At 44.3% G+C, this 461,373-nt stretch carries 391 protein-coding genes, 7 tRNA genes, 3 pseudogenes, 1 CRISPR repeat array and 3 riboswitches (2 of these 405 cut by a window edge); of the genes and pseudogenes, 209 read left to right on the forward strand and 192 right to left on the reverse strand.

Annotated features, from left to right (window positions below; genetic code table 11):
* Window positions 1-3,921: the 5' portion of a right-handed parallel beta-helix repeat-containing protein gene (locus dnm_RS05765; RefSeq protein WP_207681745.1), read on the reverse strand. It extends 609 nt beyond the left edge of the window; 3,921 of the gene's 4,530 nt are visible here — the first part of the coding sequence; its start codon is at window positions 3,919-3,921; its stop codon lies off the left edge, out of view.
* A gap of 317 nt (window positions 3,922-4,238) precedes the next feature.
* On the opposite strand from dnm_RS05765, the gene dnm_RS05770 reads away from it, so the two are divergent.
* The 5 genes from dnm_RS05770 (at window position 4,239) to dnm_RS05790 (ending at window position 11,359) form a co-directional block, all read left to right on the forward strand.
* Window positions 4,239-8,672 carry a translocation/assembly module TamB domain-containing protein gene (locus dnm_RS05770; RefSeq protein ID WP_207681746.1) on the forward strand — a complete coding sequence of 1,478 codons (4,434 nt, stop codon included), beginning with the start codon at window positions 4,239-4,241 and terminating at the stop codon, window positions 8,670-8,672.
* A gap of 303 nt (window positions 8,673-8,975) precedes the next feature.
* Window positions 8,976-9,233 (forward strand): YlcI/YnfO family protein, encoded by a 258-nt coding sequence (locus dnm_RS05775; protein ID WP_207681747.1) that lies wholly within the window; start codon window positions 8,976-8,978, stop codon window positions 9,231-9,233.
* Between the two features lie 13 nt (window positions 9,234-9,246).
* Complete coding sequence (locus tag dnm_RS05780; protein ID WP_207681748.1) at window positions 9,247-9,609, forward strand: type II toxin-antitoxin system PemK/MazF family toxin; 363 nt, start codon at window positions 9,247-9,249, stop codon at window positions 9,607-9,609.
* Window positions 9,599-9,772 (forward strand): ATP-binding protein, encoded by a 174-nt coding sequence (locus tag dnm_RS05785; RefSeq protein WP_207681749.1) that lies wholly within the window; start codon window positions 9,599-9,601, stop codon window positions 9,770-9,772. Before dnm_RS05780 ends, dnm_RS05785 begins: the two co-directional genes overlap by 11 nt.
* A gap of 105 nt (window positions 9,773-9,877) precedes the next feature.
* Window positions 9,878-11,359 carry an alpha-amylase family glycosyl hydrolase gene (locus dnm_RS05790; RefSeq protein WP_207681750.1) on the forward strand — a complete coding sequence of 494 codons (1,482 nt, stop codon included), beginning with the start codon at window positions 9,878-9,880 and terminating at the stop codon, window positions 11,357-11,359.
* 82 nt (window positions 11,360-11,441) lie between these two features.
* On the opposite strand, the gene dnm_RS05795 is transcribed toward dnm_RS05790, so the two are convergent.
* From dnm_RS05795 to dnm_RS05810, 4 genes are all read right to left on the reverse strand, one after another.
* Entirely contained in the window at window positions 11,442-12,302 is an 861-nt protein-coding gene (locus tag dnm_RS05795; protein ID WP_207681751.1) for a hypothetical protein, read from the reverse strand.
* Window positions 12,303-12,659: 357 nt separating this feature from the next.
* The gene (locus dnm_RS05800; protein WP_246555998.1) at window positions 12,660-13,901 is read right to left on the reverse strand and encodes an ISAzo13 family transposase; all 1,242 of its coding nucleotides are present in this window, start codon (window positions 13,899-13,901) and stop codon (window positions 12,660-12,662) included.
* Between the two features lie 103 nt (window positions 13,902-14,004).
* On the reverse strand, window positions 14,005-14,211 hold the full coding sequence (locus dnm_RS05805; RefSeq protein ID WP_207681752.1) for a PLDc N-terminal domain-containing protein: 207 nt from the start codon (window positions 14,209-14,211) through the stop codon (window positions 14,005-14,007).
* A complete protein-coding gene (locus tag dnm_RS05810; protein ID WP_246556223.1) occupies window positions 14,208-15,020 on the reverse strand; it encodes a lytic murein transglycosylase in 813 nt (270 codons plus the stop codon). The genes dnm_RS05805 and dnm_RS05810 overlap by 4 nt, the downstream gene beginning before the upstream one ends.
* Before the next feature lie 239 nt (window positions 15,021-15,259).
* On the opposite strand from dnm_RS05810, the gene radA reads away from it, so the two are divergent.
* The 3 genes from radA (at window position 15,260) to dnm_RS05825 (ending at window position 18,296) form a co-directional block, all read left to right on the forward strand.
* Window positions 15,260-16,630, forward strand: coding sequence for a DNA repair protein RadA (gene radA / locus dnm_RS05815; RefSeq protein WP_207681754.1), 1,371 nt, complete (start codon window positions 15,260-15,262; stop codon window positions 16,628-16,630).
* 203 nt (window positions 16,631-16,833) lie between these two features.
* Entirely contained in the window at window positions 16,834-17,430 is a 597-nt protein-coding gene (locus tag dnm_RS05820) for an RlmE family RNA methyltransferase (protein WP_207681755.1), read from the forward strand.
* Window positions 17,431-17,546: 116 nt separating this feature from the next.
* Window positions 17,547-18,296, forward strand: a complete 750-nt coding sequence (locus tag dnm_RS05825) for a YebC/PmpR family DNA-binding transcriptional regulator (RefSeq protein WP_207683604.1) — start codon at window positions 17,547-17,549, stop codon at window positions 18,294-18,296.
* A 405-nt stretch (window positions 18,297-18,701) separates the two neighbouring features.
* On the opposite strand, the gene dnm_RS05830 is transcribed toward dnm_RS05825, so the two are convergent.
* From dnm_RS05830 to dnm_RS05870, 9 genes are all read right to left on the reverse strand, one after another.
* Window positions 18,702-18,917, reverse strand: a complete 216-nt coding sequence (locus dnm_RS05830; RefSeq protein WP_207681756.1) for a hypothetical protein — start codon at window positions 18,915-18,917, stop codon at window positions 18,702-18,704.
* A 120-nt stretch (window positions 18,918-19,037) separates the two neighbouring features.
* Window positions 19,038-19,238 (reverse strand): hypothetical protein, encoded by a 201-nt coding sequence (locus dnm_RS05835; RefSeq protein WP_207681757.1) that lies wholly within the window; start codon window positions 19,236-19,238, stop codon window positions 19,038-19,040.
* A 291-nt stretch (window positions 19,239-19,529) separates the two neighbouring features.
* Window positions 19,530-20,702, reverse strand: coding sequence for a tetratricopeptide repeat protein (locus dnm_RS05840; protein WP_207681758.1), 1,173 nt, complete (start codon window positions 20,700-20,702; stop codon window positions 19,530-19,532).
* 12 nt (window positions 20,703-20,714) lie between these two features.
* Window positions 20,715-21,437, reverse strand: coding sequence for an energy transducer TonB (locus tag dnm_RS05845; RefSeq protein WP_207681759.1), 723 nt, complete (start codon window positions 21,435-21,437; stop codon window positions 20,715-20,717).
* A 2-nt stretch (window positions 21,438-21,439) separates the two neighbouring features.
* Window positions 21,440-21,850 carry an ExbD/TolR family protein gene (locus tag dnm_RS05850; protein WP_207681760.1) on the reverse strand — a complete coding sequence of 137 codons (411 nt, stop codon included), beginning with the start codon at window positions 21,848-21,850 and terminating at the stop codon, window positions 21,440-21,442.
* Between the two features lie 215 nt (window positions 21,851-22,065).
* Window positions 22,066-22,683: a MotA/TolQ/ExbB proton channel family protein gene (locus dnm_RS05855; protein ID WP_207681761.1), complete on the reverse strand. Its 618-nt coding sequence runs from the start codon at window positions 22,681-22,683 to the stop codon at window positions 22,066-22,068.
* 3 nt (window positions 22,684-22,686) lie between these two features.
* Window positions 22,687-24,117, reverse strand: coding sequence for a DUF3450 family protein (locus tag dnm_RS05860; RefSeq protein WP_207681762.1), 1,431 nt, complete (start codon window positions 24,115-24,117; stop codon window positions 22,687-22,689).
* Window positions 24,118-24,351: 234 nt separating this feature from the next.
* Complete coding sequence (locus dnm_RS05865; RefSeq protein WP_207681763.1) at window positions 24,352-25,116, reverse strand: DUF3450 domain-containing protein; 765 nt, start codon at window positions 25,114-25,116, stop codon at window positions 24,352-24,354.
* A gap of 701 nt (window positions 25,117-25,817) precedes the next feature.
* Window positions 25,818-26,786, reverse strand: coding sequence for an ABC transporter substrate-binding protein (locus dnm_RS05870; RefSeq protein ID WP_207681764.1), 969 nt, complete (start codon window positions 26,784-26,786; stop codon window positions 25,818-25,820).
* A 33-nt stretch (window positions 26,787-26,819) separates the two neighbouring features.
* On the opposite strand from dnm_RS05870, the gene dnm_RS05875 reads away from it, so the two are divergent.
* A complete protein-coding gene (locus dnm_RS05875; protein WP_207681765.1) occupies window positions 26,820-27,215 on the forward strand; it encodes a hypothetical protein in 396 nt (131 codons plus the stop codon).
* 486 nt (window positions 27,216-27,701) lie between these two features.
* On the opposite strand, the gene dnm_RS05880 is transcribed toward dnm_RS05875, so the two are convergent.
* From dnm_RS05880 to dnm_RS05890, 3 genes are all read right to left on the reverse strand, one after another.
* A complete protein-coding gene (locus dnm_RS05880; RefSeq protein WP_207681766.1) occupies window positions 27,702-29,684 on the reverse strand; it encodes an adenosylcobinamide amidohydrolase in 1,983 nt (660 codons plus the stop codon).
* A 103-nt stretch (window positions 29,685-29,787) separates the two neighbouring features.
* Window positions 29,788-31,836, reverse strand: a complete 2,049-nt coding sequence (locus dnm_RS05885) for a glycoside hydrolase family 78 protein (protein ID WP_207681767.1) — start codon at window positions 31,834-31,836, stop codon at window positions 29,788-29,790.
* Window positions 31,837-31,855: 19 nt separating this feature from the next.
* Window positions 31,856-33,862, reverse strand: a complete 2,007-nt coding sequence (locus dnm_RS05890; protein WP_207681768.1) for a TonB-dependent receptor plug domain-containing protein — start codon at window positions 33,860-33,862, stop codon at window positions 31,856-31,858.
* 236 nt (window positions 33,863-34,098) lie between these two features.
* Window positions 34,099-34,283: riboswitch (cobalamin riboswitch) on the reverse strand.
* A 491-nt stretch (window positions 34,284-34,774) separates the two neighbouring features.
* On the opposite strand from dnm_RS05890, the gene dnm_RS05895 reads away from it, so the two are divergent.
* Genes dnm_RS05895 through dnm_RS05905 form a run of 3 tightly spaced genes read left to right on the forward strand, consistent with a single transcriptional unit; the run spans window position 34,775 to window position 39,247 of the window.
* Window positions 34,775-36,469 (forward strand): VPA1262 family N-terminal domain-containing protein, encoded by a 1,695-nt coding sequence (locus dnm_RS05895; RefSeq protein ID WP_207681769.1) that lies wholly within the window; start codon window positions 34,775-34,777, stop codon window positions 36,467-36,469.
* On the forward strand, window positions 36,444-37,082 hold the full coding sequence (locus tag dnm_RS05900) for a hypothetical protein (RefSeq protein ID WP_207681770.1): 639 nt from the start codon (window positions 36,444-36,446) through the stop codon (window positions 37,080-37,082). Before dnm_RS05895 ends, dnm_RS05900 begins: the two co-directional genes overlap by 26 nt.
* A gap of 5 nt (window positions 37,083-37,087) precedes the next feature.
* Window positions 37,088-39,247, forward strand: a complete 2,160-nt coding sequence (locus dnm_RS05905) for a hypothetical protein (protein WP_207681771.1) — start codon at window positions 37,088-37,090, stop codon at window positions 39,245-39,247.
* A gap of 231 nt (window positions 39,248-39,478) precedes the next feature.
* Here dnm_RS05905 and dnm_RS05910 read toward each other — a convergent pair whose 3' ends face one another.
* From dnm_RS05910 to dnm_RS05955, 10 genes are all read right to left on the reverse strand, one after another.
* Window positions 39,479-41,575, reverse strand: a complete 2,097-nt coding sequence (locus dnm_RS05910; RefSeq protein ID WP_207681772.1) for a TonB-dependent receptor — start codon at window positions 41,573-41,575, stop codon at window positions 39,479-39,481.
* Window positions 41,576-41,894: 319 nt separating this feature from the next.
* Window positions 41,895-42,095 (reverse strand): hypothetical protein, encoded by a 201-nt coding sequence (locus dnm_RS05915; RefSeq protein WP_207681773.1) that lies wholly within the window; start codon window positions 42,093-42,095, stop codon window positions 41,895-41,897.
* A 183-nt stretch (window positions 42,096-42,278) separates the two neighbouring features.
* Window positions 42,279-42,463, reverse strand: a riboswitch (cobalamin riboswitch).
* Window positions 42,464-42,924: 461 nt separating this feature from the next.
* Window positions 42,925-44,355 (reverse strand): sigma-54-dependent transcriptional regulator, encoded by a 1,431-nt coding sequence (locus tag dnm_RS05920; protein WP_207681774.1) that lies wholly within the window; start codon window positions 44,353-44,355, stop codon window positions 42,925-42,927.
* 58 nt (window positions 44,356-44,413) lie between these two features.
* The gene (locus dnm_RS05925) at window positions 44,414-45,892 is read right to left on the reverse strand and encodes a cache domain-containing protein (RefSeq protein WP_207681775.1); all 1,479 of its coding nucleotides are present in this window, start codon (window positions 45,890-45,892) and stop codon (window positions 44,414-44,416) included.
* A gap of 219 nt (window positions 45,893-46,111) precedes the next feature.
* Window positions 46,112-47,281 carry a bifunctional glutamate N-acetyltransferase/amino-acid acetyltransferase ArgJ gene (gene argJ / locus dnm_RS05930; RefSeq protein ID WP_207681776.1) on the reverse strand — a complete coding sequence of 390 codons (1,170 nt, stop codon included), beginning with the start codon at window positions 47,279-47,281 and terminating at the stop codon, window positions 46,112-46,114.
* Between the two features lie 283 nt (window positions 47,282-47,564).
* Entirely contained in the window at window positions 47,565-48,392 is an 828-nt protein-coding gene (locus tag dnm_RS05935) for a Uma2 family endonuclease (RefSeq protein ID WP_207681777.1), read from the reverse strand.
* Between the two features lie 925 nt (window positions 48,393-49,317).
* Window positions 49,318-50,328 carry an ABC transporter substrate-binding protein gene (locus tag dnm_RS05940; RefSeq protein WP_246556225.1) on the reverse strand — a complete coding sequence of 337 codons (1,011 nt, stop codon included), beginning with the start codon at window positions 50,326-50,328 and terminating at the stop codon, window positions 49,318-49,320.
* A 372-nt stretch (window positions 50,329-50,700) separates the two neighbouring features.
* A complete protein-coding gene (locus tag dnm_RS05945; protein WP_246556227.1) occupies window positions 50,701-51,561 on the reverse strand; it encodes an ABC transporter permease in 861 nt (286 codons plus the stop codon).
* Window positions 51,561-52,787 (reverse strand): quaternary amine ABC transporter ATP-binding protein, encoded by a 1,227-nt coding sequence (locus dnm_RS05950; protein ID WP_207681778.1) that lies wholly within the window; start codon window positions 52,785-52,787, stop codon window positions 51,561-51,563. Before dnm_RS05950 ends, dnm_RS05945 begins: the two co-directional genes overlap by 1 nt.
* A gap of 732 nt (window positions 52,788-53,519) precedes the next feature.
* Entirely contained in the window at window positions 53,520-55,616 is a 2,097-nt protein-coding gene (locus tag dnm_RS05955; protein WP_207681779.1) for a SpoIIE family protein phosphatase, read from the reverse strand.
* A 255-nt stretch (window positions 55,617-55,871) separates the two neighbouring features.
* Here dnm_RS05955 and dnm_RS05960 point away from each other — a divergent pair, with 255 nt between their 5' ends.
* The 5 genes from dnm_RS05960 to dnm_RS05980 all read left to right on the forward strand — a co-directional run bounded on the left by dnm_RS05960 (window position 55,872) and on the right by dnm_RS05980 (window position 64,924).
* A complete protein-coding gene (locus tag dnm_RS05960; protein ID WP_207681780.1) occupies window positions 55,872-56,321 on the forward strand; it encodes a YcgN family cysteine cluster protein in 450 nt (149 codons plus the stop codon).
* A gap of 69 nt (window positions 56,322-56,390) precedes the next feature.
* Window positions 56,391-56,795 (forward strand): VOC family protein, encoded by a 405-nt coding sequence (locus dnm_RS05965; RefSeq protein ID WP_207683607.1) that lies wholly within the window; start codon window positions 56,391-56,393, stop codon window positions 56,793-56,795.
* A 451-nt stretch (window positions 56,796-57,246) separates the two neighbouring features.
* A complete protein-coding gene (locus dnm_RS05970) occupies window positions 57,247-63,432 on the forward strand; it encodes a PKD domain-containing protein (protein WP_207681781.1) in 6,186 nt (2,061 codons plus the stop codon).
* A 279-nt stretch (window positions 63,433-63,711) separates the two neighbouring features.
* Window positions 63,712-64,119 (forward strand): DUF5658 family protein, encoded by a 408-nt coding sequence (locus dnm_RS05975; protein WP_207681782.1) that lies wholly within the window; start codon window positions 63,712-63,714, stop codon window positions 64,117-64,119.
* A 388-nt stretch (window positions 64,120-64,507) separates the two neighbouring features.
* Window positions 64,508-64,924: a hypothetical protein gene (locus dnm_RS05980; protein WP_207681783.1), complete on the forward strand. Its 417-nt coding sequence runs from the start codon at window positions 64,508-64,510 to the stop codon at window positions 64,922-64,924.
* A 46-nt stretch (window positions 64,925-64,970) separates the two neighbouring features.
* On the opposite strand, the gene dnm_RS05985 is transcribed toward dnm_RS05980, so the two are convergent.
* Window positions 64,971-65,381: a hypothetical protein gene (locus dnm_RS05985; RefSeq protein ID WP_207681784.1), complete on the reverse strand. Its 411-nt coding sequence runs from the start codon at window positions 65,379-65,381 to the stop codon at window positions 64,971-64,973.
* Entirely contained in the window at window positions 65,369-65,611 is a 243-nt protein-coding gene (locus tag dnm_RS05990) for a hypothetical protein (protein WP_207681785.1), read from the reverse strand. The genes dnm_RS05985 and dnm_RS05990 overlap by 13 nt, the downstream gene beginning before the upstream one ends.
* A 35-nt stretch (window positions 65,612-65,646) precedes the next feature.
* Here dnm_RS05990 and dnm_RS05995 point away from each other — a divergent pair, with 35 nt between their 5' ends.
* Window positions 65,647-66,291, forward strand: a complete 645-nt coding sequence (locus dnm_RS05995; RefSeq protein ID WP_207681786.1) for a J domain-containing protein — start codon at window positions 65,647-65,649, stop codon at window positions 66,289-66,291.
* Window positions 66,292-66,309: 18 nt separating this feature from the next.
* Here the strand turns inward: dnm_RS05995 and dnm_RS06000 are convergent, their stop codons facing one another.
* From dnm_RS06000 to dnm_RS06020, 5 genes are all read right to left on the reverse strand, one after another.
* Window positions 66,310-68,418, reverse strand: coding sequence for a SpoIIE family protein phosphatase (locus dnm_RS06000; RefSeq protein WP_207681787.1), 2,109 nt, complete (start codon window positions 68,416-68,418; stop codon window positions 66,310-66,312).
* A 119-nt stretch (window positions 68,419-68,537) separates the two neighbouring features.
* Window positions 68,538-69,233 carry a SagB/ThcOx family dehydrogenase gene (locus tag dnm_RS06005; RefSeq protein WP_207681788.1) on the reverse strand — a complete coding sequence of 232 codons (696 nt, stop codon included), beginning with the start codon at window positions 69,231-69,233 and terminating at the stop codon, window positions 68,538-68,540.
* Between the two features lie 2,337 nt (window positions 69,234-71,570).
* Window positions 71,571-71,846 carry a hypothetical protein gene (locus tag dnm_RS06010; protein WP_207681789.1) on the reverse strand — a complete coding sequence of 92 codons (276 nt, stop codon included), beginning with the start codon at window positions 71,844-71,846 and terminating at the stop codon, window positions 71,571-71,573.
* A 182-nt stretch (window positions 71,847-72,028) separates the two neighbouring features.
* On the reverse strand, window positions 72,029-73,183 hold the full coding sequence (locus dnm_RS06015) for a hypothetical protein (protein WP_207681790.1): 1,155 nt from the start codon (window positions 73,181-73,183) through the stop codon (window positions 72,029-72,031).
* Between the two features lie 85 nt (window positions 73,184-73,268).
* Window positions 73,269-75,551 carry a tetratricopeptide repeat protein gene (locus dnm_RS06020; RefSeq protein ID WP_207681791.1) on the reverse strand — a complete coding sequence of 761 codons (2,283 nt, stop codon included), beginning with the start codon at window positions 75,549-75,551 and terminating at the stop codon, window positions 73,269-73,271.
* A gap of 967 nt (window positions 75,552-76,518) precedes the next feature.
* Between dnm_RS06020 and dnm_RS06025 the strand changes: the two genes are divergently transcribed.
* The 21 genes from dnm_RS06025 to dnm_RS06125 all read left to right on the forward strand — a co-directional run bounded on the left by dnm_RS06025 (window position 76,519) and on the right by dnm_RS06125 (window position 93,093).
* Window positions 76,519-76,710 (forward strand): hypothetical protein, encoded by a 192-nt coding sequence (locus dnm_RS06025; RefSeq protein WP_207681792.1) that lies wholly within the window; start codon window positions 76,519-76,521, stop codon window positions 76,708-76,710.
* Window positions 76,711-76,846: 136 nt separating this feature from the next.
* The gene (locus tag dnm_RS06030) at window positions 76,847-77,125 is read left to right on the forward strand and encodes a PxxKW family cysteine-rich protein (protein WP_207681793.1); all 279 of its coding nucleotides are present in this window, start codon (window positions 76,847-76,849) and stop codon (window positions 77,123-77,125) included.
* A 799-nt stretch (window positions 77,126-77,924) separates the two neighbouring features.
* Window positions 77,925-79,145, forward strand: coding sequence for an aspartate kinase (locus tag dnm_RS06035; RefSeq protein ID WP_207681794.1), 1,221 nt, complete (start codon window positions 77,925-77,927; stop codon window positions 79,143-79,145).
* A 119-nt stretch (window positions 79,146-79,264) separates the two neighbouring features.
* Window positions 79,265-80,584, forward strand: a complete 1,320-nt coding sequence (locus tag dnm_RS06040) for an aminotransferase class I/II-fold pyridoxal phosphate-dependent enzyme (protein WP_337833601.1) — start codon at window positions 79,265-79,267, stop codon at window positions 80,582-80,584.
* A 141-nt stretch (window positions 80,585-80,725) separates the two neighbouring features.
* On the forward strand, window positions 80,726-82,549 hold the full coding sequence (locus dnm_RS06045; protein WP_207681795.1) for a chloride channel protein: 1,824 nt from the start codon (window positions 80,726-80,728) through the stop codon (window positions 82,547-82,549).
* Between the two features lie 64 nt (window positions 82,550-82,613).
* Window positions 82,614-83,309 (forward strand): lactate utilization protein, encoded by a 696-nt coding sequence (locus dnm_RS06050; RefSeq protein WP_246556229.1) that lies wholly within the window; start codon window positions 82,614-82,616, stop codon window positions 83,307-83,309.
* A gap of 270 nt (window positions 83,310-83,579) precedes the next feature.
* On the forward strand, window positions 83,580-84,641 hold the full coding sequence (locus dnm_RS06055; RefSeq protein ID WP_207681796.1) for a peptidylprolyl isomerase: 1,062 nt from the start codon (window positions 83,580-83,582) through the stop codon (window positions 84,639-84,641).
* A gap of 150 nt (window positions 84,642-84,791) precedes the next feature.
* Entirely contained in the window at window positions 84,792-85,781 is a 990-nt protein-coding gene (moaA, locus tag dnm_RS06060) for a GTP 3',8-cyclase MoaA (protein ID WP_207681797.1), read from the forward strand.
* A gap of 194 nt (window positions 85,782-85,975) precedes the next feature.
* On the forward strand, window positions 85,976-87,295 hold the full coding sequence (locus dnm_RS06065; protein ID WP_207681798.1) for a tetratricopeptide repeat protein: 1,320 nt from the start codon (window positions 85,976-85,978) through the stop codon (window positions 87,293-87,295).
* A gap of 238 nt (window positions 87,296-87,533) precedes the next feature.
* On the forward strand, window positions 87,534-87,800 hold the full coding sequence (locus tag dnm_RS06070; RefSeq protein WP_207681799.1) for a type II toxin-antitoxin system Phd/YefM family antitoxin: 267 nt from the start codon (window positions 87,534-87,536) through the stop codon (window positions 87,798-87,800).
* Window positions 87,790-88,062, forward strand: a complete 273-nt coding sequence (locus tag dnm_RS06075; RefSeq protein WP_207681800.1) for a Txe/YoeB family addiction module toxin — start codon at window positions 87,790-87,792, stop codon at window positions 88,060-88,062. Before dnm_RS06070 ends, dnm_RS06075 begins: the two co-directional genes overlap by 11 nt.
* On the forward strand, window positions 88,062-88,430 hold the full coding sequence (locus dnm_RS06080; protein ID WP_207681801.1) for a hypothetical protein: 369 nt from the start codon (window positions 88,062-88,064) through the stop codon (window positions 88,428-88,430). The genes dnm_RS06075 and dnm_RS06080 overlap by 1 nt, the downstream gene beginning before the upstream one ends.
* Window positions 88,431-88,578: 148 nt before the next feature.
* Complete coding sequence (locus tag dnm_RS06085) at window positions 88,579-88,806, forward strand: hypothetical protein (RefSeq protein ID WP_207681802.1); 228 nt, start codon at window positions 88,579-88,581, stop codon at window positions 88,804-88,806.
* A complete protein-coding gene (locus tag dnm_RS06090; protein WP_207681803.1) occupies window positions 88,803-89,213 on the forward strand; it encodes a type II toxin-antitoxin system VapC family toxin in 411 nt (136 codons plus the stop codon). The genes dnm_RS06085 and dnm_RS06090 overlap by 4 nt, the downstream gene beginning before the upstream one ends.
* Window positions 89,214-89,604: 391 nt before the next feature.
* On the forward strand, window positions 89,605-89,802 hold the full coding sequence (locus tag dnm_RS06095) for a DUF8507 family protein (protein ID WP_207681804.1): 198 nt from the start codon (window positions 89,605-89,607) through the stop codon (window positions 89,800-89,802).
* Window positions 89,795-89,935: a PIN domain-containing protein gene (locus tag dnm_RS06100; protein ID WP_207681805.1), complete on the forward strand. Its 141-nt coding sequence runs from the start codon at window positions 89,795-89,797 to the stop codon at window positions 89,933-89,935. Before dnm_RS06095 ends, dnm_RS06100 begins: the two co-directional genes overlap by 8 nt.
* A gap of 9 nt (window positions 89,936-89,944) precedes the next feature.
* A complete protein-coding gene (locus tag dnm_RS06105) occupies window positions 89,945-90,175 on the forward strand; it encodes a PIN domain-containing protein (RefSeq protein ID WP_337833609.1) in 231 nt (76 codons plus the stop codon).
* A 206-nt stretch (window positions 90,176-90,381) separates the two neighbouring features.
* Window positions 90,382-90,603, forward strand: coding sequence for a hypothetical protein (locus tag dnm_RS06110; protein WP_207681807.1), 222 nt, complete (start codon window positions 90,382-90,384; stop codon window positions 90,601-90,603).
* On the forward strand, window positions 90,600-91,016 hold the full coding sequence (locus dnm_RS06115) for a type II toxin-antitoxin system VapC family toxin (RefSeq protein WP_207681808.1): 417 nt from the start codon (window positions 90,600-90,602) through the stop codon (window positions 91,014-91,016). Before dnm_RS06110 ends, dnm_RS06115 begins: the two co-directional genes overlap by 4 nt.
* A 399-nt stretch (window positions 91,017-91,415) precedes the next feature.
* Window positions 91,416-91,724 carry an RHS repeat domain-containing protein gene (locus tag dnm_RS06120; RefSeq protein ID WP_207681809.1) on the forward strand — a complete coding sequence of 103 codons (309 nt, stop codon included), beginning with the start codon at window positions 91,416-91,418 and terminating at the stop codon, window positions 91,722-91,724.
* A 121-nt stretch (window positions 91,725-91,845) separates the two neighbouring features.
* A complete protein-coding gene (locus tag dnm_RS06125) occupies window positions 91,846-93,093 on the forward strand; it encodes an OmpA family protein (protein ID WP_207681810.1) in 1,248 nt (415 codons plus the stop codon).
* On the opposite strand, the gene dnm_RS06130 is transcribed toward dnm_RS06125, so the two are convergent.
* Window positions 93,002-93,370: a hypothetical protein gene (locus dnm_RS06130; protein ID WP_207681811.1), complete on the reverse strand. Its 369-nt coding sequence runs from the start codon at window positions 93,368-93,370 to the stop codon at window positions 93,002-93,004. The genes dnm_RS06125 and dnm_RS06130 overlap by 92 nt on opposite strands.
* On the opposite strand from dnm_RS06130, the gene dnm_RS06135 reads away from it, so the two are divergent.
* Window positions 93,354-94,604, forward strand: coding sequence for a thiolase family protein (locus tag dnm_RS06135; protein WP_207681812.1), 1,251 nt, complete (start codon window positions 93,354-93,356; stop codon window positions 94,602-94,604). The genes dnm_RS06130 and dnm_RS06135 overlap by 17 nt on opposite strands.
* Before the next feature lie 86 nt (window positions 94,605-94,690).
* On the opposite strand, the gene dnm_RS06140 is transcribed toward dnm_RS06135, so the two are convergent.
* A complete protein-coding gene (locus dnm_RS06140) occupies window positions 94,691-96,064 on the reverse strand; it encodes a sensor histidine kinase (protein WP_207681813.1) in 1,374 nt (457 codons plus the stop codon).
* A gap of 99 nt (window positions 96,065-96,163) precedes the next feature.
* On the opposite strand from dnm_RS06140, the gene dnm_RS06145 reads away from it, so the two are divergent.
* Window positions 96,164-96,388, forward strand: coding sequence for a hypothetical protein (locus tag dnm_RS06145; RefSeq protein WP_207681814.1), 225 nt, complete (start codon window positions 96,164-96,166; stop codon window positions 96,386-96,388).
* Between the two features lie 131 nt (window positions 96,389-96,519).
* Here the strand turns inward: dnm_RS06145 and dnm_RS06150 are convergent, their stop codons facing one another.
* The 5 genes from dnm_RS06150 to dnm_RS06170 all read right to left on the reverse strand — a co-directional run bounded on the left by dnm_RS06150 (window position 96,520) and on the right by dnm_RS06170 (window position 108,685).
* On the reverse strand, window positions 96,520-98,694 hold the full coding sequence (locus dnm_RS06150) for a protease inhibitor I42 family protein (protein ID WP_207681815.1): 2,175 nt from the start codon (window positions 98,692-98,694) through the stop codon (window positions 96,520-96,522).
* A gap of 337 nt (window positions 98,695-99,031) precedes the next feature.
* Window positions 99,032-99,910 carry a phage antirepressor N-terminal domain-containing protein gene (locus dnm_RS06155; protein ID WP_207681816.1) on the reverse strand — a complete coding sequence of 293 codons (879 nt, stop codon included), beginning with the start codon at window positions 99,908-99,910 and terminating at the stop codon, window positions 99,032-99,034.
* Window positions 99,911-105,154: 5,244 nt separating this feature from the next.
* On the reverse strand, window positions 105,155-106,318 hold the full coding sequence (locus dnm_RS06160; protein ID WP_207681817.1) for a protein GlmU: 1,164 nt from the start codon (window positions 106,316-106,318) through the stop codon (window positions 105,155-105,157).
* A gap of 18 nt (window positions 106,319-106,336) precedes the next feature.
* Window positions 106,337-107,455 (reverse strand): glycosyltransferase family 4 protein, encoded by a 1,119-nt coding sequence (locus dnm_RS06165; RefSeq protein ID WP_207681818.1) that lies wholly within the window; start codon window positions 107,453-107,455, stop codon window positions 106,337-106,339.
* A gap of 165 nt (window positions 107,456-107,620) precedes the next feature.
* Entirely contained in the window at window positions 107,621-108,685 is a 1,065-nt protein-coding gene (locus dnm_RS06170) for a glycosyltransferase family 4 protein (protein WP_207681819.1), read from the reverse strand.
* A gap of 667 nt (window positions 108,686-109,352) precedes the next feature.
* On the opposite strand from dnm_RS06170, the gene dnm_RS06175 reads away from it, so the two are divergent.
* The 6 genes from dnm_RS06175 (at window position 109,353) to dnm_RS06200 (ending at window position 113,251) form a co-directional block, all read left to right on the forward strand.
* Window positions 109,353-109,445, forward strand: a tRNA-Ser gene (locus dnm_RS06175).
* A 33-nt stretch (window positions 109,446-109,478) separates the two neighbouring features.
* Window positions 109,479-109,572 (forward strand) — tRNA-Ser (locus dnm_RS06180).
* Between the two features lie 75 nt (window positions 109,573-109,647).
* On the forward strand, window positions 109,648-111,423 hold the full coding sequence (dnaX, locus tag dnm_RS06185) for a DNA polymerase III subunit gamma/tau (RefSeq protein WP_207681820.1): 1,776 nt from the start codon (window positions 109,648-109,650) through the stop codon (window positions 111,421-111,423).
* An 89-nt stretch (window positions 111,424-111,512) separates the two neighbouring features.
* The gene (locus tag dnm_RS06190) at window positions 111,513-111,827 is read left to right on the forward strand and encodes a YbaB/EbfC family nucleoid-associated protein (protein WP_207681821.1); all 315 of its coding nucleotides are present in this window, start codon (window positions 111,513-111,515) and stop codon (window positions 111,825-111,827) included.
* A 97-nt stretch (window positions 111,828-111,924) separates the two neighbouring features.
* Entirely contained in the window at window positions 111,925-112,524 is a 600-nt protein-coding gene (gene recR / locus dnm_RS06195) for a recombination mediator RecR (RefSeq protein ID WP_207681822.1), read from the forward strand.
* A gap of 334 nt (window positions 112,525-112,858) precedes the next feature.
* Window positions 112,859-113,251: a YkgJ family cysteine cluster protein gene (locus dnm_RS06200; RefSeq protein WP_207683610.1), complete on the forward strand. Its 393-nt coding sequence runs from the start codon at window positions 112,859-112,861 to the stop codon at window positions 113,249-113,251.
* Here dnm_RS06200 and dnm_RS06205 read toward each other — a convergent pair.
* Complete coding sequence (locus dnm_RS06205) at window positions 113,231-113,503, reverse strand: hypothetical protein (protein ID WP_207681823.1); 273 nt, start codon at window positions 113,501-113,503, stop codon at window positions 113,231-113,233. The two genes, dnm_RS06200 and dnm_RS06205, sit on opposite strands and share 21 nt — an antisense overlap.
* A gap of 121 nt (window positions 113,504-113,624) precedes the next feature.
* On the opposite strand from dnm_RS06205, the gene murI reads away from it, so the two are divergent.
* Window positions 113,625-114,410, forward strand: coding sequence for a glutamate racemase (gene murI / locus dnm_RS06210; protein ID WP_207681824.1), 786 nt, complete (start codon window positions 113,625-113,627; stop codon window positions 114,408-114,410).
* A gap of 150 nt (window positions 114,411-114,560) precedes the next feature.
* Here murI and dnm_RS06215 read toward each other — a convergent pair whose 3' ends face one another.
* From dnm_RS06215 to dnm_RS06265, 11 genes are all read right to left on the reverse strand, one after another.
* A complete protein-coding gene (locus tag dnm_RS06215) occupies window positions 114,561-115,493 on the reverse strand; it encodes a M48 family metalloprotease (RefSeq protein ID WP_207681825.1) in 933 nt (310 codons plus the stop codon).
* Window positions 115,490-116,017 (reverse strand): SH3 domain-containing protein, encoded by a 528-nt coding sequence (locus tag dnm_RS06220; RefSeq protein WP_207681826.1) that lies wholly within the window; start codon window positions 116,015-116,017, stop codon window positions 115,490-115,492. The genes dnm_RS06215 and dnm_RS06220 overlap by 4 nt, the downstream gene beginning before the upstream one ends.
* Window positions 116,018-116,443: 426 nt before the next feature.
* A complete protein-coding gene (locus dnm_RS06225) occupies window positions 116,444-117,883 on the reverse strand; it encodes an AAA family ATPase (RefSeq protein WP_207681827.1) in 1,440 nt (479 codons plus the stop codon).
* Between the two features lie 535 nt (window positions 117,884-118,418).
* On the reverse strand, window positions 118,419-119,336 hold the full coding sequence (locus dnm_RS06230) for a dihydroorotate dehydrogenase (RefSeq protein WP_207681828.1): 918 nt from the start codon (window positions 119,334-119,336) through the stop codon (window positions 118,419-118,421).
* Complete coding sequence (locus dnm_RS06235; protein WP_207681829.1) at window positions 119,337-120,086, reverse strand: hypothetical protein; 750 nt, start codon at window positions 120,084-120,086, stop codon at window positions 119,337-119,339.
* A gap of 140 nt (window positions 120,087-120,226) precedes the next feature.
* Complete coding sequence (locus dnm_RS06240; RefSeq protein WP_207681830.1) at window positions 120,227-120,517, reverse strand: nucleotidyltransferase family protein; 291 nt, start codon at window positions 120,515-120,517, stop codon at window positions 120,227-120,229.
* A 24-nt stretch (window positions 120,518-120,541) separates the two neighbouring features.
* Window positions 120,542-120,838: a hypothetical protein gene (locus dnm_RS06245; protein ID WP_207681831.1), complete on the reverse strand. Its 297-nt coding sequence runs from the start codon at window positions 120,836-120,838 to the stop codon at window positions 120,542-120,544.
* A 285-nt stretch (window positions 120,839-121,123) separates the two neighbouring features.
* On the reverse strand, window positions 121,124-122,872 hold the full coding sequence (locus tag dnm_RS06250; protein ID WP_207681832.1) for an Hsp70 family protein: 1,749 nt from the start codon (window positions 122,870-122,872) through the stop codon (window positions 121,124-121,126).
* An 89-nt stretch (window positions 122,873-122,961) separates the two neighbouring features.
* The gene (locus dnm_RS06255; protein WP_207681833.1) at window positions 122,962-123,780 is read right to left on the reverse strand and encodes a nucleotide exchange factor GrpE; all 819 of its coding nucleotides are present in this window, start codon (window positions 123,778-123,780) and stop codon (window positions 122,962-122,964) included.
* A 4-nt stretch (window positions 123,781-123,784) separates the two neighbouring features.
* Window positions 123,785-124,087, reverse strand: coding sequence for a DnaJ domain-containing protein (locus dnm_RS06260; RefSeq protein ID WP_207681834.1), 303 nt, complete (start codon window positions 124,085-124,087; stop codon window positions 123,785-123,787).
* A 74-nt stretch (window positions 124,088-124,161) separates the two neighbouring features.
* Window positions 124,162-126,942 (reverse strand): hypothetical protein, encoded by a 2,781-nt coding sequence (locus dnm_RS06265; RefSeq protein WP_207681835.1) that lies wholly within the window; start codon window positions 126,940-126,942, stop codon window positions 124,162-124,164.
* Between the two features lie 1,293 nt (window positions 126,943-128,235).
* On the opposite strand from dnm_RS06265, the gene dnm_RS06270 reads away from it, so the two are divergent.
* From dnm_RS06270 to dnm_RS06295, 6 genes are all read left to right on the forward strand, one after another.
* Window positions 128,236-128,520 (forward strand): hypothetical protein, encoded by a 285-nt coding sequence (locus tag dnm_RS06270; RefSeq protein ID WP_207681836.1) that lies wholly within the window; start codon window positions 128,236-128,238, stop codon window positions 128,518-128,520.
* Window positions 128,514-128,876 (forward strand): type II toxin-antitoxin system PemK/MazF family toxin, encoded by a 363-nt coding sequence (locus dnm_RS06275; RefSeq protein WP_207681837.1) that lies wholly within the window; start codon window positions 128,514-128,516, stop codon window positions 128,874-128,876. Before dnm_RS06270 ends, dnm_RS06275 begins: the two co-directional genes overlap by 7 nt.
* A gap of 414 nt (window positions 128,877-129,290) precedes the next feature.
* The gene (locus tag dnm_RS06280) at window positions 129,291-132,305 is read left to right on the forward strand and encodes a type ISP restriction/modification enzyme (RefSeq protein WP_207681838.1); all 3,015 of its coding nucleotides are present in this window, start codon (window positions 129,291-129,293) and stop codon (window positions 132,303-132,305) included.
* A gap of 687 nt (window positions 132,306-132,992) precedes the next feature.
* Window positions 132,993-133,229: a RelB antitoxin-like protein gene (locus dnm_RS06285; protein ID WP_207681839.1), complete on the forward strand. Its 237-nt coding sequence runs from the start codon at window positions 132,993-132,995 to the stop codon at window positions 133,227-133,229.
* 123 nt (window positions 133,230-133,352) lie between these two features.
* Window positions 133,353-133,610 (forward strand): hypothetical protein, encoded by a 258-nt coding sequence (locus dnm_RS06290; protein ID WP_207681840.1) that lies wholly within the window; start codon window positions 133,353-133,355, stop codon window positions 133,608-133,610.
* Window positions 133,607-134,005: a type II toxin-antitoxin system VapC family toxin gene (locus tag dnm_RS06295; RefSeq protein ID WP_207681841.1), complete on the forward strand. Its 399-nt coding sequence runs from the start codon at window positions 133,607-133,609 to the stop codon at window positions 134,003-134,005. The genes dnm_RS06290 and dnm_RS06295 overlap by 4 nt, the downstream gene beginning before the upstream one ends.
* A gap of 261 nt (window positions 134,006-134,266) precedes the next feature.
* Here the strand turns inward: dnm_RS06295 and dnm_RS06300 are convergent, their stop codons facing one another.
* From dnm_RS06300 to dnm_RS06335, 8 genes are all read right to left on the reverse strand, one after another.
* Complete coding sequence (locus tag dnm_RS06300) at window positions 134,267-135,319, reverse strand: Fic family protein (protein WP_207681842.1); 1,053 nt, start codon at window positions 135,317-135,319, stop codon at window positions 134,267-134,269.
* Window positions 135,320-135,442: 123 nt separating this feature from the next.
* Window positions 135,443-135,664 (reverse strand): type II toxin-antitoxin system HicB family antitoxin, encoded by a 222-nt coding sequence (locus dnm_RS06305; protein WP_207681843.1) that lies wholly within the window; start codon window positions 135,662-135,664, stop codon window positions 135,443-135,445.
* Window positions 135,657-135,869, reverse strand: coding sequence for a type II toxin-antitoxin system HicA family toxin (locus dnm_RS31550; RefSeq protein ID WP_207681844.1), 213 nt, complete (start codon window positions 135,867-135,869; stop codon window positions 135,657-135,659). The genes dnm_RS06305 and dnm_RS31550 overlap by 8 nt, the downstream gene beginning before the upstream one ends.
* A 40-nt stretch (window positions 135,870-135,909) precedes the next feature.
* Window positions 135,910-136,092 (reverse strand): hypothetical protein, encoded by a 183-nt coding sequence (locus dnm_RS06315; RefSeq protein ID WP_207681845.1) that lies wholly within the window; start codon window positions 136,090-136,092, stop codon window positions 135,910-135,912.
* A gap of 231 nt (window positions 136,093-136,323) precedes the next feature.
* A complete protein-coding gene (locus dnm_RS06320; protein ID WP_207681846.1) occupies window positions 136,324-136,596 on the reverse strand; it encodes a type II toxin-antitoxin system HicB family antitoxin in 273 nt (90 codons plus the stop codon).
* On the reverse strand, window positions 136,593-136,793 hold the full coding sequence (locus dnm_RS06325) for a type II toxin-antitoxin system HicA family toxin (protein ID WP_207681847.1): 201 nt from the start codon (window positions 136,791-136,793) through the stop codon (window positions 136,593-136,595). Before dnm_RS06325 ends, dnm_RS06320 begins: the two co-directional genes overlap by 4 nt.
* Window positions 136,794-137,332: 539 nt before the next feature.
* Window positions 137,333-137,409: transfer RNA gene (locus tag dnm_RS06330), tRNA-Arg, on the reverse strand.
* A 9-nt stretch (window positions 137,410-137,418) separates the two neighbouring features.
* Window positions 137,419-137,496 (reverse strand) — tRNA-His (locus dnm_RS06335).
* A 148-nt stretch (window positions 137,497-137,644) separates the two neighbouring features.
* On the opposite strand from dnm_RS06335, the gene dnm_RS06340 reads away from it, so the two are divergent.
* Together dnm_RS06340 and selB are read left to right on the forward strand one after the other, a co-directional pair.
* Window positions 137,645-137,824: a hypothetical protein gene (locus dnm_RS06340; RefSeq protein WP_207683808.1), complete on the forward strand. Its 180-nt coding sequence runs from the start codon at window positions 137,645-137,647 to the stop codon at window positions 137,822-137,824.
* A 20-nt stretch (window positions 137,825-137,844) separates the two neighbouring features.
* Window positions 137,845-139,755 carry a selenocysteine-specific translation elongation factor gene (gene selB, locus dnm_RS06345; RefSeq protein ID WP_207681848.1) on the forward strand — a complete coding sequence of 637 codons (1,911 nt, stop codon included), beginning with the start codon at window positions 137,845-137,847 and terminating at the stop codon, window positions 139,753-139,755.
* Window positions 139,756-140,042: 287 nt separating this feature from the next.
* Here the strand turns inward: selB and dnm_RS06350 are convergent, their stop codons facing one another.
* The 14 genes from dnm_RS06350 to dnm_RS06420 form a co-directional block, all read right to left on the reverse strand.
* Complete coding sequence (locus tag dnm_RS06350) at window positions 140,043-141,341, reverse strand: HlyD family secretion protein (RefSeq protein ID WP_207681849.1); 1,299 nt, start codon at window positions 141,339-141,341, stop codon at window positions 140,043-140,045.
* Window positions 141,342-141,346: 5 nt separating this feature from the next.
* Window positions 141,347-143,731: a peptidase domain-containing ABC transporter gene (locus dnm_RS06355; protein ID WP_246556231.1), complete on the reverse strand. Its 2,385-nt coding sequence runs from the start codon at window positions 143,729-143,731 to the stop codon at window positions 141,347-141,349.
* A 310-nt stretch (window positions 143,732-144,041) separates the two neighbouring features.
* Window positions 144,042-145,655 (reverse strand): TolC family protein, encoded by a 1,614-nt coding sequence (locus tag dnm_RS06365; protein WP_207681850.1) that lies wholly within the window; start codon window positions 145,653-145,655, stop codon window positions 144,042-144,044.
* Between the two features lie 1,172 nt (window positions 145,656-146,827).
* Window positions 146,828-147,979, reverse strand: coding sequence for a glycerate kinase (locus tag dnm_RS06370; RefSeq protein ID WP_207681851.1), 1,152 nt, complete (start codon window positions 147,977-147,979; stop codon window positions 146,828-146,830).
* Between the two features lie 25 nt (window positions 147,980-148,004).
* Window positions 148,005-149,120, reverse strand: coding sequence for a hybrid sensor histidine kinase/response regulator (locus tag dnm_RS06375; protein ID WP_207681852.1), 1,116 nt, complete (start codon window positions 149,118-149,120; stop codon window positions 148,005-148,007).
* Window positions 149,121-149,326: 206 nt separating this feature from the next.
* On the reverse strand, window positions 149,327-150,877 hold the full coding sequence (locus tag dnm_RS06380) for a response regulator (RefSeq protein WP_207681853.1): 1,551 nt from the start codon (window positions 150,875-150,877) through the stop codon (window positions 149,327-149,329).
* A gap of 9 nt (window positions 150,878-150,886) precedes the next feature.
* The gene (locus dnm_RS06385) at window positions 150,887-151,666 is read right to left on the reverse strand and encodes a sensor histidine kinase, YfiR-like protein-associated (RefSeq protein ID WP_207681854.1); all 780 of its coding nucleotides are present in this window, start codon (window positions 151,664-151,666) and stop codon (window positions 150,887-150,889) included.
* A gap of 1 nt (window position 151,667) precedes the next feature.
* The gene (locus tag dnm_RS06390) at window positions 151,668-152,420 is read right to left on the reverse strand and encodes a YfiR family protein (RefSeq protein ID WP_207681855.1); all 753 of its coding nucleotides are present in this window, start codon (window positions 152,418-152,420) and stop codon (window positions 151,668-151,670) included.
* A 12-nt stretch (window positions 152,421-152,432) separates the two neighbouring features.
* Complete coding sequence (locus dnm_RS06395) at window positions 152,433-154,544, reverse strand: TonB-dependent receptor plug domain-containing protein (RefSeq protein ID WP_207681856.1); 2,112 nt, start codon at window positions 154,542-154,544, stop codon at window positions 152,433-152,435.
* Between the two features lie 397 nt (window positions 154,545-154,941).
* Window positions 154,942-155,145 (reverse strand): cold-shock protein, encoded by a 204-nt coding sequence (locus dnm_RS06400; protein ID WP_207681857.1) that lies wholly within the window; start codon window positions 155,143-155,145, stop codon window positions 154,942-154,944.
* 413 nt (window positions 155,146-155,558) lie between these two features.
* Window positions 155,559-156,296: a response regulator transcription factor gene (locus dnm_RS06405; protein WP_207681858.1), complete on the reverse strand. Its 738-nt coding sequence runs from the start codon at window positions 156,294-156,296 to the stop codon at window positions 155,559-155,561.
* 242 nt (window positions 156,297-156,538) lie between these two features.
* Window positions 156,539-157,504 (reverse strand): sensor histidine kinase, encoded by a 966-nt coding sequence (locus tag dnm_RS06410; RefSeq protein WP_207681859.1) that lies wholly within the window; start codon window positions 157,502-157,504, stop codon window positions 156,539-156,541.
* Between the two features lie 237 nt (window positions 157,505-157,741).
* A tRNA-Glu gene (locus dnm_RS06415) sits at window positions 157,742-157,819 on the reverse strand.
* An 11-nt stretch (window positions 157,820-157,830) separates the two neighbouring features.
* Window positions 157,831-157,906: transfer RNA gene (locus tag dnm_RS06420), tRNA-Lys, on the reverse strand.
* 742 nt (window positions 157,907-158,648) lie between these two features.
* On the opposite strand from dnm_RS06420, the gene dnm_RS06425 reads away from it, so the two are divergent.
* Entirely contained in the window at window positions 158,649-159,137 is a 489-nt protein-coding gene (locus dnm_RS06425; protein ID WP_207681860.1) for a hypothetical protein, read from the forward strand.
* Window positions 159,138-159,417: 280 nt separating this feature from the next.
* On the opposite strand, the gene dnm_RS06430 is transcribed toward dnm_RS06425, so the two are convergent.
* The 6 genes from dnm_RS06430 to dnm_RS06455 all read right to left on the reverse strand — a co-directional run bounded on the left by dnm_RS06430 (window position 159,418) and on the right by dnm_RS06455 (window position 166,751).
* The gene (locus tag dnm_RS06430; protein ID WP_207681861.1) at window positions 159,418-160,455 is read right to left on the reverse strand and encodes an ABC transporter ATP-binding protein; all 1,038 of its coding nucleotides are present in this window, start codon (window positions 160,453-160,455) and stop codon (window positions 159,418-159,420) included.
* Window positions 160,452-161,252, reverse strand: a complete 801-nt coding sequence (locus dnm_RS06435; protein WP_246556232.1) for an ABC transporter permease — start codon at window positions 161,250-161,252, stop codon at window positions 160,452-160,454. The genes dnm_RS06430 and dnm_RS06435 overlap by 4 nt, the downstream gene beginning before the upstream one ends.
* On the reverse strand, window positions 161,249-162,235 hold the full coding sequence (wtpA, locus tag dnm_RS06440) for a tungstate ABC transporter substrate-binding protein WtpA (RefSeq protein WP_276571853.1): 987 nt from the start codon (window positions 162,233-162,235) through the stop codon (window positions 161,249-161,251). Before wtpA ends, dnm_RS06435 begins: the two co-directional genes overlap by 4 nt.
* Window positions 162,236-162,598: 363 nt before the next feature.
* Window positions 162,599-163,657: a hypothetical protein gene (locus tag dnm_RS06445; RefSeq protein WP_207681862.1), complete on the reverse strand. Its 1,059-nt coding sequence runs from the start codon at window positions 163,655-163,657 to the stop codon at window positions 162,599-162,601.
* Between the two features lie 54 nt (window positions 163,658-163,711).
* The gene (locus dnm_RS06450; RefSeq protein WP_207681863.1) at window positions 163,712-165,067 is read right to left on the reverse strand and encodes a diguanylate cyclase; all 1,356 of its coding nucleotides are present in this window, start codon (window positions 165,065-165,067) and stop codon (window positions 163,712-163,714) included.
* A 691-nt stretch (window positions 165,068-165,758) separates the two neighbouring features.
* Window positions 165,759-166,751 (reverse strand): S1 family peptidase, encoded by a 993-nt coding sequence (locus dnm_RS06455; RefSeq protein ID WP_207681864.1) that lies wholly within the window; start codon window positions 166,749-166,751, stop codon window positions 165,759-165,761.
* Window positions 166,752-167,813: 1,062 nt separating this feature from the next.
* Between dnm_RS06455 and dnm_RS06460 the strand changes: the two genes are divergently transcribed.
* The 12 genes from dnm_RS06460 (at window position 167,814) to dnm_RS06515 (ending at window position 186,824) form a co-directional block, all read left to right on the forward strand.
* Entirely contained in the window at window positions 167,814-168,200 is a 387-nt protein-coding gene (locus dnm_RS06460; RefSeq protein WP_207681865.1) for a DUF1987 domain-containing protein, read from the forward strand.
* Window positions 168,201-168,202: 2 nt separating this feature from the next.
* Window positions 168,203-169,444, forward strand: a complete 1,242-nt coding sequence (locus tag dnm_RS06465) for an ABC transporter substrate-binding protein (protein ID WP_207681866.1) — start codon at window positions 168,203-168,205, stop codon at window positions 169,442-169,444.
* 330 nt (window positions 169,445-169,774) lie between these two features.
* On the forward strand, window positions 169,775-171,436 hold the full coding sequence (locus dnm_RS06470) for a serine/threonine-protein kinase (RefSeq protein WP_207681867.1): 1,662 nt from the start codon (window positions 169,775-169,777) through the stop codon (window positions 171,434-171,436).
* A 246-nt stretch (window positions 171,437-171,682) separates the two neighbouring features.
* Window positions 171,683-173,011 (forward strand): hypothetical protein, encoded by a 1,329-nt coding sequence (locus tag dnm_RS06475; protein ID WP_207679484.1) that lies wholly within the window; start codon window positions 171,683-171,685, stop codon window positions 173,009-173,011.
* A 138-nt stretch (window positions 173,012-173,149) separates the two neighbouring features.
* Window positions 173,150-175,015: a tetratricopeptide repeat protein gene (locus dnm_RS06480; RefSeq protein WP_207681868.1), complete on the forward strand. Its 1,866-nt coding sequence runs from the start codon at window positions 173,150-173,152 to the stop codon at window positions 175,013-175,015.
* 40 nt (window positions 175,016-175,055) lie between these two features.
* A complete protein-coding gene (locus dnm_RS06485; protein ID WP_207681869.1) occupies window positions 175,056-179,465 on the forward strand; it encodes a response regulator in 4,410 nt (1,469 codons plus the stop codon).
* Between the two features lie 504 nt (window positions 179,466-179,969).
* Entirely contained in the window at window positions 179,970-182,438 is a 2,469-nt protein-coding gene (locus dnm_RS06490; protein WP_207681870.1) for a hypothetical protein, read from the forward strand.
* A complete protein-coding gene (locus dnm_RS06495; protein WP_207681871.1) occupies window positions 182,435-183,034 on the forward strand; it encodes an RNA polymerase sigma factor in 600 nt (199 codons plus the stop codon). The genes dnm_RS06490 and dnm_RS06495 overlap by 4 nt, the downstream gene beginning before the upstream one ends.
* A gap of 125 nt (window positions 183,035-183,159) precedes the next feature.
* Window positions 183,160-183,864 carry a zf-HC2 domain-containing protein gene (locus dnm_RS06500; RefSeq protein ID WP_207681872.1) on the forward strand — a complete coding sequence of 235 codons (705 nt, stop codon included), beginning with the start codon at window positions 183,160-183,162 and terminating at the stop codon, window positions 183,862-183,864.
* Window positions 183,842-185,725 (forward strand): CHAT domain-containing protein, encoded by a 1,884-nt coding sequence (locus dnm_RS06505; RefSeq protein ID WP_207681873.1) that lies wholly within the window; start codon window positions 183,842-183,844, stop codon window positions 185,723-185,725. The genes dnm_RS06500 and dnm_RS06505 overlap by 23 nt, the downstream gene beginning before the upstream one ends.
* A 645-nt stretch (window positions 185,726-186,370) precedes the next feature.
* On the forward strand, window positions 186,371-186,592 hold the full coding sequence (locus dnm_RS06510; RefSeq protein ID WP_207681874.1) for a hypothetical protein: 222 nt from the start codon (window positions 186,371-186,373) through the stop codon (window positions 186,590-186,592).
* 67 nt (window positions 186,593-186,659) lie between these two features.
* Window positions 186,660-186,824: a hypothetical protein gene (locus dnm_RS06515; RefSeq protein ID WP_207681875.1), complete on the forward strand. Its 165-nt coding sequence runs from the start codon at window positions 186,660-186,662 to the stop codon at window positions 186,822-186,824.
* 136 nt (window positions 186,825-186,960) lie between these two features.
* On the opposite strand, the gene nudC is transcribed toward dnm_RS06515, so the two are convergent.
* From nudC to dnm_RS06530, 3 genes are all read right to left on the reverse strand, one after another.
* Window positions 186,961-187,773, reverse strand: a complete 813-nt coding sequence (nudC, locus tag dnm_RS06520; RefSeq protein ID WP_207681876.1) for an NAD(+) diphosphatase — start codon at window positions 187,771-187,773, stop codon at window positions 186,961-186,963.
* A 576-nt stretch (window positions 187,774-188,349) separates the two neighbouring features.
* Window positions 188,350-188,721 carry an RpnC/YadD family protein gene (locus dnm_RS06525; protein WP_207681877.1) on the reverse strand — a complete coding sequence of 124 codons (372 nt, stop codon included), beginning with the start codon at window positions 188,719-188,721 and terminating at the stop codon, window positions 188,350-188,352.
* A gap of 289 nt (window positions 188,722-189,010) precedes the next feature.
* Window positions 189,011-189,099 (reverse strand) — tRNA-Leu (locus dnm_RS06530).
* Window positions 189,100-189,316: 217 nt separating this feature from the next.
* On the opposite strand from dnm_RS06530, the gene dnm_RS06535 reads away from it, so the two are divergent.
* From dnm_RS06535 to dnm_RS06585, 11 genes are all read left to right on the forward strand, one after another.
* Window positions 189,317-189,859, forward strand: coding sequence for a Maf family protein (locus dnm_RS06535; RefSeq protein ID WP_246556233.1), 543 nt, complete (start codon window positions 189,317-189,319; stop codon window positions 189,857-189,859).
* A gap of 262 nt (window positions 189,860-190,121) precedes the next feature.
* Window positions 190,122-190,676, forward strand: coding sequence for a dihydrofolate reductase family protein (locus dnm_RS06540; protein WP_207681878.1), 555 nt, complete (start codon window positions 190,122-190,124; stop codon window positions 190,674-190,676).
* 51 nt (window positions 190,677-190,727) lie between these two features.
* Entirely contained in the window at window positions 190,728-191,054 is a 327-nt protein-coding gene (locus dnm_RS06545; RefSeq protein WP_207681879.1) for a GNAT family N-acetyltransferase, read from the forward strand.
* A 97-nt stretch (window positions 191,055-191,151) separates the two neighbouring features.
* Window positions 191,152-192,393, forward strand: a complete 1,242-nt coding sequence (locus dnm_RS06550; protein WP_246555998.1) for an ISAzo13 family transposase — start codon at window positions 191,152-191,154, stop codon at window positions 192,391-192,393.
* A 412-nt stretch (window positions 192,394-192,805) separates the two neighbouring features.
* On the forward strand, window positions 192,806-194,089 hold the full coding sequence (locus dnm_RS06555; RefSeq protein ID WP_207681880.1) for a TMEM143 family protein: 1,284 nt from the start codon (window positions 192,806-192,808) through the stop codon (window positions 194,087-194,089).
* Between the two features lie 46 nt (window positions 194,090-194,135).
* Window positions 194,136-194,900, forward strand: coding sequence for a substrate-binding periplasmic protein (locus tag dnm_RS06560; RefSeq protein ID WP_207681881.1), 765 nt, complete (start codon window positions 194,136-194,138; stop codon window positions 194,898-194,900).
* Between the two features lie 207 nt (window positions 194,901-195,107).
* A complete protein-coding gene (locus dnm_RS06565) occupies window positions 195,108-196,040 on the forward strand; it encodes a zinc dependent phospholipase C family protein (protein ID WP_207681882.1) in 933 nt (310 codons plus the stop codon).
* Window positions 196,041-196,042: 2 nt separating this feature from the next.
* The gene (locus dnm_RS06570; protein WP_207681883.1) at window positions 196,043-196,456 is read left to right on the forward strand and encodes a hypothetical protein; all 414 of its coding nucleotides are present in this window, start codon (window positions 196,043-196,045) and stop codon (window positions 196,454-196,456) included.
* 101 nt (window positions 196,457-196,557) lie between these two features.
* A complete protein-coding gene (locus tag dnm_RS06575; protein WP_207681884.1) occupies window positions 196,558-197,241 on the forward strand; it encodes a YggS family pyridoxal phosphate-dependent enzyme in 684 nt (227 codons plus the stop codon).
* Between the two features lie 224 nt (window positions 197,242-197,465).
* A complete protein-coding gene (locus dnm_RS06580) occupies window positions 197,466-198,209 on the forward strand; it encodes a substrate-binding periplasmic protein (protein WP_207681885.1) in 744 nt (247 codons plus the stop codon).
* A gap of 1,036 nt (window positions 198,210-199,245) precedes the next feature.
* Window positions 199,246-201,792: a 4-alpha-glucanotransferase gene (locus dnm_RS06585; protein WP_207681886.1), complete on the forward strand. Its 2,547-nt coding sequence runs from the start codon at window positions 199,246-199,248 to the stop codon at window positions 201,790-201,792.
* 102 nt (window positions 201,793-201,894) lie between these two features.
* Here dnm_RS06585 and dnm_RS06590 read toward each other — a convergent pair whose 3' ends face one another.
* A complete protein-coding gene (locus dnm_RS06590) occupies window positions 201,895-203,100 on the reverse strand; it encodes a CNNM domain-containing protein (protein WP_207681887.1) in 1,206 nt (401 codons plus the stop codon).
* 1,303 nt (window positions 203,101-204,403) lie between these two features.
* Between dnm_RS06590 and dnm_RS06595 the strand changes: the two genes are divergently transcribed.
* The 7 genes from dnm_RS06595 (at window position 204,404) to dnm_RS06625 (ending at window position 213,727) form a co-directional block, all read left to right on the forward strand.
* A complete protein-coding gene (locus dnm_RS06595) occupies window positions 204,404-205,786 on the forward strand; it encodes a TIGR01777 family oxidoreductase (protein ID WP_207681888.1) in 1,383 nt (460 codons plus the stop codon).
* Between the two features lie 40 nt (window positions 205,787-205,826).
* Window positions 205,827-206,981, forward strand: coding sequence for a hypothetical protein (locus tag dnm_RS06600; protein WP_207681889.1), 1,155 nt, complete (start codon window positions 205,827-205,829; stop codon window positions 206,979-206,981).
* Between the two features lie 78 nt (window positions 206,982-207,059).
* Window positions 207,060-207,809, forward strand: a complete 750-nt coding sequence (locus tag dnm_RS06605; protein ID WP_207681890.1) for a metallophosphoesterase family protein — start codon at window positions 207,060-207,062, stop codon at window positions 207,807-207,809.
* Window positions 207,810-207,831: 22 nt separating this feature from the next.
* Window positions 207,832-209,187, forward strand: a complete 1,356-nt coding sequence (locus tag dnm_RS06610; RefSeq protein ID WP_207681891.1) for a protein kinase domain-containing protein — start codon at window positions 207,832-207,834, stop codon at window positions 209,185-209,187.
* 353 nt (window positions 209,188-209,540) lie between these two features.
* The gene (locus dnm_RS06615) at window positions 209,541-210,332 is read left to right on the forward strand and encodes an enoyl-CoA hydratase-related protein (RefSeq protein WP_207681892.1); all 792 of its coding nucleotides are present in this window, start codon (window positions 209,541-209,543) and stop codon (window positions 210,330-210,332) included.
* A gap of 323 nt (window positions 210,333-210,655) precedes the next feature.
* Window positions 210,656-210,916, forward strand: a complete 261-nt coding sequence (locus tag dnm_RS06620) for a hypothetical protein (protein WP_207681893.1) — start codon at window positions 210,656-210,658, stop codon at window positions 210,914-210,916.
* Between the two features lie 429 nt (window positions 210,917-211,345).
* Window positions 211,346-213,727, forward strand: coding sequence for a GspE/PulE family protein (locus dnm_RS06625; protein WP_207681894.1), 2,382 nt, complete (start codon window positions 211,346-211,348; stop codon window positions 213,725-213,727).
* Here the strand turns inward: dnm_RS06625 and dnm_RS06630 are convergent.
* The 29 genes and pseudogenes from dnm_RS06630 to dnm_RS06765 form a co-directional block, all read right to left on the reverse strand.
* Window positions 213,687-214,823, reverse strand: coding sequence for a M48 family metallopeptidase (locus dnm_RS06630; RefSeq protein WP_207681895.1), 1,137 nt, complete (start codon window positions 214,821-214,823; stop codon window positions 213,687-213,689). The two genes, dnm_RS06625 and dnm_RS06630, sit on opposite strands and share 41 nt — an antisense overlap.
* Window positions 214,820-215,569, reverse strand: coding sequence for a M48 family metalloprotease (locus dnm_RS06635; protein WP_207681896.1), 750 nt, complete (start codon window positions 215,567-215,569; stop codon window positions 214,820-214,822). Before dnm_RS06635 ends, dnm_RS06630 begins: the two co-directional genes overlap by 4 nt.
* Window positions 215,570-215,620: 51 nt before the next feature.
* Window positions 215,621-216,148 (reverse strand): epoxyqueuosine reductase QueH, encoded by a 528-nt coding sequence (locus dnm_RS06640; protein ID WP_207681897.1) that lies wholly within the window; start codon window positions 216,146-216,148, stop codon window positions 215,621-215,623.
* A gap of 351 nt (window positions 216,149-216,499) precedes the next feature.
* A complete protein-coding gene (locus dnm_RS06645; protein WP_207681898.1) occupies window positions 216,500-216,640 on the reverse strand; it encodes a hypothetical protein in 141 nt (46 codons plus the stop codon).
* 57 nt (window positions 216,641-216,697) lie between these two features.
* Window positions 216,698-218,656: a hypothetical protein gene (locus tag dnm_RS06650; protein ID WP_207681899.1), complete on the reverse strand. Its 1,959-nt coding sequence runs from the start codon at window positions 218,654-218,656 to the stop codon at window positions 216,698-216,700.
* An 80-nt stretch (window positions 218,657-218,736) separates the two neighbouring features.
* A complete protein-coding gene (locus tag dnm_RS06655; RefSeq protein ID WP_207681900.1) occupies window positions 218,737-219,126 on the reverse strand; it encodes a toxin-antitoxin system TumE family protein in 390 nt (129 codons plus the stop codon).
* Window positions 219,113-219,358, reverse strand: a complete 246-nt coding sequence (locus dnm_RS06660) for a hypothetical protein (RefSeq protein WP_207681901.1) — start codon at window positions 219,356-219,358, stop codon at window positions 219,113-219,115. The genes dnm_RS06655 and dnm_RS06660 overlap by 14 nt, the downstream gene beginning before the upstream one ends.
* A 77-nt stretch (window positions 219,359-219,435) precedes the next feature.
* Window positions 219,436-219,852: an HNH endonuclease gene (locus dnm_RS06665; protein ID WP_207681902.1), complete on the reverse strand. Its 417-nt coding sequence runs from the start codon at window positions 219,850-219,852 to the stop codon at window positions 219,436-219,438.
* Window positions 219,849-220,241, reverse strand: a complete 393-nt coding sequence (locus dnm_RS06670) for a hypothetical protein (protein WP_207681903.1) — start codon at window positions 220,239-220,241, stop codon at window positions 219,849-219,851. The genes dnm_RS06665 and dnm_RS06670 overlap by 4 nt, the downstream gene beginning before the upstream one ends.
* Window positions 220,222-220,500, reverse strand: coding sequence for a UPF0175 family protein (locus dnm_RS06675; RefSeq protein ID WP_207681904.1), 279 nt, complete (start codon window positions 220,498-220,500; stop codon window positions 220,222-220,224). Before dnm_RS06675 ends, dnm_RS06670 begins: the two co-directional genes overlap by 20 nt.
* 40 nt (window positions 220,501-220,540) lie before the next feature.
* Window positions 220,541-220,879: a helix-turn-helix domain-containing protein gene (locus tag dnm_RS06680; protein WP_207681905.1), complete on the reverse strand. Its 339-nt coding sequence runs from the start codon at window positions 220,877-220,879 to the stop codon at window positions 220,541-220,543.
* Complete coding sequence (locus dnm_RS06685) at window positions 220,876-221,097, reverse strand: hypothetical protein (RefSeq protein ID WP_207681906.1); 222 nt, start codon at window positions 221,095-221,097, stop codon at window positions 220,876-220,878. The genes dnm_RS06680 and dnm_RS06685 overlap by 4 nt, the downstream gene beginning before the upstream one ends.
* Window positions 221,098-221,156: 59 nt before the next feature.
* Window positions 221,157-221,429, reverse strand: coding sequence for a YgiT-type zinc finger protein (locus tag dnm_RS06690; RefSeq protein ID WP_207681907.1), 273 nt, complete (start codon window positions 221,427-221,429; stop codon window positions 221,157-221,159).
* 2 nt (window positions 221,430-221,431) lie between these two features.
* A pseudogene (locus dnm_RS06695) lies at window positions 221,432-221,668 on the reverse strand (DUF4258 domain-containing protein); the annotation flags it as partial.
* 153 nt (window positions 221,669-221,821) lie between these two features.
* Complete coding sequence (locus dnm_RS06700) at window positions 221,822-222,073, reverse strand: YgiT-type zinc finger protein (RefSeq protein WP_207681909.1); 252 nt, start codon at window positions 222,071-222,073, stop codon at window positions 221,822-221,824.
* Window positions 222,070-222,384 carry a DUF4258 domain-containing protein gene (locus dnm_RS06705; RefSeq protein WP_207681910.1) on the reverse strand — a complete coding sequence of 105 codons (315 nt, stop codon included), beginning with the start codon at window positions 222,382-222,384 and terminating at the stop codon, window positions 222,070-222,072. Before dnm_RS06705 ends, dnm_RS06700 begins: the two co-directional genes overlap by 4 nt.
* Window positions 222,381-222,614, reverse strand: coding sequence for a hypothetical protein (locus tag dnm_RS06710; protein ID WP_207681911.1), 234 nt, complete (start codon window positions 222,612-222,614; stop codon window positions 222,381-222,383). The genes dnm_RS06705 and dnm_RS06710 overlap by 4 nt, the downstream gene beginning before the upstream one ends.
* A 252-nt stretch (window positions 222,615-222,866) precedes the next feature.
* Window positions 222,867-223,166 carry a hypothetical protein gene (locus dnm_RS06715; RefSeq protein WP_207681912.1) on the reverse strand — a complete coding sequence of 100 codons (300 nt, stop codon included), beginning with the start codon at window positions 223,164-223,166 and terminating at the stop codon, window positions 222,867-222,869.
* Between the two features lie 88 nt (window positions 223,167-223,254).
* A complete protein-coding gene (locus dnm_RS06720) occupies window positions 223,255-223,680 on the reverse strand; it encodes an HNH endonuclease (RefSeq protein ID WP_207681913.1) in 426 nt (141 codons plus the stop codon).
* Window positions 223,681-224,046: a hypothetical protein gene (locus dnm_RS06725; RefSeq protein WP_207681914.1), complete on the reverse strand. Its 366-nt coding sequence runs from the start codon at window positions 224,044-224,046 to the stop codon at window positions 223,681-223,683.
* Between the two features lie 526 nt (window positions 224,047-224,572).
* The gene (locus tag dnm_RS06730; RefSeq protein ID WP_207681915.1) at window positions 224,573-225,001 is read right to left on the reverse strand and encodes a DUF29 domain-containing protein; all 429 of its coding nucleotides are present in this window, start codon (window positions 224,999-225,001) and stop codon (window positions 224,573-224,575) included.
* A 65-nt stretch (window positions 225,002-225,066) separates the two neighbouring features.
* The gene (locus tag dnm_RS06735; RefSeq protein WP_207681916.1) at window positions 225,067-225,399 is read right to left on the reverse strand and encodes a DUF433 domain-containing protein; all 333 of its coding nucleotides are present in this window, start codon (window positions 225,397-225,399) and stop codon (window positions 225,067-225,069) included.
* Window positions 225,400-226,182: 783 nt separating this feature from the next.
* Complete coding sequence (locus dnm_RS06740; protein ID WP_207681917.1) at window positions 226,183-229,563, reverse strand: tail fiber domain-containing protein; 3,381 nt, start codon at window positions 229,561-229,563, stop codon at window positions 226,183-226,185.
* Between the two features lie 58 nt (window positions 229,564-229,621).
* Complete coding sequence (locus dnm_RS06745; protein ID WP_207678190.1) at window positions 229,622-231,130, reverse strand: ISKra4 family transposase; 1,509 nt, start codon at window positions 231,128-231,130, stop codon at window positions 229,622-229,624.
* 330 nt (window positions 231,131-231,460) lie between these two features.
* Window positions 231,461-232,252 (reverse strand): VPLPA-CTERM sorting domain-containing protein, encoded by a 792-nt coding sequence (locus dnm_RS06750; protein WP_207681918.1) that lies wholly within the window; start codon window positions 232,250-232,252, stop codon window positions 231,461-231,463.
* A gap of 540 nt (window positions 232,253-232,792) precedes the next feature.
* Complete coding sequence (locus tag dnm_RS31155; RefSeq protein ID WP_276571854.1) at window positions 232,793-232,930, reverse strand: choice-of-anchor Q domain-containing protein; 138 nt, start codon at window positions 232,928-232,930, stop codon at window positions 232,793-232,795.
* Window positions 232,931-233,201: 271 nt separating this feature from the next.
* Window positions 233,202-235,010 (reverse strand): C1 family peptidase, encoded by a 1,809-nt coding sequence (locus tag dnm_RS06755; RefSeq protein ID WP_207681919.1) that lies wholly within the window; start codon window positions 235,008-235,010, stop codon window positions 233,202-233,204.
* Between the two features lie 226 nt (window positions 235,011-235,236).
* On the reverse strand, window positions 235,237-236,565 hold the full coding sequence (locus dnm_RS06760) for a hypothetical protein (protein WP_207679484.1): 1,329 nt from the start codon (window positions 236,563-236,565) through the stop codon (window positions 235,237-235,239).
* 185 nt (window positions 236,566-236,750) lie between these two features.
* Window positions 236,751-240,425, reverse strand: coding sequence for an InlB B-repeat-containing protein (locus tag dnm_RS06765; RefSeq protein WP_207681920.1), 3,675 nt, complete (start codon window positions 240,423-240,425; stop codon window positions 236,751-236,753).
* Between the two features lie 467 nt (window positions 240,426-240,892).
* Here dnm_RS06765 and dnm_RS06770 point away from each other — a divergent pair, with 467 nt between their 5' ends.
* The 27 genes and pseudogenes from dnm_RS06770 to dnm_RS30785 form a co-directional block, all read left to right on the forward strand.
* A complete protein-coding gene (locus dnm_RS06770; protein WP_207681921.1) occupies window positions 240,893-241,153 on the forward strand; it encodes a hypothetical protein in 261 nt (86 codons plus the stop codon).
* A complete protein-coding gene (locus dnm_RS06775; RefSeq protein WP_207681922.1) occupies window positions 241,150-241,584 on the forward strand; it encodes a type II toxin-antitoxin system VapC family toxin in 435 nt (144 codons plus the stop codon). The genes dnm_RS06770 and dnm_RS06775 overlap by 4 nt, the downstream gene beginning before the upstream one ends.
* A gap of 435 nt (window positions 241,585-242,019) precedes the next feature.
* The gene (locus dnm_RS06780) at window positions 242,020-242,484 is read left to right on the forward strand and encodes a type II toxin-antitoxin system VapC family toxin (RefSeq protein WP_207681923.1); all 465 of its coding nucleotides are present in this window, start codon (window positions 242,020-242,022) and stop codon (window positions 242,482-242,484) included.
* Between the two features lie 4 nt (window positions 242,485-242,488).
* The gene (locus tag dnm_RS06785; RefSeq protein ID WP_207681924.1) at window positions 242,489-242,656 is read left to right on the forward strand and encodes a hypothetical protein; all 168 of its coding nucleotides are present in this window, start codon (window positions 242,489-242,491) and stop codon (window positions 242,654-242,656) included.
* Window positions 242,657-243,162: 506 nt separating this feature from the next.
* Window positions 243,163-243,927, forward strand: coding sequence for a DUF6602 domain-containing protein (locus dnm_RS06790; RefSeq protein WP_207681925.1), 765 nt, complete (start codon window positions 243,163-243,165; stop codon window positions 243,925-243,927).
* A 22-nt stretch (window positions 243,928-243,949) separates the two neighbouring features.
* Window positions 243,950-244,186 carry a YcgL domain-containing protein gene (locus dnm_RS06795; protein ID WP_207681926.1) on the forward strand — a complete coding sequence of 79 codons (237 nt, stop codon included), beginning with the start codon at window positions 243,950-243,952 and terminating at the stop codon, window positions 244,184-244,186.
* 665 nt (window positions 244,187-244,851) lie between these two features.
* Window positions 244,852-245,289, forward strand: a complete 438-nt coding sequence (locus dnm_RS06800) for a DUF29 family protein (RefSeq protein ID WP_207681927.1) — start codon at window positions 244,852-244,854, stop codon at window positions 245,287-245,289.
* Window position 245,290: 1 nt separating this feature from the next.
* Window positions 245,291-246,139, forward strand: a complete 849-nt coding sequence (locus dnm_RS06805) for an Rpn family recombination-promoting nuclease/putative transposase (protein WP_207681928.1) — start codon at window positions 245,291-245,293, stop codon at window positions 246,137-246,139.
* Window positions 246,140-246,266: 127 nt separating this feature from the next.
* Window positions 246,267-246,410, forward strand: a complete 144-nt coding sequence (locus tag dnm_RS06810) for a hypothetical protein (protein ID WP_207681929.1) — start codon at window positions 246,267-246,269, stop codon at window positions 246,408-246,410.
* A gap of 14 nt (window positions 246,411-246,424) precedes the next feature.
* The gene (locus dnm_RS06815) at window positions 246,425-247,669 is read left to right on the forward strand and encodes an SLC13 family permease (protein ID WP_207681930.1); all 1,245 of its coding nucleotides are present in this window, start codon (window positions 246,425-246,427) and stop codon (window positions 247,667-247,669) included.
* A gap of 398 nt (window positions 247,670-248,067) precedes the next feature.
* Window positions 248,068-248,430 carry a hypothetical protein gene (locus dnm_RS06820; RefSeq protein WP_207681931.1) on the forward strand — a complete coding sequence of 121 codons (363 nt, stop codon included), beginning with the start codon at window positions 248,068-248,070 and terminating at the stop codon, window positions 248,428-248,430.
* A gap of 661 nt (window positions 248,431-249,091) precedes the next feature.
* Complete coding sequence (locus dnm_RS06825; protein ID WP_207681932.1) at window positions 249,092-249,652, forward strand: SHOCT domain-containing protein; 561 nt, start codon at window positions 249,092-249,094, stop codon at window positions 249,650-249,652.
* 472 nt (window positions 249,653-250,124) lie between these two features.
* The gene (locus tag dnm_RS31160; protein WP_276571855.1) at window positions 250,125-250,247 is read left to right on the forward strand and encodes a hypothetical protein; all 123 of its coding nucleotides are present in this window, start codon (window positions 250,125-250,127) and stop codon (window positions 250,245-250,247) included.
* 148 nt (window positions 250,248-250,395) lie between these two features.
* Entirely contained in the window at window positions 250,396-250,590 is a 195-nt protein-coding gene (locus dnm_RS06830; protein ID WP_207681933.1) for a type II toxin-antitoxin system HicA family toxin, read from the forward strand.
* Window positions 250,587-250,964 carry a type II toxin-antitoxin system HicB family antitoxin gene (locus dnm_RS06835; RefSeq protein ID WP_207681934.1) on the forward strand — a complete coding sequence of 126 codons (378 nt, stop codon included), beginning with the start codon at window positions 250,587-250,589 and terminating at the stop codon, window positions 250,962-250,964. Before dnm_RS06830 ends, dnm_RS06835 begins: the two co-directional genes overlap by 4 nt.
* 343 nt (window positions 250,965-251,307) lie before the next feature.
* Window positions 251,308-252,312, forward strand: a complete 1,005-nt coding sequence (locus tag dnm_RS06840) for a DUF1294 domain-containing protein (protein WP_207681935.1) — start codon at window positions 251,308-251,310, stop codon at window positions 252,310-252,312.
* A gap of 1,477 nt (window positions 252,313-253,789) precedes the next feature.
* Complete coding sequence (gene nqrE, locus dnm_RS06845) at window positions 253,790-254,398, forward strand: NADH:ubiquinone reductase (Na(+)-transporting) subunit E (protein ID WP_207681936.1); 609 nt, start codon at window positions 253,790-253,792, stop codon at window positions 254,396-254,398.
* A 47-nt stretch (window positions 254,399-254,445) separates the two neighbouring features.
* Entirely contained in the window at window positions 254,446-255,663 is a 1,218-nt protein-coding gene (gene nqrF / locus dnm_RS06850; RefSeq protein ID WP_207681937.1) for an NADH:ubiquinone reductase (Na(+)-transporting) subunit F, read from the forward strand.
* 320 nt (window positions 255,664-255,983) lie between these two features.
* The gene (locus dnm_RS06855; protein WP_207681938.1) at window positions 255,984-256,946 is read left to right on the forward strand and encodes a diguanylate cyclase; all 963 of its coding nucleotides are present in this window, start codon (window positions 255,984-255,986) and stop codon (window positions 256,944-256,946) included.
* Between the two features lie 206 nt (window positions 256,947-257,152).
* Complete coding sequence (locus dnm_RS06860) at window positions 257,153-257,905, forward strand: hypothetical protein (protein ID WP_207681939.1); 753 nt, start codon at window positions 257,153-257,155, stop codon at window positions 257,903-257,905.
* On the forward strand, window positions 257,902-258,600 hold the full coding sequence (locus tag dnm_RS06865) for a hypothetical protein (RefSeq protein WP_207681940.1): 699 nt from the start codon (window positions 257,902-257,904) through the stop codon (window positions 258,598-258,600). Before dnm_RS06860 ends, dnm_RS06865 begins: the two co-directional genes overlap by 4 nt.
* Before the next feature lie 3 nt (window positions 258,601-258,603).
* Entirely contained in the window at window positions 258,604-259,083 is a 480-nt protein-coding gene (locus dnm_RS06870) for a hypothetical protein (protein WP_207681941.1), read from the forward strand.
* A gap of 197 nt (window positions 259,084-259,280) precedes the next feature.
* The gene (locus tag dnm_RS06875) at window positions 259,281-259,679 is read left to right on the forward strand and encodes a hypothetical protein (RefSeq protein ID WP_207681942.1); all 399 of its coding nucleotides are present in this window, start codon (window positions 259,281-259,283) and stop codon (window positions 259,677-259,679) included.
* 84 nt (window positions 259,680-259,763) lie between these two features.
* Window positions 259,764-261,020 carry a UDP-N-acetylglucosamine 1-carboxyvinyltransferase gene (murA, locus tag dnm_RS06880; RefSeq protein WP_207681943.1) on the forward strand — a complete coding sequence of 419 codons (1,257 nt, stop codon included), beginning with the start codon at window positions 259,764-259,766 and terminating at the stop codon, window positions 261,018-261,020.
* Between the two features lie 280 nt (window positions 261,021-261,300).
* The gene (locus dnm_RS06885; protein ID WP_207681944.1) at window positions 261,301-263,727 is read left to right on the forward strand and encodes a DNA internalization-related competence protein ComEC/Rec2; all 2,427 of its coding nucleotides are present in this window, start codon (window positions 261,301-261,303) and stop codon (window positions 263,725-263,727) included.
* Window positions 263,728-263,836: 109 nt separating this feature from the next.
* A complete protein-coding gene (locus dnm_RS31555; RefSeq protein ID WP_353740340.1) occupies window positions 263,837-263,950 on the forward strand; it encodes an element excision factor XisH family protein in 114 nt (37 codons plus the stop codon).
* A gap of 58 nt (window positions 263,951-264,008) precedes the next feature.
* Window positions 264,009-264,188: pseudogene (locus tag dnm_RS30785) on the forward strand (IS630 family transposase); the annotation flags it as partial.
* A 137-nt stretch (window positions 264,189-264,325) separates the two neighbouring features.
* Here dnm_RS30785 and dnm_RS06895 read toward each other — a convergent pair.
* Window positions 264,326-268,150 carry a S8 family serine peptidase gene (locus dnm_RS06895; protein ID WP_207681946.1) on the reverse strand — a complete coding sequence of 1,275 codons (3,825 nt, stop codon included), beginning with the start codon at window positions 268,148-268,150 and terminating at the stop codon, window positions 264,326-264,328.
* Between the two features lie 1,096 nt (window positions 268,151-269,246).
* Here dnm_RS06895 and dnm_RS06900 point away from each other — a divergent pair.
* The 4 genes from dnm_RS06900 (at window position 269,247) to dnm_RS31560 (ending at window position 271,423) form a co-directional block, all read left to right on the forward strand.
* Window positions 269,247-269,876: a KilA-N domain-containing protein gene (locus dnm_RS06900; RefSeq protein WP_207681947.1), complete on the forward strand. Its 630-nt coding sequence runs from the start codon at window positions 269,247-269,249 to the stop codon at window positions 269,874-269,876.
* Window positions 269,877-270,058: 182 nt separating this feature from the next.
* Window positions 270,059-270,796, forward strand: coding sequence for a KilA-N domain-containing protein (locus tag dnm_RS06905; protein WP_207681948.1), 738 nt, complete (start codon window positions 270,059-270,061; stop codon window positions 270,794-270,796).
* Window positions 270,797-270,839: 43 nt separating this feature from the next.
* A complete protein-coding gene (locus dnm_RS31165; RefSeq protein ID WP_276571856.1) occupies window positions 270,840-271,118 on the forward strand; it encodes a DUF29 domain-containing protein in 279 nt (92 codons plus the stop codon).
* 89 nt (window positions 271,119-271,207) lie between these two features.
* The gene (locus tag dnm_RS31560) at window positions 271,208-271,423 is read left to right on the forward strand and encodes a DUF29 family protein (RefSeq protein WP_353740341.1); all 216 of its coding nucleotides are present in this window, start codon (window positions 271,208-271,210) and stop codon (window positions 271,421-271,423) included.
* A 182-nt stretch (window positions 271,424-271,605) separates the two neighbouring features.
* Here dnm_RS31560 and dnm_RS06920 read toward each other — a convergent pair whose 3' ends face one another.
* The 6 genes from dnm_RS06920 to dnm_RS06945 all read right to left on the reverse strand — a co-directional run bounded on the left by dnm_RS06920 (window position 271,606) and on the right by dnm_RS06945 (window position 280,725).
* A complete protein-coding gene (locus dnm_RS06920; RefSeq protein ID WP_207681949.1) occupies window positions 271,606-276,015 on the reverse strand; it encodes a CHAT domain-containing protein in 4,410 nt (1,469 codons plus the stop codon).
* 206 nt (window positions 276,016-276,221) lie between these two features.
* On the reverse strand, window positions 276,222-276,842 hold the full coding sequence (locus dnm_RS06925) for a LysE family translocator (protein ID WP_207681950.1): 621 nt from the start codon (window positions 276,840-276,842) through the stop codon (window positions 276,222-276,224).
* A gap of 125 nt (window positions 276,843-276,967) precedes the next feature.
* The gene (locus dnm_RS06930; RefSeq protein ID WP_207681951.1) at window positions 276,968-278,122 is read right to left on the reverse strand and encodes a transketolase C-terminal domain-containing protein; all 1,155 of its coding nucleotides are present in this window, start codon (window positions 278,120-278,122) and stop codon (window positions 276,968-276,970) included.
* Window positions 278,119-279,867: an FAD-dependent oxidoreductase gene (locus dnm_RS06935; RefSeq protein ID WP_207681952.1), complete on the reverse strand. Its 1,749-nt coding sequence runs from the start codon at window positions 279,865-279,867 to the stop codon at window positions 278,119-278,121. Before dnm_RS06935 ends, dnm_RS06930 begins: the two co-directional genes overlap by 4 nt.
* Before the next feature lie 62 nt (window positions 279,868-279,929).
* On the reverse strand, window positions 279,930-280,496 hold the full coding sequence (locus dnm_RS06940) for a 2-oxoacid:acceptor oxidoreductase family protein (RefSeq protein WP_207681953.1): 567 nt from the start codon (window positions 280,494-280,496) through the stop codon (window positions 279,930-279,932).
* Window positions 280,497-280,566: 70 nt separating this feature from the next.
* Window positions 280,567-280,725, reverse strand: coding sequence for a hypothetical protein (locus dnm_RS06945; protein WP_207681954.1), 159 nt, complete (start codon window positions 280,723-280,725; stop codon window positions 280,567-280,569).
* Window positions 280,726-280,995: 270 nt separating this feature from the next.
* Here dnm_RS06945 and dnm_RS06950 point away from each other — a divergent pair, with 270 nt between their 5' ends.
* From dnm_RS06950 to dnm_RS06980, 7 genes are all read left to right on the forward strand, one after another.
* Window positions 280,996-281,376 carry a hypothetical protein gene (locus dnm_RS06950; RefSeq protein ID WP_207681955.1) on the forward strand — a complete coding sequence of 127 codons (381 nt, stop codon included), beginning with the start codon at window positions 280,996-280,998 and terminating at the stop codon, window positions 281,374-281,376.
* Window positions 281,376-282,056 (forward strand): YkgJ family cysteine cluster protein, encoded by a 681-nt coding sequence (locus dnm_RS06955; RefSeq protein WP_207681956.1) that lies wholly within the window; start codon window positions 281,376-281,378, stop codon window positions 282,054-282,056. Before dnm_RS06950 ends, dnm_RS06955 begins: the two co-directional genes overlap by 1 nt.
* Before the next feature lie 275 nt (window positions 282,057-282,331).
* Complete coding sequence (locus tag dnm_RS06960; RefSeq protein ID WP_207681957.1) at window positions 282,332-284,569, forward strand: methyl-accepting chemotaxis protein; 2,238 nt, start codon at window positions 282,332-282,334, stop codon at window positions 284,567-284,569.
* Between the two features lie 310 nt (window positions 284,570-284,879).
* On the forward strand, window positions 284,880-285,218 hold the full coding sequence (locus tag dnm_RS06965) for a type II toxin-antitoxin system RelE/ParE family toxin (protein ID WP_207681958.1): 339 nt from the start codon (window positions 284,880-284,882) through the stop codon (window positions 285,216-285,218).
* Window positions 285,211-285,477 (forward strand): helix-turn-helix domain-containing transcriptional regulator, encoded by a 267-nt coding sequence (locus dnm_RS06970; protein ID WP_207681959.1) that lies wholly within the window; start codon window positions 285,211-285,213, stop codon window positions 285,475-285,477. Before dnm_RS06965 ends, dnm_RS06970 begins: the two co-directional genes overlap by 8 nt.
* 247 nt (window positions 285,478-285,724) lie before the next feature.
* On the forward strand, window positions 285,725-286,303 hold the full coding sequence (locus dnm_RS06975; protein WP_207681960.1) for a Uma2 family endonuclease: 579 nt from the start codon (window positions 285,725-285,727) through the stop codon (window positions 286,301-286,303).
* 92 nt (window positions 286,304-286,395) lie between these two features.
* Window positions 286,396-286,968, forward strand: a complete 573-nt coding sequence (locus dnm_RS06980) for a Uma2 family endonuclease (RefSeq protein WP_207681961.1) — start codon at window positions 286,396-286,398, stop codon at window positions 286,966-286,968.
* A gap of 195 nt (window positions 286,969-287,163) precedes the next feature.
* On the opposite strand, the gene dnm_RS06985 is transcribed toward dnm_RS06980, so the two are convergent.
* Window positions 287,164-288,453 carry an aminopeptidase P N-terminal domain-containing protein gene (locus dnm_RS06985; protein WP_207681962.1) on the reverse strand — a complete coding sequence of 430 codons (1,290 nt, stop codon included), beginning with the start codon at window positions 288,451-288,453 and terminating at the stop codon, window positions 287,164-287,166.
* Window positions 288,454-288,897: 444 nt separating this feature from the next.
* Here dnm_RS06985 and dnm_RS06990 point away from each other — a divergent pair, with 444 nt between their 5' ends.
* Window positions 288,898-289,392, forward strand: coding sequence for a Crp/Fnr family transcriptional regulator (locus dnm_RS06990; protein ID WP_207681963.1), 495 nt, complete (start codon window positions 288,898-288,900; stop codon window positions 289,390-289,392).
* A gap of 149 nt (window positions 289,393-289,541) precedes the next feature.
* Window positions 289,542-290,162 carry a cytidylate kinase-like family protein gene (locus tag dnm_RS06995; protein ID WP_207681964.1) on the forward strand — a complete coding sequence of 207 codons (621 nt, stop codon included), beginning with the start codon at window positions 289,542-289,544 and terminating at the stop codon, window positions 290,160-290,162.
* Between the two features lie 298 nt (window positions 290,163-290,460).
* Here the strand turns inward: dnm_RS06995 and dnm_RS07000 are convergent, their stop codons facing one another.
* Entirely contained in the window at window positions 290,461-290,649 is a 189-nt protein-coding gene (locus tag dnm_RS07000) for a hypothetical protein (protein ID WP_207681965.1), read from the reverse strand.
* A 498-nt stretch (window positions 290,650-291,147) separates the two neighbouring features.
* Here dnm_RS07000 and dnm_RS07005 point away from each other — a divergent pair, with 498 nt between their 5' ends.
* From dnm_RS07005 to dnm_RS07045, 9 genes are all read left to right on the forward strand, one after another.
* Complete coding sequence (locus tag dnm_RS07005) at window positions 291,148-291,717, forward strand: Na+/H+ antiporter subunit E (protein WP_246556235.1); 570 nt, start codon at window positions 291,148-291,150, stop codon at window positions 291,715-291,717.
* Complete coding sequence (locus dnm_RS07010) at window positions 291,717-292,004, forward strand: MrpF/PhaF family protein (protein ID WP_207681966.1); 288 nt, start codon at window positions 291,717-291,719, stop codon at window positions 292,002-292,004. Before dnm_RS07005 ends, dnm_RS07010 begins: the two co-directional genes overlap by 1 nt.
* Window positions 292,005-292,316, forward strand: a complete 312-nt coding sequence (gene mnhG, locus dnm_RS07015; RefSeq protein WP_207681967.1) for a monovalent cation/H(+) antiporter subunit G — start codon at window positions 292,005-292,007, stop codon at window positions 292,314-292,316. It abuts the gene before it with no gap.
* Between the two features lie 3 nt (window positions 292,317-292,319).
* Window positions 292,320-292,565: a Na(+)/H(+) antiporter subunit B gene (locus tag dnm_RS07020; RefSeq protein ID WP_207681968.1), complete on the forward strand. Its 246-nt coding sequence runs from the start codon at window positions 292,320-292,322 to the stop codon at window positions 292,563-292,565.
* A 716-nt stretch (window positions 292,566-293,281) separates the two neighbouring features.
* Window positions 293,282-294,835, forward strand: a complete 1,554-nt coding sequence (locus dnm_RS07025; RefSeq protein WP_207681969.1) for an SLC13 family permease — start codon at window positions 293,282-293,284, stop codon at window positions 294,833-294,835.
* 256 nt (window positions 294,836-295,091) lie between these two features.
* Window positions 295,092-296,279 (forward strand): ABC transporter substrate-binding protein, encoded by a 1,188-nt coding sequence (locus dnm_RS07030; RefSeq protein ID WP_207681970.1) that lies wholly within the window; start codon window positions 295,092-295,094, stop codon window positions 296,277-296,279.
* Between the two features lie 12 nt (window positions 296,280-296,291).
* Window positions 296,292-296,777: a universal stress protein gene (locus tag dnm_RS07035; protein ID WP_207681971.1), complete on the forward strand. Its 486-nt coding sequence runs from the start codon at window positions 296,292-296,294 to the stop codon at window positions 296,775-296,777.
* A 24-nt stretch (window positions 296,778-296,801) separates the two neighbouring features.
* Window positions 296,802-299,252, forward strand: a complete 2,451-nt coding sequence (locus tag dnm_RS07040; RefSeq protein WP_207681972.1) for a PAS domain S-box protein — start codon at window positions 296,802-296,804, stop codon at window positions 299,250-299,252.
* 80 nt (window positions 299,253-299,332) lie between these two features.
* Window positions 299,333-299,971 carry a response regulator gene (locus dnm_RS07045; protein ID WP_207681973.1) on the forward strand — a complete coding sequence of 213 codons (639 nt, stop codon included), beginning with the start codon at window positions 299,333-299,335 and terminating at the stop codon, window positions 299,969-299,971.
* A gap of 337 nt (window positions 299,972-300,308) precedes the next feature.
* Here dnm_RS07045 and ribB read toward each other — a convergent pair whose 3' ends face one another.
* The 3 genes from ribB to dnm_RS07060 form a co-directional block, all read right to left on the reverse strand.
* Window positions 300,309-300,965 carry a 3,4-dihydroxy-2-butanone-4-phosphate synthase gene (ribB, locus tag dnm_RS07050; RefSeq protein ID WP_276571857.1) on the reverse strand — a complete coding sequence of 219 codons (657 nt, stop codon included), beginning with the start codon at window positions 300,963-300,965 and terminating at the stop codon, window positions 300,309-300,311.
* 213 nt (window positions 300,966-301,178) lie between these two features.
* A riboswitch (FMN riboswitch) is annotated at window positions 301,179-301,334 on the reverse strand.
* A 743-nt stretch (window positions 301,335-302,077) separates the two neighbouring features.
* Window positions 302,078-302,400: a CRISPR direct-repeat array (repeat unit 37 nt; unit sequence ATGGCGATCCCCTACATTAACGGGGCACTGGCCTGAC).
* Between the two features lie 479 nt (window positions 302,401-302,879).
* Window positions 302,880-303,497 (reverse strand): hypothetical protein, encoded by a 618-nt coding sequence (locus dnm_RS07055; RefSeq protein ID WP_207681974.1) that lies wholly within the window; start codon window positions 303,495-303,497, stop codon window positions 302,880-302,882.
* Window positions 303,498-304,238: 741 nt separating this feature from the next.
* Window positions 304,239-304,448 (reverse strand): hypothetical protein, encoded by a 210-nt coding sequence (locus dnm_RS07060; protein WP_207681975.1) that lies wholly within the window; start codon window positions 304,446-304,448, stop codon window positions 304,239-304,241.
* An 848-nt stretch (window positions 304,449-305,296) separates the two neighbouring features.
* On the opposite strand from dnm_RS07060, the gene dnm_RS07065 reads away from it, so the two are divergent.
* The 10 genes from dnm_RS07065 to dnm_RS07105 all read left to right on the forward strand — a co-directional run bounded on the left by dnm_RS07065 (window position 305,297) and on the right by dnm_RS07105 (window position 315,608).
* Window positions 305,297-305,944: a hypothetical protein gene (locus dnm_RS07065; RefSeq protein ID WP_207681976.1), complete on the forward strand. Its 648-nt coding sequence runs from the start codon at window positions 305,297-305,299 to the stop codon at window positions 305,942-305,944.
* 35 nt (window positions 305,945-305,979) lie between these two features.
* A complete protein-coding gene (locus tag dnm_RS07070; RefSeq protein WP_276571858.1) occupies window positions 305,980-307,980 on the forward strand; it encodes a S8 family serine peptidase in 2,001 nt (666 codons plus the stop codon).
* 147 nt (window positions 307,981-308,127) lie between these two features.
* On the forward strand, window positions 308,128-308,904 hold the full coding sequence (locus dnm_RS07075; protein ID WP_207681978.1) for a sulfotransferase-like domain-containing protein: 777 nt from the start codon (window positions 308,128-308,130) through the stop codon (window positions 308,902-308,904).
* Between the two features lie 270 nt (window positions 308,905-309,174).
* Window positions 309,175-309,354, forward strand: a complete 180-nt coding sequence (locus dnm_RS30795) for a hypothetical protein (RefSeq protein ID WP_246556236.1) — start codon at window positions 309,175-309,177, stop codon at window positions 309,352-309,354.
* On the forward strand, window positions 309,351-309,791 hold the full coding sequence (locus dnm_RS07080) for a class I SAM-dependent methyltransferase (protein WP_337833610.1): 441 nt from the start codon (window positions 309,351-309,353) through the stop codon (window positions 309,789-309,791). The genes dnm_RS30795 and dnm_RS07080 overlap by 4 nt, the downstream gene beginning before the upstream one ends.
* Window positions 309,792-309,877: 86 nt before the next feature.
* Window positions 309,878-311,164: a pyridoxal-phosphate dependent enzyme gene (locus dnm_RS07085; protein WP_207681979.1), complete on the forward strand. Its 1,287-nt coding sequence runs from the start codon at window positions 309,878-309,880 to the stop codon at window positions 311,162-311,164.
* A gap of 207 nt (window positions 311,165-311,371) precedes the next feature.
* Window positions 311,372-312,127, forward strand: coding sequence for a 3-oxoacyl-ACP reductase family protein (locus dnm_RS07090; RefSeq protein WP_207681980.1), 756 nt, complete (start codon window positions 311,372-311,374; stop codon window positions 312,125-312,127).
* Between the two features lie 39 nt (window positions 312,128-312,166).
* Complete coding sequence (locus dnm_RS07095; protein WP_207681981.1) at window positions 312,167-312,925, forward strand: inositol monophosphatase family protein; 759 nt, start codon at window positions 312,167-312,169, stop codon at window positions 312,923-312,925.
* 58 nt (window positions 312,926-312,983) lie between these two features.
* Window positions 312,984-313,712, forward strand: a complete 729-nt coding sequence (gene tpiA, locus dnm_RS07100; protein ID WP_207681982.1) for a triose-phosphate isomerase — start codon at window positions 312,984-312,986, stop codon at window positions 313,710-313,712.
* A gap of 180 nt (window positions 313,713-313,892) precedes the next feature.
* On the forward strand, window positions 313,893-315,608 hold the full coding sequence (locus tag dnm_RS07105; RefSeq protein ID WP_276571894.1) for a choline/carnitine O-acyltransferase: 1,716 nt from the start codon (window positions 313,893-313,895) through the stop codon (window positions 315,606-315,608).
* A 31-nt stretch (window positions 315,609-315,639) separates the two neighbouring features.
* Here the strand turns inward: dnm_RS07105 and dnm_RS07110 are convergent, their stop codons facing one another.
* The 5 genes from dnm_RS07110 to dnm_RS07130 form a co-directional block, all read right to left on the reverse strand.
* Entirely contained in the window at window positions 315,640-318,981 is a 3,342-nt protein-coding gene (locus tag dnm_RS07110) for a cyclic peptide export ABC transporter (protein ID WP_207681984.1), read from the reverse strand.
* A gap of 345 nt (window positions 318,982-319,326) precedes the next feature.
* Window positions 319,327-319,572 (reverse strand): acyl carrier protein, encoded by a 246-nt coding sequence (locus tag dnm_RS07115; protein WP_207681985.1) that lies wholly within the window; start codon window positions 319,570-319,572, stop codon window positions 319,327-319,329.
* A gap of 221 nt (window positions 319,573-319,793) precedes the next feature.
* Window positions 319,794-321,248, reverse strand: a complete 1,455-nt coding sequence (locus dnm_RS07120) for a class I adenylate-forming enzyme family protein (RefSeq protein WP_207681986.1) — start codon at window positions 321,246-321,248, stop codon at window positions 319,794-319,796.
* Between the two features lie 5 nt (window positions 321,249-321,253).
* On the reverse strand, window positions 321,254-322,399 hold the full coding sequence (locus dnm_RS07125) for an FAD-dependent oxidoreductase (protein ID WP_207681987.1): 1,146 nt from the start codon (window positions 322,397-322,399) through the stop codon (window positions 321,254-321,256).
* Between the two features lie 733 nt (window positions 322,400-323,132).
* Entirely contained in the window at window positions 323,133-324,035 is a 903-nt protein-coding gene (locus dnm_RS07130; protein ID WP_276571859.1) for an ISL3 family transposase, read from the reverse strand.
* A gap of 993 nt (window positions 324,036-325,028) precedes the next feature.
* Here dnm_RS07130 and dnm_RS07135 point away from each other — a divergent pair.
* From dnm_RS07135 to dnm_RS07145, 3 genes are all read left to right on the forward strand, one after another.
* Window positions 325,029-325,916, forward strand: a complete 888-nt coding sequence (locus tag dnm_RS07135; RefSeq protein ID WP_207681989.1) for a hypothetical protein — start codon at window positions 325,029-325,031, stop codon at window positions 325,914-325,916.
* A gap of 192 nt (window positions 325,917-326,108) precedes the next feature.
* A complete protein-coding gene (locus dnm_RS07140; RefSeq protein ID WP_207681990.1) occupies window positions 326,109-327,140 on the forward strand; it encodes a cupin domain-containing protein in 1,032 nt (343 codons plus the stop codon).
* 106 nt (window positions 327,141-327,246) lie between these two features.
* Window positions 327,247-329,229, forward strand: coding sequence for a M48 family metalloprotease (locus dnm_RS07145; protein ID WP_207681991.1), 1,983 nt, complete (start codon window positions 327,247-327,249; stop codon window positions 329,227-329,229).
* Between the two features lie 95 nt (window positions 329,230-329,324).
* Here the strand turns inward: dnm_RS07145 and dnm_RS07150 are convergent, their stop codons facing one another.
* From dnm_RS07150 to dnm_RS07185, 8 genes are all read right to left on the reverse strand, one after another.
* A complete protein-coding gene (locus dnm_RS07150) occupies window positions 329,325-329,558 on the reverse strand; it encodes a hypothetical protein (protein ID WP_207681992.1) in 234 nt (77 codons plus the stop codon).
* Entirely contained in the window at window positions 329,555-329,815 is a 261-nt protein-coding gene (locus dnm_RS07155; RefSeq protein ID WP_207683619.1) for a UPF0175 family protein, read from the reverse strand. The genes dnm_RS07150 and dnm_RS07155 overlap by 4 nt, the downstream gene beginning before the upstream one ends.
* 156 nt (window positions 329,816-329,971) lie before the next feature.
* Complete coding sequence (locus tag dnm_RS31565; protein ID WP_207681993.1) at window positions 329,972-330,112, reverse strand: sulfotransferase domain-containing protein; 141 nt, start codon at window positions 330,110-330,112, stop codon at window positions 329,972-329,974.
* 79 nt (window positions 330,113-330,191) lie between these two features.
* Window positions 330,192-330,575 (reverse strand): HEPN domain-containing protein, encoded by a 384-nt coding sequence (locus dnm_RS07165; RefSeq protein WP_207681994.1) that lies wholly within the window; start codon window positions 330,573-330,575, stop codon window positions 330,192-330,194.
* Window positions 330,572-330,892 (reverse strand): nucleotidyltransferase domain-containing protein, encoded by a 321-nt coding sequence (locus dnm_RS07170; RefSeq protein ID WP_207681995.1) that lies wholly within the window; start codon window positions 330,890-330,892, stop codon window positions 330,572-330,574. Before dnm_RS07170 ends, dnm_RS07165 begins: the two co-directional genes overlap by 4 nt.
* A gap of 612 nt (window positions 330,893-331,504) precedes the next feature.
* Window positions 331,505-333,640 carry a heavy metal translocating P-type ATPase gene (locus tag dnm_RS07175; RefSeq protein WP_207681996.1) on the reverse strand — a complete coding sequence of 712 codons (2,136 nt, stop codon included), beginning with the start codon at window positions 333,638-333,640 and terminating at the stop codon, window positions 331,505-331,507.
* A 44-nt stretch (window positions 333,641-333,684) separates the two neighbouring features.
* Window positions 333,685-335,052 carry a B12-binding domain-containing radical SAM protein gene (locus dnm_RS07180; protein WP_207681997.1) on the reverse strand — a complete coding sequence of 456 codons (1,368 nt, stop codon included), beginning with the start codon at window positions 335,050-335,052 and terminating at the stop codon, window positions 333,685-333,687.
* 527 nt (window positions 335,053-335,579) lie between these two features.
* A complete protein-coding gene (locus dnm_RS07185) occupies window positions 335,580-336,002 on the reverse strand; it encodes a hypothetical protein (protein ID WP_207681998.1) in 423 nt (140 codons plus the stop codon).
* 93 nt (window positions 336,003-336,095) lie between these two features.
* Between dnm_RS07185 and dnm_RS07190 the strand changes: the two genes are divergently transcribed.
* Window positions 336,096-337,337: an ISAzo13 family transposase gene (locus dnm_RS07190; protein WP_246555998.1), complete on the forward strand. Its 1,242-nt coding sequence runs from the start codon at window positions 336,096-336,098 to the stop codon at window positions 337,335-337,337.
* Here dnm_RS07190 and dnm_RS07195 read toward each other — a convergent pair.
* Both dnm_RS07195 and dnm_RS07200 read right to left on the reverse strand, forming a co-directional pair.
* The gene (locus dnm_RS07195; protein WP_207681999.1) at window positions 337,299-337,748 is read right to left on the reverse strand and encodes a class I SAM-dependent DNA methyltransferase; all 450 of its coding nucleotides are present in this window, start codon (window positions 337,746-337,748) and stop codon (window positions 337,299-337,301) included. The two genes, dnm_RS07190 and dnm_RS07195, sit on opposite strands and share 39 nt — an antisense overlap.
* A gap of 162 nt (window positions 337,749-337,910) precedes the next feature.
* The gene (locus tag dnm_RS07200; RefSeq protein WP_207682000.1) at window positions 337,911-338,195 is read right to left on the reverse strand and encodes a hypothetical protein; all 285 of its coding nucleotides are present in this window, start codon (window positions 338,193-338,195) and stop codon (window positions 337,911-337,913) included.
* 28 nt (window positions 338,196-338,223) lie between these two features.
* Between dnm_RS07200 and dnm_RS07205 the strand changes: the two genes are divergently transcribed.
* On the forward strand, window positions 338,224-338,754 hold the full coding sequence (locus tag dnm_RS07205; protein ID WP_207682001.1) for a hypothetical protein: 531 nt from the start codon (window positions 338,224-338,226) through the stop codon (window positions 338,752-338,754).
* A gap of 91 nt (window positions 338,755-338,845) precedes the next feature.
* Here dnm_RS07205 and dnm_RS07210 read toward each other — a convergent pair whose 3' ends face one another.
* The 3 genes from dnm_RS07210 to dnm_RS07220 all read right to left on the reverse strand — a co-directional run bounded on the left by dnm_RS07210 (window position 338,846) and on the right by dnm_RS07220 (window position 340,251).
* Entirely contained in the window at window positions 338,846-339,205 is a 360-nt protein-coding gene (locus dnm_RS07210; protein ID WP_207682002.1) for a DUF5615 family PIN-like protein, read from the reverse strand.
* Window positions 339,205-339,543 carry a DUF433 domain-containing protein gene (locus dnm_RS07215; protein ID WP_207682003.1) on the reverse strand — a complete coding sequence of 113 codons (339 nt, stop codon included), beginning with the start codon at window positions 339,541-339,543 and terminating at the stop codon, window positions 339,205-339,207. The genes dnm_RS07210 and dnm_RS07215 overlap by 1 nt, the downstream gene beginning before the upstream one ends.
* A gap of 396 nt (window positions 339,544-339,939) precedes the next feature.
* On the reverse strand, window positions 339,940-340,251 hold the full coding sequence (locus tag dnm_RS07220; protein ID WP_207682004.1) for a hypothetical protein: 312 nt from the start codon (window positions 340,249-340,251) through the stop codon (window positions 339,940-339,942).
* A 313-nt stretch (window positions 340,252-340,564) separates the two neighbouring features.
* On the opposite strand from dnm_RS07220, the gene dnm_RS07225 reads away from it, so the two are divergent.
* Window positions 340,565-342,358: an ATP-binding protein gene (locus tag dnm_RS07225; RefSeq protein WP_207682005.1), complete on the forward strand. Its 1,794-nt coding sequence runs from the start codon at window positions 340,565-340,567 to the stop codon at window positions 342,356-342,358.
* 593 nt (window positions 342,359-342,951) lie between these two features.
* Here dnm_RS07225 and dnm_RS07230 read toward each other — a convergent pair.
* Entirely contained in the window at window positions 342,952-343,230 is a 279-nt protein-coding gene (locus dnm_RS07230; protein ID WP_207682006.1) for a type II toxin-antitoxin system RelE/ParE family toxin, read from the reverse strand.
* Window positions 343,231-344,570: 1,340 nt separating this feature from the next.
* Here dnm_RS07230 and dnm_RS07235 point away from each other — a divergent pair.
* From dnm_RS07235 to dnm_RS07275, 9 genes are all read left to right on the forward strand, one after another.
* Window positions 344,571-345,332: an arginyltransferase gene (locus dnm_RS07235; RefSeq protein ID WP_207682007.1), complete on the forward strand. Its 762-nt coding sequence runs from the start codon at window positions 344,571-344,573 to the stop codon at window positions 345,330-345,332.
* A 29-nt stretch (window positions 345,333-345,361) separates the two neighbouring features.
* Window positions 345,362-346,240, forward strand: a complete 879-nt coding sequence (locus dnm_RS07240) for a thiamine pyrophosphate-dependent enzyme (RefSeq protein ID WP_207682008.1) — start codon at window positions 345,362-345,364, stop codon at window positions 346,238-346,240.
* An 84-nt stretch (window positions 346,241-346,324) separates the two neighbouring features.
* A complete protein-coding gene (locus dnm_RS07245; RefSeq protein WP_207682009.1) occupies window positions 346,325-347,299 on the forward strand; it encodes a hypothetical protein in 975 nt (324 codons plus the stop codon).
* 644 nt (window positions 347,300-347,943) lie between these two features.
* Complete coding sequence (locus dnm_RS07250; RefSeq protein ID WP_207682010.1) at window positions 347,944-349,041, forward strand: AAA family ATPase; 1,098 nt, start codon at window positions 347,944-347,946, stop codon at window positions 349,039-349,041.
* On the forward strand, window positions 349,042-349,722 hold the full coding sequence (locus dnm_RS07255; protein WP_207682011.1) for a DUF4276 family protein: 681 nt from the start codon (window positions 349,042-349,044) through the stop codon (window positions 349,720-349,722).
* A 194-nt stretch (window positions 349,723-349,916) separates the two neighbouring features.
* Window positions 349,917-350,810 carry a HEAT repeat domain-containing protein gene (locus dnm_RS31170; protein ID WP_276571860.1) on the forward strand — a complete coding sequence of 298 codons (894 nt, stop codon included), beginning with the start codon at window positions 349,917-349,919 and terminating at the stop codon, window positions 350,808-350,810.
* Window positions 350,811-350,939: 129 nt separating this feature from the next.
* Entirely contained in the window at window positions 350,940-351,341 is a 402-nt protein-coding gene (locus dnm_RS07265; protein ID WP_207682012.1) for a hypothetical protein, read from the forward strand.
* 80 nt (window positions 351,342-351,421) lie between these two features.
* A complete protein-coding gene (locus dnm_RS07270; RefSeq protein WP_207682013.1) occupies window positions 351,422-352,738 on the forward strand; it encodes a tetratricopeptide repeat protein in 1,317 nt (438 codons plus the stop codon).
* 98 nt (window positions 352,739-352,836) lie between these two features.
* Complete coding sequence (locus dnm_RS07275; RefSeq protein ID WP_207682014.1) at window positions 352,837-357,219, forward strand: PAS domain S-box protein; 4,383 nt, start codon at window positions 352,837-352,839, stop codon at window positions 357,217-357,219.
* Here the strand turns inward: dnm_RS07275 and dnm_RS07280 are convergent.
* The 5 genes from dnm_RS07280 to dnm_RS07300 form a co-directional block, all read right to left on the reverse strand.
* Window positions 357,206-358,141 (reverse strand): radical SAM protein, encoded by a 936-nt coding sequence (locus dnm_RS07280; RefSeq protein ID WP_207682015.1) that lies wholly within the window; start codon window positions 358,139-358,141, stop codon window positions 357,206-357,208. The genes dnm_RS07275 and dnm_RS07280 overlap by 14 nt on opposite strands.
* 238 nt (window positions 358,142-358,379) lie before the next feature.
* The gene (locus dnm_RS07285) at window positions 358,380-359,060 is read right to left on the reverse strand and encodes a transcriptional repressor (protein ID WP_207682016.1); all 681 of its coding nucleotides are present in this window, start codon (window positions 359,058-359,060) and stop codon (window positions 358,380-358,382) included.
* A gap of 83 nt (window positions 359,061-359,143) precedes the next feature.
* Complete coding sequence (locus tag dnm_RS07290; protein ID WP_207682017.1) at window positions 359,144-359,386, reverse strand: FmdB family zinc ribbon protein; 243 nt, start codon at window positions 359,384-359,386, stop codon at window positions 359,144-359,146.
* An 843-nt stretch (window positions 359,387-360,229) separates the two neighbouring features.
* Window positions 360,230-362,671: a DUF4114 domain-containing protein gene (locus tag dnm_RS07295; protein ID WP_207682018.1), complete on the reverse strand. Its 2,442-nt coding sequence runs from the start codon at window positions 362,669-362,671 to the stop codon at window positions 360,230-360,232.
* 348 nt (window positions 362,672-363,019) lie between these two features.
* Window positions 363,020-364,885, reverse strand: coding sequence for an ATP-dependent helicase (locus dnm_RS07300; RefSeq protein ID WP_207682019.1), 1,866 nt, complete (start codon window positions 364,883-364,885; stop codon window positions 363,020-363,022).
* Between the two features lie 427 nt (window positions 364,886-365,312).
* Between dnm_RS07300 and dnm_RS07305 the strand changes: the two genes are divergently transcribed.
* The 6 genes from dnm_RS07305 (at window position 365,313) to dnm_RS07330 (ending at window position 373,293) form a co-directional block, all read left to right on the forward strand.
* Complete coding sequence (locus dnm_RS07305; protein ID WP_207682020.1) at window positions 365,313-365,537, forward strand: hypothetical protein; 225 nt, start codon at window positions 365,313-365,315, stop codon at window positions 365,535-365,537.
* Between the two features lie 563 nt (window positions 365,538-366,100).
* Window positions 366,101-367,216, forward strand: coding sequence for a signal recognition particle-docking protein FtsY (ftsY, locus tag dnm_RS07310; RefSeq protein WP_207682021.1), 1,116 nt, complete (start codon window positions 366,101-366,103; stop codon window positions 367,214-367,216).
* A gap of 68 nt (window positions 367,217-367,284) precedes the next feature.
* Window positions 367,285-368,073 (forward strand): hypothetical protein, encoded by a 789-nt coding sequence (locus dnm_RS07315; RefSeq protein ID WP_207682022.1) that lies wholly within the window; start codon window positions 367,285-367,287, stop codon window positions 368,071-368,073.
* 235 nt (window positions 368,074-368,308) lie between these two features.
* Complete coding sequence (locus tag dnm_RS07320) at window positions 368,309-368,581, forward strand: hypothetical protein (RefSeq protein WP_207682023.1); 273 nt, start codon at window positions 368,309-368,311, stop codon at window positions 368,579-368,581.
* 417 nt (window positions 368,582-368,998) lie between these two features.
* Window positions 368,999-369,838, forward strand: coding sequence for an SDR family oxidoreductase (locus tag dnm_RS07325; RefSeq protein WP_207682024.1), 840 nt, complete (start codon window positions 368,999-369,001; stop codon window positions 369,836-369,838).
* A 458-nt stretch (window positions 369,839-370,296) separates the two neighbouring features.
* Window positions 370,297-373,293, forward strand: a complete 2,997-nt coding sequence (locus dnm_RS07330) for a beta-alanine-activating enzyme beta-propeller domain-containing protein (protein ID WP_207682025.1) — start codon at window positions 370,297-370,299, stop codon at window positions 373,291-373,293.
* A gap of 1,422 nt (window positions 373,294-374,715) precedes the next feature.
* Here dnm_RS07330 and dnm_RS07335 read toward each other — a convergent pair.
* The 3 genes from dnm_RS07335 to dnm_RS07345 form a co-directional block, all read right to left on the reverse strand.
* Entirely contained in the window at window positions 374,716-375,000 is a 285-nt protein-coding gene (locus dnm_RS07335; RefSeq protein WP_207682026.1) for a type II toxin-antitoxin system RelE/ParE family toxin, read from the reverse strand.
* Entirely contained in the window at window positions 374,984-375,232 is a 249-nt protein-coding gene (locus dnm_RS07340) for an addiction module protein (RefSeq protein WP_207682027.1), read from the reverse strand. Before dnm_RS07340 ends, dnm_RS07335 begins: the two co-directional genes overlap by 17 nt.
* Before the next feature lie 211 nt (window positions 375,233-375,443).
* Window positions 375,444-375,875: a hypothetical protein gene (locus tag dnm_RS07345; RefSeq protein ID WP_207682028.1), complete on the reverse strand. Its 432-nt coding sequence runs from the start codon at window positions 375,873-375,875 to the stop codon at window positions 375,444-375,446.
* A gap of 418 nt (window positions 375,876-376,293) precedes the next feature.
* Between dnm_RS07345 and dnm_RS07350 the strand changes: the two genes are divergently transcribed.
* Together dnm_RS07350 and dnm_RS07355 are read left to right on the forward strand one after the other, a co-directional pair.
* Window positions 376,294-377,535 carry an ISAzo13 family transposase gene (locus tag dnm_RS07350; RefSeq protein ID WP_246555998.1) on the forward strand — a complete coding sequence of 414 codons (1,242 nt, stop codon included), beginning with the start codon at window positions 376,294-376,296 and terminating at the stop codon, window positions 377,533-377,535.
* Window positions 377,536-377,960: 425 nt separating this feature from the next.
* On the forward strand, window positions 377,961-378,395 hold the full coding sequence (locus tag dnm_RS07355) for an RNA polymerase sigma factor (RefSeq protein ID WP_207682029.1): 435 nt from the start codon (window positions 377,961-377,963) through the stop codon (window positions 378,393-378,395).
* On the opposite strand, the gene dnm_RS07360 is transcribed toward dnm_RS07355, so the two are convergent.
* The 8 genes from dnm_RS07360 to dnm_RS07390 all read right to left on the reverse strand — a co-directional run bounded on the left by dnm_RS07360 (window position 378,359) and on the right by dnm_RS07390 (window position 384,200).
* Window positions 378,359-378,628, reverse strand: coding sequence for a group II intron maturase-specific domain-containing protein (locus dnm_RS07360; RefSeq protein WP_207682030.1), 270 nt, complete (start codon window positions 378,626-378,628; stop codon window positions 378,359-378,361). The two genes, dnm_RS07355 and dnm_RS07360, sit on opposite strands and share 37 nt — an antisense overlap.
* Window positions 378,621-379,232 carry a DNA adenine methylase gene (locus dnm_RS07365; protein WP_207682031.1) on the reverse strand — a complete coding sequence of 204 codons (612 nt, stop codon included), beginning with the start codon at window positions 379,230-379,232 and terminating at the stop codon, window positions 378,621-378,623. Before dnm_RS07365 ends, dnm_RS07360 begins: the two co-directional genes overlap by 8 nt.
* Before the next feature lie 48 nt (window positions 379,233-379,280).
* Window positions 379,281-379,961: a hypothetical protein gene (locus dnm_RS07370; RefSeq protein WP_207682032.1), complete on the reverse strand. Its 681-nt coding sequence runs from the start codon at window positions 379,959-379,961 to the stop codon at window positions 379,281-379,283.
* A gap of 138 nt (window positions 379,962-380,099) precedes the next feature.
* A complete protein-coding gene (folD, locus tag dnm_RS07375) occupies window positions 380,100-381,005 on the reverse strand; it encodes a bifunctional methylenetetrahydrofolate dehydrogenase/methenyltetrahydrofolate cyclohydrolase FolD (RefSeq protein WP_207682033.1) in 906 nt (301 codons plus the stop codon).
* A gap of 120 nt (window positions 381,006-381,125) precedes the next feature.
* Window positions 381,126-381,371 (reverse strand): hypothetical protein, encoded by a 246-nt coding sequence (locus dnm_RS07380; protein ID WP_207682034.1) that lies wholly within the window; start codon window positions 381,369-381,371, stop codon window positions 381,126-381,128.
* A gap of 178 nt (window positions 381,372-381,549) precedes the next feature.
* A complete protein-coding gene (argC, locus tag dnm_RS07385) occupies window positions 381,550-382,587 on the reverse strand; it encodes an N-acetyl-gamma-glutamyl-phosphate reductase (protein WP_207682035.1) in 1,038 nt (345 codons plus the stop codon).
* A 4-nt stretch (window positions 382,588-382,591) separates the two neighbouring features.
* Window positions 382,592-382,720 (reverse strand): hypothetical protein, encoded by a 129-nt coding sequence (locus dnm_RS31175; protein ID WP_276571861.1) that lies wholly within the window; start codon window positions 382,718-382,720, stop codon window positions 382,592-382,594.
* Window positions 382,721-383,051: 331 nt separating this feature from the next.
* Window positions 383,052-384,200 (reverse strand): hypothetical protein, encoded by a 1,149-nt coding sequence (locus dnm_RS07390; protein WP_207682036.1) that lies wholly within the window; start codon window positions 384,198-384,200, stop codon window positions 383,052-383,054.
* Window positions 384,201-384,636: 436 nt separating this feature from the next.
* Between dnm_RS07390 and dnm_RS07395 the strand changes: the two genes are divergently transcribed.
* The 16 genes and pseudogenes from dnm_RS07395 (at window position 384,637) to aat (ending at window position 400,924) form a co-directional block, all read left to right on the forward strand.
* Entirely contained in the window at window positions 384,637-385,542 is a 906-nt protein-coding gene (locus dnm_RS07395; protein WP_207682037.1) for a tetratricopeptide repeat protein, read from the forward strand.
* A gap of 297 nt (window positions 385,543-385,839) precedes the next feature.
* Window positions 385,840-386,514, forward strand: a complete 675-nt coding sequence (locus dnm_RS07400) for a phosphoribosylanthranilate isomerase (protein ID WP_207682038.1) — start codon at window positions 385,840-385,842, stop codon at window positions 386,512-386,514.
* Between the two features lie 150 nt (window positions 386,515-386,664).
* Window positions 386,665-387,870, forward strand: coding sequence for a tryptophan synthase subunit beta (gene trpB, locus dnm_RS07405; protein ID WP_207682039.1), 1,206 nt, complete (start codon window positions 386,665-386,667; stop codon window positions 387,868-387,870).
* Between the two features lie 109 nt (window positions 387,871-387,979).
* Window positions 387,980-388,780: a tryptophan synthase subunit alpha gene (gene trpA, locus dnm_RS07410; RefSeq protein ID WP_207682040.1), complete on the forward strand. Its 801-nt coding sequence runs from the start codon at window positions 387,980-387,982 to the stop codon at window positions 388,778-388,780.
* 279 nt (window positions 388,781-389,059) lie between these two features.
* Entirely contained in the window at window positions 389,060-390,319 is a 1,260-nt protein-coding gene (locus dnm_RS07415) for a methyl-accepting chemotaxis protein (RefSeq protein WP_207682041.1), read from the forward strand.
* Window positions 390,320-390,954: 635 nt separating this feature from the next.
* Window positions 390,955-391,131 (forward strand): annotated as a pseudogene (locus dnm_RS31570) (MAE_28990/MAE_18760 family HEPN-like nuclease); the annotation flags it as partial.
* Window positions 391,132-391,457: 326 nt separating this feature from the next.
* Window positions 391,458-391,688 (forward strand): type II toxin-antitoxin system antitoxin VapB, encoded by a 231-nt coding sequence (gene vapB, locus dnm_RS07425; RefSeq protein ID WP_207682042.1) that lies wholly within the window; start codon window positions 391,458-391,460, stop codon window positions 391,686-391,688.
* A complete protein-coding gene (gene vapC / locus dnm_RS07430; RefSeq protein WP_207682043.1) occupies window positions 391,688-392,083 on the forward strand; it encodes a type II toxin-antitoxin system tRNA(fMet)-specific endonuclease VapC in 396 nt (131 codons plus the stop codon). The genes vapB and vapC overlap by 1 nt, the downstream gene beginning before the upstream one ends.
* 569 nt (window positions 392,084-392,652) lie before the next feature.
* Complete coding sequence (locus dnm_RS07435) at window positions 392,653-392,859, forward strand: FmdB family zinc ribbon protein (RefSeq protein WP_207682044.1); 207 nt, start codon at window positions 392,653-392,655, stop codon at window positions 392,857-392,859.
* Between the two features lie 507 nt (window positions 392,860-393,366).
* Window positions 393,367-393,825: a ribose 5-phosphate isomerase B gene (gene rpiB / locus dnm_RS07440; RefSeq protein WP_207682045.1), complete on the forward strand. Its 459-nt coding sequence runs from the start codon at window positions 393,367-393,369 to the stop codon at window positions 393,823-393,825.
* A gap of 96 nt (window positions 393,826-393,921) precedes the next feature.
* Window positions 393,922-395,163, forward strand: a complete 1,242-nt coding sequence (gene glyA, locus dnm_RS07445) for a serine hydroxymethyltransferase (protein ID WP_219739702.1) — start codon at window positions 393,922-393,924, stop codon at window positions 395,161-395,163.
* Window positions 395,164-395,954: 791 nt separating this feature from the next.
* Window positions 395,955-396,410, forward strand: coding sequence for a transcriptional regulator NrdR (nrdR, locus tag dnm_RS07450; RefSeq protein WP_207682046.1), 456 nt, complete (start codon window positions 395,955-395,957; stop codon window positions 396,408-396,410).
* Between the two features lie 30 nt (window positions 396,411-396,440).
* Entirely contained in the window at window positions 396,441-397,544 is a 1,104-nt protein-coding gene (gene ribD / locus dnm_RS07455) for a bifunctional diaminohydroxyphosphoribosylaminopyrimidine deaminase/5-amino-6-(5-phosphoribosylamino)uracil reductase RibD (protein ID WP_207682047.1), read from the forward strand.
* 50 nt (window positions 397,545-397,594) lie between these two features.
* Window positions 397,595-398,242 (forward strand): riboflavin synthase, encoded by a 648-nt coding sequence (locus tag dnm_RS07460; protein ID WP_207682048.1) that lies wholly within the window; start codon window positions 397,595-397,597, stop codon window positions 398,240-398,242.
* 85 nt (window positions 398,243-398,327) lie between these two features.
* Window positions 398,328-399,545, forward strand: coding sequence for a bifunctional 3,4-dihydroxy-2-butanone-4-phosphate synthase/GTP cyclohydrolase II (locus dnm_RS07465; RefSeq protein ID WP_207682049.1), 1,218 nt, complete (start codon window positions 398,328-398,330; stop codon window positions 399,543-399,545).
* Window positions 399,546-400,237: 692 nt separating this feature from the next.
* A complete protein-coding gene (gene aat / locus dnm_RS07470; RefSeq protein WP_207682050.1) occupies window positions 400,238-400,924 on the forward strand; it encodes a leucyl/phenylalanyl-tRNA--protein transferase in 687 nt (228 codons plus the stop codon).
* Window positions 400,925-401,349: 425 nt separating this feature from the next.
* Here aat and dnm_RS07475 read toward each other — a convergent pair whose 3' ends face one another.
* From dnm_RS07475 to dnm_RS07490, 4 genes are all read right to left on the reverse strand, one after another.
* The gene (locus tag dnm_RS07475) at window positions 401,350-402,177 is read right to left on the reverse strand and encodes a DUF2887 domain-containing protein (RefSeq protein WP_207682051.1); all 828 of its coding nucleotides are present in this window, start codon (window positions 402,175-402,177) and stop codon (window positions 401,350-401,352) included.
* A 440-nt stretch (window positions 402,178-402,617) separates the two neighbouring features.
* A complete protein-coding gene (locus tag dnm_RS07480; protein WP_207682052.1) occupies window positions 402,618-403,433 on the reverse strand; it encodes a DUF2887 domain-containing protein in 816 nt (271 codons plus the stop codon).
* A gap of 337 nt (window positions 403,434-403,770) precedes the next feature.
* Window positions 403,771-404,196, reverse strand: a complete 426-nt coding sequence (locus dnm_RS07485; protein ID WP_207682053.1) for a type II toxin-antitoxin system VapC family toxin — start codon at window positions 404,194-404,196, stop codon at window positions 403,771-403,773.
* A gap of 13 nt (window positions 404,197-404,209) precedes the next feature.
* Entirely contained in the window at window positions 404,210-404,470 is a 261-nt protein-coding gene (locus dnm_RS07490; protein WP_207682054.1) for a hypothetical protein, read from the reverse strand.
* Window positions 404,471-404,971: 501 nt separating this feature from the next.
* On the opposite strand from dnm_RS07490, the gene dnm_RS07495 reads away from it, so the two are divergent.
* Both dnm_RS07495 and dnm_RS07500 read left to right on the forward strand, forming a co-directional pair.
* Window positions 404,972-406,489: an FG-GAP-like repeat-containing protein gene (locus tag dnm_RS07495; protein WP_207682055.1), complete on the forward strand. Its 1,518-nt coding sequence runs from the start codon at window positions 404,972-404,974 to the stop codon at window positions 406,487-406,489.
* A 50-nt stretch (window positions 406,490-406,539) separates the two neighbouring features.
* Window positions 406,540-408,969 carry a cohesin domain-containing protein gene (locus tag dnm_RS07500; RefSeq protein WP_207682056.1) on the forward strand — a complete coding sequence of 810 codons (2,430 nt, stop codon included), beginning with the start codon at window positions 406,540-406,542 and terminating at the stop codon, window positions 408,967-408,969.
* A gap of 567 nt (window positions 408,970-409,536) precedes the next feature.
* Here the strand turns inward: dnm_RS07500 and dnm_RS07505 are convergent.
* From dnm_RS07505 to dnm_RS07520, 4 genes are all read right to left on the reverse strand, one after another.
* Window positions 409,537-409,863 carry a type II toxin-antitoxin system HicB family antitoxin gene (locus dnm_RS07505; RefSeq protein ID WP_207682057.1) on the reverse strand — a complete coding sequence of 109 codons (327 nt, stop codon included), beginning with the start codon at window positions 409,861-409,863 and terminating at the stop codon, window positions 409,537-409,539.
* Window positions 409,860-410,114, reverse strand: a complete 255-nt coding sequence (locus dnm_RS07510) for a type II toxin-antitoxin system HicA family toxin (RefSeq protein ID WP_207682058.1) — start codon at window positions 410,112-410,114, stop codon at window positions 409,860-409,862. The genes dnm_RS07505 and dnm_RS07510 overlap by 4 nt, the downstream gene beginning before the upstream one ends.
* A gap of 175 nt (window positions 410,115-410,289) precedes the next feature.
* Window positions 410,290-410,946, reverse strand: a complete 657-nt coding sequence (locus dnm_RS07515) for a Uma2 family endonuclease (protein ID WP_207682059.1) — start codon at window positions 410,944-410,946, stop codon at window positions 410,290-410,292.
* Between the two features lie 159 nt (window positions 410,947-411,105).
* Window positions 411,106-412,275: an RNA/DNA-binding domain-containing protein gene (locus dnm_RS07520; RefSeq protein WP_207682061.1), complete on the reverse strand. Its 1,170-nt coding sequence runs from the start codon at window positions 412,273-412,275 to the stop codon at window positions 411,106-411,108.
* Between the two features lie 529 nt (window positions 412,276-412,804).
* Here dnm_RS07520 and dnm_RS07525 point away from each other — a divergent pair.
* Window positions 412,805-413,575: a hypothetical protein gene (locus tag dnm_RS07525; protein ID WP_207682062.1), complete on the forward strand. Its 771-nt coding sequence runs from the start codon at window positions 412,805-412,807 to the stop codon at window positions 413,573-413,575.
* A 45-nt stretch (window positions 413,576-413,620) separates the two neighbouring features.
* On the forward strand, window positions 413,621-413,962 hold the full coding sequence (locus dnm_RS07530) for a hypothetical protein (protein WP_207682063.1): 342 nt from the start codon (window positions 413,621-413,623) through the stop codon (window positions 413,960-413,962).
* Between the two features lie 195 nt (window positions 413,963-414,157).
* Here dnm_RS07530 and dnm_RS07535 read toward each other — a convergent pair whose 3' ends face one another.
* The gene (locus dnm_RS07535; RefSeq protein WP_207682064.1) at window positions 414,158-417,082 is read right to left on the reverse strand and encodes a SpoIIE family protein phosphatase; all 2,925 of its coding nucleotides are present in this window, start codon (window positions 417,080-417,082) and stop codon (window positions 414,158-414,160) included.
* A gap of 509 nt (window positions 417,083-417,591) precedes the next feature.
* Between dnm_RS07535 and dnm_RS07540 the strand changes: the two genes are divergently transcribed.
* The 3 genes from dnm_RS07540 (at window position 417,592) to dnm_RS07550 (ending at window position 420,861) form a co-directional block, all read left to right on the forward strand.
* The gene (locus dnm_RS07540) at window positions 417,592-418,377 is read left to right on the forward strand and encodes a hypothetical protein (RefSeq protein ID WP_207682065.1); all 786 of its coding nucleotides are present in this window, start codon (window positions 417,592-417,594) and stop codon (window positions 418,375-418,377) included.
* A gap of 88 nt (window positions 418,378-418,465) precedes the next feature.
* A complete protein-coding gene (locus dnm_RS07545; RefSeq protein WP_207682066.1) occupies window positions 418,466-418,696 on the forward strand; it encodes a hypothetical protein in 231 nt (76 codons plus the stop codon).
* 698 nt (window positions 418,697-419,394) lie between these two features.
* Window positions 419,395-420,861, forward strand: a complete 1,467-nt coding sequence (locus dnm_RS07550) for a B12-binding domain-containing radical SAM protein (RefSeq protein WP_207682067.1) — start codon at window positions 419,395-419,397, stop codon at window positions 420,859-420,861.
* A gap of 109 nt (window positions 420,862-420,970) precedes the next feature.
* Here dnm_RS07550 and alaS read toward each other — a convergent pair whose 3' ends face one another.
* The 9 genes from alaS to dnm_RS07595 all read right to left on the reverse strand — a co-directional run bounded on the left by alaS (window position 420,971) and on the right by dnm_RS07595 (window position 432,122).
* Window positions 420,971-423,592: an alanine--tRNA ligase gene (alaS, locus tag dnm_RS07555; RefSeq protein WP_207682068.1), complete on the reverse strand. Its 2,622-nt coding sequence runs from the start codon at window positions 423,590-423,592 to the stop codon at window positions 420,971-420,973.
* 65 nt (window positions 423,593-423,657) lie between these two features.
* Complete coding sequence (gene recA / locus dnm_RS07560) at window positions 423,658-424,743, reverse strand: recombinase RecA (RefSeq protein WP_207682069.1); 1,086 nt, start codon at window positions 424,741-424,743, stop codon at window positions 423,658-423,660.
* Window positions 424,744-424,843: 100 nt separating this feature from the next.
* A complete protein-coding gene (thpR, locus tag dnm_RS07565; RefSeq protein ID WP_207682070.1) occupies window positions 424,844-425,422 on the reverse strand; it encodes an RNA 2',3'-cyclic phosphodiesterase in 579 nt (192 codons plus the stop codon).
* Window positions 425,423-425,698: 276 nt separating this feature from the next.
* Window positions 425,699-426,028 carry a hypothetical protein gene (locus tag dnm_RS07570; RefSeq protein WP_207682071.1) on the reverse strand — a complete coding sequence of 110 codons (330 nt, stop codon included), beginning with the start codon at window positions 426,026-426,028 and terminating at the stop codon, window positions 425,699-425,701.
* On the reverse strand, window positions 426,025-427,323 hold the full coding sequence (locus dnm_RS07575) for an AAA family ATPase (RefSeq protein ID WP_207682072.1): 1,299 nt from the start codon (window positions 427,321-427,323) through the stop codon (window positions 426,025-426,027). The genes dnm_RS07570 and dnm_RS07575 overlap by 4 nt, the downstream gene beginning before the upstream one ends.
* 289 nt (window positions 427,324-427,612) lie before the next feature.
* Complete coding sequence (locus dnm_RS07580; RefSeq protein ID WP_207682073.1) at window positions 427,613-428,779, reverse strand: homocysteine biosynthesis protein; 1,167 nt, start codon at window positions 428,777-428,779, stop codon at window positions 427,613-427,615.
* 168 nt (window positions 428,780-428,947) lie between these two features.
* Complete coding sequence (locus tag dnm_RS07585) at window positions 428,948-429,700, reverse strand: PmeII family type II restriction endonuclease (RefSeq protein ID WP_207682074.1); 753 nt, start codon at window positions 429,698-429,700, stop codon at window positions 428,948-428,950.
* Between the two features lie 13 nt (window positions 429,701-429,713).
* On the reverse strand, window positions 429,714-430,580 hold the full coding sequence (locus tag dnm_RS07590) for a DNA-methyltransferase (protein WP_207682075.1): 867 nt from the start codon (window positions 430,578-430,580) through the stop codon (window positions 429,714-429,716).
* Between the two features lie 150 nt (window positions 430,581-430,730).
* Window positions 430,731-432,122: a M23 family metallopeptidase gene (locus tag dnm_RS07595; protein WP_207682076.1), complete on the reverse strand. Its 1,392-nt coding sequence runs from the start codon at window positions 432,120-432,122 to the stop codon at window positions 430,731-430,733.
* Between the two features lie 274 nt (window positions 432,123-432,396).
* Between dnm_RS07595 and kdsA the strand changes: the two genes are divergently transcribed.
* From kdsA to gap, 14 genes are all read left to right on the forward strand, one after another.
* On the forward strand, window positions 432,397-433,215 hold the full coding sequence (gene kdsA / locus dnm_RS07600; RefSeq protein WP_207682077.1) for a 3-deoxy-8-phosphooctulonate synthase: 819 nt from the start codon (window positions 432,397-432,399) through the stop codon (window positions 433,213-433,215).
* Window positions 433,212-433,745 (forward strand): KdsC family phosphatase, encoded by a 534-nt coding sequence (locus dnm_RS07605; protein ID WP_246556242.1) that lies wholly within the window; start codon window positions 433,212-433,214, stop codon window positions 433,743-433,745. The genes kdsA and dnm_RS07605 overlap by 4 nt, the downstream gene beginning before the upstream one ends.
* A gap of 152 nt (window positions 433,746-433,897) precedes the next feature.
* Window positions 433,898-434,491, forward strand: a complete 594-nt coding sequence (gene lptC / locus dnm_RS07610) for an LPS export ABC transporter periplasmic protein LptC (protein WP_207682078.1) — start codon at window positions 433,898-433,900, stop codon at window positions 434,489-434,491.
* A 37-nt stretch (window positions 434,492-434,528) separates the two neighbouring features.
* The gene (locus dnm_RS07615) at window positions 434,529-435,035 is read left to right on the forward strand and encodes an LptA/OstA family protein (protein WP_207682079.1); all 507 of its coding nucleotides are present in this window, start codon (window positions 434,529-434,531) and stop codon (window positions 435,033-435,035) included.
* Between the two features lie 494 nt (window positions 435,036-435,529).
* The gene (locus dnm_RS07620; RefSeq protein WP_207682080.1) at window positions 435,530-435,922 is read left to right on the forward strand and encodes a HEPN domain-containing protein; all 393 of its coding nucleotides are present in this window, start codon (window positions 435,530-435,532) and stop codon (window positions 435,920-435,922) included.
* 7 nt (window positions 435,923-435,929) lie between these two features.
* Window positions 435,930-436,475, forward strand: a complete 546-nt coding sequence (locus dnm_RS07625; protein WP_207682081.1) for a hypothetical protein — start codon at window positions 435,930-435,932, stop codon at window positions 436,473-436,475.
* 12 nt (window positions 436,476-436,487) lie between these two features.
* On the forward strand, window positions 436,488-436,913 hold the full coding sequence (locus tag dnm_RS07630) for a hypothetical protein (RefSeq protein WP_207682082.1): 426 nt from the start codon (window positions 436,488-436,490) through the stop codon (window positions 436,911-436,913).
* A gap of 145 nt (window positions 436,914-437,058) precedes the next feature.
* Entirely contained in the window at window positions 437,059-437,799 is a 741-nt protein-coding gene (lptB, locus tag dnm_RS07635; protein ID WP_207682083.1) for an LPS export ABC transporter ATP-binding protein, read from the forward strand.
* A 54-nt stretch (window positions 437,800-437,853) separates the two neighbouring features.
* A complete protein-coding gene (gene rpoN, locus dnm_RS07640; RefSeq protein ID WP_207682084.1) occupies window positions 437,854-439,296 on the forward strand; it encodes an RNA polymerase factor sigma-54 in 1,443 nt (480 codons plus the stop codon).
* A gap of 3 nt (window positions 439,297-439,299) precedes the next feature.
* Window positions 439,300-439,836 (forward strand): ribosome hibernation-promoting factor, HPF/YfiA family, encoded by a 537-nt coding sequence (hpf, locus tag dnm_RS07645; RefSeq protein ID WP_207682085.1) that lies wholly within the window; start codon window positions 439,300-439,302, stop codon window positions 439,834-439,836.
* Between the two features lie 69 nt (window positions 439,837-439,905).
* Window positions 439,906-440,364: a PTS sugar transporter subunit IIA gene (locus tag dnm_RS07650; protein ID WP_207682086.1), complete on the forward strand. Its 459-nt coding sequence runs from the start codon at window positions 439,906-439,908 to the stop codon at window positions 440,362-440,364.
* 57 nt (window positions 440,365-440,421) lie between these two features.
* On the forward strand, window positions 440,422-441,285 hold the full coding sequence (gene rapZ, locus dnm_RS07655; protein WP_207682087.1) for an RNase adapter RapZ: 864 nt from the start codon (window positions 440,422-440,424) through the stop codon (window positions 441,283-441,285).
* Between the two features lie 367 nt (window positions 441,286-441,652).
* Window positions 441,653-442,069: a PTS sugar transporter subunit IIA gene (locus dnm_RS07660; protein ID WP_207682088.1), complete on the forward strand. Its 417-nt coding sequence runs from the start codon at window positions 441,653-441,655 to the stop codon at window positions 442,067-442,069.
* 90 nt (window positions 442,070-442,159) lie between these two features.
* Window positions 442,160-443,164 (forward strand): type I glyceraldehyde-3-phosphate dehydrogenase, encoded by a 1,005-nt coding sequence (gene gap, locus dnm_RS07665; RefSeq protein WP_207682089.1) that lies wholly within the window; start codon window positions 442,160-442,162, stop codon window positions 443,162-443,164.
* A 363-nt stretch (window positions 443,165-443,527) separates the two neighbouring features.
* Here gap and dnm_RS07670 read toward each other — a convergent pair whose 3' ends face one another.
* Complete coding sequence (locus tag dnm_RS07670; protein ID WP_246556244.1) at window positions 443,528-444,175, reverse strand: Rossmann-fold NAD(P)-binding domain-containing protein; 648 nt, start codon at window positions 444,173-444,175, stop codon at window positions 443,528-443,530.
* 165 nt (window positions 444,176-444,340) lie between these two features.
* Window positions 444,341-444,538: an ORF6N domain-containing protein gene (locus tag dnm_RS31575; protein ID WP_207682090.1), complete on the reverse strand. Its 198-nt coding sequence runs from the start codon at window positions 444,536-444,538 to the stop codon at window positions 444,341-444,343.
* A 566-nt stretch (window positions 444,539-445,104) separates the two neighbouring features.
* On the opposite strand from dnm_RS31575, the gene dnm_RS07680 reads away from it, so the two are divergent.
* The gene (locus dnm_RS07680; RefSeq protein WP_207682091.1) at window positions 445,105-447,255 is read left to right on the forward strand and encodes a cadherin domain-containing protein; all 2,151 of its coding nucleotides are present in this window, start codon (window positions 445,105-445,107) and stop codon (window positions 447,253-447,255) included.
* A 407-nt stretch (window positions 447,256-447,662) separates the two neighbouring features.
* Here dnm_RS07680 and dnm_RS07685 read toward each other — a convergent pair whose 3' ends face one another.
* From dnm_RS07685 to dnm_RS31185, 4 genes are all read right to left on the reverse strand, one after another.
* Entirely contained in the window at window positions 447,663-448,046 is a 384-nt protein-coding gene (locus dnm_RS07685; RefSeq protein WP_207682092.1) for a VOC family protein, read from the reverse strand.
* Window positions 448,047-448,092: 46 nt separating this feature from the next.
* A complete protein-coding gene (locus dnm_RS31180) occupies window positions 448,093-448,221 on the reverse strand; it encodes a hypothetical protein (protein WP_276571862.1) in 129 nt (42 codons plus the stop codon).
* Between the two features lie 88 nt (window positions 448,222-448,309).
* Window positions 448,310-450,418: a bifunctional aldolase/short-chain dehydrogenase gene (locus dnm_RS07690; RefSeq protein ID WP_207682093.1), complete on the reverse strand. Its 2,109-nt coding sequence runs from the start codon at window positions 450,416-450,418 to the stop codon at window positions 448,310-448,312.
* Between the two features lie 317 nt (window positions 450,419-450,735).
* Window positions 450,736-450,864 (reverse strand): hypothetical protein, encoded by a 129-nt coding sequence (locus tag dnm_RS31185; RefSeq protein WP_276571863.1) that lies wholly within the window; start codon window positions 450,862-450,864, stop codon window positions 450,736-450,738.
* Window positions 450,865-451,681: 817 nt separating this feature from the next.
* Here dnm_RS31185 and dnm_RS07695 point away from each other — a divergent pair.
* Window positions 451,682-452,257 carry an RNA polymerase sigma factor gene (locus dnm_RS07695; protein ID WP_207682094.1) on the forward strand — a complete coding sequence of 192 codons (576 nt, stop codon included), beginning with the start codon at window positions 451,682-451,684 and terminating at the stop codon, window positions 452,255-452,257.
* Window position 452,258: 1 nt separating this feature from the next.
* Window positions 452,259-454,103, forward strand: coding sequence for a zf-HC2 domain-containing protein (locus dnm_RS07700; protein ID WP_207682095.1), 1,845 nt, complete (start codon window positions 452,259-452,261; stop codon window positions 454,101-454,103).
* A 389-nt stretch (window positions 454,104-454,492) separates the two neighbouring features.
* On the opposite strand, the gene dnm_RS07705 is transcribed toward dnm_RS07700, so the two are convergent.
* From dnm_RS07705 to dnm_RS07735, 7 genes are all read right to left on the reverse strand, one after another.
* Window positions 454,493-455,065: a Uma2 family endonuclease gene (locus dnm_RS07705; RefSeq protein ID WP_207682096.1), complete on the reverse strand. Its 573-nt coding sequence runs from the start codon at window positions 455,063-455,065 to the stop codon at window positions 454,493-454,495.
* 261 nt (window positions 455,066-455,326) lie between these two features.
* The gene (locus dnm_RS07710) at window positions 455,327-456,928 is read right to left on the reverse strand and encodes a hypothetical protein (protein ID WP_207678503.1); all 1,602 of its coding nucleotides are present in this window, start codon (window positions 456,926-456,928) and stop codon (window positions 455,327-455,329) included.
* A gap of 79 nt (window positions 456,929-457,007) precedes the next feature.
* Window positions 457,008-457,418 (reverse strand): hypothetical protein, encoded by a 411-nt coding sequence (locus dnm_RS07715; protein ID WP_207682097.1) that lies wholly within the window; start codon window positions 457,416-457,418, stop codon window positions 457,008-457,010.
* A gap of 56 nt (window positions 457,419-457,474) precedes the next feature.
* A complete protein-coding gene (locus tag dnm_RS07720) occupies window positions 457,475-458,764 on the reverse strand; it encodes a restriction endonuclease subunit S (protein WP_207682098.1) in 1,290 nt (429 codons plus the stop codon).
* Window positions 458,754-460,460, reverse strand: coding sequence for a class I SAM-dependent DNA methyltransferase (locus tag dnm_RS07725; RefSeq protein ID WP_207682099.1), 1,707 nt, complete (start codon window positions 460,458-460,460; stop codon window positions 458,754-458,756). The genes dnm_RS07720 and dnm_RS07725 overlap by 11 nt, the downstream gene beginning before the upstream one ends.
* A 17-nt stretch (window positions 460,461-460,477) precedes the next feature.
* Window positions 460,478-460,993: a hypothetical protein gene (locus dnm_RS07730; RefSeq protein ID WP_207682100.1), complete on the reverse strand. Its 516-nt coding sequence runs from the start codon at window positions 460,991-460,993 to the stop codon at window positions 460,478-460,480.
* A 131-nt stretch (window positions 460,994-461,124) separates the two neighbouring features.
* Window positions 461,125-461,373: the end of a protein-L-isoaspartate(D-aspartate) O-methyltransferase gene (locus dnm_RS07735; protein WP_246556246.1), read on the reverse strand. 489 nt of this gene lie beyond the right edge of the window; only the last 249 of its 738 coding nucleotides appear in the window; the start codon falls outside the window, past its right edge; it ends in the stop codon at window positions 461,125-461,127.

Genomic DNA, 461,373 nt, shown 5'->3' on the forward strand with positions numbered 1-461,373 from the left:
TAATTTTGATAAACTTATGATCATCTCCTTATGCACACCTGAAAAAACGATCATAATGCTGAACAAAATGAACGCCGGCACAGATACGGAGCCAGAAGAAAATCCTCCGGCTGAACTTGTGATGAAGCATTGCCCCTTGTCCTGCTCCACATTTTTGCCAACTTCATTGATTGTTACACTCACCTCATCTGTATCGTAAAACCCGAGCGTATCTCTCACGATCAGTTGAAATGTCAGCACATTCTCATCCGGATCCACAGGCGGTGCGACAAAACCCGGGTTTACACTGGCCGAGTCATTCAGTGTAATCTGAGGCCCGCCGGTCTGAGTCCACTGATAAGACATCGTATCATCAGGGTCAAAAGTATCGGAACCGTCCAAAGTTACTGATGTATCCCAGTCAATGGGCTGACCAGAATCAGAGGGCTGATCCGCTCCTGCATTGGCTATGGGAGGATAAGACAGGTCTGAGCCTGTGTCTGAGATTTCTTCTGCCGCAATGGGATGATAGCTTATCCGGGGCAGATAAAAATCATTCTTGGAATCATATATCATCAGGTCAATTTCCTCGGGCTGGGTTGTGCCCCACCAATTATCCGCCATATTGACTATCCCCGGATTTTCAGTCTGCCAGTTATACAGATAAACAGACAAATTTCCCTCAGAATTCTCAATAGTATTCTCCGTGAGACTGAGTTCATAATTTGCATCAGGCTCGCCCTCCGTGATGGCGATGGCATTCCCGGCGTGGCTTTGAATCTGATTTTTGTAAATCTCTATTTTCGATGCCTCAGCATGGGGGAATAAATTCACGCTGATACAACTGCCGTAAATTTCAGGGGAAGCACTTATGATGGTATTGTTTCTTACTTCGATCTTTTTCCCGTTTATGGATCTCAGATATATGCCCTGGGCGTTATTCATCAAATAATTATTCGCTATGACCGAGGATTCAGTTTCTTCCCAGGTTCCGGTCTGAGAAGAAGATGCGTCTGGCAGGAGAATTATTGCATGATTGCTATTATGAATTCGATTGCTCATAATTTTTTGAAATCCGCCGTAGGTCACGATCCCATCGCCTGCGCTGTATCGTATGAGATTATTTTCAATTAACGGAGATGCGGAAAAACATCTGACCGCGGCGCTGCCAAATTCCAAAGCCCCCTCGGTCTGAGTGTTCCCGGCATATTCAATGATACAGTGACTGAGAACAGACCCGGCTGAGGATGCTTCATCCCAGTCTGTGCTTGTATCTCTGAATGCAATACACCCCCAGGGAGATTCAGGTTCCTCGGCAGTAAAAAGGATGGGGTTGTCTTCGGTGCCATGTGCGTTTAATGTTCCGTCAACCTTGATATAATATCCCACGGACGGGACAGGGGCCGTTTTAAACTTAACTTCCGCGCCCGGTTTGATTTCCAAAGTGACATTTTCCCTTATCCAGACATTTCCTGTTATCATATGCGGATTTTCCTCTGCTGTCCATACGGTATCCTCGCTTATCACCCACGGAGAATCCGGGTCCTCATCGGTTTCAGCATACGATATATCCGAGCCTGTGCCTGAAATGTCTTCCGTGGCCATGGGCTGATATTTCACTTGGGGCAAATAAAAATCATTTTTAGAATCATATATCATCTGGCTGATGTTGTTTATCTCGGTTGAGCCCCACCAGTTATTTGTCATATCAAGGGACTCCGGATTTTCAGTTTTCCAGTTATACAGATAGACAGCCAGATTCCCTTCGGCATTTTCGATGTTGTTCTCCGTGAGACTGAGTTCATAATTCGCATTCATATTCTGTTCTGTGATTGCAATGGCGTTGCCGGCCCTGCTTTGCATAAGATTTCTATAAATCCGTATCTCTGACGCATTATCATGACGATATAAATTTATACTGAGGCAACTGCCGTAGAATTCCGGTGAATCGCTTTCAATCGTGTTGTTTTTTATTTCAATCTTCCCTTGGCCCGAACTCAGATATATGCCCAGCCCGTTATTTGTTATATAGTTATTTTCCACCCGCCCCTGGGATGAGATATTTATGGCGAAATTGGCGTTGTCATGGATAAGGTTGCTTATTATTTTCTGAAATCCGCCATACGCCCGAATACCATCTCCCGCGCTGTGTCTTATAATGTTATTTTCAATTAACGGAGATGCGGAAAAACATCTGATTGCCGCGCTGCCGAAATCCAAAGCCCCCTCGGTCTGAGTGTTTCCGGCATATTCAATGATACAGTGACTGAGAACAGACCCGGCTGAGGATGCTTCATCCCAGTCTGCACTTGTATCTGTAAACGCAATACATCCCCAGGCATGACTGGCGTCTTCGGTGGTAAAAAGAATCGGGTTATCCTCATTCCCCCGTGCGAATAATATGCCGTCAACCCGGATATAATATCCCACAGAGGGAATCGGGTCTGTTTTGAATTGAACAACAACACCGGGTTCGATCTCCAATGTTACGTTTTCCTTTACCAAAACATTTCCTGTTATTATATGGGGATTTTCCTGTGCGGTCCATATGGTATCCTCACTGATTACCCACTGAGAATCCGGCCCCTCATCAGTTTCAGAATAGGATATGTCCGAGCCTGTATCCGGAATTGCTTCCGTTGCAAGGGGCTGATATTGCACTTGGGGAAAATAAAAATTATTATTAAAATCAAATATCAGATCATCAATTTCGCGGGTCTCGGTTGTTCCCCACCAATTATTGCTCATATCAAGAGGCTGGGGATTTTCATCCTTCCAGTCATACACATAGACAGATAAATTGCCCTCAGCATTTTCAATATTGTTCTCCGTGAAACTGAGTTCATAATTTGCATTGGGGGTGTGTTCTGCAATTGCAATGGCATTGCCGCCACTGGTCTGAATATGATTTTTATAAACTGATATCTTTGCTGTCATTTTACCGGCCGCGTCTGCTGCCGCTTCTGCCGCTGCATTGGCCGCCTGAATCGCCTTATTCGCTGCGGCTGCGGCTGCTGATGCATTGGCAGATGCTTCTGACGAGGCTGCCACCGCGGCCCAGTATGCCTCATCATCAGCCGCTTCAGCTATAGCCGCTTTTGCCTGATCAGCCGCTTCTATAGCCGCTTCTGCCGCTGTGACAGCCGCTTCTGCCTCTGTCGCAGCTTCAGCTGCTGTCTGATTGGCCGATGCATCAGAATTGTAATGTAAATTGATACTCATACAGTTCCCGTAAACTTCCGAAGAGGAACTGATAATGGTATTGTTTTTTATCTCAATTTGGTATGTACTTGAACCTAAATATATTCCCTGGTTGTTGTCTGTTATATAATTGTCTTCTATCAGAGCGCCTTGGCATGAGATATTTATCCCGGTTCTGTTATTATGAATCAGGTTGCTTATAATTTTTTGAAATCCGCCGGCGGAGCGGATACCGTCGCCGATATTGTGCCTTATGATATTGTTTTTTATTAAAGGAGATGCTGAGACACAGAGAACAGAAGCGCTGTCCTGAGAATTACCGCCATATTCAACAATACAATGGCTGAGAACACATCCTCCCGAGGCCGTTTCATCCCAGTCCGTGCTTGTATCTGTAAAAGCGATAAACCCCCAGGGATGATCAATATTTTCCGCTGTGAAAATGATGGGATTCTCTGCATTTCCCCTGGCGGTCAATGTTCCGTCAACTCTGATATAATATCCAAAAGATTCAATGGGAACCGTTTTAAATCTGATGATCACCCCGGGCTCGATTTCCAGTTTCACGTTCTCTTTTATCAGGATATTTCCGGTTACATTGTACGGACTCTTATCCGATGTCCAGATGACATCAGCGTCAATAATACCGCCCACATCCGTAGCCAGTATCGGAAGAGGGGTTAAAAAGATGCTAAACATGATGATTAAAATCATTGTTGCCTTTTCAATATTGCGTCTCAAGGTATGGCTCCTTTCCCATGTTATGCGTTTCCACGCGGAAACGTGGAGAACGAAATTCACAAATCGTTTTGAAAAATAGCTTATGAAAAGTTTAATTTGTTAAAATATACGGGAAGATAAAGAAACGCAAGGTAATTTTTCAGACAAGCGGCTCTTATGGTTTTAATTTATCAAATCAGGTATTTAAAAAAAGAATCTCGTTCCCAGGCAGAGCCTGGGAACGAGAGGGGGGTTATTGCTTTTTGAAATTTTTCTTTGTTATTTTTTCCAAAAAATGATATTCTTTTTAAAAAAATGGCTGTCACTCAGGAGAGCCATTGCCAAACTGCAAGTTTGGCACTTCGGATAATGATAACCGCCTGGCAGCTCACTCCCGGGCCAGAGATGATTTTATGAAAATAACAATGACAAAAAAAACCAAACTCATTTTGATTGGCGTGGGAATTTTGCTGGGGCTGATGATCCTTGTGCCTGTTGCGCTGCTTTTTTATCTGGAAACTGATCACGCTCAACGCCACATTCAGACCAAAGTCAACAAAGCCATACCTGGTACGATTTCCTGGGAAAAATTCCGTTTTTCTTTGGTGAAAGGCAAGTTTGAACTGAAAAATGTGCTGCTCAGAGGCCCGTCTGATGAGAAACTTGCAGGCTTTGACCGTCTTTTTATCAATCTTTCCTGGCTCACGCTCTTTCAAAAGAACCTGACCGTTGAAGACCTGACATTGGAAAAACCCTGGGCGCGGCTTCGAAAAGACAAAGATGGCAAACTCAATCTGACAGAGGCGTTTCCCCCTTCCAAGCCTGAAAAAGAAAAGAAAAAAGAAAAGCCTCGGGGGCTGCCTGTCAACATTGTGGTCAGTTCCCTGAAACTTGAAAACGGGTCTGTCCGTTACCAGGCTGATGCCCAGAATTTAAATGCTGCGGTGCAACAGTTTGATATCACCGGAAATGGAGATTTTCTGAAGCAGTCAGGACATCTCAGCGTTCAAATCACCAACGCAGAGATTGACAGTCCCAAGATTCAGACCCGGGCGGATCATCTCCGAATAGAAACTGCTATCAGCGAAGGCAGGCTTGATCCGTTTGTTGTCAAGCTCGGGGTCAGCGACAGGACCACACTTGCGCTTTCCGGAAATGTGAACAATGTGTTTAACGAACCTTTTCTGGACCTCAGCCTTGACCTTGCCGCGTCCCTGCCTGAAATCCGGAAAAGCCTTCGAATGAAACCGGAACTGACAGGGAATGCCGAACTTCATCTCACGGCCAAAGGCATGGTGAACAATCCCGAACTCACGCTCCGCCTTGATTACGGCGGCGGCAATCTTGCCGGAAATCAGATTGACCGGATTGACCTTGACGCCTATCTGGCAGATAGAAAATTAACCATCTATAATTTAAAAGCAGAAGCCGCGTCCGGCGACCTCAATCTTCAGGGCGAAGCAGATTTGCAACAGGCATTTGCCAAAGGTTTTCTTTCCCGGGAAAGAGATTTGGAAGCCATAGCTTATAAACTTTCCCTGAAACAAAATAAGATAAATCTCGCAGAACTGACGGCTGTAAAAGACAAGATAAGAGGGACCGTAAATGCTGATATTTCTGTTCACGGACAGGGCATTTCTCCTAAAACCCTTTCAGCAAGACTTGCCCTGAACCTTCTTGCAAAACAAATCAGTGCTGATAAGATTGCTGCCCCCATTGATGTGCGTTTAAACACCAAAGCCAATCTTGATAAGGGCCTTGCAACCGTTAAGGAACTTGACGCGCAGGCAGGTGACATCAGACTCCGGACAGACGGCACATTTCATCTGACTTCCAAAGACATCGCGGCAAATCTCACATTGGACGCGCCAAATCTCGCAGCGGGTCTGACACCGCTCGGTGTAAAAAATGTGTATGGCACACTCGCACTGAAAAGCCATGTTTCCGGCTCGGTTAGCCAACCTGCTTTTGACTGTGCATTACAAGGAAAGAAACTCCGATTTCAGGATATTACCATCGGAAATGTCAAACTGGATGCTGTGCTGGAACAGTCGGGAATATTGCAGGTTTCACAACTTGATCTTGAAAATCAGGGGTCAGTTCTCCGGGGCAGCGGCACAGTTCAGATTTTCAAAAAAAATTCCCTGACAGTTGACTCCGCTTTTCCTTCAGACTTTTCTCTTACGCTTCGTAATATTGAAACCAAAGATTTTTTAAAGAAAGCCATTGCTGATGGCACGATAGATGGAAAATTAAGCATTAAGGGAAATCTCAGTTCTCCGGCTGTTGACTGCGCCTTACAGGGAAAACAGCTCCGATTTCAGGATATTACCATTGGGAATGTCAATGTGGATGCTGGGTTGAATCAGGCCGGAATATTGCAGGTGTCTCAGCTCAGTCTTAAAAATCAGGGTTCTTCTTTGCAAGGCAAGGGCTGGGTTCGGATTTTCAAAAAAGGGTCTTTTAAGGTTGATTCCGCATTCCCTTCGGATTTCTCCCTTGTGCTTCGCAACATTGAATCCGGGGACTTCTTAAAGAAAGCCATTGCCGATGGTGTCATAGATGGGAAATTAGACCTTAAAGGAAATCTCAGCACATTGGACGCGACGCTTGCTTTGCAGGGTAAAAAACTGGGGTTCAACAATATGGGGCTGGATCATGTTTCTCTTACGGCTGACTTGGGAGGAAGCGTGAAACACCTTACAGGAATGGTGAATCTTGAAGGGAAAAAAATTGATCTTGGCGCACAGAAACTCAGGGGAATCAGGCTGCTGTCCGAACTTGACGGCCAAAAAATCAGTATTAATTCACTTGAGATAGCGGTAACGCCAAAAGAGACCATTGAGGGAACCGGATGGGTTTCTCTTGCTGAGAAAGCCTATCAGATGAATCTGAAATCCAAAGGCATTTCCTTGAAAAATATTGACAAAGTTCGGGAGCAGGACATTGCAAAGGGAAAAATTTTTTTAGATATTTCAGGAAACGGCACATTTGAAAATCCCCGGGTCGAGGGAGATATCGCGCTGAAGAATCTCCGCTTCAAAGAAAAGCCAATGGATGATTTTCAGGTTCATCTGGCGATCAGGGATCACCTGGCCCGGGTCTCGGGAAAACTGAATTTTGATATTGACGGCTCTTTTCATCTGCAAAAAAAGGATTTTTCAGCCACTGTTCTGTTTGATAAAACCGACCTCACGCCCTACTTCAAACTTGGGGAACAGGAGGATTTGAACGGAACCCTGACCGGAAAAATCCAAGCCAGCGGAAATGCAAATGCCGCAGATAATATCCGGGCTTCTGTGGATTTTTCAAAACTGGAACTTTTTTTGAAAAAGAAACAAGTGGTTTATTCCAAAGACGTTAAAGCTTCTTTGGAAGGTGAAAAATTTTCGATTCCCGGTTCCCGTCTCCGTCTTCTCAGACAGGGATATATGAATATTGACGGAAAAGGTAAGCTCAAAGGGCCTTTTGATCTTCGCCTGAACGGAAACATCCCGTTGCAGGTTGCCAATCTTTTTACCGGAGCAGTTCCTGACATCAAAGGGAATGCCACCATTGCCGCCAATCTGAAAGGAACCCCGTCCAAACCGAATATCCGGGGAAAAATCACATTAAAAAAGGTGGGCATGACCGTTCCCGGTCTTTTACAGGAGTTGCATGATCTGAATGGTGAAATCCGAATCACACCCCGGGCCATCACCATCAGTGATGTTAAGGGGCAGTTGGATACAGGTCAGTTTGATCTGGCAGGCACCATTGCTCTTAAAAAATTTCAGCCTGCAAAAGTGGATGTGAAGCTCAATGCAAATGCGCTTCCTCTGAAAGTTCCTGATATGTTGGACATGCTTTTAAACGCCAAATTGCAAGCCAGCGGAACACCGGAAAAATCTGCTATTACAGGAGAAGCGGTCATTCTTGAGGGAACATACTATAAAGATGTGAACCTGAGTCTCCTTGATGGTCTGAAAGGCGTGGGAAAGAAGAAACGGGAAACCGCGCCCCGGGATCCGGAATCCAAACAGCCTTTTCTTAAAAATATGAGTCTTGACATTTCTGTGAAACGCCGGAATCCTTTTATTGTCCAGAATAATCTCGCATATCTGGACGTGAACCCTGATCTCCGCATCTACGGAAAAATGAATCGCCCGCTCATCAGCGGCCGGGCAGAAATAGAATCAGGCATGATCACCTATCAGAAGAAAAATTTTGAGGTGAAAAAAGGCGTGATTGATTTTCTGAACCCATATAAAATTGAACCCACCATTGACGTGGAAAGTGATGTCAAAGTCAGAGACTGGACAATATCTTTGGCAGTCTCAGGCACGCCGGATCAGCTCAGTTTCAAACTGACCTCTGATCCGTCTGAGGAAGACGGAGATATATTGTCACTGCTTTTGCTTGGCAAGACAACACAGGAATTCAACAAAGGAGAGGGCGGAACCTCCCAGGTCCCTGCCCAGATGATTGCTGACGTGATTGAAGAAACTTTCGGGGATGATATCAAAAAAGCCGCGGGCTTAGATATTCTGGAAGTGGCGTTTCAGGAAAATGGCGGAACCGAGGGCAAAGAGACAGATGATGTCACCGTGACCATTGGCAAAGAACTTTCCCGGCGGATGACAGTGAAATACGCTGTGGAATCAAAAAAAGGAGAGATGGTCCAGCGCGCCATTGCAGAGTACAAATTCCTTGAGAATATGCTGATCACCGGATTCCAGGACAGCAAAGGCGCGTTTGGGGGAGAATTGCAGTTCAGGCTTGAGTTTCGTTAAAATAAGCGTATTAATAGTGATTATAAAGGATTTAGAAGGGGGACAGCCTTCTGAAAACATCGAGTATTATATCTTGTACATTATCAGTAGATGGAAAGTACTCCGAAATGCTCGTCCGGGATTGGCAAATCCCGGACATTTCCGGAAATGCTCGTCCGGGATTGGCAAATCCCGGTCACTTCGGAAATGCCCGTCCGGGATTGGCAAATCCCGGTCACTTCCCGCTGATTTGCCAATCCCCCGGAAGCGGTTCGGGGCATTTCCCATCTACTGATTATAAATGATTATCTCGGAGGTGAATTCATGTATCAAAATATATCTGCCCCAAAAGCCAGACTTAATGTCCTCATTCCGACTGGTTTGAAGTCCAGACTTTCTCAATTAAGCAAAACAGAAGGAAAAACGATTTCAATACTTGTTCAGGAATCTATAGAGGCGAAGTTGGCGGATATGGAAAAACAAAAATTTGAAGAAAAAATGAAAAATGCCTATCTTGACCTTGCGGACGAAAATCTCCGAATATGTAAGGAATTCGAATATTCCGACGCTGAAAACATATGATTAGGGACGGATTATGAATATTTTAAAAGTGAATCGGGGTGAAATCTATCTGGCGAAACTTGATCCTGTAATCGGCAGTGAAACCGGAAAAACACGGCCGGTCCTTATCATTCAAAACGATATCGGCAATCTCTGTTCACCAACAACCATTGTAGCGGTTATCACAGGATATTCAGCTAAAAAAGCTTCTTACCCCATTTGCGTTGCAGTAAAAAAGGATGAAGGATTAGCTAAGGATTCCATCGTCAATCTGTCTCAAATTCGGACAATTGACAAAAAGCGTTTGGTGGTACCGGTGTTAACCAAGCTGTCTTCGGATTTGATGCGTCAGGTTGATGAAGCTATCAGAAACAGCCTGGAGATTGATGTGTCATGAATTTTCGGAAACCGGTTTTGCTCCCTTTTCCTCCACAAAATCTGAAGACAGAGGAACCGATCTCAGGCTTTACATTGGCTGGATAATTCTTGAGGAATACGGCGGAAAAGTGTTTCTCTCAGACTCCGAATCAGGGGGAGCGAGCTTCATGATGGAATTTTGAAGGGAAATGAGTTTGGGGGAGAATTGCAGTTCAAGCCTGAGTTTCGTTAGAAGGAAGACATTGAATATTAACCGCGTGTTTCAGAACAATGTTAAGGAAAACCGCATGATAATGAATCCTAGTCTTTACCAAATAAACACAAGGGTCTGGCTGAGAAGATTTGATACCAAAGACAAAAATGCGAGCCTTGAGGATGTCCCTGATTCATATTGGGAAAGTCTGGCAGAAAAAGGAACAGATTATGTCTGGCTCATGGGGGTCTGGAAAATATGTGAAAGCACCATTGAAAAATATTGCTTTCAGGAAGGGGCCATTAAGGACAGCTTCAGTGAGGCGTTAAAGGATTTTCAAAATAAGGATGTTATTGGCTCACCTTATGCCATTGACCGATATGAAATAAATCCCAGACTGGGAACCGAGGATAGTCTTCAGCATGTCAGATCGGTGCTGAATCGTCTCGGCATGAAGCTGATTCTTGATTTTGTGCCCAATCATTTCAGTGCGGACAGCGCTCTGATTCAGACAGATCCTTATGTTTTTCTTGAGGTCAGTTCTGATTTTTTTATCCGTGATCCGCATACATTTTATAAACCCCTTGAAAATGCTGACAGATTTTTTGCCCATGGGCGGGACCCGTTTTTTCCGGCATGGGAAGATACCATCCAGGTCAATTATTTTAACCCGGACGCGCGGGAATTCATGATCAGGACCCTCACCCGTCTGACCCGGTTATGCGACGGCGTGAGATGTGATGTGGCAATGCTGGATCTGAACAATGTGTTTAAAGACACATGGGCAGGCGTGCTTTCTGAGACAGGGGAAAAACCTCCCGAAGATGAATTCTGGAAAGTGGCTATTGAATCCGTAAAAGCAGTAAGTCCTGAGTTTATTTTTATCGGGGAAATTTATTGGGATAAGGAATGGGAACTTCAGCAGCTGGGATTTGATTTTACTTATGACAAGAAATTGACAGACCGTCTCAGAATCGGATATGTGAAAGATATCAGGGAACATTTATTGGCAGAGAGGAATTTTCAGCAGAAATCCATACGCTTTATTGAAAATCACGACGAGGAAAGGGCAGTGACGGCTTTTGGCGAGCAAAGATCAAAAGCTGCGGCTGTTATTATCAGCACGTTGCAGGGAATGCGCTTTTATCACGACGGACAGTTTGAAGGAAAAAAAATTCGCCTGCCTGTCCAACTGGGCAGAGAGCCTGCTGAACCGGTAAATAAACGTATTTCTGATTTTTATGAAAACCTGTTGCACATCACCTGTCATGAGGTTTTTAAAAAAGGAGAATGGTCTCTTTTGGAAGTGATGCCGGGATGGGATGGCGACGCTGGTTATGAAAACATACTGGCCTGGGCATGGAAATACAAAACAGAGAAACGACTTGTTGTTATCAACTATGCGGACGCTGTTTCCACCTGCCGCATAAAACCGGATGTGAAAGGCTGTTCTGATTCGTTTGAATTGGCTGATTTGTTAAACAGCCAGACTTATCTTCGTTCTGTTCAGGAAGCGTCTCATCCCGGGATATACATCGCGCTTGAAAATTATGAAAGTCATATTTTTGCTTATTAACGATAATCAGCAGATCGAAAAACGCCGGACCAGCCTCGTCCCCCACATTTTACCTGTCGCAGTGATCTGTTCGGGAGTCAGTTCATTTTCTTTTCTTCTCTGTCTTTTTTTTAAGTTTACGCAGGTATTTTTCGATTTCCTCCGCAGAGAGACCGGCCAGACGTTCTTCGGGTCTGAGACCGGCCAGACGTTCTTCGGGTCTGAGACCGGCCAGACGTTCTTCGGGGGACAGAGTGGAAAGGAAAACATCCCCCCACATTTTCCCCATCTCGGTGACCTGTTCGGGAGTCAGTTCGGTTTTCATTTCGTATCCTCCTTTTATAAACCAGTGATTCCACAAGCCTTGGAGGAACCAAGCGAGCTTTGTGGAAAAACAACTCATATCATTCTGTTTTTTCAATGCGTTGAAAGCGGCCTGCTTCTCCTTTGCACGGCTTGCAAAGCATTTGACATAGGCATTCTGCGGCTGATTTGAAAGCTCGTTCAGGTTCAGCAGAGGGACCGACGTCAGCAGAGGATTTTCACTTCGATACACACCGGCCTTGTCTGTCGGCAAATAGCCGAACCTGTCCAGCGTGATTTTTCTGACTGTTTTCGCACTGAGCAGAAACGTCTGTGCCTGATGATCTGTCAGACCTCTGGAGCGTTTGTAAAAAAAATCATACCCTATGGCTTGAAGGAACGAAGTCAGACTGACCGATTCAGTGTATTTGAATTCAAGAAGGATGTGTCCGGCGTTGCTGTCCCTCAGACCGTCAGGCAGGCGTTTCAACTGCGCCTCTGACCATTTTGTCTGATATCTTCTTAACAGCAAAATATCTGCTTCCGGCGGATTTGCCATCACAGGAAATTCCGTATGAACCTCAATCCCCACCGGAACTAAAAGCACTTCAAGCAACTTGCCAAGCAGACGATGCCATCGGGTTTTTGGTGATTTTGCCATGTATGAATCTGTTCGCACCTCATAAGTTTTCGAAATCCTTGTCAGTATCTGTATATTTTTATATTATGTGCTTTCTGAGGATTTGTCAAGCATCGCTGAAATTTATCCCTTACGAGGCCGGAACATCGTAACGAGATCAAATTTTCAAATTCGAAATCTTTAACAAACTATTTTCAGCAGATGGAAAACTTTAGGAAAAAGCCCTGGAAGGGCGATCTGCTGACTTTGACACCATAAAAAGAATCCCCCGGCGTTAAGAATCAGAGCTGTTGAAAATGACAATTTCTCCTGCTTTTCGGCACACGGTTTCTATTATGACTTTTCATTATGGAATCGGTATTAAATAACTTTCCCATTTTAATTTATTGGAATTGCACGATAATTCCATTTGGGTAAAATTTTGTCGAATACAATTCGCATTTCTGATTTAAAAGTTTCAGCAACTTTTCGACCGGTTTCATAGACTTTATCAATAACATGGACAAAGACTTTTAAACCTTTTTTGGTATGTGTTTTGGCTATCAGATCAGTCACCACCTCCAAACTTGAAAAGATTACTCCCTGACACGCACGAGTAATATGAGGAAACAGGCGATGTTCGATCGGATTAAATTTGGAACAATAGGGCGGGTAATGAGCGATTCGGATTTCAATCCCGATTTCATCCGCCAGAATTTGTAAATCTTGTTTGAAAAGGTAATGTCGGGAACTGTTGCTGCCGCCACCATCGCACAATATCAAAACTGACGTGGCATTTGGATATATTCGGCAACCGTAACCATACCACCAATGACGGAAACTGTCACAGGCAAATTCACTGGTATCATGACTTGTTCCCACCTGAACATACCCGATATTGAGTCGCAGGTCATAAAAACAATGCGGAATTATGACACCTTCGGCAAAACTTGTAAAATCATGATCGAAAACTTGCAATTCCTCCAGCGTATATAGTCGGCCTTTCCTGTAAAAATTTCCAAGATATTCTTTTTTCTTGGTATCCATGCTGATAACGGGATTACCGGCCTTCCGGTATTCTGATCTGAGTTTCAAAATATTGTCAAACTGAGCGTCGCGATCTGGTACGTTTTTTTTCATAGGTTTGCGTTTCTGAGCTTTACGCAACCGATAGTCATGCTTTTTGAGCAATTGACGGACAATGTTACGACTCACTTTTACTCCGTATTTTTTTTCCAGAGCCTCCGCGATTTCCCACTCCCTCAGATTTGTCCATCGTACCTTTTCATCCATCGGATCTCCTGCTGTATGCTCACGCACCACATTCAAAAACTGCTCGTCTATTTCAGGGTGCTCAGTCAGATACTGTTTGCGTCCGCCACCTTTTTTACGTATTTCAGAAGATTCAGCAGGAGATTTTCCAATTTGTTTTGCTACGATGTGTCCGGGCAGGCCGCTTACTTCGATCGCTCCTTTGCGCACAGTCCGCCTGCTGCAACCCAAGACTTTGGCAATATAATTTTGTCCGCCATGTCCCAATTTCAAAGCTTCAATACCGGCATATCGCCGGCGGTCTTTTTCATTCAGACTCTCATAGTATCGCCGCATGATTTCTTCTACTTCTAAGGAATAGGGTTGCATAATAATCTCCTTTTGATAAAGTGATTTTGAAATACACTTTACAGGATTACGCAATTTTTTAACATATAAAAATCAAAATGGGCATATTATTTCATGCTCATTCCTATGTTTCAGATTTCTGCCCTTTTCGGTACCCGAAAACAATATAGATGATCACCCCGATGAACGGCAGCGAGGCTGCGACAAATCCCCAAAGGAGTTTTTTTTCAAACTTTCCAAAATCTTTCTTGGCAATATCTAAGATGGCCCAGCACGTCATTAAAAAAAACAGAACGCCAATGCCTATGATCGTGATCGTGACTGTGTTCATGACTGACCTTTCAACAGTTCGGCAATTTTTAAAATTGTATTTACATAATATTGACTATGATTATATTCATAGACGACCTCATACGCTTTTTTGCTGTCAATTCCGGGATACCAGCCATAGTAATTCAGATAGCTGGCAATGCTCATAATGGCATCTGCATGGTTAAAAAGGTTAATGCGTCCGTCATTGTTTCCGTCTCTGGCAAGCGTAAGAATATTGCTTGGCATAAACTGACAGATTCCCATGGCTCCCGCATATGAGCCGTAAATATCCAAAGGATTGATTTTTTCTCCGGCAGTGTATTTCAGGAAAGCCTTTAGCTCGTCATAAGCCCATCCTGACTTTTTTTCCGCCTTTTTTTCAAAATCTTCATTTGTGAGATGGGTCGAATTTGAAATTTTTTTCCATAATATCGCTTTAACTTTGGGAGATTCCAACGCTGCCATGGTTGAAAGAATGTTAAATACAGAGCTTTTTCCTGTATATGTTCCCAGCCTGGTTTCAACCAGCATGATGGCCGTAATAATTCTCCTGTTCACCCCGTAAGCCTTTTCAGCCGCGGTCAGATCCGTCTTATGGATTTTCATATATCTCCGAGCTTTTCTGATGGGAGACTTTTTTAGAAACTGGCCATAATTTAATTTGCTTTCGCTATGGACAAAATACGAGGAAACACCTTTGGTATTGAAACTTACCCGGGGTTCACTATAAAGTTTTTTTATTCTGGCTTTGTCAAAGCCGTCGCTTATCAGCTTTGCCTGCAGGGATTTAAAATAATAATCATTTTTATTATCTGCTGATGCAGCCACCTGAACTCGTGAACAAGAAATAAAAATCAGTAAACAGCTAAAAAAAATGATCGGCTCAATCCAAAGTTGTCTGATATGTAACATTTTTAATAGACTCCGTTTTATAGGTCTTTGGGGAAATATGCTGTCCCATGGGCTGAAATTATTTTTCAGCTTTGCTTGATACCAATTAAATGACATGTTAAGGATGTGTTTGTCAAACAATAACGAAATTTAAACCATCAGGTCATCTGATCTTAATGAAAAAAGATTTAAAAACAATTTTTAGCTGTCAGACATGCGGGTATCAGACCGCCAAATGGCTGGGAAAATGTCCTGACTGCGGCAGGTGGGACACTTTTGTGGAAGAGACCCGGGCACCAAAATCGTCTAAAGGAAACATGCGAGGCGCATCTTCCCTCAGAACAAAACCGGTTCCCATAGATTCCATTAAGCTTGATCATGAAGAACGTATCCTGACCGGTATCAAAGAATTTGACCGGGTTCTGGGAGGGGGGCTGGTTTCCGGGACCCTTGTCCTGATCGGGGGAGATCCGGGAATCGGCAAATCCACGCTCATGCTTCAGGCGCTTTACGGCCTTGCCATGGGCGGATATAAAGTGCTTTATGTTTCCGGGGAGGAATCCATCCGGCAGATACGGCTGAGAAGTAACCGTCTGGGCACGTTGTCCCCGGATATGCTGGTGGTTTCGGAAGTGGATATGGAACTCATCCTGTCCATGGCTGACGATGTGAAACCGGATGTTCTGGTCATTGATTCCATCCAGACCATGTTCAACGGTGATCTGTCTTCCGCTCCCGGCAGCGTGAGCCAGGTTCGGGAATCTGCCATGCGGCTGATGCTCATGGCAAAAAAAACAAATATTTCCACTTTTTTGGTGGGACATGTTACAAAAGAAGGTGCCATTGCCGGGCCAAGACTTTTGGAGCATATGGTGGATACAGTGCTTTATTTTGAGGGAGACCGGAGCCATGTGTTCAGAATCCTCAGGGCTGTAAAAAACCGGTTCGGATCAACCAATGAAATCGGGGTGTTTGAAATGAAGGAAAAAGGGCTGGAAGAGGTGGTGAATCCGTCCGCGGTTTTTCTTTCCGAACGTCCTTCCAGCGCCCCGGGTTCCGTTGTCACCGCAAGCATGGAAGGAACACGGCCCATTCTGGTTGAACTCCAGGCCCTTGCCAGCAGCACGAATTTCGGGACACCTCGCAGAACAATCCTGGGGCTTGATCATAACCGGGTGGCGCTGCTTGCTGCTGTCATGGAAAAAAAATTGGGAATGCACCTTATGGGCCATGATATCTTTATGAATGTCGCGGGAGGCGTCAAGGTGGATGAGCCTGCTGTTGACATGGGAATTGTTTCTGCGATTGCGTCCAGCTTTTTGGACCGGCCAATCCGGGATAACAATGTCATACTGGGTGAAGTCGGTCTGACAGGTGAAGTCAGAGCCATTGCCCATGTTGAGACCCGGGTGGCTGAAGTGAAAAAAATGGGATTTACAAAATGTTTCATACCGGCAAGCAACCTGAAGCGTATGACAGGAATAAAAGACGGCATCGAAGTTGTGGGGATTAAAACGGTGTCAGAAGCAATAGAGGAGTTGTTCTGAGGCGTACCAGTTCGTAGTTCCGCCTTTAGGCGGTGTCACACCGCCTAAAGGCGGAACTACGAACTGTATGTTTTTTTCCGAAAATCACCCAAGTCAGCCAGCCCCGGAGGGACCGCTGAAAACAGTCCGGCAATTCATTGCCAAGATGGGTGATATGCTCAATGAATTAACTTGAAAACCATTTAATCATATGAAATATAAAAATGTCAAAACGTAACCAGTGGGAAGATCATTATTCACGTAAGGCAAAAAAAGAAAAATTTCCTGCAAGGTCTGTTTATAAACTTCAGGAAATTCAGCGCAGAAACAATCTCATCAGAAAAGGAGACAAGGTTCTTGATCTGGGGTGTTTTCCCGGATCATGGCTTTTGTATGCGGCAGAAGTCACAGGAAAAAAGGGAGAAGTCGTGGGCATTGATCTGAAGCCTGTCTCGGTTCAGGTTCCGGCCCATGTCAGCGTTTACACCGGTGATGCACTTTCCGAGGAGATTCAGTCTGTTATCGGAAATAATTTCAATGTGGTGATGAGCGACATGGCTCCGGCGACAACAGGAATTAAGCATGTGGATACAGCCAGGTCTTTTAACCTTTGTGAAGCAGCGCTCTCCATTGCCCAAAACGTACTGAGACCGGGCGGTTCCTTTGTCTGCAAGATTTTTCAGGGAGACGGATTTAAGGAGTTTTCAGATTCGGTAAAAGCAGCTTTTAAAAAACACAAAATTTTTAAACCTCAGAGCAGCCGAAAGGCGAGCAAAGAAATCTACATTATAGGGATTGGAAAACTTAGAGATGAAACTTGAAACTCGGAACAGTGACTTAGGCGTATATGGAAAAACGCCGAATTTCAAGTTTCAAGTTTCGAGTTTCAAGTTTTAAGTTTCAAGTTTCAAGTTTTGATTTACAAAGGAGAAAAATTATGTCAGGTCATAGCAAATGGTCAACTATAAAACATAAAAAGGGCGCGGCAGATGCCAAACGGGGCAAGATTTTCACCAAACTCATCAAAGAAATTACGGTTGCGGCACGCATGGGCGGCAGCGGTGACATCAACACAAATCCGAGGCTGAGAACCGCGGTTCTGGCGGCAAAGGCTGAAAATATGCCCAAAGATAATATTGAACGGGCCATTAAAAAAGGAACTGGCGAGCTTGAGGGCGTGAATTACGAAGAAAGCACTTATGAAGGATATGGTCCCGGAGGCGCTGCAATTTTTCTTGAATCTCTTACTGACAATAAAAACCGGGCAGTTGCGGATATTCGCCATATTTTTAATAAAAGAGGGGGGAACCTCGGGGAAAACGGGTGTGTGGCCTGGATGTTCGATAAGAAGGGCTATATCAATATTGAAAAAAAAGCAGTTGAAGAAGATGCGCTCATGGAAACTGCCATTGACGCGGGAGCAGAAGATGTTCGGGAGGATGGGGAAAATTTTGAAGTCATCACCGCTCCCGAAGACTTTGAAGCTGTGAAGGAAGCAATTGACAATGCCTCCATTCCTTATCTTGAAGCAGAAGTAACCATGCTTCCACAGACCGTCACAAATCTTGAAGGCAAAGAAGCCGAGCAGATGATTCGGCTGATGGAAGCCCTTGATGACTGCGAAGATGTGCAGAAAGTCTATACCAATGCCGACATTCCCGAAGATATTGTCAACAGCATGAACTGACAGAATATTATCGTTTTTCAGATAAACAGTCACGAGATGAAAGAAGTCCGAAGTTCCGCCCCCAGGCGGTCTGCCTTGTCAGTCATGCATCTGATTTCAGGGAGACCGCCTGAGGGCAGCACTTCGAATTTTTTCAACCTGTGCGGTTCAATTTTTGCAGGGTGGGTGGAGCGAAGCGCAACCCACCGTTTACTCTGAATTTCGGTGGGTTCCGCTTCGCTCCACCCACCCTACAGCTACTGACATTTTATGAGAAAGCCGCGGACCAGGCTTGGCCGGGGATCAGTCTCATATCGTTCCTGCCAAGCAGTTACTTTGTTTCAGATATTCTTCTCGTCATGTCAAATACTCAGTGTCTTTTTAGTCCTCAGATTGGTAAGAGGTCTTAGAAATTTTAACAGAGGTTCAACTTTCTGATTTGGTCTTATTCATGGGGGTGGGAATGAATACGGTATTCGGGTAAAAGGTTTCCGTAAGGCGTAGCATAAAACACTCACTTTCATCTTCCTCACTCGTTTTCCATCTTTTTCCCGGTTGCCAGACAGTAACTAAAAATCCGCCCGGCACCTCAATGATTTCACAACCATCTTTGCCAAAATGTTTCTGAAGCTGTTCTTTCATATTTTTTTTACCTCTGTGTGATTATCCGGTTCGCTACCCATCATTCGGACCAGTCTGAGATGCCCAATTATCATAAAGCAGCTCTTGTCTCAGCCTGACGCAACTTTCTGACAGAGCAGTTTATTCGTCTTCATTGTTCTGAATTTCTCCGCCGCATTCGGGGCAACAAGATGAGACCGCCTGGGGATACAGCGTGCCATAAAAATTAACTAAGCAGCGGATTGGCGGAAAATAGGGACTGTCATACTCAAATTCATCAAAGGCATCACGATAAAAGTATGTTACCGTGTATTTCATCCGACATTTGGCACATATCATCATTTTTATGGCTCCGCAATTTTTTTGAAAAAAATGCCTTTGCCGGACAGACAGCATCCGGCAAAGGCTGACGCGCTAAATCCCTACAAAACAAGCTATTGTGTAAGCATATATTCTGTCTGAAATTTTGTCAAGTTCTTTTCATAAAGTGATTTCAAGAGGATAGGAGCAGGATTGCAGGCCCGGCCAGGCCCCGCAAGGGCGGCATATTTGTAGGCGGCAGGATTGCAGACCCCGAGCGGCCAAGCCCTGTAAGGGCGGCATATTTGTAGCGGCTATTTCCGGAGGATAATTCTATTCAGCATTACCGGCATTCAGCACTTTGAGGGCGACCAGGGCCTGGTGCCGGTATTTTTTTCCTTTTGATGCTTTGAGAAAAGCTTTTCGGGCCAAGTCAAAATTTTCCTTTTCCAGGGCGCAATATCCTATAAGAAGATGAGCAAGTTCCTCTCGGGGATTCTTCTGAACACAGGCGCTGAGAGCTTTTATGGCCTCATTCCAGCGTGCCTGTTCGTAGCAGAGTTTTCCTTTCTCCAGCAAACGGGCTGAGGAATATTCCTGTTTTATCGCCATATCCAGATAACGGATCGCCTGATCCGTGCGCCGGGCCTGAACATAAATTTTGGATATTTTGTCACATTGTTTCGGTGTCGGAGAAGGACCATAAGCCTTTTCAAGATGCTGAATTGCCTTCAGAGGAAAATTCAGATGAAGATAGAGATTCGCCAGTTCTTCCGATTCTTTTGACGTGGGCGGAGTGATTCCGTAAATAATCTCAAGCGCGCTCGCAGCGCCTCGGTAATCATTTCGGCGGAATCGGACTTGTGAAAGTAATTTCCAGTATTCTGTATCTTCGGGGTTTCGGTTCAGAAAATTCAGAAGCGTATTTTCCGCTTCTTTCCAATCCTTCAGTTCCAGGCACACATGAATCAGGAGCTGAATCCAGGATTTTTTCGAGGAACCGCTGGCGCGGTGCAGACGGCGAAGAACGGATTTTGCTTTTTGAAATGCCTTTGCCTGATAATAAGCGGTCCCCGCCTGATAAAGCATTTCCTTTTGAGGAGATTTGCTGAGTTTATAAGCTTTTTCAAATAATTCTCCTGCTTTATGGTATTTTTCAAGCTCATACGAAACCGCACCAAGGTTTGTACAAAGCAAATATGAGGACGGATAGCGCGTGAAGCCCTGTTCATACGCTTTAAACGCCTTATTCAGATTTTTGCCCAGGTACCACGCATTTCCCAAAGCGTAAAATACAAGGGGATTCGGTTTATCCGGATATTTTCGGAGATGTTCTGTGAGCAGACGGCTGGCTTTTTGAAATGCTTTTCCTTTTATTGCCTCCTGTGCCTCATACAAAGCTTTTTGTTCCTCTTTGGTCAGCGAAGCGGTCTCTGTTTCGGCAAACCCATGTGTCGGAAATAAAACCTGGCTCAACAGGAATATCATCAGCAGAATTTGATACATGACGCCTCTGTTTTAACTATTCAGATTAAATTGTATGGGCAAAATCACCCATGTCGGCACAGCTTTTCCCTGAAAATAGCCAGGCTTGAAACGCCATCTTCGAATAGCCTCCAAAACGCTCTGTTCAAAAACCCCCCTGGGCTTTGCCTCCACAACAGACGGTTTTGTCACATCGCCGCTAACAGACACAAGAAATTTCACCGTGACCATTCCTTTTATATCCCGCCGCCTTGCCCGGTAAGGATATACCGGTTCAACTTTTTGCAAAACACGAGGTTTCTCATCCACTTCATCCATGCCAAATTCAGAAGGAACGGACCGCGTCACCGGAACGGGCTGTGACGGTGCCTGCTGAACCACAGGCTCAGGTTTCTGTTCAACAGGCGGCGGCGCAATGGCCATGCCTGTTTTAAGTGTCGGGTTAATTTCAAAACTCACATCAGGCACTTCAAAATTCATCCGGGGAGGCTGAGTATGCACTTTTCTTTGTTTCAGAGAAACCTTGGGCAGCGTCTCAGGCTTTTTTTCTTCGGGCCTGGGGCGTTCCCTTTTCGGATGAAGCGGGGGCGGCGGAGGCGGTTCATATTTTGTCACAAAGATGGCATTAAAAAAAGGTTTTGAATGCTGATAATTCTCTTGATGGGAAAGCTGAGGGATCATCATCAGAATCAGTCCGTTCACCAGAACGGCCAACACAACGAAAAAAAAACGTCCTTTAATGATTTCATTTATCATAGTCATGGTTTCCTCGCTGCAACGCTGATGTTTTCAACCCCGGCAAGCCGGCATTCGTCCAGCGCCTGAATGACAATGCCAGTACTGCTCCTTTTATCCGCGACAATGATAACGGAGCCTCCGGGCGTTTCCACAAGGAACCGCTTCATTCGTGAGCGGATTGAGCGAATATCCGTAGCTCTCCCCTCAATCAAAACGATTCCGTCCTGTGTGATCTCCACCATCAGATGAACTTTCTCCTTTGGTGCGGCACTTTTAGCTGCGGGCCGTTGAATATCCACACTGCTCTCTTTCACAAAACTTGTTGTCACTATAAAGAAAATCAGCAGAATAAAAATCATATCTATCAGCGGTGCCATATTGATTTCCACACCTTTTGAACGCCGATGGCGGCTCATACGAATACTGTTCATTCTCAATACCTCATCACAAATTACAAATCATAATTCTCAATTCTCAATTCTCAATTTCCAATTCTCAGTAGATCGAAAAGTTTCCAGGACAAAAGGAGTGCAAAAATGAAGCGAACGCGGAATTTTTGCAAAAATTCCGCGTTCGCTTCATTTTTGCACTCCTCGAAGTTGCCTTAAAAACAGTATGTTGAAAATTCTTTTCGATCTAATGATTCTCAATTCTCAATTCTCAATTCATAATTCTCAATTCTCAATTTCCACCGTTCCATTCGCAGTTGAATATTATCCGTGCGTTTTCGGATCATATGCCCCATGAAGAGTCCTGGTACTGCCACGATCAGTCCCATCTGAGTTGTCACCAGGGCTTCTGATATGCCGGCGGCGAATGCCCTGGCATTTGCCGTGCCAAAGCGGGAGATGGCCTCAAAAGTGGAGATCATTCCTGTCACGGTTCCCAAAAGCCCTAAAAGCGGCGCGACCGATGCCAGTACAAAAATAGTCTGAATATGGCTTTCCAATTCATTCTGACGCCGTTGTACAAGGGAATCCATAATCTTTTTATCAAAATCAGGATCAAAATGTTCAGGACCTTCACATTCAGTTAATATTTTGTAAACACCATGAATTCCGGTTCTTTCGGAAACGGAGCGAGAAGATGAGACGCGTCTCATCTGTTTTCGCCAATGGGCTATTGCACACAGTTTTTTTATAATAAGATACCACATCCAGACTGAGACCCCAATCAGCGGATAGATAACATAGCCGCCCTGATTCAGATATTCAGCGGCCGCTCTGAACTGAGAATCAAAGTTTGACAAATTAAAAAAATCCATTTCTCACTCACCCCCCGCCCCTGACCTTTCGCCCCTCGCCCCTCGCCCCTCGCCATTTTTCAATACAAACGTTATCAGAGCGGTTCCCTTTTCTTCCATATCACCGATGATTTTCTCAGCTCGGCGGTCAAAAAAGTGATGAACGATCATGATGGGAATGGCCACGGCAAGTCCCAGTTGTGTTGTCACCAAGGCTTCTGATATGCCGCCGGACATCATCCGGGGGTCACTGGTTCCGAACACCGTGATTCCCTGAAATGTATGAATCATGCCGGTAACGGTTCCTAAAAGCCCCAGGAGCGGGGCAATGGCAGCCAGCACGCCGAGGGTCGTGAGAAAACGTTCCAGACGCGGAAGTTCTCTTAAAATGGCTTCCTCCAGCGCGTTTTCCAGCACTTCTTTGGCAGCACCGAGATATTCCATGCCGGTTTTCAGAACATTACAAGTAGGAATTCTGCTGTTTTTATGGCACAGTTCCATACAGGCTTCCCAGTTTTCTTCTGACGCAAGATCACGCAGGCGATCCATGATTTTATCTGTTTTTGTGGGAATGCGTCCCAAAGAATACAGGCGTTCCAAAGAGAGGAGAATGGCAAATAGGGCGATAACAAGAATCGGCCAGACCAGAAGCCCGCCCGCTTCTATCCATTCCCGTAATTCTGAGTTCCGGTTCACTTGTTCGGCAATAACACCGCCGGACAGATCCAGCGGGAGATGATCGGTTTCTCCGGAAACATATTCTTCAATGCCGCGGCGGACGGTCCGAGGGGGAGTTCCCGGAATAGCAACCAGTTTGCCCAGATTTTTGTCAGCTCGGAGATAACCGACATCATCGCCCTGCTGATAGCAGGCTGTGAATTTTCCCACTCTGAGGATGGTCCCGGAGACCTCTGCTCCCTGACTGTCTATAAATGTTCCAGGGTATTTGCGGATTTCTCTGCCTGCTTCTATTTCTTCAAAAAGCACACCCGCGAGATTTTCAATATCTGTCATGCCCGGAAATCGCCCGGGGTCCGTCAGCGGAGCAAGCTGCTCCTTCCAGGAAGGATTTTCAGCGGTCAGGAGGCTTCCCTCAATGATCTGAGTCACATCCTTTGCAATGGTTCTCAGAATTTCTTCCAAGGTCTTGATTTTTTCCTCTTCTTCCTCAATTTCGCTGTGGAGTTTTTCCTCAGTCTGAAGATATTCTTCCAACTGGTCTTTTAATGTCTGAAGACTTTTCTCCTTCTGATCCGTTTCCTTCCTGAGTTCGGACAGTTCTCTTTTTAATCGGCTTTGCTCACCCTGGATCATTTTCCGGGTGGTCTCAATGTCTTTCTGTGTTTCTTTTATCTCCTGACTGATCTGAGCCACGGCCTGACCCCAGGTGTTCGCATCCGCGTGATGCGATATTATAATAATTGAGCATATTGATATAAAAACGAGTTTCATCATTTTTCAGCTTCCAACTTAAAGGAGTGCCAAACTTGCAGTTTGGCATTTTTTTAACAATGATTAAATATTATGAAAAGAAGCCGGGTTTTTCCCCCGGAGATGAAAAAGACCCGCTTAAAAAAACAGCTTCTCAGTTATATTTTCATGGTAAAGGCGTTTACAACCCCGTCCGGCAAAACATGCCTATAGAAACACTTGCCAAACTGTAAGTTTGGCACTCCTTGTGAATTGTCTTTATGGCTCAGGGCTTCCGATGGGAAGGTCCAGAAGTTCCGGGGTTCGTTTCTTTTCGGCAATTTCCAGCGCGCGGGAAATCTCCCTGGCATATTTGTCCGGCAGGGGTTTCCATTGTCTTTTTTCACGATCAAACCAGCCCGCGTGTTTTCCGTCCAGAGACTGGTAAAACATCGCCACGCGCCCCAGCCGGAAAATATTTACCTGGGCAGACCTGTTTTCCAAAGGGATTGTCCCCTCTGTTTTTTCAACCGTTCCGCCATAGCCCGCTTCCACCTGAAGTGCTTCAAGAACCCTTCTTGTTTTTTCATCAAGTCCGAGATGATAGTTATCAAGAGAATCTTTTAAAAACTGAAGTCTTTTCTGTCGTTCTTCAGAAAGAAAGGGAAGGTCTTTTTTCACAGATTCTTCAAGACGCGTGAACAATTCATCCAAAAAAGGCTCCAAAGACATTTTTATCTTTTCAGTCTCCTTTTTTTTTCTTTCCAGTTCAGCAAGGGTTTCCTGCTGTTTTTGAATATATATCTGATATTTGTTCTGCTGATGACCTAACCATCGTTTCCGGTTTTTAAGTTCCCGGATTTCATTCAGATATGTTTCTCTTTGTTTTGTCCATGCCTCTGCTTTTGACTGAGATGCCTGTCCCTGTCTGATGGCATTTTCTATTTTTTTCTGCAAATCAGTTGGTGGTGTGTCTGAGAAGGCACACAGAGACCAGCCTGCTGATAAGAAAAAACACAAAAAGAAGATGAGTCTGATTTTCATTAAAATTTTCCTTTTGACAAAGCAGCATTGTAACCTGTAAATGCAGGTCAGTTATGATTTCAGCACGACACAGATTATATTTAAGTACCAGCCCATAAGTTTTTCCTGATTATAACGGATTCAGGGGAGGGCCGACCAAGCCCTGTAGGGGCGGCATATTTGTAGTAAATCATGCTACAAATATGCCGCCCCGCCGGGGCTTTGCCGGCCCGGCATGATGAACGCTACAAATATGCCGCCCCGCGGGGGCTTTGCCAGCCTCCCCTGAATTCGTTATATTTAGTCCTCTTTTAAATACTAATTCGACAGTCGTAAATTCTCATAACCTCCTGAAATTAATAGTATCGGCATTTTCCGAGGCGGCATATGCCGCCCTGTGATTTCAAAAGGTTGCGGAACAACTTCTGACTTTGAATTTTGAACTTTTCACTGTTGAGATACTAAGCAATCCACGTTAAATACAATCTGTGATAAGCAAGAATGGATCTGTTTTGAAATTCGGGGAATTTTGAAACAGACGTGCAGACAGATCAGCGCAACTTCCGAATTCCTGCTTATAAACAATCCTTTTAGTTATTACAGTAAGTTATTTTATAATTTCCTATGCAATAAAAAAACCACGAGGGTTTCTTAACAAAAAAATCGTCAGAAAGCCTTCGTGGCTTAAGTTAAAACTGTCTTTAACACACCTGAAAAAAATTTCAACCCCCAAAAGGCTTTTTTTGACAATTTACTGTTTTTTTCTTTATCCCCTTTCCAATGGCCTCGTATTCATCAATAAGTTCAGGATGAATCCGCCGGAACAGCAATTCAAGCCCGTCTGCCAGCCGGGGCGTGGGACGGTCAAACAAATTGGAATCCACAATAAAAATACGCTTATCCCGTATGGCAGGCATGGTTGTCCAACGGCTCCATTCGGCTTTTACCTCCTCAAATATTCCGCCTCTGGCCATAGAGGTGATGATAAAGACCTCCGGTGACAGTGCCAAAACCTGCTCGCGGTTCAACCGGGGATAAAGCGTGGGACCTTCTGAAAGATTTTTTCCTCCGGCAGATGTGATAAGCTCATGAATAAATGTACCGGTTCCCACTGCAACAATGGGGATAATTCCAATTTGAAAAAAAACACGAGGACGGTAAGGGGCTTTTGCAACAAGAGACTTTATCCGAGTGATTCGGGTTTCCATGTCATCAACCACAGCCTTTGCCGCGTCGTCAGCGTTCAGCAGGGTCCCGAGTTCCAAAATGGTTTTCATCACTTCATCCAGATTTCCGGGGTCCACCAAATAAACAGGAACATTTAATACCTCAAGGTTATGAATTATTATCTGAGGATTCCCGTCTCTGACACCAATACAAATATCTGGTTTCAAAGCCAGAATTTTTTCCAGTTGCAACTGGGTGTAAGAGCCTACCCGGGGCAGTTTCTTTGCTTCGGGCGGGAAATCGCTAAACCGGGTCACGCCTTTTAAACGATCCTGCCGTCCGATGGCGAAAATAATTTCCGTGACACTCGGTGCCAGTGACACAATTCGTTGCGGGTCATCCGACAGGGTGATCTCTCGTCCCGCCTGGTCTGTCACTTTTCTGCTGGCAGATTGCGCTTCCGCCGTGCAGAAAAAAAAAGCGGGAATAATAAAAAATATAACGAATAATCTGTAGGTTATCATTATTTCTTACCTAAGTGCTGAATCCCATAAATAATGTCCGGGCGGAATAAACAACAATCTTATGTGATCCGACCCGCCGCCTTAGCCACAAAGACACGAAGACACGAAGAAAACACAAAGAAACTTCGTGAGACTTTGTGCCTTTGTGGCAAATATAAGAATCCTGTTGCCTTTGCCACAAAGACACGAAGACACGAAGAAAACACAAAGAAACTTCGTGAGACTTTGTGCCTTTGTGGCAAATATAAGAATCCTGTTGCCTTTGCCACAAAGACACGAAGACACGAAGAAAACACAAAAAAACTTCGTGAGACTTTGTGCCTTTGTGGCAAATATAAGAATCCTGTTGCCTTTGCCACAAAGAAAACACAAAGAAACTTCGTGAGACTTTGTGCCTTTGTGGCAAATATAAGAATTCTGTTGCCTTAGCCACAAAGACACGAAGACACGAAGAAAACACAAAGAAACTTCGTGAGACTTTGTGACTTTGTGCCTTTGTGGCAAATATAAGAATTCTGTTGCCTTAGCCACAAAGACACGAAGACACGAAGAAAACACAAAGAAACTTCGTGAGACTTTGTGACTTTGTGCCTTTGTGGCAAATATAAGAATTCTGTTGCCTTAGCCACAAAGACACGAAGACACGAAGAAAACACAAAGAAACTTCGTGAGACTTTGTGACTTTGTGCCTTTGTGGCAAATATAAGAATTCTGTTGCCTTAGCCACAAAGACACGAAGACACGAAGAAAACACAAAGAAACTTCGTGAGACTTTGTGCCTTTGCGCCTTTGTGGCAAATATAAGAATCCTGTTTTTAGCCGATGTCCCGGTTTCGAGAGCAGTGGATTCCTGCTTTCGCAGGAATGACAGAAAAAAAATTCCGGTCATCGGGTGAAAGCCTGATAGCTGATCACTTAGTTCGGATTCGCATACATCCCGTTCAGGATCGAATCAAACGCCATTTTCAAAACATCAGGAAGGCTTTCAAGAGATACAGGATTCTGTGTTTTCTCTGGCTGAGGACCGGCAATCTCCTCTCTCACCAGATCACACCAGGCTTTAAAAAAGCTCAGGTCTTCAATCAGCCCTTGCTCATAATGATCACTGATGGCAAAAGCAGCTTCAAGGAAACTGGCATAACGCTGATCAAGAAGGATGGCTTCCAATGCGGCAGCCATCTCGCTTTTGTCAGCGTCGCATTTGCACTCGGTAATCAGACCGGACAGAGATATCTTCCGATCTTTCAGACGCTTAAAAATATCCCGTTTTTTAATCAGTCCGTTTTGCTTGTAAACCGCTTCCTGAACGGCCTCATATACGGCTTTGCCAATCAGCTCTCCCATCTTTGAATGCCCTCCGGCATTTTCAATGGGTGTTCCGGTCCCTTCCACAACAATGATATTATCTGTCCCGGTTCCCGTGGCCTGATTCACCAAAGATGTATAGGTGCTTCTGATATCCATGTCATTCAGGGCCGCTGTTTTTGCCTCGGTCGCGGAAATTATGGCGCGGGTCATGGCTCGCTTTGTCAGCTTCATATTGCTGAGGAGAATCATGTTGATGGTTCCGGGTTCGTAGAAATTCCCGGTGTCTTTTGACATTCTGACCGCGTTGGATTTCACTCCCGCGGTGACCAGCGCGTAAACTTCCATGTCTTTGAAATTCTGTTTTTTTACGGACAGATTGTCCATGTCTGCCCCGGTAAAGAGAAAACTGGTGTTTTTTTCAGTTTTTTGTAATACGTTATATAAGCGTTCTCTGGACGCTTCCAACCCGATTTTATGATAGATCCCCCATACCTGGGGCGGTGAATAACTGTTGCCTACAAATTTTATTCCCTGCCGGTATCCTTCCAGGGTGGAGACCACTGACATGGGCGCATTTAATTCGATAACCAGCGTCTTGTGAATAAAATCAAAAAGATAGTTATGGACTATCTGAATATTTTTAATATAATCCAAATTCGGACGAAGCGGAACAGATTTGGCAACATGATCTTCAATGACCTGATTTTCTTTGTTTTCAAATTCCTCTTCATAGATGAGCGAGGCCAGGCAGGAAACAAAATATCCCGCGCGGGTTGATGCTCTGCATGTCAGTTCACAGGGAAAGTAGAATATCTTACCATTTTTTACCGCGTCAACGTCCTTCCATCCGGGCTGACTGAAGAACACTTTGGCGGTTTCTCTGTCGCCGCCGCATCCATAGATGACCTGCGGATTAAAATTTATCCATTCTTCTTTGGTAATCGTAACAATTTGTCCGTTTTTGTTCAGTTTCGGAGGAATTCCGCCGGCAAGTCTGATATATTCATTCTGAAATGAATCATCCCCCGGGGTCATCACCTGGTCCCTGCCCATGAGCCGGATGACTCTTTTTCTTTCAGATTCAGGTATTTTTTTTATCTTGAGCGCAATGGTTTCAAGATACGTTTTTATCTCACGGACAATCTGGGCGGCTTCCTCTGGCCTCTCAAAAATTTTCCCTAATAAAAGGATATTCTGATAATTATCAGAAACAGATTTTGCACGGAGCGTGATCACCTGACATTTATCTTTAAAGTTTTGTTTTACTTTTTTATGAATGTCGGAAATAAAAATAATATCAGGCTGTATTTTTTCTATCTTTTCCAAGGAAGGGGAAAAGAATCCGCCCACGATTTTTTTCTTTGAAATTTCAGGTGGATAAGTGTCATGATACGTTACGGCTCTGACAGCATCCCCTGCTCCGATTTTGAAAATAATTTCTGTTATTCCCGGGACCAGGGAAACAACGCGTTCCGGTCTTTTTTCAACACGGAACGGGGCTCCCTCAGTATCTTTAAAAGTGATCGGATAAGAAAATACAGCAGTGGTACTCCATAAAGTGAAAATGAGAATTACGAATATTTTTTTCATACGAGTGAATTCACTCCCCCTTTCTTCATATCTCTGGCAGCTAAGTCCCGCCGGGACGGCTGAGGACAGCCCGGCAATTCATTGCCGGGCTATATATTTTCTCTTATTTTCCTGAGTAACGTCTTAAAATAAAACATGCCATCAGAGAGCCAAAGAAAAGCAGTGAGAATACGCCTGCCTTTTGCATAAAATCATGGCTCCCGTCAGTGGTCGCACTGATAAAACAAGTGCCGCCGCTGCTGTCGTCATCGTCATCAGAACCGGTTTCAAAAGCATAAGCTTCTGACCATTCTGATACGAGATTCTGACTGTCGTAGAATGCGACTCTCCAATAATATGTCGTGTTTTTCTCCAACACCGAACTCTCCACCTTCAATGATGTAAGATTGGAATCATCTGTCACGTCCAGAACGGTTGATGAAAAATCCGGGTCCGTGCTGATCTGCCATTGTGTGCTGCTATGGGTATCCCCTTCATCCGGATCAGAAAATGCCTCGGTTTGAAGTTCCGGTGTCAGGGACACTTCCTTTGAATCCTTATCAGGCGAGGAAAGTTCCGGCTTATTCGGTGCCAGATTTTCATCCGGTGCGCTGCCGGTTTCAAAAGCATAGCTGTCTGACCATTCTGATGCCGCATTCTGACCGTCATAAAATGCGGTTCTCCAGTAATATGTCGTGTTTTCCTCTAATACAGCCCCGCCTACCGGAAGTGACGTAAGATTGGACGCGTCTGTCACATCCAGAACGATTGATGAAAAATCCGGGGCCGTGCTGATCTGCCATTGTGTGTTGGTATGGGTGTCCCCGGCATCCGGATCAGAAAATTCCCCGGTTCGGAGCTCGGGTGTCAGAGAGACTTCCTCAGAACTCTCATCCGGCGAAGCAAGTACTGGCTTATTCGGCGGCAGATTTACATGTTCTGTTATAAATACGACTTTTTGCGGATTCAGCTCTGTGGATATTTTTTCATCAACAGAATCATCTGCTGTGTTAATGATAACGAGTTCGCCATCTGTGGCGTTGCAGACCCACAGCATTCCGTTTTTATCAATGTACGCGCCCGTTTCCATACCCGCGAGATTTTTATTGTTAAGATATTCGATAGAAAGGTCTTCCACATTTCCGGTGGAAGGATCAAAGGTATAAAGCGAATTATCTCCCCATCCCGCGTATCCCACAAAATATCCTTTGGTGGGTGAGACAACGGCCATGCCTGCGATGTTCCCATAAGGATGATTATCCTCATCACCGTCATCTATCAGCAGGGAAGTCTCATAAGTCGCAGGATTGATACTGACAATGCCGCCCGAATATACGGCATCCATTAAGTCTCCGGCACATTGCACATAAATGGTATTGTTTTCTTCCAGATATCGGATGGACTGGGGATTTTTCGCGGGAAGCGGTATGCCGTGCATTGTGTCATTCCCGAATCCTGTAGTGATTTCTGTGTCTGTCTCTGTATCAATGACCGCCATCCACGCGTCATTTAAAATCCAGTTGCCGTAGCCGCCGCTTCTGTCCTGACGCTGAAAGGTGATAAAAAGCTTTCCGTCCGCAATGGTGCCGCTGTGCATTTCAGGAACTCCGTCTCCGTCATCGTAAGCACTGAGATCAAGTTCCCCGATTTTAAATTCATCTTCTGTGGTCGCAGAAGGATTAATAATCCATGCGTTGGCTGTACCGTAGCGAAGCACATACGCTTTTTCTTCGCTGACAAAAATCATATCATGGGGGTTTGCGCTTTCCGTATCAGGACTTAGCACGGAAAATTGCCAAATGGCTGTATCCGGAGCATTGATGTCAAATTTTGTTATATGATCCATCTGATATCGTCCGATGCGGTAAAAATGATTTCCATAAGCCGCGATGCTGAGGTCTGATTTTGTGGGAACAAGGTTAATCTGAGCGGCCCGGGGCCCCCCGACCGGATCAACCGTTACCACCGCATGTGCGCCGCTGGTATAGTCTGACGCGGTGGTGACAACAACAGCGGTCTGTGTCACTGCTGACCACGCGGGCTGAACATTCATGAACACAAGACCGAGAATCGCCAACAGCGACAGAACCGCAATCGAAAATTCTTTCCGGAGTGCAAAAATAGAGCGAAGCGGTTTTTTGCATCCACAGAAAATCAATAGCCAATTTTTCATAAAATCTCCTTTCAAAGCTTTAATAATTATATTTTATTGAAACAAAATAAGACCTTCCAGGCAATGGATAGCCATTAAAATCTTCGTAATGATCATCTCCTAAATTTTTTGCCTCAAACGTCAGCAAAAACGATTTAAAAAGCCAGGATATTCCCGCGTTGATCTCTTCTTTATCTTCCGCTTTTAACAGATTTGGCGTATCATAGTAATAGCCGTCTTTTTCCACGATATATTCGGTATGCAGCTTTAACGCTTTATATTTTGCTTCGAGTCTCGTCAAATAAGATTCTTCAAACCGGCCTGGTAATTTTTTCCCGTCAGCGTCTTTTTTTTCACTCTCATTTTCCGTATCCTGCCATGTGGCATTTGCAATCAGCCGGAAGATGTCAAAGAAATCAAGCTTGATTCCCGCCTCAATGCCTTGTATGCAGGAACTTGAAACATTTTCAGATCTGCCATATCCTTGGGTAGTATAAATACGAGTAATCAGATCATCCACATCACTTCTGAAATAAACCAGGTTCAGAGAAAAGCGTTTCAGCCAGTCGTGAGATGTCTTCCGGGTTATTTCAGCGCCCGCATCAAAATTGATTCCTTTTTCAGCTTTTAAATCCTCATTTCCGTAGAAAAAGCCCCGATCCCCGAACAGTTCAAAAAAAGAGGGTTCCCGGACATATTTTGCCACATTGGTTTTGAAAGTGAGCCATTGCATGGGACGATACCTGAGACCAAACTGGGGCATGAAATAAGTCTCATCCCTTGAGGTCTCATCATCTTCTGAGTCATCTTTGAGAAACATGCAACGGATCCCGGGGGTGAGCATCAGCTTGTCCTGAAACAGAAACACGCTGTCCTGAAGTCCGATGGAAAATGTATCTCTGGATTTGTCATCTGTCTTCTCTTTGCCGAGCATATTTTCAGATTCATAGATTTCATGCTGTTCATCCAGCAAGAGACTGACGCTGTTGAATTCCGTGAGCCATTCAAGAAAGAAATTCGCCTCGTAACGGGTGGTGATGTATTTGTTGTGCTGATCCCCTGAAAGCCCGATATAGTTGCCTCTGTCATCATATATCTCCTCCTCACGGAAAAAACTGAACCGGGTGCTTGTGTTCAGATGATGCGAGCCTAAATCATTTGCAGTGAGTTTCAATGTGCTGATATTTCTCTCGGTGTCGAGGGATGTATCTACTTTCTCGCTGTTTCTCCAGTTCGGCAGGCCCTGATTCTTTGAAAACCACTGATAGTGAAAATCGGCCCGGACATGTTTTGTGAAATCATAGCCCAGTTTGCCAAGAATATTTTTCTGATCAAACTCTGCATTGTTTCTGTCTTCCCACCTGTCGTCCAACGGATTCAGTTCTGTGCCGTTGTCATTCAGGAATTCAAAATCATTATCTGCATCAAGATAATCTGCTGAGATCAGATAGTCCCATTTATCAGGTTTATGATTGACAAATGCGCTGAGGCTGCGGGCATTGAATGAGCCGTATCCCCCGCCTGCGCTGGCGTGCAAGCCTTTTTCCGCCCGCAGGGTTTTGATATTGATCACGCCGCCCACGGAGGATTTGCCAAAATTGACAGGAGTTATACCCCGATAAATTTCAAGAGACGCAATATCTGAAAGGGAAATATTTGACAGATTTACTCCTCCGCCGGAAGCCTCATTAAGCGGAACCCCGTCCATATAAATGACCACCTGCTCACTGGAAGAGCCGCGTAAAGATACGGTGGAAAAACTGCCCAGCCCGCCGGACTGATGGATTTGAACACCAGCTTCTTTTTCAATGATTTCAGACAGGTCTTCCATTTTTCCCTCAAATTCTTCTCTCTTAATGACAGAGGAAAACCCGGAGATTTGTTCTGTATCCACATCACCGGTCTGGAAATCAGCATCTGCTTTTTCAGCGGTCACGACCACTGCATCCAAAGTTACGGGTTTGCCGTCAGTCTGAGCAAAACCGTTGGCCGTATTTGCGAAAATAAAAGCAATGATCAGAAATAAAATTATATTTTGTTGTTTCATATTTTTTATTGTGAGTGTGTTATCTGCTGTGTCATCTGCCGTATCATCTACATGGATTAGTGATAAGCAAGGATTGAGAGTATCTGAAAAAATCCTTGCTTATCACTAATCCATGTAGATAGCAAAGCAGATGCCAAAACAGATGCCCAAAAAAAAATCCCGAATCGAAATAAATTCGATTCGGGATGCCCCTTTTTTATCCTCGAAATCTCAGTGTCTGTCAACGTTCCGCGAAGATCAGACGTTTTTTTCAGGCAGGTCTTCTGACTCTCAGATCATCCTATTTGCCGCACCTTCCCATCCGAATAATTGAATAGTGGCATTCTGCGGCGTTCGTCCCTGATAACAGCGGCGGGTCCGTTCCCGATTTTAACGGGATTCCCTATTAAGCTATGATAGCGCCTTGAATGTTTTAAACATACTTCTTGTTGAGGGGTGTGTCAACAAGAAATAAAAAAAATTATGACTATAATGCCTTTTGGAAAGGTCATTAATCCTGACTTAAAAAAACAGACCTGTTCATAATCGGTTTGCAAAAAAACATTTTTCATTGTAATGTGAGTGTAATTCAAGACCGTAAATAAAATTTTTTATAAAACTATAACACTCTGTAAATGTTAGGAGTTATTCAGTTGACTAAAAAAGCATAAACAAAATTTGCCAAATAAGCTCTCACAGCATCCTTACTATAGTAAAAGTTTTGACTTCGAATCAATTTGTATCCGGTATTTTAAACTGAAAACTTCAAGCCTTAAAAAAGCATGTATGGTAAGCCGATATAATTTATTCGAACTTTGCCGGCCTCTGTGCAAAAGGTGTTGGATACACCTGAAGTTACAGCGAGGCCGTCACACAATTTATCAATGTAATACACTGAATCAAATAAGCTATCATGGCGAAAGGAATTTGAAAATGCCTATTTCAAAAGTGAACATGGTCGTTGATCCCCAAAAAAACATGGAGAGGGATTATGATCAAGCTCTCATTCATTTGGCATGGAACTGGGACAAATCTGTAAGCGAGGGATTCCTTATTTTTGGCATGGTCGAATTGTTCCCCAAAGGTATTGCACTACCATCGGAGACTGCTCCCATCTACGAAAATTTGGGCAATTACTCAATAGGTTTGCAACGATTTCAGGTTTCCGCAGATGAGGCAATCAAATGGTATAAGGATTGTCGTCAAGGGCTAGCTTTGGAATTAAAGTGTAATAACCCGAGAAAATACAAACTAGCCTCACTGTCCGAGGAGCCTGCATGGCCCAACCTGACGACTGTCATTGAATCAGATTTGCAAACTGTTCCATTTTTGGCTGACTGGCATTGCTGCCCGAGATTGCATCATCTCATCCCGATTCAAGACGAATTTACCAATTCTTTGTGGAATCCTAAACAAAAAGATAAGGCGTTGAAATGGTTGTCTGACCATCTTTTTTTTAATTTCAAAGACTACCCCGAATTGCTCGGTTCAATACATCTGATCGCTCCGAATCCGATTTTTCGTGATGTTGACATAAAGGGAATACCAAGTCAGAATAAGGAGAACTTTGAATCAGCACTTCTTAATTTTTACCTTTGGCCAAGCCAAACGGTTAAGAATTTGAAACTCACTGTTCGGGATATCCGTCCCACAGGGGCAGTGAACATCAGAACATTTGACCTGTCCTCCCCTAAATTAAAGATTGATTTTGGTCATGAAATATACAAGATGGATATCTCCGTAACTTGTCCGCACCGAGGCGTACTTTTTTGGGACAAACCCATGACCTTCATCAGATCAATCAGATCAAACATAAGCATTCGGGGTGCCACGAGGAAAATAATTCTTGAAGACGAAAACAAAGGATCCTCTGCCGAATATGAAACAGATTTGATACATCCTGTCGGTTCAAGCACCATCGGATCAAATCAGCCGCTTCCTCCAGCGCTTAAAGTCATAATAGCGTCTCAGAAGATGAGACAACGCCGTTCGGAAGCAACGCGTTTGGACCAGCACTTATTCAGAGATCAGACAAATGAAGCTGAAGGTTTTGTCAAGGGAATTATCAGACCTGCCAAAAAACGAGTGCTTATTGTTGATCCTTATTTCACAACGCTTCACGAGCTGATCCGATTCGGACTGGCTCCTCATGATCCGTCTGTTTTGGTTCAGATTCTGACTTCGGCCAAGGGTTTCAAACTACTTGCCCATGAGCAGCATATCCAGGATTCATCTTCAGAAAACCAAAACCGTTATTTTAAAAGGCTTCTCAATTTATTAAGATTATCAAAGGACAAGTTTGGCCCCAAAGAATTCGCAAAGATTTTTGATCAATTCTGTCGGGAGTTTTCAGGGCAAACTCGGGCAGAGACAAATAAGATAGCAATCAAAGTGATGACCGGAAAAAAACCAGATGCACACGACAGGTTTCTCGCTGTGGACAATCAGGTCTGGTTAATCGGCAGCTCTTTAAACAAGCTTGGCCGCAGACTGACCGCTGCTATCAGATTTCCTGATCCGGGTCCGGTCCGCAACACACTTGAAACACTATGGAAGGAATCCGAGGAACTGCAAAAATGGATTGAGGGCGGAGAGCGGGCAGATGGCGAAACGAAGCAAATGGATTAAGGACATCAGCGATCTGAGCAGGGCAAAAACAGGGCAGGGCGCAACAATTGCCTGGCCGTCGCCAGATGGCTGTTTGCCAACTTTTCCCGAATTAAACGATCTGGAAAAGCATTCGTCTTATGAGGCAAATGAGCAACTTGTTCCATTCCTTGAAGCGATCAGAAAAGCAGAAAGTCGTCTGTGGATCATTGACAAAAATTTTCTTCAGAAGAAAAAGCCGAGCGGACAGAATGGGATTGATACGATTTGTGAAGCCGTCGCAGTTTCAAATGTCGAAGACATAAAAATAATTGCCATGCCGGGCGGTTCCAAGAGAGCAACAGCCGAAGATGAAGTGAAAAGATTAAAAAATGCCCGCAAAGACCATAAGGCAGTGGCGGAAAGTCTTCCAATAGCGATTTGTACAAATTTGGTGAATAAACGGATGTCCTCCCTTATCCATGACCGCTTCGCCATTGTGGACAATGTGCTGTGGCATTTCGGATCAGATGTTGGCGGACGTGATGCGGCTTTGAACGCGGTAAGCCTGGGGTGGAATGCGGGGGATACAAATGCCGGAGATTTCTTTACGAAATTATGGATTAGATTAGGTTGTGAACCTATCAGGAGATGAAAAAAATGATTGATGAATATCTCAAATCAGCAAATAAATTTCTGATTCACCAAAATAAACGAGCGAAACAGGCAGAGGACTATATTAACGGAATATCAGACAAAGATGCTCTGGAAGAAGCGATTGCCGAATGGTGGAGAAAGTATGCAGCCGGAGAATTCGGTTCGTTAGCCACATCTTTGCCGAATCATATCTCGGATGCTGTTTATCAGGAACCATTGTTTATTCAGACAATGAAGAATTCTTCAGATTTTTTTAAAGACTATATATTATCCATTCGTCCGGAACTACGTGAAGCCATAATTGATATGCTCCAGGAACCTGACAGATCGGATGGGACAGAGAAGGACGCGGCCGGGTGTCTTTTCGGCAGAGTTATCGCACTTGAACTTGCGAAAAATGAATCTGACCCGGCTCAAATGGAACTGGCGTTTTCATGCTTTGAAGTCGTCGGTCAGTTCTGGCCGTCTTTTGAAAAAAATTTTGAAGAAGCCGTGTTTAAACATGGTAAAGCAAGAGAAGAATGGATTGCCTTGTTGTCTGATGTATCAACAGAAATATCCGCTTACTTCAACCTGAATGATCCCACAGATCAAGCCGAAATAAAATTTGAAAAGGCTGAATGGCAGAAAATGGGTAATCCCTTTTATGTTTGGGATTCTCAACCTGGTTTTTATGATGATAAGTTCATTCCCTTTATAAAGCTTGAAATATTGCACAAGCTTGATTTTGAGGCATGGGTTGAAGCCTTGGAAAACCTTCCGCTTCCGCGTATCAAAAAACTCGCCCTTATGCATTCTGAACTGGAGCAGGATCATCAGTCCATTTTGAAGCTGATCAGGGAGTCTTCTCCGGTTTTTGATGAGCGCGGCAAATGGGCGGAGCAAAGAAAAACAGCAGCGCTTTATGGGGTGATGGCCGCGTTCAGGTTTGCGGAAAAAGTTTTTAAAGTTCTCAGTAAAAAGGATCCTGACAGCCTGAAAGACTTGGAAGAACGGGAAATCCCCGAATGGTTTGATCATGTCTTTGAATCGGTTCTCGAAAGACCAGACGGTAAGATCATATCTGCGGGCTTCATTGCCTTGCTCGTCCGTCAGCATGTCGGAGAACTGGTCCGAGAGCATGAGAGAGGCGAGGAAAGAGAATGGTCTCTCACAGAACGTGCGATTGACATTCTTGCTGAAAAGCTGGCTGAAAAATGTAATATGTTGGAACTGATGCAAAATATCTGGAAACTTGAAGAAGAGAGTTTCGGACATGGCAAAGAAGATGATTCCGAAATCAATCATCTCCTGAAACAAGGACTTCCTGTTCTTCAAGACAACAGTATGCAATATTATCTGAGTGCCGTGCTGATAGAAGAATCGCTGTCAATCCGAGACAATAAATATGGAGCGGATGACTCAGGAGAACAATCACCACAAACTCAGAAACTTTGGAATTGGTTCACAGACCTGATAAAGAAGCGAGACCCTTTTATTGACTATATCTGCAATCCTCATTTGCCAGGCGCCTTGAATTGGATATCCTATAATATCGGTCGGATTTTGGCTCAGACGCAGGAACCCGTGAAGGAATTCTCAAAAGCCTGGAAGTCGTTGCAACATCAGCGCAACAGAGTACTCCATCAAATGCCGTCAAATGACATGGCAGCGTGTTATCCGAGCCAATTGCTGATTCGTGTCGGCACAGGAGCAATTCTATGGACAGTTGACAATCCTGAAGAGAGCATGGATTCAGATTCGGCAAAATCGCTCTGGTTTGGCCTTTTCGATTCAGCCTATCATTTATGGTCAATGAAAAGGATTGATGTGAATTCATCTTCTCTTATGCTGCTGAATCAGTGCATTGCTGTTGTCCCTTTGCTATTTAACAAGAAGGATATTGAAAACCCGGTCAGGCGTATAATAGAATATTTTAAGACAGATTCAAAGATGATTTGTAGCATCACCTGGTTGCTGTGGAAAAATGGGTTGCCCATTGCATCCGTTGATTCCCTCCTTTACAAATCACAAGTGAACTTCAGGGATTCTCTGGAGGAAGAACTCGAATTGGTTAAGCTGTCCGGATCCGGGAAAGAAATGATGAAACTTTACGAAGAACTGACGGCCGTGGTAAATGGAAGCAGATCCCCTCTGACAAACTCGGCAGGAGTGCAAGCTTAATCTGAAGTGCTTCGTCTTGTGCCTGAGCCGAGACTATAATCAACTACACACAGAGCAGGAAAAATCGGGAAGCAGGGTTAAATATTTGAAAACAAACCTTGAATAGTAGCAAAATTGGAAAAATAGAAAAAATTGGGGGCGGACATTGGAGTGGTGAAATGAAATTTTAGCACATTTTTTCAGAGGACAGCGGGCGTTAAAAGGTGCTAAAATTTCATTTATGACTTAAAATCAGAAATGATAACTCACACCCGCCTCAAAATAAGCCCCGTCCTGAATATAATAAGCATTATCATATTCACCGTCAGCTCCGGTGAGTTTGCCGGTGGAGTTGCTCACGCGTTCGACCTCCTCATCAAAGATGTTTTTGCCGAGAAACCAGAATTTCCAGTTTTTCATACGGTAAGAGATATTAACGTCAACCGTGGTTTTTGCATCATATTCTATAGTATTCGTATAATCCACATATTTCTTTCCAGTATAGTTTATATCCGCACTGCATTTCAGTCCGTCCAGCGGATAAAGATCAAATCCGAATACGCCGCTGTATTCAGGAATGCCGTAGATATCATATCCCTCCAAATCCTTGAAAACTCTGTCATTTGACGGATGTTCATACACACGCATCTCCCCTGATTTCCACTCGATATTCTGATATGTGCCGGCAAAGCGATACCCAAAGAACGAAGAAACACGACCATCTATCTCCAGTTCAATCCCTTTTGCTTCTGCTTCGCCAACATTTTTCTGACCCAGGGATTTATTGTTGGAATGGTCATAAATGCTTGAAAACTTGTCCTTATAATCTGTGAAATATGTGGTCATGCGAATATTGAAAGCTTTGCTGATCAGATGCTTGTATCCCAGTTCATAGGTCATGGATTCCTCGGGTTTCAGGTCTTCGGGACGGTTCAGCTCACCGCCCTTTTCCGCTGCCCATGCATAATATCGCGGTGTGGGAAACCAGTAATTTCTGCCTGCGGACGCATAGATATTTGCTCTTTTGCTGAGATGATAAGACGGTGCGACAAGCCAACTGAACATGCTGTCATCCTGATCAACCTCGGTCGGAACCTTGTCCCTGAGTTTGATCTCGGCCTTATCCCATCGTCCGCCTATCCTCATGCCCCAATGATCTCCGAAAAGAAAATCATTATCCCAGAACATGCCGTAATGGGTCTCATCAATTTCAAAATTATACTTAGCCGTGTTTTTGTCAGGGTTATTCGGATAAATCCTTGTCTGATCAAACGCCAAGTCTTCAAAAGTGATACCGAAAGAGGGGGTGTAGCAGATACCTCCGAACTCCGCGTTATAGCCCCCGGAAAAGGTGAATGTATATGCGTCCTGCTCCTTGTCGTCATGATACACATTCTTGGGTTTCACATACAGATAATGCAGATCCTTAAAGTCTTCTTCATAGCCGGTCCATGACAGCGCGGAATTTATAAAGGTTTTTTCACTCCTGTGGGAAAGCTCAAGGGCAACATTTGTGTCATCCTGATCCTTTTCCGTGTGCCACCACATGGTGGGGTCTGTTTCACTGACAGGGAAATGGATATCTTCCCTGTAATGCTCCAAATGCCAGTCTTTTTTAACAAATCCGTAAACAGATTTGCTGTCTTTCTGAATGATATTGCCGCGAATCCCGATACGGGTCTGATCCGAGACATTGAACCCGAGTTTCAAAAGACCCGATACTCGGTCGGTTTCTTCATCTTCATATCCATCTGTACTGTAGTTTGAGGCGTTGAGAAAATAGTCCCACTGGTCTGATCGTCCTGAAAGTCCGACATATTCGTCATGAGTGTTCCATGAACCGTATGAAAGGGACCCGTCAAAGCTCAGGGGCTTATCTTTTCTACCCTTTTTTGTAATCACGTTGATAACGCCTCTTGCGGCACCTGGTCCGTAAGCGATTCCCGCGGAGCGCAGCACCTCGATGCGCTCAATCTGGAAAACTGGTATGAAGCTGAATTCGTCATATCTGTAATCACCGATCTTCTGAGGAACGCCGTCTATAAGTATCACAGGCCCTCCTGCCATGGAACTCCTTGTGCCTCGTATGGTGATGGCAGAATTTTTTGAGCTTGTGTCATCCACCCCGGGAATTTTCCTGAGTGCCTCAACAATATCCTTAGCCCCTGTCTCCTCCAATTCCTCAGCCGTTATGATGGAAATACTTGCCGGAGTGTCCAGCATTTTTGACTGAGTTGTGGCAGTCACCACAATTTGATCCAGTTTATGGACATCTGTTTTCTCATCCTGAGCAATCGCGTTGCTTACCAGAAAAAACACCAGCAGAATTGGGACAATACATCTTTTCATAAATAATCTCTATCTCCTTTTTCTAAAAAAATTTTGTCACCTCCAGACCCTCTGATCCGAAGATGCCCTTTTTTAATCACAAATCGCAAATCATAAATAAGTACCGAACCATAAATTTTCCGACATTTGCTTATAAAAAGAGAGGCCGCAAAGAAACCCGGCTTTTTCCGGCGGGGAAGGCGCCCTGTCCGGATAAAAAAAGCCGGGTTTCTTCCTGTGCCGCAACTTGTTGTCCTGTATATAAAAAAAATGTACAAAAACTTTTGCCAGATACTTAAATTGCAAATTACAAATAAATCACAAATCACAAATGACTCTCCTATAAACGGTCATGATTTGCGATCACAACGAAGCATGAAAGTGAAACCGGAATTTTATCAAGCACTGCTACTGAAAAAAGCAGTTTTTTTTCAAGCGATATCTCCCGGTTGTATATCTGAGCACTCAGTCCGAGTCCTGTCTTTATTCCAAATACGGAAAAAGCGGAGAAGATACCGGTTAACCAAAGGTGTTTCAACATATTACTCATTCTCCTTTTCTCATAAAAAAATTCAGCCTGCCACGCATAATAAAATATATAATTTTTTCAGATAGTTAATGGTGATAGTCTGAATACAAAAAAAATCCCGAGTCGAATAAAATTCGATCCGGGATGCCCCTTTTTTATCCTCGAAATCTCAGTGTCTGTCAACGTTCCGCGAAGATCAGACGTTTTTTTCAGGCAGGTCTTCTGACTTTCAGATCATCCTATTTGCCACACCTTCCCATCCGAATAATTGAATAGTGGTATTATGTGGCGTTCGTCCCTGATAACAGCGGCGGGTCCGTTCCCGATTTTCACGGGATTCCCTATTAAGCTATGACAGCACCTTGAATGTCTCAAAATACTGCTTATTAAAAGGCATGTCAATAAAAAATAAAAAAAATTATGATTATAATGCCTTTTGGAAAGACCATTCATCCGGCCCCCTCGGAATGAATATCCCTGAACGATACAGAGATACGAAAATATTCGGAAGATATTTATGAGAATAAGACACAAAAAAAACCCGCGGACAACAGGGAGACATATCCGAAATTTACGGATATGTTTGTAAATGACTGATTTCAAGTTTAAAACCTGACAGATGCTGATACTTGATAATCAAGTTTTCTGATCCGATCCGGTCGGACAGCTTGTCATTTCGTTCGGACGACCCGACTGAGCTTGTTGTCGAAGTCTGATTTCGCCGAAGCCTGTGAAAGCAGGAATCCGTTTTTTACCGATGCCGCGATTCCGGGAGCGGTGGATTCCTGCTTTCGCAGGAATGACAGAAAAAAATTTGATCATCGAGTGATAAATTAAGATATTATCCTGAGTTCTGCCCCCTTTTTTTTAGCCTTTTGCTCAGTGCCTGCTGTGATATCCCCAGCATTTTGGCAGCAACAGACTGATTCCCGTCTGCCCGTTTCATGGCTTCGGCCACGACCAGTTCCGTGGCCTCCTTTATGGTGGGCAGCCGCTTACCTGAAAATATGACCGGCGACGCGTCATCCGCGTTCTGTTCCCCGCAAGAAGGGTTTTCAGAAGTGTGTTCCGGGCCAATGTGGAATCTGAACACCTCCAGAGAAAGTATGCCGGATTTGTGTCTGCTTACAGCATCAAAGATCATGGATTTTAATTCTCTGATATTTCCGGGAAAAGCATAATTTTTAAGCAACGTGAACAATTCCTTTGGCGGGGTCGGCTTTTTCTTTTTCAGACTGTGCGCGGCCTCATCCAGAAAGTGATCCGCGAGCAGCGGAATATCATCCAGGCGCTCACGCAGCGGCGGGATATAAATGCGATGGGTACGGAGCCTGTAATTCAGGTCTTTGCGAAATTTACCAGCCTTCTGAAGTTCCGCAAGATTCTGATTGGTGGCGGCCACAATCCGGGCATTTGTCTGTTTAGGCTCATCCTGACCCAGGGGCAGATATTCGCCTTCCTGAAGAAGCCGGAGCAGCTTTACCTGTGACGCATGATTCAGGTCTCCGATTTCATCCATAAACAAAGTGCCACCGGCCGCCTGTTCAATCAGCCCGCTCCGTACCCGTTCCGCCCCGGTAAACGCCCCTCTGACATGCCCGAAAAGGGTATCTGAGAAAACATTGTCATCAAGTCCGGCCACATTCACGGCAATAAAATTCCCTTTAAGACCGCTGAGGGTATGCAGGGTATTGGCAATCAGCTCCTTTCCCACGCCGGTCTCCCCCCTGATCAGTACGGGCTGAGATGTGCGAGCGATGGACTCGATATATTGAAAAATGAGCAGCATTTTCTTATTGTTGGTGATAATATCCCTGAAAGCTTCGGGCTTTTCCAGTGTGTCCGCCAGAATATGCTGTTTGAGCGCGAGGTTCTCACGTTTCAGTTCCTGAAAAGAGATGGCGCGGTTGATAGCCGTGATCAGCCGGTCTTCTTCCACAGGCTTGACAATATAGTCAAATGCCCCGGATTTGATACACCGAACAGCCGTTTCCACATCCATTGCCCCGGTGACAATAATGATCGGAACATCCGGAATCTCCCGGGTGACTGTGTCCAGCAATCTTTCCCCGTCAATATAGGGCATATTCAGGTCCAGAAGCATAACGTCAATTGCCTGTCCGGAAAGAATATCCATGACGCGCCTGCTGTCCTGACAGGTGATAATATTGTTGAAACCGGCCATCTGCAAAGTGGTGTCAATGGCCAGGAGAATCGCCTCTTCATCATCCACAATCATAATGGGATGCGACGGATTCAGCATATCACTCATTGTACTCCCTCCGTGCTTCCTTTTTTTCGATATATAGCAAATTTCCAATTCTCAATTCTCAATTCTCAATTCTCAATTCCGGAAAGCATGCCCTGACAGTTGTTCCCTTTCCCGATGCAGAAATAAATTCCAGTGTTCCGCAGTGGTCCTGCATAATCCTTTCCGAAATAGCCAGTCCCAGACCCGTGCCGCCGCTGTCCCGTTTGGTGGTAAAAAAAGGGTCTGTGATTCTCTGAATCACATCCTGCGGAATGCCGGTTCCCTCATCCCGGATATGGATAAATACACACTCGGATTCAGCATCATATCCTGTGGATACGCTGATTGCCCCCTGGCTGTCCCGCAGGGACTGGCAGGCGTTCACCAGCAAATTGATGACAACCTGTTCTATCCGCTGGGCATTGCCTCTGAACGCGGGCAGATCTGCCGTATAATGGGTTGAAAAATTATCAGTGGATTTTTTGATCAGGTTGGACACAAGCCCGATGGCCTTTTGGGTGACATCATTGACATGAATCACGTCGGACATTTCAGCCGGCTTATCCCGAGCAAAGTCCTTGAGATCAGTGACAATCTCTTTGACCCGCCTGACACCGTCCTCAATGCTCGACAACAGAAAAGGGATCCGCTCCCGAATCCGGGTGTAATCCATATTTCCCACACGGAACTCCCCCTTTGTCCGGCAGTGTTCGTCCAGGATGGGCAAAACAGAATCCCATACTTTCTGAAGGGTCGGCGTGTTCAGCATGACAGATGTGATAGGATTGTTAATCTCATGTGCCACGCCTGAGACCAGGGTTCCCAGTGAGACCATTTTGGCGGCATGGAAGAGTTGCTCCTGACGCAGCCTGGCCTGTTCTTCGGCCCGCTTTTTCTCTGTTTTCACCATCACACTCCGCCAGATAATATACGAAGAAAGCGCCATGATGATGACGAGTATTCCCAGACACATCAGGGTCAGATGCCGGGTGATGGTAGCAATTTCATTGCGAACATCTTCCACATATATCCCGGTACCCACGATCCAGCCCCAGGGTTCAAAGCCTTTTACAAAGGAAATTTTCGGGACAATCCGGCTGGGATCGTCTTTCCATTGCCATTGATAATTCACATATCCGGCCCCATACGCGCTTACGGTTTTGACAAATTCGACGAACAGCCGCTTTCCGCTCGGATCTGCAAAATTGGAAATATTCTTTCCTTCCAGATCAGGCCGGTAAGGGTGCATGATGATGCGGGGGTGCATGTCATTAATCCAGAAATAATCTTTTAATTCCGGCCCGTAACGCAGGCTGCGAAGATGTTCAATGGCCGATGCCTGGGCTTCCCCGAGGGTGAGCTGACCGTTTTTTTCCTTTTCCGCATAAACATTCAGAGAACTCCACGCTACTTCTGTCAGTTCGCGAATAACCTCACGCTTTCCTTCGGTGAGTTTAGCTTCCACGAGCGGGAGTATCAGCAAAAAAATGGTCATGACAAACAGAAGTACTGTCAGCACCACAGGAAGAATAATTCTTACTGGTATTGTCTTAAACAATTTCCTTATAATTTTATTCTCCATATTTGTCAAAAAGGAGTGCGAAAATTTTATTTTCGCACTCCTTGTCTTGGTTCGCTGAATAACTATCACTCAATAAGGCAACTCGAAATAAATAACATACCCGATACAAAAATGTAGGGTGGGTGGAGCGAAGCGCAACCCACCTTGTGCGGTGGGTTGCGCTTCGCTCCACCCACCCTACGTTCTGAATAACTATCAGGAAGAATAATACGCTGCGTTTTCCTCTATATAACCTTCGGTCAGATCGCAGCCGTAAGCCGTGGCCTGTCCCGTGCCGACATTCAGGTTTGCTGTGATTTCAACATAATCACCGCTTAACAGCTTTCTCACTTCAGCCTCGTCAAAATCAACTCTGGCTTCATTTAAGTAAATGAGTTTGTTGTTCACTTTAATTTCTATTTTTTCAGGCTGAATTTCACAGGCCGTACATTTCCCGATTGCCATGAGAATTCTGCCAATATTGGGATCAGCCCCATATGCCATGGTTTTCACAAGCGGTGAATTGATAATTGCCTTGGCAATAAATTTTGCTTCGTCTTCTGTTTTGGCACCAAGTATATTCGCCAAAAGCAGTTTGGTGGCACCTTCTCCGTCTCTGGCAAGCATTTTTGTCATTTCAATGCAGGCAAACTGTAATGTTTCTGAAAAGCGTTTTTCATCCACTTTCCCGGCCAGGCCGTTTGCCATGATAAGGCAAGTGTCCGAGGTGCTGGTGTCTGTGTCCACAGATAACATATTGAATGATTTGTCAGCAGCTTTGCGAAGCATATCATCTAACACAGGCGTTTCCATCTCAGCATCTGTTAAAATATAAACCAGCATGGTCGCCATGTTCGGTTCTATCATGCCTGCACCTTTTCCGATAATGGTTATCACCGCGTCATCAACCGACACAGACAGGGCCTTGGGATAGGTGTCTGTTGTCATAATTCCTTCAGCGCCTGCAATGGGATCATCATTTAACAGTTTGGAAATACCCTTTACGCCTTTCTCAATTTGTTCTATGGGCAACGGCTTTGCAATAACACCGGTTGAACTCATTATCACTTCATTCTGCGGAACACTGAATTCTTTGGAAACTGCAATCGCCATTCTCCGAGCGTTTTCAATGCCTTGTCTGCCGGTTCCGACATTACTGACCTTGCTGTTTACGATAATGGCCCGTAACAACCCGTTTTTAATAATTTCCCTTCCCAGAATCACCGGACATCCTGGAAATTTATTTTTCGTAAAAATCCCGGCCGCGTTTGCTCTGACTTCCGAATAAAAAACAGACAGGTCGTTCCCCTTGTCTTTAAGCCCGCAATTTTTACTGGCACATTTAAAACCTTTTGGCATGATCGCCTTTTCATGAAGTTTCATCATATCTTCCCTGTGTTCATATGTTCTCGGTAATAACTTACCGGTATTATAAATCTTTCATGCAACAATAAAAAACAATTTGAAAAATTGTCTTACATCCGGACAACCTGTCAGAATTTATTTGGTCATACATTTTAAGTAAGTAACCAACCAAAATTTTTCGGTATCCGAAGACCTGCGAGGTTTTGAAAACCTCGCAGGTCTGATGGCGGCTTTATACCTGAAAATTTATGGACAGGTACTTGGCTTATTTATAATGCTCCTGTCGGATGAGTAAATCCGATGCTCAGAGTTCAGGATTTTCCGGATCAATCCCCAAAGATCGGAGTTTTGCTGCCAGACGTTCCGCACGCTGTTTTTCCGAAATTAGCTGGTTTTCAGCAGCTTCGGCACGTTGTCTTTCAGCTTCGGCACGCTGTCTTTCAGCTTTGGCTCTCTCTGCCCCGGTCTGAATAAGGTTTCCCTCTTTGTCACACCATCGCAGCCATAGCCCGTGCTTTTCCTCGAACTCCCCTTCCCACAGCGTCATTTCAAGCCCGATATGCGTGAGTCGGCGATCTGCTTTTGGGACATACTGTCCTGCCAGCAGTTCGTAAATCCGTAACGCGTCTTTCTGAATCAGCTGCTGCGGATCGAAAATAATGTAATACCACACCCCGATCTGAGCATATTTTTGAAATTTTATGTTGGTTTCCCCGCCTTTGGTATTTGATACAATTTCGACAGCGACCTCCGGCGGCTTTCCGAATTCCCACAGAAAATAGGAGCGGTTCTTCTTATCCCACAGGTCATCTGCCACCTGAACATCCAGACTCAGAAAAATATCCGGCACAATTGGCGGTGTTTTGGTGGCGTGAAAAATCCCCACATTGGCCGAGGTCAGAAAGTGTCTGCCCGGGTTCCACGAACTGTTCAGCGATTCCGTGAGAAGACGTTGCTGTTTTTCAGAAAACAAGTTGTCCACGGGTGTGTCATCCTCCGTAATGATATGACTGATATCCGGCGGTTCGGGAGCCTCCCAGTTGTTTACGGAATCCTCTGTGACAATATGACTGATATCCTGCGGATCAGGGGCTTCCCAGTCATTTTGGGATAATGGCTGTAATGCTTCCATATCTTTCTCCTATGAATCCGTACAACCTGATGATCAGGTTTTTCCGATCTCTGTCAGTAATTCGCCTCCCTCACCGGAAACTGTTTTTGCCACTTTGAATGATCTTTAATTATGATGGCAGTGAGGCAAAGTGTGGGAGCGAAATCAAAGAGATTGCTGACTTTCTGCATAGCTAATGCGTATCATCATTCTGTCATTTTCTGCAAGATAAAAATCGCTTCAAACCTGGCCTTTCTGTCTGTGTCCGCATCCGCCGCATATATGCCGCTCATACTGTTCCTGGGGTGATGAAAATGTCACAAACCGGGCTGACAATTGCGATCCCATTTTTATTCCGCAAATTTTTTATGACTTAAAAATCAGGCAGTTAAAAAATGAGGGGAACAAAAACGGGATCAGCTTTTTCAGAGCCTTGGAAACATTTTCATCACCCCATACTGTTCCTGTCCGCGGTGCGTAAAATTTTTAACTTCAGAATGATGCACTTCGGTAAAATGTGAAAACAAAATTTTTCGACCTGTGCGGTTACAATTTTTGTAGGGTGGGTGGAGCGAAGCGGAACCCACCGAAATTCAGTAAACGGTGGGTTCCGCTTCGCTCCACCCACCCTACATCTCTCTTTAATTTCAAATAGCTATATTTAAACGCACAGGTCGAAATTTTTTCAAAAAACCGGAAACAACTTCCCTTGGGATATGGCGAATCAGAGGAAGAGTCGGTCATTGCATACGAACAGAAACACCTGACCAACATTACATACGGAAATGTTTTTGCGGGGGAATCGGGCCAATCCTCCCGGAAAAGGCGGTTTCCGGGAGGACAGATATGTCCCGGCACAGGCCCGGACAGGCCCGGTTCGAACAGCATTCAGATCTGTTCGAACCAGGCTGTAATACCGCTGATATTGTTCATCACAGCTATTTGTTTACTTTAAAGCAGCTTTGACTTTTTTCGCCACATCTTCAGATACCCATTGGGTCCACAATGTCTCATAATTTTTCAAAAACCAGATTGCAGCATCTTCAGCCTTGGCATTGCTGTTCTTCATGTAAGAAAGGAATTTGTTACATATTTCCTGAGTGGTCTCATATTTTTTGAGAAATTCAACCAGATCAGGCGCTTTCTCAGGCACTGCCTTGTGAACCGCAATATTCACCTTTACAGCAGGATAGGCACATCCTTTGGTTTCATTCCAGACCTTTTCATCAAATGCCGGCTCTTCAAGCGGTGTCATATCAAATTCTCCCAGGGGCCAGGTCGGTGCCCAGTAATATCCGAACCAGGGCTTTCCTTTTTTATACGCGCCGGCCATGGAACCGCTCAGAGCAGCATCCGACCCGGGCAGAAAAAGATTATAGTGTTTGTCAAGCCCGTAAGCTTTGAATTTTGCCCTGTTGACTTTTTCACATCCCCAACCCGGAATACAACTGTAGAATCGCCCTTTGGACGGATCTTCAGGGTCTTTAAAGACTTTCCAGTATTTTGCCATATCATAAACGGACTTCAGATCCGGGGCAACAGGTTTGATGCCGCGTTCAGGATCCCCTTTGATAATGTAAGTGGGAACCAGAAAACCCTGCCAACTGTCTGAAAAATTGGACCCCAGATCAATAAAAGCACCTTCTGCTATGCCCTGGTCATAAATTTTCTGATTATTCTCCACCCAGACTTCCATAATCACATCCACATCTCCCTTGCGGAGACCTGCTATGAGCATAATTGAATCTCCGGGCATAAGCTCCACTTCGTATCCCATACCTTTTTCAGCGATAAATTTTACAATCCGATCATTAACATATGCACTGTCAAAGGCAAGGTCTCCGATAACGATCTTTGTTTTGGCAGCAGCCATGCTTACAGAAAACAGCAATATCAAACATACAATCATACTGACAAACGAAATTCGAATAACGGTTTGTTTCCCTTTGTTTTTCATAATACCATTTTTCCTTTGTATAAGGATAGTTGCGTTTTTTTTATTTTGTTTTCAAATGAAGAATTTGAAAACCCGTCCCATTAACGATTTCCCGTGTTTTTTCTTTTTACGGACATCAGCAGGGGCTTTTCTTCTGATGCCGAGTAGTCATCAGTTAATTTTTTATTTTTATACAACCTCCTTTGCTTAAAATTAAGCTGTCTGAGAATTCCACTTTTTGCGATTATTTATCTCCCTTCGACAAGCTCAGGGAACGCGACAGGCTCAGGGACCATGTCGTTCCCTGAGCCTGTCGAAGGGGAGGCGACCTGGTTTAAAATAAGTGATAAAAAATGGCAGCCCTCGCTGTCCTGTCTTGTTAATTTGCTTTGGCTATATCTTATATGATTTCTGTTGCTTTACTGCAAATCCGTGAGTAATCCGGTCAATGATAATGGCAAGCAGCACAATGCTCAGACCCGCTTCAAAACCTCTTCCGATTTCAATCCGGTTAATTGCCAGCAGCACTTCCAATCCCAAAGTACGCGCACCGATCATAGATGCGACCACGACCATTGCCAGCGCCATCATGGTGGTCTGATTCACGCCCACCATAATTGACGGAAAAGCAAGGGGCAGCTGGACATTAAAAAGAATCTGCCGGGGATTTGAACCAAAAGCTTCGGCAGCCTCTATCACACTTTCAGGAACCCCCCGTATTCCCACATTTGTAAGACGAATAACCGGCGGCACAGCATAAATAATAGTGGCAAAGACAGCGGGAACTTTTCCCAGTCCGAACAGCATCAGCGCAGGAATCAGATAAACAAAACTGGGCATTGTCTGCATGGCATCCAAAACAGGTCGGATCAGATTCTCTGCCAAATTGCTCCGTGCCATGACAATTCCCGTGGGAATTCCTATAATCAGCGAGATAATAACCGCTGCCGCGACAATCGCCAGCGTCATCATTGCCATATCCCAGTAACCAAAGCATCCGATAATGAAAAAAAGCCCGGGAATGATAAATCCGTACCACCATCGCCCCATGGCCCGCCATGCGAGAATGCCTACAAGAATCAGCACCAGGAACCAAGGCAACCACAGAAAAAAATTTTCCAATGAGAGGAGCACCTTGAGAAGTATGATACCTATTGCATCAAAAAAATCAGCAAATTCTGTCAAAACCCAATCCATCAGGCGATCAATCCAATCTGCCAGCGGAATATCCCATTGTTTCGGAAATTCAAACATTATTCTACCTCTGTATCCTGATACATGCTGTCAATGATTGTGTGATTGTAAATTATCCCCATGAATTTTTTATTCTCATCAATAACCGTGATGGGATAAGGACTCGAGGTCGCAAGGGGAAACAGTTCTTCGACAATCGTATCCGGCCCGCACACAGGCACATCAGTGATGAGAATATCGTGAAGCGCGCCCTGTTTTTTTCTTGCGAGTTCCCTCACATCATTGCGTGTTATTATCCCAACAAATTCACGATTTCTTTTTATAAAAAATGCAAACTCATCTTTAGCGGATCGGAACATATGACGGGTTGCCTGAGGTCCCTGCCATTCATGGATCAGCAAATCCGGTTCTTTCATAATCTGTCCTGAAGTCAGTACTTTTGCAGGGGAGGCATCTTGTACAAAATCTCTTACATAATCATTTTCCGGTGTGGCAATAATCTCTTCAGGAGTTCCCAACTGAATGATCTCCCCGTCTTTCATGATGGCGATCCGATCTCCGAATTTTAATGCCTCATCCAAATCATGGGTAACAAATATCATGGTTTTCTGTAAGCTGACCTGAAGATCCACCAGTTCGTCCTGCATCTGACGCCGAATCAGGGGATCCAGACCGCTGAACGGCTCATCAAGCAGCAGAATCTCCGGTTCCTGCGCCAATGCTCTTGCCATGCCGACCCGCTGCTGCATTCCGCCGCTGAGAGAGGACGGCAAGTAGTCTTCCCATTCTTTAAGTCCCACCGTTTCAATTGCCTCCCGTGCCCGTTCATAGCGATCTTCTTTGGACATGCCTCGGACTTTCAGCCCATAGGCAACATTATCTAATACCGTGTAATGCGGCAGCAGTCCGAAATGCTGAAATACCATGGCAGTGGTATAACGGCGAAAATTCATGAGCTGCTCTTTATCAAAAGCACAGATATCCTCATTATTGACAATAATCTTTCCCGCTGAAGGATTAATGAGACGAATCAGGCATCGGATCAGTGTGGATTTCCCGCTGCCGGAAAGTCCCATAATCACAAAGAATTCACCCCGTCTGACATTAAATGAAATATTCCGGAGTCCCAGCACACAGCGGGTTTTGTTTATCTCCTCTTTTGAGGCATTGCGTATGTCAGAACTAAGAAGATTACGGACATCCGTGTCCTTGCCGAAAATTTTCCATACATCTTCGACCCTGAGGATAGTTTCACTGTTTTCCGGCTCCGTTTTCTTATGTTCCATAAATTTTTCTTCTCCTTTGATACAATGGCGGATTATTCTTTGATAATCCCCCTTCACCATTACCATTCACTCCTGGTGATATTATTATACTGATACTATACCTCCTTTTTTGATGTCTTCCATATACCTTGTTTCCCTCCCTGATGAACCTGCTTCATTTAGCTGATACAAATTTATATGGGGAAATCGGATACGTTCCCAACCATATGTATTCGCGGCCTTTAAAGCGGCACGAGCTTTTTGGTTTCATTCTGTGAATTCTATCGGGACAATTTGGGGAAACCAAGACTATCCACAACCTTAACCTATTTGAATTATGTAATTTAAATTTCCAATAGCGAAATATGACACGCTTATAAAAAAACAGTAAATTATAAAAATTGTCTGAAATATTGATTTCACATACACGAATAAAAAAAAATTATCAACTGTTTTAATACCAGTTAAGTACAGCAATAAATATCCTGATCAGGCTAACTGATTGTAAAATATATAAAATATATCTGATTAAAAATGTTTTCAGGAACTATTAGGGAACTCGAAATAAACGCTCATGAAAAAGCCGGGTTTTTCACCCCCGGTTATGAAAATATTTTCAGATAAAAAACCCGGCTTTTCAAAATGTATTTTCACGGTAAACAATATACCCGATACAAAAAACGTAGGGTGGGTGAAGCGAAGCGCAACCCACCTTCTGCTGTGGGTTGCGCTTCGCTTCACCCACCCTACACGCTACCGAGGAAATCCGAATCCCGCGACCGTTACATCGTCCTGCCTTTCATATTCCCCGTGTTCTAGCCATTCATTAAAAACATGAATGAGTATTTCCCGCTGTGTTTCAAATGGCAGATGCACATTTTCCTTCAGAAGTTTTTTTAAACGACTGTTGCCGAAACGAAGCCCTTTTTTCCCGCCAAGCTGATCTGTGAAGCCGTCGCTATACATATAAAAGGACATCCCTTTTTCAATGGGAATCCTATGATTGGTGAATTTAAAATTCAGGTCAGAATTTTTATAGCCCAGGCTCTGCCTGTCGCCTCTGATGACTTTTAATTCCTCATTCTGAATGTAAATCAGCGGCAATTTTGCCCCTGCAAAAATCACCGAGGCGTTGTTTGTTACCAATTGTTCTTTCTCTGACAACTGAACAAAGCATATGGCAGCATCCAGGCCATCATTGGAAAGCGCATGTTCTGTGTCCTGCTGAAGTGTTTTTTTAATAATATAATTCAGACGGTTCAGAATTTCCGCGGGGTCATGGCATTTCTCAGTCCTCGTGATTCTTCTGATAGCGGAAAAAACAAGCATGGTCATGAATGCTCCGGGTACGCCATGTCCGGTGCAGTCAATCACTGAGATAAGAACGCCGTCTTCAAATCTGTCAATATGATAAATATCTCCGCTGACAATTTCGCAGGGCTTCCAGATAAAAAAGCTGTCAGGCAGACAGGATTTCACTGTTTCCAAAGGGGCAAGCAGAGACCGCTGTATGGTTCTGGCATATGTGATACTCTCCGTAATTTCCCTGTTGGCTTCCTCAACTTTTTCAAGGGTCTTGTTAAGGTCGCTATTTTTTTGGTCCAGTTGTTCATTGGCAGAGGCCAGTTCCGCTGTACGCTCTTCCACCAGTTCTTCAAGATGATCCCGATGTCTGGCCAGTTCTTTTTGCATCTGTTCCCGCTCAATAATCTCTTTTATCGCTAAAAACCATGTAAGGGGCGTGACAATGAGGATACTTATCATTGCAACAAAAAAAAGCATTCTGATGATCTGTTGCCGGGCCTTCCGAGTTTCCTCTTGTGACAGCAGCACACTGAATGCTCCGATAACACGATCTTTTATCAGAACAGCGACAAGTCCCTCAAAAAAATTTCCTTCGCTGACACGGCGTTCTTTGTATATGATTTTTTTTGTATCAATCATATGGGATGAATCCGGGCGTTCTGAAACAACAGATACTTGGCCGGCGAGCTGAGGAGACTCGGAAATTTGGGAAGTCTTATGATTCAAAAGATATTCTTTTTCCAGAGAAGTGTATGAGCTTAACGTTCCCACATTCAAATTTATTCCCAGGAAAAGATTGATTTCTTTGTCTGTCATATCTGACAGGCTGCGGATAAAAGGAGCATCCAGGCGGCGAGAGACTTGTACCAGTCCGTTTTGAACGAGTTCCAGTTTCAGCGTATCAGGATTCAAAATGCTGACCCGGAGAGGTGACACGGCTGTCACTCGGAGGCAATTGTCTCGTTCTTCAATACTCGTGTTCGGAGTTTCCGGCAGGGGGAGTCTGTGTTTCAAAAAGGTTTGCCGAAGCCTGTTTTTTTTCTGCCATTGTTCGGTCCGGGGAGGAACACCAGGAGGAACAACAGCCTCCCATAAATGTCCTTCGTCATGATCTGACAGATAACTCAGGCGGGCCTGATGGCTTTCCAGACTGACAGCGCACATGCGTTTGCCGGCAGCATTGTAAAGAACCAGCATGGGAATGCGGCTGGCCATTGCCACTTCATACAGCGATATTGTCAGTTCCCTTTTTTCTCCGTCCAGCATCTCTGCCAGGGATTTGTTACCCTTATTTTCCTGGATAAAATTTGCTTTGTTCGCGTATTCCTGATTATTACTGATCCTGATGGCGGTCTCTTTCATAACGGATTCCATTTCCCGGATATGGAGACGGATCACTTTGGCAGCATGGCAAATTTCCTGCTGTGCCCGTTTTTCGCTCTGCTCCCACAGTAAAAAAAAGATAATGGCTGTCACCAACATGATGGATATGACAACTGACAGCACACCATTCAGAAGTATCTTGGTTTTAATGTTGAGTGTCATTGTTTCTTTCGGGATGATGTGAGATGAAGAGATATTTTTCAATTCTACAACTATTACTCTTTTTTACAGACATTGTAAAGGGGGATTTTTTCTGCCCATATTATGTCCGTGTTTGCAAAAAATCCGTAGGCACGGGATATTTGCAACAGCTTCAGCCACAATGACAAAAAAATTTGCTTTCCCAAATTTTTTTCGCTATAGGTTTCTTTTACAAAAAAATTTGCGCTTCGAGTGATTGTTACAAAGGATGTCTTTATGTCTGAGTTTCAGGAACCTTTTTGGAAAACAAAATCCCTCTCACAGATGACTCATGAGGAGTGGGAATCATTATGCGACGGCTGCGGGCTGTGCTGTTTGCGAAAATTGGAGGACATGGATACAGGCGAGGTTTTTTATACCGATGTTGCCTGCTTTCTGTTGGATATAAAAAAATGCCGCTGCAAATCTTATCAGAACCGGACCCTGCTGGTACCGACTTGTATGATATTGGAGCCGGCTAAGGTAAAAGAGATTCGTTGGCTGCCAAAAACCTGCGCCTATCGTCTTCTGGCCGAGGGTAAGGAACTGCCGTGGTGGCATCCGCTACGCTCCGGCAGTGATCAGACCGTTCATGAGGCCGGTATTTCGATACGCGATAAAGTGATCTCCGAGAAATATGTTCATCCCGAGCAACTGACAGATCATATTGTCGAATGGGAGATTTGATCGGGCATTATCGGGGGCGTCCGACCTCTCTTTAACCCTTAGCTTTTCCTTTAACTTAAGGAGATAATGATGAAAGTAAACAAAGTTGATCATATATGTATTGCTGTCAGGAGCATAGATGATGCCCGAAAAATTTGGGAACCCATATTGGGGAAATCCGGACCAGATGACGAGTATATTGATGCGCCTGAAAAAATCAAGGTGGCAAGATACATGGTGGGCCAAGTGGGCTTTGAACTGATGGAATCCACCTCGCCGGACGGAAAGGTGGCCAAGTTTATCGAGAAACAGGGTGAGGGCGTGATGGTCGTCAGCTTCAATGTGGATAACACCCGTGAATCTGTGGCCGAATTAAAAGAAAAAGATTATCCTTTTATCGGCGGTGTCAGACCTTTCCGTGACTGCGAATTTGCCTTTATACATCCTAAGAAGGTGAACGGGGTTCTGCTTGAGCTGATAGACGATAAGTGGTAACAGTTTAAAAACAAAGAATTCAGCAGATTGAAATGTTTCCGGACTGTGCGCTGTGCGCAAAGAAACCCGGCTTTTTTTCAGGACGAGGCGATCTTCCCCGCCGGAAAAAGCCGGGTTTCTCCCCCGTTCGCCGTGTCCGCCTTGTGACACCCCGAAAACTTTTCGATCTGCTGAAATTTTAAAAAAACAAAATGCAAAAACAGATCAGAATCTTATATCGTTTTTATGCTTTGGCGCGGAAGCGCAGTTCCGAGATGTTTCGCGTCATAAAAGCGAAACATGGAAACGAGGATTTGCAGGTCTGATGCGGAATTTTTGATCTGATGAATATGAATCATTTAAAATAAACGCTCATGAAAAAGCCGGGTTTTTTCGCCCCCGATTATGAAAATATTTTCAAATAAAAAACCCGGCTTTTCAAAATGTATTTTCACGGTAAAGGAGAACCATAATGGAAATAAAAATGAATACCTATTTAACCGTGGTGAAAATTTTCTTTGTTTGCTGGGTAACGCTGATGTGTTTTTCCGTGTTCGCGCCAACAAGTCTGTGGGCTTTGCCGGATAAGTACGAACCCGACAATACATGGGAAATCGCCAAGATCATCCCGCTCAACAATCAGAATCCGTTCACTCAGCATATCCCGGGCTATGACTGGTTTCAGTCCCGTAATTTTTACAACGTCAATGATGAAGACTGGGTCAAATTTTATGCGCTCAAAGGCGAAACATATAAAATTGTCGCCAAATGTATCGGTGAAAACTGCGACACAGTGATTGAACTGTATGACATAGACGGACAAACACTGCTAAAACAGGCAGATGACTATTCCGGTCCCGGGGATTCCCCTGAATATGTGGAATGGGAATGTACTTTTGAAGGCTTTTATTATGCCCGGATCACCCTGTGCGATCCAAGTGCGGAAGGATGTGACGCGTTTTACGGAGAGGGAACAGAATATGAACTCCAGCTGACCACCCCCGCGTGCCTGTGCGCCGGGGTTATTTACGGACAAATAACGCCCTCTGACGCGGCGGCATTTTTAACGCTGTCGGACGATACCGAAGAGATACAGCGTAAAACCATGACAAATTCAGACGGATATTATTATATGCTCCACACCCCCAGACCTGTTTCCGGTTCGACATTTACCCTGACAGCTCAGGCAGAAGGATATGAACCCCATACCCGGGAGGTTGTTGCCAAAGGATATGAGGGGACCGAAGTGAATATAACCCTCGTCCCTCTGCCTCCTGATACCGAACCGCTCGTGTCCATCACATCTCCGTATTCAGATGCCACCATTAATGAGGGAGATTGGATTTATTTTCAAGGAAGTGTTGCTGAGGGAAATGCACCGCTCACTTATTTATGGGATTTTGGTGGCGGTGCTGTCAATTCTGACTTGAAAATCCCCGGAAATGTGGTTTTTGAAACCCCCGGCGTTTACACGGTCACTTTTACTGCTGCTGACAATGACGGGGATACGGGCAATACCTTTGTGACGGTGACAGTCATCCCTGATACCCAACCGGACACGGTCATCACCTCTCCGTCTTCGGACATGACCATTAAAGAAGGCACTTCACTTAATTTTCAGGGAACCGTGACACAAGGAAATGCGCCGCTGGCCTATTTATGGGATTTTGACGGCGGCGCTGTCAACTCGGATGTAGAAGACCCCGGGAATGTATTTTTCCAAACAGCAGGGGTTTATATTGTCACCTTTACCGCCACTGATCATGACGGAGACAGGTCCGAAGCATCAGTGACAATCACAGTTGAAGCCGCGCTCACCGCCTCAATAACATCCCCAGATTCAGATAAAACGCTCTATGAAGGCGAGTCACTTAATTTTAAAGGGCTTGCTGCGAATGGCGACGCACCGTTCACATATTCATGGCATTTTGACGGTGCGGCTTCGGATTCTGATTCGGAAACTCCCGGACCGGTCACATTCGGAACTGAGGGAAATTATACTGTTACTTTTACTGTTACCGATAAACACGGAGAAACAGCCAGCGATTCAGTTACAATAACAGTGAAACCTCCGACTGCCCCGGATCAGTATGAATCTGACGACACCCGGGAAAGCGCCGCTCTCATCGCCATCAGCAATGAACACCTGCCCAGTCAGCAGAACCCGGCATATAAATGGTACCAGCTTCATAATTTTCATATTGTCAGCGATGAAGACTGGGTAAAGTTCTATGCGCTGAACGGGGAAACATACAAGATTACCGCAGAATGTATCAGCGAGAACTGCTGCACAATTATTGAGATTTATGACACAGATGCACAGACCCTTATCATAAGGGCCGAGGCTGAGTCGGCTGAATTTGACTGTCCTTCGGACGGTGTTTATTACGCGAGAATTACCCTTTGCGATCCTGATGCTCAGGGCTCTCAGACATCTTATGAAGAAACAGAATACGAGCTGAAAGTGACCCTGCCCGAACGTGTGTTCACCGGACTTGTTTACGGAAAGGTCACGCCCTCTTATGTGACAACATTTCTGACACTGACAGATGATAACGGGCATATGCACTGTAAGACAATAACAGATGCCGATGGAAAATATTATCTGCCCTGTGAATCCGATTTTTTGTTCATTTTGACAGCGGAAGCGGAAAGATTTCTGACAGATACGGAAGCTGTTTTTGTCCCGCGGGACAGAACTGCCGAGGTGAATATAAAACTGACTTCCGAGTTTCCGCTGACGGCCAAATTCAGAGCCGAACCTGTTGCCGGAGACGCACCGCTGACTGTGCAATTCACGGACCGGTCCGCAGGGGAGGTGAGCGAATGGTTATGGGATTTCGGGGACGGTACCACCAGCATTCTCCAATCTGCCGAACACATTTATTCTGAGGCAGGAACATACACGGTTTCTCTGACTGTCAGCGGACTCGGAGAAGAAGATACCAAAATAAAAACAGGTCACATAAAGGTCAGCGAACCGCCGCCCACCGCTAAGTTCAGCACCGAGGAAAGCAAAGAAACACCGCTGGCCGTGCAATTCGCAAATGAATCCCTGGGCGATATTACGTTATGGGTATGGGAGTTTGGTGACGGAGCAGTAAGCACCAAGGAAAATCCCCCGGCTCATACTTATCCCGAGATAGGAACATACACGGTTTCACTGACAGTGAGCGGGCCCGGAGGCAGTGACACGGAGACAGCGACGGTCACGGTAAACAGGCCCGATACCGAACCTGTTGTGTCAATAACGTCTCCGGCTTGGGATATGGCTGTTAATCAGGGAGAGTCCGTTTATTTTCAAGGCGATGTCACAAATGGCGAATCCCCGTTGACCTATTCCTGGGATTTTGACGGCGGCGCTGTGAATTCCGAGGAAAAAGTTCCCGGATATGTGGCCTTTTTCACGACAGGGGTTTATACCGTCACTTTCACAGTAACGGACAGACACGGAGACACAGGCAGCGCATCCGTAATCATAACCGTATATGCGGATACCGAACCTGTCGCATCCGTCATCTCTCCTTCCGAAGACGTGACCATCAATAAGGGCGACTCTGTTTATTTTATGGGGGACGTTACAAATGGAAACGGGCCGTTTAGCTATTCCTGGGATTTTGACGGCGGCGCTGTAAACTCCAATTGGAAAAATCCGGGAAATACCAGCTTTCAAAATCCGGGAGTTTATACCGTTGTTTTTAAAGTAACAGATAATGACTCAGACATGAGCAGCGCATCCGTAACCATCACAGTCGTCGAAGAGCCGGTTGATACTGAACCTGCCGCGTCAGTGGTGTCACCGGATTCAGATATGACCATCAATGAGGGCGACGCGGTCAAATTCGAGGGGAGTGTCACCAATGGAAATGCGCCATTCAGCTATTTATGGGATTTTGGCGGCGGTGCTGAGAATGCTGATCTCGAAGTTCCCGGCGATGTGACCTTTGCCACCGCGGGCGTTTATGCTGTCACCTTCAGCGTAACGGATAATGACGGAGATACAAGCAGTGACTCGGTAAAAATAACAGTGGCCGCGGATACCGAACCCGCGGCATCAATCACCTCTCCGGGTTCGGACATGACTATCAGTGAGGGCGAAGCTGTTCATTTCGAGGGGACTGTCACCAATGGAAATGCACCATTGGTCTATTTGTGGGATTTTGGCGGCGGGGCGGAAAATGCTGATCTCGAAGTTCCCGGACATGTGACTTTTGCCACCGCGGGCGTTTATGCTGTCACTTTCAGCGCAACGGATAATGACGGAGATACAAGCAGTGACTCAGTAAAAATAACAGTAAAAAAAGCGGTGGTCAATACCGCGCCGCTTGCGTCAATAGCGTCTCCGGCTTGGGACAGGATCATCAATGAAGGGGATTCGCTTTATTTTGAGGGATATGTTACAAATGGGAACGCGCCGTTTACTTATTTCTGGGATTTTGGCGGCGGCGCTGTGAATTCCGACTTTCAAACTCCGGGATATGTGACATTCCTCTATTCCGGCGTTTACAGTATCACATTCACGGTAACAGACAATGACGGGGATACCAGCAGAACCTCTGTCACGGTAACGGTAAATGAAGCTGCCGCGGACACGGTTCCGACAGCATCAATACCGTCTCCGGCTTCAGATACGGTCATCAGTGAAGGAGACTCGGTTTATTTTGAGGGAGCGGTTGTGAACGGGAACGGGCCGTTTATCTATTCCTGGGATTTTGGCGGCGGCGCTGTGGATTCTGTCTCAGACATTCCCGGAAACGTGATCTTCTCCGCAGCGGGCGTTTACACCGTCACTTTCACTGTAACAGACAATAACGGCGATACGAACAGCGCGTCTGTTCAGGTCACGGTCAACAAAGTTTCAGACGAGACTCCCCTGACAGCTTCAATAACCTCTCCGGATTCGGACAGCGTCATCAGTGAAGGGGACTCGGTTTATTTTGAGGGAGCGGTTGTGAACGGGAATGAGCCGTTTATCTATTCCTGGGATTTTGGCGGCGGCGCTGTGAATTCTGTCACAAAAGTTCCCGGAGGCATGACCTTCTCCACTACGGGAGTTTATACTGTCACATTTACAGTAAAGGACAATGACGGAGATACGAGCAGCGCGTCTGTTCAGGTCACTGTCAACGAAGTCTCAGATGATACTGCTCTGACAGCCTCAATAACATCTCCGACTTCGGAGATGACCATTAATGAGGGCGGCTCAGTTTATTTTGAGGGAGAAGTGACGAACGGGAACGGGCCATTTATTTATTTCTGGGATTTTGGCGGCGGCGCGGAAAATGCTGATCTCAAAGTTCCGGGGAATGTGACATTCTCCTCTGCGGGGAATTATACTGTCACCTTTGCAGTAACGGACAATGACGGCGATACGAGCAACGCGTCTGTCCTGGTCACGGTCAACAAAGCTTCAGGCGATACCATTCCCTCGGCTTCAATAATATCTCCGGCTTCGGACATAACCATTAATGAGGGCGGCTCAGTTTATTTTGAGGGAGAAGTTACGAACGGGAACGGGCCATTTATTTATTCCTGGGATTTTGGCGGCGGCGCGGAAAATTCTGATTTCAAAGTTCCGGGGAATGTGACGTTCTCGGCCGCGGGAATTTATACGGTTGTTTTCAAAGCAACGGATAATGACGGCGATACTGACACTGATTCAGTCACGGTGACAGTAAGCCCGGGCATTTATAAGCCTGATCTTTCTCTGCCGAATGATGCTCAGGCAAATGTGACATTAACACCTGAACTCCGAGTAAAAGCCTTGTCCGCACCGGGTTATGTCCATGACAGGACCCTGTGGCAGATCAGCGAATCACCTGATTTCTCCGCTCTTGTTTTTGAAAAGACAAGTGATTCTCATGTCACGTCACTGACGGCTCCGGAATCGGTTTTGGATGAGGGCAGGACATACTATTGGAGAGTCCGATTTTACAATGACAAGGACACTGCTTCTGAATGGTCAGCAATCTATTCATTCACAACCCTTGCAACCGAAAATGATGTAAATGCAGACGGTGTGCCGGATGATCAGGAAGCTGATGACACCGTTGATTTGAACCAGGACGGAACACCTGACAGCGCCCAGAATGATATCAAGTCGGTTAAAGCCGAGGCAGGAGACTGGCATATGGGAATCAGCGGGTCTGTAAATGTTGTTTCCATTGAGTCCGTGAAGTCTGTGTCCCCGGATAGTATTTCTGACATGGTGAACCGGCCGGAAGATATGCCGCTGGGACTCATCAGTTTTAAAATAAAACTCGGGAATCCCGATGAGACAGCCAAGGTGACGGTTTATCTTTCCGAGGCAGTGTCATATGATACCGGGTGGTATAAATACGATTCTGTAAACGGCTGGCAGAATTATTCGGCGCATGCGGTGTTCAGCAAGGACAGAAAATCCGTCACACTGGAACTGAAAGACGGCGGGTTTGGTGATGCTGACGGCATAAAAAACGGCTTCATTACAGATCCGTCAGGACCTGGCAGTGCCAAAAAAAGCAGCAGTAACGGCGGAGACAGTGACAGCAGTTGTTTTATCAGTGCTTCGGCTGAAGGGGGGGCAGCCCTGTCTCCTGAGGCTCTGATTATTTCGGTATTCATGATGCTGTTTCTGGCAGGCTGTGCGGTGACAGAGTGGTTCAGAAAGAAAATGTAAGAGACTGGGTCCATGGCTGGCAGCTGTCCGGGGAGGCCCCGGGTGAAAATGACAAGAAATTCGGATAAGAAGCGGAAGAAAAAATTCTGTTCTTATCCGACTTCCCTGTAATTTTGTTCTTTCATCAAAAAAACGTCTTGACTTACCCTTTTATGAAACTTAAACTTAATAGTTTACTGAATTTCGGTGGGTCACCCTACATATCTATTATTATGATACAGATACACGCCGAATTCAGACATTAATACTCGGAAAACAATTCATTATGAAAACGTATCTATGGAATTAGTTAATAAAAGACTGACCAGGCATCTGTTAATGGGTATTGCAGCTTATATTCTCTTTGCAGGCTTGGATGTCTGCTTTACATTAAAAGGTATTCAGGGGGATGTTTTTTTGGAAGGTAATCCCCTTATGAAATATATGATGGAGAGTTTCGGTCCGCTCAAAGGGTTACTCATTGAAAAGACTTTGGTTTTTATTCTGGCTTTGACAGTGGCTGTGATTTCCTATTCGGGTATTGAAAAAGACTCGGACTGGATTTATTATTTAACATTGTCAAAAATGACAAAAAACTGGATGAAACGTAAAAAGCGATATACGATAGCCTTTATACCGCTTTATATTGTGGCGGCAGCTCAGGGAATTGCAGCTTTAAGCTGGGTGAAACTGTTATTTTCAGAGTAGCCTTATCTGATGAGCCTTTTAAAAGTTGTCAATATCTGACAATGGCTCGGACAGTTTTTCAAAATTAAGCACAAGCTGAATTTTCGGCGAACTGAAGGAAGCCCCGGTATTTTTACCGTGAAAATACATTTTGAAAACCCGGGTTTTTTATCTGAAAATATTTTCATAACCGGGGGTGAAAAACCCGGCTTTTTCATGAGCGTTTATTCTTGGAAATCGCCTAAGGTGATTTCCGGAAAAGAATATACCTTCAGTTCGTAGTTCCGCCTTTAGGCGGTGTCACACCGCCTAAAGGCGGAACTACGAACTCAGTATGTAACCTCAGCACTGCCTTATCACTGCTGTTTAACATATAAAAAATTATGATACAGAATGTAAGGAGTTGAATATGAAAAAAGAAACTGAGCAGGAACTGAACGCGTTTATTGAAGAATGGAAAGAAACCCCTGAAAAGAACAAAGAAGTATTTTTGCATTTCAGGGAATACCTGAGTAGAAAAGAAGGTGTCACTCTCGACTTCATGCAGCGCCCCGGTCTCACCTATTCTCTCAGAGCTGTTCATGCATCTCAGAAAAAAAAGGACCTTTTTGTTATGGTTGATGTCATTGAAGATGATCCCCGATGGCTTTCAATCTGTTTTTATGGTGAGATGATTGCAGACCCGGAAGAAAAAGGCGACTTTGTACCGGAGGGACTGCTCGGCGAAGATGCTGTGTGTTTCGATCTTGAAGAACGGGATGAGGTGTTAATCCGGTATGTCGAAGCCCGTATGGATGAAGCCTGTCAGAAAGCTGCAACGGAGTAGCTTTGTTTCCGTTTATGTTCCTGCATCAAGCAGAATACTGATGACTTTATGATCTCGTTCCCATGCTTTGGCGTGGGAACGCTATTCCGAGATGTTTATAACGTCGAGTGAGGAAAACATGCTTCTGACAAGCTTCTCTGTCCGGATTTGTACGGGACGCGAAGCGTTCCCTCTGCATTCCCACGCAAAGCATGGGAACGAGAATTCCGAGATGTTTATAACGTCGAATGAGGAAAGCATGCCTCTGACAAGCTTCTCTGTTCGGATTTGTACGGGACGCGAAGCGTCCCCTCTGCATTCCCACGCAAAGCGTCACTGCCATTAAGTTAAGCTTCCGGAGTGCGAAAATTATTTTTCGCATCCCTGCCATTAAGTTAAGCTTCCGGAGTGCGAAAATTATTTTTCGCATCCCTGCCATTAAGTTAAGCTTCCGGAGTGCGAAAATTATTTTTCGCATCCCTGCCGGAAACTCTTTTTGCCACCCCGGATGAGTCTTAACTTAATGGCAGTGACGCAAACCATGGGAACGAGGAAAACAAAGAAAATGTCTGTTGCGCCGGAGTGCCAAACTTGCAGTTTGGCAATCTCTCCGATATCCGCCAGACCGGGACTTTTCTGCCAAACTGCAAGTTTGGCACTCCGGATAATCTTACAACGAAACATAAAAATGAGATCAAAAATTCTCACTTCTCTTTTTTTTATTAACAGGTTGATCTGTAAAAATGAACATTCGGCGATGTTTTGAAATACTTGAAATTAATATGGGGGCTTCTTCCGAAGAAGTAAAAAAAGCACATAAAGATTTGGTCTTTATCTGGCATCCGGACCGTGTCACTTCCAAAAATCCCCGGCTGAAACAAAAAGCCGAAAAAAAATTAAAGGAAATCAACGCGGCTTATACAAATGTATTATCTTTTTTATCCGAAAATCCGGGATGTTATAAGACGACAAAACATAAATCTGATAATGAACCAGAGGAAGAAACCTCAGCCCCTTCCCAAGATACAGATGAAGCAGATAAAGTTAGTGTTTATTTCAGACAGGGGATTGCTTATGGTGAAGCCAATAAACATCGCCAGGCCATAAAATCTTTTACCAAGGCTATCCGTCTCAGACCGAACCATGCAAATGCCTACTACAATCGGGGTGTCGCTTATAACAACACAGGAAATTATAAGCGGGCCATAAAGGATTTTACCCAGGCTGTTCATCTGGATCCAAATTATTCTCTGGCTTATATTTACCGGGGATACATCTATGCGGATTTAGATGATTTTGAGCGTGCATGCAGCGATTTTCAGAAAGCGTATGAACTGGGAAATAGCGTGGGAACAGAATGGGCCAGAAAAAGAGGATTTTGCCTCTGAATCAGAATCATTCCTAAGTCATGGTTTTTTTCTTAACTGTTTAAAAGCGAATCCCACCATTGTCAGATCATCCCGCCTTTCATTATCCCCCCTGAATTCTTCAAACGTCTGAATAAATACTTCCCGTTGTTCCTCAAAAGGGAGACGCACGTTTTCTTTCAGCAATTTTTTAAATCGGCTGGTGCCGAACCTTCGCCTCTTTTTTCCCCCGACCTGATCTGTAAATCCGTCTGTTGCCATATAAAAAGACATCCCTTTTTCAAGCCGAATCGTATGATTGGTGAAATTGAATTTCAGATCGGATTTTTTATAGCCAATGCTTTGCCTGTCTCCCTTGATGACCTTTACCTCATCATTGTGAACATAGTACAGGGGCAGTCTTGCGCCCGCAAACGTAAGGGCAAAATAGTAAGGTTCGGGCGCGCCGGGCCATCTGAGGTCAGACACAAAACATATGGCGGCATCCAGGCCGTCGTCAGAAGGTGCGTCCTTTTTATCCTGCTGAAGTGATGTCTTGACGATGAAATTCAGTTCTTTCAGTATCTGGGCAGGATTCCGACACCCTTCATCCTTTATGATTCTTCTCAGGCCGGAAGACGCGATCATGGTCATAAACGCGCCGGGAATGCCGTGCCCCGTGCAGTCAATCACTGCAATCACAAAGCCGCTCTCAAAAGAATCCTTAAAAAAGATATCTCCGCCCACAACATCCCTGGGCATCCAGATCACAAAGCTGTCCGGGAGATAAATACTCGTTCCGTCCAAATTCGGCAGCAAAGAGCTTTGTATGACTTTGGCATACCGGATGCTGCTCATTATCTTCTGATTCGCTTCCTCGACCTGCTCAAGGGTCTGGTTGATCTCACTGTTCTTGAGATTGAGCTGTTTTTTTGTCTCTTCGGCTTCTTGAAGCGCCTCATTTAACTCATTATTTTTTAAATTAACCTGTTTTTTTGCTTCCTTGATCTGTACAAGCATTTCATTTAACTTGTCATTTTTGAGATGAAGCTGTTTTTTGGCTTCCTCAGCTTCCCGGAGGGTTTTGTTCAGTTCAATATTTTTGAGATTAAGCTGTTTCTTTGCTTCCTCAGCTTGGCGGAGACTTTCGTTTGACTCAGTATTTTTCAGCTTTAGCTGGTGTTTTGCTTCCTCGACTTCCTGGAGAGTTTCATTTAACTTGATATTCTGCTGACTGAGCTGTTCTTTTACGACCGTAAAATTTTTATTGGTCTGTTTTACCGCATCCATTATCTGCTGTCGTTTGGCAGATTCAGCTTTTTTGAAAGCTTCCAGATTTTGCTTTTCTTCGGTAATGTCCCGGGTGATTCCGATGATACCCATAATCTTGTCATCATGTCCGTAGTAAATGGTTCTGAGCGTATGCAGCAGGATTTTTCTGTTTTCCGAATTTGTGACCCATTCTTCGCTGAATTTTTGTTCAATTTTAGTGAGAACCTCTTCATCCTGTTTACGGAAGCGTTCGCCTATTTTTTCCGGAAAAATGTCCAAATCCGTTTTTCCGATAATTTTGTTCTTATGAACTCCCGCAAATTCCGCAAACGCGGTATTGCATCCCAGGTAAACGCCTTTCTTGTCTTTACAAAAGATCATATACGGAACCGAATCAATCAGGCCCTCTGCAAACGTCAGCGTCTTTTTCAGCACATTTTCTATTCGTTTGTATCTGGAAATCTCATGAAACGTCTGCTGAATGATCCGTTTGTTTCCGGCCATTGTCACAGAAGCGGTGATATAAACAGGTATAATTTTTTTTGATCGGGTTATCACTTCTCCTTCATAGGCAAATCCATAGTTCTGTTCATAACCGAAATTATATTTTCTCTCTGTCTGAATCTTAAATGTTCTGACATAATATTCAGCTTTTTCAGGCGGATGAAGCGTTAATTGAAGATATCCGACAATCTCCTCCCGTGTCTTTTCAAAAAGCAATTCTGCTGATTTGTTGCAGTTAATGATCAGTCCCCGCTCAGTTTCGACCCATATAATTGCATCTTTTGAATGTTCAAATGCAACTCTGTACTCTTCCACTTCCAACACGACCACCCGCTGGCGCAATTCTTTTAATTCAGCGATAAGCTGTGTTTTGTCTTTGTCTTCATCTTTCATTTCCGGTCTCCAAGCCAGATATCCGCCCATCTTCACTTTTAAAGCCAAAGCTGCTCAACATCTATATTCTGTTTTATTTTCGCCTCTGTATTCGTTGAAAGGCTGAATAAAGATCTGAATTATTCATTTGCTGGTCCGACCGGCATGATATAAAGAGGATGTTCGTTCGCATCAAGATTCATTATTTTTTTCAAATCATTGTCATCAAAAGCGCCGACAGGGACAGTACAAAGCCCTGATGAAACTGCCTGTAAAAAGACATTCTGGGCCGCATGTCCCACCTCTATGTGGACATATCTTATGCCCCGCTCGCCATATTTTCTCGTTGTCCGCTCATAAACCGCGCAAAATACCAGAACAACAGGGGCCTTTTTTATGGCACTCTGACCTAATGCGGCACGGCAGAGTGCCGCTCTTTTATCACCTTCTGCGGTCTTTATCAGTTCATGTGTGTGAGGTTTGTATTTGTAAATACCCGCGTCAGGCTTATCTGCTTTTCCTACTGCAACATAGATCTCAAGGGGGTAAAGCGCACCCGCCGAAGGTGCGGTTCTGAATCCCTCCGCGTGTGTCATTCCCTGGGCAGCCCAGAGCAACTGAGAAATTTCAGCGAGCGTGACAGCCCTCTCACCGTAAGTTCTGACGGACCGCCTTTCATGTAATGCTCTTTCCACGGACACGTCGCTGTCATATCGGGATTCAGGGAGTTTTATAACCTTTGACGTATTTTTGGCAACCATAGTGTCATACCTCCCTATTTGAAAGAATGTGACCATAATCAGCAGGATTATCCCGCCAATAATAATTTTTTTCAAGGATTTATTCATATAAACGGCCATGAGCGGTCCGCTCACAACGAAACATGAAAGAACTTTTAACTTCAGTCACTTTATTAACTTCAGTCACTTCGGACACTTTCATATAAACGGCCATGAGCTGCCGGTCACAACGAACGATGAAAATTTTATATTTTTTCCTAACACCTAACACTTAACACCTAACACTAAACACCTGACACCTGACACCTGACACTTTCATATAAACTCCCATGAACTGCCGGTCACAACGAACGATGAAAGTTTTGTAGTTCTTCCTGACACTTAACACTTAACACTTAACACTTAACACCTGACACCTGACACTTTCATATAAACGGCCATGAACTGCCGGTCACAACGAATGATGAAAGTTTTACAGTTTTTCCTAACACTTAACACTTAACACTTAACACCTGACACTTTCATATAAACGGCCATGAGCGGTCCGCTCACAGCGAAACATGAAAGTTTTACAGTTTTTCCTAACACTTAACACTTAACACCTGACACTTTCATATAAACGCTCATGAAAAAGCTGGTTTTTTCACTCCCCGGTTATGAAAATATTTTCAGTCAGAACAGATAAAAAACCCGGGGTTTCAGACAGTATTTTCATGGTAAAAGCCCGTCATAATGAATGATGAAAGTTTTATAAGTACCTAATCATAAGTTTTTAATATTCGCCCGAGAAAGAAACCCGGCTTTTTTTCCGGAATGACGCATCTCCGACAAAGGAAAAAGCCGGGTTTCTCCGCTGCCCGCAGAAAAAAAATATATAAAAAACTTTTGCTCAGGTACTTAATTTTTTCCTGACACCGACCACTGAACACCAGACACCCTGTCAGATATTTGCAAAAAAGAATTCCAGTGCAGATTATTCAAATATAATCAGATATTTATAATGATGACACAAATCTATAAACAATTTATTATATATACTATGAAAAAATATCTGTGCAACAAGTTTTATAAAATTCACCTGATCTTAAAAAAAATAATAATGATTCAAGAAAATTATGGTGATACTGTTTAAAAAATCAGCTAATATTGCTGAAGATCAGCAGAAGGATATCATCGCAGGCCGCATGATTGATGACTCGGACGGAGCATGATTTTTCCGCGGAGAGCCTGGGCATTTTGATAACTTGATGACAAGGGCAGGGGCTTTATGGCCCCTGGTGCTATGATTTTGGGGAAATGGAATCTGTTTGGCGTATTTGGTGGGGCATTGGTCTTTGGGTTTGCTGACGCATTGCAGATCAAATTGCAAATTTCAGGGGGTCGTGTGCCTTACCAAATTCTCGGTATGATGCTGGGGTGATGAAAATGTTTCCAAGGCTCTGAAAAAGCTGATCCCATTTTTGTTCCCCGCATTTTTTAACTGGCTGATTTTTAAGTCATAAAAAAAATACGGAATAAAAATGGGATCGCAATTGTCAGCCCGGTTTGTGACATTTTCATCACCCCAGTATGATACCTTTCGTTGATAATGATTGTGCCGCACCAGCGACGGACGGCGTTCCTTATGAACAAGACAGGTAATAAAATGCTCCGGTCCGAAGCATCAGAAAATTTGAAAAGCAAAGCTCCAATTCAGGATATACTGACAAACTTCTTAAAAGGAAATCATTCTTTATAAATAATTGGACTTTGGACGAAATATCAACCCAAAATGAAAATGTTATATATCACACTGATTTAATAATATAAAACATTAACTATTTAAAATAATTATAAAATATTATTTATCATTCTATCATATTGATATTTTTGTTAATTATTTATTTGGGAGTTTGAGCAACTGCTGATTTTCCCAAACTCCCGAATAAATATATTTCAATAAAATCAGACTATTATAGCTAAATACAGAAAAATAGCTATAACCGTTTGATATTATTTGCATTTAATGACAATTAAAAATAATGTAATTATTTTAGACAATTGTTTTAAAGCAAATTTGTTTGTCCAAAGTCCAAAAATAAACGTAAAGAATTTAATCGCTGATTTCCATCTGTGACTGCCGGCTTTTCGTCACTTGTTTGTGTCAGACAGACTACAGGAAGCGGACATTACATACTTTCTTTTTGGACTTTGGACAAAATATCAACCCAAAATGAAAATGTTATATATCACACTGATTTAATAATATAAGACATTAACTATTTAAAATAATTATAAAATATTATTTGTCATTCTATCATATTGATATTTTTGTTAATTATTTATTTGGGAGTTTGAGCAACTGCTGATTTTCCCAAACTCCCGAATAAATATATTTCAATAAAATCAGACCATTATAGCTAAATACAGAAAAATAGCTATAACCGTTTGATATTATTTGCATTTAATGACAATTAAAAATAATGTAATTATTTTAGACAATTGTTTTAAAGCAAATTTGTTTGTCCAAAGTCCAATTTTTTGAAAACTTGGAATAAAAATATCCTCATCTTCAAAATTTTTTACAAGTGTTTCCACATTAAAATCATATGTTTCAGTATGTATTTGCCTTTTTTCCGGCGGAATATCTAAAATCTGAACTTCTTCATCTTTATATAGGAAAAAGGATATCTGCAAATTTTTTAGATTTATTTCCCATTGCTGTAACACCTTTTTAGTATTCTCATTATTTCTTCGCCTGACAATTCGAGAGAGAATTTCCCGGGCTGCGCTGAAATTTCATTTCAACACGCCTTCAAAAAGTGTGAGCTGCTTTTTGGATAAAATAAAAGTCACCAAAAATCAGAAACAGATCTGAGGCAGGGATTGGTTTTCGAAATTGATATGAGAAATTATTTAAGCGTAAGGTTATCTAAGAATTCAAGGTCTTTTGTCTGGCTGTTTTTAGTGCCGATGGTAAGCACCTCAATCTTGTTATCTTTTGATCTGCTGAAATAAAGGCGTCCCTTATATCCGAATATCACCTCCAGAATGGTATGCCGGCTTTTTTTTCCGAACACTTTTCTTTTAATTGTCACGATATCAGGGTTTTCGTTCAGTTGGTGAATGATCTCCTCACCTTTTATTTTCAAGTCATCTGAAAGCCCGGCAAAGCCGCTGATAGCCCTTTCATTAATGGACAAATTTTTGTAAAGCGCTCTGAATCGCTTGGCATCCGAGTCCTTTATTTTTGGCTTGCTTTCTTTACGCCCGCCTTTTTCAAGGCGTTTTATTTCTTCTTTTAAGGTGTTGATTTCCTCCTGCTGCTCATTCTGGAGCGCAAGATTTTTTTTGAATTTTTCCTCAAGCGCGACAATTTCTTCTATCATCTCATCTTCATTCCGGCTGGCCTTGACCTTCTCATTTTCAAGCGTTTTTTTTATTCGTGCGGATTCAGAACTCAGTTTTTCGCGCTCCCGCTCCAGGGATTTTAATGTTTCAAAATGATTTTTCTCCTGTTCAAGGAGCCGGTCTATTTCCCTGGCCTTCTCCGATTCTGCCTGTCTGAGCTTTCGGACACCTGCCCTGTAATAAAAATAAAGCACAAGCAGAACGATCAGGATATAAGAAAAGAGGATTACATTCGAAAACAGCGTATTATGACCGATCTTCAGGTCAATGACAACCTCGGGACCTTCATTCATAAGCCTGTAATTATCCGCAGCGATTTCCATGAGATCCGGAGGCCGCAGAGGATCTGAAAATTCTTCTTCAAAAACTGGCGGATATAAAATTTTACCTCGTTTTGTAATGACAGTTACATTTAAGTTTACACCCCATGATATCAGGGGCTTGCTCTGAATATAGAGATCAATATTTTTCTCAATGGCATCTTTCAGCCTGAGACTTCCGTCAAACAGATGGCCTGTGTCGCCGATATAAATTTCTTCAATCTCGTCTGCATACCTGTGCCTGAGATGGTTCTCTGTGTATTGTATTGAAAATATATAAAGAACCGGCGGTAAAAGAATACATAAGATAAATATTTTAAACGAAAAAAATTTCATTGGTGTCTGTTGTCCGGTGTCTGGTGTTCAGTGTTTAATAATTGTCAGTATTAAATATTAAACACTAAACACCAAAACATCAAGTTTACAATTCGGACAATATCCGTTTTGCCTCGTCCGCGCCGTCAAAGTTTTTATCCAGATCAAGGGCTGCTTGCAGTTCTTCTTTTGCGCGGTCTGTCTTTCCTTTTTTATAATACGCCAAACCAAGATGATAATGTACGATGGGATTTTTAGGGAGTTTTTTCAGGCTGCCCTCAAATTGCATTATCGCATTGTCGTACATCTCTTTTTTATAATAAATCCATCCAAGCGTATCCATCACCCCGGGATCATTGGGAAGCTTGGCTTGTGCATCCCGGGCAAGGGTCTGAGCAACAGAAAGGTCTCCTTTGTGTTCAGCAAGCAGATAGGCGAGGTTGTTGGCAGCCGGTGCAAATCCGGGGTCAATTTCAAGCGCTTTTCTGTAATGTTTTTCTGCAAGATCAAACTTTTTCTGCATCTCGTAAATCGTACCGATAAGCATGTGGGGATTTGCCCGGTCCGGCACTCTCTTAAGAATAGCCTCATACTGAGCAATAGCCTCATCCTCTTTTTTATCTTTAAGGTAAATTTCCGCCAGTGCATAGTAAGCACGGATGGAATCCGGATTGTGTTTCAGAACTGCTTTGAAAGATTTTTCAGCTTTCTTTGTTTTGCCCTGGGCAAGATAAAGCCCGCCTTTTAAATTTTCGATGATTGCCAACGCCGCGGAAGATTCTTTCACCTTTTTCATCTGCCTGTCACACTTTTTAACGGCCGTATTAAACTCTTTTTTTGAGGCGTGCAACAAGATAATATTGGTAAAAACGTCCATCAGTTTGGGATTAAAAGACATGGCTTTTTCAAAATTTGACATGGCAGAATCGTAGTTTTTCTGCTGACGATATAAAAGTCCGAGACGGTAATAGCCCGCGGGATTATCAGGTTCCAGTTTGATCAGTGAGTTGAACATCGTCTCTGCCTTCTTGTATTCTTTCTTATACAGATAAGTATTGGCAAGGGTCATGGCTGCCTGATAATTTTCAGGTGACATTGCAAGAATGCTCTTACTTTCATTTTCAGCCAGATCGAGATTTCGTTCGCGGAGATAAATATCGGCCAGCATGAGTTTTGCCTTTACATATCTTGGCTGTAATTTGACAGCCTCTGTCAGAGACGTCTTTGCTTCTCTTAACTGGTTTGTGCCGAAATGAGCGACCCCTTTAAAATAATGTGCGCGTTCAGCCTTAGGATCATCTTTGACCAGTTCCTCAAGTAATTTGACAGCTTCCTCAAACTCGCGCTTGACAACAAGAAGTTCTCCTTTAAGCAGCCGGGTCGGGAAATAGCCCGGGCTTTTTTTCAAAACCTCTGCAATATATTTTTCAGCCTCATCCGGTTTCTTGTCTTTAAAGTAAAATCTGGCGAGTGAATGTATGACCCCGATATTATCAGGTTTGAGTTCCAGAGCCTTCTGATACATGGGCAGGCATTTATCTTTTTTACCGACAACTTCGTAAAATCTGGCTGCAACCATATAAAATTTTATGTTTTCAGGTTCAATTTCAATGGCCTTCAGATATGCGGCCTCTGCCTTATCTGTTTGTTTCCGCATAAAGTGAAAGTTGCCAAGAACAGTCTGAAGATTTCCGTTTTTCGGATTCATCTCAACGGCTTTTTTTAACTCCGCTTCAGCCTGGTCAATATTTTTTCTGTTGATATAAAAATTGAAAAGAGCAAGGCGGGATTTTACGTCTTTGGCGTCACGTTCAACGATTTCCTTCAAAATTTTTTCAGCTTCGTCAAATTTTTCCTGACGTTCCAGCACGCGGGCCAGGTTCGGATAAACGCGCGGCTGCTTACTGTCAATAGTCAAAACCTTTTTTAAATCAGCTTCAGCCTGAGAAAATTTCTGAGCCTGCTCCCATATTCCCGCGGACAAAAGCAGGGCATCAACATTGTTGGGCTCCTTATTCAGAACAAAATCAACTCGTTTTCTTGCTTCCTCAAATTGTCTGGCAAGAAAATAAAACGTTGCAAGCTTAAATTTGACATCTGCGTTGTCCGGGGCAAGGCTTTCAGCCCTTGAATATTCGCTGAAAGTTTCTTCGGCTTTTGCAAGCTTCAGATAGGTCTCACCAAGTTTTATCCGAGCTTTAGTGTATTTGGGGTCAATCTGCAGCGCCTTCCTAAGTTCAATTTCCGCATTTTTATACTCCCCTTTTTCAAAATAGGCATTACCTTTTTCAAGGTAGGTTTCTTTCTTTTTTTCATCGGATTTACAGCCAAAAACAGTAATAAGCAAAAACAGAAAAAGCAAAAAAAGAATTCTTTTCAAACTGATCATTCTCTACCTCCGGAAAAAATTTTTAAAATTACCTGACACAATCAGAAACAACTTAGAATATCACCCCTGCCAAATAAGTATCAGACCATAAGTTTTTTGATATCTGCCCGGAAAAGAAACCCGGATTTTCCCCGGATCATGCTCCCTTCCTCGCTGAAAATCCCCGGAGTTCTCCGCCGCCCGCAGGAAAAGATATATAAAAACTTCTGCTCAGGTACTTGCTTCATATCCAACAATATCAATAGGTATAAATCTCTGCATACCTTATATGAAGTATAAACTTACAATTTGAAATCAGCAAATGCAATAAAAAAAATGGTAAAGTATCCATACCCGGGTTTGATATTTCTACAAAAAATTTTATCAAAAATATTATATAACTCAAGTTGTCACCTGCTGAGGCGGCACCTGACACACGCCGGCTGATTGAAATACAACATCATCCGACGGCCCCCAGGCATTATTCCCCGGTATTCTTATAAACGCGCTCTTTCAAAACTGTTACCAAATGTGGTAGTACTCAACCAAATAAATGCTGACGGGCTACTGGATATGTAAGACAATTTTTCAAATTGTTTTTCGGACAGTTTGAAAAACTGTCCCGCATGATTCTCATTCGTCCGTTTTTTCCGAATTGCACCCCTCGGAACTTATTTGGTCGGGCAGCAGTCCTGCAAAGGCAGTGATGAATCCCGTTCAGTCACCGAATATCAGGACACGGAATCTCATTCATCAGTGCTTGTGCAGGGCCGCCCAAAATGTTTTTGATCTGCTGATAATTAACTTACAAATTTTATAATTTTTTTATGACAATTTCTCATCGAAAAAATCTCATCAGAGTTACTTGAATTTTTCTGATTCAGAACAAAACATGCCACATTCAAAGGTCATGAAAAATCCGATTTTTTCACCCCCGGTCATGAAAATGTCATAAAAGTAAAAAATCCGATTTTTTCAGAATCAGCAGATGGAAAGTTCACACACATACCTCGTTCCCACGCTTTGCGTGGGAATGCCTTTCGGAGGCTTCGCGTCCTGCGACGTGCGGACTTGCTCCCGTGTCAGACGGATTCGGGACGCGAAGCGTCCGCGCTGCATTCCCACGCGAAGCGTGGGAACGAGATTAATGAAGGATATTCAGGATTTTTTTATTGTTTGAATCTTATCTGATTTAAAGATTTAAATTTTGGGTTGACAAGCCATATTTACCTGATTATTTTTTTTCATTAAAAAAGGGGGAAAACAAATTTTCATCTTTTTTAAATTTATTAGCAACAAAAAGGGGGGTGATTCCAATGGTTTGTACAACAGTAAGAAAAGGTCAGGAATGTCCTTTTATGACTGCGAAAGGCTGTTCTTACAATGGTGGGATTTGCCATGAGGCCGTGGAGCAATGCAACGGCTGTAATCGCAGGATTGAATTTTCATCCGCATGGTTCTGTTCAGCCAGTCCTGAACCTGCACTGAAATGGAAAAACGGAAACTGTAACCTGGCATCTCATGTGAGTTCGGCTACTGCCTCAACTCAGAAAAAGATCAATCCGCTCAAGGCATCTAAACGAGGGGCGAAGTAGTCCCGCTCATGATCTTAAAAAACCCCGTCCGGTTCGAAGGCGGGGTTTTTTTTATTACCAATCCTGTTCTTTTCTGTCTTATTTTCCCCGTGGGTCATCTTCTTAAAAAAGAACCTGTAGCCGGCAGATTTTTACAGTCTCGCTCACGGTCCTTTTTTTAAAAAAGGGGAAATTAAGTACCTGTGCAAAAGTTTTTTATATAATCTTTTTTCTGCGAACGCGGAGAAACCCGGGCTTTTCCTTCAGGGGCGGCGGATCATTCCGGGGAAAAAAGCCGGGTTTCTTCCCGGGCAAATATAAAAAACTTTTGCTCAGGCACTTACAAATTTGTCGTTGCCACCGGGAGTTAATACAAAAAAACGGGATGCATAGGAAGAAATGCTCATAAAAAAGCCAGTTTTTCCCCCGCTCATGAAAATATTTTCATGGTAAAGGATCATATCTTCCCTTTTTATCATCCTCTTCTTACACAAAATTCTTGTAGTGAAAAACAGGGGAGGGAAATATCCCGCAACTCAGACTTTTTTTCTTCGTTGCAATTATTATGTATGACAAATCATATCATGCAAATATACATATAAATCTGTAACTGTTTTTTTATGTTGCAATTTCTTCTTTAAACTATTACAAGAAAAAATTTATGCAATATCAGGGATAAAAAAAACATAACTCAGAGTATTTGAAAATTCGATAATTCATTTTGTAAAAAAGGTTCTCTGTAAATGATATTTTTTCGACTATATAAGTGTTCGATAATAGCTTGGCAATCTATTGCCCACTTGAATTTTAAGGAGAAAACATGGCTATAATTGTACAAAAATTTGGCGGCACGTCAGTTGCCAATCCGGAACGAATTCGCAATGTCGCGAAACGTGTTGCTAAAAATTTCGACCAGGGAAATGATATGGTTGTCATCCTTTCAGCAATGGCAGGAGTTACCGACAGCCTGATTCATCTGGCAGGCCAGATGGCAGATTCTCCTGACAGGCGTGAACTTGATGTCCTGCTCGCCACAGGGGAGCAGACAACTGCCGCTCTCCTGGCCATGACATTGAAGTCCATGAATTATCCTGCCGTATCCCTGCTTGGGTATCAGGCGGAAGTTGTCACGGACCATAACTACAGCAACGCCCGTATTCTGGACATCGGAGCCAGTCGCATAAAAGAGATGCTTGAAAAGCGTAACATTGTTGTTGTCGCAGGATTTCAGGGAACTGATGCGGAAGGGAACATTACCACCCTCGGAAGAGGCGGTTCTGACACATCTGCCGTGGCAATCGCCGCTGCCCTGAAAGCAAATGTCTGTGAAATTTATACGGATGTTGACGGCGTCTATACCGCGGACCCCAATGTATGCAGCAAGGCAAGAAAGCTTGACAAAATTTCCTGTGAGGAAATGCTTGAAATGGCAAGTCTGGGGGCCAAAGTCCTGCATATCCGGTCGGTTGAATTTGCATTAAAACACAATGTTACCGTGTATGTAAGATCATCATTCAATGAAGAGGAGGGAACCATGGTAATCAACGGAGACCATGACATGGAACGTCCGGTTGTATCCGGAATCACTTACAGTAAAAATGAAGCACGAATAACCTTGAAAAAGGTTCCGGATCAGCCGGGAATTGCAGCAAAAATATTTTCTCCCATTGCCGATGCCAAGATTAATGTGGATATGATCATTCAGAATACCCGCGCGGAAGGGCAGACGGACCTGACCTTCACTGTTCCGAAAACAGAATTTAAAAAAGCACTGGATATAGAAAGAAAGGTCGCCGAACAAATCGGTGCGGAACAGGTACTGGGAGATGAAAATATTGCAAAAGTATCTGTCACTGGCATCGGAATGAAGAGTCACTCCGGCGTGGCCTTAAAAATGTTTGATTGTCTGGCTGCTGAAAATATCAATATTACAATGATCAGCACATCGGAAATCCGAATATCCTGCGTGGTCGAAGAAAAAAAAGCAGAACTTGCTGTTCGTGTGCTTCATACGGCTTTCGGACTCGATAGAGAAGAATAGTGATTTGGAATTTGTGATTTGGAATTTGTAACTAATCTCTAATCTCCAATAACCAATTACTAATTACTAATCCCCAATCCCCAATTACCAATTCCCAATTACCAAAAGAAAGGAATAAAATGAGAATAAATCCGATTGCACAAGAATTAAATGCAATTATCAAAAACGGTAATCCTCATCTGATGGAAATGTTTTCCAAAACTGGCAGAAGACTTTATTTCCCCAAAGGAATTCTCACGCAATCCGCTGAGGCCAGGCAAAAAGCGTATGATAAGTTCAACGCCACCATCGGAATTGCCACAGAGGGTCTCCATACCATGTGTCTCCCCTCGGTCATGTCTTACATCAATGAAATTCGGCCCAGTGATTCTCTCACGTATGCGCCTTCCTTTGGGATTTTTGCTTTAAGAGAGATGTGGAAAGAATCCATGTACGAAAAAAATCCCTCTTTAAAAGGCAAATCTGTCAGTCTGCCGGTGGTCACCAATGGGATAACGCACGGCGTCAGCGTGTTCGCAGATATGTTTGTTGACCCGGATGACGTCCTTATTTTCCCGGATAAAATGTGGGGAAACAACTATCTTATCTTGTCTGTGAGAGGAGATGCTGAAATTCGTAATTATCCTCTGTTTGCCGAAGGAGGAGGATTTAATCTTGACGGGTTTGAAGCTGTTGTCAGACAGGAAGCTGAAAATAATTACAAGGTTGTTGTTTTTCTAAACTTTCCTAATAATCCGACAGGTTATACTGTAACCGATGAAGAAGGCAAACGTATTGCCGAAATATTAACCAAGGTGGCCGAGGAAGGAACCAATATCATTGCGGTAACTGATGACGCTTATTTCGGGCTTCGTTATGAAGACGAACCCATGAAAGAATCGCTTTTTTCCCGATTGTGCGACTGCCATCCCCGACTGCTGGCAGTTAAACTGGACGGCGCGACCAAAGAGTTGTTTGTATGGGGTCTCCGGGTAGGATTTGTCACCTACGGCACAGTCATAGAAGGTGATCATGCGATTTTTTACGACGCTCTGGAAAGAAAGACCGCAGGTAATATCAGAGGCTCTGTTTCAAATGCCAGCCATCTGGGGCAATCCCTTGTTTTCAAGGCATTGAAATCTCCCAATATTCAAAAAGAGCGGGAAGAAAAAATAGACATCCTGAGAAAAAGAGCGCTCCGGGTCAAGGAGGTTCTGGCTAACCCCAAGTATAATGATGTATGGGAAATTTATCCCTTTAATTCAGGCTATTTCATGTGTCTTAAACTCAAAACCGCGGATGCTGAGGAACTGCGTTCGTATCTTCTGGACAAATACAAAGTGGGTCTGATTTCCATCGGCAAAACAGATCTGAGAGTGGCTTTTTCTTCTGTTGACGAGGAAAATATTGAAGCCTTGTTTGAGTCTATTTATAAAGGGGCTAAAGAATTGGAGGCTTAAATTTGTTTTGCAGGCTCAGGCGGTTTTATACGTTGAATTGGTTCGGACTTAGTCAAAAACGATAATGTGACCAACAAACAGAATAGGCAGCTATAAAAAAAAATTAAAAACAGTTGTATTCTAAACGGTGAAACAAGCTTTATGCTCTCTTTTTTTAAAAAAAAGTTTAAACGACTTACGTTTCGTAAGGAATTATATACTCACGCGGGCAAATGGGCTTTTTATTTTCTTATCATAGGCATCATAGCGGGTCTGGGTTCTGTAATTTTCCATTATCTTTGCCAACTCGGTGTTCATTATTTTATGGACATGATGGCCGGATATCGCCCGCCCGCCCCTGCGGGAGAACATCATCTGATTCCTCCCACAACCACATTGTTTAATCACTGGGTATTGCTGTTTCTGCCCGCACTGGGCGGCCTTGTGAGCGGATGGCTGGTTTACACTTTTGCGCCCGAGGCAGAGGGACACGGCACGGATGCTGCCATTGACGCGTATCACAGAAAAGGGGGATTCATACGGAGCGCTGTCCCTATCGTTAAAACCATTGCCTCTTCCATTACGCTCACAACAGGCGGTTCAGGGGGAAGAGAAGGTCCCATTGCTCAGATCGGTGCAGGGTTCGGATCTTTTCTCGCGACTACCCTGAAACTGTCTGACCGGGAACGCAGGATTATGATGGCTGCGGGCATCGGGGCAGGTGTCGGCAGTATTTTCAGAGCGCCGCTGGCAGGTGCTCTTTTTGCCGCGGAAGTATTGTACAAAGACCCTGAATTTGAATCCGAAGTAATCATTCCCGCGGGAATTTCCTCAGTGGTGGCATATTGTCTGTTTTGCCTTGTTTTCGGCTGGGGGTCCTTGTTCGAGGCCCCTGATTTTCAGTTCCGCAATCCTTTGGAATTAGGTCCTTACCTTGTTCTTGCCTTTGTTCTCGTCGCAACAGGGGTTTTTTACATCAAAGCCTTTTACGGCGTGACTCGGATTTTCAAATCCGTAAATGTGCCGAATCATATCAAGCCCGCTATCGGAGGACTCTGTACCGGCATCATGGGGTTCTTTTTGCCTCATACCCTGGCCTTTGGTTATGGTTATGTGCAGCAGGCCCTTGATCCGAAAATCCTCATAAGCGTTCTGACCATTCCGTTTCTGCTCTCTCTTGCCATTGGAAAAGTAATGACCACTTCTTTTTCCATCGGATCCGGAGGGAGCGGCGGTGTGTTCGGTCCGTCCGTGGTCATCGGAGGCGCAATGGGCGGCGTGGTCGGAAAAATATTCCACCAGATCATGCCGGGCGTTGTCACTGAACCGGGCGCTTTTGTTATTGTGGGGATGGCAGGATTTTTTACAGCGGTTTCAAATACACCTATTTCAACAATTATATTTGTCAGCGAAATGACCAACTCTTATCATCTGCTCTTGCCGAGTCTTCTCGTATGTTCCGTTGCTTATCTGGCATCACAGCGATGGACCATTTATGTTAAGCAGGTTAAAAGCAGAATTGATTCCCCTGCCCATGCAGGAGAATTTTTTGTGGATATCTTGCAGGCCATCAAGGTCAGAGATCTGATGGGTCTTGTGAAAAAAGTGGAGCTTATTCCTCAGGATATGTCATTTCATGAGTTTAAGGGTTATTTTTCCAAGACAAAGCAGCATTATTTCCCTGTGATGGATGAGCATAAAAGACTGATCGGCATATTCTCCAGCACAGATATCAGGAGTGTGCTTTTTGCCACCGGCATTGAGGACCTCATACGGATGAAGGATATCTGTACATCTGAGATTATTGTGACCACGCCCTCGGATGATCTGAATTCCGTGCTTCAAAAATTCACCATAAAGAACATAGACAGCCTTCCTGTGGCAAGAGATGATGATCGCGGCATTCTTATCGGGATGCTGAACCGGAGAGAGGTGATCACGTTTTACAATGATATGATACAGGAGATGAAGGCAAAGGCCGCCTGATGCTACAAATATGCCGTCCTGACGGGACTTTTCAAACATTTAATAACTTGCCGGATAACGAAAGATGAAAGTTACATCATTACGGCAAAAACTGGCTGAATCAGGAAAGGTGAAAATGAAGGATACGCATCATGCCTGGCTGTGGCAGAAGTTAGCTGAAAAATGTGTCAGGAATTTGACAAAACACGGGTTTGAGGCTAATTTTGTTTCATCGTCGGAACAAGCTTGCTCAATGATACTGGATATGGTATCAGATTATGAGAGTTTTGGTTTTGGCGGATCAGATACCACCAGAGCGTTGGGAATCATTGAGGCACTTCGAAGCAGAGGCAAGACGATTTATGACCACTGGCAGTCTGACCTCACCAGAGAGGATGATCTGGATATCCGACTTGACCAGGGACGCTGTGACTGCTTTTTTTGCAGCGCCAACGCCATTTCCGCCACAGGTGAAATTGTCAATGTGGACGGTATCGGGAACCGGACCAACGCCATGACCTTCGGACCGAAGAAGGTTGTTATTGTCGCGGGAATGAACAAAGTTACCCAGGATATTGATTCCGCCCTCAGAAGAGTCCGTGAGATTGCAGCGCCCATGAGAGCCAAAAGCCTCGGAATGGAAACCCCCTGCGCGGAAACCGGTATTTGCAGTGATTGCAATGTTCCCCAGCGAATCTGCCGTGTGACAGCCATCCTTCACCGTAAGCCGATGCTGACCGATATCTCTGTGATTCTGGTGGGCCAGGCTCTGGGATTTTAACATCGGGCAATATCACCGACAAGCTCAGTTATTCTGCATGAGGGCAGAGTGACGGCTTGCAAACCTCGTCCGACAGCGTATTGTCAGTAGATCAAAAAGTTTCCGGATTGTGTGCGGGACAGCAAAGAAACCCGGCTTTTTTTTCAGGACGGGACGCTTTCCCGCCGGAAAAAGCCGGGTTTCTCCCCCGTCCGCCCTGTGACAGCCTGAAAACTTTTCGATCTACTGATTGTACCATAACTCATAATTAATCTAAGGAGAAAAATCAAAATGTGTGTAAAATTGGGAAGGTGTTTTTGGGCAGTTGTGACATTCCTGACGCTGGTGTGCTTTTCTTTGCCAGTAATGGCAGAAGAAAAAGAAGCTCCGGCCGATAAGGCCGCAGCCGTGGAAAAGAAGCCCTCGGCCGATAAGGCCGCAGCAGCGGAAAAAAAGCAGCCTTCGGACGATAAAATAGCGATGGTGAACGGTGTGGCAATCAGCCAACAGGATTTTGACAGAGAAATAGATTCAGTCCGACAGCGGATTCTCATGCAAGGGAAAAAAATTGATGATTCCATGGTTTCCGAAATGAAAAAGAATATCCTCGAAAGCCTTATTCATCGGGAGCTGCTTTACCAGGAAGCTGAAAAAAGCGGGATCAAAATTGAAGCTGCTGCCATAGATGAGCAATTTGGAAATTGGAAGAAGCAAATCCCTGATGAAGCCCAGTTCAGAGACGTAATGAAAAAAATGAATCTCTCCGAAGAGATCATAAAATCCAATATCAGGCAACGGATGCTGGTTCAACAATTCATTGACAAACAATTTGGTGAAAAACTTACGGTATCGGATGAGGAAATAAAAACTTACTATGATGCCCACCCTGAGCTTTTTAAAGAGTCTGAAAAAGTAAGAGCCAGCCATATTCTGATCAAGACTGACCCCAAGGGCGATGAACCCAAGAAAGCTGAGGCACTTAAAAAGCTTGGAGAGATTCAGCAAAAGCTGAAAAAAGGGGAAGACTTTGCTGAACTTGCCAAAGCATCTTCAGAATGCCCCAGCAAAAAAAAAGGCGGAGACCTCGGCTATTTCGGGCATGGACAGATGGTCAAACCATTTGAAGACGCTGCTTTTGCCTTAAAAACAGGAGAAATGAGCGACATTGTTGAGACCCAGTTCGGATATCATCTGATTAAAGTTACCGATAAAAAAGCTGAAACAATAACCGCTTATAATGATGTCAAAGACAGACTCGGGCAATATCTCAGGCAGGAAAAAAAGCTGAATGAAGTAACTTCATATAGTGAAAAACTGAAAGAAAAAGCTAAAATAGAGCGATTTCTGCAATAGTGATTTGTAATTGGTGATTGGTGATTTGTAATTGGTCATTAGGTCTGACCAATGACAACATATCAATAGTCAGCCACAAATGACCAATTACCAAATCACAGGTCACCAGTCACTAATCACGAAAAACCAATCATTAAGGACCAATCATCAATGAGTTTAACAGACAGATACAACCGGAATCTTAATTACCTTCGCGTATCCGTTACAGACCGATGTAACCTGCGATGTATATATTGTTCTCCCCATAATCCTCTTCCTCTGCCCCATGAAGATATTTTAACTTATGAAGAAATCCTGAGAATTATTCGGACAGGGGTGCGCCTCGGCATTTCCAAAGTCAGGATAACCGGAGGAGAACCGCTTGTCAGAAAAGGAATTTACAGTTTTCTGAAAGAATTAGGCAGAATTGAAGGAATTTCAGATATATCTCTTACAACTAACGGTGTTTTTCTTAAAGACAATCTCGAAAAAATCAGATCCGCCGGTATAAAGAGATTAAACATCAGTATGGATACCTTAAACAGGCTAAGATTTAAAGAAATAACAGGCCGGGACAACTTTGACAAAGTCTGGGAAGGGATAATGTCAGCGCACGAAATGGGCTTTGATCCCATAAAAATTAATGTCGTGGTTCTCAACGGAATCAATGATGATGAATTAACAGAGCTTGCCAAATTATCTTTTTCATACCCTTTTCATATACGATTTATCGAGTATATGCCTATTGGAAATCAGAAATTGGAAGGCATCAATCAGGACCTTGAACTTCTTGCTCCGGATATTATGAAACGTATCAGCGTGCTGGGCATATTAAACCCCGTTGAAAATGGGATAAATGACGGTCCCGCAGATCGGTATCAATTTGAGGGGGCCAAAGGAGAAATCGGGCTTATACGTCCTTTAAGTCATCATTTCTGTTACAAATGCAACAGATTAAGACTGACAGCAAACGGTCATCTGAGAGCCTGTCTTTTGTCGGATAAAGAGGACGACATTAAAGGGCCGCTCAGGAAAGGATGTTCTGACAGCGAACTGGCTGATATCTTCCTGGAGGCTGTCAGACACAAACCATTTGAACATCATGTAAGAGCCCGGCATTCTTCCGGGGTTTCAGGTCAGATGTCCGCCATCGGGGGATAGTTTTAAATTGCTCTTGACAATTCCGGATCAAATTCACTATTTTTTTGTATTTTGGAAATAAACTTCCGGAGTGCCAAACTTACAGTTTGGCACTGTCCCCGGATATCTTTGGCGGAGACACGCCTTGCCAAACTGTAAGTTTGGCACTCCTTGTTTCACGTTTTACGTTTCAAGTTTCAGAGGAGATTTTTTTTATGGGCAAACAAAGATATTATCTCACTGAGAATGACCATAGCTATCTTATCAGGGTATTTCCAAATGCGAAAAAACTCTCCTGGTTTCAAGTTGAAGAAAACGGTTCTGAACTTTACTGCCATATTGATATTGATTTTGAAAATATTTCCAAAACAGATAAGGAAATCCTCGGCAAAGACTGTGACTCCTGTTTGGAAAAATTAAAACAGTATGTGCAATCGGCTCCCCCGGGTTCGGTTTCACCTTCTCCTAAAATTCTGCCATCTGAATCTGCCATTTTTGGTGTTGTAAAGAAAAAGAAGAAAAAAAGCATTCGACTGATCTTTGGCATTGCTTTTATTTGTGCGCTCGTCATTGCTGTTGGGAAATATCATATTGATGTTAAATCAAAAAATGAAAGTCCCGGAGCTTCGTCGGAAAAAAAGATCAATTTCATGCAGCTGCTCCGAAAAAGTCTTAAAACCACTTCAGACGACGAAGAAACAGCTTCCCGGATCAGCGATATGCTGAGTCAGTGCCAGCAACATCTGAAAGCCAATCGTCTGACCACAGGCAACGGGGGGACTGCCCTGGAGTGTTACCGGTCAGTACTTACACATGATCCGAATAATACCGAAGCAATGGCAGGTTTGCAGAAAATAGAGATGAAGTATATCTTATGGGCAAAAGACGCGTTCCGCAATAAGAATTTTAAAAAAGTCCGTGAATATTTGGCAGGTTTGGACAGAGTGAACCCTGACTCGTCCGGTCTGGCCGAACTCAGACAGGAAATAGCAAAACTGGAAAAACAGAATCAGCCGGAAACGCATACGGAGATACAGGAACCCGTTCAAACTCATATTGCGGAAACCGAAAGCGTCAGTACTACTGCGGAAACTGAAACCGATAAAACTCAGATTGCCGCGCTTCTGTCAGAATGCCAGAACCATCTTAAAGCAAAACGCCTGACCAGCGGGAAAAGCGGCACTGCTTTGGAATGTTACCAGGAAGTACTCAGAGATGATCCTGATAATACGGAAGCTTTGGCAGGATTGCAAAACATTGAAATGCAGTATGTGCTGTGGGCGAGAAAAGCCCTTCGCAGAAAGAATATGAAAAAATTCCGTGCGTATTTGGCGAGTTTGGAAATGGTGAACCCTGAATCATCAGCCCTTGCCGAACTCAGAAAAGAGATTGCCGCACCAAAAAAAGAACGTCCTGTAAAATCCTCGCCTCAGCCTGTAAAAGCGGATACCCGGCTACCTGCCTCGGGTTCCTCAAAAAATAAAAAGACTGAAGACCTTACGGAGATGTCTCTGGGAGTGGAATTCAACAGATAATTTTGTATTATTATAATCCAATTTGGTTTTTTCCCGGCATAAAATTTTGGTTAAGAGAGGGATTTAAGATCAGGTGGCGAATTAATCCTTTTCTTATCCATAATCCGTGTATATCTACATGGATTATGGTTAAGCAGGGATTTCGGGTCGGGTGGCGGAGCAATCCTTTTCTTATCTATAATCCGTGTAGAAGTTCGTCTGCCATCCGCTGATCATGTACATATAAGGAGGAGGTATTATGATTTCTGTCAATATTGAAAAAGCTGCACTCAGCTTACCTCAACTGATTAATAGCACTTTGAAAAACTGCGAAGAAACTCTTATTGTTTCCGATGTCGGTTCTGTCGTGATGATTGACCAGATCGAATGGGAAAACATTCAGGAGACGCTGAAACTTCTCCATGATGAGACATCACTGAAAGCCCTGCTTGAAGGGCACAAAGCCAGGGACCGGGGCATAAAACCGGATGCTATAAATCCTGATGAGGCATTTTATGACTTATAAAATCAATATCCTGAAGAATGCAAATACGGATTTGGACTGGCTGAGGAAAAACGACAGAAAAAATTATTGCAAATGCTTCGATCTTGTCCGGGAAATTATGGAGCATCCGAGAGAGGGAACCGGAAAGCCGGAACGCCTGAAATACTTTGACAAAGAAGTTTACAGCAGGAGAGTCAGCCGGGAAGACAGACTTGTTTATACGATTTACGAAGATATGAAAGAGATTGGCACCTCCTCATTTCGGAGGCATTACAGAAAATAATGACACAAAAATATGAGGAATTTTCAATCCCGGATGAACACATCATGTCTGAGATATTTGAGCAGGAACCCTCGGAAGCGTCACCGGAAGACGGGTTCTGGTGTTACGAAGTAACGGATGCCAACGGCATCACCCTGAGATTCTCATTCAGCCTGTTCGACAGATCGATTCAGACCACGCTCATGGTCAGCGGGCGGGAAATCCAGACGGTCTGTCAGGAAGGAGCCGTCTCCCTGACCCCCTTGTCAGAAAAGGGAAACAGAGGACTCAGAGGAAAATTTCAGTTCGGCACCGAGACTTCGACGCTTGAAATTCAACTGGTGCCTGAAATAAAAGTGAACTGGTCTGCTTTGCTGAATGAAAACTGACACTCCGGACAGGGCAAACCCGAACCGAAGGTTGCCGATGCTCATCCGCACGGATTGTGTGTAAGAAAGGAATTTCCGACCGGGTGGCGAAACAATCCTTTTCTTGGTCATAATCAGATAAGAACTGAAAAAAAGGGAGATAAAGACTATGATTTTACACGCACAGGTGAATGAAGACGGCACACTGAATGCCGAAATCCCCAAGTCATTATGGGGAAAGCGTGTGCTTATTTCCATAGACAGGGCCGTATCCTCCGAGTCCTCGGATTGGCAAAAAATATCAGAGATACTGGAGGAGGCTGACATGCTTAATTTTCCCCGCAGAAGCCATGACAAAATTCTTGCTGATCTGAGAGCCTTCAGGGAGACGGAATGAAACTCGCATATACGGATTCCTCTGTGTGGATAACCCGCATCGAAGGTTTGCCAGCATACAGAAAGGCCATTGGAAATGCCTTAAAAGAACTTGGAAATTCAGAGTATTCATTATGCATTTCCGAAGCGGTGCTGCTTGAAGTTCTGGTAAAGCCATACAGAGAGAACAACAACGAAATAATCAGAGTTTACCATAAACTCTTTGGACAGCTCAGACTGCTGGAGAATTTTCCTGACATTTTCAAAGATGCCCTGATGGTGGCGCAGACGGAAAACCTGAAAGGCATGGATGCCCTTCATGTCTCCTTTGCGCTCCGTCACAAATGCAAATGCTTTGTTTCGACGGATCCGCATTTCAAAAATATCACAACTGTAACTCCGGTGTGGATAGATTTGGGAAGCATCTGACAAATTGCCGCTGCTCATCTGCATGGGGTTATTTGTAAGAGAAGGGGTTCCGGCCGGGTGGCGAAATAATCCTTTTACCATGAAAATAGATTTTCATCATCAGGAGTGAAAAGCTGTTTTCATGGAAGTTTCTTATCCATAATCGTGTGGATCATCTACATGGATTGTGGTTAAGCAAGGATTTCAGGCCGGGTGGCAAAGTAATCCTTTTCTTATCCATAATCCGTGTGAATCTACATGGATTGTGGTTAAGCAAGGATTTCCGGTCGGGTGGCGAAGCAAGCCTTTTCTTATCCATAATCCGTGTAGATGAGGGCAATTCGTGCAGAGGCACAGGGCGATCTGAGCCATTTTTATCGTTATCAACAAGGAAAAGAAAGGGGATATCAAAATGCTGCAAACACCCCTGAGCAACCTTCAGATGGAGATTCTGGAATTATATTCGACAAATCTGGATGAAGACGAACTGAAGGAACTGAAAATAATATTGGCAAAATTTTGCGCAGACAAAGCCGTGCGGGAGGCGGATCGGCTCTGGGATGAAAGAAATCTGAGTGACCGGGATATGGAGAGATGGCTGAATGAGTAATCTCAGAATCGTTCTCGATACGAACATCCTGCTGGTATCTGTCTCTTCAAGATCAAAGTATCATTGGGTATTTCAGAAAATCCTGAACGGGGCGTTTGAGATGTATCTCACCAATGAGATTTTGGCGGAATAAGAGGAGATCATCGCATCAAAGTACAATGAGTTCGTAGCCGGGAATGTGCTTGGGGCATTGCTGAAGCTTCCGAATGTTCACAGACAGACAGTTTATTATCATTGGAATCTGATCAGCGCAGACCCGGATGACAACAAATTTGCAGACTGTGCGGTCAGTGCCAATGCCCATTATCTGGTATCAAATGACAGGCATTTCAGGGTGTTGGAAAAATCGCATTCCCTAAAACAGAAGTGTTGACGACAGATGCTTTTGAAGCGATTTTCCACATGGGTCATCTGTAAAAAGGAATTTCTGATCGGGTGTCGAAGTAATCCTTTTCTTAACCCTTATCCGTCCGGATGAGGACACCCACTCCATCCATAGGCACAAGGCGAAGCAGCACATAGCAACATGCGGATTTATTTTACAGGATGGTAGGATATAAAGAAAACAGGAGAAAAACAATGAATTTGATGATTGAAGCCATATATGACGGAAAAGCGTTTCTTCCTGTGGAACCGCTTTTTCTGAGACCTGACACCAGGGTCAAAATTTCTGTGATGACCACGGAGAGCGAACAACCGGCATCCTTTCTGAAAGTCGCCCGCTCTCTTGAACTGGACGGGCCCGAGGACTGGTCTGCAAAACTGGATGAATATCTCTATGGCGACAAGAGGACCGGATGATGCCGGAGATATTTCTTGATACGTCCTATGCGATTGCCCTGTCTTCTAAAAGAGATCGTTTCCACAGAAAGGCACTCGAACTTGCCGAAAAGCTGGAGGCGGAGAAGACGAAGCTGATCACCACGCGTCCTGTCATGCTGGAAATCGGAAATGCCCTGTCCGCCCTTCCTTACCGGTCATCGGCAGTTGCACTTCTGGATGCTTTGGAAGCCGACCCGAATGTGGGAATTGCGCCGCTGACGGAATCACTTTACATGCGGGGATTCGATCTCTTCCGCAAACGGCAGGACAAGACCTGGGGAATTGTTGACTGCATATCATTTGTGGTGATGCGGGAACGAAAAATCACCGATGCCCTGACAACGGACGAACACTTCCGACAGGCCGGATTCAGAGTGCTTCTCAGAGAATAAAAAGATTTGAAATTTATAAACAGAGCAAAATGATCATCTGAGGAGAAGGCCGTTGTTTTTGCGAGGACAAAATCTGTGCGGACAGATATCTCTGACACGGTTTCCGTATATGCGCCCATAGCGGCGTGATGCCTGAACGGCAGCAACGAGACTGAGAATCTGAATCGCAGATTTTCGCCGCCCGTCTGCATGGATTATGTGTAAGAAGGGATTTCCGGTCGGGTGGCGAAGCAATCCTTTTCTTATCCTCAATTCATGCAGATGAACGGAAAAACTCGTATAAATGAATGATATGTGCAGACACACACGAATATCTGCGGAAAAATATTTTGGAGTAGAAAAAGTCGGATAAATAATGCACTGAGATCAAACCGAAAAAATTCATGAAAGGAGTTGCTTATGAGAGGAAAAAATTTGATTTTCCCAATGCTTTTCTTTCTTATCACAGCTTTTGCGGTTCTGCCATTGCACGCGGCAATTTATACTTACGACGGCCTGAACCGCCTGAGATCAGTGACTTATGAAGAGGGGCATTCAGTCCGATATCAATATGATGCTGATGGCAATATTATCAGCATCCAATATTTGACGGGTGACGAGTTGCGTAATGTCATACTTGCCCTGAAAATGCTGGCAGGCATGGGTAAAGATGGTATAAACTATGACGATTCAGACGCAAACGGAGATAAAAAAAATCGGCTTGGATGACGTGATTTATTTGCTACAGTTCATCGCAGGCATTTAGTTTGTCAGCCTAAGAAATGCAGATGAATATTCAGGATGAAAAATACAGAACTGTAAATACACCTGATGAGGCTATGTATGAGAAGTGAAAAATAAGTATGTCTCAATTCCCATAGAAAGGAGCAAAAAAATCAATATGCCTCTTGTTAAACAATTCGCCAGATTAATATGTGTTATCTTATTCCTTGCCCTGCTGTCTTCCTGTGCAATGTTTCAGAATCTTTTCAACCCCCGTCCCATGACATTCAAAGCAGCGATTCAGTCGGTAGCCCATAAATTAATGACACAGGTGAAATCAGATCGGGGAGCATTATTCAGTCAGGATACAACCATCGTGATTGATCCTTTTGTTAATGCGGATAATGGCGAAGTAATCAGAGCCAGCAAGGAAATCGAGAAAATTATTATTCAGGAAGGCAGAGAAAATTTTAAGGGCCTTCACTTCGTCAGACTGACATCTGAAAATCTGCGCGAGGCAGACTATGCCATGAACGGAGCCATCCGCCATATCTCAAATAAACTTGGCGGATTATCAGGGGGATATTATCAGGTTTCCGCGTCCGTGGTAAATTTGGAGACAGGAAAAATCATCGGACGTTCAGATGTTCAGATGACAGAGGACCTGGACTACACCTCTACATTATTTTACAGAGACAGTCCTATGTATATCAAGGATCCTCCTTTGGAGGGTTCTGTTCAGACCGCTACCAGCCCGGTCGGATCGCTTGCTGATAAAGCATATTATGATTCCCTGGAAACACTTGCCATGCTTACAGAAGCGGAAACCGCTTATGGAAAATCAGATTATGAACCAGCACTGGCCCTTTTGAAAAAAGTGGCGGAACGTCCTGACGGACAGCTCATGAAAACTTATGCGGGGTTATACAACACTTATCGCAGACTGAATCAAATGAAACTGGCTGAAGCGGCTTTTACCAAACTTCTGTCCATCAGTGTGGAAAAAAATAAAGTACTCACCCTTAAGTTCCTGTTTGATGTGAACTCCGTGGAATTTTGGAAAGATCCGGAATTAAAAAAACAGTATGCTATGTGGCTTCGCCAGCTTGGAAAGTATTTTAACCGCAGTTCCTACTGCCTCCGAATTGTCGGTCATTGCAGCCGCACAGGGGCAGAAAGATATAACGACAAACTCTCCATGGAACGCGCATACAGAATTCAGGAACTCTTACAACCTGATTTTCCGGAAATAATGCAACGCTCCAGTGCCATTGGCAAAGGCTTCAGAGAAAATATTGTAGGAACCGGAACAGATGACGGACGTGACGCGATTGACCGCCGAGTCGAGTTTGTTCTGATGGATTGTGGAACTTGAAACTTGAAACTCGAAACTTGAAACTCGAAACTCGAAACTTGAAACTCGAAACTTGAAACTTGAAACTTGAAACTTGAAACTCGAAACTTGAAACTTGAAACTTGAAACTTGAAACTTGAAACTTGAAACTTGAAACTCGAAACTTGAAACTTGAAACTTGAAACTCGAAACTTGAAACTCGAAACTTGAAACTCGAAACTCGAAACTTGAAACTCGAAACTCGAAACTTGAAACTCGAAACTTGAACTAAGGAGATGAAGATGAAGGAGGTTGTCATTGCTTCGGCTTGCCGAACAGCTATCGGTACTTTCGGCGGAAGTTTACGCGACAGTAATGTCGCGACCATAGCAAGTATCACCATGAGGGAAGCTGTGAAAAGAGCAGGTATTGATCCTGCGATTATTGATGATATTCGCTACGGATGCTGTCTTGAGCCGACTGATTTTATGAATGTCGCCCGTGTGGGCGGGCTTTTGGCAGACATTCCTGATTTTGTCACTGCCGTAACTGTAAACCGGGTATGTATATCCGGTATGGAAGCTGTTGTTTCCGGCATGGCAATGATTCAGGCAGGTATGGCGGATGTCATTCTCGCGGGCGGAGCTGAACATATGTCCGGCGTGCCTTACACCGTGGCAAATGCCAGATGGGGCTGCCGGTTGCAGGATCAGGTGTTTGCAGATGCGATGATCCATGCGCTTTACTGCGGGTCTCAGTCCTTACCGCATCCTGAGGATGGGCCAGTCAATGCAGATGAAGCTCCGCTGAGTTTTTTCAAGGGAAAACCGTATCTGATGGGGCATACCGCGGAATTTGTGGCGCAACATCTGAATATTTCCAGGGAAGAAATGGACGAGGTCGCGCTGAGGAGTCATAACAATGTGGAAAGAGCAACCAATGACGGTTCATTTAAAGAGGAGATTGTGCCTGTGGAGATACCGAGGCGGAAAAAATCACCTCTGATTTTTGACAAAGATGAGCATTTCCGGCCCGGGATTACGCCGGAGCAGTTGCAAAAGCTTCCGCCTGCGTTTCTGCCAAAAATCGGAAAAGTGACAGCCGGAAACTCAAGCGGTATTAATGATGGTGCAGCGGGAATGGTCATCCTGTCCGCTGAAAAAGCAAAAGAACTCGGCATCACACCCCTCGCAAAGATCAGAGCCATTGGCAAAGGCGCATGTCATCCCTCTGTGATGGGGCTTTCCCCTGTGCCCGCGGTAAAAAATTTACTGGAAAAAAGCAGCTTTAAAATGGAAGACTTTGAACTGATCGAGATCAATGAGGCATTTGCTGCCCAGTATGTCGGATGCGAAAAGGAACTCGGATTAAATCGAGAAATTATCAATGTCAACGGGTCGGGAATCGGCCTGGGGCATCCTGTGGGGGCAACCGGTGCCAGAATAATGGTAACACTGATCCATGCGATGAAAAAAAGAGGAAAGACCCTGGGCCTTGCCACCCTTTGCGGAGGTGGCGGAATTGGCATGGCGTGCGTGTTAGAAATGGTTTAGGAACAGAGTTTTTATAAACGGGCATGACCGGCCACTCACAACGAAGCATGAAAGTGAGACCGGAATTTATCAGAGATCAGATATCACTATAACCGGGGGAGATTGATCTCCCGGCTTTCTGTTGTTTGAATTCTGACACGAAATGTACTCCCCTTCCCTTCGATACTGTCCGCTTCAATATCCATTTTAAACTCTCTCACAATTCCGTGAATGATGGAAAGCCCGAGACCTGTTCCTTCTCCCACCCCTTTAGTGGTATAAAAAGGCTCCATGCAACGTTCCGATACCTCGGTGTTCATACCAATACCATTATCCTCCACCTCAAACACAACAGCATCTTTTTCCGAATCATGAAAGAGGCGCACGGCCACGGCTTTCTGATAATCCTGCCCCGCATTCTCTCCTTTTTTTTCCACAGCATACCGGGCATTGGAAAGAAAATTGACCACAATCTGTTCAAATTTCTGGGGATTTACCTTAACTCCGGGCAGGTTTTCCGACAAGGAGACAGTGAGAAGGATTTCATGTATGCGGAATTGTTCTTTGAAGAAGGACAACGCCCGATTGATCGGGTCTGAAAGATTCACAACTTCCGAGATATCAGAACCGGCCCGGGCAAAGGAGCGCATATTATCAATAATAGCGGCTGCACGTTTCACTTGTTCAATGATTTTCCGGGCAGCTTTAACCTCCATGCCTTCCATGCCTTTCCGTTTAAAATAGGCGTTCAGTCCGTCGGCCGCAATACGGATGATCGCCAGGGGCTGATTGATCTCATGGGCAATTCCCGTAGCCATTTCTCCCATGGCGGTAAGTCTGCCAGTGTGTATAATCTGGGCCTGTTTTTCCTGAAGTTTTTTCTCTGCCTGCCTTACTCTGGTCAGCAGATTGAACACAACCCCCCAGGTCAGCATCAGAAGCGCAAGCCCGACCCCTGCCCCCACAAAAAACATGAATCTCACATCTGCTTTGAAATGACGGAAAAATTCCGGGCTGTTGTGTAGTCTGGCAATACCCAGCAGTTCCTTTGTGAATTTGGAATAAAGCGGAATCTCACTCACAAAATAATCAGTGCCGGTGACCATCCCCCTTTTCAGATCAAGCGCTCCTTCGCTGACATTGACCACGCTGTAATCCCACTCTGTTTCGACGCCCAATATGAAAGGACTGTCCGTGTCGGGGTCTGTGAGGAGGAGTATCCGGTTAATGGCATTGTCCATATCTTTTATGATCTGTTTGCTGTCTCTGCTTTCTTCCGTCAGTGCGTCAACAATGGCATGAACATGGGATTGCGCCAAAGCCCTTGCAGTGACTTCCGCCTTGGTCATCAGCTGGGGTTCCAGCACTTCCGTCCAATAGACAGCCATCAGTCCTTCCAAACCTGCTGCCAGAAGCAAAAACATCAGGGTGATCCAGGTTCGGAAGATGTCGGCATTTCTTTTTTGTCCTCCTTTTTTCATACGTTTTTATACTGTCCGAACCCTGATTAAAGGATGAAGAGATTAACAGGATTAACTTATTGTTCTTTTTATTATTATGACGGATTCTACTGACAGTCAATGGGTGAAGACCTGCGAGGTTTTGAAAATCTCGCAGGTTTGACGCCCGACTTACCGCCCATCAAACTTATTTGGTCAGGCATTACGAAAACGGATAAGAACGGGAAAGAGCGTATTCCTTTTTTATCTGCTTTCCCTGTAATTTTGCGCCCGGTTTTTCCTGTCTTTATATCTGATCGCTACAAACAAGCCAAAATAAAGATCAATGCTTGTTTTTTTATATGATTAAATCATTTTTTTCAATGGAAATTTCAAGTGGTTCAGAAAAAATATTATCGATGCGGCCTGATTCGAAAAAAAAAGCCCCGTCCCGAAAAGGGACAGGGACGAGGCTGAGGGGGAGATATGTTTACAGTTTATTCACATTCGCCATCATGGTCTTTGGATTGCCCGGCCATCATCATGAAACAGTCATTGGCGTAGGTTTTGCCGTCACAGCCGCACACTGGGGCATATAATTCAATACAGGCTTCGGGTACAGTTGTGCAAACGCCCATGTTGTCAGCCCAGTTACAGGTATCCTGGGGGTACAGACAAAACTGCCCATCAGGACAAACCAGTCCTTCAATGCCGCCGCACGGCTCACCGCAGCCTTCGTCAACCAGACCGTCACAGTTATCATCAGCACCGTTTCCACAAATTTCTTTCTCCCCGCAGGTCGGCTCGTCAGCGCACCAGCCGACATTCTCCTGAATAACTGTCTCTCCGCTGCCTTTGCTCAGATTCAGCTCGCCCTTCCACACAACAGACATGGGTTTTTCACTGTCAGAAATAAAGCGGGAAACCTTCACTCTGATTGTTTCCGAAGTAATGTCAGGCAATTTCACCTGAAAATCAAAGAAACACATACATCTGCATCTGCCGACATCTTCAGGATTATCTGTTTCATATATTTGATAAACACCGGTGTTCTCATTCAGTGATACGGTGGCAGAGCGTTCTCCACAACAGTTGAGCCAGACATTTTCATTCAGAAATGTGACTGTTTGTGATGCCTCATTATATTTCCAGGTAAGCTTTTCACCTCTGCAATTCGCGTCTCGGGTAGCAAAAACAGCTTCTTTCTCTTCAGCGTCAAAACCGCCGCACTCGCTGACTTGAGCTTTTTTGGCAAGGTTGTTTGCCCGGGAAAATTGCAGCTTCATTTCCGGGTCCCAGCGTTCTTTTTTCCAGGTTTTCAAACTTCTGTCCAAATCCGCTTTCTTTTCTTTCAAATCCTTTTTATCTGTCACGCCGTCGCCATTATAATCACCACACGCTTTTTCCGCTTTCCAGCATTCTTTTTTCCAGATTTTAAAGGTCTTATCATTCTCTTTTCTTTTTTCCCTTACATCTTCCCTGTCTATGACACCGTCACCATTGCAATCACCAGAAGAAGAAACCGGAGCCATTATCGGAATAATATCCACAGGGTCCTCGTCAGTGGGTCTGCCAATAAGCTCTGTATCTGTCGCAGTCTCAGAAACAGACACATTCAGGGTAAAGGTTTTAGTGGCTGAACTTTCCCCTTCCCAGCCGCGATAATACAGCATTTCGAGAGTTGCCGTGCCAGGAGCGACTGCCATGAAATCCCAGGCTTCTTTTCCGCCACAACCCATCACATCGTCCTCGCACTCGGATGTATAATCATTGCCTCTATTCTTTAAGATATCCTGTTCTGATACTTTCACATTCCATTTATATCCTGTGGTGGGATTGCTTTCCAAAGCGATACGGAGGGACTCGCCTTTTCCCATAGATACCGCATTTCCATCATCAGCATCTGTGAAAGTGTAGTTCGGAACTGGTACTATGCCTATCGTCTCGGGCCGGGCAACATCGCCAGATTCGGAAATGTCGTCATCCGGAATAATAATTTCATCCCTGCTGACGGGATCGCCAGAAACAGTCGTCTTCAGCGTAAAAGTGTTAATGGCTGAACTTTCTTCTTCCCAGGGACGATAATACAGCAATTCAAGTGTTGTCTCTCCGGCAGCAATGGCCATGAAATTCATTTCCTCTTTTCCGCCGCAGCCCGCGACCTCCTCGTCAGAGCAATCAGAAGCATAGCTGTTATAGGTGTTTTCCAGTATATCCTGATCCAATGCTTTGACAGCCCAGTTGTATCCTGTGGTGGGATTGCTTTCCAAAATCACGCGGACAGTCTCGCCTGTTTTCAGCGTAAGCGTGCTGCCGTTGTCATCTTCTGTCAGGGTGTAATCAGCGGTTTTTGTTTCAGTAAACGGAGCGATGTAAGGTTCGGGGAGGAGCTGACCATCAGGGGTATAAGGTGTGATGAGCGGCATAATATCCCCTTCGATTCCTTTGCCAGTTCCGTCATAACCGGGATTGATTTCCTCATCAATCGGTCTGCTTATGGAAGTTTCCCATCCTTCAGGAACATCGCAGGGCGTGGGAAACATTTCCCATTCAAGGGTTTCCGGGTTCTGTCCGAAGGTGATGACCTGAGCGCACATCACATTTTCATCAGCGTAAGCTGTTCCGCCGAATATAAAAGCTAAGGTAAAGATCAGTATGGTCAATTTTTTCATTGGTGTTGCCTCCTTTTTTTTCACAATTGATTGCAGTTAAATTCATTTATTAAATTTTTACATTTTTATTTTTTCTTCTGCCATCACCTCCCTGAATAGAACCTGGTTATCTTTTAAAATGTCATTCTTACCCTTTTTGCGCTTTATATCTCATTGATATATGGCTTTTGTCAAAACTTTTACTGGCAAAATTGGGGAAAAAACAGGAAAAAAACGGAAGATTATAAAAATTGGCATGTTTTTTGCTTAGATATTTGCTAAAATAATATTGCAGGGATGGGGAGCCGCATTGCGTTCCGTCCTTCCCCGCAATGATATAAAAGATGTCAAACTGGTTTCAATCCTTTTTCTGGGTAATGATTTCTATGACAGCTTCCGAAAACATGAGACACTGACGACGTGAACCATCAGGCTTCTTTTTTATGTGTTCCGGCATAACATAAGGTCTGCCTTTTTTTGTGGGTCTCCAACGCAGGTGATTCTGTTTATTTCGGTAAGATTCGATGATTCCGCGCTTTTCCAAAAGCATATTGGTCCGTTGAGGAGAAAGCCCTAAACGTCTGCCGAGTTCTGTGGGGGTCAGATAAATTTCTTTTTTATCAGGCAGAGGAGGTTCTTCTTCATATTTCACCGGACGGGTTTCTTTTCCATATGTTGCCGGGGGGTCATTAATTATCTCAGAAAACAACAGACTGAGGCAGTCTATGCCATAGATCGCTTTGATGATTTCGCAGATGAAATGTCTTGCCTGTCCGTCCTCATGCGCAAGTATTCTGTAAAGTTCCGCGGCTGACCGGGTCTCTGACAGAATAGTGGCAATGGTTATCTGCTGATATTCCTTATTCGTCCTCGGATTGAGTGCGTTTCCCCGGTACCAGTAATTATACAGCACAATAAAACATTCCTCCTGATAAAGCTCGACCATTAGCCGCATTTCCGGTCCGACCTTTTCAGGACTGATTGAAAACAGCCACCCGTTCAGCTTGGTAAGCGGCATACAGAGCATATCCTGAATTCCCCCGTTTGTCAGCAAAGGAACCAGGATAGCGTGATACCTTTGTGATGTCTTGATCTTGATCTGCTGACTCGGCCAGGATAAACCCATCCCCTCGACAATCGGTTTCATAGCGACATATTCACTATCCCTGTACAAAACAGTGATTAATTCATTACCATAGAAATCAACTGTTTCAGCCTGAACCTGATTTTCGTGCATATCGCACCTCCTTATTTTGCTGACAGATCCGGTCTGTCATATGTTGAAAAAATTTATAAGCCACGTCTGCTGACAAGTTCACTGTTAATTATTTTATGATGTTTTTTCAATTTGTTAAAGGTATAGCGATATCGCTATACCTTGCTGACAATCTGAGCCGGTCCCCGTGCCGCCTCTTATTTCTCCTTACGGCTCTGTCAAAATTTCAAGCTGAATCCGCTGACAAATTCACATATCACAATTTTATGATGGTTTATCAGGGGATTAAAGGTATAGCGATATCGCTATACCTTGCTGACAACCTGAGTCCGTGTCCGTGTGAGTACCCTTATAATTCCTTACGACTTTCTCTGGCGGATCTTCAAAAAAAATTTCAACCTGAATCCGCTGACAAATTCACATACCACAATTTTATGATGGTTTATCAGGGGATTAAAGGTATAGCGATATCGCTATACCCTGCTGACAACCTGAATCCGTGTCCGTGTGAGTCCCCTTATAATTCCTTACGGCTCTGTCTGACGAATTTTCAAAAAAAATTTCAACCTAAATCAGCTGACAAATTCACATATCACAATTTTATGATGGTTTATCAGGGGATTAAAGGTATAGCGATATCGCTATACCTTGCTGACAACCTGAGTCCGTGTCCGTGTGAGTCCCCTTATAATTCCTTACGGCTTTCTCTGGCGAATCTTCAAAAAAAATTTCAGCCAAATCTGATGATAAGTTCAATGATCAGAATTTTATCAAGCTTTTTCAATCCTTTAAAGGTATAGCGATATCGCTATACCTTGCTGACAACCTGAGTCCGTGTCCGTGTGAGTCCCCTTATAATTCCTTACGGCTTTCTCTGACGAATCTTCAAAAAAAATTTCAACCTAAATCAGCTGACAAATTCACATATCACAATTTTATGATTGTTTATCAGGGGATTAAAGGTATAGCGATATCGCTATACCTTGCTGACAACTGAGACTGTACCGATATCGCCTTTTAATTTTTTCTTATGGCTTTGTCTGACGAATCTTCAAAAAAAATTTCAACCTGAATCATCTGACAAATTCACATACCACAATTTTATGATGGTTTATCAGGGGATTAAAGGTATAGCGATATCGCTATACCTTGCTGACAATCTGAGTCCGTGTCCGTGTGAGTCCCCTTATAATTCCTTACGGCTTTCTCTGACGAATCTTCAAAAAAAATTTCAACCTGAATCAGCTGACAAATTCACATACCACAATTTTATGATTGTTTTTCAATGGATTAAAGGTATAGCGATATCGCTATACCTTGCTGACAACCTGAGTCCGTGTCCGTGTGAGTACCCTTATAATTCCTTACGGCTCTGTCTGGCGAATCTTCAAAAAAAATTTCAGCCAAATCTGATGATAAGTTCAATGATCAGAATTTTATCAAGCTTTTTCAATCCTTTAAAGGTATAGCGATATCGCTATACCTTGCTGACAACCTGAGTCCGTGTCCGTGTGAGTCCCCTTATAATTCCTTACGGCTTTCTCTGACGAATCTTCAAAAAAAATTTCAACCTGAATCCGCTGACAAATTCAGATATCAAAATTTTATGATGGTTTATCAGGGGATTAAAGGTATAGCGATATCGCTATACCTTGCTGACAACTGAGACAATGCGGTTTCCGCCTCTTATTTCTCCTTACGGCTCTGTCTGACGAATCTTCAAAAAAAATTTCAACCTGAATCAGCTGACAAATTCACATATCACAATTTTATGATGGTTTATCAGGGGATTAAAGGTATAGCGATATCGCTATACCTTGCTGACAACTGAGACTGTACCGATATCGCCTTTTAATTTTTTCTTATGGCTTTGTCTGACGAATCTTCAAAAAAAATTTCAACCTAAATCATCTGACAAATTCACATACCACAATTTTATGATGGTTTATCAGGGGATTAAAGGTATAGCGATATCGCTATACCTTGCTGACAATCTGAGTCCGTGTCCGTGTGAGTCCCCTTATAATTCCTTACGGCTTTCTCTGACGAATCTTCAAAAAAAATTTCAGCCTGAATCCGCTGACAAATTCACATACCACAATTTTATGATGGTTTATCAGGGGATTAAAGGTATAGCGATATCGCTATACCTTGCTGACAACTGAGACTGTACCGATAGCGTCTTTTAATTTTTTCTTATGGCTTTGTCTGACGAATCTTCAAAAAAAATTTCAAGCTGAATCCGCTGACAAATTCACATATCACAATTTTATGATGGTTTATCAGGGGATTAAAGGTATAGCGATATCGCTATACCTTGCTGACAACCTGAGTCCGTGTCCGTGTGAGTACCCTTATAATTCCTTACGACTTTCTCTGGCGGATCTTCAAAAAAAATTTCAACCTGAATCCGCTGACAAATTCACATACCACAATTTTATGATGGTTTATCAGGGGATTAAAGGTATAGCGATATCGCTATACCTTGCTGACAACCTGAGTCCGTGTCCGTGTGAGTCCCCTTATAATTCCTTACGGCTTTCTCTGGCGAATCTTCAAAAAAAATTTCAGCCAAATCTGATGATAAGTTCAATGATCAGAATTTTATCAAGCTTTTTCAATCCTTTAAAGGTATAGCGATATCGCTATACCTTGCTGACAACCTGAGTCCGTGTCCGTGTGAGTCCCCTTATAATTCCTTACGGCTTTCTCTGGCGAATCTTCAAAAAAAATTTCAGCCAAATCTGATGATAAGTTCAATGATCAGAATTTTATCAAGCTTTTTCAATCCTTTAAAGGTATAGCGATATCGCTATACCTTGCTGACAACCTGAGTCCGTGTCCGTGTGAGTCCCCTTATAATTCCTTACGGCTTTCTCTGACGAATCTTCAAAAAAAATTTCAACCTAAATCAGCTGACAAATTCACATATCACAATTTTATGATTGTTTATCAGGGGATTAAAGGTATAGCGATATCGCTATACCTTGCTGACAACTGAGACTGTACCGATATCGCCTTTTAATTTTTTCTTATGGCTTTGTCTGACGAATCTTCAAAAAAAATTTCAACCTGAATCAGCTGACAAATTCACATATCACAATTTTATGATTGTTTATCAGTGGATTAAAGGTATAGCGATATCGCTATACCTTGCTGACAACTGAGATAATGCGGTTTCCGCCTCTTATTTCTCCTTACGGCTTTCTCTGACGAATCTTCAAAAAAAATTTCAACCTAAACCAGCTGACAAATTCACATATCTGAATTTTATGATGGTTTATCAGGGGATTAAAGGTATAGCGATATCGCTATACCTTGCTGACAACTGAGACTGTACCGATAGCGCCTTTTAATTTTTTCTTATGGCTCTGTCTGGCGAATCTTCAAAAAAAATTTCAGCCAAATCTGATGATAAGTTCAATGATCAGAATTTTATCAAGCTTTTTCAATCCTTTAAAGGTATAGCGATATCGCTATACCTTGCTGACAACCTGAGTCCGTGTCCGTGTGAGTCCCCTTATAATTCCTTACGGCTTTCTCTGGCGAATCTTCAAAAAAAATTTCAGCCAAATCTGATGATAAGTTCAATGATCAGAATTTTATCAAGCTTTTTCAATCCTTTAAAGGTATAGCGATATCGCTATACCTTGCTGACAACCTGAGTCCGTGTCCGTGTGAGTACCCTTATAATTCCTTACGGCTTTCTTTGGCGGATATTCAAAAAAAATTTCAAGCTGAATCCGCTGACAAATTCAGATATCAAAATTTTATGATGGTTTATCAGGGGATTAAAGGTATAGCGATATCGCTATACCTTGCTGACAACCTGAGTCCGTGTCCGTGTGAGTCCCCTTATAATTCCTTACGGCTCTGTCTGGCGAATCTTCAAAAAAAATTTCAGCCAAATCTGATGATAAGTTCAATGATCAGAATTTTATCAAGCTTTTTCAATCCTTTAAAGGTATAGCGATATCGCTATACCTTGCTGATAACCTGAATCCGTGTCCGTGTGAGTCCCCTTATAATTCCTTACGGCTCTGTCTGGCGAATCTTCAAAAAAAATTTCAGCCAAATCTGATGATAAGTTCAATGATCAGAATTTTATCAAGCTTTTTCAATCATTTAAAGGTATAGCGATATCGCTATACCTTGCTGACAATCTGAGACTGTGCCGATAACGCTTTTTATTTTTTCCTTACGGCTCTGTCTGGCGAATCTTCAAAAAAATTTTCAACCTGAATCAGCTGACAAATTCACATATCACAATTTTATGATTGTTTATCAGGGGATTAAAGGTATAGCGATATCGCTATACCTTGCTGACAATCTGAGACTGTGCCGATAACGCTTTTTATTTTTTCATTACGGCTCTGTCTCACATATTTTTAAAAAAATTTTAGCCAAATCTGATGATAAGTTCAATGATCAGAATTTTATCAAGCTTTTTCAATCATTTAAAGGTATAGCGATATCGCTATACCTTGCTGACAACCTGAGTCCGTGTCCGTGTGAGTCCCCTTATAATTCCTTACGGCTTTCTCTGGCGGATCTTCAAAAAAAATTTCAGCCTGAATCCGCTGACAAATTCACATGTCACAATTTTATGATGGTTTATCAGGGGATTAAAGGTATAGCGATATCGCTATACCTTGCTGACAAGTGAGGCTGTCTCGGAACCTCGGTACCTCTGGCTGAAAAAAGCTTCTTTTGATGAAAATGCCGCACGCTCATTTTTTTCCAGACTGCTTCCGGACACAGTTATCCGGACAGTTATTGCCAAATTTTCTAATGATTCTAAAAAAAATGATATGGTTATTTTTTAAAAAAATCAGCGAAAGAGTTGTGCGAGGGCCGTTTCTGTTTTGCCAGAACGGACCGTTCCGAGTGCAAAAGGAGGGTAAACTCAGATTCTCGAAAATGAGTCGAATGTAATAATGGAGGTAAATACAGGGGAGCAGCTTCTGACTAACCCAAAGAAAACAGCGTATTCCTCTGTGGGTGTCCAAGATAAGGTAGCCTGAATAAGTAATGATGATAAATCTGACCCGTCATTTCGCAAATTGTCAGACTCAATTTTGTCCATCATTACTTGTTCAGCACTACCCAAAATAAATTGTCAGTTTTCATAAAAAACAATGAATGCTTCCTAGCGATGGGAAATAAGTACCTGTCCATAAACGGGCATGACCTGCTGGTTACAACGAATGATGAAAATCGGGGTAAAGGCGGATATCTTCATGCCCACCTTTCGAATCGTTCAGGTCAATTCGCAAAACAAGAAGTGATACGGTCAACAATCCCCTGAAGCCATTTGGCCCCGAGTTCCGCATCGTTTTTCTCAAGCGTTTTTATTACAGAAATGTAGTCCTTGCCCGAGCTGCTGATATTGGTATGTATCTTCTCCAAAAAAGAATCTCGCAGACCCGTATCTCCCGCTTCCTTTTCCTTTGCTCTGAGAAAGTCTTCCATTTCCGGCCATCTGTCACCAAACCCGCCTTTTTGTTGCTGACAAAACGCCTTCAGCCGTCTGATTCTTTCCTCAGTCGCCATATTCAGTTTTTCTTTCAGACCATCCAAAAGCGTCTCCGGAAACTCCTCGGAAACAAACTGTGAGCGGACATGCTGATACCACTGCCTCAGCGCCATCAGATTGGCAATATAGATAATATTATTTGTCATGATTCTCCTGATCCCCAGATACACACCAGCCTTAAACGGAATGTTTCCGCTCCTGCCGCCCTCAAAGATCATGCGATCCGGTCTTAATTCGTCTTTTCTGCATATCGAACCGGCCGCGATGACCGTGCCAAAGGCCAGACGGCACGGCCCCACAAGTCCGCCCTGTCCTCCTAAGAATATGGGTCTCTGGTTCAACATCACCCCGTTGGGCACATCGCCGATAAGTGACGGTGTGGCTTTGTCCTGATTGGGGGTGTAGTTAAAGTGAATATATGCGCTGCCGACCTCGCTGTGATCTTTCCGGCTTGTTCCGCCCGACATAAAGCAATCGCAAAAATTAATCAGACTGCCCAGGGTGACAAAAGGAAAAAGTATGGTCTGCTTCAGCCCCACTGTATGAGCGCCGCTCGCGTCTTCCTCCAAAATCGTTCCCTCTCTCACATGAGCGCCGGACCCCATGCCTGCTTTTCTGAGAAAGACCGCTTGTTTGAAAAATCCGCCTTTCAGCGAAACCTCCGGCCCGATCTGGCAATTATCAACCGTGACCGGGGCCTCGTATCCCAAGTTCGCCCCCTGAAGAATCAGCGTGGAACTTCCGTAAATCTTGCACCCCGAATAAATGGTAACACCGCGGCCGGAAATTCTCTCGATATCAACATCCTCACCGATTTCAATGCTATGAGGATTGGGAATCTTAACTCCTTTTTCTTGCAGCTTCTGAATTTTTGACATCATCTTGTTACTCATTTAAACACCTCAGTAATTTTAGTATGTTCCAAGAATTTTTTCAATGACAATGCGTTCATCAAACGCCTGCTCTGCTTTTTTCCGCCCGGCAATGCCCATAGTTCTCCGCATTTCCGCATCTTCAATCATTCGTGTCATGGCCTGTGCCAATGCGTCAGCATTTTTTACCGGCACAAGAAAGCCGTTTACACCGTCATCCACCACTTCACGACATCCCACAGCATCGGTTGTGATGACCGGTTTGCCCATTGCCGCGGCTTCCAACAATACTCTGGGGACGCCTTCTCCATAAAAGGAAGGCAGCACGACGACATCAGCTTTTGTTATCACAGGACGCACATCAGCGAGTTCTCCCAGCCATGCGACAACGCCTTCCGAGTGCCAGAGGTCAAGGTCCTTTTGGGAAATAACATTGGGATTGCGTTCATCCCGACCCCCTAACAACTGAAACTGAACCTTTGAAAACTGATCTTTTACCAGACGGGCCGCTTCCACGAACTCGAAAACGCCCTTGTCTCTCAGCATCCGTGAAACCATCAGAAAGGTGATCGGTTTTTCCGATACAGAGTCGGAGACAAACTCAGGCGAGAAAAATTGGCAGTCAACGCCTTCACCCGGCAAAAGGCCCGTTTTTTGAGCATTCGCCAGACCCTGGGACAGAAAAAAATTAAGGTCATCCTGATTAAGAAAAAAGGTGAAATGCGATCCCCTGAGAGCCAGACGATATAGCCATTTTACGAGATACCTGAGAAGTGTGACTTTTTTTTCTGAAAAGACAAATCCGAGTCCTGTAACTGTGTTGATGATTCTGGGAACACGGGCCAGACGAGCAGCAAGACTGCCGTAAATAACCGGTTTGATCGTAAAATGATGAACAATGTCGGGCTTCTCATAACGATACCATTTGAACAGCGTTAAAAATAAAAGGATATCTGCAAAGGGACTGATCGCTTTTTTTGATACTGGCAGAGATTTAAAGGGCACGCCCATGGCCTCAATTTTATCTCCGAAGCCGTCATCTGAATCACCGCCGCCAACCACTGTGTAATTTTTTGTTTTTAAATTTCGCATCAGCCCGGCACGAAAATTATACAATGTCCAGGCACAACGGGAAATCAGAAATATTTTTTTTCGCATAGTTGTTTGTCTGTGAAAGTGTCAGGTGTTAGGTGTTAAGTGTTAGGTGTTTGTAACACTTAAATGATCATAAGTCTGCGACTACGACAAACGATGAATATTTTACAATATTTCCTAACACCTAACACCATAACACCTAACACCTAACACCTAACACCATAACACCTAACACCCGATACTCCGTATTAATGACAGCAGACGAGGCGCTGTGACTTGAATACAATACGCTTTCTCGACTTTGACACACCCCGCCTTCCCCATTTGCTTTCTTAACTTGTGATTCTTCTTGAGAATCTTTAACGCCTCCACCCAACTGGTTGTATCACTGGCTAAAAAGCCGTTTATACCGTGTTCGACAATTTCCCGGTTGATTCCCACCGGAGATGCGATAACGGGGAGAGAACACGCCATATACTGAATCAGCTTGTAACCGCATTTTCCACGGGTCCAGGGCGTATCCGGCAGCGGCATGATCCCCACATCAAACTCCTGAATATCTCTGACCTCGGTTTCTTCGGTCCACGGGCGAATTTCCACGATATCTTCTTTATATTCCCTGATCTCACCGGAACCCACGAAAACAAGGCGTGCGCTGTTATTTCTGCATATTTCTGTGAGAGCAGGCCGAACAAGACGGAGATATTCAGCAGTGACGGGACAGCCAATCCATCCGATGGTAAAAACAGACTTGTCAGACTTCGGCTTTTTATGATATCGCTTCAAATCAATCACAGAGGGGAGACATTCCACCTTTTTTGCACCTGCCTGCCGCGCCCGCTTCTCCAAATAATTATTGCCAACGATTACCAGAGAAGCGTTTCGCATAATGGTATCTATTTTTTTTCCCAGCAATGTTCGCATGATGCCATTGGAATGCATATCATACTGATGAAAAACAGCGTCATCATAATCCACCACATATGGAATGCCCGCGAAAGAAAGCAGGGTTTCGCACCATGATGGCAGCAACGGCAATACCTCGTTTTCTATCCATAAGAGATCAAAACTGCGGCTCTTCAGCAGATAACCCAGGCGGCGAAAATATGCCCGGATAATGGCCTTGAAATCTTTGTTCCTCCCTGCGTAAAGGTCCCTGATATAATCATTCCCCAACAACGGAGCCGGCGTAACATCCAGACCTTCCGCACTCAGATACGGGAGATATTGATAGGATCGGATTCGGCTTCTCGAACCTAAAGACTCATAGCGGCTTAAAAGAAGAATTTTCATTTAATTTCAGTATGTGATGGTTTATATCAGATGTTGGCAGGGCAAAACTTCATCTTATCCGATATGTAAGTATCCGCAAACCGGGCATCTATATACATTAAGGGACATAGGCCTCCTATTGCTTAACTACCGTAATTTTCAATTATTCTGTTTTGTTTCAAATTCCAGTGTCATTTTTTATTGGGCTGAGGAATTTTCTTTCTAAATAAAATAGTCTGTTAATGCAATGATTTTTTAAATTAATGGGCATCTATATAAATTATAATTTCCGATTATAACGGATTTAGGGGAGGCCGGCAACGCCCCGCGGGGGCGGCATATTTATAGCAGTTATCATGCCGGGCATGCTACAAATATGCCGCCCCTACGGGGGCTTGGCGAGTCTCTACAAATATGCCGCCCTTACAGGGCTACCCGATCCCTGAGCTTGTCGAAGGGGCAAGCCCGATACATATGGGAACAGAACCCCTCACGATAACTGAAAATCATGAATTATGAATTTGAAATAAAGAAAACTGTTGACATATTGAATTAAGAAAGGTATTATTATTTTTTTTGATATCGAAAGCCATGAATTGCAGCCCATATTTTCTTGACAAAATCAATCAAAGGTCATATTTATAAAAAATCACCCTGTGATGCTTTTGCAGACCGGGGTTGAAAATATGGAGAGGTGGCCGAGCGGCTGAAGGCCCCGCTCTCGAAAAGCGGTATCCTGCCACAAGCGGGATCGTGGGTTCGAATCCCACCCTCTCCGCCACAAACTTGCAGGCTGACCCGCTTTATTTTTTACGGAGAGATGTCCGAGCTGGCTGAAGGAGCACGACTGGAAATCGTGTGTACTGCCAAAAGCGGTACCGAGGGTTCGAATCCCTCTCTCTCCGCCATTCACAGTAAACAGTTATCAGTGATCAGTGATCAACTGAGAGGATAGCTGCTAACTGATAGCTGATTAACTGACCATGTCCTATCTCGTTCTTGCACGGAAGTACCGTCCCCAGACTTTTGATCAGGTTGTAAAACAGGAGCATGTAACTCAGACCCTCACCAACGCTATTTCATCGGGCCGTGTTGCCCATGCGCTTCTGTTTTCCGGACCAAGGGGAACGGGGAAAACAACAATTGCCCGCGTTCTGGCAAAAGCCATGAATTGCCAGGAAGGCCCCACAGCGACGCCATGCAATAAATGCCAGTCCTGTAAGGAGATCACATCAGGAAACGCTGCGGATGTGTTTGAGATAGACGGCGCGTCAAACAATGGTGTGGATCAGATCAGGGAACTGCGTGAAAATGTCAAATACATGCCCGCGCACAGTCCCTATAAAATCTACATCATTGACGAAGTCCACATGCTCAGTATCGCGGCCTTTAACGCGCTTTTAAAGACGCTTGAGGAGCCACCTGCCCATGTGATGTTCCTTTTTGCCACAACAGAACCTCACAAGATTCCCATAACAATTCTCTCCCGGTGTCAGCGCCATGATCTGAGACGGATAGATATCGAATCTGTGTCAAAGCACATGCTGTCACTCTGTCAGCAGGAGGGAACTGACATTGCCGAGGAGAGCCTGACGCTTATTGCACGGGAAGCCGGCGGAAGTATGAGAGATGCCCTGAGTCTTCTTGATCAGGTCATGACCTGTGCCGAAGGAACAATCACCCATGAGCAAGTTCTGGACATACTGGGCATTATAGACCGAAAAATATTATTTGATATTTCCGCAGGCATTTTAAGCGGAAACATTCTTCAGGTTCTTGATATTATAGATGAAATTTACAACCACGGTCATAATGTAAAAGAACTTTATTCAGATATTATTGAACACTTCAGAAATCTGCTGGTTGTCAAACTCGGTAAAAAAATAAATAAACTGGTTGATCTGCCGGTCCATGAGACCAATCTCATGGCTGACCAGGTAAAAAGCGTTTCCGAAGCCCATCTGAGCCAACTGTTGGATATTCTGTTCAAAGAAGAATCTGTAATACAATTTTCAGCCCAGCCCAAACTCGCGCTTGAAATGGCATTTATCAGAATGTTTCAGGCAAAACCGGTCTTATCCATTGACATGCTCATTGAAAAGCTGGATAATCTGAAAAAAGGTATTTATGAAAATCCCGCGGCTTATAGTGATATTGAATCCGGACATGATATCCCCGATAACAGGAATGTATTACAGGGAACATCAGCCCGGAGTGTTCCTCCTCCCTCGGCGACTGAATCCGCACCGGTGACCCCTGATGTCAGGAAAGCACCGCCGCAGGAAGCATTCATTCGGAGCGATGCGCCAGGAAACATCAGCGAACCGGACATACCCGAGCCTGAGGAACTCCCTGTTACAGTTTCTTTTAATCCCGGGGATTCCCCTGAAGAAACTTGGAAAAAACTCCTTGGTATTATTTCAGAAAAAAATGGTTCTCTTGGCTCATATTTGAAAAAATGCACCTTGAAGAACCTGACAGATCAGGCTCTGGAAATAGAAGTCCGTAACAACGGTTTTAATATAGATAAGCGGATACGCCGCGATGAAAACCTGGCTATCATAAAAAAGGTCTGTAACAGCTTTTTTCAAAGACACATGGAATTTGTTATAAATGCCAAAGAGCAACAGAAAAATGACAGGCAGCAGAAAAGAAGCCAGGCAGATCGTTTGAGACAGGAGGCTTTGGACCATCCCCTGGTCGCTGACACATTGGAAATTTTCGGCGGCAGGGTGATAGATGTTAAGATTTTGCAATGAGTCAGAGACTGGTTTTTCCAATGGCTTTGGCTGAAACAGTTCTGCAAAAGTCAGTCTCTGTCTGACAATTTTATTAAGGAGGTTGTGGTATGAAAGGCGGCATGGGAAACATAATGAAGCAGGCCCAGAAGCTTCAGTCCAAGATGCTTAAACTCCAGGAAGAATTAGCTGAAAAGACCGTTGAAACATCTGCCGGAGGCGGTATGGTCAGAGTTGTGGCAAACGGCAAACAGCAGGTTGTATCCATTGAGATTGAAAAAGAAGTCGTTGATCCGGAGGATGTGGATATGCTTCAGGATCTGATCATCGCGGCAGTAAATGAAGCATTGGGAAAAGCTCAGGAAATGGTTTCAGGGGAAATGGGCAAACTTACCGGTGGTATGAGCATACCGGGATTAATGTAACTGAGCATTTTTGATTTTTGATTTTCGACTGAGGATTGAGGATTGAAGGTTTGTAAAAAAGCACCTCATATTTTCAATTCTCAATTCTCAATTAATTATGAGTCACTATCCATCATCTGTTCTGAATCTGATTAAAGCGTTTTCCAAACTTCCCGGCATCGGAGAGAAGACTGCGGAACGTCTTGCAATGCACATTCTTCGCGCCCCGCGCAGGGAAGCGGAAAATCTGTCCCGCAGCATATTGGAACTCAAGGAAAAAGTAAGGCTCTGTTCCTTATGTTTTGCACTGAGCGACACGGATATTTGCGATATCTGTGCAAACCCTGAAAGGGATTCCGCCACCCTGTGTGTGGTGGAACAGCCCGCGGAAATGGTTGCCATTGAAAGATCAGGTTCTTTTAATGGTTTATATCATATTCTTCAGGGTGTATTGTCTCCCATGGACGGTATCGGTCCTGACAATATCAGGATTAAGGAGCTTATCGCAAGAGTGGAACAGGGGCATATCCGGGAGATTGTACTGGCCACAGGCACGAATGTGGAAGGAGAGGCAACTGCTTCATATATTGGGGAATGTCTCCGAAATTATCCGGTCAAAGTCACGAGAATCGCCTCTGGCGTGCCCATCGGGGGAGATCTGAAATATGTGGATCAGGTGACTTTGAAAAGAGCCATGGAAACCAGATACGATGTCTGACGCTAGATAATCAAGTTTTTTTTTGTCATTCCTGCGAAAGCAGGAATCCACAGCCCCGGAACCATGCAAAAAACAGATTCCTGCTTTCGCAGGAATGACAGAATAATGGCAGGCTGTCCGGCCAGATCGGATCTGATCCGATCTGAAAACTTGGTTATCGAATGACAAACAATTTCATGAATCTTCAAAACGTCGGACTTTCGAAATTTTGTCTTTTTATGAAAGATATTCAACTGGTAACTGAAAATCAGATGATAACCAGTCACCAATTATCAATCACTCAAAACTCAGACTTCCTAAGTTTCAGAAACTTTGGAAGTCTTTTTATGTGGAAATGAAACCTTCAGATATTTTTAATTGTCAAAAATGCGGAGAATGTTGCAAAGGATACGGGGGAACGTTTGTAACTGAGGAAGATATTGAAGCCATTGCCGCTTATATCAAAACAACCCCTGAACATTTTGTGTCGGATTACTGCCAGATGTCCGGCGGCAAACCCGTTCTGGCCCAGGCCCAAAACGGTTACTGTGTCTTCTGGGACGAGGTATGCACGATTCACCCGGTGAAACCCCGAATGTGCAGGGCATGGCCTTTCATAAAAAGCGTGCTGACCGATATAAACAACTGGCGTATTATGGCAGCATCATGCCCCGGTATTCGAACAGACGTGCCTGACAAGATTGTTGAAGAATGCGTGAGAAAGGAATTAAACCTTCCACTCCTTTGAATCGGTGAGCTGATAGATATTCTTTCCTTCCTGATCCGAAAGGGTCATGAAGAGAATATTTTTTTGTTCGAGGTCTTCAAGACTTTTCATTAATGCTTCGTTGGTACTGTTCCATATTTCAAGCAGATTCTTCGTGGAAATACTTGTGCCGGAATCAGAAAGGCCGCAACACAGCAGATAAACTGAAATCGTCTCCACAGAAAGACCGATCTTAAAAATGTTCTGGTTTATGGATGATGTTCCCTGATTCATTGAATACTCCTTTAACTTGTTATCTTATTAAAAAAAAATAAAACTTGAATAACCTCGTAAAAGCTGACACCTGACACCTAACACCTAACACCTAACACTTAACACCTAACACATTTTTTCTATGATTGGAATATTTGATTCTGGAATAGGCGGTCTTACAGTTGTGCGGGCATTAACGGAGCAGCTTCCCGGTTATGACATGATTTATTTTGGCGACACTGCTCACACGCCTTATGGGAGTAAAAGCCCTGAAACCGTTATCACCTATGCGCTTCGCAATACTGATTTTCTGTTAAGCAAATCTGCAAAGCTTATTGTCATGGCGTGCAACACAGCATCAAGTGTTGCCACCGACCGCGTGACTGAAAAATTTGATGTTCCGGTGTTCGAAGTGATCACTCCCGCAGCAGAACTTTCACTCAGGACATCAAAAAAAAACAGGATCGGCGTTATCGGAACCCGCACCACAATCAGCAGCGGAGTCTATGAAAAAAAAATCAGAGCCCTGAATCCCGAGGCAAAGGTCTGGTCAGCCCCGTGTCCCCTTCTTGTTCCGTTGGTGGAAGAAGGCTGGCTTAAAAAACCTGAGACCAGAATGATTGTCAAAAAATATCTGTATCCGCTGAAAGTCAGACAGATTGACACGCTCATCCTGGGTTGCACCCATTATCCCATTTTAAAAAAGATCATTCAGAGAAAAATCGGAAAACGGGTCAGCATCATAGATTCTTCCGAAACCGTTGCAGAGAAGGTAAAAAATTTTCTGGAACAGCATCCTGAAACAGATCATCTGTTAAGCAAAACAGGGGAATCCCGATTTTTTGTGTCAGATGTGACAGAGCAGTTTGGAAAAACTGCAAAAGAGATGCTCAGAAGAAATATTCGGCTTGAGCATGTCAGCATTTAAGGCGATTATAACCCGGTTCGTAGTTCCGCCTTTAGGCGGTGTGACACCGCCGGTTCGTAGTTCCGCCTTTAGGCGGTGTGACACCGCCGGTTCGTAGTTCCGCCTTTAGGCGGTGTGACACCGCCTAAAGGCGGAACTACGAACTGAAAATTAAAGCCGCCTCTGATAAGAAAGAAATCTTCTTTTAACTCTGGCAAGGTCCCGCGCATCAGGATAATCTTTCATTTTATCCCGGCATTTTTCAATTCTGACATTCAGAGGCGGATGGGTTAAAAACCATGATCCGCTCTTCTGTGCGGTGTCTTTCTTTATCTGAAGCATGCTCAGCACGTTTATGAATCCTGCGGGATCATAGCCTGTCCGATACGCGGCTTCCATACCTGACAGGTCCGCCTCAAATTCCATATTCTTGTCCAGCCCCTGATCAAAAAGGATGGTCTGAAGGCTGCGTATCATTTCCTGAAAAGCCTTTTCTCTCTGTTTGTCTTTCATCATCACACGGGTGATTTTGTCCACTCCTTCAAAGAACTTTGCCCCTCTGACAGACTGAAGCGCGTGTTTGTGACCCACATGGGAGACTTCATGGGCAAGCACCCCGGCAAGCTGGGATTCGTCCCTCATGGATTTCATCATTGCCGAACTTATGAAAATAATGCCTCCGGGACATGAGAAAGCATTATAAAGCGGGCTTTGTACAAGAACAAAATGATACGGGATTCCCGGACGATTCGCGTTACGGGCCACAGCGTTTCCGACTAAGTTGACATATTTCTGAATTGCCTGATCTTCTACCGGAAGGCCATATCTGCGGAATCCTTCGAGAGCAAGCTTTTCTCCGATGGCAAACTCCGAGTCATAATCCAGTTCCGTGGAACTTGCCACAATATCGCCCGCCCCCCTCGCCATTTTTGCCGCTTTCTGTAATTTTTCCGGCTTGTCCTGAGGAGAAATCGTCTTAACAGTCTCAGCAAAACATCCGGGACTCGTCATCAGAATACCCAGAACGCTTCCTGCAAACTTGAGAAAATTTCGGCGTTCCTTTTTAAAGCAGTGTTTCCTGTCTGTTTGTTTTTGTATTTTCATTCCGCGTATTCTCCAATTCTGCCTGCTTTGAGAAAATGCTCTATCTGATTATTGCTTATTTGTGAGGAGAGAACAGCGTCCAGGGCCTTTTCAGATGGTGTCAGTTTTCCGCTTTTTCGTGCATATTCTTTTGCCTCCGCAGACAGGCCGCGAATACTTCTTGAACCATCAGCCGCATCTGCCCGGATACTGCTGCCCCCCAGATCGCCAAATGCCTCACCCAGGGCATTCTCTTTTTTTTGTTCCTGAATATCAGGCGGATGGTTTGAAACTTTGCCGCGATATATCCAGCCCTTTTTCCCTGATACCGTGGAAACGTGGTACCACCGGTTTTCAAATGACAGAACCAGCAGCTCCGATCCCACAGCCACACGGGTAACTGTTTCAGAGGCAGCGGAGTGATCTGCCTTGAGTTTGGCATTTGTTGAAGAAACCCATATCTTTTCCTCGGCAGTGGCTTCTGTGAAGGTAAAAAAAGAAAGGCTTAACACGCTTGCCAGTATAAAAAATATCATACGGTTCATTTTGCATATTCTCCCATCTCAGATGTTTTAAGAAAATATCTGTCACTCCCGGACAATTTTTCAACCTGTGCGGTTACAATTTTTTGTAGGGTGGGTGGAGCGAAGCGGAACCCACCGTTTTTTGAATTTCGGTGGGTTCCGCTTCGCTCCACCCACCCTACATTGCTTCTTATACAAAACCCTTGTAGCGAAAATAAAGGGAGGCGGCTATAATTTCCCATATAAGTACCCGATCAAAAGTTTTTCATACATTTTTTTTCTGCGAACCTCGGAGAAACCCGCCTTTCTCCTTCAGGGTCAGTGAATCATTCCGGAAAAAAAGCCGGGTTTCTTCCCCGGGCAAATATCGAAAACTTATGGTTAGGTACTTAATAAAAAATGCCATACAAGGTTCAAATATGTCAAGCAGTTTTTTTCATAGCCAGCTTACACAAAAACCCGGGTGTTTTTAAATGCCTCGTATTTCCTGAGCTGATTTTCAGAGACCGAGGGCGATGTCTTTTTTATCACGTCTTCAAGATGTTTCTGGCTTATTTTAACCCTCTCTTTTAAGGCATTTCTTGACGCCTCATTCACCATAAATTTTATATCGCTCGATACATAGTTCTCCGACAACTCTGCCAGTTGTTTAATATCAATATCCGAATCAACCGGACGCCCCTCCAGGTAAAGCTTGAACATCTCCGCTCTTGCATCAGAGTCAGGCGGTTCGATATAAAACACCTTGTCCATTCTCCCGGTCCTCAGTATTGCAGGATCAATCTTTTCAGGGCAGTTGGTGGCTGCAATGATAAAGATGCCGTGTTCGTGGCATTCGGTCATCTGGGCTAAAAATTCATTTACCTCTGATGCGTAGCTATGGTATAAATTCCCCTGTCTGCTGGGCAGTATCGCATCCACCTCGTCAATAAAAATAATACTCGGGGATTTTTCTCTGGCCGCTTTGAACAATTCTCCGATTTTTTCCTGTGTCCCGTGGACATAAATACTGGCGAGGTCCGAAGGTTTCACCTGAACAAAATGATAATCTATCTCCTCTGCAAATTTTTGGGAGATAAAAGTTTTGCCGCACCCCGGGGGACCATATAAAAGCATTCCGTTGGGCACTGTGACTTTATATTCTTCATAAAGTTTTCTGTCGTTCAGAGGGAGAATAATATCATGATAAAACATCTCTTTTATCTCTGCCATCCCGGCAACCTCATCAAAGCCTTTGCCCTCTTTTTTCTCCATTTCAGGCAGTTTTTCCTTTAATGTCATGGATGCGGAATGCTTGTCCGTATCTGTCGCTTTTTTTTCAGAGGTTAATGCGGATAAAAATTCCCCGGCTGTTTTATACCTGAGTTCGATATCTGTTGAAATCGCTTTTAAGATAATTTCATCTAAATAGTCGTCACACCTGTCATTATAAAATGACGGTCTCCGGGGCCGGGTTTTTCGTGCTGCAAATATCCGTGTTGCAATATCTTCAGGGCCGTCAGACAGATTGTCAAAATCATACTCCCAGGGAGATCGGCCCGTAATCATGCGATACAAAATGATTCCTGCTGAAAACACATCACTGGCAGGGAGATAAACCTCCCAGAAACATTCAGGAGCCAAATGAATTTGAGAATCAGACACCTCATTTTTTATCGGTTCCAATACTGCCTTTGGGGTGTCTCCGTCATAAGCAATTAAAATATGATCAGGCGTCACATTGCCGTATTCTCTGAGTTCCCGGTTCCAGGGAGCAGTCTGAAAACCTTCCTGCACCGCGTTCAGTTGCTTTAATAAATCTGCCTGAATGGACAACGCATCCTGAACAGGCAGGCGCTTTTTTCGTTCCAATAACTGAGACAGGGGTTCACCTGTTTTTTTACTCATGGTTTTTTTCTTAATATTTTAAAATGGTTTGTTAAAAATATATATCTGATGATAATGTCTTTTGGGGAGAGGAGTAACCTGTTGAAAGCAGGATCACACGAGGATAATTCTGTTTTTCAGGGGATGTCCGTCCCCCCGAATTCGGCATATTCGGTACCGGGAATCCGCCCCGAATTTCCGGAAGTTCCGAGATGATGCCTCTCAAAATAAGGTTCCGAGATGTGAGTTGCTGAATATGTTGTATAAACGCTCATAAAAAAGCCGGGTTTTTCGCCTCCGGTCATAAAAATATTTTCAGATAAAAAACCCGGGTTTTCGAAATGTATTTTCACGGTAAAAGATATAAAAATGTGTTAATTAAAGATAGCGATGAGAAGAGGAATTTGATTCGCCAACAGCCCGTATATTTTGAGATAAGTACCTGATCATAAATTTTCAATGTTTGTCCGGGGAAAAAAATCCGGATTTTTCCCCGGAATGATCCGCGGCCACTGAAGAAAACCCCCGGGTTTTTCCGCTGTTCACAGAAAACGAATTAAACCTCCAGTGTCCCAATAATATCCCTTACGCTGGAAATTTTCCTTTCCGCGAGAAATGCTTCTATGCCCTCTGTGATTTCAATGGTCGAGCAGGGGTTTACAAAATTGGCTGTGCCGACCTGAACGGCCACAGCACCGGCAATGAGAAATTCCAGTGCATCTTCCGCTTTCATAATTCCTCCGATGCCGATCACGGGAATTTTCACTGTCTGAGCAACCTGCCAGACCATCCGCAAGGCAACCGGTTTGATGGCAGGGCCGGAAAGCCCCCCTGTGATATTGGCGAGCTTTGGGTGCCGGGTTTCAATGTCAATCGCCATGCCGGTGATGGTGTTGATCAGAGACAGGGAATCTGCTCCCGCGTCCTCGGCGCTACGGGCGATTTCCGTGATGTCGGTCACATTGGGCGAAAGCTTGACCATGAGCGGTTTGGTTGTTCTGGTTCTCACCGCGCGGACCACCTCGGCAGCAGATTCGGGATCCACGCCAAAGGCAATTCCGCCGGTTTTCACATTGGGGCATGAAATGTTGATTTCAATGCCTGCGATGCCTTCAACCTCATCAATACGAGCGGCCAGGTCCGCATATTCCTCAACACTTTTCCCGTAAATGTTTACCAGCGTGGGCGTTGAAAGCTGCTCCAGAAACGGAAGCTTTTGTTTTATAAAGGCTTCAATACCGATATTTTCAAGGCCAATCGCATTCAACATGCCGCAGGAGGTTTCAACAATCCTCGGGGGCGGGTTTCCCTTAGCAGGCTTCAGAGATAAACCTTTTACAATAATTGCTCCGAGACGATTCAGATCAATGAGTTCTTCAAACTCACGGCCATATCCGAATGTGCCTGAGGCTGTTATTACAGGATTTTTCAGCTTTATTTTGCCAATGTCTGTCTGAAGATCAATATGTTTCATTCAGAATTTATCTCCATCTTTCATTCGGTAATTTTTTTTTTTACGCTCTTGGATATCTTTCATTTCTTTCTGTCCCATTTTTTCAATTGTTTTCTCAATATAATTTAATTGTATGCTAGCATTGCCTATTTTTACTGAAATTTCATTTTTATCCTCAGTTAACCAACAGATTGTATCATAAAAAATCTCTTTTTCTTTTTTCTTTTGTTTACCATATTTCTTTATAATTACAGACTCAATTTCATTTTTGAAGTCAGATTTTTTAACACCTGTTAGCCCTAACCAGCGTATTGAGATGGCAAAAAGTTTTTTACTCGTCGGAGTAAAAGATAAATATATTGTAGCTCTTTTTCCTAATAGGCAATCTCTGTAACGGAACTTTGTTGCTGTTTTAGCAAATTTTTTAACTGAACGACGAAAGTGCTTATTGCCTGAAAAAACACCTGGTTTTTCCAATGGAACGTCATTCCTTTCTGCCACTTCAATAACTTTTTCAACAGACATACCAAATGTCCATATATCAAATTTAAAATCGTTATTATGCCAATTTGTTTCAGACAGTTCAATCCGATCAACATTCTCTTTCGGATACCCCACGATTGCGCCATAAACATCGCATTTAATTTGATTATCTTCTTTCCAAACCCTTTCTGCTTCAATCTTCCTTCCATTTTTTAAAAAAATAGTATCAGCTTTTCCAGATGAAGAAATGAGAAGTAAGGATAGTATCGTTATAAATAATTTTTCCATAAGACTAACGATTCAGACAAAACTCTAAATTTGACGGAGTATATCGGGTGTATTTATAACTTGGGGGGAGTAATTTCAGTCCTGAAGGGACGACTGAAAATAGCCCGGCAATTTATTGCCGGGACGAATATCCTCCCGTTTCATAATGATACCAAATCATTGTATATATATGGTCTGATTTCTTCCCTCACGGTACTCTGACAAACCAGATCCACTTTATGCTGCAATTTTTCCTCAAGAAAATCCCCCATCTCGGACAGATCGAACAGCGTTGCGCCCTCTTCGAATTCTACCAATATGTCAATATCACTGTGTTCACCGGCTTCCTCTCTGGCGTGAGAACCGAAAACGCCCCTGAGTTCGGCTTTGTATTTCCGGCGAACCTCGTGTTTCAGGCTTTTCAATATTTCCATAAGCTGGTTTAAAAGCATTGCTGAATATCCTTTGCTCTTTTGTCATTTGTCATGATGGCTGGCAAATGACCAATGATTCATCGCCATGTCAAATTTGTTTACAAGCAGCGAAGCGCACGCCAAAACTCTGGCAGCCTCCGGGGTTCGCTGTAAGGCACAGGCTCGCTTTGCGTGGAGAAACATCTGATTAAAGTCTTTTTCAGCAAAAGCGGACATGGCTTTTTCCAAATATTCTCCGGCCTCCTGTTCAGTATCAAGCAAAAGTCCCAGATCGCTCTTACATCGGTGACAGATTCGCTTTCCAGTATATTTGGCATTACAGGTGGGACATCGTTCCATAGAAATCAGGCTCCTTTGTCTGAACCCTGATTAAAAATTCATGAAAAGAAGCCGGGTTTTTCACCCCCGGAGATGAAAAAAGACCCGCTTAAAAAACCCGGCTTCTCAGTTATATTTTCATGGTAAAGGATTGAGGGATTTTCATGATTGAAAAAATTGAAAGCAGATTTAATCCTGAAAATCTTTTAATCCTTTCATCAAGGTTCGGACAATTAATCAGGGTTGGACAATTAATCAAGGTTCGGACAATTCTGATAATCCTCTTCTTATATACAATCCATGTAGCTATCCGAGATAAAACAGAATTTCCTCCAGTTCTTTTCCGAATTCTGCCGCGTCATCAAGCCTGCCTTCTTTTACAGCATCCCGCATATCTTCCATAAGATTGATCATTTCATCACGGTCTTCCTCGGAAGCTGACTCAAGCTGAGACTCGGCCTTGCGCATGATCCCGGCCAGTTCAGGAGGCAATTCACCTTCATCTGTCTTTTCTTCTGCCCCGGCAGCATCTTCAGGTCCGGTTGTCTCGCCCCACATTTCATCAATTCGCTTTTTGGACTCAGCCATTTCCTCATCTGTAAACTGAGCAAAGGCATTTTCAATCACCGCATTGATATTTCTGCCGGATGCCTTCTCAATGGCCTCAATTTTCAAGATGCCGTTCAGATCCAAATCATAATTAAGAAGAATGACGCTTCCTTCCTGCGATTTTGGTGTCAGCTTGAACTTATATTTGCCGATCTCGATGTCATCCAGGGCATTGGGTTCTTCTCCCTGATACACCTTTATCTCCACAGCTTCCTGACCGTCATACAGGGTATAGAATGCCTCAGTTTTGGCTGTGGGCAGTTTGGTATTGCGGCGGATAAGGGGAACAAACCGGGTCATGCACGGCGCACCGTCCAACTCTCCGATGGCAGATGTGCCAAAAGTATAAGGTGTTATATCCAGCAGAACACTTGTGGAGTCAAACCCCATTTCTCTGCCCGCCTGAATGGCAGCACCCAGGGCCACACAAAGATCAGGATCAATCTCGCTGTGGGGCAGACGACCGAATTTTTCCTCCAGCATCTCTGATATTCTCGGAATTCTCGTGGAACCGCCCACCAGGATGATCTTATCAATGGCAGATGGCAGCAAGGCAGCGTCTTTTAACGCCTGGTTTACAGAAACCATTGTCCTTTCCAGGTCTTCCTCGATCATCTCTTCAAAATCCAGACGGGAAAGCTCATAAGAAAGATGGATATCCTTCCATGCTTTTTTTCCGATATGGTCTTCTTCTATTTTGGCGTAAGGCTCGGAAGAAAGCGTAATCTTTGCGTCCTCCGCGGCCCGTTTCAGCCTCGCCATGATCATGGGCTGATCCGTCACAGAGAGATTTAATTCATTTTGAATATGGTCAACAAGCAGCTCCACTATATCCTGGTCAAAGTCATCTCCGCCAAGATGATTATCCCCGGTACTTGAAAGAACCTCCACAACTCCGTTCTCGATCTTAACAATGGACACGTCAAAAGTTCCGCCCCCGAGATCGAAAATAAGAATCCGCTGAGTTTCCGAACGGGTGCTTTCATAAGCAAGGGCCGCGGCTGTGGGTTCGTTTATAATACGAGCCACCTCAAGTCCGGCAATTTGTCCGGCTTCTCTTGTGGCCTGTCTTTGCGCATCTGTAAAATAAGCAGGCACGGTAATGACAGCCTTTGAGACGGGCTTCTCCAATACCGTTTCCGCCCGATCTTTTAATGCTTTCAAGATGAATGCTGAAATTTCCTGAGGCAGGTAAGTGGCATCTCCCATGGAAAGCTTCTCATCCGTTCCCATCAGGCGTTTTACTGAAAGGACCGTGCGACCCGGCGCGATGGCAGCCTGATTTCTGGCCTCGGTTCCCACAATAATTTTTTCATCATTATCAATTCCCACGCAGGAAGGTACAATGCCATCATCCTTTATTTTCAGAACATCCGCATTTCCATCAATAATAAAAGCGACCTCGGAATTTGTGGTTCCGAGGTCTATACCTACTATCGGTTCCATACATCTCTCCACTTACATTGTTTATTTTAATTCGTCCGCTGAATATCTGAAAGGCGATTTCTCAGAATATTCAGACAGTCACTGCTTAACTATGTGTTTACAATAACTTCTGCGGTTCTGATAATTTCATCATCACGAACAAATCCGCTCAGTTGTTCTTCTATCACAAGGCCCTCCTCAGTCTCAGGATCGGACTGCTTGCCCACGGCCTTCATTGTCTTAGGATCAAAAGGCTCTCCTACGGTATCCACCGGATAGATGTTTGCCAACTCAAGTGCCCGGTCAAAGCGTCTTATTGCCATCTCATATCCTTCAATAATCCCCTCCATACCCGCGGTAATTTCGTCCATTCCTTTGGGAACAGACCTGAAAAGCCCCTTTGACTTAGCCAGTTCCTCAGTGGCATCAGCCAGTTCCTTACCCGCCTTAAGCCCCCGAACCAGTGTATCCCGAACATTCAGAAAAGGGATAATCGCCCTTTTCTCGCTGCTCTGTCGTATCCGTTCCTCAAGTTCTGAAATATCCTCGGACCGATCTTTAAAGACCTGCCAGATTTCCTGGTATGTGCCAATAAAAGAATTAAGTGTTTCCACGGCTTTGTTCTGCTCCCTGTTCTGGATTCTGATTTCCTGTCTTAATGCGGAAAACTCGGATAAAAGGGTGTAAAGATCGCATGAATCCATGTCGGCGTTCTCACCTGCCGGCCGTGTATTCGGAATATCTTCAAGCCAAAACTTGAAATCTTCCAAAGCCTTGAGCTTCCAATCCGGCAGATTCTGATACTGATATCCATTTAATCTTTTTTGCATTTTTCTTGAGAAAAAACGGATATTCCACCGCATAAAGTCAACTGAAACTTGTCTGTAAAACCTCCTGCACCATTCAATAACCGTGAACAACAGATACATTCCATCATCCTCCCTTCTTTTCTGCTTGGAACAGTTCTTTTAATCCCACACGCCGCCGTCTGATTTCCTTAGCCTTTCCCAGAGAAACAAGCGCGTCCGCATAATCCCGGGCTGCCAAACCGCCAAAGATTTTACCCATGATCCGATTACGTTCATCTTTAATCGCTTCGTATGCCTCGGTGACCTGTCGAAACCGTTCCGGTTCTTTTTCTGGTGTATATTTTTTCACCAGTTGAAGATAACTGTTTCGAATATCCTCATCCGAAGCATCTAATGAAAGCCCAAGCGTAAGATAGTGTGTCAGCATAACAGCCTCCCTTTGATAATTGATAATTGATAATTGCGCCGAAACATTATCAATTATCAATTATCAATTATCAATTATTTTCTTTTCCGCTTTCCCAGCAAAAGAACCCGTGCTTCACGGGAAAGCCGGGATGCTCCTCCTGTCTGCATAATAATTTTCGTCATCATGTCAAAATCACGCCGGACTTTCGGATCCGAGCGAAGGATTTCTCTTAACCCCATGATAACGAAATCAGGTGCCCCGCGAAGTTCCAGGCTGTCCACAAATGACTCGCACCCGTTCAGGAGATCATTTGTTATTTCATCCGGAATGGCTTCTTCATCTGACAAATCAAAATCCGACTCTATCAGATCGAGTTGGTCAAGAAGATTGTCAAGTTCTCTTTCAAGACTTCTCTCAGGCAAAACATCATCATCATCAAAGAAATCATCAAACGGATCGTGAAAAGGATTATCAAAAAAAGGCAATTCATCCAGGATATCGAACTCAAACATTTCCAGGGCTTTCTTCAAAACGCCCGAGGCATGTTTTGAAAGCCGCCGGGATGCTGTCCGAAGTTCATCCCGCATGGGTCCCGGGGGAGCCTCATCAATAATATCGAAAAAAAGATCAGGGTCCAGCTTTTCTCCTTTGATATGCTGTATCGTCACCAAATAGAAATCCAACAAAAGACGATCTTTCTTTTTAGCCTTCCTTATTCTTTGCTTTATGTCTTTTTGGATCAGTCCGAACCAGGTTTTCTCAAAAATAAGATCATAAAGAGAGAATATTTCCGAATCCTCCACATTTTTGAGGATATCTTTATGTTTTTTCAGGAAAATCGGGGCAATTTCCAGAGAGGGAAATAACGACGAATATTCCTTGTTCAACGGTGTAAGAAGCCTTATGATCTCAGATGACGGAAGTTCTTTTATTTTTTTTGATGCTTTGTCAAAGATTTTTTCAATCTCTTTTAATACGGATTTCTTCTCATCCAAGGTGCGGCGTTTAATATCCCCGATAAGAACAGCCAGAATCCTCAGTTGCTCAAACAGGGAAAGCCGCGCAAGTTCATTCTCGACAATCCGGTTTAAGGCTTTCCGATCTTTAAACAGGGAAAGCTGGGCACCTTTCTCCTTTGGAACTTGTTTTCCTTTTTTTTCAGACAGGGGACCCGGTTCAAGAGGCTGGTTGCTCGCGATCTGAAAAATGATCCGTTTCTCAATGATAAACGGGGCAACCTTTTTGCTCATAAGTTCTTCGGCTTTTCCAATATCCCTTTCAACAAGATGGAATTTTTTCCGCTGAATATTTTTTTCCGCGGATATCAGCAGGGCAATGGCATGACGGTCAATGACCCGGCTGTCATGAGGCGCTCGTATCATGGCCTCTTTCAGGATGTTCTCAGCTTTTCTGAAAGCATTTTTTTCATAAAAAACAGAGGCAAGCTCCAGACAGGGCCAGGGGTCGTCAGCAAAATGCGAGAGCATGTCGGTGAGGGACGCTTCCACTGCATTTTTCGCGGGCCTTGATGCCCGGGACAATGTCACAAGAAGTTCATATCCCTTTCGGTTCTTCGGATCAAGCCTGATCCCTTCTGTTGTCATGTCCATCAGCATTGTCTCAGCGTCTTTGGTCTTACTTTTTATGCCCAGAAGTTTTTTGTATTTCTGAACACCTCTTTTGTCTTTTGCAGTGTTAAATTTGCTTTTACGGATTGCCTCGACAATATATAACAGAATAAACGCATGTGCAATTTTTCTTCTGCGGGCATCAGGAAATTCGTTTTCCAAAAGGGAGAGATACTGCCCCGCGGTGGTAAAAGGGGTCTTAAAATCGAGAAATCTTGTTTTTGTCAGAAGCAGTTCAGCCTGGGACGGGGGCAGCAGGTCTGACACCATCTTGTGAAAATCATATTCTTCGATTTTATATTGCAGGACCATGTTCCAGATTGATTCCAGCATAAACGAAAGCACCGCGGTCGGTTCCTGAGGATAGACCGCTTCTGCCAGATCGCTAAGAGAAGATTCTGCCTGGCGAAACCGCCTGTGTTCAAGATCATATAAAAGGTCTTTGATATCCGTTTCTATGTTTACGGGGCCATCCCACAGGCACTGAAGCCGGGGTTCGGCTTTTGAGGTTTTGTTTCCGTTTCCCACTGTATTTTTCAAATTTTCCACAACAGTGCTGAGAGGGAAATCATCCGGAATCATGGAAAGCGCTCTGGACATATCCGCATCATCTTCATTATAAAAAGAAACCATGGCACGGCAAAACATACGGACCGGCGCAAACGGAGAGGTTCTTGATATGGAAGCGAGTACGTCAAGGGCCTCTTCCCATTTGGCCGCGTCCATCAGGGGAATGGCTTTCCGTACAGGCGCGATGTCACGTCTGAGAGGAAGAGATTCATCCAGTTTGTCTGACAGTTCCCATCTTTCGCTTTTAAAAAGCCGGTTGGCAAGAAACTGTTCCGCCCTGGCAGACCTTTTGTTTGCTGACAGATATCCGGCATAAATATCAATGGCTTCCTTGTTTGAGCATGTGGAAATGTACGCAAACATATCTGCTTCGGACAACTGGTCAACCCAGGGCATGTATTCCTGGGCCTGCTTTTTGACCATGTCAGCTTCAACGGTCAGATTTTTTTTGCGCAACTGGCTTTCCCGCAGAAGATATGCCCGGAAAAGGAATGTATTTATGTCATCGGACACCCCCTGTTTTTTAATGGCAAGCTTAAAAAAACTGATGGCATCCCGGGGCTTCTTTGCATCAAGACTCTGCTTTCCCCTCAGAATAAGCTGATCAGTCGTCAGATTCTGGAGTTGCTGCTGCCCCTTTTTTTTATCTTTTTTTTTCTTTTTCTTTTTTCCCATCTTTAATATATGAAGGTGTTAGGTGTTAGGTGTTAAGTGTTAGGAAAAATTCTGAAACTTTCAGGCTTCGTTGTGTTCCCCGCTCATGACTTTTATTGATGAATTCTTTGTTATTCCCATTCCGGCCGACAGGACACAGGGAAGGGAAAATACAGTACTTTTTATGAGATCATCATTATTTGTATGGTAAATATTTTTATAAAACGGATAATTAGCGAATATCAGCAGATTGAAAACTTCTGATTTGATCTGCTGAATACAAAAATTTATCCACAGATTTTTTGAATATGAACTCCTGGTCATTGTTTCAGCCACTTAAAATGGCAGGGGGAAGCATAAAGAACATCATCTGCCGCAATACAAAACTGGCAGTTTTTTCTTTATTCATCCCCCTGTATCACGGATGAAACAGATAATTATAACCTGTGTATCAGAACTAGGGATTCTTATCAAGCAGATTTAAAATCAAAGTGAAAAGTTTTGGGGGGCAGGGGTCAGGGGCCAAGGTCAAGGGTCAGGGTCAGTAAAGCTATAAGTCTTTTTTTAGGATGGAAAATCAGTTTGTTAAGGAAAATGGCAGAAAAATGGTGGCAGAAATAAAAAAATATATAATATAAACCATAACCATTAATTTCTCTTTGGCACGCCTGACGCTTTAAATTCATTATACTTCCGGAAATGGGTTAAATCAGAATATTTCTTAAAAGCATAACTGATTTGAATTAAAGCGTTTAGATTATTGGCACAAAACTTGCGTTTAAATTTATCATAGTCATGCTCCTGCGGTCACAACAAAACATGAAAGTTTCGGCATCCTTCATTTCAATGGGGTTGGCATTAATAATTTCAAGTGGTTATTTACAATTCGTGAAGAATGCCAAAGTTTCGTAGTTTTTTCTGAGACCTAACCCGAGTAATCCGGAAATACCAAATTCCAAACAAATACCAAACTTCAATGACCAAATCTCAGATTTTGACCCGTTTGTAATTTATTTGTAATTTGTCTTTAGAAAAATTTTTTACTTGAAACCCGATTCATTTCACTTTATTATTGTCAATATATGGAAAGTTCAGAAATCCGACACCGAATTCCCCGAATGTCAGACCTCCGAGGTTTCCGAAACCTCGGAGGTCTTCACCCTTCAAAATTTATTTGGTCAGACAACTATTGATTATGTCTTATAATGGGAATCTGATCTTTGGGAATGCTTTTTCCCCATTGCTGGTTTATGGCTGAAACCAAAATCGTCGCCGGGGAGGCAACTTGTGAAAATTCTGCCACAGGAGGGCAGCATGACAACACTTTTAAAGAAAGCATTTGACTTGGTATCTTCTCTGCCTCAGCCAGAGCAGGAACGGCTGGCTGCAAGATGGATCGCTGAAATCAGGGCAGAACGAACCCTGTATTGTCTGCCCAGGTCATCAGAAAAACTTTCGGAAATGCGCCATGAAAATGATCGCCTGCTTGAATCTCTCAACGCGGCATATGATGATTTGCCGAATGCCGAGGAATTGAGACTTCAGCAGGACATGCGACGTTATCACAGGCGATTTATTGGGAAAAATGCACAATGGTGATCAGGCAGGGAGATGTGTTCTGGATTGACATGGGCGAGCCGTTCGGGTCTGAGCCAGCCTATCGTCATCCCCATGTGGTCATTCAGAATGATATATTTAATCAGAGCCGTATAAACACCGTCGTGGTGTGTGTGCTTACTTCCAATATCAGACGTGCCCAGGCACCGGGGAACATGCTTTTGGAAAAGGGTGAGGCAAATCTTCCCAAGCAGAGTGTTGTCAATGTGTCTCAGATATTCACTATCGACAAAAGAGACCTGACGGAAAGGATCGGCACGCTTTCCAGCAGGCGTGTCCGTCAAATTCTTGACGGCATTCACCTGCTCACAGAGCCAAGGGATATTGGATATGAATAGAAAAGGTAACAGATAAAGGTCATGCAATCCTCTTCACTTTTTCAGAAGCATTGCAGAGGCTGCAAACCCGTCCGGCGCAGTGAGGAAACCCGGCTTTTTCCCTCTCGGAAAAAGCCGTTTTTTTTTTTGCGATCATCTTTTTTGTCCTGTACACAACTCAACAATATTGTACAATTTTTAGCTTGTAAGTACCCGGACAAAAGTTTTCCGGCATCAGACCTGCGAGGTTTCCGAAAATATGACATGCAGGCACATCAGAAATTTTTTCCTTGAAATAAGAGATATAGTCCGTTATGTTTTTGGGCGGATTATAAACCGGAAATAAGGAGGTTATCCATGCTGCCCGGGCAAAACCCCTCTTCTGATATCAACCCCGCAAACCATTTTGAAATGCTTCGGGAAAGGTCGTGAATTATGTCAATGCAGGCTATAAATCACTATTATAACAAACTTGATCAGTATAAGCGATTCGGCGGGACACAGAATGAAAGTTCCATACGCCGTGCGTTTGCCAATCTTCTGGAAGAATATTGTATGCCGAAAAATCTGGTTCTGGTTGACGAGCTTGCGCTGAAGAGTTCACAGAAAAGACCGGACGGAACTGTCAAAGATGCTTTGCAACTGGACTGGGGACATTGGGAGAGCAAGGACCCGAAAGACAATCTTGATGAGGAAATAGAGAAAAAATTTGAAATCGGATATCCAAAATTCAACATTATTTTTGAGAATTCAGAAGATATTGTCCTGATACAGCAGGGAAGCCGGATCATGCGGCACAGGATGGAAGATGCGAATGCCCTTCATGCGCTGCTCACGGAATTTGTCAGTTATGAACGGCCGGAGATAAAGGAATTTCATCTTGCTGTGGAAAAATTCGGGGAGGATATTCCTGATATCATTGAGGCGCTGCGCGCCATGATTTCCGAACAGGGGAAGACAAACAAAGCGTTTAAGCGGGCCAATGCCGATTTTCAGGAACTTTGCAGGGAAAGCATCAATCCTGACATCACAGCTTTTGACATACAGGAGATGCTGATTCAGCACATTCTCACGGCTGAGATATTTGACACGGTTTTCGGGGAGAGCCATTTTCACCGTGAGAACAGCATCGCAAAGGAGCTGGAGGCGGTTGTGAACACTTTCTTCATTGGCCCGCAGCGCCGGAACACGCTGTCGGGCATTGACAGCTATTACCGGGCCATCAGGGCCGAGGCCGCAAGGATTGACAATCATCATGAGAAACAGAAATTTCTGAAGGTGATTTATGAAAATTTCTACAAGGCTTACAATCCCAAAGGTGCGGACAGGCTCGGGATTGTCTATACGCCTGGTGAGATTGTCCGGTTCATGATCGAAAGCACGGATTTTCTTTTGGAGAAGCATTTTGGGAAATCCCTTGGTGACAAAAATGTGGAAATCCTTGATCCGGCAACCGGAACTGGAACATTCATCACCGAGCTTGTTGAATATCTTCCGCCTCAGTATCTTGAATACAAATACAAAAATGAGATGCACGCCAATGAATTGGCAATCCTGCCGTACTATATCGCCAATCTGAATATTGAATACACTTATCAGCAGAAAATGGGACAGTATGAACCTTTTGAAAATATTGTATTTGTTGACACGCTGGACAATCTGGGGTTTTCATACGAGGGAAAGCAATATTCTCTTGAAGGCTTCGGGCTGAGTGCGGAAAATCTTGAGCGCATTAAAAAGCAGAATGAGCGGAAAATTTCGGTGATCATCGGGAATCCGCCGTATAATGCCAAGCAGCAGCTTTACAATGATTTTAATCCCAACAAAAAATATAAAAAAGTGGATGAGCGGATTAAGGAGACTTATATCAGACACGGAACCGCACAGAATCAGATTGTTGTCTATGATATGTACACACGCTTTTTTCGCTGGGCAGGCGAGCGGATTGATGAAAACGGGGTCGTTGCTTTTATAACAAACCGCAGTTACATTGACAGCCGTACTTTTGACGGATTCCGTAAGACCATTGCAAAAGAATTTGATGATATTTATATCGTGGATACCCAAAGCGATGTTCGTAAAAATCCCAAAATTTCCGGTACAAAAAATAATGTTTTCGGGATTCAGACCGGCGTTGCTGTTATGTTTCTGGTAAAAACAACTGAGAACAAAAAAAAGAAAGTCGGAATTCACTATTTCACCCTGACAGATGAGATGTTGAAACGTGAAAAGCTGGAATGGTTCAGAGGGAATAAGATCAGCAGTATTCCTTTTCAGAGGATTAAGCCGGACAAGCACAACAACTGGTTGGACATCACAGATAATGATTTTGATGAACTTATTCCGTTAATGGACAAAGACGTAAAAGTCGGAAGAAGTGAAGAAGCGGTTTTTCAGTTATTTTCTTCTGGCATAAAATCCCAAAGGGATGATTGGGTTTATGATTTTTCAGAAACTGCTTTGATAAACAAAATTAGCCATTTTGTAAAAATTTACCAGCAAACTTTAAAAAATCCCGATTTTGAAGACAGAAATTCTATCAAATGGGACAGGGAACTGACAAAATATCTGACCAGAGGCATTAAGAAAAAATTTGAAAAAGAAAAAATCATCCGATCCGTTTATCGTCCTTTCAGCAAAAAGTTTTTTTATTTTGATAAACATTTTAACGGAATGACTTATCAATGGTTTAATCTTTTTGATTTTGGCAATGAAAACAAGTTTATCTCATTTAATATCGGTTCGAATGAAATAATTCATTTAGCAACAGATACGATTATTCAGTTAGGTAGTTTATTGGTTGGCGGCGGAAGTACCCAGTGCCTCCCCCTCTATCGCTACGAATCCGACAGATCCCGCGTTGATAACATCACCGACTGGGGCCTGCAACAGTTCACCAAGCATTACCAAAATAAGCGCATCACCAAAGAAGACATTTTTCATTACACTTATGCGGTGCTGCACAACCCCGCATACCGCCGGAAATATGAAATCAACCTGAAGCGGGAATTTCCCCGTGTGCCGTTTTACAAAGATTTCAGGAAGTGGGTGAAATGGGGCAAGGCATTAATGGATTTGCATATCAGTTATGAGGAAGCAAAGCCTTATCATCTGAAAATTCATGAAACCGCTCACAAAGAAACGCCCAAACCCAAACTCCGGGCAATCCCCGAAAAAGGGAAAATCATCCTGGATGAGAACACGACCATAACAGGAATTCCCGCCAAAGCGTGGGAGTACAAACTCGGGAACCGTTCCGCACTCCACTGGATACTTGACCAGCACAAAGAGAAAAAACCCAGGGATAAAACCATTGCGGAGAAATTCAACACTTACAGATTTGCGGATTACAAGGACACGGTCATTGACCTCTTAAAGCGGGTCTGTGTCGTGTCCGTGAAAACCGTTGACATTGTGAATAAAATGGAAAAAGAAGAGCCGCATGAATAAAAAATTGCTGATTATAACGGATTTAGGGGAGGCCGGGAAAGCCCCGTAGGGGCGGCATATTTGTAGCAAATCATGCCGGGCCGGGAAAGCCCCGTGGGGGCCTGCAAATCTGCTGCTACAAATATGCCGCCCCCACGGGGCTTGGTCGGCCTCCCCTAAATCCTTTATAATCAGTATTTTTTATCCAACTCTCTCCGAACCGCCCAGCTTTGCACTGACAAGCCAGTTCAGAGTGGTTTCGTTCCGCTTCTGGCAGCTTCGATAATAAGATCACTGCGGATTTCCGGGGAAACATAAATTAGAGCATTCATCATGCAGGGCCGGTAACACCCCTGCGGGACTTGGCAGACACCTGCAAACTTACTGCAAATATGCCGACACTTACAGGGCTTGGTCGCCCCTGAATTCGTTATAATCAGAAAAAAATATATTTTTTTGTCACAGATAATCCATACAGATGATATTTGACACTCGTTTATGTTGATGGTATCATTTATAAAAACATTTCTGATTATAGCGGACTTGGGGAGACTCTGCTTCTGATTGCTTATGTTACGTGCGACATTGCTTTAAAAAGGAAACAGACCGGATGCATTCCGAACACAGAGTCAGAACATAACTGAAAAGTCAGATTTTTCAAATTTTGAAAACCTGCTCATCAGGTTATATAAAAAAGGAAGATTTACAATGCCTCATATAGCTGACGAACAATATATTTTTGATAAAAAAGGCAGTCCTGTGGCAGTTATCATTCCGATAGAGGAATATAAAAAATTCCTCTCCGTTTTGGAGGAAATCGGATATCAGAGCGAGACAGAACTGCTTTCCCAGTCACCGGAATTTGCAAAGCTGGTCAGAAGCGGTCTGGAAGATATCAGATCGGGCAGAACCAGACATTGGAGGGAAGTCTGGGATGAAATATGATGTGCATCTGACCGAAACATTTCTCAGGACTCTGAAAATACTGAAAAAGAAATACAGACGGATTAAAAGAGATTGCGAGAGGTTGCTTTTTAAGTTTTTTTTTACAGATCAAAGGAGGCGAACATGAAAACCGTAACAATTTATGATATTGATGATCATGTGGAAAAAGTTATCCGTGAGAAAGCGGAAAAAGAAGGAATGACACTCAATGAGACAATAAAGAAACTTCTTAGAGAATCCCTCGCTCTCGGACAAACAAATGAGGATGATCACAGGGAAGATTTTCTTGACCTTTTCGGTGTCTGGTCAGCGGATGACATGCGTGAGTTTGATCATTCAGTCAGAGATTTTGACAAAATTGATTCGGAGGACTGGTCTTGAAACAAATCCTTCTTGATACAAATGCTTATAGCCGCTTTATGGGCGGAGATGAAAATGTCCTGGACGTACTGGCAAAGGCTCAAATTGTATATTTCTCAATATTCGTTTTGGGCGAACTTTTTGCGGGATTCAGAGGCGGCAGCAAAGAACAGGAAAACAGGAAGCTCCTCGATAAGTTTATTCGAAAGCCGACAGTCAGCGTACTGAACGGGAGTGATAAGACAGCGAATATCTTCGGCATGCTCAGAGACACATTGAAAAAAGCAGGAACGCCGTTACCGATCAACGATATTTGGATTGCGTCACATGCCATTGAGACGGATTCTGTTGTTATCACATATGATTCGCATTTCAAAAAGATACCTGGTTTGCGCATTTGGAAACATCTGTGCTAATGCTAAAAAAACTATGCCCTGTCTTCTTCCGACCAGATCACCCGGTACGCATAACGATCTTTTTTCAATATCACAGTCTGCCGCGTTTCTGCGGCTTCCTTCTTTTCTGTCAGCAATCTCCGAAATCTCCCTGACACTAACGGGAAGAGAGGCAGAATATTTCGGACGGAGTTGCAAAGCCCGTCCGGCAAAATTTTTCCTTGAAATAAGAGATATCCGTTATTGTCTTATGTAACAATGACCCCCAGACCTGGCTCAGACTCACTTTGCCCCGGTCCCCACTGTGTACCGAGTCCCCTTCCCCCTTCCATGCTTTTCCAGATACCTGTCTCTGACAAGCTCACGCAGCCTGACCTTGATCGTGTTCCGGTTCGCACCTGTCATGGCTTCAATATCTGAAATTGCCAGTCTTTCATGGGCTTTTACCAGCCTGATGATCTGTTCGGAAAGTTCGGGAAGAGAGACCGCCATTCTTTCACGGGCGGTTTTTTCAGCCAGCAGGTCCGCCTGGATTTTCAGCGATAAAAGAAAAAATTCCAGCCAGGGTTCATAATCCGCATTTTCGGATCTGAGCGTCCCCTGTGTTTTTCTTAACGCCAGATAATACTCCTCCTTGTTTTTTTCGATGACGCTCTCCAGGGAACTGTAGGGAACATACGCATAACCGCTTTTTAACAAAAGCAGCGTGGTCAGAAGCCGTGACAGCCTTCCGTTTCCGTCCTGAAAGGGATGGATTGCCAAAAAATGCACGGCAAATATCCCGATAATCAGCAAGGGATGAAGCTCTTTTTTTTCAAACTCGCTGTTTGTCCACTCAACCAGTGATTTCATCTCTCCGGGCGTGTCAAAGGGCGAAGTTGTCTCAAAAACAGTCCGCGGTCTGCCATCCGGCAAAATAACCTCGATACTGTTCGGAATTTTCTTATATTCCCCCCGGTGCCGGATATCCTTTGAACTGTGTCCGAGCAGTATTTTATGCAACTGTCTGATATAGTTCTCTGTAAACGGTATCGCCTCATAAGACTCGCAAATGATGTTCACCGCATCGGCATATCCGGCCACCTCCTGTTCGTCACGGGAACTGAGGGGTCTGATTTCAAGACCGGACAGAAGATTTTCTACTTCCCCATCAGTAAGTTTCGCACCTTCTATTCTGGTGGATGAACCCACAGACTCCACTGTTGCGACTCTCTTTAAAGCGTTAAGCCGTTCCCGCGGGAGACTGCCCGCAGCCTGCCAGCTTCCCTTGAACTCGTCTGTCCCGGCAATATGCCTCAGCATACTTTTTGTAATATTGATAAGGGGTTGTTTCATAATACGTTCTGTTTACACCCATAAATATACCCATATATACCCATAAAATTATGCAAAGTCAATTGATTATTACATTTGGTAAACTCGGTCGGTTTCAGTACAATAAGATAACGCATTATTTTTCTATATTTTTTTTGGAGGCTGTTCCGGTGTTTTGCCTATTTCCCGGCAGGTCTCAAGATAGTCATCCACGGCGTTCCGAAAGTCCTCCTCAAGTTCTCCCACGCTTGTTCCCTCGAAGCCGATCATGTCTCCGATTCCCAGGACCCGGCCGTGAAAGATTCTGTCATCGGGATCAAAGATGACACTGCCTGTGTAGTTTTTGTATTTCAGAATGTTATTCATCGGGTGTGACTCCTGAAGCTTCCAAAAAGTCCCTGACGAGTTCCGTAGCATATTTTTTCAGTTCCTTTCCCGGATGCGGGCTGTGCAGGTTAAGAACCCGTCTGTCCAGAACCACACGGACTCTCGACCCCCTGCCTTCACATATTTCGGCCCCGCATGCAGTCAGAAGGGATTTCACCTCATTCCATCCGATGTCCGCACGCACAGGTCTCTCAAAGACTTTTCAAAGTGTTTTCTGTTGTTTTTTATTCATGGATATCTGATTGTTTTAGCTGGTTGCTGACGCTTCTTTGCACTTCGTCCACCCTGCTGTTGCTATGGTGTAACAGCATGTTTTTGTTATCCAACTCTCTCCGACCCGCCCAGTTTTGCACTGACAAGCCGGTTCGGAATGGTTCCGCTTCCGGCAGCTTCGATAATAAGATCACGGCAGATTTCCGGGGAAACATAAATCATACCGTTTGAGTTTTGAAATCATACTATACAAAAGCTTTATTTTGTTCTGTTGCAGATAATTGTACTTTTTCAATACTTTATTTCAATAGTGAATTGGTATCACAGCTTTGTCAGAACCCTGCCCGCATTTTATTGAGCATCTATTCCATATTTTCATCCTGTTGAGGTCATGTCTCATACTGGCGATTCAAATGAGCCGTTTTTCACGCTGCAATGGGCGTTGCAGATTTGCTCACCTCTACAAAAGCAAACAGTAATTCGGCAAAATCCGGATTCTCAAGATGCTTCTGTAGCGGCTCTTTTTCCGGTACGGCCATGCCTGCTTCCCGATAGGCTTCAAGGTTGATTTTCACAGCTTCGGCCGCTACATGCCTGGCATCTTCGACAGTTTTTCCAAATGTGATGATCGCGAGGTCGGGAACCTGAACTGCGAAACCTGACTCGGTTGGTTCCAGTACGATAAGGTAACGCATCATTTTTTCTCCAATTTAATTTTTTTCATGGTGTCTGCCGAGCGTCCGACAGGAACATCTTTTTGCGGATGAATAATTGTCACTATGAAGCGGCTTTCATCATGTTTGAAATTGTGATGGTCGCGTCTGGCACTCACCGGGTTCCAGCCATATTGTTTTACAAGTTTTATCAACTCTCTGCTTGTATATTGTTTTGGCATATGATTCAATTTTCCAGCGTGATTCTTCTAAGTTGCACATAACAGCTTATATTGTCAAATGTGAAAAAATTAAAACAACTATCGTTTTTTTTTACAATCTGCTGTGTGTCTGAAATAATGGCGGATTATGTATGGCAGATACAGAAGCTTAAAAAAGAAATGACTGATTATGACGGTGGATTTATATGATAAATAACATCCTGAAATTATTAATTTATAAAAATAGAAATTCTGTCCATTTCGGGCAACTGCGAACTGAATATTGGAAATATTTGTTTCTTCGGAAACCGCTGTTTTTTCGGGAATGCCCGCCCGGAGATTTGTAAAAACGGAAAATCGCAGGCAGATATCTGAAATCGGAGCCAATTTTTCACGGGGGAGGAAGACAGAATATTTCGGACGGGGTTGCAAACCCCGTCCGGCAAAGACACCCCGTCCGGCAAAGAATTGAAAATCGGGTTGTTAAAACAAATGACAGGAAAATGATGAGAGAAATAAAAAAAGGGTTATGGTATGAACCATAACCCTTGATTTCTCTTTGGCACGCCCGGAGGGATTCGAACCCCCGGCCTACGGATTCGAAGTCCGGCGCTCTATCCAGCTGAGCTACGGGCGCAAAATAAAATGGGGTGAGTGAAGGGACTTGAACCCTCGACCACCGGAGCCACAATCCGGAGCTCTACCCAAACTGAGCTACACCCACCATGTAAGAACATACTCCTATCAGACTATTTTTCACATTTCAAGTCTTTTTTTATTTTTTTTAAAAAATATTTATTGTTGACCCTTTTTGCCTTATATTATATTGTGTATTAACTAAATTAACATACAGATTTAATAGGATTATTCTTGTGAACAAATTTTATATTTTTATAATGAGGGCCATCCTTGGCGCTGTTTTTGCGGTTATCCTGACACGTTTTTTTTATCCCCAAGTCAATCCCGTTTATGTGGCGGGCCTTGGCATTTTCATGGTGGGAATGGCGTATGCCCTTGAATCCTGGAGAAAAAATAAACAAACAGACAAATAACAAAATAGGGGGCCTTACCATTGAAACAGATTATTCTTGGAACAGCCGGACACATTGATCATGGAAAAACAAGTCTTATCAAAGCAGTGACCGGTACCAACACAGACAGATTAAAAGAAGAACAACAGCGCGGCATCACCATTGAACTCGGTTTTGCATCTTTGGACCTTCCGGGGGGACAGCATCTTGGCATTGTGGATGTTCCGGGTCATGAAAAATTTGTAAAAAACATGGTCGCAGGTGCCAGCGGAATTGATCTTGTCGCAATGGTGATTGCGGCTGACGAAGGTGTGATGCCCCAGACACGGGAACATATGGAAATATGCAACCTTTTAGGCGTGAAGCATGGTCTTGTGGTCCTGACCAAAACCGATCTTGTGGATGAAGAGTGGCTGGAACTGGTGCAAGAGGATATCAGCAGCTTTGTTGAGGGAACCTTCCTGGAAGACAAGCCTGTTGTGCCGGTGTCATCTGCCACTGGTGAAGGGATATCGGAATTTGTCAACATCCTGGACGACATGAGCGCCATGATTCCCACACGCTCTTCCACAGGATTGTTCCGCCTTCCTGTTGACCGGGTATTCACCATGAAGGGATTTGGCACGGTGATTACCGGAACCCTGATTTCAGGGCGGGTCAGGGTGGGCGACACCATTATGATATATCCTTCCTGCATTACCTCAAAAGTCCGGGGGCTTCAGGTGCATAATCAGAGTGTGAATGAAGCAGAAGCCGGGATGCGGACAGCCATTAATTTCCAGGGACTTGAAAAAACCGCTGTCACCCGGGGGGAAGTCCTGTCCAATCCGGATGCCTTAATTCCCAGTTACATGCTTGATATGTCGCTCCATTTCCTTCCCAGCAACAAAAAAGCCATAAAAAACCGGACCCGTGTGAGATTTCACGCGGGAACCAGCGAAGTGCTGGGCAACCTCATATTAATTGACCGAGAGGAACTGGAGCCAGGGGAGACACTTGTGGCCCAGCTCCGGCTGGATACCCCTGTCGCAGTTGTCAAAGATGATAAATTTGTCATTCGCAGCTATTCCCCGGTACGCACCATTGGCGGCGGACATATTATCAACCCGATTCCCCCGAAACATAAGCGGTTCAGACCCGAAGTTATTGAAGGACTGCAACAGCTTGTTGACAGCCCGCCAGAGGAGATCATTGCCTATCACATTGACCATTCCGGTTATAAGGGAGTTTCTTTTTCCGAACTGAAAATCATGACAAATCTGCCTGAAAAACAGTTGGACAAAACCTTGCAGGAGCTTTTGTCCAAAAGAACCGTGATTCGGACGGACAAGGAAAAACAAATTTGTATCCATCATAACAGCTTTGAAAAACTGAAAAAAGAGATTCATAATTATCTTGACGGGTATCATAAGACCAATCCCCTGAAAGTCGGCATGTCAAAAGAGGAACTCAAGTCCAAATTTCCCGCGGTGGTGGGTCCGAAGCTTCTGAACCTGATGCTGAATCAGATGATAAAAGACAAAGAGATTGTTCCTGAGGAAGACATCATTCGGCTTTCAACCCACGAGGTCTCCCTGGGGGTTGATCAGGCGGATGTCAAAGAGAAAATCCTGGAGGCTTATGTGAAAGGCGGGCTGACCCCTCCCTATTTCAAAGAACTGGGCAAAACTTTAAGTCTTGATGCGGTACGGGCCAAGGATGTGCTGATGATTCTTGTGGGGGAGGGAAAGATCATCAAGGCAAAAGAAGACCTGTATTTTCACACAGACGCAATCAATGAGTTGAAAACGAAAGTCACAGATTTTTTCCTGGCGCATGAGGAAATGACAACACCGGATTTTAAAACCATTGCCAGTGTGTCACGTAAATATCTGATCCCACTGTTGGAATATTTTGATTCAAAAAATATAACCATCCGTGTGGGTGATGTTCGGAAACTCAGAAGCAGGTAATTCAGAAAACCCGGCAATGAATTGCCGGGCTATTTTCACTGGTCCCTCCGGGACTAAAAATTGCTCCTCCCAGATTTTTAAGACATCCGTCTGAGCCATGATATATAAAATCAAAATATTATAATAGGTTACAGCAAATAATTTCTGCCACTCCCTTAATTTTATGAATCCTGGTTCGGACATAAGAACCAAACGAAAATCAAAGCCCAAAGTTTATATCCGGAACTGGAACACCGCCCAGATTTTCTATCTGGCGGGTTTAACACTTAACACCTAACACCTAACACCTATTGAACATTCCTTTTCAAAAGTGATTTCACAGGCCCCAGGATTCTTTCCAGCAGCCGGATATCCTCAGTAACGATCTCTGCTGTTCCCTGCATTTCCTGGTTAAAAGGCAATGTTTTCCCATAACTGCTCCGCAGTCCCTTGGGAAAGCCCACTTCCGCAATATAATGATCCTTCTCCGGTATAAGAGATATCTGTCTGACCTTTCCTCTGACCGTGCCGTATTCCTCGTGAGGATAGTTCGCAAGCTTGATGATCACCTTTTGTCCGGATTTCACCTTGCCCGCACCCTGAACCGGCAGAGTGACTTTTCCAATAATTTCCAAACCCGCGTCAGGCACCACCGTCATCACGGCCTCTCCGGCCCTTGCATTCTGGTTCACGCTCCAGTATGTCGTGAAAGTCACGGTTCCGTCTATGGGAGAAGTCAGCACATACTGATGCTCCCATGTCTTGATCTGACTGATCAGAGCATCATAAGCCCGATTCCCCTCTGCTTCCAGGCGCCCTTTTTGTTCCTGATATTGCAGATTCAGATCCAGCACTGATTTCTCAAGTTCCGATATCTGAATCTTTATATTCTCCAGACTCGATTCAGCGCCCTTGATGGAATGTCTCTGCTGAAGCAGCGAACTTTTCAGACTTTCGATGTCCCGCTGGGCAATGAAATCCTTGTTCTCCTCAAGAGAATACCGGTCATACTGATTTCGGCTCAGTCTGAACTGCTGTTTCAGCAGTTCCAGCTGGTTCTGCGCCTGTTGGTATAATCGCCCATGTTTTTCGATCTGTGCTTCTATGCTGTTTATCTTTTTGTGATGATAACCGAGTTCCAGAAAAAGCCGATAATCCGCATACTGTCTCAGAAAGCTGATATAGGCGGTTTGCAGTTCTCCCAATTTGTAATCTTCCCGAAACTTTATAAATTCAGGCGCATCCGGGCCTGAGACAAATCCTCCGAACTCGTCCAGCTGTTGCTTCAGTTCCATGACATGATGGTAATCCGCAGGACTGCTGATGACCGAAAGCATATCATTGCTGCGGACATGCTGACGATCCTCCACAAAAAGATGCTCGATCTTCCCGCCTGTCTTGGGCACCACGGCCGCGGGCGGATGCCGGGTGGTCACGACAACAACAGATGAAATCACATCCGGATATCTGAAAATCCAGCTTCCGACCAGCAGAAGCACAAGGATCATAAAGATGACCGTGATCCCCCATCGGGTGATCCAATGGGGGATGTAGCCGATGATATCCTGTACCAGTTCGCTTCTTAATTCAAAATTCTCATGAGGCATGGCACCTAGTTTCCCAATTCCAACTGATTCTTCACAAGATGATAATAGCTGCCTTTCATCTCAGTCAGTTCCTTATGCGTTCCGAGTTCGACGATCCTCCCCTTGTCCAGAACCACAATCTGATCCGCATTCTTCACCGTGCTGAGACGGTGGGCCACGACGATCACGGTTCTGCCTCTGAAGAACTGTTCCAGCTTCTCCATGATCACCTTTTCATTGTTCGCGTCCAGCGCGTTGGTGGCCTCGTCAAAAAACAGATATTCCGGGTCCTTATACACGGACCGGGCAATGAGGATGCGCTGTTTTTGCCCCTGGCTGAGTCCCTGTCCTTCACTGCCGATCTTTGTCTGATAGCCCATGGGCAGTTCATTTTCTACAAAGTCCCGAATATTTGCCACTTCTGCCGCATGAAGCAGTTTTTCCTGGTCAACGATTTCATCTGTTATGGCGATATTCTTTGCAATGGTGTCGGAAAAAATGAACCCCTCCTGCATCACCACCCCGCATTTTCCCCGCCACATCCGCATACTGAGATTATCCAAAGCATATTCCCCGAGCTTTACCTCCCCTCTGAGTACCGGATAAAAACCAAGCAGCAACTTGATCAGCGTGGTCTTTCCGCTTCCGCTCATTCCCACGATGGCCGTGACTTTTTTTTCAGGGATGTGCAGGCTCAGGTTTTCCAAAACATACTCGGATTCCGGTCCCTCGTACTGAAAGAAGAGGTTTGAAACCGTGATGCTTTTGTCTTTGGGAAGAAGGGTAATCTTCTTCTGATCCGGCGATTCCTCATCCTCTTTCAGATGGATCTCACCGAGGCGCTCCATGCTGATTTTGGCATCCTGGGCAATACGAAGAAAAGTGGCCATTTGTTCGATAGGACCGCTCAACTGTCCGATGATATACTGCACAGCCAGCATCATCCCCAGTGTCATGTCTCCGTCCATGACGGATTTCGCCACAAAAAAGGTAATGAGAATGTTCTTGCTCTCATTGATAAACATCGCACCAAGCCCCTGATACTGCTCCAGGGCCAATGATTTGACATTTATTTTGAACAATTTTGCCTGGATGTTCTCCCATTCCCACCGTTTCTGTTTTTCGCAGTTGTTCAGCCGTATCTCCTGCATGCCTGTGATCAGTTGGATCAGATTGCTCTGATTGCTCGACATCTGGGCAAAATGCCGCATATCCAGTTCCCGGCGTTTTTTCATGAACAGATAAATCCAGAGCATATAGAATGCGCTGCCTATGAAAAATATGAAAAAGACCTTGAGGTTATAAAGCATCAGCACAAATCCGAAGACCACCATGTTGATCATGGAGAACATGATGTTCAGGGTGGAGGTGGTCAGAAAGGACTCGATGCGTTCATGATCCCCGATCCGCTGCATGATGTCCCCGATCATTTTGGTATCAAAAAAACTGATGGGCAGTTTCATCATTTTGATCAGAAAATCAGAGATCAGGGAAATATTGACGCGGGTGCTGACATGCAGCAGGATCCACCCGCGAATAAACTCCACGGATGAGTAGCTGACAAACAGCGCAAACTGGGCAATCAGCACCAGAAGAATGAAATTGAGGTTCTGACGATGGATTCCGTAATCAACAACGGCCTGGGTGAGAAACGGAAGAATCAGTTGGAGCATGCTCCCCGTCAGCATTCCCAGGAAAAGCTGCACGAGGAATTTTTTATAAGGCGTGAGATAGGAAAACAGGAAGGACAGATGCGTCTTGTCTGTGGCCTCATCTTCGGATTCATAGAAAATCGGGGCAGGTTCGAGGATCAGGAGAATGCCTTCGCCGCTTTCCGCGACAACCGCTGCCTCCTCATCATCCTCTTCCTGAATGTCATCCTCGGAAATCAGCCCGTCTTCAACCATCTGAGGACACGGATCGCCCCTGAGCCGGGCGATCTCTTCCTCCAGTTCCCGGATCCGTTCAGCCTGGCCCATGTTCATTTCCAGCAGTCTTGAAATGACCGGATCGTTTCTTATGTCACCGCGTTCGTTTGTATTGAGCCAGCCTGCTGAAAATTCCTCCCGGGTGTATTTCACAAGCCCATGGCCCGGATCAGCGACATGCACCCAGCCTTTTTTTATTTTATAAACAACAACAAAATGCTGCTGTTTCCAGTGGGCAATGCAGGGCAGGGGGACTTCGCTTTCCAGCGATTCAAAATCCGCGATCACCCCTGTGGAGCGCATTCCCAGAGATTCGGCAGCGTCACTGATTCCCAGCAGAGAGACACCCAGCCGTGTGATAAAACATCTGTCCCGAAGGGTCTGCAGGGAATAGGTTTTGCCATAATGTTTCGCAATCATCCGCAGACAGGAGGGGCCGCAGTCCATTGCATCCAACTGTTTGTAAAAAGGGAAACGAGACATAAGCGTTTTTGCTGACAAATGTTAAGAATTATGAGCAGATCGAAAACGACTGAAAAATCAGGTCCAGTTCGTAGTTCCGCCTTCAGGCGGTCTCTGTGAAATAAGGTCCAGTTCGTAGTTCCGCCTTCAGGCGGTCTCTGTGAAATAAGGTACAGTTCGTAGTTCCGCCTTCAGGCGGTCTCTGTGAAATAAGGTACAGTTCGTAGTTCCGCCTTCAGGCGGTCTCTGTGAAATCAGAGAGTTGCACCAGCATGACAGACCGCCTCAAGGCGGAACTGCGAGCTTTTTCAATCTGCTGATTCTTTGGTCTTTAGAATTCTTCTGCCCCGATGGCGTGTCTTTCCAATGTCATGCCGGTCACTCTGTCCAGATGGATCAGCGCCAGCTGATAGTCAATGACAGCGCTGATGGTTCTCACTGCCGCGTCAGTGAGGTCTCTCTGATACAGCAGCACATTGTAGCTTGTGGAAAGCCCGAGTCCGAATTTCCTTTCCTCCGCGGAGAGTTTTTTCTCAGCGAGCTGTTTTGACAGGGTTGTCGTGTGATATCGCTTATCCGCTTCTGTAAGATTGTCCAGCGCGGTTCGGACATCTGAGAGGATATTCTGTTCTGCCTGAAACAGCCGGGTCCGTGACCTGCGGTTTTCATACAGGGCTATCTGATGAGCGGCCTTGTCTTTTTTCATCCCCCAGGGGAATTCCAGGCTGATGCCCAGGCTTCCGGAATAATCCTCACCGGACCCTGCGTTTTCGTATGCTTTGCCCCACGATTCCCCCAAGCCGTTTACGCTCAGGGTCGCGCTGAGATCGCCAGTGGGAAGCGTCTGATTTTTGGCATAGACCACATTGGTTTCCGCGTTTTTGATGTCCAGCTTTGCAATCAGATAATCGGTTCTGTTTTCAAGGGCAGAGAGGAAGAGACGGTTTTCATCGAAAACGGCTTTTTCATAAGTCGGTTTTTGAAGAAGTTTTACTGTGATGCCAGTTTCGCAACGCCCGAGGATGAAATAAAGCAGGCTTCTGCGCCGGTTTCTCACATCGTTTTCCGCGATAATGACCCATTCCTCTCTGGCTGCGACTTCGGCATCGGCCTGGAGCGTGTCAATGGACGCGATATGCCCGATTTTTGCTCTGCCTCTGCTGAGTTCTGAAAACTTTTTTGCCAGTTCAAGGGATTTTTTCTGAACGTCCAGTTCCTGTTGGGCCTTGTAAAGATTCCAATAAAGAATCTGGGCCTGTGAGATCGTGTCAATGGCCGTCTGTCTCAGCGTCAGTTCCGCTATTTTATGATTGTTGCGGCTCAGGGAGATGTTCCGGGTATTCACTTCCCTGCCCCTGTTTTTCAGGAGCGGCAGGGTCAGGGTCAGGTTTGCAGATGTTGCGTATTCGTCGGTTTCCCCAACCGTGTTCACATCGGTTTTGGATTTTGACGCGGAGACCCCCACCGAGGTCTGAATACCGGATGAGAATCGTTTTCCAATGGCCGCGCTCATCTCCTCGCCCCGTGAGTCAATCTCGGACAAGTCGGTATCTGCGTAAGTTCTCGTCAGTGTTCCCCCGAAACTCATATCCGGATCAAAATCTGCTTCGGCCGCTCTTACCTGCTCTTCTGAAATCCGGGGGGCGAATTTCTCAATTCTGAGGTCCAGGTTGTTGCCAAGGGCTTTCCGACTCACATCGGCAATGGTCAGTTCAATTTCAGTGCGAGCCTCCTGACTCACATTTGCAATGGTTGCTTCAGCCTGAGTGTGAGCCTCCTGACTCACATCCCGGGAGGACGGATTCGGAGACTGAGGCAGTGTGCGGGTTTCAAGGCAAATCTCTTTTGAGGCATGATTTGCCCCGAGTGCAATGACAGGGAACAAGATGGTCAGGCCAATCGCCGGGAACAATGGGAAACTGAAAATAAAGCGCATAAAGACCATAATAAATCAGTGTACTCTTTTTTTGACGGCCGCACGCCCGTCAGGTTCCGGATATTCCTCATATCCTTCTCAAACAAAGCCCGCAGATCAAATCCACATCACTGAGGCGATTTCCGGAAAAGAAAATACTGGCTTTTTCAGTTCGTAGTTCCGCCTTTAGGCGGTCTGTCATGCTGGTGCAAGTCTCTGATTTCACAGAGACCGCCTAAAGGCGGAACTACGAACGGGCTCGTTCTTGGAAATCGCCTGATCTGACACACTCTCTGCATTTTTCGGCCATTAATGATGAACGCGGGATTCCGGTCGTCTTGTTTTCCTTCATCATCGTACTTAACCCCTTGCGAGTGTAAACAGACAAATGAAAAATACTGAAACCTGAGACTTGGAAATTGAAACCCCGGTGTATGGAACTGTTATGCAAAATATACGCCATACTGCTTACAATATATTGATTACAGAGCCTTTTGGGGAGGCGGCGGATTCCGGGTCAGAAAAGATGGGAATCCTGCCGATTCCTGTCATTTTTAGCCCGGAATGACAGGAATTGTGAACGTCGAAGTCCCTTGCTGGCTAGTTCCCCGAAAGATAGTTGTTTAGAATTGATTATATGAAATGATGCCTCATGTCAAGTGCCAAGAGAGAATTTTTGGCTCTCCGGTAATTGCTTTTAGAACTTTTATTATATTAAAACAGTATAATACTATAGGTTACAATATTTGAAAATGCACAAAAATTTTTTCGCATTAATTCGATGGTCAGGTTTTTTTCCGGCTGGCTGAATTTACTGACTAATTTTCTGTGCGGGCCCCACCCGTTTTTTTGCCACGAAGGCACGAAGACACGAAGTTTCACGAAGTTTCTGTGGGTGATTTTTTCGGATAAAAGGCGGGACCCACCCGTTTTTTTTGCCACGAAGACACGAAGACACGAAGTCTCACGAAGTCTCTTTGCGGTTCCTCTGTGTCTCTGTGGCTGATTTTTTCGGATAAAAGGCGGGACCCACCCGTTTTTTTTGCCACGAAGGCACGAAGTTTCACGAAGTTTCTTTGTGGTTCCTTTGTGTCTTTGTGTCTTTGTGGCTGATTTTTTTCGGATAAAAGGTGGAACACACCCCAAAAAATGATACGCTTTCAGCACGAAACAGTCAGACCGGGCAATAAGGACAAGTAAATTCAGAGATAATGTTTTGCCGCCCTGATCACCCGCATAAGCTGTTCTGTCACCTGAAACAGAAGACCTTCTGCCTCCTGTATCGCCATGTTCAAATCCATGGGACGATTCACCATGCTGATCATGCTGTCAATTCCGCAATCATGCACCTGTTCCGCCCCCTTACCGATTGCCCCGACAATTGCAAATACCGGGACATTATATTTCTTCGCCAGTTTTGCAATGCCCGCGGGGAGCTTTCCATGAACAGTCTGATAATTGATCTCGCCCTCTCCGGTGATTACAAGATCAAATTTTTGTTTTTCAAAAAGCCTTTCCAATCCGATGGCCTCTGCGACAATATCAAACCCGGGTTTCAGTTCCGCGTCCAGAAACGCCATCAGCCCGGCCCCCAGCCCTCCTGCAGCGCCTGCTCCCGGGTTATCTGCGACATTTTTATGCAGCGTTTTTTCAATCACCGCATTAAAGCGGGTTAATGCGCGTTCCAGAATCGGCAGCATTTCCCGGGTTGCACCTTTCTGGGGACCATATGTGTAAGTCGCGCCCGTATCGCCAAGCAGAGGATTATCCACATCACAGGCCACCAAAAATTTTGTATGATCTGTTCTCGGATCCTTTGAAGTTAGGTCAACAGATGAAAATTCCAGCAAACCCTCTGCACCGCGGAGAATCGGATTTCCTCTTGCATCCAGCAGGCCAAAGCCCAGGGCCTGAACAGCACCTGCTCCGCCGTCATTTGTGGCACTGCCGCCAATCCCCATAATAATGGTGGCGCATCCCATGTCCAATGCCTCTCTGATCAGTTCACCTGTCCCGTAACTTGTTGTTCGTAAAGGATTTTTTTCTTTATCAGGAACCAGGGGCAACCCTGAAGCGCTTGCCATCTCAATAACTGCTGTTTTTTTATCTCCCAGGATGCCAAAATGGGCTTTCACCGGTTTTCCCAAAGGGCCGGTAACGGTTTTATGTCTTATCTCACCGCCGGTGTTCAGTACTAATGACGCAACAGTGCCTTCGCCCCCGTCAGCCAATGGCATTTTCGTAACAGCCGCGTCCGGGAACACAGAAATAATTGCTGTCTCGGCAATATCGCAAAACTGTCTGGCAGTAAGACTTCCTTTGAATGAGTCCGGAGCAATTAAAATATTCATCATTTTTTCCAGCATCAGATATCAAATATCAAGCATCAAGTTTCAACCCGGTTTTAGGCAAGGTAAACTTAAAATCACTCCCTTTCCCGAATTCGCTCTCAATCCATATTTTACCAGCGTTTCTCTCCATAAATTCCTTACAGAGTATAAGTCCCAGACCAGTTCCCTGTTCATTTGCTGTTCCGAGAGTGGAATGGTGAACATCTGTTCTGAAAATTCTTCCGATGCTTTCCTCGGTTATCCCAAGCCCCGTGTCGGAGACTGTTACTTGTTCATAATTTCCGTCAGTTTCAGACATGAGCCTGACCTCTCCGCCTTCCCGGGTGAATTTGACAGCATTTGACACCAAATTTCGGATCACCATTGTCACCATATTGGGATCCGCATAAACCATTGTGTCCTTCTCAATCTCCGAAATCAGATGAATTTTTTTATTCTGCGCAGCGGCTTTGAGCAAAGAGACATTTTCAAAAGCGTGTGTATATAAATCAATATTTCCGGGTTTCCACTCAATCTTCCCCATCTGCATTCTTGACCAGTTTAACAGGTTTTCCAACAGCTTATACCCATGGTCAGAAGACTGGTAAATCATTTCAATGAGTTCTTTCTTCTTCTCTTCCTCAAATTCCTCATATTTGTTAAGCAATAATTTTGACAACCCCACCAACGCATTAAACGGATTTTTCAGATCATGGGCAATAATGGAAAAAAATTTATCCTTTGTGGCGTTGGCTTCCCGCAGATTTTGCTGACTGCGTCTTAACGCCAAATGCGTCTTTACTCTGGCTAACAATTCTTTTTCATTAAACGGTTTGGTCACATAATCCACGGCCCCTGTGTCAAACCCTTTTATCGTGCTTTCACTATCACTCTTTGCCGTGAGGAAGATAATGGGCACGTTTTTGCTTCTGGCATCCTTTTTCAATCGCTCACACACCTCAAATCCGTCCATTTCCGGCATCATGATATCCAGGAGAATTAAATCAAAATCATTGGCCTGGGAAAGCGTCAGCGCGGTGGCCCCGTTATTGGCAAAAAAAATATTATAATTCTGTTTCTGCAAAATACTCCCTGCCAGTTGGATGTTTTTGGGAACATCATCCACAATCAGAATTTTGAAGTTTCTGTCGTCATTATTGTCCATAAGGATTATCCTTTCAAGAGTGCATTCACAGCTTAGGGAAGTGAAATAAATTTTCAGCACATTTTTTCAGAGGCCGTAAGGCAAAATTCATGCCAAGATTTCATTTCAGTACGCCTCTGTGGTTTGGTTTGAAATAATTTCCCAAATCGCAAATACGCCCCCTTCCGAGAATGTTGAAGTGTCTGACGAATACAGGATTCAGGCACTCATCCACTTAACATTCTGATCTTTTCAACGATCTCCGTATAGGATTTCAGGGTTACATCTATGTTCTCAATATCAAACATTTTTACCTGCAAAATCAGATCATCACTGAATTTTTGAAAGCTTTTCAGCGAATATTCCTCACCAAAGACTTTCATTTTGTCACCAAAATCCCGAATATCAGCAATACTGTTATTTTTGCGGACAGATTCCCATAACGGCGTAAATTCATTTTCCAATCTGTCAATTATTTCAGGTAGTTTCTCCAATGTATCAGGAGAAAATTCTTCTTTTCCGCCTTGTTTTCCCGATGTTTCGGATTCTTTTCCAATGGCTTCTTTTTTTGAATGCCTGAGATAACGTGACAACTCCCGGAACAGATCCGACCGGTTGACAGGTTTGATCAGAAACCCGTTAAATTTGGTGCGCATGATTTTTTCTTTATCCTCTTTCATGCCGGAAGCAGTCAGGGCAATGACAGGTATATGCTTTATGTCCTCATCCTCCTTGATCCATTTTGTGGCTTCATATCCGTCCATACCGGGCATTCTTATGTCCATCAGAATAACATCGGGTTTATATTGTTTGGTGAGCATGACGGCTTTTTCTCCGTCCTCAGCTTCAAGGGTGATAATATTTGTATCATATAAAAATTCTTTTACCAATTCACGATTGGTTTCAATATCGTCAACAATCAGAACTGCGGCCTCTTCAAATAAAAGATTTTCATAGTCAAAGGTTTCCTCTGTCTTAGATTTGGCAGGCGTTGCGGAAACAGATACATTATGCAGAACGATTTCAAAAACACTCCCTTTGCCCACTTCGCTTTTCACAGAAATGTTTCCGCCCATCATCTCCACCAGCCGCTTTGTAATTGCCAGCCCCAGCCCGGTTCCGCCATACCGTTTCGTACTCTGGCAGTCCTGCTGTTTGAATGCGTCAAATATTGTCTCCTTATATTCCGGGGCAATGCCGATGCCAGTATCCTCAACCGACATAAGTAAGTCAACACGGTTCTTATCATCCTTTTCTGCACAGATTTTTTTAGCAGAGAGTTTGATATATCCTTTTTCGGTAAATTTGACAGTGTTGCCGAACAAATTAAATAATATCTGCCTTAAACGCACTTCATCCAAAAACAGGCTCTGAGGAATGTCTTTGGCAATATCCACAATAAACTGAAGACCTTTTTCAGAAATTTTCAGAGAAAAAATGTGTTTGATTTCATTAATAATAGAATAGAGATTAACCGGCTCGTACTGAAGTTCCATTCTGCCGGCTTCAATCTTAGAAAGATCAAGAATATCATTAATCAGCGTGAGCAGACTTTTTCCGCTGGATCGGATGGATTCAAGATAACTTTTCTGTTTCTGATCCGTAACAAGAGAATAAAGCAAATCTGTGAAGCCTAACACGGCATTCATGGGAGTCCGAATTTCGTGAGACATATTGGCCAGAAACTCGCTTTTGGCACGGTTCGCAGTTTCAGCAGTCTCTTTGGCTCGGAGTAATTCGTTGTTTGTGTCTTCCAGTTCAGCAACACGGCTGCGCACTTCTTTCTTTCACCTGTGAAGGTATTCCTGATGCTGTTTCAGTTCATTTTCCCGATGTTGTCTCAGTTCACGTTCCTGTGACTGAATCTCGGCCAGCATTTCATTGAATCCGTTAACGAGGATGCCGATCTCATCCCGATAGCAGTTGCACTCGGCACGGACTGAATAATCTTTTTCTTTTGAAATAATTTTTGCGGTTTCGATCAGTTTTAAAATCGGTTCGGAAATCACACGCTGGAGCATGTTTGAGAGCATAAATGCCACGAACATAGCCACCAGCATGATGACCACAAAGATAACGCCGGCCTCTTTCATCTTAAAAAGCATCTCTCCGAGATCATATTGGATGAAAACCGTTCCGATGGTCTCATCCTCAAGACGGATTGGCTCAAACAGAAACAGATATTCTTTATGTTCAAAATTTTTAAAATAATGACCAGACTCCTGATATTCAGGCGGTGAGATATCCGGTGCCACATCATCCCGAAAATAGGTGGCAAAAACCTCTCCCTCTCTGTCATAAATACAGGCAGAGAAAACATAAGGCATGGTGCGTAACGCTGTCAGATTTTTTTCCGCTGTATATTGATCATTAAAGACCAGTGTCCCCTGGCTGTTCATCCCTATCACCTGTGTCATACTGGAAAGGCTATATACCAGAGAATGGCGATATAATACAACATCCTTAACGACAAAGGCCACAGAGGCCAGGAGCAGGGTCACGCCGCTGGTGAGCATGATGATGAGTATAAGTTTGCGTTGAAAAGAAAGATTTTTTAATATTCTCATGTTATTCACGCTCCTCTCTGAAAATTTCCGCTGACATCAGCAGCTGGGATCTCAGCTTGAGTCCGGCCCGGTTTGCCGCGTCAATATTGATTCGAAAACGAAGACGATTTTTTTCTGTAAAAAAATTAATGATTCCGCCCATCCGTTCAAATCCTTGAAATTCCCCTATGGTCAGTATATTCTGATTCTTTGCCGTATTTAAGACATCCAGAATAAATTCTTTATTCTCGGAACATATAAAAAGGACATGGCAGCCTTGGATATCTTTGTCATTATTACATTCTTTTATATCCAGTTTCCTGCCTCGGACATTTTTACCGCCTAAGATACGAAACGCCTCATTTTCACTGCATCCGGGAATTTTAAGTCCGAGAGAGGAAATTATATCATTAAAAAAACTGTCTGATGCGATACAAAGGGCAAAAGGGCTGGTGCTGTTTTGAAAGGTTTTCCGGGGCCATTTGGTAAACTTTATGAAATTATAGATAAAACCTGCCTTAACGTGGTATTCATTTCCTAATACAAATTTTCCATGGGAATGAGAGGAGTGTTTCATACGACAAAAGCGGTCCGGCTCTGATTTCGGAAGAGATCGTGACCGGATATGCTGATCGGATCGTTCTGTTTTCGGAGGGCGGCCTCGTTCCTGCGCGTGAGTCTGGAAAACAGTAAACACCATAAGACATAAGATTATTATGACCGGCATCCGGAAGAATATTCTGAACAATTCACCTTTTTGAAACTTATTGTGCATTGAGTATATCTCCTAAAAACGCCATGACAGTCTGAAATAGACGCTGCGTTCAACCTCGAAGGGGGAAAACTCCTGATGCTGTCCGTCAAGAAGGTTCTGTCCCACCACTGACAGTTCAAGATTTTCCATTGGTTTCCAGGCCAGCCGGACATCCAGCGTTGTATAGCTGTCCACATTTTTTTCAGAAAGGGTATCCACATAGCGGAGCCATGCGTCAAGCTCAAGCTGATCCGTAATATCCAGGGAGGAACGCAGGGAAAACTGGCTCCCGGGATTGCTTTTTTCCTCAATATCTCCCTCAAAATCGTCCGTGATGAGATCATCATTATGAAGGAGTCTGGTTTTCAGATAGCTGTATGAAGCTTTCATCCGCCACTGCCGAAGGGGATGCCAGTCCGCGGCCACCTCTGTTCCGTGCGCTTCGCCCTCCATAGAATTTTTATATCTGTAAGGAATGATGTAATGCGGGAAGGGAGCTGTTTCCAAGTACAGCTCATCAAAATCAAGCATAATCAGTTTATCGTAGTTATAGTAAAAGGCTGTCATATCCAGCCGCAGAGTGTTTGTCGGCTCCAGGCGATAGCCAACTTCATAAGCCATGAGGGTTTCGGAACTCAGTTCATCATTCCCCAGAAACATAAACACGGCCGGGCTTTTGGAATATGACGTGTCAGAAGCCGATTCTTTTATGAAGGAACCTGAGGGCGCTATGCCCACAATTTCCCTTAACCCCTGTTCGATCCTGGATGGCGTTCTGACTGCCCGGGAGATTGCTCCCCATAACGCATGCTGTTTACCAGGTATCCATAAAAGCCGAATACTGGGCTGTACCTCAAATCCCATGTAATCATTATATTCAAATTTCGAGCCAATGGTCAGGTTCAGACGCTCCGGGATGAGCTGAACTTTATCCTGAACAAAAGCGCTATATACATGCTGATCAAGCTTTAACGGTTCCATGTCAATTTGGAAATCCTGAATGTGCCCGTTTTTAATGGAAAACTCATCCGTAATAAAACGATATCCCAGGCCCCAGACAATTTCGTGCTGAGAAAAATTAAACTTATGTCTGAAATCAAGGTCAACGGTGTCAATGTAGGCACTGCTAATATCATAATCTTTCTTTGTGTGGTCATAATACAGTTGCAGTTCTGTATCCGATGTCTCTGAAAATGTATGTTGCCATCTGCCCAGGAGGTGGCCGCCGGCAGCCTCGGAAGTATCATTCTCCCGGGTGTAATAGGGCGGAGTCAGTGAGAATCGGTCAATTTTTGTATCATAACGGTTTGCATATGCTTCGCCCTGAAGGGTCAGGGAATTTGAAGCCATTGCTGTTTCCGGTTCCCGGTCAATCCGAAAGCCCCCTCTCACCGAACGCCAATTGTCATCCGAGTTCCCCCCTCTGTTGTCTTTGGAGAATCGTTCCCGGCCGAAATATTTCACATAAGTCCGGTAATAGGTATCATTGCCCAGGTTCCCTCCATAACGGATGCTTCCGCTTTCTTCTTCAGTACCGCCCAGGACAAGAAATTGGCCATCCTGAGTGTCTTTTGTGCTTTTGGTGATAATATTGATGACCCCGTTAACCGCGTTTGCGCCCCAGATGGCTGCTCCCGGCCCGCGGATGACTTCGATACGTTCAATATCTTCCAATACAGTGTCCTGAACATCCCAATGCACACCTGAGAAAACAGGTGAATAGACACTGCGCCCGTCAATCAGCACGAGAAGATTTTCAGAAAACTCTTCATTTAAGCAGCGTATGGTGACAGCCCACTCTGTGGGGCCGTTGCGTGCGACTTGTACTCCCGGTGCCAGGCGCAGGGCATCCGGAATATTGGTGGCACCGGAACGGCGGATATCCTCCTGAGTGATCACATAAACCGCGGCAGATACCTCAGAAAGTTTTTCCAGCTTTTTCGATACTGAGATGATTTCAACATTTTTCAGTTCTTCCAAACTAAACTCAGTAAAATCAACCACAGACTCATTGTTCGGTTCAAGGTCATCTGCCCGGCAAATCAGCGGCAGCGCACCTGGAATACATATATTCAGCAAGAAAAGTAAAAAAATACAACGTGACCATTTGTATGAAATACGAAAGATTAAAATATATATTATCATAACTATACCATTCTGTTAAAATTAATACTCACAATTCACTGCCATAATGTTATGATATCGTTTTTCAGATAAACGGGCATGACCTGCCGGTCAAAACGAAGCATGAAAAATGTCATTATTTATTGTGAGCGGCAGGTCATAGCTGTTTACATGAAAAAATGTCATAGCGTGTTTGAAAAGTCCCGCGGGCACAGGATGTTTGTAGTAGTCTCCTCCAAAGACGGCATATCTGGTGCGACGCAGACAGATAATATTTTCATGCTATAACATATACCGTTCTTATGGGACTCGTTAAGTGTCAGATTTTTAATTATTCGGTTTTTATATCGAATTCAAACAAAAAAGGCATCCCGCCTTATCTTGACAAGATGCCCCTCATAACCGTAATCGTCGTAAGTTAAATCTTACTGACGTTTCTTGCGGCGGGTCCCCGCTCACCTCTTTCCACCTCAAAAGTCACGCTGTCACCTTCTGCAAGGGTTCTGAAGCCAGGCATGTTAATGGAAGAATGATGAACAAAAACATCTTCCTCACCATTGGTTTGTTCAATAAAGCCAAAACCCTTTTTGTTACTAAACCATTTCACTTTCCCTTCTGCCATAATACAGCCTCCTTCTAACTAAAAAAACTAAAAAAATTTCTATCATGGTCCCAGGTTTCAGACCGATGCTCTGGTAGGACAAACGATCACTTCAGAGTAAAACCAGATAGTTTATATTATATTTTAAAAAAAAAGAAAAGAAAAATATTGATGAATGGGTTTAGTTTTTCAGATGCTTTTAATTACAGATAGTTATAATTTTTTTTCAAAACAGCCCCTGGTAATTTCTATGACACTTATGATCATGAGGCCAGAATAAAGCATAAAAATTTCGACCTGTGCGGTTACAATTTCTGTAGGGTGGGTTCCGCTTCGCTCCACCCACCCTACAGCTACCTTTAGTTATGCTTAACTGCACAGGTCGAAAATTTTATAATTTTTTTCCTAATATCTGACACCCAATACTAAAGTTTTCAAAATCCGTCCGAATCATGATCAAACACATAACCCACGGACCGGAGACTTTTGAAATAAACAGGTTTTTTGGGGTTATCCTCAAAGTATTTCCGAAGCCGCACAATAAAATTGTCAACAGTTCGGGTTGTTGTCTTTCCGGTATATCCCCAGCCGATTTCCAAAAGCTTGCTTCGCGAAAGCGGTTTGCCCCGGTTGGCAATAAAAAGCTTCAAAAGTTTGGCTTCCTGCTCGGTCAGACAGATTTTTCCGAGTTTGCAACAGGCAGTGGATGTATGAAAATCAATCTTGTTGCTCCCGAATGTATAGGTTTGCGGCAATAAAGAAACATTGTCAGAATCACTGGCATTACTATACCAGGACACATGCGTCAGAAGACGCTCGACCCTTAGCAAAAATTCTTCAAGATTAAAGGGCTTTGAAAGATAATCATCCACGCCATAAGAAAGCCCTTTCACCTTATCGCGGGAATCCCCTTTGGCAGAAAGGATCAGAATCGGAATCCGTTCATCCTCAAGACGGATACTCCGAAGTACGGATAAGCCGTCAATAACAGGAAGCATGATATCCAATACAATCAGATTCGGACGCCATTCTTTCCATTTTTGGAGAGCCGAAGCGCCGTCAAATGCAAGGAGTACTTCATATCCCTGAAACGACAAGTTTAATTTCAGACCTTCTGCAATATGTTCCTCATCTTCAACGACCAGAATACGTTTTTTTTCTGAATTTTTCATTTTTGTCATCTGTTATTTGTTAGCTTGTTATCTGTCAAATGAACAGACGGTTATTGAAAATAAAAATCAGCACTCGAAACCAAAAACTGGGAGTGCCAAACTTGCAGTTCGGCAAGGCTTGTTTCCGCGGGATCCGGCACTTTATTAACTTCAGTCACTTCAGACACTTTCATATAAACGGCCATGATCTGCCGGTCACAACGAAGTATGAAAGTTTTGCAGTTTTTCCTGACACTTAACACTTAACACCTAACACTTTCATATAAAGGGAGAATCAGAGTAAAAACAGTTCCTTTTCCAATCCCGTTACTTTTGGCAACGACTTTGCCCTTATGAATCCGGGCGATGCTCTGCACCAGATAAAGGCCAAGCCCGCTGCCTTTGGCTGACATATCATCTGCCCGGCCAACCTGATAAAATTTTCTGAAAATTTTTTTGATATGGGATTTTTCAATTCCGATACCGTTATCTTCAAAATGGATAAAGAGTTGGCGTTTTTGTCTTTCAAACCTGATAGTAATTCTGGGTAACTCGGATTTATTATACTTTATGGCGTTTGTCAGCAGATTGATCAGAAGCATTTCAAACAAGGAGGTATTGACAGGATATAAAAAAGACTCCCCCGAAGCATTAAGGATACTGATTTCACAATTCTGGAAAAGATGGCTGTTGCCCGCATAGAATTGTTTAGCAATCTTAACAAGATCCGCTACTATGAAATCACCATTATAGCTCTTGCTTTCAATTCTGGCAAGGTTCAGAATGCGATTGATATTATCTGAAAGTCGCCTCGCGTCCTGAATCATGTAGTGAATATATTTGGATTGTTCCTCCCGGGGAAGTTCGTATTTCAAAAATGTTTCCAAATACAGTTTCAGGGAGGTGACAGGGGTTTTCAGTTCATGGGTAAAATTATTGATAAAATTATGTTGGAGCCGATACAGTTGTAATGTTTTCTGATGATAAACAAAGATCGTAAATATCCCTGCCAGAATGATCCCCACCAGAATCGAAAGAACCATAATCACAACCCAGGTCTCAGATTCCAAAACCTGATCAGGCGCGATGTTGAATTTTCGCACCACCGCCTCCAGCCCCGTACTGACTTCCATATACCAATAAATATACAAAAACAGAGACAGACCCAGAGCCAATATAGAAAATATAAAGACAAAAACAGGATGGAAAAACCATTTTGAGCGATTCATTTTGAGAGAGATTCTGAGAGGGTTGAAATGAACAGACTTATCAAAATCTGAATATCCCTTTTTCCTGAGCCAAAAGAACCTTCCCGTCTCTCAGATATAATCAAATTAAGTGCTTTTTATAGTATGAATGTCAGCGAGATATTACCCTGTTCTTTGAACAGTTCATCCAATTTAATTGATTCAGATAGGAAAATAAGGAGTGATAAAGATGTATAAATCTTGGTTCTGTAATAATTGTGGCGTCCCCAAGGGGATTTGAACCCCTGTCGCCGGCGTGAAAGGCCGGTGTCCTGGACCGGGCTAGACGATGGGGACGTACAATTTATTGGCGGGCCGTGCTGGGCTCGAACCAGCGACTCTCTGCTTAAAAGGCAGATACTCTACCGACTGAGTTAACGGCCCGTTTAAAAAAAGACTATATAGTAAGATTATTTTTTTTTGTCAACAGAAATTTAAAAAAAAATACTTTTTTTTAAAAATACTCATTTTTGATGAAATAAAAACTAATTTTTTAAAAGGCTTAACTTTTTAATATCTGTTAGCAACCAGAGTTCCCGATTCTGCTTCCACAACATTCTGAAATTCGGAAAATACTATTTTTCAGTTGGAATCAGCGTTTTTTCTCGGAAAACCTTAAAATCCAGACTCCCTGTTTTCAGATAACAATATTCCCTATGAGCTTTTTATAACCTTATAATAGCAGCTTTCAAAAAAAGCAAACAAAATTTTAATTTTTTTTTACCGTGAAAATACATTTTGAAAACCCGGGTTTTTTATCTGAAAATATTTTTATGACCGGGATGACCGTGGGCGAAAAACCCGGCTTTTTCATGAGCGTTTATTTTTATCCGGAACGAGCCATCAGTTTTCACTCAATAATCAAGTTTTTTTGTCATTCCTGCTTTCGCAGGAATGACAGACTTTTTGTTTGAATCGGATCAAAAAAACTTGATTATCGAGTTTCAGCTTTCGGACCACTGACAACGGAACCCTCATTCGTGTTTACACATTCTTCACATAGTTTCTTCATATTTTCTTCACAACGGCCTGTTATCTGAAAGACAACTTTATGATCGGAAGGTCAGAACATTGTTTTCGAACAAATCTGAAAAAACAACATCAGTTTTAAAGGAGGGTATGAAAAATGATTAAAAAAATGATTATATCAGTTCTGGTTGTTATTGGTATGGCTATATCGGGAATGGCATTCGCGGACGAGGCGACCATCACAGATCAGCAGCAGAAAGTCCGGCCCCCCCGCCCCTTTCATAATGAGGATACTACCGGAAATCAGCAGGGATTTCAGCCTCTCCGCCGGCCCCATAAAGATAATGCTGGCAAACTTCTGGGAAGATATTTGCATGACAACATGCTGGCAGAAGCGATTTCTGAAATGACAGGAGAGGCCATTGAAACTGTCATGGAGAAACTAAAAGAACAGCATCCGAGGGCCTTACTGGAAGCATATGAAATTGATCCGGAAACCTTCAGAAGCGTTATGGATGGGAAAACCATAACCCTGGCGGAAAAGGCAGCAGGATGCGGGATAATTACAGAGGAGCAGGCGGCTGAGATTGTCGAAAAAATTCAGTCTCATGCGGCAGAGCATGAAAACAGTGACACAGATATGTAGCTGAATAGTCTCCCGATCATATTGTTTCGCGTGGGCAAGGGCTTGTTGCTGATGACAGGCCCTTGTTTTGTTTGTTCTCAGGTCTGAAGTTTGTGATTTGTGATTTGCGATTTGTGATTTGCGATTTGTGATTTGTGATTTGCGATTTGTGATTTGTGATTTGTCCCCGGGTTGCACGGTTCGTTGTGACCAGCAGTTCATGGCCCGATATAACATCCCTGATGTCAGAAAGCGATGAGAGACCTCCTTGCAAATTCCGTTTTACTTTATCCTGAGTACCTCAGAAATTATGAATGGCCCTTGCAGGAAATGAGATGGAAACCGCTTCCCCTTCCTGAATTGCCAACTCAGACAGGGCTTTTTGGGTTATCAGGGATTTGAAAACAGTCTCCCCGGCACGGATATGAACTTCATAAGTAAAACCCTGGGCAAACACGCCGGCAACCTTTCCTTTGAACATATTTCGGACGGTTGAAGAAAAGGCGTCTCTGGTGATAAGGATATCTTCGGGTCTGATGGCAATATGCCCCTGTCCGTTGTCCGGCTTTCTTCCCAGTTCAATTTCCAGATCGCCCAGGGACGTTTTTGTTCCTTCAAACCGGGCCTTGAAAAGGTTTTTCATGCCCACAAAATTCGCTACAAACGCGGACATGGGCTTTTGAAAAATGTCATCAACCGGGCCTGCCTGTTCAATATGACCATTGTTGATTACCGCGGCCCTGTCACCCAGAGACAGGGCATCAACAAAATCATGGGTCACCATCATAAAGGTGGTCCCTGTATTCCGATGGAGCGACTTCAGGGCATTACGAACCTCTTCCCTGAAGTTGGGGTCCAGTGCGGAAAGCGGCTCGTCAAGAAGAAGGACCTCGGGCCGGACTGCCAGTGCCCGCGCCAATGCCACTCTTTGCTTTTCTCCCCCGCTCAGATTGCCCGGAAGCCGATCCAGAAGGTGGGAAAGATTCAGCAAAGATACCAGTCTGTCAATTCTCTCAACCGCGATTTCTCCGCTGATCCGGTGATATCGCAGACCGTAAGCAATGTTTTTGCGGACTGTCAGATGAGGAAAAAGGGCCTGGTCCTGATAAACAATGCCGATGCCTCTTTTTTCAGGGGGCAGCCCGGTGACTTCTTTTTCCTGAATAAAAATTTGTCCCCGGGTGACAGGTATCAGCCCGGCAATGGCCTCAAGCAAAACCGTCTTTCCCGAACCCGTAGGCCCCATGAGAACAAAAAACTCGCCTTCTGAAATATCCAGACTGATATTGTCCAGAAAAAATTCCGATAATCGGACGTGGAGATTTTTTAGCGTGATCATGCTGTTTCAGTTTTTGACAGGGTGAGCATGCGGAGTACGAAAAACAGCAACAGGCATATCGTCACAAGCCAGACCGCAACCGGCTGAGAGTATTTCAGTCCGTAGCCCTCAAAGCGTTCATAGATCATCACTGGCGCGGTCATGGGGTGATAGGCCACAATGACCACGGCACCGAACTCGCTGATCGCCCTGGCACCGCACATGATAAAGCCGATAACCATGGTTCGCCATGCCAGGGGAAATGTCACCCGGAAAAAGGTTCCGAACATGGATGCCCCCAAGCTGCGGGACACATTTTCGAGCCTGGGGGAGACCGCCTCGAAACCGTCCCTGACCGTATTGATATAAAAGGGCAGCCCGACAAAAGTGAGAACTGTGATGATCCCTGTGACGCTGCCCATGAGCCGTATACCAAGTTCATACATGATTTGTCCGATCAAATGGTTTTTTCCTGCAACACTGAGGAACGCGATTCCCACCACTGGATGGGGGATCACGATGGGGAGATCAATGATGCTCTCCAAAAGCCGCTTTCCCCTGAAGTTTGTCCGGGCCAGCAGATAGGCCAGAGGGGTTCCGAAAAAAAAGGAGATCAGCGCGGCCGCTCCTGCTGTGTAAATACTCAGCCCGACAGAACGCATCACGTCCGGGTCATTTAAAGTCTCTCCGAGCATGGACAGAGACGGACCCGTCACCAATTCGATCAGCGGCAGCAGGATAAAGACCATCACCACAATGCCGCACGAAACAGTAAACCAGAAGAATGGTTCCCTTTTTTTCGCAGTTTTCGGAATCAATTCTTCACTTCAACCAAAGATTGCAGGGGGGTCGGAAGTGTGGCCTTCATGGCTGCCGTGGGCACGCGACAGGGCACAAAAGGGGGCTGCCCCATGTCTTTCAGCACTTTCAGTCCGCCTTCCGGATCCAGCATATAGGCCAAGAACGCAAGGGCCGCGTCCGGGTTGGGCGCATCTTTGAGCAGGGTCACGCCGTAGGTGCAGGATTTTCCTCTGATGTTCATAAATGTGCCTGGTTTTTTTCCGGTCACGCGAACCTCGGCCTCGGCATACAGGTTGTCATATTTATAATTCCCGAGATTGATCTGATCAGGAAGCATCACATATCTGAGGCCGTGCTGAACGGCCACGGAAAGATATTCCCAGGCATAGTCCATGTTACCGGTCTGGAGCAGGGAAACCAGTTCAACAGATTTGGGGCGAACATTTTCCATGGGCCGGTTCGCGAGCAGTTTGTCATAAAGTCCGGGGGTTTTATAATGTTTTTCAGCCAGTTGAATGACCATCAGTGACCGGTAGCCGCACGGATCGAGATTTGGATCCGAATGTCCCCATACGACTCCTTTTCTCTCAAGAATCTTGTACCAGTTATCCGCACTGATTTCCTTGGCATATTTACTCTTGTCCGTGTGACAGAGTACGAGCTGGTTGGTAGCGAAGCGGATGTTCCAGTTCGCATAATTGGGAATCAGGAGCTTGTCAATCACCTTGTAATCGGCTGAGGCCATGATATCACAGGGCTTTTTCAGATCACTCACCTTACGGGCTGCCTTTGAACTGCCGCTCGGTTCGCGCTGAAGGTCCACACCCGGATATTTCGCCTCAAATGCTTTTTCCATGGCCGCAAACGGCACGGTCAGGCTGCCTGCGTGAAACATGGTCAGTTTACCTTGGGGTTCTGCCTCTGCCGCGCCGGCAAACAGACACGCTGATGCGATAAACGCAATCATTATAAAACCTGTTGTTCTCATTCTGAATGTCACTTTTTCCTCCTTATTTTTATTGAAAAATATATTAAAACAGACCCATAAAGCCATTGCTCAGAATACTTCTGAGGAGCATATATCGGAATCTTTTCCCGGCAAGGATAAGATATCTTCTTAATGTAATTTTTAATCATTTTGAAGTCAATATTTTTTTTATATTATCTGAAAGACTTATAATGACTCTTTATAACTATAAATTACCCAAAAGCATGTGGGGCATATCTGTAAAATTGTTCCACAACAACGTATGAACTGACAAATGAAGGATGATAAAAAAACCTGATTATAACGGATTTGGAGGAAGGCCGGCCAAGCCCTGTAAGGGCGGCATATTTTTAGCATTTTTTCGAGCTACTGATACTATAAAATTAAGAGACTGTTTTTCACTTCTATCTGAACCTTGTTTTTCAATATTACTTGTTGCCAGTTTTTATATTCTGCTGGCGGATTATATTGATTTGTTGAAATATCATATTTCCCCTCGACACCCGTCATTACCGCCATTGAATTCGTAGCCGCAGCTTTTACTCCGTCGTCCGTCGCTCTGTAACCTGCGTAGAAATCATTACCAGGCCATGACACATGGTCCCAGGCCACGAAACTGAAAAGTTCACAATCAGCGAATTCATCATCTTCTTCCTCATAATTTTTTGGTTTGCATAGCTGATGTTTGTTTTCATTTCCTTTGGTTAAGGGCCTGACAAGAAAAACTGTCCCATTTATCTCATATCTTTCGTTTTCGCATTCCCGATAGGGATCGTAATACACCGCTTTAATATTTGGAAGGTCGGCACCATGATTTTCCAAAAAACTTATCAGTGTGTTTTTAAGCTCACGGCCCAGCCGGCCTCTGAACTTTCCTGCAAAGTGACCGCAGCCAAGACCCGGAACAGTTATAAATGCCATTTTGCCTTTGTTCTTTGCAATCTTGTTTGCATATATGAATGATGGTAATAATCTTCTTTCACAGAGCTGATAATATGTTTCCGGGTTTATTTTCCCATTTCTTGTAACCTCCTGCCAGTCAGCAGGGACATTGTTTTTACCGTTCCGTAATAATGCGCCCGGAATAAAAAGAAGTGTCGCCTTAAACGGAGCCTTATGCACTTCAGGATGATAATGTCCGGCATTGTCAAACACCGTCACCAATACAGCGATATTAATGTCACCTAATATCGAAAGCTCATCCTGATTCCAGTCCGTCCCGTCACCGCAGACAGCACTCTCTGCAAAAATCTGGGGATGTTTGGTGCTGATAAGCAATTCAATAAATTCCACAGGACTTATTTGAAACACATTCTTATCCTTCAGTTTTTCCTGCAAATATCTTCCCGCACAGGTTCCGGCTTCAATCGCTTTAATATAAGATATTACCTTTTCATATGTTTCCTTATTTATTAAGATGCTATAGTTTTTCATGTTTTTTTAATCCGTTAAGTTGCCTGTTATGACAACTGCTCATATGCTGAATTGTCAGACCACTTCCTCACATCCGCACACAGCATCTTTCCCTTTTTTTTTGATATTGAACATGGCCTTGTCCGCCAGTCTGAGCAGACGGGTCATATCATCGGCATCGTCCGGATAGGCTGAAACTCCGCAGCTTGCCCGAAGCTTCACATGATGGCCCCGGTTTGAGAGATAAACGGTCTCTCGCATCCGGGCGCGGATTTCTTCGGCTTTTTCTATGGCCTGTTTTTTGTCAAATCCGGGCAAAACAACCACAAATTCATCGCCGCCGTAAGCCACGCCGTAAGCAGGTTCCGTAAGGGTTTCCCGAATGGTTTCCGCCACCTCCTGAAGCGCCTGGCTGCCATTGAGATGACCATAAGTGTCCACCGTGTGTTTGAAATTATCTATATCCATAAAAATCAGGGAAAGCGGTGTGTTGTCTGACACGCTGGTTCGGATGAGTTCAGGCAGAACCTGGTAAAGATATCGGGTGTTATAAAGACCTGTCAGATTATCATGCACGGCCAGATAGCGAAACGTCATTTCACTGTGTCGGAGTTCTTCCTCTGCCAGCTTTCTGGCAGTATTGTCTGTCACAATCCCCTCCATAAAAGGTTCGCCTTTGTCATCTGTGGCCAGGCGAACATTGAGCAAAAGCCATGCCGGTGTTCCGTCTTTACGCCTGATTCTCAATTCATAATTCGTTAATATTTTTTTCTTTTTCAGGGATGCGATCATCTTCTCACGGTCTTCGGGATTATAATAAAATTCTTTGCTTATATCTTCATTTGTGAGAATTTCTTCAGGCAGGCTGCAGCCCATAATGCGGACATAGGAGGGATTGGCGCTGAGAATTTTTCCCGACAGCGTGCTTTGAAACATCCCCTGGACGGCGTTTTCATACATATTCCGATACTGTGTTTCAGCCTGCCTGCGTTCTGCGATTTCCCGAATCAGTTTCTCATTTGTTTTTTTCAGTTCCTGTTTTGACCGGTTTAATTCCAAATGGGTTTTGACCCTGGCGACTAATTCTGCTTCATTAAAAGGTTTGGTCACATAATCCATCGCGCCGATCTCAAAACCTTTTACAAGACTTTCGGTCTCTGTCATTGAGGTGAGAAACAGAATAGGAATATCCCGGGTTGCATCATTTTTCTTTAATCGCCGACAGACTTCAAATCCGTTGATCCCCGGCATAATTATATCCAGAAGAATCAGATCAAACCTGTCGGATTTCACCAAGTCAAGGGCTGTTTCGCCGTCCCAGGCAAACATCAGATGATATCCTTCTCTTTCTAAAATACACGCTGCAAATTGCATATTAATCGGCGCGTCATCAACAATTAATATTTTGAATTTTTGATTTTCATTGCTCATTTCAGTCATTTTTTTTATTTTTGTCCGGAAAATGATAATTGGTCATCAGATTCTCTGTTTTTGCATAGGAAATTATGAAACATGCCTCATTTACAAGGATTCTGTATAAGAAGAGAATAATACTCGATGATCCGGTTTTTTTCTGTCATTCCTGCGAAAGCAGGAATCCACTGCCTCCGGATTCGTAAAATCTATAGAAAACAGTTCCCTGCTTTCGCAGGTTTCATCCCGTTCTTTGTTCTTGCAGACTCGATATTCAAGTTTTTTTCTGTCATTCCTGCGAAAGCAGGAATCCACTGCCTCCGGATTCGTAAAATCTATAGAAAACAGTTCCCTGCTTTCGCAGGTTTCATCCCGTTCTTTGTTCTTGCAAACTCGATATTCAAGTTTTTTTCTGTCATTCCTGCGAAAGCAGGAATCCACTGCCTCCGGATTCGTAAAATCTATAGAAAACAGTTCCCTGCTTTCGCAGGTTTCACCCCGTTCTTTGTTCTTGCAGAATCGGGAGAGCCGTCGAACGAAATAACAGGCTGTTTGTTCAAATCCGGTCAAAAACCTTGATCATTGAGTGTCACTAAATTCAGCTAACCGAAAAAAAAACCTGATCATCGAGTGATAAAAGAATTACACATGATTGTGTCATCATCAGCGCGGTTTTTTAATTATAACCTACCATATATAAACGAAAACTTCAATCATTTTTTAATGTTAACCCTCTGTCTGTAATGAATTTTTTCAGTTCAGCGTTGCTTGCAATTTTCTGTAAGAACAGATAAAGTTTTTCAGAATGGGGGTGGGGTAAAAAATGACGAGGAATAATCGTAGGCTTGCAGGAATCATACAGCGGTATGTCAAAAAAACTGCCACTGAATATATCGTTATATTCAGCCATTCCGCAGGATTTATGAGGACATTCGTAATAAAATGAGCCTGATGTGTCTGAAAAACAATCTGAATATCTGAAATAGTAAGGATTTGTATGCTCAAGGCAGGCTTCAAGTTCTTTGTAAAGCACCGTCTTTTTTTTTTCAAAATTCGCCTGAAACAGGAGTCTGTTCTGAGACAAAAGTTTATCCAGGGAGTTGATGAAGCTCATTCCCGATACTTTTTTATCCTTCTCCTGCTTAGGAGAAAGTGAAGAAATTTTGCTTGTGTCAACTTTTGCGGATGCCATACCAATAACGATTCCGTAGGTGTCAAACACCGGGCTGCCTGAATTTCCGGGATGAAGGACAAGGTCTGTCTTATATGTTACATTTTCAAGCACACCTGACAATGGGAGATTTCCTTCGTATTTATAATAGATATCATTTATTTTTCCGTTACTTATCTTAACTTTTTCTGATGCGAAAGGATAGCCCATAACAACCACAGCATCCGAAGGATCTACAAGTTGTTTGTCGGAAACACGTTCTGCAATATGCTTTTGAATCTGTACATAAGGCGTATTTTTTTCAAATATGTTCAACAGCGCCTGATCGTGTTTCTTCTCAATGTAAATCACCTCAGCATGTGTCAGCCTGTTCTTCCATCTCACGTTGATCGCATTCGCGTTCTGAATCACATGATAACAAGTTGCAATTGTGCCATAAGCATTAATAAAAAACCCGGTTCCGGTTCCTTTGTCTGTTTTTATAAGAACCACAGTTTTTGAACAGTTTTCTGAAATCTTTTTTATGTCCATTGAATACCCCTGATGGAAAGGAAAAAAGAAGACCGCCAGGAACAGGATTAAACAGTTAATATTATGCTTTGTTTTCATATAGTTGTATCTCTTATTATATATGGATTGAAACAAATCGCGTCCCCTTATCCGGAGTGACAAACTTGCAGTTTGTCAATGCGGGTTTGCATGCGCCGGAGATTCCGAACAGATTGCAAAAAATATCCGAAGTATCGCAATATAACACAGCGTATATAAAGAGGCAAAGCAAAAAAAGTCTGGAAATCCTTTGCTAATAAAAATGAATTTCTTTTTAGGGATTTCCCCAAAAATAAAATACCCGGTGTAGGGTGGGTGGAGCGAAGCGCAACCCACCGCACAAGGTGGGTTGCGCTTCGCTCCACCCACCCTACATTTTTTGTATCGGTATATTATTTATTTCGAGTTCCCTTACTCGATAATCAAGTGCGGTGGGTTGCGCTTCGCTCCACCCACCCTACATTTTTTGTATCGGTATATTGTTTATTTCGAGTTCCCTTACTCGATAATCAAGTTTTTTCGTCATTCCGTTCGGCGTGAGCCTTCGATCAGAAGCTTCGGCGTGAGTTCACCGAAGCCCCAGTCAAACGAAATGACAGGCTTTTTATTCGATCCGGATCAAAAACCTGGTTATCGAGTTTTATAAAATGAAAATTTTTTTGTTGAAAAGTCTGAATTAGGTGAATACGATATATAATTTAGGATAATTGAAAAAATTTCCGAAGGACTGGGAAGTCCGGGCAGGTTTGGTTCGGATTTGTCATTCTGAACCGAACAGCGGCAAGTTCGTTTTTCCTGACTTTTCGATCTGCCTATAATCGAAAATACTCCCGCTGGATGGGGAAATTCAGCGGGTCAGGTTCGGAATTATCAGCGATACAGAGCAGGTAAAATGCAAATAAATGAATCTCCTGCTGACCGGAGAATATGCTTTGCCTGCTCTGCATCACTGGCAGGCAGTTACATTTGAGTTTTTTAATAAAATTGATGAGAACAACTCATATTTCATCTAAAAAGAGTTAGTTGAGTTAAACGGAGGTAAAAATGGACCAACTGAGGATTGAAGCCACAAAGCGCACTCCTGACATATTTTTTGACTGCCAAAACAATCTCCTTGAAATCAGAGGGAGGTCCTACCCCGCGGACATTTCCGAATATTACACCCCTGTTTTTTCCTGGCTGGAGGAATATCTTGAACAGCTAGATGACAAAAAATGCACCGTGAACATTGATCTCACTTATTTTAACAGCAGTTCTTCAAAAACATTGCTGGACTTTTTTACAATGCTGGAAGAGGCAGTAAGAAAAGGCAAAAGCATCTCTGTAAACTGGATTTATGACGCGGAAGACGAAGACAATCTGGAATACGGAGAAGATTTTCAGGAAGATTTGGAGTTGCTAACATTTAACCTGGTTCAAAAGGAGGGATAAAGATGAAAAATTTAACAAAAGTTTTCACTGCTCTGATTATCACTTGCATTTTTTTCAACATATGCTTCATCAGCAACGAGGTTCATGCTGAAGATTTTTATCATCTGGGAGTGGCCCTTCCCCTCACCGGTACCGGAGCATTTTACAGTAAAGACGGCATTGACGCGATCCAGCTCGCTGTTGAAGAGATCAATGCCAGAGGGGGCTTTATGGGAAAATATCCCATAAAGCTTTTTATCCGCAATACCGGCACAAAGCCGGATGCGGCTGTCCGGGAGACAAAAGCCATGATTTTTTACAACAATGTCCGGTGTGTTCTCGGAACATATTCCAGCGATTGTGCCATGGCCATCAAGCCTGTGGCAAAGGAGCATGGAATTCTTCACATTGCCGCGATCAGCAATTCGGAAAATATCACTCTGAAGGATTTCAGCCCTTATACATTCTCAGTGGTTCCCAACAGTTTTATGCAGGCCAATGCGGTGGCCCTGGGTGTGGCCCGTCTGGCCAAAGAAAAAGAGTGGAAAAAATATGTGACTATTGCCTCGGATTATGAGTGGGGAAAAACAACCCAGATGAATTTTGTTCGTCACTTGAAAAAAGTCGCGCCTGACTTGAAATTAATAAAAAAATTATGGCCCCGTCCGGGAGAGAATCAGTTTGCCTCCTATATCACGGAGATCATGTCTCTGAAACCCGATTTTGTCTATGGGTCCCTGGCCTCCCGGGATAACATGGTCTGGATGAATGCAGCCAAGACGCTTAACTTTTTCAAAAAAATTCCCTACCCCGGTTCACTGATCAGTGTGTCCGAACTTATCAGCCAGGCGGACACAATTCCCCGGGACATGATCGGACTTTGCCGCGCCCCGTTTTTTGCGCATACAGATGTCCCCATGATGAAGAATTTTGTGAAAAGCTTCCGGGCTGTGTATAATCGTTATCCCAGTGACTGGGCTGTAATGGAATATGACGCTGTTTATATATTGAAACAGGGGATTGAAAAAGCCGGTGATATTGACAGTGAAATGGTAAAGAATGCTTTGACAGGATTAACCGTGGATACAACACGGGGGAAACTTTTTTTCCGAAAGATTGATAACCAGCTCAGTTGTTCGTCCTACTTAGGGGTGGTGGCTGACGATCCTGATTATCCCTTCCCTGTTTACAAGGAACTGATTGAAATCAAGGGTCCTGATTCCTGGCGATCTGAAAAGGAAATTCTCTCGGCAAGGAAAGAGTAATGCCTGCTATGGCAGGGGGGCAACGCGCAAAAAATGAATCCCTGCCGACCGGCAAATGCGCTTTGCCCGCCCCGCATAAGTGAGATTGATCGGATATAAGGCCTCCGAGGTTTTCAAAACATCGGAGGTCTGTGACACTCGATGTTCAAGTTTTTTGACCCGGTTCGACTAAAAAGCCTGTCATTCCTGCGAAAGCAGGAATCCATTTTGGGCATATACGGCGATTCCGGGAGCAGTGGATTCCTGCTTTCGCAGGAATGACAGAAAAAAACTTGAGCATCGAGTGACAACAAAAATTTTGGTCAGGTACTTACATGGGAGATAAATCACATGAAAAAATACCAAGCCTCCCCTTTTGGGAAACGATATGAAATTTTGGAGGAGATTGGTCATGGCGGGATGGGAAGTGTTTATAAGGTCTATGATGCGGTGAGGGGCGAAAACCTTGCGCTGAAAGAGATGAGCCTGCGTCATACAGAATCACCTGCTGCCATACTCGGATTCAAAAATGAGTTTCGTATTATGTCAGAATTCCGGCATCCGAACATTGTGCGGGTGTTTGAATTCGGAATGAGTCAGGAAAATATTCCCATAATCACCATGGAATTTGTCTCCGGCAAGAATCTTTCCGAGTTATCTGACCTCTCTGTTGAGCAGGTCGTTGATATGCTCATTCAGATATGCCAGGTTCTCGCGTATATTCACTCGCGTTTATATGTGCATCGTGACCTTAAACCCGACAATATCAAACGTCTGGATGACGGTTCTGTGAAATTGCTGGATTACGGGCTGATGAGTCAGCTCGGCATATTGGCATCAGGCAACGTCTCAGGCACTTATTATTATATGGCACCGGAGGTCATTCTGGGCGGTATTATTGATGAAGGTACGGATCTTTACTCGCTGGGAATTATCGGATATGAACTTCTGACAGGACAGCGTCCTTTTACCGGAAGTAAAAAAGAAATATTGCAGGGGCATCTGAAACAGGTTCCTCCTGAACCGGAGAATATTCGCCCGGATATCCCTGTGTCAGTCAGTGCAATGATCATGAAACTCCTGGAGAAAGACAAGGATCGCCGGTATCGGGATTGTTCAGAAGTATTGGAAGATTTGCAGTATCTGGCCGGAAAAAAAGAAGTTATTGAAACATCAGAACTGAAACAAGGCTACCTGTACAGCAGCAAACTTGTGGGACGGCTGGAAGAAATAAGGACCTTTAAATTCAGTCTCAGACAATTCCAAAACGGACAAAGCGCGTCATTGTTCATTGGCGGGCCGGCCGGTATGGGAAAAACAAGGCTCCTCAATGAAATGAAAATTCTCACGGAACTGGAAGGTATCCGATCATTGTATATTAACAGCCAGGTCGCGGGAAACCATATCTATGGCTGGATGAATGCCCTTATGCAGCATCTCATTCCCCTTTCCGACGAGCAGGATGAAAATCTGAATTTCAAAACGCAAAACCCGGACCAAGTTTCAAGTTTCAAGTTTCAAGTTTCACTCCGGATAGCTTCCGTGACCCATACTGCCCCTCTGGTTTTGTTCCTCGATGATCTGCACTGGATGGACCTGATGAGCCTTCAGGTGCTGAACGAACTGATCCGCGGTAAAGAAAAATTCAGGATGCTCATTGTCGCCAGTTTCAGAAATGACGAGGTTGAGAAAACCTCCCCGCTGTGGCATACGCATGAGGAGTCCCTCAGCGATTACTTGGAACTTTCGCCCCTGGACCGCGATCAGGTCCGCACATTAATTGAAAACCTGCTCAGTCCGTCTGCTGTTTCTGAGGAGTTTTCCGCGTACTGCTTCAGAAACTGCGGGGGCAATGTTTTTGATCTGATTGAGTTTCTGAGATACATGATCACCCAGGGGCATCTGACAAAATCCGGGAATCAGTGGACAGAGCCGGTGAATCCTGATACCCTGTCCTTACCTGCAAAATTGGAGGAACGTCTGATTCTCAGGACAAATAAACTGGATATTTGACCTTTCCAGTATTGAAATTAACATGCTGTTTATATTGAGTTTACATAAATTAATCTCATGAAAATGCGTTTGAAACCAGCTTATATTTTAAGAATGCGAATCTGTAGTCAGACACTCGGATTTAAAATTTTTCTTGGCATACGACGGACTTCGTGATATACTGTACAAATATACGGTTCGGAAATATATGTCCGAGCCTCTGACCGCCCTGATTCCGGGTGCCGATATTATAAGGAGGTTCTTATTATGACAACGAAAACCGCTGAGGAACATTTTACCGAAGAAATGCTTCGTGCCGCCGAGGAGTTCGGAAAAATACTCCGCCCGTATTTCCGCCGGATGCCTGATGAGGATATGGAAACCCTTCTTCTCATCAGCATGGCGGTATTTCTCGGAGCGGACAATGTTTACCAGGTTATGCAGGTGCTCGGACTCCCGAAAACCGCCACCTATGACCGTGTTAAAAACGTCAGTGTTTACTGCTGGCGTAAGTTCCTGCAGAATCACCTTTACAGCATCGCTGTTCCTCTCCTGCGGGAGAGGCTCACCATGAGCGATGCCACAAAAAGCCGGGACGGACTGATTATGGCAGTCGATGACTCCGTGATTGCCCGTATTGCCACGGAACTCGGCTATGTATGGAAATGGTGGAGCGGCCAGCTTAAACGCGTGGCGAACGGGCAGAACGTGATCGCTCTGATTCTGGTAATCGGCGACATTATTCTCCCTCTCGACGTGCGGATAGTCTCCAAACAGGGCAGGGGGCTTAAAACCAAGCCTGAGATATATGAGGAGATGCTGAAAGCCGCCGAAGCAAAATTCGAAGCCGCGGGCATTGACATCAGCCGCCTCGGAACTACAGGTGATGCGGCATATTTTTCTCAGGATATCGCGGCATTCTGCCGCGGTGAATGTTCGGAAGAAGCCTCGTCCGAATCGGATGCGTCAGCTACAGACACCGGCCTTGCGAACGAAGATGCCGAATCGTCCGATCCCGCACTCTTACTGACTCTTACCGGAATTTTCCGCGGCAAGGACAACTACGTCTTTGAAATTGACGGAGAAATCCGGAAGGCCGGCCAGTGGCGGAAAAATTTCAAAGATCGTCTTACTCCCGGATGGGGAACAGACGGACAGCCGGTGTATCGAACCGAAGCAGTAAGCGAAACCTTCGGCGAGGTTATTCTCGTCTTCTATATTCCGAAGGGGAAACGGGCGGTCAGCTACCTTATTATAGCAGGACGACCTCTGCGTAGCAGCGAGGCACTGCATGCCTTCGCCTTCCATCATCGCATCGAAGAATTCCGGAAGCTCCTCAAAGACACTCTCGAACTGGGAGCAATGCATCTCCGAGATCGGAAGGGGGCTCATGCCTGCGTCGGCGTCAAAGTCATCGCATACCTCGTCGTCAATATGATGAAGCAGAATCTGAGGAAGCTCCGACGCTTCCGAAATGTGACCATTAACAAGTTAGTCAGACTCTGCCCGAAGTTCGTTGACGTCCGAAAAATTTTCAAAGAGCATTTTCAGAGTATTATTCCCAATAATCACACGTTGGATAAGGCTTTAGCGTGATTTCAGAAAGGTCAAGATATTGAAACAAGAGCCCTGGCCGACGCGGCCTCAGTTCTCGGATACGAACTTAATTTAGAAAGCTGGCAGGTTGTCTCAGAATACGAGGAGAAGCGATTTTTCCACGGGATTGATGCGTTAATGCGCCACCAGATTATCATAAAGACAAACGCGCATTATCAGTTCGGCCATGACAACATACGTGCCGCGCTTTACGGGCGTCTGACAGAGGAACAAAAAACAGATTATCATCTGAAGACAGCAACATTTCTCGAAACAAAAGTAGGAGAAACGCATCAGGAACTCATTCCCACCATTGCCAGACATTTTGTGGCCGCGCACGATAAAAACAAGGCCATTGAATATTCTGTTCAGGCTGCCAAAGCAGCAGAGGAAAATAAAGCAGAATGGGAGGCATTTGCTCATTATCGGAATGCGGCCCGCTTTCTGGAAGAAAACTCCGGTACGCTGACCCAAGGGCAGGATGCCCTGTTGCTGGAAATTTACGAAAAAGCGGCTCAGTTCAGCAGCGCGGCCTGGATTGACGCGGCCACGTGTCTCCGATGGCTGCAAAAAGCCATTGATTTCCATACGCAGAACCAGGATATGGAAAAGGTTTTCAGCCTGTCCCTCTCATACATCGTCACCAGCAGCATTACCGGTAATTACGACGCTGCCCGGTGTAAAATCCCTGAGATTATCCGAACCTGCGAGGTTCAGGAAGGCACAATTCCGTGGGCCATACTTTACGGGGCAGGGGTCTGCCTTGTGGATTGGTATCAGGGCTATCAGAATAATTGCTTTGATCACGCGGTCAAAGCCATCAGCATCTTTGAAAAGCATTCTGACACGTTGCCTGCCGATGTCTGGCCCGCGTATTCCTGGGCCTTGTTCTGGCGGGACAAAGCCAGAGCCTATCTTGGCAGACCCGTGGATATGGCGAATGTTGAAAAAATCCGTGAACTGATGACCCAGGGCAAATCAGACAAAACCATTTACTGGCACACCCTGACCGCCGTAACTGCCAGGGCAGCGTTCACGGGACGATGGGCAGATTTGCTGACCTGGACACAGCTGGCCTCGCAATTATCCCGGGAAATGGGGAAAGTCTTCTGGTTTGAATGTTGGATTTCACATTCTTATCTCTACGGCGCGCTTCATTACGGCGAGTTCTCACAACTGGAGAATCATATTGAAAAGGTCAGCGCCAGTCCTGATCCCTATCAGGTAAGGCTGTCCTATTTGTTTCAGGGGATGTTGTGTTTAAGCCGGAAGAATTACGAAGAAGCCGAGCAGAATCTTAAAGCGTTTCTCCGACGGGAAGAAGAGACCCGGGATAATTCCTATCTTGAAGGATTTATTTATCTGGCCTGTACCTGTCTTGCAACCGGTGCGACTGACAAGGCCAGGGAGTATATAGAAAAAGGCTCACAGCTCGCGAAAAAAGGGCTTTATGAAAACCCGCTGTATCAGCTTCAGTTCCTGCAATTAAACGCGGAACTGGCGATGAGACAAGGGGATTATCCCCTGGCTGAAACCTCTCTGGTTCAAAGCCTTCGTCTGGCAGAGATGCTGGATAACCCGCTTCAGAAAGGATTCATCCAAAAATTACGGGGCAGGCTGCATCTTGAGCAAAATAATCGTGAGGAAGCTGAAAAACGATTCATCCTCGCCAGAGATATTTTCCTTTCTCTTAATAACAAATATCAGGCAGCCCGGGTCATGACCATGCTGGAACCGCTTACTCGGAAAAAACACGATACAGGGCCTCGGAAGAATACTGACGCAGACACTGCCGCATTACCGCAAACAGTGGTTGAAGGGGACACTGCCACATTAACGCAAACGATAGCTGAAGAAATCACCGGATCCCTCACCCGGTCAGAAGAGGAGATCATATCCGAATTAGAGAAACAGGTGAAAAAGACGTGCCCCGATACAAAAAACAAAGTCAGTGACGTGGGATTGGAAGAGACCGAACCAGAAATATTGAAGACCGAAGATTGAAAAAAATTCTCAATATTCAATTCCAAAAAGGATATTGCCGATGAACCGTTTAATTCAAATAGAGAGCGATAAAATCGTCAGACAAATTTCCCTGAAAAAGAATGAATATAGCCTGGGGAGAGGGGCGGAAAACAATATTGTCTTCTGTGCCAATAAAGTATCTCGCCTCCATGCTATGCTCATCAAAGAAGGAGACAGCTATCATATTATTGACAAAGATTCCGCAAATCATGTATTTGTCAACGGCGAACAAGTAAAAAAAAGGAAACTGATGTCCGGAGATGAAATCAACTTGTCCACCGAAGTGACTTTGCTTTATCTGAATGAAAATGACGCAGATAAAAGAATTGCTGAATTCCTGAACCATATATGGAATGCTCTCAGTAAAAAGGATTTTTTACGGTTAAAAGCGGTCACCAATCGCATTATTTCTCTGGACAGCCTGGAGAACATCCTGAACATTGTACTCAGAGAAGTGGTTAAACTGGTGAAGGCAGAACGGGGATTTATCGCTCTGACCAGTGAGGAAGGAGAAGTCCTGACAGATACCAGTGTGGTTTACAACATTCCTCTGGCCCGGGAGGGCATCAGAAGTTCCATGTTTTCCCACTCAACTGTCCGGCGAGCCATTCAAAACAGGGAAAATGTATTTATCCTAAGCCCCGGAGATGACGAAAAGACGCTTTCTCACAGTATTATATCGCTTGAACTTCAGTCTGTGATGTGTTCTCCTTTGCTTTTCGGTGACAGGCTGGTGGGTATCTTATATGTGGATTCCGGGTATCAGCTCCCTGATTTTAACGAAACCGATCAGCTTTTTTTCACCATCCTCGCGGACCACGCGGCCATTGCTATTGAAAACGCGAAACGCTACAATCAGGCGCAAAAATCTGTCCGTCATCTGAGTGAAGAGTTTCATGCAAGTGAGGAACGATATCAGCACATATTGGAAGCCGCTCCTGACTCGATCATCATCGTCAGAACCCAAGATGGCCATCTGGTTCAGGTGAACGAGGCATTTTGTAAAATATTCGGTTATTCCGGAGAAGAGGCGCTGTGTAAGACCCTTCTTGAACTGAAATTTTTTGTAAATCAGGAAGATATGGAGCATATTGTTGGCAAGGTCAGAGAAAAACAAGAGATAAAATACTTCGAAGTCCGGGCCAGAAGAAAAGACAGCACTGTTCTGAATGTTCTCATTTCAGCACGGTACATAAGGCTGGCTGATGAAGACTGCATGGTTATGATCGCGACAGATATTACAGTGCGAAAGAAAGCAGAGGAGTCCTTGCGCCTTGACGAATCCCGTCTTGAGGCCCTGTTGGAACTCAGCCGGATGACAGATGCCTCTCTGGAGGCGATCAGGGATTTTGCAATTGAAAAAGCAGTGCAGCTCACGAAAAGCGAAATCGGCTATATCGCGTTCATAAACAAGGACGAAACGGTTTTCATCATATCGTCCTGCTCGAAAAAGGTCAGGGAACAATGCCCGGAAAGCAAAAAAACCATGGTTTATCCTGTGGAAAAGGCAGGGTTGTGGGCAGAAGGGATAAGACAGCGCCGACCTGTTATTATCAATGATTATGCCGCCCCGGACCCGCTTAAAAAAGGGTATCCGGAAAATCATATTCCGATAATCCGTTATATGAGTGTTCCTTTGTTCGAAGGGGAGCGAATCGCACTTCTCGCGTTGGTGGGAAACAAGGCGGACGAATACGACGAATCCGATGTCCGTCAGATCACACTGATGATGGAAGGTATGTGGCGGATGATTCATCACAAGGAGGCCGAGGAGTCGCTTCACAGGCTGAATGAGGATCTGGAGCGGCGGGTGGTCAGACGCACCGCACAGTTGGAGATTGCCAACCGCCACCTCGGAGAAGCGGTGAAACAGGCTCATGAACTGGCACGGGAAGCGGAGGCGGCCAATATTGCCAAAAGCGAATTTCTCGCGAACATGAGCCATGAGATACGCACCCCCATGAATGCCATCATTGCCACCTGCGATCTCGCCATAAGTGTTGATCCTCACCGCAAACAGCGGGAATATCTGAATATCATCCGCACGTCTGCCAGATCGCTTCTGGGACTTATCAATGATATTCTTGATTTCTCCAAAATTGAGGCGGGCAAACTTGATATAGAGAACGTGCCGTTTTCACTGAGAGAACTTGTGAGAGAAGTCTGTGATATTTTCTTTGAAAAAATATCCGAAAAAAACACTGAACTGATTGTGGATATTGCTTCCCACGTGCCCAGACTGATCATTTCGGATCCCTTCCGCATTCGGCAGGTGCTTACAAATCTGGTTGCCAACGCGTTCAAATTCACAGATAACGGCGAGATATGTATTCGGTGTTCAGTGGCCAGCCATCCGTTTTCAGGGAACACCGGACAGTTGTCAATAACGGACTATTCGGATAAGTGTTCGGACCTGGCTGACAATTCCGAGGTGACAACGGATAACGGCGCATTGTTTTTTTGTGTCCGGGATACCGGTATTGGTATTGAGCCGGAAGCTCAGGAAAAACTTTTTGATGCCTTTATACAGGCAGACGGCTCGGTCACCAGAAAATATGGCGGCACAGGTCTGGGACTGGCCATCTGTAAGAAAATTGTGAACATGATGGGCGGCGATATTTGGGTGGAAAGCAAACCAGGCGTGGGCAGTTCCTTTTATTTTACGGTAAAATTCGAACCTGTCCCTTCTGAGATCACATCCTCCGGCTCCTGGAACGGGTATCTCAAACAAGGAGAAGCTGAAACCCGGGGCCAGGACGACACAGAGAAATTGAAAAACCTTAATGTCCTTGTGGTCGAGGATAATGTAACGGTATTGTCTGTTATAGGACAGTTCCTTGAATCTTTTGGGTGTCGGACGGTGACAGCCCGTTCGGCCGAAGCAGCTTTGGTGATTTATGAAGAAAGGAACAAAGAATACAAAAAAGGGAATTTTTTTGATCTGATTCTCATGGATTTTAAATTATCCGGCATGGACGGCATCACAGCATCGCAAATAATAAAAAATGACAACCGTGTCAAGGCACCGCCAATTATTATCATCAGCGGCTATATCCGGGAAAAAGATATCCGCCGCGTCAAGGAGGTCGGCATTGAAAGCTATCTCATCAAACCGATTCATGAGTCATTGCTTTTTAACACGATCTTGGAGATATTCGGATATAAAAGCATTGCTTCCCCAAAAAATAATGCTGATATTGTCTGTTCCGAAGCGTTTTCGGATGTCCGCGTGCTGCTTGTCGAAGATCACCCGATTAACCGAAGGGTTGCCACTGAAATTATGGAAAAGGCAGGCATTTCAGTAGATACAGCAACAGACGGCCTTGAAGCCATAAAAGCAATACAAAGAAAAAATTACGACGCGGTTTTTATGGATGTCCAAATGCCCAATATGGACGGAATTGAAGCAACTAAAGCCATTCGGGAACTTGAAACTGGAAACTGGAAACTTGAAACTGGAAACTGGAAACTTGAAACTGGAAACTGGAAACTTGAAACTCGGAACTCGGAACTGGAAACTCGAAACTCGGCACTCGGCACTCGGCACTCGGAACCGGAAACTCGGAGCCAGTTTCCAGTTTCCAGTTTCCAGTTTCAAAAAACCCCCATCATTGCCATGACCGCCCACGCCATGTCCGGTGACCGGGAAAAATGCCTTGAAGCCGGAATGAATGATTACATCGCCAAGCCCATTGACCATAAGAAATTGTTTGCGGTGCTGAAAAGAAATATTTCACGAATACAGGATAATGATAAATCGGACCCTCCTGTTCCATCTTCCCCCCGCCGCATGTCAGGAGTGCCGGGTCTGGATATTGAGGAAGGTATCAGGCGGGTCGGAGGATCATGGAAAGTGTATGTTGATATTCTCAAAGATTTCTGTAAGATTGAAAAAAAGTTTGTTTTTGAGTTTCAATACCTTATCAAAAAAAAGGCGTTCAGAATGGCCCAAATAAAGGCTCATGCGCTGAAAGGGGCGGCCGGCAATCTTTCAGCAACAGACCTTGAAACGGCCGCAAAAGCTTTGGAACAAGTGTGTGAAAGTGAAAACGAAGATATTATACTGAACAGGCTGATTTTCGTGGAATATGCTTTTATACAGATAATGGAAAGTCTTCTCATCTTAACAGCTAATGAAAATTATACTGCTGAACTTTCTGAAAATAATAATAATATTTATGAGTCGTCAAATTTTACCGAGATATTTGAAAAGCTTGACAAGGGGCTTCAGAATTTTGACCCGGTGGAGTCAGAACATCAGCTCCTGGATCTTTTTTCCGCGCTTAATGAGGCATATTTCATCTCCGAGGACATTAAAGCAGAGATGGAAAATTTAGAGCAGATGATTAATGATTACAATTTTGACGGGGCCAGAGAAATATTAAAAAAGCTTACTGAACATATAGAAAATACAGTCAGAAAAATTTAACAATGGCAATCCATGGCCTGTTGCAACACATTGCATTGCAACATTTTGGACGGGGTTGGCAAATCCATACGCATCAGGCTAAAGATGCCGCACGGCAGAATCATCAGGCTAAAGATGCCGCACGGGGTTTGCAACCCCGTGCGAGATATTTTCCGGATCACCGCTGATCAATGTTTCGGACGGGGTTGCAAACCCCGTCCGGCAGAAAATAAAGATGCCGCACGGGGTTTGCAACCCCGTGCGAGATATTTTCCGGATCACCGCTGATCAATGTTTCGGACGGGGTTGCAAACCCCGTCCGGCAGAACAATGTTTCGGACGGGGTTGCAAACCCCGTCCGGCAGAAAACCCCGTCCGGCAAATTTCTCCCTTTCCCTTTTTAAAAATAATATATCATTTCAAGTTGTTATAATGTATAAAAACCAAAGTTATTTTTTTTAAAAAACATATGTGTATTAAAAATTACTTTTCTTATGTATTTGGTTATTAAAAAGGATGGAAAAGTTGAAATTTAATACAGGGATAATCAGAAATATATTATGTTTTTTTATCTTGACGGCTCTGATGCTGTTATGGGGCTGTGCAGTGCCCTCGGGTCCTGTCTGTAAAAAGAACGAAAAGAACTATTGCAAAACCGCTGAAAGGTTTACAGGACAATGGTATGATTATTACAAGCGCGCGCTGTCCTGTATGGAAGGAAAATGTTATCCTGAAACGATTTCCGAGCTGAAGCAAGCAATAAAAAGGCGGCCCGGAGAAAAGAGATGGGCCAATACCTACGGAATGCATTTCATGGATTATTTTCCCCATCGGGAAACCGGCATTGCTTATTATTTCATGGGAGACTATGAAGCTGCCAAACCCGAACTGGAATTTTCCATTGAACAGGAAGCGTCTGCAAGGGCCAATTTTTATTTGGACAAAGTACGCATGCGTATCATGCAGCAAAAAGAATTGGAACCGGGTACCCCCTCGATTTTCATAATATCTCCCCCTTGTTCCCACGCTGAAGCGTGTAAACCAGAAGATGAGGGAGAAACCCGTTTCGGAACATCTGAACCAGAGAGTCAGATCGAAGCCTCGGGGAATTCTCAGGACGGAGTACAGGAACCAGAGAGGAATTCCCAGACTGAGGCAGCAGAAGCAGAGGAAAACAGGGCATTGCAGAAACCGCGGGGAGGATGTGATGAAAGATGGATCCGGGATGATCCGGTCATTATCTCAGGAACAGCAGAAGATAAACAATATGTTTCGGAAATTATGCTGTCAGGCAAACCCGTTTTCATGGAAGCATCTGAACAGCGGGTGACGTTCAGGGAAGAACTCACCTTAAATCAGGGCACACATAAAATTAATATTACTGCCCGAAATCTTCTGGGCGGTGAAGAACAATGCGCTATTATTCTTCATGTTGACAGGTCCGGCCCGGTCATTCTTATAGAATCGTTCCGTGCCGGTAAGATACAAGGGCGTGTCCTTGATGAATCCGGGATAAGTTCTTTTTTTACAGAAACTCACGGAAGCCATGAAGATATTCCGAGAAAGACAGACGGATCTTTTACAGTATTCCTGAAATCCGGCACAACAGATGCAATCCTTGTGGCCAGGGACAGATTGGGAAATGAAACAAAGGCGGCAATAACAGCATACACAAATGCGGAAAACAAGTCTCCGATGCTGCTTGCCCAGAACGGCATAAGAGATTCCCGTCTGCATTCATTTTCAAAGGACAAAGACAGACCGGAGATCATGCTGAAAGGATGGCCGGATCAGGCGACTGTTTTCAAAAAAAATGTTGATATTGAAGGACAGGCAGAAAGCAGAAGCAATATCAGAGAACTGAGCATACAGGTGGAAAACTGGAAACCGGAAACTGGAAACTGGAAACTGGAAACTGGAAACTGGAAACTGGAAGCTGGAAACTGGAAACTGGAAACTGGAAACTGGAAACTGGAAACTGGAAACTGGAAACTGGAAACTGGAAACTGGAAATCCAATGACCAAGTTTCAAGTTTCAAGTTTCAAGTTTCTTTCAATCAGTCCGTGGGTCTGGGGTTGGGGAAAAATATGGTGACCATCAGGGCAACGGATGCGTCCGGCAGGACAGGCACAAAAAAAATATTCATTACACGAAAGATTCCCAGTGTACTACAATCAAAATACCGCTATGCAGTCAAAATGTATCCGTTCGATGACTTTGAACGGACCAGGGAAACAGACAGCTTTCAGCGATTTTTCTTCAGTTTTCCTGTGTTTTGGAATCGTTCCCAGGTCATGGGAAAAGAAAAGCGGGCCTGGTTTCAGCATTTTTTATTCATGAGTTTCAGAAGCCGGAGCCGTTTTCAGGTGATGGAACATGAGCAGTTGAAAATGATTTTCCAGGAGTATGAGCTGGATACGGTGCCTCAGACATCCCAAGTGCCGCATGCTCCCGGAACCCCGCCTGAACGCTCTGAATATCATCAGGAAAATTTGAAAATGCCCCATTCTCTGCTTTTGGCTGACACATCTGAGGACGGAAACGGAATTGAAGTTATCGCACGCCTTATTGACATCAGAACATCCGAGATATTGGCAGTCAAAGATGTCTATGACGAATCCAAAGACCGTGCCGCATTAAAATCCATGGCAGAAAAACTCTCTGAAAAATTTCACAGGGCGTTTCCTCTGACAGATGGCATTATCACGGACAAAAAAAAATTTTTCCTACCGTTCCCAAAGTCCGGCTTAAAAGCAATGTCCCCGGGTGACTCATTTCCGGATTCTGATTCGGAAACAGCACCCAAAGTAACAGAAGGATGGCCGGTGATCATATATCGTGAAAAAACGCCAGCACGCAATTCTGCCACAGGCAGACGCTTTGGTTCTGATACCGATATTATTACTGACGCGAGCATGGGAAAAGATGATACTGTGGTTATAAGCGATCAGGATGTTGAAATCAGAGCAGGAGACAGGGTCATAACCCGATGAAAAAAAAGAAACAGGAAAAAGAACAGAAAATTCTGAATGAATTCAGACGCTATGGTAAAGCAGACAAACTCGTTCAGGAATATTGGAACCTGGTTTATTTTACGGTTCGGGAAACATTAACTTTTCATAAAGTGCCTTATACCAATGAGGACCTGGATGATCTGCGTACCGAAGTCTTTCTTCAGATTTTTAAAAATGATTATCGCAGGCTGAGACAGTATGATCACAGAAAAGGGCTCAGTCTTTCAGGATGGATCAAGCTGATTGCAAACCAGACAACCCTGAATGAAATCAAGAAAAAAGGACTGCTTGACCTGAGAAAAAAGAATTTTCAAATGCCCATTGAGGAACTCAAAGAAGCACTGACACAGGATGAAGAAGAAAGGCTGGATGCCAGAGAGGAACTGAGATTGGTTATGGGGGCAATGGAAAAGCTGTCTCCGCGTGATAAGGAAGTTTTAAGACTGCATTTTTTGGAATGTCGTTCATTAAAAGAAATTGCCGCTTCAATGGATAAATCTTATGGAACCGCCTCTACCATTGTATCCAGGGCAAAAAAGAGACTAAAAAATTTGATAATGGAAATCAGAAATTAGAAAACAGATAACCGAATTCCGAGTTCCGAGTTCCGAGTTTCAAATTTCAAGTTTCAAATTTCTTTTTATGTATAAAAATTGGTGTTGTAGTGTATAATATATAAAGAGAGAGGAGGAAGAGGACTATGGCAACACCATGTATAGATTTTGATATGCTTGCGAGCTATTTTGAGGGCAGTCTTTCTGATGAGGACAAGGTCCGAATGATGGCGCATCTCGCAGAATGTCATACATGTCTTGAAAAATTTGCGAGTGCGAGCAGTATCATGAAAAATAGGAACTTGGCTGAATGGAAACCAGCATCAGAGGAGGTTGCCCGACATTTTCTGAAACATCTGAGCCTTCCGGAGATTGTTCGGGAACCTCCGCTGCATTCAGGATTATTTTATGAGCTTAGGAGATCGTCCCGGGATTTGATCACCAGTTTTTACAGACGGATTGCCGTATTTGTAGCGAATTTATTCCGACAACCCGTGTCCGCGTATGCCCCGGTTCGGTCACATGCGGTATCATCCCCGGATGATATTTGTTTAACAAGGAAAATTGATGATCTGGAAACAGAGGTTTATATCGAAGAGTTGGAAAATGACAAAGCCACGATAAAAGTGAAAGTCGTTAATGACGGTAAAAACGGAAAGAATATCAGCCTCACATTGATAAAGGACCGCTGGAAAGTTTTCGCGCGTAACCTGAGAAATGATTTTGTGCGCTTTGAGGACATCCCTCCCGGATCCTATCAGTTAATTTTAGAGCAGAACGGCTTTGAAAAGGGAAGCTGCTTTTTTGAAATCAGTGAGGATGGGCTGTATGAAAAAGACAATCTATCTTGAAGCGACTTTGGATAAGGATTTCCTGAAGATCGGCATTCATGTTCCGGATCGTCCCCTGTGGACTTATGAAGAAGTATCCGCATCCATGGAAAATGTTGAGAAACATTGCCGTAAAATGGTGGAAACCCTGAACAGAAAAAGCAGAAAAGGAGGAGAAGTTTCTGACGCGGGGGAGAATCTCAAAGCCGTGGGCCGGATGCTGTCTGACGATTTGCTGACACCGCGTATTAAAGAATATCTTGAAATAAGCACTGCTGATTATCTGATTTTAAGCCTTGATGATCATCTGGTTCATATTCCGTGGGAACTGCTCTATATCGGCGATGATTTTCTTTGTCAGCGATTCAACATGGGCAGATATGTCAAAACCCGGCAGAAAGTCACCGAGAACAGTCATCGGAAGCTCTCAGGCCCGTTGGAGATGTGGATATTGGCGAATCCCGGTGGCGATCTCCCCAGTGCCCTTTCAGAAGGCATGAAGATATTCCGCTATACGAACCAAATGAATCAGGAGGAGATGGTGGTAAATCCTTCTCTTGATTCCGACATCAGACCGGATCGCATCAAATTAAAAATCAAAGATTACGATTTTGTTCACTTCGCGGGACATGCGGATTATAATCCGCATGACCCCGGAGTGAGCGGATGGAAACTCACAGACGGTGTCTTCAAGGCGGATAAGATTCATAAAATGGCCGGCGGCGCGCCAATGCCGGCCCTTGTTTTTTCCAATGCCTGTCAGTCTGCCCGTACCGAAGAATGGGAATGGAAAGAAGAACTATCCCCGTTCTCAGATTCGGGTCAGGGAAAGGGAGATAAAAATGGTTCTTTCGGGCTTGCCAATGCCTTTTTGTTCGCGGGGGTGAGGCATTATGTGGGGACGTTCTGGGAGATAATGGATGAGCCGAGCAGTCATTTTGCGCTTGAATTTTATAAACACCTGCTCGCCGGTGACACCGTGGGGGAGGCCATAAAAAAAGCCAGACTGACACTGATAGAAGAATACGGGGCAGATTCCATTGCCTGGGCAAGTTATCTTTTGTACGGAGATCCGAGATTCAGCTATTTTGGTCAGAATGAGGAAGCAGAAGAGCCGGTAGAATTCGAGTCATCTGTTATTCCGGCCCCGCGGGATAACAGCAGAAAGCTGAGAACTTCCGGGACTTCAAAAAAAATACCAAAACCAGAAGATGCGAAAAGATACGGGCCGGCCGATGAGCATAAGCAAAAGAAGGTGAGGAACTGGCTGATTGCTTTTTTTGCCTGCATTTTTCTGGTATTCGGAGGATTTTTAAGCTATGTCAGCATAACTGAATCGCTCCGGCTTGAGAGAACGAGATTTATGGCGGAGGAAACAGGGAAAAAACAGGAGCGAATCTGTCATCTGATTGAGAAATTCAGAGAAATAACTCCGAGTCCTTCCCCTGATGAATTCTCTTCTGATGAATTGCCTCTGACCCTTGCAATCGTATATGATTCAGTAAAAAGTGCATATTCCCAAGGAAAAGAAGGTTTTATTTCCTCTGCCATCGCAAAAGAAATAAAAAATAAATACCCGCATATTAAATTGCTGGAACGAAAGCAGTTCCATATCGTACTGGAAGAATTAAATCTGGCCTTGTCTCCCCTGGTTCCCATGGGCAGGAAATTGCAGCCCAAACTGCTGAACGCAAAACTCATTCTGTTCATTGAAACTGACAGAACCTTTTTTGAATCTTTTGTCCTAATGCGGCTTATTAATACGGAAACAGGTGAATCTGTTGCTTTTTCGATAAAAAAATTGGAAAGCGGCGGGCTCGCGTCTCAGAATCTTTCTGAAGATATTTTGAAAACTTTGAAAGAGCGTTATCCGAAGAGTTGAAACTTAAAACCCGTAACCATCAGCAGATCGAAAAGTTTTCGGGAAAAAAAGGAGTGCAAAAATAGAGCGAAGCGGTTTTTTGCAGAAAATCGAAAAGTCTTCGGAAAAAAAGGAGTGCAAAAATAGAGCGAAGCGGTTTTTTGCAGAAAATCGAAAAGTCTTCGGGAAAAAAAGGAGTGCAAAAATAGAGCGAAGCGGTTTTTTGCAGAAAATCGAAAAGTCTTCGGGAAAAAAAGGAGTGCAAAAATAGAGCGAAGCGGTTTTTTGCAGAAAATCGAAAAGTTTTCGGGAAAAAAAGGAGTGCAAAAATAGAGCGAAGCGGTTTTTTGCAGAAAATCGAAAAGTCTTCGGGAAAAAAAGGAGTGCAAAAATAGAGCGAAGCGGTTTTTTGCAGAAAATCGAAAAGTCTTCGGAAAAAAAGGAGTGCAAAAATAGAGCGAAGCGGTTTTTTGCAGAAAATCGAAAAGTCTTCGGAAAAAAAGGAGTGCAAAAATAGAGCGAAGCGGTTTTTTGCAGAAAATCGAAAAGTCTTCGGAAAAAAAGGAGTGCAAAAATAGAGCGAAGCGGTTTTTTGCAGAAAATCGAAAAGTCTTCGGAAAAAAAGGAGTGCAAAAATAGAGCGAAGCGGTTTTTTGCATTCCCTGTGTGCAAAAAACCGCTTCGCTCTATTTTTGCACTCCGGAAAAAAATCTGAGTCAACAGCTTGCAAAAAACCGCTTCGCTCTATTTTTGCACTCCGGAAAAAATCTGAGTCAACAGCTTGCAAAAAACCGCTTCGCTCTATTTTTGCACTCCGGAAAAAAATCTGAGTCAACACCGTGCAAAAAACCGCTTCGCTCTATTTTTGCACTCCGGAAAAAAATCTGAGTCAACAGCTTGCAAAAAACCGCTTCGCTCTATTTTTGCACTCCGGAAAAAAATCTGAGTCAACAGCTTGCAAAAAACCGCTTCGCTCTATTTTTGCACTCCGGAAAAAAATCTGAGTCAACAGCTTGCAAAAAACCGCTTCGCTCTATTTTTGCACTCCGGAAAAAAATCTGAGTCAACAGCTTGCAAAAAACCGCTTCGCTCTATTTTTGCACTCCGGAAAAAAATCTGAGTCAACACCGTGCAAAAAACCGCTTCGCTCTATTTTTGCACTCCGGAAAAAATCTGAGTCAACAGCTTGCAAAAAACCGCTTCGCTCTATTTTTGCACTCCGGAAAAAATTGGTCGTGCAGCAGTCCGGCCAGATGCTACCTGCTTTCAAGAAACCAGTCAATCAGTTGTTTGGCAATACTGCCCCACCCTGGCAGACGCGGGAGATTATCAGCGTCAAACCAGCCTGCGTCTGCGATTTCAACTTCATCAACTCTGATTTCACCACTGGCATACTCTGATGTGAATCCGATCATCATGGAATTTGTATATGGCCAGGACTGGCTGCCAAAGTAGCGTATATTCTTCACTTCAATGCCGACTTCTTCCCTGATCTCCCTCCTGACGCATTCCTCAAGGGACTCCCCTAATTCCACATAACCGGCAATCACACTGTATAATTTGGTGGGAAAATGGTTTGCCCGGGCAAGGAGTATCTGGTCATTTTTTGTTATGGCGACGATAATGGCAGGTGAGATACGGGGATAGTTCACAAGACCGCATTCAGGACAAATTTTAGCCCGCTCATCATGCTTTTTTTCAGTGGAAGCACCGCAACGGCTGCAATACTGATGCGTCTGGTCCCATTTTACAATCTCAAACCCGAGTCCGGCAATTTTGTAAAAAGTCTCCTCCATTAATCCGAACAGTCTCCGCAAGCCCAGAAAAGACATTCCATCAGGCTCAGGCGCACCATCTGGCAGCTCCGCGGAATAGCAGGGATGTCCGTTCAATGTTCCGAGATATTGTTTGCGTATCGGCTCCAGATTGAATTCTGCCAGGTCTCTGATCCATGGAACAGCCACTGTTTCGTCAGCCTGCTCAACCAGAAGTTTATGTTTAGAAAAAGCAAACCACCAGGCTGGTTCAGTTTGTTCTGTCGGTTCCAAGTTTGAAGGTATAAAATCCATAAAAAATATCTTTCTGTTTACTGTGTCCTAATCCGGATAAACCGGAAATAACAAATTTAACATTCCAAATTTACAGGGAAAGAGGATAAGAAGGGGAAGAGTGTTTCCCTTTCTTATCCTCTTTCCTTGTCATTATCTGGCCAGGTGATCAGCCCCATTTGCATCACGCTGCCTCCCGAGTCTCGCAGGGAGGGGATATCCGGAGCCTGAAATCGTTTTTCTTTCTCCCCGGCCGGAAAAGAAACCCGGCTTTTTTCCCGGAACAACCCGCCGTGCGTGGGGGAAAAGCCGGGTTTCTCGGCATATGCATCAGGCTAAGACTGCCGGACGGGGTTTGCAACCCCGTCCGAAACGTTTGTTTTCGGGGGTCGGAAAATATTTCGGACGGGGTTGCAAACTCCGTCCGGCAGATCACAGGTTAATAAAAACAATGAGTTACGATCTTAGCCTGATGCATATGGGGTTTCTCGGCCGTCCGGGGAAACAGATGTATAAAAAACTTTTGCCCAAGTAACTTAATTTGATGCTTTCCTGAATCAGCGAAAAAAATGTTGCCCGTTTTTGGCCCGCAGTGCCTTAATGTAACGCCTTTTTATCACCCGGGTTTGTCTGGTTATTCAAATTTAAAACTTTCGCCAGTTCCCTGACTTCGCTGAGTTTCAGCCCCGTGACCTCTGCAATTTCCTGTTTTGTCAGTTTTCCGGTCTTCAGCAAATTCTTTGCAGTCGTTTTTAAGCCTTGCTCAAGGCCTCTTTCATATCCGACTTCTTCAATGGACTGTAACATTTTTGCCTCCTGATAAAGCGGGTCGGTCTGAACAATTTTCTGAAATCGTTTTTCCTCCGCCCCGGTCAATTTCAAGCTTTCCTGAATCAGTGAAAAGAGGGTTGCCCGTTTCCGGCCCTGAGGCATCTTTGCTATTCCTTTTATCGCCTTGGCTTTTATCACCGGGCGTTCTTTTTTGGGGTAGTCTGTCAGAGGCAGATACGCGGCAGCCAGTGGATTGTCCGCCGCCAGCTTCTCAAATTCCTCTGCCTCTAAATATCATCCTGTGATCTCTGTATGCAAACAAAATCCTTTTACCACATACTTTCATTTGGGTCAAACAGGAGCAGCGGGAAACAGAAAACTCGTTTGTCCGATGCCGGTCTGAAAAACAAAAAAAGCCCCGAACCTTTATGTGAATGCTTTCACTACAGGCCGGGGCTTGACTGAACGACTTCTTAATTTATCAGCATGGTGCCTGGGGCGAGAATCGAACTCGCACGACCACTAAGGATCAAGGGATTTTAAGTCCCTTGTGTCTACCTATTCCACCACCCAGGCATCTGAATAACAATGAGTTGCTTTTTACCTCTTATAAATATAATTGTCAAGATCATACACGATTTTTTTTCTATTTTAATGTCATTATTTTTTTATTTCCATCCTTGATGCTTGTCAAACCGCATTTCATCTGATAATAAATCCCCATGCAAAAATTACAAAAAACATCCGATGATCCGATTTTAATCCTTGCTTCCAAATCCCCCGGCGCCGTTATTTGCTGGAGCAGGCAGGGCTTTCATTTTCTGTTATGCCCGGCAGTTTTGATGAAAGTTCCGTTCCCCTGAGCTCGCCTGAAACATATGTAAAAATTTTGGCAGAGGCCAAAGCCGGGGAACTGTCAGAAAAATATCCTGACAGTTGGGTGATCGGGGCAGATACCATTGTTCTGATTGGCGACACCATCCTTGGCAAGCCCGGTTCAAGGGCCGAAGCCCGAACCATGTTAAAGCGTCTCAGCGGCCAGACTCACTGTGTCTTTACAGGGTATTCCATATGTTGCAAATCAAAAAATCGGTATTTTTCAGAAAGCGTTAAGACCGAAGTCCTTTTTAAAGACCTGACAGATGATGAAATCGAATGGTACATCCGTACCAAAGAGCCTTTTGACAAAGCCGGGGCCTATGCCATACAGGGACTTGGCACATTTCTTGTGAAAAGCATTAACGGCTCTTACACAAATGTTGTGGGACTTCCTGTTTGTGAAGTAATTGAAATTCTTATAAAGGAAGGGGTCGTGGTTTTGGAGGTTGAGGGTTAAAATCAGGGCTTAATAATTTGTTATGCCCTCCTTTTATCAGTAAGAGTCAGCAGATCAAAAATGACCCGGAACCGGTCCCGGCGGATTGACAAATCCGCCGGAAATGCCTGACGGGCGAACATTTTGGGAGTAAGATTTTTATTGAAGAAATTGAAAAAAGAAAAATAGTTATTGAGAAAAAAAATGACGAGTTTTAAAGTCATGTCGGCGTCTGTTCAAAAATAGGCATAACCAGAGGTTATGTATTCAAAAAGGAACATCAATGAGCTTAACAACATCCGTATTTATAGCAGCCAGTCTTGATGGTTTCATTGCAAGAGAAGATGATGCCCTTGACTGGTTAGATGCTGCCAACGCAACAGTTCCGGAAGGTGAGGATTGTGGTTTTTTCTCTTTTATGGCGTCTGTTGATGCTTTGGTTATGGGTCGAAATACTTATGAAAAAGTATTATCTTTGGGCCAATGGCCATATGAAAACAAGCCTGTAATTGTTCTGAGCAGTAAAAAAAGTATCAGCATACCAGCCAGCTTAAAAGAAACAGTCAGACATTCATCTGAATCTCCGCAAGAATTGTATAAGCGTTTATCCCAGGAAGGCTTAAAACGCATTTACATAGATGGCGGCATCACAATTCAGCGGTTTTTGGCCGCAAACCTTATTGACGATATGACAATTACCGTTATTCCCACTCTTTTGGGTAAGGGTAAACGTCTGTTTGGTGATTTGGAAAAAGATATACAGCTCAGACACACAGAGACAAAAACCTATGAATTCGGTTTTATTCAGATAACTTATAAGGTAATAAAAACAGCATAAGAAACTGGTTCGTCAGGACGGGTAGTTATGGTGCGTTCAAAAAGGAGCTGCATGAATACAATTCAGATCAGGAAAGCAAAAATCGCTGACCTTCCCAAAATGCAGGAAACCGCAAGACGAACCATAGACAAGTGCTATCGCTCGTTTTTAGGAGATGACAGCGTTGATTGGTTTATTAACAGCGGTGAGTCAGACAATGAACTCCGAAAGTATATTGAAAATTGTGACGTACTGCTGAAAGATAATTCAATAGTCGCCTTCACCATCTATTTCAAAGACCTTATACATCTTATGATGGTTGATGTTGACCTCCATCGTATGGGCATTGGTTCACAACTTCTTGCTTATTCTGAGAATCAGTTATTCATTAAGGAATGAGCATGAAATAATATGCCCATTTTGATTTTTATATGTTAAAAAATTGCGTAATCCTGTAAAGTGTATTTCAAAATCACTTTATCAAAAGGAGATTATTATGCAACCCTATTCCTTAGAAGTAGAAGAAATCATGCGGCGATACTATGAGAGTCTGAATGAAAAAGACCGCCGGCGATATGCCGGTATTGAAGCTTTGAAATTGGGACATGGCGGACAAAATTATATTGCCAAAGTCTTGGGTTGCAGCAGGCGGACTGTGCGCAAAGGAGCGATCGAAGTAAGCGGCCTGCCCGGACACATCGTAGCAAAACAAATTGGAAAATCTCCTGCTGAATCTTCTGAAATACGTAAAAAAGGTGGCGGACGCAAACAGTATCTGACTGAGCACCCTGAAATAGACGAGCAGTTTTTGAATGTGGTGCGTGAGCATACAGCAGGAGATCCGATGGATGAAAAGGTACGATGGACAAATCTGAGGGAGTGGGAAATCGCGGAGGCTCTGGAAAAAAAATACGGAGTAAAAGTGAGTCGTAACATTGTCCGTCAATTGCTCAAAAAGCATGACTATCGGTTGCGTAAAGCTCAGAAACGCAAACCTATGAAAAAAAACGTACCAGATCGCGACGCTCAGTTTGACAATATTTTGAAACTCAGATCAGAATACCGGAAGGCCGGTAATCCCGTTATCAGCATGGATACCAAGAAAAAAGAATATCTTGGAAATTTTTACAGGAAAGGCCGACTATATACGCTGGAGGAATTGCAAGTTTTCGATCATGATTTTACAAGTTTTGCCGAAGGTGTCATAATTCCGCATTGTTTTTATGACCTGCGACTCAATATCGGGTATGTTCAGGTGGGAACAAGTCATGATACCAGTGAATTTGCCTGTGACAGTTTCCGTCATTGGTGGTATGGTTACGGTTGCCGAATATATCCAAATGCCACGTCAGTTTTGATATTGTGCGATGGTGGCGGCAGCAACAGTTCCCGACATTACCTTTTCAAACAAGATTTACAAATTCTGGCGGATGAAATCGGGATTGAAATCCGAATCGCTCATTACCCGCCCTATTGTTCCAAATTTAATCCGATCGAACATCGCCTGTTTCCTCATATTACTCGTGCGTGTCAGGGAGTAATCTTTTCAAGTTTGGAGGTGGTGACTGATCTGATAGCCAAAACACATACCAAAAAAGGTTTAAAAGTCTTTGTCCATGTTATTGATAAAGTCTATGAAACCGGTCGAAAAGTTGCTGAAACTTTTAAATCAGAAATGCGAATTGTATTCGACAAAATTTTACCCAAATGGAATTATCGTGCAATTCCAATAAATTAAAATGGGAAAGTTATTTAATACCGATTCCTAAAGGCAATTCGGTCATCAGACTTGAAACCTTTGAAGGAAATCATCAGGCGATTCACTTTTACATTAAAAATGGCTGGTATGTAACTAAAAAAGAAGAAGATAACGAACACGGTTTTATCAGAGTGTTTTTTAATAAAAAACGTGTACTCTGCTGAAAAAAGGGGCCAACTCCTGCCACAGTTCAGGTTTCAGAGTATCTGTATATTTAAGTACCTGAGCAAAAGTTTTTATATATGTTTTTTTCTATGAGCGGCAAAGAAACCCGGCTTTTTTCTTTCAGGAGAAGAAATTCATTCCGGGAAAAAAGCCGGGTTTCCTCACCGGGTAACCATCGAAAAACTTATGATTAGGTACTTGTTTAAAAATCAGGAAAATCAGAAAAATGGCTGAATACGAAAACAGAGAACGGTTTATTCCTTTTCGGAAATCAGAAATTATCACTTTGGCCTGTGAAGAGGGAACATTTGATCACGCGGAACAGGAAAAGTTTCTCTCTGTCTGTAAAATTTTAGAGAGCATTTATCATTTTGAATTTCATAAGAAATCAGAGCTTCTCAAAGAAAATTATTATCCGTTTAATCCTGATAAGGACACCCGGACGATGCGTAACTATTCACCGGAAGATATCAGGAAATCAGAAAATAATCTCATAGAAAATTTCAAAGCAATCTTAAATGACGCCAATTATGAAGAGATTACCGAAGAAGACCTGGCATATGCCATTGAAAAAGAATCCCTTTTCCAAATCAGCCTGCTTGTGGATTTTGATGACTTTGACAGCCGGCTCATCTTCTGGCGGGGAATAAAGTCCAAAAAAGTCACCTTTAAGAAATGGTTTGTAAAAAAAATGGAAGTGGATATTCCCATCTTTGAACGGGTGGCAATGCTTATAAAATTCAAAGATGCAGCCTATTTTGAAGCAAAAAAGCGAAAAGACCTCCATTTTGAGCCGGAAAGCATGATTATAAAGCTTTTCAAAAACATCCCCAAGGCTGACATAGAAATGCTTTTTCCCAATACGCAGGTGCGGATGAAATTGAAAGATATGCTGCTGATGGGCGGAACAGCCATTGGCGGCGGCATCGCAGTCTTCCTTAAAACCAGTGCCGGTCTTATTGCCATGGCTTCGGTACTCTGGTTCATGATCAGTTCTTTCATCACCGGAGGGGATATTCCCCCGCTCCGTCCTGCTGAAATATCCGGAATGATCGCAGGCGTGAGCGCTTTGGCGGCTCTTGGCGGATTTGTCCTGAAGCAATGGAACAATTACAAAAACCGTAAAATCCGATTTATGAAAACCCTGGGAGATAATCTTTATTTTAAAAACCTGGGCAACAACGCGGGGGTGTTTCATCATATCATTGATGCGGCAGAAGAAGAGGAATGTAAGGAAGCTGTGCTAAGTTATTATTTCCTGCTCCGGGACGGAAACGGTCTGACTGAATCGGCTTTGGATAATGTTATTGAAGCGTGGTTTGAAAACACGCACGATGTCCGGGTTGACTTTGAGATAAAAGACGCGTTGCGTAAACTAAAAGAACTCGCTCTTTGCAAGGTCATCGGGCAAGATGAAAAAGGGGAAGATATCTTTCAGGCCGTCTCTCTGGATATGGCTTTGGAACGATTGGATTATATTTGGGACAACTATTTTCAGTTTAATGTCTGAGCCACTTCCAGATAACAGGCACAAACTTCAACCAAAGGAGGGAAGCATGAGCATTTTTTCCAAAACAGGATTCATATTATTTCTGACATTATCTTTATCTGCTTTCGCATTTGGACAAGATATTAAAATAATTCATGTTGTCACACCGTCATGGGAAGGCTTCACAAACAAAGACGGAACAGGACTTTTTTTTGATATTGTCCGTAAAGTGTATGAACCTGTCGGTATAAAAATGAAACACGAAATTGTTCCCTGGGAACATGCCGAGACAATGGTAGGCTCAGGCAAAGCCGATGCCATGCTAAGTGTGGCTGTGCAAAATATCGGCAAAGAAATGCTTGCGCCTAAATATCCTATGGTTATAGAATACACGGTCGCTGTTTTTAAAAAAAGTAAAATAGGGGAGTGGAGAGGCTTGGAAACACTCGGAGGCAGGCAGGCAATATGGATTCACGGATATGACTTTCATAAAAATCCGAATATCAGAGGAATAAAATTAAAATGGAGTGAAGTTGACACGCATGGTCAGGCATGGGACATGCTAAAGAAAGATAAAACTGAGGTTCTTATGGATGCGCTTGCTGGAATAGAGTATTATATCAGAAAAAACAATATTGATTTCACCCCCTTTGGAATAGAACCTCTCTGGGGAGAGAAGATGTATATGGCTTTTTCAAAATCCGAAAGATCAGAAAAACTCATTGAAATTTATGATAAAAGGATAATGAAATTAGTTAACTCCGGTGAATTAAAAAAAATTTTTGAAAAATGGGATTTGTATCCGTTTCCGCCTGATGCCTGGAAAGAATAACAAAACCACAGGGATTTCTGACAGTAAAAGGGATTTTCTATTCCCAAATGTGATTTTTTTCTTACCATAATGTGATGTATTTATTTAAATTTCTATGTAGAAAAAAGCGACAAGTCAGAGATAAGAAAATTTTTTTCCTTTTCTTATCCCAGTTCCTTGTAATTTTTGCAGACTTTTTTTAACCCTTAACAGAAAGGAGCAAGTGTTATGTCCGGTGCTTACACCCACATTACGCTGGAAAACGAAATGAAGGAACCCATGCGGCTTGAGGCCATCCCGGGATTCCCGGAAGATGCCATCATAGCCATACTGGATTACTTCAAATTTTGTGAATTAGGGGCTGTGGCCCCTGACTATCCCTACCTCGCTCTTGAAACTCCCGAAGCCGCTGAATGGGCCGATGCCATGCACTACACCCGAACGGGTGAAATGATTCATGCGGGGATTCGTCATCTTCGTGAAACAGAGAGTGAGGCGCAGCAAAAAGGACTTGCCTTTCTGCTGGGATATTCTGCCCATGTCGCAACGGATGTGACCATACATCCTGTTGTTGAGGGAATCGTCGGGCCTTACCATGAAAATAAGTCCGGCCACCGAATTTGTGAAATGAATCAGGATGTCTATATTTTTCAGCGTCTGAACCTGGGGGACATCGGACTTGCCGACCATCTGGATTCCGGCATCGGAATATGCAGTGACCCTGATGACCCTGATCAGCTTGATCCGGATGTTCTGAACCTTTGGGAGAATATGCTGCGGGATGTCTATCCTGATGAATTTGAAGCAAACCCGCCTGATATCAGCAAGTGGCACCTCCGTTTCAGGCAGATTGTCGGAGACATTGCCGGAAGCGGAGATATGCTCCTGCCCCTTGCCCGCCATGTGGCTTCGGGTCATGGTCTGGTTTATCCGCTCAAGGATGAAGTGGATATGCAGTATGTTGAGGATTTGGAGACCCCGGAGGGACCGATGCACTTTGACGACCTTTTTGACAAGGCCATCAGTAATGTTGAGGGGGTATGGTCGCTGGTGGCCCGAGGTGTTCTGGAAGGTGATGACGAATGCTTTGAGCAGATCGGCAATTGGAATCTTGACACTGGCAGAGATGAAGATGACCAACTGGTTTTTTGGGAGGAATAAAAATGAAAAAAATACTTGTTGTTGTTCTGGCACTGATGCTCGCGGTTTCCATAGGCTGCGGAAAAAAAGATAAACCTGACAAAAAGGTGATGAATAAGCTGGCTTCATCCCTGACAAAACTTGCCTCAGCCGTGGAATCAACCGTGCGTTATAAAAAGCCGCCCAAAGGTATCAGCGATCAGGAACTGCTGAAACTGGCAACCAAGCATGATCCGAGACTTCTTGAGCCATTCAAGGAATATACCGTCAAAGTGTCTCAGAAAAACAGACACGCCATTGTCCTTGTCTGCACAAAAGACGGCAAGCGGGGACTTTTAGAAGATGCCGGATGCAGCGGCCCCATGGATAAACATCTGTGGGAAACTTCGTCATCCTGTAAATTTACATTAACTGTTGATGATGTCTGTAAAAAATGAGAGAATTGAGAATTGAGAATTGAGAATTGAGAATTGAGAATTGAGAATTGATCTTTTTGACTTCTCTTTTCTCTTTTCTCACTTCAAAAAAGGGGGAGGATTTGAAGGAAAGACTGGAAAGTGTAAAAGATCGCATCAGACAGGTTGCCGATAAATGTGGAAGGAATCCCGAAACGGTCCGTCTTGTGGCGGTGAGCAAAACCATGTCTGCGGATAAGGTCAGGGAAGCCATTGACGGGGGGGCTGCCATCTTCGGAGAAAATTATATTCAGGAGGCCCGGGAAAAAATCGAAGCGCTGTCGTCATATCCTGTGTCGTGGCATTTTATCGGCCATCTTCAGACCAACAAGGCAAAATACGTTGTAAAATTGTTTGATCTCATTCATTCTGTTGACACGCTCAAACTTGCCCGTGAGCTGAACAAACAGGCAGGCAAGATAAATAAGATTCAGGAGATACTGATACAGGTCAATATCGGCGAGGAAGCTTCAAAATCAGGTGCTTCTGTGAAGGAACTGAAAAAGCTGACTGAAGACATCAGCCAGCTTGAAAATCTGGCTGTCAGAGGACTGATGATCATTCCTCCGTTTTATAATGAGCCTGAAAAAGTGCGCCCTTTTTTCTCAACGCTCAGGGAACTGCGTGATGAAATCAGAAAGGAAGCCATTCCCAATGTGGCAATGGATGAGCTTTCCATGGGCATGACCGGTGATTTTGAGACTGCCATTGAAGAAGGCGCAACCCTTGTGCGCATCGGAACGGCCATTTTCGGGGAAAGGAAATAATTATAAGTGCCTGAAATGCCTGAAGTGAGCTAAAGTGCCTGAAGTGCCTGAAGTTAAAATACTTTCATGCTTTTTTATGAGCGGCAGATCATAGCCGTTATATGAAAGTGTCATGGTAATTTTGCTGTTCTGGCTGTCCCTCTATAATTCAGAGAAAGAAAATAACTATGAAAGGGTCATGCATTTTAATCTGAAAATCTCAAACTGATATAGGGAAAAGCTATATGAAAAAAAAGTTTATTACAGCCTTAATTATCTCAGCTTTGTTTTCATCGTCTGATGTTTCAGCTGAAAATATCATTTTTGTCACTCTGGAAAAAGATATACCTCCTAATATGTATAAAGAAAATGATCAACTCAGAGGTATTTATGTGGAAATCATACGAGAAGCCTGTAAAAGAGTTAATGCCGAAGCTGAATTCCATCAATATCCTTGGAAGCGGTGTGTGAGGTACATGAAAAAAGGAAAAGCAGATGCCATTTTTCCTCCGATCCGCACCGAAGAGCGAACCAAATTTCTGTATTTTCCTGAAGAGCCGATGACGGTTAAGAAGATCGCAGTTTTTTCTCTGAAGAAAAGGGGGATGAAACTGGAAAAACTTGATGGCCTGAAAGGTAAAGTCGTAGGGGTGAACCAAGGCTATTCCTACGGAACAGAATTTGACTCTTATCAGGGTTTGAAAAAGGACTATTCCAAAAATATACATATGCAGGTGAAAAAACTTTTACACGAACGTATGGATGTAGCTGTGGCTGTCGAGGCTCCTTTCAGATTTTTCATCAAAAAGCTCGGACTTGCTGATAAGATCGAGACAACATATATCATATCCCAAGTATCGTCATATGTAGCCTTTTCCAAAGCCATAGGTGAGAGGGGCAGGTTATTGTCAGAGAAATTCAGTCAGGCTCTGAGTAAATTGAAAAAGGAAGGCGTAGTTCAGAAAATTGAAGATAGCTATTTAAAATAGAAATTAAACAAAATATGACTCAGACCTTGGACGACTGTCAGGTGTCATACTGTCCGCTGGCATAAACTGCGCTTTTTCAAAATATCAGTAGATCGAAAAGTTTCCGGACTGTGTGCGGTGCGGCAGAGAAACCCGGCTTTTTTTCCCCGGACAGAAGGCTCCCCCCGCCGGAAAAAGCCGGGTTTCTCCCCATATGCATCAGGCTAAGAATGCGGGACGGCTGCCGGACGGGGTTTGCAACCCCGTCCGAAACGTTTGCGGGCGGCGATCCGGAAAATATTCCGGACGGGGTTGCAAACCCCGTCCGGCAAAATCAGAGTTAATAAAAACAGTAGGTTGTAATCTTAGCCTGATGCATATGGGGTTTCTCCCCCGTTCGCCGTGTCTGTCCCGCGACAGCCCGAAAACTTTTCGATCTACTGAATATGGTTCTTCCGAAAAAATTGGAAGACCGGGACAAATTCATAAAACAAAAGGTTTGTCCTGTCAAAGTGAAATCATATCTGCCGGATATGCAGACGCTCAGAAATCAGGCGGACTATGAAAATGAAACTATTGTAGGGCACACCATAAATGGGACTAATTTTTTTGACAGCAACAGTTTAATTCTGCTATCATAATAATTATGCGCAAACAAGGAAAAGCTTTAACTCCGGAAGAAAAATGGATGGTCTTGAATGTTTTCCGAAACTGTGAAAAAGAGTGCGGTGGGTTTCGCTTCGCTCCACCCACCCTACATTTCCACATTTCCGGGTATTTTATTTTTGGAAAAATCCCTAAAAGGACTGCTGACGACGGCTGAAACCAGAGTGCGGTGGGTTCCGCTTCGCTCCACCCACCCTACATTTCCACATTTCCGGGTATTTTATTTTTGGAAAAATCCCTAAAAGGACTGCTGACGACGGCTGAAACCAGAGTGCGGTGGGTTCCGCTTCGCTCCACCCTACATTTCCACATTTCCGGGTATTTTATTTTTGGAAAAATCCCTAAAAAGACTGCTGACGGCGGCTGAAACCAGAAGGAAAAAGATCATTTTATGAAAAAGTTTTTTATTGAAAAAGCATCCAAAGCATTTTTAGGTATTCGTTCAATGGGATTATTTGCGCCGCTGTCATACTGGAGGAGTCAGCATGACAGCGGCATCGGCGATCTGGATGTGTTGTTAAAAGTCATTGCGTTTGCAAAAAAAACACATATCTCCGTACTTTCATTATTACCGCTGAATATCCCGCTTTATGATAACTGTCCCTATGCCAACGCGAGCGCTTATGTTTTCGACCCTGTATATATCGGATTGAATATGATGCTGGATGACTTAGGTTTTGGGAAAAAAGATGCTTGTTTTTGTCCGGAAATATGCTCGCTTCTATCCTCTCTCAATGAAGAAGCCGCTCTTCTGAGGCGTAATAAAAAGTCTGAAAATCGGAAGGCTGGTGAATGTAAATATAAAGTGTTCAGGTCGGTATTCGGAAAATTTAAAAAATATGAATTAAAACAAGAAGGTCCTAAGATCGCTGACTTCCTGGCAAATCCGGTCAGTGATCCGGATGTCACCCGAGGAAGCATTAAAACACGGGAGTTTAAAAAATACTGTATCTCAAATCAGTGGCTGGCAGATCATCTTTTATTTTTTATTCTGGCAAAGGAATTCAAAACAGATGATTTTCGTTTCTGGCCCCGGGAAATTGCATTGCGCGTCCCCAAAGTGATTCAGGATTTAAAGCAAAAACATAAGCAGGAGATATTGTTTGAGGCATTTTTACAATGGATGCTGACAGCGCAGTTCAAATTTATCAGAACCAAGGCCGGCAAAGGGGAATTCAAAGTTGATCTTATGCTTGATCAGCCTTATGCCTTTGGCAATGCAGATATCTGGTGCAATCCAGAGGCATTTCTGATGGATCCCCGTACTCTTAAAAGGGAATACACACAAGGTGCCCCGCCTCACCAGCTTGATATCCCGCAGCATTGGCAGTTTTATCTTCCGGATATTCAACATCCGGCCTCAAAATCTCTGCTGCTTGAGAGGCTGTTGTTTTTTTTACAGTTTTCCGATCTGTTAAGGATTGATCATTTATTGGGATATTATCGGCTGTATTATATGACCGAAGACAGCAATTGGGAAATGACGCTGGAAAAGATGGGAATATGGAACGAGACAGACAAGGTCTTTAAAGGTGATCTTCCTAGAAAAGAAAAAAGAACACAAATATATACGCTTATCAAAAAAGGGATTAAAGAGACATTTCCTCCCGAGGCGGTGTCTCGGTTGTTTGATGAATCCGGCGATCTGAAGCATGCCCATGTGATCTTTGCCGCACGTAAGCAGACAGATCAGAGAGCGTATGAACATTCCCAGTGCGGCTGGTACAGCCAGGATTCTTCGGAACATGGGCAAAAGTTGCTTTATACGCTTCTCAGCCCGAACCAATTCACGGATACGGATTATCTGGAAAAAATTATAAAAGAAAAAGAAATGTTTTTGTCACCTTCTGACAGTATCCGCGTCGGTTTTTTTAATATGGGATTGGGAGAGGAAATCATATCTCAGTTTATGCAATATGCACAGGAACAGGGGAAATCATTGATTTTTGAGAATCTGGGGGTTGTTCCCGAACAAATCACCCGCTCGCTGAATGAACTCGGGGCAACTGAATTTAAGCCGCTGTTTTTCGGGTACCAGCATTTTATAGGAGATCATACTGCTTTTTGGTTTGACCGTATTACCCCAAATTCCCATGTGTGTTTTTCAACTCATGATACAATCACAATTCGGGGATGGTGGGAAGGGAAAGAAAAGTGGGCCAAAAAAAAATATTATTTTAAAAATGATGAACAAAAGCAGAAGGTCATCAACTGGCTTGTTCAGCAGGATTATCTGACTGACGACCTTGCCCAACAAGCGGATTTGGATACATTAGGCAGCGATCTTCTTTGTTCAGTGCTGAACTCTGTGACAGATTCAAACGGAAGAGATGCTGTGATAATGATGTCAAATCTGTTCGGCTCGGGCGATGAGGGTATTATCAACATGCCGGGACATGCGGGTTTCTGGACAGCCCGCGCGCCTGTAACCATAGAAGAACTCCTTGATGAAACAGATGAGGATTCACAGAAAGAATACAGCAATATTGCATCCCGGGCAGTTGATTTAATAAAATTCCTTGTTCAGAAGAAAGAAAGAGATGCTTTTCATAAACAGGTTCAATGGTTCGATCCCGGGACACCTCGCATTATCGCAACGCATCCTGTGATGGGGGAGGGTTCAAAACAACTGCGTTTTGAAGGTGAAGACTTTCTTGTTGACGCGGCAGTTTACGGAGAATGTCAGAGCGCGGCCGTTGTTTTTGATAATGGCAGAAAGGAAGCCATGCAGGAGATAGATGTTAAAAACGGGCTTTTTTCAGGGCTAAAAATATTTCGGGCATATATTCCTGTTGATGATGAAATGAAAGGGGTGTTCCCGTTTCAAATCTCGCTGAACGGAAATTTGCAGCCTGAAAAGGGATATCTGATTGGCTGTGCCCGGGGAACAGATATGAATCCGCTTTCCGCACAATATGGTCAGATAAAAGCGGTCTGAAATTTTTTTCAGTATTCAATTATCAGCAGATTTGAAATTTGCGACAGGATTTTTTGCCAGACAGGATTTGCAACCCCTGTCTGGCAAATGATCTGACAGTATTTACTTTTCAATAGCTTGATTTACATCAGCATTCTCAGACGGTTCATTGCGCTCGGATATCTCTGTGTTCTCAGCAGGTGCATCTGCCTCACTGCGCTCGTCGGATATCTCTGCGTTCTCAACAGGCTTAATTGCCTCACCGCCGCTCGTCTGGTTTACCTCATCTGCAATCAGTCCGATATTCCGCGCCCGCTTTTCCCATAATGCACGAGCCAGCGCCTGCATATCAACAGTCTTGTCCGCTTCATCAACGATCTCCAGCCCCAGCAGGGTTTCGACCACGTCTTCCAACGTGACAATCCCTTCCATGCCGCCGTATTCATCCACGACCAGCACAATATGCTCCCGGCGGTCAAGCAGAAACTCGAACAGTTCGGAAACCGAGTCTGTGCTGGGAACCGCCTTTATATCCCGCTTAAACTCGTGAAGTTGCGAATTGTGCATATCCCGGGCCTGAGCCAGAAGGATATCATCTTTCAGGACAAAGCCGGTAATGTCGTCACGGTCCCGGTTGTAAATCGGAATACGAGAAAAAGGGGTCTGATAGTGCTGTTCAAAAAAATTGTCAATGCTGATGTTCTGCTGCAATGCAAAGACTACCGTGCGCGGGGTCATAATACTTTTAATTTTTGTTGAACTGAGACGAAAAAGATTCTTTAAAATACGAGATTCTTTTACCGCAAGTTGCCCCTCCCTGGCTCCGAGATCCGCCATGGCTGCGAATTCTTCCCGGCTGAACCCTTTTAATTCAGAGGATTTTGAAAGCCTCTTTGTCAGTGTCTGGGAAAGAAAAACAAGTGGGAATAATATCCACACCAAATATCTGAGAAACGTCGCCACTACCGGCGCAAGCTGACGCCAGTAGCTTGCACCAAGTGTTTTGGGAATAATTTCAGAAAAAATCAGGATAGACAAAGTCATGACGGCAGATATGACACCGATGTACTCATTGCCAAAAATCACAGCCGCTTCCGCCCCCACACCGGCTGCACCAAAAGTGTGTGCGATGGTGTTCAGCGTAAGGATTGCCGCCAAAGGGCGATTCACATCATCTTTAAGCTTGCGCAGCAGTTTGCCGGTTCGCTTTCCCTTTTGTTCCAGTGATGCAATATAAGGCGAGGTCACACTCAGCAGAACCGCTTCGGCAATTGAGCAAAAAAAAGAAAATATCAAGGCTATTGAAACATAAAGAATAAGAAGTAGCATATAATTTCCAAGTTAAGCAGCCGGACATAAGTTTTTTTACATCCGTATCTTATTGAAAATATGTAAAAACTTTTATCAAGGCACTTATAATTTAAAAATAGAAATCTGATCTTGTAACGACTCAGAAGCCATAACGAATAAGCACAAAACCTTTTGAAATCCGAGTGCATGGAAAAACCGGACCATACACTCCGGCCGATCCGGGTCCTTATTTCCAAACGTCTCAGACTCCTGGCACCTGAATACCTGAATGCCAATTTTTTATTTTTTATTAATCTGAAACCTGGCAACTGTTGACGCAGATTCTGCATCGCCCGATGAACAGAGTGCTGACATAAACCCTTCATAGCAGAGAGTTAAAAAAGTTTCAAGTTTATATGAAAGAGATAATTGATAAAATTCCGGCATCACTTTCATACTTCGTTGTGATCGGGGATCATTGATTTGTCTCTTGTTATTTGCAATTTGCCACGGCTTTTATCGTTCGTTGTGACTGGCAGTTCATGCCCGTTTATGGGTACGGGGTCGTGACTGTTATTGGTATTCAAAAATTTCATCTTTGACCCAGAAAACAAACTCTTTGTATAAATTCAGTATATTCATGGTATATAAAAATAGCAAAGAACCGATTTTCCTTTTTTGTGTCTGTTTCAAATTGACAAACCAGACCCCGGCTTTGGCGGATTCCCCAATCTGGCAGGAGCGGACAGAGGGAAATTTTCTGATTATAACGGATTTAGGGAAGACCGGTAAAAAGCCCTGTAAGGGCGGCATATTTATAGAATCAGGCAGTTCCGAACAGATCCGGAGTGCAAAAATTTTATTTTTGCGCCTGCGAAAAAGCATTTTTCGCACTCCGGCAAAGCATTTTTCGCACTCCGGATGCTACAAATATGCCACCCTTACGGGGCTTGGTCGGCCCTCCCCTGAATCCGTTATAATCAGGAAATTTTTATCATTTTCTAACATAAACGAAAAAACAGATTTATTAATATACCAATGAGTTCCATAAAGCAAACCATAAGCTGAGGATTTGAGCAAGGTCTTTTTCATATTTCGTCAGGTTATATAAAAATTGATAAAATATGAAACATTTTATTACAAGATTATCAACGGGTCAGAAAATGCCCTCCGCGGGGAAACCAACTCGGATTTATTCAACTTTTCGATCTGCTGACTGATATGAAAATTTTAGTTGAATGCACTAAAAAAATTTGCTATTTTTATTTTTTGTGGTAAAATTACAAATTTGAGCCTTTGAAAAAAGAAAATCCCCAAAAATAATCCGGGTATCAGAAACACTATGAAAAAAGAGATTTTTATAAAACGCTCACGTATAACTGCCCCGGTTGAAACCGTTTTCAAGTGGCATTCACGGCCAGGCGCGCTTGAAAGGCTGAGTCCTCCCTGGGATCCCGTCTGTGTCATGGAAAGAAAAGGCGGAATCCGGAAAGGTGCCAAGGTGGTTCTGAAAATGAAAGCAGGGCCTGTTCCTTTTAAATGGATTGCAGAACATACAGAGTATAAAGAAAACCGCCTGTTCAGAGACAGACAGGTAAAAGGTCCTCTGGCTCAGTGGATTCATACTCACAAATTTGAGCCTGACGGCCCCTGTGCCTGTTTTCTTGAAGACCGCATTGACTATGCCCTCAGGTTTCACCCTTTTGGAAATTTTTTTGCAGGCCATAATGTTCGAAATAAACTTGAAAGAATTTTTAATTATCGTCATACCACACTTGCCCGGGATATCGCTGCTCATTTGCCAATGACAGGTAAATCACCTCTGAATGTTTTGGTTTCAGGGGCAAGCGGCATTTTGGGGTCTGCGCTTGTTCCGTTTCTGACAACCGGGGGACATCGGGTGGTCGGTCTTGTCAGAAGAAAACCTGTCCCGGAAAAAGAAGAGATTTACTGGAACCCTGTTTCCGGTCATCTTGATCTGAATGAACTTGGCGGAATTGATACGGTGGTCCATCTCGCGGGTGAAAATATTGGTCAGGGGAGATGGACAGAGAAGAAAAAGAAAAGAATCCTTGAGAGCCGGACAAAAGGAACCGCCCTGATTGCCAGAAAAGTGGCAGAACTTGACCCGCGGCCCCGCGTGCTGGTGTGCGCCTCAGCCATCGGATACTATGGAAACCGGGGGGACAGGATGCTTACAGAAAAAGACGGCCCTGGCGATGATTTTATTTCCAGGGTGTGTCATGAATGGGAGCAGGCGGCTGCCCCTGCCATTGAAAAGGGGATCCGGGTGGTTTTTCTGCGAATCGGAATTTCGCTGACACCTGCCGGGGGAGCTTTTGCAAAACTTTTGCCACCTTTTCAGATAGGGATCGGGGGCAAAATCGGTACTGGCAGACAATTTATGAGTTGGATTGAGGCGGATGATGTTATCGGAGCTATTTACCATTCAATAATAAACGAAAACTTGGAAGGGCCGGTGAATGTGGTCTCACCCAATCCCGTAACAAATCTTGAGTTTACAGAAACCCTGGGAAAAGCTGTTTCACGCCGGACCCCGTTTTCAATACCTGAGACAGCCATAAAAATTGCCTTCGGAGAGATGGGCAAAGAAATTCTTCTCTCAAGCACGCGGGTTAAACCAGAAAAACTTCTGAAAACAGGATACAGATTTCGTAATCCGAATATTGAAGGAACGATTTCACATCTTCTTGGCAAGTTATAGATAGGAATTGAAAATTAAGAATTGAGAATTAGGAATATAAATGAGTATCAGATTCAGGTCAGTTTTAATGATATTGATGTCATCCGCGCTGTTTTTCGGTTTTTTACATCTTTTTGTTCCGGAGGGAGTAACACATAATTTTGAGCGTCTTCATATATTTCTTTTTAATTTATGCAGCGGGGGGACCATTGTTCTTTATTTCACCGAAAATCAGAAAAAAGCATCCAAAAAGGTGATTCTTTTTTGCTTATTGGCAGTCATTTACGCAATCCTGGCGTTTTTTGAACACTATATACCCGCTATGCTGATGTCTCTTGGCCTTGCATTTGTTGTGGAAACAGTAAGAGTAAAAAAATTTACATTCTTTCCGGTTGATTTTTTCAAATCATCTGTACCGGTTTCTGAAAAATTTCATCAGGCATCCCTTCTTTGTCTTTCCATTGGTCTGGTAATTTCATGTCTGGTAATTCTGAATAACAATTATCTGGGAATAATATCCTTTCCCAAGCTGAAGCTTGACACATTTTTTCTCGGATTTTCTTTTCCGCTCTCTCTGATTACAATGTCAGTGATGTTTTCATTTATGAGAGACAGGACAGAATTTAAAATTCAAAACTCAAAGTTTAAAAAGCTTCACACTGTATTTCGCGCCCCGCATTCCGCATTTTTAAAGAACGCGGGCTTCTGGAGCATAAACCTCGGGGTCATCATATTTTTTCTTTTTATACTCTTTGAAAAACTTGTTTTGCAACTTGTTGTTACGACAATTCTTTTTCTTACTGTTATCATGATTTTTTATCTGTTTTGCGGACTCGGGGTGAATATCCAACAGAAGAACTTTTTAGCATCAGGTATGGGGTTTCTCCTGTTCACATCAGTAACCGGAATACTTTACATTATATTGGAATTTTTCCCCGAATATTATGCCGGAGATACGTCAGAGTTACTTTTAAAATTGCATTCATTTGCTTCGTTATACGGATGGAATCTGAGCGGTCTTGCTGTCATATGCAGGCATCGGGATTTTCCAATACGTCTTCATTCAAACAGCGTTATTATATTTCATTGGATTACAGTGCTGGTGCTTGCGCCCATGGGAATCTATTTTCGTTTCTTTGCCATTTGCGCAATTTTTTGCTATACTGTTTTTCTTTATCTTATTTTTTCCAGTAAAGGGTTGAAACTTCAAACATAAAATATTGGAAACTGAAAACAGCATAGCCTGCAACTATCGAGTTTCAAGTTTTAAGTTTCAAGTTTCAAATTTCAAATTATGAAAATTGCTGTTATTTCCGATATCCACGGCAACCTGGACGCATTCAGAGAGGTATTAGCTGATATTGACAGGTCGAATGTTGATGCGATTATCAGCTTGGGAGATAACATCGGATACGGGCCTGAACCCGAGGGTGTGGTGAGGCTTATCCGTAAACGTAAGATCCCTTCTGTTATGGGAAACCATGAACTGGTTGTAGCAGATCGGAGACATCTGGAATGGTTTAACCCAATTGCCCGTAAATCTTTGCAAAAAACAATTTCCATGCTGTCAAATGACTCTATCAACTTCATTTGCGGTATGAAGCCATACATACTCTGTAAAAAATATCGCTTTGTACACGGGTTTCCGCCCGACTCGCCCACGACCTATTTATTTCATGTTTCGGAGGAGAAGCTTCAGGAAGTTTTTGAACAGATGAAAGAAGAAATCTGTTTTATCGGGCATACACATGAATTGGAAATCATTGGTTTTGACAGACGAGCCATTAGCCATCCGGACGAAAAGGCAATTACCCGGACACCGATGCACAAAGGGATAACATTCCTTTATGATGAAAAAAAATATATTATAAACGTGGGCAGCGTAGGACAGCCAAGAGACGGGGATAATAATTCAAAATATGTGATATGGGATACATTGAATTACCATATCGAAGTAAAATATATTCCTTACGACATTGCCACGGTTGTTAATAAAATTTTCAAAGCAGGTCTTCCCAAAGCTCACGCCAACCGGCTTTGGTGAAAAAACCGGGACATGACAACTTATGAAAAAAATCGGTAAATATAAAATACGCGGGCTGCTTGGCAGGGGCGGCATGGGGAAAATTTACAAGGTGGAAGTGCCGGTCATCGGCAAAATTGCCGCGTTGAAACGGCTTGAACCGAATCCGGTTCTTGTGAACATCATGGGACCCGAAAAAATACGGGACCTCTTTATTTCCGAAGCAGTCAACATGGCATATCTGAGACACCCGAATATTGTGCAAATCCTGGATTTTGACGAAGCAGACGGAAAACTTTTTTATATCATGGATTACTACTGCAATAATCTTGGCACCATGATCGGAGAAACTTACAAAACTGAGATGCCGTCCCGCATGATCAAAACAGACAAGGCCATCCATTATACCCGTCAGATGCTTCTGGGGCTTGCCTGTCTCCATCATGCAGGCATTGTTCACCGAGATATCAAACCCTTTAATATTTTGGTGACAGACTATGACACAGTAAAAATTTGTGATTTTGGCTTGTCCAAACTCAGAGGAGAAGCATTTCCGGGTCCCTCCAACCTGAAAGTCGGTTCCCCCTGGTATGCTGCGCCTGAACAAGAAATCAACCCGGACCAGGCAGATTTCAGCGCAGATATTTATCCGGTCGGTGTCACCCTTTACCGGATGCTTACCGGAACCCTTCCCACAGAACCGCTTGCTGTCCTGGGAGATATCAGCCCTGATCTGGACGAAGCCTGGGATGTTTTCATAAAAAAAGCCATTGCCAGGAAAAGCAAAGACAGATTTGTCAGTGCAAACGCCATGCTGAAAGAACTGGATGCGCTTCAGGCGGCCCGGGAGATCAGAAAAGAAAAAATTTGCAGTCTTCCGCCCGTCCCTGAATTTCAAACTTCTGAAACTAAACCTCCGAAAATGTCAGGCAAGCTCAGAAGTCAGCACGTCAAAGTGAGTCCGCAGGAAGCCCCGAAGCTGTTTTCCACAGACAAGCTGTGGCGTCCCTTATGCTATATGCAAAATGATTTCAGGGTGAACACTGATGACACGATCACAGACAGCGCAACCGGTCTCATATGGCAGCAGTCCGGGACAGATTATCCTGTGACATGGAATCATGCCCGTGTTTATATTGATAAATTGAACAAAGCCTGTTTTGCAGGACATGATAACTGGCGGCTTCCCACAGTTGACGAACTGATGTCCCTGCTCACGGAACCTCTGCGGGACAGGGATTTCTGCGTTGAACCGATATTTGACAACACGCAGAAATGGCTGTGGAGCGCGGACACCCGTTCTTATGTGGCAGCATGGTATGTCAGTGTTGACATGGGATTTGTCGCATGGCAGGATTTCAGCGCGTATTACTACGTCAGAGCAGTATGTGGAAATTAGTCTGAAGCAACGCGGGATCTTCAGACACTAAGGAAAATTCTTCAAATTAACAAATTCCATATATCCGGACTGCAACAATGGAACAAGGCAAAGAAACGAATTTTTTGCAGGGTTGGGCAGATTATTTATTGGGAAATCCCTAAGCATTTGACAAAAATGATTACATTTGTCATTGATAAAAAATCAGGAATGCCTCATAAAATCTGACCAAAAAATTAGGCTCAGTAAGTCATGCCGGAAAATTTACGGACAGGGGCTTAATTACGAGAGATTGATGTATCGAATGATACAGATATGAAATATTGCCCTCTGTATGAAGGCATATGATTCAAAAATAAACAAACGGAGGAAAAATGGCATACGAAAATATTATTTTTCAGGTTGAAGATGGAATTGCAACCATTACGTTCAACAGACCCAAGGCTTTAAACGCTTTAAACGACAGCCTGCTGACGGAATTTTCACAGGCCCTTGATGAAATTTCGGGAAACGAGGACATAAGGGTTCTGATTCTTACAGGATCAGGGGAAAAATCATTTGTCGCAGGCGCTGATATTTCGGAACTTGCGACATTTAATGCACTTCAGGCAAAGCGATTTTCTAAAAAAGGCCGGGACAGTATTAGTAAACTGCAAGAATTGTCCATACCCGCCATCGCCGCGGTGAACGGCTTTGCCCTGGGCGGCGGGAGCGAGATGGCACTGGCATGTGATTTTATCTATGCGTCTGAAAATGCGAACTTCGGACTGCCGGAAATCACCCTGGGAATTATTCCCGGGTTTGGCGGTACCCAGAGATTACCGCGGTTAGTCGGCATGGGGATTGCCAAGGAAATGATATTTACCGGAAAAATAATTTCCGCAGCCGAGGCCCGGGAAATCGGCATGGTAAATAAGGTATGCGCTTCGGAGTCACTCATGGAGGAAGTACTCAAAACAGCAAAAAATATAGCCTTAAAGGGGAAAGTTTCCCTCCGTGCTGCAAAACAGACCATCAACAACGGCATGAATGTTGATCTTTTAACGGGCCTTAACATAGAGAGCGATGCTTTTGGCCTTTGCATGGCGAGCCAGGATGCAAAGGAAGGAACAACAGCTTTTCTCGAAAAACGAAAAGCGAATTTCAAAGGGACGCTCGACAGTTAAGCAGATTTAATGTCTGAGTGTTTAACATGGAAAAGTTTAACGAATTTTTTATATAGAAAATGATAACGTCCGGAGCCTGAAAATCATTCACCACAACCCAGACCTCCGAGGTTTTAAAAACCTCGGAGGTTTTAGTCAGGTTTTTGAGACTGTATCGGAGTTCCCCGCTACGGGGATTTCATATAAGAAACGGAATTCATAAGAAAGGGATCATATCCCCCTTTCTGTCATCCTCTTCTTATACAAAATCCTTGTAGTAAAAAGAGGAATAAGGCGTTTTTTTAGGTATTTAATTAAACACTCAGACACTCAGAAAATGACAAATGACAAATAACAAAAAGGGCATGGCCCCGAAAATAATTTTTCAACTGGCGTGGGGAATTTCACTTGTTCTGTCAGGTTTGGGAATATTTTGTGTATTTCTTTGGTGGCCGGAGAGGATTTCCCAAATGGAAAAAGTCGGACAATTTTCTCCGATGATTGTACATTTTTGTTTTTATCTGATGGGCATAATACTGATAGGCGGGGGATCAAAAAAAATTTATGACAACTATCAGAAGCTGAAACACCAAAACCAGGACTGATATGCAACCTTCAGAATGATAAGCCTTTTAAATAATATTAAAAATCTCACTCCCACAGAGATAGTGATGAATCCTGTTCAATCCCCCGTATATCAGGCACTGATTTTATTCATCACGAGTGAAACTGAAATATGAATAACTTGCTTTTTAAGACTTCCGAAGAGATTGCTCAGTAATTAAATTCCCCCTGCTGACCTCCCTTATGCCCCTCAGCAAGGGGGACATCTCCACATCTCTTCCGGGATATTTATCGGGGGAGTTCCCGTATTTTCAGAAGGTTCGGAGGTCTCATCTGGCAAAGAGAGAAATGTTATTCAGGCATTACTTTTTTTGTTTAAAAAACACACTCCAGGGCCGGAAATTCAGGCATATCAAGGCTAAAGGCATATATGTTCATGTAAGCCAGGATAAATTAATCAGGAGGTATAAATGGCAGTTTTGTCGCCAAAGCCCAAAACAACAGTCACCCATCTCAAAGTGACTGATCCGCAACGTGTCAGAAAAGCCAGGCCGGACGATGTAGCGTTAAGATTAAAACTTCAGAAAATTGGTAATAAGATATACGCGGCTAAAAATCTGAATGAAATCTTAATTAGTCTGATAGATGAATTTATTGCTTTATTCAAATCAGAAAGGATTACGATCTATGTACTCGACGGAGAAACGCGGGAACTGATTTCAAGAATCATGTCCGGCAAAGAGATAAAAGAGATACGAATCAGCGTATCGCCGCGCAGTATCGCCGGGTATGCCGCCCACAAGCAGAGAATCGTAAATGTCAGAAATGTTCATGACAGAAAAGAACTCGCTGCCATTGATCCTGAATTGAGATTTGATGACACCTGGGATAAGAAAACAGGTTTTGTCACAAAGCAGGTTCTTGCTGTTCCGATTTTTTTCCAGAAGTATCTGATGGGCGCAATGCAGGTCATGAATCGGAAAGACGGCAAGGCATATACCGCGACGGATGAGAAGATTGCCGCAGAACTGGCCAGAATGATCGGAATCGGTCTGTATAACAAAAGACGGGCAGCAAGGCAGGCTGACAGCAAATTTAACTATCTGCTCCAAAAACATCTTCTGACCCCGACAGAACTCAAAAAAGCAATAGCTGACGCGGGTAGGAAACAGGAACCTGTTGAAACATTCTTATTAAAAACGCTTAAAATCCCCAAAAAGGAGTTAGGCAAATCCCTCGCAAAATATTATAATGTTCCTTTTGCAGAATATGATGAGAACACACCGATCCCGAAAAATCTTCTCAAAGGTCTGAAAGTACCCTTCTTGCGGAAAAACGTATGGATTCCCCTGCGAAGCGAGGGGGATAAAATCGTCGTTGCCGTGGATGATCCGCAAAATTTCCAGAAAATTAACGGGATAAAGACGGTTTTTCCCAAGAACCCGGTTGAATTCTGTGTTGCATTAAAAGAAGATGTTTCTGAATTTATTGATCTTTTTACGGGCAAAAAGAAAAAGCAGGATATTATAGAAATAGACCCGGACAAGCTCTCAGATGAATTGCTCAAAGGGTTGGATGAGGAAGATGAGGACGCTGTTGCCGAACATGATAGTGATCTTGTATCTGAAGACAGCAGCGCGGTCGTTAAGCTTGTCAATAAAATCATCATTGACGCGAGGGAAAAAAACGCGTCCGATATTCATGTGGAGCCGTATCCCGGAAAACAGGATGTCAGGGTGAGAATAAGGATAGACGGGGCCTGTCAGGAATACAATATGAAAATTCCGTACAGTTACAGAGCCGCGCTTGTATCTCGTATTAAAATCATGTGCAATCTTGACATTGCGGAACGCCGCAAGCCCCAGGATGGTAAAATCCAGTTCAAAAGATATGCTCCGGGCAGGGATAACGATATTGAACTCCGTGTGGCAACCATTCCGACCCAGGGAGGAATGGAAGATGTTGTCATGCGTCTTCTTGCAGCAGGCGAACCCATGCCGATTCAGAAAATGGGATTTTCAGAACGGAATTTGGAAAACTTTCTTGATATCATCACAAAACCTTACGGAATCATCTTTGTCTGCGGCCCCACAGGTTCCGGTAAGACAACAACGCTCCATTCCGCACTCAAGTATATCAACAAAGTTGAAACGAAAATCTGGACGGCTGAAGACCCTGTGGAAATCACCCAGGCTGGTCTGAGACAGGTTCAGGTGCAGCCCAAGATCGGATTTAACTTTGCCGCGGCAATGCGTGCATTTCTCCGGGCAGACCCTGACGTGATTATGGTGGGTGAAATGCGTGACAAGGAAACAACGTCCATTGGCATCGAAGCCTCACTGACCGGTCACTTGGTATTCTCAACCCTTCATACCAACAGTGCGCCCGAGAGTGTTGTCCGTCTTCTTGACATGGGAATGGATCCCTTTAACTTTGCGGATGCTGTGCTGGGAATTCTTGCCCAGCGTCTGGTTCGTACCCTCTGCAAGGATTGTAAAGAAAGGTTTCATCCTTCAAAAGACGAGTTTGACAAACTGATACGGGAATATGGAGAGGAAATGTTTGAAAAGGATCAGCTCGCGACATATTCAGATGACTTCACTCTGTTCAGGGCAAAAGATGGCGGATGTGAGAAATGTAATGGTACGGGATATCGGGGCAGAATGGGCATCCATGAGCTGATGATCGCCACAGATGACCAAAAGAAACTGATTCAGACCCAGGCCAGGGTAAAGGAGATGCAGGATCAGGCCATATATGACGGTATGAGAACACTCAAGCAGGACGGTGTTGCAAAAATTTTTAAAGGCTTCACCGACCTTGAGCAGGTGAAAAGGGTTTGTATTCAATAGGGGGCGAGGCATTTTTATTTTCTTTTGCTGCTTTGGTAAATTTCTCCAGTTGTGTTTCATAATGGGAACGATCTTTTTTAATCAGTCTGAGCGCGCGTGTTTCCGTGGAAACAGCTTTTTCAAACAGACCGTTCATATAATAGCTTTCAGCCAGCGTATCCAATATATGCGGAGCTTCCATGAGTTCTGCTGCTTTTTGGGCAAGCATCAGGGCTTTTTCCGGGTCGCGAAATTTTTTATCCTCGCAGGTGGCATAAAGCCACGCGAGATTATTCAGCACATGAGGGTCATCCGGTTTAAGTGATATTGCTTTTTCATATGCTGTGATGGTTTCCTCATAATTTTTATTGCGATAGTTAATATTTCCTAATATTCTATAAAGATTTGATTTGTTTGGATTTATTTGAATCTCCCTTTGGATGGCTGTCTCAAAAAAATGGTTGTTCAGTTTTTTGCCGGTTTCACCGAAATTCAGATGATATCCGAGTCCTCCTGTCAGAATCATTCCCACAAGATAAATCGCTATGCTCTTTTTTATTTTCTGATCATGGCGGGTGATCCATGTTTTATCATCTTCGCATTTTTTCAGATATTCGACCCGTTCTGTAATACTGAAATGATGCCAGTTGGGCTTGTCAGGGGACTGTCCGCTGGTCAGAGTGATTTTTTCAAATGTGGAAATCAGGGGGGCCGCGCTCTCGAAAAGGACATAGACATATGCATCTGCCTGGCGTTCGAAGTTACGCATAAAATAGCCGAAGACATAACGAAAATAGACGATAAACATCAGAATGACGACAAGGTTGAATGCCGCGGAAATGACCATTGCCTCGTTAAGACCTGAACGACTGATAAAAACAAAGACCGGTTTGCTGTAAATAATGAAATATATAATCAGGTCAAACGTGGCATATGACAGGAGCATGTAGCCCGTAAAGAAAAACAGATAAAATACAAGATGTTTTCTTTTTACATGTCCGATTTCATGGGCAATAACAGCTTCTATCTCCTCAGTATTAAGCAAACGGAGAAGCCCCTCGGTAACAAGAATGTAGCGAAATTTTTTTACCAGCCCCATGACAGCGGCCGTAATCATCCCCCCCCGAACATAGGCCAGTAAAGAATATTCGCATATTCCAGACCTGCTTTTCTGCACAGGTTTTCAATTCGCTTTCTGTGGTATCCGGGTTTAAGCGGTTTGCATCGCCAAAATCGTCTGACCAGATCCGGTCCGATGATGACGACAAGAAAAAGAAAAACAAGGAAACAGAGTACTTCCCCTTCTGTAGTGGAAAAAAAAATTCTCAGGGGGGCATAAGGCAGAACCTTAATGAGATCAGTAAATATGGAGAGCAGGAACCAGGGGAGAAGCACGGGAACGGCAAGAGAAATATTTGCCTGAATATATGAGCGTCTGGAGATATCCGCGGGGTAGAGTTTCTGATAAACATCGTATGCACAGCCCCATACGATTGCAAGATAAAACGTAAACAGCAAAAGAAAGATGAGTGCCTGAATTGTCGGAGCAACAGAGAAAAAAGGAATGGGTATAAAAAATGACGGGAGATTCAGCCCATAGATATCTATGGCGAACAGCATGATACTCATTATAAACTGTCGGCTTAATGTCACACTGAACTGATGATCAAGATAAACAAAATTCTCCCTTAAAATCCGCTTTTCAAGTTTGTGAAACTGCAACCGGCAAAAAGAGGCAAAGGCAACAATAAACGCAATAAAAAATATGCATGTTTCACCAAGAGAAAAATTGGTCTCTTCTGTAGGCTGATATGTCGTGTATATGAGAAGTACAATGATGAAATATATGAAATTGCTGAACATAATAAATATATGAGTATATAGGCATCTGACAATTCAGACACTCAGGCACTTTTATTTAAAAAATCTTTGTTTTTCGCTGTAAATACAGCCGCAGTATTGCTGGCGGTACATTCCGAGACGCTTTGACTCTTCGATCCCTTGTTTCCATCCGGCACGGAAATCCCGATAGAGAAATCGGACACCGATTTTTTTGCCCAGGGATTCTCCGATCTCTTTTATCATTTCATGTTTTTGGAATTTGCTGTATAAAAGGGTTGTTGTAAAATAATCAAATTTTCCCCGCTTTGCCATGAGCGCGGTTGATCTGAGACGGTCATGGTAGCAGTATGCACACCGGTTCGATTCTCTGAATACGACATTCCGGATGAATTCCTCCAGTTCGTACCCATCCTGATAAATCACACGGAAATTTTCTGTTTCCGCATACATCTCCAAGGTTTCTTGTCGCTTTAAACATTCTGTGTATGGATGAATGTTGTGCTTGTAAAAAAATCCCATGAGATCAAAACCTTCTTCACGAAGGAGTCTGATGGGATAAATGGAACAGGGCGCACAACAGACATGAAGTAATATTTTCAATTTTTTTATCCTAATTGTTATATTATCGGGAATCCGTTTGGTGAGAGAAAATACTGACTCTGTTTTAGATCTCTCAGAGCGAATATTCCTTCTCAGACACCACCTCCTCTGAAAATTCTTTCTGATTATATCTTGTTTTCCATAATAATTTATTATTTCATCTTGTCTCTGACGTGTCAATTGATTTTTGCGATTGTCTGATCCGGGTTCCTCTCCATCTGCACGGATTACCTGTAAGAAAGGATTATGGGCAACAGGCTAAACGCAAAAACAAAAAACCCTGCTTACACATAAATTCATGTGGCAAAAGGAAACGACAAAAAAAGCCCGGCAATGAACTGCCGAGCTTTTTCATAAGTTCCGAGGGACGAAGAATATGCTGACTGAGATGTATTCCTGATATTCGTAAGCTCCGATATCAATAAGAAATCCCCGGATTCTCGGTTTTCCCGCCAGACGGGTTGCGCCGATATCATCCATGGTCGTGGTCAAATCGCCTTCGTTTATGCAGAACAACAGTGAAGTTGTAACGACCCTGAAATCCCGGATTCACTCTGAAACAATTTCGTTACAAAAGCCGCAGACAGTTTGCAAGGCATAAATCACTTCTTCCATGCCGATTTTGCTGTCGCCATTTACATCTGCTGATTTATGGACGGATGTGACCGGTGTAATTCCGCTGATGGTGCGGAGACCAAGAATAGCGTCTTGGAGACTGATATGTCCGTCATGACTGATATCCCCGGGAATCACTTCGTCTGAAAAAATCGGATCAGTTCTGTTGAGGTATTCGTCAAGGTTTGAAAAACCGTCTCCGTCGGCATCGCCGGTTCCGTCCTGGTCAAGACTTCCAAAATACTTCATTTCCCAGTAATCCGCCATTCCGTCGCTGTCGCTGTCCGAGCCGGTAATGGTGATGACAGCGCTCCGGATAGCTTTCAGTTCGCCATCAGATGCGGTAAAGCTGATAGGATAAACACCTGCCTGTCCCATGGCCGGTGTCCAGTCAAAAGCGGCGGTTCCGTCGCCTTTGTCGGTGAATTTTGCACCCACGGGAAGCGGGGATGCGGAAAATTCCGGAATGGTTCCGTTGGGGTCGCTGGCTTCCACGATAAAACCGAGCTGCTGTTCCTCATCTCTTGTGCGATCCGGGATGAACTGAAGCACAGGCGGCTGAGGCCCGGCCGAGGGATCATCAAATATCACTGTATATGAATCAGTGGTGTCCGCATCAAACAGGCTGATGAAATACAGCCAGTTGTTGTTCTCATCACGGGTTTTGGATAGCCAGGCGTTCTCCGGTCTGATTGTCTTTCCATCAGAGCGTGTCACTTCTCTGATGATTTTTCTCCCGCGGTGCGGATCGGAGAGTTTCACATACATAAATCCGAAATTCACAGGGGTTGAAAGTGTGTAAGTGGTTCCCGAGCCTGTGAGCGTTGAAGCTGCGGACTGATCCGTGACTTCGATGTCAACATTGTCCGACTCATACACTTTGTAGCCCTGTCCGTATTTGGCGAGAAAATCTTTTACCGAATCCCGTCCGGGGAGATCGGTCAGAACATCTTTCACGAGAAAATGGGTGCGGGGCGTTCCGTCAATCAGCGAGGTGATCTCGCCCCCGAGTTCGTCCGAATGGGAAATGTCCGCGGTGAATTCCACGAATTTTCCTGAAAGGGAGCAGGTCATAATCCAGCTTGCCGTGCCGCAGGTGTTCGGGGCAATGTCTCCGAAATCTGCGAGAAGGCTCGGGGTGGCGGTTTCTCCGTTCACCTCGCTACCTTCGATCTCAAAGCCGATGAGCAGGCCCTGTTCGTTCTCAACGATTTCAGGCTGGGCAGATTCGATTTTCAGATTTTTCGCCGTGCCAGAGCCGTTGTTTGTCACCCGCACACCAAGCGGAAAGGGGACAATGGGTTCGATCTCATTGGTAAATGCGTCATCTCCGTAAACATCCTCGGGGAGAAAATAATCGAGCGTGATTTCGGGCATGGGCTTTACAAAGATGTAGTCAGGGCTGACTTCCGTGGTGTGTTCCTCGCGGTTGATGAAATAAGTGAGTGTCGCGCCGACATAGTAAAGCGTTCCCTGTTCCAGCCCGTCGGATGCCCCGGGTGCGGGGATGATGAGCCAGCGGATGTCGGCAGAGGAATCAGGATGCACGGTTCCGGTTCCGTCAACAGCCTCGATGTTTTCCATGGAATCGGTGCGGATGAAAAACAGGGCGTGAGTGTCATCGGGGTCGGAACTTGCGATGACGCTGTTTCCGTTTTCATCGGAGAAGGTGACATCCACGCCGACCCCGTCCAGTGTGATGTTTGTGAGTCCGTTGTTGATCCGCATGTGCGCCTCAAATGCCTGCCGTTCCAAGGTCATTTCCTGACGGATTTCGATTTTCACGCGGGCGCAGATGCCGTCCTCGGCATGAGAATATACTGGAAGTAAAATATTATATATTACCAGCAGGCATAACAGACCTGATCTTTTCAATCCGGACATCTTTTTCATTTCACACCTCATTCTTCCTTTCATTCATATCCGCTGATTTTTCCTCTTTTAACAGTTTCTTAAATTCTGCCGATAAAAAATTATATCATGTTTTCAATTACAAAGGCTGTTATTTCATCCATAACATCTTTCAAATCCGGCATGTCGCAAGCGTATATTTTGTCTGAAATATGCTTGTGATGCGGATAAGTGTCAATTTCACAATGATGCGGTGCATTGTCATATCGAAAGATCATCTCTTTTTCAGCATCCATGCAGTGATACCGGTAATCTGTAATGAGTGTTCCGGTCTCACTTATGTGAACATGCTGAAAAACAGCAAGAACTGTACCATCCGCAAACAGGATTTCTCCTTTTATATAAGCTGTTGAAGGGCTTGTATGATTTCTCCGAAGTTCATGGAAAATTACCAGAGGATTTTCGGAAATGTTTTTTTCAACAGATTCAAAATGAATATCAGGCGATTGCAAGTTTTTTCAATTCCTCCCTGGTTTGTTTCCATTCATTTATTCCCTCAATCAGGGCCTTCCACTCAAAAAAATCTGTCTCATCTTCCATTTTTCCCCGCTGCCAGAGATCGTAAAACTCATCTGATGACAGATCATACCTTTTTTCAAATACGGCGCACTTGTCCCCGAGTTGGCGAATGGCCAGTTCGCAGATTTTGTTTTCTCTTCCGACAATATTTGTGATTCTGTTCATATATTTTCCTTTTTTATATGATGATATCCAAGGGGTCTGGTTATCGCCCATCCGTAAAAACGAATGCCTCCTCCATCTTATTCCGGCGGATGCCATCCCGCACAAACCCAGTTCCGGCGGACGATAACAGCCAGGGTGTTATTTAATTTGAGCGCGCTGACTGTGGCTCTGCCACAGGCCGTCAGTCCTATGATTTTTGTTCCGTCCTCACTCCAGGCAAAATGCTTTTTCCAATTCTGTGTCCGGGGATTGAACAGGGACACACGTTCTCCGGTCTGAGGATCGGTCTCCTCTGTCTTTGTCCATTTGTGCTGATTGCATAATTCACAGGCCAGGCACAGATTGTTCTCGGTATCTGCTCCGCCTTTGGCAATGGGACGGACATGGTCAATCTGAAGTCTTCCCATGACATAATCCTGATGACAGAGACAATATTCACAACGATTTTTCGCACGCTTTCTCACCAGCATGCGAACATATTCGGTGACAGTCATGACGGCAGCGGCTCCCTCAGACCCCGGCGCACAGCCTCGGCAAGCCCCTCGGATTTACGAATCTGGCCGATCTGATAAAGATGGATGAGCGTCAGAAGTTCGAATTGTTCGCCCGGTGTCAGTCCCGATGTCTTTCCCCGTGACTGAAGTTCGCCCAGCCGCTCATTCTGAACCGGATCCATTTTGATATCCGCCAGTTCAAGAACTTCCACATCGGAAAGACCCGTCACGGGCGGAAAAGGGTCGGAACTCAGCATGTCCTCCCATGCGGGCCACATCATTTCCAGCGTGTCAGCCAGAACGACCGAGGCATCTCTGTGCGTGGCCCGGCCAAGGTATCCGGCATGTTCGACCAGACTGTCCGGAAGATTAAGTGTTAATTGTGCCATTGATTATCTCCTCCATATTTTTTATATCTATGTCCACTTCGTCAGGTTCACCGTGAATTGGAATCTCATTTTCCGCCAGAAAACGCTCAAAGCGTGGTTTGTCCATACTGAGCAGTCGGCTTCCTTGTGCGGATGTGATTATTCCCTGCTGATAAAGTCGGATGACAAGCTCCTCCATGATCATCTGTTTTGCCCGCTTTGGCGGGAGCTTTATCTGTGAGACGATTTCTTGTGGTATTTCAATGATAAGAGACTGCATTATGTCCTCCCTCGTCTTTTTTATGACGACAGCGAATTCCTCAGATCCCGGCGCACGGCCTCGGCCCTGCATAAGAAAGGCTGAGACGTGCCTTATTTTGTTCTTTGGGACGCACGATTATATCAATATCCTGATCCAAAGCACGCAGAAAAGAAAACATCTGCTCCATTGAAAAATCGTCAAGTCTGCCGTTTATGATATCTGATATTTCGGTCAGGGTAATCCCCAAAATATGTCCGGCCTCTTTCCGGGTCAGTTTGCGATCTTCAATAATGTCATAAATCATTGAAGCTGTCTTGGCTTTTGCAAGCCTTTCATCCGGATTCTTCAGACCCAGATATTTGAAAATGTTGTCTGAACCTTTTTCGAATCTGATCAAGATCTCTCCTTCCGATTTTCTGCGACGCACTCACTCGCCTTTTTTCCGGAAGGCTTTCCAAAAATGGACACTGCTCTGTTAAAGAAATCAGGCCATTCCTCCCTGACCGGCCTGACGATCTCCATGTCCAAAAAAATTCTGTCATGGGCGACGGCTTTTAACTCATCATTTATGGGAATGAAAAAACCGCCCTCCTTCCTTACTGCCTCGACTCTCATTTTGCTTTTCCCCCTTCTTTTTCGGATGTTAAAACCCGGTTCTGAGTTGCCATCTGTAATTATGCCATTGTACTCCCCATTCCGCAGATCGTATTCACCCTGAAAGTCTTTCCCAGCGGCTCAAACTCCGAGATATCCTGACGCTTCAGTTTGTCCCGGATTTGTTCAAACTGTCTCACAGTTTCCTGGGAATAAAGCCTCTCACCGCAACGGAGGCAGACTTCGGCACGGACACTGACGACCGCGGTGTGAATTCCGCCCCGAAGCAATTTCTCAACTTCTTTTTCAATAAGTTCTCCGTTACAGACGGGACACTTCTCAAACGGTTTCATATCTATCTCCTCTGACACCAGTCTGTCCAGCGATTCGGACCAGGCCGGTAAACAGTGATCAGAACCGCCCACTGATTTTCCGGATTATATCCCCATACACTGTGAACAGGAGAACCGTCGGACGTGTTTCCATAAACAAGACAACTGGGATATGGTCTGTCATTGGGATAGTCCTCAATGATCTCTCCCTGGAAAACACTGAAAAAAATTTCATCAGATGACAAATTGTCAGATTCAGCTTCTTCATCAGCGTAGCTGTTATCTTTATCCGATTATCCCTTATTGAATTTGTAATATCAATAAGTTGCATAATATATTGATTTCCTGCTGACAAATTCGGATGACAACCTCTTCCATGATCATCTGCTTTCTGATATCGTGAAACCTCTTATTTATGCAGATAACACAATCTGGAAAGATTTTCCAACAGGCTGAAAATCAGCAATTTCCTGACATTCAAGTTGTGACTCTATTTTCTCAAACTGTCTTATTGTGTCAGGTGTATATAATCTTTCCCCGCAGCGGTGACACACACCGGCTCTCACGGTGAGAAAGGCTGTATGAACACCTCCGTAAACCACTTCCGTAACTGTTTTTTCAGTGACTTCCCCGCCGCAATGGGGACATTTTTTTATGTATTTCATGTGTCTTTCCTTTCTTTCCAGTGAGTCCATCGCTCAGGATCAGGACGATACACAGTGATCAGCACGGCAATTTCGTTTTCAGAGTCATATGCCCATACGCTGTGAACCGGATCGTCCGAAGATGATCTGCCATATATCAGACAGCTCGGATATGGGAAATCATCAGGGTAATCTTCAATGATTTCACCATGACAGGTTGAAAAGAAAATATCGTCCAGCCTGAGTGAGTCATCTTTTGCCTCTTTTCTTGCATGAAGCGTTATGTTCACACAATTGGTTTCAATTGCTCTGATAATTTTATGAATTTTCATCTCGGCAACTTTATTATCCGGAAAATTTTGAAAACGGACAACATCCCAATGTTGTCCAATGCGATCAGGCAGCTTGTGTTTGAAATAATGTCAGGCGTTCCCCTGTCCTTCTCCACAGATATTTTGTCAGAATCAGATACCAGTTTTGTCCCCGCATGAATTTTTTCCATAATTTCCGAAACAATTCCGAGTGATTCTCCAAAAACATCCTCACAGGTAAACTGTGTCATATCCAACTAGCCTTCCGCCTGCCGGAGAAAATCCCGCAAATCCTTTTCATCAGTGCCTGAAAGTGTCATTTACTATTTCATGTTGCCCGTGGCATATCAATCATTTTTTTACATCGCTACAAGGATTTCATATAAGAACAGGGATTCATAAGAAAAGGATTGAAATCCGGCTTCTTATCATCCTCTTCTTATCTGAAATCCCTACAGAGAAAAGCAGACAGGGAATTACATACAACCAGAATGCAAAAATTCCTACTTGCCACCAACCCGTGCAACTGCCGGGATGTTCTTATTTTCCTCTGCCGCCCTCTGCCAGAAATTCTTCCGGCGAATTTGCACTGAGAAGGCGGAGGCTACGGCCTTCAACAGATGCAATGCACCAAGGACTTGTAACCGGATGTCGCTACGATATCGCCGGCACACCCCGCACTTTATAACACCCAGATCCGCCTCAACATCGTCAGGAGGCTTTATAATCTCCAAGTCCCATACAAAGGGCAGATTTCTGAGACTTTTTAATATTTCCATTGTCCAGTCAGCTTTGTTTTTCATGGAAAATCTCCTTAATAAATTCTGAAAGATATCTCAATCTGTCAGTGGTGCGGGCATCATAAATTTCGCTTTCATAATTTTTTTATGTTCAATGTCTTTTCAGATTAGGGAATATTCCGCTCCGAATGAGCAAACTCCGTTCCTGAATCCGATAAGGATTGTTGAGCTGCAATAATTTTATAGTGACCCTTCCTGTCGGTGTCAGCGGTATCAGACGACCTTCTTTCAATTCAAAATGATCTGACCAGCGTTCTCTGCGGGGATGATACAAGGCAACGATTTCCCCTGTGACCGGATCCAGTGAAGCCAGATCACTGCCTTTGTGTTTGTTGCAGATGGCGCATGAAAGTGCAAGATTGTCAGCCTCGGTCAGTCCGCCATGTTTCTGTGCAATGATGTGGTCAATCTCATGCGCCGCCAAAACAGTGGTTTCAGGAATCAGGCAATACTCACAGCAGCCTCCTGCCCGCTCATAAACCATGCGTCTTAGACTGGCAGAAATATAAGTTCCCATTTATTGCCCACACTTTCTGAGTTTCAGCAAGGCTTTGGCTTTTGCAATGCGTACCAGATGTTCCAGATACTGATAGTGTTCCCATTCCTGTTCCTCCGCCTCTGTGAGTCCCTCGGTGCGGTTTTTTTCAAGCAACTGGCTGATCCGACGCTGCAAATGTTCGGAGGGACGCAGTTCGATTATTTTCTCCGGTTCTGGCAGGTCAGCCAGCAATTCCAGGATATCGGCGCAGCCTTTGTATCCGGCCTGTGCGGAGGCATTGAATTCCCGTAATCCCAGTTCGATAATTTGGGGAATCTGAAATTCCAGACGGTTCAGCCTTGCCGCCAGTTCGTTAGGAATATTGATTTGAACGGATGATGACATGCTCATCTCTCCTTTGATTTTTATGATTGATCTGAAAATTGTAAGAGTGATTCTAGTGATATATTATCTCATGTTATTCAGGGAAGATCAATCATTTTTTATCATTGCCACCCGCTTATCTACACGGATTGTGGTTAAGAAAGGATTATTTTGCTCTGGTTGAATGTAATCCTTTCTTAACCATAATCCGTGTAGATGAACCATAATCCATGTAGATAAACCACAATCCGTGCAGATAAACCGCAATCCGTGCCCCCGTTGCCCGAACCCTGATTAAAGGATGTAAGGATTGGCAGGATTCGGGCTTTCATCCTCTCCTCGCCACATGGATTTCATATAAGAAAAGGATTGAAATCCGCCTTCTTATAATCCTCTTCTTATATATCTACATGGATTGTGGCTAAGAAAGGATTACGGGCGGCCGGGACAAAGTAATCCATTCTTAACCATAATCCGTGTAGATAAACCATAATCCGTGCAGATGTGGTGTATATTCCTCGTGGCGAGAGAAAATACTGACTCCGTCTTACAGGTCGGAGAGCGAATATTCCTCCTCAAAAACCTCCTCCTCTGAGAGTCCCTTTATGTATGATCTGATGCCGGTCTCCTTTTCCGCAAGCCGGAGCGCCGATCTGAAAGATTTCTCCCACAGTTCCGGTATGCGGCGTTTCAGGCTCGGCTCGTCTTCCAGAATCGCATCAATTTCCACACGGGCGTTTTCAATTGTCGCAAGCCAGCTTCGTGAGCGGCGCTGCGGTTCCGTCCTCCATTTGATGATGTGCATCATCAGGCGAATCATCTGGCTCCTCAGAACTCTTTTTTCAGAACGTCCCAATGCCTCTGTCAGCTCCTTGATACCGGTCTGTGCGTCTTCCATATTTCCTTCCAATAATGCCTGTCTCACCGCCACGGCGGTCTGATAATGCGATGTGACGGCCAGCTCTTTCCAGTCCATGGCTGACTCCTTCATTTCTTCGTGGTGACTTCTTCCAGCACTTCTTTGTCAGACAATTATTTCATTTATAAAATCGCCAAAGCTTGCTGTTGTTTTTGTTTGAGAGCTCGCAGACGGGCGACAACCGGAGGAGGGTTTTCTGCCTGCTGCGCCCTCTTATGCTGACCATAAGCCAGCCATTCCGCCAGATATGCCTCGATCATCTCCTTATTGTGAAGATAATAAAGGATCGTCGCATAAACCTGCTCCAGCGTGACTGACGGAAAGCGTCTCACGATGGCTTCCGGAGGCTGTTCCCGGTGAATGAACTCATAAAGCACGGACTCGATCCCCACCCGTGTGCCTCTGATACGAATATCATTCGGGGCGATATGATCGAAATATTCTTCGATATTCATTTTTTTGTTCCCTTGATTCTTACAACTAATTGACTGAATATTCTGATATTTATCAATCAGATAAATATTGCCTTGTTTCCAATAACAAGATATTATTTCATCTCTGACATGTCAATTACTTTTTGCGATTGCCTGATCTGAATCCTCCGCCTACACGGGTTGGTGATAAAATAAGGATTATGCGCCTCATCTACACGGATTATGTGTAAGCAAGGATTACGGGAAATTAGCCCAAATAATCCCTGCTTAACCATAATCCGTGTAGATAAACCATAATCCGTGTAGATAAACCGAAATCCGTGTAGATAAACCACAACCCATGCAGATGGACGCATAATCCGTGCAGACAAATTCGGGCATTCATCATGCAAATCCTTTCATTCTTTAATCAGGGCTCGGACAATGCGGGCATTTTTCACGCCTGCTCCGCCTCCGTGTTCCCAAGTCCCGTGGGGACGGCATATTTGTAGCAATGGCATCCCCCGTGTTTCCGGGTCCCGTGGGGACGGCATATCCAGCGTTGTAAATATGCCGTCCCCACGCCACGGGACTCGGAAAGGGGCGGGTTCTCTTACGCTACAAATATGCCGCCCTTACGGGACTTTTCAGATTCTTATATGAAATCCTTGTAGCGAGACAAACGCCCCGCCCTTCTCTCATCTACACGGATTATGTGTAAGCAAGGATTACGGGAAATCAGACCGGACAAATCCTTTCTTAGCCACAATCCGTGTAGATAAACCATAAACCCGTGTAGATGGACGCATAATGCATGCGGATGGATCACTTATTCTCCAATGCCTCTATCCTTGCTTTCAAAGCCTCATTCTCCGTTTTGAGTTCCTTGATGGCCTCAACAAGCACCGGTATCAGTTTCCCATACGACACAGATTTGTAGCCTTCATCATCGGTGTTGACGACTTCGGGAACAACGGGTTCAACTTCCTGGGCGATAAGCCCGATCTGTCTGTCCTCGGTAAAGCCCTTGTCAGGATATTCTTCGGTTCTCCAGTCATAGCTGACACCTTGCAACTGGGATACTTTTTCCAGAGAATTCTGAAGCGGAGTGATGTCTTTTTTCCAGCGGGCATCGGAACCCGACCAAGTGCCTGATGAACAATATGTAGTGCCATTTACATGCAATTTATAATTTGGCGATTCTGTACCGATACCCACATTGCCATCACCTCTGATAAGGAATCTTGAGCCACTTGTACTTTGATCATATGCAAGAAAGTAGTAACTATTTTTCGCATTAGTGAGATTGCCAAATGTGCCTATTTTAATTGTCATGGCTTTTATCGGAGAAGAACTACCTGGATCGTAAGTGTAAAAGCGTCCTTCTGGACTGCTCGTACCGATGCCGATCCTGTGTTTCACTATTAAATTACCTTCTCCTATGTTATCCACACCGTTGGGATCAGCATCATAATCGTTGTAAGCACCAACAACAACAGCCCCCTTATAAAACATCGTATTGCCATCGCGTGAAATTATTCGTGGAGGGTCAAGACCTTCTTCTCTGTCATAATCATCAAAGAATATATTTCGGAAAAACACTGCTGCCCCGGTGATGTCAACCTTACCATTGTAGTCATGAATTGATCCTTTTATCAAAGCTGAACCGCTCCATCTTGGCACATAATAATCATTAGTTCCCATATTGACGCTAGGATCTGTCTCAGTGTAGCCTTTTAAATATCCGGCATCGGCATGATTGCCCCATCCGTGAGCGGCATCCCAGTTGGGTATTCTGCTGTCCGTCCCTGACAAATATCCGGCATCAGCATGGTTGCCCCATCCGTAAGCGATATCCCATTTGGATATTCTGGAATCCGAGGCAGACAAGTATCCTCCCTCGGCATGATCGCCCCATCCGTGAGCAGTGTCCCAATTGGATATTCTGGTATCCGTCCCTGACAAATATCCGACATCGGCATGGCTGCCCCATCCGTAAGCGATATCCCATTTGGATATTCTGGGATCCAATGCAGACAAGTATCCTCCCTCGGCATGATCGCCCCAACTGTAAGCGGTGTCCCAATTGGATATTCTGGTATCCGTCCCTGACAAATATCCGACATCGGCATGGCTGCCCCATCCGTAAGCGGTATTCCAGTTGCTAATCTCATCTGCTGTAATATTTTTTGCAGGGCTGGCGGAGAATATCGGGTCTTCTTCTGTGGTAAGCATTCCCAATATTAAGCCATTCCAGTAAAGTTCGCCGTTCAAATTATACAGGCGGTCGGTTGTCAGACTCGGTTCGGTAGTCTGTCCCAGCAAAACAGGCCCGTTTATATCGAGCATTTCTGTCGGAGTGGCTGTGCCAATCCCCATATTGCCGTCTGTATAATAGACATCACTGCCATCTGAGACAAAAGGGGAAGCTCCGGTGTCGCCTTTTTCGCCTTTCAGATTTACCAAATCGCCCCATGTTCCGTCCGGATTCTCAAATTTCAGAGATGTGTCCGCCCATTCATGAGCAGACGGGGAACCTGTTTCACCTTTCGGCCCCTGCGGTCCGGTGGCTCCGGCAATGCCCGGATCACCCTTATCGCCTTTTGGCCCCTGAACTCCTTGCAGTCCTATATCACCTTTCGGCCCCTGCGGTCCGGCGACTCCCGGATCGCCTTTATCGCCTTTTTCTCCCTGAGGTCCCGTAGCTCCCGAATCACCTTTGTCACCCGGATCGCCTTTGGGCCCCTGGATACCGGTTTCTCCTGTATCCCCTTTCAGATTTACCAAATCGCCCCAAGTTCCGTCCGGATTCTGAAATTTCAGAGATGTTGTATCTGCCCATTCGTGAGCAGGCAGAGAGCCTGTGTCTCCTTTGGGACCCTGCGGCCCTGTGTCTCCCGTATCGCCTTTCGGTCCCGCAGGTCCCTGTAGTCCCTGTGGCCCGATGGCTCCGGCAATCCCCGGATCACCTTTCTCGCCTTGAGGTCCCTGAGGCCCAGTAGCTCCCGGCTCACCTTTGTCACCCGGATCGCCTTTCTGTCCTTGGATACCGGCGACTCCTGTATCCCCTTTCAGGCTTACGAGATCGCCCCAAGTTCCGTCCGGATTCTGAAATTTCAGAGATGTTTCTGCCCATTCGTGAGCAGGCGGGGAACCTGTTTCACCTTTCGGTCCCTGTGGGCCGGTGGCTCCGGCAATACCCGGCTCTCCCTTATCGCCTTTTTCCCCCTGGATTCCCTGCGGGCCGGTGGCTCCGGCAATGCCCGGATCACCTTTGTCGCCTTTTGGCCCCTGAACTCCTTGCAGTCCTGTATCACCTTTCGGCCCCTGCGGTCCGGCAACTCCCGGATCGCCCTTTTCGCCTTTTTCCCCCTGAGGTCCCGTAGCTCCCGAATCACCTTTGTCACCCTTGTCGCCTTTCGGCCCTTGAATACCGGCTTCTCCTTTATCCCCTTTCAGGTTTACCAAATCGCCCCAGGTTCCGTCCGGGTTCTGAAATTTCAGAGATGTTTCTGCCCATTCATGAGGAGCCCCTGGGTCTCCAGGATCGCCTTTATCGCCTTTTGGCCCCTGGGGTCCCTGCGGCCCGGTGGCTCCACGATTACCTTTCGGTCCCTGAGGCCCGGTGGCTCCCCGATCACCCTTGTCGCCTTTTGACCCTTGAATCCCCTGTGGCCCTGTGTCACCTTTTGGCCCCTGGATACCGGCAACCCCCTGATCGCCTTTATCGCCTTTTTCCCCCTGAAGTCCCGTATCTCCCAGTTCACCTTTGTCACCCGGCTCACCTTTCGGCCCTTGGATACCGGCATCTCCTGTATCCCCTTTCAGGTTTACGAGTTCGCCCCAGGTTCCGTCCGGATTCTGAAATTTAAGAGATGTATCCTCCCATTCATGGGCAGGAGGCAGAGTCTCATTGAAAATACTCCAAGTCTCTCCCTTTGGCGGTTTGTTTTTTCCCGACGAGATATGATCGGCTATGCAGATATAGCTTACTCCTTTGTATTGAACCACGTCATACTCGCTGTAATTCTCCTTCGTCTGCCATTCCCCTCTCTGGATAATCACATACGAATCAGGTGACAAGGAACTGTCACCGGTTGCTATTCGCAAGGCATTGACAGCTTCGGTGACATCAATCTTTCCGTCGTAGTTGACATCGCCGAGGAGACCGGCATTCAAACTTCCGCCAATCAGCAAACAAGTCAAAAGAAATACCAAAAATACAGAATACAGTTGGGTGTGGCTACTTTAGGACGACGGAATATCAGGTGACAATATGCATTAAAAATTCAGGTTCTGCATATTTTTCATAATGATTTCTGCTAAATTCCTGTCTCTCATAAAATTTCCAATAATCCTCAAATTCTCCGCTGACTTTCAGAGAACGCAGTTTCAAAACGGCCTCGGCACCTTTCAGACCCCATCTGGCACCTGTGATGCCCATTCTGTCCTTCACAAGATATCGGCATGCGCCTTCTATGACTCCCGTGGCTATGGGATAGCCTTTCCTCAGGTATTCGTCATATCTCATATGGGATGCCAGAGTTGTAATATAACGGGCGCATTTGTCAACAGCCTTCCTCTCACTCTGATTCAGACCTCTGTTTGTTGCCGACCGTCTCATTCCGCCAGCGGTCAGACCCGGCTTTCCCCGAAGCACTCCTGCCAGTCGTTCTCTGACCCATTCCTCACGTTTTTCATACTCAGTGAAAAACGTGCCGCCTGCCTCCCACAAGTATTCCAACATATGGATAAAATCACAGATTATCGTTATTCCGACCCCATGCTTTTCCGCCTCACGGGACAGATATATGATCTGTTTCCTGTCCCCGTCAACCAATGCGACCCATTCCTTCTCTCTGTAAGGGTCTTTGCTCACCGCCTCGTCAAACATCTCGCTGACCACTGTTCCGAAGGAATGTTCCGCACTTGCCCATACCCTTTTTTCAAAAGGCTTCGGACGTTTTTTCCCTGTCCCGGCTGTTTTCCCGGACAATTCTCCGATAATATCTCCCGGGGACCTCACGAACCGATCTGTCAGGTAAACCGAGGCCACAGCGGCCATTCTTTTGGAATTCTTTTTCTCTCCCGGAGACAATCTTCGTTTCATATCATGCCGATTCGCTTTCGCCCTTTTCTCTGTCTCCTTCCTCAGCGACTCCTTTCTCATAGCTATGCCTTTGCCGTCCATGGTCAGAATCAGCAAAGGACAGTCATGCATATTTCGCATATCATATTCTTTCTGTTCATAAAAGTTGTGAAAATCACCTGACACGGACAACACAATTTTCTCAGCCTGACGTTTCGGTATCGTGATACCTGTCATCCTTCTGATACTTTTCATGCCCTCCTCAAAAGAGCCTCTGACCGCCTCTTCCGTAATAAGCTTCTGCAAGCAGAAAGAATAGGAGATTTTCGGCAGGTTCAGAAAACCGTCCTTCGGAAACAGACTGTCCGCACCACGGACAGAATATCCCATCCGTCTTATTCTGACTGCCCCGAACAATGTTTTTATCTCACGTTCTCTGATTCTTTTGTGGCTTCTCACAACTCCGTCCGAACCGACGACGGATTTTCCGATGTCACAGATTCCCCGGTCATCCACATGACCTTGCAGCAAAAGTCGCAACAGTTCCCGACCTTCACCGTTTATTGTCGATTCAACCTCACTCAGCATCATTTTACCTGCCTCACTGCTGCCAAGCAGTTCAGTCAACTGAAGAAATTTTTCTTCCGCACTTACAAATGCTTCTCTGACATATGACCTGAACATAGCGATTCCATGAGATACATAAAAAGTTATCTCAACGGAACATAGCAATGATATGCCTGCAAGTCAAGACAATATATTAGTATTATTCATATACTTCGTCGTCCCAAAGTAGCCACACCCAATACAGTTTCATAAATTCCTCCTTTTAAAATTAATTGTTTCCTCCTTCATCTACACGGATTGGTGATAAGCAAGGATTACAGGCAACAGAGTGCAATAATCCTTGTTTATCGTTAATCCATATAGATACCAAAAAATTGCCAGGATTTGGGAATCAATCATACAAATCCTTTCATCCTTTAATCAGAGTTCAGACAATGCAGGCATTTTTCACGCCCGCCCCGCACGGCCTGCAATGACATTACTTTTCTTTAATTTTCGTCTGATTCCCATTATGCCAATAAGACCGGATCCGAGAAAAAATATGCTGGCAGGTACGGGAACAGGAGTCGAGGATGAGGTGAGTCTCACATTGTCAATATATTGCATCTCAGTTTCCTCAATTCCGAGGAGAAGCTGGTCAATGCCGGTCAATGCGTAAAGGTCTGTGTCCGGCGTAAAGGACGATGTGCTGAGAACGGTGTCATCAGAAAGCCGAATCTCAAATTTTATCTGATCATCATCCGTGTCATGCCACATATGAAGCCGCCACCATTCATCTGTGGGATCGTCAGTTGTGAGAGGAACTGTGACTGCGGTCTTGTTGCCCTGTAACTTTTGCTTGAACGCCATTACCGGATCCGAAGATGCGGAAGGGTTGCCATGAACATAAGTTCCCATCGAATATTCCCCGCCTTCACCGACCAGACCAAAGAAAGGATGGTAACTGTCACTTGTGGCAAGAAAGTCCATTGACAGATCAAATCCCACCCATGACATGGGAGAATCAAAATCCGCAGCAAGCATATAATGTGCGGTCTCAGTCCCATAGACCGAGAGGACATTGTTGCCCGGATTCAGGGGATCGGCTGTTATCTGAGATGCGCCGTAGCGGGAATCGCTCATGTCATAAATCGGTGCTTTTCCAGTTTCAAAATCCACAAAAACCGACGAGGCATTTGCGACACCTGCAACACTCACAACGAATAATGCTGAAAATAAGGACACCAGATAGTTCTTCATGTTAAAAAATCTCCTTTGTTCATTTGACTAAAAATTACAAGAAAAACGCAAACCTGAGAGTAGGGACGAGATGTCCCATGTTCCCAAGTCTCGTGGGGACGGCATGTTTGTAGCAATGACATCCCTCCGTGTTTCCAAGCCGGATATGCCGCCCCTACGGGACTTTTCAGACATGCTCTGACTGAATGCTGTTATCACCTCCTTCATGTCTTAATCTTCTTTTCCCCACGAATTGGTTATAAGCGGGAATTATCGGCTCTCCAATTCCGCTACAAGGATTTCATATAAGAAAAGGATTGAAATCCGCATTCTTATCATCCTCTTTTTATACAAAATCCTTGTAGCGAAACAAATGCCGATCCCCATCTACATGGATTAGTGATAAGCAAGGATTATATGCGGCAGGGGTGCAATAATCCTTGCTTATCGCTAATCCGTGTAGCGGGACACAATTCGTGTGGCAACAAAAAAAGCCCGGCGACAAATTGCGGGGCTTTTTTTTACAAGTCCCTGAAGGACTAAAGTTATGTTGAACGTGCCTTATTCCTGATATTCATAAGCTCCGATATCAATGACATCTTCCCGGATTCTCGGTTTCCCCGCCAGATCGGTTGCGCCGATATCATCCGTAGTCGTGGCCGGATCGCCTGCGTTCATGCAGGGCGAGTCCGCCTGCAAAAATCAGCCAGCGGATGACCAGCCAGAAGGGCTCTGGATTTCCCCACCATCTTCACGGATTAGTGATAAGCGAGGACTGCTGGCGACAGAATTTTATAAATCCTTGCTTATCACTAATCCATGTAGATGCTGCCCCGTATGAAGGAGTACAATCCGTTCGGAGGAAAAAGACAAAAAAAGCCCGGCAATGAATTGCAGGGCTTTCTTTCATAAGTCGATGTGAGAATAATAGCCATGCAGGATGGATAAAAAGTGGCAATGCCCGCCACATTTACATGGCCGGATCATCCTCCTCAGTCAACTCACTCACACTCTGCAAGACATAAACAGCCTCTTCTATACCAATTCTTCTATCACCGTTCACATCCGCATCAACATAGATATCATCTTCATTCATTCCAGCTAAGGTTTTCAAGACCAATATGGCATCGCGCAGATCAATACTTCCGCTATCATCAATATCTGCCCCGACGACAGCAGCCTGAGTCAGTTCAACAGCTTGGAGGCCGTTCTCCGCTTCAGGAGATGAAATGCTAATTGTTCCTGTTCTTGCATCACCAAGATTTGATTCATAATAAATTGTTATTGTGCCATTGTCATCTCCTGAATTTCCGCTTACAATGTTTAACCAGGGGTCATCCGTGGTCGCGGTCCAACTCATCGAACCATCATTTCCGTTAGAAACATCAAGTTCTATATTACCGCTTGTTCCGGAAATGTTAATATTTATCTTATCCTCTGTTACGGAAATCCCCTCTTGAAATGGCGGTGAGATCATTAACATGGGTCTTGCTATTGTCGGAGGAATGATTGCCTTCACTTCCACAAAAACAGATGGTTCGTCAGAATCATTTGAAGATATGGTTATTGTCGCCATATCATCCGGGAAAGGAACATCATTCCAATCTGCTACGGATACGCTTATTGTTTCCTGTCCGTCAGGCAAAATCGTCGGAAGTGTCTGAGGTGAAATTTCCAGCCAGGTTTTATCACATGAAATATTATTTATAACCAAGTCGTCGGTACCCGTATTTTTGATTATGATCTCCTCTGATTTACCTTCCAGATAGATTCCTGAAGCTGTTCCGGCATAACAACCGAATTTTACGTTATCGGTAACATCATTATAAGCAATACGAAAATAACCGCGTTCTCCCCAGCCTTCTCCCCAACTGTTTTTTGCCCTGAAACACTGTTGTTCATCATCATATCCCACGAGGAGAACCGCATGTCCGAATCCATAATCTCCTCCGGTATAATCATATATTCCACTGGTATAACTAAAAAAATCATCAGGAACATACATGGAGACACAAAGCGGCCCGTCTTGCAACGCTCCCCTCAGATCGTCCACACTATGTCTTTCTCCCCACAGACTGCACGGCGGAGAGAATTGAGTTATTTTTTCCACAAAATCCGGTTCAGAACATTTACCCTCGCAATCTTCATCCGACGCATTATAAGGATAGCAGGTTTCCGGCGGAATTCCCTCTATCCGAATATAATTAAATGCGTCCCAATACCATCCACCTTCACACCCCCGTCCGAAGCTCTGGTCTTGATACAGACAGGAAACAATGACCTGTTCTGAAAGATTTTGCTCCACAAAAAGATTTGCCTGATTTCCAAGATTTTCAACCAGAGCAACCGCTGCAAAAGCCCAGCAGGAACCGCAATTTTTCTGATTTTTCACAGGGCTGTCATAGATGCTCCAGTCTTTGGAAGCTGGTAAATTTTTTCTTGAGCGGTATTTTCGTGAGGGCATATGTGTCTTCCAATGTGCCTTGACCTCATCTGGTATAATCAAACCTGTTTCATAATGCGCTGGTTGGGATGAAGCTCTGACTTCTCTCTTTCGACTTGCTGAAGTATCAGCGGACGAGACACTTTCTCCCTCAGTATCCTGAACATTTGTTTCAGATTTAGGTCTGCTGAATATCAACGATTTCGGACTGATGTCAATATCTGGAGTTAATATTGTTGTCCCTGTATAATTTTGGCTGGTGTAATCCGAAACTATGTTATTGTAAGAACGGCTAGGAGGATCAAAAACATATTCGCCTTTATCGGGAGTGGCCATTCCCGTCCATCCGGCATTAACTGACTTGCTATAAAAACCCGAATGATCTGTAACAGCTCTCCCTCCATAATTATCAAAATTTACTGTAACTTGATCTATGCCATTGTTATTTGAGTCTTTTATGTAGCCTGAAATAACATAGTTAAGAGCTATTTTTGTCCCCGTATAGTCTTGGTCAGGATAATTTGAAACCACCTGTGGATAAGTTTGATTGACCTTTCTGAAATCACGCTAAAGCCTTATCCAACGTGTGATTATTGGGAATAATACTCTGAAAATGCTCTTTGAAAATTTTTCGGACGTCAACGAACTTCGGGCAGAGTCTGACTAACTTGTTAATGGTCACATTTCGGAAGCGTCGGAGCTTCCTCAGATTCTGCTTCATCATATTGACGACGAGGTATGCGATGACTTTGACGCCGACGCAGGCATGAGCCCCCTTCCGATCTCGGAGATGCATTGCTCCCAGTTCGAGAGTGTCTTTGAGGAGCTTCCGGAATTCTTCGATGCGATGATGGAAGGCGAAGGCATGCAGTGCCTCGCTGCTACGCAGAGGTCGTCCTGCTATAATAAGGTAGCTGACCGCCCGTTTCCCCTTCGGAATATAGAAGACGAGAATAACCTCGCCGAAGGTTTCGCTTACTGCTTCGGTTCGATACACCGGCTGTCCGTCTGTTCCCCATCCGGGAGTAAGACGATCTTTGAAATTTTTCCGCCACTGGCCGGCCTTCCGGATTTCTCCGTCAATTTCAAAGACGTAGTTGTCCTTGCCGCGGAAAATTCCGGTAAGAGTCAGTAAGAGTGCGGGATCGGACGATTCGGCATCTTCGTTCGCAAGGCCGGTGTCTGTAGCTGACGCATCCGATTCGGACGAGGCTTCTTCCGAACATTCACCGCGGCAGAATGCCGCGATATCCTGAGAAAAATATGCCGCATCACCTGTAGTTCCGAGGCGGCTGATGTCAATGCCCGCGGCTTCGAATTTTGCTTCGGCGGCTTTCAGCATCTCCTCATATATCTCAGGCTTGGTTTTAAGCCCCCTGCCCTGTTTGGAGACTATCCGCACGTCGAGAGGGAGAATAATGTCGCCGATTACCAGAATCAGAGCGATCACGTTCTGCCCGTTCGCCACGCGTTTAAGCTGGCCGCTCCACCATTTCCATACATAGCCGAGTTCCGTGGCAATACGGGCAATCACGGAGTCATCGACTGCCATAATCAGTCCGTCCCGGCTTTTTGTGGCATCGCTCATGGTGAGCCTCTCCCGCAGGAGAGGAACAGCGATGCTGTAAAGGTGATTCTGCAGGAACTTACGCCAGCAGTAAACACTGACGTTTTTAACACGGTCATAGGTGGCGGTTTTCGGGAGTCCGAGCACCTGCATAACCTGGTAAACATTGTCCGCTCCGAGAAATACCGCCATGCTGATGAGAAGAAGGGTTTCCATATCCTCATCAGGCATCCGGCGGAAATACGGGCGGAGTATTTTTCCGAACTCCTCGGCGGCACGAAGCATTTCTTCGGTAAAATGTTCCTCAGCGGTTTTCGTTGTCATAATAAGAACCTCCTTATAATATCGGCACCCGGAATCAGGGCGGTCAGAGGCTCGGACATATATTTCCGAACCGTATATTTGTACAGTATATCACGAAGTCCGTCGTATGCCAAGAAAAATTTTAAATCCGAGTGTCTGACTACAGATTCGCATTCTTAAAATATAAGCTGGTTTCAAACGCATTTTCATGAGATTAATTTATGTAAACTCAATATAAACAGCATGTTAATTTCAATACTGGAAAGGTCAATTTGATAAGAGGGACTGAATGAATAGCCTCCCTTATTTGGCGTAACTATGCCTGCCCATCCATGTTTAACAGAATGTCTGTAAAATCCTGAATCGTTCGTAGTGGCAGAACCGCCACCATTACTAAAAATTAAGCTGACTCCACCGATTTCGCCAAGATTGTTGGGATAACGAATATGTCCTGAAATGATATAAATTGGCACAAACACTGCTGTAATTCTTATATCCTGACTTATGGTGATTATGGTGGATTTCTGATTTCCGGTGAGATAACCTTCCCAATGATCAAATTTATAATTTGAATTGGGAATGGCGCTCAATGTTACGGTGCTGCCGCATTCATAGGATGTCTTATCGGGGGTTCTGGTAACAGTTCCATTAACGGCGGTGATGTTAAGTGAATACGTTTTAATGTCAAATTTCGCAGTCACCGATTTGTCAGCATCCATTGTGAGTGTGCAGACAAGACCGCCACCTGAACAATCACCTGACCATCCGCCAAATTCGTAGCATTCATCAGGAACGACAGTAAGTGTCACAGATTCTCCTGGCTCATAAGAAGCCTTATCAGGCGATGCTGAAATCGTTCCTCCGGATACTGGTAAAACGGATTTATCAAGCGTGTATGTGGAAATCTGCTCAAATATTGCCGTTATGCTACTGTTGCCATTTATGGCAATGGTGACGGAGGTTTCTGTTCCTGACGCATTTCCTTCCCAGCGTATGAAACGATAACCTGAATTCGGAGCGGCTGTCAGTGTTACGCTCTCTCCGCATTCATAAGAGGTTTTCTCAGGGGTTCTGGTAACAGTCCCGTTGAGGGCTGTGATGTCAAGGGTATATGCTACGATGGCAAAGTTCGCAGCAACTGACTTGTCCGAATTCATTGTGAGGGTGCAGACAGGATTGCTACCCAAACAATCGCCTGACCATCCGGTAAATTCGTAGCACTCGGCAGAAGTGGCTGTAAGCATTACAGATTCTCCTGCATCATAGGAAGCCTTGTCAGGTGAAGCCAAAATTATTCCGCCGAATTCTGGTAAAATGGATTTTGTAAACATATATATGATTGGCTCTTTGGTAACACGCACATCATCAAACCACGCTTTTATATACCCGGATTCGCCCTGATCTGCATACAATCTGGAAGTGAGGACTCTGCTATCTCTGCCATAAGCCTCATAAATCGGAGTGGTCAGGGAATAAATTATTGTTTCATCATTGCACTTAAAGATAAGCTCTGTATCAGAAAGTTCGATGGAAAGAATATCTTCCTTATCAAAAAGGATGGGCGTTGAAAAATCCTGCTCAAACAAGTCTGTTGTGCCAGACCCGTCAGCCGTATCAAATCTGAAAGCAGCAGCCGTTGCTTTCAAATTATTATTTTCATCAAGCATGATATAGTTGTTCACCCATACATCCCCCTCATATCTGTTGTAATCCAGACCGCTTCCGGGGCCCCGGGTGTCATTATAAAAATAGCCTCCGATCCTGCTAATGGCCGTGGCCCCGGCAGACACCTGACTTCCGCTTTCAATGAGAACCTTTGCCTCAAGATAAGATGTATAATCACCCGCCTGATGTACGGTCGTGCTGGCTTCCTCATCAGAACCCCGTATGCTCAGACAAAGTTTGCCGTCTGAAACCTCCGTGACCTTTTCAAGTGCCTGCCATTTTGCAGGATCAATCATGGCTGTCTCAAAATCATCATAAGGCTCTCCCCCTTTGCTGATACGCACATCGTCAATTGTCGCTTTCACATAGCCCAATTCGCCAGAATCCGCATATACTCTGGACAGAATTCTTTTATCTTTCGTGTAAGCATCATAAACCGGTGTGGTCAGAGTATGTTTCAAACTCTCATCATTGCATTTGAAAATAATCTCCGAACTCGTCACCTCGACAGAGAGAACATATTCCGTATCAACACTCACAGGGGAAGAGAAATATTCCTCAAAAAATTCTGTTTCCAAAGAGTTGTCCGCATTATCTGACCGGCTGGCAGAAGCCTTTGCTTTCAAAATACCATTTTCATCCACTACAATACGAATATCAAGCCAGACATCTCCTTCTTGCTCATTATAATCCTGACCACTGCCCGGCCCCCTGGTGTCATTATAAAAATAGCCTGACAAACCCACCACGCCCATAGCTCCGGCAGACACATAACTGCCGTTTTCAACAAGAACTTTTGCCTCATAATAACGCGTATCATCATTTACCAGATATACATTCATGGAAGATTTCTGACCGTCCCCCTGAATGTTTAAACGAAGTTTCCCATTTGCAATTTCCCTGACCTGTTCAGATTCATGCCATTTTGACGTATCAATCGGGGCAGTCTCAAAATCATCATAAATAATCTGGGTGGAAAATTTTCCAATATTGTTGTAGGTGGCTATATGAGACCGGTTATCCGAAGCAGTGATGTCAATATAATAGTCATATTCTCCCGAAGGCGTTGTCCAGGAGTTGCCGTAAATACCATCTCCCGCAGTGCCGTCATTGTGTGATCCGTCATCATAAAGATTGATACTGGCAATCACCGCCTCATCCGGTCTTTCAATGTCTGCTTTTACAGAACTGACATTTGAGACCGCATCCTGAACATCAGCGGTAATGACAACGGTACTACCCGGAAAAGCAAAGGCGGGAGTTATCAGAACATTTTCAACAGATGGCGGCCCATCCTCATAGGCATAGCTTTCCCCTCCGGAACCGCCATATGCACCCATGTCGTTTCTTGTTCCGTCCGTGTCATTGTACTCAGCAGACGGATTACCGGCATCAATACAGGGCGAGCCTGTCTGAAGATAATAATTACCCGTTTCCGGGTCAGCAAATAACGGATTTTGGCTGATGTTTCCTGTAGCGGCGTTCCCTCCTTCAATAAGAGAATAAGTGATGCTCTCAAGGTTTCCCCAGTTATTCCTGCTATTGTTCCATTCAATACAATTTAACACAGAAACTTGTGATTGAAAAAGTCCAAATCCGCCTCCGGTATTCCCAGTAATAGTGCAGTTTATGATTTTTCCGGTTGAATCGTTACAATGAAAAGCAGCTTGTCCGGTATTGTCGGCGATGAGCGTGTTCTGTATCAGTATATCACCATCTCCTGCTCTGATACCGCTTGCCCCTCCGGGAGAATGGTTGTTCCTCACAATACAATTCAGAATTTTGCCATCTCCCATAAGAATACCTCCGCCACCCCACTCATTTTCTCCTATGGCATTGTTATTCTCTATTATGCAGTCTTTTATTTCCAGAAAACTTCCTTCGGAAGAGTCAAGACCGCCGCCCCCCTCATTTTCTGCCTGACCATTTTGGATGGTAAATCCCTCAATCATAGTTGAGGAATTTTGAATACGAACCACTGTTGATCTGCCGCCGCCATCAATAACTGTCTTATGGGCTTTTATGTCGCGAGTCCATCCGGCACTTTCATATCCGCCTGACAAATTAACTGTTTTTCCATTTATCACAATATTTTCATCGTATATGCCCTGGGCAACTAAAATGACATCGCTATCCGAAATTGCCGCATCTATCGCTTCCTGAATACTTGTGTAATCCCCCCCGCCGGAATGATCCACATGAATTGTTTCAGCCATGCATATACTTGTTAAAACCGCAAATATAAAAACAACCGAGAAAAATATTACTCTTTTCATGTCCGTTTCCCCTTTTATATCTGATTTGAGTTCTTCTGAAAGTTAGGTTTTGCCAAACTAAATTTTCCCTGCTTATTCCACAAAACAAAAGAGCCGGTCAATGGGGTGAAGAGTGTATTTCAGGGGGGCGGATTGCCCTGTCATGCGGGGAAAAAACCGTATTTGACAGGTAAGTCAGTCAGTTAGGATTTTGGGATTGATTTATTTTTGGCACAATGGTAAACAGTAAAAATGAAAATAGTGAATATTTCTGACAGACAGCCGAAGTGTTCACCAGAGTCATTAATAAAACTGGCTATGAATATGGAAATATGTTTTTGTCACCCTGCCTGTCAGATATCTCATCAGGGAAAAATATCCGTGGCAATAAGAGAAAAGACAGAAAGATTCTGTGAGAGGAGAGAAAAATGAAAACCATTGTTGAAAGACAACTGACTTCCGAACTTGTCAGGCTGTTGAATGAGGTAAATTATGAACCCCTGATCATTAGGGTGCATGAGAAGAGATTCGTTGTTCTGAGGGAGGATGAGCATTCAGACTCTTTTGAAACTTTTTCAGGAGATCATCCCCGGACAAACCTGACAGAGTTCTTCAGAAATTCGCCGCTCTTCGGGACTGAACTGGATTTGGAAAGAGACAGGGAACCTTCGAGGGAGGTGGAATTTTGAAATATTTGCTGGACACCTGCGTCATTTCGGAAATGATAAGGCCCTTTCCGAAACAGCAGGTCACGGACTGGGTGGAAGGCAGAGATGAAAGAACATTGTATCTGAGCGTTCTGACCATCGGTGAAATTTACAAAGGAATCAGCAAGCTTCCCGAATCAAAAAAGAAAAACGATATTCGCTTATGGATGGAAAACGATCTGCGCCGGAGATTTGAAAAAAGAATTCTGAACATTACTGAGGAAATAGCAGGAATATGGGGAGAGATTCAGGGCAAAACTGAAAAAGAGGGAAGAAAAATGCCTGCGATTGACAGTCTGATTGCGGCAACAGCCATCTTTCACGGGATGACACTCGTGACAAGAAACACCTCGGATATTGAAAACAGCGGAGTGCCTGTGCTTAATCCGTGGGAATCGGATATCATTTTATGACGAAACTCCGTTTGTGAGGAATTCCTCCTAAGCAGTCTGGAAGCGATTCTCTGATTCGGCGAACCGGGCAGCCTGAAAGCGGAGCAAACCTGCTGAACCGGACTGATTTTCCTCATTTCTGTCTCCCTTTTTATGCGTGATTTCAGTTTGTTCCAAAAGCTCGGTTTTGCCAAACCAAATTTTCCCTGCTTATTTCACAAAACAAAAGAACCGGTCAGAGGTTTAGATTTTGAGGTTGATTTATTTTCAGCGTAATGGCAAACAATGCAGATGAATATTGGCGCATTTGCAATCTGAGCGAACAGTCTGACAAATGAAGAATTCCATTTATTCTTTATTTTTTTATTGATCATCCCCCTTATATTAACCCAAAACCATTTATAATTAAAAAAATAATTTGCAATTAAAAAAGTATGGTTGATTTTATGAAAAAAATTGTTTATAGTTGAAACAACTATTCCCAGTTTTTACTATGAAATCAGAACCGAACCGGAAATGATTGCCAGAAGGAACTGGACCAGAGAATGGTGGGACAGAGAGCGTCATGCCTATCAGCTTGTAACAAGTCTGGCTGTGATTGAGGAATTGGAGAACGGAGATTATCCGAACAAGGACAGGGTGGTCGGGCTGCTTTCGGATGTCCCTAATTTGAGGATTCCCACAGAACTTGCAGATATCGTGGATACATATATTGACCGGAAACTCATGCCCGCCGATCCCAAAGGCGACGCTCTCCATCTGGCGGCGGCATCTTTTCATTGCTGCCATTTTTTGCTGACATGGAACTGCAAACATCTGGCCAATGCCAACAAATTTGACCAGATAAGAAGAATAAACACTCTGCTGGGGCTGTTTGTTCCGACACTGACAACACCGGCGGAACTCTTATGGGGAGGATGAACAAATGCGAAATGATCCGATTGTCGAACGTATCAGAGAAGTCAGACACAAAATATCAGAAAAGCACGATCATGACACTATGAGGCTGATAAGACACTACCAGGAGATGGAGAAAAAGACAGCCCGCAGATTCTTTGAGAGAGAAATCTGTGAAAATAAAAAAGTTGCCTGATCACTGAGTGTGGGCATAAAAAAAATTTTTTCTCCAAGCCCGGCAAAAATGTCCGTACCGGGGGAGATACTGTTGTCAAAAAAACAAACAATGCCTTATCTGCCGTTTCCTCAGCACTCGTGTAATCTTCCCCCGTCGGACTGATCCGCAAATTCGCTATCCGTCAAAGCCGCCAATACAAAAACAACCGACAAAAACATCATTTTCCTCATGTCCGTTTCTCCTTTTGTGTCTGATTTTAGTTTTTTCCAAAAGCTCGGTTTTGCCGAGCCAAATTTTCCCTGCTTATTCCACAAAACAAAAGAACCGGTCAATGGGGCGGAGGGAGTATTTCAGGGGGGGCAGATTGCCCTGCCATGCTGGGGAAAAATCGTATTTTGAAGGTAAGTCGGTAAGTTATAATTTGGGGATTGATTTATTTTTGCCGCAATGGTAAACACTAAAAATGAATTGTGTTCACAGTAAAAATTAGGAAAAAAGCACGTCAGATCAGGAGATAATCCGTAATGTTTGTGTCCCATATTAATGCAATTGAACAGGTGTTGGCGGCTCAGAGCGCCGCTGCCCAGAATGCCGGTCATCCCAACCTTCGTGGCGGGCCTCGGGAATGGTTCATTCAGGAATTCCTTGAAAGCCACCTTCCTACAATTTTGGAAATCGGTCAGGGAGAGATAATTGATGAAAATTCCAGACCGAAACCTCCCAGGGGAAGTTACCGGCCCCAGGTTGACCTGGTGATTTACAGACGGGATATGCCGAAGATTATGTATTCGGCGAATAACGCCGCATTTCTTGCGGAGGGTGTCATGGCAACCATTGAAACCAAATCCGTATTGAAGTTTAAAGACCTTGAACAGGCATGTAGCGCAAGCAGAGTCCACAAGTCTTTGACACGCTCGTATTCCGAACGCTCACCGGGCCGGTCGGAATCTGTTATATCATATGTCGTGGCTTATGACAGTTCTGCAAAAATGCCGACAATAGCGGGATGGCTGCCTGAAATCACTCAGAAACTCGGTGCGGCCCCTGACGAGCTGGTTGAAATGATCATTGTTCTGGGCAAAGGGGTTGTCTGGCGGATAAATGCGTTTCCGGATTTCCGTATCCCGGATATTCCGCCGGAACATAACTGGGCATTCTCCGAACAGCACGATCATAATCTTTGCACAATGTTTACTCATATATTAACATGGATTCCTGTCACATCACCGGCGCCAAACACTTATGGATATGTTAAGCGTCTTTATTTTCAGGATTTTGAAACCGTCTGAACCAAAGAATGAGGATATGACAATGAAGGTGGACATATACAAGGCCAGAAAAATTCCCAGCCCCACAGAAAGGATGTATGTTTTTATTCCGTCAGACAAGTCACCTGACTTTCTGCCTGACGAAGTGATGCGGGCCGCCGGTGCTTTGGACTTTGAAAAAAAAATCAGCATCAGACCCGGAGAGAAAAAAATTGCCCTGAACACGGATGAGGCAGTCAGAGACATCAGAGAAAAAGGATTTCATATTGTATGCACATAGGAATTTTCGCGTGTGGAGATTCTCCGGATTTGGAATCAGTTTTGAGAGTCAGAGGGGGCGGGCCGCCTGACGACTCAGCACGCTTCAGGGCACTTTCGCTTTCAGCCGACGGATATTTATCCTCGACATGGCTTCCGATGTCAGATATCCTGGTCTGACTCGGACACGGGACACTCTTTAAAATCGCCCCAAAAAGCAACTGACAGAAACATCTTTTTCCTCATCTCCGTTTCTTCCTTTTATGTCCGAATTTCAGTTTATTCCAAAAATTCGGTTTTGCAGAACCAAATTTTCCCCGCTTATTTCACAAAACAAAAGAACCGGTCAATGGGGTGAATGGTGGGGTGATGAAAATGTTTCCAAGGCTCTGAAAAAGCTGATCCCGTTTTTGTTCCCCGCATTTTTTAACCGCCTGATTTTTAAGTCATAAAAAATTTGCGGAATAAAAATGGGATCGCAATTGTCAGCCCGGTTTGTGACATTTTCATCACCCCAGGTGAATGGAGTATTTCAGGGGGGGGCTAATTGCCCTGTCATGCAGAGTCAAAAACCGTATTTTCAAGGTAACTCAGGCACTTGTATTTTGGGGATTGATTTATTTTTGGCACAATGGTAAACACTAAAAATGAATGTCATATTCACCAAAAAGTAAGGAGAGATATTGTATGGAAGAGCTGCTCGAATTGAAAACATATATAACGCAGGGGAATTATGCCGAGGCACTGAACCTGATCGGGGAGATGGAGGAGATGAGCAGGGACGACAAAATCAGCAAAATTTTCAGCTATGCCGAGATACTTCTGATTCATCTGATAAAAAAACATGCTGAAAAACGCACGACCCGGTCATGGGATGCCTCGATCAAAAACTCGGTCTATCGGATTAATTATGTCAACAAACGCAGAAAGGCGGGGGGATATTATCTGAAGGAGAATGAATTGGAAGAAGTCATCGAAGATGCCTGGGAAATGGCCCTGCTGAGAGCGTCTTTTGAAGCTTTCGAGGGATGCTTTGATGAGACCGAGCTTGCCGGGCAGGTTGATGCGGGGCAGATCAGTGCGGAAGCCATGAGGCTGATAACAAAAGGCCGCATCAGGAAATAGCATGAGACAGATAACCAACATTCACGACAAATTTTTTCAGGAGACCTTCACCCGGCAGGAGATTGCGAAAAGCTTTCTGAGGCATTATCTCCCGAAATCATTGTTGAGCAATCTTGATATGAGAACGCTGAACATCATCAAGGACAGCTTCATTGACAGGGAACTGAGGGAGCATTTTTCGGACATTCTTTACACGGCCCGTTTCCGGAACACCGATCTTTACATTTACCTTCTCTTTGAGCACAAGAGCTACAGGGAGAATCCGGAGGCGTTGCAGATACTGCGTTACAAGGTGAGGATATGGGAGCAATACGTCAAAAAGCATCCCAAGGCCCGAAAAGTCCCGCCGACCTTTTCGATGCTCCTGTATCACGGAAAAAGCAGATGGACGGTCTCCCGGAAATTTCAGACCATAGTGGAGCAAAGCAACGATAGGCTTCTGAAAAAATACGTTCCGGAATTCCGCTACAAGCTCTGCGACATCTCGCATCTTCCGGATGATAAAATCAGAGGGGATGTGCTGGGCAGAATCGTGCTTCTCGTCGCCAAATACGTTTTCCGGCCCGACCTGCGGGAAAAGCTGCCCCAAATACTTTCGCTGTTTCATGCCGTCGCCGACCGGAGAACGGCTTTCGAAATACTCGAAGTGCTGCTCCGCTATGTGGTCCGGGCAACGGAAAAATTCGATGAGAACGATATCAGGGAAATTGTGGAACAATCTTCGATAGGAGAGGACATTATGCAGACTTTTATTGACAAATACATCAGCCAGGAAGAGATCAGACTCCTTCTCCGGCTGATGGAAGCCCGCTTCGGGAAACTTCCCCCGGTGGGCAAGGGAAAAAATTGAGCAGGCCGATCCGGAATCCGTTGAGACATGGAGCATCCGCCTGCTCACCGCCGACACGCCGGAGGAGGTTCTGAGCGTCGGCGATTAGAAATCAGTCCGGGAATCTGCGACAGAAACGCTTGAAGAATTGGAAAATGTCAGACAGACGGCATTTGAAATGATGATCAGACAGGGAAAAGAAATTCCTCTTCCCGGAGTCTGTCTGGAAATTGCCATAGATGTGTCCGAAGGCTTGCCAAACAAAGAAAAAATTGCAAAATTTGTTGTGTGACCTGTGATCTGAAAATGGAAAATAATATCAATTTTTATGACTGGCTGTGTTTACGACTTCCCCTCATTCTGTTATTTGCAAACGGTTATTTTATTTATCGGCTCTTTGTGATCACAAAGCTGACAGATGTGTTTGTGTTCCGAAGCCTGCAGCGAAGTCAGGGCAGCATTAACCGCTTATGCCTTTATATCATAGGGGCGGCGGCCCTTCTTTCTTTTTTTATTCCCAATGCCGTCACTGTGCTTATTTTACTGCCCATTCTGAAAACCATTGATCAGGATATTGCTTTGCAGGCAGGTGAACACCGCATCACCACCGCCCTGACCCTGTCAACTATTTACGGCGCAAATATCGGTGGCATGGGTTCGCTTATCGGAAGCCCGGCGAATTTATTGCTGATCGGAGCTTTGGATTTATACGAAGTGCCCGGACGGGAGCAAATCGGTTTTTTTAACTGGTTTGTATGGTCTGTGCCTCTGGTCGCACTCTTTGTCGCGGCAGCATGGGCCATGGTGGCAATGCTGGCCGTGCCTCGGAAAGCACAAAAGATGTCCGTGACATTGAATGGCATGGAAGATCATAAGAATCTCTCATTGGAACAGAGATCAGGGCTGCTGATATTCGTCCTGTTTCTTGGTTTCTGGATTATGGAATCTGTTTTAAAAGAATTTATTCCCGGGTTTGACGCTGTTGATCTGCCTGCGTGCATCTGTTTTTTTACTCTTTTTCTTTATCTTGTGTTTGTCAGACATTTTGGCGTGTCTGGCAAACCGCTTTTGCGGCCAAAAGATATTTTCACAGGCTTTCCCAGACGGGGAATTCTCTTTTTATGCCTGCTGGCCGTGGTCATTTCTGTTGTTCGTTTTTTTCAAATAGACAAGCAGATTTCAGATCTGTTTTCGAGCGTCATTCGGCCGGACACACCCGGTTTTCTCATTATCCTTTTTACCATTATGACTGTGATTCTCCTTACTGAATTTCTTAGCAACACGCTTGTTTCAACGGCGTTCTTTTCCATCACCTATTTTATTTCCACAGCTCACAATATCCCTCCGCTTATTCTCATGATTGCTGTTTCCATCGCCTCCACATGCGCTTTTATGACCCCCGTGGCAACGCCCTGCAATGCCCTGGCTTTCGGAGAGATGAAGGGAACTTCCTTTCGCATGATGCTGGTTTCAGGATTTCTCCTCAATATCATCGGAGCGTTTCTGATGAGCGTCTGGTTGCAATTTATCATCCCTTTTATATATCATTGACCTGTGTACAGGACAAAAAGTTGCGACGCGGGGAAGAAACCCGGCTTTTTTCCCCGGATGAGGCGCTTTCCACTGACGGAAAAAGCCGGGTTTCTTTGGCGCTTATCTTTTTTTGTCCTGTACACAGATCATTAACAGTAACAGGAATTGCTATCAGCATAAGTAAATCAAATTACTTGCTCCCGTCAAATTTATCAATTCTTCCCTGATTCTCCAATAGTTTTTTTATAAACACAACCATTTGAAATAAAAATAATATTTTTTTGAATAAAATTTTTAAGCACTACTTTAAACTTGACATCAGCAGTGAAATGAACTAAGGAGATACCTTAAATTCTGAACAATTTCAGCATTAATATTTTTCCCGTCCGAGGGATATTCCCTGAAGGATCATCATTATGAACCTTGTCGGAAACACTTCTGATACTGTCAGCGTGCCAAAAAATGAATGGCGAACTGTTGCCAGATCAGTTGGCAATGCCGGCGCAGGGATAATCAGAGCCGTCAGGCATGTTCTGTCCTTATCCGAAGCCGGTTTTGCCGCCCTTCTTTATCAGACCCCTTCTGTATTCTTCAATAATCTGTCACATGAAATTGCGGATGAAAAGAATGACAAGCTTTGCTCCGCAGGTCAAAACTCTCAGCCAAAAATGAAGCATTTGTCCGCCATTGACACGGATCACGGAATCGCTCCATTCGTCGGTTTGCGGGCTTTTATCCATAAATCTAATTGGTCAGGTAAGACATTATCAGGGAACTGAAGACACCCGGAAAGCGAAATAAAGGAACAGGAAAGCAACATCCGAATCAGGCACCGGAAGCACTGTGAAATTCAGAATGTCACGAACACAAGCAAAGAGGGAAGATTTTGACAGATTGCATAGAGAAGCAGTAACAGCTCTCCTTGTAAATCCGATTGAGTTTTATCGAACAACCAGAAAGGCAGAGGTGATAGAAAAAATGTTCCAATATCTCATGGAATATAAACGCTAACCCGGTGTTGCTGCGGACGGGCGGGGCGCATCGGCAATGAAACGCATCGGAGAACCCCGCCCGCCGATGAACTCTGCGTTAGCACAACAAAAAATGAAAAGGAGGTCACCCATAAAACAAAATATATAAAATGCGTTTTGAGAAAACAATATACCAAAAATTGATGGAAACAAGTTGGTAAAATAGGGGGCTGATAGATAACTACTCTGTTTTATAAGAATCATTAGTATATCTTAGTAATGGTTCGGAGGTTCGGACACTTTTTGAAAATCAAGGTTTGCCAAAAACTAACTTACTGAAATTAAAATATTTTAGTTTTTGAAGTTAAAACCATCGAATCTAATAAAAACAGTATGTTATAAAAACGGCCCAACGTATTGTTTTAAAAATATTTTTTAAATAATTCTATTAAATTGGAAAGGAGATATAATGTCTTCATTAACTGACCTCAAAGACAGAATTGATACAAAAACACTTAATATGGTTCTTCTTACATTTGCAACAGGAGGGATATACACAATTCTTTGGTTATATCGAAATTATTCGATAATAGATGAAATTACTGAAACAAAAACTATCAATGATACATTTGTAATTTGGATTGCTGTATGTGTCGGCTTAGGTTCTCTATTCGGGAGTAGTTATGACCAAGCACTTATGATAATAGGGGGAATACTTTCTATTGCTAGCACCGTTTTGTATATAGTCTGCGCCTTTAAAATGAAGACCTGCCTTCAGAATTATGTGTTGAATAAGTTCAAAATGGAATTTCCAATGAATGGTTTTTATACATTTATATTCAGCATATTTTATATAAATTACTGTATCAATGATCTTGGTAAATTAGAATCAAGGCAGAGAGTAAAATCCTCAGAATATGAAAATATTGCACAGCAACTTGAAAAATTGGCAGAATTAAAAGAAAAAGGAATTATTAATGAAGAAGAATTTAATAGCCAAAAGGCAAAATTACTTAATGGAAATGTATAATCGCCCTAACCCAAAAAGCTATTTTTTCTATTAAATTTGATGAGATAACTACTAACGTGATTTTAAGAACTTTTTTCATTACTCCGACAGTTCGTTTGGTGTATTCCGAAAAAGTAGGTCGAAACATAACTGTTTGATTTTATTAGTATCAAATTTTTTGAGTTAAAATTAGCCATCTAATAAATTCAATAGGTTAAATTTTATAAAATCTGAAATTGAAATATTTCCTACTTTTTGGGAATGCGCCCGTTCGTCTTAGTCCAGCTTTGAAGCAAGGCAGTGGTTAAAACCACCGCCTCTAAAATGCTTTTTTTTTCAGTAGTAATTCAGCCAGCCGATATTCAAGTTGCTATCTTTCAGTTGCCGGTTGTTGTTTAACCTGAAAACTCAGGCGTCGCCCAGGCGGGTTGGGCCACGCTAACCGCCTGTGATAAAAAGAATTATGTCTGAATTCTGATCTGAAAACAGCCCTATGATCGCTTTTTGGGGGTCAGAAAGAGCGATATGGGAGAAAAAGCGTATGGCAGAACTTTTCAGCTTCGTGAGGAAACAGAATCCCATAACGCCTGTTTTTATGATGAAAAGTGAGACATAGCCCCTGAAAACGCCTGTAATCGGATTGATTTTACTGATTTTTCAAATGATTAGCATGGCCAGACCCCATACCTGCCTATAGCCCCCATTTCTTGTGTCTCCCGAATTTCTTTTTGATTTTTTTGTATTACAATGATATTATATTTAGTATGCCACGAAAAATCAGACAACTTATCAAGGACCTTGAAAAAGCAGGATTTGTTATTCGACGCGGGAAGGGCAGCCATCGTAATTTTATTCATCCCAAAGGAATCGCCATCACGGTTTCCGGCAAACTTGGAGATGACGCAAAACATTATCAGGAAAAAGAAGTTGAGATAAAAATAAAGAGGTCTGAAAAATGAAAAAGAAAGACCATTATCTGAAAATTGTTGAATGGTCGGATGAAGATCAATGCTATGTCGGTTCAATTCCTGGCTGGATTGGCAAATGTTGTCATGGTGACAACGAAGAGGAAGTTTATCACGAATTATGTCAGATAGTTGAAGAATGGATCGAAATTTATGAGGAAGACAATATTCCTTTACCTCCGAGCATTATTGCAAAAAAATTTTCCGGCAAATTCCAACTGCGAATTGACAGTGATTTGCATAAGGCACTTGCTATCCGGGCAATGCAAGCCAATGAAAGTTTAAATAATTTTTGTGGAAAAATATTAAAAAAAACAATTTCACAACCTGATATATCAAGAACTGATAATTGTATTGAGAGGGACTAAATCATGTCGCGGAGAGTTCCACACCTTACTTAATTATTGACAATGGCCAATGCAAAAAAAGTAAGGTGTCCTCGGAACCCCCCGGAACTCTCCGCATAGCCGACCAAATGCCTGAGCCGTGAATTCGGGGGACACAATACTTATTTTTTTGACAAAGAAATAATTGCTGTGTACGCCTGCCCGGAAACGATATTAAATCGGAAGTTGTCACCCGAAAAGCCGGGCAGAAAGTTGAAATCGAATAAATAAGTATTGTGTCCCCTGAATTTTCTCTGATTCCCCGAAAAATTGGGATACCGGAGGGCAGCATGGCTATGACAGGACACGAAAGCGGGGAAAGGGAATGGAGAGAGATAAAGGAACGCTTATAAGTTGGAATAATGACAAAGGTTACGGGTTTATTCGTCCCTGTAACAATAAAGAAGATATTTTTCTCCATGTGAAATCGTTACCCCATCATCAGCGTCGCCCCAAAGTCAATGATGTGCTGACGTATGAGGTTGGCGTTGATGAAAAGCGGCAGCATTACGCACGTTCTGCAAAAATTGAAGGGATTGCCTGGTCTTATTTTACCATCATCTGGCCCGGTATCACCCTTCTCTTCGGAATCTATGTGTATTTTGTCCTTCAGCAAAAACTTCCTTTTCACCCGCTTGCGATCTACGCGGCAATGAGCCTCCTCACGATACGGGCATATAGCCGGGACAAGCGTGCCGCACGATTAGGGACATGGCGCACTCCTGAACGCAGACTGCATATCTTCGAGATGTTGGGCGGATGGCCGGGCGCGTTACTTGCTCAGCTATGTTATCGTCATAAATCGCGGAAGACAAAGTATCAGATAGTCTTTTGGATGATTGTTGCCAGCCATGGGGTTCTGTGGTATCATATCCTGACTCATCAGAGCATGTACCGACCTTACCAGCAGGCTGTCACAGAAAAAGCCCGCTCATTTGTCAGTCAGGCCAAAGAAGAAATACTGCGCCTTTCAGAGATGATAAATTCAGAAGATGCGCTGACAAGTGAGGATCATGCAGAAGCGACTGAACAGGTTAAAACAGGCCATCGGTCAATAACCTCCGACAAACAAGTGATTAAAACGGGCCGCCGGTCAATAATAATCCCCGACAGACAACTCCGTATTGTCAAAGGAGTTGTGAAAGAGATTCGTCCGCAGGAAGGAGTTACCGTATCATTACAATTAGGAACAGGAATTCTTGACAAATCCACGCTTGTCAGCGATTTTCCCACACGTTTTATGCAGGGAGAGCGTATTCGGGTGGCTATACACACGATTAGGATGAGAGGAAACAAGGAGCGTATAGAATTAATACTCGTCGAAAAATAATGAGACATAAAAATATAACCTGGCGATGCTCGTGCCAAGCTAAATCCAGATTGTTGAGATCGGGCGTAAGCTCTTGAAATTCGATGATGTTACCCAGTGGGTGATCGGAAAATGAGGCAGAGCGGGTGTTGGGTCGGGCCGTGCTAACCGAATAATATTAAATAAATTACTTGCTTGTTTTGGCTGCAAATTGTGCCAATAATCATCTTTTCGAGGTCAGAAAGAGCGATATGGGAGGAAAAGCGTATGCCAGGGTTTTTCTAATAAGCATCTTTCCGGGGTCAGAAAGAGCGATAGGGGGAGGCAAAGCGTATGCCAGGGCTTTTCAGCTTCCTAAAGCAACAGAATCCCATAACGCCCGTTTTTATGGTGAAAAGTGCGATATAGCCTAAGCCGTCTAAAAATGCCACTTTTTGCCATTATTTTCTGTTCGTATCTGTTCCCTTCGACAAGCTCAGGGAACGCATGTCAGCCGTGCCCTGAGCCGCAGTGTCCCCAATGCTGTTGACTTAAGAAATTCCGGGCGGATCCGGAGTGCAAAAATTTTATTTTTGCAATTGCGAAAAAGCATTTTTCGCACTCCGGAGAAATTCGCCTGCTATTAAGTCAACAGTATTGTGCAGTGTCCCGGGCCGCAGTATCCCGGGCCGCAGTATCCCGGGCCGCAGTGCCCCTGAGCCGCAGTGCCCTGAGCTTGTCAAAGGGCAGATCGGGGCAGGTCAGAAAGCGGATAAGGAAAATTAACTGATTTAGACAGCCTAAAGATAGCCCCTGAAAATGTTTGCAATTGAATTGAATTTAATAATTTTTCAATTAATTAGCATGGCCCGATCCCATAGCCCCATACCCCATAGCCTAATATTTTTTCAGCCATTTCTTTGAAAGCAATATCCCACCCAGCCCTCGGATTTGAAGCAGGGCGAATAATGATTTGATCTTTCCCTGCCTCAAGGTCAGCATCTTCAATAATTCCTGTTTGCTAACGATTTTTAAATACTATAAATATGCCGTCCCTACGGGACTTGACTGCCGGACGGGGTTTGCAACCCCGTCCGAAACGTTTGTTTTCGGGGGTCGGAAAATATTTCGGACGGGGTTGCAAACCCCGTCCGGCAGATAATAATCCTTGTTTGCTAACGACTTTTAAATACTATAAATATGCCGTCCCTACGGGACTTTTCAGGGTGTAATTATATGATCAGCCTTCGGAATTTAATCGGAGAAAAAGTTTTAATCAGTTCAATTACATTTTGCATCTTGATAAAATTCATTTTTTCTGATATAATATAAAAAAATTAGAAAAAGACAGCCGCCCAATTCTCAAATTATTACCCAATCGAAAATTCGTTGGAAATCCCGGTCCCGGCCGCTTTGAATTGGCTATTTTGAAGCATTTCCCTCAGATTTGCCAATCCCGCAGGAACGGGTCAGGGGGATTTTCGAACGGTGATTATGATTCTGAAAGGATAAATCAAATATGGAAAATTTGCTGAGTATTGCCCTGAATTCTGTCTTTGTCGGAAATATCCTGCTGGCCTATTTCCTGGGGATGTGTTCATTTCTTGCGGTTTCAAAAAAAATGGAAACAGCCACCGGTCTCGGATTTGCCGTAATTTTTGTGCTTGCCATTACCACGCCGACAAACTGGATTATCTATCATTATCTGCTGGCCCCGGGTGCCCTGTCATGGGCAGGTCTGCCTGCTGCGGATATCAGTTTTCTGAAATTTATCATCTTTATTGCCGTCATTGCCGCCATGGTGCAGATCGTGGAAATGGTGATTGACCGGTTTTCCCCTGCATTATACACTGCATTGGGAGTCTTTCTTCCGCTAATAGCGGTCAACTGCGCCATACTTGGAACATCATTATTCATGGTGGAACGAAATTATACATTTACAGAGTCACTTGTTTTCGGCATCAGTTCGGGAACTGGCTGGATGCTTGCCATTGTGTCAATGGCAGCCATAAGAAAAAAACTCAGATATGCTGATGTCCCGGAAGGTCTTGAAGGCTTCGGTATCACCATGATTGTCACGGGCCTGATGGCCATGTCATTTATGCTTTTTTCAGGAATAACGCTCTGATCAGCTGTCAGTTGTTATCTGACATCTGAAAAAAAAGGGGATTTGAAATGATTTACATTATCAGCACAACTGTTTTTTCATCCGTGATATTTATTCTTCTGGCAATGCTTTTGCTGGTTGAATCAAAGGTGGTAAAAAAAGGAGACTGCACGATTCTTATCAATGATAATGAGGAAAAAAGCATCAAAGTTCCAGGGGGGGGAACTTTGCTGTCCGCGCTTCTCAGCAATAAAATATTGCTTCCTTCGGCCTGCGGGGGCGGCGGTTCCTGCGGAACATGCAAATGTGTTGTAAAACAAGGCGGCGGCGGTATTCTGCCTACGGAACTGCCCCATTTAAGCAGAAAGGAAAAAAGGGAAAATGTCCGTCTTGCCTGCCAGCTAAAGGTCAGACAGGATATGAACATCCGTATTCCTGATGAGATATTCAGCATAAAAAAATACCATGCCACTGTTGCTTCAAACAAGAATGTTGCAACATTTATCAAAGAACTTGTGTTAAAACTCGATCCTGATGAAAAAGTCGAATTTAATGCCGGGGCTTACATGCAGATTGACATTCCGGAATATGAGGCTTCTTTTTCGGATTTCAGAGTTGAGGACAAGTTCAGACCGGCCTGGGACAGGTTTAATTTGTGGGGATTAAAGGCCAGATCAGAAGAAGCAGTATTCAGAGCATATTCTTTGGCAAATCCGCCCTCTGAAAAGGGAATTCTGAAATTTACCATACGAATTGCCACACCGCCTCCGAGTGCCTCGGAAGCGCCTCCCGGGGTGGGGTCTTCATACGTTTTTAATCTGAAAGAAGGCGACAAGGTTACATTGAGCGGGGCATATGGTGAATTTTTTGTAAAAGAGACAGACCAGGAAATGTGTTTTGTCGGCGGCGGCGCGGGCATGGCTCCCATGCGGAGCCAGATATTAAACCAGTTGCTGGATATAAAAACAAAGCGTAAAATGTCTTTCTGGTATGGTGCGAGATCAAAGGCGGAAATGTTCTATGATGAGGAATTCAGGGAACTTGATCAGAATAACGAAAATTTTTCCTACTATGTTTCCCTTTCTGATCCTCAGCCGGAAGATAACTGGGATGGCATGACAGGATTTGTCCATCAGTGCCTTTATGATTATTATCTCAGTGAGCATAAGGACCCTGCTGAGATCGAATATTATCTCTGCGGTCCCCCGCCGATGCTTGATTCAATTATTAAAATGCTGGATGATCTCGGGGTTGAACCGGAAATGATTGCCTATGACAAATTCTGATTTTTAATCCGATTTTTGTAAATCGTTCTGTCCGGGAATCGCCGTATATTGACCCCTTCAGTTCGTAAAAAAAACTGATGGGGTTCTGCTTTCCGTTAATTCTTTTTTTTTAGCCGGACGGTTTTTTTTAGCCGGACGGGGTATGCAACCCCGTTCGGGATGTTTTCCGGATCACCGCGGACAGAATGATTTAAATTGGTCAAAATCATTTAAATTGACGGGGCAGCCTCCCTGCTTTCAGAATGTTCAGGAGCATCTCATCCAGTCAGCGACAGCTGAACCGGAAGAATCATAAGGGTAAAATTGAGGATGAGTTATTAGTGATTTATTTTAGCCATAGCCCTATGAATGAAAATATTGATATTCTTATTGTCGAAGACAGTAAAACCCAGGCATTGCACTTGAAAATCATTCTTGAGCAACAGGGATATCGAATTACTATGGCTTCTAATGGCATGGAAGGTCTGAACCTGTTGAAAAAGAAATGCTTTCCTATCGTTATCACCGATTGGATCATGCCTGAAATGGATGGTTTTGAATTTTGTCAGGCTGTAAGAAAACAAGAATTTGCAGGATATGTTTATATCATTCTTTTAACAACCAAAGCCTCCAAAAAAGATATTATTTCAGGACTGGAGGCCGGTGCGGATGACTATCTCATCAAACCGGTGCATGAGGCGGAGTTGGCTGCCCGGCTGAATACGGCAAAGCGGATCATAAGGCTTGAATATTCCCTTCGGAAACATAGTGAGGAGATTGCGATTTTATCCATTACGGATCCGCTCACCAAAACATATAACCGGAGATATCTGAACGAAAACCTGCCATTGGCCATTAAAAGAGCCATCAGGTACAGCCATCCGTTATCCGTGATTATTTGTGATATAGATCACTTTAAAAAAGTCAATGATTGTTACGGACATCAGGCCGGGGACCGGGTTTTAGAAACATTTGCCAGATACATCAGGCAATCTGTCCGAAAAGGGTTGGACTGGGTCGTAAGATATGGCGGCGAAGAATTTCTTATTGTTCTCCCTGAAACCAAACTGAGCGGAGCCTGTAAAGTCGCTGAAAGATACCGCCATCTGATTTCCAGAATATCAGTTTCGCATGGAAAAGAAAAAATAAAAATTACAGCCAGTTTCGGAGTGGCATGTGTTTTTCCTTCAGAAAAAGGAACCCGGGTCACCATGGAATCCCTGATCGCCGCGGCCGACCAATGCCTGTACCGGGCCAAAGAGGAGGGGAGAAACAGGAGTTTCGCAGTATTGTTGGAACACTGAAGACTGACATAAAATTAAATCTTAACAGACGGTTGAAAGAACAGACAGGGGAGAATTCTTATTTGCTGATGTTTTATGGGGAAGCAAAACAGATTGAATAATCATATCTGAATTTTAAGTTGCTGTTTGGGATTTATCTCTGTATTATTTTTTTATGTCAAGGAATAGGATCAGATTTTGCCATTTCTTATTTATGGAGTTAAATTATGATGAAAAATAATAAAATCTGGTATGTTGAAATGTTAAGGGTCACTGCCTTCTCAGCAGATACTTCGGTTATTGAAACTGAATGGTGGGAAAAGCTTATGCCGAAGGAACCACCAGAGAAGAGACTTTCTCGTCCAAAAGAAAAAATTTACAGAGATGAAGGGGCATTTGAGAAGGGAAAATTAATATTAAATATTACTGTCCCCAGAACGGATTGGCTATATACTGCTGCTGACCTTAATAAGGACAAAGAACTGCCCATTATTGATCAGTTCAATAAAATTGGAAATAATTTCTATAAATTAATAAAGGACTGGTTAAGAATTTGTACGCCTGTAAATCGGCTGGCTTTTGGGGCAATTTTATTACAACCCGTTGAAAACAAGGAAGAGGGATACAACAGGATGTCACAGTATCTGACTCACATTCAGCTAGATCCGGTCAGTTCTTCAGATTTTTTATATCAGATAAATCGTCCTCGCCAGTCTGATTATGTTGATCACCTGTCTGTAAATCGCCTTTCCAAGTGGTCAGTAGTAACACTTCGAACTCTTCATTTTCAATTAGATTCTAATGATAGAACAGCGTCCTCTGTGTCTTCTTATAATGGCTCAAGTGCATGCAGATTGGAAATAGATATTAATACCTCACAGGAATTCTCAGGTGAATTCTCAGAGGAAGAACTCTTAAAACTTTTCGATGAATTAATAGCTTTAGCCAATGAAATTTCTGTTTATGGTGACATAAAATGAATTTTGACACAGAAACCAATATTAAGCCATTTCGGGAAAGTGAGATTGTTGCAATCGTATCTTGTAAAACCTTGATGAATCAATTTGACACAGAATTGAAAGAAGAACTTATATATGATTTCTCTTCGCATACAGATAATCCTCAAATTTATCAGTCTCTCAGAGATATTAAAGAGTTAAATAGTCCTGCAAAGCTAATGATGAATCTCGTTCAGTTCCCCGAATATCAGGACACCGGATCTCATTCATCACTACCTGTGCAGGATTGTCAAGAGTTATATTTTAGGGAATTTTACTTTTCGGAAATAGCAAATTTCTCCGCTATAACAAGTAACGAAAAGTTAATTGATGAGAACTTAATTTTAGAACAGGCAAAAAATTTGACCGAAGCCAATCGTATTTCCGAAGCACGTAAACTATTGTCAAAAATACAACCCGGGATTTCAAGAAAATTAGACAATTGGCGAAGAGTATTAGCTGAACCAAAAGTGAAAATAGAAAAGTCTGCAACAGGCGGGAGTGTCAAAGAAGATGCTTTATGGCTTAAAAATAATTCTTCTAAATATAAGGGAAAATGGGTAGCATTAAAGCAAGGTTCTTTACTCGGCAGTCATGAAAGTCGTGTAAAACTTCATTTCTCTCTGAAAGAATCCGGTAAACTGATTGGTACGACATTTTTTCGCGTTGAAAATTAAAAAATGAAACAATTGTTAATACAAAATAAGAAAAACAATCAGGTATGGAATAGTGGTTGTGCATCGTTTTTAGTGGGTCATAAGATAGGCTCATATCCTCTTTCAGTTGCTGTAAAATGTCGGATAGGAAGCTTGGAGGGGGCAGAAGATTACGCACTTTTGGATACCGGGGCTTCGTGGTCAGTGATCGGAGGAGACATTGCTGCGATTATAGAAGAAGAGATTGGTGAGCCAATTCAATCTTTCCCGATAAGTACCAGACTGGGTAAAATTTCAGACTCATTACATCGTATAGATATTAGTCTGTTAGCGGAGCAGAATTCTGGTCATGATCTCACTGTTGACAGCACTGTCTTTGTTTCACAAGAATGGGACGGGCCAATAGTTCTTGGTTATAATGGTTTTTTAGAAAGGATACGTTTTGCTCTTGATTCCGGCATATTTCCTGGTGAAGAGCTTTTTTATTTTGGTAAGAGCGGATGATTCAGGAAAAAAAAATAAAGATATTCTTATTACTCGATGTTCAAGTTTTTTCTGTCATTCCGTTCGGCGTGAGATCAGTCGAACGGAATGACAGAAAAAAATTTGATTATCGAGTATAAAAAATAATAAATTATAAAAAAATTCTCTAAATTATTACAGAATTTTAAAACAAGAACAACATTCAGAAGGTATAAAAAATGCCTGTAAAAAATTTGTGGGGAGAATTGCCCCAGGCAGGTGAAATCCGTACACCTTATATGATTCTTCGTGAACAAGCAGAGCTTCTCGGAGAGATGACAGGAGATATTCTGCAGGGGCGTGTCCGAAAAATACAAGATGAAAATTCAAAATCTTTTACTTATTTTTTTGATATTTTAGCCCCTGCCCTTGATAATTATGTCTTCAGGATTCTCATGATTCGTTATGAAATAACATTGTATCCTGTGACGCTTAAAGATTTTGTAAATGATATGAGCGACGAATGCAACACAGAAGGAGAGTTTACCGAACTGTTGGAAAAAGTTCTTTCTTCAGATGAAACAAAAAGAGTGGTTTCAGGACTTCTCTCCCAGATCAGGGCGGAATCCGAATTCTGATTTTTTATCATAAACAGTCTCAGACGCGGACTGTCCGAAGTTTGCGAAAATTCGGAGGTCTGTCATACAGAAAGCAAAACATAAATGGATAAAATTGTCATAGAGGGAGGTTCTGTTCTTAAAGGAGAAGTAAAGATCAGCGGCGCGAAAAATGCGGCCCTGCCCATACTTGTCTCTTCTCTCCTTGCAGACGGATGGAACACCTATCACAATGTCCCGAATCTTAAAGATATACAAAGTATCAGACATCTGCTTTCGGATATCGGGGCAAAAACTGAAACCCATGGAAACACAGTTCGGATTGACGCGGGGGGCCTTTGCAAATCCGAGGCCCCTTATGATCTGGTACGGAAAATGCGGGCGTCGGTCCTGGTTCTGGGTCCTCTTCTTGCCAGACTTAAAAAGGCCAGGGTATCTCTGCCCGGGGGGTGCGCTATTGGCGCACGGCCCATTAATTTGCATCTGAAAGGACTTTCCCAGCTCGGAGCCAGTATTGAGCTGAAGCATGGGTATGTTGAAGCCACTGCGGATCGTCTCAGGGGAAATGACATCTATTTTGATGTGCCGACAGTGACCGGCACTGAAAATCTGATGATGGCCGCTGTGCTGGCCGAAGGTGTCACGGTGTTTCGTAATGCGGCACGCGAACCTGAGGTGATCGCGCTTGCCGATGTCCTGAATAAAATGGGCGCGGACATACAGGGGGCCGGTAATTCAGTCATCACCATAAACGGCGTGCCGTCGCTGCATCCTGTAACGGTTTCCATCATACCTGACCGGATTGAAGCGGGAACATTTATGATTGCGTCCGCACTGACCCGGGGGGATGTGACGATTTCGGATTGTGAACCGAATCATATGAGAAGCCTTATAAACAAGCTGAAGCTCACCGGTACAGACATCGAAGTTGAGGAGAAAAGCATACGGGTACGAGGAACAGACAGAATTGAGAGTGTGGATGTGAAAACTCTGCCTTATCCGGGATTTCCCACTGATATGCAGGCACAGTTCATGGTTCTCATGTCTGTGGCAAAGGGTCTCAGCATTATTTCCGAAACCATATTTGAGAACCGTTTTATCCATGTCAGCGAATTAAAACGGATTGGCGCGGATATTATCATATCCGGTAATTCAGCCGTCATAAAAGGGGTTCCCATGCTGTCCGGTGCGCCTGTGATGGCCACGGATCTCAGAGCAAGTGCGTCTCTGATTCTGGCCGGGCTTGTGGCCCAGGGTAAAACCGAAGTCAGACGGGTGTATCATCTGGATCGCGGGTATGAGGCCATTGAAAAAAAGTTTGCCCGGCTTGGGGCCTCGATCCGTCGGGTCTCTGCGGAATGAAAAACAAATAACAGCACGGATGTTCAGGAACAAATCGCCTGATGCTTTTCTTTCGCTACAGGGATTCGTCCGGGGAAAAAATCCGGGTTTCTCCCATTTTCCGAACATATGGCGGAGGGTTAAGGAACCCGGCTTTTCGGGCCTGGGAACATTTCGTCCGGGAAAAAATCCGGGTTTCTCCCATTTCCCGCACACACGGCGGACGGGCTTTGCCGGTCCGATATGATGAATGCTTTCTGTATTTATAATGGAAAGAATGACAACTGATAAATAATCAACAATGGATAAATTTCGTCCCCGTCCTGTGATTTATCTTCTGCTTGCCCTGATAGTTGGCATCCTTTCCGGATCTGCCTTTCCAGACCACAGAATTCTGACCGGGTTCGTTATTTTGATATGTGTCAGTTTTATTGTTCGCTGGCTCATACAGAAAAAACCTGCTTTTCTTTGGCTCGTCCTCTTCTGTTTTGCTTGGGGATATTTTTCCGTACAACCCTTTGCATCTCCCCGGTTTCCCCCCAATCATGTCATAAATTTTACTGACAAATATAAGTGGTTAATTATAGGTGTTATTGATGAGAAACCCATAAAATCCGAAAACCGGCTGAAATTTAATTTAGAAGTTGAAACCCTTGGCAGCAACCGTACACCTGTTACGGGAAAAATTCGTGTCAGCACATCGGGGAATGTACCTGAGCTTTCCAGAGGGGACAAAATTTCTTTTGTCGCCATGGTCAAATCCATCAGAAATTTTGGCAATCCCGGAGGATTTGACTATGAGAGATACATGGCTTTCAAACGCGTCTGGGCAACAGCTTATGTTCATGAAAGCTACGGGATTGATATATTAGAAAAAGGTCCGGAAAAAGGAAGGTTGGAAGATTTCCGGGGCAAAATTTCCGCGCTGATAGATGAAACAAAGCCAGGAAAGCACATCGGCATTCTGAAAGCCATGATCATAGGAGATAAAGGCGAAATCTCACAATCTCTCAGGGAGGATTTCAGCCGGGCGGGGATTGCTCATCTTCTTGCCATTTCAGGGCTTCACATCGGCATTATTGCAGGGCTTGCATTTATTTTTTTCCAATGGCTGCTTTCCTATTTTCAGTTCTCCTTTTGGGACGGATGGCCCATAAAAGGCGCGGCGTTTTTTTCCCTGTTCCCAATACTTGCATATGGCTTTCTTGCTGATATGTCCGCTTCGGGCGCGACCCAGAGAGCTGTCATTATGACTGTGGTTTATCTGGTGGCAATCCTGATTGAAAATAAGCATGATCCCATAAACACGTTGGGGATCGCGGCCATGGTTATCCTTATCGCTGACACGCCTTCTCTGTTCTCAGTTTCTTTTCAGCTATCATTTTCAGCTGTTCTTTCAATTATATATGGACAGTCTAAAATACCGAAGGACTGCCGGGGAGGGAAACTGTTTTCCGCTTTCCTGGTTTCGCTTTTTACTATTATCGGCACGTTACCCTTTATCATGCTCTACTACCAGAATGTCACACTGGTGGGTCTTTTTGCGAATTTTGTTTTTGTTCCTGTTATCGGATTTGTTGTCATCCCCTTAGGGCTGCTTTCTGTTTTATTATATTTGTTCAGCGCCCAGGCAGCATCGGTCTGTATTCATATCAGCGCATTTGTGCTGAAAAACACCCTTGAAATAGTAACGCCCACTTATTTTGAGATATTTGCTTTTTATATATTGGCATGGGCAATTCTGAACAGAATAAGCATCCGGCCGGAGGCGTCTGATGAAAAAAACAGATTTGCACGGAAACGGGCAACATCGATTGCTGCCATCCTCATATTTGTTTTCATTGGCGATGCGTATTACTGGCTGAATCAGAGGTTTTGGCATGATGATCTGAGGGTGACGGTGATTGATGTGGGTCAGGGAAGTTCCGCCCTTGTGGAAACTCCGGGCGGCGAATGTTTTCTTTTTGACGGAGGCGGTTTTCCTGAAGGTTCGGTTTTTGATGTGGGAGAAAGAATCCTTGCTCCTCTTTTATTAAAAAAAAGAATCAAGACAATTGATACCATAGTGCTTTCCCATTCTGACAGCGACCATCTGAACGGGCTTTTATACATTGTAGACCATTTCAACGTCAGAAGCGTTTGGAAGAATAATAATGAATGCGATGAAACGAACTACTTCAGATTTCTGGAACTTATCCAGGAGAACGGAATTTATACTCCTGAATTCAAAGATATCATTGGTGAACACGAGATAAAACGCGGATGTGCGGTGGTACTTTATCCGCCAGAGGATTTTATTGAAAAGCAGGAAAAAGAGCCGTGGCGAAAAAAACCTAACAATACTTCAGTTGTTGTAAAAGTGACTTTTGAATCGGTGTCATTTCTGTTTCCCGGAGATATTGAGGCTGAAGCGGAGCAGGAGCTTGTTGAGATGGCAGGAGACAAATTAAAAAGCACTGTCCTTGTTGCACCGCATCACGGCAGCAAAACTTCAAGCACCGACGCGTTTCTTGATGCAGTGAATCCTGAGTATGTTATCGTGTCCGCAGGATGGAATAACAGGTTTCATCTTCCGCATCCTTCGGTGATAAAGAAGTATGAGGAACGAGGATACCAGATTTTCCGCACTGATGAGAGCGGGGCAATAAGTGTCTCAACAGATGGAGAGCGGGTTGTGATTGAGCCGTATTATCAAAAGGTTGAAAATCTGCCTGATTCGCCCCTCTGAACCACGGATGAAAGAGATGACACGGATTTCACAGATTAATCCGTGAAATCCGTGTCATCGCCGATCTGGGTGCGGAGCGGCTGATAAATGCTGAAAAAAGCCTTAAAAAATTGTTGTCGAAGTGAAAAGCTTTGTGGGACGTTCCGCTGTTCGGGATTTGCAACGGGCCGCGGGACAATATCTCATTTATCTGCGTATGCTCCGGAAAGCCGGCATCGCCTAATTTATCCTTACCGAAGCGTCTCCGAGAATCCAAAATGAAATTTTTGTCCTGTACTTAGGAAATAGAGATATCCGTGCTGTCCGGCCAGTGCCCGGACAGAAGCATCGCCGATGAGGAGACCCTGAGGAGAGAAATCTCCGCCTGGGAAAAGGAGCGGAACGAGAAATCCGAAAAAATCACATGGCGTTTCACTAACGCGGATGCCCGGGTCAAACTGAAGCGGCTCTACCCCTCATAATTTATTTGGTCGGACACTACAAGGATTTCGTATAAGAAAAGGATTTATAATCCCCTTCTTATAATCCTCTTCTTATATGAAATCCTTGTAGCGAAAAGTTGCAGGGGCAACCACAAGGTTGCCCCTGCGGGATTGATTTAATGGGTTACGTTATCCGATCCGCCATCATCCACATTCAGTCTGATTTCCTGGCAAACCCTGTCCCTTAACTGAAATCCACCGACTGCCGCCTCCTCATTGCACTCAAATTTGGTGAGCGACACGGCCGATGTGTTCCCGGATTTCCCGATTACGTCAAAGCTGAGGAACACGGTCTCACCGCTGCCGGTGAATGTCCTGTCGGCGGCAGAGATGACGAGCGTGGCCTCGCCGTCTTCTGTGCCGGTGAGCAGGGCGTATCCTTCGTATTCCAGTATGCCGCCTGCCAATGTCGCACCGGTGAGTTCAAGCACATCCGCATCATAAGTGAGTTTTATGTCAATGCCCTCAATGGCCATGTCCTGACTCAGCACAACCGGAATTGTCAGCACGGAACCCGGAACTGCCTCAGCTTCGCACCCGGAACGTGCCCGCCGCTTTGTTCTGACCGGTTCATCTGACCAGTTGCCTGTCACATCTCCGAGCCTGACAGCCATGAAATCCTGGCCTGTTTTGTCCGAATTCAGCGGAGAATAGGTTCTTTCGGAGGTGTAAGCAATTGGCGGCCAGTCATGGCAGATACCCGCCATCGTGGGCGTGTCCGGGGTCGGCACAAACACCCAATGGGTATCTTCTTCATTGAGATAATTAATTTTGCCTGCCACGTATCTCGCCACTCTCGAAGCATCCAGCCCGGTGATTTCGCCGTCTCCGTTCACGTCGGCCGCAACCATCTGGTAGCAGTCAAATTCCACGTCAGAGAATCCCGCGGCGTATCGGGCAATCCTGGATGCGTCCACGCCTCCCAGACCGCCGAAATGGTCGTTTTTATACGCTGTGACAGTATAATCCGCAGGTTCACGGGAAACGGAAAAGCTGTATTCCCCCTCTGTTCCGGTGGTTACGGAATCGGATTTTGCGCCGTCAAGCTCCATGAGAACATTGGAAATGAGTGCATCATCACTGTAATAACGAACTGTCCCTGAAATTTCATAATATGGAGGACATTCCACAACCTCAACCGAACCAACTTCTGCGCTTATGTCAGACTCGTTGAGCTTTGCCCGTGCCAGTGTGAGTTCTGCTGTATCGCCCAATTCTCCGACAACATAAAACTCAAGATTCATAACGATTCCGCTGCCGGGAAAGAGGTCTCCGTTGGCAAAAACCGTGGCTGTTATCTCGCCTCCGTCTCTGACCTGGGAGGTGATTTCATAGCCTTTGCCTTCCAGCACGCTGCCTGATAATGTTGCTCCGGTGGCGACCAACACGTTTTCGTCAAACTTTACTTTCACATCAACGCCCTCAATGCCGATGTTTTCCACATTGCTCAACACAAGAGGTACGGAAACCGTGACACCGGAACAGACTTCGATTACACCGGGATCCAAAGGAGGATTCGGATGGTCATTCGGATCATTCGGGTCGGTGAACATTTTGTATTCCTGAAAATCTGTCCAGCCGTCGTCATCCGTGTCCGTATTTGTCGGATCGGTTCCAAGAGAGTATTCCTGTGAATCTGTCAGGCCGTCATTGTCGTAGTCGCCTGTTCCGTCACTTGTGATGATGTCGCCAAAATATTTTTGTTCCCAGGCATCGGGCAGGCCGTCTCCGTCTGAATCACCTGTGTTCCATTTTATCTCTATATCATCTATCCAAACAGATGAGCCATTGCTTTGACCACTGTATCTGGTGTCTTCCGAATATCTCCATTCAAAAGTTTTAGCGCCGTCAGGAACCACAAAAGTAAGCGTATCGCTCCATACTCCAGTCCGCGATATGCCAGTTGCAGATCTGCCATCAATGGAAAACCTGAAATAATCATACTCACTTGCCGCAGAGTATTTAGCCCTGAAAGAAATAAGAACGGCATCTGTCGCATCAAGGGTCAGAGAGGAGGATTGATTAGCAAACATGTAAAGAGCTTTTGAAGATTCATAGCCACTATCGTCTATTGCCCACCCATCCTCAAATCCGAACTCTGGCGGAATTTCTGAACTTGATTCAAAATTATAGAATGCGCTGTCTGTCCATTCGATTTCTACGGGCACAGCATTTGTTTTTACTTCTCCGATTATCATATAAACGCCAGTACCTTGATAGTTATCAAAAAAACCTGCTCTGAGAGAAGTTTTTTTCGCAGTATTCCATGCTTCGTCACTCAGTGTTCCAGCATCCCATCTTATAACATTTCCACCGCTGATATCATAGTCATCTTCGGAAGTGACCATCACATAGGTTTTGTCAGAATTGACTTTAATTCTCGAATAATACCAGACATCACTTGATACTACAATTGAGCCTGACCAAGAGTGGTGAGTTGTAAACGGATAGGTCGTTACCACATCATGCAGACGAACCGCAAAACAGGCATAACGAGTGCTGTCCGGCTTCCATTTAATGAGAGTTTCAGAGTCCTTAAAGTTATATATCGTTTCACTATGGATAAATGTACCACATCCGCGGTAAGCTGAACCATAAATTTTAATCCCTTCCGCTGTTTCCTCCCAATTTCCACTGTTCAGCTTGTTCCAGTTATCGAAAGTCATAGGTATGGATGTGAAATCTCTGAGAGATTTATACGCATTCAGCCTCCCATCCATCACAACTTTCTCATCCAATACAGAAACAGGATCAACGGAATACCGGAGTCTCTGTTTCACCTGCGAATATCTCATCTCTGGCTCCAAAGCCCAGACCAGAGCCGCCACACCAGAAACATGCGCCGCAGCCATGGAAGTTCCGTCTTTGTATTCGAAACCACCGCCGGGCATTGTGCTGTAAATCTTCTCCCCCGGGGCAGCCAGATCAACCGAACCCGCCCCGTAGTTTGAGAAAACCGCCAGATCATCATTATGATCCGTTGCGGCAACGGAAATAATGTTGTCCAGATCATAACCGGACGGATAATGCGGGGCTGCGTCGTTGTCGCTCCCGGAATTTCCGGCTCCCGCAACCATCAGTTTTCCTCTCTGCTGTGCTTTGGTCATCACCTTCCGCAGTGCCTGCGAGTCCCTGCCTTCCCAACTGTTGTTTACGATCTTTGCCCCTTTTTCCATAGCATAATACAAGGCTCTGATGGCATCCGAAGTGAAACCGAACCCGTCCGCATCCATAAACTTCAGCGCCATGATCTTCGCAGACGGACACACGGACACAATGGTTCCGGCCACATGCGTGCCATGGCCCAGATCATCGGACGGGTCCCCGTCATCGCTTACAAAATTGTAGCCATGGACATCGTTTTTGTCTCCCGGTTTCGGGTTCTCCCACATCTTGTCCTTCAATACCGGGTGCATATAATCCACGCCGGAGTCAATAACCGCCACGATGACATCTTTCAGCATTTTTCCCTCTGCGAATGCCCATGCTTCGGGGGCGTCAATATCTGCATCGGCAGTTCCGCCGGTCTGTCCCGTGTTGTTCAGGCCCCACCGGTTCGGATCCGCATCTATGGAATAAATCCGGTAATTCGGCTCAATATAGCTGATATACGGGCGGGTCACGCCGGTGGCATACGACACCGACCCGGTCAGCAGCCACAACTGCGTCCGCCAGCTCGGGCTTCCCCATATCAGCCGGGCATCAGCGTTTTGAAGGTCGATCACATTCTCAACGCCCAGCTCCTTCTTCAGCGCCCTCAGATCATCCGGGTCAGCCGCCGAAATGTCCAGTTCTACAATCACCTCGCCCTTGGCGCACTCCTTGCCGTCAATAAAAATGGTCTCTCTGGCAGCGGCCTCCCCCGTGAACTGAAACATCACAGTCATCACCATTGCCAGAGCCAGCTTCGCCAGCCCTATGCTCTCAAAAAATTTTTTCATGACAAACTCTCCTTTAACCTTTTAATTACTGTTTAACATTGTGAAACTTCGCCTCAGATCTGGTTTGAATACATAAATCATTTTTTGGTGATCACCTCCTTTCTGTCTTTTATTTATCGGAAAAAAGAACAGGGAAAGGGGATAAGAAAGGGAAAAAAACTTCCCTTTCTTATCCTTTTTCCTTGTACTTTTTTTGATCGACATGGTTTAAAAAATTGTCGGAAATAAGTACAGGGAAAGGATATAAGAAAAGAAAAAAAACTTCCTTTTCTTATCTGACTTCCTTGTACATGTGCAGACGGACATGCTTCAAAAAATTGTCGGAAATAAGTACAGGGAAAGGAGATAAGAAAAGGAAAAAAACTTCCTTTTCTTATCTGACTTCCTTGTACATGTACAGACGGACATGCTTCAAAAAATTGTCGGAAAAAAATTAAAAAAATTGTTTTTTATTTGTATTCCTCAACAATTACAAGAAAATAGGATAAGAAAGGGAAAAAACTTCCCCTTCTTATCCCCTTTCCTTGTACTTTTTTCAGACGGACATGCTTCAAAAATTTGTCATCTGCACGGATTAATAAACAAGGATTAAAAAATGGGCTTGTGTAAATCCTTGCTTATCACTAATCCATGTAGATGGACGGACATGGTTTGAAAATAATTCTTCTGTCCGAACCCTGATTAAAGGATTCGGGGATTTTCATGATTCAGGTCTTCCTGTCAAAACAGATGGTTAATCCTGACAATCTTTTAATCCTTTAAGCTGGATTCGGACAATATGAAAAAATAACAGATATCTGGGATGAAATAAAAGAATCAAAGGAACTGGAGCTAATATCAGATGAAGAAGAGAAAGTCCTGCTGAACAGGCTGGCAAGCTACAGGGCAAATCCGTATTTTGCCGAAGATTGGATAAACTGAAAGAGGATGCTTATGACAGCACAAACAGGGCACAATATCCTGATCTTAAAACTTGCTTTTATCCGGATAACCTGTTATAAACGCTTTTAATTTTATAAGAAGCGGGCCGCGGGATGGGCCAACATCCGACGACCCTGATCATTAACCAAACCTAAAGCAGAAGGAGGTTTGATTTATGACTGAAAAGTCATTACCACAAACGAAAGACGAAAATCAAGCTTTGTCATTCAACGGAATGGAAATTCGGGAAGATAAGGAACTGGGCATGGTCTCGCTGACTGATATCTGGAAGGCAGCTAAGGGAAGCAAAAACCAAGCTCCTGCTCAATGGCTAAATCTGCCGAGGGCAAAATTCTTCATCAGGGACTTGTTGAATGAAGGAACGTATATTCATAAATATAACAGGCAGTATTTGACACTGGCTCGCGGAAGGGCCGGAACATGGGCGCATAAAAAAGTTGCTGAAGAATACAAGCGTTACTTGAAATTCGGGAGAAATACAAAGCAAAAAGAAGCTGAAATAAAGAAGGAGCTTATAAGCCAGTTAAGGAGAAAGTTTGGTGAGAACCAGGTAAAAGCCGAAGTGAAGACGGATGCCGGATATGTGGATATCGTAACTCCCAAACAAATCATCGAAGTAAAAAATGCCAAGGACTGGAAAGGCGCATTGGGGCAGGTTTTGGCTTACAGTGTGTTTTTTGAGAACAAGTCTTCAAGAATTCATCTTTTTGGAAATAAGAACAAAGAATTATGGACGGTTATCAGAGATGTCTGCGGCAGGTTTGATGTGATGGTTTCAGGATAACAGGCTATGAGCCAATCTGAGGATAGCCTGGCAGTTCGTTAAGGGTAAAATCGAGATTGCTTTTATCCGGATAACCTGTTATAAATGCTTTTAACTCTGTAAGAAGCGGGCCGAGGGATGGGAGTAACATCCGCTACGGCCCTGATCATTAACCAAACCTAAAGGACAAAGGAGGTTTGATCATGATTAAAAAGGCATTACCACAAACGGGAAACAAAAATCAAGCGTTGTCATTTGACGGGGTGGATATCCGAGAAGATCATGACAATGAAATGATCTCATTGACTGATCTTTGGAAGGCGGCCGGAGGGGATAAAAACAGAGCTCCTGCTCAATGGCTAAAGCTACCGGGAACGAAAGCATTCATCAAAGCTCTTGAAAAACAAATTGTTAAAATATCCCACAGTTTGTTGAAATCTCGTGGAAGATTAGGTACTTTTGCACACTGGCAAATTGCTCTGGCCTATGCAAAGTATCTGTCCCCTGAGCTTCACCTTCATGTGAACGAAGTTTACATGCGCTATCGGACAGGTGACATCACCCTTGCCGATGAAATTCTGGAAAAGGCCTCGACTGAAAACCAGGAATGGCTGGCTCAGAAAGCCCTCAGCACAGTTCACCGAAACAAACTGACCGGCACGCTGAAGAAACACGGCGTACATGGCCCGTTTAATTTTGCAAAATGCACGAACAACACTTACAGAGGACTTTATAACAGAACCGCCAGACAGCTTAAAGCCGATAAAAACCTGCCTGCAAAGGTCAATCTGAGAGAACACATGGACACGGATGAACTGATTACCGTTGGTTTTACTGAAATGGTGACAAGAAAGGACATTGAGAAACGGGATGTCCAGGGAAACACCCCCTGCGCCAATTCATGTCTGAAAATGGCGAAAAAGGTTTCCACTATGCTTTAAAAACCCGGTAAGCAGCCCGGGTCTGTTCTGGAAATTTTCAGAATTGACCCAGCAGAAAGAGACATGGGAAAAGCTTATGGATGTGACTATCGAATATGAAAAAGATTTCTATTTCTGGCTGATGAAAAATGCCAGTTTGCTTCGTGAGAAAAAATTCTCAGAAATTGACGCTGAACACATTGCGGAGGAACTCGAAGCCATGGGCAGAAGCGAGAAGAGAGAACTGGTAAGCCGCCTGACTGTTTTGCTTGCCCATCTTCTGAAATGGAGATTTCAAGCAGTGAAAAGGTCAAGAAGCTGGAAAAATTTGGTGGTGTTCTAAAACTGGACTTGCCCCGATATTTGCCAAATTGATTCAATGGGTTAAAAAGTTTAAGTCCAGTTTTAGAACACTACCGGAAAAATACCATACTGACCCAGCGTATTGATATCGAAGAATTTATTGAAGACAGTCCGAGCCTGCGCTATGAAATTGAAAAGAAGATAAACAAAGCTTATGAGAAAGCTAAATTAAGCGCTGAAGATGAGACGGGAATTGATAAGAAGCATTTCCCCAAAACCTGTCCTTTTCCCTTCGATCAGATATTGGACAGAAACTTTTTTCCAGAACAGGAGGAAAATATCTGAGTCAGATCCAGTTTCAAGTTTTTAGCTTTTAGCCTTCGGCTTTTAGTTTCGAATTTTCAGTTTCCTGGATGATGTACGGATTCGGGACGCGAAGCGTCCCTTCTGCATCCCCACGCGAAGCGTGGGAATGAGATCGCTGAGGTTTTTTCAATTCTCAATTCTCAATTCTCAATTCTCAATTATTACTTCCAATTGCCAATGAGGAGAAACGGGGACCAATAGCCCGGGTGTCGGTAGCGAGAACCGGAGATGAATTTTTTCTGGGCATTTTGCAATGCTTTGGCTTTTGAGATATTCCGCGTTCTGAGGTTCCGGTAAAACTCCGTGATCATTTCGCACGCTGCCTTATCCGCCACAGACCACAGCGTGGCAACTGCGCTTCTCGCCCCGGCTTTTACTGCAACACCTGCAAGACCCAATGCTGCCCGCTCATTACCGAGAGCGGTCTGGCACGCGTTCAGCGTGAGCAACTGCACGGGCTGTTCCCGGAATCTCCCGTAACCAATAAGCTTCTCAAGCCCATCCATTGTCAGCCTGCCGTTATACGTCTCCAGATAAGTATCCTTTGGCGTGCCGCCGAATACCCCGTGTGTCGCCATAATCACAACCGCATATTCATTGGTTCTGAATTCCCGTGTGAGATTATCAATGGTAAACTCCCTGTCCAGCAGCCCTGTGCAGTTTCCCATTATTTCCTGTATATTTTCCCATGATTCTCTGACTCCGGGTAAACGCGGGGCAGCTTCCTGGGAAAGTCCGTTAAAGAGAATCCGAGTATTTTTCAAATCTGCCTGCCCGGGACCAACAAGCGTGACACCGGGAATGGTTGCCAGCGCATATTTCTCAATCAGGAAACGCTCCCCGTCGTGCAGGGCTGAAAACGGTATCACACGGAGTGCGCCGTCCGGCACGATAATCAGCGTATCAATTTCCCGGGCCATCAGTTCGTCTTCAATGGGACGTATCAGCCAGTTATAAAGGTCTTTTGCATACGGTTTGAATCGCCGGGAACGCTTTTCCAGCCGTTTTCGAAACCGCCCTGCCCATTGCCTGAGTTTCTCGGAATCATCTGAAACATTATTTTGCGTTGCCCATCTTCTCATACCTTCGGAATCAACAGAAACATTAAACTGTTTTATAACGTCGGGCAGCGTCAGTAATAACGCCAGCCGATCCGGCAAGGGAATCGGATAAACCAGGGCGGTATGAGGGGGGGTGCGATCCATGACGGTCCTTTTTTTCTCCATTGCTGTCACGCATTCGTCCTGATAAAAATCCTGCAATTCGGCTCTTTTTAAAAGCTCCATGGTGTCCCTGGCCTTTTTCAGCTTCTCCCCAGATGCCGGGGAAGTCTCCGCCTGTTTCAGCAGCAAATCTGCAAGTCCGAGATAAACCGGTTTGACTTTTTCGTAAAATATCCCCCGGGTGTCACGAAATCCTGTAAAGAATTCCCCGCGAACAGGCGTGAGCGTCTCTGTGGCATTTTTATAAGCCTCAATTGCGTTATCAATATCTCCCACAGCCCTGAAGACTCTCCCCGACTGCCACTGCCAGAGATACAGCAATTCAGGAGAATCCGTGTGTTGAGCAAAAAATATGGCGCGGCGGGTCAGCGTGATCGCCTCAGAATAATTCTCCTCTGTTTCATACAATTGCCCCAAATATCCGTTGGCATAAGATGCCATGCGGCTGTCTTTCAGGAGTTCGGCGATCTGCTTTGCCTCGTTTAACGCGTCCGATGCAATCTCGATGACGCGGGGGACAGGGGGGTTCTCACGGATTTTTTGAATCAGCAGGCTTAATGAAATCAAATCCGCTGCTTTGTCATGAGAATCCGGCAGCCTCCTGATTTGCAGCAGCGCATGATTCAACTTTGTGATGATATCTTCCGGGTCCCGGTTCAGAACTCTCACACGAAGCATGTTGAGCAAAAGCTTTGATTTCAGGCTGTCATTGTCCGAAGATTCAATTTGTTCAAGGCTTTCCTCATAAACCATCATGGCCTCCTGATACTCTCCGCGAACCGCAAGAAAATTTCCCTTGTTGTTTAAAACGCTTGCCAGAATATGAGGATTTTTCGCCATGCGAGCCGTTTTCACGGCTTTCTCTATATAATTCTTTGCTTCTTCCGTATTTCCGAGACAAAGATAATGATCCCCGAGTATGCTGAAAAATAAGGCTTTGTGAGAAGGGACGCGGCTTTTCTTAATAACAGGCAGCGACTTCGCAAGAAGAGACAATGCATTCTGATAATGCCCGATTGCCTGATAAGCCTTTACCCGATATAACAGCGAATGCAGAGAGGCATCTGGCTCCTCATCTGAAAAAGAGAACGGTTCATTCTCGGAACGCACGATATTTTCAAACTCGCCTTTCCGCCAGAATTCATTGGAATCCATGCCTTCAAAAGCAAATGGCGGACTTGCCAGGAAATCATCAGGAGAACTGGGAATGCCGTCCCGGGCCGCGATGACAAATCTGCCAACCTCTTCTCCTGATCGCTGCATACAGGGGGGTTTCATCCACGTTGCCGCGTCCGTAAAATCAGACGGCAGAACGGTCAGACCGCTGCTGATATCCGCTTCCGGTGATTCGATTCTCACTGAGCCGTCAATGCCAAATTCCGAGGACGCGTCTAATATCGTGTCCGAGGACTGAATAAAATGATCCGCGGTGATACGGATGCTGCCGCCTTTTCCTTCATATGCTTTGGCGTGGATGTTGCTGTGATTCAGCGTCATAAACGCGGGATCAGCGATGTTGATATCGCCCGCGTCATCTGCCCCGCCTTTGACGCTGGTGGTGATGTTTCCATTGGAGAGACGGATGCTTTCAACGGTGTTTATTGCTATTTTACCGCCGCCTCCGTTTTCAGCTTTGGTTGAGATGATGCCGTCCTCGGAAATTGTCAGGTTTTGGCTTTCCATGGAAATCACTCCCGCATCCCCCGCGTTATCTTCCTTGCCCAGTGATGCCACAGCGATGACGCTGGGATTTCCTGCTTCATTCTTCCCTGAAAGATGAACAGATTCGGAGGCGTAAATTGTCACATCTCCGCCTTTTCCCTGGCCTTCGGTGTAACTGCCGATCCACGCGCCGCTGTTTAATGACAAGTTCTTTGTTTCAATAAACACATTTCCGGCTTTGCTGGTGAGATATTTACCAGAGGAACGGGGAACAATACTGCCTCCCGAAAGCGTGACGGATTCAGATGCGTGAATATTCACATCGCCGCCGCTTCCGCCGCCATTTGTCGCGCTGGCAATCTGTGCGCGGTCATTCATGGAGAGATTTTTGGTTGTGACGGAGACCGTTCCCGCGTCTCCGGCATCAGGCGATTCTGAATAAGACACCACAGAAACTCTGCTGGGAAAATCATCGTCATGGCCTGAAAAACTGACGGATTCGGAAGCCCGGAGGGTTATGTTTCCGCCAGTTCCGCTCCCGTATGTGAAAGCTTCCATCAATGCGCCGTTTTTTAATGCCAATGTCTCTGTCTCTATAACAATATCTCCGGCATTACCCATAAGCCCGTGAGAATAAACAGCGCCGTCATCAAGAAAAAATTGCCCGCACCGGATAAAAACATCTCCCCCTTCCAAGCCGCTGGAATCAATAAGGGCTTTCTCAATAGTGATATTTCCCAGCTCGTTACATGAAGATACATCCGCACCGGAATTTGTGGGAATGACTTCGCCTGCCGAAGCCACGGCAGCAATGCTGATTTGTCCGCCGGGAGCATGGAGAAATCCGGAAGGGATACGCTCGGTTACAGGATAAAGCGGCCCTGTTGAGCCGGGACTTACAAGAAGAAGCTCTCCCTGAGAATTAAAGAATATGATGTCACCGCTCTCATTAACCTCTGCGAACCCTCCGTCAGCGGCAATATGGGTCATATTGCCGTTATGATCCGCAACAAGCATTCCCCGCTCGTCAATCACGGGCGATTCGTAAGATGTCCCTCGCTTTATTTCAATGTTTCCGCCGATAAGGGATATGCTTTCACCTTCGGGAACATGGAGACCTGTGGGATATTCTGTAATTTTCTCCTCGCCGTCAAAAGTGATTGCCGCGATGTCACCATCTAAGAAACCAAAAGCCTTTGGCGGTGATACAGACATCACTTCATTGTTCTGAGGCATGGCAAAAAATTGTTCATTTTCTCCCATTCGCAGATAATCGGCCGTGCTGACATGAAACGAACCGCTCACATTCAAAACAGCGTCAGGTCCGAACATCACGCCGGAGGGATTCAGCAAGTATAAATCCGCGCCCGGAATGGCAGAACCTAAAATTCCGTCAATCCGTGAGACATCCCCTCCGGTGACGCGGCTGATGATGTTCCGAACTGAATCCGAACCGGTGAATGTCGCACTTTCATTTGTGCTGATGTTGAATTGCTCAAAACTGTGAAACAGATTTGCCCCGGCTTTTCTGCCGAATGCTTCCTTAATTTCATAATTCGGGCCTGGCAAATTCGATTTTCCTGCTGTTCCGAGGGTTCCGTCCAAAGTGATCTGGGCGATGCCCGGCACAGCAATGCCTGCCCATAAAAAGACAGCAATGACTGATCTGAGAATATTGTTTTTCATTTTTGAATTTTTATATATAACTCGGGGCCATTACCCCGGGCTGTAATAATAAGTACCTAACCATAAGTTTTCGATATTTGCCAGGGAAAGAAACCCGGCTTTTTTTCCGGAATGATCCGCCTCCGTTGAAGGAAAAAGTCGGGTTTCTCCGCGGTTTACGGAAAAAAAGATGTATAAAAAACTTTTGATCGGGTACTTATGTCCATTCAGGGCGTTTTGATGCTCAAAAGCGCATACAAACCAAATATTATTATGATGATACCTGAAATTCTGTTCACCCAGACCAGTTTTTCGGAGGTGAGTTTTTTACGAAACATACTGGTGAAACGGCTCAGGATAAACCACCAAAGCCCGGAGCCCATAAAGACACCGATAACCATCAGACCGGCTGACGCATAATGAGTATCCGTGTTCACCATTCCCAGACCCGCGAATATCGAAGCAAAAGAAAGAATCGTCATAGGATTTGTAAGGGTAAGGAAAAAAGTTGTCCCATATACGCCGACATGGTTATTATCGTACTCAGAAATGATTTGCTCCGCGGGCTTTGTAAGGAAAGCACGGATGCCCAGCCAACAGAGAAAAGCTCCGCCGACCAGGCCAAACCACACGCTCTGCTCAATCAGAAAATTTGAGATAAATGTCAGTCCGAACGCGGCAATAAAACTATAAACCGCGTCAGCACTTGCAGCCCCAAGCCCGGAAACCAGGCCACAGACATTTCCGCGTGCCAGGGTTCGCTGAATACACAGCAGACCAATCGGTCCCACAGGTGCGGCAATGGAAATACCAATAATAAATCCCTTAAAGAATAAACTGATTTCCATAACCTTATGATATTTATAAAGATGAGTCCTGACCGCCGGAGACCTCCGAGGTTTTGAAAACCTCGGAGGTCTGATGTCACCTGTCAGAATTATGGCAGTAAGGCAGCAGATGTATTAAAAATGCGTTAATTATTAAGATCAATCCAGACCCCGTCTTCCTTTGGGAAAGAAGCGGTTTTGGTCATATGATAAACCTGTTTAAGTATATCCGGCGTAACATCTCGCCCGCCAAGCCCTGCGATGTAGCCGAACACAGGCGGATGGTTGTCATGATTGCACAAGGCCGCCTTTATTTCCTGGGCAAAAATGCCGCTCACGCCAAAAGAGAAATTTCTGTCAACAACAGCGACCTTCTGAGTGTCGCCCAGAATCTTCCGTATCAGCATTGTGGGAAAAGGACGAAACATCTTGAGTTTGAGCAGTCCGACTTTTTCTCCCTGTGATCGGAGATCGGAAATCACCTCGCGGCAGGTGCTTGCGGCTGTCCCGGCCATGACCATGATGACGTCCGCGTCTTCACATTCAATGGCCTCCAGTGGCGCGTATTTCCGCCCGAACACGGGCTCAAATTCCTCCTGAATGTTTTCAAACCGGCCCTGTACCTGTTCCATTGCTGCCTGGATACTGTGGCGATTCTCCGTGTAAAACGCGGGCGGCGACATTTGCCCTATGGCACAGGGATTTTGCGTGCTTAATTGAATGCGGGGCGAAAGCGGAGGAAGAAAACGGTCAACCGCTTTCTGATCAGGCACGTCAATATCTTCATAAGTATGCGAAAGAAAAAACGCGTCCAGAACCACCATGACCGGCAGGTTCACCATTTCCGCGAGCCTGAATGCCTGAAGTGTGGTGTCCAGAACATCCTGACCATTTTCACAGTAAAGCTGTATCCACCCGGTATCCCGCTGGGCAAGGCTGTCTGTCTGATCCATCCAGATATTCCACCCGGGACCGAGCGCGCGGTTGACCTCTGCCATGACAATGGGCAGCCGGGCGGCCGAAGCCCAGTGCAGCATCTCGTGCATCAGGGCCAGGCCGTGGGAAGACGTGGCCGTAAAGGTCCGAACACCGCAGGTGGACGCGCCGACCACTGCCGCCATGGCCGAATGTTCGCTTTCCACACAGATAAACCGGGCATCCATGGTCCCGTCTTCGCAAAATTCCGACAGCGCCTCCACAATATGGGTCTGGGGCGTAATGGGATAAGCAGACATCACCTGAACTTTTGCGAGCCGCACTGCTTCGGATACAGCGTGACTCCCTTCCAAAACCTCTCTCATATTTTTTCCTCCTCCAGCGTCATGGCGTTGCGCGGACATTCCACCACGCAGATACCGCAGCCCTTGCAGTAATCCATATTGACACGTCGTTCGCCGCCATCAGATGACACTGCGACTTCACCGCAAAACAGGCGGCAGTTATCGCAGTCATTACAAATACCGCAGTTGAAACATCGCTGGGATTCTTTTTCGAGCGAATCCTCTGCAAAAGTGCCTTCAATTTCGGAAAAAGAAGCAGCACTTTCATCCGGGGAAAGCAATGGCGGAATCTCCCGATCCGCACGGGAAAAATAATCCGTGTTGATCTCCTCAAATGAAACCACATGGGAATTTCTGTTTTTACGCTCCCCTTCTGTATAAATTTCCATGGAGAGAGCATCGCCGTTTCCCACCCGGCATGCGGCAAGTCTTTCCTCAATCGCGTCCCGGCCCCTTTGAAAAAATGTGTCCAGAACCATGGCCGCCTGTTTGCCCGAAGCAATCGCGTCTGTAACGCTCTTTATGGGATTGGTCAGATCTCCTCCGAAAACCATTGGCAAATCATCTTCCAGAAATGCACAATGGCTCAGATTCAGGATATTGTCCTGTTTTTTCGGGGGCACATACCAGTTTCTTCCGGGTTCCGCGCCAATGGCCGTGAACACCTGTTCAACCTTTATGCTCATTGTGTTTTCGCCATCCGGAACCACCTGTGCCCTGCCGCCTGTGTCCGATTCAACGGGTTTCATTTTCTGCAACATAAGAACAATGTCCCCCATATTTGCCTTCATACGCATGGGAGCAGCCAGCTCCTTTAATCTGACCCCTTCCTTCAGCGCCATTTCCACCTCATGCTCAAACGCGGGCATGTCCTGTCTGCGGCGGCGATAGACCAAAATGGGTTTTGATCCCATGCGGATCAGTGTGCGGGCCACGTCAATGGCCGTGTTTCCGCCGCCGATCACGGCTGAGGTTCCGTGGAAGCACGCGGCCTGTCCTTTTCGGGTGTCATGGAGAAATTTAAGCCCGTCATGGGCCATGGCCTCTCCGGGAATTTTCATCTCAAGGGAACGCCCGTAACCGCATCCCATGAAAACCGCGTCATATCTGCCTTTTGCTTGTTCCAAAAAGTCCTGATTCACGGGCTGTTTACAATAGATTGTAACCCCCAGGCTGACAATTCTGTTAATTTCATTTTTTAAGACATCCTCCGGCAGACGATAAGCGGGGATTCCCCAGCGCAGGACGCCTCCGGGTTCGTTCTCAGATTCAAACACATCGCAGACATATCCCAGACGGGTCAGAAAATAGGCTGCTGCAAGCCCCGCGGGGCCTGCCCCTGCCACGGCCACTCGTTTGCGATTGGCAAAGCTTCCGACCCGGGGCGTCCTGGGAACAAGATATTCCGCTGCAATGGCCGTGTCACCGACAAACCGCTCAATATGAGGAATGGCAACAGGTTGGTCAAATGCTGCCCGGTTACAAAAATTTTCGCACGGGTGAAAACAGACCCGGCCGCATACAGCAGGAAAAGGATTTTCCTTTAAGATGGTTTCATAAGCCTCTCTGAACATTTTCCGGGATGCCAGCATTTCGATACGGGCAATGTCTTCCCCGGCCGGACAACCCACGCTGCACGGTGCGGTTTTTTCGTCATATACCGGCCGCATAAAACGCCACGATCCTGTTTTATTGACTTCTGTGGAAATCTTGGAACGTGATATGGATAATGGTACTTCTTCAAAAAATTTTTGTTTTGCTATCATTATGTTTCCTTTCCAATTGAAAATTGAAAATTGAAAAGTTATGATTTGGGGGGCAATGGGACTCAGCCCTGATTTTCAATCATCTGTACTTCTTCATAAGCCTGTTTTGCCGCGAGAATATTTTGCCGCGGTTTGACAGGAATTTCTTTTTCAATGGCCTCTGCAATGGCCTCCATAGGCGGCATCTCCATAATCCGTGCAAAAGCCCCGATCATGGCTGTGTTGATGATGGGCTGGGTCCGTGTGCCCAACTTATGCCCGATGGCAATTTTCCCGGCGTCCACAACAGCCAGACGGTATTCTGAAAACCGTTCCGGATGTTCAGGAATGCCCGGAGCATTGAGCAGAATCCAGCCTCCGGGTTTCAGCCCTTTGGTCACATCCACATTTTGAAGCAGTTTGATATCCTGCACCACAACATGATCCGGGGTATAAACATTGCTTCGGATCAGGATTTTTTTATCAGCGTCCAGTCTGAGATAGGCTTCCACAGGAGCGCCCCTTCTTTCCACTCCGAAGACCGGAAAGGTCTGCACATGATAACCTGCCTTGAAAAAAGCCTTTGCCAAAACAACAGATGCCACCACCGTCCCCTGTCCGCCACGGCCGTGAAAACGTATTTCTTGCATAATTTCCAATCCGTTTTATGTTTGAACTTAAAAAAAGTTCGTTTAATTGTGTTGAGTTATAAATCAGACATTATCGGAAATAAGGCGATTTCCAGGAATAAACAGACCAGTTCGCAGTTCCGTAGTTCGTAGTTCCGCCTTTAGGCGGTGTCGCACCGCCTAAAGGCGGAACTACGAACTGAAAAAGCCGGTCTGTTCTTTTCCAAAAATCGCCTAAGCAGCCAAGCATCCGAACTTGCAGTTTGACAATGTTTTATCCGGAGTGCCAAACTTGCGGTTTGGCACTCCTTGTTTCCGGTTTCAGTTGCTGACACCTGTTTCCGACAAAGTCTGTTAAGGAATTTAGGTGCAAAAAAAATGTGTATATCATTAAAATATCTGTAAGACAAGATTTTTACTGTTGCCGGAGTCACCCTGATCACAGATAATAAAAATTAAGTTGCTATTTACGACAATTTTGTTATCTTATTGGTTAAAAAATAAATTTAAGGAGCAAATTATGGATTTTAATGAAACCGAGTTTCACATCGCTGATATTATCGCGTCTCTGCTTAATGTTATCGCATATCTTATCAGCCCCATCCTGCTTATCTGGGCAGTGAACACTCTTTTTAACTATGGAATATCTATGTCATTTAAGACATGGCTTGCCGGGCTTGTCCTTATCATGCTCGTCAGATTTCATTTAAGACCGGCACAAAATAGTTCCTATTATGGTGAGGAGGATGATTACTATTATGATGATGATGACAATGACGATGATGATTATTATGATAATGACTATGAAGACCGAGATGAACGAAAAGCAAAACTGAAAGCAAAGCTCATCGCGTATCAGGATCACAAAAATAAAAAAAACTCTCCTTCGGATGAATCCTGATGAAAAAAATACAACCGGATATTCCGAGGTCAGAGTGCATTCGCTGCGGTACCTGCTGTAAAAAAGGAGGCCCCTGTTTTCATCATGAAGACTACATAATGATTGAAAAAGGGATTATTTTATTAAAGCATTTATATACCATCAGAAAAGGTGAGATGGCCTATGAGAATGTCAGAGGAGGTCTTGTGCCGGTCCCATCGGATATCATTAAGATAAAGGGCCGGAAAGATTCATGGGCATGTATGTTTTTTGATGAAAAAGAAAATAACTGTACCATTTATGAAAACAGACCCCTTGAATGCAGGGTTCTGAAATGCTGGGACACGCGGGAAATCGAACAAATTTATACAGAAAACCGGCTGACTCGGAAAGATATTCTGTCTGATATTGAAGGGCTGTGGGGTCTGATTCAGGATCATCAGTCCCGATGTGATTATGAAAAAATCGGATATCTTGTGAAAGGGTTGGACGGGGATAAAAAAAATGATGCATTTGAAAATCTTCTTGAAATTATCCAATATGATGCTCACATTCGGTCTCTGATTGTTGAAAAAAGCGGGACTGATCCTCAAATAATGGATTTTCTGTTGGGCCGCCCCCTTACGGAAACAATAAAAATGTTCGGGGTAAAGGTGGAAAAACAAGGGGAACATTTCAGCATAAGATTAAATAGAATTTAATACTCGATAATCAGGTTTTCAGATCTGATCCGACCGGACAGCCTGTCATTCCTGCGAAAGCAGGAATCCACAGAGCCGGAACTGTGACATCGGCCAAAAATGGATTCCTGCTTTCGCAGGAATGACAAAAAAAGTTGATTATCGAGTAATAACAAACTATATCAGCGCAAACCCGCAGAAATGTCAGATAAGAAGGGGAATTTTTTCCTTTCTTATCTGATTTCCCTGTAATTGCAGCAAATTTTCATAATTGCCTATATAACAAGGGACATACCATGTTTTTAAAATCTTACAATGCTTCTGTATCATTTAAATTTATCTCTTCTGTTGTTTTTATTTTTACAGCTTTTGGTATCCTGCTTTTAATCGCCACAACCAGTTATCTGTCGAAATCAAAAATAAGCGATTCAAAGGACCTTTTCAACAGTATTATTGAAAGCTATGCCAATAGCCTGGAACAAATATTTGAGGATTCCATGCGAGATGGCCAGTACCTCGCCAAAGAAATTGTGACATGGTATGATCAGACGGATGCGGGCGACTGGAATGCGTATTTTTCAAACAAATACTATGTTGACAAAGATGGTGCTGTACGAACAACGTATGAAAGAAATGACACTTACGGTGTTTTTGTCAGCAACATCGGAAAATTTGACGACCGGGTCAGACGGATGATCATGGCCACAGAGCATAAAATCAGTATTCATCAGAAGGCAGCCTCTCTGAGATTTTTAGACACTTATGTTGTGATGCCTGAACAGATGATCATTATAGATGACAAAAACTGGCCTGCAAACATTCATCCTGATTTCAATTTTCTTGAGCAGGAATGGTTTCATATGGTTATTCCTCAGAACAATCCCGGGCGGCAAAGTGTCTGGTCTTCTGTCTATTATGATCCTTTATTGAAATACTGGATGATCAGTAATGCAAGCCCCATTTATAAAGGAAATGAATTTCTGGGATCCGTTGGGCATGATGTGGTGCTGAACACTCTTTTAACAACGATTTCCGAATTTCAGAAAAGTGTTTCTGGCAGTCAGCATATCATCATCACATCACAAGGCACTGTTATTTATCATCCTGAATACCAAAAGTTTATGGAAAATTCCCCGGAAACATTTGATTATAAGGGGCGTGAGGATATGTTCCTGATCAATGAGATAAAAAACAATGTCAGGAGAGATGAGAAGGTGATCTCTTCCGAAATTACCATTGATAATACGAACTATATGATCACTTTTGCATATATGGAGGCCGTGGACTGGTATTATGTGCAACTTGTTCCTTATCATTCAATTTTAGCACAAGTATATACCTTATCTGTTATAATTATCCTGGGGTTTTTCGTAACACTTATCTTTATCTCCTATCTTATCTTCCGATTAACCCGCGGCATCATCCTAAACCCTTTGCTGAAAGGCGTGAATATTGCTGATCAGATAGCCCGGGGAAATCTCACAAACGATATTGAGGTGTCTGCCAGGGATGAAATCGGACGGTTACTTGAATCTTTGCAGAAAATGACTCGTCAGATAGGAAAAATAATCACTGATGTAAAAACAGTTGCCCGGGGGGTCAGGAATTCTTCACTCCATGTTTCCGAAATGAGCAATCACCTGAGCAGCGGGGCTGAAGAACTTTCTCAGGCCACGTCTCAGCAGGCAGCTTCTGCTGAAGAGATATCCGCATCAATGGAGCAGATGGCGTCCAGCATCAGGCAGAATGCTGAAAATGCGTCAGAAACAAGAAAGATTTCACAGAAAGCTGCGGAAGATGCTTACAAAGGCAAAGAATCCGTAGATAATACCCTGACTGCCATGAAGGAAATTTCAGAAAAGGTGTCACTTATTGAAGACATCTCCCGGGAGACAAATATGCTGGCACTGAATGCCGCGATTGAAGCGGCAAGGGCCGGAGAATACGGAAAAGGTTTTGCCATTGTGGCAATGGAAGTACGCAAACTGTCAGATCGGAGCAGGAAAGCAGCAAAAGAAATCGGCACGCTGGCCTCTTCCAGTGTTGAAATTGCAGAAAATGCAAGCAGCATACTGAATCAGATTGTAATAAACAGCAGGAAAACCACAGAGCTTATTCAGGAAATAAGCATGGCAAGCGCAGAACAGGACGGGGGCGCGGGTCAGATCAATAAGGCAATTCAGCAGTTGGACATGGTGATTCAGGGTAATGCACAGGCATCAGAGGAGCTTGCTTCGACATCCGTTGAATTGGCATCAGGCGCTCGGCAACTGACAGATGTTTATGTGAAAAAACTTCAGGACAGTATCGAGTATTTCAGAACTGAACAGAAAGAGGATAAGACTGAGGAAAAACAGGAGGATGAACTTCTGAAAACCGAAGATATTAAAAAAATCAAAGCGATTATCGAACAATCTGAAAAGAAAACAGAAAATAAATTTCAGGAACTAAAAACTGATGGTAAGGTAAACAACACAATTAAGTTAGATATGAAAACAGATGAGATAGATGATTCAAATTTTGAGAAATATTAGAATCATATTATCATCGCCGGACTTTTTGCCTTTCAGACGAATAGTGCTGCTGAAGTCCGCAAACACCGTTTAATAAAAAAATTGAAGGATTACAAGTGTTTAAGCATTTGTTTCAAATTGTTCTTCAATCACGGAAATCCTCTGATCCTTTAATCAGAGTTCGGACAGATGAATTGCAGGAATATAGGAAATTCATCATCAGGTATTGAGAAGGCTGACAGGCTATGACTGGACAAACAACAAAAACAGTGCTAAAATTTTATTTTAGGGCTTCGGATAATTATATCGGGTAATTATAAGAGATAACAGTGTGGAAATAAAACCCAAGGAACTCAGGGAATATCTCACTGAGCAAAATAATTCCCCGTTCGGAGACTGGCTTGACGCATTGAAAGACAGAAAAGCCAGAGCGGTTATCCGTATCCGACTTGATCGTCTCAGACTCGGCAATTTGGGGGACTGCGAATCTGTGGGTAACGGTGTCTATGAACTGCGTGTTCATTTCGGCCCCGGTTATCGCATTTATCTGGGACAGGATAGCGATATTCTAATCATATTGCTCTGCGGCGGAACAAAAAAATCCCAAGCCAGAGATATTCGGAAAGCCAAGACATACTGGCGGGATTACAAAAGGAGGAAAAATGAATAAGATTTCAAAATCATATCAGGAGAAACTCCTGAAGTCGCTGACCGATCCGGATGAGGCCGCTGCATATCTCAATGCCGCTCTTGACGAGGGCTCAGACGAAGTCTTTCTGATGGCCCTGGAGAATGTGGCCGAAGCTCAGAGGAGAGTCAGCCATTCAGAAACAAAAGAAGGTCGGAAAATCAGATTGTCTGATCTCTCCGAAATATTTGCCGGTCTCAGAATCAGATTTGTCGCACAGGCATCGGCTCCGAAGTGCTAAAATTTTTGTCAGACGGGATTTGAGCAAAACTGCTATGCTGGCTCACCGATTGACCTTCAATCATGGAAACATCTTAATATTTTAATCAGGGTTCGGACAGATGAATTGCAGGAATATAGGAGGTATTTCGGAAAGCCCAATTTATGCCAGCAAACAGTATCAGCAGATTGAAAAATTTAGAATTTGGAATTCCGGATTGATTTGGAAATTGTTATTTGCCAGTTTATCCGGATCAGGAGGTTTTGTCATGGCACAGGCCGAGAAAAAAGAGCTTATTACCCCCGAAGAATATTTTGCAATGGAAGAAGCTGTCGAACACAAAAGCGAATACTATCATGGTGAAATCTTCGCCATGACCGGTGCATCTCACAATCACAACATCATTGCTGTAAATATCATGGCCAGCTTGCACGGTTCCCTCAGCCACTCTGACTGCATGACTTACACTGGCGATATGAAAGTTCAAGTTGATGAAGCCAGACATTATGTATATCCTGACGTGAGCGTTGTGTGCGGAAATATCGAATTTGTCGGGGACCGGGATGACATTATTGCAAACCCCGTTGTTATTTTTGAAATTCTGTCCCGGTCCACGCAAAGTTACGACAGGGGAGATAAATTTAAGGCATATCGCAAAATCAGGTCATTGCGGGATTATATCTTGGTGGATCAGTATGCGTGCCATGTCGAATATTTCTTCAAAAATAAGGCGGGCAGGTGGGAACTCGATGAATTTGAAACATTGGAAGAGTCATTTAAAATTCAGTCCCTTGATGTTGATTTGTCTTTGGCAACCATCTATTATCGGGTCATAAATGAGATTTGAAATTTGAAGCTCGGAACAGTGGCATACGTCTGTAAGAAAATCCCCCGGACCTCGGGATTTCCAGTTCAAGTTTCAGGTGAGGAGGTTTTATCATGGCACAGGCAGAGGAAAAAGAGCTTATTTCCCCCGAAGAATATTTTGCAGTGGAAGAAGCAGCCCAATACAAAAGCGAATATTATCATGGTGAAATCTTCGCCATGACCGGGGCCTCCTTTAATCATAATCTAATTGCGATGAATCTTGCAACAAGACTGCACAGCGCACTCCGGGATTCATCATGTTTTGTCTTTGCCAGTGATATGAAAATTCAGGCTGATGAAGCCAGACATTATGTGTATCCTGACGTGAGCGTTGTGTGCGGAGATATCGAGTTTCTCGGAAATCGGGATGACATTATCACGAATCCTGTGGTAATTATCGAGGTGCTGTCCGAATCCACGCAAAGTTACGACAGGGGAGATAAATTTAAGGCATATCGCAAAATCAGGTCATTGCGGGATTATATCTTGGTGGATCAGTATGCGTGCCATGTCGAATATTTCTTCAAAAACAAGGCGGGCAGGTGGGAACTCGATGAATTTGAAACATTGGAGGACTCGTTTAACATCCGCTCTGTTGATGTTGATCTGCCTCTGGAAACCATTTATTATCGGGTTGAAACTTGAAACTTAAAATTCGGGGATCTGCGGATTTTTTTATGCACATATGTAAGGGAACTCGAAATAAATAATATACCCGGTTCAGGAAAATGTAGGGTGGGTGCAGCGAAGCGGAACCCACCCTACATTTCTACATTTCGGGCAGATTATTTTTTGGGAGATTCCTAAATGTTCCGAGTTTCAAGTTGGAGAATATATTCATCATCCCCTCATCAGCATCTCAATTTCCTCTGCCTCTGCCGGAACATTTCCCGTCAGATCAACCGGCTCACCGTCAGTTATTAAAATGTCATTTTCAATTCTGACGCCAATGGCCTCATCCCTGATGTAAATGCCCGGCTCGCAGGTGAAGACCATTCCCGCCTCAAATTTTCGGTATCTGTTTCCGACATCATGCACATCCAATCCCAGATGATGGGAGGTTCCGTGCATGAAATATTTTTTATAAAGCGGTTTTTCCTTATCCTGCGCTTTCACCGCCTTAGCATCCAGCACTCCCAGACCAATCAGCTCTTTTTCCATTATTTTGCCGACTTCTTTGTTATATTCCTCAAGTGTGTTTCCTGGTCTGAGCAATTTTATTGCAGCTTTTTGCACTCGTAAGACCGCGTTATAAACTTCTTTCTGACGTTTGCTGAAACGGCCGTTCACCGGAATGGTGCGGGTGAGGTCAGAAGCATAATTTGCATATTCCGCGCCAAAATCCATTAGCAAAATATCACCATTTCTGCACCGCTGATTATTTTTTATATAATGCAGCACACAGGAATTCGCTCCCGAGGCGACAATGGATTCATAAGCCGGCCCCCTTGAACGGCTTTTCAGAAATTCATGATAAATCTCTGCTTCTATTTCATATTCCCATACCCCGGGCCTGATAAAACGAAGCAGTCGTCGGAATGTTTTTTCCGTAATGTCACAAGCCTGTTTTATCAATTGTATTTCAATGGGAGATTTAATGGCACGCAGATCATGCATAATCGGTGCCAGCCTTTCATATTTATGTAAAGGAAACGCAGCCATACACCATTTCAGAAAGCGGGTGTCCCTTGTCTCCACAACCATATCTGCCCGGGAATGTTCATTGGTATTCAGGTAAATATGATCCATCTCAAAGACCAATGACCTGAAAATATTATTAAATTCCGAAGTCCAATGCACCGTCAGAATTCCTGAGATATCGCTGGCTTCTTCTTTGGTGAGTTTATGCCCCTCCCATATGGCAAGATGCTCATTTGTCTCTCTGACAAACAGAATTTCCTTATGTTTTTCTTCCCTGGCATCCGGACAGATGAGCAAAATACTCTCTTCCTGGTCTGTCCCGCTCAGATAAAACATATCGGTATTTTGAATAAATGACTGTGTTCCGTCCGCATTGGTGGGCATAATATCATTGGAATTGAACACAGCAATGGAATTTGGTTTGAGATGCTTCACAAACCGTTCCCTGTTTTGAACAAACAAATTTTGATTGATAGGTAAATATTTCATTTAGGTGTTAGGTGTTAGGTGTTAAGTTTTAAGTGTTAGGTGTTAGGTGTTAGGTGTTAGGTGTTAGGTGTTAGGTGTTAGGTGTTAGGAAAAATTATTAAAATTCCATTTTTTTGCTGTGACATCAGGGCCGCTGTTGTCGCATAAAGAAGCAACTGTCTTGATCGGCTTTTTTTCAAACAGAGAACATAGAGCAAAGGCAGTTGTGTGTCAAGAGGTGTTAGGTGCTAAGAAGAAATAACTCTGTAAGTTCCGAACACTTAACACTTAAAACTTAAAACTTAAAACTTAAAACTTACCACCTAACACCTAACACCTAACACCCTAACACCTAACACCCTAACACCCTGACACCTGACACCTTAAAAAAATGTTTGCATTCTGTCATTAAATAGGTTAATGGTTTTTCGCTGTGGATCAAAAAAACTAGGAGGTGATTTATCTATGATCAGTCTTGATTTACTTGAAAAGCTTGATATTTTTGAAGGTCTGAATGACGACCAGCTCACTGCTGTTCAGGAAAACTGCGAGGAAAAGGAATATAAGCGCGGGGACAGGCTCTTTGCTGAAGGAGAAGACGCGACCCATCTTTGGATTGTAACTGAGGGACGGGTTGATTTGCGTTTTGAAATGCCGGGATCCCGCCCCACTTCGGATGATTACACTGTTTCTGCCGTATCAGCTCGGGACTCCGTAGCAAAGATACTGGGATGGTCGTGTTTTGTACCGCCGCATAAAATGAGGCTTTCAGGTTACTGCGCCAGGGATTGCAAAGTCATAAAAATAGGAAAAACAAATCTTACCAAGCTTTTTGCAAAAGATCCCTGGCTGGGATTTTTAATTATGTCATACCTGGTCAGAGTGGTTGGCTATCGCTTTCATCAGTTTCAGGATGAAGCTGCGAAAAATATGGGTGAAAATATTATGAGCTGTTGGTAATCAGGGCAGCCTCCATCCTTTTAAGGATTGAAAACAACTTACAGACCTGAAAAAAAATATTTCCGGAAAATAGAAGCCGGGTTTTTCACAATAGCCCGGTTTCTAAGAATATTTTTTAAAAAAATCATAACATTCCCATAGGATGTTCTATGTCAGTTATCACGATTTCCAGACAATTTGGTGCCGGCGGCAGAACTTTAGGGACACTTGTTGCCGAAAAATTAGGATATTCCTTAGTTGATGAAGATATCATTGAAAAGGTAGCGCAAAAAGCAAGGGTTTCACCCAACTGGGTAAAATCTGTTGAAAAGGAAGCCGGGGGACGCCTGCTGAAATATATTTCCGGTCTGGGACCGTTTCGAAAGAACTATTTGGAACGGATCGGGGAACATAAACGGGGATATATTGACGGACATATCTATGTTGACCTGCTTCATGAAATCATAAAAGAGCTTGCCCATGAAGGAGACTGTGTGATTATCGGCAGGGGCGGCCAATATATTTTAAAGGATTATGAAGATGTCTGGCATGTACTCCTTATTGCTGATTTAGATCATCGGGTAAAATTTATGGAGGAGCATTATGAGCTTTCCTCCAGACAAGCTGCTCTTATTGTGGATAAACACGGTAAGCGAAGAAAAAATCTGTATCGTTATTTTCACAAAGAAGACTATGATCAGCCATATCTTTACCACATAGTACTTAACATGGGCAGACTGACAATTGAAAAAGCTGCAAATCAGGTATGCAAATTAACAGAAGATGATTAGCATGTTGAACATCCAGCACTTCGATTTTTTTTTTTCCGGAGTGCAAAAATAAAGCGAAGCGGTTTTTTGCATATTTGAATATTCCGCAGCCCTAATTTTTTTTTTTTCGGAGTGCAAAAATAAAGCGAAGCGGTTTTTTGCATATTTGAATATTCCGCAGCCCTAATTTTTTTTCCGGAGTGCAAAAATAAAGCGAAGCGGTTTTTTGCATATTTGAATATTCCGCAGCCCTAATTTTTTTTCCGGAGTGCAAAAATAAAGCGAAGCGGTTTTTTGCATATTTGAATATTCCGCAGCCCTAATTTTTTTTTTTCGGAGTGCAAAAATAAAGCGAAGCGGTTTTTTGCATATTTGAATATTCCGCAGCCCTAATTTTTTTTTCCGGAGTGCAAAAATAAAGCGAAGCGGTTTTTTTGCATATTTGAATATTCCGCAGCCCTAATTTTTTTTCCGGAGTGCAAAAATAAAGCGAAGCGGTTTTTTGCATATTTGAATATTCCGCAGCCCTAATTTTTTTTCCGGAGTGCAAAAATAAAGCGAAGCGGTTTTTTGCATATTTGAATATTCCGCAGCCCTAATTTTTTTTCCGGAGTGCAAAAATAAAGCGAAGCGGTTTTTTGCATATTTGAATATTCCGCAGCCCTAATTTTTTTTCCGGAGTGCAAAAATAAAGCGAAGCGGTTTTTTGCATATTTGAATATTCCGCAGCCCTAATTTTTTTTCCGGAGTGCAAAAATAAAGCGAAGCGGTTTTTTGCATATTTGAATATTCCGCAGCCCTAATTTTTTTTCCGGAGTGCAAAAATAAAGCGAAGCGGTTTTTTGCATATTTGAATATTCCGCAGCCCGAAAACTTTTTGCTCTACTGATATTATTTGAAATCATAAGATGATGAGTTGATAGTTAAGATTCAGACCTCAGCATCTGTCTGCGACTGAAAATCAGAGCTGAGGCAAGTCATTTCAACCAGATGGGAGGGAAATTAATTGGCTGTCACAGAACAAGAAAATTATCATCAGGGACAACCTCATTCCTCTGATATGAAACTCGCATCTCCCCGGCAGAAACGATTTTCCGCATCTTTTTTTATTACTTTTTTTATTATGTTCGGCTTATGGCTGGTCCTTTCAGGCAGGCCTGATCTGTTTCATATTTCCCTGGGTATTATTTCCTGCTTCATTGTCTCATTTTTTTCGGCTGACCTGCTTTTACCTTCTCCCCAATTGAAAAAGATGCCGGGCCTGTGGTTCCGATTTATAAGATATATTCCCTGGCTGCTGTATCAGGTGTTTATCGCGAATATCCATGTGATGTATCTGGTGTTTCATCCGAGGATGATGGATGTGATTGATCCCAGAATCATGAAATTCAAAAGCAGGCTTACAAGTGACATGTCACTTGTTACGCTTGCCAATTCCATAACGCTTACTCCCGGAACTATCACCGTATATATCTCAATTTACGGAGATGTCACATTCCATGTGATTGATATTGAATCCGGGAAAACACTGCCCTGGATAATGGAGGCAAGGATTGCTGAAGTCTTTGATGAATAATGGATAATGTATTTCTATATTCCGGTTTATTTTTGGCTGTCATAATGGCCCTCTCGTTATACAGAGCGGTCCTGGGTCCCACTGTTCTGGATCGTCTGATCGGTGTGAACGCCATCGGAAGCAAAACAACTGTTCTGCTGATTCTCATCGGGCTGATCTACGAAAAAGTGGATATGTTTGTTGATATTGCCCTTGCATATGCCATGCTGAATTTTATCGCTGTGCTCGCGGCCTCAAGATATTTTCAGAAAAGAAAGGGGTTATATGATGAACAGGAGACAAAGTAGATGAATATCATTGTCACCATATTTTTAATATGCGGTCTGATTTTTTTTTTCGGCGGAGCTGTCGGCATTATTCGTTTTCCGGATTTTTATTCCCGCCTTCACCCCGCCGGAAAGCTTGATACCATGGGGCTTCTGATGACGATGTTGGCCATGGCGTTATACTCGCTTCATGATTTTTGCGTTGCGTCCGTACTCACCAGCCTGAAAATTATCCTGATCGTTGTATTTGTTTTTATCACAAGCCCCACAGCCACCCATGCCATTGTTGACGCGGGCGTGAGAGCCGGGCTTGAACCATGGACAAAGGAATAAGGCATGATTTGGCAACTGGATATTGTTATTCTTACATTTGTCGTCATCTGCGGAATCGGTGCGATAAGTGTCAGAGACCTTTTAGGAGCCAGTATTCTCTTCGGCGCGTACAGTTTCATGATGTGCCTGCTCTGGGCCATAATGGGAGCCGTTGATGTGGCTTTTACTGAGGCATCGGTGGGCGCAGGGGTCAGCACTGTGCTATTTGTGGCTGCTGTTTTTCGCACCACAAGGAAAACCAAGGATTGAGAATTAAAAAACAACGCCCTGACATTCACAACAGACAATCAGCAGATCGAAAAGTTTCCGGGCTGCGCGCAAAACAACAGAGAAATTCGGCTGTTTTCCCGGACGAAATACTCCCCCGCAGGAAAAAGCAGGGTTTCTTCCCCGTCCGCCCTTGCCCCGCGGGGCTCTGAAAACTTTTTCGATCTACAGACAATATCAGGAACAAAACTCCGGAGTGCCAAACTTTCAGTTTGGCAGCAGACAATATTCGGAAACAAAACTCCGGAGTGCCAAACTTACAGTTTGGCAGCAGACAATATTCGGAAACAAAACTCCGGAGTGCCAAACTTACAGTTTGGCAAGACCTCAGTTCCCCTTCGCCAAACTACCTCCTCTGCCTCCCCTGCCAAACTGCAAGTTTGGCACTCCTTTTTTGAAAATGTCAGTAGATCGAAAAGTTTTCGGACTGTCGCGGGACAGACACGGCGAACGGGGGAGAAACCCGGCTTTTTCCGGCGGGGGGAGCCTTCTGTCCGGGGAAAAAAAGCCGGGTTTCTCTGCCATGCCGCACACAGTCCGGAAACTTTTAGATCTACTGAATGTAAGAAAAAATCTGACAACAAAATCAGAAATCGTCTAATTGACACTTTTTCTCCTTTCACATATTTTACAAGGAAAAGCTGAAGGGGATATCATATAACCCCGAATGAACCCAACCCTATAAAAGGAGGAGTGTTATGCACGAAGAAAAATCAGGACAGGGCAAGAGTTTTTCTCAAAAAGCAGGTCTCTGCCTGGGACTATTACTGTTTTTTGTGATGTTGCTGTTTGATCTGGATCCGGGAAAACCTATCGTTACCCGAATGGCTGCTGTGGCGACCCTCATGGCTGTCTGGTGGATCACAGACGCGATTCCTCTCTTTGCCACTGCGTTGCTGCCAATGCTTCTCTATCCTTTGCTGGGAATTTTAAATGGAAAATCCACTGCTCCCATCTATATCAACAGCACGATTTTTCTGTTCATGGGCGGTTTCATGATCGCGCTGACAATGGAAAAATGGAACCTGCATAAACGAATCGCACTTTTTATCATACGCCTCATCGGCGGAGGTCCCTCGCGAATTGTGCTGGGCTTCATGGTGGCCGCGGCATTCCTGTCCATGTGGATATCCAACACAGCCACCGCCATCATGATGGTTCCCATTGGCATGGCAATCATATCTCAGATGGAGGCCAAATTTAGTGCTGAGGAGACACATAAATTCACAGTGGGTCTGATGCTTGGCATTGCTTACGCGTGTTCCCTGGGAGGTGTTGCCACACTCGTGGGAACGCCCCCGAATCTTTCCTTTGCACGAATATTTGAAATAACATTTCCGGAAGCCCAGCCTATTGCGTTTGGGACCTGGTTTATTATGGGTCTGCCATTGTGCGCGGTTATGCTGGGAATCGTCTGGGTTATGCTCACAAAAATATTTTTCCGTGTCCCGGCCCACATCACTGTTGACAAATCCATCGTGGATAAAGAATATGATGATCTGGGTTCCATGAGTTTTGAGGAAAAATCTGTACTCATTATCTTTTTTCTCACTGCTTTTTTATGGGTGTTCAGAAAGAAATTGAATCTCGGATTTTTCTCCATACCCGGATGGTCCGAACTGATGCCTTATCCCAGACTGATTGATGACGGAACTGTGGCCTTGTTTATGGCGATGATTCTGTTTCTGATTCCGACCCGGAGCAGAGATGCTGAATCGCCCACAGTCATGGGGCCTGATGTGATCAGAAATCTTCCCTGGAACATCGTGCTTCTTTTTGGGGGCGGGTTTGCACTGGCAAAGGGATTTCAGGTTACCGGACTTTCAACACTGATCGGTAATAAATTTTCAGGGCTTGCCGGCATGTCTCCCATTCTCATGATCCTCATTCTTTGCTTTAGTCTTACTTTTTTAACCGAACTGACATCAAACACCGCGACCACAGAAATGATTCTCCCGATTTTGGCCTCCGTAGCTTTTGCCATGAAGACAAATCCGCTGATGCTGATGATCCCGGCGACACTTTCAGCGTCCTGCGCTTTTATGATGCCGGTTGCCACGCCGCCCAATGCAATTGTCTTTGGCAGCGGGCGCATTAAAATAGCGGAAATGGCAAAAGTGGGAATATTTATCAATATCATCGGTGTGTTTGTAATTACCGCGTTGTTCTATATCATCGGAACCGCGATATTCTCCATTGACCCCAATATTTTCCCTGAATGGGCAAAGCATATGGGAACAGGCGCACATTAACTCATTAATAAGCAAACGATGCTGATAAGTACATAATAATAAGTTTTCCGATATTTGCTTATAATAAAGATGCAATACACAGGACAAAAAGTTGCGATGCGGGGAAGAAACCCGGCTTTTATCGGGAAAGAAACCCGGCTTTTTTTACCGGAATGATGCGTCTCGTAAAGGAAAAACCCGGGTTTCTCCGCATCTCGCAGAAAAAACTTTTGCTCAGGTACTTACTTAACTGTTCATTGGTAATGAGGAGAAAAAAATGAGAAACAGATTAAAAAAAATTATAGTCCTGGCCCTTGTGATTTTTGCCGGGGGATTCTGCCATGCCGAAGCTTCACAGGAACCGCTTGTTATCGGGGTTCCGCTGCCATTGTCCGGCAATCTGAAAGAATTTGGCATTATAATGAAGAATTCTTTTGAAATGGCTGCGGAATCTGTCAACAAAACCGGAGGGATCAATGGCCGCCCTCTGGAGATCGTGTTTGCCGATGACGGAGGCGAGGCTTCGACAGAGCATGTTTTCAGCAAACTGGTTCCTTCTTCCAAATCCGTTATGCTGGTGGGAGGCTACCAAAGCGACCGGACTTACCGCATGGCAAAAATGGCGGAAAAAAAAGATGTGCCGTTTCTTATCTGCACCGCTTCTGCTGACAAGATATCCCAGAAGGGTTGGAAGAATATTTACAGACTGAATCCTCCCATCAGTGAATATACAAAAGGGCTGGAGGATTTCTGGATTAAAAATTTCAAACCAAAATCCATGGCCATTATTTATGAGAACAGTATGTTCGGAACGGACGGCGCGCTCAGAATGATTGAGTTTTGCCAAGATCAGGTCATTGAGATACGCGCGCATTTTGATTATGATAAGACAAAGATAAGCCCGACCTATTTCCGTTCATTGGTCGCGCCTTTGACAGAAGAGCCTCCTGATGTGATTTATATGGTCTCTTACCTTGAAGATGCCGTGGGCCTTGTCAAAGCGATTCGCGGATTGAATATCAGTTCACTGCTGTGCGGCGGAGCCGGCGGTTTTACACTGGAGGAATTTGTCAGAAGAGCAGGGGATTCCGCGAACAACATGCTCACAGCAGCCTTATGGTCCTGGCATGCGGCCTATCCCGGAGCAAAGGAATATTACACTCAGTACACCGGGCGTCACACCAGATCACCGGACTATCACGGCGCAGAAGCGTATTCGGCCCTGTTTGTGGCTTCGGACGCTCTGAAACGGGCAAAAACCTTCAGCCCGAAACACATCAGGGAAGCGTTGAATCATACATTTATGAAGACCCCGTTCGGGCCGGTCAAATTTTACTCATATGATGATTTTGAGAGACAAAACAGTGTCAATACACTGGTTTTGCAAATTATTAACGGCAAATTTGAAACAATATGGCCTCCGGATATGGCCTCGGCCCGGTTTGTTTCGCCTCATACCCCGTAACGGAGAAGAGAAATGAAAGCAATCACTAAAATCATGGTCGCGTGCGACCTTTCCAAGTATTCAAAAGAGACCCTGGAATATGCCGCTCATTTGGCCGAAAAACTCCAGGCTGAACTGATTATCGTAAATGTGATCAATCAGAGAGATATAGATATAATCCTCAAAGTCGCAGAGGGACAATTTGACAGAAGTATTGAGACATATGTGGAAAAAAGTGCGGAGGAATATGTGAAACGGGTAAAGGAGGAACGAACCCGGGAGATCGAAAAACTGATCAAAGCAACATCCCCAGAGAACCTTTCTGTTAAAAAAATTTTCAAAACCGGTGTGCCATTTCAGGAACTCATCCGGGCAGTGGAGGAGGAGGAACCGAATATCATGGTTATGGGTCGGAAGGGGCGGAGTGATCTTGCAGGTGTTCTTTTCGGGCCTGTCGCTGAAAAAATGTTTCGCTGCTGTCCGGTTCCGCTGCTGAGTGTGCGCCCTGAAAACAAGTGAAATCTTTTTTGGAGAAAATAGCCCATGAGACTCCGCTTAATTTTGCTGGTGCTTTCTTTGCTGGCTTTTTTGTCTGCTTCCACTGGCGGATATTTTTATTATTCCTCATTAAAACAGGCAGCTTTTAAAGGGGCAGAGAGACAGGCTGTCACCCGTGTGGAAATGATAAAAAAAAATCTGTCTTCATTTCTTTCGGAAAATATAAAACCAGTAAAAACATTGGCCGGGATGAAATCGCTTCGTGAGGTTCTGACCGATCCCGCGGATGATTCTCTGGCAGCAGCAAATGTCACGCTTGATCATTTTAAGGCCACGCTCGATGCAGATGTTTGTTACCTGCTGAATCGCGAGGGAACAACTGTGGCCTCCAGTAATCGAAAGAACCCGGACAGCTTTATGGAACAGAATTTCGCTTTTCGCCCCTATTTTCAGCAGGCTGTCCGGGGAGCCTCCGCCACGTATCTGGCAATGGGCACGGCCTCGGGAAAACGAGGCGCATATTACAGTCATCCGGTTTATGAAGAAGCGCAAGTCCGTCCCCTGGGCGTTATCGTCATTAAGGCGTCTGTTGAATTTATTGAGAAAAGATTAAGCCTGGATGATGAGGAGATTGTTTTAGTCACAGATCCGCATGGGCTTATTTTCATTTCCAGCCGCACAGAGTGGCTTTATCATCTGTTACAGAAACTTTCCACCGAGGAAATCTCGCAACTCACCGATTCACTGCAATTTGGCAAGGGCCCGTGGCAATGGAGCGGTCTGGAAATAAAGAACGAAAAATATGTCACGGACAGGTCAGGAAATGGATATCTGATGCACCGGTCACCGCTGGATAATTATCCGGGATGGAACCTCGTTCATCTGCAAAACCTTAACACCATTTCCAAAAGGGTCTCTGATCCGATGATGGAAATTACAGGAAAAATCGTTCTTATCCTGTGCGTGTTTGTGGGAATAGCTGTTTTTATTCTGTTCCGAAAGGCAAGCAATGAGATCATCCGTCGAAAACGAGTTGAGAAGGCGTTGCGGGAAAGCGAGGAACGATATCGGGCTGTCTATCATAATACGCCTGCCATGCTCCATTCAATAAACAAGAAGGGACGTCTGGTGAGTGTGAGTGACAACTGGCTTGATGTTCTCGGTTATGAACGTGAGGAAGTGGTCGGACAAAGGCTTACTGATTTTTTAGCGGAAGGTTCGCGTCAGTACGCCGAACATGTGGTTGTTCATGAATTTTTTAAGACAGGTTACTGTAAAGATGTCTCATATCAGTTTGTTAAAAAAAATGGTGAGAGGATAGATGTTGTCCTCTCCGCATTTGGTGAACGGGATGAAAACGGAAATATCATACGGTCTCTGGCCGTATCCATTGACGTGACCGAAAGAAAACAGGCCGAAGAAGCTCTGAAAAAGGCCAAAGAGGAACTCAGCCGCTATTCCAGAAACCTTGAGCGTCAGGTAAAAAAAAGGACTCAGGAAATTACGAGCATTCTCAAATATACGCCGGATGTGGTCTGTATCAAAGACAGGAAAGGACGTTACCTTCTGGTCAATTCCCGTTATGAGGCATTGTTTGACGTAAAAAATGAAGATATTCGGGGAAAAACTGATCATGAAATTCATCCGAAGGAAATTGCCGATCTGTTCCGGAGCAGTGATCAGCAAGTGATCTCAGAGGGGCAGTCTTGTCAGGCTGAGGAGCGCATTCCTCAAAATGACGGTGTTCATACTTATCTCTCTGTGAAATTTCCGATTTATGATGACTCAGATACGGCCAGCGGTGTGGGGTCAATTTCAACAGATATTACCGAGGCCAAAAAAGCCCAGGATCAGCTCAGGCGTCTTTCCGGCAGCATTATCGCCAATCAGGAAAAAGAACGCTCCGCCATTGCCCGTGAACTGCATGACGAACTGGGGCAGATTCTCACTGCCCTTCGCATGGATTCGGTGTGGATAATGAAACGCATGAATGAGACCGATCCCAAAGCCGCGGAACGTGCGCTCACAATGTGCAGTCTGATAGATAAAACCATTGAAGATGTGAGAAGCATCGCCATCCGTCTGCGTCCGGGGGTGCTTGATGACCTGGGACTTGTTGACGCGTTGGAATGGTTTACTGCCGATTTTGAAAGACGTACTGAAATTACATGTATTTTTGAATGCTTTAACGTACCCGTGATCAATGACGCGGTCGCCACCGCAGCTTATCGGATCGCTCAGGAAAGCCTGACCAATGTGGCACGACACGCGTCCGCCAGCCGTGCGGATGTGCTTCTGAAAGCAGAAGAAGGGATATTGACACTCACGGTGAGCGATGACGGCAATGGTTTTGACACTTCGAAATTAGCAGAAGCCGAGGGGCTGGGAGTGGCCGGAATGCGTGAACGCTCCGGTCTTGTCGGAGGAATCCTCGAGGTTCATTCCATGCCAGGTGAGGGAACACGGGTCTATCTCAGGGTGAGAATTGAGAATTGAGAATTGAGAATTGAGAATTGAAAATTGAAAATTGAGAATTGAGAATTGAAAATTGAAAATTGAAATCGGAGGGGAATGCAATGATTAAGGTTTTGCTGGCAGATGATCACAGTATTGTCCGGGCCGGGCTTCGTCGTATTGTGGAGGAAAGCGACGATATCGAGGTTATTGCGGAAGCGGCCGATGGCAAAGAGGCGATTCAGCAGGCCCGTAAGTCATTGCCGGATGTGGCTGTTGTTGATATTTCCATGCCGGGCATGGACGGGCTGGAGGTCATTAATCAGCTTCACTCTTATTACCCGGAACTGCCGATTCTTATTCTGACCATGCATGAAGAGGAACAGTATGTGGTTCGGGCTTTTGAGGCGGGAGCCATGGGGTATATCACTAAAAAATCAGCACCGGAGCAACTGGTGAAAGCCATAGGAAAAGTATATGCGGGGTGTCGCTACCTCACGGATGAGGCAGCCGAATTGCTGGCGCTGCGCGTCGCCAGAGGGGTCAGCGGGCGTTCAGCATTGGATTCTCTTTCAACGAGAGAGCTTCAGGTGCTGAGGCGTCTGGCCATGGGGCATACCAATCGGGAGATCGCGGAAGCTTACCATATCAGCGTCAAAACTGTGGATACCTACCGATTCAGACTGCTAAAGAAACTCAATCTGCGGAACAATGCTGAATTGTCACGTTTTGCCATTCGGAATCATCTGATCGAGACGTGATTTTACTTAGGGAAATCGAAATAAATAAAATACCCGATACAAAAACGTAGGGTGGGTGGAGCGAAGCGGAACCCACCGCACATTTCCGGGTATTTTATTTTTGGGGAAATCGCCTTGCCCCATATGCATCAGGCTAAGACTGCCGGACGGGGTTTGCAACCCCGTCCGAAACGTTTGTTTTCGGGGGTCGGAAAATATTTCGGACGGGGTTGCAAACCCCGTCCGGCAGATCACGGGTTAATAAAAACAATGAGTTACGATCTTAGCCTGATGCATATGCGCCTTGCCCCCCCTTTAAACACGAACAGATAAAAAACCTGCCTTCTGAAAAACAAATTTACGCTGTCTTATCCAAAAGCTGTGACCTGTACGCCGCAATGTCTTCAATCGTAAGCACAGTGAAATCATGCTGCTCCGCAAAGGCAACGATTTCCGGCAAACGGGCCATGGAACCGTCTTTGTTGGTCAGTTCGCATAACACCCCCGCAGGACCGAATCCCGCAAGCTGCATAAGATCAACAGTACCTTCGGTATGTCCCCGCCTCGCAAATACGCCCCCGGGTCTTGCCCGGAGCGGAAAAACATGCCCCGGTCTGTTGAGGTCGTCCGGTTTGCAGTTTTCCGCAACCGCGGTTCTGATTGTGGTGACACGGTCTGCGGCAGACACCCCTGTTGTGACACCATAACGGGCTTCTATTGAGATAGTGAAAGCTGTCTGGTTACAGCTTGTATTATTTTTCACCATCTGGGGCAGGCCAAGCTCACGTATCTTTTCATCAGTCAGGCACAGGCACACAATGCCGCTGCACTCTCTGATGAGCATTGCCATCTGAGGAACTGAGATGGTTTCGGCAGGAAAAATAAGGTCTCCTTCATTTTCACGATCTTCATCATCAGCAAGCAGAACCCCCTTGCCCTGGCTGAGATCATCAATGGCTCTTTTGACGCGTTCATTTGAATTACCAAAACGAGAAAGCAGAAATGGATTCATCATAACACTCCCTTATATTAATTGATTGTTAATATGATAATATCAGGGTGGATAGATGAGATGGAGACCGCACTTGGCGCATTTCAGCGCAAATACGCTCTGATTGCGTCAGACCGAAAATGCCCAGGACTATGCTGCAAAATTCGGAATGTCGCAATGGCGCAACTGTACGCTGACCAGCGCCCAAAAGTGGGAACTGAAACATTTGGATTGCTTAACGATTCTCTCCCATCCGGACTGTAACCGTCGGCCCCGGATTCGCACCGGATCTGCTGACCCTGTTTTTTTTAAAGAAACAGGCGCTCGCGGGCTTTTCTGCATGATAGCAAAATCACCGCCGGTGGGGAATTTCACCCCGCCCTGAGAATTTATTTATTGGCTAAATAGTTAAATTGAAGGGGGATGTCAAGAAAAAAATTGAGTGGGATTCATCATTTCGGGCAGGCAACGCCCCGCAGGGGCGGCATATTTGCAGCATTGTCAGGGGGCCTGCGAACCTGCCTTATAAAAAATCCTTGTAGCGAAAAGTTATTTGCCGTCCCTCCGCAACTAAATCCGTTTTCCGAATAAAAAAACCCGGCAATAAATTGCCGGGCTATTTTCTGCCGTCCCTCCGGGACTGAAACTTATCACCCCGAACTGAAGCAGCAGCTTCGCAGCCCCCCGCCAGGCATATTCGCAGCATAATTTGCTACAAATATGCCGCCCCTCCGGGGCTTTGTCGGCATCCCCTGAATCTGTTATAATCAGGAAAAGAATTTGTAATCAATACATTTCAATCCTTTCTTATAGCAAATCCCTGTAGCAAAAAATTATCTGCCGTCCCTCCGGGACTGAGATTGCCATCCGACCCCGAACCCCGGCAATGAATTGCCGGGCTATTCTCTGCCGTCCCTCCGGGACTGAGATTGCCATCCGACCCCGAACCCCGGCAATGAATTGCCGGGCTATTCTCTGCCGTCCCTCCGGGACTAAAATTACTGAACCCGTTTCTGAATAAAAAAAACCCGGCAATGAATTGCCGGGCTTTTTTTTAATTGTCCGTCCGGGACTGAATTTACCATCCGAACCGAAGTCTGACAATTATCAATTATCAATTGTCAATTATCAATTGGATGGCGATCCCCTACATTAACGGGGCACTGGCCTGACTTTGTGGATGGCGTTGTACCCCAGGCCTATGGTCAGGATGGCGATCCCCTACATTAACGGGGCACTGGCCTGACAATCTAATCAAGGTGTTATGGGGAGATACACCGTATGGCGATCCCCTACATTAACGGGGCACTGGCCTGACAAACTAACATGGATATCGTCACATAGTTTAAATGGCGATCCCCTACATTAACGGGGCACTGGCCTGACATCTTCAGCGGGAATCCGATGTTGTCGCTTCTGGAGATGGCGATCCCCTACATTAACGGGGCACTGGCCTGACCCCCTCCCTTTGTCCGGGTGTCGCCGGTCTTTCTCGTGCAAGCCTCTGATAATAATAAGAAAAAATAGTAAGGTATTTTCATTTTCATAATTTTTGAATTTTGGCAAATTTGAGGCGAAAAGTTTGTAACAAACTGATATAAAACAAAATAAACTAACTTTTTGCACCCCAAAACTGCTAAAATCATAAGATAAAACATAAAAATCAGCAGTTTCCGAACCTGCGAAGCATCGAAAAAAGCCCCTGATTTTCACGTTTTTGAAAATTTTTTTTCACAAAAAAAGCAATTTTAAGGAAAAACCTCATAACTATTATTATAAGAAAAAATATCACCACCATTGTTATTATTATGATTGGAAAAGTCCATAACACAGGTTTTTTTCAGATATGACCTCTGATTCCGGTCGAATAAGCAAAAAATGTGATATAGCCCCTGAAAACACTTGTTTTTCAATTAATTTCTCATAATTTTCAATTAGTCAGTGTGGCCCGCTCCCCTTACCCGAGACCCTCTTACCCCCAAGCCTTGCCAGCCCGATCAGACCGCAGCCAAGAAGGAACATTTTGGCAGATTCGGAATGATTCCCCGGGTCATGTCCATTTCCCAAACTCACGCAAAAGGAATTACACGAATCATTTTTTCCGGGGATTGAAAAAGACAAGTCATCCTTTTCCAGACCATTTCCCATAAATGACACCGTAGCCAGCGCAAAAGTTTCTGATGACGGGCAAATCCCCATATCCCAGTGACAGGAAAACTTTGACAGATTTGCCCTTTTTTTGTTATCCGAGGGCCACCCATCTGTATCATACAGAATATCACATAACCCGCTCTCCGGCAGATAATCGCCAAAATCGCTGGTGTCATAATGAACACCGAACTCAAACGCAGACAGGTTTCTGAAAGAATACCGCTGAACATCATTTTCCAGACCTGAGATAATAATATCCAGATCAACAGACTCACCGCTATTCTCAATTGCCAAAGCAGACGGAGTGAAATTCAATCCGATTGCCCACGCCTGAGTGTCTGAAAAAGACATTGCTGCGCGGGCAATACAGAAACAGATTACAAGTTTTCTTCTGAGGGTCTTCATAATCATCTTCCTTATTGACTTTTCGATTTTTTCCTTTTGAATATATAAAAGTCAGAAAGAGATGACTGAGGACATTTTTTTATTGTTTTTTTCAAAAATATATTTTTTCTGATGATAACGGATTTAAGGGAGGCTGGGAAAGCCCCGTAGGGGCGGCATATTTGTAGCAGCTTTCAAATTGTCTTGTAAATCTAGTGCATACTTGTTAGGAACAAAATTACAGGGTTTTTTAGCAAGGACTGAACCGCTAATGAACAGCCCGCCAAATAACACCCTGCTGAGTTGCACCTGGAAATCTTTCTCATTAACTGTCTGAATATAAATCGGATATCGCCATGTCACAAAAAAAGCAAAACAATCTGATTCGGCGGCTTTGCGGGGGACTAAACAAACGCTTTGCCGGACGTTCCTGTAACAATTATGAACGATCCACTACTCAATGTCGGTTGCTCAGAAAACATCGCATGAATGAATTCTGGGAAAAATGCCGGGGCGAACCCTTTACAATGATGTACGACACTGTAACAAAAATTACAAATACATTCAGGCTGAAAAAAATGTCTGCCGACCACAGCCGGTCTCATTTTTTGCAGACCTTTGCGAAATTTTTTTCGCGCGGCCTTCAGTTTGCGAGATTTTTTCCGTGTTCCCGGTTTGCGGGAGCGGGATTCACGGGACTTCCCCGGCTTTCGGCGTTTTCGCTTTCGGCCCGATCCTCCCGGCTCGCCAACGGGGTTTCCGTCAGGCTTCGGAACAGCCTGACGTCCCGAAACCCCGGCACTCCGCCCCGGCCTGCTCTGTGATTTTCCCTGTGTGCCGTCTGAGGAGGATCCGCCCGTCCGCACCCCCTGTTCCGCCAACGTCAGTCTCGCTTCCGCCGACATATCCGGCATAACCGCAAAACCCACAACCAGTCCCAACATCCATATCATCACCCTGCTCATTTCTCATCCTCTGACAAATCCCGGAATTTCTCCGATTTCCTCGCTGAGAAGTTAAAAATAAAAAACATATCCCGGATTGCCGGAATATGCAACCCCGATTTTCATATTTTCATTTTTACCGACCAACTTTCTGAAATCGGTTAAGGTTTTTTAATTCGGACTGAAAGTTTGCCGCCGACAGATTTTTCAGTCCGACCTGGAAATTATTAACGGGAGCTTTTCTTAATAAAATCAGAACAACTTATAATAATTTAAAATTTTCATGCAATTACCCTGATTTTTAAAATCTCTTGACTTGACAACACATATCTTCTTTGGTAATTACTCCCGGTGAGTAAATTTTTTTCTGATTATAACGCCTTTTGGGGAGGGCCTGACCTCTTAAACTGATTAAAAAAAAAGCCGGTCAGGGACGGACTGACATTTCGCCCGACATTTCGGACGGGATTACGACGCGTTCCGCGGCTGACCGGAGCAGTCCGAACCGGAAATATGCCGGTATTCGGCAGCTTTATGTATCAGCGGTGGTTTCGCCTGACTGTATATCAGAATATAACCTGCTGAAATTATTGTTCACAAAAAGACGTTATAATCAGATTTTTTTGATTGACAAAGAGGGGTATAAACTGTATTCATGCATCTCTGAGCGGCATTTTTTGTATTTCAGTGAAGGCAAAGGTCCGAGTCTTCTCAGTTTTTTTAAATTCATGTGTTTTTCTGAGGGAGAACTGTAAGTTCGGCACTCCGGAGCAGCAAACATTTTGTTAAAAGCTCTATTTTAGGAGCACGGCTTTCTTATAAAAATAAGTAATAAATTTGAAGAGGTTGTGCAAACAGAAATTTTAGGAGGTAATAATGAACAGTAAAACAGTATATACCTATCGAAGTGGCCAACGAATTAATTTAATCAAAAGTCCTGACAAATTTGTTGCACGTATATTGCCACAAGATTTAGGATCAATAGGCATCCAAAACTCAGAACAGCTTTCTTCATCATCCTCTCGTGTCATATGCAGACCAGAGGAGCTGGAAAACCTTATGCAACAATGTCGTGCAAAAGCACCTTGTCACCACGACTATGAATCAGAGGAGTCTGGTGATAAATATTTAATCACTGATCGAATATTTGTGAGGTTCAAAGATCCGAATATATCATTTGACAGGGTTTCAGAATTCACAGGACGATATGGTCTTATTTTTTTGGAAAAGTATTCTGATAGAGATTATCTTTTTCAACTTACCAATGCCACAGGTATGAATCCTGTAAAGCTTATTGTTACTTTGACAGAAAATGAATCCCTTGTGGAACTATCTGAAAATTCTCTAAACCATCAGATCCAACAATATGCGTTTACACCCCCTGCTGACCCCATATGCATCAGGCTAAGAATGCGGGACGGCTGCCGGACGGGGTTTGCAACCCCGTCCGAAACGTTTGCGGGCGGCGATCCGGAAAATATTCCGGACGGGGTTGCAAACCCCGTCCGGCAAAATCAGAGTTAATAAAAACAGTAGGTTGTAATCTTAGCCTGATGCATATGCCTGCTGACCCCTCATACAATAGGCAATGGCACCTCCACACACATTTCTATCATCAAGAGTTTGATCCAAGATCATCTTCACGTTGTGAAGATGCCTGGCAACTACTACAGAGTTATGGAAGTCGTGATGTTGTAATAGGGATAACAGATGACGGTTGCCTAATGAATCACTCTGATTTTAATTCATCAGGTAAGTTTGCCGGATGGGGGTACTTTAGCAAAAACATACTGTATACAAATCAAATGTATGCTGCTAATCCAAATAATATGTATGAAAGAGGTCATAATCATGGTACAGCCTGCGCTGGTGTGTCTGCGGCCGAAGCTGATGCTATGCTTACAGTCGGTGCTGCCCCTGGGTGTCGATTGCTACCCATTAAATGGGAAAATGTCTCGATGGGGGGATTGGCTATCAGTGATGACAAATTACTTACAGCCTTAAACTATATTGCAGACAAGGTAGATATCCTATCAAACTCCTGGGGATCCCGCACCGCTCAGAGATCCTACTCACTAATGGTCAATGAAAAAATAGGCTTTCTATCTCAATCCGGAGGACGGCGTGGAAAAGGCATCGTCTTCCTTTGGGCAGCAGGTAACGAAAATATGCCTGTTAATGAAGTCACCTCTATTAATGTCCCAATTTCCGCAGACTCTGATAAATATGGAAGATGGATAGTAAATAAAGCTCGTGTATTCAGGAGGGCATTTGCTGATAATCATGGTGTAATGTTGGTTGCTGCCGTAGCTAGCAATGCACAGCGGAGCCATTACTCCAATTACGGAGACGGTATTGATATTTGCGCTCCCAGTAACAATTTGCACACTTATAATCGTATGAGGGTGCCTGGTCTGGGTATAACTACAACTACTGGAACGAATATGTTTTCGGAACAGGACTGTTTTGGTGGCACCTCAAGCGCCACGCCATTAACGGCAGGAATTGCTGCTCTTGTTATCTCAGCTAACCCAGATCTTCGTGCGTCGGAGGTTATTTCCATTCTTAAACGCACTGCAAATAAAGACTTAAATTTCCAGGGGTATCAAAGAACGCCTCCCATTCCCCAAGATCCGGATACAAGTTGGGATGTTTCTCCGGTAAGCAAACCACCCTTTCAAGGAGGCGAATTCAGAGATATTGGGTCTGCGGATGGAACCTGGAGCCGCTGGTTCGGACATGGTAGAGTTGACGCTCGTAATGCTGTACATGAGGCACTTAACAGGAGCCGTGAACCTAAATTTGACAAGAAATATGCTAATCTACAGTCAATAGTAATTCCTGATTATAATAATTATGGGATTATTAGCACTATATGTATACCGGACAGGATAAAAATGAACGAACTCCGAGTCAGTGTTGATATTGAACACCCTTGTATTAGCGATCTGGCTGTACAGCTTGTTCCTCCATATCCTAATCGCCCAATTATCCTCCATAACCGAACTGGAGCCTTCCAGACCAATCTAAAAAAGACTTACACAATTAAGGAAGTTCTTCTTTTAGGGTCATTAAAAGGATTGGATATTTTCGGTAATTGGGGACTATCTATCCATGACTTTGTTTTTGGTAATGCTGGTACACTCCTGAGTTGGAGTTTGGAAATTGATGTTATAGATTCCCTGATCGTGGAAATGAATCAGCCGCTTTACATACCTGATAATAATTTATCAGGCATATTGAGTTCTATCCAAATTGACACTGATTGGATTATCCATGATATTAATATAACAGTAGATATCACACACCCACGGATATCTGATTTGCAGTTAAGATTGATTACGCCGTCTGGATCCGTTTATGGAATTCAAGACCGTCAATATGGATTCGGCGACCGGCTCATTAAAACTTGGAGTACAAAAGATTTCCAAAATCTCCAGTCACTTCGTAACACTGCTTCTCAGGGCAGATGGTTACTTAATGTCACTGATGTGGCAGGTTGTCAGACTGGCCGACTTAATCGATGGAGTATAGATATTACTGGTATTCCCAGAGGGTAGAAAACAACACTGGGAGGTTTCAAAATCTGTCTGGAAGCGCGCTCAAGAACAATAGGGGCAGGTACTCAATATTTGACTTTGTAATTAAGGAAAAAGGATCGCTAAAAAAATGAATGCAACAGGAATGCTGACTTCACGGATTTACTAATGACAAAAAATCAACATATAGCATTGTGGACTTGCCCAAGAACTCGCTCTACATTACTTGCACTTTCATTCAGTCAGTTAGAAGAATGTATTGTTTATGATGAGCCTCTTTATGCACATTATTTATTAAAAAACAATGTCAATCACCCTAACCGTGAATTAGTAATTGCTAAAAGAGAAACAGATTATCAGAAAGTGCTTCAAAAAATGACAGGTGATTTACCCGAAGGTAAAACTTTTTCATTTCAGAAGCAAATGGCAAAACATGTTCTACTCGATTATGATAACAATTGGCTGAAATCTATGACTAATTTATTTTTAATCAGAAATCCCAAGGAAATCATTTCGTCCTATATTAAAGCATGCCAAATTTTATCTGGTGAGGAAATCGGTATGAAAGCACTTTATGATTTTTTTAAAAAAGTTGAACATATAACACGGTCAACTCCTTTAGTTGTTGATTCTACAGATCTGATAAAAAATCCTGAAGGTTATTTGCGTTTAATATGTGATAAACTGGGTGTTGCTTTTTCTAAAAAAATGATGACTTGGAACGCAGGGTTAGAGACAAACAAAGACAGTATTTCTCCATTTCCCTGGTTATGGACCGGCGATTTACCTCCTACTGCCTGGTACACAACGATTGCCAGTTCAACCGGATTTATGCCCTATGAAGAGAGAGAGGTTGATTTGTCCTATGAATTGATGCAAATCTTTGAACAATGTATTCCTTTTTATGATAAATTGTATAAATATCGAACAGTTATTGATAGCTGACAAAACAGTCTGAGTAGAAGGTGTTTGAAAAGTAATACAAGTAAATTATTGTGATGTACAACTGAAAAATTTTGTGTTAAAAAGGGGACCGATTTTAATTCCGAAGCAGTGAAAGGAGATTTTCAGATGAACCGGAAACCTTATTCCGCCGATCTGACAGATGAACAGCGGAATAGGATGGATTCGGGCCGGTTATGGAAATTGCAATCCGTTCCGAAGGTAGCAGAGGCTTCACCCTACTTAATTATTTGATAAAATAGGATTTGCGTTATGGATATAAGAGAAAATAAACAAGTCATTATGGACGGCAAGATGATTCATACATGGGATGAGGTTAAATCTGCATACAGCAAACGTATGGAAACTTATGGGCCGAGTTCCAAAGGGCTTTTCTATCGGCACATTCCGCAAGACTTGCCCACTCCTCCAAAATTCTACATCAGATCATAAGACCCGATGATTCCGTACTTGACGTAGGTTGCGGCATCGGAGCGATTGTTCCGTTTATGCCGCCCTGTGTTTACAAGGGAATTGATCTTGTATCCCAATCTGTGGAGGAAGCCCGTCAGTCTTATCCGGATCTGAGTTTTGAGTGTGCGAATCTCACAGATATAACTGATAAATATGACTGGGTATTTCTGATTGCGATAACCGCGAGCATACCAATGCCGGAAGTTTTAATAAAGAAAGCATGGGAGCTTTCGACAAAAGGTATGATTGTTGACTTCCTGGATCCTTGCAAAGATCATAGGGATTATCTGAATACCTTCAAAATGGGGGCATGCACTGACTTATTTCTTGAGATGGGAGCGCAGCGGATAGAATTATACCCTACTCGGAATCTGTGGAATGTGTTTGTTGTCCATAAGGCCCCTTTTTGGCTTTAAGAATAAAAGTCAGCTAATTTGTAATTTTTTAATTTGTAATTTTTTTAATTATTTAAAAACTTTTAATTTCTTGGAGGTTAGCTGTTATGTTTGAAAAAATATCTGCAACAGGGAACACTATCAGAGCTTTTCAAAAAGGAACGAATCCTGGTTATAAGGAAGAATATGGATTGGATGAAATGGTTGCAGCAGGCAAAGAAAGCGGGAGCAGATTAGAGCATATTTTTGACGGGATATACAATGGAAAGATATATGAAGAATATAACAGCATTTGGCAGGACTTTGATCTGCTGCCTCTGCAGGACAGAAACAACATCGTTTCTTTGGGAGAAGGAGCCAGTGAATTAATAGAATTTGAAGAATTAAGCTCTGTTATTAACGGTGCAAAGCTTTATCTTCTTATGGATAGCGAAAAAAATCCGACAGGTACGTTCAAGGACAGGGAAGCCTCTCTTATAATTAGCAGGTGCCAAGAATTGGGGTTGAACAATTTGGTATTTTATTCCACCGGAAATACAGGTCGGGCTTATACCAATTATGCGGCTCAACTGGGCCTGACAACTTATTTTTTTATGCCTGGTACCTGTCATTATAAAAACACCAGGCACATCAGAAAAAATAGGAATAACTATATTATTTATGTTGACGATCATTATCCGAAAATCAGCCCTTATGCAAAACAGTTTGCCAAAGTCAACGGATTGACGTCTTTAGCTCCTCTGCACGACCGCACTGAAGCATACGCAACTGTAGCCTATGAACAGTTCCGTAAATTACCAAAATGCGACTTTTTTTTGCAGACTATCGCCAGCGGCATGGGGCCTATTGGTTTTCTGCGCGGGCATAAAAATTTAGTTAAATTCGGTTTGGAACGTCAGGAAGATATCCCCCGTATCATCTGCATCCAAGCTAGTGAAATGAGCGTTATGTCCCGTGCTTACAATAGCGGAAGAACTATCCTTACCCAAAACGATTTGCCAAAAACCTTTACTGATGACCTGTTTGAACCAACTTTAAATTCTACTAATCCTGTAAATAATTATCCTGATCTTTACAATTGCCTTCAAGAGTCTGACGGTCTGATTACTCATGTTGATCCCGATTATGTAAAAGAAAAATCACAACCCCTTTTAGATGCTTTTAAGAATAGAAAACTGGGACTTAGGACCGATTTAGAGTTATCTAATCTTATCGGATTTGCCGGTTTGGTCAGCCTCGCAGAAAAAGGTCATTTTCAGCCAAACCAGACGATTATGATGCTTTCTTGCGGAAAAGGCAAAGATAAATCAACCGAACTATATGAACCTGATGCTTGGGTTAATCCTGAAAGAGATGATCCGTTAGTTTTGAAACAAAAACTTGACTCTCTATAGCTTTGACAAAGATATTGTCCCGAAGTACAAAGGGGTTTCCCAAAAATTAACATACCCGAAAATGTAGGGTGGGTGGAGCGCAGCGAAACCCACCTGCATCTGAATGCGGTATATTATTTATTTGGAGTTCCCTAAGTTCGTACACTCCGGATTGACTTAAAGCTCTGTAATAAACTGACTAGTAAAAATCTGTTCAAAGGAGTCATAATGACTGAAAATAAAACAGCTTTGATAACAGGCGGCGGGAGAGGCATCGGACGTGGTATTTGCTTGAAACTGGCATCTCTGGGTTACAGTGTTGCTGTTAATTATTGCCAGGACCATAAAAGTGCTGAAAATACGGTAACAGAAATTAAAAGTATGTCCGGAACAGCCATCTCAGTCCGTGCTGATGTAAGTAATTCAGTTGAAGTATCCAAAATGGTGGAACATATTAATACTGTTTTCGGCAGGATTGATGTTCTGGTAAACAATGCCGGAATCAATATTGATAAGCCTTTTTTAGAAATGACTGAAGATGATTGGGATCGTGTGGTTGATACCAATCTTAAAGGAGCTTTTTTGGTTTCTCGGGAAGTATCTGTTTTAATTAAAGCAAAAAAGTTGCACGGAAATATCATCAATATCGGATCAACTACTGCGATTACAGGCAGAAAAAATGGCGTGAACTACTGTTCCTCTAAAGCCGGCTTGTTAGTTATGACCCGCTGTCTGGCTAAAGAACTGGCTCCTGATATTCGTGTTAATTCTGTTATCCCGGGCTTTACTCGAACAGAAGAAACCCGTGAACGGTTCAAATTAGACACCAGAGAAGAATATGAGATATCAAAAAGGGATATCCCTTTGAAACGACTTGGAGATCCGAAAGATATCGCATCGTTGGTAGCCTTTATTATTTCCGAAGAAGGTGCTTATATTAACGGACAAAAATTTATTGTTGATGGCGGGGAGAATATGATTTAATTTTCAGCAGCTTACTGCGGGGGTCGTTAGAAGTTTCAGATGCATTATTATCTTAAAAGTTTACAAAAACGGATGGAGGAACTGGTAATAAATAACATACCGGAGAGGACTCCTTTATTTTGGACAAAATCTGATGGTTCGTCAGTTAGTTCTGTTGATTTGGTCATACAAAAGGAACTAATAGCAATTATTGAAAGAAAATATCCTGACCATCGTATTCTATACGAAGAAGGTGAACAACTGCATCTATGCAAGCCATCAGATTTTACATGGATAATTGATCCTATAGATGGAACCACAAATTTTTTGAAAGGAAAAAAAGAGTATAGTATTTCTGTCGGGTTGATGCAGAATAACCAATTTGTTGAGGCATTAGTGATTTTTCCCGCTTACAAAGAAAGTTATTATGCTGCTAAGGGAGAAGGAGTCTGTTGTAATGGAAATAAAATGGTTATCCCCAGACCAAATCCCTCGGAAAAAGAAATAGTTTTTTGTTCTAAAACTTATCAAAATGCTCAAAAGAAGATGATTGGCTACCAGCCCGCCTTCTATTATTGTGCTACCTATAGCGTTCTGCGTGTATTAAAGGGCAAAGCATTAGCTTTTCATGCTGCCAATACGATGATTTATGATGTAGGTCCGATTTCACATATCGCAACTGAAGCTGGCATCAAATGTCTATCCGGGGTGGCGCAATACATCTGCTACCAACCGAATTTGAAGCCTATTCCTATATTTCTTGCTGTATCTCCGACTGTTTCAGAAAAACTGCGATATGCGATTCTGAATTGTAATTGACGGAGAGCCATACATCGGCGTAATACGAGTAATACTGAGTAAGGAGTAGTCGTCTAAAGTGAAAAATGGAAAAAAACTGATAGTTGCTAACTGGAAAATGCATAAAACTCAAACAGAATCCTTGGAGTTTTTAAATTTTTTTTTAAATGAGATTAAAAAAGACCATGATCGTGAAGTTATTTTGTTCCCTCCGTTTACTTCGTTGGGGGTTATTTCCAAACATCTGTATGGCACCAAAGTACGGCTGGGCGCCCAAAATATTCATTGGGATGATTATGGCTCTTATACCGGCTCAATTTCGGGTTTGATGTTAGGAGAGTTGGATGTAAAATACGTAATTGTTAATCATTATGAACGCCTCCGCTGCGAACAAAATCCATATGATAAAATGACAAACCTCCGCCTAAAAGCGGCTCAACGTCATGCTATAACCCCCATTCTCTGTGTGGGAGAAACCCAAGAACAACGCAATGCGGATGAAACGGAAAAAATTATTGACACCCAGTTAAGCAATGCGTTGTCAGATGTGGATTTAAACAACTTGATAATTGGTTATGAATCAATCTGGGCAATTGGAACAGGAGAGAGTTGCAAACCTTCCGAAGCGAATCGAATAATTGCTTGGATCCGTAAGCAATTAGGTAAAAAGGACATACCCATAATCTATGGCGGTTCTGTAACACATAGCAATATAAAGGGAATTATGGCACAACCGGAAATCAATGGTGTGATGGTGGGTAGTCTTAGTTTAGATCCGACTTCACTGGCACGAATTGTGAATTTTTGAGAACTCCTAAGAGGGGGGTTGAAAATTACTAATTATAACGCCTTTTGGATAAGATATCCCGACGAGATTTCGAGAGGGAACAGTTCCGAAAAGCGGCTGTGAAATCCTTCTGTTCGTTCGTGATAATATCACAATTGATTTAAAGGCAAAACATTATAAGAAATGTCTATTCAACATAATATGTTCAGATTTCAAGAAACTCTTCCGAAGCTTCCTTTGCCGTCACTTAAAAAAACATGCGAAGGTTATCTTAATATGGTAAGACCATTACTAACTGAATCTGAGTTCATTATTACTCGTAAGGCGGTAATGGATTTTCATCAGGGGGTCGGAAAACAACTCCAGAACCAATTGAAAATGATAGACCTTTCGACTAACACCAGTTATTTACATGCGTTTATGGAAGATAATTATCTGGAAAACAGATCGCCTCTTCCGGTTAATAGAAATCCTGTGACACTGGCAGAACCAATTTCTGAATACTCGAATCTGACTTTTCCACATTTTGTTGCTAATATAGTTCATAACACACTTATATTTTACATGAACATCAAAAATCGCGAACTTTCTCCGGATATCGAAATTGGAAAAGACAAAGGTCATCTGTATGGAATGTGTATGTTTCAATACGATAAAATGTTTGGAAGTACAAGGATTCCATGCATAAAACGTGATATTTTCCAAGTTCACAATAATTCAGTACATGCTATAGTCATTTATCGAAATGTTTTTTACACATTACCTTTAATAAAGGAGGGTAAAATATCGGTAGTCAGAGAAATTGAACAAAAAATAAAATGGATTATTAAAGATGTACCTTTTGGCCCTCCTGTGGGTGTACTAACGGGTATGAACCGAACGGATTGGGCAATCATCCGTTTTTATATGGCTTCTGTTTCCAAAAAGAATAAACGGTCATTAGAATTAATAGATAAGGCTTTGTTTGTTATTTGTTTGGATGAAACATTTCCTTACAGCTTAGAGGAAGAGTTGAAAAATGGCTTTTATGGATTTCAGAATCGTTGGTTTGACAAACCGATACAGCTAATTTTTACTCCAAATAATTGTTGGAGTTTTAACATGGAGCACACAGGATTTGACGGTTATCTGAAAGTGAAATTCTTTCGTGAAGTTAACAGAAAAATTCAAGGCTATAAACAAGTTGTGACTACATGCGACCCTCCGAAGAAGTTGCAATGGGAGTTAAACCAAAAAGTTCTTAAAGAAATTGATCGGGCATCAATAGCACTAGAGTCTTTAAATGCCAGACACGAACTTATGGTATTAGAATTCAAAGAATTTGGGAGTGATTGGGTTGAATCTCATGGTCTGGACTCTGATGCTTTTTTTCAGTTAGCCATTCAACTGGCTTATATCCGCTTGCATGGTCATATTGGTTCTATTTCCGAGGTTGTTGGCACTAGGAATTTTCAATACGGACGTTTTGAAACATTTTTAACTGTTACTGATGAGTCCGTAAAATTTATAAAAACCATCTCAGAGGCAGACTCAAATGAAATACGCTACTCATATCTAAAGCGTGCTGTGAATGCCCACTATCAGAATATTCTTAATTGTAAGCAAGGAAATTATATCCGTTTCCACCTTTTTGCCCTCCGTACTTTGGCACTTTATCAAGGTTTAGCTATTGATATGTTCCAAGATAATGCCTATAAAAACATTTTTTGTCAGCCGATTGTATGTACTACCAGTTTGGGCCCAAGATATATTTCGTGTTCTCCTTTTGTAACAGCGCATGGTTATTCTATTAATTATACGATATCTAAAGAAAAAATTGTATTAAATGTTTTAACTTCAGAACAGAGAGCGGAAGAATTCATTAAGGAGATAAACCTTTCTTTATTGGAACTTAAAAATATTGCAGAAGTCAAGTAATTTCTTTTCGGAAACTCGGATACAGCCAAATTTATCGAAGCGTTACCTCGGCAGCTTGTCCATAATCCATCCTCACAACGCGGTCCGCTATATGAAAATACTGGTCATGGTGTGTGACCGCGATCACGGCCTTTCCCTGATCCCTGAATTCCGGCAGCAAAGTTTCATAGAAATATGCTCTGAACTGCGGGTCCTGCTCGGCTGCCCATTCGTCAAACAGATAAACGGGGCGGTCTTCCATGATGGCTGCGACCAGAGCCAGCCGTTTCCTCTGACCGGCTGAGAGATCGGTGGTGGTGAATTTTCCGTGTTCAAATCTCACTTTCTCCGCTATTCCCATGCGACGGATCAGTCCGTTCACCTTTTTTTCATCAGGAGCCGGAATGCCGTACAGCCGGTCGAACAGGTGAAAATCGCTGAATATGACAGAGAAAAGATACCGATGCCTGCGGATGTCCGTGACCTGTCCGTTCAGCAGCAGCTGCCCGGCGGAGGGGGAATAGAGTCCTGTGACCAGCTTCACCAGCGTGGATTTTCCGCTGCCGTTGCCGCCGGTAAGAAAAATAATCTCTCCTGCCCGGAAGCTTAGATTCAGCGGTCCCACGAAAAACTGATGATCGCCCTGCCTGTCCTGATATCGAAAGACAATATCCTGACAGCAGAGTTCCCGGAAGGTTTCCCGTTCGGCCGCGGGAGCTTGGGAAACTATGTCCTGTTCGGCCGTCTCCAGGATACGCTCCGTCCTCTGCAACCGCCAAAATGATGTGAGGGCTATGAGAACCGTAGGAAGGGCCAACACGAATACATTGATAGGAAGAAAGCAGAGAATCCCGATGCATTGAAACAAGTCACCGGGCGAAATGCTGACAAACGGGAACAGGAGAGGAAGCATTCCCATGAGCACGGTCCACGCCACATAAACAAGCACGGTATTAGTCATCATGTATCGGGCCGATTTCAGCCTCAGTGACCGCAGGTCGGAACAAAGACTTGTCAGGGACTGACGAAAGAACGCGTCGTTCTTTCGGGCATTCAGGCGGAGTTCCTTGAACCCGAGGATCAGATGAGATACCGCATTATAAAAAGCGATCTCCCTCTCCCGGAGCTGTTCCGTGATATCCCGGATGCGGTACTGATTCCATACATAGACTATCGCTATCCCCCCGATGACGAACATTTCAGTCATAAACGCGGGAAAGGACAGGAACGCGAAATACGCGGTCAGGATCGCGGTTTTGACCGAAGTTCTTATGACCACGGCCAGTCTGAAAGACGCGTCGCTCATGGAATTGATATCCGTGGTCAGAGATGTGAATACCGGGCCTGCGCCCGCAGCCTCGAAAGAGATCAGCCCGATCTTACGAATCCGGTCAATAATTCCGATTCTGAAGCCTTCGCTGAATGCTTCGATTGTCTCCGCTACCGTCAGGTTAAAGTAGCGGGTTATGTAAAAGTCGGCCAGCATCACGAGAGCGAAAAGGAAAATCAGCCTGATATCGGAATATCCAGAAGGCAGACTGATCGCTCTGAACAGGATGTCTATTATGAGAGCAGATACGGCCCCGTCAGCCAGAGCCAGACATCCCAGTTTTACAGCGACGGACCTGATCTGTAAGCTATGGAACGGGCGTGTATCCAGATCATGTGATTCTGACGTATTATCAGCATCGGCCGGGTCGTGCCTTACGCGTTCTTCTTCATACCTTGATCCGCAGACACAGGACACGGGATCAGAGCCCTTCCTTTTCGGTTCTTTTCCAGAATGCTGGTCCTCTGATATTTTCCCGTCCTTTATGATGAGCAGGCGGTCAGCCAGGTGGTAATATCCGTCGTCATGGGTCACGGCAATCACGGTTTTTCCCTGTTTCTTCAGAGAGGGTAACAGTTCCTCATAGAACCATCGCCGGAAATCCGGGTCCTGGTCCGCGGCCCATTCGTCAAACACATAAACAGCTCTGTCCTCCTGTAAGGCAACCATCAAAGCCAGACGTCGCCGTTGCCCCGCGGACAAGTCCGTTGTGGTGAACCGGCCGTCCGCATACCTGGTCTTGCGCGTGAGCCCCATCATAGCGAGAAGTTCCCGGATCTGCCGTTCATCAGGTTCCTCAATCCCGTAAAGCGCGTCAAACAGGTGAAAATCACTGAAGACCGCTGAAAAGAGATATCTGTGATCGGACAGAGATGCTTCGTTTCCGTTAATCACCGCCCTCCCGGATGCGGGAGGATAAAGTCCTGTGAGTATTTTTACAAAGGTGGACTTGCCGCTGCCGTTACCACCTGCAAGGAAAACGATTTCCCCCGCTCTGACAGTCAGTGAAAAGGGACCGGCTGAAAAGCCTGCTGCTCCGTCAGCTTCGTAATAGATAAAAACAATATTTTCCAGAGTGAGGGTTTCAAAGGATCGGGAGCTGTCCTCCCGAGGATCACAGACGTAACTGTCAGACTGCCGAATATGGCGATCAGCAGGAGCAAATTGCCTCAGACGATCCAGGGATGCCTGTCCTCTGGTGATTCCAGGAACAGCAACAACGATTGTCCAGGACGGTTTGACCGTGTATAATGTACAGATCAGCAGTTGCACAATTACTTCGGATCCGCCAGATGAGGAGAGAAAAAACGCAACAGTGCCGACAAGAAAAGAAAAAGCAGTGTTCATACATACCATAAAATCAGTCTGGACATAGACGGTCCTGTACCGCAGTTGCTTTATTTTTCGGATAAACGGTACAAGATAATTGACAAATATATCCTCATTTTTCAAATAGTTGATCCGAATTTCTCTGAATCCGTTCAGAAAATGACCGAACACATCGAATAGGCGTTTTTCGGCTCCGGCAATTTTCAGAAACAGATCCCTGCCTATTTCCCGGGAGGCTTCGTTAATTAGCAGAATCAGCCCGCAGAGCATAAGGAAAAGTATCCCCGCGGACATGGAGAGACTGAATATATACAGCCAGAGGATGAATAAAGTGACCAGGCTTTGAAAACTCCTGACACTCTGAAGTGCGGCTTCGGCTATGGCTCGGGCCTCTCCCAGGCTCAGATGAATCTCGGCATGGTTCCGGCGCTCGAACTCAGGAAGCTCATCCCGGCGAAGGGTGTCGACAATTCCAAGGATCAGTTCTTCAAGAGCCTGTTCCGTCAGAACAGCGGTCCGGGATTCAGCGATCTGATATGTGAGAATCTGGATAGCGATGCTTCCGATCAGCAGAAATACCCAGATCATATAGCCCTGTCCCGCGACGATGTCCGCGGCCGCGTATATGATCAGCCCCGGAAATAACCCCGCCATCACACCTTGGATGACCGACATAATCAGGATAAACGCGGCTTGCTGCAGGGACTTTTCTGCCATAAATCTGAAAAATTCCATAAATGTATTTCTCACAAACTGCGGAAGTTCAATGGGATTTTTTAGGAAAATCAGCCCATATTTTGTTTAAAAATCGGGAGGTATCCTCGGTGATATTCTATAGATTTTCAGAAATTAAATTTCACAAAATACCCTTTGTAACTATTTGAAACGGAAGGAACTCAAATTCTGATTTACTGAAATTATTTTTCTGAACATCTATAACTAATGATGATTTGAAATCCCGTCAAGTGCTGCAAAGTATCGGGAAAGCCAGGAAGTCCGATCTCGCTGAAGATGAAAAAATGTATCATAAATGTCAGCCAAAAAAAATGTATCATAAATGTCAGCCAACTTGATGGCACCTCATCCCAACTTATTCCTCAGAAATGCCACCAATGCATTGACCGATTTGAAATGTTTGGGCACGATGTCGTTAATACCAAATTCAACCTGATAGTGTTGTTCAAAGTAGATGATCAAATTCATCATTTTGAATGAGTCAAGCGTACCTGAGTCAATCAGGTCATAGTCACCATCAAAACCTTCTGGTAAGCGACCACCAAGCGTTTCGTTGATAATATAGTTCCACAAAGTTTCCTGTATTTCCATGATTACTCTCATTTTAAAGGTGATGTAATTTTCCAGATTCCATAGACTAATATTTTGCTTGTCGGACAATTCAAAGACAATCAAGCGGCAGAGCTACGCGATGGGCAGTTATTATCTGAGATAATTGTGATTTTTGAAACAGTTATGCGTTCATGCATAATGCAGCAACTTGTAAATTCGTCCCCCCTGTTCGCTTGTACCAGCTTCGTTCAAGAATGGCATCATTTTTCCGGGTTGCGGTTCTTTTTTCCGCTTGCAGTGTAGGTCAAATGGTCAACCCATTGGAACCGCCCGGGTATTTTGTGACGGGTCAGATATTTCTTACAGTAAGCGATTAACTCGTTATCATCTGGCGTAGCTCTCCCTTCGGCCAGCACCAGATATGCCATAGCTGACATTCCCCATTGCCTTTCCTGAACAGCGAACACACAGGCTGCATGGATAGCAGGATGGTTCTCCAACACGGATTCCACCTCTTCCGGAAAAAATTTCAGACCGCCGATACTGATCATTTCTTTGATACGGCCGACAATATAAAGAAATCCATCCGCATCCAGTCTGCCGATGTCTCCCGTTCTGAACCAACCGTCATTTTGCCGGAGGATGGCATCACGGGATTGCCAAGGGAAATAATACGCATCCAACACCCCTTTTCCCCTGATGGTGATTTCTCCCTGCTCTTGGCCCTGTAGACAGTCAAGCCGCAGCTCATAGCCAGGCACCATCCTGCCGACAGAACCCTGTTTTTCTTTCAAATGGCTCACATTAATTGCAGGCAGGCCAAGTTCGATGATGCCGTAGGTTTCATTGAGGATACGCCCAAATCGTTTATAGAAAGCATCGGCGATTTCTGAACGCAGGGCTGTAGTAGTTACGATTGCAAGGCGCAATTCAGGTGGTAAAAGTGCGCCGGTGTCATCCTGAGTCATCAGGCTATAATGGATCGGAGAACCATATATAAACGTAGCCCTGTGGTCCGAAGCCGCTGTGAGCAACGTTACGCCGAAACTGTTTTTTGGCAGAATGATGCCGGCACCGAACATCAGATAGGCTACTATGGAGACCGCAAAATGGTAGTCCATGGACAGCAACCACAGGATACGATCATTTTCACTGATCTGTAAGACTTGATTGGCCGCATGGATACGTTCATAAATGGACCTATGAGATAAAACCACGCCCTTTGCATCACCAGTTGTGCCAGACGTAAAGCGGATAAACGCAGGGTTGATGTCAGCCAAGTGGGAAGGTGCTTCGCAGACTGTATCAACCTTGGCAAAGACAGCTTGACGCGTGAGGGATAAGATGGCCGGTCGGACAGACGCTCTGATCTGATCCAGAATATTTGCACCGGATATGACACCATCCATATGGATATGTTGGAATATTTGTCGTTTTTCCGGGACCGTCAACTCAAGCGGCAACGGTGTGACACATGCACCGCAGTTCCAAATGGCATATACAAAGGCAATATAATCACGTCCGCCCCGATAATGCAACCCAATATTGCTACCCCTGCCAACCCCCGCATCTCTGAGTCGTTTTGCCAGCAATCGAATCTCTTCACGAAATTCGGAATAACTTGTCCGGTCCTCTGCACCCGGACCCAATATGAGCGGATGATCAGCTTGTTGTTCCGCTTTTTGAAAAAAGCATTCTGCCAGATTCAGTTTCATCTAATTTAATACCCCAAAATGTTTTTGCCAATAGCTTCACCCATTGCCCAGCAAGCGCCGACAACGCGGGCTGAGGCTTGGGCACGTGGCGTTGCGGAAAGGCATTTTCCGGCTGCCCACAGGTTTGTGAACCCTGATACCTGCATACTACTCAACGGAATGTCATAATAATGGCCTTCCGGCAGGTATTCCAAGGTTATTCCCTTTTGGGGATGCCAGTGTTCGATTGGCCAACAGGCTCGACAGGCAACATCAGCAAACCGTCTGCCCATCTTAATATCTGTTTCCGTCAGACAATACTCCCCTTTGATTCGCCCGGCATCACGGGTACCTATCTGGCCGTGCCTATTTATAAATGCTCTGCCAAAACCTGGTAATGCATGAAGGAAGTTCAGCAGCCGTTTGGCGACACACCTCATATGGGCTGTGTCATAATCTTCTGGCATTACGTTGAATTTCACATAAACCTCATCGGGATAAACTCCTGTGTCCAGCCACAGGGTCGAACACTCTGGTGGTAATTTATGATCATTCACTGCCTTGCGGATTTCTCTTAACAGGGCAACACCTTTGGGAAACCGGAGTGCATCGGAGGCAATGCCCCGAAGTTGCACGATGAAGCCTCCCAAAGCCATGCCGTTGGCAACTAATTCTGTATCAATATGCCGGACAATACTGGCATTGCCTGTCGTATCAACCAGCGCACAGGGTCGTAACGTGCGGGATTTGCCGTTACAGGTGACACTGACTTGTTCAATCTGTTCCGCATGAACAGAAACATTGATGATATTTACCCGGTAACTGACATCAATATTAGGCGTCGCTTTGATCCAGTCTGTAATTACATTTGTGTAAACTACCGGATTAACATCTAAAACCCAAGTTTTGCCGATACGTCGTTTGCGTGTGTGCGGACAGGCACGACTTAGCCGTTTTGTGAGTTCTACCGGTAAACCGGTATTGAGAAAATTACCCTGGTCATCAAACAAACCGCCCAAGGTATGAATCAGTGACCGGGTCACCGTGCCGCCAACTTCTGTAGTTTTCTCCAGCAACATGACATTCATGCCTTGTGCAGCCGCTGACAGGGCACAACTTACCCCCGCTGCACCGCCTCCCACAATGACAACAGGGTTACTATGTAAGAGCATTCGATTCTCCCTAATAGACATTCCGCACCCGGGAAAGCCTATCTTATTGAAAAAGCATTAATATTCTTTCGTATTCTGACGATTTTGTCAGCGATGACGGAAAGGAGAGAGATTTTCTCCGCCCATTCGGTGAAACATCTCACTCTCTGTGAAAAATACGTTCTACTCACGGCCCCGTAGCACTCCCACAGCCCTGTGACGACCTCTTGATAAATTTCTCCGAATTTCTTTTTTGTCCAGTTCCGGATGCTGATGAACATATAAAGGAAGCACAGAATCAGCGTGACAGACGGAAAAAGGTTTTCCTATCCGTTTACGGTGGCTTTCCATCCGTCGGTATTTACGGTTTCGGGAGAATAATTGGGATCGATGCTGAAAAGAGAGGCACATTCCAATCATTTTTTGTTCATAAGAATTTCCTCCTTAATGCCGGATTAACGATTAATGTTTATAGCGAATCTAAGATGTTGTCAATGAAAAAAAGTGCCCTCCCCAGGGCAATCGCATCAGATTTTTAAAGATTACATAATGTCTGCCTGTTATTATTAAAACTGAATAGTTAAGTACCCGGACAAAAGTTTTCCGGTAAGCCGATTCAGGGGGCTTCGCTGATAATTCTGGCTGAAAATATAGGCTCTCTGGTAATTCGTGTTAAAGCTTTTTATAATATAAAATAGTCAGTTACCGTATTTAGCAGCTCTTTGACAATTCATTTTCATTGTTCTCATTATTATTAGGCAAACAAAGAATATCCTTTCAGATCGAGAAATATTCTTCGGAAGAGATTTTCAATATTCGTAATACCGTAACACCGCCGTTTTATCACTTTTATTTTATTATTCAGTCCTTCCGCGAAGCCGCCTGTCTGTCGGTCAGTAAAATAATTTATTATCTCATTATTACGTTTTTTTAATGTTTTAAGAAAGTTATCAAAACAGTCAAGCCCGCTCGCTCCGACCCGTATTTTCCATATCCTGATTTTTCGCTTCGCTTCGCTCTTTGAAATATCCTCTTCGAAAATATCCGTGAGTTCCTTACAGAAATCGTAAGCGAGTTCCAAGACGGGAGAATGTCCGAACAGACGTTTCAGAACTTCCTTTTCCTCATCGCTCAGTTTCTCCTTTTTTTTCCGCAATGCCCACATTGCTCCTTTTAATTTCCCGTATTCTTTTTCCGACAATTCCTTTTTCAGACGCCTCATCTCCTTTTTGCGAAGTCCCTCAAAGTCTTTTCGGTACAACTTCGCGACATGAAAACGGTCTGCTATGATTCTCATTCTTTTTCCGAAAACCTCCTTCGCCGCATTGATAAAACCCTCGTACATGTCCGAGCATACTCCCCTGATCGTCTTCCTCAGCCTTTTCGGAATCGTTTTCAGAAATTTCCTCACGGTTTCCTTTTTACGGTCTCGGAGAACTGCCAATATTACTGTTTCTCCTTCTGTGAGCGATGTCACAATCGTCACAAAGTCCTTATGACCCTTTTTCAGAGAAATCTCATCAGTTCCTATGATATCGATTCTCCTTATTTCGTCCCACTTTACTTCGGCATTAATCCGACGGCTGATAATTCCCGTCACCGCCTCGTATCCGAGATTTTCCTTAACACTCACATCTTCTGCTGTGCTGTTAACCATCTGAAATAATATATGTTTCTCATATTTTTGCCGGACGGGGTTTGCAACCCCGTCCGGAATATTTTCCGGATCGCCGCCCGCAAACGTTTCGGACGGGGTTGCAAACCCCGTCCGGCAGATCACAGGTTAATAAAAACAATGAGTTACGATCTTAGCCTGATGCATATGGGGCTTTCCCGGCCTCCCCTAAATCCGTTATAATCAGGAAGCGTTATCGTTTTTCCTAACACCTAACACCTAACACCTAACACCTAACACCTAACACTTAACACCCAACACCCAACCCCAACACCCAATACCTAACACCTAACACCCAACACCCAACACTTTCATATAAATTGTCTTGTAAATCCGGTGCATACTTGTTAAGAACAAAACGACAGGGTTTCTTAACAAGGACTGAACCGCTAATGAATAGTCCGCTAAATAAAATACTGTTAATATTACAGAATAAGCAGATCGAAAAATTTTCAGGCTGTCGCGGGGCGGACACGACGGGCAGGGGGAGAAACCCGGCTTTTTCCGGCCGGGGAGAAACTTTTTCCGGGAAAAAACCCCGGGTTTCTTTGTTATTCCCCGGGCAGGGGGAGAAACCCGGCTTTTTTCGGCCGGGGAGAAATTTTTTTCGGGAAAAAACCCCGGGTTTCTTTGTTATTCCCCGGGCAGGGGGAGAAACCCGGCTTTTTCCGGCCGGGGAGAAACTTTTTCCGGGAAAAAAACCCGGGTTTCTTTGTTATTCCCCGGGCAGGGGGAGAAACCCGGCTTTTTCCGGCCGGGGAGAAACTTTTTCCGGGAAAAAAACCCGGGTTTCTTTGTTAACGCTCATGAAAAACCCGGGTTTTTCGCTCCCAGTTATGAAAATATTTTCAGATAAAAAACCCGGGTTTTCAGAATGTATTTTCACGGTAAAAAATAACAAAGATTTCCGATAAAAAAAACTCGCACTTGGAAACCTTTCTCATTAACTGCCTGAATATCAAATCGGATATCGCCATGTCACAAAAAAAGCAAAACAATCTGATTCGGCGGCTTTGCGGGGGAATAAACAAACGCTTTGCCGGATGTTCCTGTAACAATTATGAACGATCCACTACTCAATGTCGGTTGCTCAGAAAACATCGCATGAATGAATTCTGGGAAAAATGCCGGGGCGAACCCTTTACAATGATGTACGACACTGTAACAAAAATTACAAATACATTCAGGCTGAAATATCCCTCCCTTCATATCAGCGAAGTCATAGATATTGACATTAAAGACATTGTCACTCGTCTGAAAACATATCATCTGAAAGAAGAATTTACCATAATTGCCTGGCGTAACTACATGCACAAGACAGTTTACAGGGAGATCAAGGGCTATCTGATTAAAAAAGGGTGGCTGCCGAGGGTGAACCAATGCGGAACCTGCAAATATTTTCCCGAATCAGAACCATATATATGTCCAAAAAACGGAAAACAAAGAAAAAAAACAGATGGCACCTGTGAAAAATATAGTCAGAAGCTCGGTATATTCATATCAATAAACGGATATGGCCATGATGATCAGAAAAACAATGCCCACCTATCAGATAAGTTTCAATATAATGATGAAACCCCTGAAACAATCCTGGAAAAGAAAAATGATCCGCTGTTAATGATAAAACATGCGCTGTGCATGAGAATTGACACGGCATCGCCAGAGACCAAGCAGCGGGCAAAATATCAACGGCAATATGAAGTTTTTATAAGTCTTTTGCATTTGCTTTCTGAGGGCGTTCCAATGAAAAAAGCTCAGAAGACCCTTGCAAAACAAAACAGCGTGGCCGCGAAGACAATTCAACGAGATATTTCTGAAATCAGAAAATTTCAAAAAAAAATGTCTTCTGAAGCTCGAATCTGACATTATATATAAGTACCTGAGCAAAAATTTTTTATACATTTTTTTCTGTGATCGGCCGAGAAACCCGGCTTTTTTCGTCAGAGGAGGCGAATCATTCCGGAAAAAAAACCCGGGTTTCTTTCCCGGACAGATATTGAAAACTTATGGTTAGGTACTTATTAAAGAGGTTACCACAACACAAGGAGCGCCGACATGAAAGAAAACAGGACAGATTTAAAAGACTGGTTGGAAACAGATGACGATTTTCTAGAGTTTTTAGAGCAGGAAGCGCAGTCAGATAACTATAAGTCATTGAAAAAAGAAGCTGAGGCGGGTCCTCATCCCACAGAAGACATGCTTTATGATTATGTTTTAGATGTCCTTGACCATAATGCGGCCAAGGCCGTAAGAAATCATATTTTATTTTGCGGGGAGTGCGCCCGGGAATTGCTTCGGATAAGGCTGATTGAAGAAGCCTCAGAGAATGCGTTCCTGAGCTGGCTCGATACCCCGTGTCTCTCAGACCGATTGAAAAATTGGGTTTTCAGATTCAGAAAACTCCTTGTATCCGGGCTTTGTGTGGCAACAGTCAGCGGAATTATTGTTTTTCATATTTTTCCATCTTTGCCAAGACTTATCAGCAAATCGTATGAAACAGCATTCATTGAAAACATACGATTCAGCCCGGATGATCTTAGAAAACGCCCTGTTCTTCCATGGCAGGAGCCAGGCAGATATTATGGCTTTGCTTCTTCAGACCGGTATGCGCCTGCAAACCGGGCTTTCGGAGCCGGCCTGTGGCAGGGCAGTCAGGCCATGACAAAAGGAGAAAAAGCACTGACCCTGCCTGAGTTCTTCTCCCCGGGCTGGCAAGGCAGCGGAGATCATATGGAAGAAGATGAGTGGCCAGATACGCCCTGGGCTGTTTATTATTCCCTGGGCCGGTGGTGCTTTCTTGTGCAGGCAGTTTCCCTGTCAGATGAGGAGATTCCCCATGAGTTTTGGGAAAAGCAACGGAAAATTTTGGGTGAGATGCGGAAAGCCTTTTACAACCTCCCTGATACATTCAAGGATAAAAGAGCTGACAAAATTATAGAAAAAGTCCTGGCACGTATCGAATCTGACTTGAAAACTCCCGAAGGCACTTTTCCCGGTAAAAAAAAACGTCAGGCAATTGCCTTTCAGACAGAGCATCTTATCAAATATCTGAGTCCCCGCCATATTCCCCAGCGTGAAAAGGAATAGGCAGGGTTATGAAAAAATTATTTCGGTACAAGAAGACCTGCGAGGTTTTGAAAACCTCGCAGGTCTGATGCCAACTTTTGTCACATTTGAAAGAAAGGAATGAGCAATGAAAAAACTGACATTGACGACTCTGTTTTTTCTCGGGTTTTTTATGATGATAATATCAGGATGCGGTCATCGGGAAATTCTCTCAGACGACCGAAGCGATCAGTGTAAGGAAGCTCCGGCCCGGATCGCTCCTGAGAGCAGCGGAGCAGATAAAAAAAAACATCCCCCGTCAGGTCTCGCTTTTGCCTCTCCGGAAACAGCGACACCCGCCTCACCCCTTTCAGAGCAGAAAGAACACATCACCTGGCTGCTTGAGATGTATGGCGAATTAAAATCCCATCCAAATCTTTCAAAAGCAAAAACCGTGTTTGAACGGGTCCTGTCAGCAGCCGACAAGCGGGCCAGCCGTCTCCCAAATCTGATGATTATCAAGGAAGCAGATGATCCCTGGGCCATGTGTCTGGAACACGGAACCATCATCCTCACGCAGAAAGCACTGGAGATTTGTTATCAGGGAGTAAACCAGGCAACCGGAGATGCCCGTCTGGCCTTTATCCTCGGTCATGAAATGGCGCATCTGGCAAAAGATGACTTCTGGGAATGGATGGCATTTGAAACCGTGAGGAAATTTGGTTCTGATGAAAGGGCAGTTCAGGAAATTCTCAGGTGCCTTGCCGGCCCCGGGGAGGGCAAAGATACGGCATACACCCGGGAGATCAGAAAAAATAAGGAGTTGCAGGCGGATGAGTACGGACTTTTGTATGCGTCCATGGCCGGGTATGATCCCAAAGCCATTGTGGATACCAAAGGAAAGAATTTTTTTCAGGAATGGGTGAATCAGATTACCGGAAAAGTCGCGTACACGGATAAGGACCATCCTGAGCCTGAGGAGCGGGCAGCGTTTCTGCTTTCCTATATGAAATCTGTAAACAATGATCTGATCTTATTTGACATCGGTGTGCGCCTGTATCAGCTGGGAATGTATCATGACGCGCTGCGATTTCTGGAGGCGTTTCAAAAAAAATTCCCCTGCCGGGAGGTTTTTAATAATATCGGGCTGATTCATTATCAGATGGCGATAAAGGCGTTGAGCAAATTTGACCGGGAAAAAGCATATCAATATAAGCTTTCAACCCTTTTGGATACGGAGACAAGAGCAAAAAAATTCAGAAAAACCCGTGATTCGGAAAAGAAGTTCAGGCAGGAGATTCGGAAGGCCATACGAAATTTTGAATATGCCTGCCAAAAAGACAGCCTTTATGTGCCTGCCCGTGTGAATCTCTCATCCGCCCTTATTATCAAGGGAGAATATTCCAAAGCCATAGGATTTCTGGAGGAGGCCTTAAAGCTTAAAAAAGATGATCCCTCGGGTCTGAATAATCTCGCGGTCGCCAGATACCTGGACGCGCTGAACGCCTCCTCCGGTGTGAAGATGTCTGAGAATCGGCGGGAGGTGTTGAAAAATTTAATGGCAGAGGAATCCGTTGACAGTTTGAGAAAACTGGTCCGCGAGCATGAGAATTTTCCTGATGCTTACTACAATTTGGCGCGTATTCTGACAGAACTCGGAGAAAACACGGAACCTGAAAACCTATGGAAAACATTTCTGAATTTGGAGCCTGCGGGTATCTATGCCCACAGAATAAGGGAGAGGATAGGACTTGCTGTGTCAGAGGCTCCCAAAGTTCAGGCTCGGGGATTCGGGAAAAATATGCGTGTGAGTCTTGGCGCATTTGATGAGACATCAGAGAAGCAACTCGCGAACATTCCCAAACACTCTTTTAAGCTGGAAAAGGTTTCCGGTGATTTTTATTCGGGAAAGGACTTCCGGGTTCTGGTCCTGGAGGGCGAAGTGGAACTGGTGGAAAGCGCTGTAAAAGAACAAAACAGCCAGGCAGATATAGTTTCAATGTACGGGCAGCCGGACCGGATGTTTACTGCCATTTCCGGTAAAAAGATTCTTGTTTATGAGAACTTTGCTGTGGATATAAAAGACGACATCGCAACAACAGTGGTGTATTTTAATAAAAATCAGATTTAGAAACCGAGGTGTTCAAAATCTCGGACGTGTTCGGCAGCGCGAGCCGTCCGCCCGCCACAGGGATTTCATATACTCGATGTTCAAGTTTTTTTCTGTCATTCCTGCGAAAGCAGGAATCCACTGCTCCCGGAAGCGTGGCACCGCTCTGAAATGGATTCCTGCTTTCGCAGGAATGACAGGCTTTTTGTCCGAACCGGGTCAGAAAACTTGAACATCGAGATATAAGAAAAGGATTGAATGATTATTTTTCCAAACAGATACGGCAGCACGCGTATTGCGTCAATAAGCGTGAGATAATTAAGTACCGATGTATCCGCTATAACTTTCATCCAAGAGCCTCTTCAAACAACTTGTCAAGTGTTTTCCCATCCTGCTCGAAATCCTCCTCTGTGTATCCGTAACAATGATGCTTCTTGAGAAAAGCATCCGTCTCCCACCGGGAAGTATGCCCGAGCAGTTCTCCGACCTGAAAGGCTGTGAGTTCGCGAGTACGATATTTCCAGATGGCCAATGCCTCTCTGAATTGCTGGGAGACATCTGCTGACCTTTTTTCTAATTGAGTTGCTATCGTATCAGGAATGGTAATTGAATATTACATATATCCTCCTGTTTTTCAAAGTAATTTCTTGTTCTCAGAATTCATCTGCGGCAGCTTGCCGTATCTCATTGGGAAGCAGGAGATCGTCATTGTCTTCTGTTAAGGGATTGATCCCGGCACGAAAAGGCAAATCGCCATGTATCCTTATCTGGCCAGATATTTTTTCCGTATTTCATTTTCCAGTTTTTTCAGCAGATCATTGAAATGCACAAAGAGAATGTTCGGGAGGTGCCGAAAGTTCCACCAGAATTGAATGGAATGAAGGCATGACCAGAAGGGGAACATACCTCATCCGTCGGGTACTGTCCAGATGATGGTTCTGATAGGTATGGATAATGCGTGGCAATTCGTGTTTGTTAAACTGTCAGATGGTTCTGATGATAATTTCAACGAACGCTTCTGATTGTCTCATCCATTGTTTGACAATGTCTTCGTCAACGCTGAAGAAATCCTCGTAATCGCTTTGCTGTCTGTGTTTGAAAAGAAGATTATATAATCTGCCGTATTCTTTGGGGATAATCCCGGTTACAACAAACTCTCTGTTGAAATAAGCTTGTACGCCGGTATGTTTTGATAAGGAAAACCCGTTTTTTAACAACAATGCGCTTACAGCGTAAAAACACGCATAATACAGGCGGTTTATACAGGTTTTCCAGTGGTCCGTATTTGCCATGACCTGGGCTTCTTCCAAAGCCTCTTTTGCTCTGTCCGGACGATATCTTATCAGATCATCCTGAGAATGTGTCATATCGGAATGCCTTCATTGATGACATTCTGATAAAAGGGTGTCAGCTGCATTAGCGGCCGGTTCCATTCATCTCTCGTGTGAATGACCGCGCTGATGATTTCACCGGTTTCCAGCTCTATTTCGAATATCTTGTTGTGAATCTCTATTTTTTCGTTCTGGGTCAGGTTTTCCTCTGTCACGACAAGAATATCCCAGTCGGAAAAAGCATCTTCCTGCCCTCTGGATCGGGAGCCGTAAAGAATGATTTCAGATGAGGGATAATCCGAGGTGATGACGGATTTTATTTTTGGTAATAATTTTTTACCGTGAAAATACATTCTGAAAAGCCGGGTTTTTTATCTGAAAACATTTTCATGACCGGGGGCGAAAAACCCGGCTTTTTCATGAGCGTTTATTATTCATTCTGACCTCGTATATTTTATATTCATAAAATAAATTAAGATATTAATATAGATTTCACAGATTGTAAAGAGATAATTTCCGAAAAATGCCTGAATCGAATCCTACAGAGTGCCAAAGTTGCAGTGATCTGCTTAGAAATCACTGCCAAAGAAACACTTTGTAAATTCGTCCCCTTTATTCTCCCGCCGGATTGCCAAATCCGGCGGCTTGGATTTGTCAATCCAAGCCGAGCGAACGGGTGACACATGAAATTCGATCAGAAATTTTTGTACCACAGATGCGAAACGGTTCTCCCCCTTTTTTAAAGGGGGCGGAAGGGATTTACGGCGTAACCCGCTGAAAAAGGGGGGAGGAATTTACCGCATTTACCGGTATATTTATTTCTGGAAATCACCTAAACTCCGGAGGCTGGTCAATATGACAACGGATTCCGGGATTAACCGGATATTCCCGGATCTGCCGGATATATCCGTTTCATCCTCTTATCCGATGTCATATTCCAGGTTCCGGATATCCGTTTCATCCTTTTATCCGATGTCATTTTTCCGCTCCATCCCGGAATCCGTTATAATCAGATCCTCCTCCGGCAGAGAGCGGATCGAGTTTGCGATCCCGAGCGTCAGTCCGCTGTAATAAAAGATCATGGCAGCGTAAATGCCGAAATGAAGCAGAAACACGCCGCCCGTGCAGATGATGTTGGGAACCAGCGATATTATCAGATTGGTTTTCTGATTCTTGTCAAACTTCCGGGACATGTCCGAAATTCGGATGAGACCGCCCAGGTTTTCATCCATGAGAACAATCTGGGCCGCATCAATCGCGGCAGTTGACGCGCCGCGCAGGGACACGGACACATCCGCTTTTTTCAGCGCCACGGAATCATTGATGCCGTCGCCCACAAAACACACGGTTTTGCCTTCCCGCTGCAACTGTTCCACAATTTCCGATTTCTGTCCCGGCAGTGTCTCGGCAAACCATTCGTCAATCTCCAACTCCTGGGCCAGGGCCCGGGTCGGGGCTTCCCGGTCTCCCGAAATGATGTATGTTTTTATGTTCTGCTGCCGGAGCCTGCGGATCACCTGCTTTGCCTCGGGCCGCGTTGTCGGATGAAGCTCGATTGCGCCTGCCAGTTCTTTGTCAGCCGAGAGCATGACCAGAGAGCATCCCCGGGCGCCGCATTCTCTCTCAAGGGCTTTGATCTCATCCGGGACCGGAATATCCTCTGCTTCCATGAAATGCCGGCTCCCGACCCTGATGATCTGATCCCCCAGGCTCACTCGGATGCCGTAGCCGATTTCATAAAAACGATCTCCGGGATCCGGCAGGCTCAGGTTCCTGCTTCGGGCGGCTGACAGAATGGCTTTGGCAACCGGATGGGTCTGCCGGTGTTCGGCGGCCGCGGCATAGGTGAGAACCCTATCCTCGGAGAGTCCGTTAAGCGAATGAATCTTTTTCACGAAAGGCTGATCCAGCGTCAGGGTCCCTGTTTTGTCAAACACATAAGCATCTGCCTCAGTCAGTTTTTCCAGCGCATGACCGTCTTTGACAAGAATACCGCCCCGGGACGCGGTATTGAGAAAATTCAGGGTGCTCAGAGGGCCGATGACTCTCATGTTGGCTCCGATGCAATCGAACAGAATTGCCACAGCACCGCGGGTTCCCACAAGCAGATACGCCAGCCCGCTCAGACCGAGGGTCGGAGGGACGAACTGATCAACAATCTTCTCTGCTTTTGATTCGGAAACGGTCTTGTGCGCGATGGTGCGGTTGAGAATTTCCCCGATCTTTGCCGCGGCCGTTTCCTGTCCTGACTTCTCCACCCGTATGTGAATGCTTCCGGACAGCAACAGGGTCGTGGCAAACACCTGATCGCCGGTTCTTTTCTCCGCGGGCACGGATTCGCCGGTCAGTGCCTGCTGACCCACAAAACCCGTCCCTTTTTCAACGGTACCGTCTGCCGGAATGATTTCACCGGCATTCACCACCGCTATGTCCCCGGGCCCCAGTTGTTCAAAGGGTATCTCCGTCTCGGTGCCGTCTTTCAGTACCCACACAGAACCGGAATGCCGGCTGAATACATCAATGAGTTTTTTCTGAGAGCAGTCTTTTGTCTGGAGGAGAAGTTTTCGGGATATCATGGCTAGAAAAATGGTCATCGGGTTTACAAAAAAATATCCTGCAAGCACCATCCATGTCACACCGACACTGTCCAGCGCGGCTATTCCCACCCGTCGCTTTCTGACAAGGGACTGATAAGCATCATTATAGCGATCTATTAAATAACATGCAATGCCCGGAAGGGTGGCAAGCAAAAGCGGGGGATAAAATATCTGGGCGACGAGAGCCAAACCCATGTTCGCACATGCTACCCCAAGGTGCCGGTTCAGCTTTTTTTCCTGTTCTGAAAGATTCTGGGCAGAAGAGAGTGATTTCAGTTGCCGGTCACGCGTATTGCCGAAGATCGGGTCAACTTTGTTTTTTATGAAGAGCTGATAGGTTGTTTCCAATTCGGAAAGACTCGGAAGCTTTTCTGCATCTTTTTTTGCATCCGGGGTGTCAGCCGCATCAGACTCGGTTTTCTCTTTCAGCTTTTCCCGGAGCTTTTCGATTATCACCGAGCCTTCATAAAGAACGAATGAAAAAAGACAAATTTCTATGAACATAATGGGCTCTTCTTTGAATTTTCGCGTGTTTACAGAAGCGCAATTTATAACATCGCATATCTGTCAATCGCTTCCTTGTCATATCTTGTCTTCGCAGCACCTGCGCGCTTTACGATATCGCAAGCCTTGTGAAAGGTGGCAAGAATATCTTTTTCAGAGAAATCCTTTAACCGACAAATGGGTTTGTCGGGTATAAACCACTCTGACCAGTCTTCCAATAATATCTCAATACCGTATTTTCCCGGTTGTTCAAAAAAGCGGGTTCCGGGAACCGGGGAAAACATATCCACTGATGCCTCCTGAATCAGATCCTCATTCAGGAGATATTGTAACAGTTCCAGAGAATATTCCGCTTCTGCCAAGTTATCCCCGGGATGTCCGATAATCCAGTAGGTTCTCACATCCAGACCATGTTCCCTGAGTTTGGTGCAGGCAGGGATGATCTGATCAGGGCTGATCTTTTTATTCATCATTTTCAAGACATTGGGAGACCCACTTTCAATACCCATAGCCACGCATTGAATATGGATGTTTTTCATCTCTTTCAGTCCTTGTTCGCTGATGGTATCCACCCTTGATAATACGGCAAATTCCGGGCGCAGCCTCAGCTTTCTCTTTTGAACTTCTCTGCAGAATTCCGAGAGCTGTTCCGATCCGGGATACACCATGCTGTCCGAGAGTCCGACCATGGGGTTTTTGTAAACCCGGTCCAATATCTCCATCTCCTCAATAATACGGGTGACCGGAAACTTCCGGTACTTTTTCCAAAAAGCCCCTTCCGCGCAGAACGCGCAATGAAATGCACAGCCCCGGCTCATCATGCCGCTATTCGTTGATTTCTGAACAAACTCGAAAGGAAGCAGTTCATAATTCGGGGAAGGAAGTTCGTTCAGATTTCCGAGAGGGCGGTCCGGTGTGCGGATGATCCTGCCATTTTCCCTGAATGTGATGCCTTTGACATCATGCAGGTCCCTCCCATTTTCAAGTGCGGAGATCAGATCCAGCATGGTCCATTCCCCTTCTCCGCGAACAACGATATCCACAAAACGCGATCTCATGCAGTCTGTGTCCTGAAAAGTGACATGCACCCCTCCGATCACGGTGATCACCGACTCATTCACCTCTTTGCAGATTTTCAGAATCTCTATGCAGGTCGGATAATCGGGGGTGATCTGATTGCTGACCCCGACCAGAACCGGCTCATTCTTACGGATGAAATCTTCCAGGATTGATCTGATATCTTGCAAATCCCAGTCTTTTTTATAGTTCAGATAATATGCCAGAGGAACGATCTCTGTGGGATATCCGTTGGCTTCAAGAAAGCTTGAAATTGACAGTATTCCGGCAGGACATATATAACCCGCCATTGGTGTTGATATCAGAACACATCTTTTCTGCTCATATCTGCTCATAAGAACTCACTATTCGGTGGATTTTTTTTAAATAAATTTAATTTTATATTAAATAATTTAAAATGGTTACTAATTTATAATATAATATCAGATGTTTATACACAACTATCTGATATAAAATTATATTCATTTTCATGCGCTTTTTACTGTCATACCTCCTGACTGACAAATTCTAGGGTGAGTATTTCCGGATCACAGAGAAAGTCCCGTAGGGACGGTTGAAAATAGCCCGGCAATTCATTGCCGGGTGAGTATTTCCGGATCACAGAAAGAGTCCCGTAGGGACGGTTGAAAATAGCCCGGCAATTCATTGCCGGGTGAATATTTCCGGATCACAGAAAGAGTCCCGTAGGGACGACTGATGATACTTCAGTCGTCCCTACGGGACTCAAAAAAAATGATGCGAATCCATTTTCTATTTTCAGGCGTCCCTACGGGACTGAAAACGGGGGATATCCACCCCGGCTCCGGCAATGAATTGCCGGGCTATTCTCAGTCGTCCCTTCGGGACTCCCCCAAGTTGTAGATCAGCATTTTCTGGCAACAATGACCGCCTCTGTCTCATCGGGTGTCCGTTTTCTGACAGGGTCGGATGTGCTTGTTGAAAATGCAAATGCTGCCACATCAAAACCGATATCTTCCAACTGAGTGATGATTTTATCAATTGAAAAAGCGCCCATATCTATGTTTTCCTTGATTTCCGTGGCACCGCTCTGAGCTTCTATGTGCAGATTCACAGACGCAATGAAAAGATCCCTGGTCTCATCGTAATTGTACTGAACCTCATAATTAAGATCAAATTCATCTCCGTACTCGGAAAACAAAGGGGAATCCGCATCAATGCTTATCTGGTCCTGGTCTTCGTCCTCCGCACGCAGGGAACCGGCTTTCTTGTCCAAAATATCAAAGACCAGAACACCGCTTTTTCGGAGCATCTTAGGAATGAGCATGAAATAATATGCCCATTTTGATTTTTATATGTTAAAAAATTGCGTAATCCTGTAAAGTGTATTTCAAAATCACTTTATCAAAAGGAGATTATTATGCAACCCTATTCCTTAGAAGTAGAAGAAATCATGCGGCGATACTATGAGAGTCTGAATGAAAAAGACCGCCGGCGATATGCCGGTATTGAAGCTTTGAAATTGGGACATGGCGGACAAAATTATATTGCCAAAGTCTTGGGTTGCAGCAGGCGGACTGTGCGCAAAGGAGCGATCGAAGTAAGCGGCCTGCCCGGACACATCGTAGCAAAACAAATTGGAAAATCTCCTGCTGAATCTTCTGAAATACGTAAAAAAGGTGGCGGACGCAAACAGTATCTGACTGAGCACCCTGAAATAGACGAGCAGTTTTTGAATGTGGTGCGTGAGCATACAGCAGGAGATCCGATGGATGAAAAGGTACGATGGACAAATCTGAGGGAGTGGGAAATCGCGGAGGCTCTGGAAAAAAAATACGGAGTAAAAGTGAGTCGTAACATTGTCCGTCAATTGCTCAAAAAGCATGACTATCGGTTGCGTAAAGCTCAGAAACGCAAACCTATGAAAAAAAACGTACCAGATCGCGACGCTCAGTTTGACAATATTTTGAAACTCAGATCAGAATACCGGAAGGCCGGTAATCCCGTTATCAGCATGGATACCAAGAAAAAAGAATATCTTGGAAATTTTTACAGGAAAGGCCGACTATATACGCTGGAGGAATTGCAAGTTTTCGATCATGATTTTACAAGTTTTGCCGAAGGTGTCATAATTCCGCATTGTTTTTATGACCTGCGACTCAATATCGGGTATGTTCAGGTGGGAACAAGTCATGATACCAGTGAATTTGCCTGTGACAGTTTCCGTCATTGGTGGTATGGTTACGGTTGCCGAATATATCCAAATGCCACGTCAGTTTTGATATTGTGCGATGGTGGCGGCAGCAACAGTTCCCGACATTACCTTTTCAAACAAGATTTACAAATTCTGGCGGATGAAATCGGGATTGAAATCCGAATCGCTCATTACCCGCCCTATTGTTCCAAATTTAATCCGATCGAACATCGCCTGTTTCCTCATATTACTCGTGCGTGTCAGGGAGTAATCTTTTCAAGTTTGGAGGTGGTGACTGATCTGATAGCCAAAACACATACCAAAAAAGGTTTAAAAGTCTTTGTCCATGTTATTGATAAAGTCTATGAAACCGGTCGAAAAGTTGCTGAAACTTTTAAATCAGAAATGCGAATTGTATTCGACAAAATTTTACCCAAATGGAATTATCGTGCAATTCCAATAAATTAAAATGGGAAAGTTATTTAATACCGATTCCTTAAAGAAATTAATGAAAGTCGCAGTCAGATCGTCAAAGTTTGTGTTCTCCATGATCGAAAAAGAGCTGCATGTGATCACATCAAATTTTTTTTCAGGCACAAATGATCTCATGTCTCCCCGGATAAGGGTAACGGAAGGGGCATTTTTTTTTGCTTTGTCAAGCATTGCCTCACTCAGATCAACTCCTGTCACATCATAGCCCAACTCTTTATAGATGTTCAGATGGGTGCCGGTGCCGCAGCACATATCAAGCAGTCTGTTCCCGGGAGGATTGTGTTTCCTGATCAGACGGTCAAACAGAGAGACCTGTCTTTCATAATGGTTCCGATACAATATGTCATAAATATCTGTTTGTGAACGGGAGTCGTACATGGTGTACATGGGAGCCTCATTGCATTCAAATATTTGGAAAGAAAGACGGATATCCGCATAAGGATATCCGCCTAACCGGTCATCGGTCAGTTATTTCTTGACTTTGACCTGACCTTTTGTAACAGTTCTGGAATTAATCATCTTTTAAATCACCTCCTTTTTTTGTGAATGTTATACTGCCCCCAGAGCGACCCCCCATACATAGTTGCTTTGCTTCATTAAGGACGCCTTGACTGGCAGGTCGTCTTCCCATGGAAGAAATGTTACCTGTGGCAGGGTATTGCTGTCCGGCTGGTCCAAAGTACTCGCAAGTACCTTGCCATCGGTGCTTGCGTTTCTAATCAATACCGACAGTTCAATTTTAGTCCCCCCGCCTGATTTGGTGTATGTGTATTCCTTGGTCTGTCCCACTGGCACCGTGTCATTCTTCGTTCCGGACAGATTCGTCATTTCCATTGTGAACTTCACATCCGAACCACACTGGTTGTTCAAGGAGAACTTCACAGTTTCGTCAAGCAACCCTGATCCCCCTGGTCAGCCTGCTTTTGCTTATAAAACCGAGGGGTTGCAAGTTACAAAATCGTCATATCTCCCCAAATGCGATAATAAAGATACCAAATCCCGTGCCAGAACCCCGGAAGAGACCCATTTTCTTTATGACGGGCTGAAAAAACAAAAACGCCGGGCGCTCTCCATATTTCGCAATGGCGGAGAACGACCGGCGTATGATAACAAAAAAGGCTTTGCCGAATTTTACAGAGCGGAGGGCACACCTCTCGACAGACAGACAGACAGACAGACAGACAGACAGACAGACAGACAGACAGACAGACAATTATCTGCTTTTTCAGGAAAGTCAAGTTTTTTCTTTAAAATATCGGCAGCGAAACTCATCAACATATCCTTTATTTTCGGAACCTCCAAATTGAGTGTCCTCTCATATTCGGTCTGTCAAGTGTTTTTTTACATATCAGACGAAACTTGCTGCTTTGCATCACATCTGGTGCATCCATAGGTCATTTTCGGGTCCAGGGCTTCATCCTTGGGTGTTTGCCAATCCCTGAAAACGCCTGTTTTCAGGCTTGTTTCACCTGATTTTCAGCATGCTAAAATGGTATCCATTGAATCTGATCAATCCATTCTTCAGCTTCACTCGCTTCCCAAAGCAGACAAAGCGCATCAATAAGTTCTTTGACAGATGTTTTGGGACGGACTTCCAGAATTCCCCAATGACGGCCGCCTGATGCCAAATGTGCATATGTATGGTCCGGCATCGTCGCACGGTTGTCTGTGACAAGTGTGCGTTTGTTTCTTTCAGGAAACAGAAGAATATCAGGATCGGAAGTCCCTAATGACGGCGCATTCTCATCACCGACACGCAGCACATCAATCTCCTTGTCATAACGCAATATTGCAACTTTGACACGCGGTGAAAGGTTTTCATCCAACAAATAACTTATTTTCATCAGGCGTTTTTCTCTTTTAATCTACGGAGCCGCCGAACCACAGGCAAAGGTTCTTTTTCATCATCCTTTTCCATCTGCTGTTCTGTCCATGATGTCAGTTGATTCATATAATCATCAACTTCTTTCTTATTGTGCAAATAATATGTCAGAGTGGCATACACGGTTTCGAGACTCACTCCCGGAAATTCCTGAGTGATTTGTTCGGGAGAATAACCTTCATGATAGCTTCGTACAATATGTTCGATTCCGATGCGAAAACCTTTCAGCCGTACAATTCCGTTTCCTATTACTTCATAATGTTCTTTGAAATTTAAGGGAGTCAGTTTCAAACTCATCATTGTCTCCTTTATCATCCACCGGCGATGGTTCAACAATCGTCAGGTTGCAGACAACCTTGCAGACAGACAATTGTCTGATTTTTCAGGAAAGTCAAGTTTTCTCTTTAAAATATCGGCAGCGAAACTCATCAACATATCCTTTGTTTTCGGAACCTCCAAATTGAGTGTCCTCTCATATATGGCAAACAAATAAGTCAGTCAAGTCTTTTTTTGCATCTCAGACGAAATTTTTATGAAAAAGAAAAATCGCCGGATTGAGCAGCATCCGTCAGAACATGACAAACCATTTCAGAATGAAAAATTTTTTCTGCTTTCTCGCACATCCTGAACGAACTGACTGTCATCTGATTAATGGCTGATGAACTTTGCGGCTTGTCAAGAAAAAAATAATTCCCATCATTTTTCCTGCATGGGCACTGGTTCAGTTCCATGGGAGTCCCGCCCCGGAGTGCAAAGCTTCGCTTTGTGCGGGTCCGGGACAGCGGCCGCGAGGGGACACACAAAGCGAAGCTTTGCACTCCGGATCGGCCGGTCCGGGAGGTTGAACTGAACCAGTGCCCCGCGTCGGTGGGACTGTTTTCCCATGCCTTGCAAAAATATCTGGATTCCATAGGATTTATATGGTATCATATAAATTTTAATATTGGAATTTAAATATCCGACCATAAATTTTCTGGCGGAAAAGATGCAAAAAACCGCTGCGCTCAATTTTTGCACTCCGGATGACTTCTGAAAAGATGCAAAAAACCGCTGCGCTCAATTTTTGCACTCCGGATGACTTCTGAAAAGATGCAAAAAACCGCTGCGCTCAATTTTTGCACTCCGGATGACTTCTGAAAAGATGCAAAAAACCGCTGCGCTCAATTTTTGCACTCCGGATGACTTCTGAAAAGATGCAAAAAACCGCTGCGCTCAATTTTTGCACTCCGGATGACTTCTGATCGGGTACTTATCCGAGCATTTGCCGCCAGTTTCGCCACCCTTTCAGCGCCAGCACCTTCACGACTGGGGAGGAGGAGGAATGAATACGAAAAACAGCAGATGGATCATCAGACCCATCGTGCCGGAAGAGGTCTATACGGACCGGGAGGAGTTTCTGGAATACTTCCACAATGCCGCGCTTGCCGCGGCAAAACGGCGGACCATGTCCACGGTCCTGCTCGGCCAGCGCCGCATGGGAAAGACCGAAATATTCAAGCGGGTGGTCAACCGGCTCTTTTTCGGGCAGGACCCGCAGGACCCGAAAGCGGTTGTGCCGGTCTATTACAGCTTTCCGGATGCCCCCATGGAAAAAAAGGAGTTCGCGGCGCACTATTTGGAGAACTTTGTTCGCCATTATGTGGGATTCCGAACGGGCAGGCCGGATCTGGTGCGTGACAGCCCCCAGGGGGAGGAGCTGATCTCGCTGGTGGAAGAGGTCAGGTCGGCGTTTCCCTTCACCAGAACGCTTGACCTGATGATCAGGAAGTACAGGGCCGTGGCATCGGGGGTCACGCTGCCGCAAAAGACCGCGCTGGAGACCCCCCGCAGGATATCGGACATAGACGATTCCACCATCGTGATGTTTCTGGACGAGTTCCAGAACACCCGGCTCCCCCAGTATGGTTTCGACATCGCGGGATTCATGCAGGAGGCGGTCGAGTCTCCCACATGTCCGCATTTTGTCACCGGTTCGGCCATGAGCATTCTGACAAAGGAGATCATCGGCAGGGGTTCCCTGTTCGGACGGTTCGACGCCGAGACCATTGAGGCGATGTCCGGTTACTGGGGAAAGGAGCTTGCCTCAAATGCCGCACGATATCATAAAGCCGAAATTTCCGGAGTGATGGCCCCGGTGGTGGCGGAACGATGCGGCGGGAACCCGTTTTACATCAACGCGGTTGTCAGACAGGCCGCGAAACTGCGGGAACCCGTCTCCGATGAGAAAACCCTGAACAAAATTCTTGCCGTGGATGTCACCTCCGGCTTCATATGGGGTGAGCTGAACGATCAGGTCACCCGCTGGATCGAACGCATCAACGACCATAAGATCACCAAGTGGATTCTCTATCTTTCCGCTTTGGAGGAGAACGAGGAGAAAGATAAGAAGAACCGTCTGAACCTGGAACGGATCCGGGAAGAGGTGAAGAGGCGGGAAGGCACGGACGTGCCCCTTGAAACCATCAGGGATGTGCTGATCAGATTGTCCCGGGGAGACCTGCTGGAATATCTGGAGATGGGGGACTGGTTCCGAAGGGTGAAGGACCCGATCCTTCTGGAGTTTCTCAGGGTCTGGGGACGGATAGAGGTCGAAGGGCATGAGCAGCGGCGGGTGCAGGAGGAACTGGTGGAGGAATACGGAACCTACAGGCGGAGAATCAGCGAATACAAGGGATACCTGGCCGAGGTTCATATGAGCCAGATCCTCCTGGACAGTCAGAACAGAACTTTGCCGGGGAGATTTTTCAACAGCCCGGAGGACGTGGAGATGCCCTGGCGGTTCTTCTACGTCCGCCATCGGATGCGTATCGGCTCGGGAAAGGGAAGGGAGATTGATCTGCTCGGGGCGGCCGGGTCTGAGAAGTGGGTGTGTCAGAGCAAATGGGTCACGGGCGGCAAGATCGGTGTCCGCGTTCTGAGGGAACTCACGGCCCAGGCCGATATCGTCAGGAAGGATATGAATCCCCGGGTGATCCGCTTATGGATTTTCGCACATGACGGGCTGAGCGGACCGGCCAGGAAATTTGCCCAGGAGAACGGCATTCTCTGGTCATCCCGCAAGGAATTCGACGAGCTTCTGGTTCATCTGGGGCTGAGGCCCCTGCCGGATTTGTAACACCATATCCGGAAGGAAAACCTGTATGCAGGGCTTTTCAGGAAACAGAATCCCATAACGCCCTTTTTGATGCCGAAAAGCGCGATACCGACCCTGAAAACGCCTTTTTTCAAGCTTGTCTCACCTGATTTTCAGCATGCCCCGATAACCCGCCCAATAACTTCCAGCCTTCGATGCATTAGCCTGGTTGTGCCGCACACTCAGACCAAGGCTTAATCATCTTTAGTTCCGGGCCAATATTCCGCTCTGCAACTTCAATATCGCGGGCAACCTGGGCGCGTAATCAGTAGCCGTTTGACATTCCGAAAAACCGACACAGTCTTAAATCCGTATCAGCGGTTATCCCACGCTTACCTGCGACAATTTCACTTATGCGCTGGGCCGGAACTCCGATTTCCGGTAATGTTCTAAAAGTGGAGCTAAATTTTTTAACCCTCTGAATCAATTTGGCAAATATCGGAACAAGTCCAGTTTTAGAACACCACCCGATTTCCTTTGCCAAACGATACTGACTGAGTCCCATAGGTTTTAAGAATTCCTCCGAAAGTATCTCGCCGGGTGTAACAGGATCAAGCTTGTTTATGACTGACTCCTCAGTGATAATCAACGATTTCAATATTTTCTGCATACGAGTCGTTCCAATGAAAGCAGATACGCCACTGATCATTGATACGAATACTGTATTGACCAGCACGATCACCTTTAAGTGCCTCAGGATGATTCATAGGCGGTACTCGCAGATCATTAAGTCGGACGGCAATTTCAAGCTGTCTGAGTTTGCGCCGCGCAACTTTGGCGATTTCTGAGAATTGCCTTAGGTTTTGGCCATTTGAAAGCGATTTGGTGTATTTGCACTTAAATGATTTTATCATAAGTACCTGATCAAAAGTTTTTTATACATATTTTTTTCTGTGAACGGCGGAGAAACCCGGCTTTTTCCTTTACGGGCGGCGGCTCATTCCGGGAAAAAAGCCGGGTTTCTTTCCCGTGCGAATATCGAAGACTTATGGTTAGGTACTTATTTGCGGATAATAACTTATCCCGTGATTCACGTCAAGCGTGATTATAAAATTTCCCAAGGCACAACGACGTGATATTCCAGTTAGTGATTCTATCCGGAGACAGGTTCCTGACGTGGGGAAGTCAGCGATATTGCATTGGGGGGTACATTGGGGTCGTAATTGGAAAACCAATAAAATTGTTCAAAATGCAGGCGTTTTCAGGGGCTATATCGCATTTTTTGCCGTCAAAAAGGGTGTCATAGGATTCTCTCAAAGCTGAAAAGCCTCCCGGTTTAATGCCCGGCGGACCGGCCCGGTTCCGATCCCATGGCTCCCGCACCGCCCCCCACATGGATTTCATATAAGAAAAGGATTGAATAACCCTTCTTATACAGAATCCTTGTGGCGAAAAAGCCCGGCCCCCGCATCCTCCCGCACCGCCCGCCACATGGATTTCATATAAGAAACAGGATTTATAAGAAAAGGATTGAATTCCCTTCTTATACAGAATCCCTGTAGCGAAAAAGCCCGGCCCCCGCATCCTTCCGCCCCGCTACAGGGATTTCATATAAGAAACGGATTCAATCCCCTGGTTTTAACGGATTTTGTTGATATTTTTATCTTCCCGGAACTACAGGGAAAAAGTATAAAAAAGGGAAAATGCCCTGCCAGAGACACGGCCTGACCCGGAACGGCATATGCGGAGAGCGCGTTTCCGAAGTGACGACCCGGACTGCTGAAATTATATGACCTTCTGAAACAACTGAGACGGATAAAAATTTTGCTGAAATGCTATTTTAAATTATTTCAGATGTTTGAAATTTTTACATCACTTTGGGAAGCGCGCTCGCCCGCTTCCTTTTCTTATACTTTTTCCTTGTTCAGTCAGATAAAACATAAACAAAATCCGTCAGAATCAGTCAAATTTTAATTTTCCAATTCTGTTTTACCAACAATTCAAACAGGTAAATACACCTCTTCCCCTAAATAATCAGGGGAAATAACACATTTGGACTTTACAATATTCCGCGACATTGATAAATTTAAAAAATTAAAATCAGGCGTCCGAAAATCCAGAGGAACAATCCCCCGGCTGATACCGGGGGATTCCGCTGTTCACACAAAAAACAATGCGTTTTCAGGCTGAAAACAGCCTGGCCCCGCCTCAGTCAAATATTGCAGGGGTTCTGTTATCATTAAGGAGAAAGAACATGCTTTCCGGCAGCAAAGACAAGGGAAAATGTTTACCCAATAAAAAAAAAACAAAACTCAGTGGTTCTTCAATTAAATTGGATCAGGTAAACAGCTTTATTTCCCGTGGGAAATGTCCGTATTTCTCATCTCGTCAGAGTATTACCCATGCTTTTTCAACTGAGACCATGCACCCCGGAGTTTACGAAACAATCATCAGTTCAGGATTTCGTCGCAATGGTTTTTATTTTTATAAAAATCTTTGCCCAAATTGCGATTCCTGTATCCCTGTCAGAGTTGACGTTCAAAACTTCAGACCATCCAAATCTCAGAGAAGAATTCTCAGAAAAAACAGCGATGTAAAAATAATTCGCCATGCAGTCTGTTTTGATCAGGAGGGATTTCTGTTATATCGCAAATATTGCGACCAAAGACACGGAACTGTTGAAACAGAGGAAGATTACATACGATTTTTAATTGAGTCGTCGGTTCCCACAGAGATGATGCGGTATTATGCGGGAAAACAACTGATAGGGATCGGTTGGACAGATATTTTATCCAATTCATTAAGCAGCGTTTATTTTGCATTTGATCCTGATTGTTCATTCCGAAGCCCGGGCGTTTTTTCTTTGTTAAAAGAAGCCGAGCTTTGCAAGGCATTGCAAAAAAGATGGCTCCACCTCGGTTTTTGGATAAAGGATAATCCCAAGATGTCTTATAAAAATCAGTATAAACCCTGCCAATTTCTCATTGACGGTGTTTGGCAGGAATTACCAGATTAAAATTATAATATGAAGGAGATGACCAAACCATGACACAATTCAACATACCGGACACGGATTATATGTATCCGGGGCATGTCGGATGTCCCGGATGCGGTGCGACCATTGCCATGAAATTTGCTCTGAAAGGCCTGGGGGATAAAACCATAATGGTAATTCCTGCCTGCTGCTGGGCCATTATTGCAGGGCCTCACCCTCAGACCGCTTTGAAAGTGCCCATTCTGCATACCGCGTTTGAAACTGCGGGGGCCGCGTCCAGCGGGGTCAGGGCCGCGCTGGACATGAAAAACGATACGGAAACCACAGTGGTGGCCTGGGCAGGTGACGGCGGCACGTTTGATATCGGATTACAGTCTCTCAGCGGGGCTGCGGAGCGAAACGAAGATTTTATCTATGTGTGCTATGACAATGAAGCTTACATGAACACGGGTGTCCAGCGCAGTTCATCCACCCCTTATGGTGCCCGGACCACCACAACCCCGGGGCAGGACTGGAAACAGACACGGAAGAAAAATATTGTGGAAGCCCTGGCTGCCCATCGTATTCCTTATGCGGCCACGGCCAGCATAGCCTTCCCCGAGGATATGATACAGAAATTTCAAAAAGCAAAGGAAATGAAAGGCGGGACCAGGTTCATTCATGTTTTTGCAACCTGTCCTTCGGGCTGGCGTGTTTCATCTGAAATGTCCGTTAAGATCGCCAGACTCGCGGTTCAGTCCAATTTTTTTCCCTTGTATGAAGTGGAACACGGCGTAAAATACAGCCTCAACTACAAGGGGGACCGTCCGGTGGAAGATTATTTGAAAGCACAGGGCAGGTTCAGACATCTGACAGATGCGGATATTAAAGAAATTCAGAAAATGACGGATGAGGATTTGGGGCTTCTGATGCGAAAAGCGGAAATATGAAAGTTTCGTATTTCCCAAAGATGCGTGAGTGACATGCCCGTCAAATTAGCCAGCCAGAATCAGAAATATAGGAGTAAATGACAGTTGACTGATAATATGAAATGGAAGAATGCATTGCTGTCGTCAGGTATGCCCTTGGAATTGGAAGCGGCAAAAATACTGACAACAAATGGTTTTACTGTTCATTCAAATTATAAATATGACCAGGGGGATTCCAGGTTTGTCAAAGATATCTCTGTTGACTTGCACGCCAAAGCATACCCTCCTTTTTCTGATTCAGACGGCATTACCGCACAGGTAGAACTGCTGGTCGAATGCAGACAAAGGCACTCGGACGCGACCTGGCTCTTCCTTCCTGATCTGAATAAACCGGATTTTTCTCCGGTCACATTGGGAAACACCCTTCGGGTGATTGACAAGTTTTCCTCATATGTCATTGAATCCGACGCGGCCGTTGCCTTTGATGCGGACATGCCGATTTGTCAGAAAGGGCTTGAAATAGATATGGTAAAGGGCGATGCGGATGAGTCCGCGTTCAGGCACGGCCTTTCACAACTGCAATATGCCCTTCCCCGGCTCCTGACAGAAAATGTGCTGTCTTATATTGAGGTTCAGCCTGATAAAAACATCCCTTTTCTGTTCTGCCCTGTTTTCCTTACAAATTCACAATTATTTGTGCTGAATAAGGACACAACCTCGGAACAGATACAGGCATGTTCCGAAATCAGGGAGATTGCCACTGAGTCCCCCTGTCTGGTGATGTATCTGGATTACACCCGGGATTTTGAATTTCAGTGTATAAGTGAAGTCTCCCGACTGAAAGGGCTTCAAAGAAGTGACAAGGCCATGGTGATTGAGCGAAAGAAAGCCAGTTATTACGAAACCCGGTTTAACCTTCCGTTTACCATTATTGAATCGCTTATTACAGCAGACCGCTATTATCTGAATGCGTTTTTCACCCAGTTTATCATATGCACGAGTCATTATTTTCCAACGCTTGTGAATACAATTAAAAAAACAGCAGAATCTGCACTGGAAACACGGAAGTTAATTAAATAAGTACCTGTGCAAAAGTTTTTAGTATTTTCCAAGCTGAGAATAAGCAAACAACAGGCAATGAGATTTATAAAAAAATATAAAAAACTTTTGGTGAGGTACTTAGCAGGGAAAGGAGTGCCAAACTTACAGTTTGGCAGAAAGGCCCGGTTTGAAGACATCGGAAAGAATGTAGGGTGGGTGCAGCGAAGCGAAACCCACCGTTTGCGATGTCTGTAAGTTGATCTCGTTCCCACGCTTCGCGTCCTGATTCCGCTTGTCGTCCGGGACGCATTGGGATACCACTTTGGATAGTCTGTCCTGTATAAACTTACAGAATTATAATGGCCGCCGTCCGCTACAAGGATGCTGTATAAGAAAAGGATCAGCGAGACTGCGGGAGGAGTGCGGAAATGGAGCCGCTAGGCGGAATTTTCGCATGCTGGTGAAATGCGAAAATTCCGCCTAGCGGCTCCATTTCCGCACTCCTTTTTGCGAGGCATCTAATTACGAATCTAACCATAAGTTTTTCAATATTTATTTATAAAAAACAGTGAACGACGTCCCCAGTCATAAGCTGCGATACATCATCCGCCAATTTGGCCGTGTGAAGGATTTCAGATGTATTGCCTGACGGGGCAGAACCAGAGAGCCGGGAGGTATGAGACATGAACAAACTGATCAGGCTTGATGTCCGGGGATTCAAATCAATTCGTGCATTGAATGATCTGGCCCTGGGGCCGATAAATATCCTTATCGGTGCGAACGGTGCGGGGAAATCGAATTTTGTCTCTTTTTTCAAAATGCTGAACCAGATGACGGACTCACTCGGGAACCTGCAATTGTTTGTCGGAAAATATGGCGGCGGACACAGCCTGCTTTACGAGGGGACTGAGGTGACATCTCGAATGAAGGGGAAGCTGAGATTTAAGACGGACGCGGGCATTTATGATTATGAGATGGAATTGGCTCACGCAGGCCCGGATACCCTGATTTTTGCGGATGAGAAATATCGGTTCTCCGGGCGGGACTCTGTAAATGAGGTGTCATGGATATCTCCGGGCCCGGGTCATCGGGAATCAGGTCTGCTTCTGGATGAATCAGAGGCTGCCGTGAATCTCCGACATCTCTTAAACCGTTGCAGGGCATACCAGTTTCATCATACCGGGGACACTGCCCGTATCCGGCAGCGGTGGCGTGTCGAAGACGGATGGGAGCTGAAGACGGACGGCGCGAATCTGGCCCCTTTCCTCAGAAGGCTTGGCTGTTCCGAACCAAAATATTACCGCAGAATTGTCGGGACAATCCGGGAGATTGCGCCTTTTTTTGATGAGTTTGTCCTGGAACCGGACAACGGCCATGTGATGCTTCAGTGGAAGGAGCAAAATTCTGATCTCCTTTTCGGCCCGCATCAGGCATCTGACGGGATGTTGCGGATCATGGCTCTGATATCTCTCCTGTTGCAGCCGGAACCGGGGCTGCCTTCGGTAATGATATTGGATGAGCCTGAACTCGGGCTGCATCCTTATGCGATGACAATTGTTGCAGGGCTGATAAAAAGCGTCTCCGTTCATACGCAGATCATATTGGCGACCCAGTCCGTGACGTTCATTGATCTTTTCGGCCCGGAAGATATCATTGTGGCGGATCGGCCCGGGAGGGAATCGGTGTTCACGCGGCTTGATCCTGCTGAACTGGAGGACTGGCTTGATGAGTATTCGCTGGCCGAACTTTGGGAAAAAAACGTCATCGGGGGGAGGCCTTAAATGATCCGATTGCATATCATTGTCGAAGGTCAGACCGAGGAGGCTTTTGTCAAAAGGGTGCTGAGAGATTATCTCGGTATGTTCAATATTGTCACTGATGTCCGATGTGTGGAGACAAGCCGTAGTTCAGGCCGGATTTATCGGGGCGGCGTGATTGATTATGGCCGGGTGAGAAGGGATATTATGCGCTGGATGAGGGAAGACCGGAACAGAGATGCCTGTTTTACCACCATGTTCGATCTGTTTCGTCTTCCAGAAGATTTTCCCCGGTTTGCAGAGGCGATGAAATATAAAAGTCCTTACGAGCGGGTTTCTGAGATAGAGAGAGCTTTCAGGGAAAATATCGGCGATTATCGTTTTATCCCTTATATCCAACTGCATGAGTTCGAGGCTCTGATTCTTTCTGATCCGTCAAAGTTTGAGACGGAGTTCGTTGACCGGGATAAGGCCGTCAGGAATCTTGTGAAGATGTGTTCGGAATTTGCCTCTCCGGAACTGATTGATGACGGACCTGATACGGCTCCTTCAAAGCGGATAATAAAAGAGCTTCCCGAATACAAAGGCAGGAAGCCTTCTGCGGGACCCCGGATAGCCCGTGAAATCGGAATAGAGGCGTTATGGAAAAAATGTCCGCATTTTCGGGAATGGCTCCATAAACTTGAAGCATTGGCGAATGGTTGATAAGTTCACGGATTGCATTTGATAAGGATTGATAATTTTTGTTCTCGCTACAGGGATTGTCTATAAGAAGAGGGATTTTTTCTACGAAACAGTGTTGGAAACTCGGCCCGGCAATGACGGAAAACAATCCCTTTCTTATAGATAATCCTTGTAGAAAAAAAAATACTGAAACCAACAAACCATGAGAGATTATTATGACCCCAGCTTACACATATCCCACAGCAAAACTGCTGAAATACGGAGATTGTCGCAGTTTTATGAAATGGCCGGATTATCTGTCGGAATTCGGTTTCACAAGTGAGCATATTCCGGAACTGATCAGGATGGCAACAGATAAAACGCTCAACTGGGCAGGTTGCGACAGTTCGGAGGTCTGGGCTCCCGTTCACGCCTGGCGAGCCCTGGGACAGCTTCACGCAGAGGAGGCAACTGAGCCGCTGATGTCCCTGCTCCATGAGCCTGATGACGCGGACTGGGCCAGAGAGGAACTCCCGATTGTTTTTCAGATGATAGGACAGAAAGCCGTTCCCGCACTTGTCCGCTATTTGGCAGAAGATTCCCACGGAACTTTTCCCCGCATAGCAGCAGGCCGCAGCCTGAAACGAATAGGAAATGCCTTTCCCGAGGTCAGAGAGCAGTGTCTGGAGGCCCTCGGAAAGCACTTGGAGCGTTTCCGGGATAACAATCCGACATTAAATGCCTTTTTAATCAGCTGTCTCACTGACCTCAGGGCGATGAAGCTGCTGCCTCTTATTAAACAGGCGTTTGACAGCGACAGCGTGGATCTGATGGTTGCAGGAGATTTGGAAGATATTGAGATCGAGTTCGGTGTGAGGAAACAGCGTTCCGAACCCCGGCCGTTAACCCCGCTGCAAAAAAGTCTGGGCCCCATACTGGAACAAATCAAAATTCGGCAGGAAGCGAAAGATCGAATTCAGATGAGAAAGAAAGACCGAACTCAGCAAAGAGTGAAAGATCGAATTCAGCAAGAAACGAAAGGCCAAAAAATTGGCAGAAACAAACCCTGTCCCTGTGGAAGCGGAAAGAAATACAAAAAATGCTGTCTCAACAAACAGGGGGTCTCTTAAGTATCCGATTAAAATACTACAAATATGCCGCCCCTCCGGGGCTTTGCCAGCCTCCCCTGAATCCCTTATAATCAGCTTTTTTTCAATACAGATGGGGTTGCCAGGGTGGAAAGAAAGAGAGCTTGAACCGTGAAAAAAATACAAAGAAGACCGGCTCCGGCTTGGTTCAAAGATCATGGAGAATGGGGAGAGCTATCTTCTGGAGACAGGAACAAACTCTTATCTGAGCTGGTCAGAATGACCCGGCACCATTGCTCCTTCTGCGATGAGAATCTGCTGGGAAAAGAGTTTTCACTCATACAGTTCAGACCGAGAATAAAATTTTATCTCGTTTCCACGCGAAGCGTGGGAATGTCTTCCGGACGCTTCGCGTCCTATGACAGGCGGATTCCGGACGCGAAGCGTCCCCGCTGCGTTCCCACGCGAAGCGTGGGAACGAGATCAAAAAGATACGGACATGCCGCTCCGCCAAGTCATTGTCAATACACACTCGCCAGTACTGGTGAACCAACTGCTTCAATGGAAAGATGATAACAACGTGAGCGTTTGTCTAATCAGACCTGAGACGTTTTGAAAACCTCGCAGGTCTTATGCGAAAAAGGAGGGAACGCGTGTTAAAATTAAAGGCTGTCACAGTCATATCCTCTGCTTTGTTCCGCTGTTCCCGGATGGTGTTTATTTCTTTGGTGATTTTTCCATTTTTCACGTCCTGTCCTGCGTCTGCCTATGGTTCAAAGTATCGCACAATTGCCCATCATGTATTGGAATTAGAATCGGATCTGGGGATCAGACCAAATGATGCGCTTCTTGATGAAATTATTGATGAGGCACGGCAGCGGATTAAAATTAAACAGTCTTACTCAGCAGATGAAGCCATTAAAACGTTAAAGGCCGTTGACCATCTGCTTTTAGAAAAAAATTTTCTTTATGACGGAAGAATACGCCTCCTTTCAGAAGCCCTGAAGCCCCGCAGGCTGGACAAGCAGACAATTCAATATATCAGAAAATCTGATCCCAACAATTCAGGCGCGGATATCAGAGATAACGCCACACTGAAAAGAATCATTCTCGCCAGTGACAAACATAAACAGCACGCATTAAAACATATCCATGAAAATTTTTACTTTGGAGAGTGCAAGACATTTTCTTTCCTTTACCTGGGAATTGCCGACGCGCTGGGGTTGCCTGTAAATATGGTTCTTGCGCCTTCCCATGTGTTCATCAGATGGAGACTGCATCCCGGAAGACATGTCAATTGGGAGACCACCTCCGGCGCGGCCGTCAGTGACGATTTTATGAGACGTTCATTTGATATTTCCGAAAATTCAATCCGCTCGGGTGTGTATCTGAAAAATCTCAGTGAGAGCGAATCCATGGCAACCGCGTGTTATATGCTGGGAAATTTTCTCACAGATGCGGACAGAAAAATAACGTATCTGACCAAGGCGGTTCAGTTAAATCCGAAACACAGCAGAGCGTATTATAACCGGGGAACAGTATGGTATAAAAAAAGAAAGCTGCACAGGGCCTTGGCAGACTATGATCAGGCCATTGCCCTGGACACGAAACACAGTGAGACTTATAATAACCGGGGGAATATCTGGTATGAAATGCGTAAGTTCGACAATGCTCTGGCAGACTACAATCAGGCCATTGCGTTAAACCCGAAACACAGCCGCGCTTATAATAATCAGGGAAATGTGTGGTATCAGATGGGGAAATGGGGCAGCGCCATAACAAGCTATAACCGGGCCATTCAGTCAGATCCGACATATAGCGGGGCCTACAATAATCGGGGAAATGTCTGGTATCAGATGGGGAAGTTCGCCAAAGCGTTAAGCGATTATAATACAGCCATTAGGCTGGACCCGGACAATAATGAAGCTCGCAATAATCGCACGAATCTGTTGAAAAAAATTGAGAATTGAGAATTGAGAATTGGAATTTGAGAATCGGGATTTGGGATTTGGGAACCTTTAATTTTATAACTTCCCATATCAGGGAATTTGAAGAAAAGAGATATAAAATGAAAATCACCGCCGTTCGTATTCTTAAATATTTCTCAGCTATTATTCCATATGGTTTTGCCATATGCTTATGCTTTTCCATAAATACAGCCGCCATGGCAGAAGAGCCGCTAAATTCAAAAAAAACAGTACTTATTCCTCCGAGCGCCAGGTCCGTTGTTCTTCAACTGAGATGGTTTCACCAGTTTCAGTTCGCGGGCTATTATGCTGCTCTGGAAAAAGGGTTCTATCGGGAAGCAGGACTCGAAGTGACATTGCAGGAAGGCGGTTACGAGATAGACACCATAGATGAGGTGCTGAATTGCTGTGCGGAGTATGGCGTGACAAACAGCGAAATCGTACTGCATCGGCTTCGTGGAAAACCTTTGGTGGTCCTCGCTGCAATATTCCAGCATTCGCCGCTGGTTCTGTTGACACGGAAAGATTCCGAAATTGCCACGCCTCAGGATTTGATCGGCAGACAGGTGAAAATGACAAAACAAGACCGGGACGCGGAACTTCATGCAGTTTTTCTCAATGAAGGGGTTTCCCTGGATCAGATACACGTCCTTGATGGCAGTGTCAGCGCTGATGATTATTTCAATGAAACCATTGGCGCATTAAGTGCCTACATAACAAATGAGCCTTATTATCTGGAACAAAAAGGGGTTCCCTTTTCAATTATTCGCCCTCTGAGTTATGGGATTGATTTTTACGGAGACTGTTTGTTCACATCAGAACAGGAACTCAGGGAATACCCGGAGCGTGTGAAGGCATTCCGGGAAGCCAGCCTCAGGGGCTGGGAATATGCCATGAAACATCCTGAAGAAATCATTGACATCATTCTGAGTAAATACAACTCACGCAAGACACGGGACCATCTGCGTTTTGAAGCTGAAAAAATGCGTGAACTGATACTGCCGGAGCTTATTGAAACGGGATTCATGAACCCGGGACGCTGGCGTCATATTGCAGATACCTTTGCCCGGCTGGGAATGCTTGAAAAATCGGGGCAGTCCCTGGACGGGTTTATTTACGATCCGAATCCTGCTCCGGACTCAGCGCAGATCCGCCAAGCTCTCGGAGTGACCCTTTCTGTGAGTTTCCTGACCGCCCTGGGGCTTGTTATCCTCATCGTTTTCAACCGACGGCTTCATCGGGAAATTAATGAGCGCAGGCAGGCAGAAGAAAAATTGCGTTTTCAGGCTGTTCTCATGGAGCAGATAAAAGACATTATCGTGGCAACCGACCTGGAAGGACGGATCACCTATGTCAATGAAGCGGCTGTCCGATCAATCAGTCTCCCCCGTGAATCGCTGATGGGACAGACAATTCAGGTTTTGGGAGAATATCCCGGACGAAGTGCCTTTGTTCAGGAAGTAATTGATAAAACCCTGGCAGACGGAGCCTGGAAGGGAACAGTGGTGAGCTACGTCAGAGGCGGTATGAAACTCATATTGGAATTAAGATCATGGGTCATCCATGATGCGAACGGACAGCCCACAGGAATGGTGGGCGTTTCAACGGATATCACTGAACAGGCCCAGGCTCAGAAAGCGCTGAAAGAGAGCGAGGACCGCTATCATGACATATTCAATTCCAGTGCGGATGCGATTCTTATTTTTGATCTCAATGGCAATATTGCTGACGCCAACCCCGCTGCATGCCGGATGTATGGCTATTCTCAGGAAGAGCTGACTCGGCTGACCAGCAGAGAGACTGTTCATCCTGATTATCATTACATTTTTGAACAATTCAGAAACAGTGATCCTGAGCAGTTGGCGGATTTATTTCCTGTCAGCTCAGTAGATGTGCGTAAAGACGGAACTTTGTTCAATGTGGAAATCCACGGAACGATATTTGATTACAAAGGCACACCGCATTTATTATCTGTTGTCAGAGATACCACTGAACGAGTACACGCGGAAGAGGAAATCAAAAAATCGCATTCATTGTTACGTGCAACCATTGAATCAACTGCCGAGGCCATTGTGGTGATTGACAGAGATAAAAACCTGTTCACCTTCAATCGGAAGTTTATTGAAATGTGGGGGCTTTCTGAAGAATGGGCTGAAATTCCTGAGCCTCGGGAACGTTTCAGGCTGGTGACGGAGCAGGTAAAAGACCCCCGGATATTTGCCGGCCGTATCAGGGAATTGTTAGATGACTTGGACACAGATGCCTATGATACGTTTGAGATGAAAGACGGCAGAATTATTGAGTGCCATGCACGACCTTTCAGAATCGGAGACAAAACCGCAGGTCGTTTATACGCGTATCTGGATGTCACGGAACGAAAGATCGCAGAAAAATCGATGCGGGAAAGTGAAGCAAAGCTGCGAGCTATTTTTGACAATGTTGTCGTAGGGATTGCTATTATTGATCTTCAGGGACAATATTTTTATATAAATGACAAATGGGCAGACATGCTCGGATATGCAAAGGAAAAAATCTATCAGTTCAAATATACAGATGTTACTTACATCGAAGATGTTGAAAAAAGCAAAAATCTTTTGCAAAAACTGATCAAAGGAAAAATCAGACAATATGAAGTCGAGAAAAGGTATGTTCGTAAAGACGGAAGTGTTTTCTGGGTAAATTTTTCAGTTTCACCTATTTATGATATTCATGGAAATATTGAGTCTGTCATCGGAATCGTCATTGACATTGACGGACGCAAACAGGCTGAAACTGAACTCCTGAGAGCCAAAGAGACAGCCGAGGCCGCGACCCTTTCCAAGAGTGAATTTCTGGCCAATATGAGTCATGAAATCCGCACGCCCATGAATGCCATTATCGGGATGACAGGACTTTTGCTCAGGACGAAACTGACTTCGGAACAGCGGGAGTATGCTGAAACTGCACGATCCTCCTCGGATATCCTGCTTTCTCTCATCAGTGACATCCTTGATTTTTCCAAAATCGAAGCCGGAAAAACAGAACTGGAGATTCTTGATTTCAATATCACAGATATCATCAGTGATATCATTAATATATTGGCCATAAAAGCGAATGAGAAAGGAATAGGGCTGACGAGCCACATTGACGGTGATATTTATCCCTTTCTCCGGGGAGACCCGGTACGACTTCGGCAGATTCTGCTCAATCTTACAAATAATGCGATTAAATTCACCCAAAAAGGGGAAGTGAGGATTCATGTTTCTGTGGAAAAATCCGGCGATGTCCACAGCATGCTCCGTTTTGCTGTGACCGACACCGGTCTTGGTATCCCCAAAGACCGCGTGAATCGTCTGTTTAAATCCTTTTCCCAGGTGGATGCCTCAACAACCCGCAGATATGGCGGAACAGGTTTGGGGCTGGCTATTTCAAAGCAATTGGCGGAGATGATGGGCGGAGAAATCGGTGTTGAAAGTCAGGAAGGAAAGGGAAGCACGTTCTGGTTTACGGCAATTTTCGGATATTCGGAAGTTGAAACTCGAAACTTGAAACTTGAAACTCGAAACTTGAAACTCGAAACTCGGGACTTGAAACTCGAAACTCGAAACTTGAAACTCGAAACTCGAAACTCGGAGGTTGAAACTCGGAACTCGGAAGCGGATAACCAAGTTTCAAGTTTCAAGTTTCAAGTTTCAACAAATATCCGTATTCTTCTTGTGGAGGATAATCGGCTGAATCAGAAGGTCGCTCTGGCAATGATGAAAAAACTCGGGTTATCTGCGGACCTTGCCAGCAACGGCACTGAGGCCATTAAGGCTATCCGGACAACATCTTATGATCTTGTTCTGATGGATATTCAGATGCCTGAAATGGACGGTATTGAAGCCACGAAAAAGATTCGAAATTCAGAACTCGAAGCTCGAAATATACCCATCATTGCCATGACTGCCAATGTCATGAAAGGAGACCGGGAACGCTGTCTTGAAGCGGGTATGAATGATTATATATCCAAACCAATCGATCCTGATGAGCTTCTTTCCGCTGTGGAAAAACAGTTATCAGGTATGCATTCGCATTTTTCAGCTATTATTTCTAAGCCATCAGCGGGCAGCGAACAATTATCAGAAAAAGATCAGGTGGCAACTGAGAATTCGCAGTTTGCGGATTCTGAATGTTTTAACAAGGAAGAGCTGTTAAACCGAATGGGAGGGGATGAGACGCTTTGTAAAAAATTTTCAAAAATGTTTGTGCAAAGAATGCCGGTGGAAATTGAAGAATTAAAGGCTGTTCTGGATAAAAATGATCCTGAGCTGGTCACATTACAGGCGCACAATATCAAGGGAATGTGTTCGAATATCTCGGCATACGCGCTTAGGGATATCGCATATGAAATGGAACTTGCCGGAAAGAAAGGCGACTTGGACGGTGTTCGTGCGCTTATTGATGATTTAAAACAGGAATTAGACAGGTTCATTCACGTTATTACAAATATCAGCATAGCATAAACACACGCCGCTGACTGTCGAGCCGTGTAATTCCCTCTTCTTTTGCCGCGTCCAACGCCATTTCATATTCTGTTCTTGAAGGAAAACCTGCAAGTTCTTTAATTTCAGCAGCTTTGCCGCACGGCCTGTACTGGGGCATGATATTTACATAGGTGTTCGGTGAAATTTCATTTGCAATAAATCGCATCACGTCGCGTGTGCCTGCGAGATTGTGAGGCAGAACAAGATGCCGTACCAGAAGTCCCCGCGTGGCAATACCGGATTCATCTGTGACCAGGTCCCCGACCTGACGGTGCATTTCCGTCAGCGCATCACGCGCAACCTCCGGGTAATCTCCGGCCTTGCAGGTTTTTTCGGCAATTTGAGAATCCCAGAATTTAAAATCAGGCATATAAATATCAAAAACCCCTTCAAGCAGTTTCAGAGTTTCAACACGGTCATAGGCACCGGTGTTATAAACCATCGGAACAGAAAGTCCTTTTTTTACAGCAAGTTCGACAGCCGAAAGAATCTGGGGGACAACATGGGACGGAGTAACAAAATTGATATTATGACAGCCTTCTCCTTGCAGGGAAAGCATCATCTCGGCAATACGCTCATGAGAGACTTCCTCGCCGTACCCCTCATGGCTGATGTCATAATTCTGACAAAAATTACACAGCAAATTACAGTGGGTAAAAAATATCGTTCCGGAGCCGTGGGAGCCGACCAGCGGGGCCTCTTCCCCGAAGTGGGGCGTATAGCTTGACACCCAGGCGTTTTCACCTGTCCTGCACACGCCGACTTCGCCGGAAACACGGTCAACCCCGCATAATCTGGGGCAGAGTGCGCAGGAACTTAAAATTTCAAAAGCGTGTTTTATCTTTTTTTTAAGCAACCCTTTTTCAAAGGTTTCCACATAGGCAGGTTTAAAAGATGACATGATTATGAATTCTCCTGGTTGAATGAAGAATTGAAAATTGAGAATTGAAAATTGAGAATTGAAAGCATAGGTGGGTTGAGAAACCCGAAATTTTCATGTGATCCGTCAAAATGAGCGACGATCATCGCTCTCGGATTTTTGTTCCTTAACCTGACTTACGCGGCTATATTTGTTTCTGACTCATAACGTATTAAGGAACAACTCTGATTTTCAATTTCCAATTCTCCATTCTCCATTCTCAATTATTACTTGGCTGGACCAATATTTTTTGTGCCAGTCCCCGACCTAGGGCAAGACGGTTATAATCTAGGGCGATCACCAATTGCCCTTTGTTAAAATTAGTGACAACTTCTATTTCATCCCCGATTCTCAGCCCCATAGACAATAAACGCATCTGGGAAGCAGAGCCTCCGATAAACTCTTTTATAACCAATCGTTCCCCCTGTTTGGCTGTCACAAGGGATATCAGTTGTTCCCGCTTCTTAAGACATTCGGAACAGATCCCATATATCTCCATCTTGTGCTGAAGCATATGAAATCCATGAACCGCGGCAACCTGCACCTGAAGATTTTCGAGCTGATCCTCCTTGAATTCTATGATTTTTCTACATTTTGTACAAATCATATGGTCATGGTGCTGGCCCAGATGCCTATGTTCATACCACACCACTCCGTTATCAAACTGGTTTGTCTGAGCAAAACCGAACTGACACATCATCCGGAGCGTGTCTCTGACAAAGTCGGGATCTGATTTATATCCGTATTCTTCAAGCAGCTGAATCAGATCCTTATCCGTCATATGGCGTTCGGCCTGAAGAAAAACCTCAAGCACCTTGAATCTGTCTTCAAAATCATCAATATGCTCCTGCTTGAAAAGCTTTTTAAACTGTTTCTTTTCCTGGTTGTGAAGCTGCATCATTGTAGATCCCTGTTATTAAAAAAGAATAATCACACTGACATCATGGTATAAAATACAATAAAGGGGAATATTCAAAACAAATTTTAACGGCCAGGTCCGGGGATATCATAAGTGGTGCATGAGCCGCTTGAACATGTTCTTGTCTGGGATGTCATCCCGGACGGACTTCCCCCGGATCCCATGGCATAGTTAGTGGTACTGAGAACCCGTTCAAAATCTTCGGACTTACATTTGGGACATCTGAGTTCAACCTCCTCATCAGTATTCATAATAAGCAGTTCAAAAAATTCCTCGCATTTCGAGCATTTAAATTCATATATCGGCATAATATTTTCCTTTAAATTAATTTTATTAAAAGGTGTTAGGTGTTGGGTGTTAGGTGGTGTTAGGTGTTAGGTGTTAGGTGTTAGGTGTTAGGTGAAAAAATTTCGTTGAGTATAAATGTCAATGGCTGTCATATAAACGGCCATGAGCGGTCCGCTCACAACGAAACATGAAAGAACTTTTAACTTCAGTCACTTTATTAACTTTAGTCACTTTCATATAAACGGGCAACCTGGCGGGTCACAACGAACGATGAAAGCCGTGGCAAATCACAAATGACTTTCATACAAACTCCCAAGCCCGCGGTCACAAAGAATAATTAAAGTTTTACAATTTTTCGTAACACCTAACACCTAACACCTAACACCACCTAACACCTAAACACTTTCATATAAACAGACATGACCTTCGGTCACAACGAACCATGAAAGTTTTATAGTTTTTCCTAACACTTAACACCTAACACCTAACACCTAACACCTAACACCTAACACTTAACACTTTCATATAAATATAAACAGCTTTTATAAAACTTCACCTCTGGTATGGAAAAAAGATAAGTTTTTTTGAAAAAACATGACGTATCACTCGATGATCAAGTATCAGACATGTAGGGTGGGTGGAGCGAAGCGCAACCCACCGTCTGTCTGCTGTCGGTGGGTTGCGCTTCGCTCCACCCACCCTACATTCCTACATTCCGGGGATTTTATTTTTTGGGAAATCCCTTATCTCTTGATAATCAGGTATCAGAATAATCATGAAAGCTTCCTGAGACCTGAGACCCTAACAAAAAAAGCTGCCGTAAGGCAGCTTTTTTAAAAACATCTGAAAGTATTCACGAGTTATCACTGAGCGGACATGCTGTTTACCACAGGCATGATATCAATAATTCCGATATAACCGTCATCATCCACGTCATAAAAAGGATCATATTCCTGACTCTCTTCAGTGACATTCCATCTTGAAGAAACCTTCATAATATCATTGTCATCAATCTTTCCATCACCATTAAAATCATAAAAAAGATTGCTGCTCATTATCTCTTCAAACGTGAATATCAGATCATCAGTAAATGAAGACACAATAACATCACATTTATGCGCCTGATGCGCCTGAATTTCGATTTCTTTTGTTTCTGATGAAATTTCAGTGTCTCCCTGATAACCCTTTACCGTGACACGGCAAAAACCGCTTTCCTTACCGCGCAGCACAAGACGATAATTACCTGTTTCCAGTACAGGCAAAGAAAATATATGCCCCCCGTTTTCATCCGTTTCAAAAGCAGCGCCCGGGATATATCCGCCTTCTTTACCACACTCTCTTTCTTTGGGATCATACACAATCATATCTGCCGGGCCTTCAACGATAAAGGACATCCAAAAAGTTTCAGGCTGCACAGACGGTGATTCAATATGTTCAACGATCTGCTGTCCCAAATCCTCTGATATTCTCCAATCATGCCACCTGGGAGCCGGCGGAATATCAAAAAGCACAGGCGATTTCGGATCATCTCTCCTGTCCCGCTTTTTCCTGGCAGCAGGTTCGTCATTCCCTGACAGCGAATCCAGAGGCGGAACATCTGCTGTCGCGCCGGTGATCTGCACAATAATATCATTGTAATCTGTGTCACTTTTGACAAAGTCCTGATCTTCATAGGCAAAAGCAGTCCCCAGACCATTGACATCCGCTATCTGACCCACATGCATTCCATAATCCAAATTCGATAATACAATTGAAAACAGCGGACGCTTGTTCACATCTGTTGTTAAGGGGTTTTCAGCAAGCGATTCCAATGTGGAATTCGGTGTCAGTATCATTGCAAAGGTATCCCCGGGCCGCATTTGGAAGCTCTTTACCCCCTTATAAGGACCTTTGTTCCAATTTACTGACTCCCCGAGCGAACCGCTGAACCGTGCGCCTTCTTTCATATCTGACAATACAACATAGCCCTCGGTGCTGTTTGACAATGCCCGTCTTACGGCTTCTTTTATAAATTCCTCCGGGTTTGCGATGAAATCTTTCATCCCTGAAAAACTGAATATGGCAAATTCCCCTTCATAACTCCCGCCGTCATACAGCCAGTCCGCCTTGACAATACCATTCTCTCCCACTTTGAATTCACCCGGAATAATTGTCGGGTCAGTGCCGTTTATGTATTCATCCAGGTTTGAAACCTCATCTCCGTCCGGGTCTCCTGACGCGTCATTTGCCCCCGGATTCAGGCCGTAGGCAATTTCCCAGCCGTCCGGGATCCCGTCACTGTCTGTATCGGCTTTTTTCGGATTTGTCCCTTTTTGGTATTCTGACAAATTGGACAGTCCGTCCCCGTCTGAGTCCGTACCACCGTCATTCACAGAGGGATTCAGGCCGTAGGCAATTTCCCAGCCGTCCGGGATCCCGTCACCGTCCGTGTCAGCCTTGTTCGGATTTGTCCCTTTTTGGTATTCTGACAAATTGGACAGCCCGTCCCTGTCTGAGTCCGCGGCACCGTCATTCACAGAGGGATTCAGGCCCTTTGAAATCTCCCAGCCGTCCGGAATCCCGTCACCGTCTGTATCAGCTTTTTTGGGATTTGTTCCTTTTTTATATTCATTCAAATTTGACACGCCGTCACCGTCCGGATCCCCGGCAGCATCATTTGCAGAAGGGTTCAGCCCGTTAGCGACTTCCCAGGCATAAGGCATCCCGTCATTGTCATCATCCGAACCCGGGGCAGGCGGAGGCGGCGGTTCATCCGAACCCACGCCTGTGGTATCGCCGCTCATATCATCGGCAAGCCAGACATTCCCTTTTTCACCCTTCAAGACAACATAATCAATATAGGCTCCGGCCGGCGCGTTGACGGTCAGATATTTCATTGAACTATATATATTTGTCGGCCCGGACACGGTCACTGTCCTGCCGTTGGTCAGATGCGCCTCAAGAATAAAATCGCCATAGGTGCTGTAGCCAGTTTTGAACCAGGTCCCGTTGTTGCTTGTAAAGTCAACAATAACGCCCCTGGCATCTGCATTGGTACCGGCCCACAGCCAGAAATTTCCATTATGGTGAAAAAAAGCATCTCCGTAAGAAAGCTTCAGATCATCCGAATAGGTGTTATATTTCCCGGTTCTGCTGTCACCGTACATGGCATTAAATCCGCTGAAATTTTTAAAAGAGACCCCCTCAATATTGTTGACAGGATTGCCGTTTTTCCCATCTTCAAAATTAATAAAAAAGGCCGCGGAACTACCGGCCAGCCCGAAAAACAACAATGTTATCCACATCACAATTAAAAACTTTTTCATTCCTTTGCCCCCCTTTGTTTTAATGTTGGCTAACGGGTTGGCTATTTTTTGAACCCATTGCTTTTAAAGAAAAAAATAACTTTTTAAAACCGTTGTTCCGGCTCACTTTAACCTAACTCAAGATACACCTGAAAATCCTTTTTCTTACACCCGCGCCCTGTTTTTATAATTTCTTTTATAAGAACAAAAGTCAAAAATGAGCTTTTTGTATTTCATTTATGTATTGCTTTTGTCAAAATATTTGTTGGTAAATTTGGAAAAAAACGGCTAAAAAACGGAAAAACACTATCTGAGGCACGATATTTGCTTAAAATAAGTATCCGGAATGATAACAAAGCGTTTTTCCGATTATATCGTTAGCGAATCTTCAATTTCATACCAAAATCGGCTTTTCCGATTGGATTCCCCTCTTCTGTAAGCCGCGCAACTGATAAACAGATATTTTTCCGCTCGGGTGATGGCAACATACATCAGGCGTCTTTCTTCCTCAAGTTCGATGTCAGAATTCTTTGATCTCCAGTGCGGGAAAAGGTCTTCCTCGCAGCCCACGACAAACACAACGTAATATTCCAATCCCTTGCTGGCATGTATTGTTGAAAGTTTCACACCGGGCTTTTCGCTTTGATCGTCGTCGTCGTCATCCTTATCTTCCTGAATCAGGTCCGCTTCTTCCAGGAATTCAAGGATGGTTTGTTTTTTTGAGGCCGAATGAAGCAGTTCATCCATGTTTTCTTTTCTTGAAATAAAATCTGTTGAATTGGATTTTGAATATTTTTCAAGATAATCCATATAGTTAAACCTGGACAAAATTTCACGGATCGCGTCATCCGGTTTCTTTTCCCTGATTTCATCAAGGGCTTCAATTAACTGACTGAGCGCGTTATGAATTTTTTTGCTCATCACCCTTTCGGAAAGCACTTTCCGCACAGCATCCTGAAGACTCATGCCATCAGTCCGTATGTCAGCTATTTTTCTGATGGTTTTCTCACCAATTCCCCGTTTGGGAAGATTGATGATGCGCTCAAATGAGACATTATCCTTTTGAAAAACAGAGGCTTTGAGATAAGAATTCATATCAAGTATTTCTTTTCGTTCAAAAAATCCTTTGGACCCCATCATCTGATACGGAATCTCCAGGAATCTGAAAGCCTTTTCAAAAGACAGGGAACAAAATTTGGTCCGGTACAGCACCGCGATTCTCTCAGAAGGAATCCCCATATCACAAAGGGATATGATCTTTCTTCCCACCCATCTTGCTTCTGTTTCCTCATCAGAAAATTTGTGAAGCTTCACAATGCCCCCGTGTTTTTCAGAAAAGCATTTTTTTTCCATTTTATGGGTGTTATGTCCGATCAGCTCGTTTGCTGTCTGGACAATTTCATTTGCAGAACGATAGTTCTGCTCCAGCCGGAATATTTTGGCGTTCTTGTATTTTTTCGGAAATGAAAGAAACTGATCTATGTCGCTTCCTCTGAAGCGGTAAATACTCTGCCAGTCATCTCCCACGCAGAAAAGATTTCCGTTTTTTACCCAAAGATCGGTCAGCAGGGCCTGAAGCGGGTTTGTATCCTGAAATTCATCACACAGAACATACTGAAAAAGATTCTGATAAGACTCCCGGACATCCTTATGATCCCTGAGCAGATCACGGGTCTTGAGCAGAATATTGTCAAAATCCACGGCATTTGCGGAATACAATCTTTTTTCATAAACATTAAACACTTCAGCCAGCAGAATATTATGGGAAACACGGGGTTTCCGGTCAAAATACGCTGTGGGATTACCGGAATTTTTTGCTTTTGAGATATGCGCTGTCACGGCCCCGACATATTTCTTGTCGTAATTCATTTCCGCGATAATCTCTTTCATTGTCTTTTCCTGCTGGTATGTCGCGTAAATTTGGAGAGGTATCTTATATCCCAGGAGAGGGCAATGCTGTCTGAGTATTCTGAAAGCTGCCGAGTGAAAGGTCCGCACCCACGGAAATTGGTTTAAGGGCAGTCCTGTTAATTCAACCAGCCTGGATTTCATTTCATCCGCGGCCTTGTTTGTGAAAGTGATGGCTAATATTCGTTTGGAATCATAGCCGTTTCGGATGAGACTGACGACTTTGTTTGTCAATACGGTTGTTTTTCCTGATCCTGCTCCGCTTACAACCAGCGTGGGAGCGCCGTTAAATTCGATTGCCTGTTTTTGTACAGAAGATAATTTCATTATGATGTGTCCGTCTGCTTTTCTATTGTCAGCAGATGGAATTTCCCCTTCGACAGGCTCAGGGTGCGGGCCGAAACGCCGCTCGTTAAGCTTGTCGAAACGCCGCTCGTTGAGCTTGTCGAAACGCCGCTCGTTGAGCTTGTCGAAACGAACTCATGCCGAAGTCAGGAGGGATTTTCCATCTGCTGATTGTATGGAAAATTTTGAAATCTGCCTTGCTTCCCGCCCCCTCTCTCGCTACAGGGATTTTATATAAGAAGAGGATTCATAAGAAAAGGATTACAATCCCCTTCTTATACAAAATCCCTGTAGCGAGGGAGAAGGAGATTTCAGGCTTTGTTTTTTTCTCAATCAGTTATGAGTGGATTGGTTTATTTTTAGGAATAATTATCATATCGGACAGTAAAAATCAATATGAAACCCGAAAATGAATTTCAGGACGGTTTTTAAAAAAGTTTCTGATTATAACGGATTCAGGGGAGGCCGCCACGGCATATTTGCATGCTGCAAACATGCCGCCCCCGCGGGGCTTCAATGCCACAAAGACACGAAGACACAAAGAAGCACAGAGAGCCTTCGTGAGACTTCGCGCCTTCGTGCCTTTGTGGCATTTATTGCAGGTCCCACATCGCGCGGGTTTTCCCCTGAATGACATCCGGGGAGGACGGCGTCCTGTGACATGATAGTTTCAGCATACCGCGCCCTCCCCTGAATCCGTTATAATCAGAAAAGTTTTAATTTTTTTCGGTAATGAAAAAAAGCCGGGGCTTCACTCCATATGCATCAGGCTAAGATCGTAACTCATTGTTTTTATTAACCTGTGATCTGCCGGACGGGGTTTGCAACCCCGTCCGAAATATTTTCCGACCCCCGAAAACAAACGTTTCGGACGGGGTTGCAAACCCCGTCCGGCAGTCTTAGCCTGATGCATATGGGCTTCACTCCCGTGCGGCAACATCCGGCAAAAAGTCCTTTCAGGACGTTTTGTGAAAAATTCCGATCTGCTGATATTAAATTATATTTTCAATAAATTATAAATAGAATGGGAAAATATTGCAAACCAGTTGAAAAATCGCTATAATCATTTAGTGAATTAAGAAAACGCTCCTGATCCGGTTCGTTTTGCTGACGAGTCATCATCGTTCCGGATGATCTGCGAAAGAAAACGAATTTTTGAAATTGGTTCAGTAACTATTAAAAAAATAGGAGAAAATAATGGGTTGGTTCAAAAAAAATAAAAAGAAAAAGAAGAAGAAGGAAGACATATCGCCTCAGCAAGACGCTGTTCAGGCATCCGAACAGGAAGTCATTCAGGCATCAGAACTTGAAGTACCTGATAATCATGAGCAAACTGTCGCAATAGATGTTTCGCTCTATGAATCCCAAAAAAAAGAAACAGAAGCGTCATCTGATTCCCAGCCGGAATCCGGGCCAGGTTTTATTCATCGTTTAAGAAATGGGTTATCTAAAACTCGTGAGATTCTTACAACTGACATTGATGACCTTTTTACGAGCAATAAAAAAACAGAAGAGCTGTTAGAGGAAATTGAAGAGCGTCTGATAACCTCGGATATCGGTATTCAGACAACCATGGAACTTATGGAAAACCTGTCAAAAAAATCTTCCAAAATATCAAATGCAAATCAATTAAAGACAGCACTGAGACAAGAAATAATTTCCCTTTTTAACACACCATCTCCCACTCAGGAAAAAATTTCCGCAAAACCTCATATTGTCATGGTTGTCGGGGTCAACGGCGTCGGAAAAACCACCACCATCGGAAAGCTTGCGGCAAAAGCAGCGGCTGAAGATAAAAAAGTGCTGATTGCGGCCGCGGATACCTTTCGGGCGGCTGCTGTTGAACAACTGACCATATGGGCGGACAGAGCCGGAGCCGACATTGTAAAGCACAGAGAAAACGCGGACCCGGCCGCTGTTGCTTATGACAGTGTCGAAGCTGCCACAGCCAGAGGCAAAGATATTGTGTTTGTAGATACCGCGGGGAGACTTCATACAAAGGTCAACCTGATGGAAGAACTGAAAAAAATCAGACGGGCCATGACAAAAACAATTCCGGATGCCCCCCATGAAGTTCTGCTGGTGCTTGATGCCACAACGGGCCAGAATGCCCTGTCCCAGGCCCAAATGTTCAATGACGCGCTGGGTGTCACAGGCATCGCCCTGACAAAGCTGGACGGCACCGCGAGAGGGGGGATCGTGGTCAGTATTTGCAACACCCTGAATATTCCGTTGAAGTATATCGGTATCGGGGAACAAATCGAAGATTTGCAGGAATTTGATCCTGCACAATTCGTGGACGCACTTTTTTAGTCACAGGGAGGCACGTCGCGGACATGCTTCCTGCGGAAACATAAACAACAGACACGGAGGGTGGCGTTATGTCTTTTAAAGAAAATCTTTTAAAAAAAATTGAGATTGATAAACTAGCAAAAAAAGTGACGGGTTCTCTCGGAACGCCTGACAGCGGCCGCAGGATTGACAAGGAAACGGTGCGTCACCTTCTTGAGATGGGGCCGCGTAAGTTCAGAAAAGAACGGGATAATGATCTTTACGTTCTTGAAACAGACCCGCGCGAAAATAATATTCTGGTTCTTGATAATGAACTGGCGATTTATACCACCACCGCGGAAGATATCGCATTGCGAAAAAGCCCCACTGTCAAGGAGATGATCAGTATTCGAAATGTTATCAGAATATTGAGTGACAGTGACGTGATTATCAGCAAAAAAGAAGACTCTGTCAAAACCATCCAAAAAGAATGTACTGATATGCTTGATCTCTCTTTTGACGAATCTGATATTGACGCGATTGAAAAAGACGGTCAGGCTTCCCTGGAAGGCGGATACACAGACGGCGTCATCGAAAGCCTCTCCCTTTTTGCGGAACTGCTGAAATATGCCCCGCCGCCCAAAGCTTTTCGCATGAGCAATTACAAAATTATCGGTGTGCTGACCCAAAAGGACGGCGGAGAAAAGCGGTTCGGCCCCCTTGTGATTTACAGCATTATCCATAATGTTATCAAGCTGATTGATGATCAGATCAGCACCTTGGACAAGGAAAAAACAGAATTTGTCCACAAGGTTGCCATGGGAAAGGAAAAAGCTTCAAAGGAAGGAACAGAGGTCTTTCGCTATCTCAGAGACGCGGTTGTCAGACAGATGCGGTAAGTCGCAAATTTTCATAAGGCGATTTCCGAACAAATGGATATGTTCATTCTTAGAGCATGTTTGAAAAGTAAAGAATATGAGTAATCATAAGTAGCTGTTTTTTACCACGAAGACACAAAGGTACGAAGGTTCACGAAGTCTCTTTGGGTCCCGGTGCCTTTGTGGCTGTTTTTTGCCACGAAGGCACAAAGGTTCACAAAGTCTCTTTGGGTCCCGGTGCCTTTGTGGCTGTTTTTTGCCACGAAGACGCAAAGTCACGAAGGTTCACAAAGTTTTTTTGGGTCCCGGTGCCTTTGTGGCTGTTTTTTGGCAGCGAAGACGCAAAGTCACGAAGGTTCACAAAGTCTTTTTGGGTCCCGGTGCCTTTGTGGCTGTTTTTTGGCAGCGAAGACACCGGGAGCCTGTCCGAAAAGCAATTCCGAACGCGGCCCGGGAAGCCGGAAAGGGGGCTGACACCGTTCCTGACACCTGTTTTAAAAGACGTGTCCTGAAAAAAATCCGACCGTGACACGGAGATAAGTACCTGTGCAAAAATTTTTTATATGTCTTTTTTTCTTCGAAATGCGGAGAAACCCGGCTTTTTCCTTCACGGGCAGCGGGTCATTCCGGGAAAAAAGCCGGGTTTTTTCCCGGGCAAATATAAAAAATTTTTGTTCAGGTAGTTATGATCATTGTCTCTTATGACTGCTCATATTCCCTACTTTTCAAACAGGCTCTTAGAAATCGCCTGAATCCGAAGAGCAAAATTTTTCGATCTGCTGAAATGAGCCAAAGCATGAGACGCGTATTTCAGACATTCGGAAGCTTAAATATTTCGAATATCTTTGTAATATCAAAATTTTATCTCTGTATTTGCCGGAACGGGTTCCCCCCGTCCGACAGAAAAAGTATATGTACGATACGCAATAAAAAAGGAGGATAACCCATGAAAATCAGAGAACCGAAGATTCAGCATGAAGATATACTGATCCTTCAGGATGAAAATTTTAACCCGAACAATGTCTGCATTGTCACAGGTTCGGGAAGCGGTATCGGCAGGGCAACCGCCATTGTCGCGGCAGCCAACAGATTAACCACCGTGGGGCTGGATATTGATGAGGAACAAGGGGAAAAAACCCGGGAAATGGCCCGGGAAATGGGCGGAGACATGGTCTTCGTCAGAACGGATCTTTGCAAGGATGAAGATATCGAGCAGGCTGTTTCAGAAGCCGCAAAACTGGGAAGCATCAAATATCTGGCCAATATTGCGGGAATTCAGCATATTGATTCCGTGGAAAATTTTCCCATGGAAAAATATGACCTCATGCAGCGACTTATGCTTCGTACCCCTTTCTATCTTTCCAAACTGACCCTTCCCCATATGAAAAAAAGCCATGACGGAATTGGTGTGATCGGCAACATGGCCTCGGTTCACGCGCACATCTGCACAGTTAACAAACCTGTTTATAATATCACAAAATTCGGTCTCAGAGCACTCAGTCAGTCCATCTCAGCCGAAGGACAGGGAAAAATTCGCTCTTTCACTGTCAGCACGGGCTTTGTCAAAACCCCCCTGGCATTGAACCAAGTTCCGGCCCAGGCGGAACAGCGGGGGATAACGCCTGAAGAAGTGGTAAGGGATGCCATGATGGGCAAATCCCGCATTAAGGAGATGATGTCTCCTGTCGAGGTTGCGAATACCTTTATTTACGGCTTCTCCTGCTTTGCCAAATATCTTATTGGCGGTGATCTCCTGCTGGACGGGGGAATGGTGCTGACATATTGATAAAAGGGAGCGTTGTCACTCCGGAGTGCCAAACTTACAGTTTGGCATTCCGGAGAATCTTTTTAAGGATTTCCCCAAAAATAAAATACCCGATGTAGGGTGGGTGAAGCGAAGCGTAACCCACCGCACTTGTCGGGAGGCTACAAATATGCCGCTACAAATATGCCGCCCTTACAGGGCTTCTTGATTCGAAAATATCAAAGGCAGATTTTTCTTACCCGAAAATACTCTTTCCGCCCTATTGACTTTTTTCACTGTTCTATGAAATAACAACATGAAATAAAATTTAAATCAAAATATGTAAGAAAAAGCGTTCCGTTATGTATTTAAGTATGAGAACGCTGAAAAATTGATTTTCCGGAGATAGCTGCCTGACAATTTTCCTGATTTTATGCTTAATCAGTTCAATTTGCAACCATAATTTTTTAACTATTTCAATTTAAGGAGGTAAGAAAGATATGTCTGAACACAGATTAAAAATTCTGAAACTGTTTTTGAGTGTTGTGTTTATGGCCGCAGTGCTGACCGCCCCCGTGGTATGGGCGGATCCCGGGGATATTCTCTGGCGTTATCAGACAGGCGGTTCTGTAAGCTCCTCTCCCGCCATAGGCGGAGATGGCACGCTTTACACAGGAAACTATGATAATTATGTTTATGCCATAAATCCCAATGGTTCACTCAAATGGAGCTATCAGACCAATGACAGGATATATTCTTCTCCGGCAGTGGGTGCTGACGGTACGGTTTATATAGGAAGTTATGACAACTTTCTGTATGCCTTCAATTCCGACGGAACCCTTAAATGGAACTATGAGGCAAACGGAAAAATATACGCTTCCCCGGCCATAGCGGCTGATGGCACGGTTTATGTGGCGGACCTGGATGGCTATCTCTATGCCATGAACCCTGACGGAACCCCGAAATGGGTCTATCCCACAAACGGATGGATTGCCTCCTCACCTGCCATAGGCGCTGACGGAACCGTTTATGTCGGAAATCTGGATGATCGTCTCTATGCCATAGATGCTGAAGGGTTCCTTAAATGGAAATACCAAACCGCGGGATGGATTGTGTCTTCTCCTGCTGTGGCAATTGACGGGACCATCTATGTGGGAAGCCATGATAATTACCTGTACGCGTTGTGGCCCAGCGGAACCCCCAAATGGCGATATGAAACCGGGGCTGAAATATGGTCTTCTCCCACCATAGGGACCGACGGCGTGGTTTATGTGGGAAGTTACGATAATGCCTTATATGCCATAACCTCTTTCGGAGACCTTAAATGGCAATATGAAACTGGCGGCGAGATATGGTCTTCTCCGGCCATAGGGGCTGACGGAACCATTTATGTGGGCAGCAATGACAATTTTCTGTATGCCCTGGATGCTGAAGGAACCGTCCGGTGGACCTACGAAACAAATGGCGAGCTGTGGACCATGCCCGCCATCGGGAGTGACGGCACGGTCTATGTGGGAAGCGCTGACAGAAGTCTTTACGCAATCGAAGGGGATTCCCCCTGGAATTTCAATGATTATGCCTCGGCCATGGGGGCGTATGCGGACTCGTCCTGGCCCAAATTCGGGCAGAACAGTTTCAGCCTTCACAGGAAACCCGAATGGCAAATGCCGTCTCTGGAACTGCCATCTGACGCGGTTGTTTATCCGGATTATACGGTGATCGTTCCTCTGACCCTTGTGAATACCGGCATCATACCTGTTGAGGGGCTTGAAGTGGAAGTTGAGTTTGATGCTGCTGTGTTGGAGGCAGTACGAGTCATATTAAAGGACAGCGTGCTGGAAGAGCAGGAATATGACGTTTCATATCAGAAAGAACAAGGAAAGATTATTTTTACAATTTCCGCGGGTGAGGAGGTCTTCACGGGTGAGGGCATTATCGCTTACCTTGAATTTCATGCGCTCGGAGATGTGGGAAATACCACGGCGCTGAGATTTACCAAGAGCGATATGGGACTGACTTCTGTGGATACGACAAACGGCGCTGTCTCAATTGTCCAACTGGTACCGCCGTCCCTGGCCCTGACTGCTGACGTGAAAGTTTATCCGACTTACCCTGTCACCCTCCCTTTGACCCTGACCAACATCGGCAATGCGAGCATTGAAGGCATTGACGCTGAGATTGAATTTGATCCGGAAGTCCTCAGCTTCACAGGGATCACACTGGCAGACGGAGTATTGGAAAGTGCAAATTATGGCCTGTATTCCGAGCCGGAAGAAGGAAAGCTTGTTGTTTCAATTTATGCCATCGGAGACTTGTTCTCAGACGAGGGGGAGGCAGCGTATCTTACATTTGATGCCATAGGTGAAGCTCCGAGCAGTTCCGCATTGACATTTACAAAAGCTCTGATCAATGAAACCGATGTGAACGCGGATAACGGTTCAGTTGAAATCCTGAATGCTTTTTTTAATATTTCAGGAAAAATTGGTTATTATACAGATTCGGAAAACCAGTTTGTTCGCAATGTGCAGATGATACTTGAAGATGCCGGCGCGGCTGACGAGGAACCCGGGGATGAGGAACCCGGGGACGAGGAACCCGGGGATGAGGAACCTGAGGATACTGGTTTTACTGCCACACAAATAACAGGCGCGGACGGGGCTTACCTTTTTTCCGATGTTCCCCTGGGAGATTATATCTCCACACCTTCCAAAACGGATGATCTTGAGGGATTAAGTTCAAAAGATGCCTCGAGAATAGCAAGGTATGTTTCCGACTTCATAGAGTTTAATGATTATCAGATGATTGCGGCCGATGTGACAATGAACGGAGAAATCAGCGCGACAGACGCCTCAAGAGTGGCAAGATATGCCGCGGGAATTATAGACACTTTAAATCCCGAGGGAACTCACTGGGTATTTGTACCTGATCCGGCTGGCGATGATCTGTCATTAATTTCTTATGTGTCCACCAGAGAATATTCTCCGCTCGATTCAGCCAGAGAAAATGAGAATTTTATTGCCATAAGGCTGGGAGATGTGACAGGAAACTGGGAGCCGGCAGGAAAGAAGCGGACATATTCAAAAAGAATTTCGTCAGTGCGCAAAATGAACGCGGCTCAGGGATCTGTGCTGACGATTCCGATTGTCCTGAAACAGAATACCGCCATTGAAGGGACAGATATAACAGTGATATTTGACGCGGACGCGCTTGTTCCTAAGGAGATGACATTATCGGGCGGAATACTGGAAAACAAAGGTTACGGATTACAGACAAGCGTAAATGCCGATGGTGAGATCAGGCTTGTCATTCCGGCCTACGGAGATGTGTTTACGGGCAGCGGAGAAGTGGTGTTCATAAGCTTTGAAGTTGTCGGGGAAGTTGAAAGCACCTCTGTGCTGTCACTGGCGGAATTCAGATGTAATGAGGTCTCTGCTTATGGCGGTTTTGATATAAACGGCAGGATCTGTCCGAAAATCCGAATTACTGTTGAACCATAATTAAAAAGGAGTGCCAAACTTACAGTTTGGCATTCCTTGGCCACATGAACTTCACGTTTTACAGGACCGTGTTTGCAACCTGAACCTTTGCATGACCGGACTGCAACCCCGTCCGGACCGTTTCAGACAAGGTCGCAAAAAAATTGCAGTTCTCATCATGATCATATTCACCTGACCTGTCTTGTTTGCAAACTCTGTTAATTTCCCTGTCAGAAACGGACTGTCCGGTTCCGGGTAGATGTGCCTGTTACCAGACGCACCCCCCACAGATCCGGACGTGAAGATTTCCCTCATCCGGTTCCTCGGCGACGGAGGTTTGACCCCTCCGAAGACCGGACAGGCACGACCCCGTCCGGCGCATAACTTTTGCTGCCCGCAGGCTTCCGCCTGCCTCACACACTCCTCCGAAGTCAGGTGACACGGTTTCCGGCCTCAGTGTGCCTCCCGTAGTTCCCCTCATCGGATCGTCATGCCCGGCCTCACCTTCCCTTCGGTGGGTCGCTTGGGCGTCACTTCCCCACCTTCCCGGTCGGCAAAAAATTATTTCCGTCCCTCGGTACTATGTTCAGCTAAGACTGCCGACCGTTCATCTCAGGTTCGTTCGATTTTCTCTTTCCTCACCTGATACCCTGTTCGCCTCTTTTCTTTCGCTCGCCGGTCGGGTCAGGGCAACCCCTTCCGACGCCGGGACTCCGCCTCATCGGCTGACCGGCGCCCCTGACCGGATTTGTTTTACAAGGAAACGACCGGCTCTCTCAAGTTCCCAGGCTACCCCCGTGAACACATGCCCCGGTCTCAGACCCCGGTGGTGTCCCGAACACTCGCCGTGTTTGTCGCATTCGGGACTGCTGCCTTCCGTTCGTTGAACAACGTCGGCTTTTCCCCCCGGTTTCCCGGAGGTTTATCCTTATGTCCACGACTATACCCATTTCGGGGCTCAATTGGGGTGATGAAAATGTTTCCAAGGCTCTGAAAAAGCTGATCCCGTTTTTGTTCCCCTCATTTTTTAACTTCCTGATTTTTAAGTCATAAAAAATTTGCGGAATAAAAATGGGATCGCAATTGTCAGCCCGGTTTGTGACATTTTCATCACCCCAGGGCTCAATACAAAGCCTGCATTCCTGCCTTCCTCAGCTTCAGACTCCTGTTACCAGGTTTGCCTGTGAGGTTGGCTGCCTACCTGTCGGCCATACTTTGGCAGGGTGGGATTTTCATTTAGTCCCCGATGCTGAGGCATGCTTCGCAGGGGGGACAGGTTAATAAGACCTTTTCAATCCGACATCAGGGCAAGCCCTGCAGGGGATGTGTATTTCTGTCTGTATTTCCCCGATCACCCACTGGGTAACTTTACCGAATTTCAAGGGTCAGACCCTATTCCAACGGTCTGGATTTAACTTGACACGAGCAACACCGGGTTATGCCCTACCATTCGACAGGTTTTCTTTTGTTGTGAAATATACGAAGGATGACGAGAGTGTCATCTTCCGTTGTGTAAAACACCGAATACGGAAATCTGTTCACCTGTATTCTTCTTATGTTTCCGGCGATCTTCATGTACATGTCGGGATTGAGCCTTATTCTCTCGACAGTGCTGTCTATTTCGTCTGTGAATCTCAGACCGAGCCCCTTTGCCCTTGACTCATACCATTCGACGGATTCCCGAAACTCGCCGGATGCCTCACCGGCAAACTTAACTTTTCTCAGCATATCTGTCATGAACCTCCTGTCTCAGTTCCGCCCACTCTGTCGCCGACTCGGGATTTGCCCTGTAATTTGCCAGTCTGCTCAGAAGAAGTCTCTTGTCATCCTCCGAAACGATCTCCAGCTCCTGCGACTCTTTTATCTCATCCCAGATATCTGTTATGATATTAAGCCGCTCAATTACATTCAGCCTTCTTATCCCGTATACTATTTCGTTTTTACTCATCACATCTTGCATGGTACCGACCTCATACCGGATAAATGCCAACATTCCGGGTGCGATATTTGTTTGTTTTTAGAACAAACAACGATTGAATCCAGCGGCGGCAAGGGATTTCGCTGAGACTCTCAACTGAGTTCAAGCCCCCGCCGTCCGCTTCATTGATATACCGTTTTTTTTTATTATTTCAAACTTCTTCATAGGTGTGGAATTCGACCTTTTCCAAACCTTACTCATTCCATAATTCAAAAAGCAATTTTGACTGCTTCGGCGAAAGTTTTCTGCAAGTCCCCAAACCACTCCCAAAATTCGGCAAACCAGCCTGTTCTGCAATTTTGAGAAAGGCTTGCCAGCTTAATGCCTCATTGTGAGATGCCTCATCATAGTTATAAGTCTTGCATTTGGCATCCTCGTCCTCAATAACTTCTTTTATCGTATAGTGCCTATAAACCCATTGAGGTTCTTCGTCGTCAATATCCGGACGAGTAATCAATATAACCAAATCTCTCTCCTTGGCATTTCTGTAAAACAAGTTATCTGTCTTACGCCAGAAAAACCAGTCATTACCCTCTTCACAGGGAATATCGTGTTCGTTGCCGGGATACTTCAGATTGTCAATAATACTTACAAGCCAACTCGTCATCATTTCAAATCTAAACATAATGGTAATGTTCTAAAAGTGGAGCTAAACTTTTTAAGCCTCTGAATCAATTTGGCAAATATCGGAACAAGTCCAGTTTTAGAACACCACCCACCCGCTGGACAACGTTATCGAATTTCATGAACTTTCGTTCAATTCCAACGATCCGGATTTAACTTGACACAATCAGCGTCGGGTTGGGCGACTTTTTTATTATAGCGTGTTTTTACACAATTTCAAGAATAAGTAAAAAATATATTGGTTTTTTCCTTTTATAATCTATAGTACTCGGTTTTTGGTTTTTATAGGCACAGTTTTTGCTAAACAATTTTTTAGGAATGAGCATGAAATAATATGCCCATTTTGATTTTTATATGTTAAAAAATTGCGTAATCCTGTAAAGTGTATTTCAAAATCACTTTATCAAAAGGAGATTATTATGCAACCCTATTCCTTAGAAGTAGAAGAAATCATGCGGCGATACTATGAGAGTCTGAATGAAAAAGACCGCCGGCGATATGCCGGTATTGAAGCTTTGAAATTGGGACATGGCGGACAAAATTATATTGCCAAAGTCTTGGGTTGCAGCAGGCGGACTGTGCGCAAAGGAGCGATCGAAGTAAGCGGCCTGCCCGGACACATCGTAGCAAAACAAATTGGAAAATCTCCTGCTGAATCTTCTGAAATACGTAAAAAAGGTGGCGGACGCAAACAGTATCTGACTGAGCACCCTGAAATAGACGAGCAGTTTTTGAATGTGGTGCGTGAGCATACAGCAGGAGATCCGATGGATGAAAAGGTACGATGGACAAATCTGAGGGAGTGGGAAATCGCGGAGGCTCTGGAAAAAAAATACGGAGTAAAAGTGAGTCGTAACATTGTCCGTCAATTGCTCAAAAAGCATGACTATCGGTTGCGTAAAGCTCAGAAACGCAAACCTATGAAAAAAAACGTACCAGATCGCGACGCTCAGTTTGACAATATTTTGAAACTCAGATCAGAATACCGGAAGGCCGGTAATCCCGTTATCAGCATGGATACCAAGAAAAAAGAATATCTTGGAAATTTTTACAGGAAAGGCCGACTATATACGCTGGAGGAATTGCAAGTTTTCGATCATGATTTTACAAGTTTTGCCGAAGGTGTCATAATTCCGCATTGTTTTTATGACCTGCGACTCAATATCGGGTATGTTCAGGTGGGAACAAGTCATGATACCAGTGAATTTGCCTGTGACAGTTTCCGTCATTGGTGGTATGGTTACGGTTGCCGAATATATCCAAATGCCACGTCAGTTTTGATATTGTGCGATGGTGGCGGCAGCAACAGTTCCCGACATTACCTTTTCAAACAAGATTTACAAATTCTGGCGGATGAAATCGGGATTGAAATCCGAATCGCTCATTACCCGCCCTATTGTTCCAAATTTAATCCGATCGAACATCGCCTGTTTCCTCATATTACTCGTGCGTGTCAGGGAGTAATCTTTTCAAGTTTGGAGGTGGTGACTGATCTGATAGCCAAAACACATACCAAAAAAGGTTTAAAAGTCTTTGTCCATGTTATTGATAAAGTCTATGAAACCGGTCGAAAAGTTGCTGAAACTTTTAAATCAGAAATGCGAATTGTATTCGACAAAATTTTACCCAAATGGAATTATCGTGCAATTCCAATAAATTAAAATGGGAAAGTTATTTAATACCGATTCCTTAGCAAATAATGTTCGGATTTCGGATTGAAAAACTGTCAGATCATCAGCAAAATTACCCTTCAGACTGAAAAGGCAAATTTTATGCCAATAAAAACCAAATCCGAGTACTATAGGCAAAAAAGGTAACATAATGAATCTTATCGGATTTTAATTATAGCAACCTGATTTTATAGGTAAAATATCAGTATTATAAAATATAGTCTTGTAAGTAGACAGTGACTTTTTATTTTTTGATTTTGGAAAATTATTTAAAAAAATTATACATCAAAATCTATATAGCTAAAATTGCGCCTCCCCAAAATCCGGTATAATCAGGATTTTTTTTATTTTTTTTGTCACACTTTTTAAATATATGAGTCTAAATAGAAAAACACACTTATTGAAGGATTTATTAAATGGATTCAAATTTGGAACAATACGTCAGGCAGGCAAAAGATGGGAATCTGCATGCACTCGAAGAGGTTGTCTGTGGTATTCAGGAGAAAATTTACGGTTTGGCATTGCGGATGCTCGGTCACCAAGAAGATGCAGAAGATGAGACGCAGGAGATTCTGATCAAGGTGATAACTCATTTAAGTGACTTTCGTGAAGAAAGTGCTTTCAGTTCATGGGTTTACAAAATCGCCTGCAATCATCTTCTGACTGTACGGAAAAAAAGGTACGAACGTATGGGTTTAACATTCGATCTTCTGGAAGAATCGGTTTCTGCCGGGCTTGAAAATATGGAACCTCTGACTGTCTCAGGACCGGAGCGGGATGTCCTGCTGGAAGAAACCAGGTCAGAACTACTCGCTCAGGCGCTCTGCCATGCGTCGAACAATGAAAACTGAATTTGTTTCCTTTTCTCTGTGATGCGTGGTCTTTCAATGCCGAAGAATTTCAGCAGTTCGTTGAATCCCTTCCAATTGTAACTCTTCCGCTGACTTCTCCGGCTGAGCCATTTGAACAATATTTTCATGGCGTGCCAGAAGAAGTCTGACAGACTTTCAAAATTCCCAATGACTCCGTAGTAATTGTAATATCCACGAAGTTTGGCATTGAGTTTTCTGAGCAGGTCAGTCATTTTGAGGTGTCCCTTTTAAATCTGCTAGAGGTCTGAATGGAAGATAGTCAGCACATTCACCTTCGCAAAAGATTACTTCCCCCTTTCTCTGATGTGTCCAGTGCGCTAACCGGTTATAATCTAATTTGGCACTGCTGTGGCGGTATCCCATGCCAGAAGGACCTTTATATGGAGGATCAATAAACCAAGTTGCTTCAATATCAGGAGCATCTGAATAATCACCACAAATTATTTTCCAATGTTTAACCTTATAAAGATTGGAAGCAAATACCCTTTTACTGATCTCCCAATTTCTTGCTAAAACAGGTGTGACCTTGATTGTCTTAAAGTGAAACGCCATCTTAGTCGCCGCATGAACTATATGTAGAAATTCAGAAGTCTTATCACCAATTTTCAGATCAGGCAATTTATTTATATCATCAGTGGTGGCCTCTTCAATAAGCCATTTCCAAATTTTATAAACTTTTTCATCTTTTTCAATTAAAATAATCTTCTTTTCCCAATTATTTTTATACAGCGAATAAGCAGCAGAACCTGCAAAAGGTTCTATAATTACATCAAAATGAGGAGCAGGGTAATGTTTGGCAAGCTGTTTTTTTTCCATAGTAATAAAACATTGATTTTCCTAAAATATTCTGTATGGTTAAAGTTGTCATGCAGGAATAGATAGGATTTTCTGATAACGGGAAATATAGGAGGATTGATTGAGGAGCAATATCCATCCTTTGCCCATTTTCTTTTTGCCTGACGATTTCATTCCTGTAACTTTGGTATTCCGCCCGGTAGTTCCGCTTATTGCGCCCCAATCATCAATTTTTAAATTATCCGCAAAAAATATACCTGAAATGGAAGGAAAATATTTGTCACCTATTTTACTTCCGGAGAAATCTGTCACTAACCCCATCAATGCTTTTACTTCTCTGTGATGTGCCTGCCATGTTATTCCGCTAAGATGACTGACTCTTTGCTGTCCGGTTTTTAATTCACTTCCTTTTGAAACATTTCCAACAGTGCATTTTATTTCCAAGCCTTCGGAATAATTTCTAAGCTCTTCTTCCGAAGCATTTTCACCAGACTTTGGAATAATATCAGGATGTCCCTTTTCTATGGGGTTTACTATTGCGTCAACCTGTTTTGAAAGATTCATTGCAAAAATGGCACCAACCATACCGCTTAATGCTTTAAGGTCAATACTTTGAAAAAGTGTAAAAGGTAAACTTTCTAACTGATTAGAAGTAGCAACTGCCGCATATTCAATATCGGAACTTTTTACTTGAAAGCCGCACTGAATAGTAGCGTTTTTCTGTGTACAGGACAAAAACTTGCGGCGCAAAAAGAAACCCGGCTTTTTCCCCGGACAGGGACAATTTCCCCTGCCGAAAAAAGCCGGGTTTCTTGTTTCCCATCTTTTTTGCCCTGTAAACAAAAAGGGGAAATATAAAATTTCCCCTTGTATTAAAACCTATTATTATTAAATTCCCATTTTGAATTTAAGGGATTTCAGGGTGTTTTTCATCAGCATGGTGATGGTCATAGGGCCAACGCCGCCGGGAACAGGCGTGATGTAACCTGCAATCTCCTTAGCCGCGTCAAAATCCACATCGCCCTTGAGAATTGCAATCTTTTTGCCTGTTTTTTCACTGATCTTTTCTCCCACACGGTTGACACCGACATCAATGACACATGCACCCGGTTTGATCCATTCCGGTTTTACCAGATCCGGCACACCTGCGGCAACGATCAGAATGTCCGCACGCTTGCAATGTGCGGCCAGGTCTTTTGTGCGGGTATGAACGATGGTCACGGTTGAGTTGGCACCGGGGCCTTTCTGGACCATCATATTTGCAATGGGTTTTCCAACAATATTGGAACGTCCCACAACAACAACCTCGGCTCCGCTGGTCTCAACACCGGCACGCACGATCATTTCCTGGATGCCCGCGGGAGTACAAGGCGGAAATTTTACTTCATCTCCGCCGATCATGAGACGGCCAACATTTACCGGATGGAACCCGTCCACATCCTTGTCAGGATCAATGGCATTCAGCACTTTCTTCTCATCAATATGCTTGGGAAGCGGCAACTGAACAAGAATACCATTGATGGAATCATCATTGTTATACTTATCAATCAGGGCCAGAAGATCTTCTTCGGAAATGTCTGGTGACTGGCTGTCCTGAATTTCATTAAACCCGACCCGATGGGCGGTTTTAATCTTCAGCGTCACATAAGAGATGGAAGCAGGATTTTCACCAACCAGAATCGTCACAAGACCAGGAACAACGCCGTGTTTTTCCTTAATTTCAGCGACTTCCTGTGTGATTTCCTCAAGAATTTCCTCTCGGATAACTGTTCCCTTGATAAGCTCTGCTGACATGTTCAATCTCCTTTCAAAAAAAAGTTGTTATAGATTTTAAGTTTCAAAAATAGGCTTTTTAAAATTAAATAAAGCCATGATGCCAATTCGTTAAAATGCTAAATTCACATGATGTGCAACTTATAATGCCACGAAGGCACAAAGGCACGAAGTCTCACGAAGGTTTTTTTGAGTTTCTTTGTGTCCCTTTGTGTCTTCGTGTCTTTGTGGCATTGTCAGTGCCACGGAGACACAGATAATGCCACGAAGGCACAAAGGCACGAAGTCCCACGAAGGTTTCTTTGTGTCCCTTCGTGTCTTTGTGGCATTGTCAGTGCCGCTAAGACACAGATAATGCCACGAAGGCACAAAGGCACGAAGTCCCACGAAGGTTTCTTTGTGTCCCTTCGTGTCTTTGTGGCATTGTCAGTGCCGCTAAGACACAGATAATGCCACGAAGGCACAAAGGCACGAAGTCTCACGAAGGTTTTCTTTGAGTTTCTTTGTGTCCCTTCGTGTCTTCGTGTCTTTGTGGCATTGTCAGTGCCACGAAGACACAAAGATACTAAATCGGAAAAGGAACACCGGTAAGCCCTGCGGTTTCATTCAGTCCGAGCATGATATTCATATTCTGAACTGCCTGGCCCGCGGCCCCCTTTACCAAGTTGTCAATTGCCGAAATCAGGACCACACGGTTATTCCGTTCATCCACTTTGAACCCGATATCGCAATAATTTGTTCCCCGGACATGCAGGGTATCCGGCACGCTGTTGTCAGCGCATAAACGCACAAAAGGACGACCCGAATAAAAATCGGCAAGGCAATTCCGAATATCTTCGGCACTGGCTTTCCGGGCAAGGCTTGCATATGTGGTTGTCAGCATGCCCCGGATCATGGGGACAAGATGGGGAACAAAAGTGATGTTTACCTGCGTCCCTGCTTCACGGCTCAACACTTCTTCCATTTCAGGACTGTGGCGGTGTTCGGCAACTTTATAAGCCTTGAATGATTCATGAACCTCACAAAAATGGGCGGTCAGCGACAGAGACCGGCCGGCCCCGCTGACCCCTGATTTTGAATCTGCAATAATGGTACGGGTATCTAAAAACCCTTTTTTTAACAGAGGGATAAGAGGTAACAGCATACTGGTGGGATAACATCCGGGATTGCCGATCACAGCAGCATCTTTTATTTGATCAAAATAGACCTCGCAAAGTCCGTAAACTGCTTTTTCATTTAAATCCTTTGCCGCATGGGGCTGATAAAAGGATTCATATTTTGACACATCACTGAACCTGAAATCAGCAGACAAATCCACAACCTTCTTTCCCCTTCGGACAAGCTCAGGCACAATTTCCATGGGAACTTTGTGAGGAAGAGCAGTGAACACGATATCAGTCATGTCACAAACTTGGTCCGGGGAATATGCCTTGCAGGCAAGATCAACAACACCCGCCATTGACGGATAAACTTTGGCAAACGGAACCTCTGCATACTGGCGGGACGTCAGGATTGTCAGTTCCACATCAGGATGACCGGAAAGAATCCGAACAAGTTCGGCACCTGCATATCCGGTCGCGCCAACCACACCCACTCTGGTCATATCATTACTCCTCTGTCGTTTGAAACTTGAAACTCGAAACTTGAAACTTGAAACTCGAAACTCGAAACTTGAAACTTGAAACTCGAAACTCAAAACTCGAAACTCGAAACTCGAAAATTCGGCGGATTTTCATGTATCTGTTTTATAATATGCTCTGAATTTCAACTTTCTTTTTTGTTCCTTGCTTAATGCACGAGTTGTTTCAAGATTAATGTCTCGTCTTCCTTATATTTTTCTTTGTTTCAGGCGGTTCTTTTTTCATCTGAACATATCACCCGAATTTACCTCTTATAACCGAAAGCTGCCACTTGATGACCAAATTTTTTGTCCTGAACCGACTGAACAGCCTGTCATTCCTGCGAAAGCAGGAATCCGATTTTTGCCAGCCTTACGAATCCGGAAGCAATGGATTCCTGCTTTCGCAGGAATGACAGAGAAAAACTTGATCACCGAGTGACAACTGCTCACTCACCTTCTGTTTCAAAAATTAAAACTTTGCCGGGAAAGATCCTTCGATGATCTATGCCCATTTTTTCAGCCTCTTCTTTCCAAGTCAAACTGGTTCCAAGTACTTTTTGACAGATTTTGGAAAAAGTATCGCCACCTTTTACTTTGTAGGCGATACGGCCATCTCCCAAGTCAGCACTTTCTCCGTTTTTCAGAGACGTTGTTATTTTTGAAACATCCTCTGCTGTTTTTACAATTTTCTTATCTTTTTCAGCTTCAGCGGGTTTTTCCGCTATATCTTCTTTTATTTCTTCGGGCTGATCCGAATCAGCAGCCTTTTCCGGCTCTGTTGTTTTTATATCCGGGGTGGCAGTCTCAGCCTCTGTTACAACAACTTCCGCAGCCTCTTCTTTTTTTTCAACAAGTTCCGTAACCGCTTCTTTCATGTCCCGGGTGACGGTTTCAGTTTTCTTTTCGACTGCCTCCGCAGCCACCTCTTTCATGTCCGAGGTGACTGCTTCAGTTTCCTTTTCGACCACCTCCGCAACCGCGTCTTTCACGTCCCGGGTGACGGTTTCAGTTTCCTTTTCAACGACTTCAGCAGCCTCTTCTTTTTTTTCAACGAGTTCTGTAAACGCTTTTTTTACATCCGAAGTGACAGTTTCAGCTTCCTGTTCGGTGACTTGCGCGATTTTTTTTTTTACGGCTTCCAATTGGCCCGAACCGGCAGCATCTTCCGATGCCTCTTCTTTACCATATGAAATAACAGTTCCAACCTCTTTTTCAATGAGTTCCGCAGAGTTTGCCTTAGCTGAATCAGCCATCTCTTCCGGGACAGCCTCTTTCATGTCCGGAGTGACAGATTCAGGTTCCGCTCTGACCATTTCATCAGATGTGTTTTCTGTGACCGTATCTGATTCAGATTTGACAGCCGCTTTCTTTTTTTCCAGGTCTGTTTTTTCCACAGGCTCTTTTACAGCTTCTTCCGTTTGCCGGGGGACCGCTGTCTTTTCTGTGCCTGTCTGTTTGATGTCCGACGTTTTTTGGGTATAGTAGGAAGCAGCAATATTCCCTATTTTCGGGGCAATAAAATTTCCTACAAATGTCATTACAACGGCAGCTCCGATAAAACATAGGATGCCGAATAATAATCCGTTATTATTCATAATATTCTCCTAAAGTTAAAATATCCGAGGCAAACCTCAGTTTTACCTGAAAGTTCATGTTTTGTTGTGGCCGACAAGACTGTTAAGGGTTAATAGATTTTTAGTGCATATAAGTCAAGTTTTTAATATCCGGTGTCAGCTTTGTCTGGCTCATCAGGCAGAAAAGGGCTGTCTCTGAACCGCTCTTAAATAAATCAGCCGCAGCAGACTAAATCATCATGCCCGGATTTTTTCTTTGACTTTTCTGTAAAAATGTTTGATATTCCCAATAGTTTTAATAAAAAATATCCTTTCTGATATGTCAGGTGTCAGATATTAAGTGTTCTGACGGAATTTTCAGGGGTTGGAAACAGAACAGATATCAGTTGAATTATAAAAGCGACAATTTCCTTTTACCATCTGGCTGACAACTGTCAAATTTTCTGGAAAAAAATCAATGAAGAATGTAAGTCAACTGGAAATATATAAAACCCTCAGACAGGCCAGTGAAAACGGTGTCGGATGGGCTCATGGCAATGGCTTTAAATGGTTAAGAGATGTCTTTATTCCCTATATTGAAATTGCCCGGAATTCCTGTTCATATGAAAATTTTTTTATTGCTGACTGCTTTTATGTTCTGGGGGATATATATGATTTTAATGAGGCACCGCTGGCCGCGGCCGGAGCATATTCCAAAGCCATTGAATATGACAATGAATTTGCCGCCGCATATCGTGAAATGGCGGGAATGTGCCAGACCATGGGGAATTATAAAAAAGCAGCAGAGTTAATTTCCATAGCTGTGACGCTTGATCCAAAAGACCAATATGCCTTGTCAGATCAGAAGATTATTAATAAAGATTTAGTACAAAAAACAGAACCGCTTTTTAAACCGTCAGATATCATATGGCAGGCTGATGAGCTGTTAGCAATGTCTGAGTTCAAAAAAGCTTTGTCATTATTGGAACACACTCAGAATGCAGAATCTTGTAAGGCAAGAGCGCGTTGTTACGGTGCATTATCTGACTGTCAGAATTATATTAATGAATGGAAATCAATCTCAGACACATATTCAGAATTTGAGTTCAGATCTTCCGACTGGTTTTACATGCCGAAACAAGTATTTGATTCTTCAGAAATATGGTATATTTTGTTTGATAGTTATAAAAAAATCAGGCCAAGTGTCTTTATTTCTTTTAATAGCCTATATGAATCAGAAAAATACAGAAATTTGGAAGAATCAGAAAAATATAAATTAATCATCGAATTTAATATTTACAGAACGGAAAATAATTTCAAAGCGCTGAACCAGTTGTACCAAATCTATCCGGCTTGGTCAGAATTAAAAGAATTCATCGTATGATATTTTTTAATAAACAGTGAGATATCAATACGATGAGACAACATAAAAGCGCGGAGTTTTTGGTCCTGAGCTTTGTTTCGGCCAGTCGCCACATTCTGCTCCCGAGGAACTGACAAATCTGACGGAGATGGCTCGGATTTGCCAATCCGAACCGAACCGAGTGGCTATCAATAGGTGACTTTTTTTTATGCTGTTTGAGTATTCAAAAAGAATTAAAAACATCCTCTCATTGGTTTTCTCCTTTTGAAAAGTTGCCATCCTGATGACGAATCACAAATCACAAATCACGAATCACAAATGACAAATCACAAATCACAAAACAGACCCCAGATTAAAATATGCGGATTGACAAATACTGAGGAGGCATTGAAATGTGCAGCCCTCGGAGCAAATGCCATCGGATGCGTTTTTTATTCCAAAAGTCCGAGAAATGTGACCGAAGACCAGGCAAGGGAAATCTCCGCGGCCCTGCCCCCGGAAGTAAAGACCGTGGGGGTATTTGTCAACGAAACGTTTTCAAATATCATGCGAAAGGCAGAAAAATGCAGCCTGAAAGCTGTTCAGCTACATGGTCGGGAATCCCCCGAACTGGTCAGCCGTCTTCGCAATGAAAATCTTTTGGTGATCAAGGCCCTGTTTACAGAAAACAGCCCGTGTTTGGAAGACGCTTCAAAATATGACGCATCCGCATTTTTGCTGGAATGTGGAAAAGGGGCGCTTCCAGGGGGAAATGCAATGAAATGGAACTGGGAAAAAGCCTACGGGTTTGGGGAAAAATATCCTTTCATCCTTGCAGGAGGGCTTGAGCCGGATAATGTCTTGGATGCTGTCAGCGCCAGCCTGCCGGATGCGGTGGATGTCAGTTCCGGGGTGGAGTCGGCTCCGGGGCGCAAAGATATCCTTAAAGCAAAATCATTTATAAATGCGATTTCCCAATATCACCCCCGTAAAAAAACGAGGAAGATATTTTAATGAAACTTGAAACTTGAAACTTGAAACTCGAAACTCGAAACTCGAAACTTGAAACTTGAAACTTGATGCTTGAAACTTGAAACTCGAAACTTGAAAATTCGAGTTTCGAGTTTCAAGTTTCAAGTTTCGATTTACAGAGGAGATTATTTAATGAATACTTTTGAACCAGAAAAGTACCCCGATTCAAGAGGCCATTTCGGCCCTTATGGGGGACGTTATGTTGCTGAAACCCTTATGCCAGCATTGTTGGAACTGGAAAAAGCCTACCATGACATTGCCAATGATCCTGGTTTCCAATACGAATTTCATGATTTGCTGCATCATTATGTGGGCCGTTCCACGCCGCTTTTTCATGCAAAAAGACTGAGTAACCACCTCGGAGGGGCTGCGGTTTATCTCAAGCGGGAAGACTTGGCGCATACGGGCGCACATAAAATTAACAACACGCTGGGACAGGCGCTTCTGGCCCGTTGGATGGGGAAAAAGAAGGTTATCGCAGAAACCGGGGCAGGTCAGCACGGCGTTGCCACCGCGACAGTGGCCGCTCTTTTCGGAATGGAATGCCGCGTGTTTATGGGAACAGAAGATATTGAAAGACAGGCTCCCAATGTCCGTCGCATGAGGCTTCTGGGTGCGGAAGTGGTTCCTGTTGCTTCCGGAACCGGAACTTTGAAGGATGCAATGAATGAGGCCATGCGTTACTGGGTCGGGGCAGTTCATGATACCTTTTATGTCATTGGCAGCGTTGCCGGACCTCATCCCTATCCCATCATGGTTCGTGATTTCCAAACCGTAATCGGTAAGGAAACACGGGAACAGATTTTGGAAGAAATCGGAAATCTTCCCAATATGCTCATTGCCTGTGTGGGAGGCGGAAGTAATGCCATGGGACTTTTTTTTCCTTTTATAAATGATCCTGTGGAAATCGTAGGCGTGGAAGCAGCCGGAAAGGGCATTGAAACAGGAAAACATGCCGCCACCCTGGGAGCGGGTTCCGTGGGCGTGCTGCATGGTTCAAAATCTTATGTGCTTCAGGATGAACACGGACAGATTCAGGAAGCTCATTCCATTTCAGCCGGACTGGATTACCCCGGAGTCGGTCCGGAACATTCCTTATTAAAAGATTTGAAAAGGGTTCGTTACGAGTCCATAGAGGATAAGCAGGCATTAGACGCGTTTCAGACCTTGTGTTCCCTGGAGGGAATCATTCCGGCTCTGGAAAGTTCACATGCCATTGCCCAGGCCATGATCGAAGCTCGGGAAAAACCCAAAGATGAAATTATCGTGGTAAACCTCTCCGGAAGAGGGGATAAAGACCTTGACATTATTACTCAAAATTTGAAATTTGAAATTTGAAACTTGAAACTTGAAATTTGAAACTTGAAATTTGAAATTTGAAATTTGAAATTTGAAATTTGAAATTTGAAATTTGAAATTTGAAATAAAATTATGGGGTACAATCATAATGAATCGTATTGCTGAAACATTTGAAAGTCTGAAACAAAAAAGGGAAAAAGCTCTGGTGGGTTTTGTAACCGCGGGAGACCCGAATATTTCCGATTCTCTGAGCCTTATCACTGCCATGTGTGAGGCGGGTGTGGATATTCTGGAACTTGGTGTTCCGTTCTCCGATCCCACGGCTGACGGGCCTGTGATTCAACGCTCCTCCGGCAGAGCCATTGCAAAAGGGGTCAATCTGCCGGCTGTTTTGGAAATGACTGCCAAAATCCGGGCAAAAACGGAAAAGCCGATTATCCTTTTCAGTTATTATAATCCCATCCATGCCTATGGAAATGAGGCGTTTTACCGGGATGCCGAGGCGGCCGGGGCCGACGGGGTGCTGGTGGTGGACCTTCCCCCGGAAGAATCAGATGAAATGACAGACTGCTGGTCAGGAGATGCCCTGTCTCTTATCCGTCTGATTGCCCCGACTACGCCGTTGGAACGCATGAAAAAAATTGCGGAATCTGCTTCCGGTTTCCTGTATCTGGTTTCCAAAACCGGAGTGACAGGAAGTGACGGACTGGATACAAGCGATATTGCCCGGCATACGCAAACACTTCGTTCTGTCTCTCAGCTCCCCATCTGCGTAGGGTTCGGGATTTCCACTGCCGAGGATGTCGCTGCCGTGGCATCTGCTGCGGAAGGAGTGGTCATCGGAAGTGCTTTTGAGCGTCTTATTGAAGAAAATCTGGACAACCCCGCTCTGGTTTCCATTATTGCCGAGCAGGTACGCAAATACAAAGAAGCAACAAAAATATCATAAGACCGGAAAAAAATCCGCTTTTTGTCCGTAAATAAAAAAGAGGAACAACTCATCGTAATAAAATATTTTGAATATCAATAGATTAATCTTGGTGTCATATCTGAAAAGAAATGCGAATGTGATATTTTTCCTTGCTAGCTTCATTTTTTTTCACTATGTTTCCTGATAATCAGGTTTAATTATTCATGCCTGTCGTCCCTGCTTTTCCAGAAATGGTATGAGGCAGGGGAGTGTTATTTAGCTTTCATTGCTGAAAAATTAATATGGGGGGGAATAACAATGAAATTAAGGACAAAGATGATTTTGGGATGTTGTCTGCCTGTGCTGCTACTGACCATCCTCGGTGTTGTTACGACTGTTCGTGTCAAATCAGCGATTGAAACTTATAACTGGTCTGAATACGCTGAAACGATGGTCGAAAACAGAAAAGATGACTCGGATCGGGCCGGGGAATTGCATAAAACCGAAATCGGAAAAAGGATCATGGGTGAACTGCATATGATGACCGGAGCCTCGGGGATACTCTTTATTATTGCTCTGATTATCAGCGTTTTTTTCAGCGGCAGGTTTATCAGATCTCTCAGACATGTTATTGAGGGGATCACAGAATCATCCGAGCTGATCGCTTCCGCATCCGGTGAATTATCATCCGGCAGCCAGCAATTAGCAGAACGTACTTCTGATCAGGCATCGTCCATAGAAGAGACATCCTCATCTTTGGAAGAAATGTCCTCAATGACAAAACAGAACGCGGACAATGCCAATCAGGCGGATCATCTCATGAATGATTCAAAACAAATTGTCAAAACAGCAAATGAGTCCATGGTCGAACTGACAGCATCAATGGAAGACATTTCCAAAGCCAGCGAGGAAACTTCTAAAATCATAAAGACAATTGATGAAATCGCATTTCAGACCAATTTGCTGGCACTGAACGCGGCCGTTGAAGCCGCTCGTGCCGGGGAAGCCGGGGCCGGATTTGCCGTGGTTGCCGAGGAAGTCAGAAATTTGGCAATGCGGGCGGCCGAAGCAGCCAGGAACACTTCCGAACTGATTGAGGGGACAGTAAAGCGAATCAAGGAAGGATCGGAACTCGTGGTCAAAACCAATGAACATTTTACATCCGTTGCCACAAGTACGATACAGGTGGGTGAACTGGTCAGTGAGATTGCCGGCACTTCCAACGAACAGGCCCAGGGAATTGAACAGGTAAACAGATCCGTGTCCCAAATGGATCAGACCATCCAGCAGAATGCCGCAAATGCCGAGGAATCAGCTTCAGCCTCCGAGGAGATGAATACCCGGGTCGAAGATATGAGAGAATATGTGGATGAACTGATTTTTTATTTGCTTGGCGAGGATATTGAAAGAAGGATCCTTCATAATGATTCCAGGGAATTGGAAAGACCTGTCATTAACCACTTTCCCACAGAAAGACCGGAACCGCCTGTCCCTGAACAAATGATGCTTTACAATAAAAAAGAAGTCAGGCCCGATCAGATTATCCCAATGGATGATGATGATTTTGAAGATTTTTAACAGAAAAGATCAGGACATCACATTTGTCTGTTGGGGAAAAGTCATTTTAGTGCCTGACCGCACTGATTCTGGTGGGTGAAAGACCTCCGGGGTTTTGAAAACTTCGGAGGTCTTCGGCGGTCTGACCTTCATAATCATTGCGGTGAGGTATTCGCTTTGCAGAAGTTTTTTTTAAGAGCGACCCGAAGCAATTAGCTTGCCGAAGGTAAGCACTCTGAGATCAAAGATCATCCGTGCCGTCCTTTCTGTAATCTGTTTGATTTACTGTGAGATATTTCTGAAAAAATGTTGACAGCCTGATCTGTATATATTATTTGACGGAGTCATTGTTTATTACTGTAACTATCTGTAAGAGTTAAAGATAAAATAGTATGTCCGGCTGAGAGAAGGATGTATGGCAAAAAAACACTGCTTGTCACTAATCCTTGCAGATAAATAACAGATAAAATATTTAGCTGCGGATAAGTCTATAAGTGCTGACTTTTTAGATTAACAGTCTGAAATTTAAACAGATTTTATTTACACCTGTATTTTGGCAGGATTCCCCTGATATTAAAGCAAATAACCTGCTAATTTTATTGAAAGGTCAACACTTTTAGACTTATCCGCCGAATCCAAACTTAAAGGAATGTCTCGCAACCTTTTTAAGATATAGAAACGGAGTCGCTCATGGGGGCGACATTTCTTCCGAGGAAAAAGTCACTCAGGAAGTTTATGTGAAGTATAAAAATCTTGTGACAGATTTAATGTATGAAATTCATCTTAAAATGATAACAGGTCTTAAAGATAAAACTTTTTTAAAGTATATATAAGCAGATGTTTCACCAGTTCTGCGGGACTGTTTTTCAAATCCCGTCCGGTAAAGGATATCCATCGTTGCCCTGTTACTTTACACTTTACTTTCTTTCAGAAATACGGTATGAACAGACTTACTGTTTTGGCATTCCTCTTTTAGACGGCCGGGTCTTATGCTTCATATTATGCTTGACATATTATAATATCTCCTGCAATATACAGAAGATATAATCAATTCTTTTTCCTGCCGTGATACTGAAAAGCTGTCCGATGATCTCGGAGTTTGCCGTTTTCAGTCTTTTGAAAAACAGGTAAGATATTCTTTCTGAAGGAGGTTTTTAAAATGTTAAGTTCAAAAGTTTTTATAAGCGGAAACAGTCAGGCTGTAAGATTGCCAAAGGAGTATCAGGTAAGTGAAAAGGAATTATTTATTCAGAAAATAGGAAACACTATCATTCTGTTTCCCAAAAGTAACCCGTGGGAAGCATTTGAACACAGTCTGAATGAATTTACCGAAGATTTTATGCAGGAGGGAAGAAATCAGCCGGCTATGCAGGAAAGAGACGGATTATAATGTATCTGTTAGATACAAACATCTGTATTTATATCATAAATAAAAAACCTGCTTCTGTTGTTGAAAAAATAAAAACTCTCAACCCTAATGACATTAAGCTGTCTTCCATCTCTGTCGGAGAATTGGAGTACGGGGTGTCAAAAAGTACAAACAGAGAAAAAAACAGAAATGCACTTGTGGAATTTGTCTCCTGCTTTGACATTCTCAGCTTCAATGATTCCGATGCAGAAGTATTTGGCATGATAAGAGCATATTTAGAGAAGAAAGGAACAGTCATAGGACCCTATGACATGCAAATTGCTGCCCAGGCTATTTCATGTAAACTGACCCTGATTACTAATAATACTAAAGAATTTATTCGAATACCTGAACTTATGCTTGATAATTGGATTTAAAAAGATTGTCCGACGGCGAATTCAGGAACGCAGTTATTATTAAACCTGAAATCCTTGACAGCACAAGGACACCGCATTTATCAGTTGGGAAAAGTCATTTTAGCTCGACAGAAGGTTTTGAAAATAGCTCGGCAATTTATTGCCGGGCTATTTTTGCTGAATCTTGACTTATCATGTTCCATTATTATTTTTTTATTATTAAGGAAATTATAAAAGTTGCTTCTGCTTTTGCTACAAGGATTTCATATAAGAAAAGGATATTATCCCCTTTTTGTCATCCTCTTCTTATATGAAATCCTTGTAGCGGGAAGAGGAGGAATCAGGCTGTTTTTTTATACAGGAACTTATAAAATTCCCTCTCTGTCCCCGGCCGATGGGCAAATCTCCGGCTGGGAAGGGGTCGGATTGGCCCGTCCGAACCGATCAGGAGGGGGCAGTGTTCTTTACCGTGAAAATAAATGTTGAACACCCGGTTTTTTTTATCTGAAAATATTTTTATGACCGGGGCGAAAAACCCGGCTTTTTCATGAGCGTTTATTATAATCGAAGTGAAAGGAATACGGATCATCATGCCCATATTTGAATATTTATGTAAAAAATGCAATCATCAGTTTGAAGAACTGATCTTATCAGCCAACGACCCGGCTCCCAAATGCCCCAAATGCCAAAATGAAAATGTTGAAAAACTTATGTCCGCGGCATGTTTCAGACCTCATGGCATTCCCACAGGGGCCGGGGGATTTAAGGCTCCGTCGTGCGCCCCGTCAGGGGGATGAGGCATCTGACCTGCCTCCTCAGTCTGAGGAGAAAATCTGGGAATCGTCTGATCTCAGTCCCATATTCAGAGACAGTTTGCAGACGTGACCTTGTGTCTGATACATATCCGGCAGATCGAAAACGCTCCTGCCGGATCTGATCATCCGAACCAGGCGTAACAAAAATTTTCGATCTGCTGATATTATCTGTATTTTTTTAGGAATTCCCGTAACGACCAAATTTGAATTTGAATCAGTCCCGTCAAATCACTTCACACCGAAACGCGTCATCCTCTGAAATTTCTACGGTAAGGTATTTTTCAGATTTAAAAAAAGGCCAGTTTTTTGTAAATGGTAAATTTTTTCTTGCGTTTATATAAATATACATATAAAGATCATAGGTTATACTTTTTTAACTTCAGAAAAATTGATTGGCATTGTTTGAAATAAATATTTAACCAGTTGGTTACAATAAAATCCGTTTTTGAAAATCCATAACAGATTGAATTTTAAATCAGGAACAAAATAATGAGCGAAAACAAAGCACCTGTTATTATCGGGAGTGATCATGCCGCATACTGGCTGAAGGAAAAAATAAAATCATATCTTACTGAAAAATACGGTATATCTGTTGAGGATGCCGGTACTTATGGCGAAGACTCTGTTGATTATCCGGATTTCGGAATCAAGGTTTCGGATGCTGTCTCAACTGGCAGATTTGAGCGGGGAATTCTTCTCTGCGGCACCGGAATAGGCATGTCCATGGTTGCCAATAAATTTTCCCATGTCAGGGCGGCGCTGTGCAATGATCTTTTTTCCGCTATGATGAGCAAACAGCACAACAACGCAAATATACTGGTCATGGGTGCCCGGGTGATCGGAGATATACTTGCCATGAAAATCGTGGATACCTGGCTTGAGACACCGTTTGAGGGAGGACGACACCAGGCACGGTTGGAAAAATTTGACAGTATGGGCCGCCACTGATTATAAATTAAAAACAAAGCAGGGCTTCCGAAGTTTCAGAGACATCGGAAGTCTGAATTTTATAATTTCCTATACAACTACAAAAAGGAAGAATCGTTGGACTTGAAATTTATTGAAAATACAGACCCCGATATCGCGGAAGTTATTGCTAACGAACTTAACAGACAGAAAAGCACCTTGGAGCTTATCGCTTCGGAAAACATTGCCAGTCGGGCAGTTATGGCAGTTCAGGGAAGTGTGCTGACCAACAAATACGCGGAGGGGTATCCGGATAAGCGGTATTACGGCGGATGCGAATATGTTGATGTTGCTGAAAAACTGGCCATTGCCAGGGCAAAAGAACTTTTCAACGCGGAGTATGTCAATGTTCAGCCTCATTCGGGATCCCAGGCCAATATGGCTGTTTACTTTGCGCTTTTGGAACCAGGGGATACTGTTCTCGGCATGAATCTGTCCCATGGCGGTCATCTGACACACGGAAGCCCCGCGAGCTTCTCAGGAAAACTTTTCAATTTCGTTCACTACGGGGTCAGAGAAGATACCGGTGTTATTGATTATGAAGAAGTGGCCCGTCTTGCTGAAAAACATAAGCCGAGAATGATTGTCACAGGTGCCAGCGCTTATCCGCGTATTATTGATTTTGAGGCCTTCGGGCAAATTGCCAAATCAGCGGGAGCTTATTTAATGGTTGATATGGCCCATATTGCCGGTCTGGTGGCAGCCGGTGTTCATCCTTCCCCGGTGCTGTTTGCGGATGTTGTCACCTCTACCACCCATAAAACCCTGAGAGGTCCGCGCGGGGGGCTGATTCTTTCAAAAGCAGAGCATGCAAAAAAACTGAGCAGCCAGATATTTCCCGGAATACAAGGGGGACCGCTCATGCATGTTATTGCAGCAAAGGCCCTTTCATTTAAAGAGGCGCTTGGTGAGTCTTTCAGAAACTACCAGACAGATATTCTTAAAAATGCAAAAACATTTGCAAAACATCTGACAGAAGAAGACATAACACTGGTATCAGGCGGCACAGATAATCACATGATGCTTGCAGACCTGAGAAGGCTTGGCGTTACAGGGAAAGACGCAGAAGAAGCTTTGGGACGCGCAGGTATCACTGTCAACAAAAATTCCATTCCTTATGACACACAAAAGCCCTTTATAACAAGCGGTATCCGCATCGGCACGCCCGCGGTCACCACAAGAGGTATGAAACCGCCGGAAATGGCAGTTATCGCAAAACTGATTGTTGATGTGCTGAAAAATATGAATGACAACCGTGTGACAGAGCGTGTAAGAGGGAAAGTTCACGAAATCTGCGAAGCTTTTCCTATTTATCAATGATCCGTCATAAGGTCCGTTCTGAACAAATACGGACAGCCAAAACAGCACAGGCTGTTGAAGCCCCTGTTCGGCTGAGTTTCCGGCGATATTGCCAGATTCGGGAAAATTTTTCCGAGTCACCCGGAGAGAAACCGGAGGGCTTGGGGCTGATGCGTCCGGACGACGGAAGATTGTTCAGCCTGAGTTATAAAAACAGGTTCGGATTTTTTCGGAGTGACACCTGTCAGTACACTTAATAAATGTAAGGCAGTTACAGATAAATAAACCAAGTGTCTAACCATATGTTAGGCGATATCTGAACGGGAAACAAACCCGGTTTTTTCCCGGAATGATCCGCGGTCCGTGACGGAAAATTTCGAGTTTCTCCGCAGTTCGCAGAAGAAAACATGTAAGTATCTCAGCAAAACTTTTGTACCTAAATTATAATGTGAAATGTTGAACTAACAAATATCAGCTTCAATAAAAATGGCACAAAATATTTGATGAAGTACTTATAAAAAACTTTTGATCGGGCATTTAAAAGGTCGATTTCCGGAAAAAAAATATTTTTCACTTCACAGTTCCGGGTTCAGGCGATGTGACATCGCCCGAACCCGGAACTGTGAATTTTTTCAAGCTGCTGACTATTTGTAAACCATAATGAGCTTTGATTTGAGACGTGTTAAGTATGATACGCTTTATAGCTGTAAACCACCTGCTGCATGCCATGATGCAATCAATGACCACCAATGATCTTTGACCCCGAAAAGGTGTTGAGACGCTGAGTACCTGGAGAGCAGGGGGGAGAATTTATGAAATGTCCGTTTTGTGGAGAAATTGATAACAAGGTCGTTGACTCCAGACTGAACAAAGAGAGGAATGCCATTCGCAGACGCAGGGAATGTCTTGTATGCAGCAGGCGATTTACAACATATGAACGCCTTGAAGAAATCCCTATCATGATTATTAAAAAAGACGGACGCAGGGAGCTTTTCAGCCGTGACAAGGTCCGTTCAGGTATTCAGAGAGCCTGTGAAAAACGGAATATCAGCATGAACGTCATTGAAGAATTCCTTGACGAATTGGAACGTGATCTCAGAGAAACTGGTGAGAAAGAAATCCCTTCCTCCGCCATCGGTGAAAAAGCAATGGAAAAACTCCATGAAATAGACGGTATTGCATATGTAAGGTTTGCATCAGTTTACAGAGAATTCAAAGATGTAAATGATTTTGTTTCAGAATTGAAAAGTCTTTCAAACAAAGAATAAAAATCACCAATCACAAATGGCAGATCACAAATGAAAACTCACAAAGATTTTATGAAAATGGCGCTCAACCTTGCTGCAAAAGGAGAGGGATTCACATCTCCCAATCCCATGGTCGGGGCCGTAGTTGTAAAGGACAATATTGTTATAGGAAAGGGATATCATGAGGCCGTGGGAAAGGCCCATGCGGAAGTCAACGCCATTGATGATGCGGGCAGTGCTGCAAAGGGAGCGGTTCTTTATGTGACCCTTGAACCTTGCAATCATACCGGACGCACCCCGCCCTGTACGGAAAAAATTCTCGGAGCCGGGATAAGGCAGGTCGTGGTTGCCATGAATGATCCCAACCCCGATGTGACAGGGGGGGGAAATGATTATTTAAAAAGCCATGGCGTGGATGTGATATCGGGGATATGTGAAGATGAAGCCAAAAAACTGAACGAAGTTTTTATAAAATATATCAGGACAAAGCGGCCATTTGTGCTTTTAAAATGTGCAATGACTTTGGACGGGCGTATCGCCGCCAGAACCGGAGATTCCAAATGGGTTTCAGGAGAAGCGTCCAGAAAGTTCGTACACAGGCTTCGCCATGCAACAGATGCCATCATGGTCGGTATTGGCACGGTAAAAAACGATGATCCGAGTCTGACAACCCGTTTGGATGATATGAAGGGGAGTGATCCCACAAGAATCATTTTGGATACCCATCTTTCCATTCCTCAGAACGCAAAGATGTTGCGGTCTGATTCTGATGCGGATACACTTATTATAACTGGTGATTCTGTTTCAGCAGACAAAAGAGCCGGAATCGAAAAAAACAAAAATGTCCGGGTGGTTGAATCCCCTCTTAAAAACGGGGTGATTGATCTTGACTTGTTAATGGACAGACTGGGAGCAATGGGGGTCACAAGTCTCCTTATAGAAGGAGGCGGCAACGTAATTGCATCCGCGATGAAAGCGGGAATTATTGACAAAATCAACTTTTTCTATGCCCCCAAAATTCTGGGCGGAGACGACGGCATCCCCGTATGTAAAGGTCCGGGCCCCGATCTGATGAGCGATTCCGCACCCGTGAAAAATATTAATGTTCGGCGATTCGGTGATGATATTATGATAGAAGGGTATATAGATAATTGATAATTGATAATTGATAATTGATAATTATCAATTCCCAGACGGGGGTATTCATGTTTACAGGAATTATTGAGGGGCTGGGAACCATAACAAGCATACAGTCCTCCGGTCAGAGCAGGCGTCTGTCTTTAGAGGCTGATTTTATTCTTGACAATACAAAAATCGGTGACAGCATTGCTGTGAGCGGGGCTTGTCTGACAGCGGTGACGCTTGAGGGGAAACAGTTCAAAGCAGATGTGTCACCTGAAACTCTCGGGATGACAACTTTTGGCAAAGCAAAGGTCGGGGACCGTGTCAATCTTGAGCGCGCACTCCGTCTTTCTGACCGTCTGGATGGTCATCTTGTTTCAGGACATATTGACGGCACAGGTATTCTCAAACATCGCAAAATCACAGACAACGCCATTATTATCACCATCGGAGTGTCTGAATCTCTTTCCCGCTATATGATAAAAAAAGGCTCGGTCGCGGTGGATGGTATCAGTCTGACGATTAACGACTGTGACCCCTACAGCTTCAGCGTAAGTATCATCCCGCATACCGCCAAGCTGACCACCATTGGCTTTAAAAAAATCGGCGATCCTGTCAATATCGAAACTGACATGATCGGAAAATATGTTGAACAATTTGTCACAGGAAAAAAAGAAACCGGGCAATCATCTGTTGACATGGCGTTTTTAGCAAAAAACGGGTTCTTGTAAAAAAGATGAGCGGCAAGGAAACCCGGGTTTTTGTTTTGTACACAGTTCAACTATTTAATTCTAAAGGAGATAAAATAAAAAAACAATGCCACTGATTACAATTGAAGAAGCGATTAAAGAAATCAGGGACGGCCGCATGGTCATCCTGGTGGATGATGAAGATCGTGAAAATGAAGGCGATCTCACGATGGCCGCTGAAAAGGTTACGCCTGAGGCCATTAATTTTATGGCAAAATATGGACGGGGGCTTATCTGTCTTTCCATGACAGGGGAGAAGATTGATTCTCTCGAACTTCCGCTGATGGTTGAAAAGAACACGTCACAGTTTCATACGGGATTTACGGTATCCGTGGAAGCAAGGAAAGGCGTGACAACAGGAATATCAGCAGCAGACCGTTCCACCACAATTCTTACAGCCGTGGCTGACGATGCCAAACCAGGCGATCTTGTCAGACCAGGACATATTTTTCCTTTAAGGGCAAGAAACGGAGGGGTCATGGTACGGGCAGGCCAGACAGAAGGGTCTGTGGATCTTGCACGTCTTGCCGGTCTGAACCCCTCGGGTGTGATTTGTGAAATCATGGACGATGACGGGACAATGGCCAGAATGCCGTCACTTGAGAAATTCAGTGAGGAACATGGTATTGGCATCTGTACCATTGCGGATATGATTGAATACCGGATGCGTACCGAGTCGTTTGTGTATCAGTCTGCCCCGGAAATTAGTATTCCCACGGCACACGCCGGGGATTTTAAAATTCGTGTCTATGAGAGCGATTTGGATAATCTGCTCCATATCGTTCTGATCAAAGGTGAAATTGACCCGGAGAAACCAGTGCTTGTCCGCGTCCATTCCGAATGTATGACAGGAGACATCTTCACTTCAATGCGATGTGACTGCGGCGATCAGCTACATAAGGCAATGGATATGATGGATAAGGAAGGATCCGGTGTGCTTGTTTATCTCCGACAGGAAGGACGGGGTATCGGTCTTGTGAACAAGCTGAAAGCTTATGCATTGCAGGATCAGGGTCTTGACACGGTTGAGGCGAATGTAGAGCTCGGATTCAAAGACGATTTGAGAGATTACGGCATCGGCGCTCAGATTTTGGCTGCCGTGGGCGTTAAAAAAATGCGGCTTATGACAAACAATCCAAAAAAAATGGTAGGGCTTGAGGGATACGGTCTCAGCGTTGTGGAACAAGTTCCCATTGAAATCCCGCCGAATGAGTTCAATCAGTGCTACCTTGAATGCAAAAAATTGAAAATGGGACATCTGCTGAATATTGACGCAAATCCCTGAGAATTGAGTTTTCCTTCGAACGGCGGAGAAACCCCGGCTTTTTCCTGCAAAGGAGAGTGTATCATCCCGGAAAAAACCCGGGTTTCTTTTCCGGGAAGATATCAAAAAACTTATGGTCTGCTACTTATCTTTTGATGGCTGGTTGCCAGTTGCCGCCAGAAACCGGGCAACTGACAACCAGCAGTTTTTTTGATTGTTCTTGCTGATCCTGACTCCTGATTTGTTACAACATTATGTCTGTTTTTCAATATAAGGCGAATACATAGTTCCGCCTTTAGGCGATGTGCGAGACCGTCTGAACGCTGAACCGCGAACTGAAAAAAGCCGAAAATCGCCTAAACGGTCATGTCCCCGGAGTCAGAACAAAACATGAACATTTCAAAATTTTTCCTAACACCTAACACCTAACACCTGGGGTGATGAAAATGTCACAAACCGGGCTGACAATTGCGATCCCATTTTTATTCCGCAAATTTTTTATGACTTAAAAATCAGGCGGTTAAAAAATGCGGGGAACAAAAACGGGATCAGCTTTTTCAGAGCCTTGGAAACATTTTCATCACCCCACCTAACACCTAACACTTAACACTTAACATTTAACACCTAACACCTAACACCTAACACTTAACACTTAACATTTAACACCTAACACTTAACACCTAACACCTAACACTTAACACCTGACACCTTTTATGACTGTTTTTCTTTTATCTGATAAAATAGGATTTCCTCCGCCCCATCTGGCTGAAAAAGACGGTTTGCTGGCCATTGGCGGTGATCTGAGCGAGAAGCGTCTGATCCTTGCCTATCGAATGGGAATTTTTCCGTGGTACTCAGACGATGAACCGCTCATATGGTGGTCGCCTGATCCCCGTCTTGTGCTGTATCCCCGGGAAATCCGGGTTTCAAAAAGGCTGAAAAGAACGATCCGAAAAGGTGATTTTCATGTGACAATGGATCTGGCTTTTCCCGAGGTCATCACCGCGTGTGCGGAACTGAGAAAACAGAAAGGCGAGGGAACCTGGATTGTTGACGGGATGATTGAGGCTTACTGCAAACTCCATGAATCCGGCTTTGCTCATTCTGTTGAAGCGTGGTATGGCGGAGAGCTGGCTGGCGGATTGTACGGTGTCTCCCTGGGAAAATGTTTTTTCGGAGAATCAATGTTTGCCCGTGTCAGCAATGCCTCAAAAGTGGCGTTTGTCAGGCTTGTCAAATATCTTGAGGCATTGTCATTTGATATGATAGACTGCCAGGTGACAACGGATCATCTGCTGCGGTTCGGGGCAAGAGAGATACCGAGAAAGCGTTTTCTGCGAGAGCTTGAGAAATCTTTGCGGACACCGACGATAAAAGGGAAATGGCATTTTTATGTTTGAAAAATATGGAGGAATCCCAGCTTTTACACATACGGTCAAATCCCCTAACCCTTTACCATGAAAGTATAACTGAGAAGCCGGGTTTTTTAAGCGGATTTTTTTCATCTCCGGAGGTGAAAAACCCGGCTTCTTTTCATGAATATAACTGAGAAGCCGGGTTTTTTAAGCGGATTTTTTTCATCTCCGGAGGTGAAAAAACCGGCTTCTTTTCATGAATATAACTGAGAAGCCGGGTTTTTTAAGCGGATTTTTTTCATCTCCGGAGGTGAAAAAACCGGCTTCTTTTCATGAATATTTAATCTGATTATAACGGATTTAGGGGATGACCAGCCAAGCCTCGTGGGGGCGGCATATTCGCTGTCTGGTCAAAGGGAGTCAGTTGTATCATTTTCTGTACCTCCTTTCCTGAAAAGGCGAGCTGATATTTATTTTGTCTGAGAATCCCGAAGCCTCTCGACTTCCTTCACGCTCAGTCCGCTTGCCCGGGATATCTCTTTTACAGTAAGCTTTCCCATTGAAAGCAGAATCCGGGCCGTTTCTTTACTTCTTTTTTTCTCACCTTTTTTCTCACCTTTTTTCTCACCTTTTTTTTCAGCTAGTTGGATAAGCTCCTGGCCGGCAACCGTCTGGTCAAGGGGAGTCAGTTGTATCATTTTCTGTACCTCCTTTAAAGTAAGTTTTGGAAAACGTTGAAGAACAGTATAAATCAGCAGCTCTGAGAGTTCTTTTGTCTCGTGTCCGGGCAGCTTCAGAGAGCGGATTTCCTGTTCCCAGCGGGGAACAAGCTCCTGAAGTTTCTTCTGATCCTCCTTTTTGCCGGAAAGAGTCAGGGGTTTCAGCACAGTCAGTGCGCCTGCTTTGTCCCCTATTGCCTCAAAACAGTCAGCCAGATTTTTCCGAATCATCTGACACGGAGGCGTGCATGACAGCATGGGGATTCCGGGATCATATTCCTCATCCAGAAAGAGGACAATCGCAATGAACGGTGTCCTGCTCCCGCTGCCTTCGTACCATGTGGCGATCTCCCGGAAAAGCCGCCAGTAGATGGCCGGATCATCATAGCCCTGAATCTCAAGAAAAATATACGGGCCGTCACCGTCCCTGCGTCTCAGAAAACCGTCAAAACGCTTTTCCGTAGTTTTCACAGTGATACTTTCAAAGACATACTGTCCCACAATTTTCAACTGAACCAGTTGGAGCAGGCTCCGGGGGTCAAATCGGAACAGCTTGTAAAATAACGCATCTGTTTTCATTTATTCTTATCCTCTTATTTCAGGGTCCGTACTCATCCACCATGCCCAAATCTTCAAAAGCATTTTTATCAAAGACCAAGCGCATATCTGGCCTCTTCCCAGATTCTGCCCCCGCTATTCTGTGGCATTTCTTTCCGGATCATCTGTCCGGCTTACTGAACTTATGTTTTCATGTTGCCCGAACCCTGATTAAAAGATTACAAAATTGGCAGGATTAAATATCTGTTTCTCGTTCCCATACGTTGCGTAGATATGCCTTCCGGACAACAAGCACGAGATGTCAGGACGCGAAGCGTCTGCCCTGCATTCCCACGCAAAGCGTGGGAACGAGATTGTTAATGAGATTGTTGACTGGATTGTTAAAGTTTTTTTCCAAACGGGAACGGGCATTTTCCTTTTCTTATCTGTTTTCCCTGTAGTTCTGAGCCTGAGCCTGATATTTATTTTGTCTGAGAATCCCGAAGCGTCTCAACTTCCTTCACGCTCAGTCCGCTTGCCCGGGATATCTCTTTTACGGTAAGCTTTCCCATTGAAAGCAGAATCCGGGCTGTCTCTTTACTTCTTTTTTTTTCACCTTTTTTTTCACCTTTTTTTTCAGCTATTTGGATAAGCTCCTGAGCCGCAACCGTCTGGTCAAGGGGAGTCAGTTGTATCATTTTCTGTACCTCCTTTAAAGTAAGTTTTGGAAAACGTTGAAGAACAGTATAAATCAGCAACTCTGAAAGTTCTTTTGTCTCATGCTCCGGCAGTTTCAGCGAGCGGATTTCCTCTTCCCAGCGGGGAACAAGCTCCTGAAGTTTCTTCTGATCCTCCTTTTTGCCGGAAAGAGTCAGAGGCTTCAGCACAGTCAGTGCGCCTGCTTTGTCCCCTATTGCCTCAAAACAGTCAGCCAGATTTTTCCGAATCAGCTGGCAGGGAGGCGTGCATGACAGCATGGGGATTCCGGGATCGTATTCCTCATCAAGAAAAAGGACAATCGCAATGAACGGTGTCCTGCTCCCGCTGGCTTCGTACCATGTGGCTATTTCCCGGAAAAGCCGCCAGTAGATGGCCGGATCATCATAGCCCTGAATCTCAAGAAAAATATACGGGCCGTCACCGTCCTTTGGCCTCAGAAAACCGTCAAAACGTTTTTCCGTAGTTTTCACAGTGATACTTTCAAAGACATACTGGCCCGCAATTTGCAACTGCACCAGTCGGAGCAGGCTCCGAGGATCAAATCGGAACAGCTTGTAAAATAACGCATCTGTTTTCATTTATTCTTATCCTCTTATTTCAAGGTCTTGTTTCGCTTTCACTCGGAGAATAGATTTTCAGTAGATCGAAAAGAATTTATAACCTACTGTTTCCAAATCAATTACGAGGAGTGCAAAAATGAAGCGAACGCGGAATTTTTGCAAAAATTCCGCGTTCGCTTCATTTTTGCACTCCTTTTATCCCGAAAAGTTTTCGATCTACTGATTTTAGCTAACTTCAGCCTGACTTGGGCGTGAGTTCAGTCGAACGCTTTCGCGGCCAGCCCTGGCATTCATGCCAGGGCTTTTCATAAAATTAAGCAGCGAAACCCGGCCCCCTGCTTCATAAGAATTCAGTTCATACCCAGTTTTCTTTTTGGAAAGCATCGGGCAAGACATCAAAGTCCCTGTCATTTGTAACCAAAACAAGACCGCATACTTTGGCAGTACAGGCAACGAGGAGGTCTAAGTCTGAAATCGCTTTGCCTTGTTTCCGAAGCATTGCCTTGGTATTACCAAACAATCTCCAAATATCCTCATCAATCGGAATAGGAACAACTGCCTTCTTAAAAAGTGCTATCCGGGCAAAATTATATTCTTTCCGGCCTGAATTTGCCGCACCGAAATATAATTCTCCCAGTGTTACTTCAGACATAAAAATATCAGCTTCAATTCCTCGGACAGCTTCAGTAGCCTTTTTTTCTTCTTTCGAACGTTGTGAGTCTTTTTTATCCAGACCGTTTATCAGGTATATACAGTGATTGGTATCAAGTAAATAATCCATCTCAGTTTAACCATTACTTAAAATTTGATTTTAAAGGAGACACAGTCCGAGATGATTTTAACAGATCAATCCAGTCTTCTGAAATCTCAGTGCCCGAAGTTCCTTCCAGCAAATCGAAAATACGATTTCTTTCAGTTCTGGAAGATATTTCAGACGGTTTCCCATCAGGTACTATCGTCACAGTAAAAGACTGCGCCAAATTTTCTTTTATCTTTTCCGCCCATTGGAGAGGAATGTCCGTACCCCGGATATGCTTTATAATTGTTGTTGGCATTTTCAGAATTCTCCTGATAAATTTTATAAAATAAAATCAGAAATTTTTCTATGGTTTCTCAGTAAAAGCACCGGAATCAGTTTCCAGCTTTGGTTTAAAATTAACATAATTATCTGCTTATATCAATAAATTTTAATTAAGGCGATTTCCAAGAATGAATATATATGTTTGTAGTTCCGCCTTTAGGCGGTGTCACACCGCCTAAAGGCGGAACTACAAACTAAATTGTGATTTGCGCTAAAGCAGACGCATTTGTAGGCAGCAGAGAATTTAATGGTAACTTACTGAATTATAGTCATAAAAAATATATTAATATTTTTTTCTCAAAAATTTTTTAAAAAAATGCCCGTGTGTATAAGAAAATATTTTCTAAAGCATATTATTAAAACATGGGGGAGGTGATAACAAAAATTTTATGTCTGAGAGAGAGAATTGATGGCAGGGTTTTATTTTATTAAATGAAAATGTGACAGATTATGATCCGAAAAAGGAGAGAAACGTATGAAACTTTTTATGAATCAGTCCGGTTGGAAACGTATGACAGCGATGACAGGTGTATTGCTTGTCATGCTTATGGCAGGCAGTACTCATGCTCTTGGGGAGGCTCTTTTTATTGATAGCGGCCAGGCTCTTGGCAATAAGTATAGCCAGGATGTCGCATTGGGCGATCTCAACGGAAACGGCCACCTTGATGCCTTTGTTGCCAACAATGCGCCTAATAAGGTATGGCTGAATCTCGGTGACGGCACTTTTAAAGACAGCACCCGGGAATTCGGCAACGCAAATAGCCGTGCGGTTGCCCTGGGAGATTTGGACGGAGACGGGTCCCTTGACGCTTTTATCGCTAATAATGGAAAAAATAAGGTATGGCTCAACAATGGCCGGGGCAGTTTTGAAGACAGTTTGCAAACCCTTGGCAATTTCGATAGCAGGAATGTGGCTTTGGGAGATTTGGACGGAGACGGCGCTCTTGATGCTTTTGTGGCGAATTATGGTCAGGGAAATAAAGTGTGGCTGAATTTCGGAGGATACGGCGACTTTATTGACAGCGATCAGTCTCTTGGTAATTCAAATAGTCGTGACGTTGCTTTAGGGGATGTGGACGGAGATGGTGATTTGGATGCCTTTATTGCTAACTGGGGGCAGGCAAATAAAATATGGCTGAATGACGGCGATGGCAATTTTACAGACAGCGGCTATTCTCTTAGTAGTGCTTATAGCCAAGCAGTTGCATTGGGGGATGTGGACGATGACGGCGTTTTGGATGCTTTTGTCGGTAATGGTTATTATGGCAAGCCAAATAAAGTCTGGCTCAACAACGGACATGGCGGCTTTACGGACAGCATGTTGTCTCTTGGCAATTCGCAAACTACTGATATCGCGTTAGGGGATGTGGACGGAGATGGTGACTTTGATGCTTTTGTTGCCAATTATTACTATGGCGGGTCAAACAGAGTCTGGTTGAACAATGGTTACGGAACCTTTATGGATAGCGGACTCGCACTTGGTAGTACCAGCGGACGCAGCTATGGTGTTGCATTAGGAGATTTGGACGGAGATTCCGATCTGGATGCTTTTGTCGTTAATTACAGTGGTCAGGCGAACAAGGTATATCTGAACACATCAGGGCGTCCTGGCACACAGCCTCCTATCCCACCTGATCCTTCATGCAACGGTGATTCAGATGAAGACGGAATGGATGACTGCTGGGAAATCGAACATTTTGGCGGTCTTTCACACGATGGAAGCGAAGACACCGACAATGACGGCTATACCGACAAAGAGGAATACGGTATCCCATCTGACCCGAATGACCCGAATGATCCGGATAGCCAGCCTGATTGCATGAAAGGCGATGTCACCGGAGATGATGAGATCACCCCTCAGGATGCAGTAGAAGCGTTTCACCTTTCTCTTGAGGCTTCGTGGACAGATGATGAACTGTGCCGTGCGGACTTCAATGAGGATGGCGAAGTGACAGCGCAGGACGCGATAGAGATTTTCTGGGAATCATATTAAGAGCAAAGGAAGCTCAAACCTTATAATTAAGGAATACGGAGGACATGAAAATGAAAAAAACGTACACAATTGTTTTTGCGCTTATATTTCTGCTTTTCACAGGACCGGCATGGGCCTATGACATTTCTCCCGAGGACGTGTCAGGAAGCCCCGGAAGTTCTGTTGTTGTGCCGATTAAAATCAGTAATGTCGGCGGAGGGTTGGATGTGGATGCCTTTGGTTTCACACTTACCTTTGACAAAGATGTGCTGACCTTTGACGACGTTGACAAACTCGGAACACTGGCTCAGAGTTTCAGCCTTGTGGCAGGACAGGAAACAGAACCCGGCAAGGTGAAGGTGAACGGCGCATTGTTCGGAACCCCCGTGCATATTGACGCTGACGGTCTTTTCCTGAAAATGAAATTCAATGTAAAATCAGGCGCAAGCAAAAACTCAGCTTTGTCTCTCTCTGATTTCAAAGATGACATTGCAACTGCGACCACAGGCAGTGCCACAGGTACTCCCACATTGCCCGGAGCTTTTGAAATTTCTCCGGCTGATGTGCAGGGAAAAACAGGAGACACGGTCGTTGTTCCGGTGAATATCAGCAACATTGGCACTGGCCTGGATATAGATGCCTTTGGTTTCACATTCCAGTTTGACAAAGATGTGTTGGAATTTGTGGAAGCTGACAAAGCCGGAACCCTGGTACAAAATTTCAGTCTTGTTGAAGGACAGATCACAGAACCTGGCAAAGTGAAAGTGAACGGCGCAATGTTCGGAACACCCGTGCATATCGGTGCAAATGGTCTGTTTCTGAAAATGAAATTCACTGTAAAAAAAGATGCGATTTCAACTTTGACTCTTTTGGATTTTAAAGATGATATTCAAACTGCGGCAAGCAATGAGGCTATGTTTAAACCGACGGATACCTCCTGTATTCCCACCGATAGTGATACTGACTGTGACGGTATGCTGGATGCTTGGGAAATCGAACATTTTGGAACGCTTGACAGAACCGGAACAGACGATTATGACGGCGACGGATACACCGAGAAATGGGAGCATGATCACGCGACCGATCCCAAAGACCCCAATGATCCCCCGCCGCCCCCAGGCGGAATATTGGAACTACCTGATATGGAGGCAGAGGAGGGTAAGACAATTTCCGTCCCTCTGAAATTAAACAACAAGAATAACGAAGCCATTGAAGCTGTTGATGTAAAGGTCGAATTCAGCAATGCGGTTTTAGTTGCCACAGATGCAACACTGGCACGCGGCATACTGGACGGCAAAAATTATGGTATCACTTATCAGGTAGATGATGGAGGAAAGATTACTGTATCAATTTTCGCTAACGGAAATACGTTCACGGGCAGCGGAATTGTTGCATATCTCAATTTTTACATGGTTGGTGATGAAGCGACCATGACAAAACTGACATTCGCAAAAGCTCAGTTCAACGAAAAAAAAGTAGATGCAAAACTCGGTTCGGTTACAATCGGGAAACCTTTCTGCGGTTATAAAATTTCAGGAAACATTGCTTACTACAACACTGCTTCTCCTGTGTCCAACGTATTCATGGAACTTGACGGACAAGACTCTCTTTCCCTGTCCACAGAGGAAAACGGAACTTACGATTTTTCCTGTCTTGCAGAAGGACATTATACTGTCACAGCCTATAAAAACGACCAGTTCGGCGGTCTCAGCGGCATGGACGCCTCAAGAATCCTGAAACATGCGGCAGGAATGATGCCGCTTGATTGCTACCAGAAAATCGCAGCCGATGTGGACGGAGACGGCCAAATCACCGGACTGGACGCATCAAGAGTCGCAAGATACACAGCAGGCAAGATCAGCTATCTCAACGATGATGATAATCATTGGGTATTTGTGCCTGCCAGTTCGATCAGCAGTTGTGACGGGTGGCCCCCCATCGCTTACACCTCCGAAAGAACCTATTCTCCGCTGAATTCGGACAAAACAGACCAGGATTTCATCGCCATAAGACTCGGCGATGTGACAGGCAACTGGTCAGAAGAACCGGTCAGAACAAAGCGGCGGGCACGTTCCGTGTGCCAAGCTGAGGCAGTTCCGGGTTCCGTGCTGACGATTCCCGTTGTGCTGAATCAGGACACTGCCATCGAAGGCATTGACATAAAACTCACTTATGATGCGGATGTGCTTGATCTCACCGGTGCGGCACTGGCAGGCGGCATACTGGAATACGAAGGATACGCCCTGCTCACCGGCACGGAACACGGCGAGGTCACGCTCGTCATCTCCGCGGCTGACGGGACATTCACCGGCAGCGGAGAGACCGTGTTCCTCAGCTTTGACGTAACCGGGCAGTCCGGGAGCACATCGGCCGTGTCGCTTGAGAAATTCGAGTGCAACGAAAAAGCGGCATTCGGAGGCTTTCAGGTAAAGGAGAAGATTTGCCAGAAAATCAGTCTCAACATCGCTGATGGCGAATCAGACATTGTCGTAACCCATTAAAACAAACCTTTGCAGGGGCAATCTTGTGGTTGTCTCTGCAATCTTTTCGCTACAAGCGATTTCATATAAGTACCTGAGCAAAAGTTTTTCATACATTTTTTTTCTGAATGGCAAAGAAACCCGGCTTTTTCCTCCGCGGACGGCGGGTCATTCCGGAAAAAAAGCCGGGTTTCCTCCCCGGACAAATATCGAAAACTTATGGTTAGCTACTTAACGAAGAGGAGGATAAGAAAGGGATTCAATCCGCTTCTTATGAATCCCTTTCTTATATGAAATCCCTGTAGCGAAAGTTCTGATTATAACGGATTCGGGGGAGGCCCGCGAATATGACATCGGATTTAAGGATTTACCGGATATTCCGGGCCGGGACATCCGTCTCATCCTCCTGTCCGCTGTCATATTGCCCGATACCGCGGAAAAAACCCCGGGCCTCCCCAAAATCCGTTACAATCAGCGAAAGTTTTTGCAAAAATTCCGCGTTCGCCTCATTTTTGAACTCCTTTTGTCTCGAAAAGTCTTCGATCTGCTGATGCTTCAATGGGGAAATGCGTGTGCCCCGAATATTCTTTAATGGCTGCTTACCGCATTTTCAAAGACATCTTTAACCCAATTATCTAAATTTTTATCTGACTTTTCAATTGCAAGAACAATTTTTTTATGAAGATCAGGCGGCAGATTAATTGTAAAGCTTCCGCTAAACGGTTTGTCAGGCTCTTCTCCTCTTTCCGAGCAAAATTCAATATAATCCTCAACTGAATCAATAAAAGCCTCTTTTAATTCTTCGACCGATTTGCCTTGAAAAGTTATGACATCACGGATATTTATAACATCACCGTGAAAAATATCCGCTTCATCATCATACTCGACTTTTGCAATATATTCTTTATATTTCATAGTGTAATTCCTGCTTCTGTAAGGAAGCGACGCATGGAAACAACTGCTCCTTTATCGGTTTCTTTTCTCGGATGAGGGCGGTGAAATACGGCTCTGACATTGTTAAGAGCAATACGGATTCTTGATCCTCTGCCTTCGCTGATTTCAGCCCCCAGTGCAATGAGCATTTTTTCAATATCGTTCCACTCGATATTTGACTGAACCGGATTATCAAAAATTTTTTCCAATGTCCTTCTTTGTTTTTTATTCATTTAAATCCGTTATTGTCTGTTGCATTTGCAAATACTCATTTTCCGGTATTGTCACAGTTTTCATTTTTTTATCCCCGGTATTTTAATTTTGCCACAAAAGCCAGGATATCAATCCCCCCGGGGTGAAAGCGAAAGCACCTGTTCGGACTGAGTTCACACCGAAGCCTGGACGTACCTATGACGAAATAAAGAGCGAAGCCGTAACAATTTTCAACCCCGTCAGAATCCTGGATTCAATCACCTCTTCTCCTGCAAACTCGCCTGACAAAGCATATTCTTCTCCGTCAAGCGCAAAGACCTGCACAGAGCGGGTTTTCGGGTCAGCGATCCAATACTCCGGAACTTTTGCCTGTTCATACGCTATGAACTTGATCACCTGATCAGTGCGACGGCTTGAGGGAGACAAAACCTCAGCCACAAGATCGGGCGCACCTTCAAAGTATTTTGCACCGGAACCCGGCCATCTTTCCGACGTGATAAAAAGCACATCCGGCTGAACCGGACGACTTTTTTCTGAAAGATGGACTTCAAAAGGCGCTGTCAGCACATAACCAAGTTTGTTCCCAGCTACAAATTGTTCTATTTGAGAAACAATTTTAACCACAATAAACTGATGATCAATATCCGGTGCATTTGTCACATAAAGTACCCCCTCAATAATTTCGTAGCGACAGCCGTTATCCGGCAGGTTCAGGTAATCTTCATAAGACCATTCGCCCTGAGCGGGCCACGGGCTATCCGGTGTGAGCCGTGCTGTTGTCGCGTGGGCCATGATATTTTTCTCCGTTTCAGTTTTCAGATTATCCGGAGTGCCAAACTTGCAGTTTGGCAATATTTCCGATGCCCGGAAATCGGGGGCACTTGCCAAACTGTAAGTTTGGCACTCCGGAGCGATACGCATTCAGAATTAAATAATAGCATGACCGTTAAAATGTATCAATTACAAAAATTGGAAAATTTGTCTGAACCATAATTATTAATTTGCTGTTTTTTATCTGATGTGATTTCTTCCAAATACAACTTTAAACCGATGCTCGGATATATCATTGACAAACCTGACATCCACGCCAGTCTCTCTGCAAACTCTTATGATCCGGGGAATTCCGCTGCCTCTCCCTGAATAGCGAAATTTTCTGTCCTTCTCCAGCATGGAGAGAAGGGTCGGATTTCTTTCAACATGAACGCCGAATCTTATATTTTCTTCGGTCAGTGTGTTGGGAAGGGTTCCGGGACTGATAAGTTCAAGTCTCTCTGTGAAAAGATGAATGAATATCGGCGCGCTGATAAAATAATCCCTGTGTATGATGGCGTTGGACACGGCTTCCGCAAAAGCAGATTCAGGAATCTCCAATTCTCCGGGTGCGTTGAATTCATTATCTTTCTGAACTCTGTGAAGATTTCTCTTGATAAAAGATACTCCCTCGGTGAACTGCTCCGCAAGCTTTCCTCGGATTTCCTGTTTATCCCTGAAATATTCGACCGAGACATCTGAGCCATCAAAATACGTGGCCTTGATTGAAAAATAAGGAATCCGTTGTTCAGGATATTTTCCAAAAACAAGAAGTCCGGCAAGCGTGAGGTTCCTTTCTCCTGCAAGCTTCAAATTCTTCAGGAGTTTTTCAACATTAACACCTGATATGGCCACCTCTTCCTCATAATAATTTTTATAATATCTTTCAAAATAATCATAATCAAAATCAGCCATAGAAGCATCTGTCTCAAGTTCGTCAGCAAAAATATTACGGAAAGACTGCATCAGTCTGAACAGTTCTTCTCTTGTTGCCCTGCGTTTGTCTGCCCCGTTTTTAACCCAGAACTCTGCCTTGTTCACGGCATATGGTTTGTACAACCCCCTTGGGGTGTAAATAATTAATATTCTTTTCCCCTCACACAAAAGAATTTCTGTACGGACAAAAAGCGGCGGATCAATTTTTGATGATGTCGCGTTGGATATCCACTGATTCAATTTTCTGATTTCCTCTGTGTCCAAGCCTGCTAAGTCACCCTTGTCCGAAACCCCTGCAATTAATATCCCGCCCTCACTGTTGGCAAATGCGCTTATTTCAACAGCAAGAAGATCAATGCTTTTTATCTTTTCTTTGAACTGATGAGAGGAATCTTCACCTTTGCTAATTATTTCAATAAGTTCATTGCAATTCATAAAAAATACTCCTTATTCAGTCTGATAATTGAATAAAGGCCAAAAAGCCATTTTTTATGATATACATTTTTTTTATTTTTTGCGACAATTTTTTGATAACTGTCCGTCTGCAAATAATGAGAGGGGATAAAAAAAATTTTGTGTTTCAATATTCTCTGAATTTGTGATAGGGAGTTTGAACCACGGATTGAAACAGATGAAAAGGATGACACTGATTCGTTTTCATCTGTGTAATCTGCAAAGGCAAAACTATAGGGAAGTCAGATAAGAGGGAGATGGGTTTGTCTTTTTTTCCTTTTCTTATCTGACTTCCTTGTACTATCTTCAAGGGCAAAACTATAGAGAAGTCAGATAAGAAGGAGATGGGTTTGTCTTTTTTTCCTTTTCTTATCTGACTTCCTTGTACTATCTTCAAGGGCAAAACTATAGAGAAGTCAGATAAGAAGGAGATGGGTTTGTCTTTTTTTCCTTTTCTTATCTGACTTCCTTGTACTTCTTACAAACATAACCAAAAAACGAGGGGAATAGTATGTTTAAACACAATTTTAAAATTTTAGCAGTATTTCTGACCAGTTTGTTTATGGCGGTGAGTGTTTCTGTTTTGTCTGCATACGCATGTGAGATCAATGCGGTTCAGGGGGGAAAACTGAGAATTCCTGTTGCTCTGGAGCAAAGCACTCAGATTGAATCTGTTGATATCAAAGTTAAATTTAATCAAAATGTGCTTCTGGCCACAGGCACGGAGCTGACAGGTGGCATCTTGGAAGGCAAAGGCTATCAGAACACGGACAATATGAATACCGAGGGAGAAATCACGATTGTCATTTCCGCATGGGAGAATGTTGTTACAGGCAGCGGAGAGGTGGTATTTATCAATTTTGATGTGGTCGGAAAATGCTTTGACGCGTCCATGATTTCATTTGAAACATTCAAATCATCCTCAGCCGGAGGATTTTATGTGAATGACACCTTTTGTCAGCGCATTAAAGTTTCTGTGATCTGTGATGTAAATGATGACGGCGAGGCAGGGCATGAAGAAGCGATTCATGCGTTGTTGTGCCTTTCCGGAGCCATCCAATGTGATCCGGATGGCGCATATCTGGATGACGTGATTTGCGCCTTGGCCATGGCTTCGGGAAAGAGGAATCTCTACTTTGAGATAAACGATGACGGCAAAATCGGTATAGAAGAAGTGATTTACGCATTGCGCTGTGTTTCCGGAGCAATCACAAGCGATATAAGCATAGGATTGGAACATGCGATTTACGCGTTGCAGGTTGTTTCAGGAAAATCCGAATGAGTCATCTCTTTGGAATAATAAGATATTCAGAAGCGGAGATATGTTATGTCTGATTATTGGAAAAAACAGGTCTTCAGCCACTATGATCTTTTAAACCGTCTCGTCCGGAAACGCTTTCCCGACACAAACACCGCGGATGAGGCGTTCATTTATCTAATAGACATTATCGGAAATAAGCGGCCGGACATCCGGAGTGCCAAACTTGCAGTTTGGCGCTATTCATCATCCGGAGTGCCGAACTTGCAGTTTGGCGATGATGATGTTGTTCCGGGATTCCTCCGGCGGAGACACACCTTGCCAAACTGCAAGTTCGGCACTCCGGATGTCCGCTTTCGGGCGCTGATGCTTATTTCCAATAAAGTCTATTTTGAAAGAGGGATTCCCTGATACGGCAGATGTTGAATGAAAGCAGGACAGGAGAATCATGGGGTTCAAATAAATACCTGATCAAAAATTTTCGACCTGTAAAGATAGCTGTAGGGTGGGTGGAGCGAAGCGGAACCCACCGAAATTCGGTAAATGGTGGGTTCCGCTTCGCTCCACCCACCCTACAAAGATTGTAACCGCTTATCACCTGGGGCATTATTTATTATCAAAACCAAAACCGACCACCGTGACGTCGTCCTGCCTCTCATTCTCCCCCTTGTAAACATTGAAGGCCCGGAGCAATGCGTTCCGCTGTTCGTCAAAAGGTTTTCTGCTGTTTTCGTTCAGCAGTTCTCTGAATCGCCGGGACCCGAACCGACGCTCCTCATTTTCGCCAAGCTGATCTGTAAACCCGTCGGTAAACATATAAAAACACATGCCCTTTTCAATCATGATGGTATGGTTGCTAAAATTGAAATTCAGATCAGATCGTTTGTAACCGATACTCTGACGGTCTCCTTTTATGGTTGTCACCTTATGATTATGAATACAGATCAGCGGCAGCCTCGCGCCCGCGAAAGTCATCAGGCAATCACCCGTTGTCAGCAGGCAGTTGTCAGTTGTCAGTTTTTCAGATGTCAGTTTTTTGTTTTCTGATGACTGAATACTGACAATGGCCGCGTCCAGGCCATCGTCGGAAAGGGCATATTCCGTGTCCTGATGAAGCGATGTCTTGACGAAGAAATTCAGTCGTTTCAGGATTTCCCCGGGATCGCTGCATCCTTCATCTCTTATAATCCTCCTCAGACCGGACGATGCGATCATGGTCATAAACGCGCCAGGAACGCCATGTCCGGTGCAGTCAATCACAGCGACAACAAAACCGCCCTCAAAAGAGTCTGTAAACAAAATATCTCCGCTCACGATATCCCTGGGCATCCAGATAAAAAAGCTGTCAGGGAGATAAATTTTCAGTTTTTCCGGGCTGGGCAGCAGGGACGCCTGTATCATTTTTGCATACCGGATACTCTCCATGATCTTTCTGTTCACTGCTTCCGCAGCTTCACGCGCTCTTTCTGCTTTTTCTTTTTCCTTTCGTTCTGTAATATCCAACATTGAGCCTTCATAGTAAAGCACGCTGCCGTCACTGTCCCGGGCTGTCCGGGCAGTGACAGACACCCAGATCATGCTGCGGTCCCTGCGACGGTATTGCGTTTCAAATCCGATGATCTGATCTGTCTTACAGAGAATTCCGCTGAAAGGCTCGTCATTGCCCCCCGGACGGATATGGCATTCTGTCACAAGGCCGAATTCAGACAAAATCACTTCATCCGGAGAATTGTAACCCATGATCCTGGCCTGGGCCGGATTCGCACTGATAAAAAGCCCGTCAGGCGTGGTCTGGAAGATGCCCTCGACAGCGTTCTCAAAAATGCTGCGGTATTTTTCCTCTGCTTTTTTCAATGAGGCCTGTTTTACTTGTAACTGGATAATCTTCTCACGAACCGAATTCCGCATATATTCAAAACTTCTTGCAAGACTTCCCAGTTCATCATTTTGGCGGATATCAATTTCCTGATTCAGATTTCCCTGTGCGAGACGGTCCGAACTCTCTTTCAGGCGATGCAAGGGGATGACAATGGACCGGCGGATCAGAAAAAAGACCGGAACAATAAGCGCCAGTGTCACAAAAAAGGTCAGGAACCCGAGCAGTGTGGACCGGGATATCTGCCTTGCCGAGGCCTCTGCCGCGTGTTTCTGTTTTCTCTGGACAGAAACGAGCATCTTTACCAGCGCATCTCTTGTCTGGCTGCCGTAATGGTCCAGTGCGTGTTTCATCCTGATAAAATCCGTTTCAATATTTTTAATCTCAAGCGCGCTTTCCTCAATCAGTTGTTTAAGGTCAGAACGGATCCCCCTGGCCAGTTTCGGAAACATAACAATCGTATTCTGAGCAGCGATATCCTCATCATCCGTGGCGGCCATGTTAATCAGACTGTCCAGATTTTCCGTTATAAATGCCACATTTCTGTCAATGATCTCCATGCGCTCCTCGGTTATCCTGCCCTCGTTTCTGTAAGTCAGTGCCCGCATTGAGGTGATCATCAGTTCGGAATGCGCCCGCATCATCTGATTTATTGTCGTAAATTTGTCATTCTGAAGAAGTTCCAGATCCGTGGCCTCGCTTTGCCCTGTCCTTACAAAATGGAAAATTTTTGCCAAATCATCTGCTATCCGATGGCTGTACATGTCAAGCACGTCGTTTATCTGAATAAGCTCCGGTTCGTCAGGATGATTCTCTGTCAGTTCTGCAAGATCAGAGTGAATGCGTTTTGCGAGTTTGGGAAACATATAACAAAAATGCTCTGCCACTTCCTTTTCAGCTTTGGTATAAGGCGTGTCAACAATATCAACAAGATTGTCCAGATTGTTCATTACAAATTTCACACTTTCCCGGATAACCTCGGCCCGTCTGCTGTTTACTTTTCCGTTCCTTTTGTCAATAATGGCGTTCTTTGCGGACAAAATCATATCTGAGTGCAACCGCATCAGCTTGTTTATCAGATCAATTTGCTGAATTCGCAAGGTCGCGTCGTATGTGGCTTCTTCCCGTTCTCTTTGCACAGCAGCAAACAGTTTTGCCAAATCATTCTCGATCTGCTCCCCCTCTGAATAAAGTCTGGCATCTGTTCTGATAAAATTTGTTTTGATCTCCTGCAATTTGGCAGTACTCTCCCTGATCAGCTTTACCAGATCGGTTTTTATGCCCTCCGACAGCTTGGGAAACACATCCCGGATAGTGCTGACCAGCTGCTTTTCTTCCCCGGTATCTGCTATTTCTTCCAGCTTCTTGAAATTATTCTCAAAAAATTTTACATTTGCGTTTATTGATCTCATTCTTTCCGTGTCTATATCGCCCTCGCTTTTGGCAATAATGGCGTCTGTCGCGGATGACATCAGGTTCAGGTGGGCCGCGTTTAATTTTTTGATCAGTTCCAACTGTTCATTCCGCACAGATGCCTGTGCCGAGGCGTATTGAATCGCTCTGTTGGTGAGATAGGCATTACTTGCAGGAATGGCCAGCGCCATAAAGATCATGACGCCGATCAGAGACATTTTTCTTCCGATTGTCCATTTCATGATCATAGTCTTCCAAATCCTATTTTTTTAGTTTCAGGAGATCGAACATATTATGAAAACTTGTGATCTGCCAAGTCTGGCTAAAGAAAACTTGTTACTGAACGACGATGACTCTGTTATCAGATTAAAAAGAATTTTACAACCATTGTAGATTTTATTATGGGCATGGGATACATGAGGCAGAGCATATCCTGACTAACCTTCTGATTTATAAAGTAATATACTAAAAATAAACGACGGGATGACGCTATGTCATTCAATAGAAAGCGATTATTGTCTTTCTTGTATTCTTTATTGCGATATCTGTCAACTTCTGGTATATAAAGCTAAAAATCATCACATTTAATGCTCATGTTTTTACCTGAGTCTGTAAAGAACAAATTTTCAAACAGTTAAAAATTCCTGATTATAACAAAGTTATAATCAGAAAATCTGCATTCTTTGATATTGACTCGTATGATACCGGCATGATATTTTAATAGTTAAAAAAAGAAAGGAAACCGTTTTTTATGATCGGATGGCATCGCCTGTTCGGACTGAGTCTGACCGATTATTTCACGGGCACGGACTACACGGTGGAACTGGAGAAGGATCTTTCTCTGAAGCAGCAGCTTCTGGATGTTGTGATTATTGAAAAAAAGGCAGGGAAGCCGCCGGATGAGCTTCCTGACGGTCTTAAAAATCTGGCGTCACATAACCTTCTGACCTACAAATCACATCAGGAGTCTCTGAACAGTTGGGCCCTTGACGAACTCACAGGACATTATGTCAACTACCGGAAGCAGATCAGTCCGTCCCTGAATGAACTGTTGCCGGTCAGGGACTTCCGGCTGTATGCTGTCACCACGATGTATCCGAGAAATCTGGCAGATCAGGTGCCTTTCAGATTTCTCAGCCAAGGGGTGTATGAAGTCAGATGGGGTTCCCGCAAGGTGAGGATCATCGTACTCAGCCGGATTCCGAAAGTGGAGAGAAACTCGCTGTGGTTGCTGTTCAGCGGGACAGCCGGAAAAATACGGTATGCCGCGGCACATTACCGCGAGCGTCTGCATGAGATGAGTACGCTGATAAATCAGCTATTTGTAAAATATAACATAGAAGGAGTGGCCGTCATGCCTTACACAATGGAAGATTACAGAAGGGACTATTTGCTGGAACATATGCACAAACTGCCCCCGGAGGAGCGTCTGAAAGGGCTGTCCAATAAAGATTTGCTCAAATTTTTGAAAGAGCGTCTGACGCTGGAGGAAATTGAGGCTTATCTGAAGGAGCTGAGGCAGCGGAGACAAGTCTGATAGTCAGACACAAGGAAGGGAAGATTTTTATGATCGGATGTTGATAAATAAGGTCTTTATAAAGTATAACTTGGAAGGATTGGCCGTTATGCCTTACACAATGGAAGATTACAGAAGGGACTATTTGCTGGAACATATGCACAAACTGCCCCCGGAGGAGCGTCTGAAAGGGCTGTCCTCCGAGGATTTGCTGAAAAGGCTTTCCAAGAATGACTTGCTGAAAGGGCTTTCCAAGAATGACTTGCTGAAATCTGTGAAAGAGCGTCTGACGCCTGAGGAAATTGAAGCTTGTCTGAAAGAGCTGAGGCAGCAGAAATAAATCTGGCAGTCAGACATAAAAAGAAAACTGTTCTTATATGTTCAGATGGCGGAGCAGAAGGCTTTCAAATTTTTTAGGGAAAGGGAACTTGAAATAAACAATATACCCGATACAAAAAATCTGATTATAACGGATTCAGGGGAGGCCGGCCAATGCTGCAAATATGGGTGTGTCCCGCCTTTCACACATCCGAAAAAATCAGCCACAAAGGCACAAAGACACAAAGGAGGCACAAAGAGACTTCGTGAGACTTCGCGCCTTCGTGCCTTCGTGGCAAAAAAACGGATGTGTCCCGCCTTTTATCCAAAAAAATCAGCCACAAAGACACAAAGGAAGCACAAAGAGACTTTGTGAGACTTTGTGAGACTTTGCGCCTTCGTGCCTTCGTGGCAAAAAAACGGATGCGTCCCGCCTTTTACACATAAAACCTGTTCCTGTGTAAAAGCCGGGGCACACCCGCAAATATGCCGCCCTTACAGGGCCTGGTCGGCCCTCCCCTAAATCCGTTATAATCAGCAAAAAATGTAGGGTGGGTGGAGCGAAGCGGAACCCACCACACATTTCCGGGTATTTTATTTTTGGGGAAATCCCTAAGCGTAACTATGCCTTACACTGTTGAAGACTATCAGAGAGATTCTGTTTTGGTGAAGCGGCATAAGCTGAGATTGAAAAAAGTCTTGGCACTGTAAGGAAGTATTATGAATACACAGGCGTATGAAAAAAAAATCCAAAATTACGAGGTTTGTTCAGAAAAACAGACAGGTTGCCTAACGCAATGTTCCGGGAATGAGAAAAACTGTATCAGGACACAGAGAGACAGTGTAAAACACGATATTCCGAACATTCTCCTTGTAAACCCATGGATACACGATTTCGCGGCTTATGATTTCTGGGCAAAGCCCATGGGAATTTTAACGCTCGCAGCAGTTCTCAGAGAACACGGGGTTTGCGTTACTTATATGGATTGTCTTGACCGGTTTCATCCCAGGGCCCATGACAGCAATCCTTATGCCAGAGGCGGACGGGGACCTTATCTTAAAACCCGGATTCCGAAACCTGACGGGCTTGAGGATGTCTCGCGAAATTTTTCCAGATATGGTATCAGAGAGGAATGGTTCAGGGAGGACCTTTTAAATATACCAAAGCCGAATCTCATTCTTGTGACCTCACTGATGACCTACTGGTATCCCGGGGTCCGGGAAACCATAAGAATTATCAGAGAGGTTTTTCCTGACATACCAATTATTCTCGGGGGAATATATGCCACACTTTGCCGCGATCATGCGGTCAGGCATTCAGGCGCGGATGAAGTCGTCACCGGAGCGGCTGAGGAGGATATTCTCAGGCTCGTGGAAGCTTATACAGGTTTTTCAGTAAATCTCAAATTTGATCCTGAGAATCTTGATGCCTATCCTTATCCGGCACTTGATTTACAGCGAAAAATCGGGTATGTTCCCATACTCACTTCAAGGGGATGTCCCTTCTCCTGTGCATACTGCGCCTCGCATTTTCTGAATCCTAAGAGAATGCGGCGTGATCCGTTGCAGGTGGTGGAGGAAATCATTTACTGGCACAAAAAATATGCGGTGAGCGATTTTGTGTTTTATGATGACGCGCTGTTAGTGAATGCGGAAGAACACGCGATTCCCATGTTTGAAAACATCATAAAATCGGATTTGAATATTCGGTTTCACACACCCAATGCGGTTCATATTCGCAACATTTCAAAACAAACCGCGGAGTTAATGTTTCAGGCGGGATTTGAAACATTGCGCCTGGGGCTTGAAACAACAGCGTTTGAGGAGAGAAACAAGTGGGACAGAAAAGTGACAGAAGAAGAATTCATTCAGGCAATTTCCTGTCTGAAACAAGCCGGGTTTACGCAAAATCAGATGGGAGCATATCTGCTTGCGGGGCTTCCGTATCAGTCCCCGGGTTCTGTTGAGGCATCTGTCAGAATTGTCAGACAAAGCGGTGTGACCCCGATAATCGCACATTATACACCCATTCCTCATACAGCATTGTGGCAACAGGCTGTTGCTTCTTCCCGCTATGATATCGAATCCGACCCCGTATTTACCAATAATGCAATATTTCCCTGTTCTCATGAAAAGTTCTCATGGGAAAGGCTTTCGTATTTGAAAAATCTGATTGCAAAAGCGTAGCAGGCTGGGCAAAAAAATCGTCCGGAATAACTGAGACATGTAGGGTGGGTTGCGCTTCGCTCCACCCACCCTACATTCCTGCATTCCGGAATGACTATGAGGGTTGATCTCAGGCTACCAATTCATACACCTTTTCAAGGGCTTCATTTAATTTCTCAGGCTTTGTTCCGCCTGCCTGTGCCATATCGGGCCGCCCGCCGCCGCCGCCGCCAACGACCGAGGCCACCTGTTTTACAATATTTCCCGCATGAAATTTTTTCGTAAGGTCCTTTGTCACCACGGCAATGAGAAGTACTTTATTCCCTGCGACGCTGCCTAGGACAACAACCCCCGAACTGATCTTATCTTTGAATTTGTCCGCCAAATCCCTCAGTGCGCCCGGATTGTCAACAGACACTTTCTTCGCGACAACCTTTACACTGTTTATGGTTTTAATATCATCTTCAAACTGATCCGCGGATGCAGATGCCATTTTTGCTTTGAGTTTCTCCACTTCTTTCTCAAGGGCCTTGTGAGCCGCCAGGGTTTTTTCAATCCGCTGCACAAGTATTTCCGGCTTTTCTTTAAGAAGATTGGCTGCCTCCTGGACAATACCCGAAGTCTTCTGGGTATGCGCCAGGGCAGCGTCACCGGTCAGGGCCTCAATTCTTCTCACTCCGGAAGCCACGCTGGATTCTCCCACGATCTTAAACAGACCGATATTCCCTGTGTTTTTTGTATGGGTTCCGCCGCACAGTTCCTTGCTGAAATCGGCCAGGGAAATCACCCGGACCCGATCACCGTATTTTTCCTCAAACAGCGCTGTGGCCCCTGATTTGAACGCCTCTTCTGCTCCCATTTCTTCTTTATGAACCGGCACGTTTTTCCGTATATGTTCATTGACAAGGGTTTCGATTTTGTTCAGCGATTCCGTATCCACCAGGGAAAAATGCGTAAAGTCAAAGCGGAGCCTGTCCGCGGCAACGAGCGACCCCGCCTGTTTTACATGATCTCCCAAAACTTCGCGCAGGGCAGAATGGAGGATATGAGTGGCCGTGTGATTACAGGCAATCGCGTCACGAGATACACTGTCAACAGTAAGTGTCACAGTGTCTTCCTTCTTAACACTGCCGGAAACGACTTTTCCCTTGTGGATAATCAGCCCCGTGGGGTCCTTTATGGTCTCTGAGACCGTCATTTCAAAATTTTCCGCGGTAATCTTCCCGGTATCTCCGGCCTGTCCTCCGGCTTCGCCATAAAAAGGCGTTTTTTCCGTGACCAGGGCAATCGCATTTCCGGCAGAAGCTTCCTGAACCTCTTTGTCGTCTGCCACCAGAACAAGCACTTTTGAATCACACGATATCCTGTCATACCCCACGAATTCAGGTTTTATTCCCCGGGCCGAAAGGTTTTTGTAAGCATCACTGGTCTTGGAAAATGTTGCCACGGACCTGGACATCTCACGCTGCTTATTCATGTTCTCGTCAAACCCGTTCATATCAAGGGTCATTTTTTCATCCCGGACCACGTCCCGAACAATATCCACCGGAAATCCGTAAGTGTCATACAACTTGAATATGACATCGCCCGGGACTTCTGTCTGGCCTTTTGCCTTCACATCCGAAAGGGTATCGTTTAAGAGTCTGAGACCGGTATCCAGGGTTTCTGAAAAACGGTTTTCCTCATTTCTGATCACATTGGTGATAAATGCCTCTGCTTCTGACAGATCAGGATACGCGGATTTCATGATATCAAAGACAACGCCTGCGGTCTCAGACAGAAACGGCTTTGTCAGGCCGATGTTGCGGCCGTAGCGGATCGCCCTTCGCATGATACGGCGCAGCACATATCCCCGGCCTTCGTTAGACGGAAGCACACCATCCCCGATAAGAAACGCGGCCGACCGGCTGTGGTCCGCGATGACTTTCATGGCAATGTCGAGGTCTGAGGATTCTCCCAATTTTTTTTCAGAAAGATTCTCGACTTTATGAATGATCGGCATCATCAGATCCGTGTCATAATTTGTGGGCGCATTCTGAATAATCGAGACAATGCGCTCAAGCCCCATTCCGGTGTCAATGCTGGGTTTGGGAAGCGGCTCCATTTTTCCTGAAGCATCCCGGTTGTACTGCATGAAAACCAGATTCCATATCTCAAGATATCGGTCGCATTCACATCCGATTTTGCAGTCGGGCCTGCCGCATCCGAATTTTTCGCCCCGGTCAATATGTATCTCGGAACACGGCCCGCATGGCCCCGTGTCTCCCATGGACCAGAAATTATCTTTTTCTCCGAAACGCACAATCCGATCTTCGGGAATACCGGTAACTTTGCGCCAGAGATCATATGCCTCGTCATCATCAAGATAGATGGATACCCAGAGTTTCTCCACTGGCAGAGCATATCCGTTTGTCAGCAGGTCCCAGGCAAATTCAATGGCTTTTTCTTTGAAGTAATCTCCAAAGGAAAAATTGCCCAGCATCTCGAAAAAGGTATGATGTCTGGCCGTATAACCCACATTTTCCAAATCATTATGTTTTCCTCCGGCTCTTACACATTTCTGAGAAGTTGCGGCCCTGACATAGTTTCTCTTTTCCTCTCCTAAAAAGGTGCGTTTGAACTGAACCATTCCCGCATTGGTAAACAGCAGCGTGGGATCATCCTGGGGAACAAGGGATGAGCTTCTTACAATCTGATGGTCATATTTTTTAAAATATTTAAGGAATTTTTTGCGTATCTCGTTGCCTGTCATTGATTACTCCGTTTGGTGTTCGGTGTTCGGTGTTCAGCCAATACCAAACACCAAACACTTATTTTTTATGCTTCGGTTTCATCATCTGATGAATTGTCAAAATCCGTTTTTTGTTCTGTTGCTGACAGCGGTTTTTGTTCCGCTTTTTCTTCTGTCTTGGAGATATCCATTGTCTCTCTGACTTTGAGAAGGATGGCATCGTAAGTTTCAGGATGTTCCTGGAGGTACTTCTTTATATTTTCACGTCCCTGGCCGATGCGTTCCTTTTCATACGAGTACCAGGAACCGCTTTTGTCAATCACTCCCATTTCAACACCCATGTCGAGAAGGTCGCCAGTTTTTGATATTCCTTCACCATAGGTAATATCGAATTCAGCTTCCTTAAAAGGCGGTGCCATCTTATTTTTAACCACTCGAACCTTTGTCCGGTTTCCGACAATTTCCTGCCCGTCTTTGATGGCGCCTTTTCCTCGGATCTCAAGCCTGACAGAAGAATAGAACTTGAGGGCATTTCCGCCGGTCGTGGTTTCGGGAGAGCCGAACACAATGCCGATCTTCATACGAATCTGGTTAATAAAGATCATGGCGGTCATGGTTTTGCCGATGGTTCCGGTCAGCTTTCTTAATGCCTGGGACATGAGTCTGGCCTGAAGGCCCATGTGCGCGTCTCCCATCTCCCCTTCGATTTCCGCCCTGGGAACGAGGGCCGCGACCGAATCTACCACCAACACATCTATGGCACCGCTTCTTACCAGCATTTCCGCTATTTCAAGGGCCTGCTCTCCGGTATCCGGCTGGGAGATGAGCAGCTCATCGCAGTTCACCCCCAGTCTTTTAGCATATACTGTGTCCAGCGCGTGTTCGGCATCAATAAAAGCGGCTATGCCGCCTTGCTGCTGGGCCTGGGCAACCGCATGTAACGCGAGGGTTGTCTTGCCGGATGCCTCAGGTCCGAAAATTTCCGTCACTCTCCCTCTGGGAATTCCGCCGATGCCCAGGGCCTTGTCAAGCGCAAGAGAGCCTGTGGGTATTATGGAAACTTCGACAATGGGTTTGCTTCCCAGTTTCATAATGGATCCCTTGCCGAATTGTCGTTCAATTTGCATCATGGCGGTTTCCACCGCCTTGTTTTTGTCCGATGAAACGCTCATTCCATCCTCCTGCGTGATTTAGTAATTTTTAATTTGTAATTTGTGGTTTGTGATTTGGCCATGTCCTCTATTGAACAATGACTCGTATATCACCAAATACCTACGGACTTGTCATAAAATCTGCGCTCATGAGTTTTGTGTAAACAGCTCCTGTGGGTTTCAGTTCGCTTTTAAACAGAATAACTTTATCTGCAAAAAATGTTTCCGACTCAGAATTCCCGATTTCATTTATTGCGTCAAGAAGTTTTTGGGGATCCATGTTTCCCTTTGCCCGGGCAAGGGTGAGATGTCCTTTAAAGGGCCGCTTTTCTTTGGGAAAACCGATTCCTTCCAAATTTCCTTCAAGGTTCTTTTGCAATTCAATGAGCGGATGAATATCACCTTTAAGCCCCGTCCATATGACCCGGGCGCGTTTAATGCCCGGAAACACGCCGATTCCTTTTGCGGCAAGAGATAAAGGCGTACATTCTTTTACGGCGTGAGTCATGGCATTCCCCACTTTTTCTATATCAGCTTTGTTAATATCACCTAAAAATTTAAGGGTCAGATGAATATTTTCAGGACGAACCCATCTCATTTTAAATCCGAAAGTTTTAAGGCGCTTCTGAACATCGCTGATATGAGCGGTGATGTCGGAGGGAAGCTCAATTGCTATGAATGTTCGTATGGTGTCAGGCATCTTAGCTGTTCCTTAAAAAAAAAGTTTTAATATGCTGAATTTATTGTTAATTGCTGTTTTAGCTGTTGCTGATTCTGACGGATTTTGTTGTTTCGTTATGCTTCCGAAAGTACAAGGAAAGAGGATAAGAAAAGGAAAAAAACACCTTCCCTTTCCTGTAGTTTCCGCAGTGTCAGCGGCACGCGCTGTCATTCGAGCCTGCCCCTGTCTGTGTTCAACTGATACCCGCTTATGCTGAAGCATGATTGGATCAATCTTTCGATTCTTGAAATATAATCATTCATATTCAAAACTTATCTCTTTAAGCGATGTTAATTTCTTTTCCAGCCGCTTCAGTGTTTCAATATCTCCTTCCCATTCCAAAAGTTCCGAGGACATGGTTGTCAGTTTATCTCCGCAATAGCCGCAACAGCCGTCTGACATTTCTGACAGTTGTTTTCTGATCCTTGATATTCCGTCCTCATCCTTACAGGTCGTATTCCAACGGGGACGGATATCGCCGTATTTATCTTTCAGATTCTCATAGAACCTTATTTTTCTGTTCCTCGACGTTTTTATATCATTATCCAGGCAGTCAGGGGGAGATAGGCGTTCTATTTTTTTCATTTCACAAGACTCTTTAAAGAATCAAGAGACCGACGCCGGGGATCATCCGCTGCCAGACTCGGGAGAATCTTTTGATACAACTCTTCAATCTCCTGCTTCAGATTCTGCTCTTTGTTGATATGGTCTTTTACCATCACGCTGAAATCTTTCAGCATCTCAGTCAGACCCGGGATTCCCTCCTCCGGTTCTGCCTGAACAGCATCAAAATCCACATGAAAAGCCTGGGAGAACACATCAGCCAGATACCATTCCCTCGGATTCCCCAATTTTTCTGCGGTAACATTATTCCCCTGTCTTTTTAATTCATACGCCTCTCCCTGCTCTGTTGCGGAAACAATGGCCGGAGAATGCGTGGCAATGTAAAAAGTCGTTTTTGGAAAAAACGTTTTTAAAAGCGGAATAATTCTGTATTGCCATTTTAGGTGAAGATGTGAATCAATTTCATCAATAAAGACAAGCCCTTCGACATTGCTTAAATCGGCTGAAGGATCAATAAGACCTGTCCATCCGCCGTAACCAGCTATAATCTCTTGAAATATTTTAATAATGGCAACATAACCGGTTGCAAGTTTGTCTATCGGAATTTTATTAAAAAGTAATTCTCCCTCGTTAAACAAAATATCAACATTTGTTTGGCCGTTCTTTTTCACAACCAAATTTTGTAAGGCAGGCTCCAGTTCCTGTATCAGTATCAAAAGATTCACAATCTCAGACATTTTGTTCTGATGCTGGAGAACGAAATTCGGATTTATAATAAGTCTTGAACTGAACCAGTCCGCAATTTCTGTTTCTCCGACTGATTTGCCGGACATATAATTAAAACTTCTGTAAAAGGCTTCTAAAAAACGGTCGTATGAATTGCCCAGAATTCTGACATGCTCTCTGTCAATGTTGTTTGTGTAGCCCCTGTTTTTTGCGCCGATGAAGACAATTGGCTTGTCAATAACAAAACTTGTATTTTTAATATATTCAAAAATGGCAAATCTGAATTTATCTTTGTCTCTGTCTTTTATTTTATTTTCATTCAGAGAAATATTCAGGGGCAAATCTAATTTAAAATCTTTTATTTTATCAATAATATAGGTTTCAAAAAAAAATGCTGCGTATTTCAGATGACCTTTTTTTTCATTAAACATTGAATGACAATAAATCAGCGTCCTTGCCAGGTTCTCAAGCAGATTTGTCTTGCCAGCTCCGTTTTCTCCGATAAAGCAGTACGTTCTCTTATTTTTATCAAGGCAAATGTCAAAATTCAAACCTGCGTCTGTCTGTTCTGCTTTGAAGCTGTAAATCATGCTTATATCCTCCTGTAAAATTTGGCCAGTGTTCCAAAACCGGATACAAACGCTGTAACACATTGAATCAATATCAGCAGATCGAAAAGTTTCCGGGCTGTGTGCGGAACAGCGGAAAAACCCAGCTTTTTTTCCCGGACGAAGTGTCTCCCCGGCCGGAAAAACCCGGATTTCCCCCCGTCCGTCATGTCTGCCCCGCTACAGTCCGAAAACTTTTCGATCTGCTGAATATGGCAACTATCGGATTATGCCCAATTTTGGAACACCATCTGAAAAATCATCAGACCAATTAAACCGGAAGCGTAAACTGAGGTTCTCCCAGCAAAAATGTCCCTTCGGAAATCTGTTTTTTCAGTATATCAGCGATCTCACGGGCCTTTACCATGCTGGAAAGGGGAACCGTGGGCACATCTTCGCCATTGAGTTTTATCGAACCGCTTTTCAGTTCAGCATAACTGACCTGACCATAAGTTTTTGAAATGCCGTTTCCGTAATCATGACCGTAATCAATGATCTGTGTAAATATGTCCTCATCTGATACCGCGGTGTATTGGGCCATTTCCTCATTTAATATGGGAATGGGAACCCCCAGCCCCACGGCAAGTGAGCATCCGTATCCCTGAATACTCACGCCCACAAGCCATTCGGGGCGCATCTGTTTCAAATCGCCCATGACAAACAAAGTCCCCGCAGGCGTGACAGGAACGCCTTTTTCTGTTCGGTCTGCCGAGGGCTTGTGCTGGGTGCCGTGCCATGTCACATATCCGGTTCCGCCGCCCAGAAATATCCGTGTGCCCAGACCGATGGTTTTGTAATACGGATCATTAAACAAAGGGCTTAACTGCCCTGCTGAACAGTAATTGGCATTGCCGGCCCTGGGTTTTAATGCGCCCATGTAGGTATAAACTGTTTTTTTGTTCAGGTTGATGGCGCAGTTATAATTCTGATACCCGTTTCTCGGATTGCAGAGCGTGGCGCTGGGAAGTGTTTCCAGCGTGACTTTTTTTTCAATCATGCGGTTGGGATAACAGGTGGTTCCGTAAGCGGTTGCCTTTAAATGAATTTTTTTTCCAGCGAGCAGGTCCTGGATGACATGCCCTCCGCCATAGTTAAATTCACCCGGATATACCTTGTTTAAGGGATCATCCTCACAAGGCTGGGTGGCGCCGAGATAACAATCCACAGCGGCAACGCCCCCATATGCGGGCACATTGTTCAGCCAGACTTCCGAGGCTTTTATCCCCGGAACAGAATGCCCGAAATTAATGAATGCCCCGGAAGAACACATGGGGGCAAAGGTCCCTGTTGTCACAACATCAACACGCCTCGCGGCCTCAACCGGGCCCTCGTCTTTTACAATATCAATCATTTCTTCGGCTGTCACCACAACCACTTCACCAGATCTGATCTTTTCATTGATCTCCTGGTAGGTCTTGTTTATTTTATGTTCTTTCATTCCATTCTCCCAAGGCGCGGGGTCAGATAAGCATTTTCCCCCTGATCTTTTCCCCCTGATCTTAAACGACTGAGTTCAGAGGCAGCGGGGGATTTGCTGAAGCAATTTCGGCTGAGAACCCGTCCCCGCCGTCCATTTACAACAATTGGTTGGACGGCTTTAATTCTTTTAAGGTAAAAATTTATCTAAGTCGTAGTTTCCACTATTAAATTCAACAAGTTTTATCCAGTTGATACTTCCATTTTCATCGCAGTATCGTTCAATGAATAATTTTGTAAATCTGTTTATTACTCTTGCCTTTTCAAGCAGAAAAGCTTTGTTATGCTCTTGTGCCTTATAGCCTATGGGTTCAATAATATCAGTATATAAATTTTCATTTTCACTGATCAGATACCAAAAATTCTGCCCGACAACTTTTAAATAACCTCTCACATAGTTTGTTTTTGTTTTCCCATAGCATATACCCAGAACAGGTTGGACATTGACACCCCGACCAGCCTGTTTTACTCTGATGACAGCATTTTTTAAATCCTGCTCCAATCTGTTTTGCTGAGAACTGTTACCCCAGTTTGTTCCTGATTTGACAGAGACAACATAGTGGATATTTTTGTGAAAAAATTCCAAATCAACACCGGGAGCGGTTGATTTATGTCCGTTGCAAGTCTCTTGTGCGATAAAAATAGCCAAACCCTCAAGGAAGTCACCGAATAATTTTTCTTCGGATGATGATAGAAATGCTTCCAACAGGTTTGTTATAAATTCATTAGCTGTGATCACATTCTTTGCTTTGAAGAGATACGGATTTTTTTTTAATAACTTTTTGAGACTCAGTTCTTCAAGAGATTTTACTTTGCGCTGATGAAAATCAACAATATTTTCGTTCACATATTTATTAACTTCATCAAGGTTCATATTCATCATAACAATTATTTCCTCAGTTTAAAATTGTTTCAAATTCAGTTTGACTTTCAGCTACATTGGGTAACCGAATCTGAATTTGAGAAGTTCGTTTCCTTGATATTTCTATATATTCCGCATTTATATCAATACCAATATAATTTCTGCCAAGCTCTATGGCAGCTACCGCTGTCGTACCTGAACCTACAAAAGGATCCAATACGACATCACCCTGTTCTGTAAAAAGTTTGATAAACCAGGCAGGCAATGTCACAGGAAACACTGCGCTATGCTTGCGATTCGCACACTCGGTTGCCATATGAAGCACATTTGTCGGATATACCATTTTACGATTCTTCCAGTTTGAAACATTCTTTCCGAATCCGCTTCCGACTTTGGATTCATCCCGTATCTTATCGGTTTCGCTCAGGTTTGCCAGACGATTTTTCGCCCAGTCACCTACCGGAACCATAACTGTTTCCTGAAACATCTTGAATTTTTTTTGTTTATTAAATTGAATAAGCCTCTCCCAGTTGTCTCTGAATCTGTTGGGCCACTTGCCGGGGTAAGAATTCTTTTTATGCCAGACATACTCTTCGGTCCACAGCCAGCCTTGTTGTCTCATTTTTAATATCAAATCAATAACATATGTGTGTCTTTCGCCATTTACCACTCTTTCTTTTATATTTAAAATAAATGACCCGCCAGGTTTAAGAACACGCTTGAATTGTTTGGCCTTCGGTAAAAACCATTCCACATATTTATCAGGTTTTATACCGCCATAAATACTTTTCCTTTGGTCGGCATAAGGAGGGGAAGTAAAAATCAGATCAACTGATTCATCAGGCAATCCTTCTAATACTTTTTCACAATCACCTAAAATAAATTTATTTAAAAATTCCATTAGTTATACTCTCTTGTTTTAGATATTCAACGATAAAAATTGGGGGAAAAGTACAAAGCGGACTTTGCATTCCTCCCCGAAATTTTTTTCTTAAACTCGATGATCAGTTTTTTTTCTGTCCGGACCCGGTCAGCAAACCTGATCATTGAGTTAAAAGCTATTGTTCAAATTTGATTTGGCTGTTTTGATTTTTCTTGAAATATTATCTCTTATCCAGTGGGAATCCCACCATTCAATGGGATTTACAAAGGTGTTATGAACAATCATGCCAAAATGAAGATGATCACCAAAAGCAAATCCTGTTTTTCCTGTTTTTCCTACGGGGTCCCCTTTTGATATAATCTGATCTTTTTGCACCCGGATACTGCTTAAATGGGAATATGTGCTGAACAGCCCGAAACCGTGGTCAATGATTACTGTTTTGCCATAAATTCCTATCTTTCCCACAAAAACGACCTTTCCGCTATTGGCTGCCGGAACCGGTGACATGGCAATTGAAGCCAAATCTATTCCCAGATGAACCTGATGATCAATGATATCCTCTTTGTATTTGTATTCGCGATGATCAGCAAAGCCTGCTTTTCTTGCAGACTTGGGGAGCCTCAGAAACGTTCCTTTCCAATATTTCACCCCGCTGGTATTCCGCGTGATTTCTATCATTTTCGCTGCATTTGCCGCGCGAAGATTGTTGTTGATCATAAGGAATTCTTCAAGATCAGATATCTGAGGACTTTTGGCTATCCCGCTGTCAAATTTTGGCATTTCCCATGTAAGAAATCCGTCGGAAATATTAATGACATCTGTTTTGAAATTTTTCTTTTTTATATAATAAGGAAATCTTGTTTTAGCGATATTGCCTGCCTGGTCCGTGGCGCTGACAAAAATATTTGTGCCGGGATTCTGTTTATAATTCAGCCCGATAAAGGCCATAAAAACATCCGAAATATGGGGATTTCCAATGACCTGCCGGCCCGAATATCCCTGGAAAAAATTTTCCCCCACATAAACCCCGTTTTCAGGACAGGGTTCGGACAGCCTGTAAATGACAAGACCTGATCCGCCCTGCGCGAAGTTATGCGTCTCGCTTAAAACATCTATGCGAGGGGGTCTTGTATCAATTGTCACCTTTTTTTCAATAAGTGTTTTATTGCCATTCCACCATCTGCGCCAGGAATGATCGGTCGCGCTTATAAGAAAAGTTGCTTTGCCATCGGTAATTCCCATTTTCCCCGGTTCAACCAGAATTTTGAAAGCGTCCTCAGTGACCTTTGTGATTCCGAAAATCCCCCCGGATGAAAAGTTTTTTTCAAGCAAAACAAATTCCTTGCCGTTTTTCAAAAGAACCATCTGTATTTGCCTCAGGCCGCTTTTGGCATCAGATATCGAAAAAGAAAGTTCCTGAGACACGCCGATTGCTGAAAACGTGAGGTCTGACTCAACAGACGGGTTTTCCCCTTCCAATTTTGTGTACAAAATAAAGATGGCCGGCAAAATAACGAAAATACATACCGCCATAACAAACCACAATTTAAAATTTCTCATAATTAGCTTTTTAATTTTCAATAGGTTATCCTCTCATTTTTGCTGTCAGATTTTATAATGAATAATAGCAATTAAAAAAACGGTGATCAAGGCCTGTTTTCGTTTCTTGACTTTTAATTGCGTACACGATAAATAACGATTATTGTTTAAGCGTCTGAGAGATTAAGCAATCGGGATTATATTAAACCCGCGTTACGGGTCCGGCGCGCTTCATCTGTTTGGCCCGCTTTGTCGGACAAATCCAAAAAAAACAACAAAACCAAACTGTTAACCTATGAGCAATATTGTTAAAATAGAAAACATTTCGATTGGGCATGGTTTTCCCCTTGTTCTGATATCAGGTCCGTGTGTGATAGAAGATTATGAAACGACCTATGAAATCGCCTCATTTCTCAAAGACCTTACCCAAAAACTGGAAATCCCCTTTATTTTCAAGGCATCCTATGACAAAGCCAATCGGACATCCATCCGCTCTTACAGGGGACCCGGGACAGAGGCCGGGCTTGAAATTCTTTATCGTATCAGGACAGAACTTGATGTCAAGATACTTTCAGATGTTCACAGAATAAATGAGATTGACGCGGCCGCCAAAGTGCTGGACATCATCCAGATTCCTGCTTTTTTATGCCGGCAGACAGATTTTATTTTAGCTGTTGCAAAAACAGGGAAACCTGTTAATATTAAAAAAGGTCAGTTTCTCGCGCCGTGGGATATGATAAATGTGGTGGAAAAAGTGACTTCCACAGGAAACAAGCGGATTCTGGTCACGGACAGAGGAACAATGTTCGGATACAATAATCTGATCGCAGATTTCCGCGGTATAAAAATCATGCAGGATGCAACAGAATACCCGGTCATATTTGACGCGACACACAGTGTCCAGCTTCCCGGAGGGTCCGGGACCCGTTCCGGCGGGCAGCGGGAATTTGCCCCGATTCTTGCCAGAGCGGCAGTTGCCTCAGGCGCGGACGGTATTTTTTTGGAAGTTCACAAAGAACCTGACAAGGCCCTTTGTGACGGACCCAATTCATTAAGGCTGGATATGCTTCATGAATTATTTTCCCAGCTGAAAGCCATTAAAGAGGTGCTATGACCTGTACAGCTTCCGAAATAACAACCAAAATGAAACAGATAAAATTGCTGCTTCTGGATGTTGACGGCGTGCTTACTGACGGCAGTATCACTTACACTGATACCGGGGCTGAAATCAAGACGTTTAATGTCAGGGACGGTGCCGGCATCAGACTCCTTATGAAAGCAGGAATAACGGTCGGCATTGTAACCGGAAGACGCTCAGAAGCCCTGCTTCATCGGTGCAAAAATCTCGGTATTGATCTTATTTTTGACGGGGTGGTTGACAAGGCCGATGTCTTGGATGCTGTTTTGGAACAAACTGGCACACGCTCTTCCGAAGTCGCGTTTATGGGGGATGATCTGTTGGATATCTCCATGATGAGGCGCGTGGGACTTTCCATTGCTGTTTCCGATGCCCATGATACTGTACTCGAGGGCGCGGATATGGTCACGGAGCGTAAAGGCGGGGCCGGGGCTGTCAGGGAAGCGTCTGAAGCAATCCTGAAAGCCCGGGGGCTTTGGGAAAAAACAGTGGCACGTTTTTTATAGTACTGAATTAAGATTTCCAAGGTTTCTGGAACCTCAGCAGCTCGAAAATTTTCATAAATCCGGAGTGCAAAAACAGAGCGAAACGTTTTTTTGCACTCCGGAAGAGATTTTCGTTCTGCTGAATCTGGGAAATCTTCAACGATTAAAGACCTGTGGCAAAAAAGAACGCTGTGGCAGCTTTTTCAACCCCGAAATTTAAATTGTTTCTGGCGGTGCTTATTCTTGTTGTCTTAGGAGGCACAGCAGCAATTTTTGTAGGCTATCGCGGAATAATGAACAAATCCGACACATTTGTTTCAGGTATCCGGGACAGCGCAAACATAAGCATTGGCAATGTTCATCAGACCTCAACACGGAACGGGGTAAAGGAATGGATATTGGAGGCGGTTTCAGTACGCTATCTCAATGAAAAAAAACAGGCGGTTTTTGACAACCTGGCGGTGACATTCTTTCTTAAATCCGAAAACAAAGTTCATCTTACGGGAAATAAGGGAATTTTAAAAACAGATTCAAATGATATTGAAGTGACAGGCAATGTTGTGATAAAGGATAAGGACTGCGAGCTTCAGACTGAAAAATTGTATTATAAACATCATCAGCGCACGCTTTCCTCCCAAGCACCGGTGAAAGTCACAGGAAGTGCATTTAATCTTTCGGCTGATTCCATGGTTTTTGATTTAAAGACAAACAAAACTGTGTTTGAGGGCAATGTAAAGGGGACGCTTGGTGGGAATATCACGATGTAAACAAACACTCAGCAGGTTTTTGTTTGTCTCGGCATTTATGTCATGGATTTTTTTGACGATATTCTTTACATATGCTGGTGAGACAGCAGCGGACCCGGGGAATGACAAAGGGAAAATTCGTATTTCAGCAAAAACCCTGGTTTCTGACAGTGAGGCAAAATACGCTGAATTCACAGGAAATGTCAGAGCCATCCAGGGAAACACGGTGATCACATCTGACAGACTCAGGGTTTTTTATAAAGCAGTTTCAGGGAATAAACAGAAGCCGGTTTCAGGTGAGCAGGCCATTGAGAAAATCGTGGCAGAGGGGAATGTAAAAATAAAGTTTGACAATAAGGTTGCAGAAACAGAGCATGCCGTATATACAACAAAGGATAAAGTTCTTGTGCTGTCAGGCCCCGGTTCAAAACTGATCAGCGGAAACAATTCAATTTCAGGATCAAAAATTACGCTTTACAGAGCAGAAGGTCGTATTAAATTTGAAAGCAACAGCGATAAACCGGTGGAAGCAGTGCTTTATCCTGGTGAAAATGGTATAAAGTAGTAATTGGTGATTTTGGCGGAAATATATGCTGCATCTTTTAAAGGTCAAAAATTTGTTTAAGTGTCGTCACTACAGGGAAAGCTTGGGAGTTTGGCAAGTTTAAGAATAACATCTTTACTAAATGCCCTGCTCAGATATCTCAGCTACAGAATATTTAAAGAAAGTGCTTGGTGTATTGAATTGGTTATTCGACAAGGCACAGTGTAAAAAAATAGCCATGCAAAACCATAGACCACGCTATTATTACAAATATTTATGCCTAGTTTTTTTGTAAGGACATGGTATAAGTGAGAAGTGCTTCCAAGCGATTACTTTACTTACTTATTACTTTTTTAACATGGCATAATCCTTAACGAAGCAGACGGGGGGCGGGCTGGTCTTTTACGAAGCTTTCCGTTAACTCCGCCCTGATGCTTATTTTGAGCGCTATGCCTCTGATCGGTAAAATATTTCTCATTTACAGTTAACCTTTAGCATTGCTGTTTAGCATGATATTGAAAAAAGAACTTAAAAAACTTGCCAAAGCTCGTTTAAAAGATTCAGAAATTTTGTTTAGGAATAGACGATATGATTCCGCTATATATCTATGTGGTTATGCTGTTGAATTAGCGTTAAAAGCAAGAATATGCAGAACATTAAAATGGATGGGATTTCCAAGTTCAAACAGTGAGTTCAGAGATTATAAATCATTAAAAACTCATAATTTAGATACGTTATTGGCTTTTTCAGGAGTTGAAGATAAAATAAAAAACAGATTTCTTTCAGAGTGGTCGGTAGTAACTCAATGGAAACCGGAAGATCGATACCGACCATTAGGCACAGCAAACAGAATCACCACTAATGATATGATTAATGCAACCGAAAAATTAATAGAGGCTTTAAGATGATAATATTATGGATAAAATAATTGATAAATTTAAGTCGATAGAGAAGATTGTTTCCCAGAAAAAAGGCAATGTTAAACTGCTTGCACTTTTTGAATTGGAAGATAATATTCACGATAGGTGGGATGTAATTATTTCTTCCAAAAATTTGTTCCCTGAAGATATTGAGTCATTGAAATTTGTTGTAAATATAATTCAACGTGTTTTAACTAAAAAAGAAATACTTAAAATTTCAAAAGTGGTTTTATTTGATCCAAACGACGAATTTATAACAAAAATACAAAAGTTTCTTAGCAATGGTAAAAATCCAAAAGAATTTAGCGAAGTGGAGATAAATGGTTTAATGATAAAGCGTGGCTTTGTTATAAAATCCCCTGTCACCGAAGACACGACTTTAAAACATGCGGAAGACCTGATCAGATATCTTATCTATACCTCCAAGCCGAATAAAATAAAAGGTTCTATAGATACTCCGTCGCCAGAAGATGTTCATCTGCCTTTTAGCGGCAATTTGGAAAAAAACGATATAGAATATACTTCTAAATACCTTAACTAAGATGAGGATGAAATGGCTAAAGAGAAAAAAGAAGTGATTAAAAAGGAAATCCATGTGGATGAAGCTGATGCTGAAAAACTACTGTCTGCATTATTACAGATAGCGCAGGAAAAATCAATTGATGACAAGGTTGATTATAATGAAAATTATATCAACGATCTTAAGGTATTGCATAAAAAATTTTTAAAAAAAGATAATTTTGAAGTCGGACAAATTGTTAAATGGAAGAAGGGATTAAAAAACAGAAGGCTTCCCTTAGAGAATCAGCCTGTAATAATTTTAGAATTGCTTGATGAACCAGTTTTCGATTCTGAAGCACGTAGCGGGAGTCCTTATTTTTTGGAGCCGTTAGATGTTGTGTTAGGAATATTAGATTCAGATGGTGATTTTATTCGTTTTTATTATGACAGAAGAAGGTTTGAGCCATATAAAAAATAAATATTCTAATCAGTCATTGCAACGGACGGCGGGGCGGCTTCTCAATCGAAGTTGCTCAGTAAAGCCCTCGTCGCCGCTTAATGTTAGCTGTAAAACAAACACAAAGATTTCCAGAACGCTATAATAGCAGATCACAAATCACAAAATGGCAACATTATCTCTCAGAAATCTGGTCAAAATTTATCATGGAAGGCAGGTGGTGAATTCTGTCAGTCTGAACGTTGAAAGCGGGGTTGTCGCAGGGCTTCTGGGGCCGAACGGGGCAGGTAAGACCACGACGTTTTATATGGCTGTGGGAATGGTGAGACCGGACGGAGGTCAGGTTTTTCTTGACGATGAAGACACCACGAACTACCCTATGTATCTGAGGGCACGCAAAGGCGTGGGGTATCTTCCCCAGGAAACTTCGATTTTCAGAAAACTGACTGTGAAACAGAATATCATGGCGATTCTTGAAATTGTGAAACTGGGCGATGAAAGACACATTTCAAAATCAGAACAGAAAGATCGCGCGGACAGGCTGCTGAATGAACTTGGTATCAGACATCTTGCGGATCAGAACGCCACTGTGCTTTCAGGGGGGGAACGCAGACGTCTGGAAATCGCCCGCGCACTTGCCACAGATCCGTGTTTTATTCTTCTGGACGAACCATTTGCAGGGGTGGACCCTCTTGCAGTCATTGACATTAAAAACATTATCGCACATCTGAGACAGCGGGAGATCGGGGTTCTTATTTCCGACCATAATGTAAGAGAGACACTGGGAGTGTGTGATAACGCATACATACTAAGTGACGGAAAAATAATTGAATCCGGGTCCCCGGAAAAGATAGCGTCAAGCCAGACTGCCCGGCGTATTTATTTAGGGGATGAGTTCAGGTTGTAATGCCGCTCATTGGCCATTCGCTGTTTATAACAACTAAATGACAAATAACAAAAAATGGCAATTGAATTAAAACAACAGCTTAAATTAAGCCAGCAACTGGTAATGACACCGCAGCTTCAGATGGCGATAAAGCTTCTGCAATTGTCCAGACTGGAACTGATGGATGCCATACACCAGGAACTGGAAGAAAATCCCGCATTGGAGATCAGCGATGCGGAAGTTGAAGAAAATCAGACGGAACCATCTGAAATCATAGTTGAAAAGGCTCCTTCGGAAAAAGAGGTCACCATTGAAGAAAAAATAAACGATGATATTGACTGGAGCAACTATATTGATGAATACAATTCTCCCGGAAAAGCCACTTTTGAAAGTGAAGGAAGAGATGCGCCGAAATTTGAGTCTTTTATTGCACAGAAGGACTCTCTGAGCGACCACCTCCTTTGGCAACTCCTGATGATATCTCCTACAGAAGAAGAAAAAAATATCGGAAGCCTTATTATCGGGAACCTCGATAACAGGGGTTATCTGGATGTTCCTGTGGATGAACTTGCCAAAACGAGCGGCGCTTCATGTAAAAAAGTCGGACAGGTCTTATCTTTGTTGCAAACTTTCGATCCCATCGGTGTCTGTGCCCATGATCTTGCAGAATGCCTTATGATACAGGCCCGGCATCTGGGGTTTGGCGATTCCGTTGTGACCGATATTATAAAAAACCATCTTGGCCATATAGAAAACAAAAATTACAACGCCATATGCAAAGCCTTAAAAACAGATATGACATCTGTCATTTTTGCCGTGAATATCATCAAAGGACTGGAACCTATGCCCGGACGTGTGTTCAGCGATGAGGAACCCCAATATATTGTGCCTGATATTTATGTTTATCGAATGGAAGATGATTTTGTGATCACGTTGAATGAGGACGGAATGCCCAAGCTTTGCATCAGTTCTTTTTATCAGAAAGCAATCACCAAGGACGGAAAACTTACGGAAAACGCAAAGGATTATATGCATGAGAAGCTGAATTCCGCGGCATGGCTGATTAAAAGTATTCATCAGCGTCAGAAGACGATTTACAGGGTGATGGAAAGCATACTGAAGTTTCAGCGGGAGTTTTTTGAAAAAGGGATCGCCTATCTGAAGCCCATGGTACTCAGAGATGTTTCAGAAGATATTGACATGCACGAATCAACCGTCAGCAGAGTGACAACAAACAAATATGCTTATACGCCCCAGGGGATTTTTGAACTGAAATATTTTTTTAACAGTTCGATCAACTGTATTTCAGGCGGCGGGGCCTTAGCGGCTGTCAGTGTTCAGGAAAGGATAAGGCAGATCATTGACAGTGAGGATCCTCAGAAACCTTACAGTGATGAGAAACTCTCAAAGATATTGGAAAAGGCAAATATAAACATCGCACGCAGAACAGTAGCCAAGTATCGTGAAATGCTGAAGATACTTCCATCCAACAAACGAAAAAAAAGCAGGGAGGTTTAAAACATGCAGACATCTGTGACTTTTAAAAATCTTGATCCCTCGGAAACGTTGAAATCTTATGTCAGCGGCAAGCTTGACCGGTTTGACAAGTTCCTTGACAATCCTGCGGAAGCAAGCGTGGTTCTTTCGGTTGAAAAATTTCGTCATATTGCCGAAATTAAAATAAGCGGTGACAGGCTGACCATAAATGGCAAAGAAGAAACGGATGACATGTATTCATCCATTGACATGGTTCTGGACAAGCTTGGAAAGCAGATAAAGAAAAACAAGCAGAAAACCAGGGACCGCAGGGGAGGAAAAACTAAGTTGGCGGATGTTATGGCTGTTGAAGACATTGTGCCTCAGCAGGATGAGGCCGGAACAACGCAGCTAAAGGTTAAAAACATCGAATACAAACCCATGGATGTTGAAGAGGCTGTTATGCAGATGGACCTCGGAGACGACAATTTTTTGGTATTTACAAATGCCAAAACAGACCGGGTGAATGTCCTTTATCATCGTAATGATGGGCATTACGGACTGATTCAGCCCAGCAACTGAAAAGCTGTCAGTTATCAGCGGACTGCGAGCGGCTCGCGGATAACTGACAACGAATAACTGACAACTGATATGAAGATTCTTGATGTTTTGCAAAAAGAGGCAGTTCTTGTCAATTTAAAGTCCCGGGACAAGAAAAGCGTTATTGAGGAACTTGCAATGCCGGTGGCCCGTATTGCCAACATAAATCATGATGACCTTGTACGGGTACTCATGGAAAGAGAGCGGCTCGGGAGTACCGGTATCGGCGGCGGAATTGCGATTCCCCACGGTAAAATTAAGGAACTTGAGTCACTGGCAATGGGGTTTGGTTTAAGCCGAAAAGGTGTTGACTTTGAATCCATGGATGGGCGTCCTGCCCATATTTTTTTTCTTATGATCACACCGGAGAATTCAACTGGCCTTCATCTGAACCTCCTTGCCCGGATTGCAAGAATCCTGAAAAATGAACCTTTTAAGGACAGATTGTCCAATGCTGTTGACAGTGATGAGATTTTCAACATTATCAGGGAAGAAGACGAAACATTTTAACAGGGTTCAGTGGTCAGTGACGGGTAAATCAAAACAAAAGGCAAGCTGATAACTGATATGAACGACTTAAAAATATTTATTATTACAGGACTTTCAGGTTCCGGTAAGAGTACGGCAATCGCCGCGTTTCAGGACGCGGGGTTTTATTGTGTGGATAATATGCCCGTGGCCCTTCTCCCCAAGTTTCTGGAATTACCGATTCAGGGCGATTCTGAAATCACAGGGCTTGCGTTTGTGATGGATCTGCGGGAAAAGGGTTTTCTTTCCGGATATGAAGCCATATTTGAATCTCTCAGGCAAAAAGGATGTAATTTTGAAATTCTGTTCCTTGAAGCAGATGAAAAGATTCTGGTCCAGCGATACAGCCAGACGCGACGATATCATCCGCTGTCACATGGGAAAAGTGTCACAGACGGCATCCGAATTGAACGGGACCAGCTAAGGCATCTCAGGGAATCCGCGGATCAGATTATTGACACATCCTGCTATAATGTTCACAAACTGAAATCGCTTATTCTTGATATTGCGCAAAAAATTAAAAAATTTGCGCTGATGAAAATAAATATTTTGTCGTTTGGTTTCCGGTACGGTATTCCGCATGATGCTGATCTGATCATAGATGTCCGTTTTGTTTCAAACCCTTATTTTGTGCCTGAATTAAAAGAACTGGACGGAGAAAAAGAGGAGGTTAGGCGGTATGTTCTGAGTCGTAACACGACTCGTATCTTTCTACAGAAGTATCTGGACTTGCTGGATTATTTAATCCCTTTGTATGAAAAAGAGGGAAAGGCTTATCTGACCATCGGAGTGGGCTGTACCGGAGGACGTCATCGTTCTGTTGCCATTGCACGTGCTGTGTTTGAGCATACAGACAAACCAAACAGAAGGGTTGAGATTACGCACCGGGATATTGAGAAATGACTACAAGGATTTTACCATGAAAATGCATTCTGAAAAAATTCGATTTTTTATTTTTATAACCTTTTCATGGTCGAGGAAAAAATCCGATTTTTCATGACCATTTATATAAGAAGAGGGTAGTGTTCTAAAACTGGACTTAATTTTTTTAAGGCATTGAATCAATTTAGCAAATATCGGATCAAGTCCAGTTTTAGAACACCACCTAAGAAGAGGATGATAAAAAAGATTTTTTTAATCCTTTTCTTATCTGAAATCCTCGTAGTTCTGATCCGAATTTTATAAATTTCCATATATAAAAAATTGAAAAAAATTATACATACTTCGATCCGGTATATGCAGCTTATTCTATTAAAACTAAGGATTTAAAGTGATAGGTATAGTAATTGTTACACATGCTCAACTTGGTGATGCGCTGATTGACGCTTCCGAATTCATACTTGGCAAACGGCCTGAAGCCATCATTTCTGTTTCGATAAATATAAATGAAAACGCGGATCAGTTGCGTGAAAAAATTGCCCAAGGAATCAAAAAGGTCAGGCAGAAAAAAGGCATACTGATTCTGACGGATATGTTCGGAGGAACTCCTTCCAATTTAAGTTATTCATTTCTTCAAGAAGGGCGTGTGGAAGTCATCTCCGGGGTAAACCTTCCTATGCTGGTCAAGGCTGTCAATTCTCGAAAAAACATGGACCTTGTCAGACTTTCCGAATGTCTGGAGGTTTACGGCAAAAAAAGCATTTCTCTGGCAAGCGGAATTTTAAAGGGAAACAAACGAAGCGAATAATTTTCGATTTTTGACTGAGGATTTTCGCTTCGACAGGAGTTCAGCCGAAGGATTGAGACTTGAAAATCAAATCAGATGAGGAGATAAATTATGAGCGTAAAAATAGGTATAAATGGTTTCGGAAGGATCGGACGGCTGGTATTCAGGGCCGCACTCGGTCATCCCGAGGTTGAGGTTGTGGCAATCAATGATCTCATGGACTCAGCCACCATGGCCTATCTTCTGAGTTATGATTCAGTTCATGGCAGACTGAATGCGGAGGTCACTGCAAAGGAAGATGCCATTGAAGCAGATGGCAAGGCCGTTGCCGTTACTTCAGTCAAAGATCCCGGAGAAATCGGATGGAAAGATTTGGGAGTTGACATTGTCGCAGAATGTACCGGTCTTTTCAGGGATGCTGAAAGCGCGTCAAAGCATCTGGCTGCCGGCGCTCGTAAGGTGATAATATCCGCACCTGCCAAAGACCCGGATATTACCATTGTCATGGGTGTCAACTCCAATCAGTATGACCCCGGACACCACCATATCATTTCCAATGCCTCGTGTACCACAAACTGCCTTGCGCCTGTTGCCAAAGTTCTTCTTGAAAATTTCGGCATACGATGCGGGTTGATGACCACGGTACATGCTTATACAGGGGACCAGCGTCTCCTTGATTTTCCCCACAAAGACCTTCGCAGGGCAAGGGCTGCGGCCCTGTCCATGATTCCCACGACCACAGGGGCGGCCCGGGCGGTTTCCCTGGTGCTTCCGGAATTATCCGGGAAGCTTAATGGTCTTGCCATTCGTGTTCCCACCCCTAATGTGTCTATTGTTGATTTTGTCGCGACCGTGGAAAAATCAGGTATTACGGTTTCTGATGTCAATGAGGCGCTTAAAAATGCTTCGGAAGGGCCTCTTTCAGGCATACTCGGATACAATGAACTTCCGCTGGTGTCTTGCGACTTTAACGGTTCCGCATTATCTTCAATCGTTGACGGCCCCACAACATATGTTGTTGACAACATGGTAAAGGTCCTTTCATGGTATGACAATGAATCCGGATATTCAAACCGGATGGTTGATCTTGCTGCCATGATCGGATCCCAGCTTTAATCAGTTTACAGTTGTCAGCAGTCTGTTTTCAGTCAGAAAGACCTCCGAGATTTTTGAAAACCTCGGAGGTCTTATGACGTTGCCCGTCAGAATGGCCCCTTTCCCTCATAATATCTGCCAAACAGGTGTATATCATTTCTTCTGCTTGTCCTATTCTGCGGCTATAAATATGCCGCACCTACAGGGTGTTGGTCGGCCTCCCCTAAGTCCGTTATAATCAGTAAATTTTCATGGTAAGAAACGCTCAGGAAAAACCCGGGTTTTTCACCTCCGATCATGAAAATATGCGGTGAGAACAGACCAAAAGCCCGGGTTTTTCAAATGGATTTTCATGGTAAAGGCTGTCAACCAGAGTATCAATTCTCAATTAAAATGTTCCAAGCCGGTAACCACTCCGTGACAGCGGCAGGCCGTACTCACCAGTACCCTGCCTTTGGCGTTTATCACCTGATTCAGCAGTGTAAAAAGCTGTTCAGGGCGATATCCCCCGACACCCGGCCCCAGTTGGTGACTTCGAATAACCAGCGATTCAAAAGAAGGCAGGTCTGTATTTTCAAGAAGTTCAAACATATTCTGTTTCCTGGGGGCCCGGGTCACGGTGCAGATATTACGGGGTTCGGCGCAATCGTCAGGGCATCTGAATGTGGCATGACTCACATAAATATCCCCTGAGTCCCCTTGGATGGGATTCGGAAGAAGCGGGAGGATTTCATGCGGCAGGGAGACACGGCAGAGTTGATTCGCCCCCAGCCGAAGCAGACACCACTCCGCGGCCAGATGGACAGGCAATGCGGGAATGATCCAGTCCGGAGCATTTTCAGAACGGAGATGCTGATTTAAAAAGTCTGCCCCGTCCGACTGTTCAAGGGTGCGATTGGGGCCTCTTCCCTGGTGAAGGTTCTCTCTGAGCGGATCCACCAGAACAAAATGTTTTTTCTCATGATTATTTGACAATTTTCGGAGCGCATGTAATCCGAAATGACCTGTACCGATAATCCAAATTTCTTTCATGATGTCCTCTTATCCGGTAATATTCTATTTTAATGCTCAGGCGTAAGCGACGGCGGAACAAGCTTTAACTCCTAGCGTTTGTAATCTCTTTTCCGACAAAATAATACCTCACAAGCGCACGCTGTACCCGCCATGCAAGATCATCCCCAAAGGGTTTGATAAGCATTAAGTAGCCGGATTCAATAATGAATTTATAAAATCGTGTCGGCTGTTTTGTGCGTCCATGTAAGGGACGCACAAAGTTTGGGACCATTCATCATATGGAACATTAAAGAAATCCTCATGTTCAATGAACTGATCTATGTGACGGTGAAAAGCCTTTCTGGCCGTGCTTTCAGGTCTTCCGTGGAGTTCGTCTGTCATTTTGAATGTAAGAACACAGGCTGTCCCCTGTATTCGATCCGTTCAATTGTTTTCCCCTCAATATGAACAATGATTCTGTTTTCCATTATCAACCTCCTGTGATCTGAGTCTGAGAATCTGAGGCGGGCTTAAAAACAAAAAACAGCCCGACTGGTACTCACGTCCACAGGTGTACGCCCCGGGCTTCGCGCTATCCGGACCAGTTAGAGCCGTATTCATTCAATATTGTTTCAGTCGCCTCCCTGTTTTGTAACCTTTGTATGGGTCACAGGGCCGGAAGCCAAACCTGAGATTTGAGTAATCTCTTATATCTCTCGTTAAATTTGATGTCAAGAAAGGTTTTCTGATCATTTACGGAGTATCTGTGAAAATCTGTGGTTCGGACCTCGGAGCGTGTTCGGTCGAATGATCTCAGATGAATTGTCAATGAAAAGACTTGACGATTGTGTTGTAATAAAATAAAATTTTAATTTAATTCAGAGAGAAGATAAAAACACAGAAAGGCTCTTAGCCCGAAAAAATTTAAAAAAACTAACCGGAATCAAAGATTTTTTTTTGAGGAAGAAATGAAAAAAAGACCATTAAGCAGTTTAGCCGTTATTTTGATTTTGTTATTGGGAACAAGTTTTGTCACCCCGGCTCAGGCGCTTGTGGTCGGCAGCAACCTGAAGGTGACGGAAGTCACCGGGACGACCGCGACTTTCAGCGCAAATTACGCCAACATGATGGGCTTCAGCGAAAAAGGGGCCTGCTGGAATATGGCCGACAATCCGAACCCGCCGACGCTGGATAATTGTCTTGGCTCTGTCCAAATTCCGCTCACCAAGAACGGAGGCACGATTGAGGGACTGTCTCCCAATACCACCTATAATCTTATTATTTATGCGATAAAACTCAGCACCGATGAGGTGGGATACTCAAGGTCGAAGGACATGGTGTCTTTTAGCACCACTGCCTTTGAGACGACCACGACAACCACAACCACGATTCCGGAAACAACGACGACAACTGTATTAGAAACAACAACGACCACTTCAACCTCCACCTCAACGTCCACGACTGTGCCCGTAACCACAACCACCACAACGCTTCCGGTGACGACAACCACGGTTCCTCCGGAAACAACTACGAGTACGACTGTTTTGGAAACAACGACAACATCAACAACATCAACATCAACATCAACAACGACCACGACAACAACGACCACAACGACCACAACTTTCCCCGGGTATGCCTGTAATGACATTCTCCTGAGCTATGCCACCGTAACCGAGGATCAGCCAGTCGGGGACCCGGTCGGTGTGTTCTCCGCCGCAGATCCTGATATCGGGGATACTCACATTTTTTACCTAGTTGCGGGAGAAGGCAGCGCGGATAACCCCGCTTTCACCATTGAGGAGGACATGCTTAAAACTGCGGAGGAATTTGACTACGAGACAAAAAGCAGCTACACCATTCGTGTGAGAGCCTCGGACAGCAATGCCCTTACATGCGAAAAGCAGTTCACTGTCACCGTGGCAGACCCCAGGCTCGCACCGAGCGATATCCTCCTGAGCAACACCCAAATAGATGAAAACATGCCGGAAGGCACAAAGATCGGTGTTTTTTCCACGGTTATTCCTAATCCCGGAGACACCCATGGCTATACTTTGGTTCCCGGGGAAGGCGATACTGACAATGATTCATTTTACATCAGCGGCGATACGCTCAAGGCAAAGATATCTTTTGATTATGAGACTCAGAATACCTATGGCATCCGCGTCCAGACCGATGAGGGAAAAGGCGGCACATTCCAAAAACACTTCACCATCACTGTGAATGATCTTGAAGGGCCGCCGGTCATCTCTGAAATTGAAGATCAGATCACAGATGATGAAATTCCCGCGGGACCAATTCCCTTTACTGTGAGCGCTCCGGAAACACCTGCTGAGGAACTTGTTCTTGTGGGCGAGTCCCTGAATCCCATGCGGATATCCAGCGAAAATATTGTCTTTGGCGGTTCCGGGAGAGACCGCAGTGTGACCCTTACGCCGTCACCGGGCGCTGGCACAGCCGTTATCCTCATCGCCGTAGGTGACGGGAATCAGGCCGTGACCGAGAGGTTCACCCTGACAGTGAACACGGGACCGATTTTTGACGCAATCAACATCCAGGTGGTGGACGCAGATATTGATAACACCGCGTCTGTCGGGGATACGTTGTGCTATACAGCGGTCATTCCCAACACCGGGGACCGGGATGCCGATGATGTTCTTTTTATTAATCCTGTTCCTGAAAACACCACATATCTGGCTGACAGCCTGGAATCGCCTTTTGGCGTATCTGTTTATAACAGCGATGAAAATCAGATTGAGTGGCGCGGTGACATTGTCGCTGGTCATGATATGCAGATTATTTTTAATGTCACAGCAGACCCCGGTGTTGAAGTGGAAGACCTTCTCCTGGACCAGTGGACCATTTTTTATGATTCAACTGGTGACGGTATCAGAAACGCCATTGTGCAGCCAGATGAAGACAGCCTGATTCCGGAACGTGGCTGTTCAAAAGGCGACATTGACGCCAACGAAATCATTGATCTGCGTGACGCCATACGGATTCTGAAACTATTATCAGGAAAATATGCTGTTATCTGCATGGATGCGGATGTAAACGATGACGGCAAAATTGGGATTGAAGAACTGATTTACATCTTTAAAAATATCAGCGTAAAATAAGCTGATTATAACGGATTCAGGGGAGACTGGCCAAGCCCTGTGGGGGCGGCATATTTGCAGCTATTTCTGTTTCTGACAGATTTTGCTGATCCGTCATATTTCCGAAAGTACAGGGAAAGAAGATAAGAAAAGGAAAATGCGCCTTCCCCTTCTTATCCTTTTTCCCTGTACTTTCGGCCGGACTCAATTCCCAATTATCAATTATCAATTATCAATTATCAATTCCCAATTATCAATTCCCAATTATCAATTCCCAATTATCAATTCCCAATTATCAATTATCAATTATCAATTATCAATTAAGTACCCGGACATATATTGTCAGGCAGGAGTATCAGCAAAATTCCCCGAACCGGCTTAAATGAGACTCGGATAAAAATACCGGAAAACTTTTGTCCAGGTACTTATCAATTCTGTTTTATTTCAAATAAGTTGCAGTCATAATCTGTGACAAATGTGAGAAACGAGCCGTCTTCCCTGGGGATTTGGCGAATTTCCACTTCCATTGTCCGGCATCTGCTGAGAAAATCTTCAACATCACCGAGTTCAAGACAAACATGCTCAATTCTTTGATTATCAAAGCGTTTCTGATGATCAATAAAAATTTCAAAATGAATTTTGTCGTCAGCATAATTGACGATTTTATATTCTGAATCCAAATTGAAAATTTGTTTTGAAAGCTGACTCGGAACCATTCTCGTATTTTTCTTTTCCAAACCTAAAAGCGTTTCATAAAATTTGTCGCTGTTTTCTTCAGAACTGCAAACAAGCGCAATGTGTTTCAGTACCATTTATTATTCTCCTGTCTTAGAAAATCACTATATGGAAAATTCAAACTTATCCTCGTTCCCATAGTTCATGCGGAAATGCCTTTCGGACGTTTAGCATCCTGTGCAGCGGACGGATTCGGGACGCGAAGCGTCCGCGCTGCATTCCCACGCGAAGCGTGGGAACGAGATCAAACACTCTTAACACCTAACACCCTTAACACCTAACACTCTTAACACCTAACACCTAACACTCTTAACACCTAACACTCTTAACACCTAACACCTTATCTGGGAAAAGCCGCAGCATTTCCGCCGTCCACGGGCAGGGCCGCCCCTGTGGTCGGCGTTAAATCGCTGGCGAAAAAAACAACTGCATTACCGACATGCTCCGCCAGTACCCGTTGTTTCAGCAGGCTTCTTTGGCAATAATACTCCTGCAGGCCTTCCGGATCAAGTCCCCGGGATTTCATTCGGTCAGGCCCCACAAGTTCCCACAGTCCAGAACATACGTTTTCATCACCAAAGACCGCGTCCGGATTGACCATATTGACCCGAACCCCCATTTCTGCCAATTCCAACGCTGCGATTTTGGCAAGCTGATGCGCTCCTGCTTTGGAGGCACTGTACGCGCCAAAAGCAGCACCCGGATCAAAAACATTTTTTGTACTGATCACCACGATATTCCCACCGGTTCCCTGTCTTCTGAAAATAGGAACAGCGGCTTTGATGACAGTAAATGTCCCCTTGAGATTGACAGCAATGACCTGATCCAGTTTTTCAGGTTCAAGGTCCTCGATCTTTGCAACATGGGCGATTCCCGCATTTGGTACGACAATATCAATGCCGCCAAATTTACAGGCAACAGCTTCAAACGCGTTTTCCACAGATTTATAATCCGTGACATCAAACGCCATCGGCTCCACCAGGCTGGTGTCATAGGTCTCGGTCAGAATGGAATAAGCTGTTTCCAGGCGGATTTCGTCAATATCGGATATCACCACTGCTGCTCCGGCAGCGAGCAACTGTTTTGCAATACCAAACCCGATTGCGCCGCCGCCGCCGGTGATGATGGCTACCTGCCCCTGAAGCGGCCGCGGAGGAGAACTGCTCAGTTTTTTCTGCTGAAGGCTCCAGTATTCCATATCAAAGATGTGATCCTCGGAAATGGGAACATATGCGCCCAATGTGTTTGCACGGTGTTTGGCATGTATGGTATGTTCACCAATATCCGCGGCAATACGCGCCGCATTTCGGGTGGTTCCCAGGGCAATAAGTCCCAGACCCCCGACCAAAAAGAGCAGGGGAAAAGGATCCGAATCGCTCTGATCTGTTTTGTTCGTCGCGGCATGATCACGGAAATAACGCTGATAATCCTCTTTAAAGGTATTCACCGCATGATCTGCGATGCGTTTAAGGTCATTGTCATCTTCAGGAACAGATTCAATATATGCTATGGTGTTCTTTGTACGGATGGCGTGGTCAGGGGTAAGCACACCGGAACGGCATATTTCCAAAGCTTCTTTGGAAAGAGATGTATTTATGAGATCAGAATCGCTCCGGGTCTCCGCATAAAACCGGCGCAATTTTCCGTCAGCATCCAAATGAGCGCAGGCTCCCCGGATCACCTGAACGCATCGTGCCAATGCGGACTCGGCGTTTGCAGGACGTGACAGATCATTGCGACGCGTTATTAATGGTCTGCCTTGTATCTGCTCTTTGATATATGTTTCTGCCCGGGTCACATAAGTGATCATTTTCTCATATGATGCTCTGGCATCCTCGGCAAAGGTGAATATCCCGTGGTTTATAATGACAATTCCGTCAATATCTGAATTTTTCTCGTAGCTGTCAATGACTGCTTTTGCCAGGGGAAGACCGGACATGATATAGGGCAGGACCGCAATTTTTTTCCCCAGGGCCTCTTTCAGAATATCTTCAGCGTGTTTCTGATGCGTCAGCACGAGGATGCTGTCCGCGTGGGTGTGATCAATGTATTTATGCGGAAGAAAAGCATGTAGCAGCGATTCAACAGACGGATCCGGAGCGTAAGCAATGGCCTGATGGATTTTTAACTGATTATCCATTTCTTCGGCTGAGAGAGATTCAAGACCTCTGAGTTTTCGAAGGGGTTCCAAATTCAGAGCGGCAAAGCCCTCCGGCTCAATGACTGACATATCCCGGCCGCTGCCTTTGACAAAAATCACATGTTTTTTTTCGCCCATAATGTTTTTAACGGGCATTTTTACGGAGGTGTTACCGCCGCCATGAAGAACCAGTCTGCTGTCAGCACCGAGGAGGCGGGAGGTATAGACCCGCAGGACAAAGTCTGTTGGATAATCAGCGTATTTTTTGACAAATGTCTGCAACGCGTTTTCATTAAAAAGATTTTCCATGTATTCCTCTCTTTTTTTATGTTCTCAACCGTGTTTCCGGGGATAATATACTGAATTCGGGGATATCATTCCGGAATGCCAGGCTTACAGTTTCAGCAGATCGAAAATTTTTTCCGGACATCGAAAATTTTTTCCGGAGTGCAAAAATTAAGCGAAGCGGTTTTTTGCATCAGATCGAAAATTTTTTCCGGACATCAAAACTTTTTTCCGGAGTGCAAAAATAGAGCGAAGCGGTTTTTTGCATCAGATCGAAAGTCTTTTCCGGACATCGAAAATTTTTTCCGGAGTGCAAAAATTAAGCGAAGCGGTTTTTTGCATCAGATCGAAAGTCTTTTCCGGACATCGAAAATTTTTTCCGGAGTGCAAAAATTAAGCGAAGCGGTTTTTTGCATCAGATCGAAAATTTTTTCCGGAGTGCAAAAATTAAGCGAAGCGGTTTTTTGCATCAGATCGAAAGTCTTTTCCGGACATCGAAAATTTTTTCCGGAGTGCAAAAATTAAGCGAAGCGGTTTTTTGCATCAGATCGAAAATTTTTTCCGGACATCAAAACTTTTTTCCGGAGTGCAAAAATAGAGCGAAGCGGTTTTTTGCATCAGATCGAAAATTTTTTCCGGACATCAAAACTTTTTTCCGGAGTGCAAAAATAGAGCGAAGCGGTTTTTTGCATCAGATCGAAAGTCTTTTCCGGACATCGAAAATTTTTTCCGGAGTGCAAAAATTAAGCGAAGCGGTTTTTTGCATCAGATCGAAAGTCTTTTCCGGACATCGAAAATTTTTTCCGGAGTGCAAAAATTAAGCGAAGCGGTTTTTTGCATCAGATCGAAACTTTTTTCCGGACATCAAAACTTTTTTCCGGAGTGCAAAAAACCGCTTCGCTCTATTTTTGCACTCCTTTTGTGCCGAAGATTTTTCGATCTGCTGAGTTTGGCAATATTTCCGATGTCCGGAAATCGGTATATCTTGCCAAACTGAAAGTTTGGCACTCCGAATAATTTACATAACCCGGTTATCAGAAAATGTCCAGCTTCAGAACACCGCCGTATTTTTGTTTACCCTGTTTTTTAATACTATCAGGCTGATTTTAAGCTAAAATATAAAAATTAAGAAAAAAAACTGTCCTGTATGTCAAACATTTTCTTAATGCAGCTAAAACTTATTGAACTTATTTGTTCATTTTGTTATGCTCAATTTGTCAGACAGACCATGACAAAAAAGATTTCTGAACTTTTTATAATTTTTTAAAAAAGATACTTGCCTGAGCAATGGATAAGAATATAAATGAAACTGCTTCATCCGATCAGGATGCCGCACAGGTCAGGGCCTTTCAGAAAGGGGACAAATCCGGATTTGACAAGCTTGTCCTCAAATATAAAGACAACGTGTTTAATATGTGTTATTATCTGTTCGGAGATTATTCCGAAGCAGAAAACTGCGCCCGGGAAACATTTCTGAATCTGTATGAGGATATAAAAGATTTCAGATTCAAAACAAAATGTTATATACTTATTTATCAAATTGCGGTCAGCGTGTGCAACAGCAAACTCAAAAGACTCAGCACGCGGAAAATGAATCTGCTGAATGATATTGAAGCATCAGAAGCATCTGATGACAATTCTTTAAGCGATTCTGAAACAAAAGACCGGTCCGAGGCTATCCGGCAACAAATCAGCTCATTGCCCTCGGATACAAGGCTTCTGCTTGTCCTGCGTGACATCCAGGGACTCTCGAGCGAGGATATCGCGGAAATTACCGCTTTAAAAGTCATTGCTGTAAAGTCGGGGCTTTTCAGGGCAAGGGATATGCTCAGAGAAAAATTAAAAAGAAAGAATGTGATATAAAATGGAATGCGCCAAGGCCAGAACACTGATGTCCGAATATATTGACGGGTCCGCGGATACGCAAACAACAAAAGCGTTAAAAGCCCATCTTGCGGAGTGCGAAAAATGTAAGAAAACATTTTTCTCATTAAGAACATTAGTTAAGGAACTTGGCTCCCTGGAAGCTGCCAAAGCCCCGGAAAATTTTCTCGACAGGCTTCATGAAGAAATGGTCCCGAAATTCGAGTTCGGAGAATTCATACGAAACCTGTTTTTTCCTCCGCATGTCCGTCTCCCTTTTTTAACGTGGCAGCGCCGCTGGTTTCTCATTCTTCCGTTTTGTCTCTGCATGATCGCGGGGATGTATATTTCAATGGCAACACCGAAAATTTACAGCGTAAGCACATTAATTCTGGCTGACCCTAAGACCATATCTGACGAATATATTCAACCGATTACAGAACTGCTTGTCCGACAACGATTAACCACCATCACACAGGAGATAAAAAGCCCCAAGTATATTAAACAGGTGGTAAAAGAAGCAGGACTCTTTTCAGCCCCGGAATACAGACAGATGCGCCCTCATGAGAAAATTACCGAGGTGCGTAAGAACCTGTCTGTGAGCATGACAAAATTCCAAGGCGGAACAGATTCTTTCAGAATCTCACTCAAAGGAAAATATCCTGAAAAAATTACACAGGCGGTGAACCTTCTGGCAACTTATTTTATTCGTGAAAGCATCAGAATCATGGAGGAGCAGGTTGCCGAAGCCAGTCATTTTTTTCAGGAGGAAATTAAGGAAAAAGAGAAGCAGCTCACAGGGTTCGGAAACATCATCGGGGAATACCGTAAAAAGCATTTGAAAAGCCTTCCTGAACAACTTGGTTCCAATCTGAACATGCTTGCAGGATTTCGGAGACAACTGAATGCAAAGCAGGAAAGCCTTAAAGATGAAAAAATCAGACAGATCCGGCTTGAGGGCCAGATGGAGGAAATCCAATGGGAACTGGAAAATTATGTGCCTGAGACGCAGCCTCCCGAGGCGGTGCCCGACCCCCCGCGGGAATCAGCAGATATGTCAGCATTAAAGCGGCTCAGGAAGCAGTATGAAGTGCTTATGAGCCGATATACACAGCAACATCCGGATATGATCAGACTGAAAGAAAAAATTGCTGAACTTGAGGCAAAAATTGTAAATGAATCACAAAAAAAGGTCGAAGTTCCGGTTCCTGAAAATCCAGAAAACAAAACCGATCTGGCTGCTGCCAAATATAAATTTACAAAAGAAAATCAGCTTAAAGAAATAAGGCTGCAATATGAGTCTGTCCGAAAAACGATCCCGCGGCTTGAGACTGACATCTCAGGGCTGCATAATAAAATAAGTGAATACGAGAAGCGGATAGATGAGACACCCATAAGGAAACAGGAAATTGCAGTGCTGGAGAAAGAATATAAGGATATTCAGGAGTCCTATGATTCGCTGTTAAAAAGAAAACAGGACACAGATATTGCCATTCTCAGGGAAAGAAAATCAAGGGCCAGACGTTTCCGTATTCTGGATACGGCCGACGTTCCTCAGCATCCTGTGTGGCCGAACGTAAAGCGGTTATTTATTTTCTCTGTGAGCGCGGGTCTGCTGGTGGGGTTCGGACTGATTTTTTTACTGGAAATTTATCGAAGATTTTATAATGTCGTCGTATTCCGGCCCCAAAGCGGGGCAGGGAAAATACTCAGTCAGACCGTGACTTTTGTTTCAGTCCTGACAGCGTTTATCCTGTTTTTCGGGTTCTCCGTACTGGCTTTGAAGGAGACAGCGTATAATATGGGAGCTGTGGGAGAAGTTGTTGAAAAATTTTTAAGGTTCTGAGTCTTCTGTCATCAGCAGATCAAAACTTTTCAGAGGACATATTTAAGTACCTGATCAAATGTTTTGCAATGCCACGAAGGCACGAAGGCGCGAAGTCTCACGAAGGCGCTTTGGGTCTGTAACAAAATAAGCTTTCCGGTTTCCGCATTTCTCATTTATCCTGTTATTAAATGCGGAACTGATAATTTGCTCAGGTTATTTTGTTACAAGCCCTTTGTGTTTCTTTGTGTCTTCGTGTCTTTTCAGACGACGGCTTAGGTTAAGTACTTATGATCCGGGAGAGTGAGCCTCGGACGCGTGCTGAAATGAAATTTTAGCACGCCCTTGAATTGTTAACCGAAAAATAAAGAATGCTGTATTTTTTGCTGAAGCCCGCATTCGGTCGCTCATTAAAATCTGACCCGATAATAAATAGCTTCCAAGGACAATTCAACACTGACAGACCAAATCTTAAATGAATCATTCGGATTTTCAAATTCATCCAGTTCCCACCGGCCGGCCTTGTTTTTGAAAAAATATTCAATATGACAGGCATACTGATCCACCAAAATATAATCCCGTAAGGACCTGATTTTCCGATATGCGTTAAACTTATCCCCTCTGTCATAGCTTTTTGTTGATTCGGACAGAATCTCAATGATAACAAAAGGATTTGCAATAATGTCATCCCGGTTTCCGACAAATTCGATGTCTCCGCATACTACGCTTATGTCCGGATAGGTGTAATGGCTGTCCGCCTCAATCTGTATTTTCATATCGCCGATAAAGGCAACACAGTCGGAATTACGGAGAGAACTGTGCAAACTGGCGAAAATATTACCGGCGATAAGGTTGTGATGAAAAGATGCGCCAGTCATAGCGAAAATTTCACCATGATAATATTCGTTTTTATATTCAGCAAGTTGCTCTGTTTTAAAATATTCTTCAGGGGAAATGAGCTTTTTTTCTTCCGGCTGTGGCATGATAATATCTCCTTTGAAAATATGTTTTCAAATCGGGGAGTAAGGCAATCTTGTCAAGAATGAACAGAGAAAAAAACTCATTCTCCGAGCGGCATCCTTCATATTAATATAAAAGTAGTTGACACTTTTTAAAAGCTTGTTTTCGGGCACACTTCCGGTGTCAGAAGGCTGGCGGACGAACCTTCAGTTATGGTGATATGATATTACGATTTTGTGAATTGGCGGCCGGAAACGGATTTTTCTGAAAAAACCGGTTCCTTTTTACGAATTCACAGTGACCGCAAAAGACGGATCCGTTTTTTCCACAGTATCAAACAGAAGTTCGATCCAGTCTTTTTCCTGTTTCCTTCCGGTCAGAAGTTCATAGGGAGTCCTGCCTTTTCTCTTACCAGCCCTGTAACGGCGGTGATTATGGTAAAACATGATCAGGTTCAGAGTCTCCTGATTTATATTGTTTTTTGAACTGTTCAGGTAGGGACGGATTATCGAATTTATGCATTCGACCAGAGACGAACTCCGAACTATTCGGTCCAGTTCGTTGTAAACCTGCTCTCTGACATATTCATAATCGGCCTGAAGATGACCTGTCGCGGTTTCGAGACAGAATTCCTCGTTCATTTCACAGTGCTTCCGTGCTTCGGGGGTTTTCGCCTTAATCATCTCTTTTCTCCATTGCCATGCCAGACAAAGCGCCCGCAATGCCTCCTGACTGACCGGCAGTCCCCTGAGTTCTGAGACAATCGGAGCTGCCACATCGAAATACCCGAGCAGGTCAGGCAGAGTGCGGCGGACCTTTCCGACAGCTTTGGCAATGTCGGGTTTTCCCAGTGATTCCAGAAGATTCAGCCCCTCTCCGATATTGGCTTCCGCCTCCTCACGTTCCCTGAGATTGCCGTTATTGTCGAACAGTCTGAGTTCATTTATGACAGAAAGATAAAGATAACTGAAGTTGTCGTACAGTTCGATTTTTTCATCGGCAATCCTTTTTGCCTCCTCGTATTCTTTGATTCTCCGCGAAATGACAGCGTCACTTCTGGCGGAATCGAGCTTACGCCAGCGTTCCTCCTCTTTCCCAATGGCTTTGTATGCGGCATTTTCAAGGATTCCGACCCGTCTGCCAAGCCGGTGTGCCACAGCGTGATAAGTGTCCGGCTGCCTGAAAATATGGGCCAGGGATTCTTTCTGAGCTTTGCACAGACCTCTGCCTTCGTCACTGACCACATAAACTGCCATATATCCGTTATTTTCCAGGCAGTTCCAGTGATTCTTCCAGTCTTCGGCCTTCCGCGTGTCGTTCAGCCCGATTTTCAGTATTGCCGAACTGACCGGGTCAGCCGTGACCAGTATCGGCACCCTTTTGGAAAATATCTCATCACTCAGATAAACGAGCAGCCGTATCTCGCCATTGTCAGTTTTAAGAGTGTCAGGCAGCAGGGAACCGAAATATTTCAGAGTCTGACTGATGAAACCGACAGATGCGTTGTCAATACCGAAACGCCTCATAATCGTTGATACGGCTTCCAGAGAACACCGGCCTTCAAGTCTCAGAGACAGTATGTGGCTGAATACCGATCTCTGTCCGGTCACAGACGGCTCACAGGAATCATATCCGAAAGCGGCCTCACCCGTCTCTTTCAATGTCGCTGCCAGCATATAAACAAAGGTGCGGGAAATCATAAACTGCTTTGAAAGAGCCGTCACTGTTCCCCACGCTCCGGTAACCATTGCCGTGAGAGCAGCACATGCAATATGCAGCCTTGTAACAGGAGACAGATCACCGCGCCGTACGAATTTTTTCGGAGTCAGTTTTATATTTCCCCGCTCTGACAGACTTTCATTTTTTATGACAACAGGTGCGCACATAATTCCTCCTTTCCGTTATAAAGATTTTCGTTTGCAAAATCGTTTTCCCTGTGTCATATACCATGTTAAAAAAATTATGTCACCCCCTGACATCCGATTCATATCCGACTTTTGTTTTTATAAAGTGTAAACTGATAAATGAAGGATGCCCTCCGAGCTTTTTCATCAGTTCAGCTTTTTTCTCTTCCAGGGATTTAATCCGCGTTTTCAGCTTTTTCAATTCGCTTTTTGTCTGTGCCAATTCTTTTTTGAGTTTCTTTTTCTCAAGATAACTGTCGCCATATTTTTCATTTACAAGCGCTTCCACCTCACTGCGGATCAGCCTGAAATAAGGATTGCCGAATATGAAATTCATGCGATGCTGTATTTTGCAGCTGTTGATTGCTTCGAGAATTTCCTCCTGCGTAAGTCCGAATTCCTTGCGGGCGGATTTGTCACTGAGGGTTCCGCCTTTTTGGGTCCAAGGTGAGGTCTTTCTTTTCAAATACATATGATTTGCTCCTCTTCTGTTTTGTAACAACAAGAGATTTCATAAATTTTATGCGGCTAAATCGCCTGGTTCACCACCGCGTGCATGATTTGTTCATACAAAAGTTCTCGCTCTTTTGTTTTTTTCTCCAGCTCATCGCACCATGACATCAGCTGATTTACTTTTTCCAGGATGGTCTTTTGTTCTTCTTCTGATGGATATGCTAAAACAAAATTATTGATTTGTTCGGTACTTAAATTATCTATAATACTGCCATTGGATATTGTCAGCAACGTGTCCCTGTTTAATTCGATATACCTAAAAATATATTCCCGGTTTACTGACGGGGGAAAGATAAATTTACCCACACGCTGATTTAACGCGTATTGTTTTTTATTTTTATTCTGTCCGATTTTGCCGGCCGTGGCACCGGACATTGCTATGACAATATCCCCCTTGTTTATAATATATTCAGGTCTGATCTCCGAAGCCAGGGCTTGTGATATTAATTTCATCTTTGTTTCAACAATTTCACCATTCTGAATATCACCAATTCTTACAATGCCAAGATCATTACCTCTCATTTCATCACTTTTAAAATAACAGCCATTTTGAAAACCTGTCAGATTCCCCAGCCGAACCCACTCCCACCCCTTTGGCAGATCAAGAGCCTTTTCATCCTCCGTAATTTCCGGCAATGCTTTTTTTTGCCTGGTTTTCCCTTTTTTTATTAGTTGCTCTTTCTCAGTTCGTATGCGTTTTATCAACACTTTCGCAGGTGCTGCATCAGGATGTTGTCTGCGCCACTTGGCCGTGAGTCTGCCCTGCATTGCCTGTTGTAAAATGCTTTGGCGGAGTTGTTTCACACGCTCTTTCTGAACTGTTGCTTTAACAGACAGTTTGTTATTAAGCCTTGAGGCAGAAGAAAATATTTTGGCAAGTTTCTTCTGATGATCTAATGACGGCAGATGAATTTCAGCCTCCTTAATCCGGTTTATGGGCAATGAGACATTTGCCATTCCTCTCATCAGGGGGACAAAAATATTTTCTTTATTACTGTCAAGGATATAATACAAATACTCCGGATCATATACATTATCTTGTTTTGGAACTAATGCGCATAAAATTGAACCTAATGCAAATTTCCCCTCCTGATAATGAATTCTTTTCATGCTTGCATGGCCATGACCTGTTGATGAAACCAGAGGAATAATTACCGCCTTTGTATCAAACTGATATTCATTATGTGATTTTCTTTGTTCTGCTAATGTTACCATGGGAAAATCACCCGGAACGGCCTTTGTTATTCCTGTCTTACCTTTAATTATATCGCAAATGTCCCTTAATTTTACTTTGTTATAATTCACCGCAATCTTTTATCGTATCCTTAATTTGTTGTAAAATTTCAGAACTTTCTTTAAAAGACTGTCCCAATGCCTCCAACAGATCATTTATATCAGCCACTTCTTCATTTGCTCTGTTTGAATTGGGGTTTTTAAAATCCAAATCAAACGCAGCATAATAAATGCGGTCACCGGTCTTTTTTTCAGCGCGGGCCTTTGTCTCGGTTTCCTGCAACTGCTTTTCCAATTTATCAACATCTGCCTGCCCGCGCTTTATTTTCACCGCATCTTTCTTTTTATCAAGCTTTTTCAGATCAGCCTTTTGCCTGGTGATTTTTGTTTTAATGTTACGAGCCTGTTTTTTCAGTTCTGTTTCTTTCTGAAAATGCGGGGCAGCATTTTCACAGGCTCTGACGATAATCGCCTCAATACTGACCTTCCACGCTTTTTCGCTCTCCGTGCGATGGTTCCACCACTCCCGTTCCCCGTCAAACTCCGACAATCTTATGGGTTTGGTTTTGGAGTAGTATTTCATCCCCTCCGGCAAAGAATGCTCATAAAACCATATCGCTTTGGTGGAAAACTCGTCAGGCTCCCGGGCCGGGCTGCTTTTCCGTTCAAAAAACAGCAGATTTGCAGCCACCGTGGCATAAGGTCTGAACACAGAATTGGGCAGACGGACAATGGTATGCAAGTCACAGTGTCTCAGCAACATCTCACGCACACGGGCTTTGACACCGTTGCCGGTCAGCGAGCCGTCCGGCAGAACAATGGCGGCCCGTCCCCCGGGTTTCAGATAATTCACCATCATCACCAGAAACAGGTCCGCGGATTCCCTGGTGCGAAATGACAAAGGAAATGTATCTGCTGTTTCCTCATCCACATTCCCCCCAAACGGCGGATTGGCAAGAATCACCTCGGCCCTGTCTTTATCTGTGACAGACTTGTTTCGCAGCAACGCATCTTCATAAGAAATATCAGGCAGTTCAATATCATGAAGAATCAGATTTGTCACTGCAAGCAGATGGGGCAGCGGTTTTAATTCCATCCCGCACACCGAATTTTGGAGCATTTCTCTTTGCTTCAGATTATCCGCACTGCTTTTGCGGATATGTTCAATGGCAGCCGTTAAAAACCCGCCGGTTCCGCAAGCCGGGTCAAGCACTTTTTCGCCCGGCCGGGGATTCACCATTTCGGTCAGAAATTCGGTGATTGCCCGGGGCGTGTAAAACTCGCCAGAACTCCCCGCGGACTGCAATTCCCTGAGAATGCTTTCATACACCTGCCCGAACACCTGGCGATCTTTTGCAGCATGAAAATCAATCTTGTTCATCTCATTGACCACCTGCCGAAAAAGATGACCGTTTTTCATGTAATTGTTGTTGCCGCGAAACACATCCCGAACCAGCCCCGTTCTTTTGTCATTGGCAACAGTCAGTTCGCGTAACCCCGGGAACAATTCACGGTCAATAAAATGAATCAGCTCATCGCCCGTGATGCCTTTGTCATTGGCCGCCCAGTTTCGCCATTGGAATTTCTCCGGTATGGGAGAAACAAAATCCCCGGTTTCATCCATATCCTCAGAAGCTTCGTCTTTGGCATCAGATATTTTTAAAAACAGCATCCATCCCATCTGCTCCAAACGCTGGGCATCGCCATTCACGCCTTTGTCCTGCCGCATAACATTGCGGATATTTTTAATCACCGGTGAAACATTCATTTTTCAATCACGCCGTTTTAAAGATATCGCATAAATCCGCAAAACCGCAAAAATCCGGAGTGCGAAAATAGAGCGAAGCGGTTTTTCGCATAAAACCGCAAATCCGGAGTGCGAAAATAGAGCGAAGCGGTTTTTCGCATAAAACCGCAAATCCGGAGAGCGAAAATAAAGCGAAGCGGTTTTTCGCAAAAATCAAAAATCCGGAGTGCGAAAATAGAGCGAAGCGTTTTTTCGCAAAAATCAAAAATCCGGAGAGCGAAAATAAAGCGAAGCGGTTTTTCGCAAAAATCAAAAATCCGGAGAGCGAAAATAAAGCGAAGCGGTTTTTCGCAAAAATCAAAAATCCGGAGAGCGAAAATAAAGCGAAGCGGTTTTTCGCAAAAATCAAAAATCCGGAGTGCGAAAATAGAGCGAAGCGGTTTTTCGCATTCCGGAAAATATTTCCAATCTGCCGAGTATAACATCCACCAGATCGAAAACTTTCCGAGCTGTGCGCGGGGCAGCGGAGAAACCCGGCTTTTTTCCCCGGACAAAGCATACTCCCGCCGGAAAAGCCGGGTTTCTTCCCCCTCCGCCCCGCGAGGGCCTGAAAACTTTTCGATCTGCTGATTCTTAGTAGTTGCAAAGCGGGAATCTGTCCTGCTAATTTCAGATGAAAATCGTGTCAGTATTCTTTTCCGTCGTGTCTCATCATAGGAACAAATCTCACAGGGATAATATTCTCCTCCACTATTTTCCCCTGTTTTTTGGCCAGCAGCACCAATTTCTGATTAAAGGTTTCTCCCACAGGAATCACCATTTTCCCCCCTTCCGCGAGCTGGTCTTTTAAGGGCCGGGGAATATGAGACGGCGCGCATGTCACAATAATTGCATCAAACGGGCTGTATTCTTTCCATCCTTTGTATCCGTCCCC

Origin of the sequence: Desulfonema magnum (genome assembly GCF_017377395.1) — a bacterium.
Lineage (GTDB): Bacteria > Desulfobacterota > Desulfobacteria > Desulfobacterales > 4be13 > Desulfonema_C > Desulfonema_C magnum.

What these genes read in the sequence shown, in the direction of transcription:
- dnm_RS05775 (WP_207681747.1), top strand. Translation starts at nt 8,976, where the DNA reads ATGTATCAAAATATATCTGCCCCAAAAGCCAGACTTAATGTCCTCATT.
- dnm_RS05780 (WP_207681748.1), top strand. Translation starts at nt 9,247, where the DNA reads ATGAATATTTTAAAAGTGAATCGGGGTGAAATCTATCTGGCGAAACTT.
- dnm_RS05785 (WP_207681749.1), top strand. Translation starts at nt 9,599, where the DNA reads ATGTGTCATGAATTTTCGGAAACCGGTTTTGCTCCCTTTTCCTCCACA.
- dnm_RS05790 (WP_207681750.1), top strand. Translation starts at nt 9,878, where the DNA reads ATGATAATGAATCCTAGTCTTTACCAAATAAACACAAGGGTCTGGCTG.
- dnm_RS05795 (WP_207681751.1), bottom strand. Translation starts at nt 12,302, where the DNA reads ATGGCAAAATCACCAAAAACCCGATGGCATCGTCTGCTTGGCAAGTTG.
- dnm_RS05800 (WP_246555998.1), bottom strand. Translation starts at nt 13,901, where the DNA reads ATGCAACCCTATTCCTTAGAAGTAGAAGAAATCATGCGGCGATACTAT.
- dnm_RS05805 (WP_207681752.1), bottom strand. Translation starts at nt 14,211, where the DNA reads ATGAACACAGTCACGATCACGATCATAGGCATTGGCGTTCTGTTTTTT.
- radA (WP_207681754.1), top strand. Translation starts at nt 15,260, where the DNA reads ATGAAAAAAGATTTAAAAACAATTTTTAGCTGTCAGACATGCGGGTAT.
- dnm_RS05820 (WP_207681755.1), top strand. Translation starts at nt 16,834, where the DNA reads ATGTCAAAACGTAACCAGTGGGAAGATCATTATTCACGTAAGGCAAAA.
- dnm_RS05825 (WP_207683604.1), top strand. Translation starts at nt 17,547, where the DNA reads ATGTCAGGTCATAGCAAATGGTCAACTATAAAACATAAAAAGGGCGCG.
- dnm_RS05830 (WP_207681756.1), bottom strand. Translation starts at nt 18,917, where the DNA reads ATGAAAGAACAGCTTCAGAAACATTTTGGCAAAGATGGTTGTGAAATC.
- dnm_RS05835 (WP_207681757.1), bottom strand. Translation starts at nt 19,238, where the DNA reads ATGATGATATGTGCCAAATGTCGGATGAAATACACGGTAACATACTTT.
- dnm_RS05840 (WP_207681758.1), bottom strand. Translation starts at nt 20,702, where the DNA reads ATGTATCAAATTCTGCTGATGATATTCCTGTTGAGCCAGGTTTTATTT.
- dnm_RS05845 (WP_207681759.1), bottom strand. Translation starts at nt 21,437, where the DNA reads ATGATAAATGAAATCATTAAAGGACGTTTTTTTTTCGTTGTGTTGGCC.
- dnm_RS05850 (WP_207681760.1), bottom strand. Translation starts at nt 21,850, where the DNA reads ATGAACAGTATTCGTATGAGCCGCCATCGGCGTTCAAAAGGTGTGGAA.
- dnm_RS05855 (WP_207681761.1), bottom strand. Translation starts at nt 22,683, where the DNA reads ATGGATTTTTTTAATTTGTCAAACTTTGATTCTCAGTTCAGAGCGGCC.
- dnm_RS05860 (WP_207681762.1), bottom strand. Translation starts at nt 24,117, where the DNA reads ATGATGAAACTCGTTTTTATATCAATATGCTCAATTATTATAATATCG.
- dnm_RS05865 (WP_207681763.1), bottom strand. Translation starts at nt 25,116, where the DNA reads ATGAAAATCAGACTCATCTTCTTTTTGTGTTTTTTCTTATCAGCAGGC.
- dnm_RS05870 (WP_207681764.1), bottom strand. Translation starts at nt 26,786, where the DNA reads ATGATAACCTACAGATTATTCGTTATATTTTTTATTATTCCCGCTTTT.
- dnm_RS05875 (WP_207681765.1), top strand. Translation starts at nt 26,820, where the DNA reads ATGTCCGGGCGGAATAAACAACAATCTTATGTGATCCGACCCGCCGCC.
- dnm_RS05880 (WP_207681766.1), bottom strand. Translation starts at nt 29,684, where the DNA reads ATGAAAAAAATATTCGTAATTCTCATTTTCACTTTATGGAGTACCACT.
- dnm_RS05885 (WP_207681767.1), bottom strand. Translation starts at nt 31,836, where the DNA reads ATGAAAAATTGGCTATTGATTTTCTGTGGATGCAAAAAACCGCTTCGC.
- dnm_RS05890 (WP_207681768.1), bottom strand. Translation starts at nt 33,862, where the DNA reads ATGAAACAACAAAATATAATTTTATTTCTGATCATTGCTTTTATTTTC.
- dnm_RS05895 (WP_207681769.1), top strand. Translation starts at nt 34,775, where the DNA reads ATGCCTATTTCAAAAGTGAACATGGTCGTTGATCCCCAAAAAAACATG.
- dnm_RS05900 (WP_207681770.1), top strand. Translation starts at nt 36,444, where the DNA reads ATGGCGAAACGAAGCAAATGGATTAAGGACATCAGCGATCTGAGCAGG.
- dnm_RS05905 (WP_207681771.1), top strand. Translation starts at nt 37,088, where the DNA reads ATGATTGATGAATATCTCAAATCAGCAAATAAATTTCTGATTCACCAA.
- dnm_RS05910 (WP_207681772.1), bottom strand. Translation starts at nt 41,575, where the DNA reads ATGAAAAGATGTATTGTCCCAATTCTGCTGGTGTTTTTTCTGGTAAGC.
- dnm_RS05915 (WP_207681773.1), bottom strand. Translation starts at nt 42,095, where the DNA reads ATGTTGAAACACCTTTGGTTAACCGGTATCTTCTCCGCTTTTTCCGTA.
- dnm_RS05920 (WP_207681774.1), bottom strand. Translation starts at nt 44,355, where the DNA reads ATGAGTGATATGCTGAATCCGTCGCATCCCATTATGATTGTGGATGAT.
- argJ (WP_207681776.1), bottom strand. Translation starts at nt 47,281, where the DNA reads ATGATGAAACTTCATGAAAAGGCGATCATGCCAAAAGGTTTTAAATGT.
- dnm_RS05935 (WP_207681777.1), bottom strand. Translation starts at nt 48,392, where the DNA reads ATGGAAGCATTACAGCCATTATCCCAAAATGACTGGGAAGCCCCTGAT.
- dnm_RS05940 (WP_246556225.1), bottom strand. Translation starts at nt 50,328, where the DNA reads ATGAAAAACAAAGGGAAACAAACCGTTATTCGAATTTCGTTTGTCAGT.
- dnm_RS05945 (WP_246556227.1), bottom strand. Translation starts at nt 51,561, where the DNA reads ATGTTTGAATTTCCGAAACAATGGGATATTCCGCTGGCAGATTGGATT.
- dnm_RS05950 (WP_207681778.1), bottom strand. Translation starts at nt 52,787, where the DNA reads ATGGAACATAAGAAAACGGAGCCGGAAAACAGTGAAACTATCCTCAGG.
- dnm_RS05955 (WP_207681779.1), bottom strand. Translation starts at nt 55,616, where the DNA reads ATGACACTCAACATTAAAACCAAGATACTTCTGAATGGTGTGCTGTCA.
- dnm_RS05960 (WP_207681780.1), top strand. Translation starts at nt 55,872, where the DNA reads ATGTCTGAGTTTCAGGAACCTTTTTGGAAAACAAAATCCCTCTCACAG.
- dnm_RS05965 (WP_207683607.1), top strand. Translation starts at nt 56,391, where the DNA reads ATGAAAGTAAACAAAGTTGATCATATATGTATTGCTGTCAGGAGCATA.
- dnm_RS05970 (WP_207681781.1), top strand. Translation starts at nt 57,247, where the DNA reads ATGGAAATAAAAATGAATACCTATTTAACCGTGGTGAAAATTTTCTTT.
- dnm_RS05975 (WP_207681782.1), top strand. Translation starts at nt 63,712, where the DNA reads ATGGAATTAGTTAATAAAAGACTGACCAGGCATCTGTTAATGGGTATT.
- dnm_RS05980 (WP_207681783.1), top strand. Translation starts at nt 64,508, where the DNA reads ATGAAAAAAGAAACTGAGCAGGAACTGAACGCGTTTATTGAAGAATGG.
- dnm_RS05985 (WP_207681784.1), bottom strand. Translation starts at nt 65,381, where the DNA reads ATGCGAAAAATAATTTTCGCACTCCGGAAGCTTAACTTAATGGCAGGG.
- dnm_RS05995 (WP_207681786.1), top strand. Translation starts at nt 65,647, where the DNA reads ATGAACATTCGGCGATGTTTTGAAATACTTGAAATTAATATGGGGGCT.
- dnm_RS06000 (WP_207681787.1), bottom strand. Translation starts at nt 68,418, where the DNA reads ATGAAAGATGAAGACAAAGACAAAACACAGCTTATCGCTGAATTAAAA.
- dnm_RS06015 (WP_207681790.1), bottom strand. Translation starts at nt 73,183, where the DNA reads ATGAAATTTTTTTCGTTTAAAATATTTATCTTATGTATTCTTTTACCG.
- dnm_RS06020 (WP_207681791.1), bottom strand. Translation starts at nt 75,551, where the DNA reads ATGATCAGTTTGAAAAGAATTCTTTTTTTGCTTTTTCTGTTTTTGCTT.
- dnm_RS06025 (WP_207681792.1), top strand. Translation starts at nt 76,519, where the DNA reads ATGGAAAGTTCACACACATACCTCGTTCCCACGCTTTGCGTGGGAATG.
- dnm_RS06030 (WP_207681793.1), top strand. Translation starts at nt 76,847, where the DNA reads ATGGTTTGTACAACAGTAAGAAAAGGTCAGGAATGTCCTTTTATGACT.
- dnm_RS06035 (WP_207681794.1), top strand. Translation starts at nt 77,925, where the DNA reads ATGGCTATAATTGTACAAAAATTTGGCGGCACGTCAGTTGCCAATCCG.
- dnm_RS06040 (WP_337833601.1), top strand. Translation starts at nt 79,265, where the DNA reads ATGAGAATAAATCCGATTGCACAAGAATTAAATGCAATTATCAAAAAC.
- dnm_RS06045 (WP_207681795.1), top strand. Translation starts at nt 80,726, where the DNA reads ATGCTCTCTTTTTTTAAAAAAAAGTTTAAACGACTTACGTTTCGTAAG.
- dnm_RS06050 (WP_246556229.1), top strand. Translation starts at nt 82,614, where the DNA reads ATGAAAGTTACATCATTACGGCAAAAACTGGCTGAATCAGGAAAGGTG.
- dnm_RS06055 (WP_207681796.1), top strand. Translation starts at nt 83,580, where the DNA reads ATGTGTGTAAAATTGGGAAGGTGTTTTTGGGCAGTTGTGACATTCCTG.
- moaA (WP_207681797.1), top strand. Translation starts at nt 84,792, where the DNA reads ATGAGTTTAACAGACAGATACAACCGGAATCTTAATTACCTTCGCGTA.
- dnm_RS06065 (WP_207681798.1), top strand. Translation starts at nt 85,976, where the DNA reads ATGGGCAAACAAAGATATTATCTCACTGAGAATGACCATAGCTATCTT.
- dnm_RS06070 (WP_207681799.1), top strand. Translation starts at nt 87,534, where the DNA reads ATGATTTCTGTCAATATTGAAAAAGCTGCACTCAGCTTACCTCAACTG.
- dnm_RS06075 (WP_207681800.1), top strand. Translation starts at nt 87,790, where the DNA reads ATGACTTATAAAATCAATATCCTGAAGAATGCAAATACGGATTTGGAC.
- dnm_RS06080 (WP_207681801.1), top strand. Translation starts at nt 88,062, where the DNA reads ATGACACAAAAATATGAGGAATTTTCAATCCCGGATGAACACATCATG.
- dnm_RS06085 (WP_207681802.1), top strand. Translation starts at nt 88,579, where the DNA reads ATGATTTTACACGCACAGGTGAATGAAGACGGCACACTGAATGCCGAA.
- dnm_RS06090 (WP_207681803.1), top strand. Translation starts at nt 88,803, where the DNA reads ATGAAACTCGCATATACGGATTCCTCTGTGTGGATAACCCGCATCGAA.
- dnm_RS06095 (WP_207681804.1), top strand. Translation starts at nt 89,605, where the DNA reads ATGCTGCAAACACCCCTGAGCAACCTTCAGATGGAGATTCTGGAATTA.
- dnm_RS06100 (WP_207681805.1), top strand. Translation starts at nt 89,795, where the DNA reads ATGAGTAATCTCAGAATCGTTCTCGATACGAACATCCTGCTGGTATCT.
- dnm_RS06110 (WP_207681807.1), top strand. Translation starts at nt 90,382, where the DNA reads ATGAATTTGATGATTGAAGCCATATATGACGGAAAAGCGTTTCTTCCT.
- dnm_RS06115 (WP_207681808.1), top strand. Translation starts at nt 90,600, where the DNA reads ATGATGCCGGAGATATTTCTTGATACGTCCTATGCGATTGCCCTGTCT.
- dnm_RS06120 (WP_207681809.1), top strand. Translation starts at nt 91,416, where the DNA reads ATGAGAGGAAAAAATTTGATTTTCCCAATGCTTTTCTTTCTTATCACA.
- dnm_RS06135 (WP_207681812.1), top strand. Translation starts at nt 93,354, where the DNA reads ATGAAGGAGGTTGTCATTGCTTCGGCTTGCCGAACAGCTATCGGTACT.
- dnm_RS06130 (WP_207681811.1), bottom strand. Translation starts at nt 93,370, where the DNA reads ATGACAACCTCCTTCATCTTCATCTCCTTAGTTCAAGTTTCGAGTTTC.
- dnm_RS06140 (WP_207681813.1), bottom strand. Translation starts at nt 96,064, where the DNA reads ATGAAAAAAGGAGGACAAAAAAGAAATGCCGACATCTTCCGAACCTGG.
- dnm_RS06145 (WP_207681814.1), top strand. Translation starts at nt 96,164, where the DNA reads ATGGGTGAAGACCTGCGAGGTTTTGAAAATCTCGCAGGTTTGACGCCC.
- dnm_RS06150 (WP_207681815.1), bottom strand. Translation starts at nt 98,694, where the DNA reads ATGAAAAAATTGACCATACTGATCTTTACCTTAGCTTTTATATTCGGC.
- dnm_RS06155 (WP_207681816.1), bottom strand. Translation starts at nt 99,910, where the DNA reads ATGCACGAAAATCAGGTTCAGGCTGAAACAGTTGATTTCTATGGTAAT.
- dnm_RS06160 (WP_207681817.1), bottom strand. Translation starts at nt 106,318, where the DNA reads ATGAGTAACAAGATGATGTCAAAAATTCAGAAGCTGCAAGAAAAAGGA.
- dnm_RS06165 (WP_207681818.1), bottom strand. Translation starts at nt 107,455, where the DNA reads ATGCGAAAAAAAATATTTCTGATTTCCCGTTGTGCCTGGACATTGTAT.
- dnm_RS06170 (WP_207681819.1), bottom strand. Translation starts at nt 108,685, where the DNA reads ATGAAAATTCTTCTTTTAAGCCGCTATGAGTCTTTAGGTTCGAGAAGC.
- dnaX (WP_207681820.1), top strand. Translation starts at nt 109,648, where the DNA reads ATGTCCTATCTCGTTCTTGCACGGAAGTACCGTCCCCAGACTTTTGAT.
- dnm_RS06190 (WP_207681821.1), top strand. Translation starts at nt 111,513, where the DNA reads ATGAAAGGCGGCATGGGAAACATAATGAAGCAGGCCCAGAAGCTTCAG.
- recR (WP_207681822.1), top strand. Translation starts at nt 111,925, where the DNA reads ATGAGTCACTATCCATCATCTGTTCTGAATCTGATTAAAGCGTTTTCC.
- dnm_RS06200 (WP_207683610.1), top strand. Translation starts at nt 112,859, where the DNA reads ATGAAACCTTCAGATATTTTTAATTGTCAAAAATGCGGAGAATGTTGC.
- dnm_RS06205 (WP_207681823.1), bottom strand. Translation starts at nt 113,503, where the DNA reads ATGAATCAGGGAACATCATCCATAAACCAGAACATTTTTAAGATCGGT.
- murI (WP_207681824.1), top strand. Translation starts at nt 113,625, where the DNA reads ATGATTGGAATATTTGATTCTGGAATAGGCGGTCTTACAGTTGTGCGG.
- dnm_RS06215 (WP_207681825.1), bottom strand. Translation starts at nt 115,493, where the DNA reads ATGAAAATACAAAAACAAACAGACAGGAAACACTGCTTTAAAAAGGAA.
- dnm_RS06220 (WP_207681826.1), bottom strand. Translation starts at nt 116,017, where the DNA reads ATGAACCGTATGATATTTTTTATACTGGCAAGCGTGTTAAGCCTTTCT.
- dnm_RS06225 (WP_207681827.1), bottom strand. Translation starts at nt 117,883, where the DNA reads ATGAGTAAAAAAACAGGTGAACCCCTGTCTCAGTTATTGGAACGAAAA.
- dnm_RS06230 (WP_207681828.1), bottom strand. Translation starts at nt 119,336, where the DNA reads ATGAAACATATTGATCTTCAGACAGACATTGGCAAAATAAAGCTGAAA.
- dnm_RS06235 (WP_207681829.1), bottom strand. Translation starts at nt 120,086, where the DNA reads ATGGAAAAATTATTTATAACGATACTATCCTTACTTCTCATTTCTTCA.
- dnm_RS06240 (WP_207681830.1), bottom strand. Translation starts at nt 120,517, where the DNA reads ATGCTTTTAAACCAGCTTATGGAAATATTGAAAAGCCTGAAACACGAG.
- dnm_RS06245 (WP_207681831.1), bottom strand. Translation starts at nt 120,838, where the DNA reads ATGGAACGATGTCCCACCTGTAATGCCAAATATACTGGAAAGCGAATC.
- dnm_RS06250 (WP_207681832.1), bottom strand. Translation starts at nt 122,872, where the DNA reads ATGGAACCGATAGTAGGTATAGACCTCGGAACCACAAATTCCGAGGTC.
- dnm_RS06255 (WP_207681833.1), bottom strand. Translation starts at nt 123,780, where the DNA reads ATGTATCTGTTGTTCACGGTTATTGAATGGTGCAGGAGGTTTTACAGA.
- dnm_RS06260 (WP_207681834.1), bottom strand. Translation starts at nt 124,087, where the DNA reads ATGCTGACACACTATCTTACGCTTGGGCTTTCATTAGATGCTTCGGAT.
- dnm_RS06265 (WP_207681835.1), bottom strand. Translation starts at nt 126,942, where the DNA reads ATGGGAAAAAAGAAAAAGAAAAAAAAAGATAAAAAAAAGGGGCAGCAG.
- dnm_RS06270 (WP_207681836.1), top strand. Translation starts at nt 128,236, where the DNA reads ATGACAACACTTTTAAAGAAAGCATTTGACTTGGTATCTTCTCTGCCT.
- dnm_RS06275 (WP_207681837.1), top strand. Translation starts at nt 128,514, where the DNA reads ATGGTGATCAGGCAGGGAGATGTGTTCTGGATTGACATGGGCGAGCCG.
- dnm_RS06280 (WP_207681838.1), top strand. Translation starts at nt 129,291, where the DNA reads ATGTCAATGCAGGCTATAAATCACTATTATAACAAACTTGATCAGTAT.
- dnm_RS06285 (WP_207681839.1), top strand. Translation starts at nt 132,993, where the DNA reads ATGCCTCATATAGCTGACGAACAATATATTTTTGATAAAAAAGGCAGT.
- dnm_RS06290 (WP_207681840.1), top strand. Translation starts at nt 133,353, where the DNA reads ATGAAAACCGTAACAATTTATGATATTGATGATCATGTGGAAAAAGTT.
- dnm_RS06300 (WP_207681842.1), bottom strand. Translation starts at nt 135,319, where the DNA reads ATGAAACAACCCCTTATCAATATTACAAAAAGTATGCTGAGGCATATT.
- dnm_RS06305 (WP_207681843.1), bottom strand. Translation starts at nt 135,664, where the DNA reads ATGAATAACATTCTGAAATACAAAAACTACACAGGCAGTGTCATCTTT.
- dnm_RS06320 (WP_207681846.1), bottom strand. Translation starts at nt 136,596, where the DNA reads ATGATGCGTTACCTTATCGTACTGGAACCAACCGAGTCAGGTTTCGCA.
- dnm_RS06325 (WP_207681847.1), bottom strand. Translation starts at nt 136,793, where the DNA reads ATGCCAAAACAATATACAAGCAGAGAGTTGATAAAACTTGTAAAACAA.
- dnm_RS06350 (WP_207681849.1), bottom strand. Translation starts at nt 141,341, where the DNA reads ATGCCTCATGAGAATTTTGAATTAAGAAGCGAACTGGTACAGGATATC.
- dnm_RS06355 (WP_246556231.1), bottom strand. Translation starts at nt 143,731, where the DNA reads ATGTCTCGTTTCCCTTTTTACAAACAGTTGGATGCAATGGACTGCGGC.
- dnm_RS06365 (WP_207681850.1), bottom strand. Translation starts at nt 145,655, where the DNA reads ATGGTCTTTATGCGCTTTATTTTCAGTTTCCCATTGTTCCCGGCGATT.
- dnm_RS06370 (WP_207681851.1), bottom strand. Translation starts at nt 147,979, where the DNA reads ATGATGAATATTTTAATTGCTCCGGACTCATTCAAAGGAAGTCTTACT.
- dnm_RS06375 (WP_207681852.1), bottom strand. Translation starts at nt 149,120, where the DNA reads ATGGACAATAATGACGACAGAAACTTCAAAATTCTGATTGTGGATGAT.
- dnm_RS06385 (WP_207681854.1), bottom strand. Translation starts at nt 151,666, where the DNA reads ATGAGAATATTAAAAAATCTTTCTTTTCAACGCAAACTTATACTCATC.
- dnm_RS06390 (WP_207681855.1), bottom strand. Translation starts at nt 152,420, where the DNA reads ATGCACAATAAGTTTCAAAAAGGTGAATTGTTCAGAATATTCTTCCGG.
- dnm_RS06395 (WP_207681856.1), bottom strand. Translation starts at nt 154,544, where the DNA reads ATGATAATATATATTTTAATCTTTCGTATTTCATACAAATGGTCACGT.
- dnm_RS06400 (WP_207681857.1), bottom strand. Translation starts at nt 155,145, where the DNA reads ATGGCAGAAGGGAAAGTGAAATGGTTTAGTAACAAAAAGGGTTTTGGC.
- dnm_RS06405 (WP_207681858.1), bottom strand. Translation starts at nt 156,296, where the DNA reads ATGAAAAATTCAGAAAAAAAACGTATTCTGGTCGTTGAAGATGAGGAA.
- dnm_RS06410 (WP_207681859.1), bottom strand. Translation starts at nt 157,504, where the DNA reads ATGAATCGCTCAAAATGGTTTTTCCATCCTGTTTTTGTCTTTATATTT.
- dnm_RS06425 (WP_207681860.1), top strand. Translation starts at nt 158,649, where the DNA reads ATGATTAAAAAAATGATTATATCAGTTCTGGTTGTTATTGGTATGGCT.
- dnm_RS06430 (WP_207681861.1), bottom strand. Translation starts at nt 160,455, where the DNA reads ATGATCACGCTAAAAAATCTCCACGTCCGATTATCGGAATTTTTTCTG.
- dnm_RS06445 (WP_207681862.1), bottom strand. Translation starts at nt 163,657, where the DNA reads ATGAAAAACTATAGCATCTTAATAAATAAGGAAACATATGAAAAGGTA.
- dnm_RS06450 (WP_207681863.1), bottom strand. Translation starts at nt 165,067, where the DNA reads ATGAGCAATGAAAATCAAAAATTCAAAATATTAATTGTTGATGACGCG.
- dnm_RS06455 (WP_207681864.1), bottom strand. Translation starts at nt 166,751, where the DNA reads ATGGACATAAAAAAGATTTCAGAAAACTGTTCAAAAACTGTGGTTCTT.
- dnm_RS06460 (WP_207681865.1), top strand. Translation starts at nt 167,814, where the DNA reads ATGGACCAACTGAGGATTGAAGCCACAAAGCGCACTCCTGACATATTT.
- dnm_RS06465 (WP_207681866.1), top strand. Translation starts at nt 168,203, where the DNA reads ATGAAAAATTTAACAAAAGTTTTCACTGCTCTGATTATCACTTGCATT.
- dnm_RS06470 (WP_207681867.1), top strand. Translation starts at nt 169,775, where the DNA reads ATGAAAAAATACCAAGCCTCCCCTTTTGGGAAACGATATGAAATTTTG.
- dnm_RS06475 (WP_207679484.1), top strand. Translation starts at nt 171,683, where the DNA reads ATGACAACGAAAACCGCTGAGGAACATTTTACCGAAGAAATGCTTCGT.
- dnm_RS06480 (WP_207681868.1), top strand. Translation starts at nt 173,150, where the DNA reads ATGCGCCACCAGATTATCATAAAGACAAACGCGCATTATCAGTTCGGC.
- dnm_RS06485 (WP_207681869.1), top strand. Translation starts at nt 175,056, where the DNA reads ATGAACCGTTTAATTCAAATAGAGAGCGATAAAATCGTCAGACAAATT.
- dnm_RS06495 (WP_207681871.1), top strand. Translation starts at nt 182,435, where the DNA reads ATGAAAAAAAAGAAACAGGAAAAAGAACAGAAAATTCTGAATGAATTC.
- dnm_RS06500 (WP_207681872.1), top strand. Translation starts at nt 183,160, where the DNA reads ATGGCAACACCATGTATAGATTTTGATATGCTTGCGAGCTATTTTGAG.
- dnm_RS06505 (WP_207681873.1), top strand. Translation starts at nt 183,842, where the DNA reads ATGAAAAAGACAATCTATCTTGAAGCGACTTTGGATAAGGATTTCCTG.
- nudC (WP_207681876.1), bottom strand. Translation starts at nt 187,773, where the DNA reads ATGGATTTTATACCTTCAAACTTGGAACCGACAGAACAAACTGAACCA.
- dnm_RS06540 (WP_207681878.1), top strand. Translation starts at nt 190,122, where the DNA reads ATGAGCTTAACAACATCCGTATTTATAGCAGCCAGTCTTGATGGTTTC.
- dnm_RS06545 (WP_207681879.1), top strand. Translation starts at nt 190,728, where the DNA reads ATGAATACAATTCAGATCAGGAAAGCAAAAATCGCTGACCTTCCCAAA.
- dnm_RS06550 (WP_246555998.1), top strand. Translation starts at nt 191,152, where the DNA reads ATGCAACCCTATTCCTTAGAAGTAGAAGAAATCATGCGGCGATACTAT.
- dnm_RS06555 (WP_207681880.1), top strand. Translation starts at nt 192,806, where the DNA reads ATGGCTGAATACGAAAACAGAGAACGGTTTATTCCTTTTCGGAAATCA.
- dnm_RS06560 (WP_207681881.1), top strand. Translation starts at nt 194,136, where the DNA reads ATGAGCATTTTTTCCAAAACAGGATTCATATTATTTCTGACATTATCT.
- dnm_RS06565 (WP_207681882.1), top strand. Translation starts at nt 195,108, where the DNA reads ATGTCCGGTGCTTACACCCACATTACGCTGGAAAACGAAATGAAGGAA.
- dnm_RS06570 (WP_207681883.1), top strand. Translation starts at nt 196,043, where the DNA reads ATGAAAAAAATACTTGTTGTTGTTCTGGCACTGATGCTCGCGGTTTCC.
- dnm_RS06580 (WP_207681885.1), top strand. Translation starts at nt 197,466, where the DNA reads ATGAAAAAAAAGTTTATTACAGCCTTAATTATCTCAGCTTTGTTTTCA.
- dnm_RS06585 (WP_207681886.1), top strand. Translation starts at nt 199,246, where the DNA reads ATGAAAAAGTTTTTTATTGAAAAAGCATCCAAAGCATTTTTAGGTATT.
- dnm_RS06590 (WP_207681887.1), bottom strand. Translation starts at nt 203,100, where the DNA reads ATGCTACTTCTTATTCTTTATGTTTCAATAGCCTTGATATTTTCTTTT.
- dnm_RS06595 (WP_207681888.1), top strand. Translation starts at nt 204,404, where the DNA reads ATGAAAAAAGAGATTTTTATAAAACGCTCACGTATAACTGCCCCGGTT.
- dnm_RS06600 (WP_207681889.1), top strand. Translation starts at nt 205,827, where the DNA reads ATGAGTATCAGATTCAGGTCAGTTTTAATGATATTGATGTCATCCGCG.
- dnm_RS06605 (WP_207681890.1), top strand. Translation starts at nt 207,060, where the DNA reads ATGAAAATTGCTGTTATTTCCGATATCCACGGCAACCTGGACGCATTC.
- dnm_RS06610 (WP_207681891.1), top strand. Translation starts at nt 207,832, where the DNA reads ATGAAAAAAATCGGTAAATATAAAATACGCGGGCTGCTTGGCAGGGGC.
- dnm_RS06615 (WP_207681892.1), top strand. Translation starts at nt 209,541, where the DNA reads ATGGCATACGAAAATATTATTTTTCAGGTTGAAGATGGAATTGCAACC.
- dnm_RS06620 (WP_207681893.1), top strand. Translation starts at nt 210,656, where the DNA reads ATGACAAATAACAAAAAGGGCATGGCCCCGAAAATAATTTTTCAACTG.
- dnm_RS06625 (WP_207681894.1), top strand. Translation starts at nt 211,346, where the DNA reads ATGGCAGTTTTGTCGCCAAAGCCCAAAACAACAGTCACCCATCTCAAA.
- dnm_RS06630 (WP_207681895.1), bottom strand. Translation starts at nt 214,823, where the DNA reads ATGATTACGGCCGCTGTCATGGGGCTGGTAAAAAAATTTCGCTACATT.
- dnm_RS06635 (WP_207681896.1), bottom strand. Translation starts at nt 215,569, where the DNA reads ATGTTCAGCAATTTCATATATTTCATCATTGTACTTCTCATATACACG.
- dnm_RS06650 (WP_207681899.1), bottom strand. Translation starts at nt 218,656, where the DNA reads ATGAAAAAGATGTCCGGATTGAAAAGATCAGGTCTGTTATGCCTGCTG.
- dnm_RS06660 (WP_207681901.1), bottom strand. Translation starts at nt 219,358, where the DNA reads ATGAACAGAATCACAAATATTGTCGGAAGAGAAAACAAAATCTGCGAA.
- dnm_RS06665 (WP_207681902.1), bottom strand. Translation starts at nt 219,852, where the DNA reads ATGACTGTCACCGAATATGTTCGCATGCTGGTGAGAAAGCGTGCGAAA.
- dnm_RS06670 (WP_207681903.1), bottom strand. Translation starts at nt 220,241, where the DNA reads ATGGCACAATTAACACTTAATCTTCCGGACAGTCTGGTCGAACATGCC.
- dnm_RS06675 (WP_207681904.1), bottom strand. Translation starts at nt 220,500, where the DNA reads ATGCAGTCTCTTATCATTGAAATACCACAAGAAATCGTCTCACAGATA.
- dnm_RS06685 (WP_207681906.1), bottom strand. Translation starts at nt 221,097, where the DNA reads ATGAGAGTCGAGGCAGTAAGGAAGGAGGGCGGTTTTTTCATTCCCATA.
- dnm_RS06690 (WP_207681907.1), bottom strand. Translation starts at nt 221,429, where the DNA reads ATGAAACCGTTTGAGAAGTGTCCCGTCTGTAACGGAGAACTTATTGAA.
- dnm_RS06700 (WP_207681909.1), bottom strand. Translation starts at nt 222,073, where the DNA reads ATGAAATACATAAAAAAATGTCCCCATTGCGGCGGGGAAGTCACTGAA.
- dnm_RS06705 (WP_207681910.1), bottom strand. Translation starts at nt 222,384, where the DNA reads ATGAAAATTCATAAAATTATCAGAGCAATTGAAACCAATTGTGTGAAC.
- dnm_RS06710 (WP_207681911.1), bottom strand. Translation starts at nt 222,614, where the DNA reads ATGACACAGTTTACCTGTGAGGATGTTTTTGGAGAATCACTCGGAATT.
- dnm_RS06715 (WP_207681912.1), bottom strand. Translation starts at nt 223,166, where the DNA reads ATGAAAAACAAAGCTGACTGGACAATGGAAATATTAAAAAGTCTCAGA.
- dnm_RS06720 (WP_207681913.1), bottom strand. Translation starts at nt 223,680, where the DNA reads ATGGGAACTTATATTTCTGCCAGTCTAAGACGCATGGTTTATGAGCGG.
- dnm_RS06725 (WP_207681914.1), bottom strand. Translation starts at nt 224,046, where the DNA reads ATGTCATCATCCGTTCAAATCAATATTCCTAACGAACTGGCGGCAAGG.
- dnm_RS06730 (WP_207681915.1), bottom strand. Translation starts at nt 225,001, where the DNA reads ATGGACTGGAAAGAGCTGGCCGTCACATCGCATTATCAGACCGCCGTG.
- dnm_RS06735 (WP_207681916.1), bottom strand. Translation starts at nt 225,399, where the DNA reads ATGAATATCGAAGAATATTTCGATCATATCGCCCCGAATGATATTCGT.
- dnm_RS06745 (WP_207678190.1), bottom strand. Translation starts at nt 231,130, where the DNA reads ATGTTCAGGTCATATGTCAGAGAAGCATTTGTAAGTGCGGAAGAAAAA.
- dnm_RS06750 (WP_207681918.1), bottom strand. Translation starts at nt 232,252, where the DNA reads ATGAAGAACTATCTGGTGTCCTTATTTTCAGCATTATTCGTTGTGAGT.
- dnm_RS06755 (WP_207681919.1), bottom strand. Translation starts at nt 235,010, where the DNA reads ATGGCCACTCCCGATAAAGGCGAATATGTTTTTGATCCTCCTAGCCGT.
- dnm_RS06760 (WP_207679484.1), bottom strand. Translation starts at nt 236,565, where the DNA reads ATGACAACGAAAACCGCTGAGGAACATTTTACCGAAGAAATGCTTCGT.
- dnm_RS06765 (WP_207681920.1), bottom strand. Translation starts at nt 240,425, where the DNA reads ATGGCTGAAACAATTCATGTGGATCATTCCGGCGGGGGGGATTACACA.
- dnm_RS06770 (WP_207681921.1), top strand. Translation starts at nt 240,893, where the DNA reads ATGAAAACCATTGTTGAAAGACAACTGACTTCCGAACTTGTCAGGCTG.
- dnm_RS06785 (WP_207681924.1), top strand. Translation starts at nt 242,489, where the DNA reads ATGCGAAATGATCCGATTGTCGAACGTATCAGAGAAGTCAGACACAAA.
- dnm_RS06790 (WP_207681925.1), top strand. Translation starts at nt 243,163, where the DNA reads ATGTTTGTGTCCCATATTAATGCAATTGAACAGGTGTTGGCGGCTCAG.
- dnm_RS06795 (WP_207681926.1), top strand. Translation starts at nt 243,950, where the DNA reads ATGAAGGTGGACATATACAAGGCCAGAAAAATTCCCAGCCCCACAGAA.
- dnm_RS06800 (WP_207681927.1), top strand. Translation starts at nt 244,852, where the DNA reads ATGGAAGAGCTGCTCGAATTGAAAACATATATAACGCAGGGGAATTAT.
- dnm_RS06805 (WP_207681928.1), top strand. Translation starts at nt 245,291, where the DNA reads ATGAGACAGATAACCAACATTCACGACAAATTTTTTCAGGAGACCTTC.
- dnm_RS06815 (WP_207681930.1), top strand. Translation starts at nt 246,425, where the DNA reads ATGGAAAATAATATCAATTTTTATGACTGGCTGTGTTTACGACTTCCC.
- dnm_RS06820 (WP_207681931.1), top strand. Translation starts at nt 248,068, where the DNA reads ATGAACCTTGTCGGAAACACTTCTGATACTGTCAGCGTGCCAAAAAAT.
- dnm_RS06825 (WP_207681932.1), top strand. Translation starts at nt 249,092, where the DNA reads ATGTCTTCATTAACTGACCTCAAAGACAGAATTGATACAAAAACACTT.
- dnm_RS31160 (WP_276571855.1), top strand. Translation starts at nt 250,125, where the DNA reads ATGATCGCTTTTTGGGGGTCAGAAAGAGCGATATGGGAGAAAAAGCGT.
- dnm_RS06830 (WP_207681933.1), top strand. Translation starts at nt 250,396, where the DNA reads ATGCCACGAAAAATCAGACAACTTATCAAGGACCTTGAAAAAGCAGGA.
- dnm_RS06835 (WP_207681934.1), top strand. Translation starts at nt 250,587, where the DNA reads ATGAAAAAGAAAGACCATTATCTGAAAATTGTTGAATGGTCGGATGAA.
- dnm_RS06840 (WP_207681935.1), top strand. Translation starts at nt 251,308, where the DNA reads ATGGAGAGAGATAAAGGAACGCTTATAAGTTGGAATAATGACAAAGGT.
- nqrE (WP_207681936.1), top strand. Translation starts at nt 253,790, where the DNA reads ATGGAAAATTTGCTGAGTATTGCCCTGAATTCTGTCTTTGTCGGAAAT.
- nqrF (WP_207681937.1), top strand. Translation starts at nt 254,446, where the DNA reads ATGATTTACATTATCAGCACAACTGTTTTTTCATCCGTGATATTTATT.
- dnm_RS06860 (WP_207681939.1), top strand. Translation starts at nt 257,153, where the DNA reads ATGATGAAAAATAATAAAATCTGGTATGTTGAAATGTTAAGGGTCACT.
- dnm_RS06865 (WP_207681940.1), top strand. Translation starts at nt 257,902, where the DNA reads ATGAATTTTGACACAGAAACCAATATTAAGCCATTTCGGGAAAGTGAG.
- dnm_RS06870 (WP_207681941.1), top strand. Translation starts at nt 258,604, where the DNA reads ATGAAACAATTGTTAATACAAAATAAGAAAAACAATCAGGTATGGAAT.
- dnm_RS06875 (WP_207681942.1), top strand. Translation starts at nt 259,281, where the DNA reads ATGCCTGTAAAAAATTTGTGGGGAGAATTGCCCCAGGCAGGTGAAATC.
- murA (WP_207681943.1), top strand. Translation starts at nt 259,764, where the DNA reads ATGGATAAAATTGTCATAGAGGGAGGTTCTGTTCTTAAAGGAGAAGTA.
- dnm_RS06885 (WP_207681944.1), top strand. Translation starts at nt 261,301, where the DNA reads ATGGATAAATTTCGTCCCCGTCCTGTGATTTATCTTCTGCTTGCCCTG.
- dnm_RS06895 (WP_207681946.1), bottom strand. Translation starts at nt 268,150, where the DNA reads ATGAAAAAATTTTTTGAGAGCATAGGGCTGGCGAAGCTGGCTCTGGCA.
- dnm_RS06900 (WP_207681947.1), top strand. Translation starts at nt 269,247, where the DNA reads ATGACTGAAAAGTCATTACCACAAACGAAAGACGAAAATCAAGCTTTG.
- dnm_RS06905 (WP_207681948.1), top strand. Translation starts at nt 270,059, where the DNA reads ATGATTAAAAAGGCATTACCACAAACGGGAAACAAAAATCAAGCGTTG.
- dnm_RS06920 (WP_207681949.1), bottom strand. Translation starts at nt 276,015, where the DNA reads ATGAAAAACAATATTCTCAGATCAGTCATTGCTGTCTTTTTATGGGCA.
- dnm_RS06925 (WP_207681950.1), bottom strand. Translation starts at nt 276,842, where the DNA reads ATGGAAATCAGTTTATTCTTTAAGGGATTTATTATTGGTATTTCCATT.
- dnm_RS06930 (WP_207681951.1), bottom strand. Translation starts at nt 278,122, where the DNA reads ATGAGAGAGGTTTTGGAAGGGAGTCACGCTGTATCCGAAGCAGTGCGG.
- dnm_RS06935 (WP_207681952.1), bottom strand. Translation starts at nt 279,867, where the DNA reads ATGATAGCAAAACAAAAATTTTTTGAAGAAGTACCATTATCCATATCA.
- dnm_RS06940 (WP_207681953.1), bottom strand. Translation starts at nt 280,496, where the DNA reads ATGCAAGAAATACGTTTTCACGGCCGTGGCGGACAGGGGACGGTGGTG.
- dnm_RS06945 (WP_207681954.1), bottom strand. Translation starts at nt 280,725, where the DNA reads ATGCTTGGCTGCTTAGGCGATTTTTGGAAAAGAACAGACCGGCTTTTT.
- dnm_RS06950 (WP_207681955.1), top strand. Translation starts at nt 280,996, where the DNA reads ATGGATTTTAATGAAACCGAGTTTCACATCGCTGATATTATCGCGTCT.
- dnm_RS06955 (WP_207681956.1), top strand. Translation starts at nt 281,376, where the DNA reads ATGAAAAAAATACAACCGGATATTCCGAGGTCAGAGTGCATTCGCTGC.
- dnm_RS06960 (WP_207681957.1), top strand. Translation starts at nt 282,332, where the DNA reads ATGTTTTTAAAATCTTACAATGCTTCTGTATCATTTAAATTTATCTCT.
- dnm_RS06970 (WP_207681959.1), top strand. Translation starts at nt 285,211, where the DNA reads ATGAATAAGATTTCAAAATCATATCAGGAGAAACTCCTGAAGTCGCTG.
- dnm_RS06975 (WP_207681960.1), top strand. Translation starts at nt 285,725, where the DNA reads ATGGCACAGGCCGAGAAAAAAGAGCTTATTACCCCCGAAGAATATTTT.
- dnm_RS06980 (WP_207681961.1), top strand. Translation starts at nt 286,396, where the DNA reads ATGGCACAGGCAGAGGAAAAAGAGCTTATTTCCCCCGAAGAATATTTT.
- dnm_RS06985 (WP_207681962.1), bottom strand. Translation starts at nt 288,453, where the DNA reads ATGAAATATTTACCTATCAATCAAAATTTGTTTGTTCAAAACAGGGAA.
- dnm_RS06990 (WP_207681963.1), top strand. Translation starts at nt 288,898, where the DNA reads ATGATCAGTCTTGATTTACTTGAAAAGCTTGATATTTTTGAAGGTCTG.
- dnm_RS06995 (WP_207681964.1), top strand. Translation starts at nt 289,542, where the DNA reads ATGTCAGTTATCACGATTTCCAGACAATTTGGTGCCGGCGGCAGAACT.
- dnm_RS07000 (WP_207681965.1), bottom strand. Translation starts at nt 290,649, where the DNA reads ATGCAAAAAACCGCTTCGCTTTATTTTTGCACTCCGGAAAAAAAATTA.
- dnm_RS07010 (WP_207681966.1), top strand. Translation starts at nt 291,717, where the DNA reads ATGGATAATGTATTTCTATATTCCGGTTTATTTTTGGCTGTCATAATG.
- mnhG (WP_207681967.1), top strand. Translation starts at nt 292,005, where the DNA reads ATGAATATCATTGTCACCATATTTTTAATATGCGGTCTGATTTTTTTT.
- dnm_RS07020 (WP_207681968.1), top strand. Translation starts at nt 292,320, where the DNA reads ATGATTTGGCAACTGGATATTGTTATTCTTACATTTGTCGTCATCTGC.
- dnm_RS07025 (WP_207681969.1), top strand. Translation starts at nt 293,282, where the DNA reads ATGCACGAAGAAAAATCAGGACAGGGCAAGAGTTTTTCTCAAAAAGCA.
- dnm_RS07030 (WP_207681970.1), top strand. Translation starts at nt 295,092, where the DNA reads ATGAGAAACAGATTAAAAAAAATTATAGTCCTGGCCCTTGTGATTTTT.
- dnm_RS07035 (WP_207681971.1), top strand. Translation starts at nt 296,292, where the DNA reads ATGAAAGCAATCACTAAAATCATGGTCGCGTGCGACCTTTCCAAGTAT.
- dnm_RS07040 (WP_207681972.1), top strand. Translation starts at nt 296,802, where the DNA reads ATGAGACTCCGCTTAATTTTGCTGGTGCTTTCTTTGCTGGCTTTTTTG.
- dnm_RS07045 (WP_207681973.1), top strand. Translation starts at nt 299,333, where the DNA reads ATGATTAAGGTTTTGCTGGCAGATGATCACAGTATTGTCCGGGCCGGG.
- ribB (WP_276571857.1), bottom strand. Translation starts at nt 300,965, where the DNA reads ATGATGAATCCATTTCTGCTTTCTCGTTTTGGTAATTCAAATGAACGC.
- dnm_RS07055 (WP_207681974.1), bottom strand. Translation starts at nt 303,497, where the DNA reads ATGAAGACCCTCAGAAGAAAACTTGTAATCTGTTTCTGTATTGCCCGC.
- dnm_RS07060 (WP_207681975.1), bottom strand. Translation starts at nt 304,448, where the DNA reads ATGAGAAATGAGCAGGGTGATGATATGGATGTTGGGACTGGTTGTGGG.
- dnm_RS07065 (WP_207681976.1), top strand. Translation starts at nt 305,297, where the DNA reads ATGAACAGTAAAACAGTATATACCTATCGAAGTGGCCAACGAATTAAT.
- dnm_RS07070 (WP_276571858.1), top strand. Translation starts at nt 305,980, where the DNA reads ATGCCTGCTGACCCCTCATACAATAGGCAATGGCACCTCCACACACAT.
- dnm_RS07075 (WP_207681978.1), top strand. Translation starts at nt 308,128, where the DNA reads ATGACAAAAAATCAACATATAGCATTGTGGACTTGCCCAAGAACTCGC.
- dnm_RS30795 (WP_246556236.1), top strand. Translation starts at nt 309,175, where the DNA reads ATGGATATAAGAGAAAATAAACAAGTCATTATGGACGGCAAGATGATT.
- dnm_RS07085 (WP_207681979.1), top strand. Translation starts at nt 309,878, where the DNA reads ATGTTTGAAAAAATATCTGCAACAGGGAACACTATCAGAGCTTTTCAA.
- dnm_RS07090 (WP_207681980.1), top strand. Translation starts at nt 311,372, where the DNA reads ATGACTGAAAATAAAACAGCTTTGATAACAGGCGGCGGGAGAGGCATC.
- dnm_RS07095 (WP_207681981.1), top strand. Translation starts at nt 312,167, where the DNA reads ATGCATTATTATCTTAAAAGTTTACAAAAACGGATGGAGGAACTGGTA.
- dnm_RS07105 (WP_276571894.1), top strand. Translation starts at nt 313,893, where the DNA reads ATGTTCAGATTTCAAGAAACTCTTCCGAAGCTTCCTTTGCCGTCACTT.
- dnm_RS07110 (WP_207681984.1), bottom strand. Translation starts at nt 318,981, where the DNA reads ATGGAATTTTTCAGATTTATGGCAGAAAAGTCCCTGCAGCAAGCCGCG.
- dnm_RS07115 (WP_207681985.1), bottom strand. Translation starts at nt 319,572, where the DNA reads ATGGAAATACAGGAAACTTTGTGGAACTATATTATCAACGAAACGCTT.
- dnm_RS07120 (WP_207681986.1), bottom strand. Translation starts at nt 321,248, where the DNA reads ATGAAACTGAATCTGGCAGAATGCTTTTTTCAAAAAGCGGAACAACAA.
- dnm_RS07125 (WP_207681987.1), bottom strand. Translation starts at nt 322,399, where the DNA reads ATGCTCTTACATAGTAACCCTGTTGTCATTGTGGGAGGCGGTGCAGCG.
- dnm_RS07130 (WP_276571859.1), bottom strand. Translation starts at nt 324,035, where the DNA reads ATGGTTAACAGCACAGCAGAAGATGTGAGTGTTAAGGAAAATCTCGGA.
- dnm_RS07135 (WP_207681989.1), top strand. Translation starts at nt 325,029, where the DNA reads ATGTCACAAAAAAAGCAAAACAATCTGATTCGGCGGCTTTGCGGGGGA.
- dnm_RS07140 (WP_207681990.1), top strand. Translation starts at nt 326,109, where the DNA reads ATGAAAGAAAACAGGACAGATTTAAAAGACTGGTTGGAAACAGATGAC.
- dnm_RS07145 (WP_207681991.1), top strand. Translation starts at nt 327,247, where the DNA reads ATGAAAAAACTGACATTGACGACTCTGTTTTTTCTCGGGTTTTTTATG.
- dnm_RS07150 (WP_207681992.1), bottom strand. Translation starts at nt 329,558, where the DNA reads ATGAAAGTTATAGCGGATACATCGGTACTTAATTATCTCACGCTTATT.
- dnm_RS31565 (WP_207681993.1), bottom strand. Translation starts at nt 330,112, where the DNA reads ATGTTCCCCTTCTGGTCATGCCTTCATTCCATTCAATTCTGGTGGAAC.
- dnm_RS07165 (WP_207681994.1), bottom strand. Translation starts at nt 330,575, where the DNA reads ATGACACATTCTCAGGATGATCTGATAAGATATCGTCCGGACAGAGCA.
- dnm_RS07170 (WP_207681995.1), bottom strand. Translation starts at nt 330,892, where the DNA reads ATGTATTTTCACGGTAAAAAATTATTACCAAAAATAAAATCCGTCATC.
- dnm_RS07175 (WP_207681996.1), bottom strand. Translation starts at nt 333,640, where the DNA reads ATGTTCATAGAAATTTGTCTTTTTTCATTCGTTCTTTATGAAGGCTCG.
- dnm_RS07180 (WP_207681997.1), bottom strand. Translation starts at nt 335,052, where the DNA reads ATGAGCAGATATGAGCAGAAAAGATGTGTTCTGATATCAACACCAATG.
- dnm_RS07185 (WP_207681998.1), bottom strand. Translation starts at nt 336,002, where the DNA reads ATGCTCATTCCTAAGATGCTCCGAAAAAGCGGTGTTCTGGTCTTTGAT.
- dnm_RS07190 (WP_246555998.1), top strand. Translation starts at nt 336,096, where the DNA reads ATGCAACCCTATTCCTTAGAAGTAGAAGAAATCATGCGGCGATACTAT.
- dnm_RS07195 (WP_207681999.1), bottom strand. Translation starts at nt 337,748, where the DNA reads ATGTACACCATGTACGACTCCCGTTCACAAACAGATATTTATGACATA.
- dnm_RS07200 (WP_207682000.1), bottom strand. Translation starts at nt 338,195, where the DNA reads ATGGAAATGACGAATCTGTCCGGAACGAAGAATGACACGGTGCCAGTG.
- dnm_RS07210 (WP_207682002.1), bottom strand. Translation starts at nt 339,205, where the DNA reads ATGAAAATAAGTTATTTGTTGGATGAAAACCTTTCACCGCGTGTCAAA.
- dnm_RS07215 (WP_207682003.1), bottom strand. Translation starts at nt 339,543, where the DNA reads ATGATGAGTTTGAAACTGACTCCCTTAAATTTCAAAGAACATTATGAA.
- dnm_RS07225 (WP_207682005.1), top strand. Translation starts at nt 340,565, where the DNA reads ATGAATACGAAAAACAGCAGATGGATCATCAGACCCATCGTGCCGGAA.
- dnm_RS07230 (WP_207682006.1), bottom strand. Translation starts at nt 343,230, where the DNA reads ATGATAAAATCATTTAAGTGCAAATACACCAAATCGCTTTCAAATGGC.
- dnm_RS07235 (WP_207682007.1), top strand. Translation starts at nt 344,571, where the DNA reads ATGCTTTCCGGCAGCAAAGACAAGGGAAAATGTTTACCCAATAAAAAA.
- dnm_RS07240 (WP_207682008.1), top strand. Translation starts at nt 345,362, where the DNA reads ATGACACAATTCAACATACCGGACACGGATTATATGTATCCGGGGCAT.
- dnm_RS07250 (WP_207682010.1), top strand. Translation starts at nt 347,944, where the DNA reads ATGAACAAACTGATCAGGCTTGATGTCCGGGGATTCAAATCAATTCGT.
- dnm_RS07255 (WP_207682011.1), top strand. Translation starts at nt 349,042, where the DNA reads ATGATCCGATTGCATATCATTGTCGAAGGTCAGACCGAGGAGGCTTTT.
- dnm_RS31170 (WP_276571860.1), top strand. Translation starts at nt 349,917, where the DNA reads ATGACCCCAGCTTACACATATCCCACAGCAAAACTGCTGAAATACGGA.
- dnm_RS07275 (WP_207682014.1), top strand. Translation starts at nt 352,837, where the DNA reads ATGAAAATCACCGCCGTTCGTATTCTTAAATATTTCTCAGCTATTATT.
- dnm_RS07280 (WP_207682015.1), bottom strand. Translation starts at nt 358,141, where the DNA reads ATGTCATCTTTTAAACCTGCCTATGTGGAAACCTTTGAAAAAGGGTTG.
- dnm_RS07285 (WP_207682016.1), bottom strand. Translation starts at nt 359,060, where the DNA reads ATGATGCAGCTTCACAACCAGGAAAAGAAACAGTTTAAAAAGCTTTTC.
- dnm_RS07290 (WP_207682017.1), bottom strand. Translation starts at nt 359,386, where the DNA reads ATGCCGATATATGAATTTAAATGCTCGAAATGCGAGGAATTTTTTGAA.
- dnm_RS07295 (WP_207682018.1), bottom strand. Translation starts at nt 362,671, where the DNA reads ATGAAAAAGTTTTTAATTGTGATGTGGATAACATTGTTGTTTTTCGGG.
- dnm_RS07300 (WP_207682019.1), bottom strand. Translation starts at nt 364,885, where the DNA reads ATGAAATTATCTTCTGTACAAAAACAGGCAATCGAATTTAACGGCGCT.
- dnm_RS07305 (WP_207682020.1), top strand. Translation starts at nt 365,313, where the DNA reads ATGAATTTCAGGACGGTTTTTAAAAAAGTTTCTGATTATAACGGATTC.
- ftsY (WP_207682021.1), top strand. Translation starts at nt 366,101, where the DNA reads ATGGGTTGGTTCAAAAAAAATAAAAAGAAAAAGAAGAAGAAGGAAGAC.
- dnm_RS07315 (WP_207682022.1), top strand. Translation starts at nt 367,285, where the DNA reads ATGTCTTTTAAAGAAAATCTTTTAAAAAAAATTGAGATTGATAAACTA.
- dnm_RS07325 (WP_207682024.1), top strand. Translation starts at nt 368,999, where the DNA reads ATGAAAATCAGAGAACCGAAGATTCAGCATGAAGATATACTGATCCTT.
- dnm_RS07330 (WP_207682025.1), top strand. Translation starts at nt 370,297, where the DNA reads ATGTCTGAACACAGATTAAAAATTCTGAAACTGTTTTTGAGTGTTGTG.
- dnm_RS07335 (WP_207682026.1), bottom strand. Translation starts at nt 375,000, where the DNA reads ATGCTGAGAAAAGTTAAGTTTGCCGGTGAGGCATCCGGCGAGTTTCGG.
- dnm_RS07340 (WP_207682027.1), bottom strand. Translation starts at nt 375,232, where the DNA reads ATGCAAGATGTGATGAGTAAAAACGAAATAGTATACGGGATAAGAAGG.
- dnm_RS07345 (WP_207682028.1), bottom strand. Translation starts at nt 375,875, where the DNA reads ATGTTTAGATTTGAAATGATGACGAGTTGGCTTGTAAGTATTATTGAC.
- dnm_RS07350 (WP_246555998.1), top strand. Translation starts at nt 376,294, where the DNA reads ATGCAACCCTATTCCTTAGAAGTAGAAGAAATCATGCGGCGATACTAT.
- dnm_RS07355 (WP_207682029.1), top strand. Translation starts at nt 377,961, where the DNA reads ATGGATTCAAATTTGGAACAATACGTCAGGCAGGCAAAAGATGGGAAT.
- dnm_RS07360 (WP_207682030.1), bottom strand. Translation starts at nt 378,628, where the DNA reads ATGACTGACCTGCTCAGAAAACTCAATGCCAAACTTCGTGGATATTAC.
- dnm_RS07365 (WP_207682031.1), bottom strand. Translation starts at nt 379,232, where the DNA reads ATGGAAAAAAAACAGCTTGCCAAACATTACCCTGCTCCTCATTTTGAT.
- folD (WP_207682033.1), bottom strand. Translation starts at nt 381,005, where the DNA reads ATGTCAGCAGAGCTTATCAAGGGAACAGTTATCCGAGAGGAAATTCTT.
- argC (WP_207682035.1), bottom strand. Translation starts at nt 382,587, where the DNA reads ATGACCAGAGTGGGTGTGGTTGGCGCGACCGGATATGCAGGTGCCGAA.
- dnm_RS31175 (WP_276571861.1), bottom strand. Translation starts at nt 382,720, where the DNA reads ATGAAAATCCGCCGAATTTTCGAGTTTCGAGTTTCGAGTTTTGAGTTT.
- dnm_RS07390 (WP_207682036.1), bottom strand. Translation starts at nt 384,200, where the DNA reads ATGAATAATAACGGATTATTATTCGGCATCCTATGTTTTATCGGAGCT.
- dnm_RS07395 (WP_207682037.1), top strand. Translation starts at nt 384,637, where the DNA reads ATGAAGAATGTAAGTCAACTGGAAATATATAAAACCCTCAGACAGGCC.
- dnm_RS07400 (WP_207682038.1), top strand. Translation starts at nt 385,840, where the DNA reads ATGACAAATCACAAATCACAAAACAGACCCCAGATTAAAATATGCGGA.
- trpB (WP_207682039.1), top strand. Translation starts at nt 386,665, where the DNA reads ATGAATACTTTTGAACCAGAAAAGTACCCCGATTCAAGAGGCCATTTC.
- trpA (WP_207682040.1), top strand. Translation starts at nt 387,980, where the DNA reads ATGAATCGTATTGCTGAAACATTTGAAAGTCTGAAACAAAAAAGGGAA.
- dnm_RS07415 (WP_207682041.1), top strand. Translation starts at nt 389,060, where the DNA reads ATGAAATTAAGGACAAAGATGATTTTGGGATGTTGTCTGCCTGTGCTG.
- vapB (WP_207682042.1), top strand. Translation starts at nt 391,458, where the DNA reads ATGTTAAGTTCAAAAGTTTTTATAAGCGGAAACAGTCAGGCTGTAAGA.
- vapC (WP_207682043.1), top strand. Translation starts at nt 391,688, where the DNA reads ATGTATCTGTTAGATACAAACATCTGTATTTATATCATAAATAAAAAA.
- dnm_RS07435 (WP_207682044.1), top strand. Translation starts at nt 392,653, where the DNA reads ATGCCCATATTTGAATATTTATGTAAAAAATGCAATCATCAGTTTGAA.
- rpiB (WP_207682045.1), top strand. Translation starts at nt 393,367, where the DNA reads ATGAGCGAAAACAAAGCACCTGTTATTATCGGGAGTGATCATGCCGCA.
- nrdR (WP_207682046.1), top strand. Translation starts at nt 395,955, where the DNA reads ATGAAATGTCCGTTTTGTGGAGAAATTGATAACAAGGTCGTTGACTCC.
- ribD (WP_207682047.1), top strand. Translation starts at nt 396,441, where the DNA reads ATGAAAACTCACAAAGATTTTATGAAAATGGCGCTCAACCTTGCTGCA.
- dnm_RS07460 (WP_207682048.1), top strand. Translation starts at nt 397,595, where the DNA reads ATGTTTACAGGAATTATTGAGGGGCTGGGAACCATAACAAGCATACAG.
- dnm_RS07465 (WP_207682049.1), top strand. Translation starts at nt 398,328, where the DNA reads ATGCCACTGATTACAATTGAAGAAGCGATTAAAGAAATCAGGGACGGC.
- aat (WP_207682050.1), top strand. Translation starts at nt 400,238, where the DNA reads ATGACTGTTTTTCTTTTATCTGATAAAATAGGATTTCCTCCGCCCCAT.
- dnm_RS07475 (WP_207682051.1), bottom strand. Translation starts at nt 402,177, where the DNA reads ATGAAAACAGATGCGTTATTTTACAAGCTGTTCCGATTTGACCCCCGG.
- dnm_RS07480 (WP_207682052.1), bottom strand. Translation starts at nt 403,433, where the DNA reads ATGAAAACAGATGCGTTATTTTACAAGCTGTTCCGATTTGATCCTCGG.
- dnm_RS07485 (WP_207682053.1), bottom strand. Translation starts at nt 404,196, where the DNA reads ATGGATTATTTACTTGATACCAATCACTGTATATACCTGATAAACGGT.
- dnm_RS07490 (WP_207682054.1), bottom strand. Translation starts at nt 404,470, where the DNA reads ATGCCAACAACAATTATAAAGCATATCCGGGGTACGGACATTCCTCTC.
- dnm_RS07495 (WP_207682055.1), top strand. Translation starts at nt 404,972, where the DNA reads ATGAAACTTTTTATGAATCAGTCCGGTTGGAAACGTATGACAGCGATG.
- dnm_RS07500 (WP_207682056.1), top strand. Translation starts at nt 406,540, where the DNA reads ATGAAAAAAACGTACACAATTGTTTTTGCGCTTATATTTCTGCTTTTC.
- dnm_RS07505 (WP_207682057.1), bottom strand. Translation starts at nt 409,863, where the DNA reads ATGAAATATAAAGAATATATTGCAAAAGTCGAGTATGATGATGAAGCG.
- dnm_RS07510 (WP_207682058.1), bottom strand. Translation starts at nt 410,114, where the DNA reads ATGAATAAAAAACAAAGAAGGACATTGGAAAAAATTTTTGATAATCCG.
- dnm_RS07520 (WP_207682061.1), bottom strand. Translation starts at nt 412,275, where the DNA reads ATGAATTGCAATGAACTTATTGAAATAATTAGCAAAGGTGAAGATTCC.
- dnm_RS07525 (WP_207682062.1), top strand. Translation starts at nt 412,805, where the DNA reads ATGTTTAAACACAATTTTAAAATTTTAGCAGTATTTCTGACCAGTTTG.
- dnm_RS07530 (WP_207682063.1), top strand. Translation starts at nt 413,621, where the DNA reads ATGTCTGATTATTGGAAAAAACAGGTCTTCAGCCACTATGATCTTTTA.
- dnm_RS07535 (WP_207682064.1), bottom strand. Translation starts at nt 417,082, where the DNA reads ATGAAATGGACAATCGGAAGAAAAATGTCTCTGATCGGCGTCATGATC.
- dnm_RS07540 (WP_207682065.1), top strand. Translation starts at nt 417,592, where the DNA reads ATGATCGGATGGCATCGCCTGTTCGGACTGAGTCTGACCGATTATTTC.
- dnm_RS07545 (WP_207682066.1), top strand. Translation starts at nt 418,466, where the DNA reads ATGCCTTACACAATGGAAGATTACAGAAGGGACTATTTGCTGGAACAT.
- dnm_RS07550 (WP_207682067.1), top strand. Translation starts at nt 419,395, where the DNA reads ATGAATACACAGGCGTATGAAAAAAAAATCCAAAATTACGAGGTTTGT.
- alaS (WP_207682068.1), bottom strand. Translation starts at nt 423,592, where the DNA reads ATGACAGGCAACGAGATACGCAAAAAATTCCTTAAATATTTTAAAAAA.
- recA (WP_207682069.1), bottom strand. Translation starts at nt 424,743, where the DNA reads ATGAGCGTTTCATCGGACAAAAACAAGGCGGTGGAAACCGCCATGATG.
- thpR (WP_207682070.1), bottom strand. Translation starts at nt 425,422, where the DNA reads ATGCCTGACACCATACGAACATTCATAGCAATTGAGCTTCCCTCCGAC.
- dnm_RS07570 (WP_207682071.1), bottom strand. Translation starts at nt 426,028, where the DNA reads ATGAAAAAAATAGAACGCCTATCTCCCCCTGACTGCCTGGATAATGAT.
- dnm_RS07575 (WP_207682072.1), bottom strand. Translation starts at nt 427,323, where the DNA reads ATGATTTACAGCTTCAAAGCAGAACAGACAGACGCAGGTTTGAATTTT.
- dnm_RS07580 (WP_207682073.1), bottom strand. Translation starts at nt 428,779, where the DNA reads ATGAAAGAACATAAAATAAACAAGACCTACCAGGAGATCAATGAAAAG.
- dnm_RS07585 (WP_207682074.1), bottom strand. Translation starts at nt 429,700, where the DNA reads ATGATGAATATGAACCTTGATGAAGTTAATAAATATGTGAACGAAAAT.
- dnm_RS07590 (WP_207682075.1), bottom strand. Translation starts at nt 430,580, where the DNA reads ATGGAATTTTTAAATAAATTTATTTTAGGTGATTGTGAAAAAGTATTA.
- dnm_RS07595 (WP_207682076.1), bottom strand. Translation starts at nt 432,122, where the DNA reads ATGAGAAATTTTAAATTGTGGTTTGTTATGGCGGTATGTATTTTCGTT.
- kdsA (WP_207682077.1), top strand. Translation starts at nt 432,397, where the DNA reads ATGAGCAATATTGTTAAAATAGAAAACATTTCGATTGGGCATGGTTTT.
- dnm_RS07605 (WP_246556242.1), top strand. Translation starts at nt 433,212, where the DNA reads ATGACCTGTACAGCTTCCGAAATAACAACCAAAATGAAACAGATAAAA.
- dnm_RS07615 (WP_207682079.1), top strand. Translation starts at nt 434,529, where the DNA reads ATGTCATGGATTTTTTTGACGATATTCTTTACATATGCTGGTGAGACA.
- dnm_RS07625 (WP_207682081.1), top strand. Translation starts at nt 435,930, where the DNA reads ATGGATAAAATAATTGATAAATTTAAGTCGATAGAGAAGATTGTTTCC.
- dnm_RS07630 (WP_207682082.1), top strand. Translation starts at nt 436,488, where the DNA reads ATGGCTAAAGAGAAAAAAGAAGTGATTAAAAAGGAAATCCATGTGGAT.
- lptB (WP_207682083.1), top strand. Translation starts at nt 437,059, where the DNA reads ATGGCAACATTATCTCTCAGAAATCTGGTCAAAATTTATCATGGAAGG.
- rpoN (WP_207682084.1), top strand. Translation starts at nt 437,854, where the DNA reads ATGGCAATTGAATTAAAACAACAGCTTAAATTAAGCCAGCAACTGGTA.
- hpf (WP_207682085.1), top strand. Translation starts at nt 439,300, where the DNA reads ATGCAGACATCTGTGACTTTTAAAAATCTTGATCCCTCGGAAACGTTG.
- dnm_RS07650 (WP_207682086.1), top strand. Translation starts at nt 439,906, where the DNA reads ATGAAGATTCTTGATGTTTTGCAAAAAGAGGCAGTTCTTGTCAATTTA.
- rapZ (WP_207682087.1), top strand. Translation starts at nt 440,422, where the DNA reads ATGAACGACTTAAAAATATTTATTATTACAGGACTTTCAGGTTCCGGT.
- gap (WP_207682089.1), top strand. Translation starts at nt 442,160, where the DNA reads ATGAGCGTAAAAATAGGTATAAATGGTTTCGGAAGGATCGGACGGCTG.
- dnm_RS07670 (WP_246556244.1), bottom strand. Translation starts at nt 444,175, where the DNA reads ATGAAAGAAATTTGGATTATCGGTACAGGTCATTTCGGATTACATGCG.
- dnm_RS31575 (WP_207682090.1), bottom strand. Translation starts at nt 444,538, where the DNA reads ATGACAGACGAACTCCACGGAAGACCTGAAAGCACGGCCAGAAAGGCT.
- dnm_RS07680 (WP_207682091.1), top strand. Translation starts at nt 445,105, where the DNA reads ATGAAAAAAAGACCATTAAGCAGTTTAGCCGTTATTTTGATTTTGTTA.
- dnm_RS07685 (WP_207682092.1), bottom strand. Translation starts at nt 448,046, where the DNA reads ATGGTACTGAAACACATTGCGCTTGTTTGCAGTTCTGAAGAAAACAGC.
- dnm_RS07690 (WP_207682093.1), bottom strand. Translation starts at nt 450,418, where the DNA reads ATGGAAAATCTTTTTAATGAAAACGCGTTGCAGACATTTGTCAAAAAA.
- dnm_RS31185 (WP_276571863.1), bottom strand. Translation starts at nt 450,864, where the DNA reads ATGCAAAAAACCGCTTCGCTTAATTTTTGCACTCCGGAAAAAATTTTC.
- dnm_RS07695 (WP_207682094.1), top strand. Translation starts at nt 451,682, where the DNA reads ATGGATAAGAATATAAATGAAACTGCTTCATCCGATCAGGATGCCGCA.
- dnm_RS07700 (WP_207682095.1), top strand. Translation starts at nt 452,259, where the DNA reads ATGGAATGCGCCAAGGCCAGAACACTGATGTCCGAATATATTGACGGG.
- dnm_RS07705 (WP_207682096.1), bottom strand. Translation starts at nt 455,065, where the DNA reads ATGCCACAGCCGGAAGAAAAAAAGCTCATTTCCCCTGAAGAATATTTT.
- dnm_RS07710 (WP_207678503.1), bottom strand. Translation starts at nt 456,928, where the DNA reads ATGTGCGCACCTGTTGTCATAAAAAATGAAAGTCTGTCAGAGCGGGGA.
- dnm_RS07715 (WP_207682097.1), bottom strand. Translation starts at nt 457,418, where the DNA reads ATGTATTTGAAAAGAAAGACCTCACCTTGGACCCAAAAAGGCGGAACC.
- dnm_RS07725 (WP_207682099.1), bottom strand. Translation starts at nt 460,460, where the DNA reads ATGAATGTTTCACCGGTGATTAAAAATATCCGCAATGTTATGCGGCAG.